General features: G+C 56.2%; 335 protein-coding genes, 5 tRNA genes and 10 pseudogenes (1 of these 350 only partly in view). 210 read left to right on the forward strand and 140 right to left on the reverse strand.

Features of this window, described 5'->3' with window-relative positions:
- Positions 1 to 186, forward strand: a 186-nt coding sequence (locus Poly21_RS27035; protein ID WP_302117597.1) for a hypothetical protein, incomplete at its 5' end; no start/stop codon positions are given.
- Positions 187 to 940: 754 nt separating this feature from the next.
- On the opposite strand, the gene Poly21_RS04890 is transcribed toward Poly21_RS27035, so the two are convergent.
- Positions 941 to 1,015 (reverse strand) — tRNA-Pro (locus tag Poly21_RS04890).
- Positions 1,016 to 1,163: 148 nt separating this feature from the next.
- On the opposite strand from Poly21_RS04890, the gene Poly21_RS04895 reads away from it, so the two are divergent.
- Positions 1,164 to 2,318 (forward strand): M28 family peptidase, encoded by a 1,155-nt coding sequence (locus tag Poly21_RS04895; protein ID WP_146405830.1) that lies wholly within the window; start codon positions 1,164 to 1,166, stop codon positions 2,316 to 2,318.
- A 37-nt stretch (positions 2,319 to 2,355) separates the two neighbouring features.
- Positions 2,356 to 2,718 (forward strand): hypothetical protein, encoded by a 363-nt coding sequence (locus tag Poly21_RS04900; protein WP_146405831.1) that lies wholly within the window; start codon positions 2,356 to 2,358, stop codon positions 2,716 to 2,718.
- Between the two features lie 12 nt (positions 2,719 to 2,730).
- Here Poly21_RS04900 and Poly21_RS04905 read toward each other — a convergent pair whose 3' ends face one another.
- Positions 2,731 to 3,690: a class I SAM-dependent rRNA methyltransferase gene (locus Poly21_RS04905; RefSeq protein WP_146405832.1), complete on the reverse strand. Its 960-nt coding sequence runs from the start codon at positions 3,688 to 3,690 to the stop codon at positions 2,731 to 2,733.
- A 214-nt stretch (positions 3,691 to 3,904) separates the two neighbouring features.
- On the opposite strand from Poly21_RS04905, the gene Poly21_RS04910 reads away from it, so the two are divergent.
- Together Poly21_RS04910 and Poly21_RS04915 are read left to right on the forward strand one after the other, a co-directional pair.
- Entirely contained in the window at positions 3,905 to 4,750 is an 846-nt protein-coding gene (locus Poly21_RS04910; RefSeq protein WP_146405833.1) for a YciI family protein, read from the forward strand.
- A 248-nt stretch (positions 4,751 to 4,998) separates the two neighbouring features.
- Positions 4,999 to 5,072 (forward strand) — tRNA-Val (locus Poly21_RS04915).
- A 279-nt stretch (positions 5,073 to 5,351) separates the two neighbouring features.
- Here the strand turns inward: Poly21_RS04915 and Poly21_RS27040 are convergent.
- Positions 5,352 to 5,861: pseudogene (locus Poly21_RS27040) on the reverse strand (tyrosine-type recombinase/integrase); the annotation flags it as partial.
- Between the two features lie 207 nt (positions 5,862 to 6,068).
- Between Poly21_RS27040 and Poly21_RS27045 the strand changes: the two are divergent.
- Positions 6,069 to 6,542 carry a hypothetical protein gene (locus Poly21_RS27045; RefSeq protein WP_302117599.1) on the forward strand — a complete coding sequence of 158 codons (474 nt, stop codon included), beginning with the start codon at positions 6,069 to 6,071 and terminating at the stop codon, positions 6,540 to 6,542.
- A gap of 10 nt (positions 6,543 to 6,552) precedes the next feature.
- Here Poly21_RS27045 and Poly21_RS27050 read toward each other — a convergent pair whose 3' ends face one another.
- The gene (locus Poly21_RS27050; RefSeq protein WP_302117601.1) at positions 6,553 to 6,723 is read right to left on the reverse strand and encodes a hypothetical protein; all 171 of its coding nucleotides are present in this window, start codon (positions 6,721 to 6,723) and stop codon (positions 6,553 to 6,555) included.
- Positions 6,724 to 6,812: 89 nt separating this feature from the next.
- On the reverse strand, positions 6,813 to 7,085 hold the full coding sequence (locus tag Poly21_RS28210; protein WP_146405834.1) for a helix-turn-helix transcriptional regulator: 273 nt from the start codon (positions 7,083 to 7,085) through the stop codon (positions 6,813 to 6,815).
- 151 nt (positions 7,086 to 7,236) lie between these two features.
- On the opposite strand from Poly21_RS28210, the gene Poly21_RS04930 reads away from it, so the two are divergent.
- Positions 7,237 to 7,461 carry a hypothetical protein gene (locus Poly21_RS04930; protein WP_146405835.1) on the forward strand — a complete coding sequence of 75 codons (225 nt, stop codon included), beginning with the start codon at positions 7,237 to 7,239 and terminating at the stop codon, positions 7,459 to 7,461.
- A gap of 133 nt (positions 7,462 to 7,594) precedes the next feature.
- On the opposite strand, the gene Poly21_RS04935 is transcribed toward Poly21_RS04930, so the two are convergent.
- Positions 7,595 to 8,554: a hypothetical protein gene (locus Poly21_RS04935; protein WP_302117603.1), complete on the reverse strand. Its 960-nt coding sequence runs from the start codon at positions 8,552 to 8,554 to the stop codon at positions 7,595 to 7,597.
- A gap of 428 nt (positions 8,555 to 8,982) precedes the next feature.
- Between Poly21_RS04935 and Poly21_RS04940 the strand changes: the two genes are divergently transcribed.
- The gene (locus tag Poly21_RS04940) at positions 8,983 to 9,270 is read left to right on the forward strand and encodes a hypothetical protein (protein WP_146405837.1); all 288 of its coding nucleotides are present in this window, start codon (positions 8,983 to 8,985) and stop codon (positions 9,268 to 9,270) included.
- A 595-nt stretch (positions 9,271 to 9,865) separates the two neighbouring features.
- Here Poly21_RS04940 and Poly21_RS27055 read toward each other — a convergent pair.
- Both Poly21_RS27055 and Poly21_RS27060 read right to left on the reverse strand, forming a co-directional pair.
- On the reverse strand, positions 9,866 to 10,111 hold the full coding sequence (locus tag Poly21_RS27055) for a hypothetical protein (RefSeq protein WP_302117605.1): 246 nt from the start codon (positions 10,109 to 10,111) through the stop codon (positions 9,866 to 9,868).
- A pseudogene (locus Poly21_RS27060) lies at positions 10,108 to 10,740 on the reverse strand (IS66 family transposase). Before Poly21_RS27060 ends, Poly21_RS27055 begins: the two are co-directional and overlap by 4 nt.
- On the opposite strand from Poly21_RS27060, the gene Poly21_RS27065 reads away from it, so the two are divergent.
- Positions 10,709 to 11,209, forward strand: a complete 501-nt coding sequence (locus tag Poly21_RS27065; protein ID WP_302117607.1) for a hypothetical protein — start codon at positions 10,709 to 10,711, stop codon at positions 11,207 to 11,209. The pseudogene Poly21_RS27060 and the gene Poly21_RS27065 overlap by 32 nt on opposite strands.
- A gap of 125 nt (positions 11,210 to 11,334) precedes the next feature.
- Here the strand turns inward: Poly21_RS27065 and Poly21_RS04950 are convergent, their stop codons facing one another.
- The 8 genes from Poly21_RS04950 to Poly21_RS04985 form a co-directional block, all read right to left on the reverse strand.
- Complete coding sequence (locus Poly21_RS04950) at positions 11,335 to 14,088, reverse strand: TOTE conflict system archaeo-eukaryotic primase domain-containing protein (protein WP_146405838.1); 2,754 nt, start codon at positions 14,086 to 14,088, stop codon at positions 11,335 to 11,337.
- Between the two features lie 141 nt (positions 14,089 to 14,229).
- Positions 14,230 to 14,436 carry a hypothetical protein gene (locus Poly21_RS04955; protein ID WP_146405839.1) on the reverse strand — a complete coding sequence of 69 codons (207 nt, stop codon included), beginning with the start codon at positions 14,434 to 14,436 and terminating at the stop codon, positions 14,230 to 14,232.
- Between the two features lie 327 nt (positions 14,437 to 14,763).
- A complete protein-coding gene (locus tag Poly21_RS04960; protein ID WP_146405840.1) occupies positions 14,764 to 16,311 on the reverse strand; it encodes a hypothetical protein in 1,548 nt (515 codons plus the stop codon).
- 496 nt (positions 16,312 to 16,807) lie between these two features.
- Positions 16,808 to 16,880: transfer RNA gene (locus Poly21_RS04965), tRNA-Ala, on the reverse strand.
- Between the two features lie 71 nt (positions 16,881 to 16,951).
- Positions 16,952 to 17,025 (reverse strand) — tRNA-Ile (locus Poly21_RS04970).
- A 422-nt stretch (positions 17,026 to 17,447) separates the two neighbouring features.
- A complete protein-coding gene (locus Poly21_RS04975) occupies positions 17,448 to 18,755 on the reverse strand; it encodes a carboxymuconolactone decarboxylase family protein (RefSeq protein WP_146405841.1) in 1,308 nt (435 codons plus the stop codon).
- Between the two features lie 90 nt (positions 18,756 to 18,845).
- Entirely contained in the window at positions 18,846 to 19,229 is a 384-nt protein-coding gene (locus Poly21_RS04980) for a hypothetical protein (RefSeq protein ID WP_146405842.1), read from the reverse strand.
- On the reverse strand, positions 19,226 to 20,197 hold the full coding sequence (locus Poly21_RS04985; RefSeq protein ID WP_146405843.1) for a DUF1559 domain-containing protein: 972 nt from the start codon (positions 20,195 to 20,197) through the stop codon (positions 19,226 to 19,228). Before Poly21_RS04985 ends, Poly21_RS04980 begins: the two co-directional genes overlap by 4 nt.
- Before the next feature lie 1,126 nt (positions 20,198 to 21,323).
- Between Poly21_RS04985 and Poly21_RS04990 the strand changes: the two genes are divergently transcribed.
- Together Poly21_RS04990 and Poly21_RS04995 are read left to right on the forward strand one after the other, a co-directional pair.
- Positions 21,324 to 21,755, forward strand: a complete 432-nt coding sequence (locus Poly21_RS04990; protein ID WP_146405844.1) for a hypothetical protein — start codon at positions 21,324 to 21,326, stop codon at positions 21,753 to 21,755.
- 30 nt (positions 21,756 to 21,785) lie between these two features.
- Positions 21,786 to 22,037, forward strand: a complete 252-nt coding sequence (locus Poly21_RS04995) for a hypothetical protein (RefSeq protein WP_146405845.1) — start codon at positions 21,786 to 21,788, stop codon at positions 22,035 to 22,037.
- Positions 22,038 to 22,079: 42 nt separating this feature from the next.
- Here the strand turns inward: Poly21_RS04995 and Poly21_RS05000 are convergent, their stop codons facing one another.
- Complete coding sequence (locus tag Poly21_RS05000; RefSeq protein ID WP_302117608.1) at positions 22,080 to 23,756, reverse strand: mechanosensitive ion channel domain-containing protein; 1,677 nt, start codon at positions 23,754 to 23,756, stop codon at positions 22,080 to 22,082.
- 378 nt (positions 23,757 to 24,134) lie between these two features.
- Between Poly21_RS05000 and Poly21_RS05005 the strand changes: the two genes are divergently transcribed.
- Together Poly21_RS05005 and Poly21_RS05010 are read left to right on the forward strand one after the other, a co-directional pair.
- Entirely contained in the window at positions 24,135 to 24,410 is a 276-nt protein-coding gene (locus Poly21_RS05005) for a hypothetical protein (protein WP_146405846.1), read from the forward strand.
- Positions 24,411 to 24,455: 45 nt separating this feature from the next.
- Positions 24,456 to 26,120: an ABC1 kinase family protein gene (locus Poly21_RS05010; protein ID WP_146405847.1), complete on the forward strand. Its 1,665-nt coding sequence runs from the start codon at positions 24,456 to 24,458 to the stop codon at positions 26,118 to 26,120.
- A gap of 154 nt (positions 26,121 to 26,274) precedes the next feature.
- Here Poly21_RS05010 and Poly21_RS05015 read toward each other — a convergent pair whose 3' ends face one another.
- The gene (locus Poly21_RS05015) at positions 26,275 to 27,294 is read right to left on the reverse strand and encodes a hypothetical protein (RefSeq protein ID WP_146405848.1); all 1,020 of its coding nucleotides are present in this window, start codon (positions 27,292 to 27,294) and stop codon (positions 26,275 to 26,277) included.
- 187 nt (positions 27,295 to 27,481) lie between these two features.
- On the opposite strand from Poly21_RS05015, the gene Poly21_RS05020 reads away from it, so the two are divergent.
- A complete protein-coding gene (locus Poly21_RS05020) occupies positions 27,482 to 29,071 on the forward strand; it encodes a sulfatase family protein (protein WP_146405849.1) in 1,590 nt (529 codons plus the stop codon).
- Between the two features lie 390 nt (positions 29,072 to 29,461).
- On the opposite strand, the gene Poly21_RS28215 is transcribed toward Poly21_RS05020, so the two are convergent.
- Positions 29,462 to 30,199, reverse strand: a complete 738-nt coding sequence (locus tag Poly21_RS28215; protein WP_146405850.1) for a DUF1559 family PulG-like putative transporter — start codon at positions 30,197 to 30,199, stop codon at positions 29,462 to 29,464.
- A gap of 379 nt (positions 30,200 to 30,578) precedes the next feature.
- On the opposite strand from Poly21_RS28215, the gene Poly21_RS05030 reads away from it, so the two are divergent.
- A complete protein-coding gene (locus tag Poly21_RS05030) occupies positions 30,579 to 31,574 on the forward strand; it encodes a YhdH/YhfP family quinone oxidoreductase (RefSeq protein WP_146405851.1) in 996 nt (331 codons plus the stop codon).
- 492 nt (positions 31,575 to 32,066) lie between these two features.
- Here the strand turns inward: Poly21_RS05030 and Poly21_RS05035 are convergent, their stop codons facing one another.
- A complete protein-coding gene (locus Poly21_RS05035) occupies positions 32,067 to 33,347 on the reverse strand; it encodes a radical SAM protein (RefSeq protein ID WP_146405852.1) in 1,281 nt (426 codons plus the stop codon).
- Between the two features lie 351 nt (positions 33,348 to 33,698).
- Between Poly21_RS05035 and Poly21_RS05040 the strand changes: the two genes are divergently transcribed.
- From Poly21_RS05040 to Poly21_RS05070, 8 genes are all read left to right on the forward strand, one after another.
- Positions 33,699 to 35,045 (forward strand): Gfo/Idh/MocA family protein, encoded by a 1,347-nt coding sequence (locus tag Poly21_RS05040; protein WP_146406869.1) that lies wholly within the window; start codon positions 33,699 to 33,701, stop codon positions 35,043 to 35,045.
- Between the two features lie 131 nt (positions 35,046 to 35,176).
- Positions 35,177 to 35,632, forward strand: coding sequence for a 50S ribosomal protein L13 (gene rplM, locus Poly21_RS05045; protein ID WP_146405853.1), 456 nt, complete (start codon positions 35,177 to 35,179; stop codon positions 35,630 to 35,632).
- 18 nt (positions 35,633 to 35,650) lie between these two features.
- Positions 35,651 to 36,064: a 30S ribosomal protein S9 gene (gene rpsI, locus Poly21_RS05050; RefSeq protein WP_146405854.1), complete on the forward strand. Its 414-nt coding sequence runs from the start codon at positions 35,651 to 35,653 to the stop codon at positions 36,062 to 36,064.
- A 13-nt stretch (positions 36,065 to 36,077) separates the two neighbouring features.
- A complete protein-coding gene (gene infA / locus Poly21_RS05055) occupies positions 36,078 to 36,299 on the forward strand; it encodes a translation initiation factor IF-1 (protein WP_008681989.1) in 222 nt (73 codons plus the stop codon).
- A gap of 132 nt (positions 36,300 to 36,431) precedes the next feature.
- The gene (locus Poly21_RS28450; RefSeq protein WP_436967475.1) at positions 36,432 to 36,530 is read left to right on the forward strand and encodes a 50S ribosomal protein bL37; all 99 of its coding nucleotides are present in this window, start codon (positions 36,432 to 36,434) and stop codon (positions 36,528 to 36,530) included.
- A 4-nt stretch (positions 36,531 to 36,534) separates the two neighbouring features.
- Positions 36,535 to 37,059 (forward strand): 3-hydroxyacyl-ACP dehydratase FabZ family protein, encoded by a 525-nt coding sequence (locus Poly21_RS05060; RefSeq protein ID WP_146405855.1) that lies wholly within the window; start codon positions 36,535 to 36,537, stop codon positions 37,057 to 37,059.
- A gap of 453 nt (positions 37,060 to 37,512) precedes the next feature.
- Positions 37,513 to 37,707 (forward strand): hypothetical protein, encoded by a 195-nt coding sequence (locus Poly21_RS05065; protein WP_146405856.1) that lies wholly within the window; start codon positions 37,513 to 37,515, stop codon positions 37,705 to 37,707.
- Positions 37,708 to 37,974: 267 nt separating this feature from the next.
- Positions 37,975 to 39,150 (forward strand): DUF1559 domain-containing protein, encoded by a 1,176-nt coding sequence (locus tag Poly21_RS05070; RefSeq protein ID WP_146405857.1) that lies wholly within the window; start codon positions 37,975 to 37,977, stop codon positions 39,148 to 39,150.
- Positions 39,151 to 39,243: 93 nt separating this feature from the next.
- On the opposite strand, the gene purH is transcribed toward Poly21_RS05070, so the two are convergent.
- The 4 genes from purH to dnaN form a co-directional block, all read right to left on the reverse strand.
- Positions 39,244 to 40,815 (reverse strand): bifunctional phosphoribosylaminoimidazolecarboxamide formyltransferase/IMP cyclohydrolase, encoded by a 1,572-nt coding sequence (gene purH / locus Poly21_RS05075; protein ID WP_146405858.1) that lies wholly within the window; start codon positions 40,813 to 40,815, stop codon positions 39,244 to 39,246.
- Positions 40,816 to 41,003: 188 nt separating this feature from the next.
- Positions 41,004 to 41,777, reverse strand: a complete 774-nt coding sequence (gene hisF, locus Poly21_RS05080) for an imidazole glycerol phosphate synthase subunit HisF (RefSeq protein ID WP_146405859.1) — start codon at positions 41,775 to 41,777, stop codon at positions 41,004 to 41,006.
- A 105-nt stretch (positions 41,778 to 41,882) separates the two neighbouring features.
- On the reverse strand, positions 41,883 to 42,224 hold the full coding sequence (locus Poly21_RS05085) for a DciA family protein (protein WP_146405860.1): 342 nt from the start codon (positions 42,222 to 42,224) through the stop codon (positions 41,883 to 41,885).
- 53 nt (positions 42,225 to 42,277) lie between these two features.
- The gene (gene dnaN / locus Poly21_RS05090; protein WP_146405861.1) at positions 42,278 to 43,396 is read right to left on the reverse strand and encodes a DNA polymerase III subunit beta; all 1,119 of its coding nucleotides are present in this window, start codon (positions 43,394 to 43,396) and stop codon (positions 42,278 to 42,280) included.
- Between the two features lie 464 nt (positions 43,397 to 43,860).
- Between dnaN and cutA the strand changes: the two genes are divergently transcribed.
- Positions 43,861 to 44,199, forward strand: a complete 339-nt coding sequence (cutA, locus tag Poly21_RS05095) for a divalent-cation tolerance protein CutA (protein ID WP_146406870.1) — start codon at positions 43,861 to 43,863, stop codon at positions 44,197 to 44,199.
- 36 nt (positions 44,200 to 44,235) lie between these two features.
- Here cutA and Poly21_RS05100 read toward each other — a convergent pair whose 3' ends face one another.
- The gene (locus Poly21_RS05100; protein ID WP_146406871.1) at positions 44,236 to 45,552 is read right to left on the reverse strand and encodes a prepilin peptidase; all 1,317 of its coding nucleotides are present in this window, start codon (positions 45,550 to 45,552) and stop codon (positions 44,236 to 44,238) included.
- Between the two features lie 340 nt (positions 45,553 to 45,892).
- On the opposite strand from Poly21_RS05100, the gene Poly21_RS05105 reads away from it, so the two are divergent.
- Together Poly21_RS05105 and Poly21_RS05110 are read left to right on the forward strand one after the other, a co-directional pair.
- Positions 45,893 to 47,269 (forward strand): PQQ-binding-like beta-propeller repeat protein, encoded by a 1,377-nt coding sequence (locus tag Poly21_RS05105; RefSeq protein WP_302117618.1) that lies wholly within the window; start codon positions 45,893 to 45,895, stop codon positions 47,267 to 47,269.
- 321 nt (positions 47,270 to 47,590) lie between these two features.
- Positions 47,591 to 49,195, forward strand: coding sequence for a glycoside hydrolase family 28 protein (locus Poly21_RS05110; RefSeq protein WP_302117621.1), 1,605 nt, complete (start codon positions 47,591 to 47,593; stop codon positions 49,193 to 49,195).
- A gap of 278 nt (positions 49,196 to 49,473) precedes the next feature.
- Here Poly21_RS05110 and Poly21_RS05115 read toward each other — a convergent pair whose 3' ends face one another.
- Positions 49,474 to 49,848 (reverse strand): hypothetical protein, encoded by a 375-nt coding sequence (locus Poly21_RS05115; protein ID WP_146405863.1) that lies wholly within the window; start codon positions 49,846 to 49,848, stop codon positions 49,474 to 49,476.
- A 455-nt stretch (positions 49,849 to 50,303) separates the two neighbouring features.
- On the opposite strand from Poly21_RS05115, the gene Poly21_RS05120 reads away from it, so the two are divergent.
- From Poly21_RS05120 to Poly21_RS05130, 3 genes are all read left to right on the forward strand, one after another.
- A complete protein-coding gene (locus tag Poly21_RS05120) occupies positions 50,304 to 50,972 on the forward strand; it encodes a hypothetical protein (protein ID WP_146405864.1) in 669 nt (222 codons plus the stop codon).
- A 174-nt stretch (positions 50,973 to 51,146) separates the two neighbouring features.
- On the forward strand, positions 51,147 to 51,446 hold the full coding sequence (locus tag Poly21_RS05125; RefSeq protein WP_146405865.1) for a right-handed parallel beta-helix repeat-containing protein: 300 nt from the start codon (positions 51,147 to 51,149) through the stop codon (positions 51,444 to 51,446).
- Entirely contained in the window at positions 51,443 to 51,634 is a 192-nt protein-coding gene (locus Poly21_RS05130) for a hypothetical protein (RefSeq protein WP_146405866.1), read from the forward strand. Before Poly21_RS05125 ends, Poly21_RS05130 begins: the two co-directional genes overlap by 4 nt.
- 95 nt (positions 51,635 to 51,729) lie before the next feature.
- Here the strand turns inward: Poly21_RS05130 and Poly21_RS27070 are convergent, their stop codons facing one another.
- Together Poly21_RS27070 and Poly21_RS05150 are read right to left on the reverse strand one after the other, a co-directional pair.
- Positions 51,730 to 54,018, reverse strand: coding sequence for an endo-1,4-beta-xylanase (locus tag Poly21_RS27070; protein ID WP_302117623.1), 2,289 nt, complete (start codon positions 54,016 to 54,018; stop codon positions 51,730 to 51,732).
- Positions 54,019 to 54,098: 80 nt separating this feature from the next.
- Positions 54,099 to 59,915 carry a PVC-type heme-binding CxxCH protein gene (locus Poly21_RS05150; RefSeq protein WP_302117624.1) on the reverse strand — a complete coding sequence of 1,939 codons (5,817 nt, stop codon included), beginning with the start codon at positions 59,913 to 59,915 and terminating at the stop codon, positions 54,099 to 54,101.
- An 802-nt stretch (positions 59,916 to 60,717) separates the two neighbouring features.
- Here Poly21_RS05150 and Poly21_RS05155 point away from each other — a divergent pair.
- Both Poly21_RS05155 and Poly21_RS05160 read left to right on the forward strand, forming a co-directional pair.
- On the forward strand, positions 60,718 to 61,173 hold the full coding sequence (locus Poly21_RS05155; RefSeq protein WP_146405867.1) for a MarR family winged helix-turn-helix transcriptional regulator: 456 nt from the start codon (positions 60,718 to 60,720) through the stop codon (positions 61,171 to 61,173).
- 16 nt (positions 61,174 to 61,189) lie between these two features.
- Positions 61,190 to 62,350, forward strand: a complete 1,161-nt coding sequence (locus tag Poly21_RS05160) for a XylR family transcriptional regulator (protein ID WP_146405868.1) — start codon at positions 61,190 to 61,192, stop codon at positions 62,348 to 62,350.
- Between the two features lie 40 nt (positions 62,351 to 62,390).
- On the opposite strand, the gene tsaD is transcribed toward Poly21_RS05160, so the two are convergent.
- Both tsaD and thpR read right to left on the reverse strand, forming a co-directional pair.
- On the reverse strand, positions 62,391 to 63,434 hold the full coding sequence (gene tsaD / locus Poly21_RS05165) for a tRNA (adenosine(37)-N6)-threonylcarbamoyltransferase complex transferase subunit TsaD (RefSeq protein ID WP_146405869.1): 1,044 nt from the start codon (positions 63,432 to 63,434) through the stop codon (positions 62,391 to 62,393).
- Positions 63,435 to 63,524: 90 nt separating this feature from the next.
- Positions 63,525 to 64,172 carry an RNA 2',3'-cyclic phosphodiesterase gene (thpR, locus tag Poly21_RS05170; protein ID WP_146405870.1) on the reverse strand — a complete coding sequence of 216 codons (648 nt, stop codon included), beginning with the start codon at positions 64,170 to 64,172 and terminating at the stop codon, positions 63,525 to 63,527.
- On the opposite strand from thpR, the gene Poly21_RS05175 reads away from it, so the two are divergent.
- From Poly21_RS05175 to Poly21_RS05185, 3 genes are all read left to right on the forward strand, one after another.
- The gene (locus Poly21_RS05175) at positions 64,171 to 65,346 is read left to right on the forward strand and encodes a YheT family hydrolase (protein ID WP_302117629.1); all 1,176 of its coding nucleotides are present in this window, start codon (positions 64,171 to 64,173) and stop codon (positions 65,344 to 65,346) included. The genes thpR and Poly21_RS05175 overlap by 2 nt on opposite strands.
- Positions 65,347 to 65,514: 168 nt before the next feature.
- Positions 65,515 to 66,792, forward strand: a complete 1,278-nt coding sequence (locus Poly21_RS05180; RefSeq protein ID WP_146406876.1) for a TCR/Tet family MFS transporter — start codon at positions 65,515 to 65,517, stop codon at positions 66,790 to 66,792.
- Positions 66,793 to 66,804: 12 nt separating this feature from the next.
- Complete coding sequence (locus Poly21_RS05185) at positions 66,805 to 67,788, forward strand: NAD-dependent epimerase/dehydratase family protein (RefSeq protein WP_146406877.1); 984 nt, start codon at positions 66,805 to 66,807, stop codon at positions 67,786 to 67,788.
- A 538-nt stretch (positions 67,789 to 68,326) separates the two neighbouring features.
- Here Poly21_RS05185 and Poly21_RS05190 read toward each other — a convergent pair.
- The 3 genes from Poly21_RS05190 to Poly21_RS05200 are packed head-to-tail and all read right to left on the reverse strand — an operon-like array spanning position 68,327 to position 71,236.
- The gene (locus Poly21_RS05190) at positions 68,327 to 69,664 is read right to left on the reverse strand and encodes an ATPase, T2SS/T4P/T4SS family (protein ID WP_146405871.1); all 1,338 of its coding nucleotides are present in this window, start codon (positions 69,662 to 69,664) and stop codon (positions 68,327 to 68,329) included.
- The gene (locus tag Poly21_RS05195; RefSeq protein ID WP_146405872.1) at positions 69,665 to 70,867 is read right to left on the reverse strand and encodes a type IV pilus twitching motility protein PilT; all 1,203 of its coding nucleotides are present in this window, start codon (positions 70,865 to 70,867) and stop codon (positions 69,665 to 69,667) included.
- 36 nt (positions 70,868 to 70,903) lie between these two features.
- The gene (locus tag Poly21_RS05200) at positions 70,904 to 71,236 is read right to left on the reverse strand and encodes an AtpZ/AtpI family protein (RefSeq protein WP_302117633.1); all 333 of its coding nucleotides are present in this window, start codon (positions 71,234 to 71,236) and stop codon (positions 70,904 to 70,906) included.
- 306 nt (positions 71,237 to 71,542) lie between these two features.
- On the opposite strand from Poly21_RS05200, the gene Poly21_RS05205 reads away from it, so the two are divergent.
- Positions 71,543 to 72,910 (forward strand): DUF4912 domain-containing protein, encoded by a 1,368-nt coding sequence (locus Poly21_RS05205; protein ID WP_146405873.1) that lies wholly within the window; start codon positions 71,543 to 71,545, stop codon positions 72,908 to 72,910.
- A gap of 59 nt (positions 72,911 to 72,969) precedes the next feature.
- Positions 72,970 to 73,743: a ThuA domain-containing protein gene (locus Poly21_RS05210; protein ID WP_302117636.1), complete on the forward strand. Its 774-nt coding sequence runs from the start codon at positions 72,970 to 72,972 to the stop codon at positions 73,741 to 73,743.
- A 219-nt stretch (positions 73,744 to 73,962) separates the two neighbouring features.
- Here Poly21_RS05210 and Poly21_RS05215 read toward each other — a convergent pair whose 3' ends face one another.
- Positions 73,963 to 74,649, reverse strand: a complete 687-nt coding sequence (locus Poly21_RS05215; protein WP_302117637.1) for a dioxygenase family protein — start codon at positions 74,647 to 74,649, stop codon at positions 73,963 to 73,965.
- A 281-nt stretch (positions 74,650 to 74,930) separates the two neighbouring features.
- Between Poly21_RS05215 and Poly21_RS05220 the strand changes: the two genes are divergently transcribed.
- Together Poly21_RS05220 and Poly21_RS05225 are read left to right on the forward strand one after the other, a co-directional pair.
- The gene (locus Poly21_RS05220; RefSeq protein WP_302117639.1) at positions 74,931 to 76,292 is read left to right on the forward strand and encodes a sensor histidine kinase; all 1,362 of its coding nucleotides are present in this window, start codon (positions 74,931 to 74,933) and stop codon (positions 76,290 to 76,292) included.
- Positions 76,289 to 77,689: a sigma-54-dependent transcriptional regulator gene (locus tag Poly21_RS05225; protein ID WP_146405875.1), complete on the forward strand. Its 1,401-nt coding sequence runs from the start codon at positions 76,289 to 76,291 to the stop codon at positions 77,687 to 77,689. Before Poly21_RS05220 ends, Poly21_RS05225 begins: the two co-directional genes overlap by 4 nt.
- Before the next feature lie 109 nt (positions 77,690 to 77,798).
- Here Poly21_RS05225 and Poly21_RS05230 read toward each other — a convergent pair whose 3' ends face one another.
- Positions 77,799 to 78,488, reverse strand: a complete 690-nt coding sequence (locus Poly21_RS05230; RefSeq protein ID WP_146405876.1) for a hypothetical protein — start codon at positions 78,486 to 78,488, stop codon at positions 77,799 to 77,801.
- A gap of 171 nt (positions 78,489 to 78,659) precedes the next feature.
- On the opposite strand from Poly21_RS05230, the gene Poly21_RS05235 reads away from it, so the two are divergent.
- Positions 78,660 to 80,591 carry a transglutaminase-like domain-containing protein gene (locus Poly21_RS05235; RefSeq protein ID WP_302117641.1) on the forward strand — a complete coding sequence of 644 codons (1,932 nt, stop codon included), beginning with the start codon at positions 78,660 to 78,662 and terminating at the stop codon, positions 80,589 to 80,591.
- A gap of 176 nt (positions 80,592 to 80,767) precedes the next feature.
- Here Poly21_RS05235 and Poly21_RS27075 read toward each other — a convergent pair whose 3' ends face one another.
- A complete protein-coding gene (locus Poly21_RS27075; RefSeq protein WP_302117642.1) occupies positions 80,768 to 81,145 on the reverse strand; it encodes a hypothetical protein in 378 nt (125 codons plus the stop codon).
- Between the two features lie 1,121 nt (positions 81,146 to 82,266).
- On the opposite strand from Poly21_RS27075, the gene Poly21_RS05245 reads away from it, so the two are divergent.
- The 3 genes from Poly21_RS05245 (at position 82,267) to Poly21_RS05255 (ending at position 87,220) form a co-directional block, all read left to right on the forward strand.
- On the forward strand, positions 82,267 to 82,620 hold the full coding sequence (locus Poly21_RS05245; RefSeq protein WP_146405878.1) for a cupin domain-containing protein: 354 nt from the start codon (positions 82,267 to 82,269) through the stop codon (positions 82,618 to 82,620).
- A gap of 149 nt (positions 82,621 to 82,769) precedes the next feature.
- Positions 82,770 to 85,043: a PQQ-binding-like beta-propeller repeat protein gene (locus Poly21_RS05250; protein WP_146405879.1), complete on the forward strand. Its 2,274-nt coding sequence runs from the start codon at positions 82,770 to 82,772 to the stop codon at positions 85,041 to 85,043.
- Between the two features lie 86 nt (positions 85,044 to 85,129).
- Positions 85,130 to 87,220: an outer membrane protein assembly factor BamB family protein gene (locus Poly21_RS05255; RefSeq protein WP_146405880.1), complete on the forward strand. Its 2,091-nt coding sequence runs from the start codon at positions 85,130 to 85,132 to the stop codon at positions 87,218 to 87,220.
- A 250-nt stretch (positions 87,221 to 87,470) separates the two neighbouring features.
- Here Poly21_RS05255 and Poly21_RS05260 read toward each other — a convergent pair whose 3' ends face one another.
- Complete coding sequence (locus Poly21_RS05260; protein WP_302117644.1) at positions 87,471 to 88,754, reverse strand: LptF/LptG family permease; 1,284 nt, start codon at positions 88,752 to 88,754, stop codon at positions 87,471 to 87,473.
- 231 nt (positions 88,755 to 88,985) lie between these two features.
- Here Poly21_RS05260 and Poly21_RS27080 point away from each other — a divergent pair, with 231 nt between their 5' ends.
- The 3 genes from Poly21_RS27080 (at position 88,986) to xerC (ending at position 91,083) form a co-directional block, all read left to right on the forward strand.
- Positions 88,986 to 89,546, forward strand: coding sequence for a hypothetical protein (locus Poly21_RS27080; RefSeq protein ID WP_302117646.1), 561 nt, complete (start codon positions 88,986 to 88,988; stop codon positions 89,544 to 89,546).
- A 287-nt stretch (positions 89,547 to 89,833) separates the two neighbouring features.
- Entirely contained in the window at positions 89,834 to 90,082 is a 249-nt protein-coding gene (locus tag Poly21_RS05270; protein WP_146405882.1) for a hypothetical protein, read from the forward strand.
- Positions 90,083 to 90,165: 83 nt separating this feature from the next.
- Entirely contained in the window at positions 90,166 to 91,083 is a 918-nt protein-coding gene (xerC, locus tag Poly21_RS05275; protein WP_146405883.1) for a tyrosine recombinase XerC, read from the forward strand.
- Here the strand turns inward: xerC and Poly21_RS05280 are convergent.
- Positions 91,028 to 93,319, reverse strand: coding sequence for a bifunctional SulP family inorganic anion transporter/carbonic anhydrase (locus Poly21_RS05280; RefSeq protein WP_146405884.1), 2,292 nt, complete (start codon positions 93,317 to 93,319; stop codon positions 91,028 to 91,030). The two genes, xerC and Poly21_RS05280, sit on opposite strands and share 56 nt — an antisense overlap.
- A 538-nt stretch (positions 93,320 to 93,857) precedes the next feature.
- Here Poly21_RS05280 and Poly21_RS05285 point away from each other — a divergent pair.
- Complete coding sequence (locus Poly21_RS05285) at positions 93,858 to 94,070, forward strand: hypothetical protein (RefSeq protein ID WP_146405885.1); 213 nt, start codon at positions 93,858 to 93,860, stop codon at positions 94,068 to 94,070.
- A 180-nt stretch (positions 94,071 to 94,250) separates the two neighbouring features.
- Here Poly21_RS05285 and Poly21_RS05290 read toward each other — a convergent pair whose 3' ends face one another.
- Positions 94,251 to 95,120 carry a hypothetical protein gene (locus Poly21_RS05290; RefSeq protein ID WP_302117647.1) on the reverse strand — a complete coding sequence of 290 codons (870 nt, stop codon included), beginning with the start codon at positions 95,118 to 95,120 and terminating at the stop codon, positions 94,251 to 94,253.
- Positions 95,121 to 95,310: 190 nt separating this feature from the next.
- Here Poly21_RS05290 and gad point away from each other — a divergent pair, with 190 nt between their 5' ends.
- The gene (gene gad / locus Poly21_RS05295) at positions 95,311 to 96,708 is read left to right on the forward strand and encodes a glutamate decarboxylase (protein WP_146405886.1); all 1,398 of its coding nucleotides are present in this window, start codon (positions 95,311 to 95,313) and stop codon (positions 96,706 to 96,708) included.
- Between the two features lie 354 nt (positions 96,709 to 97,062).
- On the opposite strand, the gene Poly21_RS05300 is transcribed toward gad, so the two are convergent.
- The 7 genes from Poly21_RS05300 to Poly21_RS05330 all read right to left on the reverse strand — a co-directional run bounded on the left by Poly21_RS05300 (position 97,063) and on the right by Poly21_RS05330 (position 108,949).
- On the reverse strand, positions 97,063 to 98,316 hold the full coding sequence (locus Poly21_RS05300) for an OmpP1/FadL family transporter (RefSeq protein WP_146405887.1): 1,254 nt from the start codon (positions 98,314 to 98,316) through the stop codon (positions 97,063 to 97,065).
- Between the two features lie 389 nt (positions 98,317 to 98,705).
- Complete coding sequence (locus Poly21_RS05305) at positions 98,706 to 100,277, reverse strand: DUF1254 domain-containing protein (RefSeq protein ID WP_302117649.1); 1,572 nt, start codon at positions 100,275 to 100,277, stop codon at positions 98,706 to 98,708.
- Between the two features lie 360 nt (positions 100,278 to 100,637).
- The gene (locus Poly21_RS05310; RefSeq protein ID WP_367302542.1) at positions 100,638 to 100,934 is read right to left on the reverse strand and encodes an LssY C-terminal domain-containing protein; all 297 of its coding nucleotides are present in this window, start codon (positions 100,932 to 100,934) and stop codon (positions 100,638 to 100,640) included.
- 105 nt (positions 100,935 to 101,039) lie between these two features.
- Positions 101,040 to 102,776 (reverse strand): arylsulfatase, encoded by a 1,737-nt coding sequence (locus Poly21_RS05315; protein WP_146405889.1) that lies wholly within the window; start codon positions 102,774 to 102,776, stop codon positions 101,040 to 101,042.
- Between the two features lie 607 nt (positions 102,777 to 103,383).
- Positions 103,384 to 105,900, reverse strand: a complete 2,517-nt coding sequence (locus tag Poly21_RS05320; protein ID WP_302117652.1) for an arylsulfatase — start codon at positions 105,898 to 105,900, stop codon at positions 103,384 to 103,386.
- A 548-nt stretch (positions 105,901 to 106,448) separates the two neighbouring features.
- Positions 106,449 to 108,533 carry a glucans biosynthesis glucosyltransferase MdoH gene (mdoH, locus tag Poly21_RS05325; RefSeq protein WP_146405890.1) on the reverse strand — a complete coding sequence of 695 codons (2,085 nt, stop codon included), beginning with the start codon at positions 108,531 to 108,533 and terminating at the stop codon, positions 106,449 to 106,451.
- Between the two features lie 152 nt (positions 108,534 to 108,685).
- The gene (locus Poly21_RS05330; protein ID WP_146405891.1) at positions 108,686 to 108,949 is read right to left on the reverse strand and encodes a hypothetical protein; all 264 of its coding nucleotides are present in this window, start codon (positions 108,947 to 108,949) and stop codon (positions 108,686 to 108,688) included.
- A gap of 799 nt (positions 108,950 to 109,748) precedes the next feature.
- On the opposite strand from Poly21_RS05330, the gene Poly21_RS05335 reads away from it, so the two are divergent.
- From Poly21_RS05335 to Poly21_RS05360, 6 genes are all read left to right on the forward strand, one after another.
- A complete protein-coding gene (locus tag Poly21_RS05335; RefSeq protein WP_302117654.1) occupies positions 109,749 to 111,110 on the forward strand; it encodes a glucoamylase family protein in 1,362 nt (453 codons plus the stop codon).
- A 123-nt stretch (positions 111,111 to 111,233) separates the two neighbouring features.
- Positions 111,234 to 112,955, forward strand: a complete 1,722-nt coding sequence (locus Poly21_RS05340) for a glucan biosynthesis protein (protein WP_146405893.1) — start codon at positions 111,234 to 111,236, stop codon at positions 112,953 to 112,955.
- A 300-nt stretch (positions 112,956 to 113,255) separates the two neighbouring features.
- The gene (locus Poly21_RS05345; RefSeq protein ID WP_302117656.1) at positions 113,256 to 115,358 is read left to right on the forward strand and encodes an ATP-binding cassette domain-containing protein; all 2,103 of its coding nucleotides are present in this window, start codon (positions 113,256 to 113,258) and stop codon (positions 115,356 to 115,358) included.
- Between the two features lie 35 nt (positions 115,359 to 115,393).
- Positions 115,394 to 116,746, forward strand: a complete 1,353-nt coding sequence (locus tag Poly21_RS05350) for an HlyD family secretion protein (protein ID WP_146405895.1) — start codon at positions 115,394 to 115,396, stop codon at positions 116,744 to 116,746.
- A gap of 101 nt (positions 116,747 to 116,847) precedes the next feature.
- Entirely contained in the window at positions 116,848 to 118,563 is a 1,716-nt protein-coding gene (locus Poly21_RS05355) for a TolC family protein (protein ID WP_302117657.1), read from the forward strand.
- Between the two features lie 94 nt (positions 118,564 to 118,657).
- On the forward strand, positions 118,658 to 120,406 hold the full coding sequence (locus tag Poly21_RS05360) for a sodium:solute symporter (protein ID WP_302117658.1): 1,749 nt from the start codon (positions 118,658 to 118,660) through the stop codon (positions 120,404 to 120,406).
- Here Poly21_RS05360 and Poly21_RS05365 read toward each other — a convergent pair.
- Entirely contained in the window at positions 120,384 to 121,406 is a 1,023-nt protein-coding gene (locus tag Poly21_RS05365; RefSeq protein ID WP_146405896.1) for a DUF502 domain-containing protein, read from the reverse strand. The genes Poly21_RS05360 and Poly21_RS05365 overlap by 23 nt on opposite strands.
- 185 nt (positions 121,407 to 121,591) lie before the next feature.
- The gene (locus Poly21_RS05370; protein ID WP_146405897.1) at positions 121,592 to 122,533 is read right to left on the reverse strand and encodes a ComF family protein; all 942 of its coding nucleotides are present in this window, start codon (positions 122,531 to 122,533) and stop codon (positions 121,592 to 121,594) included.
- Positions 122,534 to 122,896: 363 nt separating this feature from the next.
- Between Poly21_RS05370 and Poly21_RS05375 the strand changes: the two genes are divergently transcribed.
- Together Poly21_RS05375 and Poly21_RS05380 are read left to right on the forward strand one after the other, a co-directional pair.
- Positions 122,897 to 123,277 (forward strand): hypothetical protein, encoded by a 381-nt coding sequence (locus Poly21_RS05375; RefSeq protein WP_146405898.1) that lies wholly within the window; start codon positions 122,897 to 122,899, stop codon positions 123,275 to 123,277.
- A 454-nt stretch (positions 123,278 to 123,731) separates the two neighbouring features.
- Positions 123,732 to 124,352 (forward strand): RNA polymerase sigma factor, encoded by a 621-nt coding sequence (locus Poly21_RS05380; protein WP_436967488.1) that lies wholly within the window; start codon positions 123,732 to 123,734, stop codon positions 124,350 to 124,352.
- A 75-nt stretch (positions 124,353 to 124,427) separates the two neighbouring features.
- Here Poly21_RS05380 and Poly21_RS05385 read toward each other — a convergent pair whose 3' ends face one another.
- Positions 124,428 to 125,369, reverse strand: a complete 942-nt coding sequence (locus tag Poly21_RS05385; protein WP_146405899.1) for a DUF1571 domain-containing protein — start codon at positions 125,367 to 125,369, stop codon at positions 124,428 to 124,430.
- Positions 125,370 to 125,839: 470 nt separating this feature from the next.
- On the opposite strand from Poly21_RS05385, the gene recA reads away from it, so the two are divergent.
- Positions 125,840 to 126,967 (forward strand): recombinase RecA, encoded by a 1,128-nt coding sequence (recA, locus tag Poly21_RS05390; RefSeq protein ID WP_146405900.1) that lies wholly within the window; start codon positions 125,840 to 125,842, stop codon positions 126,965 to 126,967.
- A gap of 143 nt (positions 126,968 to 127,110) precedes the next feature.
- On the opposite strand, the gene scpB is transcribed toward recA, so the two are convergent.
- Positions 127,111 to 128,355 (reverse strand): SMC-Scp complex subunit ScpB, encoded by a 1,245-nt coding sequence (scpB, locus tag Poly21_RS05395; RefSeq protein WP_146405901.1) that lies wholly within the window; start codon positions 128,353 to 128,355, stop codon positions 127,111 to 127,113.
- A 266-nt stretch (positions 128,356 to 128,621) separates the two neighbouring features.
- On the opposite strand from scpB, the gene Poly21_RS05400 reads away from it, so the two are divergent.
- From Poly21_RS05400 to Poly21_RS05410, 3 genes are all read left to right on the forward strand, one after another.
- Positions 128,622 to 129,308: a hypothetical protein gene (locus Poly21_RS05400; protein ID WP_302117660.1), complete on the forward strand. Its 687-nt coding sequence runs from the start codon at positions 128,622 to 128,624 to the stop codon at positions 129,306 to 129,308.
- Complete coding sequence (locus Poly21_RS05405) at positions 129,305 to 130,477, forward strand: cysteine desulfurase family protein (protein ID WP_146405902.1); 1,173 nt, start codon at positions 129,305 to 129,307, stop codon at positions 130,475 to 130,477. Before Poly21_RS05400 ends, Poly21_RS05405 begins: the two co-directional genes overlap by 4 nt.
- 73 nt (positions 130,478 to 130,550) lie before the next feature.
- Positions 130,551 to 131,726 carry a helix-turn-helix domain-containing protein gene (locus Poly21_RS05410; RefSeq protein WP_302117661.1) on the forward strand — a complete coding sequence of 392 codons (1,176 nt, stop codon included), beginning with the start codon at positions 130,551 to 130,553 and terminating at the stop codon, positions 131,724 to 131,726.
- A 28-nt stretch (positions 131,727 to 131,754) separates the two neighbouring features.
- Here the strand turns inward: Poly21_RS05410 and Poly21_RS05415 are convergent, their stop codons facing one another.
- The 4 genes from Poly21_RS05415 to Poly21_RS05430 form a co-directional block, all read right to left on the reverse strand.
- The gene (locus Poly21_RS05415; protein WP_146405904.1) at positions 131,755 to 132,555 is read right to left on the reverse strand and encodes a class-II aminoacyl-tRNA synthetase family protein; all 801 of its coding nucleotides are present in this window, start codon (positions 132,553 to 132,555) and stop codon (positions 131,755 to 131,757) included.
- Positions 132,556 to 132,639: 84 nt separating this feature from the next.
- Positions 132,640 to 134,106: a hypothetical protein gene (locus Poly21_RS05420; protein WP_146405905.1), complete on the reverse strand. Its 1,467-nt coding sequence runs from the start codon at positions 134,104 to 134,106 to the stop codon at positions 132,640 to 132,642.
- A 159-nt stretch (positions 134,107 to 134,265) separates the two neighbouring features.
- Positions 134,266 to 135,591, reverse strand: coding sequence for a polysaccharide biosynthesis/export family protein (locus tag Poly21_RS05425; protein WP_146405906.1), 1,326 nt, complete (start codon positions 135,589 to 135,591; stop codon positions 134,266 to 134,268).
- 64 nt (positions 135,592 to 135,655) lie between these two features.
- A complete protein-coding gene (locus Poly21_RS05430) occupies positions 135,656 to 136,699 on the reverse strand; it encodes a hypothetical protein (RefSeq protein ID WP_146405907.1) in 1,044 nt (347 codons plus the stop codon).
- A 561-nt stretch (positions 136,700 to 137,260) separates the two neighbouring features.
- On the opposite strand from Poly21_RS05430, the gene Poly21_RS05435 reads away from it, so the two are divergent.
- From Poly21_RS05435 to Poly21_RS05510, 16 genes and pseudogenes are all read left to right on the forward strand, one after another.
- The gene (locus tag Poly21_RS05435; protein ID WP_146406889.1) at positions 137,261 to 146,476 is read left to right on the forward strand and encodes a type I polyketide synthase; all 9,216 of its coding nucleotides are present in this window, start codon (positions 137,261 to 137,263) and stop codon (positions 146,474 to 146,476) included.
- A 4-nt stretch (positions 146,477 to 146,480) separates the two neighbouring features.
- Entirely contained in the window at positions 146,481 to 147,257 is a 777-nt protein-coding gene (locus Poly21_RS05440) for an SDR family oxidoreductase (protein WP_146405908.1), read from the forward strand.
- 170 nt (positions 147,258 to 147,427) lie between these two features.
- Entirely contained in the window at positions 147,428 to 148,804 is a 1,377-nt protein-coding gene (locus Poly21_RS05445; RefSeq protein WP_302117669.1) for a hypothetical protein, read from the forward strand.
- A gap of 675 nt (positions 148,805 to 149,479) precedes the next feature.
- On the forward strand, positions 149,480 to 151,948 hold the full coding sequence (locus Poly21_RS05450) for a polysaccharide biosynthesis tyrosine autokinase (protein ID WP_302117670.1): 2,469 nt from the start codon (positions 149,480 to 149,482) through the stop codon (positions 151,946 to 151,948).
- 600 nt (positions 151,949 to 152,548) lie between these two features.
- Positions 152,549 to 154,348 (forward strand): nucleoside-diphosphate sugar epimerase/dehydratase, encoded by a 1,800-nt coding sequence (locus Poly21_RS05455; RefSeq protein ID WP_146405910.1) that lies wholly within the window; start codon positions 152,549 to 152,551, stop codon positions 154,346 to 154,348.
- Between the two features lie 894 nt (positions 154,349 to 155,242).
- Complete coding sequence (locus Poly21_RS05460; RefSeq protein WP_146405911.1) at positions 155,243 to 156,688, forward strand: lipopolysaccharide biosynthesis protein; 1,446 nt, start codon at positions 155,243 to 155,245, stop codon at positions 156,686 to 156,688.
- A gap of 321 nt (positions 156,689 to 157,009) precedes the next feature.
- A pseudogene (locus Poly21_RS28455) lies at positions 157,010 to 157,156 on the forward strand (DapH/DapD/GlmU-related protein); the annotation flags it as partial.
- A 585-nt stretch (positions 157,157 to 157,741) separates the two neighbouring features.
- Entirely contained in the window at positions 157,742 to 159,115 is a 1,374-nt protein-coding gene (locus tag Poly21_RS05470) for an O-antigen ligase family protein (RefSeq protein ID WP_146405913.1), read from the forward strand.
- A gap of 39 nt (positions 159,116 to 159,154) precedes the next feature.
- Positions 159,155 to 160,381 carry a glycosyltransferase gene (locus Poly21_RS05475; protein ID WP_146405914.1) on the forward strand — a complete coding sequence of 409 codons (1,227 nt, stop codon included), beginning with the start codon at positions 159,155 to 159,157 and terminating at the stop codon, positions 160,379 to 160,381.
- Positions 160,381 to 161,526 (forward strand): glycosyltransferase, encoded by a 1,146-nt coding sequence (locus Poly21_RS05480; protein WP_146405915.1) that lies wholly within the window; start codon positions 160,381 to 160,383, stop codon positions 161,524 to 161,526. Before Poly21_RS05475 ends, Poly21_RS05480 begins: the two co-directional genes overlap by 1 nt.
- Before the next feature lie 31 nt (positions 161,527 to 161,557).
- On the forward strand, positions 161,558 to 162,685 hold the full coding sequence (locus Poly21_RS05485) for a polysaccharide biosynthesis C-terminal domain-containing protein (RefSeq protein WP_146405916.1): 1,128 nt from the start codon (positions 161,558 to 161,560) through the stop codon (positions 162,683 to 162,685).
- Between the two features lie 185 nt (positions 162,686 to 162,870).
- The gene (gene wecB / locus Poly21_RS05490) at positions 162,871 to 163,989 is read left to right on the forward strand and encodes a non-hydrolyzing UDP-N-acetylglucosamine 2-epimerase (RefSeq protein ID WP_146405917.1); all 1,119 of its coding nucleotides are present in this window, start codon (positions 162,871 to 162,873) and stop codon (positions 163,987 to 163,989) included.
- Positions 163,990 to 164,806: 817 nt separating this feature from the next.
- Complete coding sequence (locus Poly21_RS05495; protein WP_146405918.1) at positions 164,807 to 165,886, forward strand: SDR family NAD(P)-dependent oxidoreductase; 1,080 nt, start codon at positions 164,807 to 164,809, stop codon at positions 165,884 to 165,886.
- Between the two features lie 231 nt (positions 165,887 to 166,117).
- Positions 166,118 to 168,031 carry a sugar transferase gene (locus Poly21_RS05500; protein ID WP_146405919.1) on the forward strand — a complete coding sequence of 638 codons (1,914 nt, stop codon included), beginning with the start codon at positions 166,118 to 166,120 and terminating at the stop codon, positions 168,029 to 168,031.
- A complete protein-coding gene (locus Poly21_RS05505; protein ID WP_146405920.1) occupies positions 168,028 to 168,651 on the forward strand; it encodes an acetyltransferase in 624 nt (207 codons plus the stop codon). The genes Poly21_RS05500 and Poly21_RS05505 overlap by 4 nt, the downstream gene beginning before the upstream one ends.
- A 141-nt stretch (positions 168,652 to 168,792) precedes the next feature.
- The gene (locus tag Poly21_RS05510; protein WP_146405921.1) at positions 168,793 to 169,950 is read left to right on the forward strand and encodes a DegT/DnrJ/EryC1/StrS family aminotransferase; all 1,158 of its coding nucleotides are present in this window, start codon (positions 168,793 to 168,795) and stop codon (positions 169,948 to 169,950) included.
- 71 nt (positions 169,951 to 170,021) lie between these two features.
- Here the strand turns inward: Poly21_RS05510 and Poly21_RS05515 are convergent, their stop codons facing one another.
- The 3 genes from Poly21_RS05515 to wecB (Poly21_RS05525) form a co-directional block, all read right to left on the reverse strand.
- Complete coding sequence (locus Poly21_RS05515; protein ID WP_146405922.1) at positions 170,022 to 171,416, reverse strand: O-antigen ligase family protein; 1,395 nt, start codon at positions 171,414 to 171,416, stop codon at positions 170,022 to 170,024.
- 260 nt (positions 171,417 to 171,676) lie between these two features.
- A complete protein-coding gene (locus tag Poly21_RS05520) occupies positions 171,677 to 173,020 on the reverse strand; it encodes a nucleotide sugar dehydrogenase (RefSeq protein WP_302118455.1) in 1,344 nt (447 codons plus the stop codon).
- Between the two features lie 251 nt (positions 173,021 to 173,271).
- Positions 173,272 to 174,402 carry a non-hydrolyzing UDP-N-acetylglucosamine 2-epimerase gene (gene wecB, locus Poly21_RS05525; RefSeq protein ID WP_146405923.1) on the reverse strand — a complete coding sequence of 377 codons (1,131 nt, stop codon included), beginning with the start codon at positions 174,400 to 174,402 and terminating at the stop codon, positions 173,272 to 173,274.
- A 617-nt stretch (positions 174,403 to 175,019) separates the two neighbouring features.
- Between wecB (Poly21_RS05525) and Poly21_RS05530 the strand changes: the two genes are divergently transcribed.
- The 4 genes from Poly21_RS05530 to Poly21_RS05545 all read left to right on the forward strand — a co-directional run bounded on the left by Poly21_RS05530 (position 175,020) and on the right by Poly21_RS05545 (position 180,231).
- The gene (locus Poly21_RS05530) at positions 175,020 to 176,333 is read left to right on the forward strand and encodes a 3-keto-disaccharide hydrolase (protein ID WP_146405924.1); all 1,314 of its coding nucleotides are present in this window, start codon (positions 175,020 to 175,022) and stop codon (positions 176,331 to 176,333) included.
- Positions 176,334 to 176,626: 293 nt separating this feature from the next.
- Positions 176,627 to 178,330, forward strand: a complete 1,704-nt coding sequence (locus Poly21_RS05535; protein WP_146405925.1) for a vWA domain-containing protein — start codon at positions 176,627 to 176,629, stop codon at positions 178,328 to 178,330.
- A 237-nt stretch (positions 178,331 to 178,567) separates the two neighbouring features.
- Positions 178,568 to 179,788, forward strand: a complete 1,221-nt coding sequence (ribA, locus tag Poly21_RS05540; RefSeq protein ID WP_146405926.1) for a GTP cyclohydrolase II — start codon at positions 178,568 to 178,570, stop codon at positions 179,786 to 179,788.
- Entirely contained in the window at positions 179,785 to 180,231 is a 447-nt protein-coding gene (locus Poly21_RS05545) for a hypothetical protein (RefSeq protein WP_146405927.1), read from the forward strand. The genes ribA and Poly21_RS05545 overlap by 4 nt, the downstream gene beginning before the upstream one ends.
- A 228-nt stretch (positions 180,232 to 180,459) precedes the next feature.
- On the opposite strand, the gene Poly21_RS05550 is transcribed toward Poly21_RS05545, so the two are convergent.
- Positions 180,460 to 183,000 (reverse strand): PVC-type heme-binding CxxCH protein, encoded by a 2,541-nt coding sequence (locus tag Poly21_RS05550; RefSeq protein WP_146405928.1) that lies wholly within the window; start codon positions 182,998 to 183,000, stop codon positions 180,460 to 180,462.
- A 211-nt stretch (positions 183,001 to 183,211) separates the two neighbouring features.
- On the opposite strand from Poly21_RS05550, the gene Poly21_RS05555 reads away from it, so the two are divergent.
- Entirely contained in the window at positions 183,212 to 185,311 is a 2,100-nt protein-coding gene (locus Poly21_RS05555; protein WP_146405929.1) for a transglutaminase domain-containing protein, read from the forward strand.
- On the forward strand, positions 185,308 to 186,486 hold the full coding sequence (locus tag Poly21_RS05560; RefSeq protein WP_146405930.1) for an aminotransferase class V-fold PLP-dependent enzyme: 1,179 nt from the start codon (positions 185,308 to 185,310) through the stop codon (positions 186,484 to 186,486). The genes Poly21_RS05555 and Poly21_RS05560 overlap by 4 nt, the downstream gene beginning before the upstream one ends.
- Before the next feature lie 78 nt (positions 186,487 to 186,564).
- Here Poly21_RS05560 and Poly21_RS05565 read toward each other — a convergent pair whose 3' ends face one another.
- Positions 186,565 to 187,017, reverse strand: coding sequence for a hypothetical protein (locus tag Poly21_RS05565; protein ID WP_146405931.1), 453 nt, complete (start codon positions 187,015 to 187,017; stop codon positions 186,565 to 186,567).
- Between the two features lie 172 nt (positions 187,018 to 187,189).
- Positions 187,190 to 187,666 carry a malate synthase gene (locus Poly21_RS05570; protein WP_302117678.1) on the reverse strand — a complete coding sequence of 159 codons (477 nt, stop codon included), beginning with the start codon at positions 187,664 to 187,666 and terminating at the stop codon, positions 187,190 to 187,192.
- 379 nt (positions 187,667 to 188,045) lie between these two features.
- On the opposite strand from Poly21_RS05570, the gene Poly21_RS05575 reads away from it, so the two are divergent.
- From Poly21_RS05575 to Poly21_RS05625, 11 genes are all read left to right on the forward strand, one after another.
- Positions 188,046 to 188,285 carry a hypothetical protein gene (locus Poly21_RS05575; protein ID WP_146405933.1) on the forward strand — a complete coding sequence of 80 codons (240 nt, stop codon included), beginning with the start codon at positions 188,046 to 188,048 and terminating at the stop codon, positions 188,283 to 188,285.
- Positions 188,286 to 188,294: 9 nt separating this feature from the next.
- Positions 188,295 to 188,885 (forward strand): tRNA (adenosine(37)-N6)-threonylcarbamoyltransferase complex ATPase subunit type 1 TsaE, encoded by a 591-nt coding sequence (gene tsaE / locus Poly21_RS05580; protein WP_146405934.1) that lies wholly within the window; start codon positions 188,295 to 188,297, stop codon positions 188,883 to 188,885.
- Between the two features lie 90 nt (positions 188,886 to 188,975).
- The gene (locus Poly21_RS05585) at positions 188,976 to 189,518 is read left to right on the forward strand and encodes a sigma-70 family RNA polymerase sigma factor (protein WP_146405935.1); all 543 of its coding nucleotides are present in this window, start codon (positions 188,976 to 188,978) and stop codon (positions 189,516 to 189,518) included.
- Complete coding sequence (locus Poly21_RS05590) at positions 189,515 to 191,185, forward strand: LamG-like jellyroll fold domain-containing protein (RefSeq protein ID WP_146405936.1); 1,671 nt, start codon at positions 189,515 to 189,517, stop codon at positions 191,183 to 191,185. Before Poly21_RS05585 ends, Poly21_RS05590 begins: the two co-directional genes overlap by 4 nt.
- Positions 191,139 to 194,036, forward strand: coding sequence for a PSD1 and planctomycete cytochrome C domain-containing protein (locus Poly21_RS05595; protein ID WP_302117683.1), 2,898 nt, complete (start codon positions 191,139 to 191,141; stop codon positions 194,034 to 194,036). The genes Poly21_RS05590 and Poly21_RS05595 overlap by 47 nt, the downstream gene beginning before the upstream one ends.
- 163 nt (positions 194,037 to 194,199) lie before the next feature.
- On the forward strand, positions 194,200 to 195,609 hold the full coding sequence (locus Poly21_RS05600; protein ID WP_302117685.1) for a DUF1501 domain-containing protein: 1,410 nt from the start codon (positions 194,200 to 194,202) through the stop codon (positions 195,607 to 195,609).
- A gap of 158 nt (positions 195,610 to 195,767) precedes the next feature.
- On the forward strand, positions 195,768 to 197,471 hold the full coding sequence (locus tag Poly21_RS05605) for a sulfatase family protein (protein ID WP_146405938.1): 1,704 nt from the start codon (positions 195,768 to 195,770) through the stop codon (positions 197,469 to 197,471).
- A 268-nt stretch (positions 197,472 to 197,739) separates the two neighbouring features.
- Entirely contained in the window at positions 197,740 to 199,248 is a 1,509-nt protein-coding gene (locus Poly21_RS05610; protein WP_146406893.1) for an arylsulfatase, read from the forward strand.
- Entirely contained in the window at positions 199,245 to 200,816 is a 1,572-nt protein-coding gene (locus Poly21_RS05615) for a sulfatase family protein (RefSeq protein WP_146405939.1), read from the forward strand. Before Poly21_RS05610 ends, Poly21_RS05615 begins: the two co-directional genes overlap by 4 nt.
- Positions 200,817 to 201,088: 272 nt before the next feature.
- Positions 201,089 to 202,135, forward strand: coding sequence for a DUF1559 domain-containing protein (locus tag Poly21_RS05620; RefSeq protein WP_302117687.1), 1,047 nt, complete (start codon positions 201,089 to 201,091; stop codon positions 202,133 to 202,135).
- Between the two features lie 147 nt (positions 202,136 to 202,282).
- Positions 202,283 to 203,278, forward strand: coding sequence for an alpha/beta hydrolase (locus Poly21_RS05625; RefSeq protein ID WP_146405940.1), 996 nt, complete (start codon positions 202,283 to 202,285; stop codon positions 203,276 to 203,278).
- Positions 203,279 to 203,476: 198 nt separating this feature from the next.
- Here the strand turns inward: Poly21_RS05625 and Poly21_RS05630 are convergent, their stop codons facing one another.
- From Poly21_RS05630 to hisC, 4 genes are all read right to left on the reverse strand, one after another.
- Positions 203,477 to 203,884: a hypothetical protein gene (locus Poly21_RS05630; protein ID WP_146405941.1), complete on the reverse strand. Its 408-nt coding sequence runs from the start codon at positions 203,882 to 203,884 to the stop codon at positions 203,477 to 203,479.
- Entirely contained in the window at positions 203,885 to 204,655 is a 771-nt protein-coding gene (locus Poly21_RS05635) for an SGNH/GDSL hydrolase family protein (RefSeq protein ID WP_146405942.1), read from the reverse strand. It lies immediately after the preceding gene.
- Between the two features lie 108 nt (positions 204,656 to 204,763).
- Complete coding sequence (gene hisB, locus Poly21_RS05640) at positions 204,764 to 205,351, reverse strand: imidazoleglycerol-phosphate dehydratase HisB (protein ID WP_146405943.1); 588 nt, start codon at positions 205,349 to 205,351, stop codon at positions 204,764 to 204,766.
- A 122-nt stretch (positions 205,352 to 205,473) separates the two neighbouring features.
- A complete protein-coding gene (gene hisC / locus Poly21_RS05645; protein ID WP_146405944.1) occupies positions 205,474 to 206,535 on the reverse strand; it encodes a histidinol-phosphate transaminase in 1,062 nt (353 codons plus the stop codon).
- A 328-nt stretch (positions 206,536 to 206,863) separates the two neighbouring features.
- Here hisC and Poly21_RS05650 point away from each other — a divergent pair, with 328 nt between their 5' ends.
- On the forward strand, positions 206,864 to 207,682 hold the full coding sequence (locus tag Poly21_RS05650) for a hypothetical protein (RefSeq protein ID WP_146405945.1): 819 nt from the start codon (positions 206,864 to 206,866) through the stop codon (positions 207,680 to 207,682).
- On the opposite strand, the gene Poly21_RS05655 is transcribed toward Poly21_RS05650, so the two are convergent.
- Positions 207,596 to 208,411 (reverse strand): hypothetical protein, encoded by an 816-nt coding sequence (locus Poly21_RS05655; RefSeq protein WP_302117692.1) that lies wholly within the window; start codon positions 208,409 to 208,411, stop codon positions 207,596 to 207,598. The two genes, Poly21_RS05650 and Poly21_RS05655, sit on opposite strands and share 87 nt — an antisense overlap.
- A 307-nt stretch (positions 208,412 to 208,718) precedes the next feature.
- Here Poly21_RS05655 and Poly21_RS05660 point away from each other — a divergent pair, with 307 nt between their 5' ends.
- From Poly21_RS05660 to Poly21_RS05675, 4 genes are all read left to right on the forward strand, one after another.
- Entirely contained in the window at positions 208,719 to 210,983 is a 2,265-nt protein-coding gene (locus tag Poly21_RS05660) for an Orn/Lys/Arg family decarboxylase (RefSeq protein ID WP_146405947.1), read from the forward strand.
- Positions 210,984 to 211,326: 343 nt separating this feature from the next.
- A complete protein-coding gene (gene sucC / locus Poly21_RS05665; protein ID WP_146405948.1) occupies positions 211,327 to 212,511 on the forward strand; it encodes an ADP-forming succinate--CoA ligase subunit beta in 1,185 nt (394 codons plus the stop codon).
- Between the two features lie 147 nt (positions 212,512 to 212,658).
- Positions 212,659 to 213,534, forward strand: coding sequence for a succinate--CoA ligase subunit alpha (gene sucD, locus Poly21_RS05670; protein ID WP_146405949.1), 876 nt, complete (start codon positions 212,659 to 212,661; stop codon positions 213,532 to 213,534).
- A 120-nt stretch (positions 213,535 to 213,654) separates the two neighbouring features.
- Positions 213,655 to 214,632 (forward strand): dihydrodipicolinate synthase family protein, encoded by a 978-nt coding sequence (locus Poly21_RS05675; protein ID WP_146405950.1) that lies wholly within the window; start codon positions 213,655 to 213,657, stop codon positions 214,630 to 214,632.
- Between the two features lie 188 nt (positions 214,633 to 214,820).
- Here Poly21_RS05675 and Poly21_RS05680 read toward each other — a convergent pair whose 3' ends face one another.
- Complete coding sequence (locus Poly21_RS05680; protein ID WP_146405951.1) at positions 214,821 to 215,279, reverse strand: eL24 family ribosomal protein; 459 nt, start codon at positions 215,277 to 215,279, stop codon at positions 214,821 to 214,823.
- Positions 215,280 to 215,607: 328 nt separating this feature from the next.
- Between Poly21_RS05680 and Poly21_RS05685 the strand changes: the two genes are divergently transcribed.
- The 3 genes from Poly21_RS05685 to Poly21_RS05695 all read left to right on the forward strand — a co-directional run bounded on the left by Poly21_RS05685 (position 215,608) and on the right by Poly21_RS05695 (position 221,455).
- Entirely contained in the window at positions 215,608 to 216,528 is a 921-nt protein-coding gene (locus Poly21_RS05685) for a DUF1571 domain-containing protein (RefSeq protein ID WP_146406895.1), read from the forward strand.
- A 154-nt stretch (positions 216,529 to 216,682) separates the two neighbouring features.
- Positions 216,683 to 220,000 carry a PSD1 and planctomycete cytochrome C domain-containing protein gene (locus tag Poly21_RS05690; RefSeq protein WP_146405952.1) on the forward strand — a complete coding sequence of 1,106 codons (3,318 nt, stop codon included), beginning with the start codon at positions 216,683 to 216,685 and terminating at the stop codon, positions 219,998 to 220,000.
- A gap of 27 nt (positions 220,001 to 220,027) precedes the next feature.
- Positions 220,028 to 221,455, forward strand: coding sequence for a DUF1501 domain-containing protein (locus Poly21_RS05695; RefSeq protein WP_146405953.1), 1,428 nt, complete (start codon positions 220,028 to 220,030; stop codon positions 221,453 to 221,455).
- 46 nt (positions 221,456 to 221,501) lie between these two features.
- Here the strand turns inward: Poly21_RS05695 and Poly21_RS05700 are convergent, their stop codons facing one another.
- A complete protein-coding gene (locus Poly21_RS05700; RefSeq protein WP_146405954.1) occupies positions 221,502 to 222,839 on the reverse strand; it encodes a hypothetical protein in 1,338 nt (445 codons plus the stop codon).
- Between the two features lie 248 nt (positions 222,840 to 223,087).
- Between Poly21_RS05700 and Poly21_RS05705 the strand changes: the two genes are divergently transcribed.
- Positions 223,088 to 224,293, forward strand: coding sequence for a trans-sulfuration enzyme family protein (locus Poly21_RS05705; RefSeq protein WP_146405955.1), 1,206 nt, complete (start codon positions 223,088 to 223,090; stop codon positions 224,291 to 224,293).
- Here the strand turns inward: Poly21_RS05705 and Poly21_RS05710 are convergent.
- Positions 224,249 to 224,770, reverse strand: a complete 522-nt coding sequence (locus Poly21_RS05710) for a hypothetical protein (protein WP_146405956.1) — start codon at positions 224,768 to 224,770, stop codon at positions 224,249 to 224,251. The genes Poly21_RS05705 and Poly21_RS05710 overlap by 45 nt on opposite strands.
- 484 nt (positions 224,771 to 225,254) lie before the next feature.
- Here Poly21_RS05710 and Poly21_RS05715 point away from each other — a divergent pair, with 484 nt between their 5' ends.
- From Poly21_RS05715 to Poly21_RS05730, 4 genes are all read left to right on the forward strand, one after another.
- Positions 225,255 to 226,709 (forward strand): Gfo/Idh/MocA family protein, encoded by a 1,455-nt coding sequence (locus Poly21_RS05715; protein ID WP_146405957.1) that lies wholly within the window; start codon positions 225,255 to 225,257, stop codon positions 226,707 to 226,709.
- A 384-nt stretch (positions 226,710 to 227,093) separates the two neighbouring features.
- Entirely contained in the window at positions 227,094 to 228,107 is a 1,014-nt protein-coding gene (locus tag Poly21_RS05720; RefSeq protein ID WP_302117700.1) for a Gfo/Idh/MocA family protein, read from the forward strand.
- A 116-nt stretch (positions 228,108 to 228,223) separates the two neighbouring features.
- Complete coding sequence (locus Poly21_RS05725) at positions 228,224 to 231,826, forward strand: PVC-type heme-binding CxxCH protein (protein ID WP_146405958.1); 3,603 nt, start codon at positions 228,224 to 228,226, stop codon at positions 231,824 to 231,826.
- 155 nt (positions 231,827 to 231,981) lie between these two features.
- The gene (locus Poly21_RS05730) at positions 231,982 to 233,139 is read left to right on the forward strand and encodes a right-handed parallel beta-helix repeat-containing protein (RefSeq protein WP_146405959.1); all 1,158 of its coding nucleotides are present in this window, start codon (positions 231,982 to 231,984) and stop codon (positions 233,137 to 233,139) included.
- Between the two features lie 51 nt (positions 233,140 to 233,190).
- Here the strand turns inward: Poly21_RS05730 and Poly21_RS05735 are convergent, their stop codons facing one another.
- Both Poly21_RS05735 and Poly21_RS05740 read right to left on the reverse strand, forming a co-directional pair.
- A complete protein-coding gene (locus tag Poly21_RS05735; RefSeq protein WP_146405960.1) occupies positions 233,191 to 234,834 on the reverse strand; it encodes a DUF1559 domain-containing protein in 1,644 nt (547 codons plus the stop codon).
- 162 nt (positions 234,835 to 234,996) lie between these two features.
- A complete protein-coding gene (locus Poly21_RS05740) occupies positions 234,997 to 235,908 on the reverse strand; it encodes a DUF1559 family PulG-like putative transporter (RefSeq protein WP_146405961.1) in 912 nt (303 codons plus the stop codon).
- 82 nt (positions 235,909 to 235,990) lie between these two features.
- Between Poly21_RS05740 and dtd the strand changes: the two genes are divergently transcribed.
- A complete protein-coding gene (gene dtd, locus Poly21_RS05745; protein WP_146405962.1) occupies positions 235,991 to 236,443 on the forward strand; it encodes a D-aminoacyl-tRNA deacylase in 453 nt (150 codons plus the stop codon).
- Between the two features lie 82 nt (positions 236,444 to 236,525).
- On the opposite strand, the gene Poly21_RS05750 is transcribed toward dtd, so the two are convergent.
- The gene (locus Poly21_RS05750) at positions 236,526 to 237,386 is read right to left on the reverse strand and encodes a metal-dependent hydrolase (protein ID WP_146405963.1); all 861 of its coding nucleotides are present in this window, start codon (positions 237,384 to 237,386) and stop codon (positions 236,526 to 236,528) included.
- On the opposite strand from Poly21_RS05750, the gene Poly21_RS27085 reads away from it, so the two are divergent.
- Together Poly21_RS27085 and Poly21_RS05755 are read left to right on the forward strand one after the other, a co-directional pair.
- A complete protein-coding gene (locus Poly21_RS27085) occupies positions 237,366 to 237,584 on the forward strand; it encodes a hypothetical protein (RefSeq protein ID WP_302117705.1) in 219 nt (72 codons plus the stop codon). The genes Poly21_RS05750 and Poly21_RS27085 overlap by 21 nt on opposite strands.
- A gap of 155 nt (positions 237,585 to 237,739) precedes the next feature.
- Positions 237,740 to 238,432, forward strand: coding sequence for a CvpA family protein (locus Poly21_RS05755; protein ID WP_302117707.1), 693 nt, complete (start codon positions 237,740 to 237,742; stop codon positions 238,430 to 238,432).
- A gap of 388 nt (positions 238,433 to 238,820) precedes the next feature.
- Here Poly21_RS05755 and Poly21_RS05760 read toward each other — a convergent pair whose 3' ends face one another.
- Entirely contained in the window at positions 238,821 to 239,801 is a 981-nt protein-coding gene (locus Poly21_RS05760) for an acetyl-CoA carboxylase carboxyltransferase subunit alpha (protein ID WP_146405965.1), read from the reverse strand.
- A gap of 3 nt (positions 239,802 to 239,804) precedes the next feature.
- The gene (locus Poly21_RS05765; RefSeq protein ID WP_146406897.1) at positions 239,805 to 240,806 is read right to left on the reverse strand and encodes a serine/threonine-protein kinase; all 1,002 of its coding nucleotides are present in this window, start codon (positions 240,804 to 240,806) and stop codon (positions 239,805 to 239,807) included.
- Positions 240,807 to 241,229: 423 nt separating this feature from the next.
- Here Poly21_RS05765 and Poly21_RS05770 point away from each other — a divergent pair, with 423 nt between their 5' ends.
- Entirely contained in the window at positions 241,230 to 241,979 is a 750-nt protein-coding gene (locus Poly21_RS05770) for an NAD-dependent deacylase (protein WP_146405966.1), read from the forward strand.
- Between the two features lie 3 nt (positions 241,980 to 241,982).
- Here Poly21_RS05770 and Poly21_RS27090 read toward each other — a convergent pair whose 3' ends face one another.
- A complete protein-coding gene (locus tag Poly21_RS27090; RefSeq protein ID WP_302117711.1) occupies positions 241,983 to 242,117 on the reverse strand; it encodes a hypothetical protein in 135 nt (44 codons plus the stop codon).
- A gap of 208 nt (positions 242,118 to 242,325) precedes the next feature.
- On the opposite strand from Poly21_RS27090, the gene Poly21_RS05775 reads away from it, so the two are divergent.
- On the forward strand, positions 242,326 to 243,369 hold the full coding sequence (locus Poly21_RS05775) for a BBP7 family outer membrane beta-barrel protein (protein ID WP_146405967.1): 1,044 nt from the start codon (positions 242,326 to 242,328) through the stop codon (positions 243,367 to 243,369).
- A gap of 207 nt (positions 243,370 to 243,576) precedes the next feature.
- On the forward strand, positions 243,577 to 245,721 hold the full coding sequence (locus tag Poly21_RS05780) for a DUF4139 domain-containing protein (RefSeq protein ID WP_146405968.1): 2,145 nt from the start codon (positions 243,577 to 243,579) through the stop codon (positions 245,719 to 245,721).
- A 322-nt stretch (positions 245,722 to 246,043) separates the two neighbouring features.
- Here the strand turns inward: Poly21_RS05780 and Poly21_RS05785 are convergent, their stop codons facing one another.
- Both Poly21_RS05785 and Poly21_RS27095 read right to left on the reverse strand, forming a co-directional pair.
- Entirely contained in the window at positions 246,044 to 247,024 is a 981-nt protein-coding gene (locus Poly21_RS05785) for an SGNH/GDSL hydrolase family protein (RefSeq protein WP_146405969.1), read from the reverse strand.
- 6 nt (positions 247,025 to 247,030) lie between these two features.
- On the reverse strand, positions 247,031 to 247,177 hold the full coding sequence (locus tag Poly21_RS27095; RefSeq protein WP_302117716.1) for a hypothetical protein: 147 nt from the start codon (positions 247,175 to 247,177) through the stop codon (positions 247,031 to 247,033).
- A 163-nt stretch (positions 247,178 to 247,340) separates the two neighbouring features.
- Here Poly21_RS27095 and folD point away from each other — a divergent pair, with 163 nt between their 5' ends.
- The 9 genes from folD to Poly21_RS05830 all read left to right on the forward strand — a co-directional run bounded on the left by folD (position 247,341) and on the right by Poly21_RS05830 (position 257,920).
- Positions 247,341 to 248,252 carry a bifunctional methylenetetrahydrofolate dehydrogenase/methenyltetrahydrofolate cyclohydrolase FolD gene (gene folD, locus Poly21_RS05790; protein WP_146405970.1) on the forward strand — a complete coding sequence of 304 codons (912 nt, stop codon included), beginning with the start codon at positions 247,341 to 247,343 and terminating at the stop codon, positions 248,250 to 248,252.
- A 9-nt stretch (positions 248,253 to 248,261) separates the two neighbouring features.
- Complete coding sequence (locus tag Poly21_RS05795; protein ID WP_146405971.1) at positions 248,262 to 249,005, forward strand: hypothetical protein; 744 nt, start codon at positions 248,262 to 248,264, stop codon at positions 249,003 to 249,005.
- Positions 249,006 to 249,016: 11 nt separating this feature from the next.
- Positions 249,017 to 250,039, forward strand: coding sequence for a type II secretion system F family protein (locus Poly21_RS05800; RefSeq protein ID WP_146405972.1), 1,023 nt, complete (start codon positions 249,017 to 249,019; stop codon positions 250,037 to 250,039).
- Positions 250,040 to 250,113: 74 nt separating this feature from the next.
- Positions 250,114 to 250,779: a GTP cyclohydrolase I FolE gene (gene folE / locus Poly21_RS05805; protein ID WP_146405973.1), complete on the forward strand. Its 666-nt coding sequence runs from the start codon at positions 250,114 to 250,116 to the stop codon at positions 250,777 to 250,779.
- Between the two features lie 313 nt (positions 250,780 to 251,092).
- Positions 251,093 to 252,649 carry a DUF1549 domain-containing protein gene (locus tag Poly21_RS05810; RefSeq protein ID WP_302118459.1) on the forward strand — a complete coding sequence of 519 codons (1,557 nt, stop codon included), beginning with the start codon at positions 251,093 to 251,095 and terminating at the stop codon, positions 252,647 to 252,649.
- Between the two features lie 113 nt (positions 252,650 to 252,762).
- Positions 252,763 to 254,031 (forward strand): DUF1501 domain-containing protein, encoded by a 1,269-nt coding sequence (locus Poly21_RS05815; RefSeq protein WP_146405975.1) that lies wholly within the window; start codon positions 252,763 to 252,765, stop codon positions 254,029 to 254,031.
- The gene (locus Poly21_RS05820) at positions 254,028 to 254,555 is read left to right on the forward strand and encodes an RNA polymerase sigma factor (protein ID WP_146405976.1); all 528 of its coding nucleotides are present in this window, start codon (positions 254,028 to 254,030) and stop codon (positions 254,553 to 254,555) included. Before Poly21_RS05815 ends, Poly21_RS05820 begins: the two co-directional genes overlap by 4 nt.
- A gap of 65 nt (positions 254,556 to 254,620) precedes the next feature.
- The gene (locus Poly21_RS05825; protein ID WP_146405977.1) at positions 254,621 to 256,654 is read left to right on the forward strand and encodes a hypothetical protein; all 2,034 of its coding nucleotides are present in this window, start codon (positions 254,621 to 254,623) and stop codon (positions 256,652 to 256,654) included.
- Positions 256,655 to 256,822: 168 nt separating this feature from the next.
- Positions 256,823 to 257,920, forward strand: a complete 1,098-nt coding sequence (locus Poly21_RS05830; RefSeq protein WP_146405978.1) for a hypothetical protein — start codon at positions 256,823 to 256,825, stop codon at positions 257,918 to 257,920.
- Positions 257,921 to 258,093: 173 nt separating this feature from the next.
- Here the strand turns inward: Poly21_RS05830 and Poly21_RS05835 are convergent, their stop codons facing one another.
- The 4 genes from Poly21_RS05835 to Poly21_RS05850 all read right to left on the reverse strand — a co-directional run bounded on the left by Poly21_RS05835 (position 258,094) and on the right by Poly21_RS05850 (position 265,359).
- Complete coding sequence (locus Poly21_RS05835; protein WP_146405979.1) at positions 258,094 to 259,413, reverse strand: 3-deoxy-D-manno-octulosonic acid transferase; 1,320 nt, start codon at positions 259,411 to 259,413, stop codon at positions 258,094 to 258,096.
- Positions 259,414 to 259,531: 118 nt separating this feature from the next.
- Positions 259,532 to 263,245 carry a preprotein translocase subunit SecA gene (locus tag Poly21_RS05840; protein WP_146405980.1) on the reverse strand — a complete coding sequence of 1,238 codons (3,714 nt, stop codon included), beginning with the start codon at positions 263,243 to 263,245 and terminating at the stop codon, positions 259,532 to 259,534.
- A 91-nt stretch (positions 263,246 to 263,336) separates the two neighbouring features.
- On the reverse strand, positions 263,337 to 264,260 hold the full coding sequence (locus Poly21_RS05845) for a Nif3-like dinuclear metal center hexameric protein (RefSeq protein WP_146406898.1): 924 nt from the start codon (positions 264,258 to 264,260) through the stop codon (positions 263,337 to 263,339).
- A gap of 190 nt (positions 264,261 to 264,450) precedes the next feature.
- A complete protein-coding gene (locus Poly21_RS05850) occupies positions 264,451 to 265,359 on the reverse strand; it encodes an RDD family protein (protein ID WP_146406899.1) in 909 nt (302 codons plus the stop codon).
- 477 nt (positions 265,360 to 265,836) lie between these two features.
- Between Poly21_RS05850 and Poly21_RS05855 the strand changes: the two genes are divergently transcribed.
- Genes Poly21_RS05855 through tmk form a run of 3 tightly spaced genes read left to right on the forward strand, consistent with a single transcriptional unit; the run spans position 265,837 to position 269,173 of the window.
- Positions 265,837 to 267,933: a POT family MFS transporter gene (locus Poly21_RS05855; RefSeq protein ID WP_146405981.1), complete on the forward strand. Its 2,097-nt coding sequence runs from the start codon at positions 265,837 to 265,839 to the stop codon at positions 267,931 to 267,933.
- Entirely contained in the window at positions 267,930 to 268,508 is a 579-nt protein-coding gene (locus Poly21_RS05860) for a hypothetical protein (protein WP_146405982.1), read from the forward strand. The genes Poly21_RS05855 and Poly21_RS05860 overlap by 4 nt, the downstream gene beginning before the upstream one ends.
- Before the next feature lie 23 nt (positions 268,509 to 268,531).
- Entirely contained in the window at positions 268,532 to 269,173 is a 642-nt protein-coding gene (tmk, locus tag Poly21_RS05865; RefSeq protein WP_146405983.1) for a dTMP kinase, read from the forward strand.
- 27 nt (positions 269,174 to 269,200) lie between these two features.
- Here tmk and Poly21_RS05870 read toward each other — a convergent pair whose 3' ends face one another.
- Both Poly21_RS05870 and Poly21_RS05875 read right to left on the reverse strand, forming a co-directional pair.
- Entirely contained in the window at positions 269,201 to 270,424 is a 1,224-nt protein-coding gene (locus Poly21_RS05870; RefSeq protein WP_146405984.1) for a trans-sulfuration enzyme family protein, read from the reverse strand.
- A 212-nt stretch (positions 270,425 to 270,636) separates the two neighbouring features.
- Complete coding sequence (locus Poly21_RS05875) at positions 270,637 to 270,981, reverse strand: hypothetical protein (RefSeq protein WP_146405985.1); 345 nt, start codon at positions 270,979 to 270,981, stop codon at positions 270,637 to 270,639.
- 626 nt (positions 270,982 to 271,607) lie between these two features.
- Here Poly21_RS05875 and Poly21_RS05880 point away from each other — a divergent pair.
- From Poly21_RS05880 to Poly21_RS05915, 9 genes and pseudogenes are all read left to right on the forward strand, one after another.
- Positions 271,608 to 271,898 (forward strand): hypothetical protein, encoded by a 291-nt coding sequence (locus Poly21_RS05880; protein ID WP_146405986.1) that lies wholly within the window; start codon positions 271,608 to 271,610, stop codon positions 271,896 to 271,898.
- A 109-nt stretch (positions 271,899 to 272,007) separates the two neighbouring features.
- Complete coding sequence (locus tag Poly21_RS05885; protein ID WP_146405987.1) at positions 272,008 to 272,943, forward strand: ankyrin repeat domain-containing protein; 936 nt, start codon at positions 272,008 to 272,010, stop codon at positions 272,941 to 272,943.
- Between the two features lie 100 nt (positions 272,944 to 273,043).
- Positions 273,044 to 273,325, forward strand: a complete 282-nt coding sequence (locus Poly21_RS05890) for a hypothetical protein (protein WP_146405988.1) — start codon at positions 273,044 to 273,046, stop codon at positions 273,323 to 273,325.
- 86 nt (positions 273,326 to 273,411) lie between these two features.
- Positions 273,412 to 273,906: pseudogene (locus Poly21_RS05895) on the forward strand (transposase); the annotation flags it as partial.
- A gap of 772 nt (positions 273,907 to 274,678) precedes the next feature.
- Positions 274,679 to 274,900: pseudogene (locus tag Poly21_RS28220) on the forward strand (dockerin type I domain-containing protein); the annotation flags it as partial.
- Positions 274,901 to 275,722: 822 nt separating this feature from the next.
- Positions 275,723 to 278,281 (forward strand): Tle-like phospholipase domain-containing protein, encoded by a 2,559-nt coding sequence (locus Poly21_RS05900; protein ID WP_146405989.1) that lies wholly within the window; start codon positions 275,723 to 275,725, stop codon positions 278,279 to 278,281.
- A 109-nt stretch (positions 278,282 to 278,390) separates the two neighbouring features.
- The gene (locus Poly21_RS05905; RefSeq protein ID WP_146405990.1) at positions 278,391 to 279,326 is read left to right on the forward strand and encodes an ankyrin repeat domain-containing protein; all 936 of its coding nucleotides are present in this window, start codon (positions 278,391 to 278,393) and stop codon (positions 279,324 to 279,326) included.
- Positions 279,327 to 279,560: 234 nt separating this feature from the next.
- The gene (locus Poly21_RS05910) at positions 279,561 to 282,077 is read left to right on the forward strand and encodes an O-linked N-acetylglucosamine transferase, SPINDLY family protein (protein ID WP_146405991.1); all 2,517 of its coding nucleotides are present in this window, start codon (positions 279,561 to 279,563) and stop codon (positions 282,075 to 282,077) included.
- Positions 282,074 to 283,339 (forward strand): glycosyltransferase family protein, encoded by a 1,266-nt coding sequence (locus Poly21_RS05915; RefSeq protein ID WP_146405992.1) that lies wholly within the window; start codon positions 282,074 to 282,076, stop codon positions 283,337 to 283,339. The genes Poly21_RS05910 and Poly21_RS05915 overlap by 4 nt, the downstream gene beginning before the upstream one ends.
- Before the next feature lie 777 nt (positions 283,340 to 284,116).
- Here Poly21_RS05915 and Poly21_RS05920 read toward each other — a convergent pair.
- The gene (locus Poly21_RS05920; protein WP_146405993.1) at positions 284,117 to 285,331 is read right to left on the reverse strand and encodes an argininosuccinate synthase; all 1,215 of its coding nucleotides are present in this window, start codon (positions 285,329 to 285,331) and stop codon (positions 284,117 to 284,119) included.
- Positions 285,332 to 285,535: 204 nt separating this feature from the next.
- On the opposite strand from Poly21_RS05920, the gene larB reads away from it, so the two are divergent.
- The 5 genes from larB (at position 285,536) to Poly21_RS05940 (ending at position 290,090) form a co-directional block, all read left to right on the forward strand.
- On the forward strand, positions 285,536 to 286,417 hold the full coding sequence (larB, locus tag Poly21_RS05925; protein ID WP_146405994.1) for a nickel pincer cofactor biosynthesis protein LarB: 882 nt from the start codon (positions 285,536 to 285,538) through the stop codon (positions 286,415 to 286,417).
- A gap of 168 nt (positions 286,418 to 286,585) precedes the next feature.
- Entirely contained in the window at positions 286,586 to 287,500 is a 915-nt protein-coding gene (locus Poly21_RS05930) for an NAD(P)H-hydrate dehydratase (RefSeq protein WP_146405995.1), read from the forward strand.
- A gap of 191 nt (positions 287,501 to 287,691) precedes the next feature.
- Positions 287,692 to 287,844: a hypothetical protein gene (locus Poly21_RS27100; RefSeq protein ID WP_302117741.1), complete on the forward strand. Its 153-nt coding sequence runs from the start codon at positions 287,692 to 287,694 to the stop codon at positions 287,842 to 287,844.
- Complete coding sequence (locus Poly21_RS05935) at positions 287,828 to 288,790, forward strand: ABC transporter ATP-binding protein (protein ID WP_302117743.1); 963 nt, start codon at positions 287,828 to 287,830, stop codon at positions 288,788 to 288,790. The genes Poly21_RS27100 and Poly21_RS05935 overlap by 17 nt, the downstream gene beginning before the upstream one ends.
- A gap of 7 nt (positions 288,791 to 288,797) precedes the next feature.
- Entirely contained in the window at positions 288,798 to 290,090 is a 1,293-nt protein-coding gene (locus Poly21_RS05940; RefSeq protein ID WP_146405997.1) for an ABC transporter permease, read from the forward strand.
- Between the two features lie 55 nt (positions 290,091 to 290,145).
- Here the strand turns inward: Poly21_RS05940 and Poly21_RS05945 are convergent, their stop codons facing one another.
- On the reverse strand, positions 290,146 to 290,397 hold the full coding sequence (locus tag Poly21_RS05945) for a hypothetical protein (RefSeq protein WP_146405998.1): 252 nt from the start codon (positions 290,395 to 290,397) through the stop codon (positions 290,146 to 290,148).
- Positions 290,394 to 290,633, reverse strand: coding sequence for a hypothetical protein (locus Poly21_RS05950; RefSeq protein WP_146405999.1), 240 nt, complete (start codon positions 290,631 to 290,633; stop codon positions 290,394 to 290,396). The genes Poly21_RS05945 and Poly21_RS05950 overlap by 4 nt, the downstream gene beginning before the upstream one ends.
- A 270-nt stretch (positions 290,634 to 290,903) precedes the next feature.
- Between Poly21_RS05950 and Poly21_RS05955 the strand changes: the two genes are divergently transcribed.
- Together Poly21_RS05955 and Poly21_RS05960 are read left to right on the forward strand one after the other, a co-directional pair.
- Positions 290,904 to 291,956 (forward strand): prenyltransferase/squalene oxidase repeat-containing protein, encoded by a 1,053-nt coding sequence (locus Poly21_RS05955; protein WP_146406000.1) that lies wholly within the window; start codon positions 290,904 to 290,906, stop codon positions 291,954 to 291,956.
- A gap of 293 nt (positions 291,957 to 292,249) precedes the next feature.
- Positions 292,250 to 294,070 (forward strand): BBP7 family outer membrane beta-barrel protein, encoded by a 1,821-nt coding sequence (locus Poly21_RS05960; protein ID WP_302117745.1) that lies wholly within the window; start codon positions 292,250 to 292,252, stop codon positions 294,068 to 294,070.
- A 216-nt stretch (positions 294,071 to 294,286) separates the two neighbouring features.
- On the opposite strand, the gene Poly21_RS05965 is transcribed toward Poly21_RS05960, so the two are convergent.
- Positions 294,287 to 296,383, reverse strand: a complete 2,097-nt coding sequence (locus Poly21_RS05965; protein ID WP_302117747.1) for a M13 family metallopeptidase — start codon at positions 296,381 to 296,383, stop codon at positions 294,287 to 294,289.
- Between the two features lie 232 nt (positions 296,384 to 296,615).
- Between Poly21_RS05965 and trmB the strand changes: the two genes are divergently transcribed.
- Positions 296,616 to 297,344 carry a tRNA (guanine(46)-N(7))-methyltransferase TrmB gene (gene trmB, locus Poly21_RS05970; protein WP_146406001.1) on the forward strand — a complete coding sequence of 243 codons (729 nt, stop codon included), beginning with the start codon at positions 296,616 to 296,618 and terminating at the stop codon, positions 297,342 to 297,344.
- 142 nt (positions 297,345 to 297,486) lie between these two features.
- Here trmB and Poly21_RS05975 read toward each other — a convergent pair whose 3' ends face one another.
- From Poly21_RS05975 to Poly21_RS05995, 5 genes are all read right to left on the reverse strand, one after another.
- Positions 297,487 to 298,554 carry an AI-2E family transporter gene (locus Poly21_RS05975; protein ID WP_302117750.1) on the reverse strand — a complete coding sequence of 356 codons (1,068 nt, stop codon included), beginning with the start codon at positions 298,552 to 298,554 and terminating at the stop codon, positions 297,487 to 297,489.
- Positions 298,555 to 298,853: 299 nt separating this feature from the next.
- The gene (locus Poly21_RS05980) at positions 298,854 to 299,918 is read right to left on the reverse strand and encodes a hypothetical protein (RefSeq protein WP_146406002.1); all 1,065 of its coding nucleotides are present in this window, start codon (positions 299,916 to 299,918) and stop codon (positions 298,854 to 298,856) included.
- Between the two features lie 93 nt (positions 299,919 to 300,011).
- Positions 300,012 to 301,100 carry a sugar kinase gene (locus tag Poly21_RS05985; protein ID WP_302117753.1) on the reverse strand — a complete coding sequence of 363 codons (1,089 nt, stop codon included), beginning with the start codon at positions 301,098 to 301,100 and terminating at the stop codon, positions 300,012 to 300,014.
- Between the two features lie 246 nt (positions 301,101 to 301,346).
- A complete protein-coding gene (locus tag Poly21_RS05990) occupies positions 301,347 to 302,156 on the reverse strand; it encodes an SDR family oxidoreductase (protein WP_146406003.1) in 810 nt (269 codons plus the stop codon).
- A gap of 157 nt (positions 302,157 to 302,313) precedes the next feature.
- Positions 302,314 to 303,093 carry a tetratricopeptide repeat protein gene (locus tag Poly21_RS05995; RefSeq protein ID WP_146406004.1) on the reverse strand — a complete coding sequence of 260 codons (780 nt, stop codon included), beginning with the start codon at positions 303,091 to 303,093 and terminating at the stop codon, positions 302,314 to 302,316.
- 523 nt (positions 303,094 to 303,616) lie between these two features.
- Between Poly21_RS05995 and Poly21_RS06000 the strand changes: the two genes are divergently transcribed.
- The 3 genes from Poly21_RS06000 to Poly21_RS06010 all read left to right on the forward strand — a co-directional run bounded on the left by Poly21_RS06000 (position 303,617) and on the right by Poly21_RS06010 (position 309,229).
- Positions 303,617 to 305,557, forward strand: a complete 1,941-nt coding sequence (locus Poly21_RS06000; RefSeq protein WP_302117756.1) for a tetratricopeptide repeat protein — start codon at positions 303,617 to 303,619, stop codon at positions 305,555 to 305,557.
- Between the two features lie 79 nt (positions 305,558 to 305,636).
- Positions 305,637 to 307,292 carry a ribulokinase gene (locus Poly21_RS06005; RefSeq protein WP_302117759.1) on the forward strand — a complete coding sequence of 552 codons (1,656 nt, stop codon included), beginning with the start codon at positions 305,637 to 305,639 and terminating at the stop codon, positions 307,290 to 307,292.
- 311 nt (positions 307,293 to 307,603) lie between these two features.
- Positions 307,604 to 309,229: an L-fucose/L-arabinose isomerase family protein gene (locus Poly21_RS06010; RefSeq protein ID WP_302117761.1), complete on the forward strand. Its 1,626-nt coding sequence runs from the start codon at positions 307,604 to 307,606 to the stop codon at positions 309,227 to 309,229.
- A gap of 36 nt (positions 309,230 to 309,265) precedes the next feature.
- Here the strand turns inward: Poly21_RS06010 and Poly21_RS06015 are convergent, their stop codons facing one another.
- The gene (locus tag Poly21_RS06015; RefSeq protein WP_302117763.1) at positions 309,266 to 310,792 is read right to left on the reverse strand and encodes an AAA family ATPase; all 1,527 of its coding nucleotides are present in this window, start codon (positions 310,790 to 310,792) and stop codon (positions 309,266 to 309,268) included.
- Between the two features lie 433 nt (positions 310,793 to 311,225).
- Here Poly21_RS06015 and Poly21_RS06020 point away from each other — a divergent pair, with 433 nt between their 5' ends.
- Both Poly21_RS06020 and Poly21_RS06025 read left to right on the forward strand, forming a co-directional pair.
- Positions 311,226 to 314,225 (forward strand): DUF1592 domain-containing protein, encoded by a 3,000-nt coding sequence (locus Poly21_RS06020; RefSeq protein ID WP_146406009.1) that lies wholly within the window; start codon positions 311,226 to 311,228, stop codon positions 314,223 to 314,225.
- Positions 314,226 to 314,251: 26 nt separating this feature from the next.
- Positions 314,252 to 315,574, forward strand: a complete 1,323-nt coding sequence (locus tag Poly21_RS06025) for a DUF1552 domain-containing protein (RefSeq protein ID WP_146406904.1) — start codon at positions 314,252 to 314,254, stop codon at positions 315,572 to 315,574.
- A 194-nt stretch (positions 315,575 to 315,768) separates the two neighbouring features.
- On the opposite strand, the gene Poly21_RS06030 is transcribed toward Poly21_RS06025, so the two are convergent.
- Positions 315,769 to 316,284, reverse strand: a complete 516-nt coding sequence (locus tag Poly21_RS06030) for a hypothetical protein (protein WP_146406010.1) — start codon at positions 316,282 to 316,284, stop codon at positions 315,769 to 315,771.
- A 110-nt stretch (positions 316,285 to 316,394) separates the two neighbouring features.
- On the opposite strand from Poly21_RS06030, the gene Poly21_RS06035 reads away from it, so the two are divergent.
- Together Poly21_RS06035 and Poly21_RS06040 are read left to right on the forward strand one after the other, a co-directional pair.
- On the forward strand, positions 316,395 to 317,192 hold the full coding sequence (locus Poly21_RS06035) for a tetratricopeptide repeat protein (protein ID WP_146406011.1): 798 nt from the start codon (positions 316,395 to 316,397) through the stop codon (positions 317,190 to 317,192).
- Between the two features lie 756 nt (positions 317,193 to 317,948).
- Positions 317,949 to 318,146, forward strand: coding sequence for a hypothetical protein (locus tag Poly21_RS06040; RefSeq protein WP_146406012.1), 198 nt, complete (start codon positions 317,949 to 317,951; stop codon positions 318,144 to 318,146).
- A 261-nt stretch (positions 318,147 to 318,407) separates the two neighbouring features.
- Here Poly21_RS06040 and Poly21_RS27105 read toward each other — a convergent pair.
- Positions 318,408 to 318,923: pseudogene (locus tag Poly21_RS27105) on the reverse strand (transposase); the annotation flags it as partial.
- Positions 318,924 to 319,210: 287 nt separating this feature from the next.
- Between Poly21_RS27105 and Poly21_RS06055 the strand changes: the two are divergent.
- Positions 319,211 to 319,960 carry a hypothetical protein gene (locus tag Poly21_RS06055; RefSeq protein WP_146406014.1) on the forward strand — a complete coding sequence of 250 codons (750 nt, stop codon included), beginning with the start codon at positions 319,211 to 319,213 and terminating at the stop codon, positions 319,958 to 319,960.
- A 27-nt stretch (positions 319,961 to 319,987) separates the two neighbouring features.
- Here the strand turns inward: Poly21_RS06055 and Poly21_RS06060 are convergent, their stop codons facing one another.
- A complete protein-coding gene (locus Poly21_RS06060) occupies positions 319,988 to 320,776 on the reverse strand; it encodes a hypothetical protein (protein WP_302117770.1) in 789 nt (262 codons plus the stop codon).
- A gap of 222 nt (positions 320,777 to 320,998) precedes the next feature.
- Here Poly21_RS06060 and Poly21_RS06065 point away from each other — a divergent pair, with 222 nt between their 5' ends.
- Positions 320,999 to 322,246, forward strand: coding sequence for a PQQ-binding-like beta-propeller repeat protein (locus Poly21_RS06065; protein ID WP_146406015.1), 1,248 nt, complete (start codon positions 320,999 to 321,001; stop codon positions 322,244 to 322,246).
- A 248-nt stretch (positions 322,247 to 322,494) separates the two neighbouring features.
- Here the strand turns inward: Poly21_RS06065 and ilvA are convergent, their stop codons facing one another.
- From ilvA to Poly21_RS06080, 3 genes are all read right to left on the reverse strand, one after another.
- Positions 322,495 to 324,015 (reverse strand): threonine ammonia-lyase, biosynthetic, encoded by a 1,521-nt coding sequence (gene ilvA / locus Poly21_RS06070; RefSeq protein ID WP_146406016.1) that lies wholly within the window; start codon positions 324,013 to 324,015, stop codon positions 322,495 to 322,497.
- Positions 324,016 to 324,276: 261 nt separating this feature from the next.
- Positions 324,277 to 326,460 carry an ATP-dependent DNA helicase gene (locus Poly21_RS06075; RefSeq protein ID WP_146406017.1) on the reverse strand — a complete coding sequence of 728 codons (2,184 nt, stop codon included), beginning with the start codon at positions 326,458 to 326,460 and terminating at the stop codon, positions 324,277 to 324,279.
- Positions 326,457 to 327,650, reverse strand: coding sequence for an N-acetyltransferase (locus Poly21_RS06080; RefSeq protein ID WP_302117773.1), 1,194 nt, complete (start codon positions 327,648 to 327,650; stop codon positions 326,457 to 326,459). Before Poly21_RS06080 ends, Poly21_RS06075 begins: the two co-directional genes overlap by 4 nt.
- 259 nt (positions 327,651 to 327,909) lie before the next feature.
- Here Poly21_RS06080 and Poly21_RS06085 point away from each other — a divergent pair, with 259 nt between their 5' ends.
- The 3 genes from Poly21_RS06085 (at position 327,910) to Poly21_RS27110 (ending at position 331,648) form a co-directional block, all read left to right on the forward strand.
- Positions 327,910 to 328,851, forward strand: coding sequence for a TrmH family RNA methyltransferase (locus tag Poly21_RS06085; RefSeq protein WP_146406018.1), 942 nt, complete (start codon positions 327,910 to 327,912; stop codon positions 328,849 to 328,851).
- A gap of 248 nt (positions 328,852 to 329,099) precedes the next feature.
- Positions 329,100 to 330,266 (forward strand): hypothetical protein, encoded by a 1,167-nt coding sequence (locus Poly21_RS06090; RefSeq protein WP_302117774.1) that lies wholly within the window; start codon positions 329,100 to 329,102, stop codon positions 330,264 to 330,266.
- 74 nt (positions 330,267 to 330,340) lie between these two features.
- Complete coding sequence (locus Poly21_RS27110; RefSeq protein WP_302117776.1) at positions 330,341 to 331,648, forward strand: hypothetical protein; 1,308 nt, start codon at positions 330,341 to 330,343, stop codon at positions 331,646 to 331,648.
- A 126-nt stretch (positions 331,649 to 331,774) separates the two neighbouring features.
- Here Poly21_RS27110 and ald read toward each other — a convergent pair whose 3' ends face one another.
- Positions 331,775 to 332,863 carry an alanine dehydrogenase gene (gene ald, locus Poly21_RS06100; protein WP_146406020.1) on the reverse strand — a complete coding sequence of 363 codons (1,089 nt, stop codon included), beginning with the start codon at positions 332,861 to 332,863 and terminating at the stop codon, positions 331,775 to 331,777.
- Between the two features lie 221 nt (positions 332,864 to 333,084).
- Here ald and Poly21_RS06105 point away from each other — a divergent pair, with 221 nt between their 5' ends.
- The 3 genes from Poly21_RS06105 (at position 333,085) to Poly21_RS06115 (ending at position 337,231) form a co-directional block, all read left to right on the forward strand.
- Positions 333,085 to 334,479: a cryptochrome/DNA photolyase family protein gene (locus tag Poly21_RS06105; RefSeq protein WP_146406906.1), complete on the forward strand. Its 1,395-nt coding sequence runs from the start codon at positions 333,085 to 333,087 to the stop codon at positions 334,477 to 334,479.
- An 84-nt stretch (positions 334,480 to 334,563) separates the two neighbouring features.
- Positions 334,564 to 335,286 carry an NAD(P)H-hydrate epimerase gene (locus tag Poly21_RS06110; protein ID WP_146406021.1) on the forward strand — a complete coding sequence of 241 codons (723 nt, stop codon included), beginning with the start codon at positions 334,564 to 334,566 and terminating at the stop codon, positions 335,284 to 335,286.
- 82 nt (positions 335,287 to 335,368) lie between these two features.
- Positions 335,369 to 337,231: a chloride channel protein gene (locus tag Poly21_RS06115; RefSeq protein ID WP_146406022.1), complete on the forward strand. Its 1,863-nt coding sequence runs from the start codon at positions 335,369 to 335,371 to the stop codon at positions 337,229 to 337,231.
- Here the strand turns inward: Poly21_RS06115 and Poly21_RS06120 are convergent.
- The 8 genes from Poly21_RS06120 to Poly21_RS06155 all read right to left on the reverse strand — a co-directional run bounded on the left by Poly21_RS06120 (position 337,228) and on the right by Poly21_RS06155 (position 349,869).
- On the reverse strand, positions 337,228 to 343,401 hold the full coding sequence (locus Poly21_RS06120) for a hypothetical protein (RefSeq protein ID WP_146406023.1): 6,174 nt from the start codon (positions 343,399 to 343,401) through the stop codon (positions 337,228 to 337,230). The two genes, Poly21_RS06115 and Poly21_RS06120, sit on opposite strands and share 4 nt — an antisense overlap.
- Positions 343,402 to 343,598: 197 nt before the next feature.
- Complete coding sequence (locus tag Poly21_RS06125; RefSeq protein ID WP_146406024.1) at positions 343,599 to 344,156, reverse strand: DUF2760 domain-containing protein; 558 nt, start codon at positions 344,154 to 344,156, stop codon at positions 343,599 to 343,601.
- Positions 344,157 to 344,224: 68 nt separating this feature from the next.
- Positions 344,225 to 345,520 carry an aminotransferase class I/II-fold pyridoxal phosphate-dependent enzyme gene (locus tag Poly21_RS06130; RefSeq protein WP_146406025.1) on the reverse strand — a complete coding sequence of 432 codons (1,296 nt, stop codon included), beginning with the start codon at positions 345,518 to 345,520 and terminating at the stop codon, positions 344,225 to 344,227.
- A gap of 260 nt (positions 345,521 to 345,780) precedes the next feature.
- Positions 345,781 to 346,671, reverse strand: coding sequence for a hypothetical protein (locus Poly21_RS06135; protein WP_146406026.1), 891 nt, complete (start codon positions 346,669 to 346,671; stop codon positions 345,781 to 345,783).
- Positions 346,672 to 346,886: 215 nt separating this feature from the next.
- Entirely contained in the window at positions 346,887 to 347,789 is a 903-nt protein-coding gene (locus tag Poly21_RS06140; protein ID WP_146406027.1) for an HTTM domain-containing protein, read from the reverse strand.
- Entirely contained in the window at positions 347,786 to 348,346 is a 561-nt protein-coding gene (locus tag Poly21_RS06145; protein ID WP_146406028.1) for a hypothetical protein, read from the reverse strand. Before Poly21_RS06145 ends, Poly21_RS06140 begins: the two co-directional genes overlap by 4 nt.
- A gap of 404 nt (positions 348,347 to 348,750) precedes the next feature.
- On the reverse strand, positions 348,751 to 349,152 hold the full coding sequence (locus tag Poly21_RS06150) for a DUF4339 domain-containing protein (RefSeq protein WP_146406029.1): 402 nt from the start codon (positions 349,150 to 349,152) through the stop codon (positions 348,751 to 348,753).
- Between the two features lie 42 nt (positions 349,153 to 349,194).
- A complete protein-coding gene (locus Poly21_RS06155; RefSeq protein WP_146406030.1) occupies positions 349,195 to 349,869 on the reverse strand; it encodes a PH domain-containing protein in 675 nt (224 codons plus the stop codon).
- A 211-nt stretch (positions 349,870 to 350,080) separates the two neighbouring features.
- Between Poly21_RS06155 and nrdR the strand changes: the two are divergent.
- The 4 genes and pseudogenes from nrdR to Poly21_RS06175 form a co-directional block, all read left to right on the forward strand.
- Positions 350,081 to 350,545 (forward strand): annotated as a pseudogene (gene nrdR, locus Poly21_RS06160) (transcriptional regulator NrdR); the annotation flags it as partial.
- Between the two features lie 89 nt (positions 350,546 to 350,634).
- Positions 350,635 to 351,801: an FtsX-like permease family protein gene (locus Poly21_RS06165; protein ID WP_146406031.1), complete on the forward strand. Its 1,167-nt coding sequence runs from the start codon at positions 350,635 to 350,637 to the stop codon at positions 351,799 to 351,801.
- A gap of 228 nt (positions 351,802 to 352,029) precedes the next feature.
- On the forward strand, positions 352,030 to 353,160 hold the full coding sequence (locus Poly21_RS06170) for an AAA family ATPase (RefSeq protein ID WP_146406032.1): 1,131 nt from the start codon (positions 352,030 to 352,032) through the stop codon (positions 353,158 to 353,160).
- 174 nt (positions 353,161 to 353,334) lie between these two features.
- Complete coding sequence (locus Poly21_RS06175) at positions 353,335 to 359,217, forward strand: SpaA isopeptide-forming pilin-related protein (protein WP_146406033.1); 5,883 nt, start codon at positions 353,335 to 353,337, stop codon at positions 359,215 to 359,217.
- Between the two features lie 175 nt (positions 359,218 to 359,392).
- Here the strand turns inward: Poly21_RS06175 and Poly21_RS06180 are convergent, their stop codons facing one another.
- Entirely contained in the window at positions 359,393 to 359,596 is a 204-nt protein-coding gene (locus tag Poly21_RS06180) for a hypothetical protein (RefSeq protein WP_146406034.1), read from the reverse strand.
- 245 nt (positions 359,597 to 359,841) lie between these two features.
- On the opposite strand from Poly21_RS06180, the gene Poly21_RS06185 reads away from it, so the two are divergent.
- Entirely contained in the window at positions 359,842 to 360,225 is a 384-nt protein-coding gene (locus tag Poly21_RS06185; RefSeq protein WP_146406035.1) for a group I truncated hemoglobin, read from the forward strand.
- A 131-nt stretch (positions 360,226 to 360,356) separates the two neighbouring features.
- Here Poly21_RS06185 and Poly21_RS06190 read toward each other — a convergent pair whose 3' ends face one another.
- Positions 360,357 to 360,545 carry a hypothetical protein gene (locus Poly21_RS06190; RefSeq protein WP_146406036.1) on the reverse strand — a complete coding sequence of 63 codons (189 nt, stop codon included), beginning with the start codon at positions 360,543 to 360,545 and terminating at the stop codon, positions 360,357 to 360,359.
- A 115-nt stretch (positions 360,546 to 360,660) separates the two neighbouring features.
- Here Poly21_RS06190 and Poly21_RS06195 point away from each other — a divergent pair, with 115 nt between their 5' ends.
- Both Poly21_RS06195 and Poly21_RS27115 read left to right on the forward strand, forming a co-directional pair.
- Positions 360,661 to 361,407: a Bax inhibitor-1/YccA family protein gene (locus Poly21_RS06195; protein ID WP_302117791.1), complete on the forward strand. Its 747-nt coding sequence runs from the start codon at positions 360,661 to 360,663 to the stop codon at positions 361,405 to 361,407.
- Between the two features lie 11 nt (positions 361,408 to 361,418).
- On the forward strand, positions 361,419 to 361,595 hold the full coding sequence (locus Poly21_RS27115; RefSeq protein WP_302117794.1) for a PDDEXK family nuclease: 177 nt from the start codon (positions 361,419 to 361,421) through the stop codon (positions 361,593 to 361,595).
- Between the two features lie 274 nt (positions 361,596 to 361,869).
- Here the strand turns inward: Poly21_RS27115 and Poly21_RS06200 are convergent, their stop codons facing one another.
- From Poly21_RS06200 to Poly21_RS06225, 6 genes are read right to left on the reverse strand one after another with little or no spacing between them, the layout of a single operon-like run.
- Complete coding sequence (locus Poly21_RS06200; RefSeq protein WP_302117796.1) at positions 361,870 to 362,634, reverse strand: N-formylglutamate amidohydrolase; 765 nt, start codon at positions 362,632 to 362,634, stop codon at positions 361,870 to 361,872.
- On the reverse strand, positions 362,631 to 363,989 hold the full coding sequence (locus tag Poly21_RS06205) for a carboxylate-amine ligase (protein WP_302117798.1): 1,359 nt from the start codon (positions 363,987 to 363,989) through the stop codon (positions 362,631 to 362,633). The genes Poly21_RS06200 and Poly21_RS06205 overlap by 4 nt, the downstream gene beginning before the upstream one ends.
- Positions 363,922 to 365,394 carry a RimK family ATP-grasp domain-containing protein gene (locus Poly21_RS06210; protein ID WP_146406038.1) on the reverse strand — a complete coding sequence of 491 codons (1,473 nt, stop codon included), beginning with the start codon at positions 365,392 to 365,394 and terminating at the stop codon, positions 363,922 to 363,924. The genes Poly21_RS06205 and Poly21_RS06210 overlap by 68 nt, the downstream gene beginning before the upstream one ends.
- Positions 365,395 to 365,428: 34 nt before the next feature.
- Positions 365,429 to 366,193: a C39 family peptidase gene (locus Poly21_RS06215; RefSeq protein ID WP_146406039.1), complete on the reverse strand. Its 765-nt coding sequence runs from the start codon at positions 366,191 to 366,193 to the stop codon at positions 365,429 to 365,431.
- On the reverse strand, positions 366,190 to 368,628 hold the full coding sequence (locus tag Poly21_RS06220; protein WP_367302528.1) for an efflux RND transporter permease subunit: 2,439 nt from the start codon (positions 368,626 to 368,628) through the stop codon (positions 366,190 to 366,192). Before Poly21_RS06220 ends, Poly21_RS06215 begins: the two co-directional genes overlap by 4 nt.
- Positions 368,629 to 368,674: 46 nt before the next feature.
- The gene (locus tag Poly21_RS06225; RefSeq protein WP_302117801.1) at positions 368,675 to 369,271 is read right to left on the reverse strand and encodes a signal peptidase II; all 597 of its coding nucleotides are present in this window, start codon (positions 369,269 to 369,271) and stop codon (positions 368,675 to 368,677) included.
- 360 nt (positions 369,272 to 369,631) lie between these two features.
- Here Poly21_RS06225 and Poly21_RS06230 point away from each other — a divergent pair, with 360 nt between their 5' ends.
- From Poly21_RS06230 to Poly21_RS06245, 4 genes are all read left to right on the forward strand, one after another.
- A complete protein-coding gene (locus Poly21_RS06230) occupies positions 369,632 to 371,533 on the forward strand; it encodes a sulfatase family protein (protein WP_146406042.1) in 1,902 nt (633 codons plus the stop codon).
- A gap of 224 nt (positions 371,534 to 371,757) precedes the next feature.
- Positions 371,758 to 376,395, forward strand: coding sequence for an outer membrane protein assembly factor BamB family protein (locus Poly21_RS06235; RefSeq protein WP_146406909.1), 4,638 nt, complete (start codon positions 371,758 to 371,760; stop codon positions 376,393 to 376,395).
- Positions 376,392 to 377,024, forward strand: coding sequence for a nicotinate-nucleotide adenylyltransferase (gene nadD, locus Poly21_RS06240; protein ID WP_146406043.1), 633 nt, complete (start codon positions 376,392 to 376,394; stop codon positions 377,022 to 377,024). Before Poly21_RS06235 ends, nadD begins: the two co-directional genes overlap by 4 nt.
- 33 nt (positions 377,025 to 377,057) lie before the next feature.
- Positions 377,058 to 378,122: a type I phosphomannose isomerase catalytic subunit gene (locus tag Poly21_RS06245; RefSeq protein ID WP_146406044.1), complete on the forward strand. Its 1,065-nt coding sequence runs from the start codon at positions 377,058 to 377,060 to the stop codon at positions 378,120 to 378,122.
- Positions 378,123 to 378,393: 271 nt separating this feature from the next.
- Here Poly21_RS06245 and Poly21_RS06250 read toward each other — a convergent pair whose 3' ends face one another.
- A complete protein-coding gene (locus Poly21_RS06250; RefSeq protein WP_146406045.1) occupies positions 378,394 to 379,308 on the reverse strand; it encodes a fumarylacetoacetate hydrolase family protein in 915 nt (304 codons plus the stop codon).
- Between the two features lie 226 nt (positions 379,309 to 379,534).
- Between Poly21_RS06250 and Poly21_RS06255 the strand changes: the two genes are divergently transcribed.
- Positions 379,535 to 380,353 (forward strand): sugar phosphate isomerase/epimerase family protein, encoded by an 819-nt coding sequence (locus Poly21_RS06255; RefSeq protein WP_302117805.1) that lies wholly within the window; start codon positions 379,535 to 379,537, stop codon positions 380,351 to 380,353.
- Positions 380,354 to 380,632: 279 nt separating this feature from the next.
- Here the strand turns inward: Poly21_RS06255 and Poly21_RS06260 are convergent, their stop codons facing one another.
- Together Poly21_RS06260 and Poly21_RS06265 are read right to left on the reverse strand one after the other, a co-directional pair.
- Positions 380,633 to 382,258: a vWA domain-containing protein gene (locus tag Poly21_RS06260; RefSeq protein ID WP_146406046.1), complete on the reverse strand. Its 1,626-nt coding sequence runs from the start codon at positions 382,256 to 382,258 to the stop codon at positions 380,633 to 380,635.
- Positions 382,259 to 382,286: 28 nt separating this feature from the next.
- Positions 382,287 to 382,871 (reverse strand): DJ-1/PfpI family protein, encoded by a 585-nt coding sequence (locus Poly21_RS06265; RefSeq protein ID WP_146406047.1) that lies wholly within the window; start codon positions 382,869 to 382,871, stop codon positions 382,287 to 382,289.
- A 282-nt stretch (positions 382,872 to 383,153) separates the two neighbouring features.
- On the opposite strand from Poly21_RS06265, the gene Poly21_RS06270 reads away from it, so the two are divergent.
- The gene (locus tag Poly21_RS06270) at positions 383,154 to 384,980 is read left to right on the forward strand and encodes an outer membrane protein assembly factor BamB family protein (protein WP_302117807.1); all 1,827 of its coding nucleotides are present in this window, start codon (positions 383,154 to 383,156) and stop codon (positions 384,978 to 384,980) included.
- A gap of 260 nt (positions 384,981 to 385,240) precedes the next feature.
- A complete protein-coding gene (locus tag Poly21_RS06275; RefSeq protein WP_146406048.1) occupies positions 385,241 to 387,886 on the forward strand; it encodes a DNA gyrase subunit B in 2,646 nt (881 codons plus the stop codon).
- A 45-nt stretch (positions 387,887 to 387,931) separates the two neighbouring features.
- On the opposite strand, the gene Poly21_RS06280 is transcribed toward Poly21_RS06275, so the two are convergent.
- Positions 387,932 to 388,324 (reverse strand): hypothetical protein, encoded by a 393-nt coding sequence (locus tag Poly21_RS06280; RefSeq protein WP_146406049.1) that lies wholly within the window; start codon positions 388,322 to 388,324, stop codon positions 387,932 to 387,934.
- A 153-nt stretch (positions 388,325 to 388,477) separates the two neighbouring features.
- Here Poly21_RS06280 and Poly21_RS06285 point away from each other — a divergent pair, with 153 nt between their 5' ends.
- From Poly21_RS06285 to Poly21_RS06310, 6 genes are all read left to right on the forward strand, one after another.
- The gene (locus tag Poly21_RS06285; RefSeq protein ID WP_302117811.1) at positions 388,478 to 389,740 is read left to right on the forward strand and encodes a carboxypeptidase-like regulatory domain-containing protein; all 1,263 of its coding nucleotides are present in this window, start codon (positions 388,478 to 388,480) and stop codon (positions 389,738 to 389,740) included.
- Between the two features lie 190 nt (positions 389,741 to 389,930).
- Positions 389,931 to 391,064 (forward strand): phenylacetate--CoA ligase family protein, encoded by a 1,134-nt coding sequence (locus tag Poly21_RS06290; protein WP_146406050.1) that lies wholly within the window; start codon positions 389,931 to 389,933, stop codon positions 391,062 to 391,064.
- A 169-nt stretch (positions 391,065 to 391,233) separates the two neighbouring features.
- Positions 391,234 to 392,667, forward strand: a complete 1,434-nt coding sequence (locus Poly21_RS06295) for an aldehyde dehydrogenase family protein (protein WP_146406051.1) — start codon at positions 391,234 to 391,236, stop codon at positions 392,665 to 392,667.
- Positions 392,668 to 392,736: 69 nt separating this feature from the next.
- The gene (gene gpmI / locus Poly21_RS06300) at positions 392,737 to 394,347 is read left to right on the forward strand and encodes a 2,3-bisphosphoglycerate-independent phosphoglycerate mutase (protein WP_146406052.1); all 1,611 of its coding nucleotides are present in this window, start codon (positions 392,737 to 392,739) and stop codon (positions 394,345 to 394,347) included.
- A gap of 239 nt (positions 394,348 to 394,586) precedes the next feature.
- The gene (locus tag Poly21_RS06305) at positions 394,587 to 395,957 is read left to right on the forward strand and encodes a BBP7 family outer membrane beta-barrel protein (RefSeq protein ID WP_302117814.1); all 1,371 of its coding nucleotides are present in this window, start codon (positions 394,587 to 394,589) and stop codon (positions 395,955 to 395,957) included.
- A 217-nt stretch (positions 395,958 to 396,174) separates the two neighbouring features.
- On the forward strand, positions 396,175 to 398,082 hold the full coding sequence (locus Poly21_RS06310; protein WP_146406053.1) for an autotransporter family protein: 1,908 nt from the start codon (positions 396,175 to 396,177) through the stop codon (positions 398,080 to 398,082).
- Between the two features lie 85 nt (positions 398,083 to 398,167).
- Here the strand turns inward: Poly21_RS06310 and Poly21_RS06315 are convergent, their stop codons facing one another.
- The 3 genes from Poly21_RS06315 to Poly21_RS06325 form a co-directional block, all read right to left on the reverse strand.
- Positions 398,168 to 398,497, reverse strand: a complete 330-nt coding sequence (locus tag Poly21_RS06315; protein ID WP_146406054.1) for an ArsR/SmtB family transcription factor — start codon at positions 398,495 to 398,497, stop codon at positions 398,168 to 398,170.
- Positions 398,498 to 398,666: 169 nt separating this feature from the next.
- The gene (locus Poly21_RS06320; protein WP_146406055.1) at positions 398,667 to 399,422 is read right to left on the reverse strand and encodes a cohesin domain-containing protein; all 756 of its coding nucleotides are present in this window, start codon (positions 399,420 to 399,422) and stop codon (positions 398,667 to 398,669) included.
- Between the two features lie 406 nt (positions 399,423 to 399,828).
- The gene (locus Poly21_RS06325; RefSeq protein WP_146406056.1) at positions 399,829 to 400,980 is read right to left on the reverse strand and encodes an SdrD B-like domain-containing protein; all 1,152 of its coding nucleotides are present in this window, start codon (positions 400,978 to 400,980) and stop codon (positions 399,829 to 399,831) included.
- Positions 400,981 to 401,556: 576 nt separating this feature from the next.
- On the opposite strand from Poly21_RS06325, the gene Poly21_RS06330 reads away from it, so the two are divergent.
- The 4 genes from Poly21_RS06330 to Poly21_RS06345 all read left to right on the forward strand — a co-directional run bounded on the left by Poly21_RS06330 (position 401,557) and on the right by Poly21_RS06345 (position 412,859).
- Positions 401,557 to 405,147, forward strand: a complete 3,591-nt coding sequence (locus Poly21_RS06330) for a cadherin domain-containing protein (protein ID WP_302117817.1) — start codon at positions 401,557 to 401,559, stop codon at positions 405,145 to 405,147.
- Positions 405,148 to 405,691: 544 nt separating this feature from the next.
- Positions 405,692 to 407,233: a YifB family Mg chelatase-like AAA ATPase gene (locus tag Poly21_RS06335; RefSeq protein ID WP_146406057.1), complete on the forward strand. Its 1,542-nt coding sequence runs from the start codon at positions 405,692 to 405,694 to the stop codon at positions 407,231 to 407,233.
- A gap of 84 nt (positions 407,234 to 407,317) precedes the next feature.
- Positions 407,318 to 411,730, forward strand: a complete 4,413-nt coding sequence (locus Poly21_RS06340; RefSeq protein WP_146406058.1) for a trypsin-like peptidase domain-containing protein — start codon at positions 407,318 to 407,320, stop codon at positions 411,728 to 411,730.
- The gene (locus tag Poly21_RS06345) at positions 411,723 to 412,859 is read left to right on the forward strand and encodes a DUF1559 domain-containing protein (protein WP_146406059.1); all 1,137 of its coding nucleotides are present in this window, start codon (positions 411,723 to 411,725) and stop codon (positions 412,857 to 412,859) included. Before Poly21_RS06340 ends, Poly21_RS06345 begins: the two co-directional genes overlap by 8 nt.
- On the opposite strand, the gene Poly21_RS06350 is transcribed toward Poly21_RS06345, so the two are convergent.
- The 3 genes from Poly21_RS06350 to Poly21_RS06360 are packed head-to-tail and all read right to left on the reverse strand — an operon-like array spanning position 412,853 to position 423,117.
- Positions 412,853 to 417,289: a YncE family protein gene (locus Poly21_RS06350; protein WP_146406060.1), complete on the reverse strand. Its 4,437-nt coding sequence runs from the start codon at positions 417,287 to 417,289 to the stop codon at positions 412,853 to 412,855. The genes Poly21_RS06345 and Poly21_RS06350 overlap by 7 nt on opposite strands.
- Before the next feature lie 33 nt (positions 417,290 to 417,322).
- Positions 417,323 to 420,052, reverse strand: coding sequence for a hypothetical protein (locus tag Poly21_RS06355; RefSeq protein WP_146406061.1), 2,730 nt, complete (start codon positions 420,050 to 420,052; stop codon positions 417,323 to 417,325).
- On the reverse strand, positions 420,052 to 423,117 hold the full coding sequence (locus tag Poly21_RS06360) for a hypothetical protein (protein WP_146406062.1): 3,066 nt from the start codon (positions 423,115 to 423,117) through the stop codon (positions 420,052 to 420,054). Before Poly21_RS06360 ends, Poly21_RS06355 begins: the two co-directional genes overlap by 1 nt.
- 384 nt (positions 423,118 to 423,501) lie before the next feature.
- Here Poly21_RS06360 and Poly21_RS06365 point away from each other — a divergent pair, with 384 nt between their 5' ends.
- Positions 423,502 to 424,029, forward strand: a complete 528-nt coding sequence (locus tag Poly21_RS06365) for a TFIIB-type zinc ribbon-containing protein (protein ID WP_146406063.1) — start codon at positions 423,502 to 423,504, stop codon at positions 424,027 to 424,029.
- 198 nt (positions 424,030 to 424,227) lie between these two features.
- Here the strand turns inward: Poly21_RS06365 and Poly21_RS27120 are convergent.
- A tRNA-Ser gene (locus Poly21_RS27120) sits at positions 424,228 to 424,342 on the reverse strand.
- A 62-nt stretch (positions 424,343 to 424,404) separates the two neighbouring features.
- Between Poly21_RS27120 and Poly21_RS06370 the strand changes: the two genes are divergently transcribed.
- Positions 424,405 to 425,922, forward strand: a complete 1,518-nt coding sequence (locus Poly21_RS06370; RefSeq protein WP_302117821.1) for a tyrosine-type recombinase/integrase — start codon at positions 424,405 to 424,407, stop codon at positions 425,920 to 425,922.
- A gap of 873 nt (positions 425,923 to 426,795) precedes the next feature.
- Here the strand turns inward: Poly21_RS06370 and Poly21_RS06375 are convergent.
- Positions 426,796 to 428,574 (reverse strand): integron integrase, encoded by a 1,779-nt coding sequence (locus tag Poly21_RS06375; protein ID WP_302117822.1) that lies wholly within the window; start codon positions 428,572 to 428,574, stop codon positions 426,796 to 426,798.
- A 1,307-nt stretch (positions 428,575 to 429,881) separates the two neighbouring features.
- Here Poly21_RS06375 and Poly21_RS06380 point away from each other — a divergent pair.
- The 26 genes and pseudogenes from Poly21_RS06380 to Poly21_RS06495 form a co-directional block, all read left to right on the forward strand.
- Entirely contained in the window at positions 429,882 to 430,193 is a 312-nt protein-coding gene (locus tag Poly21_RS06380) for a hypothetical protein (protein WP_146406065.1), read from the forward strand.
- Positions 430,194 to 430,651: 458 nt separating this feature from the next.
- Positions 430,652 to 430,975 (forward strand): hypothetical protein, encoded by a 324-nt coding sequence (locus Poly21_RS27125; RefSeq protein ID WP_302117823.1) that lies wholly within the window; start codon positions 430,652 to 430,654, stop codon positions 430,973 to 430,975.
- A gap of 806 nt (positions 430,976 to 431,781) precedes the next feature.
- Positions 431,782 to 432,543, forward strand: a complete 762-nt coding sequence (locus Poly21_RS06390; RefSeq protein WP_146406067.1) for a hypothetical protein — start codon at positions 431,782 to 431,784, stop codon at positions 432,541 to 432,543.
- Positions 432,544 to 432,607: 64 nt separating this feature from the next.
- Positions 432,608 to 432,955, forward strand: coding sequence for a hypothetical protein (locus Poly21_RS06395; RefSeq protein WP_146406068.1), 348 nt, complete (start codon positions 432,608 to 432,610; stop codon positions 432,953 to 432,955).
- Between the two features lie 118 nt (positions 432,956 to 433,073).
- Positions 433,074 to 433,490 carry a hypothetical protein gene (locus Poly21_RS27130; RefSeq protein WP_302117843.1) on the forward strand — a complete coding sequence of 139 codons (417 nt, stop codon included), beginning with the start codon at positions 433,074 to 433,076 and terminating at the stop codon, positions 433,488 to 433,490.
- A 56-nt stretch (positions 433,491 to 433,546) separates the two neighbouring features.
- Positions 433,547 to 434,227: a zinc-ribbon domain-containing protein gene (locus Poly21_RS06400; RefSeq protein WP_302117859.1), complete on the forward strand. Its 681-nt coding sequence runs from the start codon at positions 433,547 to 433,549 to the stop codon at positions 434,225 to 434,227.
- 104 nt (positions 434,228 to 434,331) lie between these two features.
- Positions 434,332 to 434,751, forward strand: coding sequence for a hypothetical protein (locus Poly21_RS27135; RefSeq protein WP_302117861.1), 420 nt, complete (start codon positions 434,332 to 434,334; stop codon positions 434,749 to 434,751).
- 325 nt (positions 434,752 to 435,076) lie between these two features.
- The gene (locus tag Poly21_RS06405; RefSeq protein ID WP_146406070.1) at positions 435,077 to 436,567 is read left to right on the forward strand and encodes a hypothetical protein; all 1,491 of its coding nucleotides are present in this window, start codon (positions 435,077 to 435,079) and stop codon (positions 436,565 to 436,567) included.
- Positions 436,568 to 437,143: 576 nt separating this feature from the next.
- On the forward strand, positions 437,144 to 437,779 hold the full coding sequence (locus tag Poly21_RS06410; protein WP_146406071.1) for a hypothetical protein: 636 nt from the start codon (positions 437,144 to 437,146) through the stop codon (positions 437,777 to 437,779).
- A 31-nt stretch (positions 437,780 to 437,810) separates the two neighbouring features.
- A complete protein-coding gene (locus Poly21_RS06415; protein ID WP_146406072.1) occupies positions 437,811 to 438,179 on the forward strand; it encodes a DUF1257 domain-containing protein in 369 nt (122 codons plus the stop codon).
- Positions 438,176 to 438,370, forward strand: a complete 195-nt coding sequence (locus tag Poly21_RS06420) for a DUF2997 domain-containing protein (protein WP_146406073.1) — start codon at positions 438,176 to 438,178, stop codon at positions 438,368 to 438,370. The genes Poly21_RS06415 and Poly21_RS06420 overlap by 4 nt, the downstream gene beginning before the upstream one ends.
- A 15-nt stretch (positions 438,371 to 438,385) precedes the next feature.
- Entirely contained in the window at positions 438,386 to 439,870 is a 1,485-nt protein-coding gene (locus tag Poly21_RS06425; protein ID WP_146406074.1) for a Ycf46 family AAA ATPase, read from the forward strand.
- A 108-nt stretch (positions 439,871 to 439,978) separates the two neighbouring features.
- Positions 439,979 to 440,923 (forward strand): hypothetical protein, encoded by a 945-nt coding sequence (locus Poly21_RS06430; RefSeq protein ID WP_146406075.1) that lies wholly within the window; start codon positions 439,979 to 439,981, stop codon positions 440,921 to 440,923.
- Positions 440,920 to 441,180 (forward strand): hypothetical protein, encoded by a 261-nt coding sequence (locus Poly21_RS06435; protein ID WP_302117866.1) that lies wholly within the window; start codon positions 440,920 to 440,922, stop codon positions 441,178 to 441,180. The genes Poly21_RS06430 and Poly21_RS06435 overlap by 4 nt, the downstream gene beginning before the upstream one ends.
- 104 nt (positions 441,181 to 441,284) lie before the next feature.
- The gene (locus tag Poly21_RS06440) at positions 441,285 to 441,500 is read left to right on the forward strand and encodes a hypothetical protein (RefSeq protein ID WP_146406077.1); all 216 of its coding nucleotides are present in this window, start codon (positions 441,285 to 441,287) and stop codon (positions 441,498 to 441,500) included.
- A 159-nt stretch (positions 441,501 to 441,659) separates the two neighbouring features.
- Entirely contained in the window at positions 441,660 to 441,884 is a 225-nt protein-coding gene (locus tag Poly21_RS06445) for a molybdopterin converting factor (RefSeq protein ID WP_146406078.1), read from the forward strand.
- The gene (locus Poly21_RS06450) at positions 441,881 to 442,924 is read left to right on the forward strand and encodes a hypothetical protein (RefSeq protein ID WP_146406079.1); all 1,044 of its coding nucleotides are present in this window, start codon (positions 441,881 to 441,883) and stop codon (positions 442,922 to 442,924) included. The genes Poly21_RS06445 and Poly21_RS06450 overlap by 4 nt, the downstream gene beginning before the upstream one ends.
- Positions 442,925 to 442,946: 22 nt before the next feature.
- Positions 442,947 to 443,465 carry a hypothetical protein gene (locus Poly21_RS06455; RefSeq protein ID WP_146406080.1) on the forward strand — a complete coding sequence of 173 codons (519 nt, stop codon included), beginning with the start codon at positions 442,947 to 442,949 and terminating at the stop codon, positions 443,463 to 443,465.
- On the forward strand, positions 443,450 to 444,157 hold the full coding sequence (locus tag Poly21_RS06460; RefSeq protein ID WP_146406081.1) for a ThiF family adenylyltransferase: 708 nt from the start codon (positions 443,450 to 443,452) through the stop codon (positions 444,155 to 444,157). Before Poly21_RS06455 ends, Poly21_RS06460 begins: the two co-directional genes overlap by 16 nt.
- On the forward strand, positions 444,150 to 444,545 hold the full coding sequence (locus Poly21_RS06465; protein WP_302117867.1) for a hypothetical protein: 396 nt from the start codon (positions 444,150 to 444,152) through the stop codon (positions 444,543 to 444,545). Before Poly21_RS06460 ends, Poly21_RS06465 begins: the two co-directional genes overlap by 8 nt.
- Before the next feature lie 293 nt (positions 444,546 to 444,838).
- Positions 444,839 to 446,734 carry a tellurite resistance TerB family protein gene (locus tag Poly21_RS06470; protein ID WP_302118466.1) on the forward strand — a complete coding sequence of 632 codons (1,896 nt, stop codon included), beginning with the start codon at positions 444,839 to 444,841 and terminating at the stop codon, positions 446,732 to 446,734.
- A gap of 3 nt (positions 446,735 to 446,737) precedes the next feature.
- The gene (locus Poly21_RS06475; protein WP_146406084.1) at positions 446,738 to 448,054 is read left to right on the forward strand and encodes an ATP-binding protein; all 1,317 of its coding nucleotides are present in this window, start codon (positions 446,738 to 446,740) and stop codon (positions 448,052 to 448,054) included.
- Complete coding sequence (locus tag Poly21_RS06480) at positions 448,051 to 448,992, forward strand: DEAD/DEAH box helicase (protein ID WP_146406085.1); 942 nt, start codon at positions 448,051 to 448,053, stop codon at positions 448,990 to 448,992. Before Poly21_RS06475 ends, Poly21_RS06480 begins: the two co-directional genes overlap by 4 nt.
- A 45-nt stretch (positions 448,993 to 449,037) precedes the next feature.
- On the forward strand, positions 449,038 to 449,223 hold the full coding sequence (locus tag Poly21_RS06485) for a transposase (protein WP_146406086.1): 186 nt from the start codon (positions 449,038 to 449,040) through the stop codon (positions 449,221 to 449,223).
- Between the two features lie 248 nt (positions 449,224 to 449,471).
- A complete protein-coding gene (locus Poly21_RS27140; protein WP_302117868.1) occupies positions 449,472 to 449,666 on the forward strand; it encodes a hypothetical protein in 195 nt (64 codons plus the stop codon).
- A gap of 69 nt (positions 449,667 to 449,735) precedes the next feature.
- Positions 449,736 to 450,113 (forward strand): annotated as a pseudogene (locus Poly21_RS06495) (IS110 family transposase); the annotation flags it as partial.
- A 343-nt stretch (positions 450,114 to 450,456) separates the two neighbouring features.
- On the opposite strand, the gene Poly21_RS06500 reads toward Poly21_RS06495, so the two are convergent.
- The 3 genes from Poly21_RS06500 to Poly21_RS06510 all read right to left on the reverse strand — a co-directional run bounded on the left by Poly21_RS06500 (position 450,457) and on the right by Poly21_RS06510 (position 451,848).
- On the reverse strand, positions 450,457 to 450,699 hold the full coding sequence (locus tag Poly21_RS06500; RefSeq protein ID WP_146406089.1) for a hypothetical protein: 243 nt from the start codon (positions 450,697 to 450,699) through the stop codon (positions 450,457 to 450,459).
- A gap of 120 nt (positions 450,700 to 450,819) precedes the next feature.
- Positions 450,820 to 451,281 carry a hypothetical protein gene (locus Poly21_RS06505; RefSeq protein ID WP_146406090.1) on the reverse strand — a complete coding sequence of 154 codons (462 nt, stop codon included), beginning with the start codon at positions 451,279 to 451,281 and terminating at the stop codon, positions 450,820 to 450,822.
- Positions 451,282 to 451,410: 129 nt separating this feature from the next.
- Positions 451,411 to 451,848 carry a hypothetical protein gene (locus tag Poly21_RS06510; RefSeq protein WP_146406091.1) on the reverse strand — a complete coding sequence of 146 codons (438 nt, stop codon included), beginning with the start codon at positions 451,846 to 451,848 and terminating at the stop codon, positions 451,411 to 451,413.
- Between the two features lie 533 nt (positions 451,849 to 452,381).
- Between Poly21_RS06510 and Poly21_RS06515 the strand changes: the two genes are divergently transcribed.
- Positions 452,382 to 452,633: a hypothetical protein gene (locus Poly21_RS06515; protein WP_146406092.1), complete on the forward strand. Its 252-nt coding sequence runs from the start codon at positions 452,382 to 452,384 to the stop codon at positions 452,631 to 452,633.
- 849 nt (positions 452,634 to 453,482) lie between these two features.
- Here the strand turns inward: Poly21_RS06515 and Poly21_RS06520 are convergent.
- A complete protein-coding gene (locus Poly21_RS06520) occupies positions 453,483 to 454,172 on the reverse strand; it encodes a S1 RNA-binding domain-containing protein (protein WP_302117869.1) in 690 nt (229 codons plus the stop codon).
- Positions 454,173 to 454,250: 78 nt separating this feature from the next.
- On the opposite strand from Poly21_RS06520, the pseudogene Poly21_RS28460 reads away from it, so the two are divergent.
- A pseudogene (locus Poly21_RS28460) lies at positions 454,251 to 454,694 on the forward strand (tyrosine-type recombinase/integrase); the annotation flags it as partial.
- Between the two features lie 53 nt (positions 454,695 to 454,747).
- A pseudogene (locus Poly21_RS28465) lies at positions 454,748 to 455,624 on the forward strand (IS91 family transposase); the annotation flags it as partial.
- A 340-nt stretch (positions 455,625 to 455,964) separates the two neighbouring features.
- Here the strand turns inward: Poly21_RS28465 and Poly21_RS06535 are convergent.
- From Poly21_RS06535 to Poly21_RS06575, 9 genes are all read right to left on the reverse strand, one after another.
- A complete protein-coding gene (locus Poly21_RS06535; RefSeq protein ID WP_146406094.1) occupies positions 455,965 to 456,477 on the reverse strand; it encodes a hypothetical protein in 513 nt (170 codons plus the stop codon).
- A gap of 189 nt (positions 456,478 to 456,666) precedes the next feature.
- The gene (locus Poly21_RS06540) at positions 456,667 to 456,996 is read right to left on the reverse strand and encodes a hypothetical protein (RefSeq protein WP_146406095.1); all 330 of its coding nucleotides are present in this window, start codon (positions 456,994 to 456,996) and stop codon (positions 456,667 to 456,669) included.
- Positions 456,997 to 457,002: 6 nt separating this feature from the next.
- The gene (locus tag Poly21_RS06545; protein WP_146406096.1) at positions 457,003 to 457,188 is read right to left on the reverse strand and encodes a hypothetical protein; all 186 of its coding nucleotides are present in this window, start codon (positions 457,186 to 457,188) and stop codon (positions 457,003 to 457,005) included.
- Between the two features lie 150 nt (positions 457,189 to 457,338).
- Positions 457,339 to 457,929: an RNA-dependent RNA polymerase family protein gene (locus Poly21_RS06550; protein ID WP_146406097.1), complete on the reverse strand. Its 591-nt coding sequence runs from the start codon at positions 457,927 to 457,929 to the stop codon at positions 457,339 to 457,341.
- Positions 457,930 to 458,002: 73 nt separating this feature from the next.
- On the reverse strand, positions 458,003 to 458,245 hold the full coding sequence (locus Poly21_RS06555) for a hypothetical protein (protein ID WP_146406098.1): 243 nt from the start codon (positions 458,243 to 458,245) through the stop codon (positions 458,003 to 458,005).
- Positions 458,246 to 458,389: 144 nt separating this feature from the next.
- Positions 458,390 to 459,523: a serine hydrolase domain-containing protein gene (locus Poly21_RS06560; protein WP_302117877.1), complete on the reverse strand. Its 1,134-nt coding sequence runs from the start codon at positions 459,521 to 459,523 to the stop codon at positions 458,390 to 458,392.
- Between the two features lie 170 nt (positions 459,524 to 459,693).
- Entirely contained in the window at positions 459,694 to 460,050 is a 357-nt protein-coding gene (locus Poly21_RS06565) for an iron chaperone (RefSeq protein ID WP_146406100.1), read from the reverse strand.
- A gap of 143 nt (positions 460,051 to 460,193) precedes the next feature.
- Positions 460,194 to 460,556 (reverse strand): hypothetical protein, encoded by a 363-nt coding sequence (locus Poly21_RS06570; RefSeq protein ID WP_146406101.1) that lies wholly within the window; start codon positions 460,554 to 460,556, stop codon positions 460,194 to 460,196.
- Positions 460,557 to 460,700: 144 nt separating this feature from the next.
- Positions 460,701 to 461,373, reverse strand: the 3' portion of a protein-coding gene (locus Poly21_RS06575; RefSeq protein WP_302117878.1) for a reverse transcriptase domain-containing protein. 167 nt of this gene lie beyond the right edge of the window; only the last 673 of its 840 coding nucleotides appear in the window; its start codon lies beyond the right edge, outside the window; its stop codon occupies positions 460,701 to 460,703.

Consider the following 461,373-nt stretch of genomic DNA (forward strand, 5'->3'; position numbering starts at 1 on the left):
AAGCAGACGCGTTCATTTTCGCGGCGATGCGGAACGTCTTCTACAGTGGGCACGTGGCAGGGTTCGACGCAACAAAACGTGATTGAGCGGTCCCAAGTCCAGGTCGGGGTTATGATCCGCAACGTCTGGCAGTTCTACGAATCACGTTCGCCGACTGACCACCGAGAGCGAGCCGTGCGGCTATGACCCGCCTCAACAAGCCCAGATCCATTGGAGTCAACCACTGAGCCCAGGCACGGAACCCGCCGATAGTATCCTCAGGACGTACCTTGTGATTTCCGCCGGGCACGGACAGGCTAAGAGCAGGCCCGCAGAACTGCACGCGTGCTCACCAAAACGGCAGAGCCGGGTTCCTGAAGCCCGGCGGCCTGGTCTTCGAGCGGATCGTCAGTGGCGAGCGGGTCGGGAGCCTCTTCAAAGATCGGCTGAAGTAGCTGGCGGTATTCTTTTTGAGCTTCGAAAAGATGAGCCCACGGTCGATTTGAATAATGCTTGAAAAGCAGTTTGTCGCCCTTGTGGGGAATCCCGTGAGCCAGTGCAACGCTGGCGAGAACGGCACGGTTCTGGTCTGGGCAGGTGCCGTGGTGACTCCAGACTCCGCGAGTTCGATCTCGGATCTTGAACGATCCTGAAGCCGCCCGTCAGGCAAGGTGACCGCGATCTCGGTTCCAGGGCCGAGTTGGCGGATTTGAGGGCGACACCGATCGCAGGATGACTGTGCTCAGTTGGCAAGCAAACTAGGAATGCGACAAGTCGATTGCAGGCCTTGTCGAGGCGTCTTCGCAGCTTGAGTTGAGCGATCGTTTCGCGGCCACCCAGCTACCGTTCGTCCTCCCAAAGGTATCACCGAGGGTATCACGAAAGGTATCACCGCCGAAACGGCCAAAAAGGTATCACCAACCAGGCGATGTAAGTTCTTTGCTTAAAAGGACTTAGGTAGTCGGGATGACAAGATTCGAACTTGCGACCTCTGCACCCCCAGTGCAGCGCTCTAACCAGGCTGAGCCACATCCCGTAGCAATAGGAACGGGCTCGTTGCATGAACCAGTCCTTTTGCACGGCAAACTCTACCGCAACCGTTCGACTTTCGCTAGGGTGATATCGGGCCGTCGGATGATGTGTCGGCAAGTGTTTTCATTCGCAGAAAATATTGGGTTTTCTTGATGGCAGTTTCGGATCAGGTGCACTTGCGGCAAAAAAAATCCGCGGAAATTGGTCTGTCCGCACGCCCCGATGCGGGCCAGACCGTGCCGCCCCCTGCGGACACGCCGCGGCACTCCGTCGGCCGGCGGCCGGGGGCGTTTTCAGCCCGCCTACGGCGATACTGGCCCCTGTTTGTTCTGGGCATTGCCGTCGGGGCCGGTTCGGCGGTGTATTTTTGGGGGCGGGCAGCCGGCTCGCCGAAGCAATCCACCGAGCTGAGTGCGCGCCCGATCCCACCGACCTATGCTCCAGATCGGGCGATTGGTTATCTGCGAGCGATCGTTGACATGGGGCCGCGCGTCACCGGTAGCGAGGCGATGGTGAGGCAGCAGGCGTTTCTCACAGAATTCTTTACTCAGCAGGGGGCGGATGTCTCCCTCCAAAAGACAAAGATTCGCCACCCGCTTACCGGCGCGAGCGTGGACATGGCGAACCTAGTTGCCGCCTGGTTTCCTGAGCGGCCAATCCGCTTTCTGTTGTGTGCCCACTACGACACGCGACCGTTTCCTGATCAAGATCGCCACGACCCCAAGGGCCTGTTTCTGGGGGCCAACGACGGCGCCAGTGGCGTGGCGGCCTGGATGGAAATGAGTCACCAGTTCGCGGACTTGCCCAAGGATATCGGAGTCGACGTCGTGTTGTTCGATGCCGAAGAGTTTGTGTTTGCAGAGGGCGCTGACGATTATTTCTTGGGGTCGACGTATTTTGCCCAACAATACCTGATGTCACCGCCGTCGGTGCCCTATCGAGCCGGTGTGCTGTTGGACATGGTCGGCGATCGCGAATTGCAACTGCTCTACGATCGCGCCAGTTTGCGGTACGCCAAAGAGATCACCAAATCGATCTGGCGGACGGCCGCGAAATTGGGGGTGACCGCGTTTGTGCCCCGCACACGAATGCAAGAAATCCGTGACGATCATTTACCGTTGAATCAAATTGCCAAAATCCCCACGACCGACCTCATTGATTTCGACTATCCGCGACCGGGGTTCCGGGCACCTCAATACTGGCACACAACCGAGGACACACCGGACAAGTGCAGCGGCGCGAGTTTAGCTGCGGTAACTTGGGTGGTCCATCAATGGATCATCGCACAGTCAGAAACCAGCGAGTAGTGTTTCTGTTTCATTTCAACGTTAGGATGACGAGCTCATGTTTGCCGGCGGATTGATTCTTTCAGCCACCTTGATCTTTTTTTCGGTGTGGCTGTTTCGATCTGAGAAAATCGGGTGGCCAGATGATGCGTACGACGATCCTGTCGACGACGAATACCTCCGCCGACGCTCGCGTTCACGACGGCGAGTCAATGCGTTGTTCTTCGTGTGTGGGCTGCTGGTGCTGGGAGCGACGCTGGCGACCCCGGACCGCCGTGTATTTTGGATCGGCTGCTGGATGAGCGCCATGGTGGTGCTCTGCACTATCGTCGCTCTGGCAACGCTCGATGTCGTCCGGACGATGCTCCATCACCGCCACCGCATCGACCGGATGCGGATGAGACGCGACGGAAGAGAGTAAGCGGACACGGGTTCAGGAGTCAGGAGTCAGCGGAGCTAGCCGGCAGCGAACGTAGAAACCCGCGTCGAGTTTTCGGTTGGCTGGATCAGCGACCGTCATCCGGCCCGCTTCGATTTGGGGCTGCAAGCGACCGATGCGTCGGTGGCTGAGATTTCGTTCAATGAGATCGAGCACGTCGGCTTGGTCCATCTCCGCGGAGTGGCCCGTAACCAACAAGCGAAACGATCGCCCCGAGATCAGTTCGAAACAGTTCTTGAGCAGTTCGGGCAGATCGCGACTAATCCGCCACGCCTGTGCTTGCTTGGCCGGACGTTTGTCCGACGACTTAGCCTTTCGCTTGCTCTTGGGGCCATGGCCGTAGGCGGGCGGATCTAGGACAATGGTGTGATAGCGGTTGCCACGCCGGATTTCTCTTTGCACAAACGCTGCGGCATCATCGACGAGGTACCGAACGGGGGCCTCTCGCAGTCCGTTGGCAACGGCGACGCGTTTGGCAGCTTCGACATTTGGCTTGGCAGCGTCCACGTGTGCGACCCCCATCCCGCTGCTCGCCATCGCCATCGTCGAAACGCCCGTGTAGGCGAACAGGTTCAAAGCTTGCCGCTGGCGACTGCGCGACGAGCTGGGAAGATCGCCTGCGGGTGCCGTTCGCATCAGCCATTGCCAGTTCTCGAGTTGTTCGGGAAAGACTCCGATGTGACCGAAGGGGGTTGGCTGAACGGGTATTTGAAGTACTGCCCTCTCAGGGTCAATTGGATCGGAAACCTCGATGGCCAGCTGGTCGGGCCAGGCGGTACGATGAGTCCAGATCCGCGCTGCCGCGTCATACCGGCTCTCGGCATCTCTCCACGCGGCGGGATCGCGGGGCACGGCGTTGTCGGCCGCGGGGCTGGGGCGATCAATGATTCGTCCAGCCAGCGACTCGAGCTTCCGCCCGTTGCCGAAGTCGATCAGTTGGTAGCAGCGGGACAAAGCAAAACCTGGAATCAGAGTCGGGGGTGGCCCACAAGGTAATCGATTCTTGTGTATTCCGGGATAGGATGCTCTGCGGACTCGTGTTGCCGCGTTGCTCGAGGTGCGGAGAGCGGACTACCTAAGATTCCTTTTTCAAAAATCATTGTCGATCGGTTCGTCGGTTGTTCGACAACCTTGTGTCATCTTAATTGCAACCACATCAGGAGAAGTTATGAAAGTCATGGTCATCGTGAAAGCCACCAAGAGTTCCGAGGCTGGTGAGCTGCCCAGTGAGGCATTGCTCACCGCGATGGGGCAGTTCAATCAAGAACTGGTCGCCGCCGGCATCATGGAAGCTGGCGAAGGACTCAAGCCGAGCTCGGCAGCTAAACGCGTTCACTTTCACGGCACCGATCGCACTGTCACGGACGGGCCGTTCGCGGAGACAAAAGAGCTGATTGCGGGCTTCTGGCTATGGGAAGTGGCGTCGATGCAGGAGGCGATTGAGTGGGTTAAACGCTGCCCTAACCCGATGCTCGAAGACTCCGACATCGATATTCGGCCGCTATATGAGATGGACGACTTCGCCGAACAAGACCCGCAAGGTGCGATCCGCGACCAAGAGGATGCGCTCAAACGAGCCATTTCGCTGCAAGCGGCAAGCGTTCAGCCCTACCTGTTTTTCGCCGGACGCTGCGAAGAGGCGCTCGGATTCTACGAGCAAGCGTTGGGAGCGAAAGTGCTGATGAAGATGGGTTTTGATGAGAGCCCCGATGCGGTTCCCGAGGGTATGCTGCAAGCGGGCTTCGAGAAAAAAATCATGCATGCATCGTTGTCGATCGGCAAGATGACGATCATGGCATCCGATGGCTGTGACGACAAATCGAAATTCGACGGCTTTCGCTTGGCTTTTTCGGTAGCAACCGAAGCTGGTGCAGAAGCGGCGTTCAACGCCCTCGCGACAGGAGGTCAGGTCGACATGCCGCTCACCAAAACATTTTGGTCACCCCTTTATGGCATGGTCACCGACAAGTTCGGCGTGGGCTGGATGGTGATGGTCCCCGGTGATCCACAGTGACGACCCGATTTGGCCAATGAGAGAGGCTGTCCAGCTTCCGATTGTTCATTAACACAGTCGAACGCCCCTCGCAACGATTGATCTCGCCAGACCAAGCAAGCTCGGCGGGTCCATCAACCAGATCTTGCGGCTAGATCACGGGAGCATTATCATGCCCGCTTCAAAACCAGGAAATCGCATTCCAGAGCGATTTCCCGGCAACTTCACATGACGTGGAGTTGTGAAACCACCGTATGTGGCACACACACGGGCGATTAGCTCAGTTGGTTAGAGCGCTGCTTTCACACGGCAGAGGCCACAGATTCGAGTTCTGTATCGCCCACTCCTCAGAACCCCGTAAAACACTGTGTTTTTCGGGGTTTTTTGGTGTTCCTGCCGAATCGGATAAAACTCCCATCTTGTCAGATTTTGACCCGTTTTGACTCCTTTTGTACGGAGTTGGGGCAACCGCTGGGGCAACGAAACTTTCGGCCTCGGTTCTCTTGGTGTTAACCGGAAGCTCCGGCAGCAACTCGACTGCCGCCGATGTTTGCAGTAACTTTTCGTCGGTGTACGTGTTCATCGTTAACGCGATGTCGCTGTGCCGCATCACAGCTTGGGCGGTGCGAGGCGAGACGCCCGCCGCCGACAGGTGTGTGCCAGTTGAGTGCCGCATCGCGTGCAGGTGAATCCGGCCTTCGTTCTCGTCCATCTTGTCGATCCCGGCGGCGATCAGATCTCGGTTGAGTATCCGAAGCAAGCCGGTCGGGACGTTGAAAACGAGCTCGCTCGATGTCTTGCCCTCGCTCCATACTCTCAAGTCGGCGGCAAGGTCGCTCTTGATGGGGATGGTAGAACCCTTGCGGTTCTTCTCATTGCTCGCTCGCAGAACCAGGAACGGAACATCTCCGAAGCTCAGATCGCCAACTCGAAGCGTCCGCAGTTCGTTCGCCCGTAGCCCCGTCAAAATCAGCGTTTTGTAAATCAACGCTCGCTCGGTCCCCAGGCGATCTAATTCCGCCCGCCTGGCGTCGGAGACGCTTGCAACCTGATTCCCCTTATTTTTGCCTCGTCGCACGGTCAATGCTTCTTGCAAGGGACGACGCTGGGCGGTGGCAAGTAGCTGCCGCATCTCGTCAAGTGACAAGGCACGAGCAACCCGCCGCCGGTCGGATTTTTCGTCACGTTTACCAAATCCGTCGAACGGATTTGAAGCCAAGCGACGCTCGCCCGTTTGTGAAGGCCGCTTCCCCTCCAAACGAATACCGGTCAGCCAGTTCCCGAATGCCGTCCACAACGTCGCATGCCAATTGTACGTCGCAGCCGATATTCCCTTTTCTTGACGCAACCACTTTCGCAACGCCTCCGCATTCAAGTCTCCCAGCCATCGGAACCCGCAGCCTGCACACGCCGCCTTCAATCGCGTTTCGCTGGTTTTGATCCGATCAGCATTCACTCCCCGCGATTTCAGATCGGCGATGTAGTCGGAAACGTGATCGGCAAGCAGCGTCTTACTGTGATCGCCGATTTGCACGTCCCGCATAGTGAGCGAACCGCCTCGTACCTTCTCAGACACGGCCACCAATTCCGCCAATCGGGCTTGTGCCGCTTGTTTGTCCCGGCACCCAGTCGCGACTTCCTTGACGATGCCGTCGCCGTCGCGGTATTTGGCGTAGTAGGTCTCCGATTTGGTTCTTACGCGTTGCTTACCCCGCTTGTCGACGACGACCGTTCCTATTCGCTTCTTGCCGTTGCGATCCTTCCAGGTAGCGATTTCTTCGATGATCGTCGTCGTCGATGGATCCTGCTCTAGCTCTTTCTTGTTAGCTGGGCGTTTCTTTGTCGTGACCGTGGCACCGCTTGGTAGCGATCGCGTAACGGTTTTTCGTTTGACGGATGCCATTGGGCATATCCCCTCTTAATTGATCAATTCGTGCGTCTTGCCCTGTGACTGGATTGGCCAGTCGCCCTGAGAGCACCGCTATCGTACGCACGAGTTTTGAATTGGAAAGAAAAGTACCGGGCTGCAGAGCCGTCCCTTGCTCGGCGGCTACCGGTTTAACTCGAGTCTCTGGAAACGCTTTTACGCTCCTCGTCGCCGAGGGTGCTTCACAGAACGAACGACAGGACAGCCTTCCCTGATCCAGTTTTCGACGACGTCACGATCCCAGCGATTGGAGCCGCCGAGCTTCACCGGTCGCGGCATTCGACCGGAATCGGCGAGTCGGTAAACGTGTCGAGTAGAAATTGCCAGCATGGCGGCCACTGCATCGACTGACATGAGTCGAGCGGCGTCAGTTTGATGACCTGACGTAGGCATGTTGAAAACCCCGGAAAAAGTGGTGAACAACTCCATCCTTGAGCTTGCGATTCGGAACGTGAAATCAACGCTGGCTCAGCATTGACCATCGACAATCCAAAGTATACCGTAGGAATTAATAGTCAAAAGGGTCCTGGTGGACCTTTCGGGAAAAATTAAATTTGGTATCTAAGAATCGAGGTGCGAGATGCCCCCTAAAAAAGCCGCCAAGAAGACGACGAGCAAAGAGGTAACCCTGAAGGTTCAGTTGGGGCCAGACGAGCACAAGCTCGTAAAAATGGCTGCTGCAGAGCTCGAAATAACGATCGCGGAGTTCTTGCGCAATGCCGCTGTGACATATGCCAACCAAGCGGTGAGATCCTATTATCAACGTGAACTCGCTCGAAAGCCATTCCGACCGACGGAGGAATGATCGAGCAAAGTGAAAAGCCAATGCTCGATTGCCTTCAGACCGGTAACGTTCGTGATTGGCTCGAAGCTTGAACGCTTCGCATCTAGCCAGGCGTGTTCAAGACGAGGTGTCGCAATGGTTGCCCGCGGCTTGATCAGTTCAATGGAACCGGATGTCGTGTCCTATCGAAAACGGCTGTCATACGGTTGTTCTCAGCATAAGCATAAGCATGAGATGTGGTTTGCTCGCAAGCCTTTTCTTCAGTGGGTTCCTCACTGACCAGCTCCGCGTGCGACTCCATTCGCGGCGCAAGAGCACGGATCGTGGTCAAAGCCGCGAGAGCCTTCTCATGGCGGCGCGCAGCACGCTGTGACGCTTCAACCTCGAACTTGGGCAGCTCAATGCCTTTACCGACGCACCTCGCCTCTATCAGGCCGTGAAAGCCCTGCTCGAGATGCGTGGCAACCAAATGGTCAACCATCAGTCGCTCCAGATGGCTGCCGGTGCCTTCTTCGATCAATCCTTGCCGAAGCTCTCGGGTCCTGTTGAACATGACCTCTCGCTCGAACAAATCATGGCCAGTGAGGGCTCGAACCCATTCCGTTTGAACCTTAGCCGCGATGTGACCACGTTGGCTGAAGAGATCTGGATGCTCCTTCATCGCTCGGCGAAGCGTGACTAACGCGTCTTGATCACCGTCACGACACCGGCGGACCACTTCATCCAGAGTCACCTTTTCGGAAACCCATTCACCTGGTTCCAGATCGCTGCCCCCCTGCTCCTGATTCTCGCACTCTGCAGACTTGTTCATCTGAACGCTCCGTCGCTTTCGCCATCCTCGGCGTTTCGGGTCGTGATATCCGGCCGCATAAAGGTGGGCTTCCAAAAGTAATAGTGTTGAGCTCGCGTAATCCTCTGCCATCGAGTCGAGCTCAACGATTCTATCTCGAAGCTGCGAGTCAACTTGCTTCTGAAAAGCCTTCGACTCCAAACGCAGCGATTCCATCTCAGCCCGCAGTCCGTTGCCCAAGTACTGTTTATGAACTCGGCCATCCGGCATGCGTCGGCAAAGATAAAAGTACTTCCGACCGTTTTGGCGTTTCTCCCATGCCACGTAGACTACACCCTTTAAAGTTCCCGGTTGTGCAAAATCTATTCACTCAACATTATATCGCACGAGCGGTGTATAGTGAACGCCAATTTAAGTGCTAGAGTCAAAATACGATAGTTGTCTAAGATTGGTGACGCCGGTCGAGTACCGGAAATGTAAAGACGATCTGGCAAGCGGCATTGTTGAGTTAAAGGTCATCGAAAAAGCCTCCAGCATCAATCGTATCAACAAAAGGTGCAGTCATATGACCGTTGGGATGCGAAAAGTATTGATGATCAGCAAGACATGCTGATCGAGTTGGCAATGGATGTCTGGCATTCACCTTCGCGATTTTTCCTTTGACGATGCAGATCCCGCCAGTGATCCGATTACCGAATTCATCGACAAGCACGCCTTAAACTCCTGGCAGTCGTGGCGACAATGTTCAAGAAGTGTTTTGTGATCGTCTAACTCAGGACGCTCTGACCAACCGCTGGAGCAGTCACCGGCTTCAGAAAGAGATCATCGCGGTACAAGGTCGCCGGCAAGAAGGTGGCCGCAAGCCGACAGTCGTTTCAGGCAAGGCGTTCCAAGCTGAGTTGGAACAAACGCTTTGGACGTGGCGTCGTTGGCTAGAACTTCACCTCGAAGCGAACCCGGAGCTGAAGCCCGAACTCACCAAAGAGCTCAACTCGCTCAAAAGCAAAATCGTGAAGGTGAACGGATTGATTTCGAAGTGAGCGAGTGGGGCCTGGGTGCTCAGAATGTGAGTGGCGTAGCCCAGCCCTTCGTAAAAGCTGTGTCGCGGCTCAGCGAATCCAAATGATTCAGCGAGAGTTAAAAACCCCCAATCGTGCTTGGGGCTGGTTGTCGCTTAACGGTAGTCCGACCAGCGACGTACGGGACTGAGCAATTCGTCATTGACCAGTTCGTTAGTTGAGTCACCCGTTTTCACCCAGTGGGAGTATCTCAACCAGTTGTTTTTGATCCGAGATCAATTGACCGCCGGATTTGCCATTGGAGGAAACGAGGGGGGACTTGGGGGACGTGGGGGACGTCCTCGCCTTCTGTTTACGTTTTTTATACTCGGAGAGGATCTGTTTTTCGTCGTATTTGTCAAAAACATCCGAAGCAGATAAAGAAACATGTCCCCCACGTCCCCCCCCATTACATTGCTAAGCTAACCAACTTCAAATGGTTCTGTTACTTTGGAGAAGCTTTTCACCATTTTTCAACCTTCAAGGTCACAAAAAAAACGGAAGTGGTGACGAAGCAGGTCCCCCACGTCCACCATGTCCCCCCTCGACCTAGATCAAGCGAGGCTCACTGCAAAATTTACTGTTGGCGGTGGATTGCCGCCCCATACTTTTCGATCCACCAGCGGTGGTGGATCACTTGCTCGCCTCGCCAGTTCGTTGCGTCGGCTCCGGGATAACGTAGGACCGTAAACAGATCATCGAGATGTCTCTCTAAGAACTTGGCGAAGCGTTCATTGGCGACGTGCGTCTTCGGATGACGCACCAGCTCCCACATTTGCATGTTCAATCGTCCCGCCATTACCTTCACCCCATGAGTAGTCATCTCGTTCTGTAAAAACGATTGCGATACTCGAAGCCTTGAAGCAGCAGGTCTTTCACACCACGCGGAAACGCCAGTGCGCCACCGGACCCGCTTTCGATCAGCGAATCACATCGCCGAAGCAGGTGCGCGAAGCACTGTTGATGGGTCGCCGAGGTAAACTTGTCGTATACCGCCCAACCGTCGTGTTCGAAGATTCCCGATCAGTCGATGCCCAGCAGTTGTTCTGCCGGTCCAATACTTCTCGTCGCATCCACTTCGTAGCACGTCGCGGTCAGCCCGGCGAACGCATGAAACCAAGCGCCACGTCCATCCACTCGCCAACCCGTTTCATCTCCGACCACCTGAGGCGAACCTCGCACGGTCCTGCGAACCTGAGTGTCGGCATCTTCCAGTCGATCGGCCGTGCGAAGCATGCTTCGGCAACTGGTGCTGCGACTGACATGAATTTCAAAAAGTATTTCCAGCAGACGCTTGACCTTCCCGCGACTGAGGCCAAGTTCTTTGTTCAACAACGCCATCGAGGCGTGAGCGTTCGGCCCCAATTGGACTCCAGCGGCCCACTGCGTCGGAGGTTTGCAGTTCGTGTCGCCCCTGCACGTGAGATCCGCACCCACAGCAAGTACCCGCATCGATGTTGAATTGCCGATTGATGACCACGCGAGGGATATCAGTTTGGAATTGGACGAGCGTCTCGGTCTTGGTCAGTTCATCGTGCCCGCAGTCTGGACAGCACGCCGGCAGGGGAACGTCGTAGGCTTCGCCGATCAGCTCGGGCACCGCACGGCGGTGGTGCTTGCCATGGTCCTCGCCGCTTTTGCGCCCAGGCTTTTTCGGATCGAGTTTGCGTTTCTTGAGGAAAGGAGCCGCTTGGCGTTTGCTTTCCCGCTCGATTTTTTCAAGACGAGCGGTGAGCAACTCGACTTGCTTGACCAACATGTCGATAATCGCCTGCTGCTGTTCAAGCAGCGGCTTGCATTCTGGGCAATCGGTCGTGATCTTGGGCACATCGATGACCCGCAAATTTTGGTCGATTCAGCCCAAATTCACCAAGACCAGTTTTTTCGCTCGGCAAACGAGTATCTTCAGAGCAGCCAATGAAGATCATCCGGAAGTGGATGCCAGGGGCGGGGACCCTGGCATTTCCCAGTGCCATCTCGGCTCCTCAAAATGTGAATCACACATCGTAGCCGATTAAGGAGAAGATCAAAAAAACGATGCTAGCGTCAGCTTGCTAAGCCAACTTGATCCAGATGTCTTTCGTACGCTCGCTCAATCCATTCGTCGTCCTTCTCTGCATCTACTTCAAACATTGCAGCCTCCAAAAACTGATCATCGCGAGCCAGACTGATCAGGTAGTCGCAGTAGGCTCGCTCGAACCATGCTTCCTCCGCTTCCACATCGACTTCAAGCGTTGCCTGATCTAGGTCAGTTTCGCTAACCGCATGATCCACCGTTAACGTTGGAGCAGATGCAACCTCGACCCACCAACGATTATCACCATTGACTTTTTTCGTGTTGAGCGACATCTGCTTGACAACGCGACACTTGAATCGCCGCAGTCGCGTGCCAAGGATCGACGAACTCACTCGTCCGATGCACATGCCGCAGAACTCCTCGATCGCGCCCCTCAGCCCCTTGCTATAGATCGGCGAACACGCCCCACGATCGTTGGCAACCTCTAGGATATCGAAGGCCTTCAGGCCCTTCCCTTTAGGGTCAACGCCCTGCAAGGCCCGTATGAAGTGCAGCAACGATTCCGTGTCACTGTCGGAAGACTCTCGGACCTCCGCTCTCGTCAATCCCGGATCGGCAAGTCCGCACCACACGATCGATCCGCGAACCAAGGCCGACCAGCCCTCAAATGATCCCCAACTCTCCAGCCCCTGGTTGGGACGTCCGGCCACAATGTAACCACGCAGTATCGTCAACGCCGCGACTAGTAGTTGGGGGCGATGAAGCCGCACATGCTCGAGCACGGCCGGGTATTGGAACTCGCTGCGGTCTTCAGGGTGCTCCTCCGCCGACTGAAGACGAATCTGGCAGACACGCCGCGGCATATCTCCAGCGAGATTAATGTTGTTGCCCGTCCCGTAGAGTGTGAATCTCAATGGGCCCTCGATCACTTCGTTGTGTCCCAGCCTGCGGTCGTTCCACGTTGTACCAGTCAAAACCGCGTTCAGTGCCCCGCAGCCGATGGAGTCAACGATGTCGTCGAACAGCACCAATTGGCGGGCCTCAACGACGAAGGAGGTGATGAGTTTGCGAACCTCATCGTTGCCCGAGGGAATCGAGTTCTGAACGGCTCGACTGCCGGTCACGATCATCCAATTGATCTCCGCGAGCAGCCCCTTCCCGGTTCCCGGTACATTGCCGTCGAACAGAAACATCGGCCCCGTGCATCCACGGTAGGCTTCGCGCGCCAGAGGCGTCAACAAGCTGGCGAGCCAAGCGGATCGACTTTCGCTATTCGCGAAGGGAAAATCGGAGACGATATCCAGCAGGGATGCCACTGACTGCTTGATGAGTTCCGGTGACGGATTCTCGGGGACTTCGGGGAAACTATCGTCGATGTCGAGATACAGACCGCTTTCGTCGTCGTAACCCGCCGTCTGCACGATCGTGCCATTCTCCCGCAGCACGGGACAGCGCACGACGCCACGAATCGGACGAATCCCTTCCCAATGCCCACGTGCTAATATGGCCTCCGAACACCAACGCGGAATTCGTTGTCCTTTGCTGCCTCTGTGACTGGAACCTTGTGCGTGCGGATCAAAAATACTGCAACTGTCACTGATGATTTCCCGAAGCGACGCAAGAACAAGTGGCTTCAAAACTCGGTGGGTTTCTTCACCGTCCGTGCTCTTCTTGCCGACCACCGTCAACCGCCCGTGGTGCTCAAAGATGTCCTGCCGCTTCGCGAGGACTGCAACCACTTGATCGTTGACCTCCATTTCATTCAGCGACGCGGCGATGCTGGTTCTCAATAGGTATCCGATTCTGCCGTCAGATTTAGCTGCGTCGTCGACTTTATGCTTCAACTCATCTTCTGTCCACGGCGGGGCGCACTTGCTGTTCCACTCACTGATGATCTCCAAGGCCTGTGCTTCAGTCAGCGAGAAACCCTTAATAAGATCACAGGCAAGCCGGAAAGTTCGGTCGTGACCACTCTCGCCTGCTACCGCACCTGCAGTTTTAGCAGCGTGCTGACGGGCCAAGTCAATGTTTTCGTCGCCCTCAACCGGCGTTCCGGGCTTGATCAAGTTCTTGCCCGTGGATTTCGGTTTCATCACCGACGTAGCGGCCGGAATCAAAGCCGGATCATTCCCTTTGTGCTCCCGCAACAGCTGAACCGAATCGCTCAAGGTTAGCCAGTCGTCATCGCCCCAGAATCGTGACCAATGGTCACGTTTGTGATGTTTGCCGGGAATGCGGATATAGTTGCCACAGCGTTTTTGCGTGTTTTTGACGGTCGGCGACTTTGGGAAGCACTCAATCTTCTCAAGCCCGTGTTCACGAAAATCCGAAGCGATCGATTTCGCCAATTGATGTGCAGTACTGGCTGGGATTCGTTGAGAAAACACAAGCCAGAGATGTATTCCACCTTTGCCATCGCTGTCTTCGATCAGCGATTGCAGGCCGATCGCACGGAGTTTATCCCTCAACATGATCGCGTAATTGAGATTAAGACTTGTCGACTCATCGGAAACATGATTATCCAGATCCCACACGACGAACGAGCACTCGTCGTCCAACGAGGTGATACCGAGTCCTATGATCTCGGTCCCGTTAAAGTGCCCGTGCAATGACTCAGGCGAAAGGCTGTTTGCTGACCATCTGGCTGATCCATTCGAAGAATATCGGCCGTAGCGGTCTCGCTTGACTGCCATCCGTTCCCAGCACCACTCAGCGAGTGCTTGACGATTGACCTGCCATGCGTTTTCAGTTCCCAAACCTACTTCAGACAATTGTTTCGTCATCGTACTTGCAACTTTCGTTACGCCATCGCAGACAATGCGACAGCAGTGTTATAGAAATCGACACGGCTCATCTCATCGCCGTGTCGGGGAAAATCAAATTCACTCGGCTTCGGGAAAAATGTCATTTCCAAAATTCGAATTTTAAAGAGAGTCGATGATGGAGTTCATTTTCCTCGCGTCAATCTTGGCCCGATCCACCACCGCCTTTTTCATGTAATCGCCAACCTGCATCCCCTGCATATTGGCTGCCGCTGTCACGACTGCGTGTTCATTGATCGAGAGTAAAATTTTGAGTTGTTTCGTCGGGCCTTTGCCTTCTAATTTAACGGTTGGTTCTTTCTTGCTCATCGCACTTTCGTTCCCGTCGCGGCTCGCGACTGTCTAGAGTTGTTAAAACACCAAAGGCCTCCGAAGCACGCAGGCCCTCAGGGGCCCATGATACCTCGTGGTCCTTTAATGTCAACTGAATGGTTGCGGCAGCTCAAAGAAATTGACCCGCCTCAACAAGCCCAGATCCATTGGAGTCAACCACTGAGCCCAGGCACGGAACCCGCCGATAGTATCCTCAGGACATACCTTGTGATTTCCGCCGGGCACGGACAGGCCAAGAGCAGCCCGCAGAACTGCACGCGGGCTCACCAAAACGGCAGAGCCGGGTTCCTGAAGCCCGGCGATCTAGCCTGCGAGCGGATCGTGAGTTGCGAGTGGGTCAGGAACCCCGTCGAAGATCGGCTGAAGCAGCTGGCGGTATTCTTTTTGGGCTTCGAAGAGATGAGCCCATGGCCGGTTCGAATAATGCTTGAAGAGCAGCTTGTCGCCCTTGTGGGGAATCCCATGAGCCAGTGCAACGCTGGCGAGAACGGCACGGTTCTGGTCGCCGCCCAGCCAATTGCTCATCTGATCCCTGAGCGTGCCGAAGGGGAGCCCGGGAACTGCGTTTTTTCCCTCAGCTTTGTTAACCCGAGAGCACAATCGACTCCATTTATTCGAGAACGAGGACTGGGCGTTGCGGGACGAATCGCGGTAGAGGTTGCTACCGGTGCTCGTCAGCAGCATTCGTTCGGAAGACTTCAGTGGTCGTTTGAGTCGTCGTTCGAGATCAGCTTTCCACCACTGAACCAACTGAACGGTCTCCGGCCACAACCACCACCAACCGACAACGTCAGTCTTGGGTCGGAGAAGCCCACACCAAGAGTCGTTATCGCTGCTGACGATCTCGAGACCTTCCTTTGTCCATGGGTGAGGTTGGTGCAAGGACAGATCTTCCCATTCGACTCGGCCGATCTCGGCCGCACCATGCGAGCAATTGAGGCACCAGATCAACTTCAATCGCTCGGCTGGCAAGGCGTGCTTGTAGAGAAGTTTGAGATGATCGACGCTGAATGTCTTGAGCTCGATGTCCTGGATCGAACGTCGATCCGAGGACAGCCGCTGGACCTTGGTTTCAATCAGGTCGAAGTCGTCTGGCCGCCTCCATTCAAAATTGTCACGAGTGTGCAGCCATTTAAAGAACCGCTTGAGTTCGCCGATGTGACTGGAACAGTGCTTAAACGAAAGCGGCTCGTCTGACCTCAGGTTGATTGGACGGTTTCTCCAGAAGTCAAAGATCTCCTGGCACCTCGTGAAATCTAACATCGCCAGAGGCACGTCCGGCTGTCGCTTCGCGAAGTTCTCAATGAGGCCAACCATATGATGCCCGCTGCCGTCGAACACGCCGCCCTTGGTGAAATCAGCGATGCGTTTCTTCGTATATTCTCGGACGGCATCGTGGAATGTGCCCGTGATGAGCGGTATCTTTTCCGCAGGTGGCGTTTGGGAGCGTACCTTGGCGGTGGTGACGATAGCTTCTCTCGCGGCCTGCTCGTGGAACTGAGCCGTTTCGTCAATGTGATGCTGTGACATGGCCCACGACACCGACGGGTAGGCTTCGTTGAGTCGATTGAGCAAATTAAATGCATCCTGCCAGCGTAGTTCGGCTGTTGTTGCCGGATGTGACTCAACAGGGCTAGAAAACACCTTGGCAAAGTGCCCAAAGCGGTAATCGACCTTGTTGTCGCGGAAGACTGAGTCGCGTAACTCGGGCAATGGCGGAAGTGGAACTGGCCGAACACCCTGCTTGACTTGCTCGGCAATCCACAAGGCAAGTGGTGTCCATTGGGCCGTTTTATCACCCGTCGCTACGCCACCGTTTCGTCCGCTAACCCCGAACGCTGACCATTCCACAGAGGGGGATACTGCATTGCTCTCTTGGCTGGCCTCAGCGGCGGCAGTTTGCTGCTTCAGAAATCGCTTCGCCTCAGCCTCTAGTGCGAATTCAGGAAGGCTTGCTAATACGACCGGGTCGACGAAGACCTGGCTGAGGCAAAAACACTCATGATCGTTCCACAGTTCCCTAAGACGCGTGATGCGAGTCTCGACATCCTGCTGAGTGAGTCCACGCGGTAGCCGCCACCGCTTACCCTGAAGGAAGAAACGCTCACCCTTCGCATCGGTGCCTCGGGTCGATTTCTGACGGCTGTGCCGCCGCGTGATTTTGCCGCTGGATTGGGTGATGGTGACCTCCGGGAACTCTGTCCGCTGACGTCTAATTGGACCCAGAGATCCACCTAATTGGACCTCCGATTGGACCCAATTGACTTGAAACCGCCTCCTTTAACAAGGGAATTTCCGTAAGTCCATAAAAAAAGCCAACTTGCGACGAATCGCAAATTGGCCAAAGTGGAGGTAGACGGACTTGAACCGACGACATCCTGCTTGCAAAGCAGGCGCTCTCCCAACTGAGCTATACCCCCGTATTTGGAAGTGTGAAGTTTGACGACGGAAGTGTGAAATTTCTAACTTCTTGACTTCAAACCTCGCACAATGGGCGTGCCAGAACTCGAATCTGGGACCTCGTCGTTATCAGCGACGCGCTCTAACCAACTGAGCTACACGCCCGTGCGTTCTCCAATCTTGCGACCAGAGGGGACGAAGTTTAGGAAGTTTTCGCCGCTTGTCAAAGCCTCTTTGGGCTCGAATCGGTATGAATTCCTAAAAGTTTTCCACGCCGCGGGCATGCGACCGAAGCTTGCACGAGCAAGTTGTTTCGGCTGACGATCGTCACGACTTGAGCGTACCTGACCTAAAACGCCGTGATTTCCCGCAAAACACTGGATTGTTGACAGTTTTTTCAGGGGCGTTACGTGTGCTACTTTCTCCAACCTCTTCACTGGTCTTTCGAACCATCGGATGACCTTTTCGCCCTACGGCTGTAGGCCGCCTTTGAACTTCGTTGGCAGGGGAGGGCAGTGACAGGGACGCCGTCACTGAAAGACTTGCACGATCTCTTGGGTCCGCTGGGCAAATCGCATTCCGCACTTCTACCACCCCAGACAGACAACCTCGGTGACTCGATTGAGTGTGGCCGCTAGCCCCGTGTGGTAAACAATCTCAGCGATCTGCTCTGAAGAGTAGAAATGGCTCAGGTTTTGGATATCTTGGTCGGTCATGGACTGAGGGTGCGTCGTCAGTTTTTTGACAAACTGCAATGCCACGCTCTGGGCGCCGCTTGAAGAGCTGCCTGCGGTCAGCTGAAAGATCTCGTGATCGCTGAGTCCTTCTGCCAACAACCGTGTTCGCGAAACGTTTTGCATGTACCAAGCTTGATCTTCGCGGGCCGCGACGTATGCAATTTGGTCTCGTAGGCCAACGGGAATTTGCCCGACAATCCTGGCTTGGTGAAGTTGCTCCACAAATGCCGGGCCAGCCGCTGGGATTTCGGATAACAGCTGCTCGTGAGCAAAAATCCCATCGTGCGGTTCAAATGATGCCATTGAAAGGCGCGGTTGCCGCGTCGATTGTCGTTCAAACTCTGCGAGCCAATCAGTGTAATCATCAAATTTCTCTCGTTTGGGAAACCCGACTGGTGCGACTTGCGACGGTGTGCTCGCGACTTGCGGGTCGAGTGTCGAGACAAATTCCCGCTGTTCTTCTTGCGGAATGCCCAACGAGTCGGTCCACCGATTCGTGGCGTTATAGCGACCAACGGTGAAAGCCATATCGAGGATTTGTTCCTCTGAAAAATGAACTCGTAGTGCATCGATATCGCGGTCGGTGATGGTATGCGGAGCCAACGTCAACTGGCGTGTGAAGGCAAATGCTGCACGCTGTTTTTCTGGGAAGGCCGCCCAGTCGGAATCGAGTGCGAGCAATGTCGGCTCAGTCACGCCAACTGATTTCAATTTGTGTTCTTGATGGCCGAGGCAGTAATGACAGTTATTGACCCGAGATACAATCCAGAACAGTTCGGTCGAAAAGTCATACGGCAATCCTTGATCGGAGACCGCGGGGTAGCGACCTCCACGGATTTGCAGTTCTGGTGGCAGATACAGATTTCGCATCCGACCGTTGTTGACGACTCCCATCGAGGTCCGACCGCCAGATTGTATGGAAGTCGAGGCAGAGGAATTCGAGACGGGAAGATTCGAGTCCTCATTGGCCGGCGGCAGTGGCAACCTCGCTTCGCGATACTTCAAACGGTCGAGCGCCTTGAGCATGTCCGCTCGATTGGAAGGCACGCCCTTCGGAGTTGATTGCGAAGGCGATAGCTCCTGCGCATGGGAAGCACCCAAGAACACGAGACCAATGATGGCAATAGACGCACAGGTAAGAACGATATACTTTTTCATGATCGCTGTTGTGGAGAAGAATGATTGGTGAATAAATGAGTCAATAAATGACCACAGTGCTTCAAGAAACACGGGACGATGAAAGCTTGACTAGCGGTCGGCGCGCGCAATAGTGCAAGCCGGTGTGGTTGTGACGAGGTACTGAAATTGCTTTTTGCCCACCGCACCGCCTCGACTCGATCCCGTCAGGGTGACGCTCAAGCGGACATTGGGACCATACATTTCGCCATCGCCCTCGATGACAAAATCACGCAGCTCAAACCCGTCGCTCCACAACTCGTCCGCCACATAGACCGGAGGCGTCAGTTGTCGCATGTCCGCTACGGACTTGCCGGTTTTCCAGGCTTCCAGGGATGAACCGAGCAACGCTACTGCGGCTTTTGGATCTGAGACCGGAGCCGATCTACCGCCACAGCCGGCCAGCGTCAGCGTCGCGACGGCAAGAAGGCATGCATAGCAAGAACGTATCATCATGGCAGGTCACCCACTGTCTCATGGTGGGCACGTGTGCCGGCAGCACGCCATATATCGAGATTAACATTCTCGCTAACGAATACCACCGAACCGTCGCAGCGGCAAACCAACACGCCACCGAAGTGGTTGCTGTTGGCCGTTGTCGCGATACGGCCGGGCGGAAACATGCACGAGCGGCGATTGGGTGGTGCCACGTGCATGTAGGTGGTCGTTGAGTGGTATCCGTACACCCAAGGAGCACCGATGTCACTCACTCGTTGATACATCAAATTATCGGTGTCGATGGCTTCGCATTGCTGATAGGCTTCATCCGGAGTTTGCGGGTTGGTTTGCGGCCAAAAGGTATCTCCGGAGCTGGAAATGGCATTGCTGAAATCACCCTGATTGTGCTCGCTGAACGCTGCGGTGTGAGACGTGCCGTCGAGAATGTCACGAAAAGCAAGCTGCTTCGTTAAATAGAAAACGCCGCTGGGTTCAGGCATCCCAAAGTTAGGATCAGCAGGATTGGTTGGAGGCAGACCCCATAAAATCCCCGATCCTTGATTGGCGCGATACGTCGTCCCCGCCCAGCCCATCGGCAGTGGCGACTGGGCATCCGAAGGACAATTAAAATTAGGTATGAACGCCTTGGTGGCAGCGACATTGTTGGCGTGATTCCAGGCGACCGTGGGATCAACAAGTTGTGCCGCAGCGGCCTGTTCCAGGAATGGCAATATCGCTGCATGAACCGAAATTCCCTGTGATGTGCGACCGGGCGGGAACAACTTATAGGTCGATTCGTAATTATGTAACGCTAACCCCATCTGTTTCAGGTTGTTACTGCACTGCATCCGCCGGGCAGCTTCGCGAGCGGATTGCACAGCGGGCAGCAAGAGGCCCACCATGACTCCGATAACGGCAATCACGACGAGCAGTTCTACCAATGTGAAACCAGTATGGACGGACCTTCGTCCTGGATTGAGAGACATGAAACCAAACTCCAAAGAATGAAATAAAGACAGCACGAAAACGGACCGTCTGCCGAGCCGGAATCTGGCGCAGCAAGGACGGATCGCCAAAACGCAACGATAGAGAAGGGGCATGAGTGCGAGCTGCACTCGCCAGCCACGAGGCTGTTAATTCGTTCAACCGCAACACGCGTGCGCGCAGTAGACGCGCACTGAACTGCAATGCTGTTGAGCAAGATCCGACGTGAGTCGCAAATCAGCCATGCGAGCAGACGAGCAGGGATCCTCGCGGCACGTCAAAGGCGACATCTCCTTTGAAAATCGCTACGACTTGGCCACGCTGATCTCTATTCTGAACTCAGGTTGCTTAAGAGTTCCTGGGAGGAGGCGAAGCAACCTCTAAGAAAGGGGAACTGGCCAGCAAACTATTTGCTGGCCGACCCCAGCGGGAATTGCCACGATCAACAGAACTGTCCTGCCGCTCATTCACAATCGCAGGCTGTTGAGGGACCGTGGTTCGAGGTGCCTCAAGTGGGGAGGTGGTCAACGGACTTTGTTCGCATCTACCATTTTCACAGGCTGAGCGATGAACCGGAGGGTGAGGCAACACTGAAAAGATTGATACTGAAGACACCCGATACAGCCCACTGGAATCAGATTCCACCTGCCCGGCATGAATCAGGTAGTCACCGCAACTGGCCAATGCTGAAGAGGAATGTCCAACAACATAAGCCAAAAACAACGCAACAACTACAAAAAAATGTCGGTGTGAGCATCGTTTCGCTTCGTCGTGACTCATTCGAATCATTGATAGCAGTAAGGGGAGACTTCGTCTCAATAACCGTCTGATTATTAGCAGTTTTGTCGCGGTAGTCAATTCAACAAAAGTTCAACGATGCACTTTATCCGCGCTTTTTCACTCTCACTACCTTGACAAGTGGGAAAACTCCCTCTGCAGAGTGGGGTCCTCCATATTCTTCAATAATAGATTTTGCTCTCTCCAAGCGGTCTGGGTTGGGAATCTCACACTGAGCCGGCAGATTCCTGCTACCAACGCGTCGATTAAGACCTGACTTGTCGTTATCGCGCCCTGGTGTTGGCCGCTTGACCTTTTGCGTTCTGTTTCTCGCCCCATTTTTTGCATTTCATGAAGCTCCGAATCGTCGCCATTGCATTCCTCTTGTCACTGGCTTTCCTACGGGTGCCGGCGTCGGCAGACCTAGTCACCTATAACTTGTCAGGTACTACGCAGGCCACTTTCTTTCCAACGAGTAGTCCACGGTTTACGGACAACGTGAATTATTCTATCAATTTCTCCATTGACGACTCTGCAATCGACTATTTTGGTCAGCCGTATGAAACGGGAATCGGTGGTTTCATTGGTGGCCAAGCTCGGGTGACGCTGACAGATTTCAGTCCCACGAATACTGTGTTTCTCGACAATGCTCTGTCGACAAACGTCACCGGGCTGTTCTGGCAGAATTATGGCTCGCAGGTAATCTCTCTAATTGATCCAACGCCCTCCGCGCCTGGGAATGCGCCCAACTTTTACGTGGGCGTGGCGATTGGAGGTACTTAGAACACAGCTGGCCCAATCGCAAATGTCAACATGATCACACGGTTCAATGACACCGCTGGACCAGCTAAGAGTTCCCAGGCCGGTCTGCGATGGGATTTTGGTCCGGGGCTGCCTGACGTGATGTTCAATCGCGTCCTTTTTCTATCTGCGACTAACCCCGTCAGTCCGCCTTCAGCCCCGACTGCGACATCTATTCCCGTGCCGTCGCTGTTCGGTACTTGCTTGATCGGCGTCTCTGTTGTGCATTTGCGGCGGCGAAAACGCCAACGCAGCATGCTTTGATAGTCAGACCAAGATGCATCCTCAACGGCCCTAACAACTGGCTCAAGCATTCTCATTCTGGGCGGGAGCCGCCCCGTAGAAGTGCACGTCCTGCTGCGGGTAAGGGAATGAGATACCGACTTGGTCGAATTTCCGTTTCACCTCGCGGGTGACCTCTGTTTTTACCTGCCACCAGTCACTCGTTTTCGCCCAGGGGCGGCAGACAATATTGACGGAGGAATCGGCCAATTCGTGGGTCACAACGACGGGCTCGGGGTCGCTGAGCACTAATTTGTTGGCCTGCAGGACATCCTTGATCAAATTCTCAGCTTGCTCGAAGTCATCGTCGTAGCCAATTCCAAACTCCAGGTCGACACGACGGGTCGGATTCGCGGTGATATTGGTGATCACATTGTTCCAAATCTCATTATTGGGAACGTGAATGGTTTGATTGTCAAAGGTTCGAAAGGTGGTGGAAACCAGATTCATTTGGGCGATTGTCCCGGTGATGCCACCCGCATTAACGACGTTCCCGACATCAAAAGGGCGATTGATCAGGATCATCAGGCCGCTCGCAAAATTGCTGAGCGTTCCCTGCAGCGCCAGTCCAATGACCAAGCCGGTGGCTCCGATCGCCGCCAAAACAGGTGTGATATCGACTTCCAAGGCGGTCAGGGCGATAGCGAACCCAACTAACATGACGATGTTTTTGATCATGCTGGCGATCAGTCGCTCGGCGAGCTGGCTGAGTTTGAGTTTGCGTTCGAGCAGCCAATTGACGATTGCTGCGACCACCTTCGCGATCAGGTAGGTAATGAACAGGATCAGGGCGAAGCGGCCGAGGTTCCACGCCAATCGCTGGCCGCCTTCCTTGGACGACATCCAGCCGACGATGCCAGCCCATGCTGATGCGGCATCGGACGTGTCCAACTCGATTCCGGAAACCGCGGCTGAATAGGTGCGGTACTCCGCGACATCGCCGCCCTTGGCCTCGAGCGAATTGAGTACGACTGCCAATCGATCGCTCAACACCGTCCGCTGATCTTGCAATTTGGTGACGCTGGTCAGCATATCGCCTTTGAGTTTGATCGCCGTGTTGACAGTTTTGGTTTGGGCATCGGACTCTCCAGCGGTCGGCGATGCGGTTTCGGTCGTGCTGCCTCCGTCGTTGTCAGGGGACTGCAAATCGCCGGCGGGTTCAGCCGCGCCTGCGGGTTCAGCCGCGCCGGCGGGTTCAGCATCTCCCGCGGATTCAGCATCTCCCGCGGATTCGGTATCGCCCGCGGGTTCGGTATCGTCCGTCTCGGGCGCGGGTTCTTCAGCGGGGGACGAATTGTCCATCACGTCCTCATCGAGGCCGAGATTTCTCTGAGCCATCGCGGTCACGGACTTCTCCTCCTGCTCGGCTTCGTCGGCCACTGTTTTCGTGATCGATTCGGCGACTTCCAATGAGCTCTTGGCAGCCTCATCGTCGGCGGCATTCACGGCTTCGGTCGCCTTCTTGACGCCCATTCGCACAGCTGCGATTTCGCGTGCCTTCGCCCGCAGCAGTTTGAACCACGCATCCGACTCGACCTGCAGCTCCGACTTGGTCAACGGTTTGACCATCACCTTCAACTGATCCAACGGAATATCGGGATTGAGCGTGGTGTGAGCCGTGTATTCAGGCGTCTTGGCCTCGTCCGTCTCCGCCGCCCGGCCCGACAACGCACCCATGCCGCTGCAGAGCAATACAGCCATTGTCCACAGGCACTGAGAACTCACGCTACCATTTTTCATACTGCTACGTCCATTCAATAGGAGTTGTTAACTGATTGATGAGTGGGGAGTGAAAAGGCTAAGGGACGAGAAGGCTAAGGACCAGACACCTCGACCACAATCGCCTAGGCCCGCCGCGTTTCCTTCTGGCGGTAACCAATGTGTCTTCAAATGTCGTCGTGCTGCCACGTCGATTGGCAGACATCTGTCGATACATCGGATCTCCTAACTGACTTGCTTCGTCGACACCGATGAATGATGATATGCCGGTTTCGCAGTCAATCGCTGTATCGATTTACCTCGCTTACCGGCGTCCAATCGCGCCTGACGATTTCAAAAACATTTTTACAGAGTGAAAGAATGGCAACGGAACAAGATAAACTCGATGACCTAGTCACTGGACTTAAACAGCAACGCGACCATCTTCGCGTCCGCATGAGTTTGGCAGAAATGGAAGCCAAGCAAGAATACGATCGCTTGTCAGATCAAATCAGCAAGCTGACCGAGCAATACGAACCGATCCGAAGTGCTGCTGCCGAATCGGCCGGTGATGCGTTGGCTGCATTGACGCTGGCTGCTGAGGAAATGAAGAGTGGACTGCAGAAAGTGGTCAAAGCGGTCGAAGAAACCAAATAGACAACGAAGCAACCTGCCCTCTGCGGATTATCGGGACACTCCACCATGGATGCATCGACTTTGCCGCAGCTCGTGCGGAACGCGGAACGGCTCAACGAAGTCGTCAGCATCCTCCTCCGATATGGACTCGCACCCTGGCTGGGGAACGTGCGAGCGGATTGGATTCAGCGACTGCTACGCACCCACGATGGCGACCAAATTAGTCATCTCGATCCATCCGTCCGCATTCGAATGGCGCTGCTCGAACTGGGAACGACCTTCGTCAAACTCGGTCAGATGCTCAGCACGCGTGCGGATCTGATAGGCCCGGAGCTGGCCGCCGAGCTGGCCAAATTGCAATCGGATACACCCCCCGATGCACCTGGAACCGTGATTGACTTGATCACGCAGGAGTTCGGTCAACCACCCTCTGAGCTCTTCCGTCGTTTCAATGCAGAGGCTTTCGCGTCGGCTTCGATCGGCCAAGTTCACCACGCGGAGATGCACGATGGGACGGCAGTGGTCGTCAAGATTCAACATGCCGGGATTGAACATCGCATCCGCAATGACCTCGAGATTCTCATCGAATTGGCGAAGATGGCTGAGGCCAACTCACTCTATCTGGCTCAATATCAACCCGTCGCCACTGCAAAACAATTCCGTCAAACACTTGAAGACGAGCTCGACTTTACCATCGAGCAGCGGAGTCTCCAGCGATTCCGTGAAAACTTCAAAGACGACCCTCACGTAGCCTTCCCACGACCCTACGAGAATGTGTCGTCGCGCCGCGTCATGACGATGGCGAAATTTGATGGCATCAGCGTATCACGCCGCGATGATCTCGTCGCAGCGGGATGTGATCTCGCTGATGTAGCACGTCGCGGTGCCAACCTGTTTCTACAGATGGTATTCCGCCATGGTTTCTATCACGCCGATCCGCATCCTGGGAATCTGATGGTGTTGGATGGAGCCGTGATCGGTGTGCTGGATTGCGGCATGGTGGGGCGACTCAGTGGCGAAATGCGAGAGCAAATCGAAGACGTATTGATCGCAGCAATGGACAAAGATCCTCCCCGAATGGTCGACGCGGTAGTCCAAATCGGGCAACCTCCCGCAAATCTTGACCGCCGGGCTCTGCTGCGTGACATGGAACAATTTATCGATGACTACGGTTCTCGTTCGGTCGAAGATATCGATACGACCGCCGTGATCAATGATTTTACAGCGATCATTCGTGAATACCGCATCGTGCTGCCGCCCGACGTCACCTTGCTGCTGAAAATGGTGGTCATGCTCAAAGGCACCGCCACCCAGCTCAGCCCCCAATTCAGCATGGAGGAATTACTCGAGCCGTATCGTATCGAAGCGATTAAAAATCGCTTCTCGCCGCAGCGATGGTGGCGACACCTCGTCGCCACAAATCGAAATTGGAACCATCTGATTCAAACGCTGCCGAGCGACACCGCTGATATTATTGGCCGCCTTCGCCAAGGCAGCTTTGACGTCCATTTGGATCATCGGAATCTTGGCACCATCGTGAACCGATTGGTGATGGGTATCTTGGCAGCAGCAACGTTTGTCGGGTCCACTCAGTTGTGGAGCAACAGCGTACCGCCGCGTTTTCACGGTGTTTCCGTCCCCGGTGTTGTAGGGACCGGCATCGCGATCTACCTCGGCGTGCGAGTGATTCAAGCGGTCAAGAGGTCCGGTGACCTGCGGGATAGAGCTTAAGACCGTAGGACGGGACCGTTGTCCCGTCCGTAGTCTTATTTTGGGTCCATCCGGGTTTGTTGACAGTCACCCAACTGCCCGCTCGGGACGATGGTCCCAAGCTACCAATCCAAACGTCGCTCCACAACGATTGCGGGCGACAAATCGCGTTTGACTACTTCAAACCCTTGATAGCCACGACACTGCCATCGGCAGCATCGAAGTTTTCGCCGAGCTGCGTCACGTACAAGCGATTGTCAGGACCAAACGCACAGGACACAGGCCCCTTGAGCGTGATACCGCTCTCAGTCACGTCGACTTCGCCGTCATCACCGAGTTCGACCGTGACCACGCGGCCATCATTGACGCTCGTCAGCGCCCAATTGTTTTCGACGACTGCGAACTTATTGCCTTCGATGTGAGCCATGCCCATGGGGTTGATCAAATCGGCGAGTTTCCACTGAGCGACTGGTTTCTTGGTCTCCAGGTCCCACTGGACGATCAATCCATCGGCTTCGCCACCCTTGCCGGAATAGAGCACGTAGAGCGTGTTGTCTGGCCCCACCACCGTTTGCATGGGCGAGTTCGTTTCGATCCCGTTGTCATCTGCCGACAGCAGCGGCTCAAGCTTCTTGGTCGCGGGATCGGCGACCAGAACCCATGATTTTCCGTCGTATCCCTGTCCGCATACGAACACCTGTTTTCCGTCTTCTGAGACGCTCAGGCCCGTCAAATTGCCTTCGCCCTTGTCCGCTTCATCGTCCGTGGTGGGACCGACTGAGTTGGTGGCCACACCCGACGAAGCTTCTCCTGGTGCCGTGAACATCAACAGAGTTTCTTCTCCGTCCAGCTTGCCCGCATCGGTCACGACCAGAGTCTTACCGATCCACACAGCCGACAGCGGTCCAACGCCGTACCATTTCTTACCTGTATCGTCACTCTTCCAAAACTCGGTATCGAATTTCCTGACATAATCGATCGGTGTTTGGTCGGGAAGCTCGCCGAGCGGCAGCACCATGACACTGCCACGCGAATCGCACACCGTCAACTCGCCAGCCTCGCTGAAGCTGACGCATGAGGGGTTTTGCAAACCCTTCAAGATTGTCTCAGCCGTTGGATCCGCTGCCTGACTCGTGTTAACGAGTGCCAGACCCAAAATGGCGAACGATGCTGCTACCCAGTTTTTCAAGATCATTTCTTTGCTCTTCTCGTGATATGTGGAGAGTAAATTGACGGTCCGCCCACTCAGTCAGCGCCGCTTGGGCGAATCTCGCTGCCGGCGAGTCTATCGCAATCGCTCCGCGCTCAAAAGTTGGCTTATCGAGCGAAACTGCAGTACACTGTGCAGCTTCCACGCCCCTCCCTCCTTGGATTGCCAGTAGATGACGATACCACGAATACTGACCACGCTGTTGCTCGCGACTTTCGCGGTAACTGTTGCCGCTGCGGACCGGCCCAATATCATCTTCATCTTCTCAGACGATCACGCCGAGCAAGCCATCTCCGCCTACGGATCGAAGGTGAACCAGACGCCCCATATTGATCGCATTGCCGAGCGTGGAGCGCGATTTACTAACTCGTTTGTTACCAATTCGATCTGCACACCGAGTCGGGCGACACTGTTGACGGGGCAGTACTCGCACCTCAATGGGGTGCCGGTGTTCAACAAATTTGACTCCTCACGCGATACCGTCGCGAAGCACCTGCAGGCGGGGGGGTATCACACAGGCGTCATCGGCAAGTGGCACCTGGGATCGGACCCCGTTGGTTTCGATCGCTGGATCGTGCTGCCCGGCCAAGGGAACTACTGGAATCCGCAATTCCTAGTCGACGGCAAGCGGCTAACGATCGAAGGCCACTGTACCGATATCACCACCGACCTTGGCATCGAGTTTCTGAAAACTCGGCCGGAAGACAAACCCTTCTTCTTGATGCTGCATCAAAAAGCCCCTCATCGCAATTGGGATCCCGATCTCAGAAACAAAGCAAAATTCAAAGACAAATCATTCCCTGAACCCGCAACACTTTGGGATGATTATGCGACCCGCCCCGCAGCACTCCCTGAAAACCAACAGACGGTGGCCCACGATTTAACTCGCCGCGATCTGAAACTCCTGCCCCCGGAGGATCTGAAAGGTCGAGAAGCCAATCAATGGTATGGCGTTAAACCAAACGAACTGACGGTCGAAGGACAGAAGCTCACCGGCGATGAACTGACGAAGTGGAAGTACCAACGTTACATGCAGGACTACCTCGCCTGTGTGCAAGGCGTCGATGATGGGGTTGGCAAAGTTCTCGACTATCTCGACACGACGGGTTTGGCTAAGAACACGATTGTCATCTACTGCGCCGACAACGGCTGGTATTTGGGTGAACTCGGACTCTATGACAAACGGTTCATGTACGAACCCGGCCTGCGGGTGCCATTGCTCGCCTGCGGTCCTGGAATCAACGCGAACAGCACACCCGACCAGTTCGTCGCGAACATTGACTTGGCACCCACGTTCCTCGATCTCGCCGGACTGCCGGTCCCCGAGTTCATGCAAGGCCGCTCGCTCGCTCCGCTGCTGCGCGGCGAATCACCGTCGGATTGGCGTGATACGGTTTATTACCGTTACTACCATGACCCCGGACACCACAACACGGCGGCTCACTTGGGCGTGCGAACCAAGACGCACAAGCTGATCTACTATTGGAAGATGGACGCCTACGAGATGTTCGATTTGGTCAACGACCCCAGCGAGCAACACAACCTGCTGTTCGCTGACGAGGAAGCCAGTAAGCCCGAGATTGCAGCGAAGTTCCAAGAACTCAAAACCGAGATTGCCCGCTTACAGACGGAGTTTAAAGACGACGGTCAGTATGCCGATCCAGTGACGTGGCCAAAGGGTGGCTCGGACGGCCCGTTTGACGACCATCAACCTGCCGGCAAGAAAACCGTTGCCGAAGCGATGAAGATGACGGCCACGTAGAGGATTGGACTGGGAACGTGATACTGGATTGACAGTGCAGCCTCCCGTATCTCTGATGCGAGTTCGGGCCACGAAGCGGCGACAGCGATCGATCACAAAGCACGTCGGGAGAAATCATTCCTCATCACTCTTTTGCGCCGACGTGCTTACGGTGCGTTGGCGGTTCCCAGAACTTGGAGTCCTTTGATTTGGTTCTGTAGGCTGAATCTCTTAATCGGCTGATCCACACCGCAGTTCCAACGTGTACTTACAGCGACTGCGGAGATGAAGTGGTGCCCGCTGGTCGCTGCCAATCAAATAAAGTCAATCTGGAAGTCTTCGTAGGTATTTCCATCCCCATCTGATAGACGGCAAGTCCCTTGGCCACCTTGCCGCCAGTCTCCTACAGGCTTAGGCAACGTACCTGACCATGAACCTCCCATCGAATTGCCTCGAACATATTCTGCAGTAAACTTCGCTAAAGACATTCCCGTTGGTACAGTTGACTGTCATCCGCGGAAGTACCGCAATCATGCGGCTGATGCCAATGGATGAAAACAGCCACTCCGATCCAAGTGACGCGAATTGGCGTCTGGCACGGATCAACTCGGGATCTTCGCCTATTGCATCACATTCGGCGAAATAAACATCCTCCTCGTACGGAAGCGCAAACACTCTGGAGGACTTACATGTCCAAGCCTTGCTGATGCCGCTTGGCGGTTCCGTCGTGGAAAACTCGCCGGCAACCGTCTCCGTCACAGCAATGGTGTTTGACAGACCGTCACTGATGTATGCGAGTGATACAGGGGGACCGCTGGCGTCGGTCCCCACCATGACACCATTCTCAACACCAGGCGCACCACCTCCGGACACCATTAAAATATTGGTCGGGTGAATCTGGTTTTGTGGGAGGGGATCGTAATTGCGTTCCGGGCAGAGAAAGACAAGAGGCGTTTCGTATGAGAAACGTTCAGTCTGTGCAAAGTACGGCCGCTTTAGAGTGAGGGTCTCCCACAATGCTTGCTCCTCTAAAAAGGGAAGCAAGCGTCTCGTTCTGGAACTGATCGTCGAACCGCTGTTTGGAAGCTTGAAATATCGCGTGGATGGGAATGCCTTTTCGATCTTGCAAGAATTACTATTCATAGCCATACGCGCAGGCGGAGCTATCCTTGCGCCAATTGGTGGCGAGCCCTCGACTCCAACGAGATTTCAGATTGGTCTGGCGTCCATACCGGCCTTGTAACGGCAAATAATGGCTCGTTCACTTTCGCTCTCAAGAGCTATTCTGGGATTGATACCCGATCGACCCATGTCTGATTTTCAAGGCCGGCATACGATGGATGCACGGATTGCCTGCCAAGTACGCAGGGAGGTCTCGGAAGTGGGCTGTAGCGATCGATACGACCGAAATGACGCTCCTCCAAGGGAACTCGCCTCCAAAGGATCAGCCCCCTTTTCGGGCAGGCACATCAGGTAGTATCGAATGGGCTAACATATCTGCTCAAATCACCAACACGACGGAAGAACCATGAATTCTCACTTTCGCTGCTTGTACGTCACACGAGCCGACGACGTTGTCTCGCACCGAATCACCGAGCGACCCGTTTCGGAACTGCCCGATGGCGATGTCACCATCGCGGTGCAGTGGTCGAGTTTGAACTACAAAGACGCCCTGGCGGCGACTGGGAATCCAGGCGTTGCACCGAACCTGCCGCATGTTCCCGGCATCGATGCCGCGGGGGTGGTGGAAGTGGGAACCGAACGCTTTCCCGTTGGTACGAAGGTGATCGTGACCGGGTACGATCTCGGCGGAAAGCGCTGGGGTGGATGGGCCGAGCGAATTCGGGTTCCCGAGTCGTGGGTCGTTCCGCTTCCCGACTCACTTTCACCGCGTGAAGCGATGATTATCGGCACGGCTGGATTCACGGCTGCCCAGTGCGTTCGCGAGCTGGTCCGCAACGATATCCATCCCGGCGAGAAACCCGTGCTCGTCACCGGGGCTACCGGCGGAGTCGGTTCCTTGGCGGTGAAACTGCTCAGCCAACTCGGGTATCGGGTTACCGCGATGACGGGCAAGTCCGATGCGCATGCGTGGTTGCGGAGCCTCGGTGCGAGTGAGATCGTTTCCCGCGATGAGCTGGATACAGCATCGAGTCGTCCGCTGCTGTCGGCACGGTTCAGCGGTGGTGTCGATACTGTGGGCGGTCCCACGCTGGTGTCGTTGCTGAAATCCGTCGATGTCAATGGTTGCGTGTCCGCCTGCGGAATGGTCGGCAGCAGCGACTTGGACATGAGCGTGTTCCCCTTTATCCTCCGCGGCGTACGGTTGGCCGGGATCACGTCGGCGCTCTGCCCGATGGATGAGCGGCTGAAAATCTGGGAGCGGCTGGCCGGTCCCTGGATGCTAAACGACCTCGACGCAACGGCCACCGAAGTCGGTCTCGACGAGCTCTCGACCAAAATCGATGAAATCCTCGCCAGTAAAATTCGCGGCCGAGTCGTGGTGAATGTGGCTGAGGGCTAATTGCTTAAAGACTGACGTGTATGCGGGCGGGACGCCCGCGAACCGGTGCGCGGCCATCCCGCCCGCATACGTAGATTTCCTGGGGCTGACACCCTGCCGATTACCTAATAGTTATAGACCCTGAAAGGATCGCGGAAATTAGCCGGTGTTTTGAGCGTAGCGAACACCACCGGAATCAAATACAGCAAATGCACGCCGACCCTGGCAGGGTCGCAGCCACAACGGTCCACTCCGCTCGGATGGGCTTTGACGCCCTTCGGGGTCAGCAATCGCGTCGTTTCAACCTGTCCGGCGGTGTTCGCGTCGCTCGACCGCCGGCTAATCTCTGAAACACCTTCGGCGTTGTCACGAAATTGGGTAATCCGCGGGGATCAGCCCCAGGATTTACAGTTCGATTTCCTGGGGCTTACGCCCCAGGCTATATGCTGCCGCCACTACCGTGGCTAAGAGCGGTACTTCTGATACGCTCGCCGGGCCTGTGTTTCAGCAGCCTTACTCCGGCAGTCCGATCGACACCACTTCGGGACTTTTCGGATTGGTAGGTGCTGGACTTTTTTGATCCGGATCTTGGTAATGAGCCGCATCGAAATGCTTGCCGTAGGCACCGAAATCGTTGAAGGCGTATTTCTTGGCCCAACGATAGACGAGGCTGCGTTCGGGAATTTCATCGCCCGGTTGGTATTGGCTGCGACGCGGTGAAACCGCCGCCAGCTCGTCCATCACGACTCCTCGGGCGGTCGTGTCGCGCGCACCGTGTTTGTTCGCCAATTCGACCAGCAGATCGGGACGTTCCATGATCACACAGCCACGTGTCGTGCCCGCGGTGAGTTCACGGAAATCTCGCAGGAACTCGGAATTGTTAAACGTTTCGGCGAGCGGACGATCATCGTGGATCGATTCGGTCGCCAACTGGATCACGGGACACGGTTCAATATCGCCCCAGGGACCGATGTGGTGCGTGAATCCAGTCACAGCGGGGCACAGGGCGTTGCCCGCATCGTCGTGATAGGCGTCGATGACCACAATCGGCTTGGTGGCCCGCGTGTCAACGACGAATTGCCGCACCCGCCGCTGTTCTTCGCTGGACAGCGCCAGTTGCGGGTTCGGTTCGGGGCCGACGGGACGGTAAATATGGAACCAACAGTACATCACACCCATCTCGATCAAGCGATCGACCCAGCGATCGGTCACCAGATCATCAATGTTGGATTTACAAACGCTGGTACAGACACCGACAAGCAATTTATTACGAATCGCCGCTTCGATGCCCTCCATCGTTTGATTGAGCACGCCATCGCGGCCGCGCCGCGTATCGCTGATGATCTCGCTGCCTTCGACACTGATCAGTGGCGTGACGTTGCCGCATTTCCGCAGTCGCGCGGCGACTTCGTCGGTGATAAAATGCCCATTGGTGAAGACTTGGAAATAAACGTCGGGATGGGTTTCGAAGAGCGTCAGCAAATCTTTGTGCATGAACGGTTCCCCGCCCAGAATGCCAAAAAAGCTGTTGCCCATCGCCTTGGCTTCGCGAATCGTTTTGCTGGCAGCATCCAGTTCGATGCGGCTCTGCTTTGCCGCGACATCGACCCAGCAACCCTGGCACCGCAGATTGCAGCTATTGATGACTGACATGTAGAGAAAAGGCGGGAAAAACTCGCCCTTCTTCAGTCGCCGTTTGTGCCGATGGATGCTGCGCAAACCCTTCACCCCAAGCATCCAGACGGCCTTGGCCAACAGCCGTTTGTCGGTTTCTACAGCGAACCGGCGAGCCATTTTGAGATACATGAAGTCAGCAGTGAGGGAGAGGGGAAGTTGAGCGGTTGGGAGGTGGGAGCCGCTATTCTAACAGGTCACCGCTCCAAGGCAAAAGCGATTGCATGGTCGACCATCGGCTCGAACGGTCGTGAAATACCGCCGCGACCACTGATCGCGTGAGAGCTCAGCCCGGCGGAGCCCTCTGGCGACCTGGACTAGGTGTACCATTGACACGTTGCCAAAGCTACAATGTAACCCGTCGCATCCTTATTACCTCTTCTTACCTACGTCTCATCGAGTTGCAACATGACTGAGCAGAACGAAACATCCACATCCGCCGACTCGGCTTCCGCCCCCCCGAGCAGTGCCATGCGCCGCCGCAGTGTGCTGCAGATCGCTGCGGGTGCCGCAGCGACGACACCGTATTTTGCGTGGAGCCCGCGCTCCTTCGCCCAGGAAGGGAACAGCAAGAATGATCGCCGCACCATTGGAGTCATCGGTGCGGGCGGGATGGCGACGGGAAATCTCAATGCCGCACGCCAGTGGCTCGATGTGGTCGCGATCGCGGATGTTGACGCGGGTCGGGCAGACGGATTCAACAAAAAGTTCAGCGATGGCAAGGCAGACGTTTATGACGACTACCGCCCCATGCTCGAGCGTGATGACATCGATGTCTTGCATATCGCCACCCCGGATCATTGGCACACGAAGCCGCTGGTCGAAGCCATGCTCGCTGGCAAGGACGTGTACTGCGAAAAGCCGTTGACCCTGACGATCGACGAAGGCAAGTTGATTCGTAAGGTGCAGAAACAAACTGGGCGCATCGTGCAGGTCGGCACTCAGCAGCGGAGCACGTTCCCGTTGTTCGTCAAAGCCTTAGCGATCGTCAACGAGGGCCGGCTGGGCAAAATCCGGCAGGTCCAAGCCGCTATTGGCGGCGCCCCAACAAGTCCCTCCATCCCCGTCGCCGAAGTCCCCAGCAAACTGGATTGGGACCGGTGGTTGGGGCCGGCACCGGCTGTTGATTACCTACACCTGCGAAAGGACAAAGCAACCTTCACGAACTGCCACTATGAATTCCGCTGGTGGTACGAATATTCCGGCGGCAAGCTCACCGATTGGGGCGCCCACCACGTCGACATCTGCAATTGGGCACTGAAGCTCAACGGCCAGACCGAGGGGCCGACATCCATCAGTGGCACGGCAAAGCATCCCGTTGAGTTCAAAAACGGGGTGCCCCAGCAAGACGACCGCTACAACACGGCCACCTCGTTCCAATTCAACGTTCAGTATCCCGGCGATACCGAGATGATCATTCGCAACGATACCCGCAACGGCGTACTCATCACCGGCGATAAAGGTAGAATCTTTGTCAGCCGTGGTGCATTGCAGGGTCAACCTGTCGAAGATCTCGCCAACAACCCATTGCCCGACGATGCGATTGCGAAGGTATATCGGAACATGCCGATGGAGTTCAACGAGCGGAAACAGCACTGGGCCAACTTCCTGTACTGCGCTGAAAATAAAGTCCAGCCCATCTCGGACGTGCATTCGCACATGGAGATGCTCAACGTCTGCCATCTCGCGGGAATTTGCGCAAGACTCGGCCGCGAGCTAAAATGGGACGATTCGATTGAACAAATTGTTGGCGACGACGAGGCCAATGCGATGCTCAGCCGTCCCTATCGCGACGGTTTTGCCATTGAGATGGGCTAGGAGGCTTTCCGAATAGGTAGTCTAGAAAAAACCTTCGGCGCGACCGCGCCGAAGGCCTTGTCATGGGAGCGGTGTGTCGAGTACGCTATGCGATTCAAATTTTTGATGCCTCCCCGAGAAAAGTTCCCACCGTGGCTGTTCAGCGAACCTACATGGCCAAACCCGGCGAAGTCCAGAAGCAATGGCACATCGTCGATGCTAGCGACGAAGTGCTCGGTCGCTTGGCCAGCGATATCGCCGTCGTTTTGATGGGCAAACATCGCCCCGAATATACCCCGCACGTGGATTGCGGTGACTTTGTCATCGTGACCAACGTGGAAAAAATTGCGATGACCGGCAACAAAATGCAGGCTCGCCACTATACCTGGTACACCGGATACCCTGGCCTGCGGCTAGAGAGCTATCAAGACCGCCAGGAACGCAAACCAGAAGACCTGCTGCTGCACGCGGTTCGCCGCATGTTGCCCAAAAACCGCTTGGCACGACAGATGCTGGCTAAGCTCAAGATCTACGCAGGTCCTGATCACCCGCACACCGCTCAGCAGCCAAACGAATTGGTTCGCCAGAGTAAGAAAGTCAACAATTAGGTCCTGAGTGTCGAAACCATGATTGCAGTAAAAAAAGATAAGATCAACGGCGACGCGCTCGGTACGGGTCGTCGCAAAAGCAGCGTTGCTCGCGTGCGGGTGCGTCCCGGCAGCGGCAATGTGACCATCAACGGCAAACCATTGAATGAGTTTTTCGTTAACGATCAGCATCAACGCGATATTCTCGAAACAATTCAAGCAGCCGGTTTGACTGATCAAATCGACGTGCTCGTTCGGGTTTCCGGCGGCGGCATGAGCGGCCAAAGCGGCGCGATTCGCATGGGCATCGCTCGTGCATTGTGTTCCCATGATGAAGCGTTGCACGATCCGATGCGTGAAGGCAGCTTCCTGACGCGAGATTCTCGCATGAAGGAACGGAAGAAACCGGGTCTTCGTGGTGCTCGTCGCGGCGTCCAGTTTAGTAAACGATAACAAGGCGTACGTTTTGAGCAAAAAAGAAGAAGCGTTTGAAGTCGAAGGGACCGTTACCCAGGCACTTGCCAACACCCGATTTCGTGTGCAACTCGAAACCGGGAACGATGTGCTCGCGCACGTTGCCGGACGGATGCGAAAGCACTTCATCCGGATCGTCCCTGGCGACAAGGTCCGGGTTGAGTTGTCGCCTTACGATTTGACCAAAGGTCGGATCGTGTACCGCGAACGCTAACCGACTCTTTCTTGTCGCTGAGCCGCCCACTCCAACATTGATGTTGCGGAACTCGTCCCGAGTTTCGCTGTGCACCCTCCACGTAACGGAACTCAAGTTCGAGTTTCGTTCACTCTCACCAGGTACATTGTCGTGGCCAAACCACACCATAAACTGAAGAAAGCGAACCACGGGCGCCGTCCCGCTAACGCCAAGGCACGTAAGGCCAAACGCAGGAAGATCAAGACCTAGTTTCATGGTGAAAAGCCCTTTCATCATTGAGCCCAGTCGGCTCGATTTTGACCATCCGATTGCGGACATCGAAGCGATTCGAAAGCTGAACCCGCAGCGACATGAGATGGAGCAGTTAACCGCGATCCTCTGTGAGGATCTCGAAACACACTCCTGCGCGGCCTACAAACAGATCACTGACAACGAGTTCTGGGTGCGCGGACATATGCCGGGTATGCCACTCATGCCAGGCGTGATGATGCTTGAAGCGGTCGCGCAGTTGTCGAGCTACTACACCCAAAAGCACGATCTGTTGGGAGCCGCGATGGTCGGCTTCGGCGGTGTCGATGAAGTCCGCTTTCGCGGTGTGGTTGTCCCCGGAGATCGACTCGTCGTAATGGTGCGGCTGGAGAAAGCCCGCCGCGGACGCATGATCGTCGCTCGCTTCCAAGGTGCTGTGGGCGAGAATCTTGTCCTCGAAGGCTGCCTACGCGGCATTCCTATCCCCATTGAAGCGGTCACGGAACAGCTGACCGGCGGCTCGAAGTAGCCGCGGGCGTCAACGGGTTGTTGATGAAATCGACTTCGGCAACGCGAGCCGAAGCCGAGTGCCTTTAGGTAGGGTCGCGAGCCGGGCGACTGCGAACCTTCTGATTGCCCGGCCTTCTGATTGCCGGACCTCTGGTTTAGCCGGACTGACCGAACTCGCCCTGACGCGCTCGAGTTTCTGCGTTCCGTTGCACCTGGCGCATTGCTCCTCAGGGCGATCGATCGCGGGCGACGCAGCGGCAATTTCATGCGAGAGAGAAAACGGCGCCGGCTGGAAAATGTACTCTATTAAGTTTACGGATTGACGTTTTTTTATTCTTGGCGAACGCTTCCTTTCAGTTAATATTGATAAATGTTTGCCCGGTCGTTTGTGAACCTTCTAAGAAATTAGCTGGTTATGGCGATCCACTCTATCCCCACCTACTGATCGACCTTCATTCGATCGAGAGAATTCATGTTGAGATTCACGCACCTTTATCAACTGCCCATCGTTTTAGCATTGCTGGCCATGTCATGCGTTGGTTGCGGTGGTTCCAGCACCCCCGAAGCGACTTCGGGTGACGAACTTTCACAATATCTGGATGCTCACCCTGAGTTGAAGGAAACCCAGACTGAATCGGCACCTGCGGATCCTCGCAAAAGCAACTGAAGCAACATTTCGCATCGCTTGGTTTGCTGGGGCTCCGATCTCGCTCATCGAAGTGCATCGCGAATCACTCGTTGTGCCCGTAGATATTTTGAGTCGATGGGCCACTCCCATATTACATGTTAGTCGGCTCACCAGTCCGGTGGAGGCGGATGTAACGCTGTGGGCTCGGAGAGCCAGCCGGTCCTAATGTCGTTGGGCGTCGTCCAACGATTGGACTTTTTTACTTTTTTGTGTTCTTTTTTCGCCGTGTTGGCGGAGGAGTTTTCGATGAAATCCTTGACGAGACGCAGCGGCTTTACGCTGGTTGAATTGTTGGTGGTGATTGCCATCATCGGTGTTTTGGTTGGTTTGCTGTTGCCGGCCGTCCAAGCTGCCCGTGAAGCAGCGCGACGGATGAGCTGCAGTAACAACTTTAAACAAATTGGCCTGGGTATCCATAACTACCATGCCACGTACAACAAACTGCCCAAACACGGATCGGGAACGTACACCGACTTCCCAGCCGACAACGGCATTCAACCTCCTGGAGGCAATCGTAGCGACTTGTCCGTCTTAGTGGGCCTCCTGCCATTCATTGAACAGCAAGCGCTATGGCAGGTCATCAGCAATCCCACAGCGAGCGGTTTTCAGGCGATGGGGCCATGGCCCAACCGACAACTGGCTGACAATACTGTTACCCCCTACGAACCCTGGCTAACCAATATCCCGAGCTACCGCTGTCCCAGTGACCCCGGCGAAGGTCTACCTGCTCACGGGCGCACCAATTATGCCGCGTGTTTGGGTGATTCAGGAACACTCGGCGACGTGGGAGACACGACCGACTTTGGTGGATCTCGGGGTCTTCGCCAGTACCAAGACAGCGCTTGCCGTGGTGCCTTTGTCCCCCGGACACAAACCAGTTTCAACAGCATTCTCGATGGCACGTCCAACACGATCTGCATGGGCGAGATCATTACTGACCTCGGTGATTACGACAAACGGTCGCACGGTGTGAACACCCCGAACGAAGTTTGGCGAGCTGGCAATGCATTATCGTGCCGCCAATATGTGAATCCGGAGCGGCCCCAGTTTTGGTTGACCACGGCTCCGTTCATCGGCACAGCTGAGCAGCGACGTGGTTATAAGTGGGCCTTGGCTCGCCCCCTCTATACCGGTGTTTTCACTATCCTGGCACCCAACACTGAACTGTGTTTTTCAGGAAATGGCAGTCAAGAACGAGAGGGTGACGTCATGCCGAGCAGTCGACACCAGGGCGGCGTCCACGTACTGATGTGCGACGGAGCGATCAAGTTCATCACTGATTCGATCGATGCTGGCGATTCCAATAGTGCTCAAGTTCGTGCTGGCACAGGGTTCTTGGCCCCAGGCTCGGCCAGTCCCTTCGGACTGTGGGGCGCGTTGGGAACACGTGCGGCACACGAGGTCATCAGCGCTGACTTCTAACTGTCGGCTTGAGAGTGTTCGACCACGCGGGCGATCGGCCTGCGTGGTCGTTAATGACCACACCGCCTGACATAGACGCACGCCACCGCGGGACTAGTGTTTGAAGTGTCGCCGACCGGTGAACACCATTGGTATTTCGAACTCGTCACAAGCGGCGATGACTTCATCATCACGGCGTGACCCACCCGGCTGGATAATCGCTGCGACACCAGCTTTGGCGGCCGCTTCGATCGAGTCGGGAAACGGGAAGAACGCATCGCTAGCGAGGATGGAACCTTCACATCGCTCGCCGGCCTTATCAATGGCGATTTCGACGCTATCGACGCGGCTCATCTGGCCCGCGCCCACGCCAATCAAGGCCGTGTCTTTCGCCAGCACGATGGCATTGCTCTTCACGTGCCGCACCATTTCCCAACCAAAGGAGATATCGTCCCACAACTCATCCTCAACGGGGGTCTCCGTAGCGGTTTTCCACTGCAACGATGAGCTGCTCAGACGATCCGCATCTTGGACCAACATGCCGCCGCTGATGAAACGGCGTGAAATTTTTGGGCCGATGTCATCAAGCCGACCCACCTGCATGAGTCGCACGTTTTCTTTCCATCGTGGCCGCGTCGTCAGCAGACCAACGGCACTAGCTTCAAAGTCCGGGGCCACGATCGCTTCGATGAACAGACCGGGCTGACAGAGCAGTTCGGCAGTGGCCACGTCGACCGTCCGGTTGATTCCAATCACGCTGCCAAAGGCACTCAGTGGATCACCCGCTAAGGCCTTCTCGACGGCTTCCACTAAGGTGTCAGCAGTGGCTGCGCCGCATGGATTGTTATGCTTCATCACCGAGGCGGCGGGTCGAGCAAAACCACGAACGATGTCTAGCGCCGCGTCGAGGTCGAGCAAATTATTGTATGAGAGTTCCTTGCCGCTGATTTGCCGCGCTGAAACGAGGTTGGCCGAGCGATCGCTACGATCGCTGTACAGAGCGGCTCGTTGGTGTGGGTTCTCGCCGTAGCGAAGCTGTGTTTTTCGTCGCAGATTGACATGCATGTTTTGCGGAAACTCACCGCTCACCGTGTCGCCTTGTAGGTATTCGGCGATGGCTCGGTCATAGGTGGCCGTGTGATCGAAGGCTTCCGCTGCCAGTTGTCGGCGAAGTGCGTCTGTCGTGCCGCCACTGGTCTGCAACTGTTCGATGATCTCGCTGTACTGTTCGGGGTTGGTTGCGATGGCTACATCGTTTTGGTTCTTGGCTGCCGCCCGCACCAGGCTGGGACCGCCGATGTCGATTTGCTCAATGCATTCCTCCCGACTGACACCCGCTCGGCTAGCGGTGGCTGCGAACGGGTACAGATTAACGACGACGAGATCAAAAGGTTCGATGTCGTGTTCGGCGATGGTTTCGAGATGATCAGGACGATCGCGGCGAGCCAAGATGCCTGCGAATATTCGCGGGTGGAGCGTTTTGACGCGTCCGTCGAGCATCTCGGGGAAGCCCGTGTAGTTGGCCACGTCCTCGACGTCGATCCCGGATTTTTCCAAGTGAGACCGGGTTCCCCCCGTGCTGTAGATCGTCACGCCAGCGGCTCGCAAACCGGCGGCTAGATCCGTCAGCCCCATTTTGTCACTGACACTGATCAACGCATTGCGAACTGGAACGACGTCGGACACGAGCAATCACTTCGGGTAAGGGAAAAATCCTGCGGGTGAGTTTTGTCGACATGTTCCTTGCGATCGCCCGCTAGGTCAAGGTGTGCCGGCTTTCGGGTGGATGACATCGAGGAATGAAAATGTGTCCCACCGCACGCGGCGGCCCTCGCCAATCGGTGGGCGCCAGGTTCTGACAAACGTCACGATGCTTAATGCGGCAGCCGGACGGCGATCCCCATCTCTTTCATTCGCTGCTTAGTCTCGGATATCGTGAAGGTACCAAAATGGAAAATGCTCGCCGCCAAAGCCGCGTCAGCTTTCCCATCGCGGATCGCTTCGCCCAAATGTTCTGGGTTGCCTGCACCACCGCTCGCGACGACCGGGATCGAGACCGCCTCGCTGACCGCTCGAGTGATGGGGATATCATAGCCGTCACAGGTTCCGTCGGCATCCATGCTGGTCAGGACGATTTCCCCCGCACCGAGTTCCTCCACCCGCTGGGCCCACTCGACTGCCTGCAGGCCAGTCGGCTTTCGTCCCCCGTTGATGTGGACTTCCCAAAATTCCTCGCCATCTCGCTGGACGCGTTTGGGATCGATGTTTACCACGATGCACTGACAACCGAAACGATCAGCGGCCCGTCGGACAAAATCCGGGTCTGTGACCGCTGCGGAATTGATCGATACTTTGTCACAACCCGCCGATAGTAAAGCTCGCACGTCTTCGACCGTTCGGACGCCACCGCCCACCGTCAGCGGCATGAATACCTGCTCAGCGGTTCGCCGCACAACATCGAGCAGAATGTCTCGTTCTTCGTGGCTGGCGGTGATATCGAGAAACACCAGTTCATCAGCACCCTCGGCTTCATATCGTCGGGCGACCTCGACGGGATCCCCTGCGTCTCGCAGGTTGACGAAGTTGGTACCTTTGACGACCCGGCCGCCATGGACGTCTAAACAGGGAATGATACGAGCAGCAAGCATAGAAATGGGAGGGTTCTGGGTGAGTAGCCAAGTCTCTCCGAGACTCAGAGCGCCATCGTGCGTAAATTTTTTGATGCGAGTCTCGGAGTGACTCGCCTACTCCGCTTACGATTTTACTTGTGATTGGAGACGAAACCGGATGTCTGTGATTTTCGCTTGCGGGTGATCTTTGCTCAGCGCTTTCAATATCTTTCGCTTTTGGAACGTCAATTCCTGCATCACGACACTGTCGACGGCGTACACGTGCAAGACACCACGGCTTAGTTTACCCACCGTGATACTGCCAGCCAATGTTGGACCCACACTCTGAGCGATCGATCCGGTCATGGCATTGTCGCTCGCGACGCTGGCGTACCCCCGCCGGCTCATCAATTGCGAAACGATGGTCCCGATGCGGCGGGCACTGTTGCCCCGGTCGGTCTCCTCGTGGTGGAGTTTTTTCTTCATCTGCTCTCACTCGATTTCCGACAATGCCACTTCCTACCGGTTGGTCGGGTCCGCTATCGATCACGGGCCATCGGCATGATCACATAAGCGTACCCATCGTCGGTGCTCAGCAGAGCCGGTGATTTCGACGATTCGATTTCCATCACAAAATTCGATTCCGAGTCCATCACCTTGCAAAAATCCGCGAGATAGCGATGGTCCATCGTCAGCGTGATCGCTTCACCGGTGTAGGTGATCGGCAATTCAATTTGTGATTCACCGAGGTCAGCGGTAGACGCTTCGAGTTTGAGCGTGCCATCGGCGAACGTGAAATCGACACCTCGGCTATCGATGTCTGTCACGATCGCCGCCTGACGCAGAGCGGCGAACAACGGTCCAACCGTGACATCGATCTGCACGGCGTTCTCTCGTGACGGCAGCACCTGTCGCCAATTGGGATACCGGCCTTCAACCAACCGGCTCGAGATCACTGCCCGGGGTGTGCGGATCAGTAAGTCGTTGCCCTGCGAAGATACTTCAACGGTGTCATCCTTGTCGCTGAGTGCTTTCTCGATCAGCGCGATCGCCCGGGTCGGGACGATCGTCGTCATGCCGTTGGTCTGGTGACCACCGACCGGTTCACCAGTGCCCTCCATCCGAGCCAAGCGGCGACCGTCGGTGCCGACTGCGATGACTGAGTTCTCTTCCATCTCCAACAGCACCCCACCGAGCGCGTACCGGCTCGATTCCGAATCGGTCGCGAACGCGGTCCGCCGCAGCATTTCTCGAAACAGCCGCGTGCTGATTTGGTGATACTTCTCTTGATCAAACTCCCGCACTGTCGGGAACTCATCGGGGTTGTTACCTGGCAACCGAAACTTGCTGCGGCTGCCGGAGATGCGAATCCCCGATTCATCGGTTTCGATGGAAATTTTCTCGTCGCTGCTCTCGCGGAAAATCGCACCGGTTCGCTGCACTGGCAACAGCGCCGTACCTTCCGTTTCGATCTCGACACCCTCGGTCACGTCCAAACGGATGCCCACCTCTTGGTCGGTTGCCGACAACGTCAACTTCGATCCCGCGGCGGTGATTTTAACGTTCTGCAGAATCTCCTTGGGGGAGCGCGTCGGTGCGATGCTCGCGGCCAGTGCGAAGGCGTTGGCGAGGATATCTCGTTGGCAGGTGATCTTCATGAGCGGCTGATTGGAATGAGCGGTGAGCAATGACCGACAAATGTTTTACCGCCGCCGCTCCGGCGATGCACCCCCACGGTTTTCAAACGGAGCGTTGCTCACCACTAGCCGTTGCTAGCAACAGTGGGAGACAGCTCAGAGGTTTGCCATCAAATAACTTAATATCTTTCTTCGTCGTCGTCGTAATGTGCGGCTCAAAAGTGTCGGTGAAATGGTCACGAGCTCATCAATGCACAGGAAAATGGCTCTCAACGACGCCTGCCAAGCATGTGGATAACCTGTCTAGAGGATGTCTGTAATCTGTCGACGTTTGTCGGAAGTGGAGACGGTGTCGGACAGTCGGCCCCAGTCGCGAGGCCAGGTCTCGACAGAAATCGACAATTCGCAGACATTCGAATGACAGGTTATCCACAGCTGTTGGAGAGGCCTGGGTAATTCAGAGCGACCGGAAAACAGGGGTGAAAATGACACATAAAAAGTCGAGAGAAGAGGAAATTTCGATCGTTTGGACGACCGTAGACAGTCAGCAAACAGCGCGTCGGTTGGCTACGTCGCTATTGGGAGCACGCCTAGCCGCTTGCGTCCAAATTGACTCGCCCGTGGAAAGTCACTACCGCTGGGACGGTCAGGTGCAGGTCGATGCCGAGTACCGATTGATTATCAAGTCGCGATCCTCATTGACCTCAGCAGTGATGGATCACCTGGCCCAAAATCACCCCTATGACGAGCCACAGATTTTGGTCACACCCGTCACAGTGGCGTCGCCTGGATACGCACGCTGGGTCGTCGACCAGACGCAGTGAGATGCTCCGCGAGGGCCAGTGAAGCGGTGTCCGGACTCATGCGAAAATGCGTTGTTTGATCAGTCGCCACACCCATAACATCCCTCCGAGCAATCCGAGCAGGGCGAGACTGAGCCATAGGAGCAAGCCATCCATGATCTGGTCCATTTCGGCGATCGTCAGCCGGAGATTGGCGTTGTAGACGTCATCCCAAAACACCACGGTCAGCACAGTCCCGGCACAGAGATACGGACCAAATGGCGTGGCGCGGTCGCGGGTGATAACGAACTGCACCAGCACGATAGCGATGGCAGCCAGCGGAGCCAGAAAGAAGGCAGCGATCGAGGCTTGCCAGCCGATGTAGCCGCCGATCATCGCCATCAACGTCACGTCGCCAAACCCCATCGCTTCGGTACCCATTGCCCAGCTTCCGACCAAGCGGATCGACCACACGATGCCGCCCCCCACAGCGACGCCCATGAGTGAACTGGCCAGTCCCAACCAGGTCCCGCCACCGATCTGAAATACAACGCAGATGGCGATCGTCCCCACGATCCAAATGGCAGCCAGTATTTTCCAACTCGGATGTCGTATCAGGCGGGCCAAGAAATAAGTCACTGCTTTGGAGAATCCTCGTCGTAAAATCACCCGGCGATCAGCCAAGGCAAAACACCACATCGACCAAATAGCCAAACACACCAACAGCCCCCGCGTGGTCATCCAACACGGCGACAAACTCGACGGACGCTCCAACGTGACCGGTGCGATGGCGTTAGGCAGTACGCCCGGTAGAAAAACAAAAGGTGTCAGACAGCCCAACACCAACGCGAGTATTGTGCCAGGGATAGTAATCCAGTCGGGAATCGTCCGTTCATCGAAATCGATGAACGTGGCTGCGATCATCATCGTCAGCAGCAAGGCATGCACGAAAAAAAGCAGTGTCATCCAGGGCGAAAGTTGGGCGACAACTCCCGCAGACAACCCAGCGGGTAGTAGCTGGCCAGCGATCCAACAATGATGCATCAGCGGCAGGGCGATCGCCATGGAGCATTCAATCAGCAGCGGCCTCACCCAAAAACCTCGGCCAAACAGGGGTGACTCACGGCGCAACCGCAACCAGCCGATGATTGGTATTCGATCCAACCAGTTGCGCGGCGGTAGATTCCTCACGATTTCTCGCTGAGCGTCATCCCACGGCCAGTCGACCAAGCCCAGCCACGGAGAGATGGGACGGCGATACCAACACCAAGAGGTGATCACGTGATTGGCAATCGCCCCAGCAAGGATGCCCAGTATCGAGAGGATCAAGATCATCAGCGACTGGGATAGGCTCAGCCACGCAACGATCGGGGCGTTCAGTGGACCGAAATTCATGGCGGCGAGAGGTGGAATAAGAGTTGAAAAATCGGTTGGCAGCGACTGCCAAGGTAGATGGTTAAAAATAGCGGTGCTACCTGCTCGCGAAAGCCCCTCAATCGGTCGAGAGGTCTGCACAATGGCTGTCACTAGCGAGAAACGGGCACGTTCCAACTCCGATGGACGGTGTTCAATCTGCTCCTGGTCGAGTCGCCGGTGCATCCAATAGCGTCGACAAAGCTTTGGAATCGCGAATCGAAATTGTCGTGTGTCGTCGGCCAGGTCGGTGTAGAATTTTCAGCATGCGGGCGAGAGAAATTTATTGCACACAAAACAACCAACAGAACAGGCGACCCCTATGTTGTCGATGATCAAGAAACGAGCGATGTTGAATTCCTGTGGGGCACTCCTGTGCGCCACATTCTCCAGTGCGATGGTTTCAGCGGACGATTGGCCGCAGTGGCAGGGAGAAAATCGAGATGGGATTTCAAATGAAACTGGTCTTCTGACGCAGTGGCCGGCCGACGGACCAAGGTTGGCCTGGAGAGTCGATGGGCTCGGTGGCGGTGATAGCGCACCAGCCATCGCGGACGGCCGCATTCTCGGCATGGGTGCGCGAGACGGCAAAGAGATCGTATGGGCCTTGTCAGAAAAGGATGGCAGCGAAAGCTGGGCCACCGCCATCGGCGACCAAGTTGAGCAACAAGCGAGTCAGTCGAAGGAGGGTCCCGGCTGCACACCCACGGTGGACGGTGAACGACTCTATGTGATCGGCATGGGTGGAACCATCGCGTGTTTGAATGCCGACGATGGAAAGATCGCGTGGCAGAAAAACTTTGTGACAGATTTTGGAGGATTAACGCCCCGGTGGAGCTATCGAGAATCGCCCTTGATCGACGGAGACAAACTCATCTGCACGCCAGGCGGAAAAGACGCGACGCTGGTTGCTCTCAATAAAATGACAGGCGACGTGATTTGGAAAACGAAACTACCGGAGGTGGCGCCGAGCCAACCCGCAGAGAACTCGTCTAACCGAGAATCCGGTGGCAGACGCGGCGGCTTCGGCCGCGGAAGGGGGCGAGGTGGCGATGGCGGAACGGCAGGATATGCATCAGCGATCGCCATTGATTTTGAAGGGCAACGCCAATACGTCCAGTTTACTGCCAAGACAGTCATCGGCGTCGATGCCTCTGATGGGACTCTGTTGTGGCAATACAACCACCCGGCCAATGCGATGGGTATCAGTTGCACTACACCGATTTACAAGGACGGATTGATTTTTGCCTCGTCGGCCTATGGTGCGGGTGGTGGAGCAGTCCGGTTAGTAAAAGACTCGAGTGGCCAAATCGAGGCCGAAGAGGTCTACTTCACTCCCAACATGCAGAATCATCATGGTGGCACGATCGTGTTTGACGATGCGTTATACGGTGCCAACGGGGGAAACGGAGGCGGTTTTCTCACATGCTTGGATTTCAAGACAGGCGAACTGCTGTGGCGCGACCGTGACGCTCCCAAGGGATCTCTGGTTATGGCAGACGGACAACTCTATCTGCGTAGCGAAGATGGCAAAGTGATGTTGATCGAACCCTCTCGCGATGGTTTGGTAGAACGTGGCAGCTTCGAACAACCCGACCGCAGCAGCGCACCCGCTTGGGCGCATCCAGTGGTTGCTAACGGCAAACTCTACATTCGCGACCAAGGGCTGCTGCTCTGTTATGACGTTTCAGAGAAGTGACTTTAGGCAGGCATCAGGAAATCTTCCGGTTTAACCGATTTCGGCGTCGGTTTCACTGCCGAACTGGACGATCTGGCTGCGCTGCTAAAGTTCCAGTTGGAAACACAATCCGAACAGGATTCGGCGAGCGACGGAGCGCCAGATGACGACTCACCGCTGCGAAACCCGGATGGACCGGTGTGTCAGACGTTATGCGTCGCAGCCGACAACTTCGCTGACGATTCGAGCACAATTTGATAAGGTTCAACGAAACGGCTTTGACGCAGCGTCGGTCGGCCCACACGCTGACCTAACTTTTCACACTTATGCGGACTGCTGAGGATGCGGAAAATTACTATTTTACTGGCACGAGCGGGCGAGCATTTTCAAGCAGCCACGTTGAGGCTGAGCGAAACTAACCGAATCCTCGTCGGCTTAACAGCCATCGCGAGCACGATCGCTAGTTGTGTGGCGATACCACTCTCGCTGCCGAGCATCGCGTTGTTGCTCAGCCTATGCACCTTCAACACAACACCCCTGTTTGGAATCGACAACCATGCCTTGGTCGCCGCCGCCAGCAAGGCGAACGAAGCCAAGCTTTTTAACATCAAAGAATATGGTGCTATCGGTAACGGCGTGGCCATGGACACCGAAGCGGTGCAAAAAACCATCGATGCCTGTCACGAAGCCGGTGGTGGTGTGGTTTGGGTTCCGCCTGGTGATTTCCAAATTGGAACTATCATACTCAAGAGCAACGTTACCCTCTCGCTCGATAACGGGGCCAACTTGCTCGGAAGCACCAAGGCCACTGACTACCCAACGGACAAGCTCAGCAGGCCACGAGAGGGTGATGCCCATTGCCTGATCTACGCTGAAAACGCTCAAAACATCACCATCGAAGGGCTCGGCGTTATCGATGGGAGAGGTACTCACGAGAACTTTCCTCGGAACAGAAGGGGAGGGCGAAACTCAGGCATTCGCCCACGCCTGATGCGTCTGGAGAGCTGTGAAAATCTTACCTTCTCCGGCGTCACCTATAAACGCCCAGCTTTCTGGGGGTTGCATTTGATTGACTGCAAGAACGTCCACTTCAATGCAGTGACGGTGCGCTTTCGCAATAACAACTACAATAATGATGGATTCGATATCGACGGCTGCGAAAATGTCTTAATCGAGAACTGTGATATCAGCACGGGAGACGATGCGATCTGTTTGAAAAGCTCTTTAAACCCCTGCAGGAACATCGTGGTGCGAGCGTGTAGGGCAGACAGCAACACGGCTGCCGTCAAATTTGGCTCGTCCTCCCGGGGCGGATTTATCGACATCAGCATTACCAACTGTTATTTCCATGACTGTCCCATGGGAGCTATCAAGCTACAGTCAGTAGACGGGGGACGCCTAGAAAATATCAATATTTCCCGAATTGTAATGAAAGATGTTGGTAATCCTCTATTCATGCGTTTGGGCAATCGAGGCAGCACTTTCGGTAAAGGGCGAGCAGATGTCTCGGTAGGCACACTGAAAAACATAAGAATCAGTGATGTGGTTGCAAACGTAATAGTCGAGGATCGGGCAAAATCTATTGAAGCGGTATATAAGAATACCAAAGTGGATTCTACCCCAGGAGTGACTGATGATGAGAAGGCGAAAGCCGGGCCGATCATGATCACAGGAATCCCCGGTCACGATATCGAAAACGTTGTCCTGGAAAACATAAAAATTTCCTATCCCGGGCATGGTACTCAGAACGATGCAACGCGAGTTGTGGCGGAGGACGCTGAGCGGTATCCGGAACAGTTCTTCTTTGGCGTGCTACCGGCCTGGGGTGCCTACATCCGTCACGCCAAGAATGTTGAATTCAAAAATGTTGAATTGACACTCCGTGGCGACGACGCACGCCAGAAGATCATTTTAGATGATGTCGAATCATTCAAGGAAAGTGACTGAATGAAGCGTCGGCCCTGCGGGCAACGGTGGCTTGAACGGATTTGGACAGTATTGGCAACCTGCTCAGATCAAAATAAATCGCTTCTGGATGTTCTGCGGACATCGCTGAAGCACTTTTTTGGTCCATCCGATTTTATCGTGGGTTTCGCAGCGGTGAGCCAGGTGTGCGGGATTTTCAAGGCATGGCGGTGGCGTCCGAAAGCTTTTGTCATGCTGATGTGTCCGTGGTAGGATTATGGCGCCGGGAGAAGCGGAAGCGAGCTCTGCTCTCAAGGAACTCACGCCCCAGCGAGTTCATTGAAGACCACTCGAAAGTTGAGTGCAGCCGCCCGTTTCTCTAAATTTTTGCTCGCTCGCTCCTGGTATTGTTGTTCGTAGTATTCGTTGCCCACGTCAACGTACTCCTTGCCGTAATTGAGCATCCCGTAGACGATTTTCGCTAACTTATGGGCCGTCGCCGTGATTGCTTTTGGTGAACCAAGACGGGAACGAAGTCTTCGAAAAAATGCTCCCAAGGCACAGTTGGATCGAGCAAGCGATGCCGCCGCAGTGCGGAGTGCAACCGCAGCTCGGATCGCACTTGTGCGAGTTTTACCACTGAGCAATTTCCCACCCGTCTTCTTACTCCCGGGACCAGGCTGAGAAGCGGGCACGAAGCACCGCGTAGAGAACGGCCTCCACGACCCACCGCGTATCAGATATCATATTCTCAACCCCAGTTCCTCGGAATCATTTGGCCACATACGGCCTGCGGCGGCTGGGAAGCAACTCGCCGAGGAATATCTCGGTCACACATGAGCCGAAAGGTGCCTTCGGCTGGCGGCGGCTGTGTCCGCCGTCAGCGTTTCTTCTGAGACGGCATCGCTCATTTCGGACGCCACCGCGATGCCTCCAAAATCCAACATGCTGGATTTTTCCACGATAAACCCGGATGGACCATTAAGTTGTGTACGGAAGCTGGTTTTCGCAAAATCCGGCTACGAGGTGACACCGACTTCTCGTCAACAACACACTTGGATCATTGGGATCGCGAGGGCGTGACGTTTGTGCTGGGTTACGATGCGAGCAAAACACTTGTCGGGATCGCCGATTTGCTGCCGCAATCGGCGTGGAACACGCTTTCGCGCCAAAGATCCAAGTCCGAGAATGGGCGAGCCAAACGCCCCAATTACAAAGAACGAATTGTGGTGCCAACGAATATGTAAACCAGATTCTGCGAGGCGAGAGCTACGCGGAGTTCGACTACCAGCCGGTCGCCTGTGATCGCAAGTACCGGATGGTCGTTGTCCGTAAAGACATCCAGGTAATGCGTGGGCAGCAGCACCTTTTTGACAAACAGAAATACTTTTTCTACATCACAAACGAACAAGAAGAAGAAGTTCCCTCTCGCGAGGTGATTCGCAATGGAAACCAACGTTGCGATCAAGAGAACACGATCAGCCAGGGAAAGGCGTGTGGTGCGCTGAGTGCGCCGCTTGACACCCTGGAGAGTAACTGGGCTTACGTGGTCATGGCTTCACTGGCATGGACGCTGAAGTTATGGAGCGGGATGCTGGTTCGCGTCAAAGGCAACCCGAATCAGCGTCGAGTGCGAGCGGAGGTCAGACGCAAAGTCATTCGGATGAAATTTTCGACCTATCTGAACTCATTGATGTTGATCCCCGCTCACGTGATCGGCAGCGCACGGCAGTTAAAGCTACGCCTGTTAGCCTACCGCCCAAGCGTTGATTGTTTAATGACGCTCTCTGATCACATCGCGATGCCGCTTCGATGCTGACATGCGATGCTCAATGAAGCCAAGGGCGCGGATGCTCTTGGTACCGCCGCTGGCCGCCTTATCCAGAAAGACACTCACCATCATGCCCACTGACATCTTTGAAAATCATTGCCAGCCCAAGCGGGGAGCTCGTCGCTCGCGCACATAGAACACGGCAAATTTCTCGGAAAATGAATCAAGCGTTCGCTTGATTCAGGACTAGTTCGTTTCCGCGGTGCCGAAGATTGCCGCGTGAAAGCCTGTCGCTTCATCAATTCGGGCGGCACAGGCATACGATTGGACTTGCATGCCCAACGTAATCGCATCACCGATTCTGAATTTGCTCACCTGGGTGAGGCAGGAATCCTGCTGGTGGGTTATGGACTTGGTACCAAAGACGTCAATCACCACAATGATATTATTAACAACTACATTCATCATTTTAGGATGGGTGGCCGCGTCTGGCCGTCCGCGACGGAGATTGGAAACTGGTGACGACCTACGACGGCAAACGCGTCGAGTTGCACAACATGAAACCAGATCGCGCTGGAGACATCGCCGAAGATCAGTCGAAGCAGTACCCGGAAGTCGTGGCGCGGCTTACCAAGATGGCACTCGACTGGTATGCCACCCAGCCAACCAAGGCGGATCCCACCTGTATCAGCCCGGGCAAGGACGCGTGATATCGTTGCAAGTTGCGATCAGGTAGATTATAGAATAGGTTTGATTGAGCCAGCCTTGTCGGAACTGACGAGCACGTGTTCTATATGGAAATCGATCATTTGTCCGCTACCGGGCTTGCACTGGAAGTCGCGGCATCCGAGAGGCCGGCGTCGTTCACAATCGCGGCGTATGCGGGCTTGAGATTGCTGTTGGCGTCGAAGATCAGGGGGTGCTGTCCGAAACGCCAGGTGCGGCGATCATTGAGACCCCAGAAGGTGACGCGTTCGATCACGTCCTCGTGTTTGCGGAAGATTGCAAAGAGTTTCGCATACGCCTCGGCCTGCGCGGCTAGATCTTCGGCTGATGCAGGTTCGCCGCTCCCCACGCGTCTTCGCCCGAATCCACCACCGAATTGACCTCCCGAGGCCCCACGAATCGTGACATCCAGCTCCGTGATACTTACCTTTAGACCCAACGAAGCATAATCCGAAATCGCCTTATCAATGTCGTCGTACGGTACGCGTCCGGTAGTCCAATGACCTTGAATTCCAACCGCCTGAATCGGTGCTCCATCTTCAAGCAAACGTTTCAGCAGCACCATCGAACTGGCATGCTTCGGACCCGATTCGATGTTGTAGTCGTTGTAATATAAAAGTGCGTCGGGGTCAGCCTCATGCGCAAACTTAAACGCCAGCGTTAGATACTCTGGCCCAAGCGTCTTCATCCATTGGGAACTTCGCAAATTTTCGGTTTGCCCGGTTTCCGAGTTTCCACCGTCGTTGATCGCCTCATTGACGACATCCCAACTGCGGATTTTACCTTTGTAACGACCGACGAGCGTGTTGATATGCTCCTTCAGCCGCTGTGTCACGACGTCCCGATCGCCATCGCGAAAGAACCAGTCACTTGTCTGCGCGTGCCACACGAGCGTATGTCCATGAACGCTCATATAGTTGTCCTTTGCCCACGCAACAAGAGCATCGGGGAGCTCGAATCGCCAAGTGTTTTCGGCTGGATGAACTCGTTCTGGCTTCATGCAGTTCTCGGGCGTGACGGCATTGAAATGCTCAGTTGCGATCTTGAGTTCGTCGTTCGAGTAGCGAGCGGGAAAATCACCTGCGGTCCCAATTCGAAACGAATCCTTGAATGCATCTTTGATAATCGTGTCAATATGCACGTTGGAAACGCGCTCCATCGACTGCGGCGTCCTCGGTTCGGGCTTGGGAAGATCCCGAGTCGCGGCGGTTGCCTGACTGATGTCGCCAACTTTGCGAACGAACAAAAGAGGTGCGAATTCTCGCAGACTCCGACGCCAGCTTTGCCATTCGTGAGCCGTATCAGGAGATAGGTAATAGTGACTATTGATTCCCTCGTCCTTGAGCGCCTTGGTGGTTGCCTCGGGGTCACCACCTCGTCGCGGCCGGTTTCCGCCGCCGACCTCTTTGCTGCCGTAACTGACGAATACAAGTTTGACTTTATCCTTGAAGCCTTCTGTGTTCTTTACGTCATCCGTTGAAATCGTCGCTCCACTGAATAGACCGATATGCGAAAACGTGTCGAGGTTTCGGAGTGTGATTGCTTTCGTTTCCATACTGCCCATCGAAAGACCGGCCATGGCGCGGTTGGGTTGATCGGTCAGAGTCCGGAAGTTGGTATCGACATAAGGAATAAGTTCTTTGACAAGAACGGTTTCAAAGTCACTGATATCGAAACCCCCCATGCCGCCAGGTCGAACATCGTTGGTCATACCATAAGTCATCACAATGATGAACGGTTTGACGTCCCCCTCGGCAATGAGATTGTCCATGATCAGTCCAGCATGCCCTTGGACGCTCCAGCCGTACTCGTTTTCTCCCCAACCATGCTGCAGATAGAGAACGGGGTAACGCTTGTCTTGGTCGTTGTCATATTCCGGCGGCGTGTATACGAACGCACGGCGATCTTGCTCGGTGCTCTCCGAGTAGAACAAGACCTCGCGAATTTGCCCGTGTTCAACTTTCTTAACGGCATAAAAATCTTCGTCGTTGGCAGGCACCTCGACTCCGCTTCCCCAGCGCATGGCACCAAAAAAGTACTTGCTGTTGGGATCTGGAATCTCGGCGCCGTCGATGTTGATTGTGTAGTAGTGAAAACCTTCATCCAACTTGCGCGTGTAGCCTGTCCAAACTCCTTTGTCATCCTTGACAAATTCGCTGCTATCGCGAAAACTGCAGGAAACGCTCTTGGCGTCGGGTGCTACGACGCGAAATCGAATGCGACCTTCGGAGTTAACTTGCGGAAAATCTTTGCCATCCTGGTTAGTGGTGGCAGGTTTCCAGTCGTCTACTGGAATAGCATCCTGCGCCAAACCCAGCGAGCTGAAGAGCAAGGCACTGCCTATGAGTGCTGATAAGCGTAACAACATTGTTTTTCCTTGGTCGTTGAAAAAGTGGTGAGCAGGTAGTGGATCTCGTTAACGATCCCAATGCATGAGTGGCTGTCCAGCTAATCGGCTCGTTTCGCGGTGAACTCTTCCGTAGCGAAGTCACCCACTTTTCGCGTGAGCTTCATCTCGTTGCCACTCAAATCACCTGAATAGCGAATCGTCAAATCGTTGCCTTGGTAATTCATAAGCTCGTCGAAGGACACTTTTTCATCGTCGACTTTCACGTTGGAAAGCGTACTGTTGTGGGTCGCACCGTTGAGCGTCATCACAGCCGATCCGCCCACTTTGCCATCCTCGGAATGGATGACAAATACGTATGCCTGATCTCCGATTTGCGTATTGACGGTGCCAGTCCACTTACCCACAACTGGATTTTTTTGCTTCGCATTGCCTGCTGGTTTGTCTTGGAACACGCTCTGTGCGAACCAGTACAAACTGCTGCTCCAATGCTGCGGATCATGACCATGTCCGTCGACGTGCCAAACGTGCTCGATACCGTTCTTCTTTAGAAACTGATGCACGTTTTGGCTGATGGCGATCAAACCATCTTTATTTCCACAGGAAATCCACAGTAACTTCAGTTTCGCCTTTGCGTCGTCGACGTTTGGAATCAGCTCTCCAGCGGGCTTCGTATTGGGAGCGGCCGAGAACGGACCGATCCATGCGAAGGTATCGAGATTGCCCAGCCCAAAATTGAATGACTGTCCACCGCCCATCGACAGCCCAGCGATCGCACGCTTTTCGGGCCTGGCGTCGACCGAGTACTTCGATTCAATCGCTGGAATGACGTCGTCGAGCAAGTCTCGTTCAAAAGCGGCGAAAGCCGGCGCACTCGCCATCACGTTACCCTCAGCCCGGTCGTTCTTCTGTGCGCGGCCGTTGGGCATGACAACGATCATGGGGACGGCTTTGCCTACCGCGATAAGATTGTCGAGGATCAGATTCGGCGATGAAAACCGTTGCCACTCCGTCTCGTCGCCGCCGATACCGTGTAGCAGATAGAGCACTGGGTATTTTTTGTCGGACGAGTAACCGGGCGGAGTATAGACCTGCATCTTGCGAGTCGTACCAACAGTCTTCGAGTCATACTCGATCGTCTCAAGTTTGCCGTGCGGAACGTCAATCTTCGATTTAAAACCTTCCGGTGGTGCGGCAAAAACAGCAACATCGTCGGGACCCAACTGGATCGGGCCACCGAATCCGCCGCCACCTCGACGACGAGGCGGTGCCTGCGCCGCCGCTGCAGGAGCCTTCTCTTGCATCGCAACCGTGTCCTCAGCCTTGTCACCATCCGCCGATTCAACGGTGACGGCAAACACAAGAGGGGTTGATCGATTATCGCCCTTTACAAAGTCAATGCCTTTGAGAGGCTTGCTCCCATCGATTGCGATCTTCAGATACCGAATCTGTTTGCCATTGGCATCGATCGCAAACTTGGATTCAGGAACATCTGTTTTCTCTTGATAGTTCGCCGTATGCTTGTCATTGATCAACTCGTGATCCACTGACGTACCGTCCTCGTACTGACATCTCACAATCAGACTTGACGTTTCGTCACGATTCATTGGAAATCCGAATGCTGTAACACCACCGAGCATGTGGATCGCAGCTACGTTTCCGGAGCAAGGAACGGACACGGAGCTTGGCAACGTGCTTGGGACTCGACCGCCCGAGTTCTGCAAGGCGACAATATTCGCGACTCGCCCGTCTTCGGGGTTCTGCAATTCGAACGGAATCCCTTCGACTTCGATGTTGCCGTATGAGTTCAACTCAAATTTGTCCCCACGGTTGCCACGAAAGCCGGGCAATCCCTTCGGACCGCTGATAGTCGCGGCGGCCGACAATGACAAAGGAGTGTAACGTCCACGATTGGCCAAGAAGGTCAGCAGGTCGGACATCTCTTGCTTTGTGATCTGAGATTCAAAGCCTTCTGGCATGAGCGACTTGGCTGCCGCATTCATTTGCTCGATGTCTTCACGCAGGACTTGCTGTTCTTTGCCTTGCGTGTCGATCAGTCGCAATGAATTCGCGGACTCGCCAGCCAACATTCCTGTTAGCACGGCACCATCAAGTGTGAGAATCTGATAGGTACGGAAGTTATTCTCCACACTTCGATTCGGATCAAGAACATTGACCAAAATCTCTTCTTTCGGATGAACCGCCATTCCGGTCAAGTTCGGGCCGATCGAAACTCCCAAATCGCCGTGTTTGTGGCAAAGTGCGCAATGTTTCGTATACATCGCCATCCCGTTTTGAAGATTGCCCTCCGTGTCCGCGACAGCGAGCCACTCATCGACCAGTGCCTGGCGATTGGAGGCCACGGTAGCACCCTTCATCTCCATCAAATCTCTCGCACGATTCGCAATCGAGCGAGTCGGATGATTCAGGAGAGCTTGTCGTTGATCAAGTTGGAGTTCAGTGAACGGGATCTTTCCATCGGCAATCGCTTGCATCAATTCTGTGGTTGTATCAGCCCGAGCAAGCAGCAACGTCAAGATGTCGCCGGCCATTTTCGGACCGAGCTTGCCACGAATTGCAATCAGCTCCTCCGCGAGGCCCGGAACGCGAGCGGACCCCAGTGACTCAATTACCATGGCGCCGGTCGCAGGTGCTAGCTGCGGATTGAGCATCGAATTGATCGCATCCAAAATGCGGCTACTATTCGGTGCAAGCTTGATCGCTTGATCCCAGGCCGTCAGACGCTCATCCGTTTTTGCATCGCTATCGAGTGCCGTTGCGAAGAGTTGATCCTGGATCGACGAAACTGCGTCATCGAGATTCTTGATCGACCACTTGTCAGCAACGGCCAAGAGTGCCGCTTTGCTTTCAACACTGGTGTCTGCACTAAGAAAGCGATCACGGAACTTTGCTTGATCTGCATCTGACAACGTGATCGTTAAATCCTTCGGCCAGCCTTTCGCTAGGCCTTCCCAAAGCGAAATCGTTAGCGGGGAAGCTGGATCGACATCCAATAGCGAACTGATCTTTTCTGCGGTGGGTTCCGAGCGTGCAATGTGTTCCGCCAAAACCGCAACTCGTGCTGCCAAATTTCGAGCATTCGAGTTGGAATTTGCATTGATCAATGCAACCAGAGTCTCGACAGGTGTTGTCGAAGCCGCTGATGTCCAGGCATCCATCAGAGTGTTATCGGAGGCGATCGAATTTGCACCGATTACGATCGCGGCCAGTGATTCACCGGAGACAGGATCTTTTTCATCAGCGATCCGCAACAATGCGGAAAGTTGCACGCGGGGATCGGTATCTTTCAACACGCCGCTCTCAACAGCGAGTTTGACTTGGTCAGCCGCACAATTGGCCACTGCGGCGCTTCGGACGGGGCTCGAGGGATGCGTGAACCCTTTTTCGCAGGCAGCTACCAAAGGCGAACTTGCATCTTCGCTTCCACCATCGGCTAACCCAGATAGCGTCCAAATCGCATGCATGGCAGCGGCGTTGAGTCCGATATCGTCGGTAGTTTGATTGTCCACCAAAGCAACTAAATCCTCGAGCGTCTTCTTGTCCGTCGCGTTTCGCTCAACGAGCAAACGCTGCGCGGTTCGCCGCCAAAAGAAATTGTCGCTCTTAAGGGCCTCGACCAAATCCGCGTCGGAAGCGTCGGCCAACTGCATCGAATGCGTGGGTGCAGAATCTTCTCGATACAGCATCCTGTAAATTCGGCCGAAGCGTTTGTCGCGCAAATCACTTTCATAGGCAGCCCCCTTACCGGTGCGGAAACCATTGGGCGTTGGGTTATGCTGGATGATGTAATTGTACCAGTCCAGTACCCAAACGTTTCCGTCAGGACCGACTTCCGACATAATCGGCGCGGCCCAATCATCGATACTGGCAACGACGTTAAACATATTGTTGCTACGGTACCCGGCACCGTCTTTCTCGAGGACAAAGCCGCCGACGATGTGACCCGTTGGCTCGCACACCATCTGCACCTTGTTCCACCACTGGGACGGGTAATTCCGCGCCGTGTAGATCGTTCCACCCGCAGCCGCGGTGTAGCCACCATGATAGTCGACTTGGCGAATTTTCTTGTCGAGTGCGCTGAACTTATCCGTCGGTGAAATCTTTTGGAGCGTGCTAGGCGACCAGCCTGCAACTTGATCGAAATAGCGATTGGGGATCGGCATGTGAACACTTGGGCAACCGTTGGCAGTTGATCCGAACACGTAGCCTTCTTCGCTGAACCCAAGTCCCCAAGTGTTGTTATTCGTTGCCCGCATGAACTCCAGCGCGTCGACTCGGACCGTATCGTCATCGAAATCGCTCGATGCCTGCTCGGCAGGTAGACCCGATTGCTTATCGAGTGCAAATGCCGGCGCCGTCTTGTCCGACGCACCATCGCGAACTTTGAATCGCCAGAAACCTTGACGGAATCGCATTTGTGGTTCGCCATTGATGATCGGCTCGGAGTTGTTGTACCCTTGCATGCCCCAAATCCAGTTGTCGGGACCATACTGGAAATTACTAACGCCACCGTGCGTGTCACCCATCGACCAACCTGTGATTAGCTCTTGCCGAAAATCGGCAACGTCGTCGTCGTCAACATCCTTGAGATAAATCGTTTTTGCGCCGTTCTGTACGATCACGCCACCGCGATAGCAAACCAGCGTTGACGGAATACTGAGGTGTTGGGCAAAGACAGTGAACTTGTCGGCTTGGCCATCATTGTCAGTGTCTTCGCATATTCGGACGCGGTCGCGTCCTTGGCCGGGTGACGACTGTAATTCATTAGGATAGTCCACAGTTTCGCAGACCCACAAACGACCACGCTCATCCCAAGTCATGGCAATCGGCTTGCCGGTCAGGCCCGCGAACTTCTCAGCGGCTCGTGAATCGTCGGGCCAATTTTTCTCAGACTCTTCGGCCCATAGCGACAGATGAAAGTCATCAGGAACGGAATACGCCTTGATGGATTCTTCCGCAGGAACCGGATCTTGCATCAGCGTCAGCGGAGCTTCTTGCGTGCCCCAGCTCGCCCCTGGCGTATAGTTGGGAATCTTCGCACCAACGTCCGTGAACGAAAAATTGTCGTCGCCCGTCGAAGGCGGAGTCATCTCCGGCTTCGTGAATGTACGGTTGGCTTGTGCGACTGCGTTGACATTCGACTGGGCTGCGTCATCGGCGCCGGCGACTGCCGTGGTGAGCGTCTGTCCGCATGCCCAAAGCACACCCCGCGCCAACAAATTTTGGAAGTCTACGTTCGACCATGTGCGGTGATCGTGCCCCCACGCAGTATAGAACACTCGCCCTTTCCCGCTGTTTCGAATCCACGTGTAGGGCTCGCCATTCTCGTCGCTGACCGGACCCGATTCGCTACTTCGCGTCTCGAGCACTGTCTTGTCTGGGTTGAGGCGACCGTGGCGATAGCTCTCGTCCATCGACTTGATAGGTTTCAGGCCCGCCATGATCTCGTGGTCTGGAGCGACAATCTTCGTCTCAAAGCTCGTGAACCCGTGGCTCTTGAATTGGCCGCCAACGAGATCGATGTATTTGGGCGAGTTTAAAAAACAGAACGAAGCACAGTGGATGGGTATCAGGCCGCCGCCCTGCTCGACAAAATTCAGAAGCGCCGCTTCAGCTTCGGGCGTGATTCGCTCGACATTCGCGAAAATCATCAGTCCGTCATACTTCGCCAGATTGTCAGCGTTGATGTCGCTTAGATCCTCGGTGTACTGGAGCTCAATGGACTGTTCGCCGAGCGGCTCGGCCACATGACGATAGAACTCCGAAGGCTTGTGGAACCCGGAATCGCCGAGCATCAGCACGGTGAGCTTCGAACGGTCAGCAACGGCTGAAGACGATGTCACCAGGCCCGCGAAGAGAATCCCGGCGACGAGAACGTGTTGAAAGAAAGAGGTCATCGTCCATTTATCCAGTGTGACTACAGTCTCGCGACCACACTCGTATCTCTTGGTCGACCAGAAGGTCGTCGACCAACGAGTGGAGTGAAGCACGGGACGTTTGCGGGGGTGGCTTTTTGAGCGGAAAGATTCGGCCTGCTGGCCAGGACCGATTCAGCGATCAGCCCAGTCTAGTATCAGTAAGAACCATCTCTCCAGGAGGAATTGCGCAAACTTGCGTAGAAATTTTACATGGCACTCAACGAGTCGGCGATTGACAACAAGTGCGTATACGCATTAACTCATTAGGCCAACAAAAGTTTCGCTATAAAACAGATTTCGATGAACTGAATTGCTTCGCGACAGCATGGCAAGCTAAAATGACCAACTCAGGCAGCGTCCAACGATTTCACGGATGCATCGGTTCCCACCCTTAGGCGCAGTCAATGGAGGGCAGAAACCTCATCCGTTCAAATCACGTACAATGGCGCGATTTCGATCAGGGAACGTGAGCTATCCATAGCGGGTAGCTCTGTCCGAAGACCGGACGACCTTGCCCGCGAAAAAACTTGGCTGGAGTTCGGCAAAACCACCGTGCTCTGATCTCGAGCAGGCATCGATTACTCTGCGGACCTACTGGAGAAATTTAACGTGGGAAAATGAGCGATGGATTGATGGTCCTCATGAGTGCGAAACACTGGGTGCGACAAGTCAAAAACAGCGATCGTAAAACAGCTTGTCTCTTTACGCGGGATCCGCAAGAGCATCAATTCCCCAGCGTTTGCTACGACAACTGAGGACAACTCGAATTGGCGAAATAGTAATGGAAACTGAACCAGAACTCCCCTTGGCGTTGCGTGCTGCGTACCTTGCTTTACACCGCAAAACCGATGCAAGATTTACGAAGCTCGATGTTACGGCTGATCAGTTTGTGCTGCTGACAGCTCTGTCGGATGGACAAGTATTGACTCAACGTGAATTGGCGGGTCGTATTTCCTCTGACCCCAGCACTGTTCGTGCGATGCTCGTTCTGCTCGAGAGAAAGGGGTTCGTCAAGCGTGACGTCCACCCCACGGATTTACGGGCTAAAGCCGTCTCCCTGACGACAGTTGGCAAGCGGATGCAAAAGAAGCTTTGGAAAGCTGGTCAACCCATTCGCGATGAGATGTACCGGTGCATGTCGCCGGACGAGGCGGATGTTCTGGTAACGCTGCTTTGCAAAATGGCATGTGTTTTGAGCGATGTGAGTGTACCCGTACAGGCTCCATCCAAACGGTAGATCGAGCAAAAGAAAAATGATTCGCAGATCGGTCGCACTGCTCATCGAAACCTCCAACGGCTACAGTCGTGGACTGCTGGAGGGCGTGATCGCTTACACTCAAGAACATGGCAATTGGTCGGTATATCTTACTGAACAAGAACGCGGTGCCCCCCCGCCCAGCTGGCTTCAAGGTTGGGGTGGGGACGGCGTCATTGCACGGATTGAGACGGATGCAATTGGCCGGCAACTCAAGCGATGTGGTGTTCCAGTTGTCGACTTGAGTGCGGCACGGCAACTCAAAGGAGTTCCCTGGGCGGACACGGACGATAGAGCGATTTCTCAGCTCGCAGTAGATCATTTCACGCAGCGCGGGTTTCGGAACCTTGCCTATTGCGGTGATGCTGGATTTCAGTGGTCCTCCAAGCGATGCCTCCATTTCCGAGGTTTTGCTCAATCTGCAGGCTGTCTGTTTTACGAGCATCAGTCGGTCGCACGTTACGAAAAAACTTACAATGCTGTGACAGAAATGGGACGGATTATCGATTGGATTGCAATCCTTCCACGACCCGTTGCGATTATGGGCTGTTATGACTTTAAAGCGCACGAAGTGCTTGACGCGTGCCGTCAATTGAACATTGACGTTCCAACTGAAGTAGCCGTGCTGGGCGTCGACAATGATCGCTTGATCTGCGAATTGTCAGAGCCCAAACTTTCAAGCATCATTCCGGATACGAAGCGAACGGGATACGAAGCTGCGAATTTGCTAGACCGCATGATGTCGGGCGAGGTTGTCGCATCAGACACACCGTTGATCACGCAGCCTTTAGGAATACACGTTCGCGAGTCGACTGATACCGTAGCGATCGCGGACGAAGAAATCGCCAAGGCACTCCAGTACATCCGGCGCCATAGTTCGGCCAACCTCAGAGTGAACGATATTCTTCAACACATTGACCTTTCGCGTCGAGCTTTCGAGCATCGGTTTAGTAAATGGGTTGGACATACCCCGCACGAAGAAATTCAGCGGGTTCGGATGAACCGTGTGAAAGCATTGCTTCGAGACACGGAATTGACTTTGAACCAGATTGCCGAGCGGATGGGATTTGAGCACTCAGAGTATTTAGGTGCTGCCTTCAAGCGAGAAGTCGGAATCGCACCTAGCGAGTATCGAAAAATGCAAAACGTCTCAAGCTAGGTTTTCCACCACGCACCACAGGCTGGAAGCCCATGCCACTTTAAAACCCGCGTTGGAGGCCGGGGGTGATGTCGAGATCGAGGGTGGCGAAGTCGTCGCGGTCGATTTGTTTCCAGGCGATGGCGCCCATTACGGCATTATCGGTGCAGAGTTCGGGCGGGGCGATCACGACTTCGAAGTCGTCCTGCTCCGCAGCAGTGGCGAGGTCACGGCGCAACCGCTGGTTCGCCGCGACACCGCCGCCGACGAGTAACCGACGGACACCGCAGCGGTTGATCGCTTTGCGGGTTTTCGCAACCAACACGTCGACGACAGCAGCCTCGAAAGAAGCGCACACGTCGGCTTTGGTTTGGTCGCTCAATTCCAGTGTCGCGAAATCTTGTCGGCCCGGGCCGACGATGGCGTACCTGACGGCTGTTTTCAGACCGCTGAAACTGAAGTCGTCCGAACCATCGTGCTGTTTCGAGCGGGGGAAGGCGAAGGCCCGATCGTTGCCCCGGGCGGCCCAGCGGGCGACTTCGACGCCGCCGGGAAAGCCGAGTGACAGCATCGCGGCGACTTTATCGAATGCTTCCCCAGCGGCATCGTCGATCGTCCCACCGAGATATTCCAGATCGACAGGGTCGTGACAGAGGTACAACGTTGTGTGCCCACCGCTGACAATCAGACCTACCGCCGGATACACGTTGGCGTCGGATTGGCTGAGCTGGCACGCGTACAGATGGGCGTGCAGATGGTTGATCGCCACAAGCGGTTTCTGCCATGCTAGGGCCAGCGACTTGGCCGCGACGACACCGACGAGCAGCGAGCCCGCCAGCCCCGGACGATCGGCGACGGCGATCGCATGCAGGTCGCGGCCGCGGATCCCAGCTTGGGTGAGGGCGGTATCGATCACCGGTAGGATGCGTTCGAGATGGGCCCGGGCGGCGATTTCAGGCACGACTCCGCCAAATCGCTCGTGCAGTTTTTCTTGCGTGGCGATGCACTCGCCGAGCACGCGGCCACCCCGGCTGACCACGGCGGCCGCTGTCTCGTCGCAGGTTGACTCAATCGCCAACAGAACATCGTCGCCGCTATCGGCCAATCTGGTACCTCTTTGAAATGTCAAATCTAACGAAACTAACGTCGTCAGACGGTGGAAGCCACGTTTTGGTAAACGTAAATACGCGATTTATTAAAATTCCACCGTATCCATGACATTGTAGGTCGGGCCGCGTTTTTCGAGAAAACTGCCGATGACCTGCACGCAGTCGACGGTCATCTCGCCGAGAGGATCATCTTCGTGCAGGCTCCAACGATCGATCGCGGTCTGGGACAACCGCCGGCTGCCGCTGCGGGCTCGGCCGAGGGTCAAGTGGGGGACATAGTCGCGGGGCTCGCGTTTGAAACCAATGTCCGCGAACCGATCCTCCAATTCGCTCACGATTTTGGTGAGGGAGTCCGTCGGATCCTCGATTGTCACGCTGAGAATTCGGGCTCGATCCTTGTCGGGGAGGAAGCCCGCACCGACGAAATTCAACACGAACGGGTCCAATGGTTCACATACCGCCTCTACGATGTCACAAACCTGCGGCACTTCGACGTTATCCACCTCGCCCAAAAACTTGAGCGTCAGATGCAAATTGTCTTCGGGAACCCACTTAATACCCATCGCGGAAACGGGCGTTTCCGGCGACACTGGTGAGCGATTCACCGTCGGATTCTTTTCCGTTGGGCGACTCAGTTTTTCCGCCCCATCTTTCATTTCGTGGATCCACTTCGACGCGCAGCGAGCGAGTGGTGGGGGCAGCGGGATGGCGAGAAAGGTACGAATGGTTTTCATGATGGATAGTTGTACGACAAACGACGCGGTTGCCCAAGCGTCGCACCGAGCTGCAGAGGGATCTGCGGGACCGATTTTTCCGATCCGGGCCCCCCGGGTCAACGGTGGCTGGCTCGCCGACTTTCCGATTCCTGCCTTCAAGCAGCACCGGATACTGCGGGGTGGACATCTGCAGACGCTGATCGGGGCGCGGATGGGCCACGCCGATCAGCCTGGTGAGGCGACCCACCGCTGCCACCAGATCGCACTGGCCGATGGCGATGCTCTGGCTGTTCATGAGGACGAGCCCACTCGGTGGACACCCGCCCACGGATCGGTATTGCTCTTGCATGGCATCTGCGGCTGTCATGCGGCCGGATACATGGTTCGATTTCAGCGGCGACTCAACGAACAGGGAATTCGCACGTTTCGACTGGACATGCGTGGTTGTGGGGATTCAGCTTCCCTGTGCCGGTCGATCACGCACGCGGGCCGCAGCGAAGATGTGTTGGCGGCGATCGAATTTATCGCCGATCTGGTGGATGACGCTGCCAGCCCAATTGGAGCTCTCGGTGTCTCACTCGGAGCCAACCAACTTTTGCTCGCAGCGGGGCGGGTCGGTAGCGGTAACTGTGCCATGCCGGCGGCTTGGGATCGCGTCGGTCCGCTATTGGCGATCGCCCCGCCGATGGACCTGCAGCGATGCAGCGACGCGATGGAGTCGGCCAAACTGCGATTTTACAATTGGTACTTCATCAAGCACCTGCTTCGCCGAGCGTCACCGCAACTCCTCGCTCGACCCGATTATCAAGCGATGTTGCAGCTGGCTAAACCGAAAACACTGCGTCAATTTGACCGTCAATTCACCGCACCCTTGGCTGGTTTCGCAAACGAGCGAGACTATTATCGTGAATCCTCAGCGATCTCGGTCGCCGAGGACATCGGGGTGCCGACGTTGATTGTGACGTCAGCGGACGATCCGCTGGTCCCAGTAAAATCATTCATGGAGCTACAGGATCGGCTCGGCGCCAATGCGGAGGGATCCCATGCCGTGCGGGTCCATATCTCGCCCGCTGGCGGTCATCATGGGTTCATGCAGCGGGACCGCACAGGCTGGACCGACAATCTCGTGTGTGAGTTTTTTGGTGGTGCGTTTACCAGTCCGTCCCTCCACGAGTCTCGCCCTTCTGAGTAACTTGTGTATAACTGTCGGCCCCTGACAGTCACACAGCGACTGGCTCTGCCTGAGCGCTCGCGGCTCGGAGAGCCGAGCGACAACGCGCCGTGGTAGGCTAAAATCCCTCCCCCACCTCACGAGTTCATCCGTTTGACCGCGACAGCGCCCCCCCCACGACCTGCCGCGATGGTGTTCATTCTGTTAACGCTGTTGATCGACATTCTGGCGATTGGGATCATCATTCCGGTACTGCCCGAGCTCGTCAAATCGTTCGTGGGCGGCGATGAGTCCGCGGCGGGATGGTACGTCGGGATCATCGCGGCAACCTATTCTTTGATGCAGTTTTTCTGTGCTCCAGTATTGGGTGCGTTGTCGGATCGGTTCGGTCGTCGCCCGATCATTCTCGGGTCGCTGTTCGGTCTCGGCGTGGATTTCATCATCACGGGGTTAGCGGCCTCAGTTGGTTGGCTGTTCGTGGGCCGCTTCATTGCCGGCGTGATGGGCGCGAGCTTCTCGACGAGCAATGCGTACATCGCCGATATTTCTAACGATGAGAACCGAGCCCGCAATTTTGGCTTGGTCGGGATGATGTTTGGGCTGGGGTTCATCATCGGCCCAGCGTTGGGCGGTTTTTTGGGCGGCATTTCGCTGCGTCTACCGTTCTTCGTCGCTGCAGGGTTGTCGCTGGTCAATTGGCTCTATGGCTACTTCATTCTGCCGGAGTCCCTGCCTCCAGAAAAACGTAGCGAGACGATCACGTTTCGAAGCATGAACCCCTTCGGCACGATCACGCGGCTGCGGGCGTATCCAATGGTACTCGGATTGGCAGCGGCATTCGTGTTCAGTTCCCTTGCTCAACGAGGCCTGGAAAACGTGTGGGTGTTGTCGATGGGATTTCGGTTCGGTTGGGGTGAGGTCACCAATGGTTTGGCGCTGTCACTGGTCGGTATCATGGCCGTGATCGTGCAGGGCGGTCTGGTGCGCCCTGTCATCCGCCGGTTTGGTGAACGCCGCACGCTGATGATGGCGATCAGTGTTTCGAGCGTAGCATTCCTGTGTTACGGGTTGGCGACGGCGGGCTGGATGATTCCCTGCATCATCGTCTTCGGTTCGCTTAGCGGACTTTCGGGTCCGGCGATCCAAAGTCTCGTGACGAGTACGGTGGATCCGCGTGAACAGGGTCGCGTGCAGGGGGCACTGACGTCCTTGCTGAGTCTCACCAATATCCTGGCACCGTTGATTTTCACCGCCGGTCTGTTTCGGTATTTCACCCACGAAGATACCGCCATCCGCTACAACGGGGAGCCGTTTGCTGGAGCACCGTTCGTGTTCGGTTCATTTCTATTACTCGTTGCACTGGGGATTCTGTATCGAGTCTTCCAGAAATATCCGAGAGCAGTCGTTCCTGAATCGGTTTCAATCCCTGAACCGGTCGCCACGTCTTTAGCCGAGACGGCCGAATAGCGGCCTGGCATGATGCGAATTCTAGTAACCGGATGCAGTGGTTTTTTGGGCGGCGAGATTGTCCGTCAGTTGCTCGAGCGTGGTGACGACGTCGTCGGGCTGTCGCGGCGAGAGACACCCGAGCTCGTGCGGGCGGGAATGCAGCACCATCGTGGCGATTTAACCGATGCCGCTTACGTGCACCGCACGATCACGGAGGTCGATGCGGTGATCCATACTGCAGCGGTGGCCGGCGTCTGGGGCCCGTGGAAGTTCTTCTTCGAAAATAACGTGATTTCCACCCGGAACGTCCTCGCAGCCTGTCAGAACTCTGGGGTCACAAAATGTGTCTACACGAGCAGTCCCAGTGTGACGTTTGCTGGCGGTGATCAGAGTGGCATTGATGAATCGGCCAGCTATCCGAGTCGGTGGCTCTGTCACTACCCCCATACCAAAGCGATCGCCGAGCAGGAAGTGATTGCCGCAGATACCGCGGGCGGGTTGCGAACCCTGTCGCTGCGGCCGCACTTAATATGGGGGCAGGGCGATCCGCATCTTCTACCGCGACTGCTTGACCGCGCCCGCGCGGGAAAGCTGCGGATCATCGGCGATGGCCAGAACCGCATCGATACGGTCCACGTCCACAACGCTGCCTTGGCACATTTGTGTGCCGTTGAGGCTCTGGGCGCTGCACCGAAGTCGGCGGCCGGGCGTTCCTATTTCATCGCTCAGGACGAACCGGTGCCGTGTTGGCCGTGGATCGCCCGCCTGTGCGAGACCTGCGGTGCTCCTCCGCCGACGCGGCACATATCTTATCGGTCTGCCTATGCGATCGGAGCGGCCTGCGAAGCGGTTTACAAAACGCTGCGCCGAAAATCAGAACCACCGATGACCCGATTCGTTGCAGCGCAGCTCGCCAAAGATCATTACTTCGACATCACCGCGGCCAAGCAGCGACTCGGTTATGAGCCTCGCGTCAGTATGGATGAGGGGCTGGCGGAGTTGGCGAGGGATTGATACCAGTGATGGACGACATTCTCGCCGCACCCTGCCACTGGGCCTCACCGTTTCTTCCCTAGAAATCTCTCCGGGATAGACGACACGATTCCGCCCGCCGCGAAGCGGTTTTGAGACAATAGCCGGCTCATTATCCGGTGGTGGCGCTGCGCTTACCACCGGCTATTGTCTCGGAAATCTCTCCGGGATAGACGATACGAATTCGCCCACCGCGAAGCGGTTTTGAGACAATAGCCGGAGGTCGCCGCATCGCGGCGCACCTCCGGTAACCAGAATTGAATACAACAATGGACCCAGGATGGGGTCCAAGACCGGATTCTTCCTATCGCTGCGGTTTGCTCATTAGACGGAACCTCAACTTTGACGACGCGGCCTATCGCTCCGACTTACGGCGCTACCTCGACGAGCAATTTCCGTCGAGTTCTGCTTATGAATACGCATAGCTCACACTACTTATAAAAACCGCAAACCGCGGGTGCAGTCTGAATTGGACGTTGGCGGCGAATTCCCTAAACAGACAAGATTGTTGTCGCTATGTCTATTTGCTCGAGAACACCCTCTTGAGTTCATCGAGGCTGGTCAGACCACGGGCGACCGCCATCACGGCTTCGGATTGCATCCCGCGATGTCCCTCTGATTTCGCGATTGCGGCGAGTTGACCTGCATCATTGGTCTTCCCGAGCGCCTCACGCAACTGGGGGCCGGGACGAAGCATTTCGAACACACCGACGCGGCCGTAGTATGCTCGCCCGCCGCAGACGTGGCAGGGCGTGATCGGATCAGGACGCCCGTTCTCGTCGACCTGCTGTTCGATCGGTGGTGGTACAAAGGGTTGGTAGAGCACCGAAACGCGGCCGGCAGGGATCCCGAGTTGCGAGAGCAATTTCGGCGGCGGTTCGAAGGCGACTTTGCAATTATCACAAAGCCGCCGTACCAGACGCTGATGGAGCACGCAGCCGATCTTGTTAACGATCATGGATCGGCAGTCTGGATAGCGTCCGATGAACGTCAGCAGGGCTCCCATCGCGCTGTCGGCGGCGGCGCGGTAGATCAGCTGCCGATCTTCTTCTTGGACCTTCTCTAGCACGGTCTCGAGTGCATCGGGATCGGGTGGATTGGGAAACATCAGCACATCGGGCTCGCGCAACACCATCCTCTGGACGACTTCGAATTCGGTTTTGCCGGTGTCGCCGCCGAATAGGTTGGGCGTGACATTGATGATTTCAGGCTCCGGCGCATCGGCCGGTTCAAAAGATTGAAAGTCACGGATGAAGCGATCAGCGGAACTGATGGCAACGGACCACACCGTGCTGACGCCTTCGCCTTTCTTGGCGGTGACCAACACGATATTGCCATTTGAATTGAGCTGTTCTTTGAACTGCTCGATCATCGTATCACGCATGCCGAGATCAGCGAGTTTTTCGAAGGGCACTTTCTCGGCAGTGATGCGGCAGATCACCCGTTCGCCGGTCGGAACCCCTTGAGACTGGACGGTGAGGGCATACTTCTCTTTACCCACTTTCAGACCCACTTCGCCTTTCTGGGCCCCGCGTCGATCGGCGGGATTCATCAGGCAGAGTTGTTTGAGGGCGTACAGCATCGCGTCGCCGGTCTCTCGATCCAGCGGCGGCAATTGTTCCCAGGTCCCATCGACCTGGTACCGCATGGCACAGGCATTCTTTGAGAAATCCATGAGCACGTGGGTCGCTCGCGACGCGATGGCATGAGCCAGCTGCCCGCCGGCGACCATGTATCCAGCGCCCTGCCGGGTGGTGACCAGAAGTGCCTGGGCATCGTTTCGTGCCGCCAATTTGGGAACGAATTCCACCGGCGCAACGGTTTGCCACAATTGAAGTTCGTCGGGTTCTTGTGCCACTTAAATAATCCCTGGTGCTTTCACATCGATGCCCTTGAGTGACATCTTCAATGCGTCTTTGTTTGGAGCGACCGCGAACGCGGTAGGTCGATCGATGAGGTCATCATCGATCAACTGTTTCAAACTCATAGTAAAATCTTGCATGCCGTCTTCGGCACCGATGCGAATCGCATCGGGCAATTTGTTGTCATGCCCTTCGAGCACGAGTTTACGAATCATCGGTGTGAATGTCATTACCTCGCAGGTCGGCACCCGTGATACGCCTGGGCGAATGCTGCGGAGTAGTTTTTGGGCGACGATGCCCTTCATATTGAATGCAATCGCGCTGCGGATAGCGCGGTGCATGTCTTGCGGGAACAAATCGAGGATCCGGCCGATACACGTTGACGAACTGGCGGCGTGAATCGTTCCAAACACTAGGTGGCCGGTCTCGGCCGCGTGGATGGCGGTCATGAACGTCTCCTCATCGCGAAGCTCGCCGACGAGGATAATGTCGGGGTCTTCCCGCACGGCGTGCTTCATGCCGACGCTAAAGTCGACCACGTCTTGCCCGATCTCGCGTTGGTTGATCAGCGCTTTGTCTTCGGTGAAAATAAACTCGATTGGATCTTCGAGCGTCAGAATGTGTTTGCGGTAGATGCTGTTGATGTAGTTGAGCATCGAGCCGATCGTGGTACTTTTGCCCGACCCCGTCACCCCGGCGAGCAGCACCATGCCTTGTTCAAAGTGGCACAGGTTCTCGATCGAGTCGGGCAGGAACAAGCCGCGAAAATCGGGGATGAAATTGCTGATCCGCCGTGCCACTAAACCGATATTACCGAGTGACTTGAGCATATTGACGCGGAACCGCCAGCGGGTCCCATCGACTTCGCACTGATAAGAAAAGTCAGCCCCGCCCTCCTCTTCGAAGATGATCAGGTTGCGTTCGTCCATCATCGGCAATAGCAGCCGAACCATCTCCTCGGCTTCGATTGGACCGCGATTGAGCGGTTTGAGTTCGCCACCGACGCGTACCATCGGCGGCTGACCGACTTTCATGTGCAAGTCGGACCCTTCGAGTTTGACCAGGGCACGAAAAATCTTATCGACCTCGAGTTCTTTTTTCTCTTGGAGCAGGGAACTCTTTAGCCGCGAGGCGACTGCTTCGGCGGACATATTGCGACCCGCAGCAGGAGGCGCTTTGGCAGGTTTACCGTGTGACATGAGCGAATAGGATTCGAGGGGGGAGAAGAAAGGAGCTCAGGATATCTTACTTGCCATGACGATCAGACGATAGAAACCGAGCGAGAACCCCAGCAAGATGCCTGCGATGGCGAAATACGGCGTGGCGTTGCCCAACCAATGGTCGAGACCATAACCCGCGCCGCCGAGAACCAGCGAGTAGGTGGCCAGTTCGAAACCCGACGATGCCAGCCTCAGGAGGGTTTGTCGTTCTTGGGCAGACTGCGATGGCGTGGGTGAGTGGGCGGAGCGATTTGTCGGGTGACCGGCCAGCGGCGCCGCGTTAGGGGCGTCATCAGCGTCGTCACTAGGGGCGTCATCAGGGGCGGGAGGGGGAGTCGAGTCCATCATTCAGACCATTTTAGTGATGTGGCGAGACGGCAACGTAGTCAATGTTACCTCGACCTTGACGGAAACTCGGTTTCAGACGCTCTTCGTCCGCATCTTTTTTGACTGATTTGGACAATTTAACCAGCCAGCCCTAGAACCTTGGGTGGTCCCTTGCCATAATACTTGGGCAGCAAATTCCCCCGTTACGTTATGCTTCTGGGGGCGATCTTGGTGTTTGACCGAGTGCCCGATCCATGGGCTGCGCTGCACACCTTTTTTGCACGTCACCTGGGCTGCGTCCCAGGTTGCATTGACGAGGAATCCTCCATGATCACCAACGCCGACCTCAGTTCCCAGACCCGCCGTGAACTGGCCGAGATGGCCAAAAATTATGGTGTCGCGGGGTGGCACTCAATGCGGAAAGACGATTTGGTCAGCGAGATCAAGAAAGTGCAACGCCGTCTCCGCCGACAGGCTGCTGCTGAAAAACCAAGCGATTCGGCTGCGGCGACGACTCCGCGGCGGACGGGCAGTCAAGGGGCTGCGAAGCGAAAACCTGCCAACCGCTCGACGACGGTCAGTTCCAAGACAATTTCGGCCAAAAAATCCTCGGGGAGCAAGACAGCCTCGCTGACAGCGAGCAAGTCGTCACCGGCGGCGCGGAAATCGACGAGTTCGAAGTCATCCAGTGCGGCCTCCCGCAACAAGTCCCGTAAAACCACATCGCGAAACGACGCTCCTTTGCCGGAGTTGGATGAACCGAAAATCTCGGAGAAAACGCTGCGGATTCGCGCAGAAATGCGGCGCCGCCGCGAGCTGATGCAAAAACACAAGGATCTCTCGACGAACACTCTCGTCGGCGGATCGGCTGTCAGCGGCGGTTCCGAACGCCACCGCACCACCGCGCCGCACCGCGACCGCATCGCATTGCTCGTCCGCGATTCGTATTGGCTTCAAGCGAGTTGGGAAGTCACCCAAGCGAGTGTCCAGCGAGCCCAATCAGCGCTCGCCGAGCAATGGCATTCGGCGGTACCGACCCTGCGACTGTTGTCCGTGGGTGACGTTTCGAGCAATCGCGCCGAAACCGTCTCTCGCGATATTGCAGTCCATGGCGGAGTGAGTACGTGGTACATCGACGTCCAAGACCCGCCATCGCGTTATCGAGTTGCACTTGGGTACCTCGCCGGAAATGGATCGTTTCACTGCCTCTGCCGAAGTAACATTGTGGAAACGCCGGTGCCTGGTGATTGCGAGCGATTGGACGAGCATTGGCAGGATATTGCCGAAGACTACGAGCGGATCTACGCCCTCAGTGGAGGTCTCGAAACTGGCAGCGGTGAGTTGCGGGAAGCCTTCGAAGATCGTTTGCAGCGGCGAATGCCGCATGCGGTCGAGTCGGGTAGCATGACCGGTGACCCCTCGCTCCTGCGTCAATCGAAATTGCGATTGGATGTACAGGCTGAACTGATCGTGTTCGGCAAGACCGATCCCACCGCTTCGGTGAGCGTTTCTGGTCATCCCGTGAAATTACAGAAAGACGGTGCCTTTACCGTGCGGTTGGATTTCCCTGACAAGCGGCAAGTGCTGCCCATCACCGCTGAGACGCGTGACGGGATGCGGCAGCGCACCACGGTGTTCGCCGTCGAACGCAATACGAAGGTGATGGATACCGTCGAACTCGCAGAAAACAATTAGCCCCCGCCCGAACTTGGAACGGTCCGTTCCGACTCCTTTGACCCGCTGCGATGCGCAACATGATGTTCTCTTCCAAATTGTTTACCGGGTGGGTGCTGGCAAGCGTGCTCGCCGTGCCACTGTTTTCCGCTAATTTGCCGGCCGCTGAGTCGTCAAAGCACAAACCGTTAAACGTGCTCTTGATCACCAGCGGTTGCTGCCACGATTACGACTTTCAGGGCAAAGCATTGCAGTTGGCTGCTGAAAAGGCTGGCGTGAAAGTGGCGTGGACGGTGGTTTCCAAGGGTGGTACGGGAACTCAGGCTAAGATCGATCTGTACGAGTCCCCCGACTGGGCCGACGGATTTGACCTCGTTGTCCACAATGAGTGCTTCGCCGGTACGAAAGACCCCGAGTACATCCGTAGGATCACAGCGGCGCACCACGCCGGTGTTCCCGCAGTTGTCATTCACTGCGCCATGCACACCTACCGCGATACGAAAATTGACGATTGGCGGGAATTCCTCGGTGTGACCAGTCGCCGACATGAACATCAGGCTCGCTATGGGGTCGAAGTCCAAACGGCCGATCATCCAATTATGCGAGAGTTTCCTGAGCCCTACACCATGCCCATGGATGAACTGTACGTCATTGAGAAGGTGTGGCCAAATACGACGGTACTGGCGACGTCGAAGAGCCAAGTCGACGGCAAATCGTATCCGGTGATTTGGACGAACCAATACGGTAAAGCCCGGGTCTTTGGAACCACGTACGGTCATTCCAAAGACACCTTTCAGGATGATGAATATCTCGCGCTGCTCGTCCGCGGCATGCAGTGGGCCGTCAGTCAGTAGCGATCGTTCTAGGCGGGAGGTCGACATTCACCGCTGGCGGTGGCGTACGCCGCCGCAATTGGCTGGCCTAACGGGCTGTTGTTTCATGGGCCCGATTGGTTCACGAGGCCGATTTGGTTCACAGGCCTGATTGATTTCGTAATCCAACGAGTCCTAATCCAACGAGTCGGACTACGGATCAGGAGTTTCAAAGAGCTCCTACCGCTCAGCAGGTTGAGCCTATTGTTTCATTTGCCGATCGTCGGGAGTGCGGCCGAGAACGATATCGAAGTTCGCGCTCCACTCGCCAATTTTTGAATCCGGCACAGGCTTGAAATCGGCCATCACCAGTTCTTGACGTGCTTTGTCGCCGGCAGCACGGAAGACGCCGTCACGTGAGTTTTTCTCGTAGCCACGCATCATGCACTGGGTCGTCAGCAGTTCATGACCGTTCTGCGAGACCTTGATGTGAATGTGGGGAGCGGGCCGGCCGGGGTAGGGGACGGGCTTGATGGTGCGAAAGCGGTAGCCGCCGTCGGCAGCCGTCTCAAACTTTCCGTAGCCTTGAAAGTTGGGATCCTGCTGCTGTTTCTTGCCGTTGCTGTCGCGTGAGTGAAGATACACTGCGTTAGCGTCACACTGCCAGATTTCAATTGATGCGTTCCGCACCGGCGATCCCGCTTTCGTCAAAATCCGACCCGTCAGATGAGTGATTTCGCCCACCGCAGGCGTGGTGCTGTCACCGATCACGATCAAATCGTTGTCACGATCGAGCGGAAGGTGATCGGGATAGAACGGCCCTTCGGTCAGGCGGGGTGTCGCCATCAATTCTTCGGCGAAGAGGCCGCGAGTGGTGAATAGTGCAGTTCCGCCGGCCAACAGCATGGACCGCCGCGAATAGGGAGGAGAGGGTATCGAGCGAGACATGTGCTGGGGATTCCATGTGGGAGGATGGGTTTGGCAGGATCCGTAACGGAACGAGCGACAAATCTCATGATAGGCATTTGCGATGCGTCGGGCGACAGTGAAAATTGCCGGGTTGGCGTGCTGGTCAGCACGGGGCCTGCCGACAGGGAGTAGCCGCAGTCGTCGGAACGTGGATGCACGCTCAGGCGAGCATCGCGACGGATCCCGCCTGACAGATGCTGGTGGTCCTTTCGCCAGCCCTGGCGGATTTTCCAGCGATTGGTTTGAGTTAGAATGCCCATGTGAAAAATCATTCGACGTTTCGTTCGCTCCGATTTCGCTTGCTCGCACCGATGGTGGCTGCGGCACTGCTGGCGGCCGCGATCGTAGCGGTTGCGTCGTACGGGTTGGGCGCACGGTGGGCCACCGAGGAATTGCAATCTCGCTTCGAAGCGATTGAACAGTCGCTCTCCGGCTCCAGTTTTCCACTCCATGAACGCGTGCTCGATTCATTGGCGGAATTGACTCAAACCGAACTTGTCAGCGTGAATGCAGCGGGCGCGGTCATCCATAGCACCATCGACCTGGATGACGGTGCCCAGGGACGGTTTGAATCGAGCGAGGACGGTCGAACATTCCATACCCTCTCGTTCCCTGTTCGGAACGAGGTAACCCGCCAGGATCGCGTAGCCGGCATCAGCGTGCTGTTTGATAAAAGCCAGATCGAGGCGAGTCGCCGGCGGGCAGCGATTCTACCGCTCGCTACCGGTCTGTCGACCATTCTGGCTTTGACGACCATCATGCTGCTGTTATCGTCACGCTTGATCAACCGTGTGGGCAAACTGCAGCAAAGAGTGGAGTTGGTCGCCGGCGGTGATTTTCAATCCACCGTCTCCGATGACATCGATGATGAGATCGGTAGGTTGGGCGGCGCCGTGGATTCGATGGCCTCTCAGCTGAGCCGACTATGGAGTCAGATTAATCGCCAACAGAGTGAGAAGTTGTTGCATCAAATTGCGGGCGGGATGGCCCATCAGCTTCGCAACAGTCTGACCGGTGCCCGCATGGCGGTGGAAATGCATGCTCAACAGTGTCCGGCTGCCGAGGACGAGGGTATCGCGGTGGCAATTGCGCAGATGGAGGTGGCTGAGGATTACGTTCGTCGACTGCTATTGGTTGCCTCGGGACGGCAGGATGAGGATCGCCCGGCCGAGGTGCAGTCCTGTTTTGAGGATGTCCGCAGTAGCGTGTCGCCGATTGCGAGACACTTGCATGTGAGTATGCGGTGGATGGTGAACGGCTTGCCCGCGGTCGATGTCTCTCATTCCCAAGGAGGCGTGGGTGGTGAGATTCTGGACGGCCCCACCTGGATCGCGGCCGCCAGCAATCTCATTCACAACGCGATCCAGGCTGGCAATGACGTCCATGTTGAACTGAGAGCGATCCGAAATGATTGTGTCCGCTTGAGTGTTTCCGACGATGGGCCCGGTGTGCCGGAGTCGATCGCCGCGGATGTGTTCGAGCCGTTCGTGACATCCAAGCCTGAAGGCATGGGACTGGGGTTGTCAGTGGTTCGGCGTGCTGCCGAGCGGCTCGGTGGTGACGTGCGCTGGCGACGTGAAATTGATCGAACCTGCTTTGAACTGGATGCCCAACTTCGATGACAAGTCAACAAACGGTGCTCGTGGTCGATGATGAACCGACGATCTGCTGGGCACTGGAGAAAATGCTCGTGGGGGAAGGCCACCGCGTGGTCACGGCGTCGAGCGCTGAAGAGGGGTTGCGGCTGGCGAGAGAACATTCCATCGCCATGGTCATCTTGGATGTTCGTTTGCCTCATATGGACGGCATCACGGCGCTTCCTAAGTTTCTTGACGCCACCGACAATGCGTCCGTGGTCATCATCACTGCGTTTGGCGATTTGGAAACAGCCGTCGCGGCGGTCAAGAACGGAGCGAGCGACTATCTGACCAAACCATTCAAGTTGGAAGATGCGTTGCGAACGTGCCGAACGGCATTGCAAAAATCGGCGCAGCGTTCGGCTCCCACCGCCACCCAGCCGATGTTACTGGATCGAACCGTGTTGGTGGGCACCTCGCCTGCGATGCAGCAAGTGTTCCGGCAAATTGCCTTGGTCGCCGACAGTGACCTGTCCGTCTTGATTACCGGGGAGACTGGGACCGGCAAGGAACTTGTTGCCGCTGCGATTGCCCGGCACAGCAATCGAACCAATGCAGCCTACATTCCGATTGCCCCGGTAGCGCTCAATCCGGAGCTGATCGAAAGCGAGCTGTTTGGACATGTCAAAGGTGCGTTTACGGGAGCCAGTGAAGATCGGGCGGGGTTGTTTGAACGTGCCGAAGGCGGCACGGTGCTGTTGGACGAGATTGGCGATTTAGCACTGGGTACGCAGGCGAAATTGTTGCGGGTCTTAGAACAAGGTCAATACAGTCGCGTGGGCGATGTCAAACCGCGGACAGCAGATGTCCGCATTTTGGCGGCGACCAACAGTGATCTGCACGATGCAGTAGCGTCCGGCAGTTTTCGCGAGGACTTGTTTCATCGGCTGACAGGAGTCCAGATTCATCTGCCGCCACTGCGCGAACGCCTCGATGACATCGCGCCACTCTGTCATCATTTTCTCGCCGCCATGGAATATGCTGACACGGGCATCGACGAGGTTTTGTTAGCTGAATTACAACAGCGACCCTGGCACGGCAACGTTCGCGAACTGAAGAATGCGGTGAGTCATGCGGCGGTTGTGGCGCGCGGTCGCAGGCTCAATATCAGCGACTTCCCCGACCCCAAACCAGGTCGTGATACCGAACCCGTGTCGTCGGATCGTTCACTTGAGCGCGTCGTCGAAGCGTGGACGACCGCAACGCTCGCGGCTCACCCCGACACCGAAACTCTGCACGCTGATTTTTTGACCGCCAGCGAACCCGCGTTGCTGCGCGTGATGCTCCAGCACACCGGCGGTAACCGCGCCAAAGCTGCCGAGATGCTCGGTATCCACCGTGGGACCCTGCGAGATCGTTTGCGCGCCTATCGCATTGACTGAGGTGTGAGCTCAAGTGCCGTCAGGCATGGGAGAAAAGCTATTCAACTAGACTTCGATCAAAATTTCTTTCTACGGTCCAGCGACTACCTTTTCATTTCGGTATCGAACCCTATCTCGCGGTGTCGACGCCGAGACGTGTTTTAAGTTGCTCGAAGCGCTCACGCATTCGCTCACTGCTGCTGTGGACGTGTTCGGCTTCGGTGACGAAGCGAATTTTGTTGTCGGGGAAGACGTCTCCGGCGATCAATGTTTCTCGGAAGCCCGTTAGCGGAGAGCCGTATGCAATCAGTAGCTTGTGTTCGTCGAGTTGGATTTCCTGTTGCCGGCTGGGGCTGATGACGGCGATTCCTGTGCAACCGTCATCGGTTAGGACGTCTTCGAATTCCAACAGGATTGATTTCAGCACCGGCACGTCGATGTGATCACGGTAGAGATCCTCGTGATGTGAACGGCAGTGATGACTTGTTTCGAGCACCACGTCGACAACATTGTCGAGTTGATCGATCAAACTAAAGAAAGTATCCATCAAGATTGATTTGGTGACCGCAGCCATGATCACAGGCGTCGTTGCGCCGCTGGTCTCATCGACGTACTTGTCATACCGAAAGCCTTGGCGTGGCGGAATTCGTACGTCATACGAAGGTCGGATGGCGTCTGTCAATTCGAAGCTACCATAGGTTTTGATGCCCATGTGAACTTGCAGTTCTTCATCGCTAAGACGTTCGAAACTGCCTGGACCCGTCGACGTACTGGGATGTTCAGTCGTGGAAGGCCGGAGGATGCGTTTGAGGAAGCCCATCGTGTTGATTCATCGAGAAACGCGGTCATGCTGGATCAATTTCAATTGCCGTTCATACCGGCGGTTTGAAATGGTTCACCGATCAACCGGCGAACATCCAAAATTAGGTCATGCAGCGTTCGGGGCGTCGCGAAGCTGTACGAACTGCGTAAATCGAACGGAATGAGTGGAGTGATTCGCCTTATCGCCGTTACAATCGTTTTAATCGTCTGGGATGAGTTCGCGACGCCCGCTGCGCTGCGGTTGCCGATCGCACCGCTACGTTGGAAACTTGCAGGGCAGCCTGACTCGGAACGGAGAAAACCAGAGCAATGCAGGACGGTAACGCAAATGGATTGGAAAATGACACAACTCGCACTAACGTTTCAGAGGTGGCGATCGGCGCTGCGGCTGGGCGGCACAGTTCTGCTTGGACTATCGAGCGGCTGTGATCTACCGGACCGGCATGACATTGGAATGTTTCGCAAGCCAGCGGCCTGGGAGGTTACCGACGCTTCCGCTTCTGAACGAGATCGAATTGAGCCCTCGGGTTTGTCAAGAGGTTCAGATGCGGAGGCCGGGGCGGATGACACTTGGCAGTTCTGGTATCTACACCAAGTCGAATCGGGGGACATTGTCGGTGGCGTGGAGATGCAGTCGCAGCGGATTACCTCGGTCGGGACCGATGATCAAATTCAGGTCACATTGCACGAGCGGGTTCTCGTGGAGTCGGACGCCTCGGTCGCTTGGACTCCAACTCAGTTTCGGTATATGACGAGTAACGGGCAGACGTTTTGGTATGCGCTTGATGGGGGGTTGGTACGGTCGGACTCAAAATTTCGGATCGGGCCGGTGGAGCAGAGTCGGCTCGTTGAAGTCAGCGAAAAACAGATTCGCTTCACTGCCGATGGTTTCAGCAACACTCAGTCGAAGACCATTGCATTGCCTGGCATACTCGCCGGGCCGCTGGCCGTCTATCGTTCGCTTTTGGGACATCCGTTGGCACCGCACAAGCAGCGGAAAATGACCCTGCTGTTGCCTTTACAAGAGTCCACTGCCGATCTGCGCATCGAGGGCCAGCCACCGGCACTCGCTCGACGACTCACCGATCAGGGCGTCGTGATGGATTCACTTCGTGAAGCCATTGCAGTCGTGGCGATCGATGCGTCGCGCCAGCGGCAGCAATATTTTTGGTACGACGACCAGGGAGTTGTTCAAGCGACCAATGTGAGCGGTGACCCACGGTTCACCTATCGTTGCGAGGAGAATCAATACAACGAGCTGGCGAAGCCAGTATTGCAACAGCAATACCCTGTTGTTGTCGATGTGCCGGGGGAACAGATCGCGCCGGGCCAGCTCACATTGCTGGCATTGGACGTCGAGCAATCACCCAACTCATTGGCATCGACGACCTCGACATGGCCGGGCATCACGGCGGCGCCCCGTCAGTATGTTCAGGAGATTGACTCGTCGCACCAACGCGTGGTGATGGCGGGGCCCGCGGTTTCGCTGGCGAAGTTTGCTGGCCTCTCGCCGCGGTACGATTCGCCGGTTGAGTTGGCTGACTTGGCGGAAACACCCGTGTTGAACTACCGTTCGACCGGTGTCAAAAAGGTGTTGGGCGTGGCAGCGACGATGGCGGGCACGAGCAACGAGGAAAAGGCGGTGGAGCTGAACCGAACTGTTCACTCATTGCTTTCCTTTGTGCCGTTGTCGACCGGTGTCCGCTCGGCGAGCGATATCGCCCAAACCGGTCTCGCTGACAGTACCGAGCACGCCATCTTGTTGGCGGCCATGTTGAGGGCCAACTACATTCCCGCGAGGTTGGCGGTGGGTTTACGCTATCTCCCGGAAGCCGCTGACGAATCGGTGTCGCCGGATTCTCTCTCGTCGGCTGACCCGACGCCCACGTACCCGTTCGTGTACCACGCCTGGGTGACAGCCAAGGTGGAAGACGGATGGATTGCGTTGGATCCGACGACCGGGCAGCTGGTGGGGCCTGAGTGTCTAACACTCGACATCACCGATGCGTCGAACCTCAAAGCCGACGGGTTCGTCAACCGCTATTTGGCGATACTGCGTTCGCTACGACTGCGGGTTTCGGCTGCCGTTGTCGAGTCCTAGCATGCCACCACCTCAGGTGATTGCGGGGGCGCAAGCCGGGCTGCGAATGCGACTCACTCAACAGGCCGGTATCAACAAAAAAAAACGCCCCAGGAGAAGTTTCCTTCTTCTGGGGCGTTGTTGTGGTCACGTCTGTTTGACGCAGTGTTACTTTCGCTTTTTAGTGGACGAGTCCACTAGCGAGCGTAGCTGGCACTGGCCTGAATGACGCGACGATTACGGGAGATGCTGGCACTTGGGTCCACGATAGGAGCAGGTGGCATGGCATCGGATTGTTCAGCAGCAGGAGCTTGGACAGGTGCTGCGTAAGGGATCGCTACTGGAGCTCCGCAACCGCAATCGGTCGAGGTGTAGGCGTCACAGCCAGCGTCACAGCAGTTATCTTTCTTGCAGCTGAGTTTGCCGAACATTTTGCTCAGCAGGCCGCACTTCTTCTTGCTGCCGCAGCAGCTATCGCAAGCTGGGGCTTCGCAGACGGTTTCGCAACCGCAAGCAACTTCGCAAGGAGCGTCGCAGCAACCGCTTTTCTTCTTGTTGAACAGCTTGCTGAGCAATCCGCCGCAGCAATCTTTCTTGCTGCCGCAGCCTTGGCTGTCGCAGCAAGGATCGGCACAGACAGTTTCGCAACCGCAGCTGGTATCGACACAGGGAGTGGACTCACATCCACATGCTGGTTCGCAGCAGCCCGACTTGCCGTGGTCGAACAGACCCGTCAGGCAAGAACCGTGCTTCGACTCACAGCCACAGGCAGGTTCGCAAGGCGACTCACATGCGGATTCGCATCCACATTCGTTTTTGCCGTGGTCAAACAAGCCCGAAAGGCAGCATTCGCGTTTTGATTCACAGCCGCAGGCCGGTTCGCAGCTTGTCAATCCGCAGCCAGTGGATTCGCATCCACAGGCTGGTTCGCAACAGATATTATCGTCACATGGTGCTTCGCAACACGAGCTCGAGCTGCCAGAGCCTTTCATGCCCAGCATTCGGTCGAGTAGGTCGAAGCCATAACTTTGGCTACAAACTGAACTCGCCAAAACCATCGTCAATGTTAGGATTGTCCGCTTCATGGAGATCAATCTCCCTCTCTAGAAATTTGCGGGATTGGAAACGCAGTTCACCAAGTGAGTTTGCGAAACCGAGCGATCGAACGGTTGGGTGACCGGGGGACGCGGTCGTCGGACGAAGTCGCCGACGATCATTTCCCGAAGTCGTTTCGTGAACACCTACGAACCAGGTGCGGACACCCGGCCCGCTGACTTCGTTCAGTTCACTTTGACCTAACCGTTTCGAAGACAGATGTCTTCGAATGATTCTCTCAGCTGTCACTCATTTCATTTGTGTACTGTCTAGCGCCGACATCCGCTGTCAGCACATTTGGGTCTGTCCCGGGCGACTTACTAGCAGCTCGCAGGCTCGTTAGAGCTGAGTGAGCTGTGTTGCTTCCCTTGGACACAAGGAGATATCGGCGAGGCTTGGTTCTAAAAATAGGCGAAGGCCCGCTTTTTTCACGCTTGTTAAGTTTTTACGGCTGTATTGTTTCGACCTAAACTGCAGGTCAATTGCGTAGTAGCGGATAAGCTGTTTCCATAATCCGCACAACCGGTGTAGACTACCATTCCCGCCGTTTCACGACCTGTGAAACTCATATCGCCTGCCATTTCCCGATCGTTCGCTTTCCATGGCTCAGCCGCAAATTGTCGACTTGACCGAGATTCCTCCGGTTGCCTGCCCCTGTGGGTCGGCTCGTCGAGCCCTGAGCGATTTTGCCGAGTTCCCTGGAACGGTGCATTTGACAGACATCGTGGCCAGCGCCCATCGGCATCATCACGAGCATCACACCGAGATTTACGTCATCTTGCAGTGCGACGATGATGCGGCCATTGAGCTCGATGGGGTGCGGACACCGGTGTCCCCCTTGATGCTGGTCGCGATTCCCCCAGGGGTCGTTCACCGAGCGATTGGCGAGATGCGGGTGCTGATCATTTGTCATCCCGAGTTCGATCCCACCGACGAAGTTCTTGGTGAGGCGTAGCTCCGATGGGGATCCGACAAACTGTTTTGCCAAATCCGTACTCTGAGAGCAATCGGCACTTCCCGATCGATTTGCCTAGCCGTTAAAATGGGGAGTCAGCCCTGTTGTTGAAATCTCCCACCGCCGTTCCCCTCTCCCCGGTTTCATAGATGTCCCACCAGACCGTGACGATCACTCGCCCCGCAGGCCCTGATGGGGGTCGATTCTTGATACCTGTTTGTTTGAGTGCAGTATTGTTGTGCGTTTTCAGCGGCGTTGCCGTGGCTGATCCGAACGCGGATTGGACGTATTGGCGAGGGCCCAATTTTGATGGCACCGCCGAGGCGACAGGATTGGTCGACGACTGGGATGCCGATGGTGGCGATGGCAGCAATCTCTTGTGGAAGCGAGAGGACCTCGGTGGCCGCAGCACTCCCGTGGTCATGGACGGACGTCTCTACATGACCACGAGGTCGGATCGCGATACCGCTGACGAAGGACAGATGGTTGTTTGCCTGGACGCGGAGACCGGCGAAACATTGTGGGAGAACAAATTCAACGTGTGGATGTCGGATGTTCCTAACACGCGTGTGGGCTGGAGCAGTGTGGTGGCTGACCCGGAATCCGGGAATGTTTACGTGCTGGGCGTTTGCGACCTATTCCTATGCATCAACGGAAAGACTGGCGAAACGATCTGGAGCAAACCGCTGCATGAGCAGTTCGGCATGCTCAGCACCTATGGTGGGCGAACGAATTTCCCCGTCATTCACGAAGACTTAGTGATCATCAGTGGTGTCATCATCAACTGGGGCGAGGCGTCCAAGCCGAATCACCGGCTGATTGCGATGGATAAACTCACCGGCGAAGTCGTGTGGTTCTCAGGAACTCGCGATCTACCCGATGACACCACCTATTCCGCGCCGACGCTGGCGACGATAGACGGCCAGCGGCAACTGATTTTGGGTGTCGGGGATGGTGCCGTTTGGGGGTTCCAGCCGCGGACCGGGAAAGCTCTTTGGCACTACGACTTATCGCGCCGCGGACTGTTCGCGACGCCCCTGGTACACGGCAACCATGTCTACTGTAGCCATAGCGAAGAAAACGTAACCGGCCGTTCGATGGGAGCGATCGCGGCACTGGAGATTTCGGGAACCGGCGATGACACGACGGCGAAGGAACTCTGGAAACTGGAGGAGTTGGTCGTCGGCCGCAGTGCTCCAATTATTGTCGATGGTCGACTCTACGTCGTCGATGATCGCTGCAAATTATGGGTGATCGACGCCGCCAGCGGCGACATGATCGCCGAGCGGATCGCGATTGGGGACCGCAAACAGTGGCCCAGCCTGTTATATGCTGATGGAAAGATCTATGCCCTGACTGAAAACGGGCGTTGGGCGATTCTCGAAATCACAGACGATGGAGTTGAGTTTCTCAACAAGGGTCGACTGCGGGATGAAGCGTTCTACGGGTCGCCGATTCTCGCCGACGCGAAACTGTATTTTCAGGGTACATCGGCCCTGTACTGCGTGGGCAATGAAACCGCGACTCAAAAGCCTGTGAGTTTGGCCGCACAACTCGTCGGTGAAACTCCTACGGAGCAACATCCCGATCCCGCTGAGCTGCTTGTCGTGCCCGCGGAATTGTTGTTGCAGCCCGGCGAATCGGCTGAGATCTCGGTCCGTCTGTTCAATGCCTTGGGCCAGCCCCTGGCCACCCCAGAGGCCGGAGCAATCTCTTACGAGGTCAGTGGTCCGGGCAGTGTCGACGGTGCGACGTTCACCGCCAACAGCGATGCGGCCCATGAAGCCGCTACGATCACCGCCTCGGTCGGCGATGTCAGCGGTTCGACACGCGTGCGAATTGTACCGCCATTGCCATGGAAGTTCACCTTTGACGACCTTACCGACCCGCCCCTGTCGTGGGTCGGTGCTCGATATCGGCACCAGATCCGCACCGTCGATGGTTCTCAGGCCCTCGTCAAAGTCAGCACGATTCCCAAGGGGGCGCGCAGTCGCGCCTGGATGGGATCGAGCGAATTGAGCAACTACACGATCTCCGCTGATGTTCGCGCCGAACGCAATGGCGACCAGATGCCCGACATCGGCCTGACCGCTGGCGGTTACGCCCTGGACCTAATGGGCAACAGCCAGCAATTGCAGATCCGCTGCTGGGCGGCTGAATTGCGAATGGCGGAAACGATTGATTTCCCTTGGGAACCCAACCGTTGGTATCGCATGAAGTTACGAGCCCAGATCGAAGGCAGCGGCGAGAACGCCGTGGCAGTCCTGCAAGGCAAAGTCTGGGTTCGCGGCGAGGACGAGCCTGAGGAATGGACAATCACCGCTCAAGATGATTCTCCAGTTCTATCGGCCAGTCCTGGCTTGTATGGCAATGCCAAGGTCGCCGAATTTGCGATCGACAATCTCGAAGTCACCGAAAACTAGCGTCTCGTTCTTCGTTTCTAGCCGCTGGTTCTCTCCAGCTTCCCTCTCCCAACCCCCGTCCCTCTCCCTCACCTCCCCACTTCGATATGGTCCGTACTGAAACTACAGCTTTGTTATTGATGTTCATGTCCGCTGTGCTGGGGGCGATCACGACGGTGCTCGTCGCGGGTTGCAACCCGCCAGTCAGCATGGTGGTACCTGTGACTCTGGTCAGCACCCCGGCTGCTGGTCCCGACGTCGAAGATTCCAAGAAAGACAATACCGACGACGGCAGTGCCACGGACAACGCTGTGCAAGAATTTATCCAACCTGAGAAAGTGCTCAGTGAGGGCAAAGTGTGGCCTCAATGGGGCGGAACGCGGGTTCGCAACAACGTACCAAACGTTAAGAACTTGCCGGAGTCCTGGAACGTGGGCGATTTCGATCGCCGCACCGGTGAGTGGGATAGCGAAGACGCCGAGAACATTCGCTGGTTCTCTGAACTCGGCAGCCAAACCTATGGCAACCCGGTAGTGGCCGATGGGAAGGTATTCGTGGGCACCAATAACGGTGCCGGGTACCTCAAACGCTATCCATCGAACGTCGATTTGGGTTGCATGCTTGCCTTTGACGAGTCGACAGGCGACTTTCTGTGGCAGCACAGCAGTGAAAAATTGATTACTGGTCGCGTCCATGACTGGCCCCTGCAAGGACTCTGCTGTGCCCCACTGGTTGAAGGCGATCGGATGTGGTTTGTGACCAGTCGCGGGGAAGTTCGCTGTGCCGACACCGAAGGTTTTCACGACGATGAAGATGACGGCATCGTCGACCCTGAGCCAGCCCGCGTGGCTGATCTCGTCGATAGTGGAGATAGCAGCGACTTTGAGGACACTCTCCGGATGCTCAGCGAGGGCGAGCTCAGTGAGCCCCTGCGGAAGCTGATTGCCGATGGGGGTAGCGAAGCGAGCGACGACGTGAAAATTGAGTCGGTTGCCGAAGGCAAAGCGTGGAAGGCAACCGGCACCTTCGGTGGCGTGAAACGCGATCTATCGATCAAGCTGATGGGGCCGAAGATCTCCGTCTTCAAGATGTTGGGTGTCGATGACAAGCGAGATGCAGACGTCATCTGGGTATTCAATATGATGGAGGAACTCGGTGTCAGTCAGCACAACATGTGCTCCTGCAGCGTGACGTCCTATGGCGATCTGCTGTTCGTCAACACGAGCAACGGGATGGATGAGTCGCACATCAACTTGCCCGCCCCAGAAGCCCCGAGCTTCATCTGCATGAATAAAGACACCGGCAAGGTGTTATGGACGGATCGTTCGCCCGGCGGCAACATCCTGCACGGACAGTGGTCCAGTCCCACAGTTGAAGTGCTGGGTGGCGTACCTCAAGTCTTGTTCTGCGGCGGCGATGGCGTGCTTTATAGTTTCCGCGCCGATGCCGGCAAGGATGGAAACCCAGAGGCCCTGTGGGAATTCGATTGCAACCCCAAGACATCAAAATGGGTGCTCGGCGGCGAAGGCACACGAAACAACCTGATCGCGACACCCGTTGCCTATGACGGATTGGTGTATGTCGCCGTTGGCCAGGACCCAGAACACGGTGAAGGTGAAGGTCACCTATGGTGTATCGATCCTACCAAGCGAGGTGACGTTTCGCCGCAACTTGCCGTCAAGATTGAAGGCAGCGAACGCACCCCGATCCCGCGCAAACGCATTCAAGCTGTCGAGCCTGAGAAGGGCGAAGCCGCGGTCGATAATCCCAACTCGGCCGTCGTGTGGCATTATTCTCTCGCTGACCAAAACGACGATGGCGAAATCGACTTCGAAGAAGAGATGCACCGCAGTTGTGGAACGGTGGCGATCAAGGACAACGTGCTGTATATCGCCGACTTCTCCGGATTGCTGCACTGCCTCGATGCTAAGGGCAGCCCCGACGGCACCCCGATCGTCCATTTCACCTACGACATGTTCGCCCAGAGTTGGGGTAGTCCCCTTATCGCCGACGGCAAAGTCTACATTGGTGATGAGGACGGCGACGTTTGCGTGTTTGAGTTCGGTGCCGAGAACAAAGAACCCATGGAAGAAATAAACATGGGCAGCAGCGTGTACAGCACCCCCGTGGCGGCTGATGAAACCATCTTCATCAGCACCAAGGATAAACTGTTCGCGATCGGGCTCCCGAAGGAATAAGCCCGTCGGGTGCCTGACGTCTTACCGACATGTCAGTTTCTCATTTGACTTGTCGGCAGGGCAGGGCAGGGCAGGGCAGGGGGCAGGCTCGCGCAGCCCTGTGCCGGAGTGAGGTCGTGTTTGCAGGCAATGTACTGGCACGTGGGGGCATCCGTCGCACATCGCGGGCATTGTCCCGCGTTCACCGGTAAAACGCTGGCGGATTGGCAAATGTGGCGAACTGGTATCTCCGGTTCGCTGCGGGGAGGTATTAGTACCGACGCACCTTCACCAACAGCACCGCGCCGATACTCCCCAGCACGATATTACCCGTCCATACTCCATAGGGCGGTAGATCGCCTGTTTTTGCTTGGTCCAGGCCCAACAGAAACAGGGGGTAGTAGATTAAGATGATGGGAAGGAAGCACATGCCGAACGTGGTCCAGTAGTCGCTGGTCTTTGCCAAAATCGCCAGCGGGGCGCCGACAAAGACGAAAAAGAAGCAGGTGAAGCCTTCGGCCCAGCGACGCCAGGGCTCGGTTTTCAGACGCGTCAATCGAGTTTGACTGGCGTTGAGTGCCGCATGGATGCCTTGGGCCTTGGACCCTCCAATCGTCTCGGGACGCGATTGTATAAGGGCAAAACCCGTGAATGCTGCTAATTGGCCCACAGCCGCGTGGGTGGCCTCGCGTTGATGTGATTTCTGCCGGCGGATCAGTCGCAGGGGCAGTTCACTGGGGCTTTTAACGGATGGATCTTCGTCAGCCAACGTGTTGCCCAGCGGAATTTCGAACGTCGACTCGCCTGGTAAAGTACCACCGAAGCCACGACCCCGAACGACTTTGCTATCGACTAGTTTGAGTACCAACGCTTGACGCTCTTCATCCATGACGAGTTGACCCTCGCTCGCCGTCACCTCGAATGCCTCGTCGCCGCGTCCGCGTACGACCACGGTCGGGGAGATCATCCGCCGATCTTTGATTTCGCGGACATGGATTGAAAATCCGTGATCCGATGTAAATGAATGTTGAGACTCGAGCACCTTGTAGGCAATGTCCTCGACCGACAACAGCACCACCCGTTTCACTCCAGGTTTGCCCCATGAGACTGCCGTATCACTACAGAAAACCGCTAACGGACTGAGCAATGCCGCAAACACCAGCGCGGGCTGTAGCAGGCGCAGTGGCGAAATGCCAGATGATTTGACGGTACTGACTTCACCGTCGGCTGCCATTCGGCCGTACACGCAGCAGACAGAAAAGAGTGCTGTTGCCGGCACAGCGTGTTGCAGCGAAATCGGGATCGCGAAGGGCAGCAGATGCAAAACTGCCATCGGACCGAGGCCCTTGCGGATCAGTTCACGGGCAACGGCGATCAATAGGATGATGGTCGTCAGCACCACCAACGCGATCACAAAGATTCGGAGAATCTCCCACAATATCGTACGCGTTAGTCGGGTTGGAATCACGAGCGAATGAGTGGGCGTGGGGAATGATGGTGGGAATGCCAACGCGATCGGCTCAGTCACATGTTTCACGTCTTGGGTGTGAAACACGGTGGCACGAGATCCCAAAGGTGATCGCGATGAATGGTTTGTCGTAGCAAATCCTCCACCTCGAGCGACAGAGCGTTAATCTGTGCGGGTTTTGCGGGTCGCTCCGTGGGCAGTTCGTGATCAACCAGGACAATCGGCAGAATCGGCACGGCCCGCGTGTGACTCCATCCGATGAGATGAAAGCACTGAGGCAACCGCCGAGGTTCGTGCCGTCACCTGAGGTCATTGTTCATGAATCATTCACCGCAGCCCGCCTGTCACTGTCGACGCGCCAAGATGGTGTTGACTCGCGCCATTTTGGGTGGTGCGATGTGTTTCGCGTGCGGGAATCCGCTGATCGCCGATGAGAAACTGCCGCGGTCGCCGAGGACAGTACTGGACACCATTGCAACACCGATGCCTCCAGCAACATTGACCTCCTCGGTCCGACTGCGATTACCTCGGCCGGAGGCCGATGCGGCGTCGCATGCGGTCGTCTCGCCGAGCCGATGGGCTGATCTTTCTCGAGACCATGCCCGCAATGGATCGACGAATCCACGATACGCGGTCAGTCCCACATCTGCGGATTCAGATCGCCAACGGGACGTCGTTCCGAGTATCACGCCGAGCGTGCATGTGGGCCCCGACCGGTCAGCTTTCATTCCCGAGCCGTTCAACGCAGTCCGTCGGGATAGCGGACGGCTCACACAAAAACCTCTCCGTCCGGTCCGTCTCCCGCCGACAGGATATTTTGACGAATCGATGCTCGGAGAGACGCGTATTGCTACCGGGCCGGATCGCCCGCGCCCGTGAGTATCACCGACCTTTAGTCACTGGGACAGTGGTGCGCCGATTCGGCACGCTGTTTCGATTGAGATATCGGAACGCGGAAAGATTGAGGTTGCTGGTCCGCAAGGCTGTCGCGATTGGTTGGGTAGTGACGGTCCGGCCTATTGTCAGGCTACCGCTATGGAAATGTTGGCTGCTGTGCGGCTTCCCAGTCCAAGCGGGCTCATCGGAAGACGGACGAAGTGCCGATAGATCAGTACCAGCGGCAACCTCCCCGGCGCCGGCCCCCCCTACTCAGGACGAGAGACAAGATGGAAAAGGAAGTCAACGTTTTGGCCCTAGTCAAAGGCGAAGAGAAATTCATCTTTTTGTTCGATGATGACAATCGTGACGAGACGCTGCGGCAGCTCGCGCGTTTTGCTGCCAATCCTGAGCTGGATTTCTCTTGGTATGACGCCGCCATGTTGTCTCGTAAAATTCGCGAATCGGTATTCACCGAATATGACGAAGTCGGTGCTAGCGAAGAGTTCGACAGTATCTCGATGGATGATTTCGCATAGCATCGGGTCTCAGATCCGAGCGTAGGGCGGGCGTCCTGCCTGCCTCGACGGGATTGACGCCTGTTCTACGGGAAAGCCATATCATGCCGCGCGCCTCTCTTTCGACGACGATCACTCGGTTTTTGAGATACATGGCCACTGAGCGCAACGCTTCGGACCTGACGATCAAAGCCTACCGGGAAGATCTCATCGGGTTCGCTCAATGGATCGGCGGCAGCGATGATGTCGGCACGTCGGTAGACGCGTTGACACCATCCCACCTGCGTCAGTTCCAATCCGCTCTGCAGCAAGCGGATTACGCCAAGAGTACGATTTCGAGAAAACTCGCTTCGCTGCGGAGTTTTTTCAAATTCGCCATGCGCGAGGGTGCCACGAAAACGAATCCGGCTAAGCCGCTGCGCAATCCACGTCAAAATCGTAAGCTACCGCTGGTGCTTTCAGATTGCGAAATTGGACGTTTATTGACGGCCCCGTCGGCGCACGATCCTGCGGGCCTGCGCGACCGAGCGATTTTAGAAACGATGTACTCGGCTGGACTGCGAGTCAGCGAATTGGTGGGGCTGCGGGATGGCGACCTCGATTTCTCACAGGGTATTACTCGCGTGCGTGGGAAGGGCCGCAAGGAGCGGATCAGCCCCCTGGGTTCCTACGCCATTGAAGCGATCCGCACGTATGCGGCGCGGCGCACTCGTTCGGCGAAGGCGGAGATGCTAGGCCAGGCTGCGCCTGTGTTTGTCAATCGCTTCGGCAATATTTTGACCACCCGCAGTGTTGGCCGGATGCTCGACAAGTACATCGCTGCGGCCGAACTCGATACCCGCACCAGTCCGCACACTCTGCGGCACTCCTTCGCCACCCATCTGCTCGATCGGGGTGCTGACATTCGTAGCGTGCAGGAACTGCTAGGGCACAAATCGTTGACGACCACTCAGATTTACACGCATGTTAGTGCGGTGAACCTTCGTGCGATTTATGAGCAGGCGCACCCTCGGGCTCAATGAATTCATCTCCGAGGAAGACGATTACGCCAGTTTTGACGTCATACATGGCACCTACCACTTTGATCTGACCGGTTTCGGCCGCTTTGCGAATAACGGTACTGCGCTGGAGTATTTCATCGACAGTATGCAGGACATTGCGTTTAGCAACATCATCGACGTAGGTCTCCAGTTCATCCGGGGCGAGACGACCGAGGGAATCGGCGGAGTGCCCCTGAATGCTCGGTGCAATCTCGTTGACGATCGCTTGCAGGTGTTCGCAACCGGTCATGCTCTCGGCATCCTGATTATTGCAGACGAGGTTCACCGACGAGGTCACCGCTCCGCAGCGGGTATGGCCGAGCACAACGACCAGTTTGACTCCTGCCACCCCGACGCCAAACTCAAGGCTGCCGAGCGATTTCGTGCCGATGACGTTGCCCGCCACTCGCACGCTGAAAATGTCGCCCACGCCAAGATCAAAGACCAGTTCGGTGGGGACCCGCGAGTCGATGCAGCTCAAGACGGCGGCAAACGGATTTTGACCGGCGGCTGTTGCGCCAACTTGCCGCCGCAAATCGCGACTCAGTCGATTGCCATTGACAAAACGGTGGTTGCCTTCTCGCATGATGGAAATCACTTGGTCAGGTGTGATGCTATCCTGCACCTCGCGGGTCGTATAATTGGCAAACTGCGCCTCGTTTTTGACGTGATATTTGGATCTGAATCCAACCAGGTTCACTAACACACCCCGCGCCGGCCCAGTCGTATGGGCGAAGTCGCGAATGAGGCTCAGCACGTCGGGATCAATGTAATCGGATTGATTTGCGTCAATCGTTAAGCGGCTTCCTGGTTTGGCATCATCGACCACATTTTGAATCGCCGCGCGATTAAGAAAGCTGACTTGATTTGCCAATTCAATGTAGGTGACGTCGCCTTCCAGTCGAGGTTCCACCGTACGCCGAATGGGGCGGCGCAGGTTGCTGTTGAGGATGAACAGCACTGCGACTCCCAACCCGATCAAAATGCCAATCAGAAGATCCGTCAACACGATCGCAACAACCGTCACGATGAACGGAGAGAATTGATACCGCCCCTCGTCCCACATTTGTCGAAATAACGTCGGGCTGGCCAGTTTAAAACCGGTCACCAGCAGAATCGCCGCGAGTGCTGAGAGCGGGATCATATTTAGATATTGCGGCAGCAGTGCGACGCTGAGCAGCAGCAACAGACCGTGAAAAAAGGCAGATTTTTTTGTCTGACTGCCTGCATTGACGTTCACACTCCCGCGTATGATGACCGACGTCACGGGCAATCCACCAATCAGTCCGCAGACCAGGTTGCCACAGCCCTGGGCGACCAGTTCGCGACTCGCTGGTGAGTTTCGTTTTAGGCGATCGATTTTATCGACCGCTTCGAGATTCAAGAGTGTCTCCAGTGAAGCAACAACGGCAATGGTAATGGCCGCGAGGTAGATCGATGGGTTGCTAAACTGCGTGAAGTCGGGGAGCGTCAAGAAACCAGCAAACTCCGATAAACTCTTCGCAATCGGGATCTCAACGAGGTGGTTCGTACCGATCGACCACGTGTCGCCCCAGCCACTGAACCATACGCTCAAGCCAACCCCCATTAAGACGACCAAGAGTGGTGCCGGGACCAAGGACTTCTTCAGCACCTCGATACGATCCCACAGAAGCAAGAACGCTACCGACAATAGGCCAATCACCATCGCACCCACGTGGATGCTGCCCGCGAGTGTTGCAAACAGTTCCGAAAACGTGTTTTCCTTGTCGAATTGGAAGAACGACATGTCTCCTTCGGGGTCTAGATCGTGACCGAGGACATGCGGTATTTGCTTCAGGATCAAGATCACGCCAATCGCAAACAACAATCCCTTGATCACACTGGAGGGAAAGAACGCGGAGAGCGCGCCGCCTCTGGCGATTCCAAAACCAATTTGAATCAGCCCGGCGATGGCGACCGCCAGTAGGAAGGCATCGAACGACCCCAACGTCGCAATCTGCGCCGCCACGATCGCGGTCAAGCCCGCAGCGGGGCCGCTGACGCTCGTGTGCGAACCGCTGATGACGGCCACCACCAGCCCACCGACAATACCCGCCAGCAGGCCCGAGAATAGCTCAGCGCCAGACGCCAGTGCGATGCCCAGGCAGAGTGGCAAGGCGACAAGAAATACAACTAAACCGGCGACCAAATCATGGATGAGGGTGCTGGTCGAAGTTGGCGGGGTGTGTGTCGTCATGGATCGGTATTCTGGAATAGAGGGGAATCAGCTGTACCGGTGCCTGGATGAGTGCACACGCAACACCTGCGACGAAGACAAGTGGATAGACGAAGCTTCCGTGCGTGCATTGCGAGTTCGTCGCTGATCACGCTGGTATCACGATCAAGAATTGCGAAGTGAACCAAGACAATCACGGGTATCGCGATCTTAACAGCGAATCGGGGCCAGCGATCCATTTCTCTGACAATGCCCCCCGATCACTCAAGGAAATACATAAATCGTTGATGCTCAGCTGGACGTTCGACCCGCAGAACATCACGCGGCGGACTCGGGACAAGCAACTGGCTGAAGGTGTCAAACGCAGCATTCTTGCCATCGAAAGGAAGACTAGACAGGGAGGATTCTACTCGGCCCTGCCACCGAGGGAAAGTAGAACCACAGGGCCATCCCCGAAGGTTCCCACCTGTACTTTGCAGTCAGAATACACGAAGCTGCTGACTTGCCTTGTGACAGTCGTCGATCATGAGAAATATTTTAAATAGGAATCCTTACCTCCATGTCCAAACACAACCAACCCAACCACGGCCATGATCACTCCCAGGCGGCAGATCACTCCGCAAAATCAGGGAAAAAGATCCATCACGACTGGCGGTTTTGGACCGCCATTGTGCTGATGTTGTTGGCGATGGGCGCGTACGTCCTGTCTCTGGATGAGGCGGTGCGGCCTGGCGGAGTTGATGAACCGCAGGTGCCCATGGCCGCAGAGTGATAGCCGCAGAGTGATAGCCGCAGAGTGATGGCCGGTTTGTCGGGGCGTGCGTTCTGAGCTTGTCTTTCGCATCGCATCGATCCATTCGAATGCATTTGACTGAGACAGCACCAGGCATACGGGATCAGATGTTTGTCGAGAATTCGGTGGGAACACGGGTACGTCCATTTCACGGTCCCGCTAGGACTCGGAGTGGACTGCCATCTCTGGCAACATCAGCAGCGATCCGGTGAGGAAGCAGATCGCGCCCTGAAGTGTGAATGCAGTCGCGATGGACGCGATTTCAGGATGGGGTGAACCGGGCAGGACAATGGAAAGCACCGCCGACACCATGAAGCCGACGCAACCGGCGAGGTTGATCAACACAACCCACCAAGAAATGTTATCCGGCTTCCAAGCCCAAAGCTGATGACAGGTCTCGATGAAGGCCAAGTATCCCGATGATAGGAACAGTATCGAGCCAGCAAAGTCAGGAAGCCAGATCACAAAATCCTGCTCAATCCAACTCAGGCCAGGAACAAGCGCGTCGAAAGTATTGAAATTGAATAGGATGGTACCGATGAATTGCAATGCACTGCTCATCCACCCGATGTCGCCAGGGCGCCATCCAAAGAGTTTTCTGCGGGCTGTTGATGAAGAGAGATGAACGTTCGGGGGAATCACATTGGCGGCCTGGAACAATTGCAGGTAGGCCGCTGTCGTGAATGCGATCGAACCGACAAAGTAGATGATGTTGATCTCTCTAGCATCGAGCGCGAATGCTCGGGCAACTGTTGGTGACAATACCAGCAGGCTGGCTAGCGTAAAGAGCATCGAGCCGGTGGCGAAAATCGTGCCGATCCACCAGTTCAATTTTCGCGGAGACCACAAGCAGCGACACAGCGTCGACGCGAATCCTTCCGCCCCCACTGCTACGCCAACGAGCAAGCCTTTGCGGTGGTGTCGTGAACTCCAGATATGCGTGCTGCCATCGGAGTCGCCGAAGACTCGCTGGGTGATAAATGGCCATGGGCCGCGTTCATCCACGAGACTCCGAGATGGTTTCATCATTGTGGACTCTGAATCAGCGATCGTTGCGACTGTCGGTAGCAAACCGGTGCGGACCATGCAAATCAAGCGGCGGTGAGGCCGTCAATGAGATCCTCGACGCGTGGTTCGTATCGGCTACTTGGTGGTAGTCTACAATCGATCGGAACGAACTGTTCCAGGACCTAACATTTTCGCCGTAAAGGATAGATAGATGCCACTTCATGAGAAAGAGTCCGTGCGTGAGAGTCTCGCCGATGACGTTTACGCGTCCAGCGATCTTGCGGTTGGAATGCCGAAGTACAAGATGCCGGAGCATGAGCACGATCCCCGTCATGTGTACACCGTGGTGCGTGATGAATTGATGCTCGACGGGAACGCGAGACAAAACTTCGCCACCTTCTGCCAGACATGGGCGGAACCGGAAGTCCGCACGTTGATGAACGATTGCATGGACAAGAACATGATCGACAAAGACGAGTACCCGCAGTGTGCCGAAATCGAATCTCGCTGTGTGCACATGCTATCGGATCTATGGAACTCACCCGCCGCCGCCAATACGCTGGGATGCTCAACCACCGGCTCGAGCGAAGCGGCCATGCTCAGCGGAATGGCGATGAAATGGCGCTGGCGCGCAAAACGCAAAGCAGCAGGTCAACCGATCGACAAACCCAACATGATTTGTGGACCGGTCCAAATCTGCTGGCACAAGTTCGCCCGCTACTGGGATGTCGAACTGCGTGAAATTCCGATGGAGCATGATCGTTTCATTATGTCGCCTGAGGAAGTGCTCAAACGTTGCGACGAGAATACGATCGGCGTGGTGCCCACGCTCGGCGTTACGTTCACATGCCAGTACGAACCGGTTGCCGAAGTCGCCGCAGCCCTTGACCAACTTCAGTCGCAGACGGGGCTCGACATCCCGATGCACGTCGATGGCGCCAGCGGCGGCTTTCTGGCACCGTTTTGTTCACCTGATCTCGTATGGGATTTTCGGATACCGCGAATCAAGTCCATCAATGCCTCAGGTCACAAGTTCGGCCTCTCCCCCTTAGGCGTGGGTTGGGTGATCTGGCGCGAGAAGCAAGATCTTCCCGAGGACTTGGTATTCCATGTCAATTATCTCGGCGGTGATATGATCGACTTCGCCCTTAACTTCTCACGACCAGGGGGATCTATTGTCTCTCAATACTACAATTTCCTGCGTCTTGGCAAGGAAGGATACCGCAAGGTGCATACAGCCTGTTATGAAACCGCACAATTCCTAGCCCGTGAAATCGAAAAGCTCGGCCCCTTTGAAATTCTTTATGGTGGCGAGATCGACAAGGGAATTCCAGCGCTCTGCTGGAAACTGAAAGACGAATACGCCGAAAACTATACGTTGTACGACTTCGCTGATAAGCTTCGGGCGCGAGGATGGCAGGTGCCCGCTTATTCGATGCCCGCCAACCGCCAAGATTTGGTGATCCAGCGGATTCTCGTTCGCCACGGAGTCAGCCGTGATCTGGCCGGTCTCCTGCTCGATGACATGAAGCGTGCGATTGACTTCTTCGAAAAGCATCCGGTGCACGCGTTGATGACCGCTGACGAAGCGTCCGGTTTCCACCACTAAGCTGGTGCTTGTGTTGCGAAACTAGAGGTCAGAATGAGTCGCTACACGACGGGCAGCAATAACGGTTTGACCGCCCAACTCTCGTGCCGCCCCCTCGTGCGGCGATTTCATGAGTTGCCAACGCAACTGGGGGATCACGTCCTGGGCAGCATGCGATCGTCCTTGTCGGGACTATCCTGGATTTTAGGGAATCGAGGCGGTTAAGAAGGGGCGTGCAAATGCAACGAACGCAAGGTGTCGGATGAGCCCGATAAACCTGGATGGATCTTCAATCTCCGCCGGGCAGGGACTTGGCAGTGTGTCGCCAAACGACCCAAGTAAGTTTTGCGGATGAATCCGATTCGGTCCTGACCATTACCAATGCACCGGCGCGCTGTCCTGCTTGCAACCACCACGCCCGAACCGCCAGGTCGATCCAAAACCAACCCAGTAGCTCTCCACCGAGCCTGTGGAGGTACCAAATGTCTGGGACGCACGGAACATGCCACCAGCGAATAGATCGAGATCGACTCCCGGCAAAATGTCCGTCAGACCAATACCGCCACTGATCCGATGTTGGTTGATATTTGGGAACAACGCTTGGACATAATCAACCCCGGCTTGTGGCGTGATCGGACCGAAGCTTGGCGCTACGATGTCTCGCGAGGCGTTATCGGCGTAGACATAACCGGCGCGGAGTTTGGCTCCTCGATCGGTGGTGTATTGAAGCCCGCTTTGCACTGCAAATTGATCTTCCCACATGGCACCGAAAAAGTCGGTGTCTGACCAACGGAAATACATGAAATCGACCGCCACGAGGAGCTTGCCATCGAGCAGGGAGGTATCGGCGATTCCAAGCCCATACTTGTTCGGCAACGATACCTTGAAGTCTTGGAAGGGCTGGCCTTGACCGCCGAGGCGAACGAAGTTGTCGAAATTGAATTGTTGTTTGGTGTGCCAATAACCGCCGATCGTTGTTGCCTCTCGAAGTTCGTAGGTCAGCCCCAATGCAGCTCGCAAGTTATAGGCGGGGGTGGAAGAACTAATTCCGGCAAAGATCCCGTCCATCGAGGCCGATCCGACGGTACCTTGGAAACCGAGCGAGAGCCGATCGGTCAATTCGACTCCTGCTCCTATCGCGGTCTGCAAGACCTGCATTTCGGCTGCGGTGCCGTTGCTGGCAATGACTTGGTTGTAGTTGGAGCCGAGTCCGGAAGCAGTCAATAATCCCAGACCCACGGTGGCCGGAATTCCGAGTGCGGTGAAGTCTTGAGTCACTCCGATATTGCCAACGATCGAGCCCGGCCGCTGTGACTTCGCTTTAAATGGCTCAATGGTGCCACCGGCGAGAGGCGTCGTCGTTTCCAGATTGAGCGTGGGTTCCACCCATCCGCCACTGAAACTGAATTGTGTTCCCTTGAATTGAGACAGAGTTGCCGGGTTAAGGGCCAACGTCGTTTGCAAATCTTGGGGTCGAGCGATACCGGTTCCCCCCATTCCACCCGAAGCAGGCAGCATGCTGGCCTGGAGTTCCACTCCATATGCCTGGCCAAAACTCTGCTGGGGCGTCATCGCATGGCAACAACACGCGATCGCTGCTGCAATCAACAAACTTTTTTTAAATAGCATACCTGGCACTCCCTTGCCCGTGGGTGATCCCCGGCCAGCTCTGTATCCTGGGTAGGGTTTGATCAGAGCATCGACCCACTGCATGTCGCCTTTCCAGTGAAGTCGATACAAAACGAACAAGCGGGGTGATCTTCGCCCTTTTATCCCGGACCACCCGCTCAACCCGAGGAATCGGACTTTAGTCGTTCGCGGAATGGTAGCCAGACGGCTCCGTCCGTCTGAGCTGGTGCGCGGTCAGTTGGACTCCATGAACCGAGTGACAATCCCGAGATTGCAAATGAATGTTTTGGCGCAGGCTGGTGCCCCATGAGCCCCAAACGCGACGAGATTTGACGGGCATCACCCGTTTGCCGGCCTTGGTCGCACACATTTCCACAGGCCAGTTCACGCTACTTCAGCAGTTCGACTTCGCTTGGCCGCCAAGTCTTGTTGAAGAACGGTTCGAGCGGGCTGTAGAGCCGTAGGCAGGGGATGAAGCCTTTGCCAGGGATAGTCTGAATCCAGTTGCCGCGTTTCACTCCGGCGGGCTGCTCGGGGCCGAAATAGATGGTGGTGGAACCGTCTTCATTAGAATCCGCAGCTGGCGACGGGTAACTCTGGCTGCCAGCTCGCGGGTATCGCTGCGGCGTGTCGAGCATCGAGCGGGTCATGGTGTCGTAGAGCGTGAAAGACCAAAATTTTTCGGCGGGAATATCTTTGGGCAGAGTAACCTTGTAGGTCTTCGCACCGTCGCAATAATTGTTTTCGGAATCCACCATTGTCCACAGATATGTCGACCCGATGCCAGGCAACCGCATGGCCATGGCCGGGGTGATTCCGGTGACGCCGTAGAAGAAGGCTTCACGCGCGTCGAGTTGTCGGAAGCCGGTCGTCGGGAAAGGTTTGACGCCCTCTTTGGTGATCAAGGGGATCGGCGTCTCGAATTCGTAGCCGGTAGCGAACAGCATGTTCTGCCAATTGGCGTCCTCGTAGTAGTACCAGGAACGATCGCGGGGGTTCATGAACAAGCTGCGCGACGTCGCGTTGGCGACAGCCAGTGCTTCGGTGAGAATTTTCTTCATCCGTGCGTCGGGTGCGAACGGTTGGCCTTTGACGATGCCGATGGCGGCGATCGGACCCATCAACTCGGGATCGAGCGAGGTAGCCGGTTCCTGCTGCACGACTTCGTTGAGCATCTCGTAGTACGTCCAGTCGTTCGGCGGGAGGGTGTTCATGACCTTGCCGCTGCCTTCATGGAATACCGTCGCGGGAGGAGGACTGATGGGACCGAGTTTGGCCCGGCCCGCCAGAAATTCCGCGATGGCTGTGCCGACACCGCCGGGATTGTAAGCATAGACCTTGGTGAACTGCTTGATGCGCTCGACCACTGGCTTAGGATCGTTGCCGTCCTGCAGAAATGCGCGGGCAAACCAGATGCCATGGGTGGTCTTTGAGTGGGCGACGTTAAATTCGCCCGCTGGTAAGACACCCTTGTAGTTCGGGGGCACGATCAGATATTTGCCCCCTTGGCCGCGGTCTGGACCGGGCAGTCCCATATCGATGACCCAGCGGAACCAGGCGTCCTGGACCGTGCCGAGCACCTGCGGGGGCACCTCGATCACCATGGGACCTTTGGAGAGGTCGAGGCCGCCGATAATGTAGATCGTGTCGGCGTTGGCCGTCAGGAAGAGTGACTTGGCATCCATCAGTTCGGAAAAGACGATGACCTCGTTGTCTTTCGCACCCACGCTGGCAATACCCTTGCGGACGGCATGGATGCTGACGCCTTGCAGAGTATCCGAAAAGGCGCGGACAGCATGTGAGAAGTCCAGATGGTCATAGACCTTTTCGAGGGTTTCCTTGCTGGGCTGCCCGTCATGGAATGCGAGCGTGCCAATGCGGGTTTCGACCTGGTCCGGCGTTGTGACCGATGGTGGGACGCTCGTTTGAGTGTAGGCGGAAGCCGCTGCGAAGGCGCTCAACAAGGCACCCGCAAGAAATCTGCGGGCGTTTCGAGTGTTGCCAGTTTTCATGGTTTTTATTCGGGCTGTAGGATTAGAAAAGTTGGTGGTATCGCTGCTGAATCCGCAGGCCCACGTGATGAGCCAACGCCTGTGGTTCAAAAGCAAATCCGTGTTATTTGGCCTTCAAGATGGCCGATTGCGTTGAAGTGCCTTCGCCTGAAGGGGGCTTCGATTTTTCAGCCAGTATAGCTGTATGATGTGACCGATGCTGTTCAAGAATCAGCGATAATTGTGTGGAATCAGAGCGTGACGAATCGGACCCGGAAGTCTGCTCTTTCATCATGGACCCTTGATCGGTTTCCAACCTGCACAGAAACATCATCGTTGCAATTGACGCGATATCGCGAGTGCGGATTTCCATTGGTTGGGCGCCCAACGGATTCCTTGCATGGTCACCACCCCGTTATTACACGGTGGATTACGATCCAAGCTGTACCAACCACGCCGATCAAGCCACCAAGTCCGCCAAGTCAATCGAGCACCGATATCGCGACTGACCTGACCCACCCACACCGATTGACCTTCAAATCGCATCGGTGTCAGCCACAACCGAAGGTGCAATCGCTCGTTGATCGAATGACGAGTTCGTTGGAGAAATCCCTTCGGGATGAAAATCTATAGTTGCAGAATAAAACCGCCGTCACGGAATGCTGCGTCAATACTATAAATTGATCAGCCCAGGCTAACGCCCAAATGGCTAATCAGAGCGGCGTTGTTGGATCAGTCGCTCGGGTGGCCCGAGCTGCTGATCTTCCGCTTCTGAGCCTGGATCTGCTCCATCACCTGGGCCAGGTTGTAGGAAGGCGGTGCCTGCATCGGCGGGAACTCAACGAAGGATTCCAAGTGCCGCAGTGCGATCCCTTGGCCGATCGGCAGGAGGTTCCAATCGTAAGCGTATGCAGTGCTCGGCGAAGCCAGGGCACCTTGCATGGACGCTGCCGACTTCTGCCAAGCGCCGACCGCCTGTTCAAACGGATCACGCTTGATGTTGTCGATCAGAGTCCAGGAGTAGGTTTCGAGACCCATCAGCCAACCGTCAGGACCCGGCTTAGCCATCGAGTAGTAGAACTTCCAGTTCTTGTATCGCACAGCGGAGAGCGTGGCACCGGAGTAGTAGATGAACGTCTCGCGAGCGGACTTGTCGGTCTTGTTCGTGAGGTAGTCGATCTGGTTGATACCAGCGAGTTTCGTCTTGACGAAGTTTGGGTACTTTCCGGCTTGGATCTGCTTGTCGAGACCGTCGCCCTTGGGGCCACCTGCAATCTCGGTCAAAGTCGGCATCCAGTCGTAGGAAGCGAACATCTCTTTATAGAGCGTGCCGGGCTTGATATGGCCAGGCCAACGGACGACGCAGGGAACGCGGTAGCCGCCTTCCCAGGCTTGGCCCTTCTGGCCCTTGAATGGTGTCACACCACCGTCCGGGAAAGTGATCGCCTCGGCTCCGTTGTCGGTCGTGAAGACGACAATGGTATTGTCCAGTTCGCCCATGTCTTCGAGCTTCTTGAGGACGTAGCCAATATTGTCGTCCATCTGCTTCATGCCAGCTTCATTGGCACCCCAGTCTTTGCCGCCGACTTCGCCGATCATGGCTTCATACTTCGGCGAGAGCACGGTGGTGACGTGCATGCGCGCGGGGTTGTACCAGCAGAAGAATGGTTTGTCGGTCTTCTTGGGATCATTACGATCGAGCCAGTCGATGACCTTCGAAGAGATCTCTTCGTCGATCGTCTTCGAACGCTCAATCGTGAGCGGTCCGTCGCCGGAGACCTTCTGGTTCTTGAGCGTTCCGTCCGAGGAGGTGCTCGAGATGAGTGGTCGCGGTGGGATCAACGCGATGTGGGTCTTCGGGTCCACGGAGCCTGGAGGCGGCGTGAGGCCTTCGATCGGAGTGTTGAGCCCCGGAGGAGTGATGCCCTGTTCGGTTGGCGATTTGTTAATATCGGGGAAACTCACCTGCTGCATCGCGTCGAGGTGATAGAGGTAGCCCCAGTATTCTTGGAAGCCTTGGGCCGTCGGCAGCGATTGGGCGTGGTCACCGAGGTGGTTCTTTCCGAACTGCGCGGTCGTGTAGCCTTGGTTGAGCAGGATCTTGGCGATCGTGGGTGTGCCGTCACGCAGCCATGCCGGGCTGCCTGGAAGCTGGGGAACGGTAAGTCCGACGCGGATCGGCTCCATGCCCGTGAAGAACGCACAGCGTCCTGACGTGCAGCTCTGCATGGCGTAGTAGTCCATGAAGCGGCCACCCTCGGCGGCGAGGCGGTCGATGTTAGGAGTCTCCCCAACCATCAGCCCCTGGTGATAGGCACCGACATTCATGATGCCGATATCATCGCCCATGATGAACAGGATGTTGGGTTTTTTGTCCTGGGAGAACGCGGGCGCGCTCAATCCTATCAAGACGATTGCGGCCAGCCCAACATGGGCCCAGCCAGGGAAACGTCGTCGCGTGTTCTTCATGTCACTACTCTCGTCAAGCAAGGGAAACCCGCAGGCTCCCAACGATTGAGAGCCGTGATTAGCTGGACAGAAGTCTACCGACTGGTTTCGTCAACGCTATCAAATTCACTCTCCCCACCAACCAGATAGTGCGAAATACTCATCCGGTACTCGCCCGACATCACCGCTGAATCATTCTCATGACAAGCGATAGGACTATGGTTAAAACCAGGCTACCGATGATTGAGATGTGCAAATGAAAGAATAGGTTGAGCGCAATGAGGACGGCGACGAACACGCCAAGTTGCACAAACACATTTTTGTTCATTAATCCAATTCCGAAGGTTGAGGGAACGCCTTGCTGCCGCCCCGGTAGGGCCGCGCTGGTGTTTGACAAACTATACCGGGGACTTTCTGGGCTGTTGGTATAATCGACTTGGGTGACGCCACGGTGAGTCGAGGGCCGTGAGGCTCTGAGCATCTGGCGAGCCCGATTGCTTGCGCGTCTCGGCTCACTCAATCAACAGCCTGTTTCGTTGTCGTCAGAGTGTTGCCGTCCCGCTCGGGACTGTTCGTCATCGTTGGCGAATGAGTCTACTCCTACGAATACTCGCGTTCCCAGGGGTAGCTACTCGCTCGCCCGATTGTTTCGCGTCGCCGCTTCGAGTTTTTTGATGTCGTCTGGTGACAGTTCCGGGCGATCCATTTTGAGCGTCAGCTTGTTCAACGTGCCGGTAAATTCGAACGGGATTTGGTAATCCGTGTCGTCAACGGGCGTTCCAGTATCGCTTGCGATGTCGAAAGTCTCGTCCCACTGCAAGATCAGCGGAATTGTCTTCTCCATTTTTTGTGTGGCGACTTCTCGACCGTCGACTTTGAGGATGCCCGTACCGCTGCGGCCGATCCCGCTCATACTATTGAACGCCAGCGTACCGTCGCCCAAGCCATCGTATTGGAAATCGAACTCAATAGTATGTTTGCCAGGCGCAATCTCCTCGTGGCCTTCCCAGCGTTGACGATCGAGGTCCACCAAATTCCACAGAAATACGGGTTTGCCTTTGAGCAGGTAAAATCCGTAGCCGCCGAATCGTCCGCCTGAGGTCAACAGGATTCCTTCAGCACCACCGTCGGGGATCTCGACCTCCGCGGTGATGGTGTACGACGTGTTCAAGATCAACGGAGAGTCTCCTTGGGGGACACCCGTCATCGGTACCCTGTAGACAAACTCGGTACGTCCAGCGGTGATGTTTGGTCGCGGTGAGACCAGCCGAGTCGCCACTGAAGCGTCGAGCGGTAGAACTTGATACTTTTCTGCCTGCTGCAAGAAGAGCTTTTTCATCTCGGCAAGCTTGGCGGGGTTTTCAGCGGCAACGTCATGGAACTGTGTCCAGTCGTTGTTGAGGTCGTATAATTCCCACGTCACGTTTCCGTAGGGATTCTGATTGACCGGGCCGACGATTTGCCACGGCGGACGGATGACCTTGGTGCTGGCGATCCAGCCTTCGTGATAGATGGCGTGATCGCCCATCATCTCGAAGTATTGCGTTTTATGAGTCGAAGGCGAGTCTGCGTTCTCCTTCGCGAAAGTATATGCAAAGCTGACCCCTTCCATCGGTGCTTGGGGAATCCCATTGACCTCTTGCGGCGCAGGGATACCGCAAACTTCCAAGATGGTCGGCACGACGTCGATCACATGATGAAACTGATCTCGGACGCCCCCCTCGTCGTCGATGTGTCCCGGCCACGAGACGCACATCCCCTGCCGGATGCCGCCGAAGTGCGACGCAATTTGCTTCGACCACTTGAACGGCGTATCCAACGCCCACGACCATGGCACTGCCATGTGGTTGTATGTTTCGTCGCTGCCCCACACGTCGTAGAACTTGTCCAACTGCACGTCGACGGGAACTTCGACGCCATTGAACGAGGCGACTTCATTGGGTGTTCCTACGAGCGTGCCCTCGACGCTGCCGCCGTTATCACCACTGATGTAAACGATGATCGTGTTGTCAAGTCTGCCGATGTCCTCGACCGCTTGAATCACGCGTCCGATCTCATGATCAGTGTAGGCGAGATAGGCGGCATAGACATTCACTTGGCGGATGAACAGCTTCTTTTCGTCAGCAGTGAGGTCTTCCCACTGCTTCAACAAGTCATCCGGCCAAGGCGTCAACTTCGCGTCCTGGGGAATCACGCCAAGTTTCTTCTGGTTGGCGTAGATCGTTTGACGCAGTTCATTCCAACCCTCATCGAACAAGTGCATGTCTTCGATCTTCTTTATCCACTCCGGCGTCGCATGATGTGGGGCGTGCGTGCCTCCCGGGACGTAATAGCAGAAGAACGGCTTGGTAGGATCAATCTGGTCGATACGGTTCATCCAAGCGATCGCATCGTCGGCTTGGGCAGTGGTCAGGTTCCAGTTAGGGTTGCCCACGTAGGGATAAATCGGCGTGGTGTTGCGATATAAATTGGGCTGCCACTGACTCGTGTCACCTCCGACGAATCCGTAGAAATATTCAAATCCCATGCCAATCGGCCACTGGTCGAAAGGGCCGACTTGGCTCGCGGTGAATGTCGGCGTGTTGTGGTTTTTACCAAACCAACTTGTGGCAAATCCATTGTCCAGTAGCGTCTGGCCAATCGTGGCTTTGTCCTTGGGAATGATGCTGTTGTAGCCAGGAAAGCCTGTCGATTGTTCGGAAATCACCCCGAAGCCCACCGAATGATGGTTCCGTCCGGTGATCAAGGCCGCGCGCGTGGGCGAGCAGAGCGAAGTGGAATTGAAATTCGTATATCGCAGCCCGCTATTAGCAACGCGATCGAGGGCGGGCGTGGGAATGACACCGCCGAAGGTGCTCGGGGCGCCGAAGCCAACATCGTCGGTCATGATCAGCAGCACGTTGGGCGATTCCTTGGGCGGCACCACACGCGGCGCCCACCAGGCTTTGGACTGCGTCGCGTTCTTCTGAATGGTTCCACCGAATTTGGGGTCGGGGGCGGGGATTTGGTTTCCTGGGATCGTGGTGGTGGCACTCGGCGAGCCAAGCGTACCGGTGGTTTCGCTCTGCGCCCTCGCGAATGGCGCCAACACGATCATGGTGAACACGACGATCCCGTTGAGCAGGATGTGTCGATTGATATTCATGGTCAGAAACCTTTGTGTGGGCAGCGGTGTTTCATTTAACGTTGTGGTCTGTCGCAGATCCACCACGGGCCACCGTCTGTTATGTCGAACGAATGTGAATGCCTGCTGAGTCAACTTTGGTGACGCCGGGCGGGAACCAGTTCCGGGCGGTGCTGTCCACGCCGCTGGCGTAGCCTCCATGATACAGTGTATCCGGGTTGACCGTCTTCATTGCCTGCATGCCAGATCGCCGGTACTCACCTCGTCCAATGCACTTTATTTCAGCAGTTCGCAGTCGCCCGGCAGCCATTCTTTGGAGCAGAACGAATCCAGAGGACTGTGGAGCCGAGATATTGGGAAGAATCCCTTGCCATGATGGGCCCCTGCAGAACATGTTGCATCGCCGCACCATTCGGTTCCTAAATCTGCCTGCGGCTACCACCAGAACGTAGGCACTTGTCGAATCGCGGAAACAAATCGTTGGACACTGAAGTGAGCCGTTAGAACCTCCGCCGCACTCGTCCGTCGGACGAGCCTGTTGAGTGGTCTTAAAAACCTGACCTTCCGGGTTACTTTGCAGGTATTGCTTTCAACCAACCATCGTCGCACAGCAGTCGCCGTCTGGCTGCGTTTGGAATGTCCGCGGCTCGCTCGATCGGTAACCACCGCTGCGCCCATTCGGGTTCGTGTTCCTGCACCGGCAATTGACTGGCGGCCGCCAACAGAATCTCGACGTGTTGATTGCGAAAATCAGGGTCGCGCAGCAGTCGATCGAACCAGCTCTCTGTCGCAAATTCTCCACGCGCCTGGTCGAGCTCATCGATCCAATATTGATGACGCGAGAGAATCGGTTCGGGATGCCGCTCGGCGGCAATTTGAAGCAAACCCCCATTCGCGAATAGTTGTCCAACCCGACGACTTCCCATTGCAACGGTCAGCGGGATCGAAAGCAACCAACCCAAGATCACCGGTGCGAACCAAACTAACCACAGAGGTTGCCAGGCTGCCAAGCCAATCAGCAGGATCAATCCTGCGAGTGTCAGCTTCCACATTTGAGCGGTTGCTTCGGACCATGTGACGGCGGTCTCACCACGCTGTTGGGCATTCCATTTGACGGTCTGTCCCGCCAGAATTGAAATGACAAATCGCGAATGGTACACCGCGATCAGAGGTGCGAAGACAGTTGATATTAAGGTCTCCACGATCGCGCTGCCGACAATGCGGAGTCCACCGCCGAGTCGCTCGCGGAGCGGTCGCTGCAGCAGTACTGCGATGATCGCCAGCACCTTGGGAAGCAGGAGTAGCGTCATCGAGGCGATGAATAAGCCCACCGCGATGGGTGTAGATCGATCGCCCGACGACCAACTTCCCGTGCTCTGATTCCATACCGCCGCGGCCAAACACGCGGTCATGAACATCAGCCACAGCGGAGCGGCGACATACGACAAGATGCCGCTGAAGAAGTGCATTCGTGAGAGAGGATGAATTCGATCGGCGAGCAAGATCCGCCAGTGCTGCAGGTTCCCCTGGCACCAGCGTTGGTCCCGCTTGACGAAATCCAAAATGGTTGTTGGGCACTCCTCGTAACTGCCGCCCAGATCATTGGCAAGTCTGACCTTGAAACCTGCCCGAACCATTAACGCCGCTTCCACGAAATCGTGACTCAATATTTCCCCGCCGAGGGGAGCGGCACCCTGCAGGATCGGCAGTTGGCAATGTCGCATGAACGGGGCAATCCGCAGAATCGCGTTGTGACCCCAATAGTTACCTTGATCGCCAGCGAAACGGTCAAACCCTTCGGCAAACGTGGATCCATACACGGCCGCAGCAAACTGCTGCATCCGCGCAAAGAGTGAGCGACGGCCGACGGGAACGGGCGGCACCTGCAAAATTCCCAATTGGCGATCCATTTGCATTCTACGAGCCATTTCAATCATGGTCTCGGCGGTCATCAAACTATCAGCATCCAGGACAATCATGAACTCATAGTGGCTGCCCCAGTTTTCGCAGAACTCAGCGATATTGCCTGCTTTACGGGCATCATTGCGGGAACGGTGCCGGTAGAAAATACCAATCTCATCGGAGGCGGGATCCGCCGCAGAATTGCGAAGCTCGTGGAGTTTCAAAATCTCCGACCAACACCATTCTTCCTCCAGCCAAACATCGGGATCGGTGGTGTCAGAGAGTACGAAGAAATCAAATTTAGAAATCTCCCCAGTGGAGAACGACGCATCCTGCAACTGCTCCCGCATCGCGGCCACGGCCGCAAACACTCGCGTCGGAGACTCGTTGTACACCGGCACCAAGATTGCAGTACGAGTTGGCTCAGCGGTGCTCTCAGGAACATCCGGTGCGGACGATGGTTCTTCCGGCAGAATCCCGTCCCGCTCGCCGCCACTTCGCCAGCGCCGCATGGGAGGGAGCTGGTAGAGAAAACCGAAGGTTCCCAAGCTGCATGAAAACGAAATCCACGTGAATAATATTGCAAACAGGGCAAGACTCACCGTCTCCATCGGATTGGTACCCCCGTCGGCCACAACGATTTGGTAGCAAGCGATGCAACCGAGGGTGCTCAACAACACTGTCGTTGACAGGACAAGGTAACGAAGGAGCATTGCTGAGCGGGCGGGATCACCCGAGACGCGATGATTCATAGCGGACAGAGAAATAGAGGTGAAAAGGGTGCCGTGACGTCGCCGCGGCATAGAACAAGCGGCATAGAACAGCGGCAGCGGCACCGCGGCGAGGAATCACCGCGACGAGACCTACCCGGTGGAAACGAGCGCAGTGCGTCGACCCACCGAGATCACCGATCGCGAAGTCGCTGGTTTGACGACTGACCGATTGGCAATGTCAAGATTCGGTACAGCGTTTGTCCGCCATCAATTAAAGGTTTTGTCCACCATTGCCATCGCAGGACCTTAATCATTTCAATTGGCTCAGCGCGATGCATCTTACGACGCACGATCGTGGGCACACTTCGCAAATGCTGACGGTTGACGGTGTTGTTGGAGTAGGTGTCCAGTGCGATTGGTTGGAACGCCACCGGATGATTGTCGGTCATGAACATGGATATGTTCCTGTATGCTGAGAGAAAAGCTGAGTAGCAAGAAGAGGAGTAGGGCAAGTCGCGGCAAGGATCCGATGAATCCGGGTCACTGACTCACTTCACAGTCAAGCTGTATCAAACGACGTGCCAGAACTGCGTTGCGGTCCCCCGCCACAGCAGACTTGTTGCTTGGCGCCACCCTTAAAATCCAACCTTCGCTTTTTAGTGCTGGTCAATCTCACCTTGCGCGAATCACGAGGTGGAAATCGTCCGCGGATGAATTTCTCGCAAAATACAGTGCAGAGCGCGGTCTCAGTGTTCAGCAGCGAACGGTGAGCATTCATCGGTGCCGTTGTGGTCGCTAAACGGATAGCCCCGCCAGAAATCGACGCGAGTTGCGCATTGAATTGGCGATGGGTGCCGGAAAGTTAAGCGGCACGCGCGCTGGCGGGTCCCATTCGAGATGAGCAATTCAGTAGGCTCGGGACCATTCAGAGCGTCGATCGAGTCCACGTCAGGCCGGTAACCGCCTGGTGATCTACGAATTCGACGGGCCAGCGAAGTCGGCCAGTTCGTCCCTCCCTGGCGTATGGGTCAGGATTCGGGCAGCGCTGGCAACGGAATCCACCGCCCGTCGATGATGGCTGTCATTTCAACCGACAGCGGCCGGGCAATTTGATGAATTAGTGGTGCAAGATTGTCCTCAGTATGCTATATTGAGGTGTCTTTGCTACCCCTGAAGTAGTATCCGAGGGGCCTCTCCTCAGTATGTTTAACGTCTATATCCGTCGATTCTGCAATGATGCTTCGAACCAGCGCAATGACGCGCCGTCGCTTTCTTTCTGGTGCGGTGGCTGTATCCGTGCCCATGCTGACTGGAATTTCCGCCAACGACAGTAGTCGCCATTTGATGCCCAGCACCGATTCAGACAACACGATGTCCAGGAGGACTCACGCTGAACGATCCGAACCTGAAGACGCATTCCTAACGGATTTGCGTACGCATTGTTATCGCTATTTTTGCGAAGCGGCGGACCCAGCGACGGGACTGATTAGCGATCGCGGACGAAACGACGGCCGAGGATTCAGTGAGTATGCAAGTTCTGCGGCATGTGGATTCGGCTTAGCGGCCTACGCAATTGCTCCTTCGTCAGGACTTGATACTTTCGATCGGGCCCGTGAGCGTTCACGGACGCTGCTACGTTCGCTGCTCGAGTTGGCTGAGCACCATAACGGATTCTTATATCACTTCATTGGTCGCAGTGATGGCGGTCGACGAATGAATTGCGAGGCATCCACCGTCGACACCGCCTTGATGTTGGCGGGGGTGATGTGCTCGGAGACGATTTTCGGTGGGGACGCCGAAATCGCGAGTCTGTGTCGAGAGTTGATGTCTCGTACCAATTGGCAGTCGATGCTGGACGAGAGCAACTTGTTGTCGATGGGATGGTCACCCGAGCAGGGTATGCTGCCGTATCGTTGGGATCGTTTTAGTGAGTTAACAATTTTAGTACTGTTAGCCATCGGGGCGCCGCAGCATGCGATCGATCCCGTCGCATGGCAAGCATGGCGACGTGACAAGATGCTCACCTTTAACGGACAATCGTTTCTTTCTTATCCGCCGTTGTTCGTGCATCAGTATCCGATGGCGTTCTTCGATTTCCGCGGTATGAAAAGCCCCAGCGGTAGAAGCTACTGGCATAATTCGGTGACCGCACACCTAGCTCAGATCGACTTTTTGGAAAGGTTATCACGCCGCTACCCAGCGGAGTTTGGGCATTACGGCAGATCGCTATGGGGAATCACTAGCAGCGACTCCGCGACGGGGTACCGAGACTGGGGGGGACCTTATGAAGATGATCGTAGCGAACCAGACCGCGGGATCGATGGGACGGTGGTCCCGAGTGCCGCAGCGGGCGGACTGGCAATCGTGCCCGAGCAGGCGATCTCGACATTAAAGTACCAGCAAGCACAGTTTGGTAGCGAAATCTATGGTCGCTACGGGTTTGCTAACGCCTTCAATCCCGCGACGGGTTGGTCCGGCCCCGACGTGATCGGCATTGATACAGGGATTTCGTTGTTGATGGCTGAAAATCTTCGTAGCGGTGGCGTGTGGAGCGCGTTCATGAAGCATCCCGTCGCCCAATCGGCCTTGGAACGGGCGGGATTCACTCCAGTCTAAGGTGTTCACGGTTCGACCTGCGTGCTTGGCAAACAAACCGGGGACGCATTGCTGCAGATCGGCACTGAAAATGCTTAGGATGGCGGGCGTTTCGAGATCCTTCCAACCAACATTCGCAGTTCAATGAGTGCTCTACGCCCTATTTTGCACGCCATCGGCGTGACTCTCTGGTGCTTGCTGCCGTGCTCCGGAGCCGTCCAAGCAGATGAAAAGGCGGTCGATCTTGCCGAGGAGCGGGCAGCCCGTGAGAACGCCGTCCCCACGGCATCGCAGGTCTCTGACTTCGACGATTTGCAGTTGTTCGCGCAGCATTTGGCGACGACAACCTACGTCCCCGAACCGCCGCTCATACCGGCGCTCGCCGAGCTAAGTTACGAACAGTACCGTGATATCCGGTTTCGCAACGGACGCGCGTTGTGGAGCGACGGCGATCATCCATTTTGGTTGGAGTTCTTCCATCGAGGTTTCGTCCAGCGAGATCGCGTGGATGTGAATGTCATCGAGGGCAACGCCACGAAGAATGAACTTCGAACGAGGCAAATCCCTTATGACCGAGAGCTATTCGACTTTGAGGGGGCCGCTGCGGGAGTGAATATCAGAGAACCGATCGGATTTGCGGGCTTCAAAGCCGTCGGGAGGTTCGAAGAAGGTGGTTTTGGTCAGGAGATGTTGACGTTCATCGGATCGAGTTACTTCCGCGCTCGCACGGGGCAAACCGTCTATGGCACATCGGCGAGAGGCTTGGCGGTTGATGTGGGAATGAATCGGGATGAGGAGTTTCCCGATTTTCGCGCGTTCTGGGTTTATGAGCCGGCCCCAGGCGACCGTCAGCTCCGCGTTCTGGCGCTGCTGGACAGTCCGAGCTTAACGGGCGCCTACCAGTTTGATTTTGACCCTTCGATGACGGTATCGAAAATGCGGGTCACCGCCACGCTCTATTTTCGCGAGCTCCCCGGCAAACTCGCCATCGCGCCTCTGACAAGCATGTGGATATGGGGCGACGGACTGGCGCCTCCTCCGCTGGACAAACGCCCGTCATGCCACGATGCCGATGGGTTGCTGATTCACGCCGATGAGAATTGGACATGGCGTGCCTTCGCGCGACTTCCCTATCCGTCGGTTACTGCCACCCGTGTAGAAAAGTTGTCGGGTTTTGGATTGTTGCAGAGAGACCGCAACTTTGATCACTACGGCGACACCGGTGCGAGGTACGACGAGCGACCGAGCGTGTGGGTCGAGCCGATCGAGAGTTTCGGTAGCGGGCGAATCGAACTCATGGAGATCCCCGGGGCGCATGAGGGTATCGATAACATCGGTGCGTACTTTGTTGCCGACGCGGAGATCGATGTCGATCAACCGTTGGAGTTGAGATATGATGTTTTTTTCTTCGGTAGTACGACCACGCTAGCGGAACGGGTGCAACCGACGTGCGATAACGGGGATCTTCTGGCAACCTGCGAATCGTTTGAGGTCAGTCGGGATGATGAAGCGATCACGCTGAAGATCCATTTTCAACCCCACGAGGAGTCCGTTGGGGATGACGACCAGGACGTCGTTGAGAGCGGTGGTCAAGCCCCCTTAGGAGGGTGGGGGCGAGTTGATCCAGGGCGCGTCGTTCCCGAGATTAGCACGGTACGGGGCGAAGTCGATGACGTCGTCGTGTTAACCAACGGCAGCGGTTATCTGGTGGAGGTTCGCCTCGTGCCCACCGAGGATGCTCCCGTGCAGGTTGCATTCAGATTGAATGACTCGACAGGAGTATCGCTAACGGAGTCATTCGAGTATCTGTGTCCTCACGAGCAACCAAAATTTGTGTATCCAGCGGTATACACTCGCCAGGAATAATGTCCCACCGGCAGCCTCGTGGTTTGACTCCGCATATGGCTGGACGTCAGGTTTCTGAAACAGTACCGTGTTGGTCGCGCCGCGGCAGTTCCACGGATTTCAATTTCAAGTAAGACCACGATAGTATTTTTGCTTCGCGGCTGCGACGAGTATTTTTCGGGGCCATGTTTCGCTGATTTTGATCTGTCTGACCGATTCGCCCACGCTGTTGGCTTGGTTCAGAGGAGACGATCCCCAGCGCGATAGGTGTCCAGACTTTCGATTTGGTATGAGCGAAGCAAACGGCCAATGAGCGATGGCGTGCAACCCAATTCTGAATTTCCCGCCGGTGGGCGACCGTCGATCGAATCGATGGAGAAGGCCATCTCCGTGCTGGCGGTTACCCTGAAACAGCGTTTTGATCAGGCATCGTTGAGGGCATCAGACGGTTCGGATATGGATCCGTTGGAACCACTGATCGCGGGCAGTCAGAAAGCAGGGATTGGCCTGGTGGCGAGCCCGACGCCTGCCATCGGCGACATTGTTACGACGGTCCGCCAAGGCATCCCCCTTGTATTCAGTTTGCCCAACGACAGTTTAGTGATTTTGCAAGGACCGCATGCGGGCAAGATCGACTGCGCGGTCATCGGTGATCATCTCGAATACCGTACGCTCAGCACCTCCCAATTATCGAAGTTATTGGGAGACTTGTCGCGGTTGCGAATGATGATCGCTAAGAAAGAGTTTGAGTGCGAGTCGCTTTCGGCATCCGCGGATCGGGATGGTCACGACCATGGTCACTCGCATCCCAAGCCACTGCGGCGACTGCTCTCGCTGCTCCATCTGGACCGCCGTGACATCGAGTTGGTCACACTCTTTGCGGGCGTCGCCGGCGTGTTGGGATTGGCAACACCTCTGATCGTCGAAAGCTTGGTAAACGTCGTCAGTTGGGGGGTTTATTTCCAACCGCTACTGGTGCTGGCGAGTATGCTGCTGGTCTGCTTGGGAATTGCCGGAGTTCTAAAGATTCTGCAAACCTGGGTCGTTGAAATTATTCAGCGCCGCCAATTCGTTCGCATCGTCAACGATCTCGCACATCGATTTCCACGTGCCGACCAGAACGCTTTTGCAGACCAATATCCCCGCGAGTTGGCCAATCGGGTATTCGATATTGTCACCATTCAGAAAGCGACGTCGGTGTTGTTGCTCGACGGCGTGACGATCGTGTTGACGAGTATCATCGGATTGCTGTTGTTGGCATTCTACCACCCATTCTTGTTGGGTTTTGATATTGTGTTAGTGCTGTCGATGATTTCCGTCACTTGGGTTCTCGGACGTGGTGGGGTGCGAACGGCGATTGACGAATCGATCTGCAAGTATCGGGTCGCGCATTGGTTACAAGACGTGATTGCCATGCCGAGTGCGTTCAAGGTCGGGGGCGGCGAGCATTTGGCGATTCAGCGAGCCAATCAATTATCGGTCGATTACCTCAACGCTCGCAGTCGTCAGTTCGGCGTTGTGATTCGGCAGGTGATTTTTGCCGTTGGGCTCCAGGTCGTGGCTTCTACCGCCCTGCTTAGTTTAGGTGGTTGGTTGGTGATTGACGGTCAGCTGACGCTCGGCCAGCTCGTCGCTAGTGAGTTGGTGGTTACCGTTGTGGTCGGGGCGTTTGCCAAAGCCGGAAAGTCTTTAGAGATTTTCTATGATTTGATGGCAGGGATCGACAAGGTAGGGCACCTGGTGGACATTCCGCCTGATCCACGCGTGGAAATCGGTGCGATCCCAGCAGGGCCGGCAAATGTCTCCTGGTCGGAGTTGGTTTTCGATTCGCCGACGGGACGATCGCGGGTAGCAGCGGCCACGATAGCGTCTGGTTCGCGTGTTGCCATTGTGGGCGATGATCCTAGCGGGCAGTCACGACTGGCGCGGGCTCTGGGCGGGTTGACCACGCCCAGCGCCGGCATGATTCAAGTCGCTGGTTACGACGCATTTGAAGCCGCCATCGGATCACCGGGCGAAATCGCCGCTTACGCGGGCGAACCCTCGATATTCAATGGAACGCTCCGAGAGAATACTGACCTGGGACGCAGCGGGATTGACCATACTCGTGTCCGTGAAGTCCTTCGCCAAGCGGGACTGGGCCAAGTGCTGCTGCAACTCAAGGGCGGTCTGCAAACGAGGCTATTGTCCGATGGTCGACCGTTTTCATTCGCTCAACAATCTCGGTTAATGATCGCGCGTGCGATGGCGGCGCATCCCCGGTTGTTGATCATTGACGGATTGCTTGATGGACTTGGTGACAGTGGACGCCGCGACGTTTGGAAAAACATCACCGCAGAGGAGTGTCCTTGGACACTGATTGTGGTGACCCAGCGCGAGGATATTGCAGAGTGGTGCGAAAGCAGAATCGCTGTCCGCAAGTAGATTTATTTGACTGTTCTTCAAGATCGTTTTGAGCCATGATCGATACGCCCGAGTCCAATGACGAGTTTCCTACGCTCCAGATGGTGCGCACCGGTAGGATCGTACGAATGATCGGCAAGCTCGCGTTTGCTGCCTTGGTCATCTCCACAGTGGCCATGGTGTTCGTTCCCTGGCGACAGACCGCTCGGGGCGTCGGGACGGTAGTGGCCCTCGATCCGCAGCAGCGTCCACAGCCTTTGCTGAGTCCTTCGATGGGCGTTGTAAGCTATGTGAAGCCGGGGTTGCGGGAGGGAAGCTATGTCGAAAAGTCTGAACTGTTGCTCCGCTTGACCCCGTTTGCCGTCAATGCAGTTGACCAATTGGATACGCAGATCGTCGCCATGGAGTCGATGGAGGCTTCCGCACTGGCCAGCCTCGAGGTCACCAAGCAATCCGCGGCCCTGCAGGAGAGCAGCGGTCGCAGCATGGCGGAGTCTCTGAAGCAAGAGTATCAGGCAGCCCGCCAAAAGTGGGAGCAGTCCAAGAACGAGGTCACTTCGCTACAGGCTGACCTGGAGGATAAACGCAATCAGCTGCAAATCGCCGAGCGGGTGTCCGAGCAAGGTTTGATCTCGCGTGAGGAGCTGTTCTCCAAACGTCGGGCCGTCGAAAGCCAGTCCGCCAAGGTCCTGAAGGCCGAAAACGCAGTGGACGAAGCGTATGCGACCTTGCTGTCCAAAGAGGAGGAAATTGAAGCGAAACGGCAGGAGATTGACATTAAGAACAGGACCGCGAACCAAAAGGTTCTGGAGGAGATGCAGAGGATCAACAGGATCGAGAAGGACATTCTGGATCTCCGCAATTCGCGGGGGCAGATGGACCGGCTGGAAATTCGTGCGCCCCGCTCCGGCTATATCCAACAGTGGTTCGGCGTTGAGGGCAGCGACACGATCAAGCAAGGGGACCAATTGTTCGTGATCGTGCCAGACGCTGACCAGTTGGCCGTGGAGTTGAAAATCCGGGGGATGGACATCCCGCTAATTCACGTGGGCGATCCCGTTCGCCTGCGGTTTGACGGTTGGCCAGCGGTGCAATTCGTGGGCTGGCCGTCGGTCGCCATCGGCACATTTGGCGGTAAAGTCAACCGAGTTCTCCCAACTGATGATGGCACCGGATATTTTCGTGTGGTCGTGACGCCAGATGACCATTTTGAACGGGAGGAAGGTTGGCCGGACGACCGATACTTACGTCAGGGAGTACGTGCAAACGGCTGGGTTTTATTAAAGCGAGTGCCCTTAGGCTACGAGATATGGCGTCAATTGAATGGATTTCCACCCGTCGTCGCACCCGACGAGCCGGGGAACTCCAAACCAGAAAAACCGGCGAAGGTCAAATTGCCCAAAATATAGGGACCTTCTTGCCGCTGCGCGCACATCCTCGGAAAAATCCGCTGCAGTGCAGCACGGCGAAAATGTTCGGCAACGCAGGCGTTCGCACGGCTGCCGTCCTCGTGACAGTCATAGCTGTCGCCTCCCCATCGTCCGCACAGAATACGGCCGTTCAGAACCCGGCCGCTGCGCATGCGGCTCCGAGGGCAGGTTCGACGTCCGAGGACACGCGATCCTTCGCCTCGTTTCTTGCTACCGTCCAAGAAGAAGTGGTTGCCAAGGAAGTTGCAGGCCCGAACGTTCAAGCGGGAATGATCGATTCAGACACGATTGACCTCGACCCACTTGAGCGTATCGACCAGCAGGACGAGGCGGGCGAATCACTGATGCTCGCCGACGTCATTGCCAGTTTGTACCACTCCTATCCGGAGATCCAGCAGGCCAGAGAATTGCAAGCCATCGCAGGCGGCGATCTGATGTCCAGTTATGGGTACTACGATACAAAGTTCGAGGCTGATTCGCTGAGTGAGCCCACGGGTTTTTACCGGAACTATCGCAACGGCTTGGGCGTTGCGCGCCGGACGTGGTGGGGCGGCTATCTTTCGGCTGGCTACCGGATCGGTCGTGGGTACTTTCAGCCCTGGTACAAGGAACGCCAGACAGACGATGCAGGCGAATTCAAAATTGGAGCCGTCCAGCCCCTGTTGCGAGGCCGCGCCATCGATGCGGAGCGAGTTGCTGTGTTCCAAGCATCGCTGCAGCAGCAGGCTGCGATGCCGCGTGTCCGTCAAACCATCCTGGCGACCTCCGGGGAAGCCATCGATGTCTACTGGCAATGGGTGTCCGCCGGTGCAATCTTGCAAGCTCAGCAGGAGCTGTTAGACCTCGCCGTGAAACGCGGAGAGCAGTACCAAGTCGGCGTCGCGGCGGGCAAGTTCGCTGAGATCGATCTGATTTTGAATGAGCAGTTGATCGCCGAACGTAGGGCCTCGTTGTTGAAGGCGGAGCAGAAGTTCCGGGCCGTCGCGTTCAAGTTAGGGCTGTATCTGCGTGATGAAACCGGCCAGCCGATGACACCCGATCGGCAATGGCTACCCGAACAATTTCCCACCATCAGTCCTCAACCACCGCTGGATTTGTCGGCAGAGTTAGCCGCCGCGATCACTCGCCGTCCAGAACCCGAGTTGCTGCACTTAGAAATACGCAGCACTCAGTTGGACCGACAACTAGCCCACAATGATCTTCTGCCAAATTTTGATTTCATTTCGGAAGCGTCGCAGGACATGGGTGAACCAGCGACCTATGCAAACGATAAAGGTGAGTTCGAGTTGGTGATCGGTTTTCACAGCGAGGTGCCCATTCAGCGTCGGAAGGCACGCGGGAAAATTCAATCAACCTCTGCCAAAATACGGCAAATCGACGCCAAACTTCGACTGACGCACAATAAGATTGCCGTCGAGCTGCAGACGCAGTCCAACCGTTTGCAGTTGGCAACTGAGATCGTCAAGGAAACGGAGATCGCGTTGGAAGCGGCCCTGGAGACACTCCAGAGATACCAGTTCGCGTTCAACAGCGGTAAGATTGACTTGATTTACTTAAACATGCTGGAAACCAAATTTAATGAAACGGAGATCCGGCTGATCGATGCGCAGCGTGAATGGTTTTTAGCCTTGGCGGATTTGCAACTCGCCCTGGCACTCGATCCCTTGGACCAAGCGATGATGATATCGGAGCTGCCTGAGAGCGATATTCCGGGGCCCGGGAATCTCGCGAAACCGCCGCTGCCCGATGCCCAGCAGCTCGACGCCGATTGGCAACGTCATCGGAACACCCCCTGAACATGGCTGGCGAGGGATTTTCGTTGCACCGTGTGCGTAACGGCGAATCCCGCCAGCGGCGACAGTTTTCACCACACCGAAGACGTTTCGTTTTATGTCTGATAATTTTGCGCTGATCGAGCTGCCTGTTGTTTTATCAGCAGCGAGCAACCTGACCTTGATCGATTGGGGCGTGATCGCCGGTTATTTCTTGATCATGGCGGGTGTGGTGGCGTGGTCGTCGCGTCGCCAGAATAGCACGGCCGACTATTTTCTCGCAGGGCGAAACGTCGGCTGGTTCGTGATTGGTACGTCGCTGTTTGCATCGAACATCGGCTCCGAGCATATCGTTGGCTTGGCCGGTCAGGGTGCGGTGTCGGGACTGGCAATGGCGCACTACGAATTGCATGCCTGGATCATGATCATGTTGGCCTGGTTCTTCGTGCCGTTCTACTATCGCACGGGCGTCTACACGGTACCTGAATTTCTCGAACTGCGCTTTGGTCCGACATCGAGATGGATCCTCTCGGTGGTGTCGTTGGTGGCCTACGTGTTCACGAAAGTCTCCGTGACGGTGTACGCCGGTGCCGTCGTGTTCTCGGCATTGTTGCCGGACACTTTCGGATCGCCCGCGGCCGCGTTTTGGATAGGTGCCATCGCAACGGTACTGTTGACGGGCTTGTACACTGTGTTCGGCGGCCTGCGGGCGGTGCTGTTCACCGACGCGGCGCAGGCCTTGATTCTGTTGATCGGTTCGATTTGCATTACGTTCATCGGTTTGAAGCAACTCGGCGGCTGGGAAGAACTTCGGGTAATGGCAAAGGCGAACGCGGATGCGTTTGCGCTGTGGCGACCGATCGACGACCCAGATTTCCCGTGGTTGGGGATTTTGATCGGGTCTCCCATCGTTGGAATTTGGTATTGGTGTACGGACCAGTACATTGTTCAGCGTACGTTGTCGGCGAAGAATCTTCGCAATGCCCGTCGCGGCGCTCTCTGGGGTGGCGTGCTCAAAGTATGGCCAGTGTTCATTTTTTTGATTCCTGGGTTGATCGGTTGGGCACTGCATAGCAAAGGGTTGATTGCAATCCCCACGAAAACCCTCATTGATGGTGGTACGGGACTGGATGGTGACAAAGTATTTCCGACGCTGGTGACTACGTTGTTACCGGTTGGTTTACGCGGCCTGGTTGTAGCGGGATTGTTGGCGGCGTTGATGAGTTCGCTATCATCCCTGTTTAATTCCGCCGCCTCCTTGTTCACGATTGACATCTATCAGAAACTCCGCCCTGGTCGTTCCGAGCAACATCTGGTGCGCGTGGGTCGGATCGCGACGCTTGTCGTCGTTGTTGCTGGATTGGCTTGGATCCCCGTGATGGCCCGCATTTCCGGGGGCGGTTTGTACGAGTACCTGCAATCGGTACAGGGCTATCTGGCACCACCAATCACGGCGGTTTTTGTGCTGGGCCTGTTATGGCCGCGGATGAATTCACCCGCTGCGGTAGTGGGGCTGACGTTCGGATTTGCGCTCGGGTTAGGCAAAACGATCGTCCAAGCAGTCTACGGCAGTGGGGCTGGAAAGATCTCATCGCCCGCCTTGTTGGCGTGGATCGGAGATGCGAATTTCCTCTATTTCTCGTCGGCGCTGTTTGCGATTTGTTTGCTCGTCATCGTAGTCACCACGCTCTGCACGCGAGCACCCGATCCCGAACGGGTGCGAGGCTTGACGTGGGGGGCCCGAAGCGAAGCGGATGTTCGCGAGATCCGTGAAAGCTGGACCCCAGTCGACGTGGTGATGACCGTTGCGATCTTGGGGCTGGTACTCGGAATCTATCTTTATTTCACGTTCTGGCTGTCGTACTGAGTCCCGATGCTGGCTTCGACGGCAGCTCTTTGAGAGTGGACTCCACCCGCTGCTGAGGTGGGACGACGACACCACAGCTGACCACGAATTGGATGGCTTCATCGATCGTCAGCTCCAAATCGATTGCTTCGCTGCGGCGGACTGTCACGGTGAACCCCGTCATCGGCATCGGACTGGTCGGCATCAGCACGCTCAGCATTGGTTCACCGGCGGCTTCTGAGATTTCACGCATCCCGTTGCCAGTAACAAAACCGAGTGACCAGATGCCTTCGCGCGGGTACTGAATGGCGACGACCCGGTTGAATTCAATCTGCCGATCATCAAACGCAAAATCGGTGATCTGTTTCACACTACCGTAAACTTTATTGACGATCGGGATGCGCAAGATGGTGGCATCAAACGTGCTTACAAACCATCGACCGATACCCCCGGTGAAGGCGCGGCCCAAGAAGTACAGCAGCGAGATGAACAAAATCAGGAAGACAGGCACCACGATCCAGCGTGGCATGTAATGCAGTTGATAGTAGCGGTCCCAATAGGCTGCGGCTGTTTTGGGAGGCAGTGAGGATGCACCGAAGGCATCGGCATGGTCGTCGACCTCGCGAACCACGTACGCGGGCAGGTAATGTCGCCCGGTCGGTCCCGGCACATAGGTGACGGATTGATAGGTAAATCCGGGGCGTTTTTTCGCCCCCGTGACGTCCTCGCTCGTATCGAGGACGGCGTCCTTGGGAACGCTATGCCGGATGTCCGCAAATCCCAACACCATCAAGTAGCGAATTCCCCCCTCGACGGGGATCAGGACCCGGTTTTCAATCGCACTCCATGCCCAAATCAGCACGACGATCGTCAGAAGAGGTGGCAGTACCACCCCCAGACCGCGCAGTACCGCCCGCCGCGCCCCATGCCCGGACGCAGGAGCGATCTCGATCTCAGCATCACTCAGCGAGGGATCGGCGGCGCTTTCGTGATGAGATGCGGGGTTCTGTGGGTCAGTCATGATCGTCGGCCGGCGAGGAACGCGAGGCGAAAAGAAAAGAAGTGTGAATCATCCGGCTCACGATTGGAACGCAAATCCTTTGGAACGCGAGCCCCCGAGGATTCGAGCCGCCTTGAAAACTGTAGCATGCGATTTCCACTGGCAGCAGGGATCCAACCATGATTCGGCGAATTCAACGGAAAGGTTCAAGAATCCCGCATGGCAAGGGCCACCACCGCCAGTGAGACCCGGCGTGCCCCAGCATCCATCAGAACCCCCGCCACCTCGTCGGCGGTCGCTCCGGTCGTCATCACATCATCGACCAATATGATGTCACAATCCATGCTCGTTTGGCGCCATCGCTGACCGACGTGAAATGCTCCGCGGACGTTCTCGTGGCGGGCATCATCGTCCAGCAACGCTTGTTTGGCGACCGGGCGGGTCGTTCGCAATAGGCTTACGTAGGGTAGCCTCAAGTTCTTGGCCGTGTACTGGGCCAGTAACCGCGTGCCACTGCCGCCCCGGCGAACCTGCCGAATCCAGGGACTAGGGACGCTCGTCACCATCAACGGCGGGGCAGGGGCGTGCCCTGCCATGGCTAAATCGGGCCAGCGACTGCGGCAGCGATCCGCTAAACGCATGGCCAACTCCCGAGTGACGGCGGAATTGCAGGGGTATTTCGCCGCAACGACGGCGGTTCTCGCCGCATCGTGATATCGATACAGCGGTGTCATTCGCGCGAACCGGTGGGGAAAACTGCGTCCTGCGCATTTAGGGCACGGCAGCAATTCGGGTTCCGGCACTGTCACCCCCATTTCTTGCACCCCCATTTCTTGCAGTGGATCGGTAGCCAGGCGGGAGGACGGTCCACGCGGCGACCGGACTTGGCGTGGCCAACCGCACTGCTCACACGCTGTCCGCATCATCGGTTGCGACTGCAGGAGTGATGTTTCACAGTTGACACAAAAGGTTGCGTACCGCCGCGGGGAGTCGCGATCCGTACCCCGGCCGGTCGGCTCACCACAGAGCACACAGACTGGCGGAAAGATCAACGGGGCGAGCGATTCCCAAAATCGCTCCACAGACTGTCTCAGAAACCGAGCTTTCGCCGCCGTTTTTCTCAGTGGTGCGGGTGCTAGAGAAGACATATTTTGAAATTTTACAGATTTTTCTAGTAGCCGGGCGAACCTTCTGCTGAAATAGTCTTCTAAGAACCTAACTGAAAACTTGTGTATGGCGTCGCTGCGGTGGCCCAGGTGACGTTGCAATTCGGACCCCAACGGGTCCAAGCCTAATCCTGGGTCTCAGCCGTGACAGCGATGCGAGTCCTGTCATATTCCGCTGCGAGTGGTTTTCGTGATGAATAGTTTTTGGTTTAGTTTTTAATAATCGCAGTCTCACCTGCGGCCCGCTTTGGGGGGTGGTGGTTCCATCGATGGGTCACCACGTGAGCTGCATTTCCAATTTGTGCTCCACAACCGCACCGTAAGAAACGGTGCCGGGAGGTTCCGATGCGAACTCTGATTTCCAACCTGAATGTCATTCGTGCAACCCGCGTCAGCGGCCTTCTGTGCAATGGTTTCGGCCGGATCTCGACAGTCGTCGTGAACCTTTCCGAGAGACTTGCGGAGTTCCCGTGGTCGGCCCATCCGGCTGACCATCGAGAACGTCGCGAATCATTGTGGAAGCCTCTGTATGCCAGCGTCGGCAGTACGCCTGTCGACCTCGGGAGCGATAAACGCATGTGTTTGTCGCTACAGATGGACCAAACGTGTCCATCGCTGTCGCGATTATGGGGCCGACCCCAGATGACGCGTTTCGCAGTCGTCCCGGTGACCGTGTCACCGCGAACGGCGAATCGCACGAGCAAGGGTTACGCGGCCATAGGCTAACGCCATCCGCGTCGCACCCAGCTCGCTGACCCGAAAACGATTCTTCGTAAGCTCATTTCATCCCGGATCGCTGCACCTACCGCAGCGGTGGATTCCGCTGGTTGGAAACGAAGCTCCGTCGAACTGATTTCGGTCACCCCATGATGCTGCTCGCAGATGTCTGCTAGCGCGAGAGAGATGTCGCCAGCGCCCTGAATCGCCTTTCCTTCCAGCCCAGTACTCGGCACGAGTATGTCTGGAGCAACTTTCTAGGAAAGCCCGAACGGGTCGCTGAACGTTCCTCATCCGCGTCGAGACCGCCTGCGAACCGCAGAACCATCGCGATTCCTGAACGAATCTTGGAAGCTTTCACTGGCAGTTTGAAACTGGAATGCCCCTGCTTGATCCTGGGGAGGAACAAATCATGACGATCACACTCGAAAACAAAAATCCCATCTCGGCCGCGATCGTGCCGATGCACAATGTCCATAACGATGGTCCGCTGACGGTGGCGCAGCTCGTCGTCCAAGCTCAACAAGGTGACCGAGAGGCCTTTGGCGAATTGTTTGAACGCTATCGGCCCGCCATCGTGGCCCTCTCGATGCAACGCCTGCGGAACGCTCACGAAGCCGAAGAATTGGCACAGGACGTGTTTATTCAGGCAATGCAGAAAGTCAATCAACTGCGTGTCCCAGAAGCATTCGGTGGCTGGTTGCGTCAGATCGTGCACCGCATGGCCATCAACCGCGCCACACGCGGTCGGTTGTCGGTGTCCTGCGATCCGGAAACGCTGGAAGCCACCTGTGCCGATGAGACTTCGCCACAAACGGCGTTTGAAGATCGCGAACGTGCCGATGCGGTGCGTAGCGGTTTGACTCGATTGGGTGACATCGACCAGCAAACTTTGCGCGCGTTTTACCTGCAAGGGCAATCGCTAATCGAAATGAGCGACCGCTTCGATGCCCCTGTGGGCACGATCAAACGCCGCTTGCACACCGCTCGCAAGCGGCTTGCCGAAACGATGCGGACTGATTTTCCGGCGACCGTACCGATGTCGGTCGCGGCCCCAGAGATCCCGGTCTGCCAAGCGGTTTGAGGGCGTGGGAGCCAGAACGGGTACCCCTGGTTTGGCGTGCCGTTGGGGATAGACGGACGTGACGGGGGACCCATCCTACTTAGCGAACGAATATTCGGGGTTGGCCGTATCGAAATCTCGAGCGGTCAGCCCCACGTTCGTTTGCAGATCGTGATATTCATACGATTCAATCAGTGGGCGCTGGTCACTGTTGGGTTTGGGCCAGTCAAAACTGCGATAGCTCACGACTACGTTCTGCGGCTGGTCGAGGACCAGTTCTGCCACCGCAAAATCATTCTCCCGACCGGTAGGCTGGCTGCGCTCGATTCGGAGGTGTGTCAACGATCGACCGTCGAACGGGTAGCCTTCCGTTTTAAACACGCGTACGTGGGGGTCGTCGCGATCCTCACCGCCGCGCTCGATCAGTTTTTCGAGCAATCGGGTCAAACCGATTTCGGCAATGGGATATCGTTGGCCCTGCATGGCTAAGAAACCCTCAGGTGGCAGTGACACGGTCATCATGGCCCCGACCATGCCGGCTTCACGGACTTGCATTTTGCCGTCGTTTTGATCTTCCACCCAGATCACCTCGCGGCCGCGGATGTTGCTGGGCGATTCGAACCGCAGGTATACCTTCAGTGGTCCACCGGGCGTGCCTCCCGCGTGTCTCGTTACCACTTTCAGAGAGATCTCGGAGGCGGGCTGTAACACCCCACTACGATCTTGCTCCTGCTTGATGAGTCGCGCCGTGTAGTCGTCGAGATGGGCATTCGTCTCGGCAAGCGCAGTATTGGCCAGTTGCAGCATTTCAGCCATGGACACTTCCTCTGTTCTTCCGGATTCGGATGCGGCGATTTCACTCCCGGTCGCTTGTGGAGGTGCCACAGCGACGGGTGTTGCTGATTCGGCGCGGCTACTGGCAAGAGACGTGGCCATCACAGTGAGACCCGCGGTTGCCAAGGATAACGCCATCAACCAAACCCACTGGCGGCGTTGATCGCTCGTGGAAGAGAGAGCTTCTGTCACAGTGAGAACCATGGACGGAGTTTGAAATAGGGAACCGGGCTCTGAACTTTCTCATTATTTCGCTGAGGGACCCCGCTGCACAACGCTTTGTGGGAGCACCCGGTCGGGGAAGCGTCCGGACCTGGTCCCGCAACAGGCGAACCGCCTCATCGAGTACCCACGTGTCGGGTGGGAACTGTTTTTTTAATGCATTCAATACCTGGTGACCAAACGTGTCCAGTGGGGCGGCGATACTACTTTCGTGAGCCAAACGGGGCTCGCCCGGCGATCGCGAATTGTTGTTGAAAAGCTGTCTAGGAAAGCGATCGTTTCGAACTATTTCCCCTGCCAAAATCAGGGTTTCGGAACGAAATTTGTTGTCCAAGTGCTAGATTCGCGATACCATCAACCGGCTGCTTCGTTCGGTGATGTTCAAACGGACGACGACCCCAGGTCGCTCTTGAAATCTGAGCTAGAAAAGAAAACTTAAGGAAAACAGGGATATGGCTAAGCAACCACGTACGGCGACCGCTGCAGCATCCAAGGGTGTCAAACTCGATCCGGGCATGAAGCGAATTTTAGAGAAAGAGCCGGGACTGAAAACGACGCTGCAGCAAATTGAGAAATCGTTTGGCGAAGGCGCCATCATGCCGCTGGGGGCATCCCACAAACTCACCATCGACGGCATTCCGACGGGCTCATTGAGCCTCGACATGGCTCTCGGCGGCCAGGGCATTCCGCGTGGCCGGATCATCGAGGTCTTCGGGCCCGAATCGAGCGGGAAGACGACCCTAGCCCTGCATGTCGGTGCTGAAGCACAAAAAATGGGTGGGATCGCCGCGATCATTGACGCTGAGCATGCCTTCGATCCCAGTTGGGCAAAAAAACTCGGTGTTGAACTGGACAGTTTGCTCGTCAGCCAACCCAGCAGCGGTGAGGAAGCGATGCAGATTTGTGAAATGCTGGTCAAGAGCAATGCGGTCGACGTCATCATCATTGACTCAGTTGCCGCTCTGGTGCCGAAGGCGGAACTCGAGGGTGAGATTGGCGACAGCCATGTGGGCTTGCAGGCTCGATTGATGAGCCAATCGATGCGGAAACTGACCGGAGCGATTGCCAAGAGTAAAACGGCGGTGATCTTCATCAACCAAATTCGTGAGAAAGTGGGTGTGATGTTCGGCAGTCCCGAGACGACACCAGGTGGTCGGGCACTGAAGTTTTACTGCTCCTGCCGGATTGACGTCCGTCGGATCGGGGCGCTCAAGGATGGTGACGAGCAAGTCGGCCAACGCGTCAAAGCGAAGATCGTGAAGAACAAGGTCGCACCGCCGTTCCGCGTCGCGGAGTTCGACATGATGCATAGTTGTGGGATCAGCTTCGAGGGCGATTTGCTGGACCTGGGCACCGAGCACAAGGTGGTTAACCGCAGCGGTGCATGGTTCAAGTACGGCGACACCTATCTCGGCCAGGGTAAAGAAAAAGCACGAAACTTCTTGATTGAAAACCCTGAAATTCGGGACGAGATCAAGCAGAAAGTGCTCACCGCTGGCGGGTATGCCGCCCCGCTTGATGCCGAGGCACTCGATAGCGACGCCGATGTCGAGGACTCCGAGAACGTCGCTAACAGCTGAATCAATCGGCAGTTAATACGCTCGGGACTGTTGTCCCGAGCGAGCAAAGCCTTCATCGAGCTGCCGAAACATCCCCTGTTGGGGGACTCAAAAGTTGAATCAGCAGCGAGAGGGAGCCAGCGACTCAACGAGGATTGGATCGACTATTCGTCGTCGTCATCTTCGTCTTCGTCAGCGTCTTCGTCCCAGTCGTCGTCATCGTCCTCTTCATCTTCGTCGTCCCAGTCTTCGTCGGCATCGTCGTCGTCGACTTCCTCCCAACTGTCGTCTGTGTCGAGGTCATCGTCTTCATCGGCGTCGTCCTCATCATCGCCGTCTTCTTCTTCTTCGTCGTCGTCGTCGTCCCAATCATCATCGTCGTCGACGAAATCTTCGTCGTCGTCGTCATCGAGGCCATTTTCGTAGAGATCATCTTCTTCATCTTCGATCACGGCGGCGGGTTCAATCTCGTTCGACGCGGGCGTGTCCGTCCGATCAAACGACTCAGCAGCCTGGTCGGCGATGCCGGTTGCAAAATGAGACAACACCGAATCGGTGGCGAGAGCGTCGGTCACTGCGAGACTCACGTCAGACTCCTTGGGGACTTGGGAAACGGTCGCTTCGACCGAATCGATAGAAGGGGAAAGTTCAGAACCGCCACCATTAGCTGTAGCGACTTGCTTACCAGAAACATCATCACAGAATCCCCGTGAGTCAATCGCTGGCAAGGCGTTTATCGATGGCAATCCGCAGATTTTTAAGAAACGTTTGGTGGTTCCGTAAAGATAGGGTCGTCCGAGATCGTCGCTGCGTCCACTAATTCGGACCAAATCCAGCTGCATCAGCTGTCGCAGAATCTCGCCACAGGCAACACCGCGAACGCTTTCGACATCTGCTCGCGTAACATCTTGGCGGTACGCCACCACCGCCAGCGTCTCCATCATCGGCCAACTCAAGCGGATCGCTGGAGCTAAAACGCCCAGTCTTCGCAGCCATGGGGCGACGACCGAGCGGGTCATCATGCGGCTGCCACCGGCGAGCTGTTCGATGCGAAAGGCTCGACCGAGCAAATCGTAAAGTTCATTCAATTCCGCGACAAGCGTACGAGCCTGCGTTGCATCTTCGAGTCCCGCCAAGGATGCGATCTTGCGATAATTCAATGGCGATTTGGCAATCAACAATAGTGCTTCGACGCGACTGCGGGCGGCCGCAGAATCGTCTGATGGCGGTGGTGTTGCCGGTCTGCCACCTTCGGCAGGCTCCGCCGCGCCGCGTGATCCTGCGGCCTCGTGGTCGCCCGAGTCGACTGTCGTCAGACAGAATGCAAGGTTGCGACGGGATGCCGGAGACGTCTCGAACCGATCGCGGAGCGATGTCACGCGTTGCCAAGGGGCGGCGTAAGGATTCATATTGATTTCGATGGAAGATTCACCTCGGAGATCGTAGCGTTCTGTTTCGAGAGCCGCTCGCCAATTTATCAACGCGGTCTACTCGCTAAACTAAGCGACAGCTGGCGATGCATTGGTTATTCTCCAGGTTCGTCTCGCATGCCAGACGGCCCCTGTCGTTCGCCCTCGCAATTCAATGACCAAGGCTTACCTGCAGATACCTATCATGATCAAGTCCTCTCGGCGTCACCAGTCCGGTTAAATCACTCTGAACCCTGAACCCTGTCGTGCCTAATCTATCTCGCTGGCAAAGAATCAATGGCTCTCAACTTTGGATTTCGCTGATTTCCGCGATCGTCCTGGGAGTTCTGGTATGGGTGGTCGTGCGCACGATGGGATACGTCGAGGGTGAGGAATTCTCGCCGACACATTTTCGCTCTCGGCGGTTTTCCTTTTACGAAATCCCGATTATTCATTGGCAGATCACGCCCATTGTTCGCGTGAGCAGTACTCCGTCGACGGCGCTTCTGCTGACGCAACAGAATTGGATTTCGCTGCCGCCGACAGCGCCTGCTGACTGGCATTTGGTGTCGCTGCGAAGGGGCGGTCGTGGACTCCAGGACGATGATGCGGCGCTGCTCCTCGACCAGCTCAGGTTGGAACGCGATGGCAGTCCGTATTGGAGTCAGTGGAGTCAGAAACATCCCAAGTTGGCAAGCGTATTGTGGCCGACGATCGGCAAGCTGGCGCAGCGAGAATTGTACATTCTGATGCCGCGTTTACTCGAACGGGTTCGTCCGATCGATACTGTCGACGCATTGCAGGCAACCCAACGAGAGTATTTGGAGAGAGAATATGCGTCATTAGTGCGCGACATGCGTGCCGCAGGTATGGACGGCTTGGCAGATGCGTTGGCAGCCGAGGCGGCCCAATATTCGCGGGGATCTTCTTCGAAGGGGGTGGGGACTCCATGATCTATCTCGATAACAATGCCACCACAGCGCTCGACCCTCGCGTCGCTGAGGTTCTCATGGCGGCGTGGCAATCCGGTCCCGCCAACGCATCGAGTCAGCACCATTTTGGTCGCCGCGCCCGGGGGCGGCTCGAAGCGGCACTCGACCGTATCGGGCAGTCGCTTGGCAGTGATCTGACGAGGGTCGATGCAGCCCGATTGATCGTGACCAGCGGCGGGACGGAAGCGAACAATCTGGCGGTGGCGGGTCTCGGACCCGAGGACGGCGCAATTCTGGTTAGTACGATCGAGCACCCGAGTGTGTTAGCCGCAGCCGCATCTTTGGAGCAGCACGGACGGCAGGTATTGTCGATCGGCGTAGATTCAGATGGGGTCGTGAGCCTGGCAGATTTAGAACAGGGGTTGGTGGAGTCCCAGCGTCGGGGCACGCCTGTCGGGCTGGTTTCTATCATGTCGGCCAACAACGAGACGGGGGTGATCCAGCCTATCGTTGAGATTTCCGAGCTCTGTCGAGCTCAGGGTGCGTTACTGCATGTCGACGCGACCCAATCGATTGGCAAAACGCCCGTTGACTTAGCGCGGTGGGGGGCCGCTGCGGTGACGTTCACGCCGCACAAGTATCACGGCCCGGCGGGCGTCGGGTTCTTGTGGTTGGCCCCTGGGGTTACGGCGCGGGCATCGCTCCATGGTGGGGAGCAGCAATTGAGTACACGACCGGGTACCGAACCCGTGCCGCTCGTCATCGCGGCGGCGGAGGCGACGGCGATTGCCGTCGAGGAGCAGCCCACTGCGGCGATTCATATGTCGCGTCTACGGGATCGACTCGAACGTGAACTCACAAATCGCTACGCTCAACTCATCGTGCATGGACAGTCGGCACCTCGGATTGCTTCCACCACCTGTCTGTCGCTGCCGGGTACCGATCGGCAGACCGTCCTGATGGCCCTCGATCTCGCTGGGGTGGCGTGCAGCAGCGGTTCGGCTTGCAGCAGTGGTAGCAGCCCGCCAAGTCACGTCCTGATGGCCATGGGGGCGGGAAAATCAGTTGTCGATGCCGCCCTGCGATTTGGGGTGTCTAAGTTTTCCACGGAGGAGGAAGTTACACGGGCGATTGAGCTGATTTCCTCGAAACTACGCTCCGCGGGCGGTTTTGCACATGTGGAAAACTAAGTGGAAAAGCTGGCACAAATGCGGGGATCTGCATAGAATGGGAGGCTGAATTCTTCTCGCCAGTGAACATCTCGTGGTGACACCCACTCCGCCCGCCGTTTCATCGTTTCCATTGGAGCGTCCCACGCTGCGCCGGCGGCGGCGTGAGGCGCCTGTGGTGCGACCTGTCACGCCCCTGTTTTACTACGGTCGCGAGAATCGACTGGCAGGCTACGTCTGTGACCAATCGGTGTCTCCGCTGTTGGAGATCGCGCGACCGCTATTGCTGGTCGGTCCGCCCGGTGTGGGCAAAACGGCCGTTGCGTTGCACTTGGCTCAGCGGATTGGTATCGACTCGGTATGGGACCAGCTGAACGAACCTGCGGCGCCTGCTGACATGGCCATGGCGGGCCGTGGTGCGGCCGCGTCGGGGGTCACCAGTAAAGTTCTTTCGTCGCGAGTGCTCTATCAACCCGCCATTGATTTTGCCCGCGAATTTGCTTCGTCAATAGATTCGAAAGACATGCCGCGGATGCGGAAAAAGTTGGATGAAGCATGCGTGTGGGTGATCGATGACCTGCATCTGATTGCGGATAAAGCGCCAGCACAAGAGGAACTCGCTGCGCGGTTGGAGGCCCGCGATGCTGCGGGGCGGATTACGATTGTGACCTGTCGTCGTTTGCCTTCGGAGATTCGTGGACTGCGTCCACCCCTGGTCAGCCGCACCTTGCCGGGGCTGACCGTGGAGTTGCGACCACCGACAGGCGACGCCCGCAAGGCGATACTGCGGGAACTCATGCTCGCCCACATGCCTGATGCCGAGCCGGATACGTGGGCGCTGCTCGATGGTGGATTGCCAAGTGAAGTCAGTGTGCGAGAGCTGGAGTCCGGGGTGAAACAAGTCGCGATGTGGTGTCGCATGCACGACTCGCCGGTCTGTGCGGAGGCAATTGAATCGGCGGGCGGGAGCGGCGGTGAGCGGGAATCCGTTTCGATCAAAGCAATCACGTCGGCCGTGGCAAGGCATTTGGGCGTCAAGTCATCGGAGATGCGGAGTGGATCGCGGAGGCAGAACATCGTCCGTGCCAGATCCTTAGCAATGTGGTTGTCACGTCAGTTGACCGACTCGAGCCTCTCCCACATTGGCGACGCGTTCGGTGGTCGGGATCATTCGACCGTCTTGCACGCCATTCGGAAGATGGAGTCGTCGTTTGACGATGATGCTGATCTTCGCCGCGCCGCTGACCACATCACCGAGCGGTTCGCGTAGACCGATTGTTCCTTGAATTTGCGGATGCTCAGCCAACAAGTAGCAGCACGAGGCTGACGCAGGCACCTCCCATGGCGTACATGAAGGGGGCATCCCACGAATGCGGTGAGAAAGCCTCGGTGAGGGTCATGATGGGTGGCACCCACGTGACCAGAGCGATGAATACTGGCCACGATAATGTTGGTAACAGGAAGAGGATGACGATCACCGATGTTACCCAGACGCACGCACTCCCCTCGTAGGATCTCGTATAGCATCTGCCTGCGGCGAGGGAGGGTACCTGGTATCGATGGCGACCGAAGCGGATGCCAATCGGCTCAGCCAATCCGTCACCAATCCCATTGATCAACAGCGGGATCGCGATCAGTTCGGGAGCTTTGAGCCACCGTAACGTCAAAAAAACGACCAAAATCACCAGGTACGCAGCCACTGCTTGACTCATGATCCAGGCGATGGTGTGGGGGCGGTCTTCGGGCCGGTCGACGCTCGCAAAAGCGGTCGCGACCAGCGGGACACGGTTGCGGATCGGTGGTAAAAAGAGTGACGTCATCGTGACAAATGTGACCAAGCTCGCGATGGTGGTGGGCACATTGGGAACGTAAGGCAACCACCACGCCAGCACAAACGGAATCAACATCAACATGAAGTGATTGATTTTCCGGGTGTAATTGACCTTCACATCCCAACGCAACACACACCAGCCGGTTAAATAACAAACCGCTGCTAAGATAGCTTGGTGCAGGACGAGCGAGATCAGATAGTTGTTGGGAAGCAGCACGATGGTTTGGTGTTCGGGCAATTTTAGCGACAGCGAGACGTTCCAACACATCGGATCCGCTGATAGCTGGGCTCGCCTAGCGACGGAATCCACGTGCTCGCGAAGGATGCTACACGATGAAGCGAGTCGCGATCGCTAGAACGGAGAGTCTTTCCTTTCAATCGGCTGCAAGGATTGATTCAGCCGGTCATACTTGCGTCGTGACATGTCCTGATACCACGATTCATCGGACTCATCGATATTGCCGGGCGTCCGTGAACTCGATGGGTTCGCATCGGTCTGGTTGGCGCGGGCCATCCGGCCGGACCGGGACAGCGATTGAGAGAGGAGGGTAAATTGGTCGAGAATCGCGCTGAGTGAAATACTTGATCGATCGCTCGTCCCGTTCATCAGGTTTTTGACGAGATCCATCGACAACACACCCGCCGATTGATAGTGAATTTGTGTGACAACGGGCTCCGATGGATACATCCCCATCAGGATCATTTTGTCAAAGCGAATATCGGCTGAAATCGTTGGTACCGGTGAGTTGACCTCGGAACCTTGCAGATCCAGGCGATTCAAGGTCCGCCGATCGTCGCTGGTAATGAATACTTCCAATTCGATGTCGGGGACGCCGGCGCGATTGGGTTTGCCGTCTGCGGCATTGGTCTGCCGCTGAGGCAAATGGAAGAGCAGCAGTTCGGTCGCCTGCCGGTCACTGGAACCTACGCTAGAGACGAGCTGATCACTCTTCTCAAAGGTGAATGCCATTACCAAGGTGCGACCGGTTTCTGATGAGGTGGTGGGTTCGCTCGTATCCAACTTTTTCGTCGCCGCCGATGACTCGGTCTCTGATGACGTGAAGACGCCCAACGATCGAAACCTCGCGACGGCGGACTCGATCATGGGTTCGGGCGAGATTGCCGTTCCCGGTCGGTCCAGCTCGAAAAATGCAGCCTGACAGTCGGTGCCAAAATAGTACTGGCCAGATGCATCACAGTAGACGACGGGCTGGATCGATAGGCGATGGATGCGAAAGTAATTGTCGACCTGGCCTCGAGTCACCATTGGTAGTTTATTGCGGCCTTCCTCCGCCATCTCCAGTCCAACGGTAATCGACGGCACGCGCCCGATCGTAGACGCCTGTCCTGGGGCAGGCGCCGTCAAGTTGGGCTGCACGGCGGCCCCTGGCGTCAACATCCGGCACGATGCCGCTTTGGAAATCGCGTACAGCCGTTGAATTTGTGAATCCAGCAGAGGCAGTGTTTGAATTTGGGTGATCTCATCACGTCCTGGCGTGGCAGCAATCTTGCCGACCCGCAGCGAAACGTCGACAGGCCGGTTCGTGCTGCGATCGTGTTCGCGTCGATCGGGATCCACCGCATCGGACCCTTCGGCAATTCTGCCTGTTTGCAGCGATGCCAGTTCCGTCTCTCGGTGATGCGGGGCATCCAACGTGGTTTGATCCTGTTGGCGTTGTTCTTGTTGGAGTGGTTCCTGTTTTATGGTGGTATTCGGTGCGGTATCCGTTGGCTGAAGATCGATCTTGCCTGCCAACATCGCAATGAGGACGCCGGTGACGATTACGCATCCGATCTTCAAGTAAAGTTGGTTCATCATGACACCGCAGTTGGTAGATAAGAAATTGAGGTGAGAGTGACGAAAGTCACAGAGAAATATGGCCAGTATAGGGAAAGGCTACCCTTCTCGGATAATAAAAAACACCGCGGCGAGGACGCCGCGGTGTTTCAAAAGTGCTGGCAGTTAGTCCCATCGCGTCTAGTCGGCGATGCTTGAGACCAGAATACCGTCTCCGCTGAAGTAGTTCAGGAAGGTATTGAAGAACGCGGCACCTGGTTTCTGATGCAACATCACAACGTCGTCAGGCATGATACGAATCCGTTGCTTTTGGTCCGTGATAGCGCGGTCCAAATCGACCCGAATGTTGATTTGCCGTCCATCGGGAAGCGTTCGCAAGATCATCACCTGTGTGGCTTCACGAACATAGCCGGGCCGTCCGCCGATGAGGGCCTGACCGCCGATCCCCAGTGGCCCGCCCGGTGAACCAGTTGCCAGTGCGATGGCCTCGAGGACATCGACGTCCTTGTCACGCGGCAACGGGATTCGTGCTCCGGGCAGCAGACCACCAGTGATGAAGTACTCGTCGCGACGAGGGATGTACACGGTGTCTCCCTCGTGGAGCACCACGTCAGCGGGTTGAAACGGGATACCGTCGCAGGGACATCCTGCCAGTGGGATCCGAATCACGCCTGCGTTGCACTGGCCCGCTTCGCCGCCACTGACCAGGCCTTGCAGGGATCCACCGCTGAGGAACTGCGTATTGATTCCCGCACCGTTGCGAATGACGTACAACTCCCGCGCCGCATCGGTGCCGGGCAATCCGCCGGTAGCTCCGAGTGCGTGCAACACATCGTTTTCATAGATCGGCAAGTCGATGACCTCGCCGCTGCCGCGGTGAACCTGATCGACAACACCTGGCGGCGTGAGCGCGACGGCCGGGTTGGGTGTATCTTGTCGTAGCACGACAATTCGCCGGACCCGTGGAATCAACAGGTCGACGGTGACCCGCTCCTTGCCTTCCTGCAGAACGTTTTCGTCCAAGTACGCTTGTTTGAGCTTGGCGACAGCCTGCGGCATCGTCAGACCAGTGATGTTGACGTCGCCGATGAGCGGCATGTCAATCGTCCCGTTGCCCTCCACGCGTGCGGGCAAACCTGTCAGAGGACCAACGACCGTACCACGCGGTGGGTAGTAACGTTGGTTGATAGCTTGCGAACGTTGTTGAACCGGCGTCTCTTCCTCGTTGGCGGGGAACACCCCATACACGTAGATCGACAGCGTATCGCCGGGGCCGATGATGTGCTGCTCAGGCTTCACCTGCCCGAGAGATGAAAACGGCAGCGGCGCGAGAGCTTCACGCGAGCAACCGAACAGGTTCGGATCGAGCCGGTTGGCCGGGATCGAATTGCGGGCGGACGCGACCGAGTGAATGTGACAACCGGTACTGGACAGCGTCGTGATCGTGATCAACGCCGTGGCGGCGATCGACGCTGTGATGTTTTGGAGTTGATTCGTGCGAATCATTGCTGAATCCCTTCGCAATACAGAATTGAATAAATGGGATGTGAGATGAAAGGGGACTCGTGAATCATTCGACGAGTTGGATGACAGGTTTGGCTTCGTTATCGTTCAGCTGAAAGTGCTGATAAGGAGCATCGACAATCACAATCGGCTCTGTGCCGTCACTGCTGGGACGCTTGGCTTGAGCGTCTTGAATCGGCTTGACCATGCGAATGAACCCAACCGGTTGAGCCTTGGTCGGCTGAGCGGCAGATTGATTCCATTGGGTCGTCGCCCGATACCCGGGAATCGAGATCAACGGCGAATCATCTGCCGGGGCAGCCGGTTCGGCTGGCTTCTCAGCGGTAGCAGGCTCGCTCAACACGATTTCCTGCTGCGCCGATTCGGTGGGTGCCGGTGGAATCAATGGCAGCGTCGGGAGGTCCGTCAGCGTATTGGGTGCCGGTCCTGGCGACGGAATCGATTGGCTCGATGTCTCAATCGGTGCATGTTCGATGTCGTTGACCGCAGGAATCGTTAATTCAACCGAGGTATCGCTCTGCCATTCGGTGGCCTCGTTGGCTCCCGTTGGTGTGGCATCGCCTTGGATAGACTCAAATGAGGTCGTCGTCGGCGGCGAAGTTGGTGCGATTTCGATCATTTCCGTTGCAGCGGTCATGCCGACGAAAGCTTCGCGGCAGGGCCCACACTGACCGTTGCTGCAAGGCTTCTCACAGCGTGGAAACGGGCACTCTTCCGTCTCGTAGATTCGCAGGTAGTGCGTATTGGGAAATTGCGATGCCCGCGCCGCGCCGTCCTGCCAGCCGCTGTAGTAGTCGTGCCGTCGCTTGTCACAGTATTTCAGAATTTCTTTGGGCTCGTAGTAGCGGGCCGGTGCCACCGAGGGTGGGCAATCGCTTCCGCCCGTCGCGACCTCATAGAAGCCGTCAATCCAGCCTAGTTTGTAGTCTCGCGGATATTCCGAGCATTGTGGCTTGCCGCAGTGCACGTACTCTTTCAAAGCACGTACCCTCTGCGTTTTTTCGTAATAACAATCATTGAATGACGCACAGCCCCCCAGCGTCATCAACGCTAGCAAGCCCAACGACACTCGGTGGATTTCGATCTTCATATCCGCAACTCGTCCGAGCATGAGTGAAATGGGTATTCACCTACTGTGTTCGGTTCGGCCGGTAATGCGAGTACTGCTATTCGTAGGAATTATCACATGTTCCAACCAGAGCGAGCGGATCAAACTGCCTAGATTACCTGCCTTCGCGTTCCTGTGTACTGAACGGGTTTTTCTGATCAGCCGACGGTCTGTCATGTCGATTGTGTCACGTAGGATAGGAGTTCAGCCTGTCACCTCAATGGATACCGGCCTCTGGCCTGCTGAGCAACAATGGCATGCTGGCGCCTGTCTGACGTATGAGAGGCCCTGACAACCCGTGCGAGCGGAGTAACCGGCCGACGCTTATTGCCAAGGCGTCATCCGCGATACGATTTGCCTTGGTCTGCCAGGTCGGTGATTATGATGGACTGTCTCATCTCTCCTCGCCTTCCTATCTCCCGCAAGGGTCATTTTCATGTTGCTGGGCAACCTTGATCGGGCTGACACCCATCGTTCGCACTGGGAGTTCACTGCGTGAGTGAGGAATTGACCACCGATAATCGATATTCCGGCCCTGAAACGATGCTATTGACTGGAGCCACCGGGATGGTGGGTTCGTACGTCATGGCTCAGTGGCTGCGCGATGGTCGGCCACTTGCTGTCATCGCTCGCGGCAAGGGCGCGCACAGTGCAACGGAGCGGATCGAGCAGATTCTCTGCCGTTTCGAGGCGGCCTGGAGCGTCACACTGCCTCGTCCGCGAGTCTTCCAAGGCGATTTGAATCAGCCCGGCCTGGGATTGCTGTCGGTCAACGCGCAGTGGATTGCGGACAACTGCAGTCAGATTCTGCACAGCGCGGCAAGTCTAAGTTTCGCCCCAGCGAGCGAATCGGTCGATAATGAACCCTATCGAACGAACGTGCACGGCACCGAGTATGTCTTAGATTTCTGTCGTGCATCGGGTATTTCGCATTTTCACCATATTTCGACAGCCTACGTTTGTGGTAAGCGGAGTGGCGCGGTTTTGGAATCGGAGGGTGATGTCGGGCAGGATTTCGCCAACGACTACGAGCGCAGCAAGCTGCTGGCCGAAGGATTGCTGGACGCGGCATTGCGGGCTGGGACGCTCGAATCACTGACGATTTATCGACCATCGATTGTGATCGACCGCACCGGTCTATCGCCGATCTCCGGGGACCGCACCATTTACGGTGCCTTCTCGATGTATCAAATGCTGGCCTCGCGGTTTGGACTGCCCGCTCACGGAGAGTGGTTTCGCAATCTCGGTTTTGACGGTGAGGAGCAAAAAAACATTGTGGACGTGGATTGGATCGCCAACGCCGTGTTGACGATTATTGCTGATCCGCGGTACCACAATCAAACCTATCATCTGACCTCCTCAGCCGGCACGACCGTTCAGGATTTGGACGCCGCATTTCACGCCGCGACTCAGATTTGGCTCGATCGCCCCACGCGATTGGAACGCACCCGCTCGACTCGCTCAGCCAATTTGAGTGTGGACGATCGGACGGAACTTGACCGGATGGCCGCGCCATTCGTGAACACGTTTTTGCCTTACTTCCGAGATGACCCGCAATTCGATCGCGAACAAATTGATCGTGTAATTGCGGAAACCGACCTGCCGTCGACCCCGCACATTGGTAGCGAGGAGCTGTTGGAAATGGTTCGGCATTGGTCGGCGTTCACGCCTCGCCCGATCAAGAAAAACGCCGCTGAAAGTGGCTCCGCCCAATCGTCTCAAGCTCCCACGGGCCCGCACGGAGTGGCCCGGCAGTCGGCGCCGACGCAATCGGAGCTGCCTGCTGGGGCGAACGATCCTGATGAGATTGTGATTTGCGGCTACGAAGTTCGCTTGCCCGGTGGTGTGGATAATGTCGACGATTTCGCAGAGATGCTATGGGCAGGTCGCTCTGGGATCGAGCCGATGCCGGACGATCGGCTGGACCGCTCACTGTATTTCGATACAGAGCGAAATGTGCCCGGCAAAACCTACACGCAGCTCGGTGGCTGTGTCTCACCGACTCCACTGAGCGTCGAGCGAGAGCGAAAAATCAACGCCCTCGGCGAGTTCGATCTCACTCATCGACAATTTGCCCAGGTCGCAATGGCGGCGGTCGAGTCGACTTTTGGCGTTGAACGAATCGAAACGGTGGACGGCTTGAACCCGTTGCGGGCCGGCGTGCTGGTCGGACACAGTGGCGGAACGCAGGCGGGAGGGCCGCTCGCAATGAACACGCTGGCGTCGGCAACATCAGAATTGATCGAGCAGACCGGTTTGCCCGATGCAGTCGACCCCGCGAATGTCGATCGGATCAAGGCGAAGCTGACGACCGCGATTCGTGAGGGCCGACCAAGTTGGCAGGACGACGGCGCGCCTCATTTCAATGCCTACAGCGCAGCGTCTCTGACGGCCGGTCTGATCGGATTTCGAGGTCGCCGTGAAGTCATTGATGCCGCCTGCTCGTCGTCGCTCTTGGCGTTGCACCATGCGGTCTCGGCCATCACGGCTGATCATTTAGATGTTGCCTTGGTGGGCGGTGCGACATTCAATAATGTCGACAATCTCGCTTTGTTTTCGCAGTCAGGTGCCTGCAGCGATGAGGGGTGTTATCCGTTTGATCGTCGCGCCAGTGGTTTGATTAGTAGTGAAGGGTATGTGGCGGTCATCTTGGTGCGGCGCAGCGTGGCCGAGCGACTCGGGCTCCCCATCCGTGCCAGCGTGGTCGGCGTCGGCGTTGCTTCGGACGGGAAGGGGAAGGGCTTATGGGCGCCACGGAGCGAAGGCCAACAGCTCGCTATCCGCCGCGTTTCCAATGATGCGGATGTCTGTTTGGACGTGGATTACTTGGAGTGCCACGCGACCAGTACCCAGGTGGGCGACGCCACGGAACTGGAAACCCTGACGGCCGTCTTGCGCAACCATGAGGCGGCAGAAGTTGCCAACCCAGTCGATGGACAGCCCACGCAAGCGAACCGCGTGGTGAGTTCCGCGAAGACACAGCAGCTTCCTATTGGCAGTGTCAAAAGTAATCTCGGGCATCTACTTGAAGCGGCTGGTTTGGTGGGGATGGTCAAATGCATGATCGCGATGCAACGCAGTGAGCTGCCTCCCTCGATTCATTTCGATCAACCCAACGAGACCTATGACTGGACGGGTTCACCCCTGCGCGTCGTCAAAACAATTGAGCCTTGGCCACAGCGACATACATCCCGTCGGCATGCACCCGATGACCGGCTCGCGGGGATCAATGCATTCGGGATTGGGGGGCTAAATGCTCACGTTGTGATCCGCCAATCGGATCGACCTCGCCAACTGTCCCGTCCCCACGAAACCGCAACACGGAAGCTTGAACCGATTGCAATTGTCGGCCGGGGGCTTGTTTTACCAGGGGCACAGAACGTTGCTGAGTTCGCCGAATTGCTACGGTCGACGACGAGTTGCATTTCTGATCCGCCGGCGGGGAGGTGGCCTCAGCGGTCTCGCGATCGAGGTTGGATCGGTGTCGAACAAGCTGCCTCCGGTGGCGTGGACTGTGATGGGCGTATTCCGCATTGCCGTGGTGGCTACATTCGCGATTTTCAGTTTGATGCCCAAAGCTACCGGATTCCGCCGAAAACGGTTCAATACGCGAATCCAGCCCAATTAATGTTGATTGACGCGGCGGCTCAAGCAATTGACGAATTTGATGGCGGAACCTGGTCGATCGACCGGGCCCGCGTCGGAGTCGTCGTCGGGACCATGTTTGGCGGTGAATTCAGCAACTCACTGCAGATAGGTTTGCGGTTGCCTGAGATCCGCCAGCATTTCCTGCGGATCGCCCGCGACGAAGGTTTATCGAGATCGCAATCCGAGGCCGTGGTTGAGCAGTTCCACACCGCGGTGATGCAGCGCTATCCCGCTCTGCTCGATGAGACGGGAGGTTTCACCGCCAGCACGTTGGCGTCACGGATTTCACGGACATTTGACCTGATGGGCGGCGCCTGCGCAGTCGATGCTGACGAGGCCTCCGGGGGCCTGGCCATCATGACCGCGATGGAACAACTCCGGGGGGGCCAGGTCGACGCTGTGTTGTGCGGCATGACGCATCGCTCGATGGATTTGGTTGCTTTCGAACAACTGTATCGAAAAAACCAATTGGTTCCCTCCGGTCGAGCCGAAGACGTACCTCAGGACGGATCTCGGATCTTCCCAGGCGAAGGGGTTGCAATCATGATGTTGCAGCGACTTTCCGACGCAGTCGCTCAGGACAAACCCATTTTTGGCGTGATTGAGCACGCTGCGGAGAGTTGGACCGACGACGTCGCCCGGGCTCGCGCCGACGATGCAAGTCTATCGGAGACTCATCCGGAGACGTCCGCCACTCGATTGTCGTCAACGCTGGGGCATCTCGGCGGGGGACAGGGAATCGTCCGCACGCTCGCCGCCACGGTTGCATTTGAGCATGCTGCATCCGCTCCTGCGGTTCAACGAATTTGCGAGACGGCACAGGACGGATACCAAATTCAATATCAAATAGCCAAACAGCCCACATCCACTCCCATGATTCGAGCGTCTGCCGCAACGACGACACGTTCCCACGAGCAACTCGCCGCGAACGGGCCAAGCGTGTCGGGGCCAATCGCGAACGGGCCGATCGCGAGTGGGCCAGAGCGGGCCTCGCGCATCGTGAGCACGAGGCCAGTGGCGCCGCGCGTCGCGATCACCTCTCCTGTGGAAGTCTTGCAAATCCGTCTGCGAGCGAGCGACCCCGCCCGCCTCCAACGCGATCTGAGGTTGCTGGTAGAGCACCCGGAGTCGCGTCTTCCTCGCTCAACCCAATTCGAGTCGGGCGTCGATTCCTTCCAGGCTCAACACACGACTGCGCCCTCGGCTGCCGCGGCTAAAGTCACCGAGGTGGCGATCGTGGGCCACAGCGTTCAGGAAGTGGCTGCCGCCGCGAGAGCGATCCTCGATGGACCACTTGCCGAGCGCCAGACGACTGCACTGTCCAAACATGTGGCTTGGATTCGCTGCCAAGAATCATCGGGAAACCGCGTCGGTTGGCTATTTCCTGGACAAGGCTCACAGTACCCTGCCATCCCGCGTTTATTTTCATCCGACGACTCCGGTGCACCGACGGCGGCCTCGGCTTGGTCGTTCATGCAAGACGTCGATGCACGCCTGCAACGCCGGGGGATTGAGTCGGTGGGCGATCGCTTGACCGACCCGAAACGCCAACTCGGACGCGATGTGTGGTGGACGCAGTTGTGGGTGTTGGCCGTCGGTGCTGCGATGACGGATGCACTGTTTCAGCGCGGCCATCGCCCGGATGTCGTGCTCGGTCACAGTTTCGGTGAGTGCACGGCAGCGTGGGCTGCCGGCGTGATGAACATGGACCAGGCGATCGAGTTCGCCAAGTGCCGTAGCGATGCCGTGATCATGACCCGCCAAGTTGGTGGGCAACTGCTGTCGGTGCGGGGGGAGCCCTCTGCCGTGCAAGCGGTGATTGATCGCCATCAACTCGATGTCGTGATCTCGCATCACAATTCTCCCGTGGGCACCGTGATCGCCGGCATGAAGAACGACATTGCTGCTGCCAAATCACAGCTCGCTGACGCCGGGATGGCGTCGGTTGTGATCAATGTTCCTGCCGCGTTCCATACGCCCGCAATGAAGCCGGCGCAGGAGTTACTGCGAGCCCGCTTTGGGGGACAGCATCTGCTACCTCCACGGTTGGGCTTTCTCTCTGCGGTTTCGAATCGGTACCTCGCCGAACCAACCGAAATCATGGACAACCTAATCAACCAACTTACTCAGCCGGTCTGTTTCAACGGTGCCCTGCAGCGGATCGTGGCCGAGGGTTGCGGTCTTTTGATTGAGGTTGGCCCCGACAATGTGTTGACGCGACTGGCTCGTGCGTCGGTCGATGGTCGGGCGATCTGTTTGAGTGCCGACGAACGTCGTCGAGAACATACCCTCCAACAATTACTCATCGAGATGGCCTGCGAGGCGTTTCAGGGAACCGGCTCCCTCGGTGCGCAACACCATCCCGCGACTGAAAAACCGATTGAGGGGCGGCGTCATGGTGATCCTCATCGCCATGGTTCGCCGAGTGTGACTGATGAGCAAATGACGGCGGCTGCAGAACAGCGTTTCGAAGTCGTGGACGTGACCCGCAATCGCCGCCGACAGGCACCACCGAAACCGTCGACTTCCATGCGGGCCAGTTCCAATGAGCCCAATTCAGTTGGATCCAGTGCACCGCTTTCGCCTGAGCCGATAACGCTTGCCACGAGGGACCGAGGCAACCTGCCGACGTCTCAAGCAGCTGGTGGGGCGTCCCGGCACGGCGCTCCTACGTCGCCGTCCTCGGTCGAAACGCCCTTGGTCGTCAATGCTGCGGTCGGCCAACGAGCGGCTCGAGCATTCCTGTTTGACCTCGCTGTCGATCTGACGGGGTACGATCCGGAGATCATTGACTTCTCCGCCGACTTAGAAGCTGAACTCGGAGTCGACAGCATTAAAAAGGCACAGTTGATCGGTGAGATCGTGCAGTGGTCTGATACCCCAATTGATGTTCAGTCGATGCAGCTGGCTCAGTTCGAAACGCTCAATGACATCCTCGGGATTCTGGACGATGCTTCCGCCACCGCTTCGCTTTGTGAGCCGACATCGCCTGCCATGGTGACCACGCAACGACAGTCGACGGCATCGACCGCGGACGCACCACGCACCGCTGGTGAGATCCCAGGAGCGGTCCCAGCACTCGCTCCGACGCACACCGACGCGGCCTGGGATGTCAGTGAAGACTTGGGCGGTAACGATGAGTCGCTCCGACGCTTGATGATCGATTTGGTGGTCGATCAAACCGGCTACGACGAATCGATCATCGATCTGGACGCTGACATGGAAGGCGAACTGGGTATCGACAGCATCAAGAAGGCGCAGTTACTCGGCGAGCTGGCACAGCAATACCAACTCACGTCGCTACAGGATTCCGGTTTAACGTTGGCTGATTTTGCGACCCTCGAATCCATCCGTGCATTCGTGTGGGAGCAGATTGCATCGCCTGGTGGGAACGTGATGGGGGACTCCGCCGCTACGTTGGCCCGAGAAAAAAAAAACGAAGTTGAAACTCAGCACGCGGGTGTGAGCACCGGGGGGGGCGCGCCTTCGGCGAATCAATCGGACCCCACGCCACCCGTTCCTGCAACGGGCACACATCGGTTCGTACTGGGGATGCAATCAACCCCACGGCTGGCGAATATGCCCGCGGCGCCAACGTGGCATGGTCCAGCCTTGGTGTATGGCGACAACGCGATGTCCGACGCAATCGTGGCGCGCTGGCGTGCAGATTCACAGGCTGCTCAATTTCCCATTGAGTTAATTGACTCCTCACTCACCATTGACGAATTGAATTCGCGGCTGGACGAACTGTGGGCCAATGGCATCTCGCCCCACCTCTTCATCACGACTCCGCACGACCGCGACGCAGTATGGCAAACGACGGACGCGGCGGCCTGGCGATCTCGACGCGAATCGGCCCTGAGTAATCCGTTTCGGCTGTGCCAACGCTGGATGCAAGGTCTCATTGACGCTAACTGCATGTCGAAGGCCACGCTCACATCTCTTGTGAACTCCGGAGGGGATTTCCATTTCGGTGGCGGCGAACTTATGTCCTCCGAGTCGGGCGGATTGTCTGGTTTAACGAAAGCAATGTTGATCGAGGCTTGGATGCGTGGGTATCAGGACACGCCGATGCTGATCGTCGATGCCTTGCCCGACGCCAGCCCCGCCGATGTCGCTGAAGGCATTTGGCGTGAACTGGCCGTTCCCTCGTACGACGAGGAAGTCGCCGTCTCCGCTGAGCGTCGGTTTGCCACCGCCGCCCGCTACAGCCCGCTCTCAACTCCCTCTCGCGCTGCCTCATTGTCTCCCGCTCACTCCTTGACCTCTGGTGGCAACTGGATCGTTGCCGGTGGCGGTCGCGGCATCACAGCGATGACTGCGATGGAGTTAGCCTCCCGCCATCAGTTAAAATTGCATTTGTTGGGTACCGCGCCGGTACCGCAGATCGATGACGAAACACGGCGTCGGGCCGCTGCTGATCGGCCGGCATTGCGGCGTCAAGTCATGAACCAGACCCAAGCACAGGGGGGCAACCCTGTAACGACGTGGCAGCAATTGGAAAAAGCAATCGAGATTGATCAAACCTTACAAGCTTGCCTGGAACGATCGATTGACGCTGTCTATCACAGCGTGGACGTTGGCGATGTCGAGGCGGTCAATAAGCTCCTGAAGAAAATTCGCCGCGCCGACGGTCCGATTCGAGGTGTCATCCAAGGTGCCGGGGCTGGACAGGACGCTCGCTTTGACCGCAAACGTCCTGACAAGGTCGAAAAATGTTTCCGCGCGAAGATCGATGGTTGCGTCGCCTTGGCGAATGCCACCCAGCATGATCCGCTTGAGTGGTTCGTGGGCTTCGGCAGCATCAGCGGTCGTTTTGGTGCCAACGGGCACACGGATTACTCCGCTGCCAACGATATGCTCGCCAAGCTGATTGGCAACCTCCAGCAGCAACGCCCTAAAACTCGCTGCGTGACATTCCACTGGCATGCCTGGGGCGATATCGGCATGGCGACGAAGCCCGAAGCGAAACTGGCTCTCGACATGATCGGCATGGACTTCATGCCTGCCCAGGAAGGCCTACAGCATTTCATCAACGAAATCGAGTGGGGCGGCGACGCGACTGAAGTCCTCATCACTGACCGGCGGTATGTACGGAAGTTTTTCCCGCGGGGCGAAAGTGTCATCGGCTTCCAACCTGTGGATGCGAATCAAACGGTGATGGCGTCGGAACCAGCTGGGATGCCTCTGCCCTTACCCATGCTCGACCCGGAATCGAACCAGGCGGCGGACGATCGATCGCGGCAATCTTCGTACGCGGTTCTGTTCGATCCCGTCCATGACCGATTTCTAAGTGAACATTTGGTACAAGGTCGACCGACACTGCCGTTCGTGATAGCGATTGAACTGCTCGCCGAGGCAGCTCGCGCAGGAACGGGCGAGGATGTGATTGCAATGCATGACATCCAGGCCCATCGTCCCCTGAAATGTCTCACGAGGGAACCTTTCAGAGTGGAGCTCGTATCGTCGATCCACCACCAAGATGCACCGGTGGGGCGATCCGCGTCGCAGCCGCGTTGGTCCTTGGTCAGCGACCTGCGACGTCGCGACGGTCGTCTCGTCGAAGCCGCGCGGCCTCATTTCAGTGCCACCATTCTCACGCGACAGCGCCGCCCGTCGGAAGAACCCTCATCGGACAGCTTGCGCCGCACCGCTCCGGCTCAAGATGATCTGGCTGTGACGTTGGAACCTGTCGATTACCAACCGAGTGATGCCCCGGTCTATCACGGTCCCGCGCTCCAATGCCTCCGCCAAATAGGGTTCACGTCGGACTCGCAGACCGCTGTGGGAGTGATTGTTGCTCCCAGCCCCGCACACCTGGCGGGTGAGCATCGGCCGATGCAAGGTTGGACGATCTCACCCGCATCCACGGACGCATTGCTCTACGCCGCGGGGATGTTGGCCTACCGTGTGAGTGGTAGACCAAGTCTACCGGTCTCGTTTGAGAGAATTGAAATCGGCCGTTTGCCAGTGCCCGGCGAACCGCTGCGAGCGGTTGTGACCTGCGAGCATGAAGACGAGACAGGGGCCATCTTGCGAGCGAGTCTCGATGGATTCAACGGCGACAGGATACTGGAACTCATCGGTTACAAAATCGGGTGGATAGGATAGCACTATGAATCAAGATTTGATGGGTAAACGGGCTCTCGTTACCGGAGCGAGCCGCGGGATTGGACGCGAGATCGCGCTGGAGTTGGCGGCCCGCGGCGCCAGTGTCGCAGTGAACTTTCTCAACTCGCAAGAACAGGCAGTCGATGTCGCACGCCAGATCGCTAACACACTCAGGCCCGACGCCGATGTGATGTTGGTGAAGGCTGATGTCTCTCAGCGTGGAGATATTCAGTCGATGGTAGACGAAGTTCAGTCGCGATTCGGTGGACTCGACATCATTGTTAGCAACGCCGCCGCGGGTGGGTTCCGAGCCCTGTCCGATTTGACGCCGGTCAATTTTGAGGCTGTTCTGCGAACCAATGCCTCACCCGTCATCTGGTTGACCCAGGCGGCCTCCACGTTGCTTGGGAGCGGCTCGGATAATGGGAAAGTTGTCGCAGTGAGCAGTCATGGGTCACGCTGGTCCGTTCCGCATTATGGCGCTATCGGAGCGTCCAAGGCTGCACTGGAAAGTTTGATTCGCCACCTCGCCCTGGAACTGGGTGACCGCGGAATCAACTTCAATTGTGTCCTCCCTGGAATCATCGCTACCGATGCCATCGCAAGCATGCCGGACGCCGATAATTTGGTAAAAGCCGCCAGTGAGCGGATGATGCTTGGCGAGCGAACCCTGACCCAGCATGACGTCGCTAAGGTCGTTGCGTTTTTATGCAGCCCGGACAGTGACTTGATTCAAGCACAAACGATTGTCGTCGATGGCGGTGTCAGTATTCGTGTATGAATAGGAGGAGGTTCGCTGGGCTTGCGGCATGCTGTCAGACGCTCCTGTGCTGACCGAGTTCGTAAGACCCAGGGGATCGTCCGGAGTACCTCCCGGAGTGGATGCGAAAACCAATAGGTCGATCGCAACTCAACCCAATTTTCAAACGTCAGACCACACGATTGCCTTCCATGGCCCCCGCTCCCCCCCGCGACTTGCTCCCCACCACCGTGATGGAACGCTATTTTTCACGTCCCAGTCACGGTAACGGGATGGTTTTTAGCATCACGCTGGTGCTTGAGGGAGCAATGGAGATTGAGCCGCTGCGGCGGGCTTGGTTTGACACCGTACATCGGCATCCTCGCATGTATGCAAAGCTCGTTGGACGCGGTCGACGCCAACAGTGGAAGTTACAAACACAAGCGGACCACGCGTCGTTCGTGTACCGCGATGTGGCCGCCGATACCTCCGCCGCTACTGACGACGCTGAATCGGTGCGACCGCGAAGAGGCGTGGGCATGAAATGCGTGATTCAGACATCGGATCAACACCGCTGGTCGATTCGCTTACTTTTTCATCACGCTTGCTGTGATGGCGTGGGCGCGATCCGGATGATCGGCCAATTTGCGAAAGCGTACACCCAGGTCAGAGGGACCGGGCTATCGCATCCGGCTGTCAACCCGAGCCCGTCGCAGCGGGCCGACCGAACGCCTTTGTCCGTGAAGCAAACTACGGCGGTGACGTCGCCACAGTTGCCTGACATGAACAACCTGTGGGCGACGATTCGTGGCAAAAATGTGCGGTTATCCCAACAGGATATTGTTGGTGACACCGTTTGCTGTGACGTCCCTGGTACCACCATCGCTACGTTCCAAGGCTCATCCCGGCTCATGTTCTCACGTTCGCAGAGTGATCTCGTTCGTCAACAACTTCGGCAAAAAAAAATCACACTCAATGATTGGGCGGTCGCCGTCACGCTCCATACTTTTGCGAACGTCACCAACGCGACCGAGTCCCCCCGGAATCACGTGATGATCATGAATCCCGTTGAAACGCGGACGTGGGCTCAGCGGCATGACACGGACAATCACGTCGGCATCGCCTTTGTGCGTCGCACACATGGCCAACTACTTGAGGTTCAACACACGCTGGATTCAGTGAGCGAGCAAATGCAGAGTGTTCGCCGGTGTGGTACGGGTAATGAGCTAGCGGGGGGGATCGCGTTTGCGGAGCGAGTTGCTGGATGCGTTGGCCTGTTTGAGCGTTTGGGCACCTTCACGCCGACGGCGTCCCTGACCAGCGTCGCGGGCTTAAGGCTGGGGAAACGATTTGGCGTTCATCGCCAGGATGAGGGCATCTGGATCTCTGACGCCCAGCTGATCGACGTCTTTTTTGAGGCACCTATCCAAAACGGGGGGCAAGTGTCCACCACAATCTGGGAATTCGAGGGTCAAGTTGCGGTCTCGCATCGGGTCAGCCCGGGCCTCTTTGATGGCGACCAGAACCGTCATTTACTTAATCTGTGGGCGAAGATCGCATTGGACGCAATCCGGGAGTCTACCGTGTGACCTCGGCGGCGGTGACACCACGCAGAACTCCTCCGCTGTTGCGGGGCTCGCGCAGCCTCTGTTACTGGCGAGGGATTCATCACCGCACCTCCAGCGGTGCTAGGAGGGTTCGTTTCTTAGGGATGCCAACCAGGGTGAAACTGGGATCTCCACGATATCTGAGGCTGGGTGTTGAGATGGGCATATTGGAGAACCCTCGCAAATAGGTGGGGCTTCGACGACAATCTTCCCATTTTCCACTGCATTTTCGTGTTAAAATCGGCGAAAACTGACGTCATTTTCAACTGTTGCCAGACGCTTCGAGCCGATAGCGAATTCAAGACAGTGTCGGCAGACATCGCCGGTGACCAGGTTTTGCCTAATCCTGTTGGAGCAGGGGGCTGTATCCCCGCCGTGCGTGGATCCCGTGGGATTTACCGTCCCCGTAGGCTCTGATGCAAGGATTTCAGCTCGACGATTGCCAATGCCATGCGACAAACTTGCCTGCCTGTGCTGGTTGCGACGGTTGCCCGGGACGCTGCTAGCAAATCGAGTTAGGCAACATTTTTTACCTTGACGATCCTCGGAATGCGGAGGATTATTGAGCATCTCATCGGCGCCGCAAAAGGCCCCAGTCCACTACATCTTATCTAAACGAACTAGGCGTGGTCGCTTTTCCACGTGGGGATGAACTGAATGATTATGGCGGAACCCAACGAACCTAAAAATCGCATTCAGTCCCTGACGCGACCGAAGCCAGACGATGATCAAGCAGATTCGTTGGATGTACTGCAGCTTCTTCATCGCCAGCGCTGGATCATTATCTTTTTATGCATTTGCGGGCTCACCGCGGGTGTGGCGTACGCAAAGTACGCCACGGTGTGGTATCAATCCAGTGCGACTGTATTGATCAATCAGAAGAGTGCGGGCTTGGATAAAGACGGCACCGGCCAAGAGATGGTCGAGGAAGACATCCTCGCCAATCACATTCAACTGATCAAGAGTCGGATGATCATTGGCGAGGCGCTCCAGCAGAATGATTTGGCCACACTGCCTTCCATTGTCGAGCGTCTTAACCCTGAGCGAACGGGCTTTGATGCCACCGATTATGTGGTCGAGCATCTTTCTATCTCCAAGGGCGGAGAAGGATCTGCCAAAGCCGCCCGTAGTCTCCGGGTGACGCTGACACACACCGACGCCGATGATGCCCAGCTGATCTTGACGGCGGTGATGAAACGCTATGAACAATTTATCATTGCACAGGTCGAACAGTTGATGGGCCGTGCCAATGAGATGGTTAATGAAGCCAAACAGGATATCGAAGCGGACCTGATCGCCGCCGAACAGGAGCACTTGAAGTCGCGGCAGGACGCCCCCCTGTTTTTTCAAGGTGAGGGTAGTAGCAACGTTTACCAAGACCGTTACCGCCGCATCCAAGAAGAATTGCTCGATCTCGATATCAAAGAATCAACAGTGCGGACTCGGCTGCAACGCGTCGATGCCACACTGAAGGAAATGGATGGATCGGATGACCCGGCGGATCATCTCGACAAATTAGCCTTGATTGATAGCGAGAGTCTCGAGCGCCTTGGCGTGTTTGCCGGATTGCAGATGAACGCGTCTAACACCGCTGAGTTCAAGGCTTCCATGCCTGCGAAGGCGGAGGAAGCTCATACTCAGATCACCCACCTGCTCGAGCTCAACAGTGAGCGACAGCGGTTGGCGGCACTCTTTGGTGCAGGACACCCCAAGGTGCAGGAAATCGAAAACCAAATCGCGCTCGTCAAGCAGTTCCTGCAAGAGAAGCGAGAGTTGACGACTCCTTCGCTCTCGTTCAACGAAAGCTCGCTGAGCCCAGAAGGGTTGCTGAAAGCCTATGTGGGTTTTCTCAATCACGATCTCGCCACACTGACGGAGCGGCGGAAGGAACTAACTTACCTTTCTGCCGATGCTGAGCGTAAAGCCAAGGAGCTGATCGAGTTCGAACTGACCGACATGGTGTTGCAGAAAAAGATTACACGCCAAGAGGCATTGTTCGATAGTATCGTCCAGCAGCTTCGCGATCTCGATACCGCCAGTGGCCTCAGCGGATATCTATATGAGTTTCTAGAGGTGCCACGTCGCGGTGAGAAATCGTGGCCGAAAATGTCGCTCTGCGGCCTTGGTGGACTGATGTTGGGGATGTTCTCAGGATTGTTCTTGGCGGTTGCCAATGATCTGCGTGACGGGCGGTTCCGCTCGGCTGCTGAACTGGATGAAGCCATCGGTTTGACTAGCCTGGGCCGTGTCGGCAAACTCAACTCGATGAAGAAGGGCGTCGCGGGTTTGATCGCGACCGGCGAGTCGCCTGATGCCGAAGCGTTCCGGCTTGGCCGAACGATGCTGTTGCCGGAAATACGCAGCGGTGCTCTGCGGACGATAGGTTTCACCAGTCCGATGCAAGGCGACGGCAAATCTACCGTCGTCTCCAACTTCGCCCTTTCGTTCTCCCAGATTGGCTTGAAGGTGCTCGTCATTGATGCGGACCTGCGCCGCCCCAGTGCGCACCGCTTCTTTAACCTTAATAAAGAACGTGGCTTGTGTGATCTGCTGGATGGACGCATCAGTTTCGAAGAGGCAGTCAAAGAGACCAAGGCCGATAATGTTTATGTGATGCCCGCCGGTTCGTCGAGCACGTCGCCGGCAGAGTTTCTGCAGTCCGAAGAACTCGACGAGGTACTCGCCACTGCACGATCTCACTTCGATTTCGTGTTGGTTGACCTACCTCCCGTATTAGCCGTTTCAGATCCCGTTGTGGTGCTGCCCCGTCTCGACGGTGCCATTCTTGTCATTCGCGTCTCGAAGGTCCGTCGTGACGAAGTCGTCAACACGCTCCGCCGTGTTGAAACAGCAGGCGGCAATTTTGTTGGCTGCATGCTCAACACCTATGGAGCGAGCAAGGCGTTCGACGCAGATGGTGGCTACTACGGCTACTATCGCAGCGACTACACGCGTCCAAAGTCGAAATCGGCCGCTGCGGCTGCGGAGCGGTCCAATCGCGTCGCTACAGCTCAGGTCAACGGCAAGGCACATACTAACGGCCATGCCAATGGAACGTCGCAAACCAATGGAACTTCGCAAACCAGTGGTAAAGCCAAAACCAATGGGAAAGTCAAGTCAAAATGAGCGTGGCAGATGACCTCGCTTTCCGTCCATGCGTGAGAGCCCCTATAGCTCTCTGCCTGAACAAAAGGCGCTGGCGTCGATTGGCCTGTGTCGAGAACTCCACTCACTGAATGCTCAGGCCACGTACTGTCCCATCGAGAAACTTGTCTACAAAACTCACTCCTTCAACTTTTCACAATCGTTTAGCTTGATTCTTGGATTTCGCGAATTAAACTTCGATGCGTGCCAGGGAAAGCACCTTTTTGCGTTCGTGATCGGTTGACGATTTTCGTGCTGCTCGAATGGGGGCCAGATCACGCCAGTTGCATGGATGAGTATTGTCGCAAGTTGTCGTGATGCTCCTGACGAGCCTGCAAGGTTTCGTCTTCTCCCCACTCAATCTAGTTTGAACCCTTGGCAACCTTCTTATTCACTGATAGTGACCAGTCCGTGTCAAACCAGGCTTTCTCGCATTCACGATTCGGGAGATTGGTCGCGGATTTCGCACTTCTCGTACAGCGACCTGCGGTGAGGTTGCCGATTTTGATCGTTCTTCACGTCGGACTGTTCTCGGCGATTTATGCGTTCGCGTTTTTTGCTCGATTCAATTTTCAGCCGTCGGTGAATCATACGCAGCTGTTTTGGAGCACGCTCGGACCGGTCGTGGTCGTCAAATTAGCGGCGTTCTATTTCGGGTCACATTTCCATGGTTGGTGGCGATACGTCACCTTCGCTGACCTGCGATCGCTGTTAAAGGTCACCTTGATCTCCATGCTAGCGGTGGCCTTTCTAGATTATTTTGTGTTGTCATTTCAAGGCGCTATCCCGCGTTTGACGATCCTGCTGGACGCTTTATTGACTGTACTCGTCGTCGGGGGGCTCCGGTGTACCTGGCGGTTTACCGACGAGGTTTTAGGAAATACCTTATCGAGTCGCCGGAAGCGCTCGACAGTGTTGATTGGGACCGACCATCATGCAGGGCTATTGGCATCGCAAATTAATTCGAATCAATCGATGCCTTGTCGCGTTAACGCGTTATTAGCGATTTCAACGGTCTTTCGTCGCAAGGCGATTTTGGGCGGGGTGCCGGTGCTGGGGCACATGGGAGAGGTCGTCAAGGTTGCTGAAAAAATCGGCGCGTTAGATGTCCTGGTGCCCGCCGGAGCACTCGATGGCACGTCACTGCGGCGGCTAACCAATCAGTGCAACGAAGCCGGATTGAATGTTCGAGTTCTGCCACGATTTGAGGATGCGATGGCGGGAACAAAGGAAATTCCGCTGCGTCCACTGAATATCGAAGACCTGTTACGGCGTGACCCAGTCAAGCTTGATACTGAGGTGGTGGAGACCTTGCTGCAAGACAGGCGGGTGCTCGTCACCGGAGCGGGAGGGAGTATCGGTAGCGAAATTTGCCGGCAAGTGATCCAGTTCCGTCCTAGCGAGTTGGTTCTACTCGGTCGTGGTGAAAATCGTATCCACGCCATTCATGGCGAGCTCAAGCCGTTGGCCCAGAAATTGGGTGTCGAACTGCGCATCGAAATCGGAGATATCACCGATCAGCCACGGATGCGACGCCTCTATCGCTCGCGCAAACCGGAGATCGTGTTCCACGCTGCTGCTCACAAGCATGTGCCGTTGATGGAATTGAATCCCGGCGAGGCCGTCAAGAACAATATTTTGGGTACAAAGACGATCGCGTCGCTCGCCAATGAGTTTGGCGTTGATCACTTTGTCATGGTCAGTACTGACAAGGCCGTCAATCCGACCAGCATTATGGGCTGTTCGAAGCATTTGGCTGAGCGGATTGTGTATGAGTTTGCTCAAACCAGTCGAACGAAGTTCGCTGTCGTGCGGTTTGGAAATGTACTGGGAAGTGCCGGCAGCGTGATTCCGATTTTTCAGGAACAAATTCGTAATGGCGGCCCCATCACGATTACTGACCCGCAGATGACCCGTTACTTCATGTCGATTCCCGAAGCATCGCAGCTCGTCATCCAGGCTGCGTCGATGTGCAAGGGTGGTGAGATCTTTGTGCTCGACATGGGTGATCCAATCAAGATTGTTCAGCTCGCCGAGGATCTAGTTGCACTCAGCGGACTCCCCAAAGGAAGTATTGAGTTCACATTCACTGGCATCCGCCCGGGTGAGAAACTTTACGAAGAGCTGTACTTTGACGACGAGGCGACCGTTCCGACCACCCACGCCAAAGTTCACGCGGCGTATGCCAGCGAATTTCGCGGGTCGGACGTTAGGGGCAAGCTCGATAAACTCATCGCAATCGCCGATGGCGATCCTGATCAGGTGCGTGCTGCCATCATCCGTTTGATTCCATCGTTTCATCAAACCGAGGATTCAGCCCTTAGCCCAACGACCGCTCCCGCTGTTGAATTCGGTGATCGGCACGTCGCCCAGGTTGGATAGAGTCGATCAGCTACCGCGGGCAACGGCCTAGAGCACTGTTATGTGGCTCTCGTACAACGACTGGTGCATCCGATGGATGCGTGCGCGGAGCATAGGGGAGGGTTTTTCTAGGCATGGCTGCAGTCTCCAACAATCATGTAACAATGTGCCCCTGACGAACTAATGTTCGCCAGAGACCGGCAAATCCATCGACCAGGAATTCTTTGCCAAGTTGCACCTCTGTAAAGCTGGGTTCCGTTCCTATCTAACGTTGTCACTCCAATTCCAGGAGTGAATCATTAAATACTTGAGAGGAACTTCCAAAATCTCCGGCGCACGCTTCGCTCGGATTGCCCTGTCTAATCCGCTCAGCCCGCCCAGCCTGCCGCTTCCGAAACAAAAGCCTGACTTTCACGCGAGTGTCGCTCCTCAATGACCGACATAGGCAGTAGACTTTTGCTCATCGGCACGGTCGTCCTTGAGGCTATTCCCGATTCCACCGCTACGGCCCTGATCAATTTTGGGGAAAGCGAAGAGTCACCCTCAAGCCATGCCAGGCCGGCCATGTCCACTTGTCTCCCAGATTGAAACCATTTTGGAAATCTATCTGAGTGCGATTGCTTCCCCAGAGTGGAGCATTTGGCATTCGGGGCTGATCGCCGGATTGGGCTTCAGCATCTTGTGGGGACGTTTGACGTCGAGAACGAAGAGATTTCCTATCGTTGCAACACGAATGGTAGCTGTGCATCTCATCGTCAACGAGTGACAGACATTTCCGTATTAATATATCAATCGCCGGTAGGTGTTGAGAATTCGTTCTCTGTCACCCAAGGGCACGAAGTGTGCGCTGTCCCATGCGATTTCCGAATTTATCGGGGCTCTCCGTTGGCGAAGCTCGTGATAGCGCCCAGCCACATGAAGTTCGTTATTATTGCGTCGGAGGCTTGGCTGAAGGTGAAGGGCCTGTGCGGTCTAATCCGTCTCAGTTCGTTCGATACCTCGACCGAAGAGGGGCGATCGAAAGAGCGATTGCGCCGAATGGCTTTGACGGCGGCCACCGCCGCGATGATGAAGGTCATGGCGATGGCTCTACCGCTGATCACGATCAGCCTTGCGCTGCCGTACATGGGCAAGGAAGTATTCGGGCTTTGGATGACGGTCATCGGCTTTTTTCAGTTGTTCGTATTCGCCGATTTTGGATTGGGAAATGGTCTGTTGACGACGCTCAGTCAAGCGTTCGGGAAAGGGGATCTTATTGAAAGCCGGAAACTGACATCGTCCGCGTTTTTCCTGTTAATCGGCGTGGCTGTCGCTATTTTGTGCTTGTTCTGCCTGCTGTATTCTTTCATACCTTGGGCGCGCCTGCTCAACGCTGAGACTGATGCGACGATCAGGTTCAGCGCGATGATGGTTGCTGCTGTATTTGTTCCACGCATCCTGCAACTTCCCTTCGCATTGGTCGAGAAAAGCCAGCTCGCCGTGCAGGAGGGATATCGAACCAATCTTTGGCAGTGCTGTGCGTATCTGATCAGTGCAATTTGTGTTGTTGTCATCGCCCATTGGGAGCTCGGTGTCTTGACGCTTGTGTTCGCTGTCGCAGCGGTTCCGGCGGTATTCTTTTTTTTGAATTGGTGCCACTTTTTCCTGATCGACAAACCGGAACTGAGGCCTACTCGAGCAGCGGCAAGTCCGCACGAAGCCAGCCACTTAATGCGTCTCGGTGGAGCTTATTTTGTGCTTTCGATCCTCACCACCTTTGGGCTTGCTTTCGACAATGTCATCGTCGCGCAGACATGCGGTCTAGACACGGTGGCGGAGTTCTCGGTGGTCGCTCGCGTCGCGACACTTTTAACCGTCGCATTGGGGATGATTTGCATGCCGATGTGGTCTGCCAACGGGGAGGCGATTGCGAGAGGCGACTATGCGTGGGTAAAGCGTACAACAGCCCGCATCGTGCAGATCACCTCGGGCTTGGCAATTGTGGGCGGCATCTGCCTAGTTACCGTCGGCCCCTTGGTCTTCCACGCATGGCTGGGTCCGTCATTCAATGCCTCTCGATGGCTGCTCGCAGGATTGGCGGCGCAGAATTTTGTTCTTGCGGTGGCAGCGCCTTATTTTATGGTACTGAACGCCGCCGGTAAGGTTGGTGTGCAAATCCAGCTTTTCCTGTTGTTTACACCCGTCGCATTGGGATTGAAGTTCGTCATGGCGTCGATGTACGGGAGTGTTGGCGTCCCGTGGGCGATGTCAATCTGTTATGGGATTTTGGTTCTACCCTGGATTCAGCGGTATGCAAAGCATCGCTTGAATCGCGACGGTAGCCAAAAGAGGGGGTGGTGCATGCCACTTTACACAAAATAAAGCCTCGGCAGCACGCTTAACATCTAGAGAGAACGGTTAATGATTATTCGTCGACTTGTGGGTGTCGTTGGTTATCTGCGTCGCCAAACGCGCGCGAAGCTGAGTCCAGTCAACTACGCTAAATCACTTGGCGTAACCCTTGGTGAGAATGTTGTCTTTTATGGCATGAAGCCAGGGATGTTCAGTACGGAACCGTGGCTGATCACAATTGGAAGCAACGTGTATATTACTGCCGGTTGTCAGTTCATCACGCACGACGGGGGAACTTTAATCCTAAGGTCAGAGGTGCCCGACTTAGAATTGACTGCACCGATCACAGTAGGCGACAACGTCTATTTTGGAGTCAATACGACAGTCCTCCCTGGAGTGAATATCGGTAGTCGGGTCATCATAGGAGCCGGATCAATCGTCACCAAGGACATTCCGGACAATTCGGTCGCTGTAGGGGTCCCTGCCCGTGTGATTAAGACGGTCGACGAATACTTGGAATCCGCAAAAAAGCGATCACTTCATCTTGGACATTTATCGGGCAAAGAGAAGGAACAGGCGCTGAAACGGTACTTTCACCTATAGCTCTAGGCGATACCGGACCAGACGCATTCTCGCAAGAAATTTTGGCTCATCCGACTGCAGGTTGCGCGGGCGTACAGTGGAAGGTTTTAGGACATAGCTCCTGCATCCAATATACTTCCAAAGAAGCGGCCCTGCCGAACGAATGTTCGGCAGAGACTGGCAATACTATTGGCGTACCATCGATCGGGATATCCCTTGACAAGCTGCACCTGTGCAGAGTCTCGCTCCGTTTTTCCCGGCAGGCGTTAGCCCAACGCGGTCAATCCAATCCCACATAGAAATTTAAGACATGGCTCCAAGCCCTCCGGCGCACGTTTCCAGCGGGTGAACAAAAATTATCTCCGTGAAGGTCGAACGTGGGCGAACAGATGTAGGTGATTCTGTAGGTCTTATAGACGGCGTTTATGGAACATGCCATACCAATGTACGGGGAGATCTCAGGATCACCGTATTCATCTGGGCATATACCGAGGTTTATGAATGACGATTATCGCTTTGTTCCTTCTGATTGGATCATGTGTTCTAGCTTTGCGTTATCCGCCAGTCGGATTAGCAATCTATTTGATGTGTGCTACAGGCGGCGATGCGAATGGTGTGACCGGGTTTTTTGAATCCATCGGGTTATCGTATTTTACCTATTTCGGAAGATTGATCCTGTTTTCTGCAGTAGGTGCATCGACCTATCTTCTTTTACGTCGGTGTCGAATTTCCAGAGAGTCTCGCCGATTGTTTCGCTACGCGCTTGTTTGCATCGGCGTGGCGTTGCTGATGGGAGTGACTTGGTACGCTCGAGGGGGAGAGCTTTCGAGAGCAATAATCGAAATAACACTTCATGGTCTACCTTGCGCCGTCGTAGGCTTGGCGTATGCACACGATCAGCTAGCTAGGAGAACGTTCGTTAGTGTTGTTTTTACGCAACTGTTTCTCGCGGTTTGCATTGTTTTCGCGCCCGGAGCTTTTGGGCGTTTTTCCACAGATTCTTTTATGGCGGCGCGAGGCGTAGCCGATCGCGAAACGGAGCAAATCTCGGGTGACTTCTCTCGCGACTCACAGGAACGTCAACGGGCTCAGTTCTATTCGGCGACAGCATATGGACTATACGCTTCGATAGGTTGTGCGCTAGGATGCAGCCTTTTTTTTGCGAGGGGATTGTTGTCGCCCACCATTGGTGGAGCACTGATTTGCTTGGGAGGGGCAGGCATTATTGCGACGTTGTCTCGCTCTGGCCCAGTCGGTTTAGTTGGCGCTTCTTTAGCGATCGCGATCCCGCAAGGCGTTGCTTTGTTTCGTGCAAGCCCACTCCGCACCGGCCTAGTGGCTTTAGGAGTGTTTGGTCTGGTAATGATCGCGCTGTCTACGTCCGCGGGCCAAAAAGCGCTCTACAATAACTTTTCTTTCATAGAATGGCAGCAAGCCATTGATGATCGCAGAGAACTCGCGGATCACGGGCTCGCAAATGCGCTAAAGCACTCATTTCTAGGGGCGCCGATCGACAATTTTGATACAGACAGCGGTTACAAACCACCGCACCAGTTGTTTTTAAATTTCGCCGAGCAAAGCGGAGTCATTCCTGGTTTTTTCGGGCTGTTTGTGATGTTATATTGTGTTTGGGAGCAACTGCGACGTTTTTTATGGCTGTCCACTAGCAGTTTGTCTTGTAAGAGCCACATTGGCGACGTGAGTCTGTCGGTTTTGTTTTTGGCGGTATTGTTTGTAACCACATTTTTTAACAACTACGGTTGCCCAAACCTTTTTTGGCTAACCTGGGGCTATTGCGTAGCCGTCTCGCCTTTGCGTGTGGGGAAAAGAAAGATGTCGTGGACCGCAAGTTCAACGTCTCACCACGATGAATGATATTTTTGGTACGCTGGCCTTGATTAGACGAGAAGCACCATGGCAAAAATTCTCTATACAGGAATGTTTCGGTTTCCAGATGGAGATGCGGGTGCTGCACGTGTTCTTGGGATCGGGAAGGCGCTTCGAGACGCCGGGCACGAGGTGTTCTTCGCGGGTGGAGAAGCCAGTGAGCGAGCAGAAGATTGTATCGGTAGTAACACCTATCAGTATCAAGGGTTTCCGTATCGCTCGATGCAGGAGACTGTTAGCGCTAACCGGTCCCCTATTGGCCGCTTCCATCACTTCATTGGCCAGGGCAATCGTACTTTGGAGTGGATTGCGACGAATCGAGAGTTCTCTCCAGACATGATTATTTCGTATCACGGTACAGCGGCCTTCTTAACGAAGCTTAAGTCTTACTGCCAGAGCAATAGAATTGCCCTGGCATCTGATAACACGGAATGGCAAAATGCATTTCAACTGCCTGGCGGGGTGCTCGGGCCTCCCTATTGGTCGCAGGAGCTTAGGCAGCGAAGGGTTATGCCGAAAATTGGCAACGTCATTGCGATTAGTAGCTATCTAAGGAATTACTTTAAAAAGCGGAAATGCAATGTTGTTCAAGTGCCTCCTCTTGTTGATTTGGAAGAGGCGAAATGGAATTGGGGCAATGCGACGGAGAAAGTACAACAATTGGATAGCTTGCGGCTTGTTTATGCAGGGAGCCCCGGAAGGAAAGACAGTATTTCGTCGATCTTGAGTGGTATCGCAGACGCAAGGCAGCATGGATTGGATGTGACCGTCGACTTTTTAGGACCAAGCGAGTTGGAGTTGGCCAGTGCGGTGGGAAGTGACCTCCAGAGATTTAGTAATCTTGATGAGGCGGTGCGATGTTTTGGACGGATTCCGCAGAGCTTGATTCCTTTCGAGTTGTCCAAACGCGATGCTACGATCCTTGTTCGGCCGGACATGCGCTACGCGCACGCTGGATTCCCAACCAAAGTCGTGGAAAGTCTAGCAAGCGGATTACCAGTATTTACAAACCGGACAAGCGATATTGATGCCTATGTCCAAGATGGTAAAGATGCTGTATTGCTAAATGATGCGACGGCAATGAGCGTCGTCGGAGCAATCTATAAATGGTTTGGTTGGTCCAGTGAGCAGCGCGATTCGATGCGGAGAAGTGCTCGTTGTACAGCGAGAGAATTATTTGACTATCGATCACATGTGGACGGTCTCAACGCATTTGTTGTCAACTGCCTCAAGCATTTGGGAGGAGATTGGTGATGAGAGTGTTGTTTTATTACCTCTATGGTCGTGGAGGTGGTTATCTTAATCTAATGCGACTCTTGCAGGCGATGGTTGAAGTCTATCCCGACGATGAATTCTGTCTCGTGTCCGGCCAGGTGAGTACCATCGACGGATTCAAAGATTGTGCAAATGTCCAAGCCGCTTTTCAGACAATGCCGTTAGGAAAGGAAGTTAAGCGCGCTCAGTTAAACACTTATGGGCTGCGCCGCATAGTTCGATCTGTTCAGCCCGACGTTATCTGGTCCATCAATATGGGGCCGTATTGCGACTTGGGCATACCTCACGTGATGACGATGAATAATGCATATCAGGTGACGTCGCTTGACGATTTAGAGGCTCATCCCAGCGGGAGCCTTCACCTCAAAATGATCCGTGGGTTTTTCCGCCAGTCTCTCAAGCACACTTCCACAGTGATCGTCCAAACGGAGACGATTGCGAACTGCCTGCGCGACGTTATCGGATATCGAGGCAGGGTTTCCGTGGTATCCAAAGCAGTGGAAGCAGATGACGACGCTGGCTTTCAACCATTGTTGGATTCTCAGCGAAAGCTTATTGACAATGGATTGATCCCCAATGCTATTACATTCCTATACGTCTCAGATTCTAAACCCCACAAAAACCATCAAGTTCTTTTTGATGCTGTGGGTATTCTCCAAAGCAAAGGAGTCCCTGCTCGACTGGCCGTTACCCTCGATCGGGAGACGGTCATCGAAATTGGGGGGGATCGTTCCGAAAAGCTTATAGATGATGGCCATATTTTGCCATTTGGCTGGGTTGACAAGGCCCAGGTGAAGCCACTGTACGATGCGTGTGACGCATGTGTCATGCCGAGTCGTCTGGAATCCCAAAGTTCGGCTCACCTAGAGGCGATGAAGTGGCAGAAGCCACAAGTCACAATTGATCTACCATACGCGCGAGAGATGTGTCGCGACGCTGCAGTTTATGCTGATGGTGATTCTCCGGAGCAATGGGCTAGCCAAATGCAGGAGCTTATGCTGAGCTCGGAACTGCGAGATCGACTGACCCAGGCAGGACTTAAGGAAATAAAACGGTATCCTAAGAGCTGGACAGAAATGGCTCTTACCGTTCATGGCGTGTTGGAAGAAGCGGTCTGTCTATGAGAACCATATTAAAACGTGGAGGAGAAGTCTGGTGAGGCGAATTCTGATAACCGGTGCCGGAGGGTTCCTCGGTAAAAATTTGGTAGCCCATCTGTCTCAGCGGGAGGACGTGAGCCTTCAGTTGTTTGGCAGTGAAAATTCGAATGATGAGCTGCACGATTGGGTATCCACTGCGGACGTCATTTTCCATCTTGCTGGAGTCAACCGACCGGAAAACGTCGAAGAGTTTGATACCGGCAATGCGGGTTTCACTCAGACGCTTGTCGATGCAATCAAAGCCAGTGGCAGGAAGCCGCACGTGATCGTGAGTTCGTCGATTCAAGCGGCCCTCGATAATCCGTACGGCAATAGCAAGCGGCGCGGAGAGCAGATTCTACAGCGTTTCTCTGAGCAGACCGGGGCGCCAGTGTCGATTTTTCGCCTGAAGAACCTGTTTGGTAAGTGGTGTCGGCCCAACTACAACTCGGTGACGGCCACGTTCTGCCATAACCTCGCCAACGATCTGCCGATCGAGATCAGCAATCCTGAGCATCAGCTTGATCTCGCCTACGTGGACGATGTTGTCGCAGCGTTCATTGAAGAGATGGAGACCAGACCTGAGCGAATAGACGGTATGGTGGATCCCGATCCAGTCCCCTCGTATCAGATTTCATTGGGCGATCTGGCGTCTCGAATTCAGTTTTTCCGCGACATGCAGCAGACCCAACTCCTGCCAGATTATTCGGTACTGTTCAACAAACAGCTTTACGCGACGTACTTGTCGTATCTGCCCAGAGATCGCTGGGAATACGGGCCCCAAAAGATTCACGCCGATGACCGCGGTAATTTGGCCGAGCTTATTAAGTCACCGCAGTTCGGACAGATCTTCATTTCCCGAACGAAGCCTGGTATTACACGCGGCATGCACTACCACCACACCAAAACGGAAAAGTTCATGGTGGTCGCAGGTCAAGGTCTTATTCGATTTCGGCATGTTGACGAAACGGAGGTCATCGAGATTTCCGTTCGCGGTGAAGACTATCGAATTGTCGAAATCCCCCCCGGGTATACGCACTCGATCACCAATACTGGCGACACTGAGATGGTCACCCTGTTCTGGGTTTGTGAAATGCTCGATCTCGATCGTCCTGATACGTACTATGTTCCCGTTGATGTCTAGTATCTGGTAGAGACCTAAGCGTTCTAATTGCGACGGATTCTGCCTGCGTTTCTCGCCCTCTGAAGTGCTGGTGTGCAATGCACAGTGTGATTCGCGAGTCGTGGGAGACGATGCAATCCGGCACCGCTCTCCCTGAGTCTTAAGCACTCGCCGCCAAACAATACTCTTTTAAATGAGACTTTTTCATGAAGGTAATGACGCTTGTCGGTACACGGCCGGAAATCATCCGGTTGTCACGCGTGATGGCTGCCTTGGACCGCTACGTCGACCACGAGATCGCACATACCGGTCAGAACTATGATTATGAATTGAACCAGGTATTTTTCGACGACCTGGAGATTCGCAAGCCCGACCATTTCTTGGAAGCGGCTGGCAAGAATGCCGCCGAGACCATTGGGCTGATTATCGCCAAGACGGACGCTTTGCTCGCCGCACAGAAACCCGATGCACTCCTGATCTTGGGCGACACGAATTCCTGTCTGGCCGCAATTTCAGCTAAACGCCGAAAAATTCCAGTGTTCCATATGGAGGCGGGAAATCGTTGTTTTGATCAGCGAGTACCGGAGGAAATCAATCGCAAGATTGTTGACCACATCGCCGATATCAATATGCCCTACAGTACAATCTCTCGCGATTACCTTCTTAAGGAGGGGCTACCACCCGACCGGGTCATCAAAACCGGCAGCCCGATGTTCGAAGTACTGCATCACTACCAGGAAAAGATCCAGGCGAGTGAAATTCTTAGCACCCTGGGGCTGCAGGCTCAGGGGTACTTTATCGTTAGCGCTCATCGCGAAGAGAATATTGACGATCCCGCTCAATTCACAAAGTTGTGTCAAGTCTTGAATAACTTGGCGGAGACCTACGACCTGCCAGTGATCGTTTCCACCCACCCGCGTACGCGGAAGAAGCTTGAGGCGGAAGGAATCCAAGCGGATCAGCGAGTGCAATTTCTGAAGCCATTCGGGTTCTCTGACTACAACTGTTTGCAACTCAATGCCAAGGCCGCGATCAGTGACAGCGGAACGATCAACGAAGAGTCGTCGATTATGAACTTTCCTGCATTGAACATTCGCAACGCACATGAGCGTCCCGAGGGCATGGAGGAGGCATCGGTGATGATGACCGGACTCGAATGGGACAGAATTCGCGAAGCGATTGGGATTCTGGAGCATCAGAGCAGGGGCGAGGAACGTACCCTGCGGATCGTGCAGGATTACAGCATGCCCAATGTCTCCGAGAAAGTTGTCCGGATTATTCTCAGCTATACCGACTACGTGAACCGCGTCGTCTGGAAGAAGTGACCCATTCATTAGCCGATGGGCGCTAGCCCCGGTTACGAAAACGCTTCGCGTTTGCCCTGGGAAAACTCGCAATGCATGCCCATTCATTTTTGTCATTCGCACTCGAATCCAATCACTCGTGTATCTCCGCCTCAGTCTTCGGTCGCTCGCTCCCAAGTGATCCATTTATTAGCCGATGGGCGCTAGCCCCGGTTGTGAAAACGCTTCGCGTTTGCCCTGACGCGAGACGGGATTATCTGTGCGACACCAATCAGGATGGTGGTTCAGTTCAGGTAGCTGGGGTCGACGGTACCGAAAGCTGATCGATCGCGGATCAGCTTGATAGTTCGAGGGCGGTGCGACCGTCAGAATCATTCGCAGCGGCATTGGAAACGCACGTGTTGCGATGAAAATATCTTGCAGCGTGGTGCATTTGACCTATTTTCAAATAGTAAGACCTCACCACAGTAGTCTGTTTCCATGTTCACTCACTTTTCCTATGCTCTGCGCCATCATAATCGTCCAATGGTCGCATGCGAAATAGTGACTGAGGGTTTTTGCGATGTAGCCCACATGCCTACGCAATTTAAAACCATGCAGACTTGTATTGTAGTTTTTCGCTTCATGAAAAGATGCACCGAACAAGTTTGGCGGGGTGAAAGACGGCCATTGTTATTCGCTCAATTCTATCGGGCAGCGTTTACAGATTTCACCTGTCGCGTTAGGCATGCGTTCGGACAGTGACGATTCGCGGAATGTACTTTGCACCTTCGCGGATAACGTTAAGACACAAAACTCCTACTTTTCTTACTTTTACACCTAAAACCTGGACCAATCGATGAAAGAGCTCTCGGGAAAACGCATCCTGATCACCGGCGGTACCGGCTCATTCGGCAAAGCGACTGTTGATAGACTCCTCCATACTGATTGCGAGGAGATTCGCATTTTCAGTCGCGACGAGTTAAAGCAGGAGGAGATGCGGATCAAGTACGCGAACCCACGCTTGAAATTCTTCATCGGCGACGTGCGTGATAAGACGAGCGTGAATCAGGCCATGAATGGGGTAGATCTGGTTTTCCACGCCGCCGCGTTGAAGCAGGTTCCCTCGTGTGAGTTCTTTCCCATGCAGGCGGTGCAGACGAATATCCTCGGCAGCCACAACGTGGTCACTTCTGCGATCGAACATCAGATTGACCGAATCATCTGTCTGAGTACCGACAAGGCTGCCTATCCAGTCAACGCGATGGGGATTTCCAAGGCGATGATGGAAAAGGTCGCGCTCGCCACCACTTTTCATCTGGAGGATTCGGCCACCGTTGTATCGTTGGTGCGTTACGGAAATGTGATGTGTTCGCGGGGCAGCGTCATTCCTCTGTTTATTAAGCAACTCAAGTCGGGAAATCCGCTGACGGTAACCGTTCCCTACATGACTCGATTCCTGCTGGCGTTGAGTGAGGCGGTGGAGTTGGTGCTCTTTGCGTTTCAAAATGCAGAGCAAGGTGACTTATTTGTGAAGAAGGCACCGGCATGCACGATTGAGGACTTGGCGAAGGCGGTTAAAAATCTATTCGACGTGGATGTACCAATCCAAACGATTGGAATCCGACATGGCGAAAAAATCTATGAGACGCTCGCGACTCGCGAAGAACTGGCGAGGGCGGAGGACATGGGCGACTACTACCGTATCAAGGCAGATGGTCGCGATTTGAATTACCAGAAGTACAAGCAGTATTTCACTGAGGGTGACATGCATGAAGCGGAGATCGACGATTACACGTCACACAATACACACCAGTTGACGGTCAAGGAGACCGAGCGGGTGATCGCTGCACTCCCAGAGGTACAAGAGGAGCTTGGAATATGGAAAATGGAACGGGCAGCGGTGGTGGAGGCAGAGGAATCACAGGTTGCTAGGTAGAATCCTAGGACCATTGCTATTGCTGCAACATGGAGGCAACGTCTTCAGAAATCTGAAGACGGTTGCCAGGGCTTTAGTCTTGAAAGCTTACAGGTTTTGCGATTGCAATCTGTTCAAAATCCACGAGGCAGTTGATTCCAGGAGCCGAATGTCTCATTTGTCGTCGGCTAGCAATCGTTGTAACTCGATTAGCACGCACATCTAGTCAACCTGGCATTTCAAGCCAAAACAATGTTATCACACAACGATAGTCCGCCAAATGATCAAGAGACACCGGTGACACGGCATCAGGTACTCTTGATCAGCCAGTACTTTCCACCGGAGCCCACCGGGATCGTCCAAGAGTTGGCGGAGTCATTGGTTGAGCATGGCTTAGACGTAACTGTCTTAACGGGCTACCCAAATTATCCGTATGGACGCTTGTACGATGGGTATCAGATGAAGCTGTGGAGCAAGGAGCGTGTTGGGAATGTAAATGTGATCCGCCTGCCACTGTACTGCGCCCATGGCAGAAATGGCATCGCGCGCGCGATTAATCTTTCGAGTTTTGCTTTATCTGTGGCGTTGATCGGTCCATGGGTGTCACCCAAAGTTGATGCGATTCACGTATACCAACTGGTCACCGTTGGAAGCGCTGCACGTTGGTTAAGTTTCCTGCGCCGAATTCCCATGACAATCGAGGTGCAAGATTTGTGGCCGGACACTTTATCCGCCACGGGTATGGTCGACACGGGCCTAGCCTTGCGATTGGTGGGATGGTTTGCTAATCGCGTTTATCGTAGCGCGAGCCATGTACGTGTGATCTCGGATGGATTTCGTTCAGCGCTAGCGAAGAGAGGTGTTGCAGGGAAACGACTCCACGTCATTCCCAACTGGGTTGATACCGAGCTTTATTGCCCTGAGTCTGTCGATAACGAACTGGCCAAGTCTGTTTCTATGCAGGGCAAATTCAACGTTGTCTTTGCTGGGGCTATTGGTCTTGCGCAAAATTTGACAACTGTCATCGAAGCTGCGGAAATGCTCTCATCGGAGACAATGATACAATTCGTGATCATTGGCGATGGTAGTGAACTAGACAATCTCAAGTCCCAGGTTGCGACACGAGGTCTTACCAACGTTCGATTCATTGATCGGCAGCCTGTCTCAGAAATGAGTCGGTATTACGCGATCTCAGATGTGTTGCTACTACATCTTCGGAGTACGCCTCTGTTTGAGATGACGATTCCTCACAAGGTTTATTCTTATCTAGCATGCGGTAAGCCTGTGCTCGCGGCCATCGGAGGCGAAGCAGCGAACGTCGTAACCGAGTCTGGTGCGGGTTTAGTCTGTCCGTCGGACAATCCGAAAGCGATGGTAAGCGGTATTCGCGAGCTATATGCAATGACGCCGAAGCAGCGAGAGGATCTCGGACGAGCCGGACGCCAAGCCGCGTTGACTAAGTATTCCCGCACGCTGCTCACTGGCCGGGTTGCGGACATGATACGATCCGCTATCGCAGATAATCGATCCTCTCGCCACTTTCTGTTTGACTGTACGAGACGTGCGGTCGATGTTGTCATTTCAATACTTCTACTGGCGATCTTGAGTCCTTTGCTAGGTTTGCTCGCTTTATGTGTTCGGATATTCTTAGGTAGTCCAGTGTTGTTTAGTCAGTTGCGTCCGGGACGCCATGGCAAGCCGTTTTTGATGCGTAAGTTTCGGACGATGAGCGATGAGCTGGATCAGAACGGAAACTTGAAATCCGATTCTGAGCGTTTGGGAAAATTTGGGACCCTGCTGCGTTCGACGAGCCTTGACGAACTGCCTGAACTCTGGAATGTGTTGCGTGGTGACATGAGTTTGGTAGGGCCCCGCCCCCTGCTGATGCAGTACCTGCCACTGTATTCCGAGCGTCAAAGGAGGCGTCACGATGTGCGGCCTGGCGTTACTGGCTGGGCGCAGATCAATGGACGCAACGCCATCAGTTGGGAAGAAAAGTTCGAACTTGATGTATGGTATGTCGAGAATCGGACACTTAAACTGGACTTGAAAATACTATGGATGACGCTCTGGCAAGTGCTGCGTCGTGATGGCGTCAGTGCCGAGGCGCACGTGACGATGCCAGCTTTCAAGGGAAGTGTAACTTCCAACGAGGGGACAGCGTGAGCAGACCTCGGCAGTATTACGTTATCGGCGCAGGAGGGCATGCGAGGGTGATTCTTTCAGCGATTTGGTCGCTTGGCGATCAGGTCGTTGCGCTACTCGATGACAACAGCGAGAAGCATGGCATGGAGATCGCTGGCGTTCCCGTGATCTGTCCCAAAGATGCTCAGCTCGCAAACCCTTCTACTACCGGCGTGATTGGAATTGGCGATAACCGGATTCGAAAACAGATTGCCACGAGATTTAGCTTTGATTGGACTGCAGTCGTTCACCCGAGTGCACTCGTCGATCCATCAGTTGTGATCGGGCGCGGCAGCGTGGTGATGGCAGGGGCGATTATCCAAGCCGGGACGCAAGTGGGTGAACACTGCATTATCAACACGGGAGCAACCGTTGACCATGATTGCCGAATAGGTGATTTCTGTCATGTGGCCCCTGGTGTTCACCTTGCAGGTCATTGTGAATTGGAGTCCGGTGTTCTGCTAGGCATTGGTTCCTGCATGGTGCCGGCGGTGCGTGTGGGAGAGTGGGCGACCATCGGAGCGGGAGCTGCCGTCGTCAATGACGTGCCGGCTGGCGTGGTAGCGATCGGGGTACCCGCCCGCCCTCGGTTTGACCTTTAAGTTTATTATCCAATTCATGAGTTCCCCCGAAACTCCGTAGTTGAACGCAAAGTAGAGTAAGAGAGTGAGTTTTCGGAGATTTCAATTCCACTCTTGCTGTCGAATGTTAACACCCACGATCTAATTCTTTATTGATTCGGTATGACTAGTTCTGCACCCCGCCTGTATTTATCTGCGCCCCACATGGGTTCACAAGAGCGAGCTTTGCTGCTCGACGCATTTGATTCCAATTGGATTGCACCACTGGGTCCACACGTCGATGCGTTTGAACGCGAATTTGCTGCGATTTCAGGACGCAAACACGCTGTCGCGGTCTCAAGTGGTACCGCAGCCCTGCATCTTTGCTTGCGATTGCTGGACGTGCAGCCCGGACGTGAGATATTTACGTCATCGTTGACATTTGTCGCGACTGCAAATGCGATTCGATACGTCGGTGCCAAACCGGTCTTTATCGACAGCGATCGGGAAACGTGGAACATGGATCCACATCTACTCGCCGAAGAGCTGGAACGCTGTGCGAAGAGGAATGCATTGCCTGCAGCGGTGATGGTCGTTGATGTTAATGGACAGTGCGCGAACTACCGTATGATCTCTGGGATTTGTGAAACCTATGGCGTCCCTGTGATTGAAGACGCGGCAGAGTCACTGGGGGCTAGTCTTGACGGCAAACCGGCGGGAAGCTTCGGAGCAGTGGGGTGTTTCTCATTCAATGGCAACAAAATCATCACCACTTCGGGAGGCGGGATGCTGGTTACCGATGATGAAGCTTGGGCAAAGCAAGCCCGTTACCTCTCGACCCAGGCACGTGACCCAGCGGCCCATTACGAGCATTCAGTGCTGGGGTACAATTACCGGATGAGTAACCTGTTGGCCGCAGTCGGTCGTGGTCAGTTGCAAGTGTTGGCCGATCGAGTCAGCCGGCGTCGCGAAATCTATGCGACCTATCAACGGGAACTCGGATCGCTTCCTGGAATCGAGTTCATGCCTGAACCAGAAGGGTTCTTTTCCACTCGCTGGTTGACTGCCTTGACGATTGACCCGCAGCAGTTTGGCACAACTAACGAGCAAGTGCGATTGAGTTTGGAGGAACAAAACATTGAGGCCCGACCGGTTTGGAAGCCGATGCACCTACAGCCTGCGTTCGCAGATTGCCGGTCTATTGACAACGGCGTCTCTCAGTCGCTATTTGCGAGTGGAATTTGTCTGCCCAGCGGCTCTAGCATGAGCGATAACGATCAACGACGAGTGCTCGAATGTATCCGTTCGTGCTGCGTCAAGTCTGTCGTGTCTAACACTTAATCGTCCACCTCAGGCAGAGTGCTCGCTGGCGTTCATTTGTCGAACGCTCGCACCATCGCCAGGCCACGGTTTCATTCGCGTCTGGCCTTCTCAACTTGCCCTGCCAGACCTGAGATGCTGCCGATCTGAAATAGGATCCAGAAAGCGTGGTCGTATGAGAAAAACACGGTCCAGATCTCTAACAACACGGCAATCAAGACCGTTGCGTAAGCAATGATTACGCGTGAGTCGCTGGGAAAGAGGTAAGTGCTCGCGACTGGAGCTATCTGTATACACAGAGCGACTGTCGAGATAAGCGTTGCTATGAATAACGCCAGACCGACCCAACCCAAGCGAAGCCCCACGTTGATATAAGAGTTGTCGACATTGGTCAAACTGGCTAGCAGAACTGGGTCGGTGGGGATTCCAGGAATGTTACGCGGAGGGAATCCAGATGAATCCGTCGTGCCATAACCCAGCGGACCACCCTTGAGCACGAGCGGTCCATAGACACGAGGAATCAACAACCGATGCCGTGTGTTGTTGTGAATCATTGGGGCACCAAATTCATCGTCCTGAACAATGATGCTTATTGTATGGTCGTTCGTCCCGCCATCCAAAAAATCGAGTACCGCGTCATAATTCATTGTCACTAGAATCGCGGCAATAATCGATCCCGCCAGCGCGGCGTATCGCAGAGCTCGACTATACCACGCCAGCGCGAGAACGATGGCCACGGGCATGCAAAGGATTGGACCGCGAGAGACCGTTGACACAATGCCGAGAGCGATCAAGAACATTCCGCTCCAGCCGAGGCAGCGGATGCGAGGTGTTGCTTCCGTTCGAGTTACGAGATCGACTGCGAATGGCAGCATGGTGAGTAGCACAATGCCAAGAAAGATGGGGTTTCGGACCGGCCCGATGGCGCGATAGAGCAATCCATATCGCTGGCCAGTAACGCGAGCTACCACATCATCAACGTGAACGAAAACCGTTTCCCAAAGATTCCAGGCGGTAAATGACTCATAAATCGCGGCGATGGAGATGAAGGCGGCGACGGATACAAAGACGGGTGCGAGCTTAGTCAGCGATCCACGATGCAAGAAGGCGTAGCGGCCCGCGGCGTAGGGCAGTATCCATTGTCCATACGCCTGAGCAGCGAATGCGAGCGGTTGGCCATCGTGATAGATATCTACGATCCAGTGCCACAGTGCCAGAGACGCGATCAAGTAGTCCGGCAGATGCAACGAACTGAATATTCGCCGCCAAGAATGCGTACAGTAGACAATCAGCAAAATGACCGTAGTCGCGATCGTGACGTTGATGTCGGTTTCGCCGACAACGATTTTGAACCAGGTGCCAGCGAGTAGCGAGACGGCCATGCCCGCACCGAGGGCGTACTGTTTGCCGTGCTGATAGCCGAACCATGCGGCAAATCCGCATGAAACGCAGAGCATGATCGCGAACGAAATGTCGTCTGTGAACAATATACAGATCGCCTGTAGGTGAATGATGGTGAATCAATCATCCGGTTTTCGGTAGTGGATCTTGTTTAAGAGCCTATCAGAATAGGATCATTACCAAGATCCACTACGTCAATCATTGATTCGATGTCGCTAAACGAATTCGTTTCAACACAGCTAAGCAGCCTAACGCAGACCGCAACGGAGGAAGAGAGTTGGCAGGAACTCCTTGCGGTCGATTTGCTAGCTCGGGACGATGGTCCCAAGCTACGGGACATACGACTTTAGGCCTTCAGTGTCTTGGCAGCGCGGACGTCGGCAGGCAGACCAGCGGTGGCGTTACGAGTGTCGACAATGAACTGAGACCACTGGGCGAGTTGTCCCATGTCGAGGCAATCGTGCCAAGTCGAGATCAGCACGAGATCAAACTTCTCGATCGTGGCTTGGTCCCACGAGACGCTCTTGGTACCTGCCCAGTGACTGTGTTCTCGAGAGGGTAGGATCACGGGAACGTACGGGTCATGGTAGCTGACCTCAGCACCCATGGCGGTCAGGCGATTCAAGAGTTCATACGAAGGAGACTCACGCGCATCGTCGACGTTGGGTTTGTAAGCCAAGCCGATCAAGAGGATTTTGCTGCCATTGACTGCTTTCTTGACCGTGTTGAGGGCTTCGCTACAGCGACGGACGATGTGGGTGGGCATCGCGCGATTGATCTCGCCTGCCAATTCGATGAATCGCGTATGCAGGCCGTATTCGCGAGCTTTCCACGTCAGGTAGAAGGGGTCAATTGGGATACAGTGTCCTCCCAATCCAGGGCCCGGGTAGAAGGCTTTGAAACCAAACGGCTTGGTACTGGCGGCGGCAATCACTTCCCAGATGTCGATGCCCATCGCATCGGCAACCACTTTGAGCTCATTAACCAGTCCGATATTCACGGCGCGATAGATGTTTTCGAGCAGTTTGGTTAATTCCGCCACGGCGGTGCTGCTCACTGGGACGACTTGATCGAACACGGATCCGTAGAGTGCTTCACCTGCTTGCAAGCAATTCGGTGTATGGCCGCCGACGACTTTGGGAATGTTGGTGGCGGCGAACTCGGGGTTACCGGGGTCTTCTCGTTCAGGTGAGTAGACGACGTGGATGTCCTTGCCAACTTCGAATCCTGCGGCGGCGACGCGGCTGACGAGTTCTTCCTCCGTCGTGCCTGGATAGGTCGTGCTCTCCAAGCTGATGATGTGGCCTGCTCGTAGGTGTGGCACAATCGCTTCGATGGTACTCACCACGTAGGAGAGGTCGGGTTCGAAGTGTTCGTCCAGCGGAGTCGGGACGCACAGGATCACAGCATCCGCTTCACTGATTTGTGAGAAATCAGTGGTTGCAGCAAGCGTCCCGGCTTGCACCTGCTTGGCGATGGCTTCGCCACCAATGTGCTTGATGTAGCTCTTGCCGCCATTGATTGCGTTTGTTTTCGAATCATCAATGTCAAACCCAACCGTTTTGAATCCATCGCTGGAAAAAGCAAGTGCCAACGGAAGACCAACGTAACCCAGGCCCACGACGCCGATCACGGCCTGTTTTGTCTGGATCTTGGAAATTGTCGACGAAGTGGCGGCAGTATCTACCATCATTAGGAATTTCAAGCGTGTCGGAAGAAGCGTATTGGACGAGGCACTCTAGAACATTCTAAATTAGCGTGACCGGAAGAGTCGAAAAAGGGCGCGTCTGCAGTGGGAGCGCCCGGAACTGCCAGCGAGTTACGCAGGTTGTGCGGGTTGCAGTAGCGGGCAGTCATGGCAGTGCGCCCGTTATGCGAGCGGGGCTCGTTTCGTAGTCGATCGTGCGTGAAACTCGATCAGCACGGGAGTTTAGCGGTGCGTCATTTTTCGGTGCAGCTAAGTAGTAAAGAAGCGATCCGTTGCGCCGCTTTGCCGTCCCAGAGTTCCGGGCAGCTTCCCATGGGGTATTCTCCCGAGAACACCAGCTCTAAATTCTTCCGAAGCAGTTCAGAGGAATTTCCGATTAGCGTTCCGGTCCCTTCCGAGCAGGTGATCGGTCGCTCGGTATTTTCTCGCATTGTTAAGCAGGGAATCTCGAGCGCTGTTGACTCTTCCTGAAGGCCACCTGAATCGGTGATAATCAGCTTTGATTGTGAGGTCAAGCAAAGGAAGTCGAGATACCCAAGCGGGTCAAGGAGTTTGAAGGATGCGATGTTTTGCAGCTTCGCTAGGAGGCCGAAGTCCTTCATTCTCGCTAGTGTACGCGGATGCACTGGAAACACGATTGGTATTCGAGCGGATGCATCGATCAGGACATCCAATAGCGAGGCCAGTGTATCCCGATCATCGACATTGGAAGGCCGGTGAAGTGTGACAACCGCGTAGTCGTGAGGTGAGAGTTGTAGTCGCGTGAGGGTATCCTGCGTCTTTGCCCGCTCCACTTGGCTTCTCAGGGTATCGATCATCACGTTGCCGACAAGATGCACACGGTTTTGGGGGTGGCCCTCTCGTAACAGGTTTTCAACACCTGCTGGTTCTGAACAGAGGAGGAGATCTGAGATGGAATCGGTGACCATGCGATTGATCTCTTCGGGCATCCTGCGGTCAAAACTCCGCAGCCCAGCTTCCACATGGGCTACCGGAATGTTCATTTTTGCCGCCGCAATGGTCGCCGCCATGGTAGAGTTGACATCTCCCACAACGACAAACCGATCAAAAGGCTGTTCTTTCGTCTGAGTCTGGGTGATCAGGTCTTCGATCGCGATCATGACGTCGGCAGTTTGGTGAGCATGGGAACCTGAACCGACACCGAGCGAAACGTCAGGGGCGCGAATCCCCAAATCCTCAAAGAACACTGCTGAAAGATTGCGGTCGTAGTGTTGACCTGTGTGAATTAAAGTCGTCTGCGCATCGCCACGGTCATCAAGCTCACGCAGAATCGGTGCGACTTTCATGAAGTTGGGTCTCGCACCGGCGATAATTGCAAATCGTTTTCGTGAAACGCAACTCATGTTGTCCAACGTCGAAGTAGAAGTAATCAGTTGCGGTCCATGCCGCGACCTGATGTGGCAGATGGCCCGCTGTCAATTTTTGAAGTAGCAGGCGGGGGGAGGTTGGAAATATACCCCGAATGACCAGCCGTGTCTCTCCGAGATACGCAAACCACTGCCTTGAGACATGTTGTCTAGTCGCAATTTCTGACGTCCATGGAGACAATGAACGTGCCACCCCAGAGTTCTAGCGTTTTCGGTTGATAGGGAACCCTCCGATCAAATGAGTTTGCGCGGGCATCATTCCCAGATTTGAGACGAGTCAACAGGCGCGATCAGCCAATCATCGAGTGATGCGTAAAATTTTCGCCTGCGCGAGTTTGTCTCCCACTCTCCCGCCTCCCCACTCTATATTCTACCTGCGTAGGCCGTCGGTCATGTTCGCCGAGCGAGTCAAGCTGCCCGTTGAGTTGTTTGTTTTCGCTGTCCGAATGACCAGGTAACTAACGCAAATCGCAAGGGAGGGACGAGCTGGACTGCCTCGCTGGCGAGTCGGGTTAGTCAATCAACAGGCACCAGGCGACCGAACGAGTCATTTTGAAAACCATCCCCTTGTCTTTTACTGCTCTCAGGTATTCATGAACTGTCATCTCGTTTCTGCTGGTTTTGCCCATCGCATCGCAATCGTGCTGTTGATCGTGTGGGGTGGGTGTGCACGAAAGCCGGATTCTGCCGTTCCTGATAGCGATCGGCGTGCTGATCAAGGCAAAGATCAGGCGAGTGAAGTGGAGGCGGAAGTGGCGGAGGCACCATTTGCGTTTGAAGCAGAGGTTTACGAAGCGAGTGCTGACGACCTACTCGCCGCTCGATTGCCAATCGCGCAAACCAGCGAGGGTTGGGTCCGTCTGTTCGATGGTCATACGATGTTTGGCTGGATGCTTGCCGGCAAAGCCAACTGGCGGGTGGAGGACGGTGCGCTCACTGCGGATCGCGGTGAGTCGTGTCTGCTGAGCACGACGACTAAGTGGGCGGACTTTGAGCTCGAGCTTGAGTTCCAAAGCGAAGCGGAGACCAATTCAGGCGTTTTCCTGCGCAGCGTGCTCGATCCCACGGACCCCAAGACGGATTGCTTTGAAATTAACATCGCCCCACCGGACAATCCTTTCCCGAGTGGCAGCATCGTCGGACGAACCAAGTGTGATCGCTATGAAGGAAGTGCAGAGAACTGGCATACGATGAATCTCGTCTGTGACGGGGACAATTTAACGGTCAAGATTGACGAGACGCTGATGTGTGAGAATACGGACGCAGGCTCACCGCGAACCGGCCACATCGGACTGCAGTTTCGCAGTGGGGCCGTCCGTTTCCGCAATATCCGCGTGCGGCCTGTGGGGCTGGAGGACTTGCTCGATGCAGATCTTTCGAGATGGAAACGATACGATGACATGCCAGGTGAGTTCAGCGTCAACGACGAACTCGAATTGATCGTCGATGGCGGCAACCAGCAGCTCGAATCGAAAGACAGCTACGGCGATTTCACGCTGTTGACGGATTACAAGATGGACGACCCACTGTCCAATTCGGGTCTGTTCTTCCGTGCGATCCCCGGCGACGTGATGATGGGATACGAGTGTCAGGTCAATAATGCGATTGTCGACGGCAATCCTCTGCAGCCTGCCGATTGTGGACCAGGCGGAATTTTTCGCCGCCAAGATGCACGCATCGTCGTCGGTGAACCCGGGCGTTGGAATTCAATCTTGCTCAAAGCAGATGGCACCCATATGGCGACCTGGGTGAATGGCATCCAAGTCACCGATGTGATCGACGACCGCCCGGCCGACGAAAACCCCCGTCGCGGTGCTCGCATCAAGCCGGGGACGCTCATCGTGCAAGGCCACGATGAGACCACCCACGCGGCCTATCGAAAAATCGCGGTCAAGCCGTCACCCTAGACGGTAGGATGGAACCATCATCCCGTCCGCGCAGGGCAGCAGTGCCGTCTTCGATCCACGTTAGCATCGACAGTCACGGAGGTTTCAATAAGCGAGCGACGACGGTGGCCGCTGGCACGAACCTGTTGCGGACGACGGAAAATTCCGGTTGATTGGACAGGTAGCACCTGCTGTTCCGAAGCTGTGAACAGGATGTGCCGCTGGAAAAATTTGAAATCGAATCCTGACATTGAGGCCTGCGCGCGGGACATTGGTCCCTAACGACGGGCTCACGCTCACAACGGATACCGCTCATGACCTCCTCTCGATTTGGCGGCGTAATTCACGCTTACCAGAAATACGATCCAATCGCATTTCCACCGCCCAGCCAACCGCCACCGGATTTGGTCACGCCCGCGTTTGAGCAGGCGATGATGTACGGCAATTTCCGCCAGCTCAGCGACGAAGAACTTGCCAACGCCGTCCGGCTTGACCCTTCCCAGATAGCGGGTTTGGGCCCGAGCATCGATTTCTTGCGTGCATTGCTGGAGGAACGCAAGCGAAAGATTCTCGAAACCTACGAAGCTCGCCGCGTCCAAAAGAAAGCTCGCAAGGCGTATCAACAGGCTGCCTCGCAGGTGCGCCCGCCGGAGAGAATGGAGAAGATTTTTCAGATCGCGGTCAATCAAGAGCAACCTTTCCTGATCGAGAGATTGTGGTTTGAAGCGGGTGACGACAATAGCGATCTAGCCCGCAACCTGCTCGCGACCGGGGCGGCGATGGCCGACAAGCACAACATCGAAGAGCTCGCGAGCAAGTACGCGTTCACCGGCAACGAGTCAATGACAGTGCCCAAAGCGCTGGAGGTGAAGGAGGAGCTCGAGAAGATCGATGAACTGCTCGCGCAGTTGGATGAAGCTGAAAAGACCGCTCAGATTGGCATCATCGATATGGAGATGCTCTCTGAGTTTGCTCAGCCAGGTGACATGGAACAGCTCGAAGAGATGCGTAACCAAGTCGAGAACCTGCTGCGCGAGCAAGCTGAGCGGCAAGGGCTCGAGCGAAATCCTGACGGCAATGGATTCCGCTTGACGCCGCAGGCCTACAAAATTTTCCAAGGTCGATTGCTCAAACGCATTTTCAGTGAACTGGCACCGTCGCGGAGCGGTCGTCATGATGGTGACGTTGTGGGCGAAGGAGCGGTCGAGCTACAGCAAACCAAAGCTTATGAATTTGGTGATAGCGTGGCCAACTTGGACCTGCCGCAGACGGTGATCAACGCATTGATACGCCACCAGGATCAGCGTCCGCTACGTCTGCATAGTGACGATATTGTTGTCCACAAGACTCGCAATCACCCCAAATGCGCGACCGCCGTGATCATGGACATGAGCGGGTCAATGCGCTACGACGGTCAATACATCAATGTCAAACGCATGGCACTGGCGCTGCAGGGATTGATCAATAGCGAGTATCCGGGCGATTTTCTCCGGTTTATCGAAATGTATACTTTCGCCAAACTTCGCTCGCCTGGTGAGATCATCGAGTGCATGCCCAAGCAGGTCACGATTCATGACCCCTGGGTGCGGCTGAAATGCGACATGAGCAATCCCGACATCAGTGAACACCAGATCCACCCTCACTTCACCAACATCCAGCACGCATTGCAGATTGCCCGGCAGAATCTGGTTAATTGCGACACGCCTAATCGTCAGATCGTATTGATCACTGACGGCCTCCCGACGGCTCACTTCGAGGGCGAAACGCTTTACATGCTCTACCCTCCTGATACCAGCACAGAGGCGGCGACCATGCGGGAGGCGGCGTTATGTCAAAAAGAGGGCATCACCATCAATATTTTCTTGGTACCCAGTTGGTCGCAGAGCGAGGAGGACATTCGGTTTGCGTACCGCATGGCCCAGTCCACTCGCGGTCGGGTGTTTTTTACCAGCGGCCAGGACCTCGATCGGTTTGTGTTGTGGGACTACGTGCAAAATCGCCGCGATATCATTACGTAAGTGGACTTCATTCGGCGTTCCAAACCGATTGAATAGTCCCTTTGGTTGCGAAAACGCGGGGCCGCCTGCCAGGCCGTCGTGGTCATCTTCACTGGCTGGCAGCGGGGCCGCGAATCCCGACGCATTCGGTTTGGAGAGCAACCCGCCAATCATCGGGACTTCTCAGAGTGAGCTTCTCGGACCATCATATCAGGGTACCGACATAACGATTGAATCCCCACAGAAGAAATGGCTCACATGACCTCTTCCATCGAACTCAATACCATTCCCGAGGCTGTCGAGGCGATCGCTCGCGGCGAGGTGATCATCGTGATTGACGCCGAAGACCGGGAGAATGAAGGTGATTTCATCTGTGCGGCAGAAAAAGCGAGTGTCGAGACGATTAATTTTATTCTGCGGGGGCGTGGCCAGCTCTGCGCCCCCCTGCTGCCTGATCTCTGCAAACGGTTGGAACTTAATCCCGTCGTGGCGCAAAACAACGCACCCCTGCAGACCGCGTTTCTGACGCCGATCGACATTGCCACGGCGCGGACAGGCATCACGGCGGCCGAGCGGAGCGCGACGATCTGCCGGTTGACAGATGCCGACGTTAAAGTTGACGATTTCGTTCGCCCTGGGCACGTTTTCCCTCTGTTGGCGATGGAAGGTGGGGTGCTGCGGCGGGCCGGCCACACCGAGGCAGCGGTCGACCTCGCCCGCATGGCCGGTCTCCAGCCTGTTGGTGTGCTGTGCGAGATTCTGAACGAGACGGGCGATCGTGCTTCACGTGATGACTTAGCCAAGCTCGCTGCCGAGCATAATCTGAAAATCATCAGCATCGAACATCTGATTGCCCACCGACGCGTCAGTGAGAAACTGATCAGCCGTGCGGCGACGTCAACGCTGCCCACTCACTATGGTGATTTTAAGATCATCGTCTATGAGGTGGAGTATGAGAGTCAAGAGCCGATCGCGTTGGTATTCGGTGACTTGAATGCCCCCGGCCCGCCGCCATTGGTGCGGATGCATAGCAGTTGCTTTACCGGTGATGTTGTCGCCTCACTGCGGTGCGATTGCGGGGACCAACTGCATATGGCCTTGGAAATGATCAGCAATGAGGGTCGCGGCGTGCTCGTGTATCTTCCTCAGGAGGGCCGTGGCATCGGGCTGGCGCAAAAGATTCGAGCTTATGCACTCCAGGAGAACGGCATGGATACCGTGGAAGCCAACCATGCACTCGGATTCAAAGCGGACATGCGAGACTACGGCATTGGGCTGCAGATCCTGAAGGATCTCGGCCTTTCCGAAGTCCGGTTGCTAACGAACAATCCCAAAAAGACCAAAGCCTTCAACCTACGTGGTTTTGATTTGAAGGTGGTCGATCAGGTTCCGATCGTGTCCACGGTGAACAAACACAACCAACGCTACCTGGAAACCAAACGCGCCAAAATGGGGCATCAATTGCCGCCCATGTCGTGAGCGAGCGGTTCGCCGTTTCGCTGCACCGCGTCGGGGCAGGTCGATGCCTTAGCAACGGACGTGGTGACCACTTCGACTGGTTTTTTGCCGCCAATGGCGGCGAAAGTGGGATGCTGGTGACATGGTCAACGCCGATCTGCTGGCCGTTGGCCGATGATAATTTGTCGCGGCGACTGCCCGACCACCGAGCCCGGTATCTCGAGTACGACGGCGAAATTTCCGGTGACCGTGGGTGCGTGCAACGACTGGTCACTGGTACATGTCGATTGATTAGACACGATGCCATGTATATCGAGTTCGTGGTGGAATCGGTTGCCATGGCGGATTCGTTGAATGCACCAATGCATGATAACGATGCCGCGAAAATCGCCATTGAGTTGTGCGACCAGCTGGCAGCGAGCAAAGGCGATCGCATTCGACTGTCTACCTCAGCGGCATTGTGACGAACGAGCAAGGTCCGATTGTCACCAGCACCGATGGGGACGACCGCCGTGACTTTACGCCGGGGCGTCGCCACTGAGCATGATGTTGAACGATCATGACGTTGAACACTGCGCAGTTGGCCCATCGCGGCATTCTCGCTGAAGGCGCGTGCCCGGACCCTCGACGCTTGGCGGACGGGTGCAGTATTCGCGTGCCAGCCACTGCACTCAAAACAGCACGCTTCTCCCTTACTCTTCTCGCGTCAGAAACGCGACCAGGTCTCGAAATTCCTGTATCGACATGGCCTGCTCCAGTCCTGCCGGCATAATGGATTGTTCGATCGGTTCTTGCTGTTCGATTTCCTCGAGAGCAACGTCGAAAGTGTTCCCGTCGGCGCCTTGATAGCGCATCGCGGTGCCAACGCCTGGGACATGTAGCTTCAATCCGGTGAGTACCATTCCGTCGACGGTGAGGATTCTCCAGGGAACATACAGGGGGCCGATCTCTCGACTCGGTGCCAGGATCGACTCGATCACGCGGCGACTGGTCATCTGGCCGGCGAGTGTTGATAGATCGGGTCCCGTACGAGCGCCCCGCCCGCTGTGGGCATGACAGTTGATGCATGTCTTACGCATGAAGACGCGTCGGCCGGCATCGGCGTTGCCCCCGTGACCCACGAGTGCATCCCACAGTTCAAAATCTTCCTTGCCAGGGATTGCGTCAGATTGATTCATCTCCGGCGTTTTCCGATTCAAAATTCGATTGGCTTCTGTCCGGAGCGTGTTGGATTGCCGTGGCAAGGACAGTTGGTTGATGATCGCAGCGTGTGATCCTGCATTGCGGGCGAGTCCAGCTAGAGCATCGGCGCGGGTCTCGTCATCAAGGGTTTCGTTGGCGGCCAGTTCGGCCAGCGCACCGCCCGCGTCAGCGGATTGTCGTGCAGCCAGTAGACGCACGACTTCTAAAGAGAACTCTCTCGAGTTCAGCTCCCGGGTCCACTGAGCGAGTTGGGACGCGGTCGGATGCGTGGCGTCCTCGGAGAGCGAGCGTACCGCGAATGCACGCGTCATGGCGGAGCGATCGGGATCTGCGATAATCTCGCTCAATCGCTGCTCGGTGGCGGGATCACGCGTGGATCCTGCTGCTGATCCTGTTTCGAGGTAGGCGATCGACGCAATGGCAGCTGCAAAGACTTGTGGTGATAGATCGGGGCGCAATAACAACATTTCGATCGCCGGCAGATGCTCCTGGGCACTGGCTTCCGTCGCGTATCGAATCGCGGCGACCAGCACCTCGTCACTGGATTGGTTCAATCCCCAATCGATTGAGTCGTTGAGTTGTCGTTGGGTGACCGCGTCGTCCGGTGATGTGAAGGCGAGCCAACGCCACGATGCGAGGGCACCTACGGCTTGGCGTGGCGAGAGGTCACCTACCGCAGCTATTTCGCTGAGCTGGCCGGTATGAATCAGCCCGGCAATCGCGGCCTGCCTAATGAACGCATCATCGCTCGCGAGGGCATCGATCCGTTCGCCGAGTTCCATGGACGGATCGTTCCGGAGCTGCTCGGCCTGTTCCTCGTCGCTGGTGAGCTGGCTCAGTGAATCCTCCTGGTCTGAGGCTGCAGCCGCATCGCTACCACCCTCGTGAGAAATTCGCCACAGTCGACCTTTACCGTGGACGGCGTAGCTGCGGTCGACCCAGTCGGTCACGTAGAGACTGCCATCGGGAGCCACCACCATCCCGACAGGGCGAAAGTTCGCGTCACCTTGAACGATCACTTCGGTGCGTCCGGTCAGCGTGGCGCCATGAGGGTGCATTTCGTATCGCTCAATCCGGTTGTCACCCCAGCTCGTTACCCAGAGATACTTGCCATGGATTAGCACGTCACAGGCTGCCTCGCCGACGCCAGCGGCCATCGGTAGCGTACCGGGTAGCTCGCCGTCCCAGGCCTGCAGCGGATGTGTGCCAGCGCGACCGAAGCGGAATTGAAAGCCAAAATCGGCCGTGGGGACAACGTGCAACAAGCGGTTGGGAGGCATCGAGTCAGGATCGTTCTCGACAACCCACAGCCGACCGGCGCGATCATAGCAAGAACCAAATGGATTCCAGAATCCCGTTGCCAGGCGTTGCACCTGTGATCCGTCAATCCGGCATCGGAATAGATTGCCACCCTCGCCACCGCCCACCTGTTTGGAACCGTCCGATCCCACGAGTTCGTAAGGTTCGCCAAAGTTTTCGCCCTGCCCAACGATCAGCCAGCCATCAGGGCTGCCGGTAAGACTCGATAGTCCATTGTGGGGGTAGTTCGCTGTTGTGTTCAGTCGTAGCAGCGTTTCGACTTGGTCCGCGATGCCGTCGTCGTTGCTGTCACGCATCCGACGAAGTGCGTCGCGGGTTAACAGTCCGATCCACCCGTCACCGAGATCAGCGATCGCCATCGTGGCGTGTCCACCTTCGTAGAACAGCTGTGGGTGGTTGAGCGCGGGTGAACCGCTCAAGGCATCAAAGCGATACACTCGATCAGTTTTCGGCCCCGGATATCCCTCCGGTGGAAAGTGCGTGTGGCACTCGATGACGTACAGATTCCCTTGGGAATCCAGGCAGCAGTCGGTCGGCGTGACGAGATCCGGTTCAGCGACCACGAGATTGATCTGCCAGCCCGGTACCAGCACATCGGGTTCAGGAACATCGGCGTACCGAGCGTCGCGTTCCTGGGGACTTGCACTTTGCGAACAGGAGGTGCTGTGCCAGCTGGCTAGCAGAATGAGTAGAATGATTCTGGAATGCATGGTGGCCTCCGCAGCCGACTGATTGCATCGAAAAACGTTTTGAGCTCACAGTGTGAGAGTGCCACCGATGATAGACGATTCACTCAGCGTCATGGAAAAGCGAGAAAGCATGCGTCATTCGCAATATTCGACGGTCCGAGGTAGTGGCGAGATACCGCGGCGGCCTTGGTCGAGCTGGGGGGGGCTCGTGACTTTGAGCTGTTCCCTTTTGATGTCCACGTTCGCTCAGGCGACCTCACCGCAGGTATCCGTGTCGCGATTGGCTGCAGCGGGCGACAACCGGGCTGAAATCGAGAAGGCGCTCGCTGAGGTCCCCGCGACTCAGCGGGGTGGGATGGAATTTTTGATTGAACACATGCCTGAACGGGACCTGCGTACGCTGTCGGCAGCTTTTTTGCTGGAGAACGTGGATCTCGCCTACCAATCGCGGGCCGCCGACCGGTGGGCAAAGTCGGTACCGCTGCCGATCTTCTACAACGATGTGTTGCCGTATGCGAGCATCAACGAGCGACGAGATAACTGGCGTGCCGACTTTCGCAAGCGATTTCTGCCGCTCGTGGAAGACATGAAAACCCCCAGCGAGGTCGCCGCAGTCCTGAACCAGAATATCTTTGGGATCCTCGACGTGCGGTATTCCACAAAGCGTCGCAAAGCCGACCAAAGTCCCTACGAGTCGATCGCGGGCACGACGGCATCATGTACTGGGCTTTCCATTCTGTTGATCGATGCCTGCCGGGCCGTTGGTGTGCCCGCGCGTTTCGTCGGCACACCGTTGTGGAGTGACGGCAGCGGCAATCACTCTTGGGTGGAGATCTGGGATGACGGTTGGCATTTCACCGGCGCCGCCGAGCCGACGGGCGACCGCCTCAATGATGGCTGGTTCATGGGCCGCGCCGCCGCAGCGAGCTTAAATGACCCGGCCTCAGCAATCTACGCAACGAGTTTTCGCAACACAGCGATCTCATTTCCGTGTGTATGGGATCCGACCAACAAGTCGATTCCAGCCGTGGACGTGACGCAGCGGTATGTCAATCACCGCCGGCACACAGTCAGTGCGAACGCATCGAATCATGCTGTTGAGCAGACACGGGATTGGCTGAGTGCGAATTCGGATCTTGCGTTGCTCCCCAAACAGGATTTCGCCAAGGTCCCGTTGACGAGATCAGACGCGATCACCGCTCGCGAAATTCTGGCGGAGACGCAACTCGCACAGCTCCGCACGGAACGAGGGCGGGAATTTGAATCGCGCGTTATCCGTCTCGAATCACTTCAGATGCCATTTTCATTCAAGCGGTTTGGCAACAAGCCTGCCGATGGATGGAGTCTGTACATTTCGCTGCACGGGGGTGGAGGGGCCCCTGTGGCGGTGAACGACCGCCAATGGGAAAATCAGAAAAACCTGTATTCACTATCACAAGGGATCTATGTCGCTCCACGGGCGCCGACAGATACTTGGAACCTTTGGCATCAGGGACATATCGACATCATGCTGCGCCGGTTGGTCGAAGACATGGTTGCGATCGAGGGCGTGAATTGGAATCGTGTTTACGTGATGGGCTACTCGGCCGGTGGTGACGGGGTGTATCAACTCGCCCCACGCATGTCCGACACGTGGGCCGCTGCCGCCATGATGGCGGGACATCCGAATGAAACGTCCGCACGAGGGCTGCGCAACGTTCCCTTTGCGCTGCAGGTCGGCGGCAAGGACGCTGCATACAATCGCAATCAAATTGCTGAACAGTGGGACGCGAAGCTCGACGAACTCCATGACGGCGATCCAGGTGGATATCAGCACTTCGTCAAAATCTATCCCGACAAAGGGCACTGGATGGATCGAGAGGATGCCGTGGCAATCGATTGGATGGCCGAACATGTTCGCAATCCGACACCCGATCGAATCGTGTGGGTGCAAGACGACGTGACCCACCGCGAATCATATTGGCTGGCGGTTGACGAAGCGAATTGCAAGCCACGCAGTGAGATCATCGCCGATGTGGATGGGCAAACCATTTCGCTGCGTGCAACGGGTGTAGACAGTGTTCGCGTACGCCTCGACGACCGGTTTATCGATCTGGACCAGCCTATCAATATTGTCAGCGGAGGCCAGACGTTGCACGACGCGCTCGTGGAACGCACCATCGGAGAGTTGGTGCGCAGTTTGATGGAGCGGGGCGATCCAAACCTCTCCTTCCCAGCCTCGGTGGAAGTCGATTTGCAACCGCCGCAGCCGCAATCCTCTGTGGGCGACGATGAAGATGCTCCCCACAACGCCGCAAAATTGGACACGATTACGGGCGAGGATACTGAGTGAGCTATCGCACACACTGGCAACTCGATCCACAGATCGATTTTCTCAATCACGGCTCGTTTGGGGCAACACCGCGAGTGGTGACGGCAGCCCAACGGGCGTTTCAAGACGAATTGGAATGGGACCCGATTGAGTTCCTGGCTCCTGAGCGGAGTTTGAATTCCAAGCTGGATCATGTCCGTCAGATTGTATCGGATTTGGTGGGGGCGGATCCCAGTGATTTAGCGTTCGTTCGCAATGCGACCGAAGGCGTCAATGCGGTACTGCGATCCCTTCCGCTCGATGCCGGCGATGAGATTATGGTGACCAACCATGGGTACAATGCTTGCACGAATGCGGCGGATTATGTGGCAAAGCGAAGCGGCGCTACGGTACGGGTTGCCCATATCCCATTCCCGCTCAGCGGTGTGGATGCGGTGATGGACGCGGTCGAGCGTGAGCTCCACGGTCGGACGCGTCTGTTGCTGATCGATCATGTGACCAGTCCAACGGGGGTGGTGTTTCCGATAGCACCCGTGATTGAGCTGGCCCATCAAAGAGGCGTGCGGGTGCTTGTCGATGGTGCGCATGGGCCCGGGATGGTGCCGCTGAATCTCAACACGCTCGACGCCGATTACTACACTGCCAACCATCACAAGTGGCTGTGTGGTCCGAAGGTGTCGGGATTGCTGTGGGTCGCACCGCAGTGGCACGAGGAGATTCGCCCCACCGTGATCAGTCACGCCGCCAATCGTCCGCAATCCGACCGCTCTCGGTTTCTTGCGGAATTCGATTGGACTGGTACTTTCGATCCATCTCCGCTGCTCGCACTGCCGACAGCGATCGATTTTCTCAGTTCGCTCTTTCCAGCCGGGATGAGGGGACTGATGAATGCGAACCACGCCGCAGCCATCGCGGCGCGAAACGTGTTGGCGGAGACTCTGGAGATTGACCCGCCCGTCCCCGACGCGATGCTGGGCAGTCTTGTCACGGTGCCCTTGCCCGCTGCCAGCTCACGGTCTCGCGACCAGTGGGCTTCACTCCAGCAGCGTCTGCGTGAGCATCACCGTTTCGAATTGCCGGTGTTTCCGGGGTTTGTCGCCGGTACATGGTTCTTGCGAATATCGCTGCAAGCATACAACGACATCCAACAAGTCGAGCGGCTGGCCGAAGTACTGCGGGCGGAGTTGGCGTCGTAGGCACCGTTACCGGGCCATGGGTAGTGGAGGCGAAGGTCAGCTTGTGGCCGAAGATGGGCGTTATGAGAACTGGCCTTGTTAGCTCAATGAGGTGCGCATCCGGCTGGCGAGTCCCCAAAACTGTTCGATCGCGGGAAGCGGTTTGAACTGGTACTTTCCGGGCCCGAGCGCGATCTTTTGCTCGGTATGTTCGGAGAGGACATTTTCGACAGTTTCTTGCGACAGTTCGTTCTTGCTCACATCGATCGCGAGCAGTTCGTCATTGCGATCGGCGTTCAATTCGCCGTAGTTGCGTGCGGGCAGGAAGATCGTGCCATTGTAGAAATCGACCGCGAAGGCGATTACTCCAGGAACCAAAAATAGCATCAAGCCCACGCCATCAAGGGCTGCGACCTTCCAGTCGATGGGACCTGTGCGAGGTTGACCAACGCGTTCGGGGTGGAGGATCGACCCGCAGCCCGTCAGCGTAGTCGCCGATACCGAAAGTGAACTCGCGATGAGGAACCGGCGGCGATCTTGAATGCGTGACACCTTGAACGATACTCCAGAACTGACGAGGCATCTGTCCAACGAGCATGCCGACAACACGCGACACACGGACAGAGATCACCTTCAGTTACTGCATCGACAAAGCGTAGGTCCAGATCAATGACGGCTGACCGCGAGCCACACCAGCGGGATGAGTGAAGGCCGGCTACTCTCGTTAGCGGTCCCGGACGTAGACGGGAACGATATAGGTGATGTCGGCAGGGCTGCCGCTGGTCGTCATCAGTCCAGCAGACCAGGTCGGGCGCAGGGAGGGCAGCAGTCCCCATCGCTCTGCTTCCAAGCGAGCCGTGATCGCACGCATTTCGGCGAGCGCCCGGGCCTGGCGAATCCGCATCGCTTTGGATGGTTGCTGGACGGCTCGCGAGCCTGATCGATCGGTCAGGCGCAAGTCGGATGGGCTCTCGACGGCGCGGCGGGCTGCCTGACGGGATTGAGCGGTTTCACTGCTAGGAACGCTAGCTGGCGCAGGCAGCGACTCAAATTCTGCGGGCTCTTCATTCGTCTCGGCCGGGATCATTGGATCAGCGGCGCCGACCTGATCGAAGAACGCGAAAGTTTCATTGTCAGTTTGCGCGAACAGCTCGTCATAATCCTGCGCGCCCGCTGTCGACGCGGTCGCCAAAACAAACATAGTTGTGACCAGTCGAAAAAAACGCTGCGATAAAAGAAATCGTCGATTCATGATCCCGGGCCCGAAAGAATGCGTGGCGTACGAGGGAGCTATCGTCGACACCCTCGCCGGCTATCGAGACACACTGCATGTTTTTCTGTTCGCCGCATCGGTTCGATGGCAATTGTGCTCACAACGCCGATTATGCCGCTTTGTAGGTTGCGATTGCCTCCAGTGCGAACGTCGCCAGAAAAAACGGCGAGAAGTGGGTGCAAAATTCGATGATTTTGGTAATCTTACATTTCAACGCAGACATCGCGTCGTCAGTGCTAACCGCTGTCGCGGCACGTTTGCGATCACTCCTTCCTAACCTCCCTCCGATCACCTACGCACAAAACTCATGACACACAAATTTCTCTCGAGTATTTTCGCACTTGCCATTTTGACGACAACGCTTGGCTGTCCTCCACCAGCACCGCCTACTGGCGAAGAAGTTGACATCAGCACAGAGCAAACGGCGGACGTCAGCACTGCAGTCGGGGACAATATGACAGGTGTTGCTGAGGTTCCCTCGGATAACATGACCGGAGTCACCGAGGTTCCTTCGGACAACATGACAACCGGCAGCGAAACTCCCTAGTTTCGGTTCGTGCGTATTTCAGGCGTCGGTATTGAGCAGCTCGTCCAGCTCGCCCACGCTGTGGTCGAACTGGACGTTCGTTCAGGAAACGCGTCTCGGCCGTTTTGTTTCGGTTTAGTCGGAACGTTGGGTGCGGGGAAAACTCGGCTCTGCCAAGAGATCGCTCAAGCTTGGGGGATCGACTCGGCTGAGGTGACTAGCCCGACGTTCACGCTGCTGAAAAGCTACGCAATTGCGAGCCGTGGTGACCCGCCCACCACGGCTCGGCAGCTGCACCATCTCGATCTCTACCGCGTCGGTGATGAAGACGAGCTCTGGGAGCTCGGATTAGACGAGTTGTGGGAGGCACCCGGTACCTGGACACTTGTTGAGTGGGCGGATCGGTTCGCCGATTGTATGCCAGCGGACATGATCTGGATTCGCATCGAGGTTGCTGACGACTCGATTGCTGGCAATTTATCGCATGGTGGCGACGGGGCGCCCCAGCCACTGCGAACGATCGAATTGCATTCTACAGACCCTTTGCGGCAGGCGTGGTTGCAAGATTTGGGATCACGGCTCGGCGAGATCGGCTTCTCGGGCACGTTTGAGCGCTGCTAGATAGCCCTACCGCGCTATCTTTAGCGGAAAACCAAGAAACGTCTTCATTTTTTGTGTTAACCTTCCACCTCTTATTGGAATATAAGGGGTATGGAACCGCATCAACAATCTGACGATGAGACGGAGTTCGTGGCGATGCTCACGGGCAACCAGAGCGCAATCGTGCTGGCAGTGCGTGCGTTGATGCCTGGAGAGCGTTCCGTTGACGAGGTGGTGCAGCAGACCAATGCCAAGCTTTGGCAGAAACGCGGTGACTTCGAACGCGGGACGAACTTTCGTGCTTGGGCCGCCGCCATCGCTCGCTATGAGGTCTTGAACTACCGCAAGCAGCAGGCTCGCGATTCTCGGCTGACGTTTTCGGACGAGTTGGAGCACCAAATTGCCAGCGAAGTGGGCGAGCTGAATGATGATTTGCTTGACCGCCATGCTGCTCTGCAGGAGTGCCTTCACGAGCTCAAGCCGGAAAGTCGCGAGTTGCTGCTATCTCGCTACAACAGCGACGAGACTTTGGCGGAGCTCGCTTGTCGCATTGGACGTTCGGTTGGTGGGGTAAAAGTGACACTCTGTCGACTTCGTACCTCGCTGGCGCAATGCATCGAGCGGCGACGCAGTACTGAGGAGGGCTTGGTATGAACCGGGAAGAGCGTCTGCTGCTAATTGATTCGCTGCTCGACGGCAGTATTGACGAGGCCAACCTGCTACGAATTGAAGCCGAGTTGAGCGTTGATCCCCAGGTCCGTCAGGAATACTACCGTCGGTTGCAGCTCGACATCCTGCTCAAGCGTGAGGCCGAGTCGGGCTCATCCGTAACAGCGGAAGTCGTCGAGACGTTTAATCGTCTGCCGATGGAGTCGAAACGCGTGCCGAGTTCAGCTCCGGGCAAATTGGTCAAAATCCTGGCGGGCTCGCTGGTGGCAATCGCCGCCACGATGCTCTTGGTCGTCTCTGTCAATCGAGCGATCGTTCCCTCGGGCGGGGATGTCCGGGGCGACTCGATTGCGACATCGCGGGAGCCTTCGGCGAGCGGCTTTGCCGTACTCGGCGGCCTCGAAGATGCCATCTGGGCAGGCGCTCCGATTGCCGTTGGAGACCTGCTGCCGACCGGCGAACTGCATTTGAAGTCGGGGCGGGTTCATATTGAGCTTTTTAGTGGAGTTCAGTTGGTGCTCGAGGGAGATTCGATATTCTCGATCGATTCGCCGATGCAAGTGACGATGGCGAGCGGAAGTGCGCGGGCCCGTGTGCCGGAGCCGGCTCAGGGATTCCGAATCAAGACTTCCTCTGGGGATGTTGTTGATCTGGGCACGGAGTTTAGTGTCGACGTCGACGACAGTGGCGCGGACGTTCACGTCGTCGATGGCGAGGTTGAACTGCATCCTCACCGCAGCGACTCGCTGCGAATCGAGGCTGGAGTGTCCCGCCGCCTGGTGGGCACCGGCGGGATTGCCAACGCATCGACAGCGACATCGGTAGCAATCGGTCCGAGTGAGTTCGATGATCTTCGCCAGCAGCAGCAAAAGCAAAGGCTTGCGCACTGGACAGCGGCCCGCGCGGCGATGGCGATGGACCCGCGGGCGGTCGCTCACTTTCAATTCACTTCCGGGGTCTCAAATTCACGTCAAGTCGAGAATCTGGCTCGTGGGGCGAGCCGTCCCGCTTCGGATGGAACAACCGTCGTCGCGTCTCGCACCTTGGACCGTTGGGGACGGCATGATGCGGCCCTGGATTTCAGCCGGGTGGGTAGCCGCGTGCGTGTGAATGTTCCCGGCGAGCATCGAGGTCTGACGCTCATGTGCTGGGTCAAAATCAATAGCCTCGATCGCTGGTACAACTCACTGTTCTTGACCGATGGTCATGATGACCGTGAACCGCATTGGCAGTTGATGGACGATGGCAGGATCTTTTTCTCGGTCAAAGTTCCCGCTTCGATTGCTGGCGAACACAAGTCGGGAGCCATGGCTCAGCAAGTCTTTTATTCGCCGCAGGTTTGGGACGCGTCTTGGAGCGGACGATGGGTCATGTTGGCGGTTACCTATGACGTCGATCAGGCCCGGGTCACCCACTATGTCAATGGTGAAGCGATCAGTAGTGAATCGATCCCTGAGGACATGTTGGTCGACTCGATCCGCATCGGTCCCGCGTCGATCTGCAACTGGAGTGATCCGAAGTATCAAACAGACCCGCAGTTCGTGCTGCGGAATCTAAATGGAAGCATGGATGAGTTTGCGTTGTATTCGGGTGCACTGCCCGCTGATGAAATCTTGCAATGGTATCGCGATGGAGATTCCGGTGAACTTTAAATTGATTTCGAGGGTCGGCACGGCTGCTCTTGTTCTGAGTGTTTGCAGCTTGAATGCTGCGGCGGACGAAGTGACGGAGCGGCTGTTTACGCTCAAGGTGCTTCCCCTGCTCAAAGACAAGTGCCTTGGCTGTCATGGTGGTGACCAAGAGGACATCAAGGGGGATTTCAGTGTGCTGACGCGAGAGGCACTGCTGCATGGCGGTGAATCCGAGGAGCCGGCAGTTGTGCCTGGACATCCCGACGAGGGCACGCTCGTTTCGGCAATTTCCTGGGAAGACTATGAGATGCCGCCCAAGGAGAATGATCGGCTCAACGAAGACCAGATTGCGATCTTCCGGCGTTGGATTGAACAAGGTGCACCATGGCCCGACGAGGCGCAGCAAGCCAAGTATCGCCAGGAAGAAAGCATGCTTGAGACGACCGAAGATGGCGTGATCGTGACGACCAGCGGAGGCACGTCGAGCGAATGGACGAATCGCCGCTATCAGCCCGCTGATCTATGGGCGTACGCGAACGTCAAACCGAAGTCCGAGTTGCTTCCCAGCGATGTCGAGGCTCGTGACGCAATCGACTTTTTTGTGAACCGAGGCCTCCAACATGCCGGCTTAACTGCGGCAGCCACAGCCAGTCCGAGGGCGTTGATCCGTCGGGCGACCTTTGATTTGACGGGGCTGCCACCGACTCCTGAAAAGATTGATGCATTCGAAATTGCGTACCAAGCAGACGCGCAACAGGCTTGGGAGTCGCTGATTGACGAACTGCTCGAAAGCCCTCGCTACGGTGAGCATTGGGCGCGTCACTGGTTTGACGTGACGCGTTACGCTGATACCGGCGGAATGTCCAACGACTATGAACGCTCCAATATGTGGCGGTATCGGGACTACGTCATTCGGGCGTTCAATGAGGATAAACCCTATGACGAGTTTGTGATCGAACAGTTGGCTGGGGACGAACTCGCCGATCGATCGGTGGCTGCCCGGAAGGGCGACGACCGCAAACAAATCGAACAAACGCAAATCGAGGGAGACTACACGCCTGAGGAAGCGGAATGGATCGTAGCTACTGGTTTTCTCCGGATGGGGCCGTGGGACAACGCGATGATTGAAACCGAGGAGGCTCGGCAGATTTACTTAGATGACGTGCTCAATATCACCGGTCAAGCTTTTCTGTCGACGACGATGCGGTGCTGTAAATGTCACGATCACAAATTCGATCCGATTCCCACGCGGGACTACTACCGCATGTATTCTGCGTTCGCAGGAACGCACATGGCCGAACGCAACGTTCCCATGCTTGCCGAGGAGAACCAGAGCGGTTTCGCCGAGGGACGCGAGCACGTGAAAAAAATGCTCGATTTTGCGGTCGCAGAAAAGAATCGTCTTGTCGAGAAACGCGAAGCTGCCGCGAGGGCTTGGTTCGACGAGCATCAACTTCCTTACAAGGACGAGAACGCTCGGAAGGATCTGCCAGATGAAGAAAAGCCACCCCGGGCGGTCGGGTTGGATCACGTTGAGCAAGGCCAATTGAAGGTTCGCGAGCAGGATGAGTGGATCTGGCGGCGCAGGCTCGAACGTTACCAACCGATGGCCCAGAGTGTGTTCAATGCCGATTCCGCTACCATGGCGTGGAACGGCGCTCGGCACCTGCGAATTACACGCAAACCTAAAAAACAGAACGAGTTGGAGAACTTTATTCTCATTGGCGGAGCCTTGACGGCTCTGGGCGATAAGGTGTTGCCGGGGGTGATGAGCGCGGTCGTGATGCCGGTGAGTACCGCGAAGGACGACCCGTACCTGATTACCAACGATATCGATGGACGTCGGCTGGAATTGGCTCAGTGGATTGCGAATCCGCACAATGGTTTGGCAACACGCTCGATTGTTAATCGGATTTGGCAATTTCACTTTGGGACTGGGTTGGCAGCCAACTCGACTAACCTCGGTGCCAAGGGGGCCAAGCCCTCTTATCCTGAATTGCTCGACTATCTTGCAGGCGACTTTGTCGAGGGTGGTTGGACGATGAAGCGAATGCATCGCATGATCATGTTGTCCGATGTGTACCAAAGAGCCTCGTCACCAGTGGATCGTCGCGTCAGCGAAGTGGACCCAGACGATCGCCTGCTTTCGCACTTTCCACGACGGCGATTAGCAGCTGAAGAAATCCGCGATGGCATCCTGTCCTCGACGGGCGAGCTGGTGCACTGCGACGGGGGTTTGCCCGTGATGCCCGAGATCAATATGGAAGTGGCATTGCAACCGCGGATGATCCAGTTCTCCCTCGCACCGGCCTATCAGCCCTCACCGCTGCCGGAGCAACGCAATCGGAGAACTGTCTACGCCTACCACGTCCGTGGCCAAGCGGATCCATTCACAGAGTTGTTCAATCAACCGAATCCGAATGAGTCTTGTGAAGTACGCGAGTCGGCCGCAGTAACTCCCCAGGTTTTCACGTTGCTCAACAGTGATTTGATTGTTGATCGCAGCATCGCGTTAGCGTTGCGCCTCGAGCAGGATGCGGACACGTTGCCAGAGCAGATCGATCGAGCGTTTCGATTGGTGTTGGGGCGGCATGCCTCGAAGCAGGAGTCGCAGTGGATGTCCGAGTACGTCAACGATATGCAGGCTTACCACGAGGGCGTGACTCCTGAACGACCTGAGTATCCCGAACAGATTACTCGTTCCCTGGTCGAGGAGTTCTCAGGTGAACCGTTCGAGTACACCGAAATTCTGCCTGGCTTTGCCAACTACCAACCTGACACGAAGCCCAGTGATGTGTCGCCACGTCAGCGAGCAATCGCGGATATGTGTCTGTTGCTATTGAACAGCAACGAATTCATGTACATCGATTGAGCCGAGAGGCGGATGTCGTTGGTGAACCCACGAGGGCAGTGCCCAGAAGTGTTCGCAAGATTCGTGGCCCGCTTGACGCGGTCCAGCATGTTTTTCCAACAGTTAATTACCCATCGATGTTTTGTTGCATCGGCCTTTCGCCATAATGAGTGTACCTATGAGAGTGAATGACAACGCTGCCAGACGGAACTTTCTCTACGGACTCGGAGCCTCACTCGGGTCGGTTGCCTTGAGTTCGCTGCTACAGGCTGAGGACAATTCAACACAATCGAATTCCAAGTCCTCGCCACTGGCACCCAAGCCTCCGGTGCTGCCGGCGAAAGCCAAGAACGTCATTATGTTGTTCATGGAGGGCGGGCCAGGGCATATGGACACGTTTGACCCCAAGCCCGAGTTGACGCGGTTACATAAAACGGAGTCGAAGCTTGCCGCAGGGCAGGAAACGGGCTTTAAGTTTTTTGTCGGTAGCCCGTTCGGATTTCGGAAGGTCGGTAATAATGGCATCGAAATGTGCGACCAATGGAAGCATCTTGCCGATCCTTACGTCGCAGACGAACTTTGTAACTATCGAGGATGTCAAGCGGAATCGCTGAACCATCCCGAAGCACTCTTCCACATGAACACCGGCAGTCGCTTGGGCGGCGACCCGGCGGTTGGTTCATGGGTGAATTACGGGCTGGGTACGGAGAATCAGAATCTACCCGGATACGTCGTCATGACCGAATTGGCGCTCCCGCAGGGCGGCCCTGGTAACTGGAGCAACGGCTTTTTGCCACCCTACTACCAGGGAACTCGTCTGCGCTCGGAGGGCTCGCCCATTCTGGATTTGACACCGCAGTCGTTTAAGTCGCGTGAGCACCAACGTCGGGCTTTGGATGAACTGGCCCGGCTCAATCACCTTCATCTGAATTCGCTCGGAAGTGACGACCAGCGTTTGCAAGCACGGATGGAGAACTATGAACTCGCGTTCCGCATGCAGACGGAAGTTCCCAACGTTGTTGATCTGCAGCAGGAGTCGCAGGCAACGCTGAGTTTATACGGGCTCGATGAACCGGAGACCGAAGTCTTCGGACGGCAGTGCTTGATGGCCCGTCGCCTCGTTGAGAACGGAGTACGGTTCGTGCAGATCTTCAGCGGTGGATGGGATAGCCACGATTATCTTGAGCGAGGTCACACGTCGCGGATCAAGAGTGTTGACAAGCCTGTCGCAGCGCTGATTCGTGACTTAAAACAACGTGGCATGCTGGAAGATACCCTTGTGATCTGGACGGGCGAGTTTGGCCGTACACCGGATAACAACAAACGCGGTGGAGTGTACTCGCTCGGTCGTGGCCACAACAACCAAGCCATGACCATGTTGTTGGCGGGGGGCGGTGTGAAGCCAGGCGTGGTCGGTGCCACCGACGAACTGGGGTCCAGTGCCGTCGAGTGTGTGCACCCGATTCGCGATCTGCATGTAACCCTGTTAAACTTACTCGGTCTCGATGACAATAAACTCACCTACCTGCACGCGGGGCGATACAAACAACTCAGTCAGTTTGGCGGTGAGGTGATCAAAGAGCTCATTGCGTGAGCATGGCGCATCTTCGGATATCTCGCTGACACCTCAGTTTCTAACCCTGCCGATTCCGCCGGGTAAGCGAAGTATATTGTGACTCAGAATTCGCACGCCCCATGAGGGCAGATAGGTCACTGTTCAATCTCTCCATATAACCTTAACAAAGTGTCTTCATGAACCTTCGCTCCTTCCTCGCACATCAATTGCTCTTCGTAGCAATATTGACCTTGAGCAGCCTGGGGACCCACGCTCGTGGAGCCGATCGACCGAACGTACTTTTCATCATGTCGGACGATCACGCGGCGCACGCTATTTCCGCATATCAGGGTCGTTTGGCGGAGATCGCGCCGACGCCGAATATCGATCGGCTGGCCAAGGAAGGAGCACTATTCACCAATGCATTCTGTACGAATTCGATTTGCTCGCCCTCCCGCGCCTGTGTACTGACAGGCCAATACGACCATACCAACGGTGCATTTGATCTAGGTGGACGGGTATCTCCCGGCAATCAGATGTTGGCGATTGAGATGAAGAAGGCGGGATACGAGACGGCGATGATTGGGAAATGGCACCTGAAAGATGAGCCGGCTGATTTCGATTATTACTGTGTGCTGCCCGGTCAGGGCAAGTATCACAACCCCGATTTTCGAGTCCGTGGAGACAAGCCTTGGGGCAAGAACTTGATTCATTTCAAGGACAAACACGTGACCGATGCGATCACAGATCTGAGCTTGGAATGGCTTTCGGAGGACCGCGATCAGAGCAAGCCATTCTTCTTGATGCATCACTACAAAGCGCCCCATGACTATTTCGACAATGCCGAGCGGTACGAGTCGTATCTGCGGGACGTGAATATTCCAGAACCGGAGACTTTGTGGAAACGCGATCCTCAATTCGGTTCCCTGGCGACTCGCGGTGCCAATGACGAGCTGATTCCACACATTGGAACTTCCATCGGCGGCCGCAACCCTCGGCGATCGTACCTCGGCGACCTGCCAGAGCTATATCCAGCGGAGTTCCCAGCGGACTTCGACCCCGCGGACTTCAGCGATGAGGAAAATACTCGTCTGGCCTACAACGCGTATTTAAAAAAGTACCTTCGCTGCGTGAAAGGAATTGATGACAATCTTGGCCGGCTATTTAAGTATCTCGAAGACAGCGGTCAGATGGACAATACGCTGATTATCTATACGGGCGATCAGGGCTTCATGCTTGGTGAACACGACTATCAAGACAAGCGTTGGATGTATGAGCAGTCGCAGCGAATGCCTTTTTTAGTTCGCTATCCCAAGCAGATCGCCGCTGGCCAGCAGTTCGATACCATTATTGAGAATGTGGACTATGGCCCGACGATGCTCGATTTTGCTGGCGCCGAGATTCCGACCAACGTCCAGGGACGCTCATTCCGCTCACTGCTCGAAGACGGCGAAGAGCCTGATGGGTGGAAGCAGGAGGCCTATTATCGTTATTGGATGCACATGGCCCACCACGACAACCCCGGACATCTCGGTATCCGGACGAAAACTCACAAGCTGATCTATTACTACGGTTGCAACTATGACGGCGGCTATCAAACCCCGGCGGGTTGGGAACTCTATGATCTGGTGAATGATCCCATGGAGACCCGCAACGTCATCGACGAACAGGAGAATCGAGAGTTGGTCAGCGAGCTGAAAAATCGGCTCGCCGAGCTCCGCACGCGGGTGGGCGACGACGGCAGCCACTTCCCTGACTGCGAAGCGATCGTGCAAGAATTTTGGGATTACGACGAAGCTGACCGTGCCAAAGCGATCGAAGTTTCACATGAGTATCTCAAACGCCGACAAGCGGAACTGAAGGCAGGCAAAGCCAATGTGCAGACTTGGGTCGGGAAATAACACGAACTGGGTGTAAGCGACAATTCCAGGTTCATCCAGCGGACGCTTCCGTCGGATGAGCCATAAAAAACATCGTGGATGCAGGACACGATTCGGAGCGGTTGACGCAACCAGGAGCGGCTGACTGTGTATCATTCATTTTGCAGTTTCAACACATCTTTCATCGTGTAGACTCAAGGTCCCTGACCGGAGTCATCGTGACTGAGCAAGCCAAGATCAGCAGTCGGAAAACTTGATGAAAAAGCAATTAGTAGCACTCGTCTTCACCATGTCGGTGTTGTCGATCTGCGCGGCGTCAACGCATACCTGTGGCGCAGATCGCCCACCGAACGTCATTCTCATTTTCGCTGATGACCTCGGTCCTGGGATGCTAGGATGTTACGGCCAGCAGGTCGTGACGACGCCCCATATCGACCAGTTGGCCGCTGAGGGGATGAAGTTTACAAACTACTACGGTGGTGTTTATTGTGCTCCAGCACGCTGGACGTTGCTGACGGGAATGCACGATGGCCGCGTCGGCGGTTGGGCCAATAGTCGCCCCGGACTGCCCATTCTACGCGACGCCGGCAAGATCACCGAAGCCCAATATCAAACGCGGTTGGCTGAGCTCAAACGGAATTCGCATCCGATCGGTGATGATGAAGTCTTTTTGGCTCAGATCGCCCAGCATGCCGGGTATGAAACTGCTCAGTTTGGAAAACTCGATCGCGGTTTCCTTACCTGGCACGAACGAGTCAAGCGGTTTGGGTGGGACTTCTACGAAGGTTACTACGACCACCAACGCTGCCATGGTTTCTATCCGCCCTACCTGTGGCGTAATGGCGAACGCTTTGAGTTACCAGGCAACAGGATGGCGGACTGCGGAAAGACCAGCGAGGCGGGCGACGAGCCGGTCGGGTACGGCGGCGAAACGTATTCGCAAAATGTATTCATCGAAGGCATTCTGAAATATTTACGGTCGCATCAAGATAAGCCCTTCTTTCTCTATCATCCGACTCAATTGCCGCATGGGCCGGTGGCAATCCCGGAGCTACATCCCGACTTCGCAGATCATCCGTCGATGACGTTGGCAGAAAAAAAGTATGCGTCGATGGTCAAAATGCTCGACGATCATGTCGGATTGATCATGGCAGAGTTAAAGTCATTGGGACTCGATGACGATACGGTCGTTCTCTTTTCCTCGGACAACGGCCACGAGCTCTACTATGGGCCGAAGCCTGCGTACAAAAAACAGCAACTTCCTAGCGGCGAGCCAGCGAACTTGACAGACAAAAAATGGCGTACCCGGGAGCACGGCGATATTTTCGATGGAGCCGGTGGGCGAGCGGGACTCAAACGCAGTGGCTATCAGGGCGGGATGCAATGTCCGCTGATCGTCCGTTGGCCCGGCAAGATCGCCAGTGGTACGGAGACCTCACTGTTGAGCTGTCACTACGACTTCTTGGCGACGCTGGCCGATCTCCTGGGTGAAGAAACTCCAGCGGGGAAAGACGGTATCTCCTATCTTCCGACTCTGCTCGGCAATCCTCAAACTCAAATGCATGATTATGTCATCATCAATAATCATTTTAATGCGATGGGTAGTCGTGCTTTGATTTCTCTCGAAGGTTTCAAACTTGTCGAGGCAGACCGGGATCGTGACGACTTTCAACTTTACAATATTCTTGATGACAATGAAGAGCGTGTCGATCTGTCAGAGCGATACCCTGAAAAAGTCAAACAATTGAAACAAACTTTGCGACAGCAGATTAACTCACAGCGACCGGATTTAAGATGACACTGCAGAAGAGATTCATTGTATTCAGTAATTCGTTTGGATTTGCGGCGCTGGCCGTGTTTTTGCTGATTGGGGTCGCGTGCAGTTCCGCCTCCGCAGAGCGGCCGAACGTGCTTTGGATTACCATTGAAGATTGGTCGCCGGACCTGTCGTGCTACGGAACCAAAGGGATCGAAACACCGAACGTTGACCAGCTCGCCGCTGAGGGGATTCGCTATGAGCGTGCATTCACAACCTCGCCGGTCTGTTCGACATCGCGTTCGGCGATGATGACGGGCTTTCACCAGAACTATATCGGTGCTCAGCAGCACCGTACTGATGACAAGAAACCGTTGCCTCACGGCATCAGGCCGATTCCCCATTTGCTCGCTGATGCTGGCTACTTCACTTGCCTGATGAGCCGAAAGACGGACTGCAACTTTTTGCCCGACACGAAGGAAGAACTGTTTATGGGGTCGGACTGGAGCGAACGACAACCGGATCAACCGTTCTTTGCGAGGATCACTTTCGGCGGTACCCATCGGGCATGGAAACGAGACCCCGTGCGACCAATCGCTATCGAAGACGTAGAATTGCCGCCGTATTACCCCGACACGCCCTTCATTCGTCGAGATTGGGCCAACGGTCTCGAACAGATGCAGTTAGTCGACCGGGAGGTAGGCGAACTTTTGACACGACTCGATGACGAAGGGTTATCCGACAATACGATCGTGTTCTTCATCGGTGATCATGGTCGCTGTCACATTCGGGGCAAACAGTTCCTGTATGACGAGGGAACTCGAATTCCGATGATTATGCGTTGGCCAGGTACGGTCGAACCGGGCCAGGTCAGCGATGACTTGGTAATGTCGATCGATATTTGCGCCACCGTGCTCGATGCCGCCGGCGTGAAACCGGCAGTTGCGCTGCATGGGAAGAATTTGCGCAGCGACGCAGTGAAGAATCGGAAATACGTGTTCGCTGCTCGCGACAAGATGGACGATACCCACGACGCTATGCGTAGCATTCGGTCCCGGGACCACAAGTTGATTTTGAATCTGATGCCAGAACGCGCCTACTGTCAATTCAGCTTTTACAAAGAGAGCGCCTATCCACCGCTCGCCGAGTTAAATGTTCTGAATCTGCAAGGCAAACTGACGCCGGAGCAAGCTGCATTCATGGCACCGAGCAAGCCTAAAGTTGAATTGTTCGACCTTCGTAGTGATCCACACGAAATCCACAATGTTGCGGACGACCCAGCATACGCAAACGTCAAAGCAGAGTTGCTCACGGAGTTAGAAAAGTGGCGCACACTCGTAATCAAAGACCAGGGGGTTTCGGATGAATTTCGAGGTGTCGGCGTCTTCCCCGAGACCTGCCCCCTGCCCACCGTCGGCCAATGGGTGCAAGACCACGCGAACGAATTCGATTTCAAAACGGTTGGCGTTCCCGGCTGGTACCCCACCCGCACACTCGAAGAATGGCAGGCGGTCAGGGATGCGTGGCAACCTTGGGTGTTCCGCGAGCCAACGAGTACGATGAAACGCCCGGTGATTTCGTATACGAAAAAGCCGAGCCAGAGGAAATGACGCAGGGGGCGTGGCCGGGGGGCTACCGCCGGCGATGCAGTGGATTACGCAGCCTTGAATTGCTTCTTTTCGAAAACAGCATTGACAGGAGCGCAAGCGAACTTATTATTTTCAGTGTTGCGAACGGTTATCAACTAGTTCGTTAAACAGAGTTCTAGCCAGCCAGTCGACGTCTCCAGAGACGCGGCACCGCCAGCGACACTCGCAATGATTATTGCTGCAGTGTTGTCTGCTGCCGCGTTTGCGCCCCTCGCTTGGTACTGGAGTTTCCTGTGAATTCACAGCGTCTCGAAGTCTGTTTGTCACTCCGTTCACGTCTTTCTCGTCGAACTGCGTTCACCTTGGTCGAGTTATTGGTGGTCATCGCGATCATCGGTGTGCTCGTGGGTTTGTTACTGCCAGCGGTTCAATCGGCCAGGGAGGCTGCTCGCAGGATGCAATGCTCGAACAATCTCAAGCAGATTGGATTGGCGCTGCACAACTACTCGAGCGCCTACAACGAGGAGATTCCCAGCGCCGGCCTGCCCGGCATCGGATATCCCAACGACCATTCGCCGCAAGCCAGACTGCTGCCATTCTTGGAGCAGGCGAATCTCCAGGACCTGATTGACTGGTCGATCCAAATGGGGCACCCGGGCAGCGGTAGTTTGCCGGAAGAGCTGTGGCCGGTCGCGGAGTACGTTGTGCCCACGTTCCAGTGTCCGAGCATGCCGGGCAATCCGGTCACCCCGTTCACAATGGCTGATGGCAACACGGTCAACACGTCAGGGGCCAGCTACGCGATGATACACGGCAACGGTTTAGACGGTGTGACACACGCCGGCCAAGCCGCCAATGGGTTGTGCTGGGTCGAATCACGATTGCGTTGGCGTGATATCCTCGATGGATTGAGCAACACGGTTGCCTTTGCAGAGACAACCGTTGGCGCGGGTGCTGAGTCGAGCGGACCGACGACTTTGGATCCACTTGAGGTTGACTTGCGTGTCTGGCGAGCCAGCGGTTCGGCGAGCAACGCGTTGGATTGGTTGAATACTGGAAGCGGAACCGTTACTGGTTGGAATGGAGGCAAGTCAACGATTTGGTTGCGTGGAAGTTCGCCCAACGGGCTCGTCCTGGCGCTACCACTGACGCCCAACAGCAAGATTCCCGACTTTCAGTCTCGATCGGGCAAAGCGGGGGCATCGCGCAGTTATCACACTGGCGGAGTGCAGTTGCTCTACGCCGACGGCAGCGTGCATTTCACAACCGACAGTATCAACAAAGACACCTGGCATGCGCTTCTCAGCCGTGCAGGTAGAGAAGTTATCGAGCAACCTTAACGGTCTGCGAGCTCCACCGAAGAGTAGGGCAGGGCAGGGCGGGGCACGAGCCATCGCAACCGCCCCGGATCTGCTGGTAGCAGCCGTCACTTTCCTCCGCCCATCATTTCCCGACCCCATCATCCAAGTGTCGCCAGGAGTTGTTCTGTGAGTGCCTCGATGCTGAAGTTCTTCCCCGGTATCGCCGCTATCGTATTCATTCTGTCTTGCCCAGGTCGATATAGCATCGCTCAGCCGCCCCGCCAAGAGGTCGGGGAGACGATTGCTGATCGACCGTCAAAACATTATCGATTTGAGCAGTTTCGCGTGAGCAGTCCCGATGGCGAGAGACACTGGCGTGTTCACTTAGCGATACCCAGAGCGGCCGTGCCACAGACGGGGTTTCCGTCGTTCTGGATGCTCGATGGAAATGCGGCCCTGATGGATCTGGACTCCGCGTTGCTGGAAAAACTAGGAGCCCAAACGGTTCCGCTGGCGCTCGTGTTTCTTTCGCATGAAAGCGAGTTTCGGATTGACTCGGCAGCTCGGTATCGTGACTACACTCCCACGCGCATGCCCACCGAAATCGACGGTCCCATCCAAAATCTCACAGGCGGAGCCGATGCGTTGCTCGAGTTGATCGAGCGGACAATTCGACCGCAGGTCCATAAGCGAGTGCAACTCGACAGCGAGGACCAGACGCTTTGGGGACACTCACTGGGTGGCGTATTCGTACTGCATACTTTGTTCACTCGTACCGGAGCGTTCCAAAATTATGTTGCGGGAAGTCCTTCGATGTGGTGGGGCAAAGGCGTTCCGGCAATCGAAGCCCAAAGATTTGCACTGCACAATGCAGGGCACGCGGTCAACGCGGCTATCCATGTTGGGGGGCGTGAACAAGGCGGCGGATCAAGAGCGACGCGGGGCATCAACAATCCACGTGTATCGGCGATGCTAGAATTGCGTCGATCCGTTCCGCCTGATGCTGCTAAGCAACTCGTGGCTGATTTGGAAGGCGTCGGCAAACTGCAAGTTACTTACCGTGAATTTCCAGAGCTTGACCACGGCGAAATGTTTCGCGCGTCGTTGGTAGGAGGCCTCTGCGCTGCAGCCGGTATCGAAGAGCCCGGAGACATCGCGGCAAACGATGCCATTGCGAGGTGATAGGTGTTTGATGATAACAACAGCAAAGGTGCCGCGGCTGCCACCGCGAGACAGAAACTTGGGTCCATCCGGGTTGGTTGTGGGTAAATCCAGCATGTTGGATTTTAGAGGCATGGCGGTGACCCGGGTGTGATCGAGAGAATGAGCAAGCACCTTGATTGCAGAAGCCACTGCCTAACGCAATTTCTGAGAGCGAGTTTAGGGAGCGGCGTTGATCTCTACAGATCCAAGCATGCGGTCACCCAGTTCATCACCAAACATTCGGTGTAACGCGTCAGCCAATCGGTCGTAGTCCGATTGCTGAGGAACCGAGCCGATGGGATAGGCCCATCCGTCGGACGCGTGTTCGACGGTGAGGTCACCAAAAGCATCTGGAAACTGTGAGAGAAAGGATTCGATTCGAATCTGTTGTTGGGTCGACGAGTTGCGGTAGACTTGCGAGTTGCCGACCACGGCACCATACATAAACGCGATTGGAATGGCGAGCAGCGCAAACAGGCAAATGACCGTGGGTATCCAAAACCGTAGTGAGAGCAAGAAGGGTTGCGGAGCAACTCCGTGGGCTACATGGGGCGGATTGAAAGGGCGGGTGGAATCAGGATTCATCTAGTTCGCCTGTGCTCTCATCAACTTGCTCAGTTCAGACGCGACGATCTCATGGCCAGCACGATTGGGATGGTTGCCTTGAGCCATGAATTTTTGCAGATCTTCACCGGCACTGGCACGGTTGGCAAACGCGGCATAAGAGTCGCTGATTGATACACCAAATTCCTCTGCCAAATCGCGGACTTGCTGGGCGTGCAGGCCGAGTGGGGTGGTGCTATCGAGGATGTCCTCATGGAGATCGGGGGTCGGTGTTAACAATACAACACGCACATTTGCATCCAAGGCATTGCGAATCATCGACCGCCACGCCTCGGCGGCATTTTCCAAACCGACGCGGCGATCATTGAGGCAGTAGTCGATGAATACTAAATCGGGACGCAGCGACAACACGTCTCGTTCGAACCTCGCCGCTCCGCTGACTGCGTTCTCGCCGCCGATCGCCGTCACACTGACATCGATGACAGCTGTTGGATACTGCTCGCAGAGTTGACGATGAAACAGACTCGGGTAGGCATCAAAAGCACGGACGATCGGCGTTTTGAAATAACCAGCGGGGACACTGTGGCCGTGAAAGACGATCCGCACCATGCGGTTGTGCGGCCATTGTTTCTCCAGTTCGTGCTGAAGTCGCTCAAAGGGTGCGGCGAGTTCTACCGTTGCCGCCTGCGCCGTCGTGGAGTTCACGTCGGGGGACGTCGCGACCGAAACCGTTGCAAGGCACGCCAATAGCACACCAGCGGTCAGGGTGGGGGCCAAGAAAGTTCGCCTCATGAGCCAGCCTCGCGAGTGTATCGATGGAGATGAAACGCAGTCAATCAATTTTGAATACGGATAAACAATGTCGTCGCCCGCGTGGCAAGACTGGATTTGCCCCCGGCTCTACAGCACACCCTTGGTACTGGGGATGGCTGGATTGCGAGGATCTTTTTCCACGGCCATTCGGATGGCGCGGGCGGTCGCCTTGAAGACGCATTCAGAAATGTGGTGTGCATTGCGGCCGTGATGTAGCACCACGTGCAAATTGCATTTCGCATTGGCGGCAAACGATTGCCAGAAGTGTTCTACAAGCTCGCTGTCGAATGTTCCGATCTTGTGAGCTGCGATCGGGGCGTGGTACTCGAACGCGTAACGACCGCCCATGTCGACGGCAGCTGTCACGAGACACTCGTCCATCGGCAATGTGAAGTGACCGTAGCGAAACACGCCGGCGCGGTTACCCAACGCTTCGTCGATCGCGCTGCCCAACGCGATGCCGATGTCTTCGCAGGTGTGGTGATCGTCGACGTGCAAATCACCCGTGGCGTTGACGTTCAAGTCGATCAGCGAGTGCTTGGCAAATAGATCCAGCATGTGGTCGAGAAAACCGATCCCGCTGTTTCGAGTCCCATCACCGCTGCCGTCGAGATTGACCGAGAGTTGGATCTGAGTTTCGCCGGTGCGGCGATCAATGGACGCGGTTCGTGACATGCTGATCTAAGTAGCGTGTGGGAGAAAGGGAGAGGGCATGCTTCGTAGGATGATACCGTTGCCTGTCCACAACGGTATCGCTCGGGACAATGGTCCCCAGCTATGGCGACGCAGGCCCGGGGCTATGTCGTTAACTTCGCAAGTGCTCGTTGAATCATCAGCAAGCACGCATCGATTTGATCATCGGTGCCGACACTGATGCGGAGCCCATCGCCCCAATCACCAAAGTCCATATACCGCACCAGGATTTGATTGGCTTTGAGAAACTCGTAAATAGCTCGGTGTTCGCCGCTGGGGTGGGTGCACCAGACGAAATTGGCATGCGACGGTACCACGTCAAAGCCGAGGCCAGCGAGTTCGGTTTCCAGGCGGGCGCGGGTGCAATTCACGGAGGTGACGACATCGGCCAACCAAGTTTGACTTTGCATCGCAGCGGTCGCCGCGGCGATCGAGATCGCATCGCAGTTGTAGCTGTCTTTAATTTTAGTCAGTTCAGCGATGACATGCGGCTGAGCGACCAGAAATCCAAAACGCACCCCCGCCAAGGCATACGACTTGCTCAGCGTCCGGGTGACGAGAATCCGCTCGTGGCGTTGAACCAGATCCAAGCAGTTTTCTTCGGCGAAATCAGCGTAGGCTTCGTCGACGACCAAGGGACAGGTCAATGAATCGGCGATCGACTCGATTTCGCTGGGCGGCACCACTGTCCCGCTGGGGCTATTGGGGTTGGGCAGCAGGACGAGACGCAGATCTTCCCGCGGTTGGCGGAATTCGGCCGGCAGTTGCCAATCCTCGGTGAATGCAACCTGTTCCCACTTTGCACCTTGAATGTCAGCGAGAGTGCGGTAGAGGATGTAACTCGGTGTGGGCAAACGCAATGACTGTGATTCCCCGACAAAGCCGCGGACGAGCAGTGTGAGGATCTCATCGCTGCCATTTCCTGCGAGCACCCATTCTGGGCCAGGCAATCCGAGAGCCTCAGCGGCAGCGCGACGGAAGCTGGTCGCCAAGGGATCGGGATAGCGATTCAGCGGCCCGTTGGCCGCCTCGGTGATCGCCCGGACCACTGCAGGCGGTGGCGGAAATGGATTTTCGTTGGTATTGAGCTTGATGAATTTGCCCGGCGGCGGTTGCTCCCCCGGTGCGTACGGCTTCATCTGGGTCAGGGCAGGGCGGAATTGCAAGTCAGTGCAGTGGGGTAGAGCCAATTGCTGTTAGCTACTAGCAGGAAGCTATTAGCTGCAGGCTAAGCGGAGGATCTGATGGGAAGGATGAACCCAATTTTAGGCGGATCACTGCTTGAGAGCGATAGGCCGGGTGAAATCGGGGCCCGCGGCTCTCAAGCTAGCAGGGAGTTGAAGAATAGCCCTCGTTTGCCCGCCGCCGGCGCGTTGCGGCTGGACGGGGCTAAAAAATCGCAATTGCGATTGCGTAAAACCAGTGCAATCGGAAAAATCCGGAATAGACTGGGCGCGAGTTGAAACGGATCCTTCCCTTCTGCGGTAATCAACCATGTGGCCACTGACCAACGGCATGCGATGCCTCACAGGAGCCGAAGCAGCGTTATTTCGCGGTTCGGCTGGCATGATGCTCGATCAGTTGACTACCGCGTACAACGCCGAACTCGCCGATTTGAGTGGAGGTACGGTCGCTGACGAATCTGCAGGCGGATATGGTTTCTTAGCACCGCATTGGTTTTCGATGTGGGAGCCCGAGCAGCGGATTTGGCTGCTCGAACGGGTGACGACAGCGCTGTTAACGGCACGCTCCGCTCCGCCTCATTCCGCTATCTTTGAAGCCACCGTGGAAGCGGTCTACATCGAACTGGCCGATCTTGTGGCGATGGAGATCACGACCGGATTACCGATCGAGCGTGGCAGTTGGCGGGGAGCGTTACTGGATGCGTTCGTTCAACGCTGTCCAGAAGACAGTTTGCTCGGGGCGTTGCAATTTGAAGCCACCACGCTCGACCCCTGTCTTCCCCCGTCACTGACCCGGCAGTGGAAGGCCGAGCAGGCTCGCGCGGATACCGATTCCGAGTCGCCCCAAAACCAGTCCAGCGAGTCCGGGCAATCGGGGACAGGCGGCGAGCCCGATTGGATGGCGTGGTGGACAAGTGTCATTGAGAGACTCGTCGACGCGACTTATGGGGTGCGCTTATATCAGGCCGCTGAGCGGTATCGCGATGACGATCCCAAGCGGCTGCGGCGATTTTTAAAGTCCAAGGGCGTCAACGACAAATTCTTACAACGCATCCCGCCCCTGCGGTCGCGAGTCCAAACCCAAGCTGCGATCGACCGTCTGCAGGCGATCGTGTTTCAAGACGACTGAGGATTCTGATTGTTCGTACTTGCGAATCAATTTGGCACAGCGCGCCGCAGTTGCCCGGTTGACCAGTGCCACGGCAGAAGCTGCCAATGCGGCAACGCAAGTCAGCAATAGCCACATTCCGATACCCCAGAATATCGAGGTGTCCGAATAGATTGTCGCGGCGATCCACAGCAGTCCCAGTGCCGACATGCCCATAGCGCCTTTGCGTGCGGTGTGCGTGTTCGACCGGCATCGCTGCAAGATGTTCCTGGCGGCCGAATCAGCGTCACCGGCATGGATTGCCTGGTACTCATCGTAGTCGAGGTTGAATCCAAACCGAAGCTCGTCCGCGAGAGTCGGTTGGACGGCTTGGACGCTAATGTCGGCAGCAACGTAATCGCGGTAGGCGTTACGGAGCGAACGATTCTTCGTTCTGGTTCGGTAGCACCACAATGCGCACATGCCGCACCACACGAACCAAGTAACGTACGGCCCAGACCAATACAGGCTACCACCCGCTAGGATCGCAAAGAAGATGCTCAGTCCTGCCAGCAGGATGGTGAGATAATGGCGTTTCGTGTTGATCCGCGAAGCCAGTAGATTGATGCCGGGGCCATGCAGCATTTGATGCTGCTCGTAGGTCAGCGAAAGCTCTTTCAACGATTTCACCAGTACGTCGCGTTTCACCAATGCATCACGCTTGGCGATCGCGTCGGGAGCCGATTCCGTGTTCGCCATCGAGCAGGTCATGTGGATGGAGACAGGTAAAGTGAGAAACGGTGAAACAATGAATGCCAGGGAATCGTTCCGCCTCCGATCGTACTGGCCATCGTGCTGATCGCAGGTGACGGCTTCGGCACGGTCCAAATAAAAAACTGAAGCGCGCCGTGAACTCGCTAGCGGGGGGCTGAACCAACCAGCGACCAGGACGATTGTAGCGAAAATCGTCGCGGCTCGCGCCTTTGACGAAGAGGTCTCGACGCGTAGACTTCCGGTTTGCTTCTATCCCCCGAACTGCTGCTGATCTGCTCAGCCGTTTGCGTCGCAAAGGCCCGGTATGAAATTTCGTTTCCCAATTCTGATTATTGACGAAGACTATCGTTCGGAAAACACCTCCGGGCTCGGTATTCGTGCGCTCGCCGAGGCGATCGAGGCCGAGGGCGTCGAAGTGATCGGAGCGACCAGTTACGGGGACCTGTCCCAGTTCGCCCAGCAGCAATCACGGGCGTCGGCGTTTATTCTCTCGATCGACGACGAAGAAGTCTTGTCGGAGGCCGAAGACGAGGGGCCCGCGATCCAGAAATTGCGCGAGTTCATCCAGGAGATTCGATTCAAGAATAACGACATCCCGATCTTTTTGTATGGTGAGACCCGCACCTCCGCGCACATCCCTAACGATATCTTGCGTGAGTTGCATGGGTTCATTCACATGTTCGAGGACACGCCGCAGTTTGTTGCCCGGCACATTCTGCATGAGGCCCGGGCCTACACCGATGGCTTGGCACCGCCATTCTTCCGGGCACTGTTGGAATATGCTAGCGACGGATCCTATTCCTGGCATTGTCCCGGCCACTCGGGCGGAGTGGCGTTTTTGAAGAGTCCCGTTGGCCAAATGTTTCACCAGTTTTTTGGTGAGAACATGCTACGGGCCGACGTCTGTAATGCTGTGGAGGAACTCGGTCAATTGCTCGACCACACCGGGCCGGTGGCGGCCTCTGAACGCAACGCAGCACGCATTTTCGACGCTGATCATTGTTTCTTTGTCACCAACGGGACCTCGACGAGCAATAAGATGGTGTGGCATTCGACGGTGGCGTCGGGGGACATCGTGGTCGTCGATCGCAATTGCCACAAATCGATTCTGCACTCGATTATTATGACCGGCGCCGTGCCTGTGTTCCTGATGCCCAAACGCAATCACTTGGGACTGATCGGTCCGATTCCCTTAGAAGAGTTTCATCCTGATAATATTCAACGAAAGATCGAGGCGAATCCGTTCGCCCGCGCCGCCCAAGCGGCCCATCCCGATCGCAAGCCGCGGATTCTGACGATTACCCAGTCGACCTACGACGGCATCGTCTACAACGTTGAGATGCTCAAAGAGTTGCTCGATGGCCAAATCGATACGTTGCACTTCGACGAGGCGTGGCTGCCCCACGCAACCTTCCACGATTTTTATTCCAACATGCACGCGATCGGTCATGGTCGGGCGACATGCAAGGAGTCGATGGTGTTCGCCACGCACTCAACTCACAAGCTGTTGGCGGGGATCTCGCAAGCGTCTCAGATTCTCGTCAAAGAACCGCGAAGCCGCAAACTGGATCGGCATATTTTTAACGAAGCCTATTTGATGCACTCGTCGACGTCGCCGCAGTACGCGATCATTGCGTCGTGTGATGTTGCTGCGGCGATGATGGAACCACCCGGCGGCACAGCCCTGGTGGAAGAGTCGATCCTCGAGGCCATGAATTTCCGCCGCGCGATGCGGAAAGTCGACGCCGAATGGGGTGATGACTGGTGGTTCCAGGTATGGGGACCCGACGAGATTCCCGACGAAGACATCGGTACACAAGCCGACTGGATCTTGAAAGCCGACGACGAGTGGCACGGCTTCGGCCACCTCGCTCCTGGTTTCAATATGCTCGATCCGATCAAGGGCACCGTCGTCACGCCGGGGTTGAATCTCAACGGCCAGTTTGCCGACAGCGGAATCCCCGCGTCGATTGTGACGCGGTATCTCGCTGAGCATGGTGTGATCGTCGAAAAAGCGGGACTGTATTCGTTCTTCATCATGTTCACGATCGGTATCACCAAGGGGCGATGGAACACGCTCGTCAGTGCCCTGCAGCAGTTCAAGGATGACTACGACAAAAACCTGCCGATGTGGAAGATCCTGCCAGAGTTCGCGCAGCTCTTCCCGCAGTATGAGGCCATGGGGTTGCGGGATCTCTGCCAAGCGATCCACATGACCTACAAAGAAAACGACATCGCCCGGGTCACGACCGAAATGTACCTGTCGGACATGCAGCCAGCGATGAAGCCGTCTGACGCGTATGACATGATGACGCACCGCGAAATTGATCGGGTGGAAATCGACGATTTACTCGGACGAGTCACTGCGGTGTTGTTAACGCCCTATCCGCCCGGCATCCCGCTGCTGATTCCGGGCGAGAGTTTCAATCGGACGATCATCGAGTACTTGCAGTTTGCACGGAAATTCAACGCCAAGTTCCCCGGTTTCCACACCGATATCCACGGCCTCGTTGAAGAAACGGTCGACGGCGTGCGGCGGTATTACGTCGACTGCCTGCGGATGTCTTGAGTGCGGCACCATAGTCCCGAATGGGACGGAAGCCCTCTGCCGGGGACGCCAGTCCCCGGATGCATCGGTAGATCAATTTGGAGTCCCAGCGGGACGACAGCGAGGGTATCTGGCGGGTATCTGTCGCCCCGCTGGGGCTTTGGGATTCGGCTTCGGTCCAAATCCACGGGCTCACGCCCGTGGCTATCACCTGTCGTCCCATGCGGAAATGGGGCGCATCCGGTGCCTTTAGTCCCCCGTGGTCAGCTTCTCGACCAAGGCGTATATTTTCGCCGACGGCTCGTTTTACGATCACGCTAAAAAACTATTTCACCCTCTGACCCGATCTGCTGGATTCGTCCTGATGAAAATTCACGAGTATCAAGGCAAAGAACTCTTCCGCGCCGCTGGCGTCCCCGTGCTCGAAGGGCACATGGTGACCACGCCGGAGGAAGCGGCAGCCGCGTACACGAAACTCGGCGGCAAGATCGCGGTGGTCAAGGCCCAGATCCACGCGGGCGGTCGCGGCAAGGGGAACGTGATCGACAATCCAGACCAAAAAGGTGTGGTGTTAGCCAAGTCGGCAGACGAGGCGAAAGCGGCCGCGGCGGGCCTGCTGGGCAATAAACTCGTGACGATTCAGACAGGCCCCGAAGGCCAAACCGTCGGCAAGGTGTTCGTCGAAGCTGGCTGCGATATTGCTCGCGAACTCTACCTCGGCATCGTCGTCGACCGCGTTTCCTGCAAGCCAGTCTTGATGGTCAGCACCGAGGGCGGTGTCGAAATCGAGAAGGTTGCTGAGGAAACTCCTGAACTGATCCACAAGGAAGGTTTCGATCCAGCCATCGGATTGGAAGCGTTCCAAGTTCGCAAGATCTGCAAAAAGCTCGGCATCGAAGGCGCCGCAGCCAAGAGTGCGTTCAAATTCATGACGGCGATGTGCCGGTTCTTCATCGATTACGATTGTGCACTTGCCGAAGTCAACCCGCTCGTGATCACCGGAGACGGACAAATGATCGCTTTGGACGCGAAGATCACGTTCGATGAAAATGCAATGTTCCGCCACAAGGACCTCGAGGAGTTGCGTGACCTCAGCGAAGAAGAGGAGAGCGAAATTCGGGCTGGCAAGGCGGGCCTGAGCTACGTCAAGCTCGACGGCAATATCGCTTGCCTCGTCAACGGTGCCGGACTGGCGATGTCGACGATGGACATCATCAAGTATCACGGTGGCGAACCAGCGAACTTCCTCGACGTGGGCGGCGGTGCCAACGCGGCTCAAGTCACCGAAGCCTTCCGGATTCTGCTCTCGGACAAGAACTGCAAGGGTGTGCTGGTCAATATTTTCGGCGGCATCGCACGCTGCACGACGATTGCCTCGGCATTGATCGAAGCGAGCAAGGAAGTCGGTTTCAACGTGCCATTGGTCGTGCGTCTGGAAGGCACCGAAGTCGAAGAGGGCCGCAAGATGCTCGAAGACAGCGATGTCGACGTGATCACAGCGGTCGATCTCACCGACGCTGCCAAGAAGATCGTCGCCGCCACGGCTTAGTCGCGTCGCGACTGGCTGCTAGCGAATAGCTTCTGGCTGCTAGCTAACAGCCCTCCGGTACCGGTTGCAGTTGCTTCTTTCTCACACATTTCATCTCACCTCGGCTGTTCGCGAGCCGCCAACAGTCAAACGCCAAAAGCTATCCTCATGAGTATTCTGGTCGACAAAAACACCAAAGTCATTTGCCAAGGCATCACGGGCAATGCGGGCAAGTTTCATGCGATGGGCTGCCGCGATTACGGCACCCAGCTTGTTGGCGGCGTGACGCCAGGCAAGGGCGGCCAAGAGGTCGAAGGCATGCCTGTCTTCGATACGGTCGAAGAAGCCGTTCAGCAAACCGGCGCCGACGCGACGATGATCTTCGTACCGCCCCCATTCACCGCCGACGCGATCCTCGAGGCCGTCGATGCGGGCATCCGGATCATTGCTGCGATCACCGAAGGCGTGCCAGTGATCGACATGGTACGCGTCTATGAAAAGGTCAAAGCGAGCAATTCAATTCTGATTGGCCCGAACTGTCCTGGGTTGATCACGCCCGGTGAGTGCAAGATCGGCATCATGCCAGGTTACATTCACACCCCTGGGAAGATCGGCGTCATGAGCCGCTCGGGCACCCTGACCTACGAAGCGGTGTGGCAGACCAGCAACCTGAAACTCGGCCAGAGTACCTGTGTCGGTCTTGGGGGCGACCCCATTGTCGGGACAAACTATATCGACCTATTCAAGTTGTACCAGGAAGACGATCAAACCGAAGCGATTCTGATGATCGGTGAAATCGGCGGCAGCGCCGAAGAAGAAGCCGCCGCATACGTCAAAGCCCACGTGACCAAACCGGTTGCCGCATTCATCGCTGGCCGTACTGCACCTCCCGGCAAACGCATGGGCCACGCCGGTGCAATCATCAGCGGTGGTAAGGGAACCGCAGAAGAAAAGGTTGCAGCTCTCGAGGATGCGGGCATCGTTGTCGCCCCCAGTCCCGCGGAAATGGGCGATGCCGTTCTGCAAGCGATCAAAAACAAGTAGTACAGCCCGCTGCACAGGTTTCCCAGCGCTTCACCCTCCCGGCGAAACTGGGAGGGTCGAGATACGAGCCTAGCGAGTTTTCCGGGGAGGGCCGACCACCGACGCATTGGACTAGGACGCATGAATCAGTCTGCATCAACCTCATCGATCAATCCGCTCACGATGATCATGCCGCAGCGGAAAATCACGGGCATGTCCGCGATTCTATTGCCTTTCCTCGCCGATGGGGAAATTGATTGGGGGAGTTTCGAGCAGCACACCGCGGCGACCCTGGACGCTGGTCTGACACCCGCGATCAATATGGATACGGGTTACGCCAACCTCATCACAGCGGACGTGCGCCAGGAAGCTTTGAATCGGGCCACAGCGGTTGCCGCTGGACGCTCGTTTCTCGGAGGCGTGTTTGTATCCGATAACGCGGGTGCTGCGTTCCAGCCCGATGCGTATCGTAGCGGCATCGCCGAAGTCCAAGCCAGCGGCGGCACGCCGATCCTATTTCAGTCCTACGGGCTGACGTCTGGAGATGACGATCAGATTCTGGCCGCCTACCAGACGCTCGCTCAGGAATGCGATTCGTTCTACGCGTTTGAACTGGGCAATATGTTTGCCCCCTTCGGCAAAATTTACTCGCTCGAACTGTATGAGCGGTTGTTGGGGATTTCCAACTGCGCCGGGGCGAAGCATTCGTCGCTCAATCGTGTGCAAGAATGGCAGCGGATTGAGCTGCGAAATCGCGTTCGCCCGGATTTCCTGGTGCTGACCGGAAACGACTTGGCCATCGACATGGTGATGTATGGCAGCGACTATCTGCTGGGCTTGAGTACATTCCACCCGGCGGCCTTTGCCCAGCGTGACCAATGGTGGGCTGACGGAGACGCGAGATTCTTCCAGCTCAACGACCAACTGCAGTATCTAGGCATGTTTGCATTCCGCGCTCCGGTTCCCGCCTACAAACATTCGGCCGCCATGTTTTTGCGGATGCGAGGCAAACTGGAGACGGATCAGACGCATCCCGAGAGCCCTGGCCGTCCGGATTCTGACCGCATCGTGCTGCAGCAGATCGCTGCCGACATCGACGCCATGCTGGCGGACGCTTAGCAGCCTGTTGAGTGTGGTGCTTTCGCTGTTGGGATGGACTGATACTAACCCGCAGCGCCAGGGAGGCGTGAGATGGATTGCCTCGCTGGCGCGTCGAGTTAGTAAATCAACAGACGGTCAGAGCGTTTGACGCCCCTTGGTTTCCAAAGTGGCCGCCTTGAGTTTCGAAAGAGACTAGCCGATCCGGCTCAGCCTTCTTTCTTCTCTGCTTTCTTAAAGCCTTTGGCAAAGGCTTTTTCACCGAAAACGAGTTCGGAGGCTTCTTTTTTCTCGGCACCCTCTACTTTTGCCTTGCAATTCTTGCAGCAGAAAGCGACTTTCGTGCCGTCGACCTTGATCATGGTTTCAGGGTTGATCTTGCCGCCGCTGATGGGGCAACCCTTCTGCTCGTACTGGTGGGTTTGCACGAGTTGACGGTTGGCCTGGGTAGCGAACTTTTCAGGTGTTTTGGCAAATTTGCCGGCGCAGCCATTGCAGCAGAAAAACACCTTGCCTTCCTTGTAATCAGCGGACTTATCCGCGGTGGCGTCCTTGTCAGCGACCGCACACTTCACGCCTTCGAGATCGACCTTGGCGGTCTCCGCCGCAAACACGGATGCGGAAGCTACCAAAAGCACGGCGACACCGGACAACAAGCGATTTTTCATTGGTTCACTCTCAAAATGGGCCCTAAAACTGTTAATTACGCGGGGTTGCGTAACCGCTACAGGCTGTGTAATTGCACGTTAGCTTACGGTACCGCAATGGTGGAAGTCAAATTCAGAAATCTGTCTGGTCGCCGTACCCGCCGTTCTGTTAGCGTGCGGTCGAAGACTATGACAATTGCGAAGTCTTGCGGGCATCCGGTCCGTGCGGTGGAGTCGCCGGTTTCGAGTGCCGATGTCATAGGTAAGGGATTACAGATTCGTCGAACGTGGATCAGTTGATTCCGATGAATCGCAATGACAGCAACGGATTTCGCTGAAGAGAGATATGATGAAAACGCCACGACGCCAATTTCTTGGATTGAGCACGGGGCTGCTTACCGGTGGCCTGATTTCCAATGCGATCGCCTCACGCGTTGCCGCACAGACGCCGGGAGAGCATCCTGAATGGGCGAACCCCGTCCACCGCGTTGCCAACGCCCCATCGGTACCGAAGGCATCCGTCCCCCAAGACGAACCGGGGAAGGCTGCCCTGCGCCGAGGTCTGGAAATGGCGCGGCAGTCACTTGAAATCTCCCGCAATGACGTTCGCGACTACACTGCTATCTTGGTCAAACGCGAGCAAATTGGTGGCACGGTGGGTGAGCATGAATACATGATGATCAAGGTTCGCAATCGGAAGGTATCCGGTGGTCAGCTGATCCAGCCGTTCAGCGTTTACATCGGCTTCCTGAAGCCGGCTGCGGTCAAAGGCCGTGAGGTGATTTACGTCGAGAACCGCAATGACGGAAAGCTGGTGGCGCATGAGGGTGGTTTTAAAGGACGGTTCTTGCCGACCGTCAATCTGCCCGTTGACGGGATGCTGGCCATGCGTGGTCAACGCTATCCGCTGACTGAAATCGGCGTTGAGAAAATGATCGTGAAGCTGATCGAACGCGGTGAAAAGGCGATGCGGCACGAAGACGTCACGTGTGAGTTCCGCAAAGGAGCGAAACTGAAAGATCGCGTTTGCACCGTGCTAGAGGTAACCCAGCCGACGCAGCGACCTGACGCCGAGTTCTACCAAGCTCAGGTGTTCATGGACGATCAATTGAATATGCCGATTCGATATGTCGCATACCACTGGCCCGATCAGCCGGGCGGCCAAGGTGAGGTAATCGAGGAATACAACTACCTCAACCTCAAAATCAACGTCGGCCTGACTGACGCGGACTTCGATCCCACCAATAAAGATTACAACTTTTATTCGTAACGGACCGTCGATGGGCGGCGATGTCCGTCGAGAGAAAGTAGCAACGCGCTAGCTGAGCTGGTGTGGGTGGGCTGCCGGAAGACGGTGTTGGCAGACGGAGAACTGTTATAGTGGGAGATAGTGTTCACGCTCCCGCCTAGAAAGTTCCCGCCCTATGTCCGCCGCAATCCGTTGTTGGACTGGTTGTCTTGCGATTATCGTTTTGACCGTCGGAGCTTCGGCGGAAGAGACGGGATCTGCCGCGATGGAGGAAGAACGTTTTTTCGAAACGTTTGTCCGCCCCGTATTGGTCAACCATTGTAGTGAATGTCATGGCTCCGAAAAACAGTTCGCGGGCCTGCGTTTGGATTCTTGGACCAGTATCGCAGAAGAGAGCGATACCGCACCTGTCGTAATCTCCGGGGATCCCGACGCCAGCCTACTCATCCGGGCGATTCGTCGTGAAGGTGGGCTCGACATGCCGCCAGATGATCCCTTGGACGAGAAATCAGTTGAAGTGCTCACGCACTGGGTTCGCAACGGGGCCTACTGGCCGACCTCTGCGGCGATCGATGACGACCGTAAGCCAGTTCAAGGCCACTGGGCGTTTCAGCCAATCGTTTCACCGGAGATACCATCTCTGCCGAGTGGGTCGAGTCGCTTCGCCCGGCAATGGCCGCGAACGACCATCGATGCCTTTGTGATTGATAAGCTCCAGTCCCAGGAATTGCTTCCGGCCCGCGAAGCGGATCGACGCACGCTGATTCGCCGGGCAAGTTACGCGGTTACAGGGTTGCCGCCAAGTTCCGACGCGATCGAACGTTTTGTAGAGGATCCTGCACCGGATGCCTACGCTCGCTTGGTCGATCGGCTACTTGCCTCGCCTCAATATGGCGAGCATTGGGCGCGGAAGTGGTTGGATATCGCTCGGTATTCAGACTCCAAGGGGTACGTGTATGCGAGAGAAGAACGTTTTTGGACACATGCCTGGAGCTATCGAGACTGGGTCGTCAACGCCTTCAATGAAGACCGTCCTTACGATGAGTTTCTACTCATGCAGTTGGCGGCTGACCAGGTCGCTTCATCGCAACAAGATCTTGCCGCGATGGGCTATCTCACGTTGGGTCGCCGTTTTCTCGGGGTCAAGCATGACATTATTGATGACCGCATCGACGTCCTAACGCGAGGGATGTTGGGACTGACCGTCGCGTGTGCTCGCTGTCACGATCACAAGTTCGATCCCATTCCCACGGCGGACTACTACTCGCTTTACGGTGTATTTGATAGTTGTTTGGAACGGGAGCAATCTATCAGTGATATCAACACCCTCGATCCTGCCTACGTCGCTGAGTTGGACAAGCGCCAGCAGGCCTATGACAGTCGTATGAGTCAGGTCCGGCAGGAGTGTGCCGACCGCGTCCGCCAGCGGATTACAGACTATTTGGCGGCTCAATTTGAATTGGACGAATATCCAGATGAATCGTTCGGCCAGCTCTTTCAGAAGTCTGATTTACTGCCCACCGTCGTTCACCGTTGGAAGGAGTATCTGCGCGACGCCCAGGAACAGAACGATCCGGTTTTTTACGCTTGGCATCGCTTCGCGCCGTTGGCGGACCTCTCCGAAGCTGAATTCATCGCGCAATCCCAATTGATCAGCGCGGAGCTACAGAACGCGGCAGCGGATCAGGTCCATCCATTGGTCGCCAAAGCGTTCGTCGACCCACCGCAGAGTATCAGTGAAATGGTCGAAATCCACGGCAAGTTATTTTCCGCTCCGGAACAAGACTTGGACGCCGCACTGATCGCAGTACGGCAGGGTTCAAACTCTCCCTGTGAGATCCCGCCGGGGTCGATCGTGGAAATTGAGCTGATGATGGACATTGACAGCACTCAGGAATTGTGGGGACTGCAAGCTCAAGTCGATCGTTGGATCATTCAGGCGGAAGAGAACGACCAGCGCGTGAGGATCTTGATCGACCGAACGACTCCGGTGCAGCCGCGGGTTTTCCGGCGAGGGAACCCGTTGCGCAAACAGGATGCCGTCTCGCGTCACTTTTTGTCGTTGTTTTCGTCGGAACCCCCAGAACCGTTCTCGCGTGGTAGCGGCCGCTTGGAATTAGCGCAACGAATCATTGAACCGGGAAATCCGCTCACTGCGCGGGTGATCGTCAACCGCGTTTGGGGTCAGTATTTTGGACATCCGCTCGTCGCGACGCCCAGTGATTTCGGACTTCGGGCTTCACCACCATCGCATCCTGAGTTGTTGGATAGTTTGGCCACGGCATTGATCGAGAACCATTGGAGTCTGAAGGAACTGCATCGTCGCATTTTGTTGTCAGCCACCTTTCGCCAATCCGATCAGGGCTGCGAGGATTTGACCGTCCGCCCGGCGGCCCGGCGGCTTGATCCTGAGAATCGATGGTTGTGGCATTGGCAACCTCAACGCCTGACACTTGAGGAGATGCGGGATTCATTCCTATCCGTGACCGACGACCTTGATTCTCGCATCGGTGGCAAACCGGTCGATACGCTTTGGAAGTCGCCATTCTCGCAACGCCGGGCGATCTATGGCGTCGTCGATCGCCAGTTCCTGCCGGGCTTGCTCCGCGCTTTTGACTTTGCCAATCCAGATCTCTCGATAGCGACGCGTTCTGAAACGACGGTCCCGCAACAATCGCTGTTTTTTCTCAACCATCCACTTGTGTTGGAGCGGGCCAGAGCAATATCAGCCAGTGTCGAGGCGATCGCGTCCCCAGACGACCGCGTCGAAGCGCTTTTTCAAACGGTCTTGCTTCGCCCACCGACGCCCAGTGAGCGAAGCGATGCATTGCATTTCGTCACTTCGACAGACCCGCACACCCAGGGCGATGTACCACCTACCGCATCGGATTGGAGCTATGGGTATGGCAAATTGGACGAAGCGTCCAGCGTCGTCAAGCATTTTACAGAGCTGCCTCATTTCAGTGGTCAAGCATGGCAGGGCGGCCCGGCATATCCCGACCCGGCACTCGGGTGGGTACAGCTCAATGAGTCGGGCGGGCACCCGGGAAATGATCGTACCCACGCCGCGGTCCGGCGGTGGACTGCACCCCATGACATGCACATCCAGATTCAGTCGGAAATCATGCACGAGCCGCCCCAAGGAGATGGTATTCGCGCATTTATCGTGACATCGTCGGTCCCGGCAGGCGTCGTCTCCCAAGCCACCGTGCATCAAAAATCCGCAAAGATGAATGTCGACGCACTGCTGGTGGCCGCGGGACAAACGGTCGACTTTCTGGTCGATATCGGTGACAACCTGGGCTACGATCAGTTTTCTTGGGAAATTGTCGTTAGCGAGAAAGGAGATGACGGGACTTCCTCGTCGCATCCCGCCAATCTTGTGTGGGATGCGAAAGCCGATTTCGGCACGGTCAACAGCGAACCATTGTCAGCTTGGGAACAATTGACGCAGATCCTGTTAGGCACCAACGAGTTCCTGTTCGTTCATTAGCCTCCTTTTTGAAGACGAGTTTTCGGTATGTTTGAACTCAATCGACGTGAGCTTCTGCAGCGAGGCGGTCTCGGGATGGGGGCGCTGGGTTTGATGCAGGTGTTGGAGAGCGATGGTTACCGGGTGATGGGAGAACCGCTGCCGGTCGATGTTCCCGATCGCAATGCTCAGCCGCTCGCGGTGCGGCCTGCTCACTTCCCAGGCAAAGCGAAGCGAGTCATTCATTTTTTTCTGAATGGAGGGCCGTCGCACGTGGACACGTTTGATCCCAAGCCCGCGCTTGCCCGACATGCTGGTAAACCTCTGTCGCAAACACTGACGACTGAACGAAAAACTGGGGCCGCGTTCCCTTCGCCATTCCGGTTCAAGCGATACGGTGAATCGGGGATTGAGGTCAGTGATCTGTTCTCACGCACCGCCGAGCATATGGATGACATTGCGGTGATTCGGTCAATGGTGGCCGAAGTTCCCAACCACGAGCCATCCTTGATGCTGATGAACTGTGGCGACTCAGCTCAGACACGGCCTAGCGCCGGTGCGTGGGTACTGTATGGCATGGGAACCGAAAACCAGAATTTGCCAGGCTTTATTTCCTTGTGTCCCGGTGGGCTACCGATCAAGGATACGGAAAACTGGCAATCCGCGTTTCTGCCGGGCGCCTATCAAGGCACGTATATCGATTCCCAGCATCGGGAGCTGGGACGATTGTTGGAGAATATTGAGCATCCCCAAATTCGTCGTGGCGACCAACGAAGACAACTTGATCTATTGGCTAAGTGGAATGCCGAGCATCACGCCCTGCATGTCGATGAGCGTTTGAACGCGCGCATCCACTCCTATGAACTCGCCTTCCGGATGCAGCATGAAGCTCGGGAGGCATTTGATATCAGTGATGAAACGGCGGCTACCCAAGCGATGTATGGCGATGGTGTGCATGGCAGGCAAACTCTGATCGCTCGGCGTTTGCTCGAACGAGGGGTGCGGTATGTTCAATTATGGCATGGTGCGGGGCAGCCCTGGGATAACCACGACGATATTGAGAGCAATCATCGCCGGTTGGCGGGGGAATTGGATCCCGCGATCGCAGCGCTGCTGACCGACCTCAAGCAGCGTGGAATGTTGGAGGACACCTTGGTGCTCTGGGGCGGCGAGTTTGGACGCACGCCCACGGTCGAGCTAGGGGCTAACGGGCAGACGAAACTTGGCCGTGATCACAATCACTATGGGTTTACGGTGTGGATGGCTGGAGGAGGTATCAAGGGTGGTACGGTCCACGGTGCCACCGATGAGTTCGGTTTCAAAGCCGTAGAAAACCCGACCAGCGTTCACGATCTACACGCCACCATGCTCCATTTGCTGGGTTTCGATCACGAACGGCTCACCTATCGATACGCTGGCAGAGACTTCCGTTTGACCGACGTTCATGGCAGGGTAATTCAGGACATCATCGCCTGAGCGGACTGTCCCGAGTGTCGGACCGGAACCGCCGCCTAGCTACGATCTACTTCGCCGGCACGAGTTCTCGTTTGACTTTCTCGATCGCTTCCAACCGCAGTTCGTTGTTTTCCGCGGGGAAGCCGATCGCTTGGACGATGAAACCGAAATTGGCGTGGATCGCATTCGGATCCAGGTGGTAGTCGGCGAGTTGTCGGTCGCTCAAAAGTACGATAGCTGCCATTGCCGCATCACGTAGTTGAGGTTCGATGACGTTGCCACCGAAGTATTGCACCTCACTCGCCGCTCGCTCGTCATCGAGATACTGGGCCACATCGCTGATATTGCTTTTGTCGCCGAATCTCGAAATCGCTTGCATGGCCATCGCGAGCGTGGGCGGGTCCGTCGATTTTTGCAACGTTTCCAACGCCAGTTGCAACGATTGATCCAGATTGCAGTTAATGGCAAACCACAGCATGTCTTGTCGGTTGCTCACATCTGAACGTGTGACCCAGCCACCCAGCAAGGCGCGAAACAATCCTGACAGCTGAGCGTCGATCAACAGTCGGCTTGTGGCTTCACGCCGCATGGTCGTGAACAGTGCACCTTCTTCAACGCGACTGATGGGCATGTCCTGATCATTGGCGAGCAACAATAGCGCGATCACGTCGGCTTCGGTGGTCAAGCGATGTTCGACAAACATACCTCGTTGGATATCGATGATGGTGGCGCGGAACGCTTCGGCTCGCTGTTTCGTCGATCCTTCCAAGGCCGCAGCAGCAGCTTCGTGCCTCAAGAAAATCTCCACGTACAATTCGCGAACACGAATACCATCGCCCAGGATCTTGCGGGCCACGTTCCAGCCCTCCATCGATACGTCCTTTCCAGCGAGAAACGCATCGACGCGGCCAGCGGTCTCGTTGCCCGCAATCCCATCGGCAACGGTGCCAGCCCGCATCCGGACTTCGAGATCTGCATGCTCCTGGGCTGCCTTTTGCAATACCGGCATTGCCTGCTTGCCGACCGCTCGCAGCTTGGCGGTCGCTTGCTCGCGGGCGGCAAACTCTGCCCTGCCGAGTTGATCGACCCACTGAGAAATCTCGTCTGGAGTCGCCTTAGCACCCGCCGAGGGCACACCGTCAGGGGCCGCTTCGCTGCGAGGCTGTTGTGCCACAGCCGGCGTCTGGGTCTGTGCTCGGAACACATCCGCGATCTTGTCACTGGCTAGGTGTGGCTGCGTTAAAGCGGCCGAAACACTCGCCGGCTCGGGGATGTCCGCCACCGTGTCGGGCGCGGGAGCCGGTGCCTGAGCGGGCGTGTCCTGCGCGGGCACCTGGCTGGCGGGCACAATAACAGCACACAGCAACATGGTGCACGCGAGCCAGCGTTGTTCAAGTAATATCATCAAAACGATCCACTGCGACTGACGCGTTCAAATCGAACCCCCCGGCAAGCACGCTCACTCGAACGCACCCCATTTCTTCAAACCACTGGCATTGTACGTCATGTGAGTGCGAAAAATCCACCAGTTGCCCAATCCGATGCCCATCGCTAAGCTGCGATTCACTCTGGTCAAGTTTCTCAAGAAATTTGGCTCGCAAACATGTAGGGATTTGCGGCCGCTTGCAGCCTCACTGCTAAAAAGCCATTACGATGAAAACCAATTCTGCACAAACTCATTCCACCCCATCAATCGGCATCTCCACTCGTAGCGTCCATGGCGGCGAGCGGCATCAGAATTCGGAGGGGGCTCTCGCGAGCCCTATTTACGGGGCGTCGACGTTTGCCTTCGATTCCACTGATGATCTGATCGAATTCGTCGAGGGCCGCAGCGATCGCGTCGAGTACGCCCGCTATGGCAACCCGAATGAACGGATCGTCGAAGCCAAGCTGGCTGCACTCGAAGGCGCCGAGGATGCAATTCTCTACTCCAGCGGCATGGCCGCCGTGGTAGGGGTGTTGTTGAGCCAGTTGTCCGCCGGCGATGAAGTCATCTTTTTTGATGAGTGCTACCACCGCAGTCGTGAGTTCTGCTCCGATCACTTGTCTCGTTATGGGATCGTCACCCGCGAAGTCCGCACGGGTGACTTTGCCGCCATGGAAGCCGCGATCACTTCCAACACCAAAATGTTGGTGTCTGAGTCGCCCACCAACCCGCATCTCACCTGCGTGGATCTCGAAAAGTTCGCGGCCGTTGGCAAAACTCACGGGATCGAAACGCTGATCGATGCAACGTTAGCTACGCCCTATAACGTCAAGCCAATTGAATATGGTGTGGACTACGTCCTGCACTCGGCGACGAAGTATTTTGGCGGACACAATGATTTGTTGGCTGGCGTGATTTGCGGTAGCCGTGAAATGCTCAAGCCGGTTCGGGACTTCCGCGGTTACCTCGGCAGCGTCTGCTCGCCGCACAGTCTGTACCTGCTCGAACGGGGACTCAAGACGTTTGCACTGCGGATGGCTCGGCATAATGAAAACGGAATGGCTGTTGCCACGTTCTTAGAAAACCATCCCCGCGTCGGTCGTGTCTACTATCCTGGCCTTCCATCGCACCCTACCCATGCGGTGGCAGCGAAACAGATGAACGGGTTCGGTGGACTGATGACGTTCACGGTCAAAGACGCCGACGGCAAGGAGGCTTCCCAAGTCGTCGATGCGGTCACGATACCGCGGATCGCAGCGAGCCTCGGTGGTGTCGAGTCGCTCATTGAGCAGCCGCTGGTGATGAGCTATCTGCACTACACGCCCGAGCAACGCCAGGCAGTGGGCATCGACGACAATATGATTCGCCTGTCCTGCGGCATCGAAGATTCAGCCGACTTGATCGCCGACCTCGATCAGGCTCTGAGCAAGTAGGATGGGACCATCGTCCCGTCCGTGACCGCTCAACGCCCGTGACTGCGTTAGCCCGCGGCTGGCGGACACCGCAGATTGCTTTTCTAGATTGCTTTGGTGAAGGGCTGAAGACTTGGTCCACCCATGTTTTAGCGACCAGAAGAATCTCCCTAGCACGGCGTTGCCAGCTGCTGAACGCCAGGTTGACGCTGGAATACAAATTGACGATACGAGCAAAGTCTTAAATAGAGCTAAGTCGTATTGTCCACATCGCCCTACGGTAGTTTCAATGGGTGTCGCCTTCAAATGGTCGATCGCGTTGATATCCGCTCCCTCGGCGACTGCCGCCGCGATTCGTTCATCCGCATTTCGCACCCCAGCTCTGATAATCTTGTGTAAAACGGTGTCACCGTGTCTGCCTGGCGCCGTGGGGACACCGCCATATTTCATCACCTCGAGAAATTGTGTTGAGAATTGCGATCGGGCGGCCCCATGCATCACCGTATCTCCCGATCGAAAGACGTTTGGCAAACCCAGCCTAGAAGTGTGGCGGACGTGGGGATCTACATCATTTTCCAACAGGACTAAGAATCTTTCGAGCTGGTTGTCTGAGAAGTTGGTACCCCAGACGGACAATGACAGCAAAAACCATCGATTTTGAGGACAAGTCCCAGCTACTTGTGGTGTCGTGGCTAGGCAATCGGGGATTCGCCTCGGCGTATGCAGATCGAGATACACTTAAGCAGGTCGGGGGAAATGTTTCGGTATAACTCACGTAGGCGAGTCTCTCCGAGACTCGCAACTCTCAGCGTCTCGGAGAGACGCTGCTACGTGGTTTCACCGAATTACTTGTGCGTACCTGCTTACGACGGCAGTATGAAAATTTGTAATCGGACGACCGGACGGTTATGCTAGCGAGCCCTCGCAACGCTGCATCCGCGGCGTTCACCCATCTCGCCAACCTTCATTGAAAACTGTTCACATGACCGACCGACGAAACTTCTTGAAAACGTCAGCCACCGTGGCGGCCCTCGGTGCCTCCACACTTTCAGCCCAATCAGCCTCGGCCGCTGCGGGCAGCAATGAGCGGATGCGAATTGGATTCATCGGCCCCGGTGGCCGTGGCTTTGGTGCCCATGTGAAGTCGTTGTGCGAACTCCATGCGGCGGGGCGGGCGATTGATTTGGTCGGTGTTGCGGAGGTTTTTCAGGTCCAACGCGACCGCGTCGCGGATCATATCAAGAAGGAGACGGGCACTGATCCAGGCCGCTATGTTGACTATCGTGACATGATCGAGAAGGAGAATTTGGATGCCGTCTGCATCGGTACTCCGGATCACTGGCACCACAAACAGACCATTGACGCGCTTGCTGCGGGACTGAACGTCTACTGCGAAAAACCCATGACCAAGACGGTCGAGGAAGCGTTCGACGTTGAAGACAAGTGGCGGGCCAGTGGCAAGGTGATGCAAGTCGGCGTGCAATCGACCAGTCTGCCTGTTTGGAACGAGGTGAACAAACTTCTGTGCGACGGCAAGCTTGGCAAGGTACTGGGATTCCAGACGGAATACTTCCGTAATTCCGATGTGGGGCAGTGGCGTTACTACAAACTCACTCCGGACATGACGCCCAAGTCCATTGACTGGGACCGTTGGCTCGGGCGTGAACATGATCTGGCCGAAGGCATGCCGTTCGACCGAGAAGTTTATAAGCAGTGGCGTCGGTTTTGGCCGTTCGGAAGCGGTATGTTCACGGATCTGTTCGTGCACCGCACCACCTCGATGCTCAAGGCGACGGGCCTGCGAGTCCCCGGACGAGTTGTCGGTGCTGGGGGGATTTTCCTTGAGTACGACGGGCGCGGTGTGCCTGACGTCGCGACCGTCGCGGCTGACTTTAATGAGGGCGTCCAAGGATTGGTCACCGCCACCATGTGCAACGAAGAATCACGCGTTAACCAATTGATTCGCGGTCACTACGGGACGTTCGCATTCGGAAATGGCGAGGGCTTTGACGGATTCGACTTCATCCCCGAGCGGGGTCCCGTCACACACGTCCGTCAGGAAGCTGAACGCATCACCACCAAACCGGTGAAGAACACTACCTTGGCACACTTTGCGAACTGGCTCGACGCCTGTGAAGCGAACGACCCATCGATGTGCAATAACCAACCGGATCTAGGAGCAGCTGCCATGTCAGTCGTGAACCTAGGAGCGCAAAGCTATCGCAAGGGCAAAGTGTACTTTGTCGATGATCGCAAGATCTCGGATGTCGACCCCGGCTGGGCCGCCAAATGGGAAGCCCGGTCGCTGGCAGGAGGACCGCCGTCACACATTCCAGGCTGGAATGCCGGTGACTACGGCAGTACGCAATCGGACCCCGAATACATGAAGTACGGTGGGCCTTGGGTCGATGGAAAAGACCCCGCTGGCGGCGCCTGATTTTTTGCTTGCAGTTGCTTGCACCGCGACTGTCATGCGCGTGGCCGTATCTATTTTTTAGCAACCACGGATGGTCCTGTCCGCGACGAGCCCGCTTGGTCCGGGACGTAGGTTCCCGGTCTACGTTACCCTTATCCGCGTTGCCCCGTACGGGCGACAGCTAACGCCGTGACCGATTCTCGTGCGGTGTTTTGCTGGATTTGTAGCTCGGAACAATGTCCCGAGCGTGCAGAAGAATGGTCGCGGACGGGACGATGCTCCCATCCTGCGTTTAATAAAATCGCTCACGGCGGTGGGCGGCAGCCGCGCTCATCCCGTGCTGACACGGAGGACGCTGGCATTGAATTCACGGATCACGCAGTCGCATCTCACTAGGCAACCACCATGGACTCCCATTCAATCCGATTCGCACTCTTCATGGTCTGTTCTTTGGTCGGCACAGTCGATCGTGCGATCGCGGAGCGACCTTCGACTCCATTGCGGGCTGGCATCATTGGGATGGACGCTCACGCATTGCCATGGGTGCAAATCATCAATGATCCCAAGACAACCGGCGAGCTAGCTGAGATGAAAGTTGTCGCTGGCTTTCCCGGCGGCAGTACCGATATCCCAGAAAGCATGGAACGCATCGCAGCGAACACTCAACCGATCGCGGACCTCGGCGTCGAGATTGTTGATTCGATCGATGATCTGTTGCCGAAAGTCGATGTGGTGTTGATGCTGAGCATTGATGGTCGTAAACATCTGGACGAGGCGAACAAGGTTTTTGCGGCGGGTAAACCAGTCTTCATTGATAAACCAGTCGCCGGTTCGCTTGCTGAGGCGATCGAAATCTTCCGCTTAGCTCAACTTCATCAAGTGAAATGCTTCTCCAGTTCCGCGCTCCGATTCGCGCCCAAAACAGTCAACATTGGTGAGCGTGAGAAATTGGGTGAGGTAGTGGGTTGTGATCAATACGCACCCTGTACGCTCGAACAACATCATCCTGATTTCTTCTGGTACGGTATCCATGGCGTTGAACCGCTATTCACCATTATGGGCAGTGGCTGCGTTTCAGTATCTCGCATCCATACCAAAGGAACCGACATGAGTGTGGGCGTTTGGCAGGATGGACGGATTGGCACGTTCCGCGGCATCCGTGACGGCCAGCGTGGCTACGGAGCGACCGTCTTCGGTACCCAAGGAATCGTTCAAGCAGGTGCGTTCGAAGGCTATGAACCATTGATTGTCGAGATCATTCGTTTTTTCAAGACAGGCGAACCACCGGTAACACCGGAACAGACTTTAGAGATTTTTGCGTTCATGGAAGCTGCCGATGAGAGCAAACGCCGTGGTGGTGCTCCCGTGACACTCGACAGCGTGATGCAGAAAGCGCGAAGCTTGGCCGCTGAAAAATAGGGCGAGAGATCGGTGCTCGGATGATAACGTAGCTCAGGACGATGGTCCTGAGCGAGCAAGTGCGACCCGGACGTGACGAAGGTTCCATCCTACGATTTATAACTGAGAATTGATACATGATGAGCAACGCTTCCATCCGCTTCGTAATCGCATTTTTGTTAAGCACATTGTGTGGCGTAAACTCGCCAGCCATGGCAGCGGAGTGGGAAACCGTGTCTGTTCCCGGCGGCCAGGAATTCACCGGCAACGCGTGGTACCGAACCTGGTTCAAACCACATCCAACGTTCTTCACTCAACATGAACGCGACCTGTTCGGAGAATCGGTGATCCTCAACATTCGCGATCTCCCTGGGGCTCACGAAGTCTATCTCAACGGTACAAAGATCGGCGGCGGGGGATCCTTTCCACCGGAGTATGTCGATGGCCGAGCCGGAAACCATCGCTATAAAATACCTTCGGGCAGCTTGGTTCCTGACCAATGGAACGAACTCACCGTGCGAGTCTACACCCCGGACGGAGATGGTTCGGTAGAGCAGGGTGGCTTCCTCTCCGAGGCGCCGTTTGTGATGAACTACTTTTGGGAATGTGTTTTCGCGGGCGACTGGGAGTTTCGACGAGGCGAGGATCCACCCGAATTCGCTGGTGCTGTGCAGACGAAGCCCACCACCTCGGCATTTGACTCGTTTCATGAGTCGAATCGCGTCCTCGGGGAAGCCGACACGCTGGTCCACGGTGAAAAAATGTCTCCCGCCGATTCGTTGGCGGCGATGAAAACACCGGAGGACCTGACGGTGGAGTTGATGCTCAGTGAGCCATTGGTTGCCCAGCCGACTCACTTCAGTTTTGACTCCCGCGGGCGACTGTGGGTGGCTCAGTACCGTCAGTATCCGTATCCGGCAGGCCTGAAGATGATCAGTCGGGACAAGTACTATCGCTCACACTACGATCGTGTACCGCCACCGCCACCGCATCATGACCGTGGCCGCGACGTGATTTCGATCCATGAAGACACTGATGGCGACGGCGAATACGACAAGCACTCCGTGTTTCAAGATGAACTCAATATGGCCAATGCGGCCGTTCGCGGGCGTGGCGGTGTGTGGGTCATGCACACGCCCTATCTGTTGTTTTATCCCGACGCGAATTTCGACGATGTGCCCGATGGGCCTCCCGTTGTCCATCTCCAAGGCTTTGGACTGGAAGACTCTCATTCGGTCGCCAACGGCTTGGTGTGGGGCATGGATGGATGGCTCTACGGTGCCCAAGGGAGCACGACGAGCTGTCACGTTACCCGACCTGGGATGGATGCCCCCGACGATCCAGGCATTTATTTTCAAGGCTGTATGGTCTGGCGATATCACCCCGAGACCCATCGATTCGAGATCTTCTCGGAAGGCGGTGGCAATAACTTTGGTTTGGAGGTCGATTCCGGCGGACGACTCTTCACAGGCAACAACGGCGGCCAAACACGCGGTTGGCATTATCTCCAAGGCGGGTTGCACCTGATGCAGGGAACGACCCCAAACAAATTTGGCCCCGTCCGAAACGAGTTCGCCTTCGGACACCTGCCTTACATTGCCAACGAACAGCCCATTCCACGATTCACACACTTCGCCACGCTGGTCGAATCGACCGCGATGCCGCCGAATTATCACGACACGTTCTTCAGCGTCGAGCCACTACACAATTTTGTGATCGCCAGCAAACGACTCGTTGATGGGGCGACGTTCACGACCAGCGATACCGAAAAAGTCCTGACGTCCGAGGATCCCGCTTTTCGGCCAGTGTACATCGCCAATGCGCCCGACGGCTCGATCCTGGTTGCTGACTTTTACGAGCAGTATATCGCCCACGGCCAGCACTACCAAAGTCAGATCGATCCCACGACGGGACGCATCTTCCGCTTACGCGGCCGAGACGAACCACTGGAGAACGACCTGAATCTAGATGCCAAGGACACCGACGAGCTGATTGCACTACTCGATCACCCCAATCGCTGGCATCGACATACCGCCGTGCGACTATTGGGTGAGCGAAAAGATCCGACATCGGCCGCGAAACTGCGCCAACTCGTCATCGACGGCAGTTCCCACGAATCGTTGGCGGCGTTGTGGGCACTATATCAAGGGTTCGGTCTTGACCCTGAGACCGCTTTGACAGGCGTCGCTCACGACGTGCCCCTGCTCCGGTACTGGACCATTCGATTCATTTGCGACGATGTTGGATTCGCTAACAAACGAACCGTGATTGGATTGACCGACAGTCTTGGTGGGCCGGCGGTAGACGATCCGACGCGGGTCGCCGATGACCTATTCGCCGCCATGCTGGCCCAGACCGAAATCGAGGACAACGCCGAAGTCCGATCTCAGATTGCGGCATCCGCGCGTCGGCTGCCTGTCGATCAAGCGCTGCGTTTAGTGACTGCTGTCCTGGCTCATGACGAAGACGTTAATGACAAGTACGTACCGCTGCTGTGTTGGTGGGTACTCGAGAACAACCTCGATCGGGATCGCGACGCGATCATGGCAATGTTCGAAGACCCTGCGTTTCGCCGCAAACCGATGGTCGTCAAACACATCCTTTCGCGCATGATGAATGGACTCGCCCTCAAAGGTGGCAACCATGACTTGCAACAGTGTGCCCGATTGCTGGAACTCGCCGACGGGCAAGCACAAACGGACGCATTGCTCGCGGGTTTTGAGCTCGCATACGCCGGGCGACGGATGGTGGGGCTGCCTGACCAACTTGTCCGGGCACTGGTCGACAGCGGTCGCTCATCGCTCGAATTGAATGTGCGTCTGGGTGATGAATCGGCCCGGGACGAAGCGATTGGGTTGCTGCGAAACCGCGAGGCAGACAGTCAGACGCGAATTGTGATCGCGAGAGTCCTCGGCGAGGTCAAGGCACACGAGGCGCTAGGAAGTCTGCTCGACGTATCGGTCTCCGCCACCGACCCAGAGCTCCAGCGAGCCTCGCTGACAGCTGTTTCGGTCTTCGAAGAGCCGGCGATTGGTGAGCGGTTGGTCAGCGAATTTGGCACCTTCGCCAACGAGGTTCGCCCCGCCGTCTTCGATTGCCTCCTCAGCCGCACCGCGTGGACGCGCCAGATGATCGATGCCATTTCGACTGGCAAAATTGCCGCTGATGCCATCCCGAGCGACGTGGTCGAGCAACTCAGGCGGCATGGCGATGCGAAAATAGCCAGCCTCGCGGTGGAGCAATTCGGAGCGAGCCAAGAGCACAACCCAGCGGAATCGATAAGGGAGATCGAGCGAATCCGCGCGGTGGTCGAAGATGGTACTGGGAACCCCTACGCAGGCGAGGCCATTTTCATGACACAATGTGCCGCCTGCCACCGGCTATTCCACAAAGGCGGTAACGTCGGCCCCGACTTGACGCCGTACCAACGAGGAAATTTGGACACTTTACTATCGAGCGTCGTACAACCGAGCGCTGAAATTCGAGAAGGGTTCGAGCAGGTTACGCTACTGACACTCGATGGTCGCCTCCTGACCGGATTCTTAACCGACCAAGACAATCAGATTGTTACGTTGCGAGGAAAGTCGGGTGAGGATATCCGCGTCGAACGCGACGACATTGAATTGATCGAACCGGTCGGTCGCAGCCTCATGCCAGACGGGTTGCTCGATGAGCTCACCGACGAACAACTACGCGACTTTTTCGCTTACCTGCGAATCTCACAACCTATTAGCAACTAAATTGATTGCCAAAGAACAAGGCCGCTAACTTGTTAAAGATCAATACAGGCGGCACGTCATCACTGGGTAATGAATCCTGTCGCGGCATGCTGCCGTCGCTGGTGCAACTCTAGTCGACCACGTCAAACGGCCTTCCCACTCACAAAAGAACCGACATGATTCAAAGTCTTCTGCTGTCCATCGCCTTGGCATTGCTCCTCGCCAGTCCCGCGTATTCGCAGCTCGTGATCGACGCCAGCAAGTACGACTCGCTGCAAGCAGCTGCCGATGCGATTCCGTCTGCAGGCGGTGTGCTACGGATTCCCGCAGGCGAGTACGAGATCACTCAGCCACTGCGCATCAAAACCGGCGACACACGTGTCGTGGGAGATGGCACAGCGACTCATATCATTAATCAAAATACGGATGGTCAACCCGCGATCTTGATCGAGAACCCAGCCTATGCGAGTAAATCCACTCCACCGAAAGAGCGTCTCTGGCGAGTCAACCTCGCCAATCTGCGCGTCACGGGAAATAATAAAAGTGGAGCGGGAATCGAAGCCCGCTATATCGAGGAGATCTTCGTCCACGGTGTGACCAGCAGCTACCATGGCGGTGATGGGCTGAAACTTCACTATTGCTATGAAGACCCACGGATCAGCAACAATTTGTTTACATATAACAAACACGCTGGTTTGCAAATCGAAGCCTGTCACGACATTATCGTGTCAGCCAACCAGTTCGAAGAAAACCAGGACGGCGTTCGCTGCATCGATTCGTTTAACCTCACCATGAGCGGAAATAATTTAGACGACCATCTCGGCGATGGGTTGGTGATCGAAAATACGTATGGCAATGTTATTGCGTCCAACATGATCGAAGAGTGCCAAGGATGGGCCATTGTCCTGGATCGCGATTGCTATGGAACGACTGTTTCAGCCAATGTCATCGCCCATGATTTTGGCGGTGGGATTGACTTACGCGACGCTCACGGATGTGCGATTTCGGCGAACACGTTCACAATTGTGAAGAATGCGGCGATCGCAGTTCGCGAATCATCCGCCAGCATCACGATTAGTGCCAATAACTTCAGTGACACCTGGATTGGCAACGATCCTGATGGCAAACCACTGCAAAAACGTAGTGACGAGTCATCGAAGACCGAGCAGACCCCCAACGAAGCAACGGGTGTCCTCCTGCAAGATTGCGAAGGCATCGTCATTTCGGGAAACCTCTTCTCAAGGCTGGCTACTGAGTCTGTTCGCCAAGAGGGTCACTGCCAACGTATCTTGATCAACAACAACGGTGAAATGCGACGTGGTGATCAAAACTGATTGGATCTGCCGGGGCAGGGCAGGGCGGTCCTTGCGAACCGCACCAGCCACTCAGTCCAGCAAAATCTTCCAGCGGCCTGCCGAACGCTGAGCGTGGAACTTGGCGCTAGTACCTCGGATATTCAAAATTAAACCGTTCGCGTTGACTTGCGCTGTCCAATTGGATTGCTGCGAGGGAGCCATCGCAATGACTTGGTCGAGCGCAAGAATCAGGCGACCACGATAGGTCGCCAACTCCGAGATGAGCTGCTGTCGGGGCTGAGTATGGTCCGCTGTCGACTCATTGAACAACACGCACTCGTCAACGAATGTCGCGAACTCTTTCTGCTCGAGGTACCCCAACGCAAGTTGCATGTCGTCCATGAATGTGGCCATCATGCCGTCGAGACGCTCCTGCTTCGTTCTTAACGCTCGATAGGCGTCTTCGCGATTGACTTTCTCAAGTGGAATCCGCCGGACCTTACCGTCGGACATCAATAGAACGAGCAAATTATTGTCGACGTCGATCTGCCTCGCTTGAATGCTGCCCCGACCTTTGACATCCCGCCACGTTTCCAATGGAAAGGATTCAAATTCCTTGAGTTGTGACTCAGTGAAAGATTGTTGCGGCGGCTGAAGTACGTCGAGATTAACGACCTCGCGTGCTGCTCGCGTGCCCAACGCTCCCCAAATCCCGTACGGGCTTGGCGAACCTGGTGGAGCGGGCGTTCCGTTTGGGTAGTCTCCGATCGCGACGGACGGACTGTCTGCCTGGCCGGCATCGATCGTATCAGATACAAACGCGACCTTGCCATCGGACATCAACACATGCACGCCACCGTCATGATGACTCGAGGCCGACATCACGCCTTCTAAGAGCCCTTTGTCCGAAGTACAGGAGGGCGAATTTGGTGGCAGAATGGTTTGGAATCCGATCGATAGAAGTGATCCGTCGGCCCACACTGCCGGCCGGGGATCATCCCAGAAGTCGGTCGCGGCATCTTGATGAGCGACTAGGCAGCGTGACGGATCAGCGATCATTCCCGTGACATTCTTAGCGGTACGGGTCCCCGTGAGCTTGCCCTCGGTCATCATTAGAGTATTTGAGAGTCCATCTAGAACGTCTCGAAAGCGGACTTGATGTTGACGAATGAACAACCCACGTGTGGTGGCTCGGTTGTCGCCATAAGGCGGTTCAGCATCCAACCATGCCGCTCCGACGTTTTCGATTGCGTCGCCATAATTCAAAAGGTAACTCGATGCGACTTTGTTTTCATCATGTGCCGGATCGTCGGGGCACACGAGCGCGTCAGGACGCCGCGACCAAGGCGAGTATTTGCTGGGTGGATACCAAGGCACCGGCCCCATTGCTGGAAAATACTCACCGTTCTCCGACCTCGGATTGGCGATATCCTGCCACAATGCCTGCTGTTCGATAAATGGTGTCACACCGACTAAACCACACAGCCGATTGGCATTTCCGAGCATCGGTTCGGACTCACTGCCCGCTGATGTGCCGCCGCTTCCAAAGGGCAATTGGTTATACGCCGAGTGATAATTATGGAAACCAAGCCCAATCTGCTTGAGATTGGCGGAACACGAATTCATTCGCGCCGTCGCCCGCATGCGTGAGACGGACATGGACAGTAGCGAGACCGCAACGAGAGCGAGCATCGCTCCCCCAGTCAAATCAATTAGCGTCAGTCGACGGCTCATTTTCTTCCCCAATTATCGTTTACGGAGTTTGAATGTTCCTTCATTGTAGCGGATTGCAGATTCGCCAATGCGATCGACACGGACACGTATCGGGGACGGAAGTAGATGAGTCCGAAGAGACGCTCGCTTCGATTGAGCTGATCAAAGATATGTTTTCGCAGCTCAGTCCAGCACATCATCCGGTAAGGGCTCGCCGCCTTGCGGTGTGATGAGGGCGTTGACGGTCATGGGCGCTGTCGTTTCAGGAAGAAAGTGGCTTCGTCCATCGACGGTGACAACGCATGCTCCACCGTCGGTCACACCGCCGAGATCTGTTCCGCTGGATGAATTGATTGCACCGGCAGATCTTGCGAAATCGAGGTCAGCCGGTTCCGTCCAAATGCTCGGCGCGGAGCTCTCAACTAATAGGATGGTTTGTGTGGCACCATCGATTACTTGCTTAGGCCCAAGTGGCCCCGAACTGGGAAATAGCGTTCCCGCTCCGGTAACCAGATGATACACCGTCTCCGTAGCCCATGAATTGGTATCGGGATGACGGTAGATCGTTGGCATGCCGCGATAACTAATCTGTTGGTTTTGAGCACTGTCCCAGGACGCACCGAGATCAAATTGGTCGTAGAGTTCTTCTTCGCCGAGGTAGGGTAGGATTGCTACCCGCCACGACAACAGCGGATTACCGGCGTGATCGAGAATCGCCGGGGCAGGGTAGATGCCATGGTCAGCAGCATAGGCGTTGAGCGCTTGAGCAATCTTTTCTAAGTTCTTCATGCTGCCCATTCGTGTTCGCCCCGTCCGCAACTTTGCCGCCGTTGTACCGCCGACACGCACGATCGCGATTCCAGCGGCACCGACGATCAATAGCATCACCACAGCGACCGCCACCCACGCCACCGAGCGTTTGCGTCGCGTTCGCGCGGGACGCTGCACATGCGGACCATTCGCGCGGGCACCGGGTGCAAAATTGGGCAGTGTGATCTCATGACCGCAAACCACGCACTCACCAGACTGGCCGCTGAATGCATCGTCGACCTCCGTGCGTGTGTCGCAATGTGGGCAGGTAAATAGGTAGGGCATGCGATTTAGAAGAGGGCAGGGCAGGGCGGCTGTGAGGGAATACAATGATCACCTTCCTACCCTATCTTAGCGAGACTGATCAGTGAAAGTCATCCTGCAGCGAAGCCTGCAAGCCAGCGTGCAAGTTGAAAATGAGATCGTCGGTCAGATCGAACAGGGTTTGGTCGCGTTAGTTGGGGTAGGGCAGGGCGATAGCGAAGAAACCGTGCGTGCATTGGCTGAGAAAACGGTGAACCTGCGGATCTTTTCTGACGAGAACGGCAAGATGAACCGGAACGTGATCGAGTCGGGAGGCGGTATTCTCGTGATCAGCCAATTCACCTTGCTGGCTGATTGCCGGAAGGGCCGTCGCCCTTCGTTCACAGACGCCGCGCCACCGGATCGCGCAAAGGAGCTCTACGAGCTTTATGCCGAGCACCTCGCGGCGCGAAACATCTCCGTCGCCCGTGGCATCTTCGCGGCCGACATGCAGGTGAGCTTGATCAACGACGGCCCGGTCACGATTATCCTCGACTCCGCGGAGATCCAAGCGTAGGTTCGGGCCATCGACCCGCGGGAGCAGATCGGTGCAGGCGAGGGAGATATCTCGGACGGGATAATCGGTCCCATCCTATGAGCTAACGCCACTCATCGCGGGGGAGGGTAGGGCGGTCGCGTGGATCAGCGATCCGCTTGGAATCGGATGGACCTGTTTGCCAAGCTTCCATGGGCGAAAACCCGGAGGCGGGTTGGCTTTGCTGCGAGGAACGCGATGGCAAGGTATATGGGCCGGGCCCAGCCGACCAGTCCGATTCGGGTATGGAGTATCGCTCGCGTTCCAATCGCACCCGCTGGCGAAGCCGATCGAGGATTCCATGGTCACCCCACGCGACGTAACACAGCAACACGAGTTTGCCCCACACCGACACATTCGCCCACCAATCTTTCCCAAAGAATTTCAGTGCGGTTCCAAATGATTTTTTCACCCGCATCCCGCGACCACTGAAATCGAGACTCCAGATCTCGTCCAAAATTAAATGGGTCAAAAAACCAACCAACACCGCGAGCGACTTGTAGACTCGAATCGCCTCGCTGGGGCAAGGCATGATCAGGTATGCGGCCACGCATGCACTGAACGCCGCCGGGATGCTGTGCCACATGCCGCGGTGGACTGTGTAACGCCGAAAAAATTCGACGACGACGAAACGAATCGTGACGTAAATCAGCATCGCCGCCAGCGCCATCGCTTCGTGAGAAAGCCCCATATCACGAAATCGTTCCACCATCAAAATGGGGATCACTGCTGACAGGAACAGCGTCGTTTCGCGTAACGGAACGCCCGTGTCGGAATCGAGATCAGGCAGCATTCCCGCAACGCTACACAAGCCACCGGCAAGCAACGCACTTTCGATCGACATGCCCTGCGTGGCCACGCCCCAATACCCGTAGACAACGCCCACGACGGTGCTGGTCGAAATATGGGTTTTGAAGCCAGCCAAGAGAAGAACAGCGATACAGGAGGAACGGCGGCGCCCGGAGCAGAGCAGGGCGATCGTAAAAAATTTGAAGAGGATTCACCCCTGCGATTAGCAAACTTCAGCCGCCTGTCGCCACACCGGAAAATTGATCGATTGCTCTTCGCCCTGCTCCGTTCGTTCTGGTACAAGGCGAGGGTTACTTGCCGTTTTGGCGCTTAGCGGCGTGCTGATTTACTAATCTGACGCGCCAGAGAGGCAGCCCATCTCGCTCCTCGCTGGCATCTCGGGTTAGTTTTTCATCAAAATAACTCTGTCCGAATGGATAGGCCCATTTCACCAGCAAATTTGTTACTGTGCAGACTTACGACATTCTCATGGCGATCGTTCTTATCGGTGCGATGCTCCTGGGCGCGCTGAAAGGATTTGCTTGGCAACTCGCCTCGATCGTTTCGATCGTTGTCAGCTACGCCGTCGCATATCACTATCGCGAACCCTTCAGTCAGAACATTCAGGCAGAGCCGCCCTGGAATCGGTTTCTGGCGATGCTAATTCTGTTTGTCGGGACCTCCATCGTGATCTGGGTCGCGTTTCAAATGATTCACAGCACGATCGATCGCATGAAATTGAAAGAATTTGATCGTCATGTCGGCGCGCTCTTCGGGCTCGGCAAAGGCGCCATTTTCTGCACATTGATCACATTGTTCGCCGTCACCTTGCTCGGAGAAAAATCCAAACATGCGATCACGGCGAGTCGCAGCGGGCGTTGGATTGCGAGGTTGCTCGATCAATCCGACGCGGTCATGCCGGAGGAATTAGCCGCGGTGGTCCAGCCGTATCTCGATCGCGCCGAATCACAACTCGAGTCGGCGGGAAACGCTCAGCCGTGGCTTGCCGGAGCCTCTCCAACAGCACGTGACGCCACGTCGTTTCCAGGCAATCCGTCGGCGCCAAATCCAACCTGGTCAACAGCTCAAAACCAAGCCTCGGCACCCGCGTCTCCGACCACGAATTTCGCTGCACCGCCACAGTGGCAGCAAGCCGCTCGGCCGGCTCCATGGCAGCGATAGAACAAGGACCGATCGGCGACGCGCCGGTCGGCCGGCGCTGCCGTCGGGCCCCAGCCCACTGAGCCGTCAGGCGCCAGCCCACCGAGCCGTCAGGCGCCAGCCCACCGAGCCGTCGGGCGCCAGCCCACCGACCGATATCCCAAGCGCACCTCGAGAGCACGTCACAACGACCTGCGAAGCGCATCGCAACGCAGCACACGCATCACACTGGCGGAGCGGTTCGGCCTAATCTAGCTAAAACGAGCGTTTCAAGCGGATTGAATACAACATAAGAGGCATTATCGGACGTTGCGGGGCGGTTGGAATCGCTTGCCCATTCCTGCTGGGCAGGCTTTCGCCTGTCCGTTTGGGGATGACTTGGATGACTGGGCGGATGCCTGTGGGCGGCTCAGCTGACCAATTCGCTGGCTTCGCCGGACTCCAAGAACACGCCGATGCGGCGGAACTTTTCGTATCGCTGCTCCACGAGTTCATCGATCGGCAGCGCTTCCAAATGCACGAGCTGGCGAGACAGATAATCCTTCATCCGCGATGCCATTTGATGGTGATCACGGTGGGCGCCGCCGAGCGGTTCTTCCAGCACGTCATCGACGATTCCAAGTCGCTTCAAATGCTCGCTGGTGAACTTCAAGGCAGCCGCGGCTTTGGGAGCGTGCTCGTGGCTCTTCCACAAAATTCCTGCGCAGCCTTCGGGGCTGATCACGCTGTAATAAGCATGCTGCATGACGGCCACTCGGTCGCCGACGCCGATGCCCAAAGCACCGCCTGAACCACCTTCTCCGATCACAACGCAGATAATCGGCGTTCTTAGCCGACTCATCAAAAACATGCTCTCGGCGATCACTTGGGCTTGGCCGCGTTCCTCCGCTCCGATACCAGGATATGCACCGGGCGTATCGATAAAGCAGATTACGGGGAGTTTGTATTTTTCCGCGAGCTTCATCCGCAGCATCGCCTTGCGGTAGCCCTCGGGATGAGCGCATCCGAAATGGCACGCCGCGCGTTCTTTGTAGGTTCGGCCTTTCTGATGGCCGAGCACCATTACCTTGAAACGATCGAGCTTGGCGAAGCCAGACAACATGGCGCGGTCATCACCAAAATGACGATCGCCATGCAGTTCAACGAATTCATCAAACGCGAGGTTCAGGTAATCTCGTGTGTACGGTCGATTCTTGTGCCGTGCTACCTGCACAGTCTGCCAAGGGTCGAGCGAACTGTAGGTCTCCTTCAGTTTGGCGACGCGCGCCATTCGCAGCGATCGAATCGCCGACTCGATTTCGGTCGTGCGATCGGTTGTCCGCTCGAGCGAAACAATTTTCTCTTCGAGATCCGCGATCTCGTATTCGAATTCTAAACCAGGACCCGCCATTGTTTATTCCTGTTCCTTCCGTTTTCTGTCTGCTGCTTTTCGCTGTTTATCTTCTTCCGATTCTTTGACGACGTCGTAATTCCCATCGGGGCGTTTGATCATGTCGTCGGCAGACTTCATTCCGCCCATGTCATCGAACACGCTCACTTCTGGTGCCTTGGGCCGCTTCAGCCAAATCTCCATGGACCGAAATTCCTTCAAGAATTCCCAGACCGAACTGGGCCGATCCTCTTGCTTCTTCGCCATCATTCGTTTGATCAACACCGCAAACTCCGGTGTCACATTGTCGTTGTAGACGATCGGGCTGGGGATAGATCCTGTCAGATGCTTGGACAAGAGATCGTTGGGCGTTTGACCTGTGTAAGGTGGTTTGCCAGTCACCAACTCGAACAGCACGCAACCGAATGAATAAACATCCGTTCGCTCATCGCAGAGCTTGCCGCGAATCTGTTCGGGTGCCATGTAGCTCCGAGTGCCCTGGACAGTTTTGGAGCGGTAAAACATCTTTTTGATGCCGGTAAGTTTCGGCTCTGCGATCGTAAAGTCGATCAGTTTGGTCTCACCATCGCGGGCAACGAGGTAGTTGTCCGGCTTGATATCGCGGTGAATCCAGTTCTTGGTGTGCATGTAGTACAAACCCTCGGCGGCCTGCTCGATAATTTTTTTGAGCATGAAGGCGAGCGATTCAGGACCTTTGCGAAGGGCCTGTTTCATGTTCAATTCACTGAACAATTCCAGCACCAGAAAGGGGCGGCCTTTGTCCGTCTGCAGGTCGATCACCTTGATGATCCGCGGGCTCGCCAATGCTTTGCCGACGTTATATTCGTGCTTGAGTAAGCTGATCTCGTTTTTGTCTTTGGAGCTGCTTTCGCGCAGTACCTTCAGCGCGTAGCGTTGGTTGTCCGAGCTGGTTTCGTCAATCGCTTCCCAGACCTCCGCCGTGGAACCGATCCGGATCAATCGGGCGAGTCGATAAGGACCAAGGAAATCGCGGGATTTTGACATCAGGCTGGCGACAAGAAGACGAGGACAGAAAACACCGGTCAGGTGGATTGTAACGGCGACATGATACCCCAGACCACCCTTACACCGAAAGGGAAGTGTCCGTGGGGCGAAGTGTCCGTGGGGCCAGGCGGGTGGGTTCCGATGGGGCGTCTGCCACTTCTCGCGTTTCTTCGCAGCGCAGACTGGGAGCACCTGCTCGGCCATCATGGGGCTGCGAAGGGGTTTCATGGCAATTCATGACGGCGGATACTGCCAGCCCTGCAAAAACCGGGGTCACCCGAAACGTCCCCGGAAATCTCGCTGAAGGCTCGATCTCCGACCCTGCCCGTTTCGGACCCTGCCCGTTTCGTCGGGCGGGTCAAAAATCAAAACCGCCCTATTCAAAACCGCCCTGCCCTACCCCACAGGCTCCCACTCTCTGCCATGAACATTCTTGTGCTCACCGGTGCCGGCATCTCGGCCGAGTCCGGCATCCCCACCTTTCGCGACGCCGATGGATTGTGGGAGGGACACGCGGTCGAAGAGGTCGCGACACCGCAAGGGTTTGCCCGCAATCCCAAGCTGGTCCACGAGTTCTACAACACCCGCCGGCGGTGTTTGCTCTCGCCGGAGATTCAGCCCAATGCGGCTCACCGCGCGTTGGCAGATTGGGAGCGTGAGCACAGCGCACGGTCGGCGGGCGATTTTCTGCTCGTTACACAAAACATCGACGATTTGCACGTGCGGGCGGGCAGCCAGAACGTGTTGCCGATGCACGGGGAGCTGCTCAAAGTGCAGTGTCTCGAATCAGGGCAAGTGTTCGATTGGCGGGAGGACCTCAGCCTCGAGACTCCTCATCCCGAATTTCCCGATGAAGAATCACGACGGGGTTGGCTGCGCCCACAAGTGGTGTGGTTTGGTGAAGTTCCGCTGGGGCTGGGCGTGATCGAGCGAGCCGCCGCGCAGGCCGATTTGTTTGTGGCGATTGGCACTTCCGGACTGGTCTATCCCGCCGCGGGAATAGTGCAGTCGACGAAGCCCACATGCCACAAAGTCGAAATCAATCTCGGTAATACACCCGCATCGCCCGCTTTTGATGAGCATCGCCGCGGCCAAGCGAGCGTTGAGGTGCCTAGGTTGATTCGTGAATTGCAGGCATCCGGCTCGGTTCCCCACCGACGCGATGACGCCTGAATTTCATAACACCACGAGTTCCGACAGGGACTCGTGGTTGCCAGCCCAGCTGACAATCCACCCCTTGCCCCCGTGATAGGCAGCATCGCAAGGGGAGGCGTCAGGTTTGGCGTCGCTGTAGTCTTTATCGGGAGTCAAGACACTCCAGGAGTCAAGGCACTCGCTGTCCGGTCGTAACGATTGATCCAAATTTCGACACCTCACCCCGCTAGCGAGCCGTTTTTCAGCAGTATTGACCGATGCGGGTAGCCTAGCAGCGACGAAGGAGGGGGAAGCCAGAGGTGTGAGGAGGAATCGCCTCGCAGTGCATCTCCCTTCGAAAATCCCTCGTATTGGACCTACAAGCATGACGCTGAATCGTTCTCTCGTAATCACCTCCCTCTTCATCCTGTGTGGACTGTCGGCGACGATGTCTTCGGGGCAAACCTTCGCTACGCGATATGCCAGCCACCAGGAATTAAGCGATCCATGGTCGCTCAAGCCCTGGTCGATCGATTCGTCCAGCCTGTTTCTGTTCCGCTCCGATCCAGGTTCCAGTCAGTTGGTGAGCAGCATCGTTGGGGATCCCAGTAATTCCGTGAACGCTGAGGACTTGTCCTATGGATTCGCGTACGGCTACCAGTTGCAACTCGAACGCCAGCTCACGCACCGCACACGGTTTGAGTCTCGCTACTTTGGGACCGATGACTGGGACGACCGAACCTCGCAGGCGACGACTCCCAATCAGTTCTTTTCGCCGCAGCTCGTGCAGGTGGGTTCGTCGGCGATTCCCCGGACAGCGGGAACGTCGATCCAATCGCGTTTGGCATCGAAGCTGTACAGTTTCGAATTGAACATGAATCATCAAGTTACCCAAAATATCGAAGCCATTGCCGGATTTCGATATGTGCGACTGAAGGACAATCTGAGCTTAAACATCCCCGACGCTAGCATTCCAATTGTCGGGCCAGTTCCCACCGTTGCGCAAACTGAAGCCAGTAATGACTTGTTTGGCGGACAAATCGGAGCTCGTGCACGCCTGTGGGGGACTTCGCGACTCTCGTTGACCACGGATTTCAAAGGCGGAATCTATGGTAACGGGGCCCACCAGCGATCGAGTATTGCGACGCAACTCCCATTGGTGGGAAACCTCGCATCGACCGCAAATGACTTTGACGACACCGTCGCGTTCGTCGGCGAATGGACGTTGCAGACTAACTACAAACTCACGGATCGATGGTCCGTGGACCTCGGATATCAATTGTTGTGGATCGATGGGGTTGCGGTTGGAACCGACCAGCTCGCCGCCAGCGACTACAAGATTGGGAACATTGGCCCCGGCAACGGCATCGACTCAAAAGACCATGTGTTCTACCAAGGCATCCTGCTCGGTATTGACTACACTTGGTGAGCGTCCAGCGACGGTCCTGCGTCGAGCGATGTGAACTTACGAGCCATCCAGCGGGTGTCCTGACCCGCGGTGGCTCCGTTCAAACACGACCTGCTAGCGATACGCGGCTGTCGCTCGGTGTCAACCAAAAACCGGAACGCATCGCACTGGGGCGTGTAGAATAACGGTCGTCTCGTTCACGCGTTATCTCTCGCCTGAGGTGGTTCCATGACCGTTCTGCATCGATGTTTCCAGCACAAGATCCCTTGTTCAAGGCACCTCGGGTGCATGGGAATTCTGATGTTTTGGTTGGCGACTGGGCTCTCGGCGACTGGGCTCTCGGCTGCCGAGCCAGCGACTGGCGACGATGCTGCGGATGCCGTTCAGCCATCGGCTCAAGCGGCGGTCGTCGATACTGGCGAAATCACTCATGTGACTTTGTTTCGCGACTCGGCTCTGGTGACCCGCTCCATTTCTTTAGGCACCGATCAGCCGCTGCTGCCTGGTACGCACGAAGTGCTCGTGACTAAGCTTCCTGAACAATTGGTGGCTTCAAGTGTGTATGCCGAGGGGAATGAAAGGGTCTCAATTCGTGCCGTCCGGGTGCTGCAAGAGCCGATTGGCGAGTCGTCACGAGCGGACGTCCAAGAGCTGGACGAAAAATTCGCTGAACTGAAACTGAATCAAGAGCAACTCACAACCGCTCGCGAAGTCGCTCAGAGCAATCTCGCCACGCTTGATCGCATGATTGCCTTCACCCAGCACGCTGCCGAGAGCGACCTCAATCATGGTGTGCTCAATGCAGAAGCTTTGACGCATTTGTTGGACTATTCGATGAAACAGCGTGCCGGCCTCAATGAGAAGCTGCTCGACATCCAGAACGAGATCGAAGATCTCCATGAACTTCAAGCCTTGTTCAGTCGCGAACGGTCACGCCTGACCGACAGTCATGCTCACACTCGCTTCGAGACGCGTGTCTTCATTGATGTGCGTGATCCCGCCGCAGGCGGCGTGACAGGAGATGAAGCCGACAGCGAAGCATCCCCCAAAGCGTCTGTCGCCACCGGCAATACGATCCGACTGAGCTATTCCGTCGGCGGTTGTGGCTGGTCACCCCAATACGCGGTCAACGGTTCGGTCGATTCCGATCAGTTTACCTTGCGTTATGGGGCGATCATTAGCCAACTCAGTGGAGAGTCTTGGGACCAAGTTCGCTTGACGTTGTCAACCAGCTCACCGCAGGTCTCTGCGGCAGGCCCCAGCCTCGCTCCGCTACGGGTGCAAACGACTTACGCTGGCGAATCGCCCGAAGGTTCGCTCGATGATCTTTTCGGGAGCAACGAATCCTCCAAGCCGCAGCCCAGTTTCGACAACATGCAAATAGAACCCAACGCTGGGGTGCAGCGGGCTATGCCGAATCAAATGGCCACCAGTGGCTCCGCCTACAGCGGTGGTGAATCACCATTGCAAAGCAAAATGCTATCGCTCCGTAGCCGCCAGCGCACCGTCGAGCAGTCCAGCGGAAAAGGCATGAAGTCTCACGAGGCCGCAGCACGCGACATGCAACTCAATCGCATCGCCGATGAAATGCAGGGACTTGAGTTCATGGCTTCGGCTCGGAAGGCACGCGGCCTGGCTTCGGATGCAGTCGACGAAGTCGCCAGTCAAACCTATGTGATTGAGGGTCGCGTTAGCTTGGATTCGCGCCGCGAACAGCAACTCGTCGAAATTGTCGAAAAAGATCTGTCCGGGGAGCTCTATCACGTGGCGATTCCCCTGCTGAGTAGTTTCGCTTACCGTGAGGCCGAACTCGTCAACGAACTGCCCTTCGGTTTACTCAGTGGGCCGGCCTCGATCTATCTCGATGATCGCTTTGTCGGCATGATGAACATGCCCACAACCGCCAGTAAACAGAAGCTGCTGATTGGATTCGGAGCCGACGGGCAAGTCCGTACCCGACGCGAACTCATCGAAAAGAGTGATGCGATCCAAGGCGGCAATCGAAAACTCGGTTTCGAGTACCGTCTGGTGCTCACGAACTTTAAAGAACGAGATGTCACGGTGCGTCTGCTCGACCGGATCCCGCTGAGCAGCCAAGCCGAGCAGATTCGCGTCACCCTCGGCGACGTCTCTCCAGCCCAAAGTGATGACAAGCTCTTCGAACGAGCCCAAAAACCATTCGGTTTATTACGTTGGGATCTAACACTCGGCAAATCAACGTACGGTGGCGACGCAACCGATGTGAAATATAGCTACAGCGTCGAGTTTGATCGCAGCCAGGCTCTCTCGGTCGAACCAACCAGCGAGCAAGACATCACCGAATTCGACATGGGCGGTGGGATGGGTGGCGGCATGGGCGGAATCGGCCGCTAGCGAACCGCCCTGCCCTGCCCCGCAATGCTGTGAGGGGCCAACCGCGTCTCGATCTTCTGGTAAGGGGCTCGCGGCATTTCGCTGACCAATTTCAATGCCGGGTGGCTTGCGATGTCGAGAGGTTTGAAGAGATGGATACCAGACGGCTAGCGCCGCTCCGCCCAGGCTGCAAGCGGTGTCTTCCGCCCGGTTCCGCCCGGTGGTCGATTTAGCGACATGGTGCGTCGGCGGGCAAGCGCCGCGGCTCGCTATCGGTGGGCGCTCGGCACGCCCTCGCGTGAATGATGCCGATGGAATCGACCGTCCGCGAAGACCATTTCGATTACTTAAGCTCGTTATCGAGTTCTGCTGCCTGCTCGATTGCTTCCTCGATAGGTAGACCCGGACTAACTCCAGGGCGCGTATGGCCGATGTCGCTCAGCCACGCGTCTCGTATCAATTGTTGGCGTTTGCGAACGATCCCGAGTTGCTTGGGATCGAGCTGGGTAGGGGTGATACCCCAGGCCCGCGTGATCGCTTGGCCAATCACGCGGTGGCCTTCAGCATCGACGTGGACGCCATCGCCCGACATCACGAAGTTCGGGTCGCTCACCCGTTTGGACTGCATGTATGCAGTCACCGGGGTATACAGATCAATGACCATTTCGGCCCGATCGGATTGCTGCACGATCCACTCCGCATAGGCCTTCATCACATCGTCATAGTTTTCATAGACCTGCATCCACGAATACTCCGGCGCACCGTCCGGTATCAGTTTCCCTTGCTTGGCCAGTGGCAGTGGATCAAAGGGTGGCGGCGTCATCAGGACTAATTTGGCGTCTGTGTTATGGACTGCCTCGATCAACTTGTTGATACCCGTCCGATAGGCTGCAAAACGATCCTCGGCGAGCGGATAGTAGATGCCATCGTTCATGCCATAGCAGGCGACGACGACATCGGGTTGCAACCTGGTTAGGGTGCGAGCGAGACGCTCATGCACGTCAGGCCGCGGAAACGGGTGTGCGGGCTCGGACAAACCGCTGCAGGTTTCGCTTGAAAGCCCGAGGTTAATGATCTCAGGACGTGGCTCGATGCCGCTGGCGATGATCTGGCCTTCAACGACGCTGACGAATCCGCCCGCGAAGGTGTTCGAGTCACCGAGAAATACGATCCGTTTGGCTTGCAGGGGAAACGCGGGCTCAGCTGCTCGGGCGATCGCCCGCTCGGTACTGAAGGTGATCATGGCGATCGCAAACAAAATGGCAAAACGCCATGTGAATTGCAGGGGTCTATTTCCATTCATTGTATCGAGCGATGTGGGCATCGGTTGCTATTGAGGCTGGAGTGCAGGGGTGGCGTTGCGGTCAAGAATGCCGTCGTTACTGGTACTGTAGAGCATCGACGAGTCAACTGGTTGCTCCTCGCCAGGAAATTGAGCACCCGCAGTTTGGTGAGGGACATCAGGTGTCCAAAGCATGGAAAGCCGTGGCTTTCTCATGGGTAGTCGCTGGATGATTTTATTGCTGACGCCCCGTTTTTGGCTCAACCGCCGTACCCTCCCCTCGGCTCGCTGGTCGGGGTAAAAACTAGGTGACCGCCCTGCCCTACCCCGCGTCAACCGAGAAACCGAAGGTCTGAACATGTCCGCTACGCGGCTCGATGGTAAACAAATCGCACTTGAAATTCGCAATGAAGTCGCCCGTGACGTTCAACAATTTGTCGCTGCTGGGAATGCGCCACCAAAACTAGCGGCGATTTTGGTGGGTGAGGATCCCGCCAGCCAGGTGTATGTGCGGAATAAGGAACGCGCTTGTCAACGCGCTGGAATCGCCAGCCAGCTTGACCGGATGCCAGCAACAACCACGCCAGCGGAACTGCTGGAGCGAATCGACTCGCTCAATCAAGATGCATCTGTCAATGGGATTTTGGTCCAGCTCCCGCTGCCTGAGACGCCCGTGGGCGAGCCAGCATTGGACGAACGAGCGGTACTCGACGCGGTCGATCCGATGAAGGATGTCGATGCCTTTTCGCCGATCAATGTCGGGTTGCTCATGCAGGGCCGGCCGCGGTTCTTGCCGTGCACCCCCCATGGGATCATTCAGATGCTGCATCGCAGCCAAATCGAAACCGCAGGCAAGCACGTTGTCGTGGTCGGACGCAGTGAGATCGTGGGCAAACCGATGGCCATGATGCTCGCGCAGAAGAACGGCAGCTGCGGCCCCGAAACTGCAAATGCGACGGTGACGCTTGCTCACAGCCGCACTCAAAACCTTGCCGAGATCTGCCGCACGGCGGACATCTTGATCGCTGCGGTGGGACGACCCGAGATGATTCGGGGGAACATGATCCGTCCGGGTGCGGTCGTTGTGGACGTCGGTATCAACCGCGTCGATGACCGACTCGTCGGCGACGTTGCGTTTGCTGAAGCCGAACAGGTGGCCTCGGCAATCACGCCGGTCCCAGGTGGTGTCGGTCCACTGACGATTGCCATGCTGCTGCACAATACGCTGTTGGCTGCAAAACTTCAGGCCCGCGAAGGCGCCGTCGGATAGAATGCAGGTATGAAACGCATCTATTTCGCTACCGTTGTTTTTCCGACGCTGATCTGGTTCACCACGGCGCCCGTCCCAGCGTTGTCGCAGACGGTTCAACTGCCCGCAATCCGGCAGTTTTGGTACAGCGGCGGCGTCGCGGTGCCTGATCGGGGTTCGGCTGACCTCGGTGGCAATCGATCTTCCGCGATTACGTCCTCGTCCCGCGGCGTTCCCGGCTTAGGGCGTCTGCCGGGCGGCACGTATCGCAGTGCCCAGTCCTCGAGCGGCGGGGTGTCGGTGCATACAACTATCATTGACCTCGACGAAATGGATCGGCAGATATTGGGCTACGACCCGCATGAGGCAAGACGAGCTCGTCAGCGAGGGACAACCGTCATCACGGCGGAATCAGAAATTGCTGAAGCGAAATCTCTTGTTCGCAATGCTCGGCGGGCAATCCGTGAGGGAAATCGATCACTCGCCAATGACACGTATGCCTTGGCGATCGAGAAGTTGGGCCGGCACGAGGAGGCAGCCGAGCTGCTCGCCTACGCACGAGCAGAGCACGCCAGGGTATGTGAGGAAGTCTCTGCAGCACAGGAGCGGCCCCGCATTATCGCGTCGGCTTCTGTCACCCGAGCCAACCCCCGACGGGCGAACCCGTCGGTCGACAATGTAGCCAGACAGCTCCGTCCGCCAGAGTTGGATGCTGCTCAGAGCTCCCGACGGGCGCCGTTTTCTCGTGATCATGTTTTGCGGGTGGAGCCTTGATAGGCCAGCGGATGGGCTTAAAGGCTGCCAGAGATTTCTGTCAACGTTTCGCGACCGGAATGCACGCCGGCGTGGACCTGCTGCGGATGCTCGACAGCGAAGCAAAGATCGGTCCTCCCCGGCAACGGCTGGCGATTACAGAACTCCGCGGCGAGGCCGCCGCCGGCGTGACGCTGGCCGACGGCATGAAAAAGCAGCCGAAATTCTTCCCGCCACTACTGCGATCGATGACCCATGTCGGCGAGGCGACCGGCACGCTGGAACGGACCCTGTTCAAATTGGCGGAGTACTACGACCAGCAGCTCACCCTGCGGAACAATTTCCAGCGTGCGATTGCGTGGCCGGCAATTCAATTCGTGATCGGTGTGGGTGTGCTGTCGCTGGTGATCTGGATCATGGGAATCATGAATACCGGTGGTCGCCAAATGGCAGACATTCTGGGCATGGGGCTGACCGGAACGTCCGGCGTGTTGAAATTCTGGGGAATATTGCTGCTATTTTTCGCTTTTGTGACCGCTGCAATTGTTTCCTTTCAGAAGAACGTCGGGGGAATTCAGAATGCAATTCCGCTGCTCTATAAAATCCCAGGGATCGGCAGCCCCCTGCAAACGATCACGCTTTCACGGTTCACCTGGACACTTTCATTAGCCCTGGGCACGGGCTTAGATCCGATCCGAGCAATCCGGCTGGCGCTTGACTCGACCGATAGCGACTTTTATCGCAGCGGCGGGGACGACGCCGAAGCAGCTATCCGTGGGGGATCGACTCTCACCGAAGCGCTCCAGGCAACGGCCGTTTTTCCGGAAGAATTTTTGACTCAAGTGAGCGTGGCGGAATTGTCTGGGACCGACGCGGAATCGATTGCGCATGTCGCCCGGGACTACGACGCTCGCGCCAAAATGGCGACGCGGGTCATCGCTGGGATCGCGACCGGTGCCATCTGGCTGATGGTGGCTGGATTCTTAATTTTCTTCATTATTCGAATCGTCATGATGATTGCGGGCGCCTACCAAGATGCACTGACGCCAATTTGACGGCGACAAACGCCCTACCGATGCTTTATAATTGGCATCCACTGTCCATCTGAATTCACCTGGAATTGCCCTGCATGATTGCTTCATCGAAAGCTGCCAAACCCGAGTCTGACGCGGACTCCCCCAGTGAGAAAACGCCGTTTTTCGTTGACAAAAACGCCCCCAAGAACGATGCGGTCGACTATCCGGCGATCGAGCAAGCTGTGCGCGTGATTTTGGGCGCAGTTGGCGAAGACCCTGATCGCGAGGGATTGCTCGAGACACCGGCGAGGGTAGCGAGGATGTACGCCGAGATGTTCGCCGGGCTGAAATCGGATCCCGGCCGCCATTTAGAAAAAGTGTTCGAGGAAGACTACGATGAGATTGTGCTCGTCCGAGACATTAGCTTTTGCAGCATGTGCGAACATCATTTGCTGCCTTTCACGGGGAAGGCCCACATCGCGTATCTACCCAGCGGCAAGGTCGTGGGACTCAGTAAACTAGCGCGAGTCGTCGAGGAAGTCGCCCGTCGACCGCAGGTTCAGGAGCGGCTGACGCATACGGTGGCTAATCTGATCGAAGAACGACTTTCCGCCCGGGGTGTCGCGGTCGTCGTCGAGTCCACCCATAGCTGCATGACGATGCGGGGTATCCGCAAACCCGGCAGTCTGTGCCTGACCAGCGCCATGCGAGGGGCATTCAAAACCGATCCCAAATCGCGTGCCGAGGTGTTGGGATTGATTAATCGCAGCGCTGGATAACGCTGCACAGGGGATGGGCAACTCGCCTGGCGGGCGTTTTTTCCATTAAGTATCGGTCTGGGTTAGAATAGGGACGTTTGAGTACATCCTATTTTCTATCGCGTTTGATTCAGTAGCCGCGGCGATGGTTTCGTCAAGGGGCTATCTCCGCGATTGCAATCTACACCCAATCGAGTCTACCGCGATGCGTTCTTGTCTGCCTACCCTCCCCTGTACTCTGCACCATGCCAGTATTTTGCTGTTAAGCGTGGTATGTATTACGAGTGGTTCGGCTGTATTCGCAGCGGGGCCTGCGGTACCGCCTCAGGTCACGATGATCAACGACGCGGTGGAACAGGTGTGGCGAGATTACGAAATTCGTCCTTCAGGTGAAGTCGACGACGCTCAGTGGTGTCGACGAGTCTTTCTCGATGTCATCGGTCGCATTCCCACCTATGATGAGCTCGTCGAGTTCATGTCCGATCGAACCCACGACAAACGTGGGGCCTTGGTGCAGCGTCTGCTCCATGATGATCGATATGTTGAAGAATACGCCAATCACTGGAGCGCGGTTTGGACCAATTTGCTGATTGGGCGTAGCGGTGGCACTGATCGCCGCGACCTGACCAACCGCACGGGGATGCAGAAGTATCTGCGTGATAGTTTCGCTCAAAACAAAACATACGATCGTCTGGCTTACGAATTAGTTTCCGCGACCGGTTCATCGACCCCGGGCAATCCGAACTTCAACGGCGCGGTCAACTTCCTGATTGGCAAGGTGAATTCTGAAAAAGCGACCCTTGCTACGAGTAGTGTTTCACGGATTTTTCTCGGCCAGCAGGTACAGTGCACGCAGTGCCACAACCACCCGTTCAACCAGTGGAAACAGCAGAAATTCTGGGAATTCAATGCCTTTTTCCGGCAAACCCGCGCCTTGCGACGGTTTGTTGACGGCACCAACGACATCGAGTCCGCGGAGCTCGTTAACGAAGATTTTGCTGGTGAAGCAGGTACTCCAGAAGATGCGCTGGTGTTTTATGAGATGCGAAATGGTTTGCAGAAAGTCGCCTATCCGGTATTCACCGATGGCACTGAGATTGGCAAGAGCGGGTATCTCGAAGACACCAACCGACGTGATGAACTAGCAACGTTGATGCTCCAAAGTGAGTATCTGGACAAAATGATCGTCAATCGGATGTGGTCGATGTTTCTCGGCTATGGCTTCACGCGCCCCGTCGACGACCTCGGGCCTCACCAAGCGCCTTCGCACCCTGTGCTGCTCGACGCTCTCGGCAAAGAGTTTCGCAAATCCAGCTACGATCTTAAGGAACTGATCACTTGGATCACGCTCAGTCGGCCGTATCAACTCGAAGCCACATTGGGCAAACAAAATGAGATCGATGACCCGACCATCGGCGAATCACCCAAGTTCTCGCGGTTCTATCTTCGCCAAATGAGTGCCGAACAGCTCTACGAGTCGCTGGTTGCGGCCTCGGATGCCAAGGGCAAGGGCAGCTACGCGGATCAAGAGGCGGAGCGGCGAAAATGGCTGGGGCAGTTTGTCACCGCATTCGGTACTGATGAGGGCGGCGAAGCGACAACGTTTAACGGATCGATCCCTCAAGCATTGATGCTGTTCAATGGCGAACTGACCAAGAATGCCACCAGTGAAGAAGCGGGCGGCTTTATCGACCGCCTCTCCAAATCGGGGCGCTCGCCGCGAGATCGACTCACGCAACTCTATCTCACGGGACTGGCCCGTCGACCCACCAAGAACGAAACCACGGTTGCTGGGAAACTGCTGACAGCTCGTCGCGGCAATGAAAAGGAAATGCTGCAAGACATGTGGTGGGCGATCATCAACAGTAACGAATTCATCATGCAACATTAATCGCCGGCAACGCGACCAGACGCCAAACGCGATGAGGGCGCAGCTTTTTTGAACTCTCAATTTCTGTACCTGAACCCTCTCTTCTCTACACCCTCCTCTTGAAGGAAAACGCTATGGACCTCTCGACCCCGACCGGCATGACCCGCCGCCACTTCATGAGCCACTTGGCTGGTTCTTCAGCAGCGGCGGCAGCAGCGTTCACGCTCGGAAATTCGATCCAGGCCAATGCGGCGGAGATGACTCGCAATCGCAAATCCGCGATCTTGCTCTGGATGGGTGGTGGTCCGTCGACGATTGATTTGTGGGATCTCAAACCCGGAGCACCGACGAGCGGTCCCTTCCGACCGATCTCAACGACCGGTGACATGCAGATTTGTGAGCACCTGCCGATGGTCGCTCAGCAGATGAAGCATCTCTCGGTGGTGCGCAGCATGTCGACCCGCGAAGCCGACCATGCGCGCGGCCGCTATTACATGCACACCGGTTACGTCCCCAACCCCAACATTGAGCATCCCGGCTACGGCAGCGTGGTCGCTCATGAGTTGATCAGCCAACGTCCGGAACTGGAGATCCCCCCATTCGTTTCGGTGGGAGGAGCAGGCACAGGGCCCGGATTCCTCGGCATGGCTTGGTCCCCGTTTTCGGTCACCAGCAGCGGGCGGGTGCGGAATCTCGAAATGCAGATGAGCGACCAGCGGCTGATGCAGCGGATGGCAGCTTTGAAAATGATCGAAGATGGCTTCGCCAATCGCACCCGCGATACCCCCGCCATCGAGCATGCCAAGGTGTTGGGGAAAACCTTTGATCTGATGACCAGTGATCAAATGAAAGCGTTCAAGGTGGCGGAGGAACCTGAGGAGGTCAAGGAACGCTACGGCGTCAATGGCTTCGGCCAGGGCTGTCTGCTGGCCCGCCGGTTGGTTGAAACAGGTGTGCCGTTTGTGGAAGTCGATCTGGGCGGATGGGATAACCACGCGGGGATTTTCCCCACCCTCAAAGACCAAAAATTGCCTCAATTGGACCAGGCCATGAGCGCCTTGGTCGAGGACCTGGCCCAGCGGGAACTGATCGACGACACCGTCGTGATGTGGATGGGTGAATTTGGCCGAACCCCCCGAATCAACCAGGGCGCGGGGCGCGATCACTTCGCGCGGGCCTGGTCCTGTGTGGTCGGGGGTGGTAACCTCAAGGGTGGGCTGGCCGTTGGCGAAACCAGCCGGGACGGCACCGCCGTGGAAACTGAACCGTACAGCAGCGAAGATTTGATGACGACGGTGTGCAAGGGTTTAGGGATTTCCACAGAGACCACGTTTACCAGTAAAAACGGTCGTCCGATGAAGATCGCCGGAGGTGGCAAATTGATCAATGAATTGCTTGCGTGAGTGAACTTTCGACGGCCGAACTTATAGAGCGGCACCAAAATGGGGTGTGGCGATACCTTCGTGCTCTCGGATGTGACACCAACACAGCGGACGATTTGACGCAGGAAACATTTCTGCGTGTACTTCGTCGCGATAACTTCGTTCAACATTCGGACAAAGCGACGTCGGAGTACCTTCGTCGAACCGCGTACAATTTATTGGTATCTAGTCACCGCAAACTGGGCAGGATGCGCGTCACCGCTTCGGAAGCGGTGCTCGACGAAAGCTGGCAGCAGTGGGCGGGCAAGGACCTAACGGGTGATGAGGCCGTCGATGCGCTGGGTGAATGCCTAAAACAGCTCACCGACCGGGCTCGTAGGGCCCTCCGATTGCGCTTCGTCGATAACGTGCCCCGCGTCAAGATTGGCGAATCGCTCGGCATCACTGACCACGGCGCTCGAAACCTGATGCAGCGAGCTAAATCTCAATTGCGAGAATGCGTCGGCGAACGACTGAAAAAAACTATCGATGCCCCAAACATTTAGTGTAGAACGGATGATTCCTTCTGGAACCGCCTGATACCGCTCCCCGTCCCACAAGGCGGATCACCATGACTCCCCCCGAAAAAAACGACCCTCTCTCGTCTGGCGACGACGCTGGCGGCTTCGATACCGCCGATGCGATGCTCGATGCGTTGCTAGCGGAAGTCCTCGCGGGGCAAACGCCGCCAGATCAGAGCGACGTCATTATCCGCCGGTTGCAACAGCCGATCATAAACAATACCGCAGCTGCACGGAAACCAGTCAATCGGCCATCGCGAGCGAGTAACTCGCGAGCGAATAACTCGCCTAGAAAGCAGTCGAGCTCAACTTGGAAGTTCACTCTGGTCACCGCTGCCGGGCTGTTGCTGTGCGTCGGCGTGGCGGTCGGTATCCGATATCAGCGTGATATTGCCGTTGCGCAAAACTCTGACCCCTCCGGTGATTCCCCGACGGACAAGAGCGCGGACTCGCAAACTTCACCGCGAGCGGGCGAATCAGCAGCGCAGCGAAATACTGGTGATGGGAAGGCGAATACTCCCGCCCCACGTGAGCATGTCACATCGCCGCCGATTGCCTTGGCCGATGCGTCCTCCGACTCCGATTTGCCAAGCCGGGGCCCGATCGAGATGTTCGGCGACGAGACTCCTCAACCACTCGTGGCCCAAGCACCACGTCGGAAACCCGAGGCTCGCCCGTTGACGTTGGTTTCGACATCCCTGGCAAATCACTTAACGCATTACTGGGACCGTGTCGGTGTCCAGCCCACGAAGCTATTGCCGTCGGACGAAATTGCCAAACGCTTGGCGGATCAATTTCATTTAAAAGTAGACCCAGCGGCGACTGGAAACAGCGAGGCGATGCGTTCGCTACTCGCTCGGCCAAGAAACGCGATGTCGCTCGCAGGGCCGATTCTAGCTGCGATCTCGTCGCGGCCGGATACGAGTCTCACGCGGCCAGTCGATCAGCAGATGATCACCCAAGTCGCTAAAAAACTTCGCGAGGGCAAGGGTTTTGACCGGTTGGTAGCCTCATGGTTCATCGAACAGGACAAGTCCGAAGACAAGCCTGCCGATGAGAGTGAATCAGCCATGGTGGCTTCGGTGGGCAATTTGCTGCGGCCGCTGAGTCAACATGAAGCCGTCGTGAGTACCGCCGCCTTGACGCTGGGTACTGACATGCGATGCGTCCGGTGCCATGACTTGCCATCGAGCAGTGGCGACGCGACTGGGACGCAGCATGAGTATTGGCAGTTCGCAGCCAACCTCTCGCCCTGGCTGAGCGAAAAGACCAATGCACCGTCGGGATGGTTCTACGATACGCTCGATGGGCGCCGGCGGTTGGCCGAGGTAGATGCCCGTTCTAGTGTGCCACAGCAACTCGTTGGCTCGCGCCAGCTCGCCGAAGGTTTAGTAGGTGCCATGTGGAGAATGGTGCATGGTCGCCCACTCACTTCGAGTCCCTACGACCTCACAGGTAGTGCTGACGATTCGGATTTGCAGCAACTTCGCGATGACCTCACGGACGATTTGATCGCGAGTGATTTTGATTTGCTGCGGACCATCTCATTGATCATGACCGATTCGATTGTGGGGCGTAGCACGCCTGAGGCGATGACTCCCAAGGGATTGCTGACGGCAAGTGCCGATCAATGGATTCAAGCTGTGACGGCCGTGGAATCGTTTGCTGCGGCACCACCGGCATCGATGCCTTCATCGCGTGTGGACCGCCTGAACCTGGTGCTCAATGAGTTACCCCGCACAGGCTCCGTCGATTCGTCCAGCGCGTTGCTCGCCCAACCTCTAGGCAGCGATCAGCTGGGGTTGGACGCTCTCCAAGGCCCCCAGAGATTTCTGCCCGCCGAGATGCCCAAACCCTCGCCCGCAACGCTGGCAGGGCTACCGCTGCGTGCGACAATCGTGATGCCTGCTTGGATGGGCAAATTGCCGGACTTTGAAAGTCGACTCGTGCACATCGCGAACTTGGCCGGACTCAGCGAGGTTCCCGATGACGTCAACATGCTGGCTCAACAGATGCGAGATGCGGGACTGGAAGAAGCTTTGATTTTGCAGCGAATCTGGTGGATCATGCGACCGCAGGATTGAAAGGGAGTCAACTTCTCTAAATTTTCTGCCCCTGGGCGTATTCGCATTTGCTAGATTGGAAGGTTGCGATCGAACAAGGGCGATGGATCGAACCTGAGCCACGCGTCCCTCTTTGATCGCGACGTGGCCTCTCTTCCTGTCGATCGTAAACCCCGCTTGGAGACATTGATGATGTCAGCTGCCCTGCATGCACGCACCCGCACATCGGACCGCCCTGCCCTGCACCGGTCCGCGCCCACCGCTCGAGTGAAACCTTCGATCATCGATTCGTCGGCGGCCAAACCGTTCACCCTCGACCAGGAACTCAAGCAATTTGGAACCTGGGTGGACCAACCGATCTGGGTGCCACCCAAGGATGCGAGCGACAAGATGGCACGATCCATGCTACACCATGCATCCTGGTTCGCATCTCGTGAACAACGTTGGAACGACGTCACCGCACGCCATCGTGAATCGTTCACGCAGGTCCGCGAAATCGAGATGACCAAGGCTTCGATTCGTTTGCCTCAGCAACGATTGTTCGTCAGCGTGACGGAACCCAAGGATTTTGCGTCCATCACCGACGACATTCCCGCATGCGTGCAAACTCGGCTCGATGAATTCATGAGCGGTCCCGGGCGACGTCCGGGTGTGAAAGTGTCTTACCTCAAACCGCTCTGTGTGGAGGTCGATGATCAACTGCACTTCACCTCGCAAGAGGATATTTTTGCTGCAATTGAGAAGATCAAATCCGAAGTGTTTTCGCACTATCGCCGGTGGTTGCCGCTCTATGCCGCCAAGGACATCAGCAAGGCCGGGCTGCAAGCGGCGATATTCGTACCACGAGTCTGCACGCAGTTCGTCGCAAATCGCCGACAGAAGGCGCTCAACGATTATCGTGCCAAGCTCGAGTTTCAGCGGCGACGCACCGCACTCCGCGCCGTCAAGGCACATCGCCAATGCCGCACTCATGGATGCACCTTTGATGAGATGCTGGCCCTGACGAACCCCCTCGATACGGCTGACGTGATCCGTCAGTATGGCATCGAAAAACAGTTGACCCCATCACGGCAAGATGAGCTATTACATTTGGCCGCAGGCGTCCTGCCCTGGTTTACCGCCTTTTCACTGGGGCTGTCGGGAGCCGTCTCGATCACGATGCTATTCCTGACCCCACTGGCGGTCTGCGACCCGGCATTCGTGGCAGAGTTCCCCGATGAACCAGGCGTGCTATGGAATATTGGCCACTTTGACGAGATCAACGGTGTGCGCCACGTGGAAATTTAGTCGTTTTGAATGCGGCTGATGCCGGCCAATCCAATGGTCGAGGTTGCCCCCCAAGCTCGAACTGTCGACAGCAGTTGATACGGGGCAGGTGAGTGGCGAAATCGCTCGACTGGTCGCCAATGACCCTGGTTTTCCGAACTCAGTCGGTACACGATTTGGTCGCTGATGATGGTTTAAGCCGCGTTCTGCTGGGAGTCCTGCGGGATCGATTGCATGCCCAACAGTTCGATCGTCCGATGATAGGCGCCTCGATGCTGGTCGACGATTTGTTGGGCTGCATGCCCCAAGGAATCAGCGGCGGGATGGTCATCGAGACATCGTCGCACAAACGCCGTGAGCTGTTCCTCATCGGCAACGCGGACGGCGCCATGACCGGCGATGAGTTGCTCGGCGATGGTGGAGAAGTTTTTTGTATTGGGGCCGAAGGAGACCGCGCAGCCGTATCCTGCGGGCTCCAGCATATTCTGGCCACCGCGGTCACCAAAACTGCCCCCCACGGTTGCGATGTGCGCGACGCCCCACCAGTGGCGTAACTCGCCAATCGTATCGACGAGAATGACCTCCTCGCCCTCCCACTCGTCATTGAATTGACTCTCGTTCTGGCTACGGCGGATGACCCGATCGCCACTCGCTACCACTAATTCTGCGACTTGGTTGAACCGTTCCGGGTGACGAGGCACGAGAATCAGCCGCAGTTCGGGATGCTCAACACGCAGGCGTTGATAGATTTTCAAGGCCATCGCCTCTTCACCCGCCTGCGTGCTGCCGAAACACCAGACGCGGTGCCAGGGGCTTACGCCGGCCCAGTTAATCCGCGCATTGACTCCAGGGGTATCACGTGAACGGGGAGCATTGTCAAACTTCAGCGATCCGGTCACGCGAGCTCGATCGCGATCAACCCCGCAAGCAACGAAGCGATCCGCCGTTTCTGCATCCTGACACCCCACCGCAGTCAGCGACGCAAACGTCGGCCGCAATAGCCACGCAAACTTTTGGTAGCGTCCCGCACTACGCTCGCTAAGCCGACCGTTGATCACGGTAACGGCGCAGTTAACGCGAGTTGCAGCAGTAACCAGGTTGGGCCAAAGCTCGAGTTCAGCGAGCACTAACTGACGACACTTGAGATTCCGCAATGTGCACTGCACTGCCCACGTAAAATCGAGTGGGCAGAAAAACACGCGTTCCTGGCCAAAATGCTTGACCGCGAGATCATATCCAGTATCAGTCGATGCGCTGATCACAACTGCCGTATGAGGCGACCGCGCGGATAACAGTCGCGCAAGCTCAGGTAACAGATTGACTTCACCCACGCTCACCGCGTGCAACCAAATCGACTCGTCGCTACCGGCAAGAAGTTCGGACGCTCGCCGCTTTGACACACCGAAAAGTTTCTCGGAGACACCCCGGCGGTAGCGTCCGTACCGGACGATTCGGTAGAGAATGACCGGCGAGAGCAGTGTCAGAGCGATCGCGTAGAGGAGATTGAGAAACATCCGTGTTCCCTTGAGAGTCGCGTAGTTTTTAGGAGATATCGAAGGACGTCAACTTCACGAGGACGACGGACAAGCTTCCCCGGAGGGATAGCTGCACTCTGCCGAGAACGTCAGCCTCCTATACCATTTTTCTCATACAGCAGGATTTGTATTTCTTCCCGCTTCCGCAAGGGCACGGTGAGTTGCGACCGATACGCGGTTCGTCTTTCCGGATTGGTTCCGGTTTGACTTCCTCGCCATCGCCACGCCCCTCGCTACCGGAGGCCGCTCGTTGGGCCGCTGTGTCGCTGGGCATGCGGGCGATCGAACCGGCTTCATGAGCGTCATCATGGCGAGGTCGAGCATCGACCCAGGTGCTACGAATGAACGCCTCATTGAAAGATTCCATGCGGAAGATCAATTCGGAAACACGCTCTCCGATCGAGCCCCACATCGTCTCAAACATCCGCATCCCTTCGCGTTTGTACTCGACCTTGGGGTCCATTTGAGCGTAGCCCTTGAGCCCCACGCTGCTGCGCAGGTGATCCATTGTCAGCAGGTGGTTCTTCCAGGCATCGTCGACAATATTGAGCAGAATCTGCCGCTCCATTCGCCGCATCTCTGGATAGAACCGATCATCCACGGCCCCTTGAACGGCGAGTGTCAACTCAGCCCGATCCATGCGCGACAGATCCTCGACAGTCGTTTCGTGATCGAGCTCCCTGCCGAGCCACTCAACCAGCGATTCTAACTGGCCACTGTCGCCACTGGCGAGCAAGGCGGTGGACTCATCATCTGCACCTGAGAATAGCTCAGCAACCTTCGCAATGGCTTGCTCCTGTGCGGCCACGGACTGGCTCGCAGTTGATTTGCTGTGCTGGATCAACTGCAGCTTCAGGTCATCGCGATTGAGTTTGATCTCATCAACTGATAATTCTGTATTGAAGCGACCTTGGACCCATGCAATCAAACCTTCACGATCGAGCGAGACCTGCGTCCCCTGTTTCTCCGTGAATCGTGAGATACCTGTGAGCACCGGGTACTCAGCTTCCTTCTCGGTGTAGGCGGCTTCCGCACGCTGCATCAGCGTGTCGGATACCTTCCGGCTGTCGTCGACGTCACGGAACTCGTCCGGCGTCGTTTCGATGCCGAATTTGTTTCGCATCCAAGCACACAGGACCCTCAGGCCGTACTCTGCGTCGAGCAGCGGCTCGCCTTCGCTCAGATCGGTGCTGGCGATCAAGGCGTGTGCCTTTTCGACAAAATCGTCGAGCATTTCCTCGCGATCAAGATTCTTGAGCTGGTGATCTTGATAGTTCGTTTGCAGCCGCGTGTTGGCCCACGTTGCCATTGCTTTCCAGTTCCATTCTTCTTCCATGCCACTGGGCAGGTTCTCTTCGACGGCTTCGGCGATGGTGACCTCGGATTTCCGTTCCGCTTGATCCTTCGCGTAGCTATCGGCCATCTCGAAATCCATGTTCGAGAAATCGCGTGCGTCGAGCTGGCACTGAAGCTGCGTGCCGGCGTAGTTGGCGAATGTCTCGATACCGTAATTAGGTTCGAGGAAGGTATCGACGTGGGATTCGATCTCAGCCCGGATCAGGCCGAGAATCATATTGCGTGAGGAGTGACCATCAAGCAGATTCTGACGATAGCGATAGACGCGTTTGCGTTGCTCGTCCATCACTTCGTCATACTCGAGCAAGCTTTTTCGAATTTCAAAGTTGCGCTCTTCAACCTTCTTCTGTGCTGCAGCGATGCGACGGGTGACGAGCGATGACTCGATCGCCTCACCTTCCTTCATACCCATTCGCTCCATCACGCTCTTGACGAAGTCGCCGGCGAAAATCCGCATCAAGTCATCTTCGAGAGACAAGAAGAAGCGACTACCGCCAGGATCACCCTGGCGACCACAGCGACCACGCAACTGCAAGTCGATCCGACGCGATTCGTGGCGTTCGGTACCGAGCACATACAAGCCCCCGAGATCGCGTACGATCTCCCCTTCGGCACTCATCTGCTCTTGCTCATCGATCTCGTCGACGAGCTTCTTCCAGACGTCATCCGGCACTTCTAGCCGAGTCGGATAGGTATGTTGCAGTTGAGCCCAGGCCATCGTCTCAGGGTTACCACCGAGAATAATATCGGTTCCGCGTCCAGCCATGTTGGTGGCGATGGTAACCGCGCCGATGCGTCCCGCTTGAGCGACAATTTCAGCTTCGCGACCGTGCTGCTTTGCATTGAGCACGTTGTGAGTGATGCCCCGGGTCTCGAGCATATGGCTGAGCCGCTCGCTCTTCTCAATGCTGACCGTACCTACCAAAACCGGCCGCCCAGCACGCTCGATCTTGACGATCTTCGCACGAGCAACACTCTCAGGCTGCTTCTCGTTTTTAGGCACGATCATGACGGCATCATCCGCCTCGCTTTGGATCTTGCCCCAGATTTCGCTCCCGTCCTTGAGCGAGACGACGTCCCACTTGTGGGCGCGTTCAACGTCGTCTGCGATCGCGCGGAATTTATCTTTCTCGTTGAGGTAAATCAAATCAGCATGCTCGATCCGTTGCATTTCCCGGTGAGTGGGAATGGCGACCACGTCAAGCTTGTAGATCTTCCAGAATTCGTCCGCTTCGGTCATCGCCGTGCCGGTCATCCCCGACAGTTTTTTATACATCTTGAAGATGTTCTGCAGCGACGCGGTGGCAAAGGTTTGAGTCTCTTGCTTGATCGGCACGCCTTCTTTGGCCTCACAGGCTTGATGCAGCCCATCGGACCATTGACGGCCTTCCATCAAGCGGCCTGTGAATTCATCGACGATGACAATCTGTTGGTCCTTGATGACGTAGTTGACATCGAGCTTGTAGAGGTAGTGAGCCTTCAGCGCGTTGTCGATCAGGTGCGGCCATTCCATGTTACCGGCGGTGTAAAAACTCTCGACACCAGCGAGTTCCTCTGCCGCGCGAACGCCTTCGTCGGTAAGCGTGACGTTGTGCTGCTTCTCATCAACGGTAAAGTGCAATTCCTTTTGCAGCTGCCGGGCAACACGATCGGCGTCGGCGTAACGTCCAAGATCTAGATCGGCTGGGCCGCTGATGATTAAGGGAGTTCGCGCTTCATCAATGAGGATATTGTCGACTTCGTCAATGATCGCGTAGTTCAGCGGGCCTTGGCACTGTTGGGCATCGCTGGGGAACCGGTCGTCGCCTTTCGCGGCCGGACGCATGTTGTCTCGCAGATAATCGAATCCGAACTCATTGTTGGTTCCGTAGGTGATATCGCACTGGTACGCCGCCTGTTTCTCCTGCGTGCTCATTCCAGACTGGATCGCATTGATCGTCAGTCCGAGATTCATGCAGAGAGGTGCCATCCACTCCATATCACGACGAGCGAGGTAATCGTTGACCGTGATGACGTGAACGCCCTTGCCTTCGAGGGCATTGAGGTACGCAGGCAGCGTCGCGACCAGCGTCTTTCCCTCACCTGTCACCATTTCGGCAATCCCACCAGCGTGTAGCACCATGCCACCAATCAGCTGGACGTCATAATGGCGCATGTTGAGAAACCGCTTGCCGCCTTCTCGACACACCGCAAAGGCTTCCACGAGGAGGTCATCGAGCGTCTCCCCCTGGCGCAGTCGCTTGCGGAACAGCTCGGTTTGCGCACGTAACTCTTCGTCTGTGAACGCTTCGTACTTAGGCTCCAACGCGTTGATTTTTTCGACACGCTCTTGAAGCTTGGCGACATGCCTCGCATTGGCCGAGCCGAAGACGCTGGTGGCGGCCTGGCCGACCCGTTCGAAGGTTCCGCCGAAAACGAGACCGAGTAGGTCCCAAAGACGCTCGAAAATGGACATAGAGTTTTTTTAAGGGGTGAAACGCGTTGGTTGTAAAGGGTCTGACCCCTTTGCGGATAGGTTCTTTCGTAAACCGTGCCAGTGTTCCACGTTACGGGTTTGGCGAATTTCGGTCAACTGCGATCACATCCCGCTCGCGGCGACTCGCCCAAACCCGAAAGTTGTCTACCGGAGTCGATTTGGCATGAATTTTGACCAGCTGGGGCAGAGTTTGCAAACGCTGGGCCAGACTCTCCATCGCAAACCGCTCGCTGGCATAGTGTCCGAGCATCACGAGCGTTATCCCCGTGTTTTCCGCTTCCAGACACGTGTGAAAGGTGGCCTCGCCGGTAATCAGCAGTTCACAACCAACCCGACCGGCGGCCCCTACGAAACTGCCACCACTGCCACAAGCAAAGCCGATTCGCCGCACGGGTCGCTGCGGATCTCCTACCATTCGCGGCCGCGTCGCTCCCGAAAATTCCGCAGCGAGCTTTAAAATTTCATGCGCAGAGCGCCAGTCGGGCAGATCCCCATACCGCCCCGCCCCGAGCGACCTATCTCCCCTATTCTTCGCACTGCCCTCATCCTTCTCAATGTAGCCGTCCCATGCCGCCGGTCCGAGTTGCTCACCCGCCCCGCCCAAGTTCGGCTTGGGTATCAATGCACCCACCCCTTTCACCCTCAACGCGTCACACCACTGATCGTTGATCCCCCCGGGCGCGGAGTCATAGGCAGTATGGGCGCTATACAGAGCCGTCCCGTTGCGGCACAGTCGCCATACCAGTTCACCGGCGGCTGAATCCACCGTGATTTTTCTCAGCGGCTGAAACGGCAATGGGTGATGAGCGATGACGAGGTCAACATTTTCCGCCTCGGCTTCGTCAATGACCGCGGGAGTGACCGTCAAACAGGTCATCACGCGCGTGGCCGTTGCCGTCCGGTCACCCAGCAGCAAGCCGACGTTGTCCCAGTCTTCGGCGAACCGCACCGGAGCAAGCTCAGCCATCGCCTGGCAAAAGTGTTGGATTTGCATGAATCGTCGCTTCAAGTCAGGAGGATAATGCCGTCCAAAATTTTCACGAGCCGTTTTGGCGTTAACCATGGCTCTCGGTTCCTAGCTGTCAAAACCGGGGCTAGCGCCCAAACGGCTCATTCAGCGTGAATGCCATCAAAAAATAAAGTTTGGCGGTGGGAGGCGTCGTGAGGATCGGCAACAAAATCCACTACGATGGAACGACGCGTGCTTGGTCACGCCGCAGCGGGCTGTATCCGGCCAGCGGCCCCAGATCGGCGGGCTCGTCGGTGGGGGCGGACAGGAAGGTGCGGTAGTATAGCGCAAGCAGGAGTAAATCGAAGTCGACGCTAGGGACAAAATCGAACCTCTCGATCAAAGGGATGGCGAGATGACGTGCGATTTCAGCACGGCGACCGGGTGTCAGGTAATGACGCCGCTCAACATAAATTGCCAGCGTCCGCGCCATACTCCGAGAAACGCTGTAGTCCCCTGGGATGAATGAGGCCAATGGCGCCACTCGTGGATCCTCCACCTTGGCAATCGGTAGCCGCCATGTTTTTTCATCGACGATTACCATGGTCCCGGCCGCAATGTCACCGAGCCGCTGCATCCGTCGCGTGCAGATCACACTGATTAGCCCCACGATCCCAGTGGGAATGAAAAATACAGGCGGCACGTCTACGGCGAGCTGAGGGAGAGCCGCCATCGGGGCCATGTCGGCGACCCGCAATAGATTCCGCACAATCGCGCGCCGACCAGTGATCGGGCATCCATCGATGTCGATCACGCGGATACCAAACATCCACTTGCCGACCGTGCGGCCATTGAAATAGGTCTCCATCGAGGCCCCGTAAAACCAACTGATCACAAAGTAGCAGACCAGAACTGCGCCCACGGCGAACGCCCCCAGGAGTTCGATGGCCAGTGTCCCGACCAAGAACCACAGCACCATCACGATGCAGAACATCATTCCATAACGCACCAACACGTCGATGACATAGGCTGGCAGCCGCCGAAATGGCCCCGCCAGCTGGTACTGAAAAGCAATGTTCTCAGGCGTCACCACCTCGATCGTGGTATCGAGCGGACGCACTGAGCTCTCACCGACTCCCAGCATCGATGCATCTGAACGCTGTTCCGACTCCCTGATGCGATCAGCGAGATCGGGTTCTGCGGCAACGGTGACGGCACGTGGGGAGGCGGTGGGCATGGTGCCAATTTACACGAAATGACTTGTTCGCGAGGGGCGTGGGACAGCCCACTCACCGGTCTCATAAAAACAAACTCATTTGGCTGGGGCGTTTGGCAGGGACGTTTGGCAGGGACGTACGGGGTCGAGTCCCTGGTCCCCAAGGACTCGATCCCGAGGACTCATTCCCGCGTCTCCTGGACTGGCGTCCCCAGCATAGAACTTTCGTCTCGTGGGGGGACGCTGAGGAGGCATCTCGCTGGGGCGACTCTGTTAGCATGACCGAGTCGCGACACGAGCCTGGAGCGGACATCCATTTCGCCGGGGCGTTTTTCACGCTAAGTTACTTATCCAACAACTTCGGTGCCCTCCCCAGCACCTAGAAAATCATCCGAGAGGATCTCGATGTCATCACCCGCAGTCGATCCAGTCGCTGGTCCCGAAACCGAATCGGGCAAGTCGTCATTCACTTATCGCACCCGACCCGCTGCATCGCCCGGCATGCCCAGTGGGATTCCCTATATCATTGGGAACGAAGCCGCCGAGCGATTCAGCTTCTACGGGATGAAGGCCATCCTGACGATCTTCATGGTCGAGTATTTGCACTGGATGGGTACCAGCGCGCCGGCGGCAACGGCAGGGATGAGCAATGCTGAGGCCACCGAGCATTTCCACACCTTCACCGCCGCAGCCTATTTCTTTCCCGTTTTCGGGGCACTGTTGGCCGACGTCTTCCTGGGCAAGTACCGGACGATCTTATATCTCTCGATCGTGTACTGCGTCGGCCACGCGGCCCTGGCCCTGATGGGATCGCCGCCGGTGAACGCGGGTACGTGGCTGTTCATCGGTCTCCTGTTGATCTCGATTGGATCGGGTGGCATCAAACCATGTGTGTCGGCCAACGTCGGTGACCAGTTCGGGAAAGCCAACCAGCATTTGCTTACGAAAGTATACCAGTGGTTCTATTTCAGTATTAACCTCGGTGCATTCGTCTCCACCCTCCTGACACCGTGGGTGCTGCAGCACTACGGACCGCACTGGGCATTCGGCATTCCTGGCGTGCTGATGGCCGTGGCCACCCTGCTGTTCTGGTTAGGCCGAAAAGAGTTTGTCCACATCCCGCCCGGAGGAATGGCATTCGTACGAGAAACGTTCAGCTGGACCGGCATTTCCGCGATCCTCAAGTTGATGATTATTTTCTCATTCATCGCGGTATTTTGGGCGCTATTCGATCAAACCGGCTCGTCGTGGGTACTGCAGACGAAGAGTCTCGATCGAACGTTCTTAGGCATGACGTGGCTGGAATCACAAATCCAAGCCGTTAACCCCATTTTTATCCTGACGCTCATCCCGCTCTTCCAGTTCGTCATTTATCCGCTGGTCAATCGTGTCTTTACGCTCACCCCCATTCGCAAAATCTCCATTGGCTTGTTTGTGATGATGGGTGGCTTTGCGATCGTGTCGGTGCTCCAAGAAAAAATCGATTCAGGATTGGAACCTTCGCTCGGGTGGCAGTTTTTTGCCTACGTGGTGTTAACCGCCTCGGAAGTCATGGTGTCGATCACGGGTCTAGAGTTTGCCTACACGCAAGCCCCGAAGAACATGAAATCAATCGTGATGGCATTGTTCTTACTGTCTGTCTCGCTGGGCAATATCTTTACCGCTTCGGTCAATCACTTTATCCAAACCCCTGCGGTCACCGGCCTCGTCAGTGGCCTTGCTTCCGCTCAGCTCACGCCGGGGACGGAGATCACCGAAGGTGGTTTCACGTCGACCGTGCTGCCACTGGAAAATGACGATGCCCAAATCCGGCAGCTCTCCATCGCGGGGCCTGATGGCAAGACTGGGACTGACGACGACGTCGTGATCAGCGTCGATAACGAAGGTGTCATGCAATCCATGACGAATGCGTCCAAGCCCATTTTTGAAGCTGCCGCCGACAAAATCGAAAAGGCATTCTTCGATGGGGCGAGCGCGTCCGCTGATACGCTGCCAAGTATCACGCAGATTGACAGTTTGTTGGAAGGTCTGCAGGACGCTCATGGCAACCCAATTCAATACAAGTTGATTTCTCGAGACCGCTACCAGCTCGCCTCCGCCGGTGCTGATGGCGTCGAGTGGACGAAGTGGGACGAAACCTTGACAGGAATCCTGCAACGCCCCAATGACGACGAGGAACAGGATGCGTACAGTTGGCTGGAACGCAAAAAGATCGAATTGCTCGGCCAAGATGACCCCGCCAAGATCGCTGCAGCGAAAGCGAAGATCGACCAAGAACGCGGCGGTGGCACGGAGTCGACATTCTCACGCGACTATGCCATCGGGGGCCGCGTGCTGCTCGAAGGCGCCGACTACTTTTGGTTCTGGACCACGTGCATTTTCGTCGCCGCGGTCATCTTTGTTCCGGTCGGTTACTTCTACAAAGAGAAGACCTATATCCAGGACGACACCGACGGCCCCCTCGACGAACGCTCCACCGCTGAGGAGTCGTTGGTATCATGATGCGATTGATCGCTGAGAGCCCTCTGATTGTCGCGGTGGTGCTCGGCGTGCTCGCGGCGGCACTGATCTACGGATGGCTGCAAACGGGACGCAAGCCGCTGGCCATCATCGGGTTGATCGTGGCGTGTCTGATTCCCATCGCCTGGATCGTATCAGAGAACTGGGTGACCGATCGGGAACAGATCGAACAGTTGATCTACCAGACGGCTGACGCAGTGGAAGCGAACGACTACGAACGAGCGGTCGCCGTCATCGGCGACGAGGCCACTCGCCAGCAAGCGCTCAATGAATTGCCCCAATGGGAATTCAGCCAAGCCGATGTCGGTCGTATCCAAAGCATCCGTTTGATCGACGATACTCTGCCCATGCAGGCCGATGTGGACATGACCGTCAAAGTCGAGGTCAGCAGCAAGCGAGGCGGACTGCAACAACTCCGCGTTCCTCGTCGACTGCTGTTGACCCTCGAAAAACGCGCAGACAACGCGGACCAGGTCGGCGGCGGATGGGTCGTAACGAAGTATGAGCATATGTCAATCGTTGGTGGCCCTGACAACTTTTCGACCCAGCCGAAATAGATCCCACACCCTGCAAGTTTTCAATGACGCCCCCTCGCTTCATCTCGTTCGACGGCATTGATGGTGTCGGTAAATCAACGCAAATCGAACGACTGGCTGAATACCTTCGCGATCAAGGAACCGATGTACTGGTCGTCCGTGACCCCGGAACGACTGAGATCGGATCAAAACTACGTGAGATTTTGCTCGATGGCAGCATGTCCATGCACCGGAGAACCGAAGCGATGCTGTTCATGGCGAGCCGCTGTGAAATGATCGAGACGGTGCTGCGGCCCGCCCTCGCCGCAGGCAAGACGGTCATCTCGGATCGTTTCCTACTCGCCAACGTAGTCTATCAAAGTACCAACGACACGCAGGGAGTGCCGCAGGTTGCACCCGAGATCCTGTGGAAGATGGGGCACCTCGCCTGCGGTGGACTGCACCCTGACCTCACCCTACTATTGGATCTACCCGTCGATCAAGCGTACGGACGACTCGGTCAGAAAGTCGACCGGATGGAGGCTCGAGGCCGCGACTATCTCGATCGCGTCCGGCACGCATTTCTACAGCAACTGCCCGCCACAGGTGGCCGGAGTGTCGTGGTCTCGGCAGCGGGCAGCGTCGAGGAAGTAGCTGAACGAGTGACTCAGGCGGTGTTCGCAGGCCAAACTTCCAGCCAGTCGTAGGGACTTGCGACAGGCTCGACGGCTGTTCTATGGACATGCGGCGAAGGCCTGCGTCAGATCCGCCTGCAAGTCTGCAAAATCCTCCAAGCCCACCGATAACCGGATTAGTGAATCGGTGATTCCGTATTGAGCCCGATCCTCCGGAGCGTATGATGCGTGCGACATCGTCGCAGGTTGCTCGATGAGCGACTCGACCGCGCCCAAACTCACCGCGAGGTGGAACAATCGCGTGCTGCCACAGAACTTCTTGACTATCTCCAGGTCACCGTCGAGCTCAAACGTAATCATGGCGCCAAAACGCTTGGCCTCATCGGGCAGGCCCGCGTCGAATAGGTCGCGTGCTCGCGCCGCTTGCGGGTGCGACGCCAAACCGGGATAGAGCACCGATCGGACGCGATCATGTGATTCCAACCATGCCGCCAATTTCATGGCCGTGGCGGACTGTTCGCGCACTCGCAGGTCAAGCGTTTTCAGGCCTCTCGAAATCAGGAAACAAGTCATCGGATCGAGCACCGCGCCGGTCGCGTTTTGGATGAAGTACAACCGGTCGTAAAGCTCTGCGTCGGCGACCGCAAGCGTGCCACCTAAGCAATCACTATGGCCGCCGAGATATTTCGTGGCTGAGTGCATGACAATGTCGACGCCCCATTGGAGCGGGCGGATGAGGGCCGGCGTGCCAAAGGTATTGTCGACACCGAGCAACACGGCATGCTGCTTCGCAATCTTCGAAATGGCGGGCAGATCAGGAATCGTCATGCGCGGGTTACCAATCGTTTCCGCCCAAATTAATTTGGTTTCCGGCCGAATCGCTGCTGCGACAGATGTCACATCGGTCATGTCGACCAACGATACTTCGATGCCGCTGGCGTCACAGATCCGGTGCAGCAAGCGATAAGCACCTCCGTAGATATCCGTTCCAGCGACAACATGATCGCCCGATCGCAGCAGCATCGTGACGGTATGAATGGCAGCCATGCCAGAGGAGAACGCAAGCGATCCGGTGCAACTCGTGGTTTCAGAACTTTCGAGTGACGCAAGTGTTTTCTGCAACGCGGTACGAGTTGGATTGCCGCTGCGAGAGTAGTCGAATTGCCCCCACTGCCCTGCCCCGGGCTGACGAAAGGTGCTCGCGAAATGGACCGGCGCCACGACCGCGCCCGTGGCAGGATCGACTTCGCCACCGACATGAATCGCCCGGGTGCGGAAACCAGCGGAGGAGTTGTCATTCGACTGAGAGTTGGGGTTATTCATTTTCGTTCAATCTCCTTGAGAATTGAGGGCAGTCCAAAGCGGCAATCAATGATAGTGACAGGGTGCACCCGCATAGCCTAGAGGGCCGTTGATTTACTAACCCGACACGCCAGCGAGGCAGTTTATCTCGTCTTTCGCTAGCGATTCAGGTTCACGTTCGTGCATCCAAATAGTGACAGCGGCTCGCTTAACAGGCCGGTAGAACGCACGAACTATTTTCCATCGGATGGCAATTGCCAAATCTGATCAACCTGCTCGAGTTCTCGCATTTCGCCATTCATTTCCACGTGAGGCTTTCCTTCACGGCGGGTGAGTTCTCTCCACTCGCCAGCAATATGAACCGCATAGTCCTTGCCGGGGCCCATGCGGTGGTCGTATCGACCATCCATGTCACTATCGACAAAGTGGATTGAGTCTAGTCCTGTGCCCGTCACGTAAACGTAGGAATCGAGCGTGCCGTCGCCGTCCTCGTCGATGACAGTCAAGTGCCGCCCGTCCTTTCCAAAAACTGAAACAGTATCCACCGCATCTTGATCCGCGTCATGGGAGAATAACACGAGCGGCCGGTGCGTTCTGGAACGGGGATAACAAAGCGCGTCGGAAGAATGCTCTTTTGCAGTAACCAAGGCAAAGTCTCCTACGACGGAACTTTCTGCCGATTTCATCCAAGCAGGCAACACTTCCTGTAGCGATACGGGAATGCTGCTTGCGAAAGTCTTGTTCTCTTGGGAAACAGTGCGTCCGCTCGAAAACACGGACGCAGTCGCTATCCCAAGTGCAAAGCAGACGAGACTCACCACGAGATGGGAGAGACACCGCTGGGACCACTGGGGCATGTGCATGGACTTCGCTGGACACATTTGGTTCGATCGAAAGGTGAAACGAGGAAATCAAGAGAACGTTCACTGTGCGCGACTGCAATAGCACGCGAGTTGCGTTAGGCCACAACTGACGGATGCCCGAAAAAAATTTCAAACTCTTTTCAGCAGACCCTAATGCCAGCGAAACAGTAATCGAAGCGACGGATGTCGATTTTAGACAGCGATCCGCAATGAATTGGACGATCATGTGTATTGAGTTGACGTGCTGCGGCGGGTCCTGGCTGGCGAAACGGACTGGTCATCGCTGAGTCCCTCTGCCTGGAGTGACTTGTACCCCAGAATCTACCCGTGTCCACCGCAAAATGAACGCCGGCAAGCGTCCAACCGCAAATGAGCCCGACCTCGACAACTCCAAAAATAGCCGTCATCCCACCGGGACGAACGGTGCAGACCCCGGTGATGCTGAATTGGCTGGTGTCGGCATCGTATTTTTCGCTTCAAAGCTCATCCCTGGTGCGGGGCGGGTGAACGTTGCTTCTGAACTCGGGGCGCGAGCGTATTATATGGGGTTGTCACACACTATACTTTACTATCAGTACGGCCTGATGGTCGATGAAAGCACTGGATGGGACATTCATGGCTATGATCTTTAATACATCACGACGTCGTAGGCTACTAAAGTTCGAAGCTGATTTACTACAAATAGCTTTGGCAACGCTGGTGGTTCTGACAATGACACCTGGGTGTGAAGTCCCGGCGGTGATGAGTTCACTGCTTCCGACTGCCACCTTTCATGAGAAGCTCAATTTGCATGCAGTTGACTTCTTTGAGGATGAACAAGTCGTCGAGCTATGCGAAGCCATTGAGGACAATGATCTCGATGAGATGAAGCGATTGATTGCGGCGGGGGTTGATGTCAATACGATCGGCAAGGGTGGCGTAACCCCTCTGTTCTGGGCTTTCCCCGACAACCAGCTCGAAAGATTTGTACTCTTATTGAAAAAGGATGCAGATCCCAACGTCCGTCTCACTTCTGATCTGGGTTTGCCAAACGTCTTTCGATCGGGAGATACGGTGATGCATTTGGCCGCTCGATCGCAATTCCCAACACAATTTCTCGAGGTGATGAAACATGGGGGTGATCCCACGGTGCCAGGCAGACACGGTGACACCGTTTTACACGAGATTATCAGAGCTGGGGTGCGAAATGCGCATGAACGAATCGCGGCGGCAGTCGCCAAGGGAGCGGATATCAACGCGATCGACCATTTGGAAGCGACACCCATTGAAACTGCCGTAGGACGATTTGGACAATACGACCTGGCGATCGAGTTGCTTGAAATGGGGGCTGACCCCACGATCGCAAGCGATGAACGACTCGGAAATACCATTCACTCAGTTTTGGCGAATAAGCGTTCGGTCGACAATGGAAAGGGCGTGATGTTCCCGCGTGAATATGCCGCCATAGAGCGATTCCTCGCTGCTTTGCAAGTCAAAGGCTACGACGTCGATCAGGCACAGGAGGATATCGAACGCTGGGCCGAGCTTTCGAAGCAAAACCCTGCACGCCCCGGGTGGTTTCGCAAGAATGAAATATTGCGACTAAAGAAGCGGAATGCGAGGGTTCAAAAAGCAGAACAGCATGCGACCGAACAAAGCAGCGGAAAACATGTCGAGAAGGCTGATGCCACTCAATGAAACATCTACTAGCTTTTGTCATGAGGCGATGAGGACGGTCAGTTCAAAGAGACCGGCACCTCGTCCACGGAGATCACGGGTACGCCCACAGGAAATGCAAATGTCTTTCATACATATTCTGCGATTTCAAACACTGCTCGTGTCGTCAGTTTGTATGCCAGCAGCAGCCTGGTGTTCAGAAGATGGCTGCGGTTCTGGGCCTGCTGTTTCAGCGGCAGTCCAAGTCGATGCCGGCGACACTTCTAGCAGCAGTTTAAGCCGCGTGTATCTCGATCTCGACATTGATAGCGACAACAACGATGGCTTGTTGCTGCCTTACAGCCTATTAATTTTCAACACGCTCGCGCTATCTTCTATGCTTCACATTTTGGAGAGGTATTGATGGCACTTGGCAAGCGAAGGCCAGAACGGTAGGACACGTTCTGGGTCACTGCCGATAAACTCAGCAATGGACCGCGGAACGTTTTCTACGACCGGCTCGATCAGTTACTCGCCGAGATCGATTTCGACGGCAAACTGGAGTTGGCAGTCAAGCCGTTTTATCAGAAGACGGGACGCAAATGCCTTCCACCGGGCATCTATTTCCGCATGATCTTCATCGGCTATTTTGAAGATATCTCCTGCCAGCGAGGCATCGCGTGGCGGTGCGACGACAGCCGATCGCTGGCTCGATTCCTTGGCTACGGCCCCGGTGAATCCATGCCCGATCACAGCACACTGTCGCTTACCCGCCAACGACTGCCGATGGAGATCCACCAGTGTGCCTTTGAACTGATTTTGCAAGCGACCCGTGACAACGGACAGCTTCGAGGCAAGACGAACGGCGTCGACGCAACGGACCTCGAAGCCAACGCATCACTCAAGAGCATCGTTCGCAAAGACAACGGCGATGATTGGCGGGCCTACCTGAAAAAGCTCTACGAAGAAGAGACAGGCAAAAGCGATCCATCTTCCGTATCCTAGATCGCCATAACAGTCCAATCATCGAATCAATGACCGATTGCTGGTCCGCTTCAACTCAGACAGGACCAATTTCATCCAAAGCCTAAGTTCGCTGGCCGATGACCAGTGACTGGGCGTAAATCAACAGGCGGTCAGCCCACGACTGACGGATGCCCAAAAAAATTCAAGCTCTTTTCAGCAGACCCTAATGCCAGCGAAACAGTAATCGAAACGACGGATGTCGATTTTAGACAGCGATCCGCAATGAATTGGACGATCATGTGTATTGAGTTGACGTGCTGCGGCGGGTCCTGCCTGGCGAAACGGACTGGTCATCGCTGAGTCCCTCTGCCTGGAGAGACTCACATCCCAGAATTTATCCGTGTCCACCGCAAAATGAACGCCGGCAAGCGTCCAAACCGCGAATGAGCCCGACCTCGAAACTCAAAAAATAGCCGTCATCCCACCGGGACGAACAGTGCAGGCCCACGTTTACAGAAAGCCGCACGTCACTCACGTCTCTGCCCAGATGCGAAGAAAAATCTAGTTTTCTAAAGAATTTCCTTGGCATGGGGCGTTCGCTTCCCTAGGGTGGGGGTTGTTGGGTGTGTGGTCACCGTTGGCAGCGGCTTTCAGAGAGCGTGGGTCAATCATGAAAACAAAATTTTCAACCTGGAAACGCGTTTCTATTTCTTGGAGAGATCTCGGCACCTCCAGGGGACTTCCGGCAAAGGTCTCTCCACCACGAGATTCGCGGCGGAGGTTGAGTGTTGAAACACTTTGCCCACGGCAGATGCTCGCCGCTGACTTGGGCGATCAGCAGGACCCTCTTCCGGCGAACCTTACGGTCGTTCATACGGAAGTCGCACCGCTCGAAGGAGATGTCAATTTCGATGGTACTCTGACATCCCTCGATGCCCTCGAGGTGTTGAACTCAATCAACGATCCCAACGCCTTTCCAGCGAGTCCCAAAATGGACTTAAACCAAAATGGAAAGGTCGATTTGGATGACTACGCACTCGTGCTGTCGGCAATTGAATTGCAGAGTCACGCCACGAGCGATGACCAAACGCGATCCGGGGGAGACTCGGTTCCCATGGGCGGGGCCACGCAATTGACGAGTGCGTGTGACGCCGATGAGGTGCTGTTATCAACTTTGCTATCGACTCGCGAGAATTTGGAGAGCCAACTTGCAGACGCAACAATTCCCTCTGAGATCAGTGGGTTGGGTGACCAAATTGCAGCGGTCGATTCATCGATCGCACAGGTTCAAGCGAGATTGGATGATTGCGATGCATACGGTGGAGACGGCGAGGAGGATGTCGATGGGATGACTGCGGGTACGCAGGAAGATCCGTATAGTGGTGACCCCAATGCTGGTGAAAATGGAACCACCGGAGCCACGACGGGTACGAACGACGATCCATACTCCGGGACCAATGGAACGCTGGCGGCAAACAGCGGTACCGATTACAGTGCCTCAACTTATGGCTCAACTGTGGGGTCAAGCCCTGGTTCAGGCTATGGATCCACCGCAGGTACAACGAGCGGATCAACCATTGACACCGGCGGCACGACCTCGGGCACGACCGATGGCGGCGGCTATGGAACCACGTCAGGGACGAGCACTGGGACTACGACGGGCTCAACCATCGACGCCGGCTCAGGTGCCTCCGACGGCTCGACGAGTGGAACTTCCTCAGGAGCCACCGCTTCGGGAACAACACCAGGTACGACCATCTATGGAACCAGCGGAAGCACTTCGGGATCCAGTGAGGGAACGACGTCGGGTTCTACAGAGCCCACCACTTTTGTCATCGCAGGCTTAAGAGCGGGGATGTTCAATGACTTTCTCGATGGTGATGAAGCACCTCGAGTGGTGCGCGAGGGGAAGAATCTCCGCGTCGCTGGATGGGTAAATGGTCCTTGGAGCGAACGTCCCGCACCTGATCTCACCGTATTTGCAGACATCAACTTCGATGGGGACTTCGACGACGATGGTGAAATGGTGCGTTTCAAATCAGGTGAATTTGGGGCGCGATCGAAAGATTACGGTCTCTATGATCAGTACTCTGGATTTGACGCGTACTTTTCGATAATCGACGATGGCATATCCGAGGTTCAGAACGGTGTTCCTGGAAATAATACTCCCTCGGACGATGTCGAAATTCGCATCGAGTTCACTGGCGAACTGATCGAAAAAACAGCGGAGGTAAACAACGTTCAGCCGCTATTTACATCGCGGCCCAGCGTGACCACTGAAACGGCGTCGAACGGGTCGAAACTTCTAGTGGTTTCTTCCGCTCTGTGGGATCCTGGTGTCATGGATCGTCACCATGTCAGCGTAAAATGGGCGGACGGGACAACCTCAAACGCTACGGATGAGTCGACGACCGTCGATCCAGTCACACTTGAATACCTGCCAACAAAATGGAAAATAATTCGTGTAGCACGACCGATGCCCACCGACGGTCAACCACTCTACCCGATCACCGTCACGCTCCACGATGACGACAAGGGCGACACCAGCTATTTGATTCAAACCAGTGACGTCAGCCGGAACAACGACGATGACAACACGAATGGTATCGAAGATCTCTTCGAAGGGGGATTCGTCTTAGACGACGATGTCGTTGCACTGGAGCTTAGTTCGATCACGGGCGATCATGTCGCTGCTGCGAACCAGCCGGTGGAGGATCCACCAGCAGGAGATGAACCGCCACAGGACCAAGGGGCATCGGAGCCCGAGGGCAATTTTTATCTTGGCTACGATACTCAGCAGATCAAGCTTTGGGACTCCCGGGAAAAGAATATTCAGTATACGCCAGGTGAGCAAAAGGACGTCGACCACCCGTACACTGGCGAGTCGGACGTATGGATTGAAGGGATTGGCGTGGGCACCACGCGAATCACACTAAGCTGGCAACCCAGTTTCGGCGAAGATGAGCCCCCTGACTTCGAGCAGGAGCGGAACATCCTTCTCGGTCATATCAACGTGACTGTGTGGGGCATCGATCTCGACATCGACAGCGATAACAATAATGGCTTCAATTATCCCGACAACTCTGAATGGGAGGAATATATAGAAGATAGCGAATACGGGATTGGAAAACTCGTATACCCGGATGCTTCTCATTTTGTTCCCGTTCGCCTACGTTTGCCGGCAGGACTCAATTTGGAAAGGAACGCTAGCACAATCTCTTTCGATTTTGAAGCGGCGGGTGCTTCTGGCGTGGTTAATATTTGGAACGTAGCGAAAGCTGCGACACGTATGAATATGAATATCCACGAAGGCGGAAACCGAATCTATGCACACGATTCGTATTCGCTTACGGACTTGAACTATGATCCTGGGACAGGTGGGATTACGGTTTTTGTCCAAGGTGCAGACGCGTTTCCACGCCACGCGAAAAAGAAAGGCATTGACGATGCCGGCAAACCTGATGATCGAATTAAAGTGATCCTAAGTTTACCGGGCACTGCACCACTGGCAGACGAGGTGAAGTATATGGTTGTTGACGTCGGAACCTTCTACCCAAACCTTCAAGATCGTGAGCAATTACGCAATGCAATGGCTTCCGAAGGTGTGTATGAGCAAGCAGACCTGCCTCAATTCGCACTAAGACTGATCAGTGAGGCTGAACTTCGCGAACTCGGCATGTCGTGGTCGATTACTCAACTCATTGGTGAACCCGAGTCAGTACCAGGGTTCAAGAACGCAATTTACCTGGACTACGTATCGCGCGCGTATGTTCTGGCGTTCGCAGGAACGGACGACTACGACGACATTTTAGTTGACGTTTGGCAAGGCATTGGTGGCTTTACGGAACAATACCAAGCAGCAATGGATATTGGTTTCGAGTTTGCGAGAGTAGCAAAACGCGTCGATGCTGACCATATTGTCACCGGTCATTCTCTTGGCGGTGGTCTCGCTAGCGCGGCAGCAGTCGTTGGCAATTTCCGTGCAGATACATTCAATGCTGCTGGACTGATGGAATCTACATTATTCGAACGTGACCAAGATGGTGTTCGCATTGAGGGCTTAGAACAATTTCCTGGCTCTGTCGAGCGGTTTCGAAACCCATCGATGTTGATCGACGCCTATTATCTTGATTGGGATATTTTAAGCTTTGTTCAAGACTACAGCCCCGCAGTTATCCCTAGCGCCATCGGAAGAAGATACAAAATGGACGGACCCGTTGATGCTCAATTGGCAGGTGTCGGTATCGTATTTTTAGCTTCAAAGCTCATCCCTGGTGCGGGGTGGGTGAACGTTGCTTCTGAACTCGGGGCGAGCGCTTATTACATGGGGTTGTCACATACTACACTTTACTATCAGCACGGCCTAATGGTCGATGAAAGCACTGGATGGGACATTCATGGCTATGATCTTTAATACATCACGACGTCGTAGGCTACTAAAGTTCGAAGCTGATTTACTGCAAATAGCTTTGGCAACGCTGGTGGTTCTGACAATGACACCTGGGTGTGAAGTCCCGGCGGTGATGAGTTCACTGCTTCCTACTGCCACCTTTCATGAGAAGCTCAATTTGCATGCAGTTGACTTCTTTGAGGATGAACAAGTCGTCGAGTTATGCGAAGCCATTGAGGACAATGATCTCGATGAGATGAAGCGATTGATTGCGGCGGGGGTTGATGTCAATACGATCGGCAAGGATGGCATAACCCCTCTGTTCTGGGCTTTCCCCGACAACCAGCTCGAAAGATTTGTACTCTTATTGAAAAAGGAAGCAGATCCCAACGTCCGTCTCACTTCTGATCTGGGTTTGCCAAACGTCTTTCGATCGGGAGATACGGTGATGCATTTGGCCGCCCGATCGCAATTCCCAACACAATTTCTCGAGGTGATAAAACATGGCGGTAATCCGACGGTGCCAGGCAGACACGGTGACACCGTGTTACACGAGATTATCAGAGCTGGGGTGCGAAACGCGGATGAACGAATCGCGGCGGCAGTCGCCAAGGGAGCGGATATCAACGCGATCGACCATTTGGAAGCGACACCCATTGAAACTGCCGTAGGGCGATTTGGACAATACGACCTGGCGATCGAGTTGCTTGAAATGGGGGCTGACCCCACGATCGCAAGCGATGAACGACTCGGAAATACCATTCACTCAGTTTTGGCGAATAAGCGTTCGGTCGACAATGGAAAGGGCGTGATGTTCCCGCGTGAATATGCCGCCATAGAGCGATTCCTCGCTGCTTTGCAAGTCAAAGGCTACGACGTCGATCAGGCACAGGAGGATATCGAACGCTGGGCCGAGCTTTCGAAGCAAAACCCTTCGCGCCCCGGGTGGTTTCGCAAGAATGAAATATTGCGACTAAAGAAGCGCAATGCGAGGGTTCAAAAAGCAGAACAGCATGCGAATGAACAAAGCAGCAAAAAACATGTCGGGAAGGCTGATGCCAGTCAATGAAACATCTACTAGCTTATGTCATGAGGCGATAGGGGATCCAAGTTTACGGATATTGAGGATCGAGAATATCTGTTGGTATCGCAGATGCTCGTTCTCATTAGTTTTCAATGTATGCTTTTGACTGGCAGAATATTCTTGAGAGTACCTTGAGTTGCCGAGGATGTACTAGGGTTTTGAACGAACAAGGCACTTCAGAGGGATAAAATGGAGTAGCCCAGGGACGCTAGAATTTCAATGCCAATTCTTCACCATCTAGCACGCACCGGCGGCACTCTCATCTCTCGCTGCCTGGCGTCGATGGATGGCGTTTGTTTGTTGAGCGAGATCAATCCTGGGGGCACGGATCGATTCAATCCGCTTCGGCAAGCCGCGAATTGGTATGGGCTCCTTGCAGAGGACGAAGTTCGTGAAATCGCGACAGGCGATTCGGTGGCCTTCGTCGCGGCGATCGAGCTGATCGCGGCACGGGCGAAAGAGCGGGGGCTCATGCTCGTGATTCGGGATTGGTCGCACTTGGATTGGATTGGGTTTCCTTTTACTCAGCCACAAAAGAAATCCGCGTGGAACGCGTTGTCGATGCCGGCGTTGGTTGGTTGCGATCGCCCGTCCGACGCAAATTCGGCGCGTCCGGTGGAGAAAGACGAGGTGCACGGAAATCTTAAGTTAATGAGGCGCTGTGCGACGGTACGACACCCGGTCGATCAATACTTGAGTATGAAGCGATTGGGGGCTTTGGCGGCCCAGTGGGATGACATGGCGGTATGGCGCGGAATGCGCGAGTTTGCGGAATTTGTGCAGACGATGACCTGGATTCGCTTTGAAGATTTTGTGCACCGTCCTGATGCAGCTTTGCGTGTGATCTGCGATGTAATTGGATTGACTTACGACGATGGGTGGCAACTTCGTTGGCAAGACTACCACAAGATCACAGGAGACGCTTCACAGGGACGACGTCGTTCGATTGTGGCGAGGCCTCGCACAGCGGTCGATCCATCGCTCTGGAATTCATTACGCAACAACGGAGATTTCTTTGCGACATTGGAGTTGCTCGGATATCCGACGCCCGAACCACTTCGTCGTCGATGGTACGCGGCGTCGGAGTTGCCTGCGGATCGATTGGAGGGTGCTGACAAGCGGAGGCTGGATTGGGATGAAGAAGTGGTGCGGGCGCGTCAGGCGTATGAGGATGCGGGCGGCGACGTGGACAGTTCACTTCGGTTGGCGGAGGCATCGGGTTGGATCGGCCAAGTCGATGAGGCTGCCGATGTACTGTTGAAATTGGTGCAATTTTGTGAAGCTGGGCTCGAAGTTGAAGTGAAATCTCTGCCGCGGATCCTCTCGACAACCTGCGATATGCTTGACCGGGCGGAGCGGAAGTACGAATCCATCCCCATCCGCCGTCGTTGGGCGCAAGTCGATCCTACACATCAGGGGAATCTATTTCACCTTTCGCTTCTGCTCGCAGGCGTGGGCGAGATCGACGAATCACTGTCGTATTGCCGCCGTCTGCTCGACGTTGACGTGCGACATACGGGTGCGGCAGCGAACTATCTGCTTTATATGAACTACTCGGATCGGTACTCTGCAGCCGAGATTTCAAATGAGCACTTTCGCGTTGGGATGCACTTTACCCAGCCTTCCGATTCGTTGCCGCCACGTCCGCGGATGGCTGCCGAAAAAATTCGCGTGGGCTATCTGGGAAGCGATTTTTATACCCATCCTGTTGGCAAAATTATCTTGCCGATTCTGCAGTCACACGATCTCAAACGATGTGAAATTAACATCTACCATGATGGAAAAAAATCGGATGCGACGACCAATGCGATCAAAGAATCGGTCGACTACTTTACAAGCGTGCAAGGATGGGCCGACGATCGGCTGTTGGAAAGCGTCCGGCTGGATGACCTCGACGTGCTGATCGACTTGGGAGGATACACGGGTGGTGGGAATCGGCTTAGAGTGCTCGCGAAACGGTTGGCTCCAGTGCAGGCATCGTTTTTGGGTTACCCACATACTTCGGCAATCCCATCGATGGATTATCGGTTTACGGATCGATTTGCCGATCCGCCAGGCTTAACTGATCATCTCTATGGAGAGCGGCTTGTCTGGCTTGAGCATGCCCACCTCGCTTGGCGACCCTATGGGATCGCTGAGGACATCGTGTCAGTGCCAAGTTCACAACCGACGCTGGGAGTCTTCAATAACGTGGCGAAAATCTCTCCCACCGCAATTTCTACTTACGCAGAGATTTTACGTCGCGTTCCCCGTGCAACCATCTTGTTCAAGTACGGAGATCGTTTCGCTGTCTCGACCTTGAGGGACCGTTATCGCCAGGTATTTGCCACCCACGGAATCTCTCCGGATCGGCTGCAGTTTCGCACACAGACGGAGACGCTCAAGGAGCATCTGCAGACGATGGCGAATGTTGATTTGGCGCTTGATTCGTTTCCGTACCAGGGCACAATGACCTCGCTTGAGTGTTTGTGTGTGGGCACTCCAATCATTTCTTGCTGTGGGAATTACTACGCTCATCGAGCGACGTCTGCGATGATGATTCGCATGGGGCTGCAGGAACTTGTTGCCGACGACAGGAACGAATACGTTGAGATAGCAGTGGAAATGTTACACGACCGGGGCCGGTTGCCTGGGTTACGCAAAGAAATCCAGCATCGTTTTGATCGGAGTGCGTTGACCGACCCGACCGGTCTTGCACGTGAACTGGAGTCAACTTTCGAGGAGTGGGTCCGTTGAGCCAGACGCGGCGGCCTCGTCGTGTGCTATACGCCTGGGAGTGGGGCGCAGGGTCGGGGCATGTCCAGAGGTTCCTGCCGATCGCCGATGCGGTTTCGCAAAACGGTGACGACGTCATTTGGGTACTGAAGGAGATGGATCGACTGAAGTCGTGTCCTACGCGCAAAGGGTATCAAGTAGTGCGTTGCCCGCAGCTGAAACCTTGCCGCTGTGGCGATGCGATTCCACCCCGAAATTTGGCGGCAATTACTTGGAATTTGGGTTACCACGACGCGGAACGTCTGGTCTCGGTGGTGCGAGATTGGCTTGAGATATTCATCCGCACTCGACCAGACTTGGTGGTCCAGGATTTCGGAGCGACGGCGGGAATGATTGCTCGATCCATTGGGATTCGAACCATGCGCATTGGTACCGGCTACACCTGTCCGCCTCGTCGCGAACTTCCGGTCGATCTACCTTGGTTTGCGAAACGGCTGAGCAGTGAGGAGCTACAGAACTCGCCATCGAATTCTTTCGCGAATTGCACAACCTCGCTGGCTTATGAAAAGGTAATGGACCGTATCGCAGCGGCGTGTCGGGTCAACGGTCTTTCGGTGCCAAGCCGGTGGGACGAAGTCGTCGAGGGCTGTGAGGATGATATTCTCGCGACGTTGCCGCTATTGGATCCGTACGCAGCGGTGCGAGCGTCTCCAACTTGGGATGGCGTTTGGGTTGGGCGTCAATGCTTAGCCCGCGTGACCGACGATAACAATTCAGCATCGAACTCAGAGTCAGCAGCGGTATTGGCTTATCTCAAGCCATTTGCTCATTGGAAACAGCTTTTTGCTGCGTTGAAACAGCTTCGCGTTCGCGTGGACTTAGTCGCCGATGGCGTCAGTGAAAATTTACTGCAGCAGTGCGATCCCGCATGGGTGCGGATTTGCGATGGATTCCGCTCCATCGAGGCAGCGGCCGCTGGCGGCATGACTTTGATCAACAATGGCAATCACGGATCGACGGCTTTGTCACTGCTGCACGGGATGCCAGTTATTGCTTGTCCGCTCTTTTTTGAACAGCGATTAACAGCCGAGGCGATTGAGGAGGCTGGGGTGGGCACGTTTCTGGACGTGCGTTATCCCGATCGGTTTATTGAGACCTTGCGCACTGGATTGCAAGAGGAGCGTTTTCGTGCGCGGGCAAAGCGATTTGAGGAACGTCACGCAAGTTTGTTCCGTGATCAGAGTGCTGCTGTCCTCGACCGATTGAATCGTCAATTGGGATAGCGAATTTGGGGGAGGCGGCATCGGGATGCCGTCCCTGACGAGACTTAAGGCAGTTCACTCAACATTGCTAGTTCGCTAACAAGGTACCGAAGGCTCGCGAGGTTCTTCTCGGAATTTAGTGGCACCGAACTCGCGGTTTGATTCGCAGTTGGCCTGCACAGTGTGGTGGATTTTCGAGGCATTGACTCCTGCGTCCAATGATTTTTTTGCATCGGTCGAGAGTAGACCGTACACTGACTTGTGCCGGGAAAAACGGACGCGGGCCTGGGAAGGGATATCTCGGTCGATAGCGCGCCAATGGTGCGACAAGTTCTCGACGGGAATACACTCGTCGAGGACTTCCTTTTTTGCCCATTGGACGCAGGAGTAAATGCCTGAAAAATCGGTCCATCCGGGATTGTCGTGGGTAAATCCAGCATGTTGGATTTTAGAGGCATGGCGGTGGCGTCCGAAATGAGCGATGCCGTCCCAGGGTAAACGCTGACGGCGGACGCATCCGCCGCCAGCCGAAGGCACCTTTCGGCTCACCCCGACCGAGATATTCCTCGGCAAGTTGCTTCCCAGCAGAGCTTGCTTCCGCCTCTCCCGGCAAAACGATCCTACCACAGCTGCATCAGCCTGACAAAGATTTCGGACGCCACCGACATGCCTTGAAAATCCCGCACACCTGGCTCACCGCTGCGAAACCCGAATGGACCGAAAAATCCAACATCCTGCACTCCAGCCACTAAAGTCCGTGAAGAACCACTCGCGACGGGCGGAGCCGTTGGTCGACTATCAGAATTTGCGTGGGGTCACGCGGCCTTGGACTCGGCAGGGGAGACCGTGAATCCGCAGGAAGCCTTCAGCGTCGTCTTGGTTGTACGTGCCGCCACCTTCCATCGTTGCAATCTCTTCGTCGTAGAGGCTGTTCGGGCTCTGACGCGAAGCGACCATGATGTTGCCTTTGTAGAGTTGCAGGGTGACTTCACCGGTGACCGGTTTTTGGGCCTCCCGAATGAACGCGAACAGGGCGTCCATTTTCGGTGTGTACCAGAACCCGTAATAAACCATCTCGGCCACTTCGGGGGCGAGCCGATCACGCAGGTGCATCAGGTCGCGGTCCATGGTGAGCTGCTCGACGTTCATCAATGCGTCGTAGAGGACGGTCATGCCGGGTGATTCATACACACCACGGCTCTTCATACCGACAAAGCGATTCTCGACCATGTCGATTCGACCGACGCCATTGCGACCGGCGATCGTATTGAGCTGCTCGACCATTTCGAGCGCTGAGACTTTTTTACCATTGAGTGTCACGGGCACACCGGACTCGAATCCGATCGTGACTTCTTCGGCTTTGTCAGGGGCATCTTGTGGAGAGACGCCCATGCCGAACTCGACCAGCTCGACACCATTGACGTCGAGTTCTTCCAGCTTGCCGGCTTCGTAAGAGATGTGGAGAACGTTTTCGTCGCTACTGTACGGCTTCGCGGTCGAGGCTTTAACGGGGATCCGTTTGGCATCGCAGTACTCGATCAGTTCGGTACGACCAGGGAAGGCTTCCCGGAACGACTTGATTCGCCACGGCGCGATCATTTCGATGTCGGGGTTGAGAGCTTCGGCGGCGAGCTGGAAGCGGCATTGGTCGTTGCCCTTGCCGGTAGCTCCGTGAGCGTAGGCGGTCGCACCAACTTCGCGTGCCACTTCGAGGCAGACTTTACTGATCAGCGGGCGGGCGATGGAGGTGCCGAGCAGATAGATTTGCTCGTATTTGGCTTGCCACGCCAGCACGGGGAAAGCGAAATCGCGGCAGAGTTCTTCGCGGACGTCGACCAAACGTGACGATTTTGCCCCGCAGTTGCGGGCCTTTTCCATGATCGCGTCACGATCTTCACAGGGCTGGCCCAAATCCACGTAGACGCAGTGAACTTCGTAGCCCTGGTCTTGCAACCAACCGAGGATGACCGAGGTATCGAGTCCACCGGAATAGGCCAGCACGCAACTTTTCATATCGATTCAGCATCCAAATGCGGGGTGAGTTTGTCTATTGTATAGGAAAGAGAACATTTAACAGCCGTCTCGAAAAGGGGGGCACGGCCGCCAACGGGGAGCAGCGAATCGCGTCTGCAGCGCAGTGACCTGCCCCGACAGGCCTGCGGCAGTATAAACTGATCATCCGTCCGAGTTCGCATCCCCCCGCCATGAAATCCTCCGATGAACTCTCCTGCCCCGTCATCGCCGTCCGCCGGCCAAGTCCCCTCCCCTGCCCTGTTAGAGATGTTAGCGGCGGTAGCCGATGGAACCATGGCGGTCGAACAGGCAGCCGATGACTTAGCGGGAAGATTAGCGGCAACCGCCCGCGAAGCGTCCACTTTTGCGGGGATCGCTCCGATCCCGGGAGCGACCGTGGATATTGGTCGTCGGGCGCGCTGTGGATTCGGAGAAGTCATCTACGGCGAGGGCAAGAGCACGGAGTTAATGATTCGCATCGTCGAAACGCAACTCGATGCAGGCGAGCACTGTTTGATCACGCGGATTGATTCGATGGCGGCCGCCCAGTTGCGACGGCATTTTGCGTGCACGCACCACAATCCACTCGCTCGCACGCTGCGAATTTCTGCTGAGGCGGATCTGCTCGTCTGTCCGCTACGTGAGGAAAGTATCGCTCACGTTGCCATCGTGACCGCCGGCAGTACGGATGCGGCGGTGGCCGAAGAGGCGGCCGAAACACTGGCTTGGATGGGTATCCCCCATGACCGGTTTGAGGACATTGGTGTCGCCGGACCGCAGCGAGTTTTGGCGGCGGTTCCAGAGCTGCGGAAGGCAGCCGCGATCGTCGTGATTGCAGGCATGGAGGGTGCACTGCCGCCAACGGTGGCCGGGCACGTGGCTGTGCCAGTGATCGCAGTGCCCACGAGCACCGGCTATGGCGCGAACTTTGCCGGCCTGACGCCGCTGATGGGGATGCTGACGTCCTGTGCTCCCAACGTGGCCGTGGTGAATATTGACGCTGGTTTTAAAGGTGCCTACTTAGCTGGCTTGATCGCGGCGGGACTCAACGCAAAGAATGGTAGCCAGACGGCTGCGTCCCTCTGAGCTAGCGGTAGCGCCCGTTGTCGCGTCGAGTGGAGCCGCCGATCGACGATCATTCCCATGAGTGGGGGTGATGCAACGGGTACAATCACTGCGGCCCAACCCTACGACGCGTGCCCGGGAAGTTGCCGGTCTGCACACCGAACTGGCACGATTCCAAGGAGAGAACTCATGACTGCGGCCTCGCCTCCGTTGCGTTTACCGTCTCGCGAATCCGCCGATCACAAAGGCACCTTTGGCCGTGTCTTGCTGGTGGGTGGATCGAGGGGAATGGCGGGTTCGATTACGCTGTCCTCGATCGCGGCGCTGCATACCGGTTCGGGATTGGTTTCGGCGGCAGTTCCCGATCGAGTTCTGGAGACCGTTGCTGGTTTCCACCCTGCTTTGATGACGACCGCCCTGCCCTGCCTCGACGGCAGCTTTGCAACCGAGGCGTGGCCGGAGTTGCGTCCGGCCGTGGCGCGGCAGGACGCAATCGGCGTGGGGCCTGGGATGGGCACGGGAGAAGGTAGCACAGTGATTGTCGAGGAGTTGCTGCGACAGCGTCGTACGGCGCTGGTGATCGATGCTGACGCGCTGAATATCATCTCTCAGGAACATTGGTTTGATGACGACGCCTGCGCTCGAGTCGCGGACAATGCTCCTGTGGTCCTGACGCCTCACCCCGGTGAACTGGCTCGTTTGACGGGTGTTGATGCCAAGGACGGCGCGGCTCAGCTCACGGCCGCTCAACAGCTCGCCGACCGATTGCGGGTCACGATTGTGGTCAAAGGTGGCCCAACCCACGTCGTCGATGGTTGTTCAGTGGATCGACCTCGCCGCGCCTACGTCAACGGCACCGGCAATCCTGGCATGGGGACGGCGGGTTGTGGAGACGTGTTGACCGGCGTGATTACGTCACTGCTCGGACAGGGATTATCGGGTTGGGATGCGGCCCGATTGGGGGTCTGGATTCATGGCCGGGCAGGCGATGCCGCCGCGGCCGGAATTTCTCAGACAGGGATGACGGCCTGGCATTTGGTCCAGACTCTCGCTGCTGTGGCCGATGAGATGGTTGATCGTCGCCGGACGGCCCCGTCCAGCTGAGGTGGGTGGTCGGGCGGTTACGATTGGTCGGGCAGATTCTCATTACGAGTGAGTTCGCCATCTCACGGACTCTCCCCCCACTGCGTTCGGGGAGGATGAAGTCACGCAAACGCTTGTGCCATAGGAAGAGGCTCGTGCCGTAGGAACAGGCTCGTGCCGCAGGAAGAGGTTCGTGCCGCAGGAAGAGAAACGTGCGCGAGTTCAAAACGGGGCATCCTCAGAATCGGGTTTCCGCTGCGATTGACGATCCGCTAAGATCGCGTGGTTCGTTGTTCCTATTTGCCAAAGAAGTCCACTTTGATTTCCACGCCGCCCCCCGCGATCTCTGTGAAGGACTTGCGTAAAAGCTACCCGCAACCGGGAGCCGGTTGGGGATTTGGTGGCGGGGCAGTCAAGCAACACGTGGCGCTCGACGGGATCACCTTTGAACTGCAGCAGGGCGAGCGTCTTGCATACCTCGGGCCGAACGGAGCCGGCAAAACGACGATGATTCGTTGTCTTTCCGGACGTGCCCAAGCGGACTCAGGGACGATCGATATGCTCGGGCAACGGGTCCAGCGGACTTCACCCCGCGATATGCTGGGACTCGTCCCCCAAGAAATCGCGTTGTACGCGGATCTCACGACGCGCGAAAATCTATTTGCGTTTGGCCGTTTTCATGGTCTGCGAGGCTCGACACTTAAACGTCAAGTCGACTGGGCGTTGAAGTGGACGGGGCTGGCTGATCGCGGTGACGAACTCGTTGCCACGTTTTCGGGAGGGATGAAACGTCGCATCAATCTGGCCTGTGGCGTCTTGCACGAGCCCGAAGTGCTGTTGCTTGACGAACCCAGCGTGGGTGTCGATCCCCAGAGCCGTGAACGGATCTTTCTTATGCTGGACCAACTCAGCGAGCGCGGCACTTCGATCTTATTGACGACCCATCATCTCGATGAAGCGGAAACACAGTGCGACCGGATCGTGATTGCCGATCATGGTCGCGTCGTGGCTGCGGGCACATTTGACGAATTGCTGCGGCAAACGATTGGCGTCGATCGCGTGGTTCGCATTCAACTTGAGCAACCCTTGCGAGGCCACGGCAACGAGCCACTGGCGACCAGCGGTGTCAGGTTGTCGGCGACACCGGGGGAGTCTCATGTCACTGCGAAGGTGTCTGAGATCGCCGTCGGCTTGCCCCGTCTGATCGAAGCTGTTGGAGCGGCGAGATATACCGTCGCGGACGTCGAAGTGCACAGTCCTACACTGCATCACGTGTTTTTGCATCTCACTGGTCGCGAGCTCAGGGATTGAACGATCTGTGATTTGGAAAGTAATTGAAATTCATCTGCGTCGCCTCCGCCATAATCGAGTGGAGTGGTTGTTGACGTTCGTAGTGCCTATCGCCTTCTTCAGTATTTTTGCGTGGATCTTCACCCATGGGGTGGGGACAACACCGAAAGTCAAAGTGGCGCTCGTCAATGCGGCGGGATCTGATCGTTGCCAAGAGATTCTTGACCAACTCAGTGAGAGCGAGGGGCTGCGAGTGATGCCGGGACCGGACGAAACGTCGGTGCTCGATCGGCAGGCCGCGGAAACGATGGTTCGCCGCGGCATTGCGACGATCGCCGTAGTGCTTGATATCGATAACGATCAGCTGTCCGCTGAATTGCTCAATGATTCTTCCGACAAAGTCGCCAGCCAAGTGGTGACGGCCCTGGTCACGCAGGCGGTGATCGGCGAGGCAATGCCCACGACTGTGCGGGCAGAGGGTCCGGCGGGATCACTGATAGGGGAACCAACCGAAGCGCGTACAGGAAATCCTGTACCGAAAAAAGAGACTGCCACTCAAGACGACACCACCCAAGACGACAGAGAGTTCGCTCAGTTCGTGCGCAACGTCGCGGCGACATCCAGACCCGGATCACAGCCGGGCACCCCTTCCGCAGATCCGCCGCTGTTAGCAGCGCCCAGGATTGAGGTCGTCAATATTCTCGGGCAAGGCAAATCGAATCCAGTTGTCAGCGTCTATGCCGCTGGGATTGCGGTCATGTTCTTGCTCTTCAACGCCTCCACCGGTGGAGGCGTGTTGCTGGAAGAGCGTGAGAACCAGACGCTCGAGCGTCTGTTGGCCACGCAGATGACCATGGATCAGTTGTTGTTAGGCAAGTGGTTTTACCTGACCTTGTTAGGCTGTGTGCAGGTCACGGTGATGTTCTTGTGGGCCCAACTCGTCTTTGGGTTGGATCTACTCGGGCATCTCGATGGTTTTGCCATCATGACGCTGGCGACAGCTTCAGCCGCGGCTTCGTTTGGTTTGTTTTTAGCGACCTTGTGCCGGACACGTGGTCAACTCGGCGGCCTCTCCGTGATTGCCATCCTCACCATGAGCGCTTTGGGCGGCTCGATGGTGCCTCGCTACGTGATGAGCGAGTCGTTGCAGCAAGCGGGTTTGTGGACATTCAACGCGTGGGCGCTCGATGGCTACGACAAAGTCTTTTGGCGTGAGCTTCCCGTGGGCGAACTCGGACCCCAGCTCACGGTGTTGTTGGCAGCTGCGTTCGGATTGCTGGTAGCCGCCCGCGTGCTGGCGATTCGCTGGGAGACTGCGTGAGTCGGTACTGCGGACAGGATGGCCGTGGACCCATGCGCGACGGTTACCTGTGCAATTAACCGGAGTACTTTTCGAGCAGCTTCGCCACGGCAGCAGGATCATCGGCGGCTCGCAGATCCTCGATCTGTTTCTCGGAAACGCCAATTTTTTCTAAATGACTGGCCAGCCGCTTCCAGACCGTCTCTCGCTTTTTGCCCTCGCTGAGATACAGATCCGTGACCGCCTCGGAGGCCTTTTGCAGACCGATCACGTCGCGATTCTGGTAGTAATTGCGAATGATCTTTTCTTGATGCGGTGTGCGATTCATCGCTGATTCAACTTTTCTTCGGCGCGGGCGGCGCGGAGTGCGGCTGCTTCACGTGGCAGCTTGAACTCAGGCCCCGCTGGGAAATACTGGACATCGTCCTGTAAATAGTACGGGCTCGGCAGCGTTTGACCATTCAGGGATGTTTGACAGCCTGTGGTAGCAGCCAGAATCGTCGTCAGGGTGGTCAGCGCCACTACAGTGGTCACATTTCGTCGTAGATTCATGATATTTGTCATCGTGGTACGCCTTTTGCGCGATTCAGGTCCAGCCAATCGGTGGCACAATCGTTATCGGCGGCATAACCCGGCTAACTTCACTGGATTCTTCGGAAATCGAGTGTTTCTCGATCTGACGTGGACGTGCTATCGTAGTGGGTGAGGATCTCGGTAGCTGGGGACCATTGCCCCGAGCGAGAAAATCGGTCACGGACGGGACCGCGGTCCCCTCCTACGAATCTTGAGACACCTATCCCGTCTTCGTCCCAGGCATCCTGACCAGGCTGTGCTATGAACTTTCCTTCCATCGACCGCCGCCGATTTCTGCACGCCCTCGCCGCGGGCGGTTGCGTCGCGGCCGCCCAGGCGGTTCCCAACACGGCCAACGCTGCGATTCCAAAACCCAAGTGGCTGGAGGCGATCAACCGTGGTCTGGAGTATCTGGCCAGCAAACAGTCCTCACGTGGCCAGTGGAACACGACCGTTTACCCGACTGCGATGGCGGCGTTATCCGGAACGGCTCTGATCGCCAGTGGGAGCACGACGACGCAGGGCCCGTACGCCCGCCAGATCGCTCGAGCTGCGGATTTCATTATTAGCAAATCCCGCGGAAATGGCTTGATTGGCGACCCACAAACCGATGCGCGATACACGTATGGCCACGGCTTTTCGATGCTGTTTCTGTCGCAGGTCCTCGGCGAAGAAGGACTGCTCGACCGTCGGGAGGAAATCGTCGACGTGCTCAGCCGAGCGGTTCAATTCAGTGGAAACGCTCAAACCGCCGCTGGCGGGTGGGGCTACGTGTCAGCCAAGGAGGGCAATGATTTTGACGAGGGTAGCACCACCATTACGCAGGTTCAGGGACTGCGAGGCTGTCGCAATGCGGGGATTCCTGTCAGTGGTGAGGTGATTGAGAAGGCGAAGGAATACATCTATCGCTGTCAAAACCCAGACGGCGGGATCAGCTACAGTAGCCGGCAAACGGGCAGCAGCCGACCAGCGATCACGGCGGCGGCTCTGGCGGCGCTCTACAACGCGGGCGATTACGACAGTGAGCAAGTGCCCGAGATGCTGGCCTACACCAAGGAATCCCTGCACGATCTTGGTGACGCAGGCGCTGCGTTTGGCCACTGGCACTACACCTATCTCTACTACAGCCAAGTGGTCTACCGGCAAGGCGATCAGGAGTGGTTCCCGTTTCGCGACCGGCTGTACGATCGTATTTCGGCTGAGCAACAACCTGATGGCTCGTGGACTGGCCCGATTCACCCGGTGTACATCACCGCGTGTAACCTCACGATGCTGCAACTCGACCGCGGCTTTCTGCCGATCTATCAGCGGTGACTCACAAAGTTCAAAAAAATCATCTGACTTGACTTTTTTGTCTCAAGTTTGCTAACCCCACGGCTAACGCATTGCGTGCGTTAACAGATTGTTGAAAAACTGAGCCGAGACGCGTGAGCGGTCGGGCCGGCGATCATGCCCGCTGCCTGGCGGCTCTCGATCGCGATCATGCCGGGGGCCTTGCGGCTCTCGGCTCACGATCGTGGCAATCAACAGTCTGTTTTGAATTTATCACTGTGGGAGCGTCTCATCGCGTTGCCAGCCGTGTCCGGGTCTGAGGCCGTGATCATCACATGACAAAGCAAATCCAAGCGGGCGATGGCCCGAGTCACCTCGCCATGAACGCTGCAAAGCTCTTGTTTGCACGCATTGGTGGAGGGCGTTGTGTGCGAGCGATGTCCCGGCTGAACACATGGGTGGCGGCTCCACAGAAGGCGGGTTCAGACGAGAAAGTAGCGCCAGCCTACGTGCATTTTCGCCGCCTGCGCGCCGTCGCGGGAATCCTCCTAGTATGCGTTTGCAGTCCAGTGCCGCTGATCGCCCAGACGTCTCCGACGGCGTCGTCGCCGAGGCGGATACCCGTACGCGGCTACTCTGCGCCCAGCAGTGCCGATTCACGGATACTCAAAGAGAAGCCAGGCGTGCAGCCGGGCCGTGTCACCAGCGTTGAGATTCGAAACGCGGATGGCGAGGTCATGGACTCCGAGTTGGCCGAAGGCGAGTATTTCATGGGAGCGGCACCATTGCCGATCGCAGTCGGACAATCCCTCCCCACCCGCATGGCCTCGTCACCGTCGATGGCGTTGGAGTCACCATTCTTGGACGACCCCGAAGTCATCGTTGGGGAGGAATACGCCGACCCCGAGGTGTTGGAGTTCGACGAGTACTCTGATTTCGAGGGCAGTCAGATGTTCGGCGACTCGATTGACGGCGGATGCGATGCTTGCGACGCAGCCACCACAGGAGTCTGTGACTCGTGTCGCTATGGAGATGGTTACTACGGGCCATATGATGCGCGAGTCGAACACCTGGCAAGATTCTTGGCACACCCGCTTGCCGGATTTTGGGCGCGTGCCGAATACGCCAACTTAACCCTCGATGGGCAAGGTGCACCGCCGTTGGTGACGACTGGCGATCCAGGCACCCCGTTAGCAAACGCGGGTGTCCTGGGGCAATCGGGGACGCGAACGCTCTATGGCGGCAACGAACTGGGGGACGGCAGTCGCTCGGGTGGTCGCTTTGAAATCGGTCGCTATTTTGGTGCCTCCGGGCTCGGTTTATCCGCATCGATTCTATTCGCCGACGATGTCGACGATCAGTTTTCTGCGGACTCCTCCACCTATGCCATTTTGGCCCGCCCCTATGTGGATGTCTCTCCGGGTGGGATGGGTAGCGATGCTGACCTCGTGAGTTTTCCCGCCCAGTATGCCGGTAGTGTCAACGTGCAGTCGTCAACGCAGTTCGCTGCCGGAGATGTACTGTTGCGAGCGATGTTAATCAGCCGGGCGGATCGGCAACTCGAAAGTCTGGTGGGCTACACGTACCTCCAGCTCGACGATGATCTGAACATCAGTGACTCGACCCGGATCCTCGGCAGTAGCAGCGGACTGGGCATCGGCACATTGATCGATCGCACCGACCGCTTCCAAGCGACCAACCGGTTTAACGGAGCCGCATTCGGTGTTCGTACCGAAACCAGCTGGGGACGCTGGTCACTGGCGTCGATGTTGAAGCTCGGCATCGGCCGAACCAGTTCGACCGTGAAGGCTTACGGTCTAACGCGAACGACCGGTCCTGCGGTCGATATTCAGAACGGTGGACTGTTGGTGCAAAGCAGCAATATGGGTTCACGAGACTATAGCGAGTTTGCAGTCTCACCCGAGTTGCGGTTAATGCTCAGCCGCCAACTGCCCTACGGTTGGAACGCTTCGGTGGGATACCACTTTCTCTACCTCAGCCGGGTGCTGCGAGCGGGCGAGCAAATCGATCCTTACCTGAACCTGACGCAGGCCAGTCCCGGCGGTCTGCAAGGCTTCGCATCGCCTCGGCCTGACGTTTACTACAGTGACCTCACCGCCAACGCAATCACGTTTGGCGTGATGCGTAATTTCTAAGTACAGACCCGAGCGGGAGCTCACTGGGATGTCCTTCGAGTGAGCCGAGACGCGTAAGCGGCCGGGCTAGCGACGCTGCCTGGTGGCATTCGGCGCACCGCTGCGTCACACCCCAGTCCATGAAATCGACGGCCCGTTACGTCTCCGGCAGAGTGCGGCCGTCGGATGAAACTCGCAGTTGATGAGAACCGCACACGATCGCGATCCGGCTACACGCTACCAAATGCGGATGCGATTCTCCGGGGCAACGTAAAGTTTGTCGCTCTTATCGATGCCGAATGCCTCGTACCACTCATCCATGTTTCGCACGATGCCGTTAACGCGGTATTCGCTCGGGCTGTGAGGATCGGTGATCAAGCGTTTGCGAAGTTCTTGTTCGCGATACAATCGTCGCCAAATCTGTGACCAACCTAGGAAAAACCGTTGGTCTCCGGTGAGACCGTCGATGACCGGTGCTGCTTTGCCATCGAGAGACAGCTGGTAAGCGGCGTAGGCGACCGCGAGACCGCCCAGGTCACCGATGTTTTCGCCGAGCGTGAGTTCGCCGTTGACGTTCATATCTTCGAAAGGTTTGAATTGGTCGTATTGAGCGCTGAGGCCAGCGGCGCGTTTTTCAAACTCTTCGCGATCGGTCGGCGTCCACCAGTTGCGTAGGTTTCCATCGCCGTCGTATTTGCTGCCTTTGTCGTCGAAGCCATGGCTGAGTTCGTGACCGATGACAGCGCCGATGCCCCCGTAATTCACCGCATCGTCAGCGGCCATGTTGAAAAAGGGTGGCTGCAAAATCGCGGCGGGAAACACGATTTCGTTCATTGTGGGGTTGTAGTAGGCATTGATTGTTTGCGGCGTCATGTGCCATTCATTGCGATCGATCGGTCCCCCGAGTTTGTTCAGGTCGCGATCAAATTCGAACTTGGCCGCAGCAATCATGTTGGTCGCGGGCGAGGCGTCGGTAATTGTCAGTTTCGAGTAGTCCTTCCACTCGTCGGGATAGCCGATCTTGGTGGTGAACTTGTCGAGTTTGACCTGGGCCTGCTTCTGAGTGCCCTTCCCCATCCACTCCCGGGTCTTGATCCGCTGGGCGAAGGCTGTCTTCAAGTTGTTGACCAACTCATTCATGCGGGCTTTCGCCTGCGGGGTGAAATGTTGTTCGACGTAGAGTTGGCCGACGACTTCGCCCAGGACCGCTCCCGTGCCATCGACCGCCCGCTTCCACATCGGTTGTTGTTCGTCGGTACCCGACACCGCTTTGCCATGGAATTCAAAATTTCGTCGCTCCAAGTCTTCCGTCAAGGCGGACGCGTAGGAATCCACGATGTGAAAGTCGAGATAATGCTTCCATGCGTCCAGCGGCGTACCGGTGAGCACGGCATCGATTTCGGTAAAGAAACTGGGTTGGCGAACAACGAGGGCTGCTTGGTCTTTGATCTCGGCAGCCTCCAGCATTTGATTGACTGGGAACTCACTGACGAGCTCGTCGAGTTCGGCCATCGTTTTGCGATTATAGGTCGCGTCGGGGTCGCGGTTCTCCGTCTTGGTCCACTGTCGCTCGGCGATCTGTTTTTCGATTTCGAAGACCTGCTCGGCGGCTGCGGCGGGATCTTCTGTGCCGAGCACGCTGAGCATATCGGCGATGTAGGTCTTCAGTTCACTGCGCAGTTCGTTGTAGCGGGGCTCGTCCTCGAGATAGTAGTCGCGATCGGGCAGGGTCAGTCCCGACTGGGTTAGATAAACGATGTACTCGTCGCTGTGTTTCGCATCGACACTGACATAGGGGGCGAGTGGTCCGTAGACGCCCCGCCGCACAAGTTTACCCATCGCGGTGGCGAGGTCTGCGGGGGATTCAATCCCATCAACGATTTTCAGAAGTGGCTGGATCGGTGTGATTCCTGCTTCATTGCGTTTTTTGACATCCAGCACGGAACGATACATGTCGCCCACCTTCTGACTGGGAGTGCCTGGGGCGGCATCCTCTTCCGCCGCAGCCTCGATCAGCGTGCGGACTTGTTCGCGAGTTTCATCATCGAGAATGGTGAAGATTCCGTAGTTCGACTTGTCTGCAGGAATCGGGGTTTCATCCAACCATTTTTCGTTGGCGTAGGTATAGAAATTCTCGCCCGGCTTCACTGATTCACTGAACAAGGACTGATCGATCCCTGAGACCTTGCCGGTGGCAGTTGCGTCCTCTGCAGTAACTTCTTCTGCGGATAGGCTGGGTGTGGATGGTAGATAGCCCACGCTCATGCCAGCGAGCAGCGTTCCGGCTGCGATCGTACGAATGGCGCGAGGTGGTGGAAGCAGGTTTCGTTTCATAGCGGCATCGCGATCGGGAAAGAGGTCTTGGAAACGTTGCGGTCGTAATTTTGAGGCAATCTCGCTCCACTGCCCAGAGGGCTGTACCACCCTGCCCTGCCCCGTGGTTGGCGATGTGAGGAGGTTGAGGAAGCGTGGGCTGGGGATTCGGGGGCAGGCAGGAGGACTCTCGCTCGGTACGATGGATGGCTGGTTCCTGTTCCCCATCTCTATTTCCAACGCTTAAGTTCTCATGCCTCGTGCAGCCCTGCGAAAGCCGAACCCTGACCTCGATCTGTCGAAATGGCTCAAGAAGCCGGAGGATTTGCCACGGGAGTTGTCCAGTCAAACACTCTTCGGGAACGATCAGCCGCTGGAGATCGAAGTTGGCAGCGGTAAAGGGCTATTTATTCAAACGGAGTCACAACGCTGCCCCGAGCACAACTATTTTGGAATTGAAATCGCCGGCAAATATGCCGCGCATGCGGCCGCGAGGTTGGCGCGTCGAAACCGTGCCAACGCCATGATGTTGTCCGGAGACGCCGAGCCCATTTTTGCCAGTGGCCCTCGCAACTACGCGCAGTCGCCTGGAACGCCCGGAGCTCCCGATGGCGGTAACGATGGTAGGCAAGCACCTCGAATCGCCAACGGATCACTCGAAGCGGTACACGTCTACTTCCCAGATCCATGGTGGAAGAAACGGCATCGCAAGCGGCGGGTGTTGAGCGATGCGAACATCCGCGAGTTCAGTCGCGCACTTCGCACAGGCGGCCGCCTGCATTTTTGGACCGACGTCCTTGACTACTTTGAGCTCACCGTTGAATTGATCGCTGAGATTGCGCCGGAATTCGGCGTGCCGTTGCCAGAGGTGCAGCGAGAATCGACCCATGATCTCGATTATCACACCCACTTCGAAAGACGCAGCCGCAAATTCGGGATACCGGTGTATCGAGTCTGCTATCGCAAACGCGACCGCTCATAACGCAGTTTGAGCCGAGTGCGGCAATTCTCCGTGAATCTAGATATTGAGTAGCCGTGGCTCTCCGAGCCACGTGTCCAGCGCTGATTACCGACGCCCTTATCCGAGCCTCGGAGTGACTCGGCTACTGTACCGTTGTGGAATTTCAATCGTTCGCGGGGGTACTGGTCAGCTCGCCGGGATCGGGGTCACCCAGGTAGTCTTCGATGTACAGCATTTGCACGACCACCATGATTGCGACTACCATCGGTGCAGCCATCATGATCCCCATCACACCGACCAGAACGCCCATTAGCAATTGAGCAGCGATCGTCAGGATCGGCGGCAGTGTGACCTCGCTCCGCTGGATCATGGGCGTAATCAGGTAACTCTCGACTCCCTGCAGCACCACGTTGAATATGCCCACGTAGATCGCAGTTTCGGTGCTGACGTTGAGCGCGAGCAGAATCTGCGGTACCGCAGCGAGTAGCGGCCCGAAGTTGGGCAGGAACGTCAACAATGCTGCGAGGACACCGAGGGTGACCGGTAGCGGGACGTCGAGGAAATACAGGCCAATGGATGTCAGCACTCCCACGATAGCCATCGACATCAGCCGTCCGATGATCCAGCGGACGAGCGCGCTGTTGAGTTGATCGAGCACTTCGCCAGCACGATCGCGCGATCGTAGCGGAACTAACTTTAGCAGCCCTGTCCGATAGAGCTGAGGCTCGTAAGCCGCGTACAGGCCCACAAACAGGATGACGAAAGCACCTGTGATTGCCGCACCGAGCGATCGCATTCCGGTCAGGACGCCTTTCCAGGCTGTGGCGGCATGTTGGAACATCGTTTGTTTGAGATCAACGGATTCAGGTACGACCTTTTTCGTCAGCTCTGATTCACTCGCTTGCTGCTGAGCATTCTGGAGAGATGTCTGCAACTCGGCCGCAAACTCGTCTGCTCGATCCACGACGAGTGAGCCCAGGTAGTAGAAACCTAGGCAGGTCGCGAGGAGAAACACAGTCACCACAATCATGTAGTTTGATTGGTATGACAGTGGCGTATGATCGGCGAGCCAGTTCGAGATGCCGTGGATGAGTAGCCCGAACAGCAGCCCGGCAAACACCAATAGCAACACATTAACAGCCGAAATCAATAGCCCCGCTGCCGCCAGTACCAAGCCAAGCAGCAGAGTTCCGAGGGCAAGTAGTTGAAAGTGGCGCAGACGATTAGGCACGGGTGACTCAGCGGGAGATGAAAACGAGAAAGGCTGTAGGACGTCGAGACGAAATGCTGCAACAGCAGCGTTGCCGGAGCAGAAGCACTTTTCATACCAGTGGTGCTGCCGAAGCACTCTAACCTCTGGGGAGCGATCGCGCGAACATGGTGAACGTCTGGCGGCGCGAACACTCCGTCACAGGGACTGTTCTTGGTACCGACCGTCCGCTGTGCGGGACACGCAACCCGACCACTACCGGGGAAACCTCAATCGTACGACATCCGGCGCCCGTCGTTGAGAAGGATCGGACGTGCTTGTTAGTTCAGTGGGCTGTCAGGGGTGTTTTCACTTTTGCCCGGTGCAATGCCGAACCAGAGTCGTTGACGATCTTGGAATGGAATGCGTAGCTCAAAATTCTCGAAGCAGACGCCGCCAGCAATCGGTGCCACCGTCCCCCAGTAGGTTCGCCGTGCATTGACCGCAACGGTGGGAGCTGATTCTGCTTCAGTACGCCAAACGTGCGTCGCCCCCTGCCCTGTGTATCGCCACTGCGGCGGTACTACGGTTGCGTAGGCGGCGTGAGCCGGCTGTTCGAAATTGCTGCTCAGGCTGACCTCGTACTCGCCCTTGCCGGTCCGTCCCAACTTCTCTGCGGGCCACGACCGCCAGGGCAGGAACCCTAACCCGTCGAGCTGTTCGTCACTCCAGAGATCCGCGGCTCGCGCGGTTTGACCGTCGGCAAGATGAAGTTCTCGCAACATTCCGTAGTTCCCCATCGTCGCCGAAATCACGCAGCTCTCCATCGGAGCACTGTGGGGCGCGGCGTGGATCGTGATCTCGACTTCGTGAGGACGCCCGCGATAGAAGATCAACTCCAGAATCGGATGGGCACCATTTCGAAACGGCTCCGGATGGACAAACAGAGTCAACGTCCCCGCTTGTGGATCGAGTATTCCCGACGGCAACTCATCAGCCGCCGTCACCTTCAACACTTGATTCGCTGGCGTGAACGTTAAACCACTCTGTCCAGGGTGCTGGCGGCTTTGCTCCAGTTCAGATTGCCCACGTCCCGGCAGTCCCGTGACCGCCGGTTCGACAGACAAAAAGTTTACCATCCGCGGGTATTGCTGGCGGAGGTACGGCGCATAAATACGAATCAGCCCCTGGGGACCGGGCGCCGGGGCCAAGCCGATTCGTAATCCGTCACGGTGTCCCCAGGTCGGCCGGTCTGCGGGGACGCCATGGCCGGGCCAGACGAACTCATCGCTGGCAGTGGCCGGTCGACTGGCCAGCAGCAGGACCAATAGGATCCCACGAACCAGTGAGCCTGAGACGGTTCCCTCGGGGCGTCTCATGAACTTCACGCGTGGACGATCAAGCATCAGCTAACTCGCATCGGCGTCTGACGAAACTGAAAATCCCGTCATGGGTAGCTCCTGAGATTCGATAGGAAGACCGATAGGTCTCGCCCTGTGCTAGCGTTGTACCCGAGCGGAACCGCCCTTGGCGAAGGCTTCGACTTCAGCGAGCGAGGCGCGGCTGACGTCGCCGGGATAAGTCGTCAGCAAAGCTCCGTGAGCCCAGCCCAAACGCAGGGCTTCGTCTGGACTGCGGCCATCGAGCAGGCCGTAGGTCAGTCCGGATGCAAACCCATCGCCACCACCGATCCGGTCGAGCACGTCCAGCTCCGCAGTGGGTGCCACGTACTCTTTGCCTTCGTGCCACAGCACGGCGCTCCACGAGTGGCGGTTGGTCGAATGAACTTCCCGCAATGTGGTGGCAACCGCTTTGACGTTCGGGAATTTCTCGACGGCGTCACCGATCATCTTGAAGAAGTTCTTGGGATCGAGCCCGCCACCGGACTTCTCTTCCACGTCGGGGCCTTTGATGCCGCAGCCCTTCTGTAGGTCTTCTTCATTGCCGACGAGCAAATCGACATTTTGAACGATCTTGGCCATCATCTCTTGGCCTTTGGGCAGGCCGCCAATGGTGTCCCATAATTTAGCGCGGTAGTTTAAATCGAAGGAGCGAATGGCACCGTGACGTCCGGCCGCTTCCATCATTTCAATGACGACTTGAGCAGTCGTTTCGGACAAAGCAGCGAAGATCCCACCGCTGTGAACCCATCGCACGCCGCCCGCGAAAATCTTGTCCCAGTCAAAATCACCTGGCTTGAGCATTCCGCCGGCTTCGTTGGCCCGGTTGTAGAACACGACCGGCGCGCGAACGCCCTGTCCACGATCACTGTACACGGTGGCCATGTTCGGACCTCGCACACCATCATGTTCGAAGTGCTTGTAGAACGGTCGCACGCCCATCGCCCGGACTTGACGCTGGATCAATTCCCCGATGCCGTTGTTGACCATGGCGGTTGCGACTCCAGTCGACAAACCGAAGCAGGACGATAGGTTCGCGGCGCAGTTGTATTCACCGCCCGAAACATGCACGTCAAAATTGGTGGCTGTGCGAAACGGGATCACGCCCGGGTCGAGACGGTGCACCAAGGCCCCCAGAGCGAGGAAATCAAGATCGGCACCCGCGGCGGGAATGTTCAAAGAAGCCATGTTTTTACCATTTCATGCAAAGAGGAGTGGGTGAGCCGTTTGGACGCTAGCGGCCTACGGATGAACACGCTTTCGCGTTTTTGAATGAGCAAAGACCAACCCGAAGGGCCAGCGAGGGCAAAATAGACCGCTTCGTTGGTGTTGTGGGTTAATCGAATTAACAGCCCTCAAGGGGCCGCCATGTCTGTCAAGTCAACCCGGAGCCTAACAGCTAAACGCAATTCACTCGCGGCCATTCGCTAACAGTTAAATCGTGACAGAGGCGAAACCGCCGTCGACGGCGATGTTCTGGCCGGTGACGAACGAGGATGCTTGGCGACTGGCTAACCAGATTGCTGCTCCCGCGAGTTCTTCGGCTTTGCCGAACCTCGCCATGGGGGTGTGACCGATGATTTGGCCGCCCCGTTCGGTGTAACTGCCGTCTTCCTGGAAGAGCAATTTGCGGTTTTGCTCGGCAGGAAAAAAGCCTGGGCTGATCGCGTTGACGCGAACGCCAGTGGTCGCCCATTCGCGGGCCAGCCACAGAGTGAGATTGATCACAGCGGCTTTTGCCGCCGAATAGGCAACGACTCGCGACAGCGGAATGATGCCTGACATCGAAGCGATATTGATGATGCTGCCGACACCGGCGTCGATCATCGCGGGCGCAAACACTTGGCTGGGCAATAGTGCACCGCCGACGAGATTGAGGTCAAAGACCGTTTGCCAAGCGTCCAGGGGCAGGCCACAGATGTCGCCGCCGGGCGGGATGGTGGCATCGGGGTGATTGCCGCCTGCGGCATTGACGAGCACGGTGGGCGTACCCGCCCATGCGATCACGTTATCGCGGGCGGCTTCGAGCGATTCTCGCTGCAGCCCATCGGCGGCGAAAAACTTGGCGTCGCCGCCTGCCGCCACAATCGCTTCGGCACGTGCGTTGCCGCGTTCGGCATTGCGACCAAGTACGGCGATTTTCGCCCCCGCACTGCCAAGGGCCTCGGCCATCTGCCCGCCGAGTTCACCGGTGCCGCCGATCACCACGGCGACGTCATTACTGAGATCAAAGAGTTTATTCATAGTGGCCGACAATCTAACCGTCTGTCGATGGAAAGACTAGCCCGGCCCACACCGCAGGCTCCACCCGTTTTCAGGGCGGAGGGGACTGGCGCTTTCTCGACGGGCCGAACCGTCGCTCGGCAATGCTCCCCAGACTTGTCGGTCCGGTATCACCGCATTAGAAGTCGAACGGGTCGTCCGAAGTACCGGTGCTGAAGGGGTCGCTGCCGCCGGCGGGATTGGCGAATGGGTCACCACCGGGAGCGTCAAATGGGCTGCCTTCACCACTCGGCTCAGGAGACGCCGCTGCTTCGCCTTCGGCGGGGACGGCGTTGTCCGCGACTCCCTCGAGGACGTCGTTGGATTCGATGACGGGGTCTTGATCCATGTCATCGGCAAAGGGATCGTCACCCGCGGGCACGGCGGGTGCCATCACGGCACGAGGTTTCGCTGCGGGGGCGTTTCTCGTGGGTGCCGGAACGGGCTTGGCGGCCGTGCCGGCCGGGGACGCTCCGAGTTCACCGTAGCGTGCTTTGGATCGCGCCTGACCTTTCGCCAGAGCATGCAATCGAGCGGTTTCACGAATCTGTTCCAACTTCATTCGAGTTGGGCCTTGCACGCGGGCGAGTGCTCGACCGACCGAATTGCCAAAGGCGCCGGTGGCTTCGATCTCCGCCCCCTTCTGGAAATCACCCTCCGCTTCAATTTCGCGACCACTCGCAGCAGCACTGAAACCCAGGAAGTAATAGGCTCGCGGATCGCTGTAGCCGTTGTCAATTGCCATGTTCAGCCATTCGGAGGCACGGTCGTACTGTCCGGCGTTATACGCATGGACCCCTCGACCATAAATCTCAGACAAAACCGCAGATTGAGCGTGGCAGGTGGTCCCTGAAACGGTCGCTACCAGAGCAATGACACCGGCGAGGACGTTAAAAATGGAGGTGAAGCGAATTTTCATCGCAGACGAGATCCTTGAGGAGGCAGTGAACACGAGAGGCGTCTGTGTTGGCAGCTTAACTTCCGAAACAACCGCTGGCAAACTTTTTGTCGTGGCAAGGCAGGAGATTTGCTGCGAAAATCACGTATTCTTACGATGAGGAAGGCTGTTCGGGTGCTTTTTCAGTTGCGGGCGACGACGGATAGAGGGCGCATGGGCTCACTCGTGTGGCGGGTGTCCCCGCGATTGACGGTATCGGTCTGTGCGTTTTGTGAACGAAAATCGACTCGGTTTGCGGTCAGGGGTGGTGCCAATTTGGTAGAGTGGAGTCAGTTCGCGACGGGGGAGCCGTCCGTCGAGAGCCAATTTGCTTGCGAGTTGTTCTGCTTGCGTGGGGCAAAGTCGCTCACGACGGGCATCTTGCGGCGACAGGCGAAGCCGTCGATCGACATTTGTAGTTACAGGGCTCCCCCGGTCTGCACTGGTTGAGCCTGCACTTCATTTTTTGCGGATTGTTCTGACGATGTTTTTCGGCCTGCCTGTATTGAATCTGTCTGCGTGTCGTCGGCGAACCTTTGTCATGGTCGCGGTGTGGGCATGGGTTGGTATCGGATCGGCGGTGCCCTGCTCTGCTGTCCAGCAGGATTTGTCGGCGGTTAGCGACGCAGAGATCGCGAGGTTGATCGAGGGGTTGGCGTCGGATAGCTACGCGATGCGATTGCGCTGCCGCGATCGACTCATGCGAATTGGCTTGGCCGCCTTCGATCAATTGCGAGACGCACGCAATCATCCCGATAGTGAAGTAGCCATAGTGGCAAGGCGTTTGACGAGCGGTTTGAGGGTCCAGTGGTCCACTCCTACGGACGCCACCGAGGTCCGAGAACTGTTGTCCGAGTACAGTTCCCACAGTGTCGCGCAGCGGCAGATGCGGATCGAGTCGATTGCAGATCTCCCTCGCGGTGACGCATTTTCGCCCTTGTTGCGATTGGCTCGCTTTGAGCCGGAGCCAGCCCTCGCCCGCGCCGCAGCATTGGCACTGATCGGGTTGGACACTCGCCCCGCGACCTCCCTGCATCGCCGGACGCCCGAAACCAACTCGCAATCCTCCGTTCGCGATGGTTTGGAGGCTGCCCAGATCGAGGCCAGTTCACTGCCGCCGGGCAGAATCAGTAGCGCATGGCTGCAGCAGTACGCAGCTGATCTTCGTTCAGGGCGTTTGGATGTTCCCGCTTGGGAGAAGTTGATTTCGCAGAACCGTGAACATCTCGCCTTGGATGACGGCGACTTGATTAGCGAATCGAGTATTTCTGCGACCGAATTGCTCGATCTGATCGCCTTGACCGCTGAGCGAGCGCTCGCTCATGACAGCAAGGACGACGCGGTTGGGCTCATGATCGCCAACGTTGATTTGATTCCTGCGAAAACGCAGCGATTGATCGAGATCTCGACTTGGGCGCTGGAGCATTCGCTCGATCGTGTCGTCGTCGAGTTGTACGAATCCCAACGCGAATTGGTGGAGAAGAGCCCGATACTACTCTATTCGGTTGCCGAAGCGTTCTCGCACCTTGATCGTGAGATCGATGCGAGCAAGCTCGCCGAAGCCGCCCTCGCCATCAATCCTCTCGCTCAAGAGGGCGATTCTGCGGTGCACCCCCAAACCCTTGAGTACAACGCGTTGGCGCATATTGAAATTGCCGCCGAGCTTGTTCAGCGAGGGCTGTTTCGCTGGGCCGAACAAGAGTTCGAGATTGTGATCGACCGGTTGCCTGTCGATACTGCCGTCTCATCATTCGCGAGATTGCGGTTGGCGGAGATGTTTGGCGAGATGCAGCGTCACGCCGATGTTGTCAGAACGCTCACGCCGTTGACCGAACGGATCAGTCAGGATGATGAGTTTCGCGAACGGTTAATCGCACGTCGCTTCTCGTACACCGATGTGCAGAGCAATCTGGATTTTCATCGCGGGCTGCTGATGATCCAGCAGGGCGACAGCGAGGCCGCCAAGCCGGTCCTACGCAAAGCCTACGACATGGACAAGGATAACATCGACATCCTGATCGCGATGTATCGTCTCGATGGTGACGAGCAGTGGCGCGAGTCGGTTGCCAGCATACTCGATGAGCAAATCCGGATGGCGCAAAGTGAAATCGACGATGCCCGCAACAACATGCAGCGGCTGGGGCCTTTTCGCACCTCGGATCTTGAATTGGCTCAACATCTCAATGCTTACGCGTGGTTGGTCAGCAATACTGCGGGCGATACCGACAAGGCGCTGCGATATAGCAAGGAATCGCTGCGGATTTCGCCGGGCCGATCGGCATTGATGGATACCTGTGCTCGCTGCTATTTCGCCGTGGGTGACCTCGAGGCAGCCGTCAAGATGCAAACCGAGGCGTGTGAGCTCACCCCGCATTCGCCTCCGCTCCTGCGCCAGCTCAAAGAGTTTCGTGACGCGTTGCAAGCGTCGCAAAAGCGTATAGATTAGGTGTCGCAGGATTGGAAGGTAGCAGATTTTGCGAGAGATCTCCGTTCCCAGGGGACTTTCACAAGCTCCACTGCCCCGAGTGCTGCACACCCCTGAACGCACCTCTGTCGACACTGATGCAGCCAGCATGACCCACCCCATCTCCCTTGGACTCGATTTCGGTACCGAATCTGTCCGTGCTGTATTGGTCGATTCGACTGGCAAACAGCACGGTACAGCGACGGTCCCGTACGCTCACGGCCAGATCACCTCCTCGCTGCCGGGCGGCTCGGAACCATTGCCGCCCCACTACGCTTTGCAAGCTCCGCAGGATTGGGTCGACTCGGCTGCCGAGGCCACGCGGGCGGCGATTGCCCAGGCGGGCATCACTGCCGATCGCGTGATTGGCGTCGGCGTCGACTTCACCAGTTGCACGATGTTGCCTACCACGCGTGCGGGGACGCCGCTGTGCGATTTGGAGACGTTTCGTGGCACGGCGCTCGCCTGGCCGAAGTTATGGAAGCATCATGGGGCGATGAAGCAGACGGCACACATGAACGAGGTCGCGACGGCCCGCAACGAGTCGTTTCTAAAACGCTACGGCGGCACGATTGGGCTGGAATGGTTCTTTCCCAAAATGCTCGAAACGATCGAGGATGCTCCTGAGGTCGCAGCAGCCGCTGAGATTTGGATCGAGGCCGGTGATTGGTTCGTCTGGCAACTCGTCGGCGGACCTGCTGACTCACTCGCTCGCTCGACATGCCAGGCGGGCTACAAAGCGATGTGGTCGGCAGCGGAGGGATATCCATCGCAGGAGTATTTCTCAGCGGTTTCGCCGCAGCTCGCCGCCGCAGTTGAAAACTGCCTGCCGGGCGAAATGCGGTCCCCCGGTGAACGGGCTGGTAGCTTGAGCGACGCGATGGCAGAGCGATTTGGCTTGGCTCCTGGCATCGCTGTTTCTACTGCGATCATCGACGCGCATGCTGCTGTTCCGGGCGTGGGTGCGGGCGACCCGGGCACTCTCGTCATGGTGATGGGGACCAGCAGTTGTCACATGCTCAACTCCCACACGCTGGCGGATATCACCGGGGTCGCCGGGGTTGTCGATGGCGGAATCTTGCCTGGGTTGTATGGTTACGAGACCGGCCAAGCGGCGGTAGGCGATGCGTTCGCATGGCTGCGAAACCTGCTCGGATTAGAATCGTTTGATTCGCTGTCCGAATCGGCCATGCAACTGCCTCCAGGGGCGGAGGGGGTGACTTGTTTGGATTGGATGAATGGTTGCCGCACACCGTTGATGGATGGCGAGTTGCGAGGCGCGTTCACTGGTCTGGGGCTGCATCACAGCGGCGAGCACCTGTACCTCGCGATGTTGGAGGCCTCTGCCTTTGGACTCCGCTGGATCGTGGAGTTGCTGCGCGAGGGTGGAGTGGAAATCAACCGCCTCATCGCCACCGGTGGACTGCCGCATCACAACCGCGCATTTATTGAAGTCTACGCGGATGTGATTGGCTGCGAGATTGAAATTCATCCCTCTACTCAGGCAACGGCGGTTGGTGCCGCCGTTCTAGGGATGATCGCAGCGGGCTCTCAAGCCAGCGGTTTTAGTGAAATCGCTGCTGCCGCAACCGCCATGGCAGCAGCGCCGCAATCCCAGTTTGACGTCGTCAGTCCTCGTGCTGACCGTGCTGAAAAGTACAACGGACTGTACCGGAGATACCGAGATCTGGCCACCGCCGTGGCCGACGGGCTCTAGCAGTTAGGGTGACTGTTGATGTAGTGAGCCGAGACGCGTCAGCGGCCGCGCCGTTACCTACCTGATGATTTACTAACCCGATTTGCCAGCGAGGCAGTCCAGTTCGTTGCTCGCTGGCGTTTCGAGTTCGTATTTGTGCATTCGGATGGCGAAAGCAATTGACTCGACCGGCGATTACGACACTCGGCTCACTCGTGGGTCACCAACATTGATTCAATCCAACATCTCATTCGTACGATCCATTTCCAAGAACGAGGGCGATTGATTTCGCCTGCGTTTTCATTCCTCCACCCCACCCTACCCTGCTGCTCATGTCTACTGCATCATCCCATTCCAACATGCCGATTACACTCGTTGCTTCGGGCGACTTACGCGACTCTGCCAACCAAGTCTGCTGGGAAGCTCAGCAGGCCATGGAGAAGCAGCTCACTACCGCGATCAGTCGCTTCGGCCGCACCGTCGTTCGCGGTCACGAGTTTGACGAAACTCGAGGGCATGGTTTCATCCGTTCGCAGCGACAAGGGATGGACGTGTTCCGCGGCATCGACCCCGATTCGCCTGTGATCGTCGCCGAAGCTGTGTGGCAGTACTCCCATCACGTGCTCGCTGGATTGATCTCGCACCGCGGGCCAATTCTCACGGTGGCGAATTGGTCGGGACAATGGCCGGGCTTGGTGGGACTCCTGAATCTGAACGGTTCGTTGGCCAAGGCGGGGGTGAAGTATTGCTCGCTCTGGAGTGAGACTTTCGACGATGACGCTTTCCTGGAGAAATTGCAGTCGTGGCTTGATACGGGGGCGCTCACCCACGACACTTCCCACGTCGCCCCGTTCGATCTTATGGCGTGTGATGATCAATCGCGTGCCGTCGGCCAAATCGTTGCTCAGACGTTGCAACGCGACCAAGCAATCATGGGTGTGTTTGATGAGGGTTGCATGGGCATGTTCAATGCGATTATCCCAGACTCTCTACTCAACCCGCTCGGCATTTTTAAGGAACGGCTTAGCCAGTCGGCGTTGTATCACGAAACCCGGAATGTGTCCGATGGCGAGGCGCAGAAAGTCCGCGATTGGCTGGATGATCAAGGCATGACGTTTCATACCGGACCTGATCATACGAACGATCTCACGGACGCTCAAATTCTAGATCAGTGCCGCATGTATATCGCGACGCTCCGGATCGCCGATGACTTCGGCTGTGATTGTGTTGGCATCCAGTACCAGCAGGGGCTCAAGGATTTGTTGCCGGCGAGCGATCTCGTCGAAGGCATGCTTAACGACTCGGTACGGCCAGCGGTGATGTCCCACGACGGATCACGGGAGCTGTTTGCGGGACGTCCACTAACGCACTTTAACGAGGTTGACGAGTGCGCGGGAGTTGATGGATTGTTAACCGAGCGCATCCATCGTGCCCTCGGCCAGCCGGTGGAGAACACGTTGCATGACTTGCGATGGTCCGATCGAGATGCCTCCGGCACGGTCGACAGCGAAGTATGGGTGCTGGAGATCAGTGGCGCGGTGCCCGCATCGCACTTTGCCGGTGGCTGGGCAGATGCGGAAGGCTTTCGTCAACCGCCGATGTATTTCCCCAGTGGCGGTAGTACCGTGCGCGGTATCTCGAAGCCAGGTTCGGTCGTTTGGTCACGAATCTTTGTCGCTGATGGACGTTTGAAGATGGATATCGGCCGAGCTACGGCCGTCGCGCTGCCCGCCGAGGAGACTCAACGTCGCTGGGACAGCACGACGCCCGTGTGGCCGGTCATGCACGCGGTGCTGCACGGCGTGACGCGAGACCAAATGATGGCGCGGCACCACGCCAATCACATCCAAGTCGCCTACGCCAACTCAGAAGCCGAAGCCGACCTCGCCATGCAGGCGAAGGCTGTCGCAGCGGCTGAGCTTGGGATCGAAGTGTTTCAGTGTGGGGGAGCGAAGTAGGATGGGACCATTCTTGTGCGGCAAATCTCCAACGGCCTACGTCCCTACCGATTCAGCGTCCGGGAATCCAAGCACGTTCGTGTTGAGTTTGCCACCCGTAACGACGAGCTGGTGGATCGCTTCACGCATGATTTGATCGGTAACGACAATCGCGTCCGAGTCCGTTTCGTTGCAAGCGAGTAGCAACGCTCGTTTGCAGAGTTCTTGCAGGAACGCGGGGCTGGCTCGGTCTGTGCGTGCCGCCCAAGACGAGAGGTCGAGTGCGGCCGAATGCACCAATTCGCTTGCATCGCCGGCGGCAAGTTCCTTTGCATGCGCTGGAGTGAGAAAAAGCTCCAGCAATCGCAATCGAGCTTGTTGATCGGGTAGTGGGAATTCGATGGCCTGCGACACTCTGCCGGGGCGTGACGCGAGTGCAGGCTCCAGTACATCAGGTCGATTTGTCGAGAGAATTACCATCGTATCGCTGCTCGACGACAGCCCATCCATTTCATTCATTAACTCTTGCAATCCCTCTAGCCGACCGTTGGCCTGCGTACGGTTGGTGGCTAAGAGGTCAACGTCCTCAACGATGACAACGGTCGGCTCCAAGTATGCCGCCAGCCGAAAGCATTCCCGCAAGGTTTCCGGTTCCAGATCGGTGGGGACAATGACCGTATGGTCGACCAATTTCGAAAGTAAATACTTGGTCACCAACGTCTTGCCTGTGCCCGGTGGTCCATAAAACAAGAGACCGAGTCGCGACGAATGGCCGAATCCTGCCAAGCGATGGCGATGTTTGGCACGCGTAAGCAACAGGGTCTCGGCAAGAGATAAAACTTCGTCAGGGAGAACGAGCTCACCTCGTGTTGCTGTTGGACGATCGACAATCCGGACAGTAGTCGACTTGGAGCCAAAGGGGGCATGAACCTGCACGGCGTGCCCGCGAAAAATCGATGCTTGGCTGGACCGAGCCAACAGCCACTGCATCAACGAATTGGCTTGCTCAATTGTGTCAGCGCAGAGTTGCAGTGGGTTGACCTTGCGATTGGAATACTCCTCCTCCTCGTCGAATGCATTGTTTTCGAACGTAGCTTTGACAATGCATTTTTGGTCTCCGATATGTAAAAAGAAGACTGCGTTCTCGGGAATGTTGATGAGCTTTCCACCATCGATATCCACCGTCCGCCACGCGACGTCGTCAATGGTCGGGTTGCTGACACGCAGCGATTTCAGATCGAATCCGGCGGCCATCGCCAGTAGAGGCTGCGACGGGGATTCCTCACAGTGCTCCTGCATCGCTCGAACCACGTCGGCGAGCCGATTCATGGAGATATGTTTGTCAACAAACGTCAGGTCAGCGATGGGTCGCTGCATGAAACGGGCGACATGCCGGCGCATCCCGAACAGCCAAGTTGAAAAACAGTACCAGAACGTCCACCCGCAAACAGATAGAAAGGCGAATATCAGCGCGGATTTGTCGCGATCAAGAATGACCTGACTGAGCGTGATGGCACAGCCCAGAAAAATAATCACGAGCCAAATAACGCCATTGGCAGCTCGTAGGCGTTTAATGGTTCTCATGGCTTGCATTGCTCATCACACGCGGGGGTAACGTCGTTAGTTTCCATTCTACCGTTTGACTCCCAGGGCGATGCCTTGGCCATACGCTGCCGGTGTTGTGGTCTTCCGGCTGAGGTACGAGGGTAAAAAGCGATCGTGCGAGGTGACGGGATTCGATTGGTCCATCCGGGATTATTGTGGGTAAATCCAGCACACTTGGCTCACCGCTGCGATACCCACGATAAATCCGGATGGACCATTTGATTGTACTACCTCTCCTTTGGTGTTGAACGTCAACGCTGGATCGGCGGAGCGATTCACGACTGTCATTGCCGCCGAATTGCTTAAATTCGCGGTGGTCTGGCGACGCTGGTTCGCGTAAACTGTATAGCCCCGCCGCCGACCCAGTCGGTAAAGTCACCTCGCTCCCTATATTGCTCGCTCGGAGCACCTGATGCTCGCGATACGTTTCGCCACGATTCTTCTGCTCTTGTTGGCTGGCGATTTGGTCGCCCGGGCGGAGTCTTTACAGGCCACTTTTGAAGAGACCGTGCGCCCGGTTCTGCAGGCCAATTGCGTCGAATGCCACAACGGTGAAACCACCGAGGGCGATCTAGACTTGAGTGCTGATGATAATCTGGCCTCCGTCATTAAAAATTTTCGTCGCTGGTCGGGCGTTTTGGATCGATTGGAGGCGGGGGAGATGCCGCCTGAGGATGCCGAACATCAGCCTAGCCCTGCCGAACGTGCGGCCGTGATTGCATGGATCGAGCAAGTGAAAGTTGCCGAAGCGGCGCGGACCAAGGGAGATCCGGGCATCGTGCTCCCGCACCGGCTCAGCAGCAGTGAGTACAATTACACGATTCGCGATTTGACTGGCGTCGATATCCAACCTGCCGCCGCATTTCCGGTCGATCCCGCCAACGAAGCCGGATTTGATAACTCCGGTGAATCGCTAGCCATGTCCCCTGCCCTGCTGAAGAAGTATCTAGGTGCGGCCAGCAAAGTCGCGGAACATTTGGCCCTGACTCCGAGTGGATTTGAGTTCGCACCTCATCCGGTCATCACACCCACCGACCGCGACAAGTTTTGCGTCAACCGCATCATCGATTTCTATCGACGCCAGCGAACTGACTACGCTGTTTACTTTGAAACGTTATGGCGGTTTCAGAACCGTGAGGAGCTTGGCCATGGTGACGCAACGCTTACGCAATTATCGCGTGAGCGTGGACTCAGCGAACGCTACTGCAAAACACTCTGGCAATTATTGGGCGATGAAGTTGAGGCTGATGAAGCTGTTGGACCGATCGCGGCATTGCGACTGTCATTTCACGAACTGCCCGATGCTTCGACCCCCGAGAATATCTCGGCGGCGGTCGCGGGATGTCAGACCATGGCTTCGTTCGTTTCGAGTCTGCGGGCATCGCTGGTTCCTGAGGTTGCCAACTTGACCTCTCCGAAAATCCACAACGGGTCGCAAGCTTTGGTGCTGTGGAAGAACCGTCAATTCGTCGCCAATCGACGTCGCTACATTGACAGCGAATTACCTCGAGGCGACTTTGGACTCAAGCAGGAGTCCCAGGCTGCCAACGCGATGGCGGTCGGCGATGATACGGACGTCACGGCGTATAAGAAAGGTTTGACACAGTTTTGCGATGTTTTCCCGGATGAGTTCTTTGTTTCCGAGCGGGCCCGTGTGTACCTCGATCAAAAGAGCGAGAAGAAGTTGAAGGGGCGATTTCTGAGTGCGGGTTTCCATAGCCAGATGGGATACTTTCGCGACGACGCGCCCCTCGGCGACTTGATGCTTGATGACGAGGATCGAGCCGAACTCGACCGACTGTGGTTGGAATTGGACTTTGTGGCGTCCGCACCGATGCGTCAGTACGCTGGGTTTATTTGGTTCGACCGGACGGACTCGGTGTTCATGCGCGACCGGGTCTTTGATCGCTATCGAGCTGAAGATAAAGACTGCACATCGGCAGAGAAGGTCGCCGGGTTGGCGGATGAATATTGCGCCAAGGCCGAGCGGGCGGGCGCGAGCGACCAGGCTCTCGCTGCCCTCCGATATTACTTTGACGACATGAACAAGACGTTTCGATATCTCGAGAAGCTCAGTATTGAGTCGCAGCCTCGTCAGGTGGATGCGTTGATCGAGTTCGCCGAACGCGCCTATCGACGTCCATTGTCCGCCGGCGAAGTCGCATCGATCCGTTCGTTCTACGATTCCATGCGGCAGGATGAGGGGCTCAGTCATGAGAATGCCATTCGCGATGGGGTGATCGCGGTGTTGATGTCCCCGCATTTCTGTTATCGCATTGATGAGTCCAGAGATGCGGCGCGGGAAGGGGCTTCAGCAGACACGGCGGCAGCCGCAGTCCAGCCGTTGAGCGATTATTCGCTCGCCAATCGGCTGAGTTATTTTTTCTGGTCGAGCATGCCCGATGACGAACTGCTGGAACTGGCCGCGAACGATCGACTGCACGAACCCGACGTGATACTCGCCCAGACCCGGCGTCTGCTCGCTGACGATCGTGTGGATGGTTTTGTTACCGAGTTTGCCGGTAACTGGCTCGACTTCCGTCGTTTTACCGAGCATAACGGTGTGGACCGCGAGCGGTTTCCTGTGTTTACCGACGAACTGCGACACGCGATGGCGGAGGAGCCGATCCGCTTCTGCCGCGATCTCATCGCGCGTGACGGCTCGGTGTTAGATTTTTTGTATGCTGAGTACACGTTCGTAAATCCCGTTTTAGCCCAGCATTACGGCGCTGAGCCAGAGCTTTTGAGTGATGCGAGCGAACAGTGGATACGGTGGGACGGAGCGAGGCAGCACGGTCGTGGCGGATTGTTACCGATGGCTGTGTTCCTGACGCACAATTCGTCAGGTTTACGAACGAGCCCGGTCCAACGAGGCAATTGGCTGATCAAGCGGATGCTCGGCGAAAAGGTGCCCGCACCCCCCGCAACCGTCCCCGACCTGCCGAGTGACGAATCGAAACTTGGCGATCTGACACTCCGTGAAACGCTTGCGAGGCATCGACAGGACGTGGCCTGTGCGGGCTGTCACAACCGTATCGACTCGATGGGATTGGTCTTCGAGGGCTACGGGCCGATCGGCGAAGTTCGCGACGTGGACTTGGGTGGGCGAGCGATCGATGACTCCGCCGTGTTCCCCGACGACAGCGAAGGCAGCGGTTTGGTGGGCGTATTGGCGTACATCCAGACCTCGCGGGAAGACGATTTCATCGACAATCTATGCCGTAAACTCTTGGCGTTTGGGCTCGGTCGGACACTGCAGTTATCGGACGAGTCCATCATTGCCGATATGAAACAAAAACTCGTCGACAATGATTATCGATTCAGCTCGATGATGGATGTGATCGTCACGAGCCCTGCATTTTTGAATAAGCGTATCCGCATTTCTCCAGATGAGACGGTTTCAATTCCATGAAGTCAGCAAACTCTCAGTCCAAACCGATGAACCCGGCTGTTTCGCGGCGCACGCTGCTACGTGGTGCTGGGGTGGCGATGTCGTTGCCGTGGATGGAATCGATTCCAGTTTGGGGCAGCGAGACGAACGCGGGTTCCGAGCCCACCTCGTCGCCTCAACGCTTTGCCGCCCTGTTCATGGGCTGCGGCATCAACCAGGACCATTGGTGGGCCAAGGGCAGTGGCACCGAGATGGAGTTGGGCAAGAGTCTTGCCCCGATGGAAGCGATCAAGCACAAGATGAATTTCATCACAGGCTTGTTCAATGAAAATGCCACCGACGTTGGCATCCATCCTGGCCAAACCGGCAATATTCTCTCCGGTGCCTCGCTCAAGAAAGGGTCCGAACTACGTGGTGACATCAGCATGGACCAGGTACTCGCCAATCACTTTGCTGATCAGACGGTGGCCCCCAGCCTCGTGCTCGGATGTGAGCAACCCGTGACGGGCTATCACGAAACCAATTTCTCGATGGCATACAGTTCCCACATCTCGTGGCAGAACGCGACGTCGCCGGTGCCGATGGAAGTCTACCCGTCGCTGGCTTTCGATTCGCTTTTTGATAATCACGGTAGCCGGCGAATGGAGAGCATCCTGGACCGCGTGCAGGAAGACGCCGCGTCGCTGAGCCGCCGTGTCAGTCGGTCGGATCGCACCAAGCTCGACGAATACATGAGCAGCGTCCGCGAAGTCGAAAAGCGAGCTGCATCCATGCGCGCTACCCATGCCAAAGCCGCTTCGCGAGCCCAAGATCGAGGTCAGAACATGGCCGCGATGAAGCGACCTGATGACGGGTTGCCCGAAGACATTCGGGAACACATGCGGCTGATGTGCGACCTCGTCGCGATCGGCTTCCAAACCGACAAATCGCGCGTGGCGACACTCTTGCTCAATCGCGACCTGTCCGGACTGTTCTATCCCTTCCTCGACGTCAAGAGTACGCACCACTCGGCGTCACACAGCGACCGTTCGGATGAGTACGAACGGATCTCGCGTTATTACTGTTCGCAGTACGCGTACCTGGCGAGCAAGCTCGATGCGATGCCCGAGGGTGACTCCACCGTCCTGGATCATTCGTGCCTGCTGTTCATCTCGAGCATGTGGTCGGGCAATGCGCATGACTCGAGCAAGGTGCCGGTGTTGTTAACGGGAGGTTTGTCAGGAACACTCGAAACCGGCCGCGTGCTTGATTATGTAGGCAAGGACGACGACGATCGCAAACTATGCAGCATGTACCTCTCGATCATGGATCGCATGGGCGTGAAGTTAGACCGGTTCGGCGACGCTGAGCAACAACTCGCCGGATTGTAGAGCTGACACCAGACGATCCCTCGCTTGGCATGACGACCCGAATTGGCGTTCCCTTGGGCTGCTCTGCAACCGCCAGGGATGTCGATTTCATTAGTCAAAGGTTGTAGCCACGGGCGGGAGCCCGTGGATTTGGACGGGAGACGAATCCCAAAGCCCCAGCGGGGCGACAGATACTACAGGGCGATGCGGCCGCCCTATGCAACCCGTTCCCCAGGCCTGTGTGGGAAACGGTAATCCGCTCCGGTCTCACGATCCATTTCGTGCGGGAGTCGACCCGACCAACGCAGAATCGATTTGAGTGCGCCGATATAGGCCTTGATCGTCTTCGTTTTAAAATTCCGAATCTTCATCTCACGGTACATCAGTCTGACGAACTCTCTTTGAGACGGACGCTGTGTTCTCAAATCGATGGCAGCCATCTCACCGCGAAAATCCCGCGTGTCGATCACTTGATCGCGGGGCGCGTCGCGTCCGATCGCAGCACGGTACGCAGTCGCGTCGCGATAGCGGTGAATCGGATCCCGAACCGGTTTCTCAATGCGTTCCTGCTGAGCCCCTGTGACCAACCCTGATGTCTCTCGAGAATCCTCGTCCGGCCGTCTGGCTTCGGCAGATTTGCCCACATGAGAGCGGTGCTCGTCGTAGGCCGCCGAGATAGTGTTTCGCGAGGTGATCTTCGCCGCCTCATTGAACCATTCATTCGGGTCCATGGCATTGCTCCCCTCAACACAGCCATCCGCCGCGAGTCTCCCAACAGCTAGATCCGCCAGGCCGTCCCCCAGCTCAAAAGCTGAATCACCAACTTCGAATCTAAAGCTCTGTGTTCACCGATCAAGAAAAAAATCATGCAACTTCTTCGAAAACTCAAGGAAAGAAAAAAGCATCCCTCCACCCAAACCGCCAAAATAACCCACTTTCCGACACCTTGCGTTTATTGCGACAGGGTGTCGCCTATAAACATGTTGGTCGCCAGCACCGAATGAGCAACGACGACTGGTACCGCCGAACAGCTTGGAGCGACTCCGACCGCTCCGAGTTTCAGGCTCGACTTAAGCGCAGTCGCGGCGACTTCAACAAATCGCAATACGTGCGCATTCAGGCACACCATCTTGCCGCTGCCAACCTGCCATTTTGCGCCGTCGAATTGCTCGACCAACTCTTCGCCGAATTCCCACACGATTCGCAACTGGCGCAGGCTCATCTCCAGTATGCCGATTGCATGCTCGCCCTTGACCGAATCGACGACGCAATCACGGCCTACCGTCGTGCGTTCGACGCAGAACAGGCTTACCCAAACTCTCGTTCACAACTATGGCTCGACTTTCCGTGGCTAATCGTCACGCGCGGTCTATCCGACCTCTACCACGAGGTGGATATCTACCTCGACTGGGGCGGACGTTCTACGACGTTCCCTGTGGAAGAATTTCGTATGCACACAATCCTCGCTTTCTTGGCTGATGCGAATGGTGATTCCACATCATCTCGCACAAATGCCGAAGCGGCGATTGCGGCCGCTGCAAAGGAACATTCGGGCTTCGTTCGCCATCCAACTGTTGGTCTAGTTGGTGCTCCTGACACCACAGTGCTGAGCCGTCTTCAGGGGCTGGCTGGCGTGTAACTATTTAGGATTTGGGGTCAGCTCGCTTCGAGCCTGACCTCAAATCCATGTTCAAGGCGAGCTGCTTCGTGGCCCAGAGCAGGCGGAGCAGTGATGGCGAGAGGTGCGTCGCTGAGGTCCAGCGGAGCATGCGACCTGCGGCCAGTGTTTTTCGTCTGAGTCCTGTTCCCTGCCGGAAGTCCTCGTCGTAATCGTTCAAAAACACCGTGTTTTACGGGGTCTGCATCCAGCCGACAGGTTGACGGGGCATACCTTCAACGGATGTTCGTCGACAGGGTCGAAAAACAGAGTCGCTCATTGGTTGTTGGGGGCGAAGACATCGGGCTAAGCGTGCACCATCAAACTCAAGAGTTCAATTGCCCGATCCTGCAACTGCGTTTGGAATCCAACATCGTGGACCAACCGCGCCCTTCAGGTATGTCAACGCGCAAGGTCTCGGTGTCGCGGACCGCTCAGTTTACACAAAACGAGATGCAGCGCAAGAACTCTTTTCAATGCACTCTCCGCCGCGAAGTGGCTCACTTGAACATGGTTTTTACGCAAGGTCGCGGCTGTCGTCGTTGGAGAGTCTTTCGGTTGGCAATGTTCAATCGCTTCGGTCACGTTCCCTCTGGTGCCAGCCCGCGATCGTCTTCGCTGTTTGGCAACGTGCGATGGTGTTGGTAGAATCCTACGTTGTTCAATGTCGTTCTCTTCGTTTGTGAACGGCGACGTAGAACTCTCCGTTGGGCGGCACCGCTCAAAAGGCAACGCACTATGTCACTTCAAGAACTCGAAAATTCGATCGCTAAGTTGGCACCGAGCGAACTCGCAAAATTTCGTGAGTGGTTCCTGGATTTCGATGCTGCACAATTTGACAAACGCATTGAGACCGACGCAAACGATGGGCGGCTGGATTCGCTTGCCGATGCGGCGATTCGAGAACATTCCGCTGGCAAGTCAACGTCGCTGTGAACCACTTCGCGACTCCATCGTTCTGGGATGGCTACAAACAGCTTCCTGACGCCTCCCGTACTTTGGCGGACAAGAACTTTGGGCTCCTCAAGGCAAACCCAAGCCATCCTTCTCTCCACTTCAAAAAAGTTGGACGCTATCGGTCTGCTCGTGTTGGACGTGATTTCCGTGCACTCGCGGTCGAGATCGACGACGGCCTGCTCTGGTTCTGGATCGGCAATCATACCGAGTATGACCGCCTAATCAGCGTGTAGATGCCAGCCCGCCACACACCGGACACAGCATCGCGTTCGATTCCGGCATCACGATCTGCTCATGGCACACCAAGTAGTGAACCTGGCCCAATGACACTGCGATCAAGATCCGCAGCTCCTTCAACGAGCGTCGCGACGACGAGTGCAGGAAGCCGTAATGACGCACTCGATGCAGACCGGCCGGTAACACGTGCTGCAACCAACGACGAATGAACTCCTGCACCGATAACGCCATCGGGCGATACTGACGCGTTCCGCTGCGTTTGACTTGCAAGCGACAATGCGCCTCATCGAGTGAATCGGCATCATCGCACCAGTCCACTCGCCAATTGCTCACCGCACCACGGATCACGTAGGGAGCTAGATAAGCCATCGCGGCCTTGCCGTCGCCCACCGCTTCACTGTCAACGCTCCAACGACGCTGCCACACCGAAGTGTCGATCATCGCAAAGCACTCCGTGCCACGGAAACGATCTCGCAGTTTGTTACGAAACAATACCGCCAAAATCTGCTCGGGAACAAACTGTCAGTTGATAAAACTTCTTGATACCCGCCAAGACAGGCCGGAGTGAGTTGAGGGCTTTCTCTTGCCGCTGCAGCAGTAGAAACTCCCGAACCTGCTCTTCGGAGAGTTGATCAGGAGGTGTGGAGTGATGCTCGGCAAGCTGCACAATCGCGTTGTTAATTCATGAAGCTTTAGTTAACTTGGACTCGGTCCGAGTTAGCGGATATTGCACCGATTTCGAACTGACGTAAGTTGTTGCGACTCGTCATTTCAGAGCCGAGAGTACCCGACAAACAAAGAAAACAATGCGACGCGTGACTTCATGCCACTTTCTACTGTTTTGCAGCCTTGTAACATGGGGATTTGCCGCCAATCGTTTAGTCTCGGCACAAGATCCCACCGATGCGAAACTGGAACTATCCCAACTACTTCCTGAAGGCGAAGTAGAATTGGAATTCTTAGACGTTGCGTTAAGCGAACGCGGTACGGAACTTGCCAATCGGTTTCTCCACGACACGGACCGTCAGTGGCTACGAAGCTACATCGCAAAAGTCGCTCAACCCGGCCAGGCTTTGCCTTACCACCCCAATTTTGGATTGAGTGAAGAAGAATATGCCGAGTATTTGCTTGCGGCGAAGAAGATGACGATCAAGCCGATCGGCATCAAATGGAAGTGTTTGATTCAACAGACAAATCACGTGTTTTCTTTCGAGCCGATCGGACACAGGTCGGCACAACTCAGTTCCATACGTGTTCACATCGATAGCAGCGAGGCGGAAGCATCCGGCGTTCAGTTGGGACGGGGAGAATGGCGTTCGCACACCGAGGAAGGGCCTGCCATCGGTCCCTGGAGAGGGTTTACATGGAGGAAAGAGACTGGGAGCGAAGCCGAACTCTTGTCTGGCGGTGACTTTCAAATCGTCAAACTCGACATTCTCCATCTGATCGGTACCGAGTATGTTTTAGTGAATCAAAAGATTGCGGAACAAAACACCGGTCATCAGCCTACGTCGCGGGAGTTTATGTTGCGATACAGAGTTCCTGGCCTAAAGTAGGTTTACTCGAACGCATTGAATAAACCCTCAGCTTTGGTTTGAGTTGGTTTCATCCAGCGGTCCCTTCTGTAAGTCTTCGTCTTGCTTGAGACCGGGATGACTACCCGCATGGCGTTTCTTCAGCAACAACTCGCTCGAATACGCCAGTACATCGACGGCGATGTCTGCAATGATCGCGCGGCCTCGGGCCAGCCAAGCGGCCGCGAATGACCAGACCGCAATCCACTCCATCCAGAACAGAAAGTGATAGGAGGTGAGCAATTGTTTCCAGTCGTCATCAAGGAAAAATAAGTAGATTCCCATCGTGAGCAGGCTCACCAAGATAACGATACCGCTGGTTCGGTAAATCCACTTACGCTCCCACAGGTGTGGTTCAGCTTCCAAACGCGACTCGCGGGGAAAGTGATAGAGCGAGTAGAATGCGAGCGTCGAAAAGAAAACGCCGCCGCTGAAGGTGTGCAGGTACCCGTGTACCGATTTCTGCAGCAGTGGATCGCTGTTGAAATCCAGCGGGCAGAGGGCGATCCCGAGGGCTGAGACGCCGCCCAAATTCGCTGTCCAGTTTTCAGCCCACCCGTAGCCTTGGTAGCAGAACAAGAAGACACCGATCGCGCATAACGTGCCGACAAACACGTCACGCATCCCCGTGTGGTAATAGCTGCTCATGTTGTCCTGGATCGGGATGCCTGTGATCCACCCACCCACCAACAGCACCACAGGTAACGCCAGTCCGCTGATCCCGATCGCGCGGCGGATCGTCAGATACGAAATCACCAGCACGTTGGTCTGGTCAGGCAACTCTGGGATCGCACGCAAGTAAAAGTACCTTTGTTGAAAACTCGAGGGAACGCATTATTGTCCATGCCATTTTGAGAACAACGCGTGAATCGGCAAGGCGGGGGGAATCCGGTGATGGCCGCGAATTTTTTAAGAAAATCGATCTTCTGCAATCGTCATTCCTCATTCCGGGGCTACAAACGGAGGTCAGCTTTCCTGAAATCTCTCGTTTCCCGAAACCCTCCAGCCGAGAATTCCACCATGAAGTTTCAACGACTTGTGATTGTTGCGTGGTGCGCCGTGATGTCGGCTACGCTCGCTTCGAACGTGTTGGGTGCCGAGGCAGATTGGAGCCAGTGGCGGGGGGCGAATCGTGATGGCTTGATCGACGCTGCGAATTGGCCGCAGCGGCTGGCGGGAAAGCTAACTGAGGTTTGGCACCAGGAATTCGCTCCCAGCTACAGTGGCGCGGTGGTGGCGGACGGACTCGTGTTCACGACCGAGACAGTCGACAAGTCGATCGAGCGGGTTTCCGCATTGGATCTGGCGACGGGCGAGATCGCCTGGGCTCGCCAGTGGCCGGGTGCGATGTCAGTGCCATTTTTTGCCGCTGCTAACGGAGATTGGATCCGCTCGACGCCGATTGCCGTCCGGGGATCCTTGATTGTATTAGGGATGCGAGATGTGTTGGTACGGATGGACGCCCGGACGGGCAATGATGTGTGGCGAATTGATTTTCCAGAACAATTCAAAACCCCGCTGCAACCCTTCGGTGCCGCCTGTTCGCCGTTGATCTATGAGGACGCCGTGTTCGTGCAGCTTGGAGGCGGATTGACCAAAGTGGATTTTGCGACCGGCAAGGTCATGTGGCAGGTGCTTGGTGGCGGCAGCGATATGACGAGCACGGGGGCGTTCAGCAGCCCGGTCGTGGCGACGATCGCGGGCGTGCCGCAGCTGCTGGTGCAAACCCGATTTGAACTCTGCGGCGTCTCGCCTGAGGATGGCACAGTGCTCTGGAGGCAACCCATCGAGGCATTTCGCGGCATGAACATTCTGACACCGCTCGTCATCGGTGATGCTGTGTTTACGGCCGCACACAGCGGTGCGAGTCAACTGTTCGACATCAGTCACGATGGCGGCAGGTGGACTGTCACGGAGAGGTGGCGACAAAAAACGCAAGGTTACATGTCTTCGCCAGTCGTTTTGGGCGACGATATCTATCTGCATCTGAAAAACGAGCGTGCCGCATGTTTGGCAGTCAGCGATGGCACGATTCACTGGACGAGCCGCCCCGTCGGCAAGTACTGGAGCATGATTCACAACCACCATCAAATTCTCGCTCTCGCCGAGAACGGAGTGCTGAGATTAATCGAGGGAACTCCTACCGAGTTCCTCGTCATCGATGAAGCAAAGGTGGCCGAGAACAGTTGGGCCCATCTCGCCGTCCAGGATGATCTTGTGATTGTGCGATCTCTCGACCGATTGTCTGTCTATCGCTGGAATAACTGAATCAGTCGTCGTGCGGTTCGCGGAAGTTGCGCGCGTGTTCGTTTTCCTAGTTGCACTTGTCAACGGGCTGTTAGCTCAAATCATATTGATGACACTGGTGTGAGCCGAGTGCCCCCAGGCACCGGGCAGTGTCGCCAACCCCGGCCGCTTACGCGTCTCGATTCACTCCATCAACCGCGTGCCCAGATCTTTAGCTGTGCTAGGTTTGTTCGCCGCAAAATCGTACGTCTTGATGAGTTCCGTGTCGTTCAACGTAGGAACAGTTGATACACCGGATTGTTCGACTCGTCTGTGCAGCGGTAACCCAGTGAGTCGATGAACTCCGCGAACGCGGACAGTTCTTCATCAGGGACCTGGATCCCAACCAAAATGCGGCCGTAATCGGCGCCCTGGTTGCGGTAATGGAATAGGCTGATGTTCCAGTTCGGATGCATGGTGGAGAGAAATCGCATCAAAGCGCCGGGCCGTTCGGGAAACTCGAACCGATAGAGTCGTTCGTTCTCGCCAAGCCGGCTGCGTCCTCCGACCATGTACCGCAGGTGCGCCTTCGAGAGATCGTCGTCGACGAGGTCGAGAGTGGCGAAACCCTCAGCGGATAGAGACTGGCTGATGTGGGGGACGTCGCCTCGGCTTTGAATCGTCAGTCCCACCAGCACGTGAGCTTCCTTTTCATCGGAGAGCCGGTAGCTGAATTCGGTCACATTTCGCTGTCCAATGGTTTGGCACAGCCGCATGAAGCTGCCTCGCGCCTCGGGGATGGTGACGGCAAATAGCGCCTCACGACCCTCACCCGCTTCGGCTTGTTCGGCAACAAACCGCAGCCGATCGAAATTCATGTTCGCGCCGCAGGTGATCGCCACGAGTTCCTCGCCGCGCAGGTTGTGCTGGGCGATGTACTGTTTCATCCCCGCAATCCCCATCGCGCCGGCGGGTTCGAGAATGCTGCGGGTATCTTCAAAAGCGTCTTTGATTGCGGCGCATACTGCATCGGTATCGACGGTCACATAGTCATCGACGAGTTCCTGCGTCAGCCGGAATGTTTCATCGCCCACTTTCTTCACTGCCGTTCCATCGGAGAACAAACCCACATCGGCCAGCGGCACGGGGCGTCCCGCTTGAATCGATTGAATCATGGCATTGGAATCGGACATCTGCACACCGATCACCTTGATCTCCGGCCGAACGGCTTTGATGTAGGCGGCGACACCCGAAATGAGACCGCCCCCACCGATCGCTACGAACACCGCGTGAAGTGGACGCTGGTGTTGACGCAAGATTTCCATTCCGATCGTGCCCTGCCCCGCGATCACATCGGGATCGTCAAAGGGATGAACGAACACATATTGATGCTCCTGCATTAATTCCATCGCGTGGGCATAGGCATCGGAGTAGCTGTCACCATGCAAGATGACTTCGCCGCCCAGTGCCGCAACCGCGTCTGCTTTAAGCGAGGGAGTGGTAACGGGCATCACGACGACAGCCCGGCAACCCAGCTGCCGCGCGCTCAAGGCGACGCCTTGGGCATGGTTTCCTGCCGAGGCACAGATCACGCCACGAGCAAGTTGGTCAGCCGACAGATGAACCATCTTGTTGTAGGCTCCCCGCAGCTTGAAGCTATGGACGGGTTGAGTGTCTTCTCGCTTGAGCCAAATCTGATTGTTCAAGCGGGCTGATAGCCGATTGGCGAGGTCCAGCGGCGATTCCACCGCCACGTCATAGACTTTGGCGTTGAGGATTCGTTGCAAGTAGTCCAGTAAACGGGTTTCCATCAATACTCATCTCCCTAAGACGCAGCGTGTCTGAACGCGAACAGGCATCCTATCGGATCACTGGTGAGTCGGCGAGTCTGCCGGTAATTCGCGTTATCGCCGCGAGGCGTTCGGCTCGACGGCTTGGACGGCGCCGAAGGCTGCGAATCGGTATCTTGGCCATGAAATTTTGGAAATGATTCGCCCTTGGCAGGAATCCGACTGGGCCAAGCGACATTCAGCTGAGCATTTCCGTCGAACCGACAGGAGTTTCAGAGGTCCTCAGCGTTTCTTGGTCGGTTGGACGTTGAGGATTTTCATCTCAGGGAGGGAACTTAAGAAGCGGCGGCCGTAGGGTTTGGTTTTGATCCGTCCGTCGAGAACGACGACCATGCCTTCGTCGGTGCGAGTGCGGATTAGACGTCCGAATCCTTGCCGGAACTTGATTACAGCCTCGGGCAATTGATAGTCTGAAAACGGGTTGCCGCCCGATGCTTTGATCGCCTCCAAACGGGCTTCGAGCAGTGGGTGATCGGGTACCGAAAAAGGCAGTTTGGTAATGATCACGTTGGTTAACGCGTCTCCAGGGACATCGACTCCCTGCCAAAAACTATCCGTGCCAAGTAGCACGCCACGCGGATTTTCGCGAAAGGCGTCGAGCAGTTGGGTCCGATTCTGCTCACCAGCTTGTGAGTACAACTGCAGGTCATGTTCGATTAACCACGGCGTGATTGCTTCGGCGCATCGTCGGAGGAGCGCGTAGCTGGTGAAGAGCACAAAGGTGTGGCCGTCGCAATATCCGGCAAACCGTTTGATCTGTTGCGGGATCGATCGTTCGAATTCTTCACGTTGCGACGACGGGTCAGGGAGTCCATTGACGATCACCAGCTTGGCTTGTTTTTGGTAGTCGAACGGGCTGCCGACTTGCAGGTTTCGGCCTCCGGTCAAGCCAACTCGACTGCGAAAGAAGGAGAACCGCGCTTCGTCGCCGCTGGCCAGCGTCGCGCTGGTCATGATGACCGAGTCAATGTCTTCGTTTTGAAATAGCTCCGTGCGGAGCGTTTCACCAATGTCGACGGGTGAGGCGGACAGGGACACGCGGTCCATACCGCGGCGGTTGCCAGTCTTTTCGACCCAATAAACGCACTCATGTTCACTCTTTTGGGCCAGCCAATCGCGCAGCCCACCCGCCAGCGCGAGCAAGCGGTCGTGTGCAGACTGAAAATCCTGACGATCAGAATCATTCTGCTGGGCGTCAGCATGAGCCCGGAGTTTGCGAGCGAGCATCTCCATCGGGTCGCTCAGTGGATTGGCGACGATGTCAGCATGATGAACACGGCCGTTGCGCGATTTGGTTTGATCGAACCAATCCAGCACGTCAGCAAACAGATTGCTGGCAGCGTATCGGCACCGTTCGACTTCCGATTGCAGACCTTGTAGATCGTGCGCGACGAGCAGACCTTTTTGTTGGCGATCGTTGTAGAGGCGGTCGAATAGATAGTCGAATTGGCCGCTGGTTAAGCGGATACCGAGATGGTCCCCTGCCACCGCTTCGATGGTATGACACTCGTCGAGCACGACGACGTCGTAGTCCGGTAGCAGTGAGAACCCTTGCCGCCGCATCGCCATGTCCGTGAACAGCATGGCGTGGTTGACGATCATGACTTGCGCGTTCTGGGCTCGCCGGCGGGCGCGAAAATAGAAACAGTTCTTGAATTCGGGGCATTTGCTGCGGAGGCAATTACCTGTGTCGCTGCGGACTTCGTCCCAAACGGCACCATCGGGTTTGACCGGCAGCGTGGCAAGCGATCCGTCACCCGTTGTCTTGGACCAGGATTGGACGCTGCGGAGTTGCTGCATCTGAAAGTCATTGGCCATCAACGATGTCGATTTAGCAACGGCGCGTTGCATGCGTCGCAGCGACAGGTAGTTGCCACGTCCCTTGACGAGGACAGCGGAAAATTCACGTGGAATCACGCTGGCCAGCAGCGGCACATCTTTCCCGACGAGTTGTTCTTGCAGGCTGATCGTGTGCGTGGAGATGAGGACGCGGCGGCGTTTTGGTTGCTCAGCAGGGGGCTTGTCACCGGGAGGATGTTTGGCTCGGTCGGGATCGATTCGATCGTCCAGTTCGTCATCCAGTTTATCGCCGGCGGCTTGTGACTTGCCGTCAGGGCGTTTCGTATCTGCTGGATTCGCGATCTCGCTTTGGTTGGCGGTCGCGTGCAGGATGGCGGGGACGAGATAGGCGAAACTCTTGCCCGTCCCGGTACCTGCTTCGACAACCAAATGTTCTTTTGCGGCGATCGCAGCAGCGACCTCGCGAGCCATGTCGAGTTGTTGCTGACGGGGTTCATAGTTGCTCAGTCGGCGACTGATACTGCCGCCGGGACCGAGAATCGCATCGACATCGAGATCCGGGGCATCTGGCGGCGGATTCGATGAGGGATCCGGCGGTGAGTTCATGAAGTGGAGCCTTGGCCGGTACTCGATAGAGCCTCGTCAGCGGAGGAGCCATTGGAAGCACCGGAGGTTAACGGACGGTCGTAGATGCGATGTGTTTTGGTCGCCTTGGCTCCACCGCGTTGGATGGTACCGCGGGAGAGTTGATTGCTCTCAAGTACCCACGAGAACTCGCCCACTTGGATGCCAAAATCAACGGCAGCGGGCACGATGGGATAGAGCGTGACCAGACCGAGCCCCCATTTCTGATATTCCGGCAATACGTTCGCACTGACCATCCGCAGTCGCGTGAGTTTTTTGCGACCCATGAGTAAGTGCAGCCAACCGAACGGGAGCAGCTTGCCACCGATCCGTCGGATGATGGGGTTGTAGTCAAGCAGACCGAAACCGGCACCAACGGGTTTGCCATCGATCTCCGCAATGCTGGTCAGTTGGGGGACCAGCAATTGTTTCAATCCGTTGCTTTGTTCGACGATTTCGGCTTCGCTCATGGGCACATATCCCCAGGTTTGTTTGAGCGATTGATTGTAGATCTCCAGGAAGATCCGAACGTCTTCATCGAAATGAGAGCTGCGGATCGGTCGGGTCGATGTCTTGAATCGTTTCTGTGCCTCTTCGATGATGAACATCAACTTGGGATCGAGATGGTTGAGGATGTCGATGCTCGCTTCATAGCTGAAAACATCTTGCTCCTTCACAAAACCGGCAGCGTGGATGAGCGATTCGTAATAGGGATGGTTGTACGTAATCAGGAATGTGGGTGGGGTGTCAAATCCATCGACGAGCAATCCGACTTCATAGTTCAGGCTGGGATGAATGGGCCCCCGGGCGATTGTCATGTCACGCTCCCTCAGCCAATCGCAGGCCGTATCAAGCAACACGATGGCGGCATCGGGATCGTTCTCGCACTCGAAGAATCCGAAGAACCCGACCCGATCTTTGTGGGCGCGGTTGTGGGCATGATTGACGCATGCCAGCACGCGACCGACCACTTTGTCGCCACGCCGGACCAAAAACGTCTGACCTTCGGCATCGAGCCAGAAGGGGTGGTGTTTGAAGCCGACGAGTTTCTTTCGCTCGCCCCATAGCGGGGGTACCCAATTGGGATCGTCGCGATACAAGCGTCGTTCGAGTTCGAGAAACGCTTTTTGATCGCGACGGTTCTCGACCGGGCGGCAGGTGACCTCCGACATAACAGGATTGATTTCGCTCAGGCGGGTGCGGAAGGGGGATGGTGGTGATGGACAGCCAGTCTGCGGAACGCAGGATACCGTTTGGAGGACGAGCCCGTGGGCGATCGCCTCGGTTACCCAAACGCAGCGCGTTTTACACTGAAAACCGGGGCTAACACCCATCGGCTAATCGCGTTATACCCAACGGCCTGATCATCCCCGTTTAGAATAACAAACCGAACTCAATCAGCCCATTGCGTTGTCAGAAAGGAAGCCCCCTTTGGAAATTCTCCGCAGTAACCAAAACGCCACCATTCGCCGTCTGGTGGGGTTGCGTAATAACCGCCGCCGCCGTGCCTCCGGAGCGATCTTGGTCGATGGAGCGAGAGAAACTCGGCGGGCGATGGAAGCGGGCCTGGTGCTGCGCGGGTTCTATGAACAAGTCGACGCCGCTGGCGAAGCGGTGGCGGACGGACCGGACTGGCTGTTCGTGCGGAACCGTGCGATCGAGGCGGGCGTGTACCGAGGTGTCGTCGGCGAGTTATTTGCGAAGGTTTGTTACGGCGCCGCTGCAGATCGCTGCGTGGCGGAATTCGACGCACCGAGCGATCGCCTCGCTGATTTGCCGGAGCTCGGTTCTGGACTGATCTTGGTGCTAGACGGTGTGGAGAAACCAGGTAATGTGGGGGCCGTATTTCGCACCGCTGATGCCACCGGCGCCGCCGCGGTGTTGCTGAGCGATTGCCCGAGCGACCGATTCAATTCCAACGCGATTCGAGGTTCACTCGGGGCGGTATTTACCGTGCCCTCGGCCGCTGGCAGCCAAGCTGAGATTGCTGAGTTTCTCTCGCGGCAGGCAGATGACGTGTTCGCGATGCGGGTGGAGGGTTCTCGGTCGATCTACGACGTGGGTCTACGGCCGACGGGGCGACATGGCCGAATCGCCGTCGTGCTGGGCAGCGAAGCGAACGGATTGGGAGACCGGTGGCAGTCATGGCCCGCGCCGAATGCTGCGAATAAGCCAGAAGCTGCCGAGAGCGGTGAAGCTGCCGAGAGCGGTGAAGCTGCCGAGTGCGGTGAAGTTGCCGAGAGCGGTGAAGCTACTCGGCGGACGATTGGCGGTATTCATCTGCCGATGGCCGGCCGCATCGATAGTCTCAATATTTCTGTCTCGGCGGCCGTGGTCGCGTTCGAATCAGTCCGGCAGCAACATCGTCCTTAAGAATCGCATTGTTGCGAAAGCCCTTTCAGGCCGAATCATCATAGTATCAGGAAGAATCCCTAACGTCAGAGAGTTCGGTCGACGATACTGAGATTGTCTGACATTGCCAAAGTAAAAACGAGGCAAGTCGGCGCGGAAAATGTGCCGGGGGGGTACATGGACCCATTGGCCATGTGTGGAAGGATTCCGTAATGGATAGTGACAAACGCAGCGAGCAGCGACGCCATCGGTGCTCGTGTTCACGACGAATGCAAATCACGCGTTTGCTCGGTGCGAACTATCTCAAGCTGGGAGCCGGTGTCTCGATTTTTATCAGTTCGTGGGGCGGCGTGAGTGGATTCGCAGTAGCGGAAGAAACGCAGGAATCCGTTCAGACTACCTCGCGGGCCCCCGCCTCGGAAATTCGACTCAAGTCGATGGGGTCGACCATCAGTTTCACACCCATCAACCGACCCATTGACGCTGTTTCGAGGACGAAAGTTTCTCAGCATCACCTGTCCAAAATCCAGCTCGATCCGATGACGGGCGGCACCAATCGTGTGTTCGATCAGCCTGTCGTTGTGGCTGCCGAGCCTGCGAGCGTTGATCAAGTTGCCGCGAGTCAGCACGAACCGATCGCTGATGACATGAACACGTGGCAGGACGAGAGTGCTGGCGAGACCAATGAAGTTCGCCGAGACCTTGCCGAAGTCGATTCGAACTTGGCAACACATTCCAACCATCCACGCATCCTGTCGATCCGACGGATGGATAATCCGAACATGGGCAGATCCGCCCAGCCTACAGATGAACTGGCGCCAGTCGCCGATGTTCCGCAACCGAAAACTGTCGTAGCGGCGCCACCGGGCAGCGGCATGCCGCCGAGTATTTTGGTGGAGTCGCTCGAAATCAAGGTGGAGAGTGAAGCGGTTGAAGCGAGTTCGAGTGTAGTCAGTGGTGCGGCCAATGTGTCGACCACCGAGGCGGACCCGATCGCGAGTTTGCCGCTGCTACCGATCCCGAATCGCCAGTGGGTGGCCGCTGAAACAAGTGAAACCGTCGCCCCTGTTTCGGGGATGCAACGTCGGCAGCGAGTCCCGTTAAGTGCACCACCGTCGATCTCCGTGGCACAGGTGAATCGGTTGAGCACCATGCACCCAACAACGACCGTACGTGCGAGACCCGCTGGATACGTGCGGCCTGCTGAAGCGGCAGATCGAATGCCGGAAAAAGTAACGAGATCACTCGACGCCACCGCGCTGATGATGAAAGCGATTCGAGATCGCTATCCCGATGCTCACGTGGTGTTGGCGAATTCGGACAACCAATTGGTCGCACAGGGCAGTTGCCGCGACCGCAAGCAAGCGACTGCGATCATGCGGTTGATCCGCAGCCAGCTCTTAATTCCCGTGGATGACCAATTGGTCGTCCGCTAGTCGCCGTAAAACACTACCAATCGTTTGCACGTTGGCGGTCAATCGTCCGTCAAAACATGTCTTGAGGTTCGACCATGAACATTCCCTTCATTCCGCTCGCTCACAAACAGCTCGGTGAGTCGATTCGTTGCACCGGCTTCGGGATGGCGGCGGGTATCGCATCGCTCGCTTGGTCATTGAGCGGGAGCGTCGCGAATGCTCAGCAACCTCGGACCATGCAGCATGAGGGCCGCTCATTCGCGGTCGTACCCGCCGCTGAAATGTCGAGCGTGTTCGAGACCTCGGGCGAGGAAATTATTGTTTCGGAGTTTGACCAAAACTTTCCTCTCATTCACGGCAGCCAAATTGCGGCAGGCTCCTGCAGCGGCAGCCAATGTCCAGGCAACTGTGGCAGTCCAACGTGTGGTGGGGGCGGACTGCATGGCGGCGGGTTCTTTGGACACCGTCAGAATAGTTGCAACGACGGATGCGCCACCTGCAATCCATTCTGCTACGGACGGGTCGAAGCCGTTTACATGCAACGCGATGGTCTCGATAACTTCACTCGCTCACGCTCGCCAGCGATGTTGCTCGATGAGCCTAACTTTGAAGCCGCCCCGCGTATCACGATCGGCACGGCTCCTGATTGCGTCACCGGTTATGAGGCCAGCTTTGTCGGACCTCTGAACTTTGACACCAATCGCACCGCCGTGGGGCGATCAGGTCAAACGCTATTGACGCAGCGAACCGTCATCCCTGCCGCTCCGCCGGTTCCGGGGCTCCAAGTCGATGAGGTGTTTAGTCTGTACGGCGACCCCGTGAATCCGGATGCGACCCTGTTTCAGCGTTATCGCACCGAGTTCTGGAGTGTGGAGGCCAGCAGGACCTCGCTCGCGTGGGATATCGCTAAACTGCTCATCGGTGTTCGCTATATCCGCCTCGACGAACAATACGACCTCATCGGCGCAGATCCAACGGCCGGTCAGAGTGGTGCAATCTATTCGAAAACCACCAATGATCTGATCGGAATGCAGATCGGTGGAGATATATTCACCCCGGTTTGCCGTTCAACCTCGGCTTACTTCCGCGGTCGAGGTGGTCTCTATTACAACAACGCGGGATCCACGGCGCTGGTATCGAAGGATGCCACGCTGCTCTACGGTATCCGAGACAATCACGATGGCTTCGCCGCGATGTTTGAATTCGGCGGAGGTCTGCAGTACCAAATCAGCGAAATGTTCTCAGTCCACGGCGGCGGTGAGCTCTGGTACCTCACCAAAGTCGCGACCGCAGCGGATCAAATTCCAACCATCGTGGGTGACAACATCGGAGCTCACGGTACGCGGGCTAGCGATGACATCTTCTTCGCCGGTTTCAACGTCGGTGCGACGATGAAGTACTGAGCCCTAATCGATTAGCTGGCGTCGAACCTCAAGAGCGTCGACCCGGGAGGGGCTGCCCTCGAGAGGACCACACAGCGGTAGTTAGTACAGCCGATATTGTCTGCAGGACCATCGCCTGCCGCCAGTCTATCCTGCGTTTACAAATGTGCTCGCGACGGCTTGGTTGACGATCTCGCCCTGATGGATATTCAACGCCGAGGCCAACTCAACGTCTTGCGGCTCCGCAACGTTTCCTTGCCCAGCGAGGCGTATTAAATACGGGAGCGTTGCGTTGCAGAGCGCGTAGGTGCTCGTGCGACCGACCGCGCCGGGCATGTTGGCAACGCAGTAATGCACGACATCATCGATGATAAATGTCGGCTGTTGATGAGTGGTAGGGCGGCTCGTTTCGATACATCCACCTTGATCCACTGCCACATCAATGATGACGCTGCCCGGTTTCATGACCTTCAGATCAGCCGCGTGAACGAGTTGGGGGGCTTTCGCTCCCGGAATCAGCACAGCGCCGACGACGAGATCGGCGAGCTGGATCTCTTGCAGAATAGTGTGGCGATCACTGAAGAGCACGTTCACGTTGGCCGGCATGATTTCATCGAGATAACGCAAACGATCGAGATTCACATCGAGGATGGACACATTGGCTTGAAAGCCTGCTGCGATTCTCGCCGCATTCGCACCGACGACACCGCCACCGAGAATCGTGATGTGGGCAGGGGCAACGCCAGGTACGCCTCCGAGCAGAATCCCACGTCCCATCTGCGGCTTTTCGAGGTATTTGGCCCCCTCCTGAATACTCATCCGTCCCGCCACCTCGCTCATTGGCGTCAGTAGCGGCAAACGATTTTTGCGATCCCGCAGCGTTTCATAAGCGTAGCAAGAAGCACCTGAGGCGATCATCGCGTCAGTCAAAGATCGACTTGCAGCGAAATGAAAAAACGTAAAGAGAATCTGCTCGGGGCGGATCAGATCATATTCGGACGGTTGCGGTTCCTTGACTTTCACGATCATGTCGGAGGCCGCGAACAGTTCAGCTGCAGTCTCGACAATTGTTGCTCCGGCGACTCGGTATTCATCGTCGGTCATTCCCGATCCCGCCCCGGCACCGGACTGGATCAGCACTTCATGCCCCCTCGCGGTTAGCTCCTCGGCACCGACGGGTAACATTGCAATACGGTATTCATCGGATTTTACTTCGGTCGGAACGCCAATGCGCATGAGGTGTCTCTGAGGTTGGACAGTGTAGAATGGACGGTGATATTGTAGGCGATTGTGAAGTGACTTCACGCTCCCCGCTTCGCCGGGCGGGTGAAGTTGCGAGCTTTTCACCAGCGACGATAATCAAGCTATCCATCTCGATGACTACCGATCTGCTCTGTCGACTCACCTCTGCCAACGATCATCCGCTGCGCAGTGATGGAGACTACGTCCTGTACTGGATGATCGCCCAGCGTCGGTTGCGGTACAGCTTTGCACTCGATTATGCGATTGAGCGGGCAATCGAGTTTGAGCGACCTCTATTGATTTTCGAGCCGCTGCGAATTCGATATCAATGGGCGAGCGATCGGTTACACCGGTTCGTGATCGAGGGTATGAGAGACAACGCGTGCCAAGCCGCAGAATTGGGAGTGTCCTACTACCCCTACGTCGAACCTCAGCCGGGGCACGGGACGCCGCTGCTGCATCGGTTGGCCGCGCGGGCGTGCACGGTGGTCACCGATGAGTATCCGTGTTTCTTTTTGCCGACGATGATCGCCGCGGTGAAAGCTCGTATCCCCGCGAGGTTAGAGCTCGTCGATGGCAATGGCATCCTGCCGCTGCGCCGGGCTGAGAAAACCTACACGGTTGCACACAGCTATCGCCGTTACATGCAAAAGAATGTGCTCGATGAACTGCAGCGAACTCCGGCGGCGAATCCCCTGCCCTGCCCTACCCTGCCCCGTCCACGCTCAAGTTTGATTGATCGCAAAATCCTGAAGCGATGGCCTGCCGCTGATTTTAAGGATTTGCTCGACCGCGATGGCCTCGCGAATCTGCCCATTGATCATCGCGTTCGGCCGTCGACCGTCTGTCCAGGTGGCAGCGTCGAAGCGACGCGGCGGCTGACCGATTTCCTTCATCGGAAACTTGAGCACTACGATGATGATCGCAATCAACCCGATGAGCACGCGACGTCCGGCCTGAGCCCTTATCTGCACTTTGGACACATGTCCGCTCATGAAATTGTTTTGAAACTGTTCGAACGTGAAGGCTGGACGGCCGAACAAGTGTCTCCGCCCAATGGCAAAAACCACGGATTTTGGAATCTCAGTGCACCTGCCGAAGGCTTTCTCGATCAGATGCTGACGTGGCGTGAAATCGGGTTCAATTGGTCCTTCATGAATTCGGCGACCTACGACAGCCTGGAATCACTACCCAATTGGGCCCGGGAAACCCTTCGCGAGCACACGGGTGACGAGCGACCCTATCGATACACGCTCGAGGAGTTCGAAGGTGCGCGCACGCATGACCCACTTTGGAATGCTGCTCAGACTGAGATCGTGCGGACGGGGCTGATGCACAATTACATGCGAATGCTGTGGGGAAAGAAGATTTTGCATTGGACAGGCTCGCCGCAGGAAGCGCTCGATGTGATGATCCACCTGAATAACAAGTATGGGCTCGATGGTCGCGACCCGAACTCGTATTGCGGTATTCTATGGGTGCTCGGCCGGACGGATCGGGCATGGGGGCCGAAGCGGCCTGTATTTGGGAGTGTGCGTTACATGACCAGCGACAGCGCTCGCAAAAAGCTCCGCCTCAACGAGTATCTCAAGGAATTCGGCCCTGAGTAGCTTGGGACCCTCGCTCCCCAAGATCGGATTTGTTGTAGCCGAGACGACGGGCTCATCTTACGACCTCGACCGCACATCATTGCCATGACTTTATCTGCGTCTATTCCACTTGCCGACGCCCAACAGCGAAACTGGCCCTCGTTCTCGGTCGCTCAGTCGCGCAACGTCGACCGCTTGGCGATTGAGCGGTTCGGAATTTCTGGAATCGAATTGATGCGAAACGCAGGCAAGGCCTGTGCTGAACGCCTCCTGCGAGACCTTCCTGAGTCTGCGCCGGCAACGATGATCTTGGCCGGGGCGGGCAACAATGGCGGCGATGGCTACGTGATCGCGAAATGTCTCGCCGAGGCGAACCGGTCAGTATTCGTTGTTTCGCTGGTGCCAATCTCAAAACTATCGGGAGACGCCAAACTCAGTCATGAGGACGCCACTGCCGAGGGGGTGTTGATCGAACAGGCAGATGCTGTAGGAATCACCGCACGAATCAACGAGCATGACGGCATGATCGTCGATTGCATGCTCGGAACGGGGTCTCAGGGCGCACCTCGGAGTCCGTTTGCTGAAGCGATCCTCGCCGCCAATCAGAAGATTGGACTGCGGCGAGTGGCGATCGACCTGCCCTCAGGTCTCGATGGCGACACCGGAGAACCAGCGGAGCCGACCTTTCAGGCAGACTTGACGCTGACATTTGTAGCTCCCAAAACGGGGATAACGCGCGCCACGGCAGCGTCTTGGACGGGCGGAATTGAGATTATTGATATCGGCATCCCCCTCGAATTGAAACGGCAACTGGGGCTCCCCGGATAGCAGGCAAGGGAGATACTGTTAGGCTGTTGGCGATCCCGTTGCTGATTTCCCACAATTTCATCTCCAGAGAGTATTCCGTCCCGTGGACCGCGTTCGCCAACTGTTCAAACACAATGAACTCCATTCGCTCGGGAAGTGGATCTTGCTGGCGTCTCTAGTGGGCATTGTGGCGGGATTGGGTGCGATCGTCTTTGACGTCCTCGGCCAGACCGTGACGCGGTACACGCTGACCCAATTTGCTGGGTTCACGCCTCTGGAGGCTGCCGGCGAACATGCTCGCTACGCTCACGTGACGCAGTCGTTGTCGCCTTGGATCCTGGTGGCCATCATGACCCTAGGGGGACTGGTGTCCGGGATGATTGTGTTTAAGTTTGCTCCTGAAGCGGAAGGACACGGTACGGATGCTGCGATTGACGCGTTTCATAATAAGGGTGGACGTGTCCGGGCGATCGTCCCGATTGTCAAGACGATCGCCTCGGCGATCACACTGGGAACCGGCGGGTCGGGCGGTCGTGAAGGGCCCATTGCTCAGATCGGTTCGGGATTCGGGGCGTGGCTTGGCACGAAGCTGAAACTCTCCGGTCGCGAGCGGCGGATTATGCTGGCCGCTGGGATGGGCGCAGGAATCGGCGCGATCTTTCGGGCCCCTTTGGCAGGTGCTGTGTTTGCAGGCGAGATCCTCTACAGCGATGCTGATTTGGAAGCCGATGTCATCGTCCCAGCGGCGGCTGCATCGATTATTGCTTACAGCGTTTACGTTCAATCGCTTCCTGCAGACGTACGTTTTGTGCCGATCTTTGGTGCCGAGCTGCAACACAAGTTTGTCTCGCCCCTGGAACTACTCGCCTACCTCGTCTTGGCGGTGGTGCTCGTAATCGTCGGTGCCCTCTACGTGAGGACTTTCTACGGCACGCAGAAACTGTTTCATCAACTTCCGGTCATTCCTCACGTTCGCCCTGCCATTGGTGCGGCGATTGCCGGTTTGATTGGCATCGCGTTGCTGCAAATTTTCTTGGACCAGCCAGCTATTTTGGGCGTGTTGGGCACCGGTTACGGCACCTTGCAGATTGCCCTGACCGCAGCGGGGAGTCTTGGAATTCCGTTGTTGATTGTCGTCGCGCTCATGAAAATTGTGACGACGTCGCTGACGATCGGATCGGGCGGTTCGGCCGGGGTATTCGGGCCTTCCATGGTCATTGGCGGTTGTACCGGCGCAGCGGTTGGCTTGACCATGCAACAGTTTTTTCCAAATCTCGTGTCGGAACCGGAAACGTTCGCGGTCGTCGGCATGGCTGGTTTCTTCTCCGGCATCGCCCGGGCGCCGATTTCAACGATCATCATGGTCCGCGCTCTGACCGGTGACTTTGGGTTGCTGGTGCCAACCATGCTCGTGACCACATCGACCTTCGTGATGAGCCATCGCTTTCGGCTGTATCAGAAACAAGTTCCTACGCGAATGGACTCCATGGCTCACCGTGGGGACTTTATCATCGACGTCTTAGAGGGTTTGCAGGTCAAAGACATATTTAACCCCGATCGCAAAGTCACCAGGATTCCTGAAGGCATGACCGTCGAAGACATTGTCCATCATCTGGCGTACAGCAGCCAAAATTATTTCCCGGTTGTTAATAGTGATGACAAGATGGTCGGTATTTTTTGCGACGATGATGTGCGTGGGTACCTCTACGATGAAAGTCTTTGGAAGCTCGCCGTCGCGCGAGATATCATGATTGACAAATTCCTGTCGGTCGCACCCGATGATGATCTCAACACCGCCCTGCTCCGGTTCACCTCGCACGACCTCGACGAGCTACCGGTGCTCGATCCCGAGCAACCCGGCGTGCTGATGGGGATGCTTCGTCGCCGCGAAACCATCGCAGCGTATAATCAGCGGGTGATGGAACTCAAACGTGATTCCAAAGAGGACGACGAAGTGGTTTCTTAGTTCTCCCACTTCGCTAATTCGTCGGACCAACGTTGGAGCTTGTCACGGTGTTTCTCGATGCCTGCGAGCACCGACAATAGGATTAATCCGGTTGTGATGCCAAATACCCACCATGGCCAGACGGCATCGAAAGCTTGACCGGCGTGCCATACCATGCTGGTCACGCCCATGAAGATGAAGATCGTTCCCAAGTAAAGAAACGGTTTGATTTGGAAAGCCACCCCGATCAGCATGCCAGCGAGCGATAACAGGATCAGGATTACTGGGCCCCACAGTGAGCTACCGATCTCGCTCATCAACATGTCAGCGGTGCTGCTGATGTAGATCACCAGTGTTGCACCGTACCGGATTGCCGATCCCAAGGTACGGTCGAGTTGGTCACGCTGCCAGTGGGCAACCGCCAGTACGCAGACCGCTGGGGGGATCAACCACGCTTGGGGATGAGCTAAGAAATCCCAGCCAGGCGTCTGTGTCAACATCACCCACAGCGCGGCGTTAGCTAAGACAACGGTGGCGATTCGCGGAAATCCACGCTTCCACATCACCGCTAGCACACCGTAGTAAATCGCCCCCACAAGCAGCAGACCTTGATACGATGCCGTGCCACGGTAGAAGGTCCACGACCATGATTGCGACTCAAACATCGTTGCATAGGCTCCGCTTAACCAGAACCCAATCACCGGTATCAAGGGTAGGAACATTGCGTTTTTACGCATCGCATCGGCCAGCACGCGATCGTCACGGCGTACTGCCCACTGGGTCAAACCCACACTCGCGAACGCCAATCCCATGACAAGATAGGGCCACACCTGACGCAGGCCTAAGAAGGCGATCCCCGTGCGGCAGAGGAAGACATGCAACCACGCTAAAGCCGCAATTCCCTGCGCGGCATACAGGAGTCTTCGGCGGTGAGAGTCATCCATCTGCAGCCAGTTGGCACGCCCGCTGCATTCCGCTGACGCCGTGGTGAATCCAGGGCCACTGAGAATTGCGATGGCCCCCACCATCAACGCCAACACTCCTAGCAAAGTCGCCACCAACACCACCAGGGGCTTGCCCAGTCCTGGGACACCCACACCGCCTTCCCGGAGGATCATTTCCATTGCCAACATGCTCAACAACGCCACCGCTGTCACCCAGGCGGTGAGGCGGCTACCGCGCCGGAACGCAAGTTGCCAACGATCGAGGAAGGGGCCGCGGAGCAAACGCGGAACAGCTAACGTCAGTACCCCGATTGTTAACACACCCGCAATCAACAAACGCATCGTTGCGGTCAGCAACTCTTGGCTGGCGTGCGGTTGGCCCAGCACTGCGATCAGGGCGATCGTCCAGAGTCCCGTCACCAGACACAGCCAACGGCGACGCTCCGCAGATGCAGCGCCCGGCGGTGTGGTCTGCTCGGACAATTGAAACAGTGACCACGCCAGCACGCCAACGGCCAGCACGCTGGCCCGTACCACGTTCACATCGTCACTCCCCGCAAAGAATCCGATGGCAACCATACTGCCGATGCATACCAGTCCCGTGATCGCCCGTTCGATGGAGATGCTCAGTCGATCGACGGCGGCGTTCGCAACGTCCTGGCGGTGAACGCCTTCCGCAAGCCTTGCCCGCTGTCGCTCCGCCCACGGCAATCCACCGACGAGAACCGTCGTGGAAACGCTGGCCGCCATCATGGCGATGGTCACACACGTCTGCCACGCGCTGTCAAACATCAACGCTACACCCATCGCAGCCACTGCTGTCCCACCCACCAGCAGGTACATCGAAATCGTCCACATTGATACCGGCCGCCGCGGAACCACATGCGGGCGTAGCCACGCTGATAGACCCACGATCACGACGATCGCGAATTGAGCCAGACTGACCGCGGTCGCATGGAGGCGATGCACCGAAGATAAGCCGTCCGAGTTGGCGAGTTCAAATAGACTGAATGCTAACATGGGTATCAGCAGCGACGAGACACCGATGTCGGGCCGCGACGCCCGACGGTCGCCGCGGGCAGTCAACCGATCGCTGCGCCAGAGCATGACACAGCCGCCTATCCATGCCATCCACAGTGTTACCGATGTCAGGCCACTTGCGCGAGATAGCTCGGGATGAATCAGTATCATCCAGCCACCCGCGATGGCGATGAACCAACCCAGTAGACGCGGCACTGCATCGAGCGGGGTGGATTTTGGAGCGCGAGCATCCGTCTCACGTGGCCGAACAAACCGCATCAACGCCACTGCGCCTGTCGCCAAGCCCGCCAACGCCATCCACACCGACCCGCCGCTTGCAGGACGGATCAATAGTCCCGCTAACCACCACTCGTTGAACACAAACCCGGCGAGCACGAGCGTCTGCACGGTAACATGCCAGGCATGTAGTGGGGGCGATTTCCACCACACCAGGATTGCCGATCCGACGCAACCGATCAAAACGCAGGTCATGACGATCAAATCGGTATCGGAGGCAGCCACCCACCCCATCGTCTCAGCCAGCGTGGCGATGTGACCACTCATTACCACCGGTAGGAACGGTAGCATGCTCCGGACCTTCGAACCATTCCCATCGATCGAAGTGATTGAAGACCAGCGACCCCAGCAGCAGACGGCCAAGGCTAGTAACGACGTGATCGCACCGAGTGGCAGGCTCCAAGCAACCGTCCCAGGCGAAAGTTGCAGGCGGAGGACCGCCCACAGCGTTACCGCTGCTGACACCAAACCAACCCCAGCGATCCAAACCCGAGACAGCGCCACGCCCTTTTCTGTCTGCCCTGCCCTACCCTCGCTGTCGTCGACGGGCTGCCATTTGCACTGCACCCATGCCAGCATCATCCAAACGACACTACCGAGCACGGATGCCTGCCACCACACTACCGGAAACGTTTGGAAGATGGCGGGGATGCTGATGCCGACTGCCATCGGCAGCAACGTTGCCGACAGCATGCTTCTCACGTCATCTGCTGCCGTTGTTGTCGGACGACCGAACAGCATCCCGACGGATGCCGCCAACCACCAACCGGCAATGGCCAAGGTGCTCCACCGGTCGGGTGTAAATCCAACGATGATGGGCAACCACCAGTTCGACCAGAGCAAGACCAGTGAGCCTGCTATGACGATCGCTGCGATGGCGGAAATGCCCGCTGTGCGATCCAACCGTAGTCTCTCTGCCGTGTTTTTTCCAAGCTGACCGGCGCAGCTCGCTACCAACCAAGACACCCAGATGCCACCGGACGCCAGCGTGGTGGTGCCAATCAAGCGGAGAGACGGAAAATCTGTCAGCCGGCACGAGATTAGGATTGCCACGAACAAGCCACCGAATGCTCCCAGCACTCCCAGAACGCGCGACAGCCAAGCGGTCGGTGTTGCGGGTATAATGCCTGTGGAAGCGTCGTTGGTTGTTCCGGGCTCGGACAGATCGATCGTAGGGAGATCTGCCTCATCAATACGAGTCCCCATGCTCCGGGGTTCACGTATTATCCACAGCCACATACTGCACGCTGCGCCTGCGATCAGAGCAAAACGCAGCACAGCAGCCGTTACTGATCCCGGGTTCAAATCAAACCAATGATTCAGCGGTGATCCCAGTGGACCGCACAACACAGCTAGGTATTGCCAACCAATCGCAACAATCAGCAGACCAATCGACGCGAGCAATAGCCAACCATCCGGCATCCGCAGCCGCGTCGCGAAGATTGCCGAGGCTTCCGACCATTTCCAATTCACTGCGTCGCGGACAGCGAACCAGCCTGTTCCTACGACAAGGAAAACTCCTGCCAAGCTCCATAGTGCATTCGCACGATTCCAAGACGACTGCTGCCAAAGTTCGACACCCTGGTAGCTGGTCAGGCCACAGAAGGCGGCCGCAACAGAGCCGACCATGGCAAGCTGCAGATACCGACGATGACCGACAAAGATCGCAGTGGCGGCGAGTACCGCAGTCGCTGCCGCGATCAACCACGTCGACGTTCTCCACGACGGCGCAACCATCCATTCCACCTGAATAGCCACTGCCGATGTGGCGGCGAGCGTTCCCACGACCCCGCATGCCGCCACAGCGGATACTTTTGCAAGCCGCGAAATGGAATCGCTCGCCGCTGTCCAGCTCGCGGGCCTGCGCACTGCCCAAATCACTTTGCACGCGGCAGCCAGTGCCAGCATCGAAATGCTCATCCCTAACATTGCCGGCGCGATGGAGTGGTAAGCGATCGTGAACCCCTGGTCATTCCAGCGAACCAGGCTCAAGCAGGTGATCCAAAAACTCACCCCAGTAACTGCTGAGACCCACGCAAGTTGAGAAACACGCATCGACAGGACCGCTGCGATCACCATCAGAGTCGCCAGAATCACAGCCAATCCGGCGATGGGCAGCATTCCTAGCCAATCCGGTGGTGCGACGCTCAATGAAATCGCTTGCCCGCTCGCGATCGTCGCCCAAAACGCGAGCACGAGGTCGGTGGAATGAATTTTCTGCGCGGCATCGGGACCGCCCGGGTGACGCGTTTGCAGCAATCGTATCGCCGACACCGCGCCACTCAGGATCGTCATCGCGATCGCCACCATCAATGGTTCGCCGCCGAGCAGCGTTCGCCAGACCGGCAGGTCGCTCCAGTCTGCGCCGCCCAGCCAGTAAGGTGAAGACAGCGTGGCGGCGATTCCCAGCGGTACCCCTGCGGCGAGTAGTTTGAACCTGCCCTGTAACACCCAGGCCGCCAGTACCGTTGAGACCGATACCGCTGTTGCGTGCATCCACAACCATGACACTCGCTCAATCGACGCGGGCAAGATTGCCAGGATGCAACTGATTGCCATCACGACGAGTACTGTGCTGATGAAGCGGGGCGTCGCCCACCTCTTTTGCTTCCAAATTCGTTTCAAATATCCTGCGTGGACTGCCATGACGGCGATCCAGAACGGAGTGGTGGCGATCGCGATTTGAATCCAAGCCACACGCCCATCGGCCCGATACAAGAATGCCGCGTACACCACAACACTCGCGAACGTGGACGCGGCAATGCCGAGGCGCAGCCAGTGGTTCTTCCAGAAGCGATGTCCGACTTTCAATATCGCCGCACGGCCCGATTGGATTTGGAAATGACGTCGAGCTGGCGTCAACAGCGCAATTGCGGAGGCCGTCGCAGGCAGGAATAGAAAACTCCCGGCATTCGTTTCGAGCAGCCTCGCTGCCGTTGGTAAGAGCGGCAGACACAACGTCGGCGCAACAACGCTCGCCGTCAATGGCACCGCACTGCCCCGGCCGACCAGCGCGAGTGACGCCTGCCAGAGCAACCAACCACAACCGAGCGTACCAATGATGATTGCCGCCATGGTCGATGGCGAGAATAGTGATACCGAATCCACAGTCGCCCCTGCTGCAGCAAGACCCGCCAACACACAGAGTGGCACTAGCAACGTGGCAATGATGAGCACCGCTCGTGAAGTGTGCCGCAATCTCCATCGTCGCATCGTGTACAGGCCGGCCGCAAAGATCGCCGCATCACCGGACATGAAAATCAGCGAGGGGACGACGCGGTGTGTTGCCGTCAGCGTGTTCCACAGGCTGACCACCAAACCAATTGAGCACACCACGATCAACAGCCCAGCGATCAACTCACCCCAGCGAATATTGTGGTCGGCAAGAAATGACGCAATGATTTCTGAAAACGCTCGCTGAGGAGTTGCCGGTGGCCGAGGTGGCGATCGCGAGGACAGAGCAGGCGTGGATTGGATCTCATCAGGCAGCTCCTGAGCCGGCGGTTCCTCCAAGGCGACCGGCTCGTCAAGTTCGCTCGGTTTGCAGTCGACATCGAGTTCGGCGTTTTCAACTGGGACTGGCCTCGCCGCCTGAGTTGGCTGGGGGGACGCCGCGACGCCAGCAAACTTGCGGGCGTGATCCTTCAGGTCATGGCCCGCCTCAGCTGTGATCGTTCCGGTGGCACTGAGTGCGTCGATCATTCGTTCGAACGCCGCGATATCCTCGACGGGGCTGAGCGGCTTGTCTGGATCTCGTCCTTCACTTGGCGGCATACTCACAATCGCCGCGTGATGAGCCTGGTGAGTGTTCTGAGCTGGATTTCCGCCACCGACAAGGAACCTGCCAACGGTAGCGATAATTAGCCAGGAAGCGTGGCCCAAGGCAGTGATGAATGCCCATACGAACAGAATGAACAGCAGGTATTCCATGAAAACGCCAAGCGTGGCGGGAATGCACGAGAGAAAACGGGCGAGAAAGGCGCCAGAATAGCAAGCCTACTCACTCCAGAGCCTGCTGAGGCGAAAATTCTGCGCGCAATCCCCGACGCCATCGGGCACCAAGGAGCCGAGCATGCCGACGTGACCATCGTCCGGTCCTGCGACAGGCGCGACATCCACATTGCCTGCTACGAAGCGCTCACTTGGGCGGGAGCAATGATTTCCGCGTCTGCAGCTTGGCCACTCCATTGAGGAAGTTGAATCGCGGCGGCCTGCCAGCCGGGGTGGACGAGTTTCGCCGTGGCCGCTGCACTCGCTGACGACTCACCGATCCAGCGGAAACGGGCGACCGAGGCGTTGGGGGGGACCTCGACGGATTCGCTCTCGTTCGCAGGAACGAGCTTTTCGATCTTCAGAATGCGATCGAGTGATTGACGGCACTGTTTCAGACACGGACGTGCCGCCGCTCCCACTTGGGCATCCTGATACTGATCGAGATTCTCATAAATCAGATCAATCAGCCTCGCATCCCGCTGTAGTGTTGCCAGCAGCGTGATCGCTGGGTTTTGAGCAGGCGCCGCTGGGGGCTGCGGAGCCGCTGTGGGAGACGGCTCACGTTGGGGTGAGGATGTTTTCTGCTCGATGCGAGAATCGATAGGCGCGTCCAGCGCAATCGCTACGCGTTCCGCTGCAGCGCGGTCAAAGAGTGCTTTCCAGAACGCTCGCAGCGCTAATCCCAATCGCATGATGTTTCCTCAGTGTTGGAGTCGTCGCGTTCCTACGAACGCGAAATCTGCGTGTTGCCTGTGGCTGATTAAGTACCAACCGTTTCTGGCTTCGTCCTAGGCGTGGCTAAACATTTGCCAATCTGACGGACGGCTTGCCGCAAACGATGTTCGTTTTCGACCAGCGACATCCGCAGGTAGCCTTCCCCGGCGGCGCCGAAACCACTGCCGGGGCTGACGGCGACATTGCCTTCTTCGAGCAGTTTCATCGCAAAATCCATCGTGCTCATCGAGCTGCGCCAGGGTTCGGGAACTTGGGCCCACACGAACATGCCCGCTTTGGGCGACTGAACATTCCAACCCAATCGCCGCAGACCACTGACCAAGACGTCACGACGGCCTTGGTAGATTTCCGATTGCTGTAGCACATTCGGTTCCGTATCCCGAAGCGCCACGATGGCGGCGATTTGAATTGCTTGAAACATGCCATAGTCGTAATAACCCTTGATCGTGCCGAGTCCGCGCACCATCTCCGAGTTACCGGCGCAGAATCCGACCCGCCACCCCGCCATGTTGTATCCCTTGCTCATGGTCGTGAATTCCACGCCGACTTCCTTTGCACCAGGAGCCGCCAAGAAACTCGGTGGTGTATAGCCGTCAAAGGCAACGTCCGCATAAGCGAAATCATGAATCACCAGCAAGCCGTACTTTTTGGCCAGCCGAACGACTTCGATAAAGAAGTCTGGCTCCACTACCGCCGAAGATGGATTGTGCGGGTAGTTGACAATCAGCACCTTGGGCCGTGGCGTCAGGTTTTCGCAAGTGTAAGCCACATTGCTGAGGAATTTATCTGGGTCAGCAACATCGAGGGCCACGACATTACCCGATGCCAATATCACGCCATACATGTGGACGGGAAAATACGGCGATGGAATGATCGCGGTGTCGCCAGGCCCCATCAGAGCCAAGCACATATGCGAGAAACCCTCCTTGCTGCCTAAGCAAGAGATGATTTCTGACTCGGGATCGAGCTGCACGCCGTACTTCCGGTCGTACTTGTTGGCCACCTCACGGCGCAGATTCGTGATCCCATTGGATTTGCTGTACCCATGGTTGCCGACATCGGCCGCTGCATCGGTGAGCTTTTGAATGACCACGGGATCCGGTGGATCGGAAGGATTCCCCATCCCCAGGTCAATCACGTCGTCGCCAGCACGGCGTTTTTGATACAACGAATTGTTGATTCGCCCAAACATGTAGGGCGGCAGCCGATCGACCCGTGACGCAAATTTGACCTCGAACGCCGCAGGAACCGGGTCGGTGGTGGGCGTACCAATCGCGGGCGCGTCGATATTTGGCGTATCGGGATCGAAAGTGTCACTCATAACAAGCTGAGTTGAAGGGGGATTGAAAATTCAGCGTATCGCGCGTTGCCAAATTCGGCAGGGGGAGTTTCCTCACGCGGCACGCCCATTGTCGCACGGCCGGGTGCATCGCGTGTAGGGGGGCAACCGCCCGTTTTTACCCTCGCCCACGATGCACGGGTGGAGTCTCCGCGAACGGGCGCACGCGATTTGGGGCGAAACTCGATATTTTCGCTTCCACTGACCAAGGCATTGGGTGGAGCTTTCCAAGCGGTCGTCGCCTAGAAGCTTAGGCCGATTCGAAAAGTAGGTCCGAACAGTGAGATGTCGTTTCCAACCAATCCCGCAATCGCAGCTGCGTCCCAGTTCTGCGCCTCGAAACTGACCTCGGTGACGAGATCTGCACGATTGTAAAGATCGAAGGTACGTCCAACGCCGACCTGCCCTTCCCAGACCTTCATCGTGCTCTCTTCGCCGATGATCGATATCAATCCAGGGATCTGAATCTCGTTGTCCGTCAACAGAATGCTCGCACGTCCACCGATGAAAAGATCCCAACAAGTGTGACCGATGCCACGTGTGTAACGACCGCCAATGGTCAGGCCACCGCCTTCGGAATCAAACCCCAGCGAACCGAGCCCGGTCACTTGATAGTTGTGCATCAACTTGCCGTAACGAAAACCGGCCGACAGCAACAAGTCACTATCGTGGAACTGAATTCGGCTGGTCGCTTCGACGTCCAGAGACTGGACCTGCAATCGAGTATCCACACCTAACTGAGACGGGCCGGTGGTATGGTCGTAATGAAAATAGGTCAGCCGCAACCCCAGTCCATCTGATCGTTCGCGTCCGAAATAAATGCGCGGAGCAATATCGAGATTGAACGTGGGAGTTACCGTTCCGGAAATGCCCAGTGGGGCGATGGAGCCGCTGATGCCGCCCACATTCGCTTGCAGAATCGCGAAGTCGAATCCGCCATAGGTGCGTGGGCATCCAATGGAGTTAGTTAAGATGTGCGTAGTGGGTGTCAATTGAGGTACGTAACTGCCTTCGTGGATAACAGTCGATTCACCACTTTGGAAATAGTCCGTGATTGCGCCGGCCTGCGCCGTCGACGCCGCAACTGCCATGATTGCCGACAGCAGAATTGGAAGAGATGACAGACTGCGCATGGGATTTGCCTCGATGCAGCTAAGGAGCGGTGGGGATGTTGCTCCTCTCCATCCGACAAACCGTGCTCACGTCGGATAGCGCCTTCGCGACAGTTTCCCAAGAAAGAGGGGGCTAGCCTAGTATGTCGGTGTTTTGCTGTGAATCGATGCTCTCCTTTGCACCGCCCGGAAAATTCCGCATGAGTGGATCAATCGTGGATATTGGAATGAATGTTTCATGTTCGACAATCCGACGGCGCACGGTCACGACGCACATCAACAAACGATAGCAGACCGACAATCATGATCCATTGAAACAAGAATAAATTCATTGCGTACTCCATACTCAGGTGCAGCATGATGCCAACGCCTACCGCCACGAAACGCGTTCGGCGAACACACAAGGCGATTGGTAGGATGGACTCGACGACCAGTACCGCCCAGGTGACCGTGCGGACCATGAATTCGCTCTCGAGTACGGAAATCGGTAGGGGGCCCCGACCAAACAAATCCTCCATTTGATAGACATAAAACATGGCCGATCCATCCTGCCATGTGGGGCCGAGGAGTTTGTTCCAGGCCGCTGAGGCGTAGATCAGGACCACATGAATCTGCATTAATCTCAGTCCCCAAGACTGACTGACCGCGTCGACTAAAGACAACGGAGGTCGCCGCCAACGCCGACTCAACGACCATGCGTAGTCCGTCGACATAAAGATCAAGCAAAAGGCAAACAATCGGAATACGGTATCTTCGCCATCGAGAATCAGCGGGTTGCGATATTGAAACGACACCAGCCACACGAAGATACATGCCGCTTGGAAACGAGAGTAAATTCCCAACAGCAGGCACACACTCTGCAGCATCAAAATCCCTAAGCAGGTATTAATGACCCAGGGAGTGGACGGGATCCACTGAAAGATCGATTCCGCAGGGGTGGGCGAGAGTACCTGAGCGGTGGCGGCCTGCAATACTCCGGCGTCGGAGAACCATTTCGTCCCATCGAGCATCCAGACGCCGACATAGACGATCAACAACGCCGCGTACGTCACGCGCACGAGTACACATGTCAGTGGATTGCAGGATCCGAACAGGAAACGGTCGTAGGCACGATTCAGGTGCGAGATCAAAGAGGTCATGGCGATGCGTCCAGTCTCACGATCGTTTGACTGTGGAGCATGCGGATCACGTCGTCGCTCAACGGGACGCCACCCTCGATGGGGATGACTACTTTGAGCCCGTTGACAGACAAGACGATACTCGGCCGTTCGTTGTCAGCGGACATCGACTGTCGGCGTAAGTACTCCGCGAAGTCCTCGGCGCCGGGGCGATTTCCGGTAATTGCCAGGCGATTGAAGTAGTTGATTGATCGGAACTGGATGAATCGATCCGCAGCGCTCACCGCAGCCCAGTTGGGCGAGTTCCATTCCGTCGGCGAGGGTGACTCGGCAGCAATGCTTGCCGAGAGCCACGAGTTGTCGGCGACCGGATTGGGTGTGAACATGGTCCATGGCCCGGTGGCCAATCCGACGGTTTGCATCGTGTCAGCCACCCGCGGTTTTGGCACGTCGGGGGGCAGCACGCCCCAGGGAATCGCATCGATGGTGTGGAGGGTGACCAACCCAGCGAAGCAGATTTTGATGAAATGCCGTCCAATGCGTCTGCCAAGCGGTTGGTAACAAGGATCGACAGACATCACTAGCAGATTGAGAGGACGCGGGTTGCTTAGCAGGCAATCCAGTTTCCTATTGGGGGCTCCAAGGGGCCACGCAAAACGCCCAAAACGAAGCCGGATTCTTCGTATTCGGTCCTACAATCGTTGTATGCGGAGAGTTTGTTAGTTGGACAGTGTTACTTGGATGGAGTCACAACCTGCCTAGCCGAACTTGTTCGCTGTTTGGGCGTTAGCGTCAGGTCGGTTTAGTCGCGTTTGCCACGCAGCTACTAGCCCGAACGCTAACGAGGGACGGGATGGACTGCTTCGCTGGGGCGTCGGGGCTGGAAATCGAGGGGTCGCTACCCACGTTTCTTTCTCCTTAAAACCGGGCTAGCGCTGGGCTGCTCAGCGAGAGCAGTGACACTGCATGTGTCGCCCTAGCGTTACGACGATTTGTCTTTTCCGACTCGTTTTTGCAGCCAGCGGCGGGCCGACATCGCGGGCCCCTGGGAGGCGGCGGAGTCGGAGGCCTGGCTGTTTGATTTGCTGAGCGAATTCTCGATGATGCGTTCACGCGTCTTCGTGAGCGTTTGATCACACTTGGGGCAGGTCGTCGGCGGAGGAGCGACGCGGACGTTCTCACAATGCGGGCAGTAATGCTCAATCGTCGGCCGCCGGGCTGCCTCGAACAGCCCTCCTACCGCGCTGGCCGCAAACCACGATGAGTCGTCTTTGCGAACCCTTGTTTCGGGATGCACAGTGCCGTCGCGGACGAGGGCGAGTAAGTCAGCGGGACGGAGCGGCCCGAGTTCTTCGTTGCCTTGTTGGACAAACCATGCAGTCATGTTTGCGTGCTCGTATCGGTCGAAATGAAACAGATGCTTCGCTCAGATGGATTCGATATGCAGGCTGCGGCGACGGCGTTCGTTGCGGCGTACGTCGTCGATCAGTCCTGCCACCTGACTGACTTTATCGATGCCAACCAAGCTCAATTCTGGGTCGCTGCGGTCCGAACTGGTGATATGGATCGTGCCGACTCCCAGAAGGCGTTGCACTGGGCCTTGCTCGTAACTGACATCGTCGATATCGATCACTTCAATGCGATCGCTGCGCCGGCTGAGCAACCCCGTTTTATGAATGAATCGCTGGCTGGTCAATTCGTAATGGTACCCCAGTCGCATGCGGGCGTAGTTGCCCGCTACGAAGACCCACATGATCACGATGATACTCATCGTCATCACGAGGGTCAGTTGGGTGAACATGAAACAGCCAACGAGCAGCGCGATGGACAACACAATCAACACAATCCACCATCCTGTCATGGCCTTGGAGCTGTAACCACCGCTCCATAATGTTTCCTCTGGATCATGATCATCGAGGTTGTCGCGGCGGCTGGCGATCTGTTGCTCAAAACGGTCACGGGGTGATGCCGGCCGCGTCGCGTCCGCAGATGGCGACGCCTGCGGCATGTTCGCGGACGCTGGATTGCTTGCCGCATCGCGTGTTTCATCGCCAAAACGAGGGTCGTCGGCGGATGGGTGGAGGGGCTCTGATTCGCTCATGGTAGATCGCTTTTCCTGATCGGTCGGTGTTGCCATGGGGAAATACGGCAGGATCGAATATAACACAGGGCGGTGAAAACCGTGAGCCTGCCATTTTTCCCTGTGATTGTCGCTCGGCTCTCCAATCTGCTGGCGAATTTTCGCACGCTTTCGGCTTTGAGTGCCGAGCAACATTGACTCACCCACTCCCTGTCTCCCCCCTCTCGCTTCCATGCGCTGCCCGTTCTGCCATTCCGATAACGATAAAGTTCTCGACTCCCGATCTGCTCAGGCCGGCTATCGGGTGCGTCGCAAACGCGTCTGCCAAGAATGCGGTCGCCGATTTGTGACCATGGAGCATATCGAGGCGTTGAACGTGCGAGTGGTCAAGAGTGACGAAACGAGAGAGCCTTTCGATCGCGAAAAAATTCGCCGCGGTATTGAACGGGCCTGCTCGAAACGCTCTGTGGCCAGCGAAACGATCGAAGCGACCGTGCAGCAAATCGAGGCGGCGATCTATTCGGAGTTCGATTTCGAGATTCCCGCTCAGAAGATTGGTGAGGTGGTATTGCGATTTCTGGCGGACGTCGACGAAGTGGCCTACATCCGTTTCGCCAGTGTGTACCGCGAATTCTCGGGAGCAACGGATTTTTTGAAGATCATCTCGGGGATCGAGAAGAGATCGAGCCTCAATGGTGAAGGAACACCTCCCATCGACGACGTCGAGCACGAATCGCTCGGACAAGAAAAATTCAAACGCAAGTCACGCGCCGAGCGAAACGGCTCATGAGTCGCACACCACTGGCCTGGAAAAATCTCGTCCACGAACCCCGCCGGTTGCTGTTGGCGTCGGCGGGCGTCGGCTTCGCCGCCGTACTGATGTTCACGCAGAACGGGTTTCGAAATGCGTTGCTGGACAGCCCCGTGCAGTTGATCGAGTGGATGGATTGCGATCTCGTGGCGACCAGCACGGCGCGGTACATGCTTCCGGTGAACCAGCGGTTTCCACGCGATTTGCTCCGCCGGGCCATGTCCGATCCCGCCGTGACCGCCGCCGAGCCGCTGCTGATCGAACGCTTGATGGCTCGTGTTCGCGTCGCCGGACAGCGGGCTCGCCCGATTCGTGTCATTTCGGTACCGGACCAATCGGGCTGGTTGGCGATTCCCGGGTTGCACGAGCAGCGGCAGAAACTGCAGCCGCCCGGAACCGCTCTGATCGACCGTAAAACCCGCTCACAGTATGGATTCCAATTCGATCGACACGGCAATCCGCTCCCGCAGATAGTGGAAGTCGCCGGAAAACGGATCCATTTGGTCGGCAGCGCGACAATCGGGACCGACTTTGCTAACGAAGGCTCGCTACTGATTCGAGAAAGCGAGTTCGCCAGGTATTTTCCCGTTCGCGGGAATGGTCGACCACTGGAGGTGGTGGATGTCGGTATGTTTCAGATTGATGAGGCCGCTGATCCGGTTGCCGTTGCCGAGCGTTTGACGAGTTTAGCACCCGATCTCTGGAAGGTGGTTCGCCGCGCCGATCTCGCGCAGAAAGAGAAAAAGTTCTGGAGCGAGCAAACGCCCGTGGGCGCGATCTTCTTCATCGGTACCGTGATGGGATTCGTCGTCGGCGTGATCATCTGTTACCAGATCCTGTACACGAGTCTGCAAGACGCGATGCCCGAGTTTGCTACGCTCAAGGCAATGGGATACCCCAATCGCTACTTCGTGGGCGTGGTCGTTCGGCAAGCGATTTTCTTGTCCTGGTTCGGCTTCGTCCCCGCCGTGATCGTGACGCTGAGTTTGTTCTGGGCACTGGAAAACTACTCAGGATTACCGATGCGGCTGACCATGGATCGCGCTGCCACCGTGCTCGTCTTGACCACCTCGATGTGCTTGATCAGTGGTCTGTTGGCCCTGCGAAAACTCATCCGAGCCGATCCGGCAAGCCTGTTTTGAGTAGGTGAGTCTCTCCGAGACTCGCATCTAAGTCTTACGTCCGAGTCTTGCAACTGAGTCTTGCGTCCGAGTCTCGGAGAGACTCGGCTACTTATCGAGGACGCCCCTTTTTCCGCTGCTCGCCTGAGCAGACGATTTACACCGAATCGACAGCCAGCTTGCAAACAATCACTGAATTACGCATAATGCGTAACGCAAGTTGCGTAATATCAATGAGAGGACAGGTCAGTGAATCCCTTTTCTTACGGCGGCGTGGTTGGTAATGGCGAATTCTGCAACCGAGTGGAGGAGTTGGCTGACCTCACCGAAACGATGAAATCCAGCGGGCGGTGCTTTGTTTATGCGGAGCGGCGGATGGGCAAAACGTCACTCGTGATGCGGGCCCTCGAAAAGCTCTCGCGGAAAGACTTTATTCCCGTCTATGTGGATTTGTGGCCCACCGATGGTTCCGCATCATTCGCAGCCACCACGGCCCGCGCCATGACGACCGCTGCCGAGACGAACACCACGAAACTGTTGGAACTGGGGAAAACTCTATTCGGACGTCTACGTCCCAGCGTCTCGCTCGACGATTCCGGTCAACCGAAAGTCGATTTTGGCATCGATGGACGAACCGTATCCAAAACCGATCTGACGGAAGTCTTGGAGGCACCCGCAGCCTTAGCGGCTCGCAGCGGCAAGAAAGTTGTCATGGTTTTTGATGAGTTCCAGCAGATCGTCGAGTACGAAAACGACCTCGCCGAACGGCAACTCCGTAGTTCGATCCAGCATCACAAAAACGTGGCATACCTCTTTTTAGGTAGCCGCAAACATCTTTTGCAGTCGATGTTCTTGGACCAATCGCGGCCATTGTATCGATCAGCGATGCATTATCCGATCGGACCGATCCAAACGAAGCACTGGCAACCGTTCATCACCAAGCGCTTTAGCGATAACAAGAAGAGGTTTCCCAGGCCGCTCGTTGCCGAACTCTGCGAGCGCACACAAGGTCACCCGTTTTATACGCAGCATCTGTGTCACGTGCTGTGGTCTCTGATCGAACCAGGCGGAGTCGTTGAAGCGGCGCATCTCGACCAAGCCGTCAGCGAACTGCTGCGCCGGGAGAGCCACGCGTATGTCACGCTGTGGGAATCACTGACCAAGAACGAACAACGTTTCCTACGCGGGTTGGCCAGCAGCGAAACGCCTCCCAAGCCGTTCTCGTCCGATTTCACTCGCCAGTACGGTCTTCGCACCGCCTCCACAGCTCAACGGGCTGCGGAATCACTTGTGGCGGGTGACGTGATCGAGCGGGAAGCATCCTCCTACGTTATCACCGATCGCTTTCTGCGACTCTGGGTTAGCCAACTCCAATCGTGATGGGGAACTCGCTGTCGAGCTGACAAGCGTGACGCGGTGGTCGACGCGCGGGCTCTACCCATCGACATTCCACCCGGCCTCTGCCGACTCGCCATCCTTCCTGGGCGATGCTATCCTCTTATCCTGCCTAATCGGACTAACCACGCAGGCCGCGAGAACTAGGAATCCCAGACGATGACGGACCAACTTCGACGGAAACTCCAATCCCACGCACAATCAACCGCGAAGCGGCGGCGCAGCCAGGCGAGCCGCGACTACCGTCGCCGTCTCCATTTGGAACCGCTCGAGAACCGGCGGTTGTTGGCTGCGGGCACGGACTTGGCAAATCTCACGGGGCTCGTTTATGCCGATTTCAGCGGTGATGGTTTCACGGCCGGCGAACAGGTTGCCGGGGCGTCGGTGACCCTATACCGCGACGATGGTGACGGGCAGTTCGAGCCCGATAGCGGTGACAGCCAAATCGCCACTGCCACGACCGATGCGGATGGCCGGTATACGTTCGCAAGGCTGACAGCGGGGCAATACTTTGTCCTGCAGCCCGCTCAAGATGTCGACGGTGAGTCGCTGCAGCGAACCGTCTCGCCGGCGGTCACGATTACAACCGAGCAGGTTGCTGGGCGATTGATCCGCACGATCGATGGATTCAATGGCGATACGCAGTCCGTCTTCGATGAAACTCAAGATGGCGTTGCGGTCACGTCAACTGCGGCGGCACCGGAGGCAATCGGAGGATCGCGAGATTTGATTGTCAACAAGACGAGCGACATCGGCTCGATCAGTTTGGTCGTCAATGACCCCGCGTCTCCGGATCTATTGCAGGTTCGCTCGGACGGTTTTGGTGGCGGCGAGCGGCAAGTGATCTGGGACGGTGCGGGCGATGATCCGGCTGTGGTGAACGACGATGGTCTCGGTTCGATCGATTTAACGAGCGGCGGCGATGCTGCTGGGTTGCGTCTGGTGATCGGCGCCGATTTGCCCGCCGGATCCGCTGTCGTGCAGCTCTATACCAACGACGGTGTCAGTGGCACGCTGACGCTCAGCAGCACCGCGACGCTCAATATTCCGCAAACGACCACGCAGCCGACCTCGGTAGAGTTCCTGCCGTTCACCGAGTTCTCGATTGCTCCGGGAGCGAGCGGTCCAGCTGACTTAACCAATATCGGTGCGATTTCATTCGCAGTCATTGCGGACCCCAACTATGACGCGCTGGCTGACTTGATTGGCACAATTGGACCGACTCTGATCCCGGTAGCTGACTTTGACAATTTCACACCAATCGATCTCAATTTGTCGAAGGAACTCACGACAGCGGATCCCAACGTCAACGCGCCGGTTACCTTCCGCTTAACGCTGGTCAATGAAGGCGCCAACACGGCCACGAACGCCGTTGTGACTGATTTGCTGCCTGCGGGAATCACGTACAGCGCAAATCAACCTTCGGCGGGGACTTCGTTTGCGCCAGACACAGGCCTCTGGACGATCCCCAGTCTAGCACCGGGCGCGACGGCGACGTTGGACCTGACCGGAATGTTGATCAGTGGTGCGCCGCAGACCAATACTGCTGAGGTTACAGCCGCCGACCAGTTCGATACCGATAGCACGCCGGACAATTCCAATCCTGATGAAGACGATCAAGCGTCCGCAGTCGTCACGGCGGCATCGATCAATCTGTCGCTCGAGAAGACGGTGTCTGACGCACGACCAAATGTCGGTGACTCGATTTCATTTACTCTGACCTTGACCAATTCAGGTATTGATGACGCTACGAACATTGTCGTTCAAGATACGCTGCCGGCAGGGATGACCATCTCGGCGAGCGATCCTGCCTCGGGATCCTACAATCCGAGCAATGCCCAGTGGGCGATCCCGTCCCTAGCGGCAGGCCAGTCGACGACGTTAATTTTGAGTTCGACGGTCGCAGCGGCAGGCAGTTATACCAACGTTGCTGAAGTCATCGCCGCCGATCAGTTTGACACCAACAGTACTCCGAATAACCAAGATCCCGACGAGGACGACCAAGATCAGGTCAGCTTGCAAACTCAAGCCGCGGATCTCTCGCTTGCAAAAACGATCGTCGGGCAAGTCTCCAGTATCGGCGACAACGTGACGTTCGCGATCACGGTCAACAACGAGGGTCCCGACCCTGCGACCAACGTGAGCGTCCGAGAAGTGCTGCCAGCGGGGCTGACATATGTATCCGACGATCCGACCGCGGGCGAATACGACCCGGTTAGCGGGATCTGGACACTTGCTGATGTGCCTGTCGGAACGCCCGTCACGCTCAATTTGGTCGCTGAAGTCACCACGATGGGGACCAAGACCAATACTGCGGAGATCATGGAGTCCGACCAGTTCGACCCGGATAGCACACCGGGCAATGGATCCGAGGGCGCCGCTGGCGAGGAAGACGACATCGATTCGGTCATGCTCACACCCGTCACCATCGATCTGGAGCTGGAGAAGACCACGTCGATCGACCGACCCATCCCCGGTGAAACGTTCACATATTCCCTCGCGGTTACCAACACCAGTACCGATGGCGCGACGGGCGTGATGGTTACCGACGTGCTTCCTGTTGGACTGATTTTTCAATCCGCAACCGTGGATGAAATTTACTCCCCCGACACGGGCGTTTGGAATGTCGGCAGTGTACCCGCGGGCGAAACGCGAACTCTCGAGATCACGGTATTGCTCGATTCGTCCCGCCCAGACCAGTTGGCTCCGATCAGCAACACTGCGGAGATCACAGCGGCCAACGAATTTGATACGGACAGTACACCGGGGAATCATAACCCAGACGAAGACGATCAATCGAGTGTCTCCGTCACCCCCGCCAACGCGGACCTGGCGCTGGCCAAAACGGTCGATAATCCCGTCGCCAACGTGGGCGACGATGTCACCTTCACGATCACGGCGACAAACTCCGGCCCCGACGCGTCGGGAAGTTTCGTCGTTGCCGATCCCATTCCCGAAGGGGCGACGTTTGTCGACGCGACCACACCCGACGGGTCCTACGATCCAGAAACCCAGCTCTGGACCATCGATGGTTTGGAGAGCTCTCAAACCGCGACCCTAACGCTCGTGCTCCGCGCAACATCCAGTGGCGCGATCAACAACGTGGCGGAAATTGTCTCGGCCACCCTGCCCGACCCCGACAGCACGCCTGGCAACGGCGTCGATGGTGAAGATGACCAAGCGGCGGCGTCAGCGCAGGCCGAGCAGGTCAACCTTTCGCTGACGAAGGAGATTGACAATCCTACACCGCGCGTGGGGGAAACCTTCAGCTACACCATCACGGTATCCAACAGCGGCCCCGACACAGCGACCAACATCGTGGTCGTCGATACCTTGCCAGAACAAATCACTCTGGTAGGTAACGCTCCTGAATCCGGCACGTTTGTCGAGAGCACCCGTACATGGACCATCGCTTCGCTCGCCGCTGGCGCATCGACGACGTTGCGTCTCGATGGGCGGATTGACTCGGTCACTGGGCTCCCTGCGGATGATCCGATCAATACCGGACTGATCAACACTGCGGAAGTGATGTCGGTCGACCAAACCGATCCCAACAGCACTCCTGGAAACGGTGTCGAGAGCGAAGATGACCAAGATTCTGTCAGCGTGCGAGTTCCGATCGCGGATATCTCCTTGGAGAAAGCCACACTCACACCGGCACCCAATATCGGTGAGACGGCCAGCTTTCAAATTGTCGTTCGCAATGATGGGCCGGATCTTGCAACCAACCTCGTCATCGCTGACATGCTGCCAGCCGGTTTGACGTATGTGTCGAACAGTCCGAGCGACACTGACAGCGACTACGATCCCGACACCGGACTCTGGACGATTCCCGCGCTCAGCGTGGGGCAAAGTATTTCGCTGCAGATCAATGCCGACGTCACCGCTGCGGGCACGTTCACCAATACAGCCGAGCTGATCGCTGTGGATCAAGATGACTCGGATTCGACCCCGAACAATCAACTGCCCGACGAAGATGATCAATCCAGCTCGTCCTTGTCCACGCCGGTAATCGATCTCTCACTATTGAAAACGACGGCACCCGTCCGCCCGGTTGTCGGTAGCGAGATTACGTTCACTCTCGAGGTGCGTAATGATGGCCCTGACGATGCCACTGGTGTCGTCGTCGCAGACACGTTGCCCGATGGGTTCCAGTTTGTATCGTCGAGCCACCCGATCACATTTTCACCCGCGACGGGCCTTTGGAATGTAGGCGCGCTCGCCAACGGTGAGTCGCAAACATTAGAAATTCGCGGCAATGTGATCGCGACTGATCCGTTTGAGAACCTCGCGGAAGTCGTCGCGGCAGACCAGTTCGATAGTGACAGCACGCCGGACAACGGTTTTGACAATGGCGAGGACGATACCGCACGTGTCAGCGTCACCCCGGCGAGCGCCGATTTGTCGCTCACGAAGAGCATCAATGACGCAACCCCCAATGTCGGCGACGATGTGATCTTCACGCTGACGGTTCGCAACGATGGTCCCGATACGACGAACGACATCGCTGTACTCGATACCCTTCCACCTGGATTGACGAACGTTCGTGCTGAAACAGAGACGGGCGTCTACGACTCCGATGATCAAATCTGGCGGATGGATGAATTAACCTCAGGCAGCACCGCTACACTGACCCTCACGGCCACGGTCGATCGCGCCGCCAATGACAGTCCGACGCCGATTACCCGCATCAACTACGCTGAGATTGTCGCGAGTTCCCAGTTCGATCCCGATAGCACTCCGGGCAATGGCAGCGAGGACGAAGACGATAACGCCTCGGTCTCCTTTATTCCGCAATTGATTGATCTTGCGTTGACCAAGACCAGCGATACAGAGCTCGCCAATGTAGGGGATACCGTCGAATACGTCGTCACCGTTAGCAACGATGGCCCTACTGAGGCGACGGGCGTTGTTGTCTCTGATCCCCTGCCCGCGGGTCTGAGTTTTGTTTCGGCCACTCCGTCGGACGGGGGAACGTACAACTCGCAAACAGGAGATTGGTCGATCCCGCTGATTCCTGCCGGTGAAACTCGCGAGCTGATCGTGCGGGGGATGGTTGCTCCCGACCCAAGCAATGTCGATGCGATTCTCGCTGATGGCATCATCAACATTGCTGAGGTTGTCGCTGCCGACCAACCCGATCGTGACAGCACACCGGACAACGGTCCTGGTGAGGATGATTATCAATCCGTCACGGTCGCGATCTCACAGGCCAATTTGTCGTTAACTAAGACCGTCGACAATGCCACGCCTGACCAGAACGACATCATCACATTCCTGGTCACGGTTAATAACTCCGGTCCGGATGCCGCGACCAATATTGTCGTCAATGATGCACTGCCCGTTGGTCTCGCCGACGTTCAGGTTACGGCCCTGACGGGAAGTTTTGACACGTCCACGAATCTGTGGACGATCAATGAACTTGATTCTGGTAGCTCGGCCGTGCTTCAAATCCGGGCCCGCGTGGCGTCACCGAGCATCGTAACGAATGTTGCGGAGATTATCGCCGCCGATCAGCTCGACCCAAACAGCACGCCCGGCAATGGTGACCCGAGTGAAGACGACATGGCAAGTGTCGAGGTCATCCCCCGCGTGATCGACGTCAGTGTCACCGCCTCGGCGATTCCCGAGGTGATCGAACTTGGCGACACGGTCCAACTGACCGTGACGGTGCATAACGGATCAACGTCGTCCACGGCTTCACCTGGCGATCGAGAGATTTCGGACGCGACAGGTGTTGTTGTCGGTGTGGCCCTACCTGCGGGGTTGACACTGCTCGACGCATCTCCAGGGGGCGTCTATGACGCGGCGACCCAGCAATGGCAAGTCGGCACAGTTGCCGCTGATACCAGCAAGCAGTTAACGCTCACGTTTCGCGTCGACACCCAAACGGTGAAAACGTTCGACGTGGAAGTCTTGGAAACCAACGAGTTCGACATCGATAGCACCGCAGGCAACCACGATCCCGATGAAGACGACCAAACGAGCGTCACGATTCGTCCGCCAGCGACGCTGTCGAAACGATTGTTCCTCGCCCGCTAAGCCGCTGCATTGAATTTAACCAGGCACGCCGCACCCTCAAGCGTCGCTAAGGTTGCAAAGCAGTTCCGCCCAGTCCCGCTAGGGACGGGACAATTTCAATGAGTTGGTGAATCGTGAGCATTGCAGGGTAACCGGATGCCTTGGCGAAACTCCGTCGCTCTTCAGGATATCGTGCTCACCATCCACTGAGGAGAGCAAACGGCAGCTTGGTTTCTACTGAGTAGGCGTGTCTCTCCGAGGCACGCATCGAAGTCTCGGGATCGTCCGTCACGATAAACAAAATGTTGGGTCGATCGCCTGCCGCAGCTTTCGCTGAGAGCAACGACGCGCCATAGAGAATCGCAATCAAGCGAGAAAAGTGAGCGATCAGGATTTGCATCGTGTTTTCGCGAATGAGAATCGGCCCAATTTTTTCGGGTTTCGGAATCAGATTCCGACAGTCATCGACACGATTGTCGCAATTGCAAATCACGGGAGCGGCGAGAGCTGCTCGACAGTGTTGCTTAGCTTTCCAAGCTGACAGCGATTGGTTGTGGTGGACCGCCAATGGGATTTCACGAGTGATCGCTCGGGGCTAAACTGGTGTCTCCTTTCAACGCACAAACCGAACACTCAAGAGAACCCATGGCTGAGACAGAACAAGAACTTCTGGAGCGACTCGGTGGGCCGGTCGCAGTCGCCGACCTCGTGAAGGAACTGTATGAACGCGTCTTGGCGGATCCTTTTTTGGCACCGTTCTTCGAGAATATTTCGATGGACCGGTTGCAGAGGATGCAGTATGAGTTTTTGGTAGCAGCCCTGGATGGACCCGTGTCGTACTCGGGTGCTGAGCTGACGGCCGTCCACCAAGGACGTGGGATCACCGACCAGCACTTTGCGAAATTCTGCGGTCATTTTGCCGACGCTCTCGAAGCCAAGGGCGTTGCCAGCACTGATGTTAACTTGGTTTTGTCACGGCTCTCCATGGCCAAGGACAAAGTTGTGGGAACCACGAATACGGACGGTTGAGATCGAATCGTCCAAGCATGCGATTGGCAACGTGCGAGCGAGACCGCGAGGAGAAACGGAGTTAATCTCGTAGCGTGGACTTAGTGAGCCGAGACGCGTAAGCGGCCGCGCTGGCGGTATCTCCCGGTGTTTTACGGCACTCGGCTCACGTCATTGTCAGCTTCAGTCCACGCCATTTGAGTCAAACTCTGCTTAATTGCAATTTGGCGAGGGATGCCGTGATCGATGGAACGCCAAGCGTATTGCCGGTCTTTGATCGCATCGAAATTGGCAATATCTCGCCGCTGCCCACCGACCCATGGATCTTTGTTCTCGGACAACGAATGGGGCGCAATAACCGCTGAGAATAGCTTATCATGGTCAACTCAACTGTGCCTCGTGCGTGAGGCCAGTGTTTTGCACTACCGCTTTTGACTTCTCAGAGAGCTGACAACGATGTCATACGATCAATCAAATCCGTATTCCGTTCACAGTATGAATCAGGCTGTCGATGTGGGACTTGGGCTCGACGAGGCCCGGGTGGGTTTTATCCGTCGGACTTATGCACACTTGACTGTCGCGATTCTGGGTTTGATCGCGATCGAAACGGTCCTGTTTTCCGTTGTTCCCGCTGCCACCATGGAGGCGATGGTGGCGAGGATGCTGGGTGGGATGGGATGGCTGTTGGTGCTCGGCGCGTTCATGGTGGTGTCCTGGGTCGCGCGGACGTGGGCCAATAGCGATACGTCGAAACCGATGCAGTACCTGGGACTGAGCCTGTACGTGGTCGCCCAAGCGGTGATTTTGCTGCCGATGCTCTATCTTTGCATCCGCGTCCTCGGTGACCCCAGTTTGCCGATCAAGGCCGGCGCGATCACCGCAACCTGCTTTCTGGGATTGACCGCATTTGTGTTCCTCACCGGTGCCGACTTGTCGAGCTGGGGCAAGTACTTAGCGATTGCGGGATTTGTCGCGATGGGCGTGATTGTTGTGGGAATCTTGTTCGGGTTCTCGCTGGGACTGTTCTTCAGTGCCGCGATGGTCGCACTGGCGTCAGGTTACATTCTCTACGATACATCCAACATCATCCATCAGTACCGCACCGACCAGTACGTGGCCGCATCGCTGGCACTGTTCGCATCCGTCGTACTACTGTTTTGGTACGTGCTGCGAATTTTGATGAGTTTTTCCAGCAACGATTGATTCGCAAAATCGTGAACAAAGGAATTTTGGCTGCCGGAAAATTACTGCCTCGCTATACCATCGCTGATTATCAGCACTTGAAAGGCGATTGGGAACTGTGGGACGGGTTTGCGATCGTCATGAGCCCAAGCCCGTTCGGAGGTCATCAGACGATAGCGACCCGCTTGGCATACGCATTTTCGCTCTGAGATCGAAAAACAAAATGGCTGTGCCAAAGCGATTGCCGGACTCGATTGAATTGTCAACGAACGCACCGTGGTTAGACCGGACCTCGTCATTGTATGTGGGGATTTACCAGTCCAGCACTTGCAGTCACCGCTCGGACTGATCGCCGAAGTGCGATCAGAATCAACACGGCAAAACGATCTGCACTTTAGCGAGAGTTGTATGGCTCCGAAGGTGTTGCGATTTCCATGGTGAGTGACCACTTCATTCTGTCTTCTTCGATTGGAGCGGTGTTTGTTATTTAAACTGGTCGCCCAATAGCGCCCCATCCAATGGCATGGCGTCACAAAGTCTGGCGACGATGCTCGCTTGGCGTTCGGGTGATCTGCGGTGGAATCGGTTGTTGATCTCGATCTCGATTCCGCAGTAGACGTCGTCCGGAAAGATGCGGCGGAGGTGCGTCGTCAGACCATCGTCCGTTCCCGCGTAGGGCTCATTGCTGCAAAGTCGAATTCGTGGCGTCGTGGCCATCCGGTCTGCGAACTTCGCCGACCAGACCTGGCAATATGCCGTCTCGCTCGACCGTTGTGGATCGAACAGCAGGCCCATCTCCAGCGGTCGCCACTGGCCGCGCATCCGTGGTGTGAAGGAATGCACGGATAGGTGGATCGCGATTTCGTTGTTGGCGACCATGCGTTCGACGAGACGCTCTACCGCCTGACGATGCGGCTGATAAAACTCTTGCAATATTTCAGATCGAGTGGACCGGGGTAGGTCCGAAGTGAACTTTGACCATACGCTCGGGTTGTCGGTCGAACGATTCAAATCCACCAGCAATCGCGTCGTTGTCGCGACGACTGGATCGCTAAACAACAGGTCGCGGTCGCTGAGGTAGTCCGCGATCTGTCGTGTCGCGGCCCAGGCTCCTGGGTCATAGCCCCGATGACTATTCAGCGAAGCTCTGCCGCCAGGTGAATCAAATAGGCCAGCGTACTGCTGAGGCACATCGTTGCCCCCATGTTCGCAGGAGAGAATGAATCGCAACGCGCGTTTGGAATTCACGGTTGAAATGGTTCCCAAACTTCGACGCAATCGGCCAATTGGTGGTAGACGTCTTGCAGGTCTTCTCGTGTGAAGGCAGGACCGAGCGCGCGGGCGATTCGCGTTGCTAGAGTTCCATGTTGTTGGATGATTTCCAAGGGAGCAAAGAGCCCCGCCACGACATTGTCGCTGTGCCGCAGCCGCGAAAGTAGCGTTTTCCAAACGTCGCCGGCCGTGCTCGCTGAGGATTCGATTCCCAACGCGTGGAGATACATGGCATCGTCAATCATCGCATTTTCGGCGTCAACGCAAACACGGTCAAAGCTTTGGCGAAGTTGAGCGGTCGTGTGGGATTTCTGAGTCAGAAACGATGAGTGTTTTTCACTCACCAATTCTTTCAGCAAGGCAATGACGGCGGCGCAGATGGCCACGTCCGCACCTGGATACTCTTGCACATCCATGACACGAATTTCAATCGAACCGCGATCGAATCTTGCGATAGCGCCTCGAGCGTTAAGGAACTCAACATCAAAAACACCCGCTTGGTCATGGGGGCAAATATCATGTTCAATTGAGGAGAATATTTCACGCCGGTAGGTTGCTTCGTCGAACACCGCTTCGGGGATCAAATTGCCAGTCAGCGAGGGCACCGCGTGGCAGTGGGCGGCGTAGTGCAGCAGACGGGAGTCGAGGCTACCCGTCAACGCACCATCGACCACCGGTGAGCTGGCCGATAGAGCGGGAAGAATCGGTAGGACCAATCGGACGGCGGCGTGCAAACGAGCGAACTCGTTTTCGTTCGCGAAGGGTAGGTTCAGGTGCACACTTTGCACGTTCGACCATCCGTGAGTTTCGCAATTGAACACGCGATCAAATGCTTGATAAATCGCCTGGTTTTCATGCTGCCACAAGACCGTTTGCGTCTTTGGGTTCATCCATGGGTGCATTCCCGTCGGCAGTAAACGGATGCCCGATGAACGCAGGATGGGGCGTAGGTCCTTGATGGCCGATTCAAAATTCGATGACAACTCTCGCAGGTTTGCCGTCGGCTCACTCACTTTGAGTTCGATCACATGGGCTGCCAGTTCATTGGACCACGTGATGTTGCCTAACGAGACATCGCTGCAATCGCCGATGGCGACGGGAGATGGATCGGCACGATTCGCTTTCGCCGTCGCGATGGACGACAATCGCGCAAGCACCTCATCGGCGACCGGTCGCACCTCGAGGGATTCCTGATCGACGAGCATGTATTCGAGTTCGATGCCAAACGCCTCGAACATTTCAATCTTTTCGAGAGTCACTGTTTCATCCGCCTTGTTTGTTTGCTTCGATGCGTCGCACAAATGATTCCATGATGCGGCGATAGAGTTCATCTCGCAAAATCGCATCTTCGACACCTGCGTCGACGTTGGGGTTGTCGTTGACCTCAATCACGAAAAAATTCCCATCAACCTCCTTGAGATCGACGCCATAGAATCCGTTGCCAATCAAATTCGCCGCTTTGACTGCCATTGCGACGACTTTTCGAGGTGCAGTCTCGACCGGGAATGTCTCAGCCTTGCCGAACTTGGGTCGTGATCCGTGCGTGGCGGCATCATGTTTGGCAATTTGCCAGTGACCTCGCGCCATGTGATATTTGCAGGCAAAGATGGCTCGTTGGTCCAATACGCCGATTCTCCAATCGAAATCGGTTCGCATGTACTGCTGGGCGATCACGAGTTCAGAATCGACAAAAAATTCAGCCAGCTTCGTCGCGAGCTCTTGTTCATCTTTGGCTTTCACCACACCTTGGGAAAACGCACTGTCGGGACGTTTCAGAACACAGGGAAATGAAAGCTGCGATGCGATGGATTCGGCATTGCGCCGGTGCACGACAAACGTCTCGGGCGTGGGAAGCTTGGCGCGGGTCAGCAACTCGGCCAGGTAGACTTTGTTGGAACATCGCAGGATGGACAGTGGATCATCCATCACGATCATGCCCGCCGATTCTGCCCGCCGAGCCATGCGGTAGGTGTGATGGTTGACCGCGGTGGTCTCTCGTAAAAATAGGGCGTCAAACTCCAGTAAACGACTGGCGTCTTGACGAGTAATCAGCTCGGCTGCGATCCCAACGCTGGCGGCTGCCTTGACCAGTTTTTTGAGAGCCACTTCGCTCGATGGTGCCAGATCGCCTTCCTCGGGGTTATGCAAAATCGCCATGTCGTACCGCATCGACTTTGGTTTGGGCCGATTGGTTGCCCGACTGGCGAAGTGTTTGCGAGCGGCTTCGGCGACGAAACTACGGTGGTTCTCAGGAACGGCGTTGAGAGCAATTGCAGACGCTCGACGCAACCGCCACTTACTCCGGCGAGTGAATTTGAATCGCAACAGGGGGGCTCGAAAGACGCCATATAGTTCCTTTGACAAGCGGTCGTATTTCTTGGCCAGGTTCGCCCCAAAATACACGCTCAACACAAACTCATCACCGTTGAGAGTTTTTAAGGAAGAAGCGATCAACTCCTCCAAGGCTTGCGGGATCACACGTACCGCAGCAGTCCCATGTAAATCCTGAATCGTTTGCACATCCGGAATCGGACGGTGCCCGCGGGCTTCGGCCAGGAGTGATACGTAGTAGCCGATACTCTGATAAGAGTAGGAGCGAGACAGGTTATACACCCGTGTCGCGCGGCGAAGATTTGGATCCGGTGAGGCTAAATAGTCTCGTGGATCGACGGTCTCGACACCGTCAAAGTTTCCCAACCAATCATCGCCAGATTCAGCGATCAGGATTGCGTTCATGCAGGGGGGTACCATTGCCAGCAAATAGGCTTGATTAAAAATCTGATCGCGGAACGATCGTCATGATATTGGCGTCGTACGTCACAATGCCAAGCAAAATGGCGGACGTCAATCGGGAGAGCGGCGCAGCGTACTTGTTCGTCGGCGCCATCGGGTTGGGGTGCAGGGGATCGGCAATCAAAACGGAGGTTGTCGACGGATCATAGCCATGCAGCACGACAAAGTGCCCCGACGGGTCGCCATGAATATCGTCGGGGATTGCTTCGACCCGGCTGGCATCGACGGCCTCGATCCGCTCACGCCGCTCATGATACAGGTAGGTGGCACTGAGCCCACAGAGAATTGGGATGCCTCGGACGAGCGTATCGACAATCAGTTTTTCGTCGAGCGGCTGCATGCGAATGCGACCCCCGAGACTCAGGAATTGCAGATACGCCTCAGTGGCATTGAACAACCGCAATTGATCCACATCCCGCCGCGTTCGCTTGGCCGTCCATTGAGCCTGGAGTTTTTCGGTCATCACGTCGCGGGAAAGCATCTCGCCATCGGCGTCAAACCAGGTCGGATCAAAAAATTGCAGGTTGTAAGTGACCATTTCAACGTCGTATCCGCGGGCCAACGCGTCGCATGCCAAGTGCACCGCCAGGGTCCCGCCGCTCTCGAGTTCGCCGATCGCCGTAATCAATTCCCTCAAATCAACATGAGATCCCCAATAGTCGTAGACGGCCGCCAGGCATGTCGGGCCACAACTCGTGTTGGTCGGTTGAGTTTGAATCTCAAGTTCGAGGGAATGTTTCATGCACGTGGTCTACTGGGGGATACCGACGAAAATACAACCATGGCTGGCAACATGGTTAGATTCGCAATCGCTGAGAGCGTCAAGGTTGCCGCGACAAGGAGCCCGAAAGTCGCCGTGGGCACAAACGGACTCGTCACCAAAACTGCGAAACCGATCACCAATGCCATGCTCGCCAGTAAAACGGGAGCTCCTAAATCTGCCGCTGCATTCGTTGCTGCGGTTTCCGCCTTCTCGCCGGCAAACCGGCGACGCTGGTAGCCACTCAAAAAATGGATGGAACCATCGATCGATAAACCGATTGAAACGGCGCCAATCATGGCTGATCCTAGATCGAGCTGCCCACCAAACCAACCCATGCAGGATAGCACCAGGAGGATCGGAAGGGCGTTGACAATCAGTGAACAAACCGTCAATCGCCAATCAGCGGTGACAATGAGCAGCAGCAACCCCACCGCAGCGAGCGCGACAGCCAGGGCCGTCCATTGGTCACGCACGAGACTGGCAACTAAGCGAGACATCAATACCGAGTATCCTGTCACAACGCCCTCTCCAGTTTTGTCGTGCGCCTGCGAGCTGTCCAATTCATGGGTGGCGAAAGACGAATCTGTCGCTGTCTCAACGGTACGCTGGACCGCCGCCATCAAAGCGGACTTTTCGCGTCCTGATAGCGACTCATCGCTCCGGAGCATGATCCGCATCCGGCGCGGCTGCGTGGGCTCACTGGCGGTCGGAAAACTCAGCAGGGCTTCGGCAAATGCGGGGATCGCTGCGCGCATGGCCGACAAGCGAACTTCGGGGGGGACGAACGATAGCATCGTGACTTGCTCCGCCACGGCATCGGCATCGGCGAGACTGAGTACCTTTCGCAACCGCACGCCGCCCTTGCTAGCGGAACGAGCGTCGTCGGATGGAACCTCGATCGCTCGCAGTTGATCTTCCAGCTCCCGCACGCGTTGCAAATATTCAGGCGTGATTCGAGCCGGTGCGGGTAATGTGACGTCCCAGACGCCCGCGCCGCCTAAGCGATCCTCGACACGCTGGTAGGCGTGAACGATCGGGCTGGAGGGGCGGAAATTATCGAGGAAGCTGGAGTTCGTCTCTAACCTCATCACGTACAGCGTCGAGCTGACCAACAGCATAACCGACGCGATTGTCAGGGGCTTTTGCCAACGCACGCTACCGCGAGCGAACCAGAGCAGAAGCCGATGGAATATCGATGTGCCGGTCTGTGGTTCCCTCGCATACGGTGGATGCTGGCGAGCACGGAGGCTGAGCCAAGCCGGTAAACTCAGCATCAAGGGCGAGAACAATGCCAGCGAAACCATGACGCAGCACGCTGCCGTGGCGGTCATCACGCCAAACTGGGCAACCGGTCGTACATGTGAAATCGCCAGAGAGGCAAAGCCTGCCGCGTCGGTGAGGCATGTGCAGGCGATGGGAATGGCGAGCACGGCGATGACCCCGCCCAACGTTGCTCCGGGGGTGCGATACCGCACGGCTAAGTGCATAATCGCCGCCACGACGATCACAGAAATCAATGCTAGCAAAATGGTAGATACCAGCGACATCTCCATGCCAGCGACGACCATCAACGCACGGGTGGCGACCGTCGACCAGACAATGCAGATCGCCGACAGCAGTACAATGCGAAGGTCCCGCATGGTTACTAGGATGACGATGCAGAGCAGTCCGATGGTGCCGATGGCCAGCCGTCGGCCATCCGCCACGATCAAGTCAAAGGCATCCTCTAACAGCACCGGTTCGCCCACTAACAGAGCCGCCGACGAGGCTGGCATGGTGGCGGCGAGACTGCGGAGCTGTCCGATCGTTTCGCTCACTCGACCCGGCTGGGACAGTGTATCGCTACGGAGCATCACGACGATCGACGCCGTCTTCTCATCGAAGCTGTGCGTGTAGCCCGCAAATAAATTGCGAAACTGCACCGCGACCGGATCGCTGTTTTGAAAGAGTCGCTCAGCTGGCGGGCCGGTTGTCGTGGACGTCGGAGTGAATGCCGCTGGAGAGAATGCGGTTGACAAAGATGGGCGCAAGTAGCGAAATGCATCGACCAATTTGGCGAGCGATAGCACGCCCTCGACCCCTGCCATCGATTCAACTTGCTCCGTCCAGCGGCGGCTGCGGGCAAGTCCCTCGGTGGTCATCAATTGCTCATCGTCGTACACCCACATGACGACGAGGTTGCCTCCGAATTGCGACTGCATCCGGTGGTAGTCCAGGATCGCAGGATCCGTGGGTGAGAACATGGCGGAGAGCGACCGGTTCATTGTTAACCCGGCCTGCAGATACACCAGTGGGACGAAGCCGATGGCACCGATCGCTAGCAGCCACCATTTCCAGGCGACGAGCTGTGTGGCCAATCGATCAGCCGATCGGGCCAGCAGAGCGGGACGATCCGGCACAGGACGATCCGACACGGGGCGTACCGCGGGGGTGCGCCGTCGGCGTGCGACTCTCAACAGCCTATGCCACTTCAGCATCAGGATCCGCCTCAGGCGGCCGCGACAGCATCGCGGCAGGCGGGAAGAAAATCGATTGCACGACGAGCATGACTGCGCCGATGACCAGCAAAGAGTCTGCGATATTGAAGTTGGGCCATTTCCAGGCGTCCGAAGCCTGCCATAGGATCCAGTCTCGTACGCCGCTTTTCCACTCGACCGGGTACCCCTCCTGCCACCACAAACCTAATCGATCATAGAGGTTACCGAATATCCCGCCGGTGACGCAGCCCAATGCAAACGTCAGCCAGGCCGATGTGGCCGCCTTGAAACAGAACAGCCAGAGCAAAATTCCTACCAACGCCACCACCGAAATTCCAGCAAACATCATCCCTTTGCCGGCCCCAATGCCAAATACGGCACCGATGTTGACTGCCGTTTCGATACCAAAGTAGCCATCGATGACCCAGTAGACGTCGCGTTGCCCAGGCAACCCCCGCCACTCGAAAATGGCTTGTTTCGTCCACAGATCTAGCCCCGCGCCGATCACCGCGAGGCAACCGAACATGAGATAACGCGACGGCGGGACAGCGATAGCAGAGGGGGGCGGGTTGGCTTGCATGGGACGGGTTAACCGGGTGCCGATGAGATTGGGAGGGTAGCTCGCGACGAAGAATACACTTCGACGGCCATTCTGTGAACAAGAAAATCTCGTTAGCGATCCCATGCTCCCGACTCTCCGTTACAATCGACTCCATGGCGCATGGAACCCGCGGCCAGCGCCGGCGGATCACGAAAGCCACACCACGCCGACCACCTTCCCCACGCGACTTCGTTTCCAAATTTTTAATTTCTGTGAATTCTTATGAGCCAGTTCAGGCGATTGTTCTTCCGCAGACCGCAGTCCTCATTCTCTCTCCCGCAAGCGTTCTGTCGCTCACGAGTAGAGACTCCATTCGCACGGGGTCTCTTGACGGTCTTCATGCTGCTCGCCGCACTGCCCGCTAACGCAGAAACCACCGCACCGCCTGACGCCGATGTCACGCCTCCGCAGCCGAATATCCTATGGATTATGTCGGAGGACAATTCAAAACATTATCTCAGACATTTCGACGTCCATGGCGTGGCGACACCAGCGATCGAGTCGATGGCAGCGCACGGCATCACGTTTGATCGGGCGTTTTCCAATGCGCCGGTGTGCTCGGTCGCCCGCACGACGTTGATCATGGGATGCTACGCTCCACGCATCGGGGGCCAGTATCACCGCGCGCTCCAGCGTGTCTCCCTGGCGCCGGATATGGAAATGTTTCCTGTCTATTTGCGTGACGCTGGCTACTATACGACCAACAATAGCAAGACCGATTACAACGTGTTGCCTAACGAGCAGCCTTGGGATGATTCGAGTAAAAAGGCTTCGTGGAAGAATCGCCCAGACCCCGAAACACCGTTCTTTCATGTCCAGACCTTTCCGCAATCGCACGAAAGTAGATTGCATTTCAAGCTCGAGGCCTTGGACAAGCCGACGTCGTTCTCTCAAGCCGACGTGGTTGTGCCGCCCTATCTCCCCGATACCAAACTGACTCGTTTCACCGCCGCATACTACCGGGACCAGATCAGCAAAATCGATGAGCTCGTCGAGCAGACACTCGCGGAATTGGAAGCGGCAGGCCAACTCGAGAACACGTTTGTGTTTTATTTTGGTGATCACGGCGGCGTCCTGCCGCGATCCAAGGGATATGTTTTTGAAACAGGTTTGCACGTGCCCCTCGTCGTGCGTGTTCCGGACCAATACAAAAAGATGGTCGATCGCGATCTCGGTTCTCGCACGCCCGGGTTCGTTTCCTTCATCGATTTTGGGCCCACCGTGCTGAGCCTCGCCGGGGTGGAATTACCTCAGGGGATCGATGGCCAGCCGTTTCTGGGCAGTGATCTATCGGCGGCCGAAGTTGACGCACGCGATTTCACCTTTAGCGACGCCGATCGGATGGACGAGAAGTATGATCTCGTACGGGCGGTTCGGGTGGGCGATTGGAAATACATTCGCTACTTTGAAGCTCAGTATCCGAATTCACTCAACAATGAGTATCGTTATAAAATGCTCGCCTATCAGCAATGGCGGGACCATTCGCGAGACGCCTCACTGCCACCGGAACAGCTGGGCTTCTTTCAGTCTCGTCCCGTCGAAGCCCTGTTTGATCTGTCGGATGATCCAGACGAGATCAACAATCTGGCGACTGACAAGGAGCACGGTGGTAAACTGACCCAGATGCGGCGTTTGCTGAGTGAGCATTTAAAAGAAACTCATGATCTTAGTTTTGTTCCGGAATCGGTGTTTCTACGTCAGGGATCAGGCAACCCGGTTGAATTCGGCAACCACCAGGCTGCTGCCATTACGATGTACATCGATACGGCGAATATCGCTCTGCAGCCTTGGGATCATGCCACGACACAGCTAATCACCAGTATGAATTCAGGCGACCCATGGGTTCGCTACTGGGCTTTTAACGCGGCCAGTTCGATGACGGCGTCCGACGAAGCAGCACGAACGGCTGCAGCTGACGATGCCACATTGGTGCAACTGGCCGAGCGAGCGATGCTCGATCCGCAACCGCTCGTCGCCGCTCGTGCCGCCGAGTTCCTGGCCATTATCGGAGCGATGGATCCACGTGAAGTGCTCGTCCGCTGTGTCAAACGCAGTCATGGCGAAGCTGAGGTGTTGCAGATCCTCAATATCGCGACCTTTATCCATGCCGATGGTCACGGCGAGTTTGCAATTGACGCCGACGCCTTTGAGGTTCCGTTTCGCGTCGGACCCCAGAGCGAAATTTCGCGAAGATTGCGTTATTTCAACGAGACGAAAGCCGCTGGTAGATCGAAGCCATGAGGTTTCTGCAGCCACCGTTCATCGCTGCTTCTTGATAAGCTGCGCTCCGATTCTCTTCGTTCCCTGACATAGCTGTGAGACGTTTTGTGAAATTGACTGCGAAGCCTTTTCGTCGTGGCACCCAGCCGGTATTGCCGGTCGTGACATTGCTGATAATTGGATTGGCGGGCTCACCGTGTGTCTGTTCCGCCCAGGGGTTGTTTAACAGCTCTCCTGTCTCTGGCATGGCCGAGTTTCTGCCGCCTCCTCGCAGCGTGCGGCAGCAGATACGAGAGGCGAAGGAGGCGATTGCGCAAGAACAGTACGCAGATGCTGTGCTGCGATTGGGTGATCTGTCACGTCGTCTTGGAAAGGACACGTTGCCCGAGACGGCGCAGGATTATTTCCTAGACCATGTGCCTGTCAGTGCGGCTCGAAACGCCGCCTCGAGTCAAGTCGAAGGGGGGCGGGGCGACGAAGACAGGGTCGATGACCCCAGCGATGCGAATACGGTATTGCGACTAGTGCGAGAAATGATCGGGCAGCTACCGGAGCCTGCGATGGAAGTTTACGAACTTCGGTACGGGCCTTTGGCGACAAAGATCCTCAGCGAGGCGCAGCCGACGCGGGATTGGCAGGCCGTCGAACAGGTGCGGCGAGAATTCTTTCACACCAAGGCAGGTTATCGGGCCAGCTACTTGTTGGCGACGCGAGAGTGGTTGCTGGGCAATCCCCTCGCGGTCTCGCTGCTGCTCGATGATGTGGTGGGTCTGCCCCGAGCGGTCGAGCAGCTCGGTGACGAAGTGGTTTGGATGCACGCCGGTGCCAGTGTGTTGGCAGGCCGACCGCTGCAAACTCCGACTCGACTGCCTGCTGATTTTGTTCCGACCGAGACCGTCGACGCTCAGGCATCTGCTGGCGGGACGACTGAGTGGGAATCCGCTGTGCAGGCGAGATTCTCGGAGATGGCCTTCACGATTGATCCGGCAGCGGAGAGTTATCCCTATCTGGGTGGACGTCCCAACCGCAGCGGATTTTCGGAAGGTGAGATGCCCCTGAGCAATCCCCGGTGGATGCTCGAGACCTCGGGCAGCCCCCGTCAAGAACGCATGATCGAAGCGGAGACGGCGCAGTTGAAATCGAGCGGCCAATTGCCGCCGCCGTCGTGGATGCCACTGCGAGTGGGAGACCAATTGCTGATGCGGACAACCCAGCGGTTGATTGGTGCCGATTACCGCACGGGTAAACGCGTCTGGCAGTATCCATGGTTCGATCCTCCCGAAGAACTCGCCGCCTTGGACAATGAAGATTCCGTGGACCTACGTGAGGAAGAAGATCCCAAAGATATTTTGGTGCAGCGGGTTTGGAACGATGTTCCTTACGGCCAGGTATCGAGTGATGGCGAGCGGGTTTTCATGATCAATGATCTAGGGGCGATCGAGACCGAACGTATCAATCCGTTTGGGATGCGCGCGACGAGTGCTGTCCAAGCTAGCAAGAACACGCTTGTGGCGCTGGATCTCGCTACGGAGGGCAAGTTGCTGTGGCGACTCGGTTCAGCGGAAACGACGCCTTCACCTTTCTCCGAAGCGTTCTTCTTGGGGCCACCGCTGCCGGTTCGTGGCCTGCTGTACGTCATGGCTGAAATGGCCGGTGAGATTGTCTTGGTCTGCCTGGATCCGCTGGATGGTAGCGAAGTGTGGCGGCAGGTTTTGGTGTCCGTCGAAGCGAGTGGGATCACGACCGATCCCGTCCGACGCGTCGCGGGAGCGACGGTGACCTATCACGAGGGATTGCTGATTTGTCCTACCGGAGCTGGCATTACGGTGGCGGTCGATCTGATTGATCGGACGCTGCGCTGGGCCAACGAACATGCACGCAACCGCGAATTCACGCAGAACGCGTTTCGCCAGCCCGTTGACCTGCCCATGAGCCAACTGAGTCAACGTTGGGCAACGTCCGTTGCGATCGGTCACGGCACGAGCATCGCGCTGACGCCCGTGGAATCCGATCGCATGATTGTGGCTGACGCCGTCACCGGAGTCGATCGTTTTCGTCCGCAACCACGCGGCAAAAATTTGTATTTGGCCGGAGTCCGTAACAACCAGTACCTGATCGTTCGCGCCGATCGCGTGATGGCATTTGATTTACAATCCGGCCATGAGATTTGGAGCACTGCCATCGACCTGATGAGCCCTGGTCAACGAGTTTCTGGCCGAGGGGTGTTCGGTCCCGCAAGTTATTTCCTTCCAACGACCACCGATGAACTGATTGAGATCGGCTTGGAGTCCGGCCGAGTTCTGTCACGCCGTCAAACACGCTTCCCCCTGGGCAACCTTGTCGCCATCGACGGTGAAGTGATTTCGCAAGCCACGTCCACCCTTGCGGTAGCGTATGGCGAAGATACTTTGCGGCCTCACGTCGATCGCATTTTAGCTGCGGAGCCCGATGATTTTTTTGCGATGATTCGCAAAGCCGAACTATTGATGGAGGACAACCAACGCGATGCCGCGCTCACGCTGCTTGCGAAAGCACGCTCGATCGATCCCGAGAATATCGAAGCCATCACGCTATCAGTCGAAGCGATGCTCAGTAGCCTGCGTGACCAACAGGACATTTCTACCGACGACCTGGACACGCTGCGAGAGTTGATCGATCGACCTGAGGAACACGCCGAATTGTTGGTGTTGCAGATCGAGCGTTTACTCAAGCCGCTGAAAGTATCTCCGGCTCCAGCGGTCGTTTCATCGTCAGACTTGAATCAAGCACTGGATTTGCTGCTCGAACTTTCATTGTTGACGATCGAACGACCGAGTTTGGCAAGCCAGAATGCGACACTATTTTCCCATCCTACACGTCAATTTACGCTGGACGCTTGGCTGACGGCCCGTGTCGCCGAAGTGGTTGCCATTGCCGAGGACGCCACACTCGCTGAGTTCGATACCCGGATGAGAGAACAACTGCAGAGTCGGATTCGCCCCAATCGCATGACATTGAACCGAGTTGTGGAGCACTTTTCTCCGCTTTGGCGTGCGGTGGATGCGTTTCAGCGGAGTGTGATCGATCAATCGCATCAGCAGGGCGACGCTTTGGTGACCGAGCGATTGATTTGGGGCACGCGACTAACGACCGACTCAGGTGCAGCGGAACTCGACACAACGAGCTTGCTGACACTCGCCGAAGCGTATAGTTTGGCGGGATGGGGCGAAGATCGTCGCTACATTGGACAGATACTGCAGCAGAGAATTCAGGAACCAGATGCTGCGCCGGAGGAGATTGCGGAGATCGCCGCGGTCCTCGATGAGTTCCAGGTACGCGGTGCGGTACGAGTTGATCCGGAGTCTTGGCCCCGCGGGCACGTCGAACTGCAATGGGAATCGACGCGACTGCCACAGACCCAGGCACTCATATCCGATCGACGGTATGCCCGAACGACCCGGTTGATGGGGCGGCAAATGTTGGGATGGCAGGCCATCAGCGACAACAGCCCCCTGTCGCTCTTGGATCACGACGGCATCAGCCATCCGATTTCTGTCGAGGGACTGACCAATCGCAATTCGAGTGACAAGGAGGTCACGATCAGTGGCGGTCTGATGCTCGTATTGACCCCCTCGGAATTAATTGCAATTGATTTGTTTCGGGTGCTCTCACCAGGCGCAGATGATGCAGTACGCTGGCGTCAGAGCCTGCGTCCTGACGGTCAACCCGTCGCTAAACGACGTAGTGAAACGTCCAAGTTTGGTGATCAGATTTATCGCTACGTTTCCAATTCGCCAACAGCCAACGCGGACGATGCGCAGCTCCGGCTAGGTCCTGTGCTCGGCGATCGGCTGTTTTTATTGCAGGGCCGCGATTTGATTTGCTACCACACCGTCACCGGTGAGCAAATTTGGCGTACTCAGACAGCAATTCCCGGTAGCGGAGTCGTCGCTGGTGAAGGTCGGGTCGCGGTGGTGAGTGAACGGGCAAACCAAGTTGCCTATTTCGATTGGTACGATGGGCGAGAGATCGTCACTGTGCCGCTCGACGTCGAATCCGTGATCGCGACAGCCGGACGGCACGTGCTGATGGTGAAAAAAGCCAGTGAGCAGGAGGGCGATGTTGAACTCTACGATCCCTATTTGCTCGAGATTGTCGACGGCATCTCGCGTGAAAGTGTGCGCAGCCGGATGGCATCACCGATCAATTTGACAGATGAAGTCCGATCGACTGCCCACGGTGAGTTGGTCGGTGGGCGATACATGGCCCTGCTGGACGATCAAGGACGCGCAACGATTTGGGATGTTTTGTCCGGCGCGGCTCTTGCCGATGTCGAGATTCCCCTGCGGCCGCGTTTGTCAGGACTCTCTGTTGTGCAGATCCGTGATCGTTTCCTATTGATGCCACGCTGTGAGTTGCCTCCGCCACCTGATGAGGAAGGTAACATCATCACGATCCCCAGCGGTATGTCGGTACAAGACGTGACGAGTGTGCATTGTGTCAAAGTGCCCGACGATGAGCCCCAGTCGGAGGCGAGTTTGGCGTGGTCGGACGTTTTCGATCAGGCCCGCGGTGTGACCACCTACCAGCCCTGGTTGACACCAATGCTCATGTTGGTGCGGCGTCAAACCTACATTGATAACGCCGCGACCAGACGGCATGAGCTGGATATCTGGACGCTTGACGTGGACCGTGGCAAGACGCTCAATGAGTTGCTTGGCAAGAATATAGGCAGTCGCAATGTGCGTATCGAAACGCAAGTTCGCTTGCTGCCTCAACGCCATCAAATCTTTGCTACGATTCAAAGCCAACTGCTGACGTACACGTTCTCGGATCAGAAGTCGGAGCCAGTTAATTCAAACGAATCCGAAACGAGTGAATCCGAGACGAGTGAAACGCCATGACCAGTAGGTCGGGGGTCGGCGTGTTTGGGGGATCGTTTGACCCAGTGCATCTTGGGCATTTGTGGATCGCTGAGGCGGCATTGGAACATTTGCCGGTTGACCACGTGCGGTGGGTGCCCGCTGCGACGAGTCCGCTCAAGCCCGCTGGACCGGTGGCTAGCAATTCGCAGCGTCTGTCGATGTTGCGGCTCGCTCTTGCGGGCCAATCCGGACATGTCATCGATACGCTGGAACTCGACCGGGACGGCATTAGCTACACCGTCGATACGCTAGAAGATCTGCGTGCTGCGTTTCCAAGTCGACCCTTGTTTTTAATCATTGGTGCCGATTCGTTAGCAAGTTTTGCTCAGTGGGAAGCACCCGAGCGACTGTTGCAACAGTGTGTCCTGGCAGTCGTCCGGCGTGGTGGAGTGCCCTCGCCCGACTACAGCATCCTCAACCGATTTGCCTCGGCGGAGCGAGTCGACCAGTGCCGCAGCGCAGAAATCATGATGCCGCAAATCGAAATCAGTAGCAGTGACTTGCGTCAGCGAATCAGCCAGGCACGCTCGATCCGATTTCGTGTTCCCCATCCGGTGACCGCTTTCCTGGACCATACCGGCCTCTATCGCGAACAGGTTCGATGCTAGACGCCGATCGTCGTCCTTGAATGTGGATTGGCAATGAGCCATATTCTGTTGTGTTTCCCGTTCGATGAATCCGGCAAATTGGTAACCGCTATGACTACTCTTTATCCACTGCGTTTTGAGCCGCTGTTTCGGCAATACCTGTGGGGTGGGCGGCGGTTAGGGACGGAGTTGAATAAGCCGATTGATGATGATGGCGTGTTTGCCGAGAGCTGGGAAATAGTCGATCATGGCGACGATCAGAGTATCGTCGCGAACGGGCCTTTGGCGGGGACGTCGCTGCATGAATTGATCGAGCAGGATGCGACTGCGCTGCTGGGTGATCGCGTCGCGACCGCAATCCGCAGTGAGTCATTGCCCAGCAATTTGCGGAATCGATTTCCCTTACTGCTGAAGATGCTCGACGCCAGTCGCGATCTGTCTGTCCAGGTTCACCCGAACGACGCTCAAGGCAGTCGGTTGGATCCGCCTGATCTGGGGAAAACGGAGGCATGGATGGTGATCGATGCCGTTCCTGGTAGCAAGATTTATGCGGGTTTGAAGGCGGGCATTGATCGGGAAGCGTTCGCTGCCGCGGTGGCAGCGGGACGTACCGAGGAGACACTGCATTCGTTTGAGCCGAGCGTAGGTGATTGCATTTTTATCCCTGCGGGCACCATCCATGCGATTGGGGCAGGATTGCTGGTAGCGGAGATTCAACAAGCTAGCGATACCACGTTTCGTATCTACGATTGGGGGCGCGTCGAAGCAAATGGTCAACCGCGAACGTTGCACATCAAGCAGTCTTTGGATGTGATCGATTTCGAAAGTGGTCCGGTCAGTCCTGTGACACCGGTGCCGGTGGCTAGTGATGCCGCTGCGGTTACTTTGGTGGACTGCGATAAGTTCACGCTGCAGCGATACACGCTCAGTGACTCCCATCGCATCGACACTCGCAACACGTTTCAAGTCATCGCGGTGCTCTCTGGAGCGATTCGAATCGCGGGGGACGCTTCTGCCGATGTGCTGCGCAAGGGTGATACGATGTTAGTGCCAGCCTGTGTGGAGAGCATTCTCATTGATCCGGTCGAGGCCGCAGAGTTGATGGTTGCCTCAGCCTGATTGCGTGGCTGCGTGCACCAGCACAATCTCAGTTTCAACCATCCAAACATCGAAACGAGGGATGGGGCCATTGCCCCGTCCACGACCCATCTCCTGCATGCTCGGGGCAATGATCCCGAGCTGCGAATGAATCAAAGTTCCCCAGGTTGAACGGCCCATCTCGTCCCTCGCTGGCGTCTCGGGTCCGTGATCACAGATTCGAACTGCGAAAGCGACTAGGTCAACAGGCTGCGAACGCCGGCGCGGCTCATTCGCTCGACCGCCTCAACGCCTATTCCACCATTTCGTCGCGGCATGCATTGGTCAGTGGCCCGAGGCCGTCGATTTCAACGCGGCACTGATCGCCGTGTTGGAGGTATCGCGGTGGGACGCGTGCATCACCCACGCCGGGTGGGGTTCCTGTGAAGATCAAGTCGCCGGGCCGTAGCGTGATGAACTTGCTCAGGTGCGAGACCAGCGTGGGGATATCAAAGATCAGTTGAGCCGTCGTGCTCGACTGCACCACTTCCTCTCCAGCCTCATTCCCAAGCACCATCTTGACGCTCACGTCGCTAGCATTACCGAACTGGTCGGCGGTCACGATGGCCGGGCCAACAGGAGCAAACGTGTCGAAGGTTTTCCCCAGCAGCCATTGACCGCCTGGACGACCTTTCTGCCAATCACGCGCCGACACATCGTGGCCAGCGGTGTATCCGAATACAAACTGGAGTGCGTCGGCTTCGCTAACATGACGTGCGGTCTTGCCGATCACGATGACCAGTTCCGCTTCGTAGTCAACTTTCTTGCTCAGTTTGGGTAGCACAATATCTTCACCCGAGCCGATCAGCGTGGAGTTGAATTTACTGAACACGACAGGCTCGGTGGGCGGCTCGGCACCTGTTTCGATGGCATGGTCGAGATAATTCAGTCCAATGCAAATTACTTTCTCAGGGAGGGCGACCGGCGGTAAAAATTTTTCAGGTGCGGTTTGCCATTGAGCTTCGGTTGGCTGTGGTATGCTTTCGATCTGATCGATCGTCCAGTCGAAGATGTCTTTGCTGTTTGCTAGCAATGCTTCGGTTGGTTCATCAATCAGTTTCGCGAGTGGGCAAACCTGCGGGGATTGCGTTGAATCGGCCTCACCGGCACGGTAGAGTGCGAAGCGAACTTGACCTGAAGGTTCCAGGTAACGACAGAATGCGGCCATGATCGAAGCAGTGAAGTGAGTGTGGGAATGGGTGAATGCAGAGCGAGATTTTTATCGTCTTTGCGCGGTGGATGTTGAATATCTTTCGAAACAAATCTTTACACAGCGACACGATCTCGACATACTGCCGACCATCATACCGTGCAGTCGCGGTCGACCCAACCTGCGTGGGATGGGTACATTGGCAGCGTCCGTTTGACTCGCTCTTTTCGCGTGATTCGACTTGATGATGAACACCCTCGCGGTCAATCAGTTATCGACATTTCGATGGGATCTCGAGACAGACGCTCAAGCATATGCCGAACATGGATTCGCTGGCATCGGATTGTTCCGGCCCAAGGTAGAAGACTTTGGTATCGATCGCTGTGTGGAGTTGCTTGCTGACTTAAACTTGTCGGCAACTTCGCTAAGTTGGGCGGGAGGATTCACCGGCAGTGATGGACGTGGTTTCAACGATGCCGTTCGCGACGCGATGTCAGCGGTAACCGATGCTGCGAACCTCCGCGCCGAGACACTCATCGTGCTGGCAGGTGGTCGCAATAATCACATTCGTCGTCACGCTCGACGGACCCTGTGCGAAGCATTGGCGAAGGTGTCGATCGTCGCCGAGGAGTTCGGCGTGCAGATCGCACTGGAGCCCTTTCATCCAGGCTGTGGGCATGAGTGGTCCTTTGTCAATGATCTCGAATCCACTCTGCAGATCATCGATATGGTCGGTAGTCCTAATCTCGGTATCGTGCTCGATACGTACCACGTTGGCATGGACGATGATGTGCTCCGATGGTTGCCGCATGTTAGCCCGCATGTCCATTTGTTGCAGCTGGGAGACGGCCGGCACAGTCCGCTGGGCGAGATGAACCGCTGTCTGCTTGGCGACGGCTGCGTGCCGATCGAGTCGATCGTCCAAACGCTGTTGGATCAGGGCTATCAAGGACCAATCGAAGCCGAGGTGATCGGTGAAGATGTCGAGCCGCTTGAGTATGAGATGGTATTGGCTCACACTCGGCGTTACCTCGATCAGTTGACCCAGTCGAAGGTGCACTAAACGCCACCTGGAGCACGTGGCGTTACTTGTGAGAAAGCAGCGAGTTTCGTTGATCGCGTGAGCCGTTGGGGTGCCAGCCGACGTGATTGGTTTTGTCGGGGGAAAACAAGGGCAAGCTGCCTGTTGATTTACTACCTCGACGCGCCAACAAGGCAGTCCAGCTCGTTCTTCGCTTGCGTTTAAGAATAGTATTGGTGCGTTCGGACAGTGAAAGCAACCAACTCGGCCGGCTGCTCGCTCCCAAGCGGCTGATCAACGAGACGCTGGCCAGTCACGAGCCTACGGTTTGGGGACGTGGCGGTATTGGCCGAAATTGTTTTCGGCGATTCGTCGCATGCGACTCTCACCTTCCCGGCTGTGGTAGCTGATCGTGTGCACGATGCTGATCGGTTTGGTCTCACCGAACAGGTTCGTCACTTTGTTTTCCTTCTGGAGCAAGTCTTCGATGCCTTGGGGGAACTCACCGTCAGACAGCAGGAAGATGACATCCGGTTTGATTCTTTGAAGGGCGTACTCGAGCGGTTCATACGGCGCTTTCCCGCGATCCATTTCCACTCGCATCGCCCAGCTCTTGAGGCGTTGCTTGTTGACGGTGGTGGCTGCGACACTCCGGGATTCGTCCTGGTCGGCGCGGGTGATTCGCATGTAGTCGCACTCGGCGTCAAAGAAGATGACATAGAATCGTTGCTCGGGTTTGAGCATGTCGATGGACTCCAGCAGCGCTCGTCGAGCAGACACGAAGGCGTCCCCCATGCTGCCTGAGCTATCAACGAGATAAGCGAAGTGGTTGCCGCCTCCCTCCACACCGCAGAACTGCATCCTATTATCGGAATCACTCGGAGATGCTTTCATCGCCGCCGAGGAGGCCGCTGCGTTTCGGGAGAACGATGCTAGATGGGGCGAGGGAGTCGTGGCGGCGCCGAGCGAATCCACGCTGACCTTAACGGCCGTCATCTCGCCGAGCGGATCGAGTTCGACAACAGACTCGTCAGGAGCCGTCTCGGACGTCACGGCTTCGGGCTGGGCCGTTTCAATCTCAATCGTTTGAATCACTTCTTCGCTGGGCTCGTTTGCCGACGCCGCCAATGCGATCTGATCTTTGGGCATCACCGTGCTCAGTGTGAACGCTGCCAAGCAAAGGAGCAAAATGAGGTGAACAATGCAGCTGATGATTACCGGTGTGGATCGACGTTGCGGCGCCGCTGGGTCAGTCTGCTCATCGATGGGTTTAATCTTCGCGGAGCTTGTCGGAAGTTTTGCCCGCGTCGGTGGAGTGTCAAGCGTCTTGGCGACTTTCGCTTCCCCAGGTTTCCGCTGCGCTGCTGGCGATCGCGTCGGGGCGGCATCTTTGCTCTCAGTTCGCCACCGGCCGCGAGGTGGTTTCACGCCGCAGTGCGGTCCATCTTGCCGAACGTGTTGATTGTTGTGTCGAGATTGAGCCTCGCGAATCGCTTCCCAGCTCTTGAACCGAGCGAGTGGGGAATGGAGCCTCGAGCCGGAAGCGTTCGATTGCCGGGCCGCAGGAGATCTTGTAGGCTCCAGTGCATCGTCTGGAATTTGATTGGCGAGTTCAGGTGTTCCGATCCCGGGTGTTTCATCGATTCCGAACTCCCTCAGCTGATCGGGAGTGAAGTTCTCGCCGGCATCGATGCGTTCGAGCAGCGATTCGAGTTGCTCGGCAGAGGCATCCAGTCGCGAGGCTTGGGCTTCGAGCCTCGCCGCTTCAGCCTGGCTGCGGACCCGCACGAGTTCGTGCAAGATTTTCGCCCGTTGGTGAATGAACCGATCCGGTTCATGTTCCTCTCCCGCCGGCGGTGGGGCGTCTCGGTCGAGTGCAGCCCGCTTCGCACTTGATGAGAGGGTGGTGGGCGGTCGGAGCGAGCGGCCCGACTCGGGCGAGGTCATGTCGATTCGCTCATGATATTCTCAGGACTTAGGTGGACTCGAGCAGTTCCTGGAACGCCCGGATCCAGGCGGGGTGTGCCGGCCAGGCTGGGGCCGTGACGAGATTGCCATCGACATGGGCGGTGTCGAGATTCTTGCCTGGCGTTACGTATTGGCCGCCCACAGCGGTGATTTCAGGACCCACGGCCGGATAGCTGCTGCATTGTCGCCCGGACAAAACGCCCGCAGCAACCAGGATCTGAGGGCCGTGGCAGACCGCTGCAATGGGTTTAGCCGTATCGGCGAAGTGGCGGACGATATCGAGGACGCGCTCGTTCAGACGCAGATACTCCGGAGCTCGGCCGCCCGGGATGATCAGGGCATCGAACGAAGTCTCGTCGAGATCGGAAAAATCTGCGTTGATGGCGAACCGGTGGCCCGGTTTCTCCGAATAAGTCTGATGGCCCTCAAAGTCATGGATTGCTGTCGCCACACTGTCACCGGCCTGTTTGTCCGGGCACACCGTGGCAACCTCGTGGCCAAGCATCAGCAACATCTGCAAGGGCACCATCGCTTCGTAGTCTTCGACGAAGTCGCCCACGAGCATCAAAATTCTTTTGCTCGAACCAGCCATTCCAATTCCATTGATTTTATGTGGAGAACGTTTGCGATACGATTTTTAGTTTACCCGATCCCGCCAGCAGCGGGGGAGCTCCCGTCAGATAAAATTGGCGATTGCGTTAGGCGTGAACTACAATGAACTGCACTCTTCTCTGAACGGTGTCGAACAGAGGTCTCATCCTCTCCACTCCCTCTCTGGTTCGTCGTTGGACGTCGCCGAGGCGGAATGCACAGGGGCGGCCCCTTTTTTTGAAATCATTTGAACACTTTTCCACTGATCCTTGGATCCACCGCCATGCATTGCATGTTCTCTCAGTCTTGGCTCGGCCGCCGCGTCGGCATCCCCTTGGCCTTGTGCGCCGCGGGCCAGCGTCCGATCGCTCTGCTACTGGCCGGGACGTTGTTCATCGCGAGCACGCCCTTAGCAGAGCAAACCGGTGCGGGAGAACGCGACGTCATGTCGCACGTAGAAATGGACCAGATCGGATTGGTCCAGGCTTGGCGGCGGCACCTTAGCGTGCCCGCTGGCGCTCAGTCGATCGTTGATCACAAACTGTATGCGTTAAAAACGTCGCCCAAGCAGTACGTGGAAGTGATTGGCAAAGTCGATAAGGCCGCCGCTGGGAATTCCGGTGAACCAGCAGAAGTGGACCCATCGGCGACGGCCACGCAGGCCGCGGATGCGGCGGACGCGGTTGCCGAGGCGCCCGTCTATGCGAGGTACTTGCTCGAAATACCGGATCTTTCCGAGTCCCCTGAAGCGGCGGCGCCGGCCACACCCGAGTCGGAGGCGGCGCCACCAGAGACCGCCCGTGAATCGATGCTCGACCGCATGACGAGGAGCGGTCGGGCGACCTTTGCGTCGAGCGGCTTGCTCGACCGTACCGAAGCTGAGCGGCGGGCAAGAAATGATATCCGGCGACTGAAGCGTCGGGGTATCGAGGCGGAGATTCAGTTCCGCGAGGTCCCGACCATCCGCATGTTCACGCTCGCCGATGATGGCACGTTGGAATGCCGCGATGCCGAAACCGGTGAGCTGGTATGGTTGCAGCGGGTGGGAAACCGCACAAAAGGCTATAGTGGATTCGGTGTCGACGATCAATTTCTGACGGTCGTCAATGGCAGCGAATTGATCACCCTCGATAGTGTTGAGGGTGGTGTCTACGACGTGCAACAGTTGGAGTTGATTCCAACGCGGGGGCCACAGCACTGCGGCGACTTCACTGTGGTACCGTCGGTGGGATACCGGATGGTGGCTTATCCGCTTTCCGGCACGCATCACGAGCCATTGACGGAAACCGTTACCGGAGATGCGCTGGCCTCGCCAACCCTTGCGATCGGATCCAATAAACTCGCCTGGGGAACATCCCAGCAATTTGTCTTCGTGCTGGATCTCACGGGCGAGCCAAATATGGATTTCCGCTTGGGCACCGATGGCAACGTCAATGGCAAACTGGCGGCAGCCCCTGGCGATCGTTTCTACTTCGGTTCCGACTTCGGGCAAATCTATGGGTTGCGGGCAACGCGGACGGGGGAGGTCATGTGGACTCGGCCAACCGGTGAACCGATTCATGAGGCGCCGGTGGTTTTCGATGATCGGGTGCTATTTCTCTCCACCGACGGCAACTTAATGTGTGTTGACGCCGCTACCGGCGCTGATTGCTGGGGACGGATGGCCCATGGCGTGCAGTTGGTTATCGGTGTGATCGGAGATCGTATCTACACGAGAACCCTCAGTGGAACGATGGAGGTTCTGGACACAACCGACGGGAAAGTGGTGCATCAGTTGACGGGCGTGCGGCCCCGGATATGGTCAACAAATATTGTCAGTGATCGGCTATATCTGCTCGACAAGCATGGTTCGATCCAGTGTTTGCGGCGCCCCGAGGCCGAAATGCCTACGTTGACTGTGAGTGCCGAAATTCTGCCTGCTGATGAGCCGACTAAGAAAGAAGACAAAAAATCAAAAGCTCCTGCCAAGGAAGCTCCAGATGCCAATGATCCATTCGGTGGCGGGGCGGATCCATTCGGCGGCGGAGCGGATCCGTTTGGTGGCGGTGCCGATCCATTCGGTGGTGGAGGCGGCGATCCATTCGGCGGCGGCGATCCATTTGGGGGTTGAGGGGACTGGTCGTACGTAGCGATCGATCGAACCGAGTTTGGTTAGGTATGCTGTGAGCTGAGCGTTGTCTGGCACGGGCTGTTTCGCCCCGCCCGGCCGCTGGAGCCTCACAGTGGTGTTGCCCGGCCGCTGACGCGTCTCGGCTCGGTAAATTGACAGGCGTTGAGGCGGCCTCACGCTGGAGCCGGATATTTGCTACAATCCGGCCCGATGTTCACGTGTCTTTCGTCCGTGTTTTCCGGCCTCACAGCCGCCGATTTATGAGCGACTCTTCTGCCCCTGATCCTTCCCAGTCCGACGCCCAGAATGGCGGCGCAGACAATCCTGCTGTTGAACCGGTGGCCACAGATCAAGTAGCAGCTGCGGCGAGCGAGGAAAGCCCGTATGTCGCGTTGGTTGCCAATTCCGAATACACTGACAAGGATCTGCAGCACCTCTCGGACCTCGAGCACGTCCGCGAACGGCCGAGTATGTACATCGGGGACACGTTTTCCCGCGGATTGCACCACTTGGTTTACGAAGTCGTCGATAATTCAATCGACGAAGCGATGGCTGGCTTCGCCAAATCGGTGTCCGTTGTTGTGCATACCGATGGCAGTGTGACGGTCGAGGATGACGGTCGAGGCGTCCCGGTGACACGTCACGAACAGCTGTCCGAAGAGCTCGATCGGGAAGTCAGCACGCTCGAGGGCGTGATGACGGTACTGAAATTCGGTGGCAAGTTCGAGAAAGGTGCTTACCAAACCTCCGGCGGTTTGCACGGCGTCGGTGTCACCGTGGTGAACTTTCTCAGTCAATGGGCCGAGGTCGAAGTCAGCCGGGACGGGTTCACGTGGACGCAGGAGTACGAACGCGGGGTGCCGATGGGGCCGGTCAAAAAAGGTCGGGCAACCAAGAAAACCGGGACGAAGACCACATTTAAAGCCGATGGGCAGATCTTCACGACGACGAAGTACGTTTACGACACCCTGCTCAAACGCTTGCAGGAACTCGCGTTCCTCAACAGCGGTGTGCGAATCAAATTCCTCGACGAGCGGAACGGCGAAGGCGGCGATTTTCAGTACAATGAGGGGATCGTTGAGTTCGTCCAGCACCTCAACCGGGCCAGCGACGCGTTGCATGCCGACGTGATCCACATCGTCGGCGCACGCGAGGGTGTCGAATATGACATCGCCATGCAGTACACGACCGAATTTACCGACACAGTTCAGTCCTATGTTAACAATATTCATACGACCGAAGGCGGCACGCACGTTTCTGGATACCGTTCGGCGCTGACACGAACGCTGAACAACTACGGTAAAAAAGAAGGCTTGTTCAAGGCGATCACGCCAACGGGCGATGATTTCCGCGAAGGCTTGACGGCCGTCATCAGCGTCCGCGTGCCTCATCCGCAATTCGAAGGACAAACCAAGACAAAGCTCGGCAATGGCGAAGTCGATGGGATCATCACCAGTGGCGTGGGCGAAGCGCTCTCAAAATACCTCGAAGAGAACCCCAAAGTCGCCAAGACCATCGTCCGCAAAGGGCTGCTCGCCGCTGAAGCCCGCGAGGCCGCTCGGAAGGCAAAGGACCAGCTCCGCAAACGGAAAGACGCACTCGGCGGTGGTGGTTTGCCCGGCAAGCTACGCGACTGCATCTCGAAAAAGATGGAGGAATGCGAAGTCTATCTGGTCGAAGGTGATTCGGCAGGCGGGTCTGCCGAGGGCGGACGGATGCGTGAATTCCAAGCGATTCTGCCGCTGCGTGGTAAGATCATCAACGCCTACAAGAGTCGCGAAGACAAGGTGCTCGCCAACGAGGAAGTCCAGTCGATGATCCAGGCGATCGGTACCGGCATCGGTGTCGATCAAGACCTGACGCGGCGTCGCTATAATAAAGTCATCATCATGACTGACGCGGATGTCGACGGCAGCCACATCCGCACGCTGTTGCTGTGTTTCTTTTATCGTCAAATGTACCAGTTGGTCGCCGCTGGCCACGTCTACGTTGCCCAGCCGCCACTGTTCCGCGTTTCGCACGGCAAATCACGCTATTATGTGCAGAGCGAGGAGGAGATGAAGGGACAGTTGCTCAACCGTGGTCTCAATGACACCGTGTTTGAAGCAGAGGATGGGCGACGGGTTGAGGCCGAGAAAATGCGTGCCTTGGCCGAGGCTCTCGCCAGCATGGAGGATGCTGTCCTAGCGCTCGAGCGGCGGGGCGTCAGCCTGCGGGTGCACGCGATGCGGTTGGATCCCGTCGCAGGGAAATTACCCACCTTCCTGGTGACGTTCCAGGGCGAAGAACATTGGTTCCACACCCTCGAGGAAGTCGAGCAATTCCTAACCGAGCGCGGTGCTCACTTGGACATCGAAGAAGAGACTGAAGAGGGCGTTGATGACGCTGAGAATGCTGGTTCTGCCGATGTAGGAGCAGGCACCGCTGCTGAGTCCGATGCGGCAGCAAACGCTGCCGAGCCCGAAGAGCGAATTGTCGCTCACCTAACCGAACTGCACGAGGTTCGCACCATCAACAGTGGACTGAAAGAACTCCAACCCCTCGGCTTTGGCCTCGACGATCTCATTCCTGCGGACCGTACTGGGTCGACCACTCCCCGATTTGAATTGATCCGGGGCGAAGATATCCGTCGACCGCTGGAGGATTTGCGCGAGCTCCTGCCGGAAATTCGGGCCGCTGGTGAAAAGGGCCTCACCCTCACCCGGTTTAAGGGACTCGGGGAAATGAATGCGGAAGAACTTCGTGAGACGACCCTCGACCCAGCAAACCGCACATTGATTCGGGTGAACCTCTCTGACGCCGGTGCCGCTGACGAAATGTTCCGCCTGCTGATGGGGGACAAGGTCGAGCCACGTCGTGAATTTATCGAAACCCACGCTCTCGATGTCCGCAATTTGGATGTATAACAACCGTCGCTATCGATGCGACTTGTTTGAACGGATCGCGACGGCTCAGTTGATTTCGTCGTAAAGGATTCGTCCTCCCAGCCAGATTCGGAAGCGACGGATCGTTAGGCCGCGCGAGAACCCGATTTCGACAGATACCGTGCGGTTTTCGATATCCCCCCAACTGGGCTCGACCGCGATGGATGTCGGGAGCGTGAAGTCGAACTTAGAGTGAATTTTCAACCAACTGATGCGGAACCAGCACGACCGGCCATCAATTTCGACAATTTGGCGAAAACGCCAGCCGCTGTAGGTTAGTCTGCCTGTAAACGGCTCCTGAATGTCGATAACGCGAAACAGGAAGCTGCGTCGCAACAGTACTGCGTGATCGGCATACGCCCCTCGTTGGAGAGAGGAATCCGTCGAGACGGAGAACGGGTTGGGATCGCTTTTTTCCACATTCTTCCCAGGAACTATGTTGATACTCGGTATTCGTTGACTTACGATAACGCTGTACAGTTTGCCTATTTTGCCAGTGGTTTGACGGTTGACGGAGAGGATCGATCCCTCTTTCGAGTAGGTTTACAACCTTTTTTCATTACGAGACTCATCATGACACGTTTCTTGGCTTTGATGGCGCTTTGCAGTTCGGCAGCCTGCGCGCTGTTGGCGGCTCCCGCAGCTGCGCAGTCAGAAAACCTAGCGGTTACCGATCACCTTACTGTATCTCAGTGGGTCAATCCGGCGACCCCGGGAGAGCTGAGCGGTCAAGTCATTTTGCCATCTGCCAACGGTTCGGCACAAGCGATTGCGAATGCGGTCGTGGTGATGACCAATCAAGACGGGGAAAAATTTCGCGGCTCCACCGATGAGAACGGGCAGTTCGTCATCACGGGCGTCCAGGCAGGCGTCTACGCACTGACCGCTCGCGCTGATGGTGTGTTCGCTTGCTGTGCAATGCATGTCGTTGATGGCGAAATGGTAGCCGCCGATCAGCTTCCTCAACGGGTGGACATTGCCGCTGCCGCCATTGATTACACGGTGGTGAAAACCTCAATCTTACGCTATCTACCGCCTGCTCGCGGCCAGAATTCGTACACCATTGACGACGTGGACTTGGCAGGCATCTCCGACCGGGTGGCTGGCGACAGGTCGTTTCGCGTCAGCCAAAGCGATGGTGGTCTGAAAGGCCGGTTGCACATTGCGGGAGCGCGTGGCGCGACACTCGGGGATGCCGGACTGCTCAACGTGTTTCTTGTGCATCAGGGTGAAGTCGTTGATCGCGTTGTCTCGTTGCAAGACGGCACGTTTGTATTTGTGGACGTGGCTCCAGGAGAGTATTCGATCCTGGCTCTCGGCCAGGCTGGTTTGGGGATGGCGGGATTTGAACTGATTGACGAATCGACGGTGAATCAGTTCGCCGGCCGCGTCAGCGGTGCCAAAGCGATCACGCAGAACGACCGGACATTGACATCGATCCATGGCGATCCGCTCTGCTGCCGAGAATTCGCAATGCAGGTCGCCCCATTGCCACAGGCCATGGAATGCTGTGAGGCAGAGGTTTATGAAGAGCCGATTCTCATCGATGAATGCGACGATTGCGTTGCGGGATGTGATGCGTGTGAAGCTGTTGACGAGTGTGGAAACTCGATTTGTGAAGCGGACTCCTGCTGCAATCCATTAGGCGGCGCTGGCTTCAGCTCCGTTGGCTTCAGCTCCGTTGGCGGCGGTGGTGGTGGTGGTGGCGGCGGAGGCGGAGGTGGTGGTTTCGGCGGCGGCTTCCTCGGCTTGGCCGGACTTGCCGGTCTGGCGGGGCTCGGCGGGGGTGATGATCCGATCATCGTGCCTCCAGATCCAGTGAGCCCAGTTCGCTAGTCAATCCAGTTCGCTAGTTAAACCAGTTCGCCGGTGAGACCATCTGCTCGTGATCTCAATCTCTGATATCAAACTCAAAAACCTCGGAAGTGGCCCTTCCGAGGTTTTTTGTTGTGGTTGTAGGAACGGTGTCATGCGTTCACAATGGCGGCGTTACGTTGATTGACACCTATCTTTGCCTGAGGAAAATATGAGTGCTGTTGGGGAAGTTTCCGAAGCTGAACTTCAGTCGTCTGCGGCGGCGTCTCTGGACCGCCTCAATGAGCATACGCTCAAGACCGTTCATTGGCATTTCAGCGAGAAAACGGGTTGCCCGTTTTGGTTGGAAAAGAAGTCTGAGCTGAATTTTGATCCGCTCAAAGACATCGGCTCGTTTGCCGATCTCAAGAAGTTCCCGCACTTCCAAGACGACTGGCTGCGTGGCGGCCCGATTCGCCGCTGGGTTCCCCAAGGACACGCTGGTAAACCGGTGTATGTCTTTGAGACCGGTGGCACAACGGGGATCCCGAAGAGCCGCATGGTGATTGAGGATCACTGGAAGGACTACGAGTTATTCAGCGAGACGCTGCCTGAAAAATACTTTCCCAAGGGTGCCAACTGGCTGATGCTGGGCCCGAGCGGACCGCGGCGGCTGCGAGTGGCGGTGGAACATCTGGCCCAACATCGCGACGGCATCTGCTTCTGCATCGACTTGGATCCGCGCTGGGTCGTCAAGCTGATCAAGAAAGGATGGATGGACCATCTCGAAGAGTACAAAAAGCACTGTGTCGATCAAGCAGTGACGATTTTGACCGCGGGACATGATGTCAAGTGCATGTTTGCCACGCCGAAGCTGCTCGAGTCGCTCAGTGAAGCGCTGGAGGAAAGAGGCACCAACCTGGCCGAGGTGGGCATCACCGGGATTTTCTCTGGTGGCACTGAGTTCACGTCGCAGTGGACGCGTTTCTGTGTTGAGGAAATGCTGGGTGGATTGCCCGAGGAAAGCGGGATCTACATGACGCCCACCTATGGTAACACGCTGATGGGTTTGGCATGCAGTAAACCGATCACTGCTGAGGACGGCTACAAGATCGCTTACTACGCCCCCCAGCCCCGCGCTGCCACCGAGGTTGTCGCGTTTGACGACTACGACCAGGTGGTCGGCTATGGCGAAACGGGGCGTGTGAAACTGTACACGCTCACCGATGAGTTCTTTGTACCGGGGTTCATGGAACGCGACGAAGGCGAGCGCGAGCGACCGATCGCAAACTTTCCATGGGACGGTGTGAGCGGTGTACGTCCATTCCATGAACTCGCCAGCGCCACGACCGTGGGTGTCTATTAACGAGACGGGCGATTGACTGAGCCCAGTCGCGCAGGCGACCGGGTTGGCGATCGTTTCAATGAGACACAAACGACCGGGTTAGCGCGGCTGCCCGGCGCGTTAGCGACCCGTGGCTCACCCACTCTTTCCCGAACTCTGAACCTTTCCTTCTTTCTGAATTCTCATTCTTATGATTACTCTCAATCCACTTCGCTGGGGCAAGCAGTACGAGTCCCTTGAGTTCAATGATGTTGTCCATTTTGACACGGGACAGCCGATTGCTCGCGTTGGCACGGTGGGTGGCGGAATTGTTTCGAAAGATCTCACGAAAGCCCATCTCGCTCGGAAAGCCCTGCTCGAGGTACCAACGGACGAGCTGATTGCGATGAGCAAAAAAGCAGCTGAGCTGTTTGAGAACCAGACGCTGCGCGTGGGTGACTCCATGCAGAGCGTGGATGACTTTGTGCATCAGCAATCCGCCAGCACAGGGTTGCCCGAGCACATGTGCCGCTCGAATATGGCAAAAAACAGTTTCGTGCTCAGCCGGATGGATGAGATCCTGCAGTGCTTGACGCGTGGTTTGGACTTGTCCATCTTCTCCAAGGGTTACGGCGATGAAGGCCGTGGCGTCACGGTGAGCTATCAAGCCCAAACGCCAGTTCTCGGGGCGGTGCTACCGAACAACTCGCCAGGTGTTCATACCTTGTGGTTGCCCGCAATTGCGCTGCAGATCGGGCTGGCACTCAAGCCGGGATCGCAGGAGCCTTGGACGCCCTACCGCATGGTATCCGCGTTCATGGAGGCAGGCGTTCCTCCAGCCGCGTTTGGATTGTATCCGGGGGGACACGACGCGGGCGGGGCAATCATGGCCAAAACACCACGGAGCATGATCTTTGGCAGTGCTCAGACGCTCGCCCAGCACGCTGGAAATCCGCGGGTGCAAGCTCATGGACCTGGCTTTTCGAAAATCTTGCTGGGTGACGATATCGTTGATGATTGGGAAACGTATCTAGACGTGATGGTGGAGAGTGTGTTGAGCAATTCGGGCCGTAGCTGTATCAACTGCTCGGGCATTTGGGCCAGTCGTCATACCCGCGAAATCGCCGCCGCGATCGCCGAGAAAATCGGCCCCATCGATGTTGTGCCGCCAACGGATCCCCAGGCTCAGCTCGCTGCCTTTACCGTCCCTGCGATGGCGACGGGCACGTGGGCGATGGTCGAGCAAGACCTCGCTGAGTCCGGCGTGACCAACATGACCGCCGAATATGGCGAGAAACTGATCGAGCGTGACCACTGCGCGTATTTACGCCCGATGGTGGTGCATGCCGATTCCCATGAGCGAGCCGTCGCGGCGAAGGAATACATGTTCCCGTTTGTGAGTGTGGTCGAGTGTCCGCAGAATCAAATGCTGCGGAACATCGGGCCCACGCTCATCGGAACGGTGATCACATCAGACGAGGCATTGATCGAGGACGCTGGCCGCTGCGTCGAAATCGATCGATTGAACATCGGCCCGCTGGCGACCAATCGCATCAATTGGTTGCAGCCGCACGAAGGGAATATCATCGAGTTTTTGTTTCGGAATCGCGCCTACCAAATTGCCCCGATGCCAGTAGCACTGTAAAGCACCGCCTTGTAGCCACCGTCTCCAGACGTTGGAGAACCACACATCCCTCCCACCCCATTTACCGCCGTGACTCAATTACGCCGACGCCCTGTTGTTCTCATTATTCGTGATGGATGGGGACAGAATCCGGACCCGAAGTGGAACGACAGTAATGCTATCTATCTAGCAAAATGCCCCGTCGACGAGAAATTGACCGCAGAGTATCCATCTGTGTTGATCGCCACATCGGGCGAAGACGTGGGACTGCCCGATGGTGTGATGGGCAACAGCGAAGTTGGGCACCAGAACATTGGCGCCGGACGAATCGTTGACCAGGAAGTCATGCGGATCACCCGTGCGATCCGTGACGAGTCGTTCTTCTCTAATCCGGTCATCCAAGGTGCTGTCGATCACGTCAAGAAATCAGGTGGTCGCCTTCATTTACTCGGGCTCATGTCTGATGGTCGTGTGCACAGCGATTTACAGCATGGTATGGCTATCATTGATCTAGCAAAACGAAACGGATTCAAAGGTGACCAACTGGCGATCCATGCGATCACCGACGGACGAGATACCTCGCCTCACGGCGGCCTGAATTTTGTGCAGCAGATTGAGGACAAATGCGCGCAGGCTGGGGTCGGCGTCGTCGCCTCGGTGATCGGTCGATTCTATGCAATGGACCGTGACCTCCGCTGGGAACGTGTTCAGTCGGCCTACGATATGATGACCAAGGGTGCCGCCCACACCGCGACTTCGGCCAGCCAGGCAATTCAAGACTATTACGATCATCCATCGGACTCGAATCGTACCGGAGACGAATTTGTCCTGGCCACGTCAATCGTTGCTCCGGGCCAATCGCCCGTTCTGGTCAGCCCGGGCGACGCGGTTATCTTCATGAACTATCGTGGCGACCGTACTCGAGAGATCACCAAAGCCTTCACCTATAGCGATCCCGAATGGCAGAACATTCCTGGTGGCGGTTTTGATCGTGGTGCGAAAATAGATAATCTCTTTTTCGCAACGATGACCGGTTATGAAACCGGACTGCCCGTGGAAGTGATTTTTGAAAAGCGTGCCAAGATGCCGAATATTCTCGGCGATGTGGTTGCGACGGCAGGCCTGAAGCAGTTTCGCTGTGCAGAAACCGAAAAGTATCCGCACGTGACTTTTTTCTTCAACGATTACCGTGACGATCCATTTGCTGGTGAAGAGTGGGGAATGGCGCCCTCACCGCGCGACGTATCGACCTACGATCAAGAGCCCGAGATGTCCGCAGAAGGTATCACAGAACAAGTTCTGGAGCACATTCAGGCCGGCGAGAATGATTTGTACATCGTCAACTTTGCCAACGGTGACATGGTGGGGCATACGGGCGTCTTGAACGCTGCGATTACCGCTGTCGAGAAGGTAGACGACTGCGTCGGGCGTATCGTTGAGGCAACCCTCGCCGCAGGCGGTAGCCTCGTCGTCACTGCGGACCACGGCAATTGCGAACAGATGATCGATCCAGTGACGGGGGGCCCCCACACCGCGCACACAACTTACACCGTGCCCCTGATCGTGGTCGATCCCGACGCTCGCGGGAAGTCACTGCGGGCAGGCGGGCGTCTGGCGGACATTGCACCAACTGTTCTCGCATTGATGGGGCTCGCCAAGCCTGCCGAGATGACTGGTGAGTCGTTGGTGGAGATCTCTTAACTAGCTCAAATGATGCCGTGTGACCGGTTGATGCAGTGCGCTGACAAGTGCCGGGCTCGCCATGCGACGGCTCAAGGGTGAGTTTCACAGCGATTGCCAGGCACCCGGACGCAGTTATTTTTAAAAATCGAGTTTAACGGTTAGATAAAGTTTGGCGATGCTGTCGGTGTTGCGACGATAAGTGAGTGGGATGAGGGTCTACCTTCACGTCACTTGTTTGATTCGTCGAACTGATTTCAATGCATAACATTGCCAATTCTCAGCAGACCACCACGCCAGCGATGTTCCGTATGGCCGTGGTGCTCATGTGCCAGTTTCCGTTTGCGGTTCAGGCTGTCCGAGCGGATGGCCCCATGACACGTGCCCAAGCGATGCAGACAAACGAGGTCGTGCATTGGCGACCGGTGAGGGCCGAGGAATGTGCCTCGCTGCCTCCCCAAGGCTCCTACGAGGAGTTTGAGGAACCGTATGAGCCTCTACCGAACCTCGGTTCGTTCAGCCCTGGGGCGTGCGACCAATATGGTGCGTGCGACGGGTTCGATTCGTGTCCGCCACGTCACCTGCCCGGCAACTTTTGGATTCGCGCTGAATACTTGCATTGGTCACTCGACGCGATCGACCTGCCCGCTCTCGTCACAACCAGCCCCGCGGGCACCCTGCCCCAAAACACGGGCGTGCTCGGCCAGCCCGGGACGGCAGTGTTGTTCGGCGGCACATCCTATGGCGACTCCTTCCGCTCGGGTGCGCGGGTTACCGTGGGCTGGCAAGACGACGCCTGCGGCAACGGTTGGCAAGCAAGTGCAATGGGGGTTTTTAACGACGATACATCCTTTTTCAGCAGTGCCGGACTGCTGGCACGTCCCGTCTTTGATACGGGGACCGCGTCCGAAGCGTCAATGATTGTCGCTCACCCGGACTATCTGACTGGATCGGTTTCGGCGACGGTTGGAAACCAATTGCAGATGTACGATATCAATCGGCGGTTGAGTATGTCGTCATCGCAGTGCCAAACAGTCGATTTCTTGGTCGGGTACCGCTATGGTCAACTCGACGAGACGTTGGGGGTGAGTCAGTCATCGGTATACACCGAACCTCAGGGGCAAATCATCTCGGGGACGACAGTGAACCTGTACGATCATTTCTCCGCCGAGAATCGCTTCAACGGTGCGCAATTCGGATTCCAATTTCAACAACACTCGGCTTCAACGACGTTGTCGCTGATCGCCAAAGTGGGTTTGGGCGTCAACCAGGCCAAAGCTACCATTGACGGTGCCACCGTGACCACCGTTCCCGGCGGCGGTTCAGCTACGTTCGATGGCGGATTGCTCGCTCAGAGCACGAACATTGGTGTCTACGAGGAATCCAAATTCGCGGTCTTGCCTGAGGTGGGGGTGAATCTGCATACTCGCATGGACGAGCATCTCGAGGTGTTTGTCGGATACAGCCTGCTGTACTGGTCCGACGCTGTTCGGGTGAGCAGCCAAGTTAATCGTAAAGTGTCTCAGTTCCCGCCGGAACCAATTACGGGCACCGCTGACCCTGCCTACCAGTTCCAAACCGACAGTTTTTTCGCTCACGGTTTGAACGTCGGCGGCACGATCACGTTCTAGCGTTAGCGACCGAGGACGCGAGCGGCACCCCCCGACCACGTGATGCATTCTTGGGTTATCCAGTGACGCCGACCTCGCTGCCACGAACGACTTTGTCGATTGCAACGGCTGGGCCTCTGGATGCTACCGAATTGCCGTGACGTCCGGAGTTATTGCAAGGAACGAATCAATTGGAGGACGATGAGGTGGACTGACTCGCATAACAGGAACCACCTGAATGACTCTGATTACTCGTGCAATTCGACCGTATCGAACCCACCGCCGCTGGATTCTGGCAGGCTGGATTGCCATGGCAAGCGTTGGGGCGGCCCACGCTGCGGACATTGAAGTGACGTCAATCGACGATTCTGGTCCAGGAACGTTACGTGAAGCGCTGACCAACGCAGCGGACGGTGACCGGGTCGTTTTTAACATTCCAGGTGGAGTCGCATCAACAATTACGTTGGCAAGCGATTTACCGGACGTCACTAGCAATATTACGTTCTCCAACCCAGGTCCTGCGATCGCGATCGATCGCAACGGGAGCGGGCCATTAACGTTTGCAGATTCGATTGTAGATCCGACGGGGCTGAAGTTTGATCCGGTCCGAGGGTCCTACGATATCTCTGCGACTACCGCATCGCGAATCTTTGGCGATGACGTCGTCATCGGCAATGTGCAGTCGACAGGAACAATTGCACCGGGCGCAAATGCGACGTCCGGCTCGATTGGAACGCTCACCATTGAAGGCAATTTAAACGCGAGCGACGCCACATTCGAATTTGACATCACGGGAAATGATCCTGCACAAAACGATATTGTTATCGTCGATGGGAGGGCAAATATTTCCAATGCGACGCTGCAACCGCGATTCAGTGGCTCGGACTATCAGGTTGGAAACTCGCTTACTGTTCTGCGTTCAGCTGGTCCCCTAATCGGAGGGGTCTCGTCCACCGGACCGTTCCAGCTGCCGAACAATCCATTCTTGGAAGCAATGGCCGACCAGAATGCAAACGACGTCTTTTTGAACATTGTGGACAACGGAGAAGACTTCGCTGACGTCGTCACGGGGTGCAATTCGGCTGCTGCGGCAACAGCGTTTGACGAAGTCCGAATGGGAGGTTCCCCACCCCTTAGTATTGAGGAACTTCGAAACGGTTCAACTCTACAAGTGACTACTGCTGTCAATCAGCTCTCAGGTGCCATTTATGCCAATCTGCTCGACGCGGAGATTGAGCATATGCAGATGAACGTGGGTTCGGTCCGAGACCGGATCGTCATGCAGCTCGATCATCCCGTTGATCTCGACGTCTGTCAAACTTGGGCGCGGGGGTACGGGATCGATGGGGAAGTTGGTGTCGATGATTGCATGACGGAGGGGTATCACCAGCAGACCGGAGGTCTTGAGCTTGGCGTCGCTCGCGTGAACGCGAGCGGGTTCGCCGTGCATGGTTTTACGCACCTCGCTAACTCCACATTGGATAATGGTGACGCGGGACAGAACGCGGATATCGGCTCATACCGCGGGGGCGGTGCGATTCAATACGTTGGCGATTTCGCGTATATCGTCGGCATGGCAGGAGGTGGCGGACAGTCGTATGACGTTCATCGGTCGCTGTCTGCAGTTCCTGATGCGACGTTCGTTGAAAGTTCGTTCAGCGGGCTGTCTCGGTATGGCTACCTGGAGATAGGGAAGGCATTCGGCGGCGGAAGGGTGCTTTGGCTGCCCCATGTTGGATTGCAAAGTCTGTACTCCGATTTCAACACGACGCGAGAGTCAGGCGACGCGGACTTTGGCTTAAACGTCACCGGGAGCGACCGAGATTCATTGCGATCACTGATTGGGATCGACGTTCAGAACACGGGTCCCACGGAGTTGGGCCCAGCCACGACGCGTCTTCGATTAGGATGGTTCCATGAGTACTTGGACGATACGACTACTCTCGCCAACCAATTTCAAAATGCAGGCGCCCTTACTCCTTTTGACTCACGCAGTGTCGATGCAGGACGCGACTGGGCTGCCGTGGGTGTGCAGTTGGACTGGGGGATGATTTGGGGTGGCCGGCTCACGGGCGGGTACCAAGGATTCTATAACTCCGATACCACATTTCATCTGGGATCCATCGGATCGATGTGGATGTTTTGAAAGGACGCGTTGACCCGAGAAATCAACCGCCCGTTGACCACTTCCGCTCCCAGGCTCACCGCCTCCGATGACCCTGAACGGCTTCCTAATTGGACGTGGGGCTGATGTCGAGTTTGCAGCATCCGAAGTCGAGCGAGCCGATTTTTCTGGTGTTGCTAGCTTGCTTGTGGAAATCGCTACTGAGCGAATAGTAGATGTACTTTCCTTCTCGCTGCGTCGATACGAGACCGGCGCGGAAGAGTACACGCAGGTGATGGGAAACGGTTCCTATTTCCTGTTCGAGTGAGCAGGCCAAGTCCGAAACACTCAACGGTCCAGTCTGGAGTGCCTTCACGATCTGCAGCCGTAATGGCTCCGCCAATGCTTTGAAGTACGCGGCGCAGCGAATTTCGTCTGAATCGTCGGCATGGTTCATCGCGTCAGTCTAGCGTTGTCAACGGGCGCCGCAAAGTCGCTGGTCGATTCGTAGCGGCACAGCCATTTCGCCGCACGGGTGCAAGGCACGATCTCTCGCCCTGCACGAGATCACAGGCCGTTCCCGACGTCACTGCGAAAACCACATGTCGTCGACGCAGCGACCAGCCTTAGTGGTGCCAGGTTGCACGCACGTTGAGGCGACGTTTCGTCGTGGACTGCGAATCAAACATGTGTCGATAGACATCATCGACGGCTTGGGGAGTCATCGGGCTTTGCAATTCTACCTGTGGGACCGTGGCGGGGGCATACTGTACTTGCGGTCCTTGCCACGAGGTATCCTCGCCTTCTTCGTCGGCCCGTGACGAGGCTAGAACGGCATTGCAGTTTTCTTCGTCGGTGACGCTGTCGGCCAAGAATGAACCTCGAATGCGGCGTGGTTGCGTATCGACTTGGGGCCGACCGCTTGTTTCGATTCGTCCGTCGCTCGCATCCAGGCCAACGATGGGCTCTTGCGTGAGCGAAATATGTCCCTCATTGAGTCGCACCTTCTGGACATCGATCGCGATCGGTTCACCCAGCGAGCTACCGGGGTTGGGTGTGAAATCGATATCGATCAATTTGCCGTCGCCTGTCGCGACTGGAGTCGCCGAGAATACAAAAGCCACAATCGTTCCAGCTTCCTGATTCACATTCGCAATCACCGCCGCGCGGCCACCCCAGACGTCTCCGCTGCGGATCCGTGACGCATCTGTGGTGACTTCGGAGGGATCGAATTGAATCCGTACTTCGGCTGCCCGCATTCCATCAGCGCCGGTGACTTCGATGGGCGTGGATACCTCTGCCGCGATGGTCTGGCCGTCGCTGCCCGAGCCGCCCGACGACAAATCGGGCAGCATCGCACTCGCCATCGAAACGCTAGCCATGACGCGTCTTGATTCGAGACACTGTACCGTTAAACGAGAGGTTCGCTTTGCCATCCTTGGCCCGCTAGAAAAGTAGGAAGAGAGCTGACGAAGAGCCAGCCACCTTGCTGAACCCCAGACGTCAATCGAGCGTGTCGATGCTCAGAACTACTCAACGCCGTTCGCAGAAGGCAATTGCAATTACGAGATGATTCGGGTTTCACGCCGGTTTCATCACCTCGTAAGGCGAGCCCGCAGCGGCAAGGTCCTCCCTCCGAACGCCACGTGGAAGGATTGACATGGCACGCCTGGCAACCGCAGGGAGGCCGCTGATCGCCAGGGACTTCAGCCCAGCTGAGCCGAATCCCGCCCGCTGTAGCCGGCGTTTGAGACGTCAGCATGCATCTCGTCTTAACAAATCATCGTGTTACCAAATCAGCATAGAAGCTAGTGCTTGATCTCGTGCCACCGCGTCATCATCTGTCTTCCGCTGGCCAGATTCGACGTTCACGGGCACTACCTGGGACTGGCTCGACAGGAGCCTAGCGGTAACTGGCGACAGTTCCAGCTCGGGAAGGGGTTCCCCAGCGGGCGCGGCTTGCGATTGATCCGATGCGGTCTGGGTAGACGAGGATTGATCGGTATTGCTGGCAACTGCGGGCGTGTTGGTGGTGGTGTCTGTAGCAGCCGCATCGGTGTTGATTTGCAAAATCGTGTCTGTCCATGCAGTCGATCCGACGGGCTGGACCACGGTAGTATGCAGTCGGTTGTAGACGTACTGTGGCAACAGCCCGAGTTCGCGAAAATTCTGGTCCGCGATCGTTTGGTCGACGACGATCGTCACCGACAGTTCATTGACGCCACCTTCGAGATAGGCGATCGGTTGCGATTCTTCAATCCGATAGGTGGCCGGGCTCAAGTCGGCAAAATCATAGCGTCCAGTGGCATCGGTGGTCGTCTGCAGGGTTTCCCCTGTCGCCACATTGGTCAGCGTGATCACGACGCCAGGAATGCCTTCGACGAGTTCGGGTGTGTTATTGGTGTTGGTATCGGCGTAAACGAAACCACCAATGCTCTCGTTTCCTGAGTTTCCCGTTACGGTTATCAGTCCATCGGTAGCGTCACTGCCCGGGACAGGCGTTGGCGTGACCGGGATCTGGCCTTCGTTGAGGCTTACTTCGGTTAAATCGAGGACTGTGGTGTCACCGACCGTGGCTGTCCCAGCAATCGAAAACGGCAAGATCACGAGGCTGCCGCTGCCGGTGGGTAGTGCGGCCGATGCAGCAATGAAGATCGTGACGGTGCCTGCGGCGTCGTCAACACTTGCGGTAACTTGCGTGTCCAGACCTGTCCACACGGAACCGGCCGTGATCGCATCAGGGTCGAGATCGAGTAGATCCGTGTCGTAGCTGAGTCGGATTTCGGCCCCTCGCACTGCGGCCGCATCATCGATGTTCACAGGTACAGATACCAGTGCCGATACATCCCCTGTCAGATCATCAGGAATGTCGACAGCGGCGAGCAAACGCCGAGATTCGAGCGGCTGGACTGTGAGTGAGCGAGAGCGTTTTTTCTTCATGTGCATTTTGACTCGAAAGCGTGCCGGCAAGTTCCGTGAGACGGACCAGTTTCACAAAATTGTGTCAGTTTGTGTGGCCTGGGAAGTCTGTGGTTGACGGGGTGTTTTTGCCGGGGGGGCGTCCTGTCGTATATTGATGTGGCTGGGGAAACTGGAGCCGCCGTGGCGTCATTTATTATCGGCACCAACTGTCCAGCTGCCAGCATTATCTGGAAGAGCACTGGACTTTATTTCGGGGGGCGTCCGCGCGACCGCATATGAGCGTCATAACCACACAATTGCATCGATTTTGGACGAGCAAGGAACTTTTCGACGATTAGAATAGTCCAAACCAAAAATCCGATGAGACATAGACTGGAAGCCTTCCATCGAGGGCAACTGCCGCGGCAGGTACCCAGGTTGATGCAATCGGAGATCGGAATTTCTTTTTCGATGAAGAGGGGGTGCTCCTCTCTTCGCCGCAAGCATCCGCGATGGCTTTTCGTGTTGTGCGGTGGTTGCTCCCTCCTAACTAAACTAACGCAGCTGCTGTCACGACGTACCTCCCAGTCCCACCAATGTGAGCTCTCCTCTTCCATGCGTAGCCTTTTCAAGTCGAATCGTCCTTCGTCCGATCAGCGTCGAATTAAACGCCAACCGCGCAAGCTGTCCCTGCAGTCTCTCGAAAATCGGCGAGTGTTGGCGGCCACTATTGCTGCCTTTGAGCCATCCGCCAGTGGGTTTACCGCGGAGTTTAGCGAGCAGGTTAATGTCGATCTTCTGAACCTGTTCGATACCCAAGGTCAAGCTGCAGGTGCTGCTGACGTGGTGCTCCAGGGCGCCACGACTGGCGAAGTTCGGGGGTCATTTGTCGTTGACGGTACCAGTCTCTCCTTTGTCGCCAGCGATGGGGCGCTTGCACCGGATACCTATACGGCGACCCTGCGAAGTGCCGCTGATGCATTCACCGATCTTGCCGACGGAGAACTACTCGACGGTGACAACGACGGGACCGCTGGTGGCGACTACGTTACAACATTTACGGTCGACGCTGCAGCTCCGGTTTCGGTCGCACTTCCCGGGATCGTTCGCGGTCCCGGCCAGGACTTGCAAACCCCGGATGGCGCTGACCTGCAGGATGGACTGCCCATTCAATTGAGCCAATCCGAAGGTGTGACCTCGGTGACGATGACGATCCAATACGATCCATCGATGCTCGATATCAGCGACGTGCAACTTGGCTCCGATGCACCCGCCGGCAGCCAAGTCATTGCGAATTTGACGGTCCCTGGGACAGCCACGATCTCATTCTTTTCAATCGACCCTTTAACGGCGGATCAAACTGATTTCCTCCAATTGATCGCCTCGGTTCCTGAGGACGCGACCTACGGGAAGTCACAGGTTATTCATATCTCTGACCTCGACGTCAACGCGGGCGCGATGGATTCGGTTGCGAACGATAGCCTGCAAGTCGTCGCCTATCTCGGCGACGTCAACGGTAACGAACGTTACGACGCCGAAGATGCTCGTTTGGTCGCCCGCGTCGGAGTCGGTCTCGACACCGGTTTTGTCTACTCCGATCCAATCAGTGCGACTCCTACAAACCCATTATTCCCCACGATTGACCCCGTTCTGTTAGGAGACGTCACTGGGGCGGACGGGCTCAGCCCGTTGGACTCGAGCGACATCCTCCGCCGCGTTGTCGGATTGCCGACGCCTAATTTGCCTGAGATTCCAGGCGATGTGGATCACGCACCGAGCGATATATCGCTCTCCAATGCCACCATCATTGAAACGGCACCCATTAGTTCCACCGTCGGCACACTGACGAGCACTGACGTCGATGCGGGTGACACGTTTACTTACACGCTTGTCTCAGGCTCAGGAGATACCGATAACGCTGCGTTTGTGATCGATGGTGATCAACTCAAGACCGCTGTTGCTTTCGATTTTGATACCCAGTCAAGCTATTCGATTCGGGTCAAGAGCACGGACTCCAGTGGCCTGTCAGTCGAAAAGACACTACTGATCACGGTGACGGAGGCAAATGAGAACTCCGCCCCAACCGCCATCGCACTCAGCGATGACTCGATCGATGAAGCGGCTCCGATCGGGACCGCTGTCGGCACGCTGGCGAGCACCGACCCTGACGCGGGTGACACGTTCACGTACACCTTCGTCACCGGCGAAGGCGATACCGACAACGCGTCGTTCGTGATCGATGGCGACCAGATCAAGACAGCCGAAGATCTCGACTTCGATACCCAGCCCAGCTACACGGTGCGTGTTCGCAGTACCGATGCCGGTGGCCTGTTCTTCGAGCAGATGTTCACGATCACAGTGACCGAAGCTGCTGAAAACACAGCCCCAACCGCCATCGCCCTCAGCGATGACTCGATCGATGAAGCCGCTCCGATTGGGACCGCTGTCGGCACGCTGACCAGCACTGATGCGAACCCGTTTGACACATTCACGTATACCTTCGTCACCGGCGAAGGCGATACTGATAACGCTTCGTTCGTGATCGATGGCGACCAGATCAAGACCGCCGAAGATCTCGACTTCGATACCCAGCCCAGCTACACGGTACGTGTTCGCAGTACCGATGCCGGTGGCCTGTTCTTCGAGCAGATGTTCACGATCACGGTGACCGAGGCTGCTGAAAACACTGCCCCGACCGCCGTCGCTCTGAGCGATGACTCGATCGATGAAGCGGCTCCTATCGGGACCGCCGTCGGCACGCTGACCAGCACTGATGCGAACCCGTTTGACACATTCACGTATACCTTCGCCACCGGCGAAGGCGATACTGATAACGCTTCGTTCGTGATCGATGGCGACCAGATCAAGACAGCTGAAGATCTCGACTTTGATACCCAGCCCAGTTACACAGTGCGTGTTCGCAGTACCGATGCCGGTGGCCTGTTCTTCGAGCAGATGTTCACGATCACGGTGACCGAGGCTGCTGAAAACACTGCCCCAACCGCCATCGCTCTGAGCGATGACACGATCGATGAAGCGGCTCCAATCGGAACTGCTGTCGGCACGCTGACCAGCACCGATGCGAACCCGTTTGACACATTCACGTACACCTTCGTCACCGGCGAAGGCGATACCGACAACGCGTCGTTCGTGATCGATGGCGACCAGATCAAGACTGCTGAAGATCTCGACTTTGATACCCAGCCCAGCTACACGGTACGTGTTCGCAGTACCGATGCCGGTGGTCTGTTCTTCGAGCAGATGTTCACGATCAACGTGACCGAGGCTGCTGCCAATACGGCTCCGACGGACATCACCCTCAGCAACGATACGATCGATGAATCGGCACCGACCGGCAGCGTCGTAGGAACACTCAGTGCTGTCGACGGTGATGCAGGTGATACGTTCACGTACGGCATTGTCCTCGTTGAAGGTGCTGGTGATACGGACAATAGTGCCTTTGTAGTTGAAGGTGACCAGCTCAAGACAGCTGACGAACTCGATTACGATACCCAGTCCAGTTACACCATCCATTTCCGGGCTACGGATGCTGGCGGTTTATCTGTTGAAAAGACGTTCACGATCAACGTGACCGAGACTCCCGCCAACTCTGCCCCCACTGCGATTACCATCGACCGTGATGTTGTAGCGGCTGGGCAGCCTGTTGATACGCTCGTTGGTTCCTTGGGCAGTGTCGACCCTGACACTGGTGATACGTTCACCTACACGATCGTGGCGGATACCAGTAGCGACCCCGATGCATTCAAGATCGTCGACGGGAATTTGGTTACCAACCAAAGCTTCGACGACGCGATCCAAGACATGTTTTCGGTGGATATTCAGACCGAAGATGCTGGTGGTCTGACTCTGACGCAGACTTTGGAGATCATGATCAGCGAAGCGAATGTCGAGCCAACTGCAATCACGATTACCGGCAGTTCGGTTCCAGCCAATCCATCCGCAGGCACTTCGTTTGGGACCTTGTCGACTGTCGACGCCAATACTGCCGACAGTCACACTTATACGCTGGTTGCGGGCGAAGGTGATACCGACAATGGCTCATTCGAAATCGTGGGTAACGAATTGAAGTCCACCGTGGATCTCGATTCGTCTGTGCAGACGAGCTACAGCATTCGCGTGCGAAGCGAAGATCGCTACGGATTGTCGATCGAAGGCGTGCTTACGCTCGACTTAGAAACGGTCTAGTCGAAGTCGAATCATTGAGGAATCGATCAGGGAAGACAAACACATTCCTGTGAACCAAAACGTCCAACGGGCGGCCTTCGGGTCGCCCGTTTTTGTTGCGCCCTCATGGGAAAGATTTTATCTACTATAACTCACCTCCTAGGACGCCAACGCAATGATTCGGAGCATGACGCACAGCAACTAGGCTTTCTGATTATCATTTTGGGTCGTTCGTTTCTCACCGGAACAGCCTCGGTGTTCCCTTCAATATCTGACACCTCACGCTCCGTATCGCAGACAAGCAGATCGCGATGCTCAAGTTGGTGGTCGATCGAACGGGTTGGTGCGTGACTGGCGACAGATACTACGTCGGGGGTTACCCTCGAGGGCCAGCAAGAGCGCAAGCGGATTTGTCGCGCCACGCTGCGGGCTCCTGATCCGCTATGATGGAGCGTGAGTTTTGATGTGTCGGCGGGTTGAGGGACGACGCTGGCAGTGAACGACGACGACTGGACCACTCAAGTTCGATCGAGCGTACTTTTCTTCTGTGGATACCGAGGCACTCATGCTGGCACGACTGAAGACATTCACGTTGTTGGGCATTGAAGCGATGCCAGTCGACGTGGAAGTCGACATATCGCCTGCCGCGATGCCGAAGACCATTTTGGTCGGATTGCCCGACACGGCCGTGAAAGAATCGACGCATCGCGTGGAACGGGCGATTTCCAATAGCGGTTTCATCCGCCCCACCGATCGCGTTGTGATCAACTTAGCCCCCGGTGATTTGCCCAAGCAAGCTCCCTCGTTCGACCTACCGATCGCACTGGGGGTACTCGCCGGCAGCGGCCAGCTCGATGCCGAACGGATTGAGGACTACGCGGTCGTCGGCGAACTCGCCCTGGAAGGCATTACCCGCCCCATCAAAGGCGTGTTGTCGATCGCGATCGAAGCTGCCAAAGACCAATCACTCAAAGGATTGATCGTCCCCTCGGAGAACGCGCCCGAGGCCGCCGTTGTGGAAGACCTCGAAGTGATCGCGGTCGATTCTCTGGCGCAGTGCGTGGCCTTCTTGGCCGGTGAGATCGAGATCCCGGCGGTGCCGAGTCGTCTTGAAGAGATCTTTGAGCAGTTCAGTGAATATGACGTTGACTTCGCCGACGTACGGGGCCAAGAACTCGCCAAGCGAGCGATGACCTTGGCCGCCGCCGGACGACATAATCTATTGATGATCGGGCCACCGGGCAGCGGGAAAACGATGCTCGCTAAACGCATCCCGACGATTCTGCCTCAGCTACTGCCCGCCGAGTCGATCGAGACGACCCGTATCTACAGTGCCGTTGGCCAACTGCCGTCCAAACAGCCGCTGCTGGCCAAACGTCCGTTTCGTTGTCCCCACCATACAATCAGTGACGCGGGCCTGGTCGGTGGTGGCAGTCCACCATCGCCCGGTGAAATCAGCAAGGCTCACAATGGGATCTTGTTCCTCGACGAATTGCCTGAATTCAATCGCAAAACACTCGAAGTCATGCGGCAACCGCTCGAAGATGGTGTTGTCACGATCTCGCGGGCGCTGCGGAGCACTACCTTTCCTGCCGATTTCATGCTGATCGCGGCGGCGAACCCCTGTCCATGCGGATATCGCAGCGATCCCCGACGAAGCTGCAATTGCACGCCACCCCAGATCGAACGGTACATGGGTAAGATTTCGGGACCGTTGCTCGATCGAATTGATATTCATATCGAAGTGCCCGCCGTCCCGTTTGAAGAGTTATCGGCCAAGACCACGACGACCGAGAGCAGTGCGATGATGCGTGAGAACGTCGTCCGTGCTCGCGCTGCACAGAGTGATCGGTTCCAGCACAGTCCGGTGCGTTACAACGCTCAAATGACCAGTCGCCAAGTTCGACAGTACTGCGAACTCAATACCGCCAGTAAGCAGTTGCTCAGAGTCGGAGTAGAGTCGCTCGGCTTATCCGCCCGCGCCCACGACAAGATTCTGCGGGTCGCCCGCACGATCGCCGATATCGCCGCCAGCGACAAGATCGACGAAGAACATCTCGCCGAAGCGATCAGCTACCGAAACCTCGATGCCGACCTATGGGTATAAGTGGCTGCACGTGAACGTTTTCACTTTGTGCCGGCTATCGAAAGATGTGATGAGAGTTCTTACTCACTGTCAGGACGTAAGAGAATGGCGTTAAGTATTCATTGTGACAACTGCGGTAAGTTCTTCAAAATCGCATCCTTGGATGATCAGGACTCCGTTACCTGTACTGCCTGTGGGCACGTGTTTGAACCGCAGTTAGCGTCCCATGTGACTGGCGAGGACGTGATCGAAGTTGGAGAAGCCGACATTGTTGATCATACTGACGCGATCGGCGACGTGACAGCAAGCGATGTTCAATCGGATGTGATGACTGAGGCATCGGTCGTTGATGCGGTGCCGTCACCCAGGCCCCTGGTCTCCCCTGGCAATGCGGCAGGTGTCCAGCGACCGCGATCAAACTCGCTGCTGTTCGCCGCATTCGCAGGCGCGGGAGCGATGCTATTGGTGGTCGCGATGGTTGGATCGGCGTGGTGGGTGATGGCCCCCGAGATTTCGCAGCCAACGCCGGAGACGGTGGCTGACCCAGGCGTGACCAAGTCATTGGAGATGCCCTGGGACGTTGCCGACGCAAATCGGCATTTGCGTCATAACAAAGAACCCCTTGAGCTCCCATCAAACGCCCGCGAACCAACGAAGAAGCTAAGCACAGTGACGGATCAAACCTTCCCTCGGAAATCAACCGAGGCAGAGGTCCGAGCGAAACTCGAGCGAGGTAAGGAACACGTCGCGGTATCGCCATCTGCTTCCAGAGGCTTGTCCGAGCAGGATCGAGCCCGGGTCATCGAGGAGATCAAGTCTGCAACCGTGTTTATCCGTGTGGAGACGTCAACGGGCCTGCAGTCGGGATCGGGTTTCTTATTCCAGCGGAGCAAAAACTGGGGGACGATCGTGACGAACGTGCACGTGATCGAACCCGACGAGGGGAAGATTGAAAAGATCACTTGCGTTTTCTTTAGTGGGACAAAACGCGAATTTGAGGTCGCCGCAACCGTGTCATGCACGGACGAACGTAGTGATTTGGCCTTTTTAAGAGCCTATGACGAAAAAATCCCCGCCCCCATTCACTCAGCGCGGGATGCCGACGTCTACGAAACGTCCACGGTGTTGGCGGCTGGATTTCCATTTGGTGAGCTATTGAAGACGAATCGACGAAATCCTTCTATCACCATCACGAAAGGCACGGTGTCGAGCTTACGTCGGGACGATTTCGATGTCGTTTCAGTGCTGCAGATCGACGGCGGTATCAACCCAGGAAACTCAGGGGGCCCAGTTGTCTCAGAAGACGGGCGGCTCGTCGGCGTTGCCGTCGCAAAAGTCCAGGGCACAAGTATTGGTTTCGCGATTCCTACCGATGTCCTTCAACAAACCGTCCTGGGACGTATCAAGTGGATTTCTGTTGAGAAAACGAATAAAGAAGTTGGGCGTCATCAGTTCAGAATTCGATTTGCTGATCCCAACAGAATGGTGAAATCAGGGGAGTTGATCGTCTTCCGACGTTCCGATCAGAGCGTCGATCGGCCTGCTGCCAACGGGGCTTGGTCAGCGGCAGCGGAACAGCTGCTGGCGTCGAAACCTCTGCGGGTCGCGACGTTCACTCACGACGGTGTATCCAATGCGAGTACAGTGCTCGACCTCCCGTCCGAAAACAATCTCATGTTTCAGGTCCGGGTCAGTCGCAGAGACGGAGGCGAACATTGGTGCCCGCCCGGCAAGCTACCGCAGTCGCTCGAACTGGGGGTGGCGACCACGGTGCCGTTGAGCGGTGACGAGGATGAACCTGAGGTGGATGATAACAGCGATCGCAAGTCCGCCATCGCGGTCTTGCCAACATTGATGCGAGATTTTGCACTCAACCTGACGACCGGTGATGTCGCGTGTCTTGATCCCGTCAAGCATCAAGTTCATTTGATTCGTGCGGATAGTTTGAAGTCTGCTGACTACAGTTCTTGCCCCAAACTGAGTATCGGCAAAGATCCCGTGTCGATCGCGTATAAGCGGTATCTCGAACGAGATTACTTTATCGCTGCTTGCTCGCAATCGTCCGAACTCTATTTGCTGACCGCGGATTCGCTTGAATTGGTTAACAAAATTTCCATTGGACGGACGCCGATTTCTCGCGTGATGGCGTCGATCAACCATGCTGATCCGTTTGTATATTACAGCGTTGGGGGCGACGGTGACTCATCCGTCGGCGCAATCGATTTACGGCAGATGACGGATTGCGGCGTAGTCTTTGATGGTTCGGCTGACTTCGCGATCTCGGCAGATGGTCGATTCGCCTATCGGCACGCGACTCCATCTTCCCGCGAATTGGAATCGCTTCGCATGGTAAGCGACTTCTCAGCGGATCTACCGACCTTCGTGCGAACCGGCGGCGGGATTGCAACGCCGAGTGCATGCGTTCCAGGCCCCATCGGTCATGTCGTCGCATCCGACACACATATCTATTCGGCTGACCTTAGCGACCAACTCGCTACCCTGGACTTCAATCCAGCCTGTTTTTCGCGGACTCGTCCGGTGATCATTGGTATCTCAGGTAGTCAGCTCACTTCACAGCGGAAGCTGATCCTCCGAGCAGCATCCCTCAACACCTGGTTATCGACTACCGCCAACGTGGAGATCCCACCTGAACTGGTTCACCTCGTCGCGGTTGCCCCGCAACGGGAACGCCCGCAGCCGAATGCCAAGCAGGTGTATCTAGATGCGAGATTGTTTGTGGACGACCTCAATCAGCAGCTGGTTTATGCGTCCCTGGACAAAATCGCATTGATTCCATTGGATGCGTTTAACTTGCGAGACGACGAGCCCATGATGAACTTGTCAGTTTCATCGGCTGATTTACAGGTTGGAGAAGAAACAAAAGTCGATTTGCGAACGACCGATTCGAAGGTCTCGGTCGAAGTGGGGGAGATGCCTGCTGGCATGAAACAGGTCGTCAGTGGATTGAGTTGGCGTCCACAAGGAACGCAAATCGGCACGACAACGATTCCGATTACACTCACATTTGATGACATAGAAAGGAGTGCCGAGTTTCAGGTGCATGTCAGGCAGCCTTCCATAAGAACTCCCTTCGTTGTAAAAGATTTTTTGGTGGATCCCGAGCAAGAGTTCTACGTCTGTTGGTCGGCGCCAAAGGACGTTGGGCAGCTGCCAAGGCGGAGCGGAAAGAAGGGCGGGAAAGGATGTACGTTGTGCTTCATTCCCCTGACTGCCGGATCGGAGACGATCACTACCGAGCTATCCTTCGGTATCAAGCAAGCGGTCTTACTGGGGAACCGGCTGGCCTTGTTGCCAGCAGACGAAGATCAACAGATCTTTATTCATCATCTGGAAACTCTCGAGCGAGAACATTTACTGCTGTCGAGTTTTGCTGTTGAATCGATCGCAGTGCAAGACGCTGAGCTGTCACTTTACGGCGACGGGAGCGTCGATATCTACTCAGCTGAGTCGTTGAAGCGTCTGCGAAATGAAGTTACACAGAGAAAAGTATCACAACTGCGAGAGCATTCGCGCCAGATGTTCGTCGATGGCCGGCTTGTCGGTGGTGTATTGCATGGCTGGTCTGATTCGCAACCGACGTTGATCCTTTCGCCTGGACAGGTGCCCACACTTGCCGACTTCAACAGCAGCTTGATCGACGGTCGTTTTCTGCGTCAGGGCAATTCACCATCGAGCGAGTTGTCAGGACCACAGGATTCGCAATCCCATGCCGCCATTCTCGCGGGGCCCGTCACGATTCCAGAGGCGGATCTGCGAGTCTCACTGGAGAATCGTATGGACGTGACACAGAATTCGGGAGACGGTCGGGAGCAGACAGAGCAACGTGTCAACCTGTTGGTGTCGGGTGGGGGCAGACCGTGGGTCGCACGCGTACCCGTCGTTCGAGAGCTGATGATTCCGGGTGTACGCCCTGGCCGGCCGGTGATGCACGTATCAGGAGCGAACGTATTGGTCGGCTGTGGAGATCGAATCTATCGCCTAAGTGCTTCCTCGCTCCGAGACGAGGCTGCCAGTGAGCCGATTGAAAGCGAGGGGCGCTTGAGTGAGGAACTGCATTTTGCGCCACGTCAGTCGGATTTCATGCTGGCCGACAAAACCTTGTCTCTCAGTCACGAAGTGCTTGGTGGCAGTCCACCGTACGATGTATTTCTGATGACTCGCTGTCAGGGCGTTCAATGGAACGACGAGACAGGCGAAGTAACATTGTCGCGGGAAGCTCTTTTGCCAGCCGCAGCGACGGTTCTCACCGCTCTCGTCGATGGATTGGATTCCAGTAGTGTCAGTACTAAACTGAGAGATCGCGCGCTCGATTTGAGTGACGCATTCGAGCAATTGACGGGACGGACGCTCAATGGCTTTCCAATCGCGGTACCAATCCATCTCAAGGCAAGTGACAGCGAGGGAGCCATCGCCGAGATTCAATACTTTGTCTTGGTCGACATCCCACTGGATGAAGCCGTCGCAGTAACCCAATCAGGTCAAATGAAAGATGAATAAACACATCGAACGAGCGGGCTCTGGGATGTTTCTGTTGATATGCATTCTGATCGTGCTCTCCGTTGCGGCGATGTCAGTGCAGCGTGCCCGCGAGCTTGCCAGTTCGGATCGGTGTCGCGATAACTTACGGCGTCTCGGCATCGGTCTTCAAAACTACCACATGGCTTACGATACGATGCCTGCTGGCGCGGGAGGAACGACGGGCGGATATGGTTTCCCTCGCCAACTGAGCGGCGAAAAAGACTCCAATCGTGGGCGTTTATCCGGCTTTGCAGCTTTGCTGCCGTTTATCGATCAGTCAGCGGCCTATTCGAAACTGAAGGGAAATCGTACCGGCAGTTTTCCCCCGATGGGCCCCGTCCCATCGTACGACCCGTCCGAATATACCTTGTGGTCAGTCCAGTTTGACGCATTCCTTTGCCCGTCGGACCCGGCGGTCAAAGAAGACTATGGCATGCGAAGTTATGTTATGAATTATGGTGACGCCGTCGACTCGGTCGGCCGGCTCTTTGACGATTCGGCCGAGGACCAGGTATTGAGACGTGAGGTGGGGCGAGGAGCCTTTGTCCCTCACGCGTCCATTCGTAATCGCGATTTTCTGGATGGTCTTTCGAACACGGTCATGCTCAGCGAAACGATGATCGGTGTGGGTACCGAAAAATCTGGGGCAATGGTTGTTCGCGGAGTTCCCGGTCTGATTCAATCGCCTGGCAACGCACTGAAGACAGCGACAGCTTCACAAGAACCATATCGACCGGGACAGATCATTTGGTCGGTCGGCAAAGGGTCGCGTTGGGCCGAGGGGAGTTTTCTCGTCAATGCTTTCACGACGGTGTTGCCGCCCAACGGGCCCTCAGCCACCTTACCTAGGGATCCCGAAAGTGGATGCATTTCCCCGTCGTCCTATCACCTCGACGGCGTGAATGTCTTGATGGGCAATGGGGCGGTACGTTTCGTCTCCAATACCATAGATGTCGGTGACTCCAACGCCGCGTCCATTTCGCCGCTGCTCGAAAACGGGGGTGAGGAGAGTCCATTCGGGGTGTGGGGAGCCATGGGGACACGGGCCGGGATCGAGATCATCCCTTCAGAAAGGGAGGCAGCGTTTCAAACCTATCCAGGCTACTGATGCACATCCACATCAACTAGATAGGCGTGAAACAAAGCAGCCTTTTCTCCCGTGGCGTTTTCCGCGGTCACGTAAGCATACACCGGAACAGGAATGTTTCGGGGAGCACGACCGGCTAAGCTGCGGTACGCATCGGTGACCTGCGAGCGATAAGCCGCCAATGCATCGGAGTTCAGCTTTTTCAGTTGTTCCGGTGACAGGGTATGGCTGCGGTAGGACTGATCGTTGATGCCTGCGATCTTCTGAGCAGCCTCAACGAGTGCCTGGATCGACTCAAACGCGATTTGGAAGGAGCCATCGGTGGACTCACCCTCAAACAGAACCTTTGCGTTGTTGTCCTCCGTAGAAAAGTCGCCGCGTTTTGTTGTGTAACCACTCATCAGTCTCAGGCGATACTTCACAGCATCCGGAGCAGCATACTGCACCTCGGTGGGGCGGGCCGCATTGAGCAGGAACGTCGACTGAACCGGTTGGAAGTTGAATCCAATCTCTGGCAACTCCCAGAGGGAGTAAGGAATGAAACGAACTCTGCCGTCGATGATCGTGGCTGAAAATTCTGGTCCGTGCGATACCGCCAATGGACCTCCCCCACGCACTTCTGGGTCGGGTGCTTGCAAAGCTGGTCTAAGGATCTTGCGGATCTTGTTCTCGTGATCAAACGCCACTTCGCCAACGACTTCCGCCCCTTCCCGCTGGACGTGTAAACGGCATGGATACATCGGTAGCTGGTGTCCGGTGACGTTGGCTCGAGAGTCGTGGAGCGTTAACAGAACCGGACCCGACGGCTCGAGACGCGCGGCTTTCTCAAAGCCCTTAACGTGTCCAAGAACGTTTCTGTCTGGTCCCACACCAAAGGCGATCGGCAACGCTAGTAACCGAGGCTCTCGCATGGCTTTGTCCCAGTGGACTCCCTCCCACATCCAACCATCGCCAAATTCTTCTGCGAGCAAGGTCGACGTCGTCGGAACACCAGGTTGAATTGGCTTGAGGGACGGAAGTTCAAATCGCTCTCCTGTTGTCGATGAACTCGCAGCAACATATTTGTCAGCAACGACAACAACTCTTGTGGCTTGACCCTGCAAAGGAACCTGTTTGATTGGCTTGAGTGTCCTGTGGTCAAAGCGGATCAGCCGCGGTGGATTCGGAAGGGTGGCGCAAATCCCGCTGGGACTGATCGCGGCAAATTCGATCTCCCCGGGGGCCTCATCGTGCCGTAGCACTTCGCCTCGGCGCCAATCGTAGACGCCCACCATGTACTTGATACCTGGGGGCGGAGCACTCATTTTCCGTTGGTGCTGCCAAGATACTTCCATGTCCGAATCATTCCCCCAGATCACCGCCAGGTCGGAATCTCGCTGAAATGAAATACCGTTGACGTAGAACGGCAATGCCGCCGGGTCATGGGATCCACCCAGTTTAACATTCACTCCGAAGTAGGTGTCCTTGACGAGTTCACCCGAACGAGCTCGGATGCCGAGTGACAGCTTGCCGATCTGTTTTGCACTAGGAGTCCAAGTCAATGAATCCCCTACGATTGCAATCGAACTGTCTTGGGTGCTGACGAACTTAGCCTGTTCGCGAAAATCGTCCCGTGGTAGACGATTCTGGAGCGGCGGCTTCGGTTTGGGAACAGCGGCACGGGGGGCAGTGTTGAGACCACCTCTCATCACTGCAATGGTATCGGTAACAAGGATGTTGAGTGTTGCCACCTTCGTAATCGCGATGACTTCCTTGGGGTCGTCGCCCTGGACAATGCACACCGCAGCGCGAACGGGTCTCGTCCGGGCATACTGATAAACTCGTCCGAGCCCGTCCGTACGAGGTTCGAGCGATGGCCGAATCGCATCGCTCAGTGGCTCGAAAGTTAACGACATGTCGTTATTCGCAGTCACTGTTTCGATGGCTACCATTTTTCGATCAGGATTGTTTTCATCGTCGGTTCGGTCAATCTTGCCATCGTCGTTGAAATCCCTGAATGTCAACTCGCTGGTCGTGTACTGACGCGTCCATTTGCCATCGGGTGTCTGCAACAGCACGATGATCTCGAAATCATTTCTCAACGTGATATCGGAGGGAATGGAATACGTTGGAAACGGACCGAAGGTGAGCGAATCACGATAGGAAACCTGAATATGAGAGTCTGTTTCGTTTTTCTCTTCGACAAAGTAGGGGGACTGATCAATCAACTCATAGGTCACATCGGCTTCTGACGGAGTTTTCAATGGAATTGAAATCTCCTCGCCGATGCTGACCGCCGCAGGGATATCAGACGTGACTGTTAACCAAGGCTCCTGCGGCACGCCGTCAAGCAAATCTGACCAGACGAAGATCGAACTGTTGGTCGCCATGATGGCTAGCCCCCGTGTTTCGTCGAGGAAACCCCATAGGTTCGGGTGATAATGGGCCCGCGATTCATTGCTAACTGACCGCTTCGCGATCCCATCTTTGAAGCCTTTCGTTGCATGCACTTTGTAGTTATTGGCAGAAATGATCTTGATCCAGCCATCTGGGTCGATCGCTTGCTTGGCATTCGATTTCTCCACGCCCAGTAAAATGGCGTTCTCTTTTCCGCTATCGAGCAAACGCACACCTGTGTTGTCTGTGACAAATAGGTCTCGACTGCACAGGTTATGAGATGCCAACGTTTGGATACCCAAGGGGCCTGAGGCCAGGCGAGAGCCATCGTAACGGTCGATTTCATGGATATGCGTTAACCTTCCAAGCGTGCCATCACCCGGAAGCTTCTCGTAGCGGTAGGACGAATTGATGCCAAATAGCGTCGAGCCATCAGCTGAAACTTCTAGACGACTATCTGGCTCGTCTGCCGTGCGTCCCGATGGCAGTGGTTCTGTTTTGCTGTCGAGTTTCATAGTCGACAGATCAAATCTTCCTACAACGTTATTTTTATATGTAGTTCCATGTCGCTCGAATGACTGAATCGCCGCAAAGTACAGGAACGGGTCATTGGAATCTCGACTGGAACCAATATCCTGAATATTGATGCTCTGAGGATCACCAGTTGAGAGTTCGCCAATCGATTGGAGAGTTTCGACGTCGTAGAGCCAGACGTTCGCACTTTGATTGCACGCTACCGCGTAGAGCCTCGTGTCCTTCCACGGTTTGATGGTGACGGCAGTCGGCAGGCCGGGTGTGGCAAAGATCGCGATCGGGTCGGCTGGTCCGCTTAGCAGATTGTCGATGTCATAGACAGCAACGACGCCACTTTTACCATCGGCTCGATCCAGAGTGAGCGCAATTCTGCCTGACGGTTCGTCGTAGGCGATCGACCAAGTCTTGGTAGGGAGCACATGATTCTCCGGCGAGCCTTCCAACCGAAAGGAATTTTCGTCGGGTTTGATTTCTGCAAGGATCGGGTGTGCCTGTAAACTGCCCTGCTCCCGTTCCTGAGTTTCCTGGCCACTCTTGGATTTTTGTTTGCGGTTCGACAGCATCTCCTGTTCTTGCTGCAGGTTCTGCGCTGGATCCAATGGCGGCGAACTTGGCTGTACCTGCCGCGCTGCTTGAGTCGCTGATGCGGCAACCTGCCCGAGTGAATCTGTTGCTGCAGATGAATCGGCGGCGTTTACCATCGGCTTGGCAGCGGTAGCCCTCGATCCCGTACCGAAGAACACATAGCCTTCGATACCAAGCAGTGCCAAACCCAACGCCACCCCGGCTGCTAGCGCTCTCCAAGGAATTCTCTGGCTCGGGGCATGATCCGAGGTGGCCTGTTTTGACTCTACGGACTTTACATCGGACGACGTTCTCGGCGGCGATAAGCCCTGAAGGGGAAATGCCGGGACCCGTTCGGCACTGCTCGTTCCAATTGCCATAGAAGGAAAGGTATTCGCTGGTGCCGCTAAAGGGTCAACGTCAAACTCAGGCAGTTGATCGAAAGTCTGTCCATTTTCGAAATCGGGAATGTCTCCAAACCCGGACGCGTCGTCAAACGCTGGGGCATCGTTAACGTGTTCTGCTCCGCCTTCATGATCTGCTGGATTCATTCCGACCGTGGGTTGCTGAGCGGTTATGTTGATCGCTGATTGGCTGGGCGCTTTCTGAACGGGCGACGCTTTTGGCTTTGGAGGACCTTGCGGAGGCGGACGTTTTGAAATGGTAAACGTTTGCTGGCACTTGGGGCATCGCGCTCGCTTGCCGGTCAGCTTGGATCGCACTTTGAGTTGATGTCCGGCCGGACATTTAACAATGATTGTCGATTCGGGCGTCGGACCAGAATCACTTGAGTCGGCAGGTGGCGCTAGCGATTGCTGTGGTGTTTGCGTTGCCGACTCAGGGAGCGTTGAAGAGGAAGCGGAATCCTTACCAACTGTTAACAGTGTCTTGCAACTCGGACAACGAATTGTTTTGCCTAACAATTCTTCCTTCACGTTGAGTAGATGCCCCTGGGGGCAGGTGATACGCAATGGCATGAGACTGCATTTCCTGTCACGTCGAATGAATGCTCAATGAAAATTAATATTGTCTAACTTCAATTCAGGCGAAGGCATAACGTGCAGGTCGAACTCCATAGGTTCTTCTTTCCCGTACTCGCTCATGGCAGTGATGATCACGTGGTGTTTGCCTTCGGCCACGTCAGCAGGCACATTCCAAGTTGCCTTACCACTATCGTCCAGTTGCATACCAAGTGGTCCCGCGGATATTTGATACGTGACTCTTCCACGTGGAAACGCTTTCAGCTGATACGACCATTGACGGCCGGGGCGAACCCAGACATGAGGGGATGACACTACGATTGGCAGTAGAGTTTGAACACGCTCCAAAGCGGTTTCGACATCCCATTGATAGAACTCAAACTGAAGTTTCTTGGCATCGAATCGAACCAACCGATTTACGGACGGCACAAACCATATCTGCTCGTGGTCGAGGATCGGTGAAGGTGGACGCATCTGCAGCCCACTTATGGGCAGATCGTTTAAAGTCGAGATCGATTCTGGAAGCGAATGGTGATAGATCTGAGCGTCGATCTGGTATCCGTACTGAGGACGGAATGAGGATCCGACTTGGTAACTCTCTCCCTTGACGGCGCAGATCAATGGTCCTGAGACCGCCGGAAAGGACACCCCACTCGATGTGGGCGACGGCTGGGGGGCCCAGCGACGGTCAAACACACTCTCACCGATATACGCGTGGCTTCCGTCGGAAGACATTCTGACAGTGCTGGGGCGGATCTCGCGTCGAGCGTAAACTTGGTATTCCAAACCCACCGGTACCAGCGAAATTAAATCGTTACCCCTCGTCGCTGAGAGAGTCATCCCGTTCTCGGAAATCCCAGTTACGGCGATCGGCGTCGGCCGCAGATTTGGCCGCTGATTGGGATCACGAATCGATGGCATCCTGAGGGGCGCAAGCGTTTGGCTGTCGAAACGGTACAGCTCATTTGAATGGATGCCTCCGACTATCAACGGGCCATCTGATGAGGCGCCGAGTAACATTAGCCTCGCCTCGCCTTCAAATGGTACCTGTACTTGGTGCGAAATGGTCAGGTCACTGAGTCGCCAGCGTGTAAGTGTTTGATCAACCGGATCGTGAACGATCACGCACTCCAATCCTGTCGCAAAACGCGTGCCCGTGTGTGGCGCTGGTAGACTTGCAATCAGGTTTCCGGAGGCGGTGCTGAGTATCGAAATGGCACCCGGTTGACGAAAAACTAATGCACGTCCTTCTGCAGCAGGACGAATGATGCTCGGTCTGGCTTTGACCCCGAGCTTGACTATCGCGTCAGCCAGCTTATGGGGGTCCTGTTCCGCCAGCCACGCGGTTGACGGCGGATCGATCAGCCATCGGGCGACCGCTGCTTGGTCTTTTATACGCTGGGCGATATTTGCGTCACTTGATTTCTCGCCTGCAGATCGAACCACGATCGCCATCGGATGAATCGTTTGGTTTTCACCTAACGAGACGCGAAGATCGACGTGGATTGTCAAGTCTTTGTCCAGTTCCGGTGGCAGCCAATGTAGTATTCCTTGCTCATCGATCGTCAGTCCATGCGGTGCGCCGATCACTTCGAACTTGGTTTCACGATCCATGCCGACGAGTCGAACCCGGTGGGTGAATGTTCGATTGGCATGAGCGGTCAACCGCAAAGGTGATCTCAGTGCCAAGCCTCTCGAATCCAACGGGGGCAATAGATTTCCCGGACCGATGTGGTGGACTCTCAGCCGGCCGATTCGATCATCGACGGTGATGATCAACCCATCACGTGAGTTGAGGTGAACTCGTTGTCCCACCGGGAGACGATCTGTTCCCGTCTCAAGTAATATGCCAGGCACCTTGCCTAGCGGCTCACTGTCTCCATCGCTCATATAGTACGCCTCCAAACCGGAGCCATTCTGTGCCGGACGCATGCTCAGATAGTACGATCCCCCACGATCATGAATCGTGATCTGGCCGTCGGCGCTGGACGCTCGTGATTGAGTGATCGACTCCTTGCGAGCTTTCGTGTCTTCCTGATCCAGGGGAACGGCCCAGCCGAATAGGTAGCGGCCTTGCCGATCCGGCTGCATCCAATTCGTCTTTTCATGCTCGGAACAGAATTGCCCGACCACGCCCTTGGCATCAACCCGTAGCAACAATCCCGCTGGAGCCACATAGAACGTGGTTCCATCGTCGGATGCCGTCGCAAAACCTGAGCTTTTGATATCGCCGGCAACGATCGCGCGGCCGATGAGATCGATCTCGTCGACAACAGGGGCCAAGGTGTTCAGATTCAGCAGGCGAACCTCTTCGAGTGGCCAGCGACACTCTTGTGGAACAAGTAGCAGTGGGCCGTCTGACGCCGCACCGATCGCTGCATATCCAACATTCATGTCTAAATTGAGCGGCGATTCGGAGAGCTTCTGTGCCGCTGGCAACGACCAATGCTCGATGCGCTTCTTGTTAGGATCGATTACGACGAGACGATGATTCCCTGCCGCGATCACCGCATCGTCTGAGGGCAATACCACATGAGCAATGGTCTGGCTCGTGAGCGTATCAAAGATGGCGAGGCGATCGACTAAACGCAGAATCAGGAATCGGCCTGCCCCACCAACATGCACGTCAAGGATGCGCCCAACGTCGCCTCCCTCGGGTTGGGGCGACGTGGCTTGAGTTTTGCCCTCCGGTGTCGCCTGGCAAATGCCAGCACTGCACAAAATCCAGAAGAGCATCAAACAGAGTCGATTCACGTGCATCAGCGTGCTCCACCTGTGGACGAACCGCCGGTGTCCGTTGGCATGTTGTTGCTCATGGTTGATCGGGGAACATCGATCAAGTAGACGTGAGACAGCACATCTGTCGATAAGTCGGGGCCCGTGGCGGAAGCTAAGGCAGTGACAGCCATGGGAACACCGGACGGCTTTCGAGACGTGATGCTTTCGTAAGCATCACTCACCCTATCGAGATAGCCCTGCAATCGCGCCTGCGGATCATTCCCGCTGCCACGGCCTCCAGGCAACTTGGCCCACAGTTCGGTGGCGATCTCATCAATGTGGCTGAGGTCGATGGTGAACTCTCCATCGGTCGACTCCAGTGTGACGTTCTGTCCGCCTTGAAACGCGACCAACTCGAGCTGGTATGATGTCGCTCCGGCAGCCTCGTACTTGACCTTGGGCGAGCGCCCTGTGAGGACCATATCGGATTGAATCGGAGCGATATGAAATGGACGAGGCATCATCGCATACAGAGGTCGAGCGTCTACGACGAACACCCTTCCCGCGCAGACGACGTAAATGGTGTCCTTGGTGAATGCGATGTCTTGCATGCCCCGATCGGTGCTCAATTCTTTGGGGCGAGGCATTAACAGAAGGCGGTGCCGTTCCTCATTGTTGTCAATGGATCGAAACACGAGATCGCAACTGTCGTTGCTGACTTCCACAGCAATATTGGCAGGCAAATGAAAAGAGTCATAAGAGTTCTTGTCGTTCCAGCCCCCGCGATTCACTTTGACCGACGTTGGCAGGTCGTAGATGAAGCCTTGGTAAATCTGCTGCGTTTTTTTGTCGCCAAACGGCCCGCTTGAAAGTCCACTTCCCAGAGAGGCAAATGGGGCAGAGCGGTAGATTAGCCGGCGTTCTTTCATTTTCGGGCCCCACAGCAACCCATCAAAAGTCCAGCCATCGGCAACACGCTGGCCGCTCAGTTTGTCTCTGTCGGCCCGCGTTGTCCCATTGATCGTGAGTCGCTTCATGTCGGGCATGGTGTAATAGGCCCAGCGATCTGAGTTGCTGACGCCAATCACTTTGTTGCCAATCGATACAAGCTTTCCACTCTCAACGTTGGCTTCGCCAGCTATTTGGAGATCAAGCAGTTTTAGTCGAGTGATACTCGCCTCACGGTTTCCCTTTGGACTGTAAGCGAGCAATTCGTTTTGAAAAAATGTAAGTGCCTCAATCGGGAACGCTACCGACAAGTTCGCTTTCGGTGCTCTCGACTGAGCGTCGAACACAGCGATTTCCCCTGACGCTCTGAAAGCGCGAAACTCGTCCTCCATCGTCTTGGCAACTGGCTGGTGCCCTCTCACCGCAATGGTGGTTTCATCCGCTGAGACACTGACTCCATCGGCAAAAAACTCGACTGACAGCGTCTCTGTAACGGGGCGATCAACTTGCACATTCCAGCGAGCAAGGTGAGTCGCATGATCTTTGCTGATGCGTGCAACGAATGTGTGGAGGCCGTCCTGACCAGATTTCGGCGTCCAGCGGAATCGATTTCCTTGCATGGATGCTCCCCTCGATTCGACCAGTTCGACGCTAGCATCCTGCACGGCGAGAGGGATATCAAATTCGATTGTGTCACCAATCGTTCCGCTTACGGACGGTGTACTCTCCAAGAACAATCTCGGCTCAGGAGGCACATCGAAGGCTGCATACGGGATGCTCAATAGATCGGGGCCCGCGATCAACAATCGCTTGCGAGTATCGTCAGCAACTATTTTGCAGCGGAAAACATCGCTCCAAGTATGACCGCCTCGTTGACTGAAGATTCTTCGTAGATGTGATGCGATGCCTTCAGGGGTTAAGTGGTGTTCCGACAGGCCATCGCGAGGGATCCACGGCTTTGGGATCGCAAATCGCTTGATTGCTTTTCCATCGTTGAGTGATGCAAGTATTAATTCCGATTTCTCAACTCCGAATATCCACGAGTTATCAACAGAGACTGCTTCGGGGATCGTGTCATATTCACCGAGTTGCTGTTTAAAGTCGGGGGCGTAGATCTCACCTCGAATCGCTACGAAACGCCCCAGTCGATCAACGTACGGTATGGGCGTTCGATGGTTATATTTGCTCACACCGTGTTCGACGTGAGTCCATCCCCGCTGATCGGCGAGCTGTACTGAAATCGGTCCACGCCAATTGCGGACAACCCAGGTTCCATCGTACGTTGCCTGGCCAGGCCCCGCGCAGGTTGGCCATGTCTTAACAATCTCCAGCGTGTTTACATTGATTTGATAGCTGTTTCCTCGGTCAGCAAACGCGAATGCGAAGTCGACTTGAGGCGACTTAGGGCACGTCACCGAAACGCTGCTTTCATCGGACAATGAAATCTTTTTCTGCAGTTCCAGTGTTACGGCGTCGATGATCGCGATACCTGCAGGACTTGCGTAAGAGACCAGAAATTTCTCGCCATCCGGGAGAGGTTTGTAGTCCACTGCGACAACGTTACCTGATAGTTTGACCAACTTGACAGACTCTTGCGTTCCGCCTGTTTCAATGACGTCATGGGTGAGGAAGCCGACTTCCCGCTGCCAGGGACCAACGATCGCGAGGGTGCCCGCCGCGGGAGCGTATGAGTAACGCGGCACGTACTTTTGGTCAAAGTATGTGCGGCGTTCCTCATCGGTGAACTCACGTTGTGGGAGCGAGAGTTTGAAGAACGGCCCGAAGGGGTCACCTGACAAGGGATTGCTGACCTCGGAGGGCTCGCTGGTCTGCTGTGAGATGGCGTCCAGTTTATGGTGATCGGACGGCAATTGATTTTGAGAAGGTTCCTGCCCAGGGGTAACCTCCGTACTCTCGGTGGCGGGCGTTGTGGCGGAAGGCACCTCGCCGGCAGTTGGTGATTCACTTCCGAGTTGAGCCAACTGTTGAGGCTCGGTGCGACTTGCCGTCCACCAAATCAAGACCAAAAATAGGCTGCCAATCCCAAAGACAAGACTTGCCGATCCAAGGAACACCACGACCGGACTGGTGAAGTACGCAGTGGGTGACCGTTGCTCAGTCGGTTGCGGGCGGTGGGACATCTGTTTCGTGTCAGCCATCGTTAACGTTGAAGAAGAGGTCCTCCAGATACGACTACGTGTGGCTGGAGACCTCGTAAGGTAAGATCGTACACCATAGAAGGAGACTTGTGTTGTTTTCGTGGTCTCTGCGCCGCTGGTTGAATTTTGTATCGTACTTTCGCAGATCGATGGCTAGGGCGGGCCGCTGCCTCGATGTCGGCGATCTGCCCACCGCGCACGGCGATGTCTCGGTTGCGTGCCATGGCCTGGAGTATCGATACCCCATCGATGGGCAGTGCCGGCACGAGGCTCGGTACTGCGACGACCTCTGCGGAGAAGAAAGACTGATAGAATGGCTACGGCCGCTCGCCGCTACGAGCCAATTCCAACTGAACCAATGTTGAACGTGCATTCGATCTGCTTATGAAACTGATTTCATTAACCTGCAACCACTGTGGCGCGCCGCTCGACGTTCCAAAATCAGCGAAGTTCGTGACGTGCGCCTACTGCAACGCACGCTTATCGATTCATCACACTGGCAGCACGTATTCCACTGAGTTACTCGACGAGATCAAGCAAACCACCGACACCCTCGTTCGAGACGTGGAAAAACTGAAGGGGAATTCCGAACTCGACCGGCTCGATCGGCAGTGGGATCGGGATCGCAGTCAATTCATGTCCACCCATGAGAACGGAACTCAGAGTGTGCCGTCGAAGGGGCCGATCCTGTTCGGAACCGGCTGCGTGGCCATGTTTGGAGTCTTTTGGACCATCCTCGCGGGCAGCATGTTTCCGCCGATGGCCTTATTTGGAATCGTTTTTATTCTCTTCGCCGTCGGAAGCGGGATCTATGGCAGCAAGAAGGCTGATCAGTACGAGCAAGCCAAGCGGAGCTATCATCAGCAACGCCGCAAATTAATTGCCGAGCAAAACCAAGCAGAGGCGGATTGAGACGCTCTGCAACCCCGTATCACCCAGCGGGCAATTCAAAGGTGCAGCCAGATCCGACCCCGATTCGTCATCCGCACGCGCTCATTGCCCGTCGACGGACGCCGTACCCTATCTGTCCAACCACGAGACGCGCTGCAGCGGCGCCAGCCCAACACGAAAAAAAACCGGAAAACAACTGCTTTCCGGGGTTTTCGATCGATCGGGATGACAAGATTCGAACTTGCGACCTCTGCACCCCCAGTGCAGTCGCCTGCTCGAAAACGCAGTGTTTTGCGGCGTTTCAGAAGGCCGGTGATACCTTTTCTCTTCCCGATCGTGTAAAAAAGGTATCACCGAGGGTATCACCGAGCAGTCAAACCAACAGGAGGATCTATCGTGCCGAGAAAGCGTCAAATGACTTGGCAAGCGGGGACTGAGAACCGTAGCGGCCGCTGGCGGAAAAAGTATAAGGGCCGGGTCTTTCAGGCTTCAGGCGGACGCGGCAAGCACGACGGGGAGGCCTACAGCAACGCATGGGACGGCTTTCAGGAATTCAAAAAGAAGATCGATGAGGAGGAAGCGCAAAAGCCGAAGCCGCAGCAGGCGGAGTACGATGAGGCCATTGGGGAATGGCGGCTCGTGCTGCAATGGTCGATGGAAAATGCCAACACGCAGTACGCGTCACTAGCGAGAAGCAAAGTTGAAGAATTGACGACCCGCCTGGAACGTTCTAAGCCGCAGCCGCTGAATCCGGAGGATCGATTCCGTTCCCACCTCGGCTGGCCAGCACATCTCATTGAATCGGTGGCTGCCCGTATCCCGAAGCCTTCGGAGCCGACAGATCAATCGCCACCGGTAGTAATCGACCCATCTACGCTGGACACCTCGTCGATGGATGGCACTTCGCAGCGAATTGAACGTGAGATCTGGCGGGATCGTCTTCAAGTCCAGGAGCAAAAACAAGTCGAAGACCACAATACGCTTGGCACGAGTGTGGACTCCTATTTGGCGACGAAACTGGCCAAGGTTAAGGCTGGTCACCTCACCGCTGGCCGTTACGATCCCATGCGTACTCACCTGCACCACTTTCGCGATTGGCTCGGTGCATCGACTGCGGTCACGTCGATCAATGGAAAGGTTCTTACTGATTATCATTCGGAAATGCTCACTGCTATCTCCGAAGAGAGGCTGTCTGCTGATTACACCAAGAACCGGCTAGCCACCGTCAAATCTTTCGTCCAATGGCTTTGGCGGATCGAGGCGATCGAAGAACTGCCACGCGTACTGTCGCCTGGAAGCCACGATTTGCGAATCAGCCGCAAAACCACGACGCCTGAGGTCTTCACCATCGAGGAAGTTAAAACTCTACTCGCTGCTGCAACGGATCGCACGAAGCTGTACCTGCTTCTAATGCTCAACACGGGATCGACCCAGAAAGACCTAAGCGACTTGCTGCCCTCCGAGGTAGATTGGAAAAAGGGGACGATCACGCGGAAAAGATCGAAGACCGCGAAACACAAGGGTGTTCCGACCGTGACCTACGTCCTGTGGAAGGAGACGTTTCGCCTGCTGCAGCAGGAGCGAAGCTCGGATGCCGCGACTGTACTCGTGAACCACGAGGGAACTCCACTAAAAGTGGAGACCCTAGCCGATGATGGGAAGCTGAAAAAGATCGACAACGTGGCGAGTGCATTCTCCAGACTTAAGCGAAAGAAAGGCATCAAAAAGCCGCTAAAATACTTTCGAAAAACATCGGCGAACCTAATCAAGTCGAATAAGGATTACCGCGGATTGGAGGTGCTATTTCTCGGCCATGCACCGGCAACGGTCGCAGACCGTCACTATACCCAAGCTCCGCAGCAACAGCTAAACGAGGCACTCGCCTGGCTCGGCAAACAGTACGGGATCGAATAGAGCGGGCGCAGCACCCATCTTTGAGCGACAAGCCCGTCAGTGAAGGGATTCCATCCCCAAAATTGGACGTGATGGCCTGCGCTTTGTTAGAGCCACCTTTGCAGCACTGGCGGCCAACCCAGTATTGCATTTGACGAAGCGAATCATCGCAGTGGTGACGATGCCGGTGGGTCCATAAAAGCCTTTGCAAGAATCGACCGACTGGGTGCAAAGGTAAATAGGCACACCGGCAAGCAGTCCGATCATGTGCGGTCCTCCACTCGCTGACCTGGCTGCCGATCCGTGGCGACCTCTACTCGGATGCGAACACCGCAGGGCAGTTCAATGGTGGTGCAGGCAAGAGATGGGGCCGCTTGATCAGTTGCTCCGGCATCTATCAGGAGAACAACGGGACGACAAAGTCTCGTCACCGATTCAACCGCGAACCGTCGGACAACTGAGCCCGTTTTAAAATCCGGATTTTACCGCCGGCCGGACGGTGTCAGTCGGCAAGTAAACAACTTCGCTCGACCATGGCCTCGGCTCGGTTGAGTTGCCGTTGGTTGGTGACGGTGACACGCCATCTAGAAAGTCGGAGCGACCCGCGAGAGTGTTACCGAGCAGGCGATCGAGAGCGGATTTGGCCCGACGGCGGAGGAAGGAAGCGAGTGGCGATACTTTGGCCGCATCGAAGCATGATCTTCCCGAAGTGGCACCACCGCCTATGACGCGTACAACTCCCCAAACGGCGCAGCGACGGACCGATTCGGTAGCTGAGGATGGCAGGTGAGGTGCACCAGTCCAATCCCACCTTTCAGGAGCTTGGGTAGCTGCACGTATTATCGTGCAGCCCGTCGACGCTTCCCGAACAACATGCAGCAACCACCTGTCCGATCAGCTCAATGACAGGAAGCCGCCCACCACGACTGAGGCCCGCTGGAATGCCCTTGCCGCGTGGCTCCACCACCCCAACCGAGTTCGCCGCGGACCTGCCAATGATGCTGCGGGTGCTGGTCTCGCATCACTCACGCGTCTCGCCGCCGCGTCGCTTGGACCTGCGTCGCTTGGACCTGCGTCGCTTGGACTTGCGTTGCGGCTCTTCAGCGTGTGGCCCTTGGGTGCTGACAGCTCGCTCTCCAACGCTGTGAGCTTGCGAGCAACTCCGACGTTCTCGCAAGCCGCCAGGTGCTCGGGATTTGCTGACTCCGCTTCCGAGCCTTCGACTGCCCCATCACCGCCACACGATTCTGCCTGCGCCGAGTCTCCCGTGTCCGCGGCAGCCGCTTCGTGGTTGGGGGCAATCGCAGCGTGATTCGACGTCATCCGATCCAGCGGACTGACCACCTTCACGTCCTCGCGGTTGAGCGAGTGCAAGTAAATCCGCGTCGTCTTGATGTCCGCGTGACCGAGCAACTCCTGGATGGTGCAGATATCGGTTCCCTCACGCAGCAGATGCGTGGCAAAGCTATGACGAAAAACATGCGAGCTGATGTGCTTGTGGATCCCTGCCTTCTGTACCGCCGCTCGCAAGTTCGCTGGGAACGTGTCTTTGTGCAAATGATGTCGTCGCAGTACACGGGTCCGTGGGTCGCGTGACAGGCGGTGGGACGCGAACAAATATTGCCACTTCAATTCTCGTGCAGCAGCGGGATACTTCCGCTCCAACGCCTTCGGTAGGCACACCGACGCTTGACCCTGTTCTAAATCGTGCTCGTGCAGCACGCGACGCGATTCCATCCACTTCCGGATGTCCGGAACGACGCTCGCTGGCATCGGCACGATTCGACTCTTGCCTCCCTTGGAGGCGTGGACTTCGATCACCATCCGGTCAAAGTCGAAATCCTTCATTCGCAGCCGCAACGCTTCACTGATCCGCATCCCGCATCCATAGAGCAGCTTGGCGATCAACAAATGAACGCCGTTTAGGTGGGCGAAAATCTGCTCAATCTCATCCACGCTCAGTACGGTGGGAATCTGTTTCCCCTTGCTCGAGCGAATCGCCTGCACTTCGCCCATTTCGCGTTTCAACACATGTTGAAACACGTACAAGAGGGCGTAGAAAGCTCGATTCTGAGTCGATGGGGCAACATTCCCATCCACTGCGAGATCCGTCAAATGGGCCTCCACATCGGTCGCGTGAATCTCAGCAAAATCCGCTTGGCACTTGAGCCCTCGATCTTGCATGAACGCCTTCACATTCGACACGTAGGCTCGTTCGGTCTCGAGCGTGTCCTGCCGCCCGCGTATGGCACGACGCAGGTTCTGGATCACGTCCGGCTCACTCGGATCGATATGGCCAACAACGTCTTCGATCTCCTCGGCCGTGACGTCACCTGACTCTCTCAGCCGTTCTTCTTTGACCTTCTCCGCGAGTGCAAGATCTTCGAGTTTCGTCCGAATGAACATCAGGTCATCAAACGGAGCGGCCTGGACGTAACGGCGATAGCAAATCAGCGACTGAATGATTTTGAGACGTTTCCAAGCGGGCGTTTTGCGGCGCAGGCGGTCGCGGAGGAACGCGATCACATCGTCGGCTGTGAATTCCCAGGTCGCCTGGGGCTTGCGACCATGGAAGCGACTGAGCTTCTCGAACCAAATCTTCGCCCACTTATCACGCTGCTCGTGCCAATTGTCTTGAGGCCACCTCGTTTCAGCCTGACTAGAGCCAGCCATGACATCGTCCTTTGCAATCACCCGACTCGGCGACGAGAAACTCGCCAAGTCGATCGTACGCAGCAGATTCCGTCCCAGATTCCCGCAGCCTCCCAGTGAAGACCGCCGCCCTCTTCCACGGCCCTTCCAATGCGACCCGTTGGCGTTCCCAGACTGGAACCGTCCTGCCCGCCGTACCGCATCGCCGCAGCGTTACCGAGCCGATTCTTCGCGTGTCCTCAAAACAGGTCAATGCTTTGGCGGCAAAATTAGTGCGAAATTTTACTTGACCCAAGAATCCAGGCCCTTCATACTCGACAGACGCCAACCGGCGATAACATTCCCTCGAACCGGCGATAACACTCCCCGTGTCACCGAGGGAACCGAAGGTCCAACCGGCGATAACACCCCCCACGAGCTACTTATCGCCGGGTGCCTTCCTCGCCAACCGGCGATAATTACCTCGTTACGAGACCAAGCCGGACTGAAGACGAGTGTGGATGAAACGCCAAGTGTGCCCTGCGGGGCATCAACCAACGCCTGCTCTGCGAGGCATTGTCCGACGCTTGATCAATTGGTGACTGTGACTCAGTGCTTGTGTCGGATCGAAGCTGCGGGTAAGCCCACGGGTACTACGCTACACTAAACGACTCGTAACAATGCGATGATGACGGAGCGGCGTAGTCGCCGTTGGCTCAGTGGTTGAGTCGCTCGCCGCCGCCCGCATATCGCCGCCGTTACGAGACCAAGCCGGACTGAAGACGAGGGTGGATGAAACGCCAAGTATGCCCTGCGGGGCATCGTCCGGCGCCTGAGCCGTGACAACCATCGCCTGCCCTGCGGGGCACGAGTCAGTACACGCCCTGCGGGGCATTAACCAACGCCTGCTCTGCGAGGCATTGTCCGACGCCTGGTCAACTGGTGACTGTGACGCAGAGCTCGTGTCGGACCGAAGTCGAGGGCAAGCCCGCGGGTACTACGCTACAATAAACGACTCGTAACAATGCAATGATGACGGAGCGGCGTAGTCGCCGTTGGCTCAGTGGTTGAGCCGCTCGACGCCGCCCGCATATCGCCGCCGTTACGAGATCAAGCTGGTATTGAAGCGAAGTGTGCCCTGCGGGGCATCGTCCGACGCCGAGTCGTGACAACCAACGCTAGCCCTGCGGGGCACGAAGCAACACTGCCCTGCGGGGCATCAACCAACGCCTGCCCTGCGGGGCATTGTCCGACGCCTGTCAAATCGATGACTGTGACGCAGTGCGTGTGTCGGATCGAAGCTGCGGGTAAGCCCACGGGTACTACGCTACAATAAACGACTCGTAACAATGCGACGAACCGAAGTCGCGGAATCGCCGTTGTTGGCAATTGAGAATCACTCGTCGCGACTCGGTTGTCGCAACCGTTACGAGATCAAGCTGGTGTTGAAGCCAAGTGTGCCCTGCGGGGCATCGTCCGACGCCCGAGCAGCGGCAACCAGCGCCAGCCCTGCGGGGCACGAGGCAACACTGCCCTGCGGGGCATCAACCAACGCCTGCTCTGCGAGGCATTGTCCGACGCCTGATCAATTGGTGACTGTGACGCAGTGCTTGTGTCGGACCGAAGTCGCGGGCAAGCCGACGGGTACTACGCTAAACTAAACGACTCGTAACCATGCAATGATGACGGAGCGGCGTAGCAGCCGTTGGCTCAGTGGTTGGGCCGCTCGACGCCGCCCGCATATCGCCGCCGTTCGCCGACTTAACCTATGCGTTGCGCCAAATGCAATAAACGATTTGGTGTCGACAGATACCAGCCTGCACCAGGAGGTTCGTCACCGCCTGCCGCATTCTTTTGGCTGATCGTAGGAGCATTGATCCTTGCCGCTCCATTTTACTATCTTGGTTGGTGGATTCCGCTATTCCTTTGCGGTGCCGTCTGTGCAATCGCTCCGTTTGCATTGCTCACTTCATGGATCGACTGTCGTGGTGTTTCCAAGAATCCACAGCACGGCGGGGAGTGCCCGGGGTGCGGCCATATGAACACGGTATGGCCATGGTCGATATAGGATCTATAATGACCCCCGTGCTGCGACGTAAAAATGGCGGCGAACCATGCGATGAACCGAAGTCGCGGAGTCGTCGTTTTTGACAACGGAAAATCTATCGCCGCGACTCGGTTATCGCCGACGTTACGAGACCAAGCCGGACTGAAGACGAGTGTGGATGAAACGCCAAGTATGCCCTGCGGGGCATGGTCCGACGCCCGAGCTGCGACAACCAATGCCAGCCCTGCGGGGCACGAAGCAGTGCATGCCCTGCGGGGCATTAACCAACGCCTGCTCTGCGAGGCACTGCCGACGCCTGTTAAATCGGTGACTGTGACTCAGTGCTCGTTGCGGATCAAAGACGCAGGAAAGCCCACTGGTGCTACGCTACACTAAACGACTCGTAACAATGCAATGATGACGGAGCGGCGTTGGTCGCCGTTGGCTCAGTGGTTGAGTCGCTCGCCGCCGCCCGCATATTGCTGGCGTTACGAGACCAAGCCGGACTGAAGACGAGGGTGGATGAAACGCCAAGTATGCCCTGCGGGGCATCGTCCGGCGCCTGAGCCGTGACAACCATCGCCTGCCCTGCGGGGCACGAGTCAGTACACGCCCTGCGGGGCATTAACCAACGCCTGCTCTGCGAGGCATTGTCCGACGCCTGGTCAACTGGTGACTGTGACGCAGAGCTCGTGTCGGACCGAAGTCGAGGGCAAGCCCGCGGGTACTACGCTACAATAAACGACTCGTAACAATGCAATGATGACGGAGCGGCGTAGTCGCCGTTGGCTCAGTGGTTGAGCCGCTCGACGCCGCCCGCATATCGCCGCCGTTACGAGACCAAGCCGGACTGAAGACGAGTGTGGATGCAAAGCCAAGTGTGCCCTGCGGGGCATCGTCCGACGCACGAGCAGCGGCAACCAGCGCCAGCCCTGCGGGGCACGAGGCAACACTGCCCTGCGGGGCATCAACCAACGCCTGCTCTGCGAGGCATTGTCCGACGCCTGATCAATTGGTGACTGTGACGCAGAGCTCGTTGCGGATCGAAGTCGAGGGCAAGCCCACGGGTACTACGCTACACTCAACGACTCGTAACAATGCAATGATGACGGAGCGGCGTGGTCGCCGTTGGCTCAGTGGTTGAGTCGCTCGCCGCCGCCCGCATATCGCCGCCGTTCGCCTTGCGATACAAGGAAGGCATAATGCTATTGACGTTGCTAGCCTGCGGAATTTTTCTTCGTGCCACCAGCTTTCTGCTGCTCACTTCCTTCGGAGAACGCATCGACGGAACTGTGGTTTCCGGCTACAGATCCCACGCCATTACAATGAACCTTGATCTTTTGGGACGTTACGTCATTTGGCTTTCATCAGCAGCATTGATCTCGACAATTGCGATCCGAAGCAGGCACTGGGCGCGTCCGTTGCTGGCCGCTCTCTCGACTGTGCTTGTCGTCTATTTGTTAATGTTTCTCATGACGTCACACAGAGACACATACGCTGCTATTCTGCATGGAACAACCTTAGCCACCGCAATACTATTCGCCCGTGTTTCTCTCCGGTCAACTAAACACCGATTTCAGGTTCATATTTCCCACCTTGTTTGGCTCACCGGCGTTGTCGCTGTTGCTCTGGCCGGCTACAAAACAATTGGCGGTTGGTGGCAGGCTGTCGCAGTGGCAAGCCTTGTCGGGATTTGCGGAGCGAGTGCCGCCGTCATACGGCGGCCAAATGCATTGGGAGCGAAGCAGTACGTTCCGGTAGTCGTAGGAACTTTGGCTCTGACACTGCTGTTGGTATTGTTCGGCCTGTCTCAACGGCCCATTATGCTGATGTACACACACCACGGGATCGTTCCTTTGATTCTCGCCACGTTTCTTACTGTGCTTGCCGCTTGTAGCATCGTGGACGTTGCAGCGGAAGGCGAACCAACGGATGCACTCGAGTCGGCGAGTCGGGCGTCTTGAAAATGGAAAATCTCTCGCGCCGACCGAGTGATCCGCAACGTTCCCCGACTGAAATCGCTGCTTGATGAGTGCCCCGGCGAAAACCTTTCTGATCCACGTGCAACCGGATCAGCTTCTTGCCCTTGACGAACTAGACATCCTCAACGTTGCGAAGCGTCTCGAACTGGAATGGGTCGAAGAGTGCTCGGCAACGATGGGGGACGACGATGGACGCTACATCAACATACATATCCACTCAAACTCCCCAGCGGAAACATGGGCACGGATTGCCGACCTGTTCCTTGGAACCGATTTTCTCAGCACGGAGATCCGGATTTCATCGATCGTTACCGTGACGGGGGATGCTGGCTGGGACGATTACTTACTACTTCATCATTTTGACCCAAGCGAAGAATTAGATCAGTACGCATGATTACGCAGGGGCGGGGAACCATCCGATGCAACCGAGCGGCGAAGTCGGGCGTTTCAAAGTGGTTGATCGTCCGTCGCCGCCGGCTGATCGTCAACGTTCCCCGACTGAAGTTCGCAACTTGCTTGCATCAACCGCACTCATCATTTGCGTTCTCACGACGCCTGCTTTTGCGTACTTGATCCGTCGCCATCTGCTTCGACCGGGTTCTGAGCCCTTGGTCTTCATGCTCGCCTGCATCTTCGCGTACTTCACACTTCTCTTTTCGATTCCGATACGACGTGCCGAAATCGAACAAGCGGCCGCAGCTTATGATGTCGCCGATACATCCCCACAAGCTGAAACCGCTCGACGTCGCATAAGCAATGACACTGGATTGACCCTCGCACCAATCACCGGATTGGCGATCATTCCATTCTGGTGCGTGATCGTTTACGCTTTTATGGGTACGGTTCACTGGGTAGGTGCCTTAGTTGTCCGCAAACCAAGAAGCGGGGAACCAATCGATGAACCGAAGTCGCGGAGCCGTCGTTTTTGACAATGGAAAATCACTCGCCGCGACTCGGTTATCGCGGTCGTTCGCCGCTACGAACAATGACACGTAAGACCGACAAGTACGCGCAATTCGCTGACCATCCTCGGTACGGTCGCCGCCCCAACGTCAGCGGTCTGAATCCAAGTCCGATGGATCGCGACGTGCATCTTCATTGGAACGCGACCACCCAAAAAGAAATCGTTGCGCAATACAAAGCCGTCGTTGGAAAAGAATGGCCCTACGGCGATTTCAGCGCTTACTGCGACCGTACACAACGAATTCCCAACACAGCGATCGCCGCTGATCTTTCACAGCAGACGCCCGCGACCGTTCCGGTTACGCATTACTTCGACCTTGAACGGCAATGCCGGGATTGCAAACGTCCCTTCATTTTTTTCGCAGAAGAACAGAAATACTGGTACGAACAACTTGGATTTGGGCTCGAATCCGACTGCGTTCGTTGCGTTGACTGCCGAAAACAACAACAGGGAATCGCTCGCCACCGCGAAATTTACGAATCGCTATTTCACCTTGCCAACAGGACCGACCAACAATCGCTTGAAATGGCAGACGCCTGCCTATGGCTCATTGAACATGACGCTTTCACGACACGTCAAACTGAACGTGTCCGAATGCTATTGAACTCGATTCCCGAGGACGCTTACACTCGCAAACGATCACGCTATTCTGATCTTTTCAACCGTGTACTCGCCGATGAAGCAGATCGCGGCGAACCATGACATGCACTGGAGCACGGCTTGCAGCGTTTTTCGCAATGGATAGTTCACTCTCCGTGCCCCGTGATGTCGGCCGTTCGTCGAATTGATCTGGACCATCTGAACTGATGCGATACATCATCTATCTTGGACTATTGATCATCGGCGCTGCGATCGTCAGCGCAGGTGGCTTTGCTGTTCTTGAGCCTCCAAATTCGGTCGTCTACTTGCTCTTTGGAATTGGTGGCCTCCTCGGGTTGTCTTTGGCACGCCTATTCTATCGTTACGTTGACCGACCGCTCTCGGTAACGCCGAACTCACGGAACCACCGGGTCAGCCAATCCTATCGACCGTTTGCGGACCGACTCGGGCGTTTCTCTGGCTTCGACGCTTCGGACCGCGCAGAGGACTTCACGTCGAACATGCCAGTTTGGACCCGACACGAGTCTTGTGTACGAACCCCGCCGCGGCCCTCGTTTGTGATTCACCGTATCCTGATTCGGATTCGTGCTATCATTCGTGGTGACTCGGGCACGAGATCACGCTGACAGAAACCGACGAACCATCGGATGCACGTGAGTCGCCGAGTTAAGTGATTTGAAGTGGTTAATCTTTCGCGGCGACAACGTGATCCGTTCCGTGCGTTGAAGGCGGATTGCTTTAAACAGCAAGTTGAGAAACTGTCTACAATTCCCCATGAACACGACTGATGCGATGGTACCAATAATAATGATGCAGCTTGTGTCTCGGTGTAGGAAAACGATGACTCTACTGGTCTGCGTGGTAACGTCATTGGCCGTGGCAGCACGGGCGTGCGCGGAGGACTGGACCCCTGCTGTCGGGAATGGTCAGCACGTTGACAAGTCGTCTTTGGTGTCTAACTCTGACTTCTGGAACACGCCCATCTACAAACGTCACACAGAGAACGATGGCCCGACGGTGCTGATCATCGCGGGTGTTCGTGGCGATCAACCCGAAGGCGTCCTTGCGGCGGATGCGATCCGTCATTGGCCGATTCAACGCGGTCAGCTCATTGTTGTTCCTTGTGTCAATTGGCCGGCCATCATGGCGGGCACCGCGACGACGCCTGGCGAACCGCAAACGACCTATGACCTTGGAACCGCTTATCCGTCGCAACCGAAACAACACGAAGCGCGAACTCCTTTGGGGCGGTCGCTGTGGGCGTTTGCACAAAATCTGAGGCCGGATCTGATCATTGACCTGCAGAGTTCCGTCGATGACTTCGGAAACGGCAAATACGGAACCGCGATTCTCTATCAGGGTGATCCAAGCACCGCCGCACTCGCCGAAGCAGGACGCAAAAAAGTCGATCAAAGTGGTTGTATCGGTCGTCCACAAGCGGTGACGCTTAACAGACCGATGCCCGACGGTTCATTCGTCGCTGCGATGAATCACAAGCACCAAACACCGGTGATAATTGTCAAAGCCTATCAGTCTCAGTCCGGCACGACGCGTTCGCGTAACGCCAGACAACAGCGTCATGTTGTTCACGGTGTGTTAGAGCACTTGAAGATGCTGAACGAAACCGTGCATCCGGACCAACTTCTGCCACCACGGCAAGCGAACGATAACTCGCTTCGCATTGGTGTCTTCACCGGGCCGGGAGCAGTAAGTAGTACAGGACATGGCCCATACTGGCTGATGCGATCATGGCAGGACCTTGAAGATCACCGTTTCGTTCCGATCGCAGGTGAGGAAGCTCGCAGCAACGCGATCCGACAGTTTGACGTGCTTTATTTTGGAGGCGGGACTTCCACCGAACAGGGCAAGAGTCTCGGCGAAATTGGCCGCGAAAACGTGAAACGCTTCATTCATGATGGCGGAGGTTATGTGGGGGCCTGCGCCGGCTTTTTTCTACTGATGCCCTTACGCAGTACTTCACTGCAGATCATCCAAGCGGAAAACGTACATGAACGCTCATCATTCGGCAAGGCAGAAGTCAATGTGGAGCTGACGCCGCTCGGCAAAGTGTTGTTGGGCCCGAGCGCATCGAGCCCCAACCAAGCGGTTACCAGCGACTCGGCTTACTCTAACGGACCGGTTGTGAAGCCTAGCCCGGACCGGGGCGAGGTCGCGTATCAGCCGCTGGCGTTCTATCGCACGGAAACGACCCGATACAACTCACAAGCAGGCCTCATGATCAACACGCCTTCAAGCATCTACGCCGAATATGGACGCGGGAGAATCATCGCTCATAGCTGTCACCCTGAACGACCACCGGGGCCACAGCAGTGGTTCAGACGATCATTCACGAGCGTAGCACCCCCAGCCTATCGTCAGGGCTCCCGCGAAAGTACGAAGCCCCAAAGACCTTACGGCCTACCCACCGGCTGTGAACTCTGAACAATCGCGATCACGTAACGGACGCTCGGCGACGAACCATCGGTTGCAAGTACGGACTGGAAATAGTTTGACGATGAGCGGGTGTGACTCCCGTCTGGGTACGGAACTCTCATTGACGAATCCTATTTCATTGCCGCACGCGACATCCATGCTTTTTTACCCTAGTTGCTTCGGCCATTAGACGTGCCATCTCTCTCTGAGGCTCGGATTTCAGCCACTTAGTCTGAAACGTCGAAAACAGCTTGATTTGCGTAGAAAACACGTAAATCACGGGGTCAAAATCGAATTTCGGCGTTTTTGGTGTCACTATTAATAGGGAAGACTTAGCTCTTCCAGCACTCTAATTTCACGTTCACAGCCCCGTCGTTCAGTCATCTCACTCAGAGATGCCTGGATTGCGGGGCTTTTTTCGTTTCTATCCCATCGTTTTTGAAGGAGACCCAATGGCCTTTGCCGTTCTGGCGGCCAGCAGCGTGCTGGTCGTGCTACTCACCCTGGCTTGGGCGAAGGAGTTTCGACTCAGACGTGCTCTGCAGTCCCTCCTGGCCCGAGTCTTTTCCCAATGGAGAGATCCTCGTGAAGCAAATGAACCATCTTCGACGCGTCACGATGTGCCTGGTTCCGCTGATTCTCAGCGTCGCAGGGTGCAGTGACTCATCTGACGAACGGCTTGCTGCGTTTGCTCAGCAATCGATGACCGAGCAACGCAAGCAGAACGAAAGGCTCGCTGATCAGTCCCAAGCCGTCGTCGCAGAAAGCCATCAACTCGCGGAGGCCGCGAAGGAACTGGTCAAAAGCGACGCGGAAGCCCGGCGGGAACTGATCGCCGCCCAAGCTGAGATCACGTCGCAGCTTAATGAGCAGCAATCGGTCATCTACTCAGGCCATGACCAGCTCGAACAGGATCGTCGCGATATCGCATCGCAACGGCACCGAGATCCCATCATCGCGACGGTGATTCAGAACTTGGGACTGACCATTGCGTGCGTGCTGCCGCTCGTCGTCGCGGTGTTTGTGATCCGGCAAATGCAATCGCAGGAACCAGATCATGCAGCGGTCGCGGAGATGCTGGTTCTCGAACTGACCTCAGATGAACCACGGTTGTTGCCGGGGCCTATGACTCGGCGTCCAGCTTCGGATCACGACGACGAGGAAACCAATCACGCACTGTTCAGTGGTGACTCGACGGATGACGTCGAGCCACCCCGCTAACCATTTAACTCAACACAAGGAGAACCAATCCATGAGTCACATCGTGGAAATCAAAACCGAAGTTCGAGACGAGGTCGCTATTGGCTCCGCCTGCCAGCGTCTCAAACTGGATCCACCCACGCGGGGCACGGTCAAGCTGTTCAGCAGCGAGGCAACCGGCGTGATCGTTAACCTTCCCGGCTGGCGGTACCCGACTGTGTTCGACACGCGATCCGGCGAGGCTCGCTTCGACACCTACAACGGCCACTGGGGCAAACAGGCTCAACTCGATCGCTTCCTGCAGGCCTACGGCGTCGAGAAGACGAAACTCGAAGCTCGCAAGAAGGGGCACACCGTGACGGAGCAATCACTCGCCGACGGCTCGATCAAGTTGACGGTTTCGGTGGGAGGTGCTGCATGAGCAAGACCATCGAAATCGTCGTCACGCCGACGGGACAAACGCAAGTCCAAACCAAGGGTTTTACAGGCACTGAATGTCGCCAAGCTAGTCAGTTCATTGAACAGGCACTTGGTCAACGCACCAGCGAACAACTGACGGCTGAGTTTCATCAACAGGCAAGTCAGCAGCAATCCAACCAACAACATCAGTAAGAAAGGAGATCAACCTTGAAACTCAACACTCGCCTCACTGAGTACGTGAGAGCATGTTTTACGGGCATCTGGATCGAGTCCCACGAGCACCAGGATGCACTCACCGAAATCGCTCAGCTCTGCCGCGACCAAGAGTGGCAACTGGCTACCTGGGACATTGAAACCGGACTGAACGTTCCCGATCAACCGCAACAGGACACGATCGGCAACGATCCGTTGACCGCGATCCGGTCGATCAATGCACTCGCCTCGCCTGATGGCACAGCGATCCTCGTGCTGCAGAACTTTCATCGGTTCTTGCAGTCCGCTGAAGTCGTCCAGGCACTGGCACGGCAGATCGCGGCTGGCAAACAGAATCGCACGATCGTGGTCGTACTTTCACCGTTGGTGCAGATCCCGACGGAGCTCGAAAAGATGTTCGTGGTGATGGAGCATGACCTGCCCAACCACCAGGAACTCGATGAGATCGCCCGGGGAATCGCCACCGAAGAGGGAGAATTGCCGAAGGACTCCGAACTTCAAATGGTGATCGACGCGGCGGCTGGCTTGACTCGCATGGAAGCTGAGAACGCTTTCAGTTTGTCACTGGTCCGTCAGGAGCGGATCACTGCCGATGCGGTGTGGGAAATGAAGACCCAAACGCTAAAGAAAAGCGGTCTGCTTTCGCTGTATCGCGGCGGCGAGGATTTCAGCAGCCTGGGAGGCCTGTCGGCACTGAAGGCGTTCTGTAAACGGGCCATGCTGCAGTCGCACCGTGGCAACTCACGCAATCGACCGCGGGGCGTTTTACTTCTCTCCCCACCAGGATGCGGAAAGTCGCAATTCTGCAAAGCCCTCGGCAAGGAAGTCGGTCGGCCGGTGCTCAATATCGATGTCGGCAGCCTGATGGGTTCACTCGTCGGGCAGTCGGAGGAACGCACTCGCCAGGCACTGAAAATCATCGATGCGATGGCTCCCTGCGTGGCGATGATCGATGAAGTCGAAAAGGCATTCGCGGGAATGAACGGCAGTGGCGATTCCGGAGTCGCATCACGGATGTTCGGCACGTTCTTGTCTTGGCTGAATGACCATGAATCCGACGTTTTCGTCGTTTGTACAGCGAACGACGTTTCCAAGCTGCCACCTGAGTTCAGCCGCAGTGAACGTTTCGACGGTGTGTTCTTTCTCGACCTACCAAGTCGTGAAGAGAAGGATGCGATTTGGAAGCTTTATCGGGATCTCTATGAAATCGACTCCGCACAGGGTGCTCCCGATGACACCAACTGGACTGGGGCGGAAATCAAGTCGTGCTGTCGTCTGGCAGCGTTGCTTGATCTGCCACTAAATCAGGCGGCACAGAACGTGGTGCCGGTGGCGGTGACCGCGGCAGAGTCCGTGGGTCAACTGCGTTCCTGGGCTAGCGGTCGATGTCTGTCGGCCAGTCGCTCCGGCATCTATCAGCCGACCAACGGGACGCCGAAAGCTCGTCGCCGAGTCAATCGAGAACCGTCGAACAACTAACGTCCGTTTCTAATATCCGGCTTTTAAAATCCGGATTTTACCACCTAGCCGGGCGGTGTCCCCACTTGGGATGTCGCCCGGCTTCTTTCATTTCATAGGAGATTCAAAATGACAAGTGTGTTGGATGAACCCCGCTCGCAGGCTTCGACTTCGGCGAGTGATCGACTGCGGTCAACGATGGCCGCGGCCAGGCTCAGTTTCAACTGGCTCGGCGTTCGCAAGACCCTGACGTCCGAACAGAAAACTCAGGCTGCCGATTCCTTCGACGCTGAGTCGAAGTATCTGTCGGCGTCAAAGAAGCTGATCGATACGACCCACCCCGCGTACAAAGCCGTCACGTCGGTGCGATCGCGAGCAGTGTCGTACTGGAAGACGGTGTCGCTGCCCTATCCCGAACCGGGATTGCGGCTCATCAAACGTGAAACCATCGGTGACTTTGACTCACAGATGGAGGCGTTTCGGGATGAGTTGGCTGTTGCCGTTTCCGAACTTGATCTGCATTTCACGGAAATGCGTGAAGCCGCTCGTGACCGACTCGGCGACCTGTTCGATGTGAGTGATTACCCAGCCTCGCTGGTCGATGAATTTGCGATCACGCATGACTTTCCGGCTGTCGAGCCGCCCAACTACCTGCGGCAGCTCAACCCCGAAGTCTATGAATCGGAATGTCGCCGCGTGCAGTCTCGTTTCGTCGAGGCCGTCGAACTTGCCGAGCAAGCGTTCTTGGAAGAACTCGCGAAGCTCGTCGAGCACTTGACTGAGCGGATCGCTGGCCAAGAAGACGGCAAGCCGAAAGTGTTTCGCGACTCGGCGGTGACGAACCTGAACGAATTCTTCGATCGTTTCCGATCTCTCAACATCGGTTCGAACGAACAACTCGATCTGTTGGTCAGCCAGGCTCGAGCGGCAGTGAGCGGCGTCGGCCCGCAGGAACTGCGAACCAGTGAACAACTTCGCCAGAGTGTTTCCACTCGAATGGCGTCGGTGCAAGCTGGTCTCGATCAACTGCTGGTTGATCGTCCACGCCGCAACATCCAGCGACGACCCCGATGAGCGGTGACATGGAAATTGTCATCACGCCGGCTGGGATTGTGCGAACCGTGTACTGCGAAGCGATCGAGCTTCACAGACTCGGGAGCATCGATATACGCCGTGGATCGCACGTCGAACCCACCGACGACGGCCAATGGATGGCCGATCTTTCACCCGTTGACGGTCCGATGCTCGGTCCGTTCGACATTCGTAGTGAGGCACTCGATGCCGAACTTCAATGGCTCAACGAGCGCTGGCTTTTGCCAGCGTCCCGCTAAGCCTTCACCAATCGACTTGATTCTTTCCTAGCCCTCGCGACTTGGCACCATGCCGATCGACGAGGGCTTTTTCGTTGACACCTTCCAACTCAGGAACCATGCACATGTTTCAAGCTGAAATGTACCGCAACATTGCTCGTACCACCGGCGAATCTGTCTCCACCATCAAGCGTCTCGGCTTTCTGATCGCCAATCCCTCGCAGCCGATCAGCGATCCGGAAGCCGAACACCTCGGCCCCCACGTCATCGACTGGGACGAGTTCGAGGCCCACCAAGAGGAGTTCGATGCGACCACATCATTTGAGTTCGCAGCGTTGTAAACCGTACACCGGTTTCACCGTTGCAATCCACGATCGGCGGCACTCTGAACGTGTCGCCGGTCGTTCTTTTGTCTCCCGCGGAACCCGACGCCGACGACACCAACACACGCCGGCGACGACCGCACATCCCCATCACAACAAACCCAGGAACCACAAACCATGAAGATTCTGTTCATCAACAACGACGGCGCCGGATTCGCCAATCACATCGACATCGAAGCGGACACGACGGTGCAATCTCTGTTCAACCAACGCATCGGTGAAGGCAGGGAATCGAACTACTTGATTCGCGTCAACCGCCAGCCTGTCTCCAGCGACCAAATCCTGATCGAAGGAGACCGTGTCTCGATCACGCCAACCAAGATCGAAGGTGCGGCATCGTGAATCGCCTCACTCCACAGAGCCGCCGCACCGTCAAGCGTGCTTGGCGGATGGCGGGACTCGTCAAGACGGCCGTTGATCGTCATTGCTCACAGCAGGAAAAGACGCTTCGAGTCCCATCGGCGGATAAGGTGAAGCGATGGCAACGTTTGATATCAGTCGCTAGGTCACGTCAATATCACGGTGCTGAGCGATCGCTTGGCAAGCGTATGCTTGACGCTCTGAACGATCTTCAACGCGAAGTCGATGACGCCATTTATGTGGCAGCCGCGTCGATGGCTCCACGACGTAGCATTTCGCTAGCTGGTGTCACAGCCGACCTGTTGGCGATCGAAGCTGAGTTTCCCGCCTGTGATTTTGACTTTACGAAGAAAACCATCGCGGTCACCACTGAACCCATCGAGATCGAGTACACCCACCTCGGTGCCTTCCGAATCGAACTGGAGCTGAAGTATCTGGGACAGTCCTGTCCCTACCGCGTGGTAGCAGTTGATCCAAACCCAACGACCAGCTGTGACTCGACGACTCATCCGCATGTTCAGTCGGAAACGCTGTGCGAAGGCGAAGGCCACGGGCCGATCAAGTTGGCTCTGACTGAAGGACGACTGCATGACTTCTTCACTGTCGTGAATCAAATCCTGCACACCTACAACCCACACAGTGCCTACACAACGCTGGGTGACTGGTCGGGCACCGAGTGTCGGGACTGCGGCAGCACGGTTGATGAAGACGACCTTTGCTCGTGTGATCAATGTGACGCCCAGATCTGCAGCGGTTGTACGTGCTCATGTGACGGTTGCAGTGAAACTCACTGCGACGACTGCATGACGAAGTGCGAAGGCTGCCAAGACTCATTCTGCGGAAGCTGCATTTCAAGCTGCGACCGATGTAACAAACCCTTTTGCCAAGACTGTCTAACGGAGGAGAAATGCGATGATTGCGTTAACGAAGAAGAAGGGGAGTCGACGTCGGATCCCAGCGAGGAATCGTCAGAGCCTGCGGTTCACGCCCTATGCGTGGGCGAAACTGCTATTCCTGCGTGACCTGGGAAACACCGAGGTCGGAATGTTCGGTATCACCAGTCCCGACGATCTCCTGTTGATCGAGTCGGTCGCGATGGTTCAGCAAATCTGCACGCCTGTTACGGTGTCGTTCGATGACGCCGCAGTTGCGGACTATTTCGATGATCAGATCGACGAGGGGCACACGCCGGAAACGTGTGGACGAATTTGGCTGCACACGCATCCCGGCTCGTCACCGCTACCCAGTGGCACGGACGAAGAGACATTTCAGCGTGCCTTTGGCTCTCCGGACTGGGCCGTGATGTTCATCGTCGCACGCGGCGGCGCCACTTACGCTCGGCTGCGAATGAACGTCGGTCCGGGCTGCAATAAGCGGCTTGCCGTCGAAGTTGACTACGACACGGAATTCCCGGAGGCGGATCAAGATCTTTGGGAATCTGAGTACGAAGCCGCTGTCACGGTTCATGATCCGTTTACTCGGCGTCCGAGGACACTGAGCAGTGATCCCTTTGAGTGGCGGGATGACACCGGCTGGTCGGAAAGTGAATGGGTGGCATCTTGAATACCAACCAAGATCGTTTCGAACGTCAAGCGAGTCTCGTTCCGCGAGATCGTATCCGGGAAACCAGCGTCACGGTGATCGGCGTCGGAGCGATCGGTCGTCAAGTCGCACTGCAACTCGCTTCGATCGGCGTCACGAAGTTGCAATTGATTGACTTCGACACCGTCGAGCTGACCAACGTGACCACGCAAGGCTACCGGGCCGATGAGATCGGGCAAGCCAAGGTGACGGCAACGATGTTGGAAGTCGAACGCATCGATCCGTCGATCGAGATCGATTTCATCATTGACCGCTTCCGCTCAATGCACCGCGTCGGTGACGTCGTGTTCTGCTGCGTCGACAGCATCGCGACGCGGGCAACGGTGTGGCGATGCCTTCAAAGGCGGATCCAACTGCTGATCGATACCCGGATGAACGGCGAGACGATTCGTTTACTGACGGCTGAGCCCAGCAAATCACGTCACCGTTACGAATCGACGTTGTTCGCCCAGGGTGACGCTCACGCAGGAACCTGCACAGCAAAATCGACAATCTACGCAGCATCCATTGCCGCGGGCTTGTCCGTCCATCAATTCACACGCTGGCTACGCGACATGCCACTGGACAGCGATTTCACCTTTAACTTACTCGCCAGCGAACTGAACGTCGCTGGCGAATTCACATCTTCCATTCAGGAGAACACATTTGCATAGTGCAATCACACTCGGCATTACGGCCGAAAGCTCACATGGACAGTCAGGCCCAGCCGTCCGAGTGTCCGTGCCCCTGGACGCTCAGGCCAGCAATGACGCGATTCTTGCTGCTGTCCGGCGTTGCCGGATGCTGGCAGAACAATCACTTCCGAACGAGCCGCAGCAGCGAGAGACCTCGCCAACCGCACCGACCCACCAACCATCGGTGAAACGCTTTGCGACAGAAAAACAAATCAACGCGATCGCGGTCATGTCAAAGCGACAAGGCATCACGCTCGACCGCACGCTTCACGATCGGTTTGGTGTTTCGGCACTCTCAGCACTGACCATCAGCGAGGCGTCCACGTTGATTGATGAGCTGAAGGGCAAACAACCCGCGTCGAAATAACGTTCACCTCACCCCGACTCACGAGCCCAGCCGGATCACATCCGGTTGGGCATCGTGAGCTTTTTTTTAGCTATCAGCCAAATGTGTTTGCACGCCCGATCGAGGGCAGAATCATTGACTGAGTACCCGGTCGGGATCGTCCGCAGGTCTTCGAATCATCCGATACAGAATGAAAAGAGGCAGTACATAGAACGGAACCGAGAATGTGTGCTTCCAGCTGAGAAAAGCGTCAATTGACATTCCGTGGGTGGTGAAGACCCCAAATCCCTGGCTCCACATACCGTCGCGATACAATTGCATCGCTACGGCCCTACTGGCCCAGCTATTACGACTGTTCTCCCTCTCAACGATACCAGTATCTCCGATGGCTTGCCTCAGGAAGAAAGGACCCTGACGTCGAACTTGGTTTCGTATTTATCTACTTCTACGGGCTTGAACGACGCGTATTGGTGGATCGGGCGGATCTCTTGCCGATCGCCGATGAGATCATGCGACTGCTGACGATCTACGGCCACTCCAACTCCTTTCGACGCTACGGAAGTTCATTGCTGTGGATGGCAATTTACTTGGCGTCGCAGTCAGGAGCATTGCCAGTAAAGGAGCTTACGAGCGCGATTAAATCAACTAAGACGTGGACGGACGATACGTTGGGCATTTGCCTTGGCATTTTGCAATCGAAGTCAATCTTGCTACCACCTCGACTTGCCCGGATGATTGCTGGTCGTGACGTCCGGTCGTCGTCAAGCGTGATCGTGAGTCGCCATGAGGAAGAGTTCAATAAGCTCTTCAAGATGAAGTATCAGGAGCGTTGCGGAAAAGGCATTCAGATGGACGCCGGTAAGCGACCAAAGCGGATTGATTATTATCCCGCGAGCGGCAGCCTGCTGCGCAATTTGCACTCGGCGAGTTTTCCGGAGATTCCGCCCCGACCTGATGTGCTCAGCAAGTCAGCCCAAGTCAAACCGCTTATCGTGATCTGGGAAGAATGCATCGAGTCGCTACGCACATTCAGTCGGGCGAAGAAGAAAGCCGACGACGTACTGACGAGCGACGTTTATGAATCGCTCCCTCTCGAGTTACGAAATGGTGCGCATCCAGAGGAAGAGGCCTGGCTCAATGCTTGGGAGTCCAATGTTGACGCGGATGATTGGCCAATCATTCCGGTAAGCGAACTCGCCAAAATCAAACAAATCGAATGCCGCGACCGATTAACGAAAACTCAGTGCAATCGCATCCTAGCCACGGCCGACATAATCGGCTTCGGCGTTGAACCGGACGCTCGCATCACCGGCAAGAACTACCGTTGGGACGAGAAGGTTACCTTGTTCTTCCACGACGGCAAGCTTTTGGATGATCCGACTCGCTACGCTGCGGCATCGGTGTTGCTTCGACTGGGAGCGAGTATCGCCGAGGCTGACGGAAGCGTAGACGTTGAAGAACTTACTTTCATCAACGAACATCTCCAAGGGCAGTTCAATTTAACTGAAGCCGAGTCGAAGCGGCTGGATCGACTCCAGTATTTGTTGCTGCACTCACGTTCTGGCGACAATGCAATCAGCAAGACGTTGGCTCAAAAGCTTCCGTTGAAACTTCGTCGACTAGTTGGCGAGTTCTTGGTTGGAGTTGCCGCGAGCGACGAGGTAATTTGCAAAGCGGAGTTGAAAGCTTTGCGAAGTGCGTACAGGTCGTTGGAACTGGATCCCACGGAACTCGATCGCTTGGTGCAACAGCATACCAAGGAGCGGGAAGCCAACGATGCGGAACCGGAGGAATTACATCTCGATCTAGATGCGGTGTCGAAGATCATGGCCGAGACTAGCCAAGTCGCGACATTACTCCGCGATGCAATGGCCGACGGAGACGATGATATCGATGATGAACCTGACAGCGAACCATCGGAGCCTGTGACGGAAACCGACACTCCAATTCTGGCGGAGTCCGATTCTGCGGAGAAAAGTGAAGGCTTTGACGGTCTCGATTCGCGTTACGCTCCGCTGCTCCAGGCGGTATTGCAGCAGCAAAACTGGACTCCTGCGGACTTCCGGACTCTCGCTGACCAGCACGGACTGATGCTAAGTGGTGCCGTTGAGGCCATTAACGAATGGTCTATGGACAAGTGTGGGGATTGGCTAATCGAAGAGGGCGATCCATTTGTAATTCACGTAAATTTGCTTGAGAGTTTTGGATAGACAATGATTCCGAATCGTGAACGTGCCGCAGTGCTTCAATCGCTTTCTGCCGGGGTGGTTCCCGCCATTGGGCTTCAACACATTCAAGTTGGCCGGCTGAAGGAAGTAGATGCCTTGGTAAACGACCTGAAGCTGGTCGAGGAGAAAGGTGCATCAGTTCGCTTCATCGTGGGGCGTTTTGGCAGCGGGAAAACGTTTTTTCTGAATCTGATTCGAAACGTCGCGCAGACGCGAAAGTTCGTCGTCGCCCAGGCTGACGTCACCACGGAGAGGCGGTTCCATGGCTCGGGCGGGCAGTCGCAGTCGCTGTACAGCGAGTTGATGCGGAATCTGTCGACACGTTCCAAACCCGACGGCAACGCTCTTCAAAATGTCATCGAGCGTTGGGTTGGCGAGATTGATCACTCGATCCGTGCCACAGGCGACGGTACGGAAGAAGACGTCAAGAAAGAATTTGTGCGAGTCCTTCGTCCGCTTCAGGATCTGGTTAGCGGTTTTGATTTTGTCAATGTTATCACGAAGTATTACGAAGGCTACACATCTCACAACGAAGCACTTCAAGCCAATTCGCTTCGCTGGCTCCGCGCAGAATACACAACAAAGACGGAAGCAAGGCAGGATCTTGGTGTCCGATCGATTATCGACGATTCCGGGTTCTACGACTACCTAAAGCTGTTCGCCGGCTTCGTTCGTTTGGCCGGCTACGCGGGATTGCTGGTGAATGTTGATGAGCTAGTGGTTCTGTCCCATCGACTCTCGAACACGCAAGCCAGAAACAACAATTACGAGGCGATCCTCCGAATCATCAACGATTGCCTGCAGGGACGCGCGGAGGGAATTGCATTTTTGTTCGCTGGTACTGACGAATGCCTAGAGGATCCAAGACGAGGGCTCTACAGCTACGAAGCGTTGGCGACTCGCTTGGCACCGAACCGATTCGCCGACGAGAAGCAACAAGATTATTCTTCACCGGTGATCAAGTTAGACAATCTAACGCCAGAAGACTGCTTAGTCTTGCTGATGAACATCCGACGTGTTCACGCCGGGAAACACCCAGAAGAGCATTTCATCCCGAAGGAAGGACTGATTGAGTTTCTGAAGAACTGCCAATCGAGAATGGGAGCGAATTACTTCCAAACCCCGCGAGAAACGATCAAGGACTTTGTGAGCCTGTTGAACATTTTGGAGCAAGATCCTAGCCGTGGATGGGAGGAACACCTTGGAAAGCTGACTTCTGGAGCGACAAAGCAAGGAACAGAAAATAGTTCTCCGGACGTTCCGACGCCTGGCAATGACGATCTAACAGAGTTTCGACTGTGAGTTCTTCGGAAGCGTTTGGGCTTTTGGCTCCGCCTATTCAACGTATCTTATGGGACATGCGTTGGCGTTCGCTTCGTCCCATTCAAGAAGCTTCAATTAAAGAGGTTCTGCAGAGCAATGCGGATTTGATCATTTCTGCGAACACCGCGTCAGGGAAGACGGAAGCGGCATTTCTTCCCGTTCTTTCAAGCCTTTACGCGGACCAGCGGCCTTCGATCCAAGCAGTCTACGTCGGTCCTCTGAAAGCGCTGATCAATGATCAATTTCGCCGGCTTGAAACACTCTGCGAACGAGCCGAGATCGCCGTGCATCGCTGGCACGGTGATGTTGATGCAGGACGAAAGCGACACTTGATTCAGAACCCGAGCGGGGTTCTGCTGATCACGCCAGAGTCGATTGAGTCATTGCTACTCAACCGAACCTCGCAAATCGCGAACGTGTTTAGGCATTTGAGTTTTGTTGTAATCGATGAGATTCACTCACTCGTCGGAATTGAACGAGGTACTCACTTACGAAGCCTTCTTTGGCGACTTCGTCGCCAGACGGAGCGGGACTTTCGTTTGATCGGACTGTCGGCAACGCTTGGAGATGCTTTTCCAGTCTACCAAGATTGGATGCGTCCGGACCACGATCGTGAAGTAAAGCTGATCGAAGGGAGCACGGAGGCAAAGCGATTACTCTACAAAATCCATGGCTTTCTCAGCCCACCGCCAAAGCCCGACAACGAAGACGATGAAGCTCCGTCGCTTCCCGTTGGCATCAGTGAAGCGATATATCGCCATTTTGTTGGGAAGAAGAATCTGATTTTCGCCAACAGCAAGTCGGATGTCGAGCAGTTTGCCGATGCATTAAATTTCCACTGCCGAAACGACGGAAGGACCGATGAGTTCTTGGTCCACCATGGGGCATTGAGCAAAGGTAACTGTTCACGGTTTTAAAACTGATATTCGCGGATTCGGCGATGTCGGTTAGAATTCTACGCCATGAGCACTGGGAACGGATGTCCGGAATGTGAACGCTGGGAGCAACGCTTCAATGAGTTGGAGATGGAGGGCACCAATAACAAAATCAAGACGCTCCAACGACAATCCTACGGCATTCGTGATCGCGAATACTTCGAACTACTGCTTTATTCGCTCCATCAGAAAAAGTACGCTTTAGTCGGATGAGCCATGTTTCCGATGACGTTCATTTTGACGTATACGGTGTCCATAGACTCAGTATTGCAAACGAATACACCACAGTGGAGGAGGAGTTAGCCGTAGAGATCTCATTCGGGGAAAGAATCCATGTAAGTCCAAGGTTTGACGGGTGGGAGCCATTCGTTAAAAAACTGGCGACTCAAACCCGTGATCTGGGCAGCTTGCGGCTGCCCGTCACATTCGCTCCACCCACCAAACACATGGAATGAAATCTCATGAAGATTCTCGCACTGGACCTCGGGAAATTCAACTCCGTTTTGTGCCTTTTCGACTCGAAAACTCGCAAAACGCAGTTTGTCACGACACCCACTACGAGAGAACACTTCGGTCTCATCTTCCAGGACACCAAGGCCGATTTGGTCGTCATGGAGGCCTGCGGCCCCTCGGGGTGGATCAATGATCTGGCATAACATCAAGGGCATGAAACACTCGTCTGCTCCACCAACGAAGAAGCCTGGCGATGGGCCAACGTCAAACGGAAAACTGACCGAGACGACGCTCTCAAGCTCGCTCGGATGGCCGCCATGGGTGAGCTCAAAGGCGTTCACACACCGACGCTGGAAAATCGTGAGTTCCGATCGCTCGTCAAATACCGCAAGACCCTCGACGGACGAATCAACAAAACCAAGAACGCCATCCGTGCGTGGTTCGTCAACCACGGGATCGAGATCGCAACCGGCGAGAAAGCCTGTTACTCCGGTCGCGAGCACATCAACTCGTTTCGCAAACCCCTGGCTGACTGTGGACCTGACGAACTTTGGAAAGGAGAACTCGACATCGAACTGACCATCCCTCGATTCGCTGACGGAGCAACTCACTGGTGCCGTCAAGAAGCTCGAAGCGATCGGCAAGAATGACGAGCGCGTCAAACGAATCCAAACGATCCCCGGAGTAGGACCACGAACCGCTGAAATCCTCGTCGCGTGTTTCGACGTTCTGTTGGACACGAAAACTGCCATCGTCACGCACTCACCACGAGCCATCGAGGCGGGCCAACATCATCGCTTCGCTCAACTCACCGCGGTCATGAATAAAACGTCGAAGCAAATCCCATACGTTCGATCAAGACACCACCCATCATCAATCGGCCTTCTTGAACAAAGCCCTTGAACATCGGCTCGTACCTCGCGATGTCAAAGGCTTACTGGTTATCCGTTTGTCCAGAGCGGGCAGGACCCGCAGACCATGCCCTGGCACCAGTCAATCAACAGTTGGCAATTCATCAAGCGATGTAGTAAGTCCAATACGCACCATCGTCCCGAGCATCACCGCTAGCCCGGCCCCGATCATTAGGACCGGAGGAGACCCCATGAGCATAGCCGACGCCACAGCGATCGGACTGCATATTGCGGCGAGAACACCGGCAGTGGCAAGCAAACCACCCCACTGGATTCTGCGAGCACCGTTTTGGTTTCCAACCAACGTAATTCTGAGTGGTTTCATGGCGATTCCTTGCGAATCGGAATTAAGGAATGTTTTCGATCGAATAACGGTGGACATCCCGGGGCACGGAGAGTGAACTGTCCATTGCATAAAAAGCCGCGAGCCGTGTTCCCGTGCATGTCATTGCCCCTCGAAATTCGAAGTACCGGTGAACCGTGCGATCAGGTCTTCCGCATGTTCCACGCGGGTCATGGCGTCCGCAAATGTTGCAGTACCAGAGTCGCCAAAGTCCGGAACGTGCCTTGGAGTATCGGGGTGCGAGTAGAATATACCATGTCCCGTGGGTGAAAGCAGTGCAACGTAGTCATCACGCATCAAGCAGTGGATGCAGAACCAGAAGCCCGGGGCAAGAATCGGTAGCTGGAGATTGAGTGTGAAAACTACGCCAGACGATGACGCCGACGGTCCGAGCCGTAGTTCGTAGGTTTCGTCGAAACCAGGAAAGCGAAGCGGTACCGTACCGGAAGAATCCACGATGCCGGAGTGAAACGGATCGAATGCGGGTAGTAGCCGACTAAGATGGAACGAAACGAATCGACCGTTGAGATACCGCTGTAGCGTTGCCGGTGGAACTGTGGCCATCGTTAGCGATCACGCAGGATGTTTTCTGTCGGGGAACGGCGGCGATCACCCAGTCGCGGCAAAAGGTTTTCAATTGTCAAAACGCCCGGCTCCGCGACTTGGGTGCATCGCTTGGTTCACCGCACTTGTCTACCCACATGCCATGTAATAGTCGAACGGCAAAATCAGGTATTGGTGTCCGCACCGCTCGCACTTCATGATCCCATCCTGAACGTTACCTTCGGTTTGTCCAACAGCCTTGGCGACGGCCGGAAAGCGAGCAGAGAACAAAAAGCTGGATTTTGCGAGGAAGTCGTGCAACCCAGGCGAATCGCGGATGATTTGCTTCACTGCCTCGGGATCGTCGTGACCATCACCAATCCTCTTGGTTTTGGACACGATCAAACGGTTCTTAGTGCCTGGAAACCGACGCAGAATCTGGTCGATGGTTTTAAGGTGGCAAAGTTCGGTATACAGCTCGTGGTACGAGGTCGACTCGAGAAGGAACTGCTTCTGCTCGTCGTTTATTTGATCAAGGGCCTTAGTATCACCACATTCAGGACATACCGTCTGCACGGGAATCGGCATACGGTCGACTGTAGGACAAAAGAGCGTCATTTTTTTGTCGGTGAACGAGGTAATTATCGCCGGTTGGCGGGGACGTCACCCGGCGATAAGGAGCTCGTGGGCCGATTATCGCTGGTTGGACCTTCGGTTCCCTCGGTGACACGGGAAGTGTTATCGCCGGTTCGAGGGAATATTATCGCTGGTTGGCGTCTGCTGAGTATGGGGGGTCTGGATTCTTGGGTCAAGCAAAATCCTGTACCAATTTCGGCCGTAAGACTTGACCTGTTATGCGGACATGCGACGAATCAGCTCGGTAGTGCTGCGGCGATGCAGTACGGCGGAGAGGACGCCCCCAGTCCTTGGAACGCCCCTAGCTCGCATCAAAAATGGTCGTGGAAGAGGGCGGTGGTCGTCACTGGGAGGCTGCGGGTAGTTGGGACGGAATCTGCTCTGTACGATCGACTCGGCGAGTTCCGCGTTGCCGTGTCGTGGGAGTTCACACCAGGCGACGTGATTGAGTTTCTCCGCGACCACCTGCGTCGCAAGACGCCTGCTTGGAAGCATCTGAAGATCATTCAGTCACTGATCTGTTATCGCCGTATACCCAGGCCGCTCCGTTTGATGACTTGAAGTTCATCCAGACGAAACTGGAAAGTCTCGCTCGTGGTGAGAGGGTCAAAGAAGAGGGACTGAGAGAATCAGGCGAGGTCACCGTTGACGAGATCCAAGACGTCACCGGTTTTATCGATCCAAGTGACAAGATGCTGTGTCCCCAGGCTCTGGTGGACCATGAGGCATCGAGTTGACAAGACCGCGAGAACGCAAACGTCTGCAGGAGGGCGATCGATGAAGCGATGCGCCAATCACATCCGAAGGCGTCACAGGAGCGTGAATGTCGAGGAAAAAACCGACAATTATCAATCTGCAAAGCAGACGTGTGGCGATTCTTGGTGTCGTCATCCGTCGCACCGGATTCGCAAACCGCACCACCGCCTGCATGTGGGCTGTCCGCGTGGAAGCAAAGCTTAAGGGGCGTTGGGTAAGCACCGGGCTTCCTGAACAAAGGACTCGAGCTTCGGCTAGGCATTCGCAATTCTGCCCGCGACGAACGAAGTAAATCGAATCCGAAAGTGACTTAACCGTCGCGTTTACGCGGAGTCAAATCCTCATTGGTTCGCCGTTGAGTATGTGTATGTGGAGTTTCGGCGATGAGCACAATTCTCGAGAGCGGTAACCAACGTCACCAGCGACTATTCAGCTTACGGACTACCGTAACCGAACGGGAGTAGAGAACCAGCGCAGCAAATCCAACCGAGGTTTACGAACGCAATAGCCATACCAGCAGCGGCGAACAATCCATGTGGTGTGGGTGCTGCGAGCATATCGAAAAAGAGCCGGTAAATTCCCAAAAGTATAAGGCAACACATGACCCCAGCAAGAGATCGAAATATCGGTCCGACACCGTTTGGTTTCATACGTGTGGGCTTCGGCTTGATTGAAAGGATCGAGGTCGGTTCGTATGGATTCAAAACAGGAAAGTCTTTCGCATCAAGCAGCTCGGATAACGGTAACGATCATGTGGCGGCGATCGAGGAGTGAGTGTTCAAAACCCGGCGTTCTCGCCGCTCACGTGCATCGAATTGCTCCCCATCTCGTCAGTTTGTTAGCGTGACGGTAACAGCGCGGGCGTCTGGAAGGACACGCGTGATTTCCACACCACATGCATCGCCAGGTACGAGGGCAAGGTCAGACGCACATAACATCACGAATGCACCAGGCACCAATTCAAGTAGATACCCCGAGGAGTTGTTGCATCTATCGGCAGACTGAACATGGCGGATGACCTTCGCAGTGTAGCGTCGGCCCTCTCGGAATGCGTCGGTCGCCCATGGGTTAGCAAATATCTGACGAATTGAGGCAACAATCTTACCGGACTCGTCGTCGATGTGAAGGATCTTCACCGTGATAGAATCGCCAACGTTAGCAAACTGCTTGCACGAGCAGAACGAAGCCGTCCACGATAGTTCTGGAATCAGTACCAAGACTTGGGTGTGATCATCGTCCGCGCAAAAGATTCCGTACGTCTGGACCGACGTCACGGTGACGTCCACAATTTGACCGACATGTGGCGTCAATTGCTTTCCTGAGTCGGGGAACGTCGAGCGTAACCGGGCGGCGACGTTACGTGTTGATTTCAAATTCCGCTGGATTCGCCGCTCCGGTTCACGCAATTGTTCAAGTAAGCCGCTATCGCGGCGGGGTGGTGAGGTTAAGTATTTCGGTCGTGATTGTAGCATGATCACATGGCGCAGGCATGTTTCCTTGGTTGTTTCTTTTTCTCTCACCAAGGAGACCTTTTGATGGTCCACTACGATCACCCTCCCAAATCCTCGCGTTACTTCGACGGCTCACTCTATCAGACGATGAGCGAAGACCTGCAACTGGCTGGCTTCAGCAAACGAACCCTACACGGATACCTGCGAGCCGTCAGGCAACTCGCTGATTGGGCGCGAACTCAGCCCGATCGGATTACCGAGCGGCAACTCCGACACTACTTTCTCTACCTCAAAAACGAAAAATGCTTCGCCTACGGATCTATCCGCGTCGCATTCTCCGGCATCAAGTTCTTTTACACTCGAACTTGCAAGCGTGACCGGGAAACTCTCGCCACCATGAAGCTACAGCAGGCCAAGACCCTCCCTGAAGTTCTCACTATTGATCAGGTCCACGCCATCATCGACGCGTGTCGTGTCGAATGTATTGCCTTGTTCTACTGGACCACCTACTCGATGGGCCTCCGACTCGACGAGACCAGGAACCTGCAGGTCGGTGATGTTGATGGCAAACGCATGATGGTTCACATTCACCGTGGCAAGGGAGCCAAAGATCGGTACGTACCGCTGCCAGCGGAAACACTGAAGTGGTTACTTTCACGGTGCCCCGGGAGATTGGCTCGGTGCTGCGCGTCCATCAACGCGAAGGCTACCGAAGTCTGTTCGATGCCAGCAGCCAGAGCATCCGAGATGTTGGTGCGGCAACCAAGAGCTTGAAAGGATGTCAGCTCGGCTTTTTCGGGGTGCTGCATACTTGGGGGCGTGACCCAGCGGTCTATCATCCTCACGTTCACTATATCGTTCCCGGCGGCGGAGTGAAGTTAGATACTGACGGACAGCCTGAGGCTTGGCAGAGCACACCGAAGAATTTTCTATTTCATCATGGCACGCTGGTGCAAGTCTACAAGGCGAAGCTTGCCGATGAACTGCGAGCTTGCGAGTTGTACGACCGCGTCCCGGTGTCGGCTTGGGACAAGAATTTGTCGTCGACATTCAAGCCGTCGGCCATGGCCTTGCCACGTTAATATAGTTGGCCCCCTACGTGCATCGCATTGCACTCAGTGACAAGCGAATCGTGAAAGTAGACGACTTATCGATGACTTATCGATGACTTACACGGTGCGTCCATCGAAGTCCACGTCGACAGTGACGCGGACTGTCAAGGGATAAGCATTCGTAGAAGGCTTCGCCCAGCACGTGCTTCCCGCTGGCATTCAAAAGATCCGGCAATACGGTTGGATGAGTTCAGGCTCGAAGGTCAAGCTCGACGAAGTCCGTTGGCTGGTGTGGCTATTTTTGGGATGGACGTTCTGGCTGGCTAGTGGACATGCGCCGCAGGAGAAACCGCTTTCCGCGCCCCTGCGCTGCTCAGACTGCGGTGGCGAGTTGCGTGTGGTCGAAGTGACTTACGATCCAATCGTGTGTAGTAATGAGCGAGCACTTGGATACTTCGACAGCGGATGATGTCAGGCAATACCACCAAGCGAATCGATTCAATCCGAACGTCATCGGGAATGCGTCCGCTCGAGTTCTGCGCCGACTTCAATCAAGTCCCAACAAATCCAGCTTTCGACGTTCTGTTGGACACGAAAACTGCCATCGTCACGCACTCGCCACGAGCTATCGAGGCGGGCCAACATTATCGCTTCGCTCAACTCACCGCGGTCATGAATAAAACGTCGAAGCAAATCCCATACGTTTGACCAAGACACCGCCGATCATCAACCGGCCTTCTTGAACAAAGCCCTTGAACATCGGCTCGTACCTCGCGATGTCAAAGGCTTACTGGTTATCCGCCGAATAGCTATTCGACACAAAGCACCGGGTAGTTATCAAAGGTGATGTGATCCGGGGACCGGCGATCTCCGAAGTATATTTCCAGTCGGCCAATCAGTCGATAGTCCTTCCACTTTGGGTTGCGGACATAGAACCGGAGATTTAGGTTCCCGTCGCCAGGCATTTCGGTATCGTGCAAAAGTTTCCGAAACGTTCGAGTTGCGGGGTCGTAGTCGGATTGCTCGAACCAGATGGTTTTCAGTTCGATCGCACCGATGAGTTGTTCGTGTGGTAGCTTGTCTTGATATGTGAATCGCACCTCAGTCACTCGCCTAGCCGTCGGCGCAGGGTTAGTGGTTTCGATATCCCATGAGCTTGCCTCGTAGTTCGGTACGGCCTCGAACATTGGTGGCGATGAACGCTGTATCGTGAAGAATATGATGGATGCGATTACAGCTGCAGGAATCCCCAGGACTAGGATGGCGAACGAGACACCACCCCCGAAGAGGGCGATCAGCCAATTGTCACGGTTACTGGTCAAGGGCAAAGTCGCGTAAGGATTTCAGTGGGATAACGTTGGAATTCACGCGGTGGCGGGAGTTGATCGTCCACTTCGACAAGCACGCCACCGCCACTCGCGTGCAATTCTCTGGTTATCGCAATCATACACGATTCGCCGCGTCTTTGTGGGATGCCTCTGTTGCAGCTGACATGACTTACAAAGCAATGCTCAAGGCGCTGGAATTACGTAGGACGGATCTAAGTAGGCCGCGAGATAAAGCGTCTGAAGATACGCCGCACCAAGCAGACCAATCACGACAGCCCACGAAGCCGAGCGGCGCGGAGAACGAAAACAAGCGACGACACCGATGACGACACCGGGAATGCAAAGCGACGCAAACCAGAACACAAATGCGAATAAATATGGAGGTACGAAGCCCGCCATCGCAACACCACTGATCCCGGCTAGAGAGAACAAGAAACCGATACGTCCGGCAGTATTTCGCTCGATGCGCGACGACGCACAAAGCGTTGATGGCGACTCGTATGGATTGCCCATGAAGGCTTAACTCTCCTCGCGGCTTACATGGATCCAGTCCGTCCGCATGTGCGTGCAGCGCCGACTGAACACCCACAGCATCCGTTTGCGATAACGGTACCGATCAGCCGGCGGCGACGGTTGATCATCGACTTCAAAACGCCCGACTTCGCCGCTCGGGGTGAGTAGATCGAAGTCTTTCGAGGTTAGCATAGTGTTGATTTCCTCCGTTTCCTAGCGGTTTCCCGCGCATGGTGCCCTATCAGCCTATCCATTCTCAATTGAAAATTCGACCCCTCCCAGAACCGGACTTGCGCCGTTAACGCATCCGGCTCCCAGCCATCACCTGTCACCATTAACATGTCAGTTGCTCCGCGTCATTGCAATCAAATCCGTTATCTTTCCAGGCGTCGCAAGCGGGTGACGCTTGCAGTACGTTCGGAATTCATCCCAGCTCACATAAGTGCGCTGGCTGCGACGGTTCAACCAACGACGAGCAAGCCATTTGACTTGCTCCAAGAACACCATCAACTCCGGCCAATTGTCATTGATCGAGTAGTATTGATAGTGCCCTCGTATTTTCGCGTTGAGCTTCTTCCAGACTTCGCGTTGCCGCTCAATGAGTACCGAGTGAAACCACTCTTTCATATCTTGCAGCTTCTGTCGCAGTTTCTTCCTCGCAGTTCGCCTTGTCAGTTTAAATTTGCCTGCGCGGCTGACGCCGCAGTAATGAGTGAAACCGAGGAAGTCAAAAGTGCTTGGACGCCCTTCGCCATGACGGGCGGAATCCCGCGCAGCGAAACGTCCAAAACGAAGCAACTTCGTCTTCTCCTCTGCAACCTCCAACGAAAACCGGCCCAGCCTTTTCGACAATACCGTTTGGAATGCCCGTGCATCGGATTCGTATTGAAAACAGCAAATGAAATCATCCGCATACCCAGACGGGAGTCTCACCCGCTCGTCTTCAAACTATTTCCAGTCCGTACTTGCATCCGATGGTTCGCCGTATCGTGAATCGCCGTCTGGGTCATCGATCCGCGATTCCCATCTCGCGGTCATTGGCAGCTCTACCGATCAACCGACGAGTGAGTAGTGAGGCAGCTAGGACAGGAAGCCCAAAGATGGCGGCACCCGCTGCAGCATTGAAGAAAGCGATGCCGAAAAGCGATCCTGCGAGTGTCGGCACAATAATCCACAGTAGTACGTTTCGCTCCTTGTGGCGTCGCCTCGGGCGGTTGGAGCTCTGTTCATCATCGTGTGAAGATTGCATTTGATGCCTCAGCAACGAGTGATAGTGAATAAAAACAAATCTTGACTGCAGTCGGGGAACGGCAGCCGTCACCGAGGACGGCCAATGTGTTTTCCATTTTCAATTGCGTTACGCCGTCCTTCGCGTGCACGGCATGGTTCTGCCCTAATTTCTCAAAAATATCGGTTGAAGAACAGCCTCAAGTTCACTTGCAATAGCATCCAGCCGGAGGTTCGATGAATTGTCGAGAACCACCAAGCAGCAGCGGCTATCTGAGTATCTAACAATATAGGTGTTTGCGCCCAGCCATGCTCCGTTATGCCAATGACGGTTTCGCTCGATCATCCATCCGAAACCGTACTCGGATCTACTCCCGTCGCTCAGCCTAGGCCGATCAAATGCTTGTTGAAGTAGCGCATCGGACAAAAGTGGGCTGCCGTACCAAAACTCATTCCAGATCACGAAGTCATTTAGGCTACAGAAAACCGCACCATCTCCGGCGACGCCGTCGAGCCAAGTAGTGTCGACTGGCGTACGTTCATCGTCAAGTTGATCGAAGTCACCTGCTTGGTTTGCTGAGCGACTGTCTGACATTAGGTTCCAAACCCGCGAATCATGCATGCCCAGCGGGTGAAACAGCTCTTCAGACATAAACTCCTCGTAGCTAACTCCTGATGCAGCCTCGATTACCCCGGCGAGCAACACATAGTTCGTGTTGCTGTACTCCATGGCGGCATTGGGCGAACGCTCTGGTTTCGTGTGCATTGACACCAGATCCACGACATTTGAAATCGTCAGTGTGTCACCGAAGGTTTCGCGGTGTTTCTCCGCAAGACTCATGTACTGACCTGGAATCCCAGATGTTTGGTTGAGAAGGTGGCGAATCGTCACCTTCTCAATCGCAAAACCTGGCAGGTGTTTGGCGACCGGATCATCCAGTTGCAGTAGCTCCATCTCGGCCAGTCGCAATATTCCAGCTGCAGTGAATTGTTTGGAAACTGATGCGAGGCGAAGAGCCGTGTGACTATCAAGTTCAGTGGTTGCAGTGTGGTCAACAAATCCGCACGTCTTGGACAGCAGAACGTCACCGTCTCGAACAATGAGCACGACTCCATTGAAATTGTGGTCGTCATGCTGCTCATCGAGCCAACGATCGATAGATGAGATTCGATCCAGTTCCGTTGCGTCCGGCTTGACGTCAATTGAATCAACTTGCAGCAGTGAGTAGACATAGTAGCCGAATCCACAAGCGAACAGCATCAGTCCGGCAAGCGTGACTATCGATGTCGACACAATCATCAAAAAGATCTTTCTACGCACAAAACCAACCATCAATTGCGTGAACGTAATCCCATAGGCAGAACGTTTACGCTAACCCGGTTGCCGCGAGCGAGCATCCATCTCGAAAACCCGTGATCGGCAACTCGGGTTCAGCGTCTTGTTATCCGCCGCGTGGCAATCCGTTGCGATTAAAGCCCAAGCGCTTTTCGCGATGCAAGAGCCAGCTTTTTGACCAGTTTGTCGGGAATAGGCTTTTTTGTTGAAAACGTAACACCTGTCTTGGTTGCAGTGAGTCCTGCGGCAGCAATATCGTCGGCCAGGGCGGTTATGGCGTCTTTGCTTACGTAGAGCCCACATTGCTTGCTGAATGCCGCGTAGCCCACAATGATCGCCTTTCCGAACCCGAACCCGGGCATATCGTACATGATTAACTCCTCTGCGTCAGGTAGAACTTTTGCGAGTTGTGCGCGAAGTTGAACCAACAGAGGTTGAAACGTCTCAGGTGCCGCAGCGATATAGGCGTCGTGGTCTGTGAATTTTGTCATTCCAAAAAGCTCTCGAAGCGATTGAGTTGTCGTCGGGCGCGCGAGTTGGATTTCAGTCGGATAAGGTCACGCGTCACCCGGCACGCGCGAGAGATTTTCCATTTCAAGGCCGCCCGATTCGCGTGCTCGGGTGCACGCGATGGTTACCCGCCCTCGTCGGGCAATTCGTCGAGTGACTTACGTGGCCAAGCATGATCGGCAGCCCATCGATCTGCATCTTCCAACGAATCGAATCGCGGATACGCGTGTTCTAGGAGATACGCTACAAACGCATAGTCCTCAACGGCATCGTCGTTCATCTGGATCATGATACCGCAGTAAGGATTCCACCAGCAACCATTGTAGCCCAGCGGATGCGACTCTGATCGCACCAAAAAAGGGAAACGATCTTCCGATGCTCCCTTGAGGGCGGCCATGTCGACACCATCGTATTGCCCCGCGAACCGAGCAAGTTGGTCAACGGAAAACTCTTCATGTGCGTAGGAGACGAAACGCTGTTCAGCCATAGAGCATTCCGTGCGGGTAACGAGGTAATTATCGGTCCATCCGGGATTGTCGTGGGTAAATCCAGCATGTTGGATTTTAGAGGATCGCGGTAGGGACGGCTGTTGCCAGCCGCCCCCCGCACAGATCCGTACGTGAGCCTTGACTCATACGGCTCCTGCCGCAAGTCGGGCGTGAAATCTTACGCTGGGATAGGGGTGCAGTATCGTCAGCTCAGGTAAGTACCGTTCAAACATCGCAGTAAAACGATCCCAAGTCCAGCGGTGGCGTTGGCTTCGTCGTCGAAGCTGATGCACCCACATTTTCTTGATCTCGTCGCTAAACTGTTCCAGTCTCTCGTGGTTTCCAGGAACGGCATAATACTGCAACCAGCCCTGGATCACTTGCCTCAGCCATCTTCCAACTTCACCAATCGAGTGATGACGACGCTTCCGTAACTCCTCTTTGATCTTCGCCAGGGATGCCCGCATCCGCTTCGCGATCGTTTCTCTGCGAAGTGCGAACCAGCCTGCCTGGGTCACATCGCAGCGATGCGTGAAGCCAAGAAAGTCAAACGTTTCCGGTCGACTTTTACCGCGAGCCTGGCGACGTCGGGCCGCATGGCGGCCAAACTCGATCAGCCGGGTTTTCTTGTCGTGCAGTTTCAAACCGAACTTGGCGAAACGAGTTCGGAGGTCATCCAAACAACGCTGCGCGTCATCCTTACGTTCAAAGCCAATCACGAAATCATCGGCGTAGCGGATCACGACAACTTCGCCGCAAGCACGCCGCTTTCGCCACCATTTTATCCATAGATCAAACACATAGTGCAGGAACACG

Source organism: Allorhodopirellula heiligendammensis (genome assembly GCF_007860105.1).
GTDB lineage: Bacteria > Planctomycetota > Planctomycetia > Pirellulales > Pirellulaceae > Rhodopirellula > Rhodopirellula heiligendammensis.

Bases quoted from the DNA above. Each gene is read 5' to 3' on its own strand.
- trmB (WP_146406001.1), top strand. From the start codon at position 296,616: ATGCCTCGTGCAGCCCTGCGAAAGCCGAACCCTGACCTCGATCTGTCG.
- Poly21_RS06020 (WP_146406009.1), top strand. From the start codon at position 311,226: ATGCTCGCGATACGTTTCGCCACGATTCTTCTGCTCTTGTTGGCTGGC.
- Poly21_RS05005 (WP_146405846.1), top strand. From the start codon at position 24,135: ATGGCAACGGAACAAGATAAACTCGATGACCTAGTCACTGGACTTAAA.
- Poly21_RS05210 (WP_302117636.1), top strand. From the start codon at position 72,970: ATGATGTTCTCTTCCAAATTGTTTACCGGGTGGGTGCTGGCAAGCGTG.
- Poly21_RS05195 (WP_146405872.1), bottom strand. From the start codon at position 70,867: ATGTCACACGGTAAACCTGCCAAAGCGCCTCCTGCTGCGGGTCGCAAT.
- Poly21_RS06110 (WP_146406021.1), top strand. From the start codon at position 334,564: ATGACTTTATCTGCGTCTATTCCACTTGCCGACGCCCAACAGCGAAAC.
- Poly21_RS06120 (WP_146406023.1), bottom strand. From the start codon at position 343,401: ATGGAATACCTGCTGTTCATTCTGTTCGTATGGGCATTCATCACTGCC.
- thpR (WP_146405870.1), bottom strand. From the start codon at position 64,172: ATGAAAACCATTCGTACCTTTCTCGCCATCCCGCTGCCCCCACCACTC.
- Poly21_RS05710 (WP_146405956.1), bottom strand. From the start codon at position 224,770: ATGCATGGGGCCGCCCGATCGCAATTCTCAACACAATTTCTCGAGGTG.
- Poly21_RS05960 (WP_302117745.1), top strand. From the start codon at position 292,250: ATGACAAAGCAAATCCAAGCGGGCGATGGCCCGAGTCACCTCGCCATG.
- Poly21_RS06360 (WP_146406062.1), bottom strand. From the start codon at position 423,117: ATGGCTGACACGAAACAGATGTCCCACCGCCCGCAACCGACTGAGCAA.
- Poly21_RS05460 (WP_146405911.1), top strand. From the start codon at position 155,243: ATGAAGTTCGTTATTATTGCGTCGGAGGCTTGGCTGAAGGTGAAGGGC.
- sucC (WP_146405948.1), top strand. From the start codon at position 211,327: ATGAAAATTCACGAGTATCAAGGCAAAGAACTCTTCCGCGCCGCTGGC.
- Poly21_RS06510 (WP_146406091.1), bottom strand. From the start codon at position 451,848: ATGCCGATTCCCGTGCAGACGGTATGTCCTGAATGTGGTGATACTAAG.
- Poly21_RS06500 (WP_146406089.1), bottom strand. From the start codon at position 450,699: ATGAAACCACTCAGAATTACGTTGGTTGGAAACCAAAACGGTGCTCGC.
- Poly21_RS06290 (WP_146406050.1), top strand. From the start codon at position 389,931: ATGAGTGCTGTTGGGGAAGTTTCCGAAGCTGAACTTCAGTCGTCTGCG.
- Poly21_RS06560 (WP_302117877.1), bottom strand. From the start codon at position 459,523: ATGATTGTGTCGACATCGATAGTCACGCTTGCCGGACTGATGCTGTTC.
- recA (WP_146405900.1), top strand. From the start codon at position 125,840: ATGGCTAAGCAACCACGTACGGCGACCGCTGCAGCATCCAAGGGTGTC.
- Poly21_RS05370 (WP_146405897.1), bottom strand. From the start codon at position 122,533: ATGTCTTCTCTAGCACCCGCACCACTGAGAAAAACGGCGGCGAAAGCT.
- Poly21_RS06330 (WP_302117817.1), top strand. From the start codon at position 401,557: ATGCGTAGCCTTTTCAAGTCGAATCGTCCTTCGTCCGATCAGCGTCGA.
- Poly21_RS06180 (WP_146406034.1), bottom strand. From the start codon at position 359,596: ATGCAAATCCTGATCGCTCACTTTTCTCGCTTGATTGCGATTCTCTAT.
- Poly21_RS05200 (WP_302117633.1), bottom strand. From the start codon at position 71,236: ATGATGGACTCGACTCCCCCTCCCGCCCCTGATGACGCCCCTAGTGAC.
- Poly21_RS05330 (WP_146405891.1), bottom strand. From the start codon at position 108,949: ATGTTCATGACCGACAATCATCCGGTGGCGTTCCAACCAATCGCACTG.
- Poly21_RS05425 (WP_146405906.1), bottom strand. From the start codon at position 135,591: ATGATTCGCACGAATCAACTCCAAAACATCACAGCGTCGATCGCCGCC.
- Poly21_RS05985 (WP_302117753.1), bottom strand. From the start codon at position 301,100: ATGGCTTCTTTGAACATTCCCGCCGCGGGTGCCGATCTTGATTTCCTC.
- Poly21_RS05470 (WP_146405913.1), top strand. From the start codon at position 157,742: ATGACGATTATCGCTTTGTTCCTTCTGATTGGATCATGTGTTCTAGCT.
- larB (WP_146405994.1), top strand. From the start codon at position 285,536: ATGAACTCTCCTGCCCCGTCATCGCCGTCCGCCGGCCAAGTCCCCTCC.
- Poly21_RS04950 (WP_146405838.1), bottom strand. From the start codon at position 14,088: ATGACGAAACAATTGTCTGAAGTAGGTTTGGGAACTGAAAACGCATGG.
- Poly21_RS27055 (WP_302117605.1), bottom strand. From the start codon at position 10,111: ATGACTACTCATGGGGTGAAGGTAATGGCGGGACGATTGAACATGCAA.
- Poly21_RS06235 (WP_146406909.1), top strand. From the start codon at position 371,758: ATGGCCGAGTTTCTGCCGCCTCCTCGCAGCGTGCGGCAGCAGATACGA.
- Poly21_RS04955 (WP_146405839.1), bottom strand. From the start codon at position 14,436: ATGAGCAAGAAAGAACCAACCGTTAAATTAGAAGGCAAAGGCCCGACG.
- Poly21_RS06540 (WP_146406095.1), bottom strand. From the start codon at position 456,996: ATGGGCAATCCATACGAGTCGCCATCAACGCTTTGTGCGTCGTCGCGC.
- Poly21_RS05685 (WP_146406895.1), top strand. From the start codon at position 215,608: ATGAAAACGCCACGACGCCAATTTCTTGGATTGAGCACGGGGCTGCTT.
- Poly21_RS05740 (WP_146405961.1), bottom strand. From the start codon at position 235,908: ATGCCCTACCTATTTACCTGCCCACATTGCGACACACGCACGGAGGTC.
- Poly21_RS05070 (WP_146405857.1), top strand. From the start codon at position 37,975: ATGAAATCCTTGACGAGACGCAGCGGCTTTACGCTGGTTGAATTGTTG.
- Poly21_RS06125 (WP_146406024.1), bottom strand. From the start codon at position 344,156: ATGCGATTGGGATTAGCGCTGCGAGCGTTCTGGAAAGCACTCTTTGAC.
- Poly21_RS04930 (WP_146405835.1), top strand. From the start codon at position 7,237: ATGCCCCCTAAAAAAGCCGCCAAGAAGACGACGAGCAAAGAGGTAACC.
- Poly21_RS06245 (WP_146406044.1), top strand. From the start codon at position 377,058: ATGAGCCATATTCTGTTGTGTTTCCCGTTCGATGAATCCGGCAAATTG.
- Poly21_RS05930 (WP_146405995.1), top strand. From the start codon at position 286,586: ATGACTGCGGCCTCGCCTCCGTTGCGTTTACCGTCTCGCGAATCCGCC.
- Poly21_RS06375 (WP_302117822.1), bottom strand. From the start codon at position 428,574: ATGGCTGGCTCTAGTCAGGCTGAAACGAGGTGGCCTCAAGACAATTGG.
- Poly21_RS04895 (WP_146405830.1), top strand. From the start codon at position 1,164: ATGGCAGTTTCGGATCAGGTGCACTTGCGGCAAAAAAAATCCGCGGAA.
- Poly21_RS04980 (WP_146405842.1), bottom strand. From the start codon at position 19,229: ATGATGATACGTTCTTGCTATGCATGCCTTCTTGCCGTCGCGACGCTG.
- Poly21_RS06260 (WP_146406046.1), bottom strand. From the start codon at position 382,258: ATGACCTCGCCCGAGTCGGGCCGCTCGCTCCGACCGCCCACCACCCTC.
- Poly21_RS06165 (WP_146406031.1), top strand. From the start codon at position 350,635: ATGAGTCGCACACCACTGGCCTGGAAAAATCTCGTCCACGAACCCCGC.
- Poly21_RS06270 (WP_302117807.1), top strand. From the start codon at position 383,154: ATGCATTGCATGTTCTCTCAGTCTTGGCTCGGCCGCCGCGTCGGCATC.
- Poly21_RS06075 (WP_146406017.1), bottom strand. From the start codon at position 326,460: ATGAACTCACCGCCGGATCCCTCATCGAATCCGCCGCCAGATGCCCCG.
- Poly21_RS05510 (WP_146405921.1), top strand. From the start codon at position 168,793: ATGACTAGTTCTGCACCCCGCCTGTATTTATCTGCGCCCCACATGGGT.
- Poly21_RS05635 (WP_146405942.1), bottom strand. From the start codon at position 204,655: ATGAGGCGAACTTTCTTGGCCCCCACCCTGACCGCTGGTGTGCTATTG.
- Poly21_RS05340 (WP_146405893.1), top strand. From the start codon at position 111,234: ATGAGTGCTCTACGCCCTATTTTGCACGCCATCGGCGTGACTCTCTGG.
- Poly21_RS05570 (WP_302117678.1), bottom strand. From the start codon at position 187,666: ATGTTTGTTTTGGCGACCGCGTCGACAGCGGGCGCGCAGGATTATGAC.
- Poly21_RS05150 (WP_302117624.1), bottom strand. From the start codon at position 59,915: ATGACCTCTTTCTTTCAACACGTTCTCGTCGCCGGGATTCTCTTCGCG.
- Poly21_RS05575 (WP_146405933.1), top strand. From the start codon at position 188,046: ATGACACACAAATTTCTCTCGAGTATTTTCGCACTTGCCATTTTGACG.
- Poly21_RS05175 (WP_302117629.1), top strand. From the start codon at position 64,171: ATGATGGATAGTTGTACGACAAACGACGCGGTTGCCCAAGCGTCGCAC.
- Poly21_RS05770 (WP_146405966.1), top strand. From the start codon at position 241,230: ATGAACATTCTTGTGCTCACCGGTGCCGGCATCTCGGCCGAGTCCGGC.
- Poly21_RS06305 (WP_302117814.1), top strand. From the start codon at position 394,587: ATGCATAACATTGCCAATTCTCAGCAGACCACCACGCCAGCGATGTTC.
- Poly21_RS05380 (WP_436967488.1), top strand. From the start codon at position 123,732: ATGCACAATGTCCATAACGATGGTCCGCTGACGGTGGCGCAGCTCGTC.
- Poly21_RS05980 (WP_146406002.1), bottom strand. From the start codon at position 299,918: ATGCTTGATCGTCCACGCGTGAAGTTCATGAGACGCCCCGAGGGAACC.
- Poly21_RS06395 (WP_146406068.1), top strand. From the start codon at position 432,608: ATGAGTGCCCCGGCGAAAACCTTTCTGATCCACGTGCAACCGGATCAG.
- Poly21_RS06415 (WP_146406072.1), top strand. From the start codon at position 437,811: ATGAGTCACATCGTGGAAATCAAAACCGAAGTTCGAGACGAGGTCGCT.
- Poly21_RS06015 (WP_302117763.1), bottom strand. From the start codon at position 310,792: ATGAGAACCATTAAACGCCTACGAGCTGCCAATGGCGTTATTTGGCTC.
- Poly21_RS05250 (WP_146405879.1), top strand. From the start codon at position 82,770: ATGTCCCACCAGACCGTGACGATCACTCGCCCCGCAGGCCCTGATGGG.
- Poly21_RS05550 (WP_146405928.1), bottom strand. From the start codon at position 183,000: ATGCATTCCAGAATCATTCTACTCATTCTGCTAGCCAGCTGGCACAGC.
- Poly21_RS06545 (WP_146406096.1), bottom strand. From the start codon at position 457,188: ATGCTAACCTCGAAAGACTTCGATCTACTCACCCCGAGCGGCGAAGTC.
- Poly21_RS05385 (WP_146405899.1), bottom strand. From the start codon at position 125,369: ATGGTTCTCACTGTGACAGAAGCTCTCTCTTCCACGAGCGATCAACGC.
- Poly21_RS05765 (WP_146406897.1), bottom strand. From the start codon at position 240,806: ATGTCAAAATCCCGCGATTTCCTTGGTCCTTATCGACTCGCCCGATTG.
- Poly21_RS05860 (WP_146405982.1), top strand. From the start codon at position 267,930: ATGATGCGATTGATCGCTGAGAGCCCTCTGATTGTCGCGGTGGTGCTC.
- xerC (WP_146405883.1), top strand. From the start codon at position 90,166: ATGCCGCGCGCCTCTCTTTCGACGACGATCACTCGGTTTTTGAGATAC.
- Poly21_RS05655 (WP_302117692.1), bottom strand. From the start codon at position 208,411: ATGACCTGCTCGATGGCGAACACGGAATCGGCTCCCGACGCGATCGCC.
- Poly21_RS06055 (WP_146406014.1), top strand. From the start codon at position 319,211: ATGCGACGCGTGACTTCATGCCACTTTCTACTGTTTTGCAGCCTTGTA.
- Poly21_RS06335 (WP_146406057.1), top strand. From the start codon at position 405,692: ATGCTGGCACGACTGAAGACATTCACGTTGTTGGGCATTGAAGCGATG.
- Poly21_RS05155 (WP_146405867.1), top strand. From the start codon at position 60,718: ATGGAAACTGAACCAGAACTCCCCTTGGCGTTGCGTGCTGCGTACCTT.
- Poly21_RS06185 (WP_146406035.1), top strand. From the start codon at position 359,842: ATGGCTGAGACAGAACAAGAACTTCTGGAGCGACTCGGTGGGCCGGTC.
- Poly21_RS06025 (WP_146406904.1), top strand. From the start codon at position 314,252: ATGAACCCGGCTGTTTCGCGGCGCACGCTGCTACGTGGTGCTGGGGTG.
- Poly21_RS05360 (WP_302117658.1), top strand. From the start codon at position 118,658: ATGTCTGATAATTTTGCGCTGATCGAGCTGCCTGTTGTTTTATCAGCA.
- Poly21_RS05680 (WP_146405951.1), bottom strand. From the start codon at position 215,279: ATGAAAAATCGCTTGTTGTCCGGTGTCGCCGTGCTTTTGGTAGCTTCC.
- ald (WP_146406020.1), bottom strand. From the start codon at position 332,863: ATGCGCATTGGCGTTCCGACCGAAGTAAAATCCGATGAATACCGTATT.
- Poly21_RS05850 (WP_146406899.1), bottom strand. From the start codon at position 265,359: ATGCTGGGAGTCGGTGAGAGCTCAGTGCGTCCGCTCGATACCACGATC.
- Poly21_RS05730 (WP_146405959.1), top strand. From the start codon at position 231,982: ATGATTCAAAGTCTTCTGCTGTCCATCGCCTTGGCATTGCTCCTCGCC.
- Poly21_RS27135 (WP_302117861.1), top strand. From the start codon at position 434,332: ATGCGATACATCATCTATCTTGGACTATTGATCATCGGCGCTGCGATC.
- Poly21_RS05215 (WP_302117637.1), bottom strand. From the start codon at position 74,649: ATGTCTCGCTCGATACCCTCTCCTCCCTATTCGCGGCGGTCCATGCTG.
- Poly21_RS05890 (WP_146405988.1), top strand. From the start codon at position 273,044: ATGTCTTTCATACATATTCTGCGATTTCAAACACTGCTCGTGTCGTCA.
- Poly21_RS06570 (WP_146406101.1), bottom strand. From the start codon at position 460,556: ATGGCTGAACAGCGTTTCGTCTCCTACGCACATGAAGAGTTTTCCGTT.
- Poly21_RS05290 (WP_302117647.1), bottom strand. From the start codon at position 95,120: ATGATGAAACCATCTCGGAGTCTCGTGGATGAACGCGGCCCATGGCCA.
- Poly21_RS28215 (WP_146405850.1), bottom strand. From the start codon at position 30,199: ATGGCTATGAATAGTAATTCTTGCAAGATCGAAAAGGCATTCCCATCC.
- Poly21_RS27110 (WP_302117776.1), top strand. From the start codon at position 330,341: ATGAACATTCCCTTCATTCCGCTCGCTCACAAACAGCTCGGTGAGTCG.
- Poly21_RS06345 (WP_146406059.1), top strand. From the start codon at position 411,723: ATGAATAAACACATCGAACGAGCGGGCTCTGGGATGTTTCTGTTGATA.
- Poly21_RS05030 (WP_146405851.1), top strand. From the start codon at position 30,579: ATGAATTCTCACTTTCGCTGCTTGTACGTCACACGAGCCGACGACGTT.
- Poly21_RS05435 (WP_146406889.1), top strand. From the start codon at position 137,261: ATGCTATTGACTGGAGCCACCGGGATGGTGGGTTCGTACGTCATGGCT.
- Poly21_RS05810 (WP_302118459.1), top strand. From the start codon at position 251,093: ATGATCAACGACGCGGTGGAACAGGTGTGGCGAGATTACGAAATTCGT.
- Poly21_RS27085 (WP_302117705.1), top strand. From the start codon at position 237,366: ATGGGTTTTGAAGCCAGCCAAGAGAAGAACAGCGATACAGGAGGAACG.
- Poly21_RS06340 (WP_146406058.1), top strand. From the start codon at position 407,318: ATGGCGTTAAGTATTCATTGTGACAACTGCGGTAAGTTCTTCAAAATC.
- Poly21_RS05495 (WP_146405918.1), top strand. From the start codon at position 164,807: ATGAAAGAGCTCTCGGGAAAACGCATCCTGATCACCGGCGGTACCGGC.
- Poly21_RS06355 (WP_146406061.1), bottom strand. From the start codon at position 420,052: ATGCACGTGAATCGACTCTGTTTGATGCTCTTCTGGATTTTGTGCAGT.
- hisF (WP_146405859.1), bottom strand. From the start codon at position 41,777: ATGCTTGCTGCTCGTATCATTCCCTGTTTAGACGTCCATGGCGGCCGG.
- Poly21_RS05690 (WP_146405952.1), top strand. From the start codon at position 216,683: ATGTCCGCCGCAATCCGTTGTTGGACTGGTTGTCTTGCGATTATCGTT.
- Poly21_RS06445 (WP_146406078.1), top strand. From the start codon at position 441,660: ATGAAGATTCTGTTCATCAACAACGACGGCGCCGGATTCGCCAATCAC.
- Poly21_RS05630 (WP_146405941.1), bottom strand. From the start codon at position 203,884: ATGAATCCTGATTCCACCCGCCCTTTCAATCCGCCCCATGTAGCCCAC.
- Poly21_RS05780 (WP_146405968.1), top strand. From the start codon at position 243,577: ATGACCGTTCTGCATCGATGTTTCCAGCACAAGATCCCTTGTTCAAGG.
- Poly21_RS05040 (WP_146406869.1), top strand. From the start codon at position 33,699: ATGCGCCGCCGCAGTGTGCTGCAGATCGCTGCGGGTGCCGCAGCGACG.
- Poly21_RS05555 (WP_146405929.1), top strand. From the start codon at position 183,212: ATGTCCACGTTCGCTCAGGCGACCTCACCGCAGGTATCCGTGTCGCGA.
- Poly21_RS06435 (WP_302117866.1), top strand. From the start codon at position 440,920: ATGAGCGGTGACATGGAAATTGTCATCACGCCGGCTGGGATTGTGCGA.
- Poly21_RS05270 (WP_146405882.1), top strand. From the start codon at position 89,834: ATGGAAAAGGAAGTCAACGTTTTGGCCCTAGTCAAAGGCGAAGAGAAA.
- Poly21_RS05480 (WP_146405915.1), top strand. From the start codon at position 160,381: ATGAGAGTGTTGTTTTATTACCTCTATGGTCGTGGAGGTGGTTATCTT.
- Poly21_RS06505 (WP_146406090.1), bottom strand. From the start codon at position 451,281: ATGGCCACAGTTCCACCGGCAACGCTACAGCGGTATCTCAACGGTCGA.
- Poly21_RS05365 (WP_146405896.1), bottom strand. From the start codon at position 121,406: ATGACTGACCCACAGAACCCCGCATCTCATCACGAAAGCGCCGCCGAT.
- Poly21_RS05755 (WP_302117707.1), top strand. From the start codon at position 237,740: ATGGCGATCGTTCTTATCGGTGCGATGCTCCTGGGCGCGCTGAAAGGA.
- Poly21_RS05335 (WP_302117654.1), top strand. From the start codon at position 109,749: ATGACGCGCCGTCGCTTTCTTTCTGGTGCGGTGGCTGTATCCGTGCCC.
- Poly21_RS06475 (WP_146406084.1), top strand. From the start codon at position 446,738: ATGATTCCGAATCGTGAACGTGCCGCAGTGCTTCAATCGCTTTCTGCC.
- Poly21_RS05590 (WP_146405936.1), top strand. From the start codon at position 189,515: ATGAACCGGGAAGAGCGTCTGCTGCTAATTGATTCGCTGCTCGACGGC.
- Poly21_RS05785 (WP_146405969.1), bottom strand. From the start codon at position 247,024: ATGCCCACATCGCTCGATACAATGAATGGAAATAGACCCCTGCAATTC.
- Poly21_RS05280 (WP_146405884.1), bottom strand. From the start codon at position 93,319: ATGACGACACACACCCCGCCAACTTCGACCAGCACCCTCATCCATGAT.
- Poly21_RS05735 (WP_146405960.1), bottom strand. From the start codon at position 234,834: ATGAGCCGTCGACTGACGCTAATTGATTTGACTGGGGGAGCGATGCTC.
- Poly21_RS05450 (WP_302117670.1), top strand. From the start codon at position 149,480: ATGATTATGGCGGAACCCAACGAACCTAAAAATCGCATTCAGTCCCTG.
- Poly21_RS05880 (WP_146405986.1), top strand. From the start codon at position 271,608: ATGAACGCCGGCAAGCGTCCAACCGCAAATGAGCCCGACCTCGACAAC.
- Poly21_RS05445 (WP_302117669.1), top strand. From the start codon at position 147,428: ATGGCCCCCGCTCCCCCCCGCGACTTGCTCCCCACCACCGTGATGGAA.
- Poly21_RS06315 (WP_146406054.1), bottom strand. From the start codon at position 398,497: ATGAACCATGCCGACGATTCAGACGAAATTCGCTGCGCCGCGTACTTC.
- Poly21_RS06155 (WP_146406030.1), bottom strand. From the start codon at position 349,869: ATGAGCGAATCAGAGCCCCTCCACCCATCCGCCGACGACCCTCGTTTT.
- Poly21_RS06210 (WP_146406038.1), bottom strand. From the start codon at position 365,394: ATGAACGCAATCCTGATCGCTGAATCTGGCGATGATTGGTTGGGAAAC.
- Poly21_RS05615 (WP_146405939.1), top strand. From the start codon at position 199,245: ATGACACTGCAGAAGAGATTCATTGTATTCAGTAATTCGTTTGGATTT.
- Poly21_RS05595 (WP_302117683.1), top strand. From the start codon at position 191,139: ATGAAATCTTGCAATGGTATCGCGATGGAGATTCCGGTGAACTTTAAA.
- Poly21_RS06230 (WP_146406042.1), top strand. From the start codon at position 369,632: ATGCTGCTCGCCGCACTGCCCGCTAACGCAGAAACCACCGCACCGCCT.
- Poly21_RS06485 (WP_146406086.1), top strand. From the start codon at position 449,038: ATGAGCACTGGGAACGGATGTCCGGAATGTGAACGCTGGGAGCAACGC.
- Poly21_RS05185 (WP_146406877.1), top strand. From the start codon at position 66,805: ATGCGAATTCTAGTAACCGGATGCAGTGGTTTTTTGGGCGGCGAGATT.
- Poly21_RS06080 (WP_302117773.1), bottom strand. From the start codon at position 327,650: ATGTCGGAGGTCACCTGCCGCCCGGTCGAGAACCGTCGCGATCAAAAA.
- Poly21_RS06195 (WP_302117791.1), top strand. From the start codon at position 360,661: ATGTCATACGATCAATCAAATCCGTATTCCGTTCACAGTATGAATCAG.
- Poly21_RS06350 (WP_146406060.1), bottom strand. From the start codon at position 417,289: ATGCCATTGCGTATCACCTGCCCCCAGGGGCATCTACTCAACGTGAAG.
- Poly21_RS04900 (WP_146405831.1), top strand. From the start codon at position 2,356: ATGTTTGCCGGCGGATTGATTCTTTCAGCCACCTTGATCTTTTTTTCG.
- Poly21_RS27080 (WP_302117646.1), top strand. From the start codon at position 88,986: ATGAATCATTCACCGCAGCCCGCCTGTCACTGTCGACGCGCCAAGATG.
- Poly21_RS05725 (WP_146405958.1), top strand. From the start codon at position 228,224: ATGATGAGCAACGCTTCCATCCGCTTCGTAATCGCATTTTTGTTAAGC.
- Poly21_RS06430 (WP_146406075.1), top strand. From the start codon at position 439,979: ATGACAAGTGTGTTGGATGAACCCCGCTCGCAGGCTTCGACTTCGGCG.
- Poly21_RS05530 (WP_146405924.1), top strand. From the start codon at position 175,020: ATGAACTGTCATCTCGTTTCTGCTGGTTTTGCCCATCGCATCGCAATC.
- Poly21_RS06460 (WP_146406081.1), top strand. From the start codon at position 443,450: ATGGGTGGCATCTTGAATACCAACCAAGATCGTTTCGAACGTCAAGCG.
- Poly21_RS05705 (WP_146405955.1), top strand. From the start codon at position 223,088: ATGAAAACCAATTCTGCACAAACTCATTCCACCCCATCAATCGGCATC.
- Poly21_RS06380 (WP_146406065.1), top strand. From the start codon at position 429,882: ATGCGACGAACCGAAGTCGCGGAATCGCCGTTGTTGGCAATTGAGAAT.
- Poly21_RS05315 (WP_146405889.1), bottom strand. From the start codon at position 102,776: ATGAAGAACACGCGACGACGTTTCCCTGGCTGGGCCCATGTTGGGCTG.
- Poly21_RS05855 (WP_146405981.1), top strand. From the start codon at position 265,837: ATGTCATCACCCGCAGTCGATCCAGTCGCTGGTCCCGAAACCGAATCG.
- Poly21_RS05475 (WP_146405914.1), top strand. From the start codon at position 159,155: ATGGCAAAAATTCTCTATACAGGAATGTTTCGGTTTCCAGATGGAGAT.
- Poly21_RS06310 (WP_146406053.1), top strand. From the start codon at position 396,175: ATGACTCTGATTACTCGTGCAATTCGACCGTATCGAACCCACCGCCGC.
- Poly21_RS05795 (WP_146405971.1), top strand. From the start codon at position 248,262: ATGAAACGCATCTATTTCGCTACCGTTGTTTTTCCGACGCTGATCTGG.
- Poly21_RS06225 (WP_302117801.1), bottom strand. From the start codon at position 369,271: ATGCAAGCCAACCCGCCCCCCTCTGCTATCGCTGTCCCGCCGTCGCGT.
- Poly21_RS05160 (WP_146405868.1), top strand. From the start codon at position 61,190: ATGATTCGCAGATCGGTCGCACTGCTCATCGAAACCTCCAACGGCTAC.
- nadD (WP_146406043.1), top strand. From the start codon at position 376,392: ATGACCAGTAGGTCGGGGGTCGGCGTGTTTGGGGGATCGTTTGACCCA.
- Poly21_RS05800 (WP_146405972.1), top strand. From the start codon at position 249,017: ATGGGCTTAAAGGCTGCCAGAGATTTCTGTCAACGTTTCGCGACCGGA.
- Poly21_RS05420 (WP_146405905.1), bottom strand. From the start codon at position 134,106: ATGATGAACCAACTTTACTTGAAGATCGGATGCGTAATCGTCACCGGC.
- Poly21_RS06400 (WP_302117859.1), top strand. From the start codon at position 433,547: ATGACACGTAAGACCGACAAGTACGCGCAATTCGCTGACCATCCTCGG.
- tmk (WP_146405983.1), top strand. From the start codon at position 268,532: ATGACGCCCCCTCGCTTCATCTCGTTCGACGGCATTGATGGTGTCGGT.
- Poly21_RS06215 (WP_146406039.1), bottom strand. From the start codon at position 366,193: ATGAAACATTCCCTCGAACTTGAGATTCAAACTCAACCGACCAACACG.
- Poly21_RS04995 (WP_146405845.1), top strand. From the start codon at position 21,786: ATGATCACACGGTTCAATGACACCGCTGGACCAGCTAAGAGTTCCCAG.
- Poly21_RS05885 (WP_146405987.1), top strand. From the start codon at position 272,008: ATGAGTTCACTGCTTCCGACTGCCACCTTTCATGAGAAGCTCAATTTG.
- Poly21_RS05950 (WP_146405999.1), bottom strand. From the start codon at position 290,633: ATGACAAATATCATGAATCTACGACGAAATGTGACCACTGTAGTGGCG.
- Poly21_RS27140 (WP_302117868.1), top strand. From the start codon at position 449,472: ATGAAGATTCTCGCACTGGACCTCGGGAAATTCAACTCCGTTTTGTGC.
- Poly21_RS27070 (WP_302117623.1), bottom strand. From the start codon at position 54,018: ATGTTGTTACGCTTATCAGCACTCATAGGCAGTGCCTTGCTCTTCAGC.
- Poly21_RS06150 (WP_146406029.1), bottom strand. From the start codon at position 349,152: ATGACTGCATGGTTTGTCCAACAAGGCAACGAAGAACTCGGGCCGCTC.
- Poly21_RS06090 (WP_302117774.1), top strand. From the start codon at position 329,100: ATGCAAATCACGCGTTTGCTCGGTGCGAACTATCTCAAGCTGGGAGCC.
- Poly21_RS06265 (WP_146406047.1), bottom strand. From the start codon at position 382,871: ATGGCTGGTTCGAGCAAAAGAATTTTGATGCTCGTGGGCGACTTCGTC.
- Poly21_RS05105 (WP_302117618.1), top strand. From the start codon at position 45,893: ATGTTGTCGATGATCAAGAAACGAGCGATGTTGAATTCCTGTGGGGCA.
- Poly21_RS06295 (WP_146406051.1), top strand. From the start codon at position 391,234: ATGATTACTCTCAATCCACTTCGCTGGGGCAAGCAGTACGAGTCCCTT.
- Poly21_RS05675 (WP_146405950.1), top strand. From the start codon at position 213,655: ATGAATCAGTCTGCATCAACCTCATCGATCAATCCGCTCACGATGATC.
- mdoH (WP_146405890.1), bottom strand. From the start codon at position 108,533: ATGAATCATCGCGTCTCGGGTGATCCCGCCCGCTCAGCAATGCTCCTT.
- wecB (WP_146405923.1), bottom strand. From the start codon at position 174,402: ATGAGTTGCGTTTCACGAAAACGATTTGCAATTATCGCCGGTGCGAGA.
- Poly21_RS06555 (WP_146406098.1), bottom strand. From the start codon at position 458,245: ATGCAATCTTCACACGATGATGAACAGAGCTCCAACCGCCCGAGGCGA.
- Poly21_RS06325 (WP_146406056.1), bottom strand. From the start codon at position 400,980: ATGAAGAAAAAACGCTCTCGCTCACTCACAGTCCAGCCGCTCGAATCT.
- Poly21_RS05920 (WP_146405993.1), bottom strand. From the start codon at position 285,331: ATGAAAAGTTGCGTGCTGGCCTATTCCGGTGGACTCGATACCTCGGTC.
- Poly21_RS06010 (WP_302117761.1), top strand. From the start codon at position 307,604: ATGTCTACTGCATCATCCCATTCCAACATGCCGATTACACTCGTTGCT.
- Poly21_RS06130 (WP_146406025.1), bottom strand. From the start codon at position 345,520: ATGAGTGACACTTTCGATCCCGATACGCCAAATATCGACGCGCCCGCG.
- Poly21_RS05010 (WP_146405847.1), top strand. From the start codon at position 24,456: ATGGATGCATCGACTTTGCCGCAGCTCGTGCGGAACGCGGAACGGCTC.
- gad (WP_146405886.1), top strand. From the start codon at position 95,311: ATGCCACTTCATGAGAAAGAGTCCGTGCGTGAGAGTCTCGCCGATGAC.
- Poly21_RS06105 (WP_146406906.1), top strand. From the start codon at position 333,085: ATGATCGCCCAGCGTCGGTTGCGGTACAGCTTTGCACTCGATTATGCG.
- Poly21_RS06205 (WP_302117798.1), bottom strand. From the start codon at position 363,989: ATGAACTCTATCGCCGCATCATGGAATCATTTGTGCGACGCATCGAAG.
- Poly21_RS05350 (WP_146405895.1), top strand. From the start codon at position 115,394: ATGATCGATACGCCCGAGTCCAATGACGAGTTTCCTACGCTCCAGATG.
- Poly21_RS06275 (WP_146406048.1), top strand. From the start codon at position 385,241: ATGAGCGACTCTTCTGCCCCTGATCCTTCCCAGTCCGACGCCCAGAAT.
- Poly21_RS05100 (WP_146406871.1), bottom strand. From the start codon at position 45,552: ATGAATTTCGGTCCACTGAACGCCCCGATCGTTGCGTGGCTGAGCCTA.
- cutA (WP_146406870.1), top strand. From the start codon at position 43,861: ATGACACATAAAAAGTCGAGAGAAGAGGAAATTTCGATCGTTTGGACG.
- Poly21_RS05035 (WP_146405852.1), bottom strand. From the start codon at position 33,347: ATGGCTCGCCGGTTCGCTGTAGAAACCGACAAACGGCTGTTGGCCAAG.
- Poly21_RS05320 (WP_302117652.1), bottom strand. From the start codon at position 105,900: ATGAATATCAATCGACACATCCTGCTCAACGGGATCGTCGTGTTCACC.
- Poly21_RS05900 (WP_146405989.1), top strand. From the start codon at position 275,723: ATGTTCAATGACTTTCTCGATGGTGATGAAGCACCTCGAGTGGTGCGC.
- Poly21_RS06565 (WP_146406100.1), bottom strand. From the start codon at position 460,050: ATGACAAAATTCACAGACCACGACGCCTATATCGCTGCGGCACCTGAG.
- Poly21_RS06420 (WP_146406073.1), top strand. From the start codon at position 438,176: ATGAGCAAGACCATCGAAATCGTCGTCACGCCGACGGGACAAACGCAA.
- Poly21_RS05300 (WP_146405887.1), bottom strand. From the start codon at position 98,316: ATGCTATTTAAAAAAAGTTTGTTGATTGCAGCAGCGATCGCGTGTTGT.
- rpsI (WP_146405854.1), top strand. From the start codon at position 35,651: ATGATTGCAGTAAAAAAAGATAAGATCAACGGCGACGCGCTCGGTACG.
- Poly21_RS05760 (WP_146405965.1), bottom strand. From the start codon at position 239,801: ATGGCGGGTCCTGGTTTAGAATTCGAATACGAGATCGCGGATCTCGAA.
- Poly21_RS06135 (WP_146406026.1), bottom strand. From the start codon at position 346,671: ATGCGCAGTCTGTCATCTCTTCCAATTCTGCTGTCGGCAATCATGGCA.
- Poly21_RS05405 (WP_146405902.1), top strand. From the start codon at position 129,305: ATGATCTATCTCGATAACAATGCCACCACAGCGCTCGACCCTCGCGTC.
- Poly21_RS05825 (WP_146405977.1), top strand. From the start codon at position 254,621: ATGACTCCCCCCGAAAAAAACGACCCTCTCTCGTCTGGCGACGACGCT.
- Poly21_RS05955 (WP_146406000.1), top strand. From the start codon at position 290,904: ATGAACTTTCCTTCCATCGACCGCCGCCGATTTCTGCACGCCCTCGCC.
- Poly21_RS05815 (WP_146405975.1), top strand. From the start codon at position 252,763: ATGGACCTCTCGACCCCGACCGGCATGACCCGCCGCCACTTCATGAGC.
- Poly21_RS05660 (WP_146405947.1), top strand. From the start codon at position 208,719: ATGAAATTTCGTTTCCCAATTCTGATTATTGACGAAGACTATCGTTCG.
- wecB (WP_146405917.1), top strand. From the start codon at position 162,871: ATGAAGGTAATGACGCTTGTCGGTACACGGCCGGAAATCATCCGGTTG.
- Poly21_RS28210 (WP_146405834.1), bottom strand. From the start codon at position 7,085: ATGGAGTTGTTCACCACTTTTTCCGGGGTTTTCAACATGCCTACGTCA.
- Poly21_RS05840 (WP_146405980.1), bottom strand. From the start codon at position 263,245: ATGTCCATTTTCGAGCGTCTTTGGGACCTACTCGGTCTCGTTTTCGGC.
- Poly21_RS04910 (WP_146405833.1), top strand. From the start codon at position 3,905: ATGAAAGTCATGGTCATCGTGAAAGCCACCAAGAGTTCCGAGGCTGGT.
- Poly21_RS05715 (WP_146405957.1), top strand. From the start codon at position 225,255: ATGACCGACCGACGAAACTTCTTGAAAACGTCAGCCACCGTGGCGGCC.
- Poly21_RS27095 (WP_302117716.1), bottom strand. From the start codon at position 247,177: ATGCTTTGGACACCTGATGTCCCTCACCAAACTGCGGGTGCTCAATTT.
- Poly21_RS06455 (WP_146406080.1), top strand. From the start codon at position 442,947: ATGTTCGGTATCACCAGTCCCGACGATCTCCTGTTGATCGAGTCGGTC.
- Poly21_RS05585 (WP_146405935.1), top strand. From the start codon at position 188,976: ATGGAACCGCATCAACAATCTGACGATGAGACGGAGTTCGTGGCGATG.
- Poly21_RS06145 (WP_146406028.1), bottom strand. From the start codon at position 348,346: ATGTCTGTCGATCCTTGTTACCAACCGCTTGGCAGACGCATTGGACGG.
- Poly21_RS05720 (WP_302117700.1), top strand. From the start codon at position 227,094: ATGGACTCCCATTCAATCCGATTCGCACTCTTCATGGTCTGTTCTTTG.
- Poly21_RS05845 (WP_146406898.1), bottom strand. From the start codon at position 264,260: ATGCAAATCCAACACTTTTGCCAGGCGATGGCTGAGCTTGCTCCGGTG.
- Poly21_RS05910 (WP_146405991.1), top strand. From the start codon at position 279,561: ATGCCAATTCTTCACCATCTAGCACGCACCGGCGGCACTCTCATCTCT.
- Poly21_RS05605 (WP_146405938.1), top strand. From the start codon at position 195,768: ATGAACCTTCGCTCCTTCCTCGCACATCAATTGCTCTTCGTAGCAATA.
- Poly21_RS05995 (WP_146406004.1), bottom strand. From the start codon at position 303,093: ATGAAAATTCGCTTCACCTCCATTTTTAACGTCCTCGCCGGTGTCATT.
- Poly21_RS06140 (WP_146406027.1), bottom strand. From the start codon at position 347,789: ATGACCTCTTTGATCTCGCACCTGAATCGTGCCTACGACCGTTTCCTG.
- Poly21_RS05520 (WP_302118455.1), bottom strand. From the start codon at position 173,020: ATGGTAGATACTGCCGCCACTTCGTCGACAATTTCCAAGATCCAGACA.
- Poly21_RS05255 (WP_146405880.1), top strand. From the start codon at position 85,130: ATGGTCCGTACTGAAACTACAGCTTTGTTATTGATGTTCATGTCCGCT.
- Poly21_RS05500 (WP_146405919.1), top strand. From the start codon at position 166,118: ATGTTATCACACAACGATAGTCCGCCAAATGATCAAGAGACACCGGTG.
- Poly21_RS06030 (WP_146406010.1), bottom strand. From the start codon at position 316,284: ATGGACCCGAATGAATGGTTCAATGAGGCGGCGAAGATCACCTCGCGA.
- sucD (WP_146405949.1), top strand. From the start codon at position 212,659: ATGAGTATTCTGGTCGACAAAAACACCAAAGTCATTTGCCAAGGCATC.
- Poly21_RS05830 (WP_146405978.1), top strand. From the start codon at position 256,823: ATGATGTCAGCTGCCCTGCATGCACGCACCCGCACATCGGACCGCCCT.
- Poly21_RS27125 (WP_302117823.1), top strand. From the start codon at position 430,652: ATGAACCGAAGTCGCGGAGTCGTCGTTTTTGACAACGGAAAATCTATC.
- Poly21_RS04985 (WP_146405843.1), bottom strand. From the start codon at position 20,197: ATGTCTCTCAATCCAGGACGAAGGTCCGTCCATACTGGTTTCACATTG.
- Poly21_RS04990 (WP_146405844.1), top strand. From the start codon at position 21,324: ATGAAGCTCCGAATCGTCGCCATTGCATTCCTCTTGTCACTGGCTTTC.
- Poly21_RS04975 (WP_146405841.1), bottom strand. From the start codon at position 18,755: ATGAAAAAGTATATCGTTCTTACCTGTGCGTCTATTGCCATCATTGGT.
- Poly21_RS05180 (WP_146406876.1), top strand. From the start codon at position 65,515: ATGGTGTTCATTCTGTTAACGCTGTTGATCGACATTCTGGCGATTGGG.
- Poly21_RS05015 (WP_146405848.1), bottom strand. From the start codon at position 27,294: ATGATCTTGAAAAACTGGGTAGCAGCATCGTTCGCCATTTTGGGTCTG.
- Poly21_RS05245 (WP_146405878.1), top strand. From the start codon at position 82,267: ATGGCTCAGCCGCAAATTGTCGACTTGACCGAGATTCCTCCGGTTGCC.
- Poly21_RS05225 (WP_146405875.1), top strand. From the start codon at position 76,289: ATGACAAGTCAACAAACGGTGCTCGTGGTCGATGATGAACCGACGATC.
- Poly21_RS06040 (WP_146406012.1), top strand. From the start codon at position 317,949: ATGTCACTTCAAGAACTCGAAAATTCGATCGCTAAGTTGGCACCGAGC.
- Poly21_RS06250 (WP_146406045.1), bottom strand. From the start codon at position 379,308: ATGGCCGCATTCTGTCGTTACCTGGAACCTTCAGGTCAAGTTCGCTTC.
- Poly21_RS05835 (WP_146405979.1), bottom strand. From the start codon at position 259,413: ATGTTTCTCAATCTCCTCTACGCGATCGCTCTGACACTGCTCTCGCCG.
- Poly21_RS05430 (WP_146405907.1), bottom strand. From the start codon at position 136,699: ATGAAGATCGAAATCCACCGAGTGTCGTTGGGCTTGCTAGCGTTGATG.
- Poly21_RS05700 (WP_146405954.1), bottom strand. From the start codon at position 222,839: ATGATATTACTTGAACAACGCTGGCTCGCGTGCACCATGTTGCTGTGT.
- Poly21_RS06320 (WP_146406055.1), bottom strand. From the start codon at position 399,422: ATGGCTAGCGTTTCGATGGCGAGTGCGATGCTGCCCGATTTGTCGTCG.
- Poly21_RS06390 (WP_146406067.1), top strand. From the start codon at position 431,782: ATGCTATTGACGTTGCTAGCCTGCGGAATTTTTCTTCGTGCCACCAGC.
- Poly21_RS05375 (WP_146405898.1), top strand. From the start codon at position 122,897: ATGCGAACTCTGATTTCCAACCTGAATGTCATTCGTGCAACCCGCGTC.
- folE (WP_146405973.1), top strand. From the start codon at position 250,114: ATGATTGCTTCATCGAAAGCTGCCAAACCCGAGTCTGACGCGGACTCC.
- Poly21_RS05205 (WP_146405873.1), top strand. From the start codon at position 71,543: ATGATCACCAACGCCGACCTCAGTTCCCAGACCCGCCGTGAACTGGCC.
- Poly21_RS05060 (WP_146405855.1), top strand. From the start codon at position 36,535: ATGGTGAAAAGCCCTTTCATCATTGAGCCCAGTCGGCTCGATTTTGAC.
- scpB (WP_146405901.1), bottom strand. From the start codon at position 128,355: ATGAATCCTTACGCCGCCCCTTGGCAACGCGTGACATCGCTCCGCGAT.
- dnaN (WP_146405861.1), bottom strand. From the start codon at position 43,396: ATGAAGATCACCTGCCAACGAGATATCCTCGCCAACGCCTTCGCACTG.
- Poly21_RS05870 (WP_146405984.1), bottom strand. From the start codon at position 270,424: ATGAATAACCCCAACTCTCAGTCGAATGACAACTCCTCCGCTGGTTTC.
- Poly21_RS05415 (WP_146405904.1), bottom strand. From the start codon at position 132,555: ATGTGTTGGAACGTCTCGCTGTCGCTAAAATTGCCCGAACACCAAACC.
- Poly21_RS05965 (WP_302117747.1), bottom strand. From the start codon at position 296,383: ATGAAACGAAACCTGCTTCCACCACCTCGCGCCATTCGTACGATCGCA.
- Poly21_RS05610 (WP_146406893.1), top strand. From the start codon at position 197,740: ATGTCGGTGTTGTCGATCTGCGCGGCGTCAACGCATACCTGTGGCGCA.
- Poly21_RS05535 (WP_146405925.1), top strand. From the start codon at position 176,627: ATGACCTCCTCTCGATTTGGCGGCGTAATTCACGCTTACCAGAAATAC.
- Poly21_RS06255 (WP_302117805.1), top strand. From the start codon at position 379,535: ATGATGAACACCCTCGCGGTCAATCAGTTATCGACATTTCGATGGGAT.
- Poly21_RS06065 (WP_146406015.1), top strand. From the start codon at position 320,999: ATGAAGTTTCAACGACTTGTGATTGTTGCGTGGTGCGCCGTGATGTCG.
- ribA (WP_146405926.1), top strand. From the start codon at position 178,568: ATGACCTCTTCCATCGAACTCAATACCATTCCCGAGGCTGTCGAGGCG.
- Poly21_RS05905 (WP_146405990.1), top strand. From the start codon at position 278,391: ATGAGTTCACTGCTTCCTACTGCCACCTTTCATGAGAAGCTCAATTTG.
- Poly21_RS05650 (WP_146405945.1), top strand. From the start codon at position 206,864: ATGTGGCCACTGACCAACGGCATGCGATGCCTCACAGGAGCCGAAGCA.
- Poly21_RS05000 (WP_302117608.1), bottom strand. From the start codon at position 23,756: ATGGCTGTATTGCTCTGCAGCGGCATGGGTGCGTTGTCGGGCCGGGCG.
- Poly21_RS06440 (WP_146406077.1), top strand. From the start codon at position 441,285: ATGTTTCAAGCTGAAATGTACCGCAACATTGCTCGTACCACCGGCGAA.
- Poly21_RS06175 (WP_146406033.1), top strand. From the start codon at position 353,335: ATGACGGACCAACTTCGACGGAAACTCCAATCCCACGCACAATCAACC.
- hisB (WP_146405943.1), bottom strand. From the start codon at position 205,351: ATGTCACGAACCGCGTCCATTGATCGCCGCACCGGCGAAACTCAGATC.
- Poly21_RS05085 (WP_146405860.1), bottom strand. From the start codon at position 42,224: ATGAAGAAAAAACTCCACCACGAGGAGACCGACCGGGGCAACAGTGCC.
- Poly21_RS05695 (WP_146405953.1), top strand. From the start codon at position 220,028: ATGTTTGAACTCAATCGACGTGAGCTTCTGCAGCGAGGCGGTCTCGGG.
- Poly21_RS06365 (WP_146406063.1), top strand. From the start codon at position 423,502: ATGAAACTGATTTCATTAACCTGCAACCACTGTGGCGCGCCGCTCGAC.
- Poly21_RS05945 (WP_146405998.1), bottom strand. From the start codon at position 290,397: ATGAATCGCACACCGCATCAAGAAAAGATCATTCGCAATTACTACCAG.
- Poly21_RS05230 (WP_146405876.1), bottom strand. From the start codon at position 78,488: ATGGGCTTCCTCAAACGCATCCTCCGGCCTTCCACGACTGAACATCCC.
- folD (WP_146405970.1), top strand. From the start codon at position 247,341: ATGTCCGCTACGCGGCTCGATGGTAAACAAATCGCACTTGAAATTCGC.
- Poly21_RS06285 (WP_302117811.1), top strand. From the start codon at position 388,478: ATGACACGTTTCTTGGCTTTGATGGCGCTTTGCAGTTCGGCAGCCTGC.
- Poly21_RS05110 (WP_302117621.1), top strand. From the start codon at position 47,591: ATGCGGAAAATTACTATTTTACTGGCACGAGCGGGCGAGCATTTTCAA.
- Poly21_RS05990 (WP_146406003.1), bottom strand. From the start codon at position 302,156: ATGAATAAACTCTTTGATCTCAGTAATGACGTCGCCGTGGTGATCGGC.
- Poly21_RS05775 (WP_146405967.1), top strand. From the start codon at position 242,326: ATGACGCTGAATCGTTCTCTCGTAATCACCTCCCTCTTCATCCTGTGT.
- Poly21_RS05020 (WP_146405849.1), top strand. From the start codon at position 27,482: ATGACGATACCACGAATACTGACCACGCTGTTGCTCGCGACTTTCGCG.
- Poly21_RS05065 (WP_146405856.1), top strand. From the start codon at position 37,513: ATGTTGAGATTCACGCACCTTTATCAACTGCCCATCGTTTTAGCATTG.
- ilvA (WP_146406016.1), bottom strand. From the start codon at position 324,015: ATGGAAACCCGTTTACTGGACTACTTGCAACGAATCCTCAACGCCAAA.
- Poly21_RS05285 (WP_146405885.1), top strand. From the start codon at position 93,858: ATGTCCAAACACAACCAACCCAACCACGGCCATGATCACTCCCAGGCG.
- Poly21_RS05440 (WP_146405908.1), top strand. From the start codon at position 146,481: ATGAATCAAGATTTGATGGGTAAACGGGCTCTCGTTACCGGAGCGAGC.